The 454,428-nt window shown below is 70.6% G+C and carries 421 protein-coding genes, 3 tRNA genes, 20 pseudogenes and 2 riboswitches (2 of these 446 running past the window's edge); of the genes and pseudogenes, 271 read left to right on the forward strand and 173 right to left on the reverse strand.

The window, feature by feature from the left end; genetic code table 11:
- Positions 1-1,389 carry the 5' portion of an HsdM family class I SAM-dependent methyltransferase gene (locus ACVDFE_RS11640; RefSeq protein ID WP_360395360.1) on the reverse strand. The gene continues 24 nt to the left of window position 1, outside the view, so only the first 1,389 of its 1,413 coding nucleotides appear in the window; it begins with the start codon at positions 1,387-1,389; the stop codon falls past the left edge of the window.
- A 52-nt stretch (positions 1,390-1,441) separates the two neighbouring features.
- Between ACVDFE_RS11640 and ACVDFE_RS11645 the strand changes: the two genes are divergently transcribed.
- A complete protein-coding gene (locus ACVDFE_RS11645) occupies positions 1,442-2,137 on the forward strand; it encodes a PP2C family protein-serine/threonine phosphatase (protein ID WP_360395362.1) in 696 nt (231 codons plus the stop codon).
- Between the two features lie 85 nt (positions 2,138-2,222).
- On the opposite strand, the gene ACVDFE_RS11650 is transcribed toward ACVDFE_RS11645, so the two are convergent.
- From ACVDFE_RS11650 to ACVDFE_RS11660, 3 genes are all read right to left on the reverse strand, one after another.
- On the reverse strand, positions 2,223-3,983 hold the full coding sequence (locus ACVDFE_RS11650; RefSeq protein ID WP_458430433.1) for an alpha/beta hydrolase: 1,761 nt from the start codon (positions 3,981-3,983) through the stop codon (positions 2,223-2,225).
- A gap of 176 nt (positions 3,984-4,159) precedes the next feature.
- Positions 4,160-5,050 (reverse strand): helix-turn-helix transcriptional regulator, encoded by an 891-nt coding sequence (locus ACVDFE_RS11655; protein ID WP_458430434.1) that lies wholly within the window; start codon positions 5,048-5,050, stop codon positions 4,160-4,162.
- Between the two features lie 39 nt (positions 5,051-5,089).
- Positions 5,090-5,908 (reverse strand): oxidoreductase, encoded by an 819-nt coding sequence (locus tag ACVDFE_RS11660; protein WP_458430435.1) that lies wholly within the window; start codon positions 5,906-5,908, stop codon positions 5,090-5,092.
- 91 nt (positions 5,909-5,999) lie between these two features.
- Between ACVDFE_RS11660 and ACVDFE_RS11665 the strand changes: the two genes are divergently transcribed.
- Positions 6,000-6,527 carry a TetR family transcriptional regulator gene (locus tag ACVDFE_RS11665; RefSeq protein ID WP_360395370.1) on the forward strand — a complete coding sequence of 176 codons (528 nt, stop codon included), beginning with the start codon at positions 6,000-6,002 and terminating at the stop codon, positions 6,525-6,527.
- Here ACVDFE_RS11665 and cobF read toward each other — a convergent pair.
- Together cobF and ACVDFE_RS11675 are read right to left on the reverse strand one after the other, a co-directional pair.
- Positions 6,524-7,267 carry a precorrin-6A synthase (deacetylating) gene (gene cobF / locus ACVDFE_RS11670; RefSeq protein ID WP_458430436.1) on the reverse strand — a complete coding sequence of 248 codons (744 nt, stop codon included), beginning with the start codon at positions 7,265-7,267 and terminating at the stop codon, positions 6,524-6,526. The genes ACVDFE_RS11665 and cobF overlap by 4 nt on opposite strands.
- A 532-nt stretch (positions 7,268-7,799) precedes the next feature.
- Entirely contained in the window at positions 7,800-8,432 is a 633-nt protein-coding gene (locus tag ACVDFE_RS11675; protein WP_360395376.1) for a peptidylprolyl isomerase, read from the reverse strand.
- Positions 8,433-9,127: 695 nt separating this feature from the next.
- Here ACVDFE_RS11675 and ACVDFE_RS11680 point away from each other — a divergent pair.
- Both ACVDFE_RS11680 and ACVDFE_RS11685 read left to right on the forward strand, forming a co-directional pair.
- Positions 9,128-11,257 carry a diguanylate cyclase gene (locus tag ACVDFE_RS11680; protein WP_360395378.1) on the forward strand — a complete coding sequence of 710 codons (2,130 nt, stop codon included), beginning with the start codon at positions 9,128-9,130 and terminating at the stop codon, positions 11,255-11,257.
- Between the two features lie 119 nt (positions 11,258-11,376).
- Complete coding sequence (locus ACVDFE_RS11685) at positions 11,377-12,927, forward strand: tannase/feruloyl esterase family alpha/beta hydrolase (protein ID WP_458430437.1); 1,551 nt, start codon at positions 11,377-11,379, stop codon at positions 12,925-12,927.
- Here the strand turns inward: ACVDFE_RS11685 and pip (ACVDFE_RS11690) are convergent.
- The 4 genes from pip (ACVDFE_RS11690) to ACVDFE_RS11705 form a co-directional block, all read right to left on the reverse strand.
- A complete protein-coding gene (gene pip / locus ACVDFE_RS11690; RefSeq protein ID WP_458430438.1) occupies positions 12,900-13,910 on the reverse strand; it encodes a prolyl aminopeptidase in 1,011 nt (336 codons plus the stop codon). The two genes, ACVDFE_RS11685 and pip (ACVDFE_RS11690), sit on opposite strands and share 28 nt — an antisense overlap.
- Entirely contained in the window at positions 13,907-14,857 is a 951-nt protein-coding gene (gene pip / locus ACVDFE_RS11695) for a prolyl aminopeptidase (protein ID WP_458430439.1), read from the reverse strand. The genes pip (ACVDFE_RS11690) and pip (ACVDFE_RS11695) overlap by 4 nt, the downstream gene beginning before the upstream one ends.
- A 116-nt stretch (positions 14,858-14,973) precedes the next feature.
- A complete protein-coding gene (locus ACVDFE_RS11700; protein ID WP_458430440.1) occupies positions 14,974-15,516 on the reverse strand; it encodes a DUF305 domain-containing protein in 543 nt (180 codons plus the stop codon).
- Positions 15,517-15,572: 56 nt separating this feature from the next.
- Complete coding sequence (locus ACVDFE_RS11705; RefSeq protein WP_360395387.1) at positions 15,573-15,980, reverse strand: hypothetical protein; 408 nt, start codon at positions 15,978-15,980, stop codon at positions 15,573-15,575.
- A 324-nt stretch (positions 15,981-16,304) separates the two neighbouring features.
- Between ACVDFE_RS11705 and ACVDFE_RS11710 the strand changes: the two genes are divergently transcribed.
- Genes ACVDFE_RS11710 through ACVDFE_RS11720 form a run of 3 tightly spaced genes read left to right on the forward strand, consistent with a single transcriptional unit; the run spans position 16,305 to position 18,739 of the window.
- A complete protein-coding gene (locus tag ACVDFE_RS11710) occupies positions 16,305-17,054 on the forward strand; it encodes a lytic polysaccharide monooxygenase (RefSeq protein ID WP_360395389.1) in 750 nt (249 codons plus the stop codon).
- A 4-nt stretch (positions 17,055-17,058) separates the two neighbouring features.
- Positions 17,059-17,673 (forward strand): DUF305 domain-containing protein, encoded by a 615-nt coding sequence (locus ACVDFE_RS11715; protein WP_360395391.1) that lies wholly within the window; start codon positions 17,059-17,061, stop codon positions 17,671-17,673.
- A 43-nt stretch (positions 17,674-17,716) separates the two neighbouring features.
- Complete coding sequence (locus tag ACVDFE_RS11720) at positions 17,717-18,739, forward strand: FAD-dependent monooxygenase (RefSeq protein ID WP_458430441.1); 1,023 nt, start codon at positions 17,717-17,719, stop codon at positions 18,737-18,739.
- Here the strand turns inward: ACVDFE_RS11720 and ACVDFE_RS11725 are convergent.
- Both ACVDFE_RS11725 and ACVDFE_RS11730 read right to left on the reverse strand, forming a co-directional pair.
- The gene (locus ACVDFE_RS11725) at positions 18,708-21,308 is read right to left on the reverse strand and encodes a BTAD domain-containing putative transcriptional regulator (protein ID WP_458430442.1); all 2,601 of its coding nucleotides are present in this window, start codon (positions 21,306-21,308) and stop codon (positions 18,708-18,710) included. The genes ACVDFE_RS11720 and ACVDFE_RS11725 overlap by 32 nt on opposite strands.
- Before the next feature lie 12 nt (positions 21,309-21,320).
- Positions 21,321-22,082, reverse strand: a complete 762-nt coding sequence (locus ACVDFE_RS11730) for an AraC family transcriptional regulator (RefSeq protein WP_458430443.1) — start codon at positions 22,080-22,082, stop codon at positions 21,321-21,323.
- Positions 22,083-22,132: 50 nt separating this feature from the next.
- Between ACVDFE_RS11730 and ACVDFE_RS11735 the strand changes: the two genes are divergently transcribed.
- Together ACVDFE_RS11735 and ACVDFE_RS11740 are read left to right on the forward strand one after the other, a co-directional pair.
- Entirely contained in the window at positions 22,133-22,531 is a 399-nt protein-coding gene (locus tag ACVDFE_RS11735) for a DUF2000 family protein (protein WP_458430444.1), read from the forward strand.
- 76 nt (positions 22,532-22,607) lie between these two features.
- Positions 22,608-23,813, forward strand: a complete 1,206-nt coding sequence (locus ACVDFE_RS11740) for an MFS transporter (protein ID WP_458430445.1) — start codon at positions 22,608-22,610, stop codon at positions 23,811-23,813.
- On the opposite strand, the gene ACVDFE_RS11745 is transcribed toward ACVDFE_RS11740, so the two are convergent.
- Together ACVDFE_RS11745 and ACVDFE_RS11750 are read right to left on the reverse strand one after the other, a co-directional pair.
- Positions 23,723-24,547: an alpha/beta fold hydrolase gene (locus tag ACVDFE_RS11745; RefSeq protein ID WP_458430446.1), complete on the reverse strand. Its 825-nt coding sequence runs from the start codon at positions 24,545-24,547 to the stop codon at positions 23,723-23,725. The two genes, ACVDFE_RS11740 and ACVDFE_RS11745, sit on opposite strands and share 91 nt — an antisense overlap.
- A complete protein-coding gene (locus ACVDFE_RS11750; RefSeq protein WP_458430447.1) occupies positions 24,544-25,227 on the reverse strand; it encodes an SRPBCC family protein in 684 nt (227 codons plus the stop codon). Before ACVDFE_RS11750 ends, ACVDFE_RS11745 begins: the two co-directional genes overlap by 4 nt.
- A gap of 109 nt (positions 25,228-25,336) precedes the next feature.
- Between ACVDFE_RS11750 and ACVDFE_RS11755 the strand changes: the two genes are divergently transcribed.
- Positions 25,337-25,516: a hypothetical protein gene (locus ACVDFE_RS11755; protein WP_360395404.1), complete on the forward strand. Its 180-nt coding sequence runs from the start codon at positions 25,337-25,339 to the stop codon at positions 25,514-25,516.
- On the opposite strand, the gene ACVDFE_RS11760 is transcribed toward ACVDFE_RS11755, so the two are convergent.
- Entirely contained in the window at positions 25,495-25,728 is a 234-nt protein-coding gene (locus tag ACVDFE_RS11760; protein WP_360395406.1) for a zinc-ribbon domain-containing protein, read from the reverse strand. The genes ACVDFE_RS11755 and ACVDFE_RS11760 overlap by 22 nt on opposite strands.
- Positions 25,729-25,819: 91 nt before the next feature.
- Here ACVDFE_RS11760 and ACVDFE_RS11765 point away from each other — a divergent pair, with 91 nt between their 5' ends.
- The 8 genes and pseudogenes from ACVDFE_RS11765 (at position 25,820) to ACVDFE_RS11800 (ending at position 31,358) form a co-directional block, all read left to right on the forward strand.
- Positions 25,820-26,326, forward strand: a complete 507-nt coding sequence (locus ACVDFE_RS11765; protein ID WP_458430448.1) for a GNAT family N-acetyltransferase — start codon at positions 25,820-25,822, stop codon at positions 26,324-26,326.
- A gap of 35 nt (positions 26,327-26,361) precedes the next feature.
- The gene (locus ACVDFE_RS11770) at positions 26,362-26,952 is read left to right on the forward strand and encodes a nucleotidyltransferase family protein (protein ID WP_458430449.1); all 591 of its coding nucleotides are present in this window, start codon (positions 26,362-26,364) and stop codon (positions 26,950-26,952) included.
- Complete coding sequence (locus ACVDFE_RS11775) at positions 26,915-27,163, forward strand: BON domain-containing protein (RefSeq protein ID WP_360395410.1); 249 nt, start codon at positions 26,915-26,917, stop codon at positions 27,161-27,163. Before ACVDFE_RS11770 ends, ACVDFE_RS11775 begins: the two co-directional genes overlap by 38 nt.
- Entirely contained in the window at positions 27,160-27,882 is a 723-nt protein-coding gene (locus tag ACVDFE_RS11780) for a metallophosphoesterase family protein (protein ID WP_360395412.1), read from the forward strand. Before ACVDFE_RS11775 ends, ACVDFE_RS11780 begins: the two co-directional genes overlap by 4 nt.
- Positions 27,879-29,636, forward strand: coding sequence for a thiamine pyrophosphate-requiring protein (locus ACVDFE_RS11785; protein ID WP_458430450.1), 1,758 nt, complete (start codon positions 27,879-27,881; stop codon positions 29,634-29,636). Before ACVDFE_RS11780 ends, ACVDFE_RS11785 begins: the two co-directional genes overlap by 4 nt.
- Positions 29,633-30,316: pseudogene (locus ACVDFE_RS11790) on the forward strand (TIGR03557 family F420-dependent LLM class oxidoreductase); the annotation flags it as partial. The gene ACVDFE_RS11785 and the pseudogene ACVDFE_RS11790, both read left to right, overlap by 4 nt.
- Before the next feature lie 28 nt (positions 30,317-30,344).
- Complete coding sequence (locus ACVDFE_RS11795) at positions 30,345-30,584, forward strand: hypothetical protein (RefSeq protein ID WP_458434479.1); 240 nt, start codon at positions 30,345-30,347, stop codon at positions 30,582-30,584.
- A 108-nt stretch (positions 30,585-30,692) separates the two neighbouring features.
- Positions 30,693-31,358: a DUF6766 family protein gene (locus ACVDFE_RS11800; protein ID WP_458430451.1), complete on the forward strand. Its 666-nt coding sequence runs from the start codon at positions 30,693-30,695 to the stop codon at positions 31,356-31,358.
- Between the two features lie 139 nt (positions 31,359-31,497).
- On the opposite strand, the gene tuf is transcribed toward ACVDFE_RS11800, so the two are convergent.
- Both tuf and ACVDFE_RS11810 read right to left on the reverse strand, forming a co-directional pair.
- A complete protein-coding gene (gene tuf / locus ACVDFE_RS11805) occupies positions 31,498-32,679 on the reverse strand; it encodes an elongation factor Tu (protein WP_458430452.1) in 1,182 nt (393 codons plus the stop codon).
- 200 nt (positions 32,680-32,879) lie between these two features.
- Entirely contained in the window at positions 32,880-33,752 is an 873-nt protein-coding gene (locus tag ACVDFE_RS11810; protein ID WP_360395421.1) for a LysR family transcriptional regulator, read from the reverse strand.
- Positions 33,753-33,822: 70 nt separating this feature from the next.
- On the opposite strand from ACVDFE_RS11810, the gene ACVDFE_RS11815 reads away from it, so the two are divergent.
- The 4 genes and pseudogenes from ACVDFE_RS11815 (at position 33,823) to ACVDFE_RS11830 (ending at position 35,962) form a co-directional block, all read left to right on the forward strand.
- Positions 33,823-34,860: an FAD-binding oxidoreductase gene (locus tag ACVDFE_RS11815; protein ID WP_458430453.1), complete on the forward strand. Its 1,038-nt coding sequence runs from the start codon at positions 33,823-33,825 to the stop codon at positions 34,858-34,860.
- A gap of 102 nt (positions 34,861-34,962) precedes the next feature.
- Positions 34,963-35,058, forward strand: a pseudogene (locus tag ACVDFE_RS11820) (hypothetical protein); the annotation flags it as partial.
- Between the two features lie 76 nt (positions 35,059-35,134).
- A complete protein-coding gene (locus ACVDFE_RS11825; protein WP_458434480.1) occupies positions 35,135-35,413 on the forward strand; it encodes a sensor histidine kinase in 279 nt (92 codons plus the stop codon).
- Between the two features lie 165 nt (positions 35,414-35,578).
- Positions 35,579-35,962 (forward strand): STAS domain-containing protein, encoded by a 384-nt coding sequence (locus ACVDFE_RS11830; protein ID WP_360395424.1) that lies wholly within the window; start codon positions 35,579-35,581, stop codon positions 35,960-35,962.
- 22 nt (positions 35,963-35,984) lie between these two features.
- Here the strand turns inward: ACVDFE_RS11830 and ACVDFE_RS11835 are convergent, their stop codons facing one another.
- From ACVDFE_RS11835 to ACVDFE_RS11870, 8 genes are all read right to left on the reverse strand, one after another.
- Positions 35,985-37,130 carry a glycosyltransferase gene (locus ACVDFE_RS11835; protein ID WP_360395426.1) on the reverse strand — a complete coding sequence of 382 codons (1,146 nt, stop codon included), beginning with the start codon at positions 37,128-37,130 and terminating at the stop codon, positions 35,985-35,987.
- A 54-nt stretch (positions 37,131-37,184) separates the two neighbouring features.
- Positions 37,185-38,258: a nucleotide disphospho-sugar-binding domain-containing protein gene (locus tag ACVDFE_RS11840; RefSeq protein ID WP_458430454.1), complete on the reverse strand. Its 1,074-nt coding sequence runs from the start codon at positions 38,256-38,258 to the stop codon at positions 37,185-37,187.
- Between the two features lie 91 nt (positions 38,259-38,349).
- The gene (locus tag ACVDFE_RS11845; RefSeq protein ID WP_458430455.1) at positions 38,350-39,273 is read right to left on the reverse strand and encodes a hypothetical protein; all 924 of its coding nucleotides are present in this window, start codon (positions 39,271-39,273) and stop codon (positions 38,350-38,352) included.
- A gap of 143 nt (positions 39,274-39,416) precedes the next feature.
- Positions 39,417-42,176: a helix-turn-helix transcriptional regulator gene (locus ACVDFE_RS11850; protein WP_458430456.1), complete on the reverse strand. Its 2,760-nt coding sequence runs from the start codon at positions 42,174-42,176 to the stop codon at positions 39,417-39,419.
- 253 nt (positions 42,177-42,429) lie between these two features.
- A complete protein-coding gene (locus ACVDFE_RS11855) occupies positions 42,430-42,858 on the reverse strand; it encodes a very short patch repair endonuclease (protein ID WP_360395434.1) in 429 nt (142 codons plus the stop codon).
- Between the two features lie 16 nt (positions 42,859-42,874).
- Entirely contained in the window at positions 42,875-43,678 is an 804-nt protein-coding gene (locus tag ACVDFE_RS11860; RefSeq protein WP_458430457.1) for an SAM-dependent methyltransferase, read from the reverse strand.
- 57 nt (positions 43,679-43,735) lie between these two features.
- Complete coding sequence (locus ACVDFE_RS11865) at positions 43,736-44,491, reverse strand: toll/interleukin-1 receptor domain-containing protein (RefSeq protein ID WP_360395437.1); 756 nt, start codon at positions 44,489-44,491, stop codon at positions 43,736-43,738.
- Between the two features lie 92 nt (positions 44,492-44,583).
- A complete protein-coding gene (locus ACVDFE_RS11870) occupies positions 44,584-45,558 on the reverse strand; it encodes a helix-turn-helix transcriptional regulator (RefSeq protein ID WP_458430458.1) in 975 nt (324 codons plus the stop codon).
- A gap of 61 nt (positions 45,559-45,619) precedes the next feature.
- Here ACVDFE_RS11870 and ACVDFE_RS11875 point away from each other — a divergent pair, with 61 nt between their 5' ends.
- A complete protein-coding gene (locus tag ACVDFE_RS11875; RefSeq protein ID WP_458430459.1) occupies positions 45,620-46,093 on the forward strand; it encodes a VOC family protein in 474 nt (157 codons plus the stop codon).
- Here the strand turns inward: ACVDFE_RS11875 and ACVDFE_RS11880 are convergent.
- The 4 genes from ACVDFE_RS11880 to ACVDFE_RS11895 are packed head-to-tail and all read right to left on the reverse strand — an operon-like array spanning position 46,077 to position 49,967.
- Positions 46,077-47,450, reverse strand: coding sequence for an NAD(P)/FAD-dependent oxidoreductase (locus ACVDFE_RS11880; protein WP_458430460.1), 1,374 nt, complete (start codon positions 47,448-47,450; stop codon positions 46,077-46,079). The genes ACVDFE_RS11875 and ACVDFE_RS11880 overlap by 17 nt on opposite strands.
- Complete coding sequence (locus ACVDFE_RS11885; RefSeq protein WP_458430461.1) at positions 47,451-48,668, reverse strand: MAB_1171c family putative transporter; 1,218 nt, start codon at positions 48,666-48,668, stop codon at positions 47,451-47,453. It lies immediately after the preceding gene.
- The gene (locus ACVDFE_RS11890; protein ID WP_360395444.1) at positions 48,655-49,212 is read right to left on the reverse strand and encodes a hypothetical protein; all 558 of its coding nucleotides are present in this window, start codon (positions 49,210-49,212) and stop codon (positions 48,655-48,657) included. Before ACVDFE_RS11890 ends, ACVDFE_RS11885 begins: the two co-directional genes overlap by 14 nt.
- Positions 49,213-49,259: 47 nt before the next feature.
- The gene (locus ACVDFE_RS11895; RefSeq protein WP_458430462.1) at positions 49,260-49,967 is read right to left on the reverse strand and encodes a hypothetical protein; all 708 of its coding nucleotides are present in this window, start codon (positions 49,965-49,967) and stop codon (positions 49,260-49,262) included.
- A 230-nt stretch (positions 49,968-50,197) separates the two neighbouring features.
- Here ACVDFE_RS11895 and ACVDFE_RS11900 point away from each other — a divergent pair, with 230 nt between their 5' ends.
- Entirely contained in the window at positions 50,198-51,118 is a 921-nt protein-coding gene (locus ACVDFE_RS11900; protein WP_360395447.1) for a GGDEF domain-containing protein, read from the forward strand.
- Positions 51,119-51,168: 50 nt separating this feature from the next.
- Here the strand turns inward: ACVDFE_RS11900 and ACVDFE_RS11905 are convergent, their stop codons facing one another.
- Complete coding sequence (locus tag ACVDFE_RS11905) at positions 51,169-51,801, reverse strand: DsbA family protein (RefSeq protein ID WP_458430463.1); 633 nt, start codon at positions 51,799-51,801, stop codon at positions 51,169-51,171.
- Positions 51,802-51,835: 34 nt separating this feature from the next.
- Positions 51,836-53,090: pseudogene (locus ACVDFE_RS11910) on the reverse strand (DUF2252 domain-containing protein).
- Between the two features lie 250 nt (positions 53,091-53,340).
- On the opposite strand from ACVDFE_RS11910, the gene ACVDFE_RS11915 reads away from it, so the two are divergent.
- On the forward strand, positions 53,341-53,493 hold the full coding sequence (locus ACVDFE_RS11915; RefSeq protein WP_458430464.1) for a hypothetical protein: 153 nt from the start codon (positions 53,341-53,343) through the stop codon (positions 53,491-53,493).
- On the opposite strand, the gene ACVDFE_RS11920 is transcribed toward ACVDFE_RS11915, so the two are convergent.
- Positions 53,448-55,469, reverse strand: coding sequence for an ArnT family glycosyltransferase (locus tag ACVDFE_RS11920; protein WP_458430465.1), 2,022 nt, complete (start codon positions 55,467-55,469; stop codon positions 53,448-53,450). The two genes, ACVDFE_RS11915 and ACVDFE_RS11920, sit on opposite strands and share 46 nt — an antisense overlap.
- A complete protein-coding gene (locus ACVDFE_RS11925; protein ID WP_360395459.1) occupies positions 55,466-56,710 on the reverse strand; it encodes a glycosyltransferase in 1,245 nt (414 codons plus the stop codon). Before ACVDFE_RS11925 ends, ACVDFE_RS11920 begins: the two co-directional genes overlap by 4 nt.
- A 152-nt stretch (positions 56,711-56,862) precedes the next feature.
- Between ACVDFE_RS11925 and ACVDFE_RS11930 the strand changes: the two genes are divergently transcribed.
- A complete protein-coding gene (locus ACVDFE_RS11930) occupies positions 56,863-57,528 on the forward strand; it encodes a response regulator transcription factor (RefSeq protein ID WP_360395461.1) in 666 nt (221 codons plus the stop codon).
- A gap of 135 nt (positions 57,529-57,663) precedes the next feature.
- A complete protein-coding gene (locus tag ACVDFE_RS11935) occupies positions 57,664-58,941 on the forward strand; it encodes a sensor histidine kinase (RefSeq protein WP_458430466.1) in 1,278 nt (425 codons plus the stop codon).
- Here ACVDFE_RS11935 and ACVDFE_RS11940 read toward each other — a convergent pair.
- Positions 58,887-60,242, reverse strand: coding sequence for an LLM class flavin-dependent oxidoreductase (locus ACVDFE_RS11940; RefSeq protein WP_458430467.1), 1,356 nt, complete (start codon positions 60,240-60,242; stop codon positions 58,887-58,889). The genes ACVDFE_RS11935 and ACVDFE_RS11940 overlap by 55 nt on opposite strands.
- 64 nt (positions 60,243-60,306) lie before the next feature.
- On the opposite strand from ACVDFE_RS11940, the gene ACVDFE_RS11945 reads away from it, so the two are divergent.
- The 4 genes from ACVDFE_RS11945 to ACVDFE_RS11960 all read left to right on the forward strand — a co-directional run bounded on the left by ACVDFE_RS11945 (position 60,307) and on the right by ACVDFE_RS11960 (position 65,741).
- The gene (locus ACVDFE_RS11945) at positions 60,307-60,789 is read left to right on the forward strand and encodes a MarR family winged helix-turn-helix transcriptional regulator (protein WP_458430468.1); all 483 of its coding nucleotides are present in this window, start codon (positions 60,307-60,309) and stop codon (positions 60,787-60,789) included.
- Positions 60,786-60,980 (forward strand): hypothetical protein, encoded by a 195-nt coding sequence (locus tag ACVDFE_RS11950; RefSeq protein WP_458430469.1) that lies wholly within the window; start codon positions 60,786-60,788, stop codon positions 60,978-60,980. Before ACVDFE_RS11945 ends, ACVDFE_RS11950 begins: the two co-directional genes overlap by 4 nt.
- Before the next feature lie 95 nt (positions 60,981-61,075).
- Positions 61,076-62,740, forward strand: a complete 1,665-nt coding sequence (locus ACVDFE_RS11955) for an SWIM zinc finger family protein (RefSeq protein WP_458430470.1) — start codon at positions 61,076-61,078, stop codon at positions 62,738-62,740.
- A 109-nt stretch (positions 62,741-62,849) separates the two neighbouring features.
- Positions 62,850-65,741, forward strand: coding sequence for an NACHT domain-containing protein (locus ACVDFE_RS11960; protein ID WP_458430471.1), 2,892 nt, complete (start codon positions 62,850-62,852; stop codon positions 65,739-65,741).
- A 98-nt stretch (positions 65,742-65,839) separates the two neighbouring features.
- Here the strand turns inward: ACVDFE_RS11960 and ACVDFE_RS11965 are convergent, their stop codons facing one another.
- Positions 65,840-66,631: a hypothetical protein gene (locus ACVDFE_RS11965; protein WP_458430472.1), complete on the reverse strand. Its 792-nt coding sequence runs from the start codon at positions 66,629-66,631 to the stop codon at positions 65,840-65,842.
- 328 nt (positions 66,632-66,959) lie between these two features.
- On the opposite strand from ACVDFE_RS11965, the gene ACVDFE_RS11970 reads away from it, so the two are divergent.
- Positions 66,960-67,373 (forward strand): DUF6292 family protein, encoded by a 414-nt coding sequence (locus ACVDFE_RS11970; RefSeq protein ID WP_360395483.1) that lies wholly within the window; start codon positions 66,960-66,962, stop codon positions 67,371-67,373.
- Between the two features lie 277 nt (positions 67,374-67,650).
- Here the strand turns inward: ACVDFE_RS11970 and ACVDFE_RS11975 are convergent, their stop codons facing one another.
- Both ACVDFE_RS11975 and ACVDFE_RS11980 read right to left on the reverse strand, forming a co-directional pair.
- Positions 67,651-67,881 (reverse strand): hypothetical protein, encoded by a 231-nt coding sequence (locus ACVDFE_RS11975; protein WP_360395485.1) that lies wholly within the window; start codon positions 67,879-67,881, stop codon positions 67,651-67,653.
- 160 nt (positions 67,882-68,041) lie between these two features.
- Positions 68,042-68,116 (reverse strand) — tRNA-Arg (locus ACVDFE_RS11980).
- A 149-nt stretch (positions 68,117-68,265) separates the two neighbouring features.
- On the opposite strand from ACVDFE_RS11980, the gene ACVDFE_RS11985 reads away from it, so the two are divergent.
- On the forward strand, positions 68,266-69,174 hold the full coding sequence (locus ACVDFE_RS11985; RefSeq protein ID WP_360395487.1) for a cation diffusion facilitator family transporter: 909 nt from the start codon (positions 68,266-68,268) through the stop codon (positions 69,172-69,174).
- Between the two features lie 251 nt (positions 69,175-69,425).
- Here the strand turns inward: ACVDFE_RS11985 and ACVDFE_RS11990 are convergent, their stop codons facing one another.
- The 4 genes from ACVDFE_RS11990 to ACVDFE_RS12005 all read right to left on the reverse strand — a co-directional run bounded on the left by ACVDFE_RS11990 (position 69,426) and on the right by ACVDFE_RS12005 (position 77,708).
- The gene (locus ACVDFE_RS11990) at positions 69,426-73,658 is read right to left on the reverse strand and encodes a GH92 family glycosyl hydrolase (RefSeq protein WP_458430473.1); all 4,233 of its coding nucleotides are present in this window, start codon (positions 73,656-73,658) and stop codon (positions 69,426-69,428) included.
- Between the two features lie 497 nt (positions 73,659-74,155).
- The gene (locus tag ACVDFE_RS11995) at positions 74,156-76,030 is read right to left on the reverse strand and encodes an acyl-CoA dehydrogenase family protein (protein WP_458430474.1); all 1,875 of its coding nucleotides are present in this window, start codon (positions 76,028-76,030) and stop codon (positions 74,156-74,158) included.
- Between the two features lie 155 nt (positions 76,031-76,185).
- Complete coding sequence (locus ACVDFE_RS12000) at positions 76,186-76,887, reverse strand: DUF305 domain-containing protein (protein WP_360395493.1); 702 nt, start codon at positions 76,885-76,887, stop codon at positions 76,186-76,188.
- Entirely contained in the window at positions 76,887-77,708 is an 822-nt protein-coding gene (locus ACVDFE_RS12005) for a DUF3105 domain-containing protein (protein ID WP_360395673.1), read from the reverse strand. Before ACVDFE_RS12005 ends, ACVDFE_RS12000 begins: the two co-directional genes overlap by 1 nt.
- Positions 77,709-77,877: 169 nt before the next feature.
- Between ACVDFE_RS12005 and argS the strand changes: the two genes are divergently transcribed.
- The 6 genes from argS to rho all read left to right on the forward strand — a co-directional run bounded on the left by argS (position 77,878) and on the right by rho (position 86,469).
- Positions 77,878-79,506, forward strand: a complete 1,629-nt coding sequence (gene argS / locus ACVDFE_RS12010; protein ID WP_458430475.1) for an arginine--tRNA ligase — start codon at positions 77,878-77,880, stop codon at positions 79,504-79,506.
- Positions 79,506-80,924 (forward strand): diaminopimelate decarboxylase, encoded by a 1,419-nt coding sequence (lysA, locus tag ACVDFE_RS12015; protein WP_458430476.1) that lies wholly within the window; start codon positions 79,506-79,508, stop codon positions 80,922-80,924. The genes argS and lysA overlap by 1 nt, the downstream gene beginning before the upstream one ends.
- Before the next feature lie 3 nt (positions 80,925-80,927).
- A complete protein-coding gene (locus tag ACVDFE_RS12020) occupies positions 80,928-82,229 on the forward strand; it encodes a homoserine dehydrogenase (protein WP_360395498.1) in 1,302 nt (433 codons plus the stop codon).
- Positions 82,226-83,275 (forward strand): threonine synthase, encoded by a 1,050-nt coding sequence (gene thrC, locus ACVDFE_RS12025; RefSeq protein ID WP_360395500.1) that lies wholly within the window; start codon positions 82,226-82,228, stop codon positions 83,273-83,275. The genes ACVDFE_RS12020 and thrC overlap by 4 nt, the downstream gene beginning before the upstream one ends.
- Positions 83,272-84,117 (forward strand): homoserine kinase, encoded by an 846-nt coding sequence (thrB, locus tag ACVDFE_RS12030; protein ID WP_360395502.1) that lies wholly within the window; start codon positions 83,272-83,274, stop codon positions 84,115-84,117. Before thrC ends, thrB begins: the two co-directional genes overlap by 4 nt.
- A gap of 321 nt (positions 84,118-84,438) precedes the next feature.
- A complete protein-coding gene (gene rho / locus ACVDFE_RS12035) occupies positions 84,439-86,469 on the forward strand; it encodes a transcription termination factor Rho (protein WP_458430477.1) in 2,031 nt (676 codons plus the stop codon).
- A 98-nt stretch (positions 86,470-86,567) separates the two neighbouring features.
- Here the strand turns inward: rho and ACVDFE_RS12040 are convergent, their stop codons facing one another.
- Positions 86,568-86,954: a hypothetical protein gene (locus ACVDFE_RS12040; protein WP_458430478.1), complete on the reverse strand. Its 387-nt coding sequence runs from the start codon at positions 86,952-86,954 to the stop codon at positions 86,568-86,570.
- A gap of 255 nt (positions 86,955-87,209) precedes the next feature.
- On the opposite strand from ACVDFE_RS12040, the gene rpmE reads away from it, so the two are divergent.
- From rpmE to prmC, 5 genes are all read left to right on the forward strand, one after another.
- Complete coding sequence (gene rpmE / locus ACVDFE_RS12045; RefSeq protein WP_065916458.1) at positions 87,210-87,422, forward strand: 50S ribosomal protein L31; 213 nt, start codon at positions 87,210-87,212, stop codon at positions 87,420-87,422.
- 87 nt (positions 87,423-87,509) lie between these two features.
- Positions 87,510-88,574 carry a peptide chain release factor 1 gene (gene prfA / locus ACVDFE_RS12050; RefSeq protein WP_360395506.1) on the forward strand — a complete coding sequence of 355 codons (1,065 nt, stop codon included), beginning with the start codon at positions 87,510-87,512 and terminating at the stop codon, positions 88,572-88,574.
- A gap of 22 nt (positions 88,575-88,596) precedes the next feature.
- Complete coding sequence (locus ACVDFE_RS12055; RefSeq protein WP_458430479.1) at positions 88,597-89,805, forward strand: acyl-CoA thioesterase/bile acid-CoA:amino acid N-acyltransferase family protein; 1,209 nt, start codon at positions 88,597-88,599, stop codon at positions 89,803-89,805.
- Positions 89,806-89,814: 9 nt separating this feature from the next.
- Positions 89,815-91,200 (forward strand): dihydrolipoyl dehydrogenase, encoded by a 1,386-nt coding sequence (lpdA, locus tag ACVDFE_RS12060; RefSeq protein ID WP_236216559.1) that lies wholly within the window; start codon positions 89,815-89,817, stop codon positions 91,198-91,200.
- A gap of 27 nt (positions 91,201-91,227) precedes the next feature.
- A complete protein-coding gene (gene prmC / locus ACVDFE_RS12065; protein WP_458434319.1) occupies positions 91,228-92,094 on the forward strand; it encodes a peptide chain release factor N(5)-glutamine methyltransferase in 867 nt (288 codons plus the stop codon).
- Positions 92,095-92,251: 157 nt separating this feature from the next.
- Here the strand turns inward: prmC and ACVDFE_RS12070 are convergent, their stop codons facing one another.
- From ACVDFE_RS12070 to ACVDFE_RS12110, 9 genes are all read right to left on the reverse strand, one after another.
- Positions 92,252-92,752 (reverse strand): hypothetical protein, encoded by a 501-nt coding sequence (locus tag ACVDFE_RS12070; protein WP_458430480.1) that lies wholly within the window; start codon positions 92,750-92,752, stop codon positions 92,252-92,254.
- Positions 92,749-93,258, reverse strand: a complete 510-nt coding sequence (locus tag ACVDFE_RS12075; RefSeq protein ID WP_360395514.1) for a hypothetical protein — start codon at positions 93,256-93,258, stop codon at positions 92,749-92,751. The genes ACVDFE_RS12070 and ACVDFE_RS12075 overlap by 4 nt, the downstream gene beginning before the upstream one ends.
- A 65-nt stretch (positions 93,259-93,323) precedes the next feature.
- Positions 93,324-94,556, reverse strand: a complete 1,233-nt coding sequence (locus ACVDFE_RS12080) for a hypothetical protein (protein WP_458430481.1) — start codon at positions 94,554-94,556, stop codon at positions 93,324-93,326.
- Positions 94,553-94,855 carry a type VII secretion target gene (locus ACVDFE_RS12085; protein ID WP_458430482.1) on the reverse strand — a complete coding sequence of 101 codons (303 nt, stop codon included), beginning with the start codon at positions 94,853-94,855 and terminating at the stop codon, positions 94,553-94,555. Before ACVDFE_RS12085 ends, ACVDFE_RS12080 begins: the two co-directional genes overlap by 4 nt.
- Positions 94,852-95,328, reverse strand: coding sequence for a YbaB/EbfC family nucleoid-associated protein (locus ACVDFE_RS12090; RefSeq protein ID WP_458430483.1), 477 nt, complete (start codon positions 95,326-95,328; stop codon positions 94,852-94,854). Before ACVDFE_RS12090 ends, ACVDFE_RS12085 begins: the two co-directional genes overlap by 4 nt.
- On the reverse strand, positions 95,325-96,080 hold the full coding sequence (locus tag ACVDFE_RS12095; RefSeq protein ID WP_458430484.1) for an ESX secretion-associated protein EspG: 756 nt from the start codon (positions 96,078-96,080) through the stop codon (positions 95,325-95,327). The genes ACVDFE_RS12090 and ACVDFE_RS12095 overlap by 4 nt, the downstream gene beginning before the upstream one ends.
- Positions 96,077-97,303 carry a hypothetical protein gene (locus tag ACVDFE_RS12100; RefSeq protein WP_458430485.1) on the reverse strand — a complete coding sequence of 409 codons (1,227 nt, stop codon included), beginning with the start codon at positions 97,301-97,303 and terminating at the stop codon, positions 96,077-96,079. Before ACVDFE_RS12100 ends, ACVDFE_RS12095 begins: the two co-directional genes overlap by 4 nt.
- An 87-nt stretch (positions 97,304-97,390) precedes the next feature.
- The gene (locus tag ACVDFE_RS12105) at positions 97,391-97,888 is read right to left on the reverse strand and encodes a DUF3558 domain-containing protein (RefSeq protein ID WP_458430486.1); all 498 of its coding nucleotides are present in this window, start codon (positions 97,886-97,888) and stop codon (positions 97,391-97,393) included.
- Positions 97,889-97,923: 35 nt separating this feature from the next.
- Positions 97,924-98,370 (reverse strand): hypothetical protein, encoded by a 447-nt coding sequence (locus tag ACVDFE_RS12110; protein WP_458430487.1) that lies wholly within the window; start codon positions 98,368-98,370, stop codon positions 97,924-97,926.
- A 254-nt stretch (positions 98,371-98,624) separates the two neighbouring features.
- Here ACVDFE_RS12110 and ACVDFE_RS12115 point away from each other — a divergent pair, with 254 nt between their 5' ends.
- The 3 genes from ACVDFE_RS12115 to ACVDFE_RS12125 all read left to right on the forward strand — a co-directional run bounded on the left by ACVDFE_RS12115 (position 98,625) and on the right by ACVDFE_RS12125 (position 101,013).
- A complete protein-coding gene (locus tag ACVDFE_RS12115) occupies positions 98,625-99,275 on the forward strand; it encodes an L-threonylcarbamoyladenylate synthase (protein WP_360395529.1) in 651 nt (216 codons plus the stop codon).
- 96 nt (positions 99,276-99,371) lie between these two features.
- Positions 99,372-100,508: a glycosyltransferase family 4 protein gene (locus ACVDFE_RS12120; protein ID WP_360395531.1), complete on the forward strand. Its 1,137-nt coding sequence runs from the start codon at positions 99,372-99,374 to the stop codon at positions 100,506-100,508.
- Between the two features lie 58 nt (positions 100,509-100,566).
- Positions 100,567-101,013, forward strand: coding sequence for a hypothetical protein (locus ACVDFE_RS12125; RefSeq protein ID WP_458430488.1), 447 nt, complete (start codon positions 100,567-100,569; stop codon positions 101,011-101,013).
- Between the two features lie 82 nt (positions 101,014-101,095).
- Here the strand turns inward: ACVDFE_RS12125 and ACVDFE_RS12130 are convergent, their stop codons facing one another.
- A complete protein-coding gene (locus ACVDFE_RS12130; protein ID WP_237048290.1) occupies positions 101,096-101,287 on the reverse strand; it encodes a hypothetical protein in 192 nt (63 codons plus the stop codon).
- On the opposite strand from ACVDFE_RS12130, the gene atpB reads away from it, so the two are divergent.
- The 10 genes from atpB to ACVDFE_RS12180 all read left to right on the forward strand — a co-directional run bounded on the left by atpB (position 101,280) and on the right by ACVDFE_RS12180 (position 110,069).
- Positions 101,280-101,939, forward strand: coding sequence for a F0F1 ATP synthase subunit A (gene atpB, locus ACVDFE_RS12135; RefSeq protein WP_458430489.1), 660 nt, complete (start codon positions 101,280-101,282; stop codon positions 101,937-101,939). The two genes, ACVDFE_RS12130 and atpB, sit on opposite strands and share 8 nt — an antisense overlap.
- Before the next feature lie 64 nt (positions 101,940-102,003).
- A complete protein-coding gene (locus ACVDFE_RS12140; protein ID WP_360395537.1) occupies positions 102,004-102,255 on the forward strand; it encodes an ATP synthase subunit c family protein in 252 nt (83 codons plus the stop codon).
- Between the two features lie 41 nt (positions 102,256-102,296).
- Entirely contained in the window at positions 102,297-102,839 is a 543-nt protein-coding gene (locus ACVDFE_RS12145; protein WP_360395675.1) for a F0F1 ATP synthase subunit B, read from the forward strand.
- A 9-nt stretch (positions 102,840-102,848) separates the two neighbouring features.
- Complete coding sequence (locus tag ACVDFE_RS12150) at positions 102,849-103,673, forward strand: F0F1 ATP synthase subunit delta (RefSeq protein WP_360395539.1); 825 nt, start codon at positions 102,849-102,851, stop codon at positions 103,671-103,673.
- Positions 103,674-103,719: 46 nt separating this feature from the next.
- The gene (gene atpA, locus ACVDFE_RS12155; RefSeq protein WP_360395541.1) at positions 103,720-105,366 is read left to right on the forward strand and encodes a F0F1 ATP synthase subunit alpha; all 1,647 of its coding nucleotides are present in this window, start codon (positions 103,720-103,722) and stop codon (positions 105,364-105,366) included.
- Between the two features lie 8 nt (positions 105,367-105,374).
- Positions 105,375-106,289 (forward strand): F0F1 ATP synthase subunit gamma, encoded by a 915-nt coding sequence (locus ACVDFE_RS12160; RefSeq protein WP_360395542.1) that lies wholly within the window; start codon positions 105,375-105,377, stop codon positions 106,287-106,289.
- Complete coding sequence (gene atpD, locus ACVDFE_RS12165; RefSeq protein WP_090095970.1) at positions 106,282-107,718, forward strand: F0F1 ATP synthase subunit beta; 1,437 nt, start codon at positions 106,282-106,284, stop codon at positions 107,716-107,718. Before ACVDFE_RS12160 ends, atpD begins: the two co-directional genes overlap by 8 nt.
- A gap of 165 nt (positions 107,719-107,883) precedes the next feature.
- Complete coding sequence (locus tag ACVDFE_RS12170; protein ID WP_458430490.1) at positions 107,884-109,050, forward strand: MFS transporter; 1,167 nt, start codon at positions 107,884-107,886, stop codon at positions 109,048-109,050.
- Between the two features lie 199 nt (positions 109,051-109,249).
- Positions 109,250-109,615 carry a F0F1 ATP synthase subunit epsilon gene (locus ACVDFE_RS12175; RefSeq protein WP_360395547.1) on the forward strand — a complete coding sequence of 122 codons (366 nt, stop codon included), beginning with the start codon at positions 109,250-109,252 and terminating at the stop codon, positions 109,613-109,615.
- A gap of 61 nt (positions 109,616-109,676) precedes the next feature.
- The gene (locus tag ACVDFE_RS12180) at positions 109,677-110,069 is read left to right on the forward strand and encodes a DUF2550 domain-containing protein (protein ID WP_458430491.1); all 393 of its coding nucleotides are present in this window, start codon (positions 109,677-109,679) and stop codon (positions 110,067-110,069) included.
- 55 nt (positions 110,070-110,124) lie between these two features.
- Here ACVDFE_RS12180 and ACVDFE_RS12185 read toward each other — a convergent pair whose 3' ends face one another.
- Positions 110,125-110,697: a cob(I)yrinic acid a,c-diamide adenosyltransferase gene (locus ACVDFE_RS12185; RefSeq protein WP_458430492.1), complete on the reverse strand. Its 573-nt coding sequence runs from the start codon at positions 110,695-110,697 to the stop codon at positions 110,125-110,127.
- 35 nt (positions 110,698-110,732) lie between these two features.
- Here ACVDFE_RS12185 and murA point away from each other — a divergent pair, with 35 nt between their 5' ends.
- Entirely contained in the window at positions 110,733-111,998 is a 1,266-nt protein-coding gene (gene murA / locus ACVDFE_RS12190) for a UDP-N-acetylglucosamine 1-carboxyvinyltransferase (protein WP_360395552.1), read from the forward strand.
- A 7-nt stretch (positions 111,999-112,005) separates the two neighbouring features.
- Here the strand turns inward: murA and ACVDFE_RS12195 are convergent, their stop codons facing one another.
- Complete coding sequence (locus tag ACVDFE_RS12195) at positions 112,006-112,293, reverse strand: hypothetical protein (protein WP_360395553.1); 288 nt, start codon at positions 112,291-112,293, stop codon at positions 112,006-112,008.
- Between the two features lie 102 nt (positions 112,294-112,395).
- On the opposite strand from ACVDFE_RS12195, the gene ACVDFE_RS12200 reads away from it, so the two are divergent.
- Positions 112,396-114,390, forward strand: a complete 1,995-nt coding sequence (locus ACVDFE_RS12200; RefSeq protein WP_360395555.1) for a protein meaA — start codon at positions 112,396-112,398, stop codon at positions 114,388-114,390.
- 17 nt (positions 114,391-114,407) lie between these two features.
- Entirely contained in the window at positions 114,408-115,166 is a 759-nt protein-coding gene (locus tag ACVDFE_RS12205; protein WP_360395557.1) for an enoyl-CoA hydratase-related protein, read from the forward strand.
- Between the two features lie 18 nt (positions 115,167-115,184).
- Here ACVDFE_RS12205 and ACVDFE_RS12210 read toward each other — a convergent pair.
- The 3 genes and pseudogenes from ACVDFE_RS12210 to ACVDFE_RS12220 all read right to left on the reverse strand — a co-directional run.
- Positions 115,185-116,062 (reverse strand): IS5 family transposase gene (locus ACVDFE_RS12210; RefSeq protein WP_458430493.1). Its coding sequence is split into 2 segments (ribosomal slippage): positions 115,185-115,673 and positions 115,676-116,062, totalling 876 coding nucleotides; the frame shifts between segments, so codons are not numbered across the junction.
- Entirely contained in the window at positions 116,046-116,519 is a 474-nt protein-coding gene (locus ACVDFE_RS12215) for an MmyB family transcriptional regulator (protein WP_458434320.1), read from the reverse strand. Before ACVDFE_RS12215 ends, ACVDFE_RS12210 begins: the two co-directional genes overlap by 17 nt.
- Before the next feature lie 182 nt (positions 116,520-116,701).
- A pseudogene (locus ACVDFE_RS12220) lies at positions 116,702-117,064 on the reverse strand (helix-turn-helix domain-containing protein); the annotation flags it as partial.
- Between ACVDFE_RS12220 and ACVDFE_RS12225 the strand changes: the two are divergent.
- The gene (locus ACVDFE_RS12225) at positions 116,984-117,682 is read left to right on the forward strand and encodes an SDR family oxidoreductase (RefSeq protein ID WP_458430494.1); all 699 of its coding nucleotides are present in this window, start codon (positions 116,984-116,986) and stop codon (positions 117,680-117,682) included. The pseudogene ACVDFE_RS12220 and the gene ACVDFE_RS12225 sit on opposite strands and share 81 nt — an antisense overlap.
- Here ACVDFE_RS12225 and ACVDFE_RS12230 read toward each other — a convergent pair.
- Positions 117,679-118,086 (reverse strand): hypothetical protein, encoded by a 408-nt coding sequence (locus tag ACVDFE_RS12230; RefSeq protein ID WP_360395563.1) that lies wholly within the window; start codon positions 118,084-118,086, stop codon positions 117,679-117,681. The genes ACVDFE_RS12225 and ACVDFE_RS12230 overlap by 4 nt on opposite strands.
- Positions 118,083-118,673 carry a DJ-1/PfpI family protein gene (locus tag ACVDFE_RS12235; protein WP_458430495.1) on the reverse strand — a complete coding sequence of 197 codons (591 nt, stop codon included), beginning with the start codon at positions 118,671-118,673 and terminating at the stop codon, positions 118,083-118,085. The genes ACVDFE_RS12230 and ACVDFE_RS12235 overlap by 4 nt, the downstream gene beginning before the upstream one ends.
- Before the next feature lie 110 nt (positions 118,674-118,783).
- Between ACVDFE_RS12235 and ACVDFE_RS12240 the strand changes: the two genes are divergently transcribed.
- Complete coding sequence (locus ACVDFE_RS12240; protein ID WP_458430496.1) at positions 118,784-119,701, forward strand: GlxA family transcriptional regulator; 918 nt, start codon at positions 118,784-118,786, stop codon at positions 119,699-119,701.
- On the opposite strand, the gene ACVDFE_RS12245 is transcribed toward ACVDFE_RS12240, so the two are convergent.
- Positions 119,692-120,186, reverse strand: a complete 495-nt coding sequence (locus ACVDFE_RS12245; RefSeq protein ID WP_360395569.1) for an NUDIX hydrolase — start codon at positions 120,184-120,186, stop codon at positions 119,692-119,694. The genes ACVDFE_RS12240 and ACVDFE_RS12245 overlap by 10 nt on opposite strands.
- A 277-nt stretch (positions 120,187-120,463) precedes the next feature.
- Between ACVDFE_RS12245 and ACVDFE_RS12250 the strand changes: the two genes are divergently transcribed.
- From ACVDFE_RS12250 to ACVDFE_RS12280, 7 genes are all read left to right on the forward strand, one after another.
- On the forward strand, positions 120,464-122,221 hold the full coding sequence (locus ACVDFE_RS12250) for a DUF262 domain-containing protein (protein ID WP_458430497.1): 1,758 nt from the start codon (positions 120,464-120,466) through the stop codon (positions 122,219-122,221).
- A complete protein-coding gene (locus ACVDFE_RS12255) occupies positions 122,208-123,467 on the forward strand; it encodes a type II toxin-antitoxin system HipA family toxin (RefSeq protein WP_458430498.1) in 1,260 nt (419 codons plus the stop codon). Before ACVDFE_RS12250 ends, ACVDFE_RS12255 begins: the two co-directional genes overlap by 14 nt.
- A 101-nt stretch (positions 123,468-123,568) precedes the next feature.
- A complete protein-coding gene (gene nucS / locus ACVDFE_RS12260) occupies positions 123,569-124,228 on the forward strand; it encodes an endonuclease NucS (RefSeq protein ID WP_458430499.1) in 660 nt (219 codons plus the stop codon).
- 205 nt (positions 124,229-124,433) lie between these two features.
- Positions 124,434-126,125, forward strand: coding sequence for a sodium:solute symporter family protein (locus ACVDFE_RS12265; protein WP_360395573.1), 1,692 nt, complete (start codon positions 124,434-124,436; stop codon positions 126,123-126,125).
- An 11-nt stretch (positions 126,126-126,136) separates the two neighbouring features.
- Positions 126,137-126,373, forward strand: a complete 237-nt coding sequence (locus tag ACVDFE_RS12270; RefSeq protein WP_360395575.1) for a hypothetical protein — start codon at positions 126,137-126,139, stop codon at positions 126,371-126,373.
- 240 nt (positions 126,374-126,613) lie between these two features.
- Positions 126,614-127,624 (forward strand): DUF3558 family protein, encoded by a 1,011-nt coding sequence (locus tag ACVDFE_RS12275; protein ID WP_458430500.1) that lies wholly within the window; start codon positions 126,614-126,616, stop codon positions 127,622-127,624.
- 102 nt (positions 127,625-127,726) lie between these two features.
- Positions 127,727-129,232: an aldehyde dehydrogenase family protein gene (locus ACVDFE_RS12280; protein ID WP_458430501.1), complete on the forward strand. Its 1,506-nt coding sequence runs from the start codon at positions 127,727-127,729 to the stop codon at positions 129,230-129,232.
- 23 nt (positions 129,233-129,255) lie between these two features.
- On the opposite strand, the gene ACVDFE_RS12285 is transcribed toward ACVDFE_RS12280, so the two are convergent.
- Positions 129,256-130,251 (reverse strand): ABC transporter substrate-binding protein, encoded by a 996-nt coding sequence (locus tag ACVDFE_RS12285; RefSeq protein WP_458430502.1) that lies wholly within the window; start codon positions 130,249-130,251, stop codon positions 129,256-129,258.
- A gap of 143 nt (positions 130,252-130,394) precedes the next feature.
- On the opposite strand from ACVDFE_RS12285, the gene dhaK reads away from it, so the two are divergent.
- From dhaK to ACVDFE_RS12310, 5 genes are all read left to right on the forward strand, one after another.
- Positions 130,395-131,387: a dihydroxyacetone kinase subunit DhaK gene (gene dhaK / locus ACVDFE_RS12290; protein ID WP_458430503.1), complete on the forward strand. Its 993-nt coding sequence runs from the start codon at positions 130,395-130,397 to the stop codon at positions 131,385-131,387.
- A 1-nt stretch (position 131,388) separates the two neighbouring features.
- Positions 131,389-132,018 carry a dihydroxyacetone kinase subunit DhaL gene (gene dhaL / locus ACVDFE_RS12295; protein ID WP_458430504.1) on the forward strand — a complete coding sequence of 210 codons (630 nt, stop codon included), beginning with the start codon at positions 131,389-131,391 and terminating at the stop codon, positions 132,016-132,018.
- Positions 132,019-132,068: 50 nt separating this feature from the next.
- Entirely contained in the window at positions 132,069-132,719 is a 651-nt protein-coding gene (dhaM, locus tag ACVDFE_RS12300) for a dihydroxyacetone kinase phosphoryl donor subunit DhaM (protein WP_458434321.1), read from the forward strand.
- A gap of 682 nt (positions 132,720-133,401) precedes the next feature.
- Positions 133,402-133,950, forward strand: coding sequence for a GNAT family N-acetyltransferase (locus ACVDFE_RS12305; protein ID WP_458430505.1), 549 nt, complete (start codon positions 133,402-133,404; stop codon positions 133,948-133,950).
- On the forward strand, positions 133,943-134,629 hold the full coding sequence (locus ACVDFE_RS12310; RefSeq protein WP_360395591.1) for an alpha/beta fold hydrolase: 687 nt from the start codon (positions 133,943-133,945) through the stop codon (positions 134,627-134,629). Before ACVDFE_RS12305 ends, ACVDFE_RS12310 begins: the two co-directional genes overlap by 8 nt.
- Here ACVDFE_RS12310 and ACVDFE_RS12315 read toward each other — a convergent pair.
- On the reverse strand, positions 134,626-134,922 hold the full coding sequence (locus ACVDFE_RS12315; RefSeq protein WP_360395593.1) for a hypothetical protein: 297 nt from the start codon (positions 134,920-134,922) through the stop codon (positions 134,626-134,628). The genes ACVDFE_RS12310 and ACVDFE_RS12315 overlap by 4 nt on opposite strands.
- A 32-nt stretch (positions 134,923-134,954) precedes the next feature.
- On the opposite strand from ACVDFE_RS12315, the gene ACVDFE_RS12320 reads away from it, so the two are divergent.
- Positions 134,955-135,158, forward strand: a complete 204-nt coding sequence (locus tag ACVDFE_RS12320) for an FmdB family zinc ribbon protein (RefSeq protein WP_458430506.1) — start codon at positions 134,955-134,957, stop codon at positions 135,156-135,158.
- Here ACVDFE_RS12320 and ACVDFE_RS12325 read toward each other — a convergent pair.
- The 6 genes and pseudogenes from ACVDFE_RS12325 to mce all read right to left on the reverse strand — a co-directional run bounded on the left by ACVDFE_RS12325 (position 135,155) and on the right by mce (position 141,191).
- On the reverse strand, positions 135,155-135,757 hold the full coding sequence (locus ACVDFE_RS12325) for a DUF3558 family protein (protein WP_458430507.1): 603 nt from the start codon (positions 135,755-135,757) through the stop codon (positions 135,155-135,157). The two genes, ACVDFE_RS12320 and ACVDFE_RS12325, sit on opposite strands and share 4 nt — an antisense overlap.
- A 50-nt stretch (positions 135,758-135,807) precedes the next feature.
- A complete protein-coding gene (locus tag ACVDFE_RS12330; protein ID WP_458430508.1) occupies positions 135,808-137,583 on the reverse strand; it encodes a 3-hydroxyacyl-CoA dehydrogenase family protein in 1,776 nt (591 codons plus the stop codon).
- Between the two features lie 232 nt (positions 137,584-137,815).
- On the reverse strand, positions 137,816-139,279 hold the full coding sequence (locus tag ACVDFE_RS12335; RefSeq protein WP_458430509.1) for a chromosome segregation protein: 1,464 nt from the start codon (positions 139,277-139,279) through the stop codon (positions 137,816-137,818).
- Between the two features lie 36 nt (positions 139,280-139,315).
- Positions 139,316-140,455: pseudogene (ccrA, locus tag ACVDFE_RS12340) on the reverse strand (crotonyl-CoA carboxylase/reductase); the annotation flags it as partial.
- Positions 140,433-140,630, reverse strand: a complete 198-nt coding sequence (locus ACVDFE_RS12345) for a hypothetical protein (RefSeq protein WP_458430510.1) — start codon at positions 140,628-140,630, stop codon at positions 140,433-140,435. The gene ACVDFE_RS12345 and the pseudogene ccrA, both read right to left, overlap by 23 nt.
- A gap of 120 nt (positions 140,631-140,750) precedes the next feature.
- Positions 140,751-141,191: a methylmalonyl-CoA epimerase gene (gene mce, locus ACVDFE_RS12350; protein WP_458430511.1), complete on the reverse strand. Its 441-nt coding sequence runs from the start codon at positions 141,189-141,191 to the stop codon at positions 140,751-140,753.
- Between the two features lie 124 nt (positions 141,192-141,315).
- Between mce and ACVDFE_RS12355 the strand changes: the two genes are divergently transcribed.
- The 5 genes from ACVDFE_RS12355 to ACVDFE_RS12375 all read left to right on the forward strand — a co-directional run bounded on the left by ACVDFE_RS12355 (position 141,316) and on the right by ACVDFE_RS12375 (position 146,374).
- Positions 141,316-142,506, forward strand: coding sequence for an acetyl-CoA C-acetyltransferase (locus ACVDFE_RS12355; protein ID WP_458430512.1), 1,191 nt, complete (start codon positions 141,316-141,318; stop codon positions 142,504-142,506).
- Between the two features lie 11 nt (positions 142,507-142,517).
- Positions 142,518-143,468 (forward strand): methylmalonyl Co-A mutase-associated GTPase MeaB, encoded by a 951-nt coding sequence (meaB, locus tag ACVDFE_RS12360; protein ID WP_360395606.1) that lies wholly within the window; start codon positions 142,518-142,520, stop codon positions 143,466-143,468.
- Entirely contained in the window at positions 143,465-144,073 is a 609-nt protein-coding gene (locus ACVDFE_RS12365) for a hypothetical protein (protein ID WP_458430513.1), read from the forward strand. The genes meaB and ACVDFE_RS12365 overlap by 4 nt, the downstream gene beginning before the upstream one ends.
- A gap of 148 nt (positions 144,074-144,221) precedes the next feature.
- The gene (locus ACVDFE_RS12370) at positions 144,222-145,730 is read left to right on the forward strand and encodes a GAF domain-containing sensor histidine kinase (RefSeq protein ID WP_458430514.1); all 1,509 of its coding nucleotides are present in this window, start codon (positions 144,222-144,224) and stop codon (positions 145,728-145,730) included.
- A complete protein-coding gene (locus ACVDFE_RS12375) occupies positions 145,721-146,374 on the forward strand; it encodes a response regulator transcription factor (RefSeq protein WP_360395612.1) in 654 nt (217 codons plus the stop codon). The genes ACVDFE_RS12370 and ACVDFE_RS12375 overlap by 10 nt, the downstream gene beginning before the upstream one ends.
- Before the next feature lie 119 nt (positions 146,375-146,493).
- Here ACVDFE_RS12375 and ACVDFE_RS12380 read toward each other — a convergent pair whose 3' ends face one another.
- The 6 genes from ACVDFE_RS12380 to ACVDFE_RS12405 form a co-directional block, all read right to left on the reverse strand.
- On the reverse strand, positions 146,494-148,020 hold the full coding sequence (locus tag ACVDFE_RS12380) for an alpha/beta hydrolase (protein WP_458430515.1): 1,527 nt from the start codon (positions 148,018-148,020) through the stop codon (positions 146,494-146,496).
- Between the two features lie 217 nt (positions 148,021-148,237).
- Positions 148,238-149,212 carry an ABC transporter substrate-binding protein gene (locus tag ACVDFE_RS12385; RefSeq protein WP_458430516.1) on the reverse strand — a complete coding sequence of 325 codons (975 nt, stop codon included), beginning with the start codon at positions 149,210-149,212 and terminating at the stop codon, positions 148,238-148,240.
- Between the two features lie 17 nt (positions 149,213-149,229).
- Entirely contained in the window at positions 149,230-150,264 is a 1,035-nt protein-coding gene (locus ACVDFE_RS12390; RefSeq protein WP_360395617.1) for an ABC transporter permease, read from the reverse strand.
- A complete protein-coding gene (locus ACVDFE_RS12395) occupies positions 150,264-151,028 on the reverse strand; it encodes an ATP-binding cassette domain-containing protein (RefSeq protein ID WP_458430517.1) in 765 nt (254 codons plus the stop codon). Before ACVDFE_RS12395 ends, ACVDFE_RS12390 begins: the two co-directional genes overlap by 1 nt.
- A complete protein-coding gene (locus ACVDFE_RS12400) occupies positions 151,025-152,056 on the reverse strand; it encodes a class I mannose-6-phosphate isomerase (protein ID WP_458430518.1) in 1,032 nt (343 codons plus the stop codon). Before ACVDFE_RS12400 ends, ACVDFE_RS12395 begins: the two co-directional genes overlap by 4 nt.
- Positions 152,053-153,036 carry a LacI family DNA-binding transcriptional regulator gene (locus tag ACVDFE_RS12405; protein ID WP_360395677.1) on the reverse strand — a complete coding sequence of 328 codons (984 nt, stop codon included), beginning with the start codon at positions 153,034-153,036 and terminating at the stop codon, positions 152,053-152,055. Before ACVDFE_RS12405 ends, ACVDFE_RS12400 begins: the two co-directional genes overlap by 4 nt.
- A 208-nt stretch (positions 153,037-153,244) precedes the next feature.
- On the opposite strand from ACVDFE_RS12405, the pseudogene ACVDFE_RS12410 reads away from it, so the two are divergent.
- From ACVDFE_RS12410 to ACVDFE_RS12430, 5 genes and pseudogenes are all read left to right on the forward strand, one after another.
- Positions 153,245-155,489: pseudogene (locus ACVDFE_RS12410) on the forward strand (GH92 family glycosyl hydrolase).
- Positions 155,490-155,517: 28 nt separating this feature from the next.
- Positions 155,518-157,773, forward strand: a complete 2,256-nt coding sequence (locus ACVDFE_RS12415; RefSeq protein ID WP_360395624.1) for a helix-turn-helix transcriptional regulator — start codon at positions 155,518-155,520, stop codon at positions 157,771-157,773.
- 54 nt (positions 157,774-157,827) lie between these two features.
- Positions 157,828-158,646: a hypothetical protein gene (locus tag ACVDFE_RS12420; protein WP_360395625.1), complete on the forward strand. Its 819-nt coding sequence runs from the start codon at positions 157,828-157,830 to the stop codon at positions 158,644-158,646.
- Positions 158,647-158,723: 77 nt separating this feature from the next.
- Positions 158,724-159,635: an ABC transporter ATP-binding protein gene (locus ACVDFE_RS12425; RefSeq protein ID WP_458430519.1), complete on the forward strand. Its 912-nt coding sequence runs from the start codon at positions 158,724-158,726 to the stop codon at positions 159,633-159,635.
- Positions 159,632-160,675, forward strand: a complete 1,044-nt coding sequence (locus ACVDFE_RS12430; RefSeq protein ID WP_360395629.1) for an ABC transporter permease — start codon at positions 159,632-159,634, stop codon at positions 160,673-160,675. Before ACVDFE_RS12425 ends, ACVDFE_RS12430 begins: the two co-directional genes overlap by 4 nt.
- Positions 160,676-160,713: 38 nt before the next feature.
- Here ACVDFE_RS12430 and ACVDFE_RS12435 read toward each other — a convergent pair whose 3' ends face one another.
- Positions 160,714-162,087 (reverse strand): phosphotransferase family protein, encoded by a 1,374-nt coding sequence (locus ACVDFE_RS12435; RefSeq protein WP_458430520.1) that lies wholly within the window; start codon positions 162,085-162,087, stop codon positions 160,714-160,716.
- Between the two features lie 40 nt (positions 162,088-162,127).
- Positions 162,128-162,625 carry a MarR family winged helix-turn-helix transcriptional regulator gene (locus ACVDFE_RS12440; protein WP_360395634.1) on the reverse strand — a complete coding sequence of 166 codons (498 nt, stop codon included), beginning with the start codon at positions 162,623-162,625 and terminating at the stop codon, positions 162,128-162,130.
- Positions 162,626-162,676: 51 nt separating this feature from the next.
- Between ACVDFE_RS12440 and ACVDFE_RS12445 the strand changes: the two genes are divergently transcribed.
- From ACVDFE_RS12445 to ACVDFE_RS12455, 3 genes and pseudogenes are all read left to right on the forward strand, one after another.
- Complete coding sequence (locus ACVDFE_RS12445) at positions 162,677-162,982, forward strand: thiamine-binding protein (protein WP_360395636.1); 306 nt, start codon at positions 162,677-162,679, stop codon at positions 162,980-162,982.
- A gap of 98 nt (positions 162,983-163,080) precedes the next feature.
- The gene (locus ACVDFE_RS12450) at positions 163,081-163,902 is read left to right on the forward strand and encodes an SCO6745 family protein (protein ID WP_458430521.1); all 822 of its coding nucleotides are present in this window, start codon (positions 163,081-163,083) and stop codon (positions 163,900-163,902) included.
- Positions 163,899-164,871, forward strand: a pseudogene (locus ACVDFE_RS12455) (tetratricopeptide repeat protein). The gene ACVDFE_RS12450 and the pseudogene ACVDFE_RS12455 overlap by 4 nt, the downstream one beginning before the upstream one ends.
- A 153-nt stretch (positions 164,872-165,024) precedes the next feature.
- Here the strand turns inward: ACVDFE_RS12455 and ACVDFE_RS12460 are convergent.
- Both ACVDFE_RS12460 and ACVDFE_RS12465 read right to left on the reverse strand, forming a co-directional pair.
- A complete protein-coding gene (locus ACVDFE_RS12460) occupies positions 165,025-165,819 on the reverse strand; it encodes a helix-turn-helix domain-containing GNAT family N-acetyltransferase (RefSeq protein ID WP_458430522.1) in 795 nt (264 codons plus the stop codon).
- Positions 165,820-165,851: 32 nt separating this feature from the next.
- Complete coding sequence (locus ACVDFE_RS12465) at positions 165,852-167,294, reverse strand: neutral zinc metallopeptidase (RefSeq protein WP_360395643.1); 1,443 nt, start codon at positions 167,292-167,294, stop codon at positions 165,852-165,854.
- A 180-nt stretch (positions 167,295-167,474) separates the two neighbouring features.
- On the opposite strand from ACVDFE_RS12465, the gene ACVDFE_RS12470 reads away from it, so the two are divergent.
- Together ACVDFE_RS12470 and ACVDFE_RS12475 are read left to right on the forward strand one after the other, a co-directional pair.
- A complete protein-coding gene (locus ACVDFE_RS12470) occupies positions 167,475-168,065 on the forward strand; it encodes a DUF6230 family protein (RefSeq protein ID WP_458430523.1) in 591 nt (196 codons plus the stop codon).
- On the forward strand, positions 168,056-169,198 hold the full coding sequence (locus ACVDFE_RS12475) for a DUF6114 domain-containing protein (RefSeq protein ID WP_458430524.1): 1,143 nt from the start codon (positions 168,056-168,058) through the stop codon (positions 169,196-169,198). The genes ACVDFE_RS12470 and ACVDFE_RS12475 overlap by 10 nt, the downstream gene beginning before the upstream one ends.
- A 69-nt stretch (positions 169,199-169,267) precedes the next feature.
- Here ACVDFE_RS12475 and ACVDFE_RS12480 read toward each other — a convergent pair whose 3' ends face one another.
- The 5 genes from ACVDFE_RS12480 to ACVDFE_RS12500 form a co-directional block, all read right to left on the reverse strand.
- Positions 169,268-170,641, reverse strand: coding sequence for a neutral zinc metallopeptidase (locus ACVDFE_RS12480; protein ID WP_458430525.1), 1,374 nt, complete (start codon positions 170,639-170,641; stop codon positions 169,268-169,270).
- 156 nt (positions 170,642-170,797) lie between these two features.
- A complete protein-coding gene (gene glgB / locus ACVDFE_RS12485) occupies positions 170,798-172,960 on the reverse strand; it encodes a 1,4-alpha-glucan branching protein GlgB (protein ID WP_458430526.1) in 2,163 nt (720 codons plus the stop codon).
- Positions 172,961-172,963: 3 nt separating this feature from the next.
- The gene (locus ACVDFE_RS12490; protein ID WP_360395653.1) at positions 172,964-174,274 is read right to left on the reverse strand and encodes a maltokinase N-terminal cap-like domain-containing protein; all 1,311 of its coding nucleotides are present in this window, start codon (positions 174,272-174,274) and stop codon (positions 172,964-172,966) included.
- 7 nt (positions 174,275-174,281) lie between these two features.
- Positions 174,282-176,090, reverse strand: a complete 1,809-nt coding sequence (treS, locus tag ACVDFE_RS12495; protein WP_458430527.1) for a maltose alpha-D-glucosyltransferase — start codon at positions 176,088-176,090, stop codon at positions 174,282-174,284.
- 48 nt (positions 176,091-176,138) lie between these two features.
- Positions 176,139-178,115 (reverse strand): alpha-1,4-glucan--maltose-1-phosphate maltosyltransferase, encoded by a 1,977-nt coding sequence (locus tag ACVDFE_RS12500; protein WP_360391435.1) that lies wholly within the window; start codon positions 178,113-178,115, stop codon positions 176,139-176,141.
- A gap of 239 nt (positions 178,116-178,354) precedes the next feature.
- Between ACVDFE_RS12500 and ACVDFE_RS12505 the strand changes: the two genes are divergently transcribed.
- The 3 genes from ACVDFE_RS12505 (at position 178,355) to ACVDFE_RS12515 (ending at position 183,501) form a co-directional block, all read left to right on the forward strand.
- Positions 178,355-179,995, forward strand: coding sequence for a serine/threonine-protein kinase (locus ACVDFE_RS12505; RefSeq protein WP_458430528.1), 1,641 nt, complete (start codon positions 178,355-178,357; stop codon positions 179,993-179,995).
- Positions 179,996-180,059: 64 nt separating this feature from the next.
- Positions 180,060-182,657, forward strand: coding sequence for an alpha-glucan family phosphorylase (gene glgP, locus ACVDFE_RS12510; RefSeq protein WP_458430529.1), 2,598 nt, complete (start codon positions 180,060-180,062; stop codon positions 182,655-182,657).
- A 298-nt stretch (positions 182,658-182,955) separates the two neighbouring features.
- Positions 182,956-183,501 (forward strand): hypothetical protein, encoded by a 546-nt coding sequence (locus ACVDFE_RS12515; RefSeq protein ID WP_458430530.1) that lies wholly within the window; start codon positions 182,956-182,958, stop codon positions 183,499-183,501.
- Positions 183,502-183,562: 61 nt separating this feature from the next.
- Here ACVDFE_RS12515 and ACVDFE_RS12520 read toward each other — a convergent pair whose 3' ends face one another.
- From ACVDFE_RS12520 to glgX, 4 genes are all read right to left on the reverse strand, one after another.
- Entirely contained in the window at positions 183,563-184,684 is a 1,122-nt protein-coding gene (locus ACVDFE_RS12520; protein ID WP_360391425.1) for a hypothetical protein, read from the reverse strand.
- Positions 184,685-184,818: 134 nt separating this feature from the next.
- On the reverse strand, positions 184,819-185,208 hold the full coding sequence (locus ACVDFE_RS12525; protein ID WP_458430531.1) for a rhodanese-like domain-containing protein: 390 nt from the start codon (positions 185,206-185,208) through the stop codon (positions 184,819-184,821).
- Positions 185,205-185,783, reverse strand: coding sequence for a cysteine dioxygenase (locus ACVDFE_RS12530; protein WP_360391420.1), 579 nt, complete (start codon positions 185,781-185,783; stop codon positions 185,205-185,207). Before ACVDFE_RS12530 ends, ACVDFE_RS12525 begins: the two co-directional genes overlap by 4 nt.
- A 231-nt stretch (positions 185,784-186,014) precedes the next feature.
- Positions 186,015-188,129, reverse strand: a complete 2,115-nt coding sequence (gene glgX / locus ACVDFE_RS12535; protein ID WP_458430532.1) for a glycogen debranching protein GlgX — start codon at positions 188,127-188,129, stop codon at positions 186,015-186,017.
- Positions 188,130-188,218: 89 nt separating this feature from the next.
- Here glgX and ACVDFE_RS12540 point away from each other — a divergent pair, with 89 nt between their 5' ends.
- The 4 genes from ACVDFE_RS12540 to ACVDFE_RS12555 all read left to right on the forward strand — a co-directional run bounded on the left by ACVDFE_RS12540 (position 188,219) and on the right by ACVDFE_RS12555 (position 192,149).
- On the forward strand, positions 188,219-189,061 hold the full coding sequence (locus ACVDFE_RS12540; RefSeq protein ID WP_458430533.1) for an ABC transporter ATP-binding protein: 843 nt from the start codon (positions 188,219-188,221) through the stop codon (positions 189,059-189,061).
- A gap of 197 nt (positions 189,062-189,258) precedes the next feature.
- Positions 189,259-190,038, forward strand: coding sequence for an enoyl-CoA hydratase/isomerase family protein (locus tag ACVDFE_RS12545; protein ID WP_360391414.1), 780 nt, complete (start codon positions 189,259-189,261; stop codon positions 190,036-190,038).
- A complete protein-coding gene (locus ACVDFE_RS12550; protein ID WP_458430534.1) occupies positions 190,028-190,984 on the forward strand; it encodes a methyltransferase domain-containing protein in 957 nt (318 codons plus the stop codon). Before ACVDFE_RS12545 ends, ACVDFE_RS12550 begins: the two co-directional genes overlap by 11 nt.
- Positions 190,985-190,988: 4 nt before the next feature.
- On the forward strand, positions 190,989-192,149 hold the full coding sequence (locus ACVDFE_RS12555) for a THUMP-like domain-containing protein (RefSeq protein WP_458430535.1): 1,161 nt from the start codon (positions 190,989-190,991) through the stop codon (positions 192,147-192,149).
- 7 nt (positions 192,150-192,156) lie between these two features.
- Here the strand turns inward: ACVDFE_RS12555 and ACVDFE_RS12560 are convergent, their stop codons facing one another.
- The gene (locus ACVDFE_RS12560) at positions 192,157-192,735 is read right to left on the reverse strand and encodes a TetR/AcrR family transcriptional regulator (RefSeq protein WP_458430536.1); all 579 of its coding nucleotides are present in this window, start codon (positions 192,733-192,735) and stop codon (positions 192,157-192,159) included.
- A gap of 88 nt (positions 192,736-192,823) precedes the next feature.
- On the opposite strand from ACVDFE_RS12560, the gene ACVDFE_RS12565 reads away from it, so the two are divergent.
- A complete protein-coding gene (locus ACVDFE_RS12565; protein ID WP_458430537.1) occupies positions 192,824-193,237 on the forward strand; it encodes a DUF4267 domain-containing protein in 414 nt (137 codons plus the stop codon).
- Here the strand turns inward: ACVDFE_RS12565 and ACVDFE_RS12570 are convergent.
- From ACVDFE_RS12570 to ACVDFE_RS12590, 5 genes are read right to left on the reverse strand one after another with little or no spacing between them, the layout of a single operon-like run.
- Positions 193,149-193,874 (reverse strand): nucleotidyltransferase domain-containing protein, encoded by a 726-nt coding sequence (locus tag ACVDFE_RS12570; protein WP_360391399.1) that lies wholly within the window; start codon positions 193,872-193,874, stop codon positions 193,149-193,151. The two genes, ACVDFE_RS12565 and ACVDFE_RS12570, sit on opposite strands and share 89 nt — an antisense overlap.
- 40 nt (positions 193,875-193,914) lie before the next feature.
- Entirely contained in the window at positions 193,915-197,172 is a 3,258-nt protein-coding gene (locus ACVDFE_RS12575; RefSeq protein ID WP_458430538.1) for a GH92 family glycosyl hydrolase, read from the reverse strand.
- A gap of 58 nt (positions 197,173-197,230) precedes the next feature.
- A complete protein-coding gene (locus ACVDFE_RS12580; protein ID WP_458430539.1) occupies positions 197,231-198,067 on the reverse strand; it encodes a nucleoside hydrolase in 837 nt (278 codons plus the stop codon).
- 46 nt (positions 198,068-198,113) lie between these two features.
- Entirely contained in the window at positions 198,114-198,956 is an 843-nt protein-coding gene (locus ACVDFE_RS12585) for a hypothetical protein (protein ID WP_458430540.1), read from the reverse strand.
- A 53-nt stretch (positions 198,957-199,009) separates the two neighbouring features.
- Positions 199,010-200,152, reverse strand: coding sequence for a hypothetical protein (locus ACVDFE_RS12590; RefSeq protein WP_458430541.1), 1,143 nt, complete (start codon positions 200,150-200,152; stop codon positions 199,010-199,012).
- 169 nt (positions 200,153-200,321) lie between these two features.
- Here ACVDFE_RS12590 and ACVDFE_RS12595 point away from each other — a divergent pair, with 169 nt between their 5' ends.
- Entirely contained in the window at positions 200,322-201,077 is a 756-nt protein-coding gene (locus tag ACVDFE_RS12595; protein WP_360391385.1) for an acyltransferase, read from the forward strand.
- Here ACVDFE_RS12595 and ACVDFE_RS12600 read toward each other — a convergent pair.
- From ACVDFE_RS12600 to ACVDFE_RS12620, 5 genes and pseudogenes are all read right to left on the reverse strand, one after another.
- A complete protein-coding gene (locus ACVDFE_RS12600; protein WP_360391382.1) occupies positions 201,046-201,801 on the reverse strand; it encodes an SGNH/GDSL hydrolase family protein in 756 nt (251 codons plus the stop codon). The two genes, ACVDFE_RS12595 and ACVDFE_RS12600, sit on opposite strands and share 32 nt — an antisense overlap.
- A gap of 48 nt (positions 201,802-201,849) precedes the next feature.
- Positions 201,850-203,097, reverse strand: coding sequence for a glycosyltransferase family 4 protein (locus ACVDFE_RS12605; RefSeq protein WP_458430542.1), 1,248 nt, complete (start codon positions 203,095-203,097; stop codon positions 201,850-201,852).
- Positions 203,098-203,101: 4 nt separating this feature from the next.
- Positions 203,102-204,563 (reverse strand): annotated as a pseudogene (locus ACVDFE_RS12610) (1,4-alpha-glucan branching protein domain-containing protein).
- Positions 204,560-205,288 (reverse strand): class I SAM-dependent methyltransferase, encoded by a 729-nt coding sequence (locus tag ACVDFE_RS12615; protein ID WP_360391375.1) that lies wholly within the window; start codon positions 205,286-205,288, stop codon positions 204,560-204,562. Before ACVDFE_RS12615 ends, ACVDFE_RS12610 begins: the two are co-directional and overlap by 4 nt.
- Positions 205,289-205,393: 105 nt before the next feature.
- Positions 205,394-206,236 (reverse strand): DegV family protein, encoded by an 843-nt coding sequence (locus ACVDFE_RS12620; protein WP_360391372.1) that lies wholly within the window; start codon positions 206,234-206,236, stop codon positions 205,394-205,396.
- A gap of 314 nt (positions 206,237-206,550) precedes the next feature.
- Between ACVDFE_RS12620 and ACVDFE_RS12625 the strand changes: the two genes are divergently transcribed.
- The 4 genes from ACVDFE_RS12625 to ACVDFE_RS12640 all read left to right on the forward strand — a co-directional run bounded on the left by ACVDFE_RS12625 (position 206,551) and on the right by ACVDFE_RS12640 (position 209,121).
- The gene (locus ACVDFE_RS12625) at positions 206,551-207,501 is read left to right on the forward strand and encodes a coiled-coil domain-containing protein (RefSeq protein WP_360391370.1); all 951 of its coding nucleotides are present in this window, start codon (positions 206,551-206,553) and stop codon (positions 207,499-207,501) included.
- The gene (locus tag ACVDFE_RS12630) at positions 207,498-207,803 is read left to right on the forward strand and encodes a hypothetical protein (protein WP_458430543.1); all 306 of its coding nucleotides are present in this window, start codon (positions 207,498-207,500) and stop codon (positions 207,801-207,803) included. Before ACVDFE_RS12625 ends, ACVDFE_RS12630 begins: the two co-directional genes overlap by 4 nt.
- A 1-nt stretch (position 207,804) precedes the next feature.
- Positions 207,805-208,224, forward strand: coding sequence for a hypothetical protein (locus ACVDFE_RS12635; protein WP_458430544.1), 420 nt, complete (start codon positions 207,805-207,807; stop codon positions 208,222-208,224).
- Between the two features lie 96 nt (positions 208,225-208,320).
- Positions 208,321-209,121: an isocitrate lyase/PEP mutase family protein gene (locus tag ACVDFE_RS12640; protein ID WP_458430545.1), complete on the forward strand. Its 801-nt coding sequence runs from the start codon at positions 208,321-208,323 to the stop codon at positions 209,119-209,121.
- 237 nt (positions 209,122-209,358) lie between these two features.
- Here the strand turns inward: ACVDFE_RS12640 and ACVDFE_RS12645 are convergent, their stop codons facing one another.
- The gene (locus ACVDFE_RS12645) at positions 209,359-210,201 is read right to left on the reverse strand and encodes a DegV family protein (protein ID WP_360391356.1); all 843 of its coding nucleotides are present in this window, start codon (positions 210,199-210,201) and stop codon (positions 209,359-209,361) included.
- A gap of 211 nt (positions 210,202-210,412) precedes the next feature.
- Here ACVDFE_RS12645 and ACVDFE_RS12650 point away from each other — a divergent pair, with 211 nt between their 5' ends.
- The 7 genes from ACVDFE_RS12650 (at position 210,413) to mnmA (ending at position 217,503) form a co-directional block, all read left to right on the forward strand.
- Positions 210,413-211,195, forward strand: a complete 783-nt coding sequence (locus ACVDFE_RS12650; RefSeq protein WP_360391353.1) for an electron transfer flavoprotein subunit beta/FixA family protein — start codon at positions 210,413-210,415, stop codon at positions 211,193-211,195.
- Positions 211,196-211,208: 13 nt separating this feature from the next.
- On the forward strand, positions 211,209-212,162 hold the full coding sequence (locus ACVDFE_RS12655; RefSeq protein ID WP_458430546.1) for an electron transfer flavoprotein subunit alpha/FixB family protein: 954 nt from the start codon (positions 211,209-211,211) through the stop codon (positions 212,160-212,162).
- A 147-nt stretch (positions 212,163-212,309) separates the two neighbouring features.
- A complete protein-coding gene (locus tag ACVDFE_RS12660; protein WP_360391346.1) occupies positions 212,310-213,083 on the forward strand; it encodes a GNAT family N-acetyltransferase in 774 nt (257 codons plus the stop codon).
- Positions 213,080-213,952, forward strand: a complete 873-nt coding sequence (locus ACVDFE_RS12665; RefSeq protein ID WP_458430547.1) for a lysophospholipid acyltransferase family protein — start codon at positions 213,080-213,082, stop codon at positions 213,950-213,952. The genes ACVDFE_RS12660 and ACVDFE_RS12665 overlap by 4 nt, the downstream gene beginning before the upstream one ends.
- Positions 213,909-215,252 (forward strand): MFS transporter, encoded by a 1,344-nt coding sequence (locus ACVDFE_RS12670; protein ID WP_458430548.1) that lies wholly within the window; start codon positions 213,909-213,911, stop codon positions 215,250-215,252. The genes ACVDFE_RS12665 and ACVDFE_RS12670 overlap by 44 nt, the downstream gene beginning before the upstream one ends.
- Positions 215,252-216,424 (forward strand): cysteine desulfurase family protein, encoded by a 1,173-nt coding sequence (locus ACVDFE_RS12675; protein WP_360391339.1) that lies wholly within the window; start codon positions 215,252-215,254, stop codon positions 216,422-216,424. Before ACVDFE_RS12670 ends, ACVDFE_RS12675 begins: the two co-directional genes overlap by 1 nt.
- Positions 216,421-217,503, forward strand: coding sequence for a tRNA 2-thiouridine(34) synthase MnmA (gene mnmA / locus ACVDFE_RS12680; RefSeq protein WP_458430549.1), 1,083 nt, complete (start codon positions 216,421-216,423; stop codon positions 217,501-217,503). Before ACVDFE_RS12675 ends, mnmA begins: the two co-directional genes overlap by 4 nt.
- Before the next feature lie 352 nt (positions 217,504-217,855).
- Here the strand turns inward: mnmA and ACVDFE_RS12685 are convergent, their stop codons facing one another.
- From ACVDFE_RS12685 to ACVDFE_RS12695, 3 genes are all read right to left on the reverse strand, one after another.
- The gene (locus tag ACVDFE_RS12685; RefSeq protein WP_458430550.1) at positions 217,856-218,710 is read right to left on the reverse strand and encodes a serine/threonine dehydratase; all 855 of its coding nucleotides are present in this window, start codon (positions 218,708-218,710) and stop codon (positions 217,856-217,858) included.
- Positions 218,707-219,210, reverse strand: a complete 504-nt coding sequence (locus ACVDFE_RS12690; protein ID WP_360391330.1) for a DUF6584 family protein — start codon at positions 219,208-219,210, stop codon at positions 218,707-218,709. Before ACVDFE_RS12690 ends, ACVDFE_RS12685 begins: the two co-directional genes overlap by 4 nt.
- 359 nt (positions 219,211-219,569) lie before the next feature.
- Positions 219,570-219,848 (reverse strand): hypothetical protein, encoded by a 279-nt coding sequence (locus ACVDFE_RS12695; RefSeq protein WP_458430551.1) that lies wholly within the window; start codon positions 219,846-219,848, stop codon positions 219,570-219,572.
- 125 nt (positions 219,849-219,973) lie between these two features.
- Between ACVDFE_RS12695 and ACVDFE_RS12700 the strand changes: the two genes are divergently transcribed.
- Both ACVDFE_RS12700 and ACVDFE_RS12705 read left to right on the forward strand, forming a co-directional pair.
- Positions 219,974-220,390: a hypothetical protein gene (locus tag ACVDFE_RS12700; protein ID WP_458430552.1), complete on the forward strand. Its 417-nt coding sequence runs from the start codon at positions 219,974-219,976 to the stop codon at positions 220,388-220,390.
- Between the two features lie 38 nt (positions 220,391-220,428).
- Positions 220,429-220,827: a hypothetical protein gene (locus ACVDFE_RS12705; protein WP_458430553.1), complete on the forward strand. Its 399-nt coding sequence runs from the start codon at positions 220,429-220,431 to the stop codon at positions 220,825-220,827.
- Here the strand turns inward: ACVDFE_RS12705 and paaI are convergent.
- Positions 220,757-221,152, reverse strand: coding sequence for a hydroxyphenylacetyl-CoA thioesterase PaaI (paaI, locus tag ACVDFE_RS12710; protein WP_360391321.1), 396 nt, complete (start codon positions 221,150-221,152; stop codon positions 220,757-220,759). The genes ACVDFE_RS12705 and paaI overlap by 71 nt on opposite strands.
- 381 nt (positions 221,153-221,533) lie before the next feature.
- On the opposite strand from paaI, the gene ACVDFE_RS12715 reads away from it, so the two are divergent.
- From ACVDFE_RS12715 to ACVDFE_RS12725, 3 genes are all read left to right on the forward strand, one after another.
- Entirely contained in the window at positions 221,534-222,541 is a 1,008-nt protein-coding gene (locus ACVDFE_RS12715; RefSeq protein WP_458434322.1) for a methionine synthase, read from the forward strand.
- Positions 222,542-222,631: 90 nt separating this feature from the next.
- Complete coding sequence (locus tag ACVDFE_RS12720; RefSeq protein ID WP_458430554.1) at positions 222,632-224,485, forward strand: glycoside hydrolase family 9 protein; 1,854 nt, start codon at positions 222,632-222,634, stop codon at positions 224,483-224,485.
- A 51-nt stretch (positions 224,486-224,536) separates the two neighbouring features.
- Complete coding sequence (locus ACVDFE_RS12725; RefSeq protein ID WP_458430555.1) at positions 224,537-225,670, forward strand: hypothetical protein; 1,134 nt, start codon at positions 224,537-224,539, stop codon at positions 225,668-225,670.
- Here ACVDFE_RS12725 and ACVDFE_RS12730 read toward each other — a convergent pair.
- Positions 225,657-226,136: a GNAT family N-acetyltransferase gene (locus tag ACVDFE_RS12730; protein WP_360391309.1), complete on the reverse strand. Its 480-nt coding sequence runs from the start codon at positions 226,134-226,136 to the stop codon at positions 225,657-225,659. The two genes, ACVDFE_RS12725 and ACVDFE_RS12730, sit on opposite strands and share 14 nt — an antisense overlap.
- A 78-nt stretch (positions 226,137-226,214) precedes the next feature.
- Here ACVDFE_RS12730 and ACVDFE_RS12735 point away from each other — a divergent pair, with 78 nt between their 5' ends.
- The 5 genes from ACVDFE_RS12735 to ACVDFE_RS12755 all read left to right on the forward strand — a co-directional run bounded on the left by ACVDFE_RS12735 (position 226,215) and on the right by ACVDFE_RS12755 (position 230,663).
- Entirely contained in the window at positions 226,215-226,772 is a 558-nt protein-coding gene (locus ACVDFE_RS12735) for a YdeI/OmpD-associated family protein (RefSeq protein WP_458430556.1), read from the forward strand.
- A gap of 5 nt (positions 226,773-226,777) precedes the next feature.
- Positions 226,778-227,431, forward strand: a complete 654-nt coding sequence (locus ACVDFE_RS12740) for a hypothetical protein (RefSeq protein WP_360391303.1) — start codon at positions 226,778-226,780, stop codon at positions 227,429-227,431.
- A 41-nt stretch (positions 227,432-227,472) separates the two neighbouring features.
- Positions 227,473-229,575, forward strand: a complete 2,103-nt coding sequence (gene ligA, locus ACVDFE_RS12745; protein WP_458430557.1) for an NAD-dependent DNA ligase LigA — start codon at positions 227,473-227,475, stop codon at positions 229,573-229,575.
- The gene (locus tag ACVDFE_RS12750; RefSeq protein ID WP_360391300.1) at positions 229,575-230,072 is read left to right on the forward strand and encodes a GNAT family N-acetyltransferase; all 498 of its coding nucleotides are present in this window, start codon (positions 229,575-229,577) and stop codon (positions 230,070-230,072) included. Before ligA ends, ACVDFE_RS12750 begins: the two co-directional genes overlap by 1 nt.
- Positions 230,073-230,135: 63 nt before the next feature.
- On the forward strand, positions 230,136-230,663 hold the full coding sequence (locus ACVDFE_RS12755; RefSeq protein ID WP_458430558.1) for a hypothetical protein: 528 nt from the start codon (positions 230,136-230,138) through the stop codon (positions 230,661-230,663).
- Between the two features lie 16 nt (positions 230,664-230,679).
- Here ACVDFE_RS12755 and ACVDFE_RS12760 read toward each other — a convergent pair whose 3' ends face one another.
- The gene (locus ACVDFE_RS12760) at positions 230,680-231,132 is read right to left on the reverse strand and encodes an SWIM zinc finger family protein (RefSeq protein WP_360391294.1); all 453 of its coding nucleotides are present in this window, start codon (positions 231,130-231,132) and stop codon (positions 230,680-230,682) included.
- A gap of 155 nt (positions 231,133-231,287) precedes the next feature.
- Positions 231,288-231,512 (reverse strand): hypothetical protein, encoded by a 225-nt coding sequence (locus tag ACVDFE_RS12765; RefSeq protein WP_360391291.1) that lies wholly within the window; start codon positions 231,510-231,512, stop codon positions 231,288-231,290.
- Positions 231,513-231,654: 142 nt separating this feature from the next.
- Here ACVDFE_RS12765 and ACVDFE_RS12770 point away from each other — a divergent pair, with 142 nt between their 5' ends.
- A complete protein-coding gene (locus ACVDFE_RS12770) occupies positions 231,655-232,344 on the forward strand; it encodes a 3-keto-5-aminohexanoate cleavage protein (protein ID WP_458430559.1) in 690 nt (229 codons plus the stop codon).
- Positions 232,345-232,348: 4 nt separating this feature from the next.
- Here the strand turns inward: ACVDFE_RS12770 and ACVDFE_RS12775 are convergent, their stop codons facing one another.
- The gene (locus ACVDFE_RS12775; protein WP_360391517.1) at positions 232,349-233,002 is read right to left on the reverse strand and encodes an ACT domain-containing protein; all 654 of its coding nucleotides are present in this window, start codon (positions 233,000-233,002) and stop codon (positions 232,349-232,351) included.
- A gap of 218 nt (positions 233,003-233,220) precedes the next feature.
- Here ACVDFE_RS12775 and gatC point away from each other — a divergent pair, with 218 nt between their 5' ends.
- From gatC to ACVDFE_RS12805, 6 genes are all read left to right on the forward strand, one after another.
- Positions 233,221-233,520, forward strand: coding sequence for an Asp-tRNA(Asn)/Glu-tRNA(Gln) amidotransferase subunit GatC (gene gatC / locus ACVDFE_RS12780; protein ID WP_360391282.1), 300 nt, complete (start codon positions 233,221-233,223; stop codon positions 233,518-233,520).
- Positions 233,517-235,001, forward strand: coding sequence for an Asp-tRNA(Asn)/Glu-tRNA(Gln) amidotransferase subunit GatA (gatA, locus tag ACVDFE_RS12785; RefSeq protein ID WP_360391279.1), 1,485 nt, complete (start codon positions 233,517-233,519; stop codon positions 234,999-235,001). The genes gatC and gatA overlap by 4 nt, the downstream gene beginning before the upstream one ends.
- A complete protein-coding gene (locus ACVDFE_RS12790; RefSeq protein WP_245733102.1) occupies positions 234,998-235,195 on the forward strand; it encodes a hypothetical protein in 198 nt (65 codons plus the stop codon). Before gatA ends, ACVDFE_RS12790 begins: the two co-directional genes overlap by 4 nt.
- Entirely contained in the window at positions 235,192-236,694 is a 1,503-nt protein-coding gene (gene gatB, locus ACVDFE_RS12795; RefSeq protein WP_360391276.1) for an Asp-tRNA(Asn)/Glu-tRNA(Gln) amidotransferase subunit GatB, read from the forward strand. Before ACVDFE_RS12790 ends, gatB begins: the two co-directional genes overlap by 4 nt.
- Before the next feature lie 232 nt (positions 236,695-236,926).
- Positions 236,927-237,178: a hypothetical protein gene (locus ACVDFE_RS12800; RefSeq protein WP_458430560.1), complete on the forward strand. Its 252-nt coding sequence runs from the start codon at positions 236,927-236,929 to the stop codon at positions 237,176-237,178.
- Between the two features lie 122 nt (positions 237,179-237,300).
- Entirely contained in the window at positions 237,301-239,835 is a 2,535-nt protein-coding gene (locus ACVDFE_RS12805) for a CHAT domain-containing protein (RefSeq protein ID WP_458430561.1), read from the forward strand.
- 323 nt (positions 239,836-240,158) lie between these two features.
- Here the strand turns inward: ACVDFE_RS12805 and ACVDFE_RS12810 are convergent, their stop codons facing one another.
- Positions 240,159-241,322 carry a PQQ-dependent sugar dehydrogenase gene (locus tag ACVDFE_RS12810; RefSeq protein ID WP_360391268.1) on the reverse strand — a complete coding sequence of 388 codons (1,164 nt, stop codon included), beginning with the start codon at positions 241,320-241,322 and terminating at the stop codon, positions 240,159-240,161.
- A 9-nt stretch (positions 241,323-241,331) separates the two neighbouring features.
- Positions 241,332-242,234, reverse strand: a complete 903-nt coding sequence (locus ACVDFE_RS12815) for an alpha/beta fold hydrolase (protein WP_360391265.1) — start codon at positions 242,232-242,234, stop codon at positions 241,332-241,334.
- Positions 242,235-242,262: 28 nt separating this feature from the next.
- Between ACVDFE_RS12815 and ACVDFE_RS12820 the strand changes: the two genes are divergently transcribed.
- From ACVDFE_RS12820 to ACVDFE_RS12830, 3 genes are all read left to right on the forward strand, one after another.
- Positions 242,263-243,177: a 2-hydroxyacid dehydrogenase gene (locus tag ACVDFE_RS12820; RefSeq protein ID WP_458430562.1), complete on the forward strand. Its 915-nt coding sequence runs from the start codon at positions 242,263-242,265 to the stop codon at positions 243,175-243,177.
- An 81-nt stretch (positions 243,178-243,258) separates the two neighbouring features.
- Entirely contained in the window at positions 243,259-243,990 is a 732-nt protein-coding gene (locus ACVDFE_RS12825) for a DoxX family protein (protein ID WP_458430563.1), read from the forward strand.
- A 9-nt stretch (positions 243,991-243,999) separates the two neighbouring features.
- The gene (locus ACVDFE_RS12830; RefSeq protein ID WP_360391256.1) at positions 244,000-244,242 is read left to right on the forward strand and encodes a hypothetical protein; all 243 of its coding nucleotides are present in this window, start codon (positions 244,000-244,002) and stop codon (positions 244,240-244,242) included.
- Here ACVDFE_RS12830 and ilvD read toward each other — a convergent pair.
- The 3 genes from ilvD to ACVDFE_RS12845 all read right to left on the reverse strand — a co-directional run bounded on the left by ilvD (position 244,239) and on the right by ACVDFE_RS12845 (position 247,099).
- Positions 244,239-246,083, reverse strand: coding sequence for a dihydroxy-acid dehydratase (gene ilvD, locus ACVDFE_RS12835; RefSeq protein ID WP_458430564.1), 1,845 nt, complete (start codon positions 246,081-246,083; stop codon positions 244,239-244,241). The genes ACVDFE_RS12830 and ilvD overlap by 4 nt on opposite strands.
- An 84-nt stretch (positions 246,084-246,167) precedes the next feature.
- The gene (locus tag ACVDFE_RS12840) at positions 246,168-246,605 is read right to left on the reverse strand and encodes a vitamin K epoxide reductase family protein (protein WP_458430565.1); all 438 of its coding nucleotides are present in this window, start codon (positions 246,603-246,605) and stop codon (positions 246,168-246,170) included.
- Entirely contained in the window at positions 246,602-247,099 is a 498-nt protein-coding gene (locus ACVDFE_RS12845; RefSeq protein WP_458430566.1) for a PH domain-containing protein, read from the reverse strand. The genes ACVDFE_RS12840 and ACVDFE_RS12845 overlap by 4 nt, the downstream gene beginning before the upstream one ends.
- A gap of 232 nt (positions 247,100-247,331) precedes the next feature.
- Between ACVDFE_RS12845 and ACVDFE_RS12850 the strand changes: the two genes are divergently transcribed.
- From ACVDFE_RS12850 to ACVDFE_RS12880, 7 genes and pseudogenes are all read left to right on the forward strand, one after another.
- The gene (locus ACVDFE_RS12850) at positions 247,332-249,164 is read left to right on the forward strand and encodes an acetolactate synthase large subunit (RefSeq protein ID WP_458430567.1); all 1,833 of its coding nucleotides are present in this window, start codon (positions 247,332-247,334) and stop codon (positions 249,162-249,164) included.
- Positions 249,164-249,670, forward strand: coding sequence for an acetolactate synthase small subunit (gene ilvN / locus ACVDFE_RS12855; RefSeq protein WP_360391242.1), 507 nt, complete (start codon positions 249,164-249,166; stop codon positions 249,668-249,670). The genes ACVDFE_RS12850 and ilvN overlap by 1 nt, the downstream gene beginning before the upstream one ends.
- A gap of 22 nt (positions 249,671-249,692) precedes the next feature.
- Complete coding sequence (ilvC, locus tag ACVDFE_RS12860) at positions 249,693-250,706, forward strand: ketol-acid reductoisomerase (protein ID WP_360391239.1); 1,014 nt, start codon at positions 249,693-249,695, stop codon at positions 250,704-250,706.
- Between the two features lie 82 nt (positions 250,707-250,788).
- Positions 250,789-251,052 carry a DUF397 domain-containing protein gene (locus ACVDFE_RS12865; RefSeq protein ID WP_360391236.1) on the forward strand — a complete coding sequence of 88 codons (264 nt, stop codon included), beginning with the start codon at positions 250,789-250,791 and terminating at the stop codon, positions 251,050-251,052.
- 195 nt (positions 251,053-251,247) lie between these two features.
- Positions 251,248-252,844 (forward strand): annotated as a pseudogene (gene serA, locus ACVDFE_RS12870) (phosphoglycerate dehydrogenase).
- 243 nt (positions 252,845-253,087) lie between these two features.
- Positions 253,088-256,357, forward strand: a complete 3,270-nt coding sequence (locus ACVDFE_RS12875; RefSeq protein WP_458430568.1) for a S8 family serine peptidase — start codon at positions 253,088-253,090, stop codon at positions 256,355-256,357.
- A gap of 317 nt (positions 256,358-256,674) precedes the next feature.
- Positions 256,675-257,712: a 3-isopropylmalate dehydrogenase gene (locus ACVDFE_RS12880; protein WP_360391230.1), complete on the forward strand. Its 1,038-nt coding sequence runs from the start codon at positions 256,675-256,677 to the stop codon at positions 257,710-257,712.
- Positions 257,713-257,776: 64 nt separating this feature from the next.
- On the opposite strand, the gene ACVDFE_RS12885 is transcribed toward ACVDFE_RS12880, so the two are convergent.
- Complete coding sequence (locus ACVDFE_RS12885) at positions 257,777-258,196, reverse strand: YciI family protein (protein WP_360391227.1); 420 nt, start codon at positions 258,194-258,196, stop codon at positions 257,777-257,779.
- An 83-nt stretch (positions 258,197-258,279) separates the two neighbouring features.
- Positions 258,280-258,422: riboswitch (cobalamin riboswitch) on the forward strand.
- Positions 258,423-258,457: 35 nt separating this feature from the next.
- On the opposite strand from ACVDFE_RS12885, the gene ACVDFE_RS12890 reads away from it, so the two are divergent.
- The 6 genes from ACVDFE_RS12890 to ACVDFE_RS12915 all read left to right on the forward strand — a co-directional run bounded on the left by ACVDFE_RS12890 (position 258,458) and on the right by ACVDFE_RS12915 (position 264,560).
- Positions 258,458-259,480 (forward strand): FecCD family ABC transporter permease, encoded by a 1,023-nt coding sequence (locus tag ACVDFE_RS12890; protein WP_458430569.1) that lies wholly within the window; start codon positions 258,458-258,460, stop codon positions 259,478-259,480.
- Positions 259,480-260,220, forward strand: coding sequence for an ABC transporter ATP-binding protein (locus ACVDFE_RS12895; RefSeq protein WP_458430570.1), 741 nt, complete (start codon positions 259,480-259,482; stop codon positions 260,218-260,220). Before ACVDFE_RS12890 ends, ACVDFE_RS12895 begins: the two co-directional genes overlap by 1 nt.
- On the forward strand, positions 260,217-261,197 hold the full coding sequence (locus ACVDFE_RS12900) for an ABC transporter substrate-binding protein (RefSeq protein WP_458430571.1): 981 nt from the start codon (positions 260,217-260,219) through the stop codon (positions 261,195-261,197). The genes ACVDFE_RS12895 and ACVDFE_RS12900 overlap by 4 nt, the downstream gene beginning before the upstream one ends.
- A 202-nt stretch (positions 261,198-261,399) precedes the next feature.
- Positions 261,400-262,992, forward strand: coding sequence for a citramalate synthase (gene cimA / locus ACVDFE_RS12905; protein WP_458430572.1), 1,593 nt, complete (start codon positions 261,400-261,402; stop codon positions 262,990-262,992).
- Positions 262,993-263,002: 10 nt separating this feature from the next.
- The gene (locus ACVDFE_RS12910) at positions 263,003-263,761 is read left to right on the forward strand and encodes a fumarylacetoacetate hydrolase family protein (RefSeq protein WP_360391212.1); all 759 of its coding nucleotides are present in this window, start codon (positions 263,003-263,005) and stop codon (positions 263,759-263,761) included.
- A 67-nt stretch (positions 263,762-263,828) separates the two neighbouring features.
- Positions 263,829-264,560: a LuxR C-terminal-related transcriptional regulator gene (locus ACVDFE_RS12915; protein WP_458430573.1), complete on the forward strand. Its 732-nt coding sequence runs from the start codon at positions 263,829-263,831 to the stop codon at positions 264,558-264,560.
- On the opposite strand, the gene ACVDFE_RS12920 is transcribed toward ACVDFE_RS12915, so the two are convergent.
- A complete protein-coding gene (locus ACVDFE_RS12920) occupies positions 264,479-265,735 on the reverse strand; it encodes an FAD-dependent oxidoreductase (RefSeq protein WP_458430574.1) in 1,257 nt (418 codons plus the stop codon). The two genes, ACVDFE_RS12915 and ACVDFE_RS12920, sit on opposite strands and share 82 nt — an antisense overlap.
- Before the next feature lie 391 nt (positions 265,736-266,126).
- On the opposite strand from ACVDFE_RS12920, the gene ACVDFE_RS12925 reads away from it, so the two are divergent.
- From ACVDFE_RS12925 to ACVDFE_RS12935, 3 genes are all read left to right on the forward strand, one after another.
- Positions 266,127-266,864 carry an HAD family hydrolase gene (locus ACVDFE_RS12925; protein WP_360391203.1) on the forward strand — a complete coding sequence of 246 codons (738 nt, stop codon included), beginning with the start codon at positions 266,127-266,129 and terminating at the stop codon, positions 266,862-266,864.
- Between the two features lie 148 nt (positions 266,865-267,012).
- Positions 267,013-267,084 (forward strand) — tRNA-Gln (locus ACVDFE_RS12930).
- 132 nt (positions 267,085-267,216) lie between these two features.
- Positions 267,217-267,289, forward strand: a tRNA-Glu gene (locus tag ACVDFE_RS12935).
- A gap of 295 nt (positions 267,290-267,584) precedes the next feature.
- Here the strand turns inward: ACVDFE_RS12935 and ACVDFE_RS12940 are convergent.
- A complete protein-coding gene (locus tag ACVDFE_RS12940; RefSeq protein ID WP_053736944.1) occupies positions 267,585-268,286 on the reverse strand; it encodes an IclR family transcriptional regulator in 702 nt (233 codons plus the stop codon).
- Between the two features lie 73 nt (positions 268,287-268,359).
- On the opposite strand from ACVDFE_RS12940, the gene leuC reads away from it, so the two are divergent.
- The 3 genes from leuC to ACVDFE_RS12955 all read left to right on the forward strand — a co-directional run bounded on the left by leuC (position 268,360) and on the right by ACVDFE_RS12955 (position 271,236).
- Positions 268,360-269,766, forward strand: coding sequence for a 3-isopropylmalate dehydratase large subunit (leuC, locus tag ACVDFE_RS12945; RefSeq protein WP_360391200.1), 1,407 nt, complete (start codon positions 268,360-268,362; stop codon positions 269,764-269,766).
- A gap of 2 nt (positions 269,767-269,768) precedes the next feature.
- Positions 269,769-270,371, forward strand: a complete 603-nt coding sequence (leuD, locus tag ACVDFE_RS12950) for a 3-isopropylmalate dehydratase small subunit (protein ID WP_360391197.1) — start codon at positions 269,769-269,771, stop codon at positions 270,369-270,371.
- Between the two features lie 184 nt (positions 270,372-270,555).
- Positions 270,556-271,236 (forward strand): HU family DNA-binding protein, encoded by a 681-nt coding sequence (locus tag ACVDFE_RS12955; protein ID WP_360391194.1) that lies wholly within the window; start codon positions 270,556-270,558, stop codon positions 271,234-271,236.
- 232 nt (positions 271,237-271,468) lie between these two features.
- Here the strand turns inward: ACVDFE_RS12955 and ACVDFE_RS12960 are convergent, their stop codons facing one another.
- The 6 genes from ACVDFE_RS12960 to cofC all read right to left on the reverse strand — a co-directional run bounded on the left by ACVDFE_RS12960 (position 271,469) and on the right by cofC (position 278,378).
- Complete coding sequence (locus ACVDFE_RS12960; protein ID WP_458430575.1) at positions 271,469-272,458, reverse strand: NUDIX hydrolase; 990 nt, start codon at positions 272,456-272,458, stop codon at positions 271,469-271,471.
- Positions 272,455-274,749 carry an RNA degradosome polyphosphate kinase gene (locus ACVDFE_RS12965; protein ID WP_360391191.1) on the reverse strand — a complete coding sequence of 765 codons (2,295 nt, stop codon included), beginning with the start codon at positions 274,747-274,749 and terminating at the stop codon, positions 272,455-272,457. The genes ACVDFE_RS12960 and ACVDFE_RS12965 overlap by 4 nt, the downstream gene beginning before the upstream one ends.
- A gap of 59 nt (positions 274,750-274,808) precedes the next feature.
- A complete protein-coding gene (locus tag ACVDFE_RS12970; RefSeq protein ID WP_360391188.1) occupies positions 274,809-274,988 on the reverse strand; it encodes a hypothetical protein in 180 nt (59 codons plus the stop codon).
- Between the two features lie 417 nt (positions 274,989-275,405).
- The gene (locus ACVDFE_RS12975) at positions 275,406-276,566 is read right to left on the reverse strand and encodes an acyltransferase family protein (RefSeq protein ID WP_458430576.1); all 1,161 of its coding nucleotides are present in this window, start codon (positions 276,564-276,566) and stop codon (positions 275,406-275,408) included.
- A gap of 145 nt (positions 276,567-276,711) precedes the next feature.
- On the reverse strand, positions 276,712-277,449 hold the full coding sequence (locus ACVDFE_RS12980; RefSeq protein WP_458430577.1) for a hypothetical protein: 738 nt from the start codon (positions 277,447-277,449) through the stop codon (positions 276,712-276,714).
- Between the two features lie 305 nt (positions 277,450-277,754).
- On the reverse strand, positions 277,755-278,378 hold the full coding sequence (gene cofC, locus ACVDFE_RS12985; RefSeq protein ID WP_458430578.1) for a 2-phospho-L-lactate guanylyltransferase: 624 nt from the start codon (positions 278,376-278,378) through the stop codon (positions 277,755-277,757).
- 71 nt (positions 278,379-278,449) lie between these two features.
- On the opposite strand from cofC, the gene ACVDFE_RS12990 reads away from it, so the two are divergent.
- From ACVDFE_RS12990 to ACVDFE_RS13005, 4 genes and pseudogenes are all read left to right on the forward strand, one after another.
- Positions 278,450-279,157 (forward strand): lysophospholipid acyltransferase family protein, encoded by a 708-nt coding sequence (locus ACVDFE_RS12990; RefSeq protein ID WP_360391176.1) that lies wholly within the window; start codon positions 278,450-278,452, stop codon positions 279,155-279,157.
- Between the two features lies 1 nt (position 279,158).
- Entirely contained in the window at positions 279,159-280,169 is a 1,011-nt protein-coding gene (locus ACVDFE_RS12995; protein WP_458430579.1) for an NAD(P)H-dependent glycerol-3-phosphate dehydrogenase, read from the forward strand.
- Entirely contained in the window at positions 280,166-281,233 is a 1,068-nt protein-coding gene (locus ACVDFE_RS13000; RefSeq protein ID WP_360391170.1) for a cystathionine gamma-lyase, read from the forward strand. Before ACVDFE_RS12995 ends, ACVDFE_RS13000 begins: the two co-directional genes overlap by 4 nt.
- A 117-nt stretch (positions 281,234-281,350) precedes the next feature.
- Positions 281,351-281,810 (forward strand): annotated as a pseudogene (locus tag ACVDFE_RS13005) (cysteine dioxygenase).
- Here ACVDFE_RS13005 and ACVDFE_RS13010 read toward each other — a convergent pair.
- Positions 281,791-282,435: a pyridoxamine 5'-phosphate oxidase family protein gene (locus tag ACVDFE_RS13010; protein ID WP_458430580.1), complete on the reverse strand. Its 645-nt coding sequence runs from the start codon at positions 282,433-282,435 to the stop codon at positions 281,791-281,793. The pseudogene ACVDFE_RS13005 and the gene ACVDFE_RS13010 sit on opposite strands and share 20 nt — an antisense overlap.
- A 71-nt stretch (positions 282,436-282,506) precedes the next feature.
- Here ACVDFE_RS13010 and pdxR point away from each other — a divergent pair, with 71 nt between their 5' ends.
- Positions 282,507-283,874 (forward strand): MocR-like pyridoxine biosynthesis transcription factor PdxR, encoded by a 1,368-nt coding sequence (gene pdxR, locus ACVDFE_RS13015; RefSeq protein WP_458430581.1) that lies wholly within the window; start codon positions 282,507-282,509, stop codon positions 283,872-283,874.
- Here the strand turns inward: pdxR and ACVDFE_RS13020 are convergent.
- Positions 283,858-284,820, reverse strand: a complete 963-nt coding sequence (locus tag ACVDFE_RS13020; RefSeq protein WP_458430582.1) for a GNAT family N-acetyltransferase — start codon at positions 284,818-284,820, stop codon at positions 283,858-283,860. The genes pdxR and ACVDFE_RS13020 overlap by 17 nt on opposite strands.
- A 67-nt stretch (positions 284,821-284,887) precedes the next feature.
- Between ACVDFE_RS13020 and ACVDFE_RS13025 the strand changes: the two genes are divergently transcribed.
- Complete coding sequence (locus ACVDFE_RS13025; protein WP_458430583.1) at positions 284,888-285,937, forward strand: D-alanine--D-alanine ligase family protein; 1,050 nt, start codon at positions 284,888-284,890, stop codon at positions 285,935-285,937.
- Here the strand turns inward: ACVDFE_RS13025 and ACVDFE_RS13030 are convergent.
- Complete coding sequence (locus ACVDFE_RS13030; RefSeq protein WP_360391155.1) at positions 285,934-286,497, reverse strand: DUF3515 domain-containing protein; 564 nt, start codon at positions 286,495-286,497, stop codon at positions 285,934-285,936. The genes ACVDFE_RS13025 and ACVDFE_RS13030 overlap by 4 nt on opposite strands.
- A 23-nt stretch (positions 286,498-286,520) precedes the next feature.
- Entirely contained in the window at positions 286,521-286,754 is a 234-nt protein-coding gene (locus ACVDFE_RS13035) for an Lrp/AsnC ligand binding domain-containing protein (RefSeq protein WP_053736927.1), read from the reverse strand.
- A gap of 97 nt (positions 286,755-286,851) precedes the next feature.
- On the opposite strand from ACVDFE_RS13035, the gene ACVDFE_RS13040 reads away from it, so the two are divergent.
- Genes ACVDFE_RS13040 through ACVDFE_RS13055 form a run of 4 tightly spaced genes read left to right on the forward strand, consistent with a single transcriptional unit; the run spans position 286,852 to position 289,513 of the window.
- Positions 286,852-287,820, forward strand: coding sequence for a thiamine-phosphate kinase (locus tag ACVDFE_RS13040; RefSeq protein ID WP_360391152.1), 969 nt, complete (start codon positions 286,852-286,854; stop codon positions 287,818-287,820).
- Between the two features lie 10 nt (positions 287,821-287,830).
- Positions 287,831-288,286 (forward strand): GNAT family N-acetyltransferase, encoded by a 456-nt coding sequence (locus ACVDFE_RS13045; protein WP_360391149.1) that lies wholly within the window; start codon positions 287,831-287,833, stop codon positions 288,284-288,286.
- A gap of 10 nt (positions 288,287-288,296) precedes the next feature.
- Positions 288,297-288,818 carry a gamma carbonic anhydrase family protein gene (locus ACVDFE_RS13050; protein WP_360391146.1) on the forward strand — a complete coding sequence of 174 codons (522 nt, stop codon included), beginning with the start codon at positions 288,297-288,299 and terminating at the stop codon, positions 288,816-288,818.
- 5 nt (positions 288,819-288,823) lie between these two features.
- Positions 288,824-289,513, forward strand: coding sequence for a uracil-DNA glycosylase (locus ACVDFE_RS13055; protein ID WP_360391509.1), 690 nt, complete (start codon positions 288,824-288,826; stop codon positions 289,511-289,513).
- A gap of 146 nt (positions 289,514-289,659) precedes the next feature.
- On the opposite strand, the gene rpmB is transcribed toward ACVDFE_RS13055, so the two are convergent.
- Positions 289,660-289,851: a 50S ribosomal protein L28 gene (gene rpmB / locus ACVDFE_RS13060; RefSeq protein ID WP_030467945.1), complete on the reverse strand. Its 192-nt coding sequence runs from the start codon at positions 289,849-289,851 to the stop codon at positions 289,660-289,662.
- A gap of 148 nt (positions 289,852-289,999) precedes the next feature.
- Between rpmB and ACVDFE_RS13065 the strand changes: the two genes are divergently transcribed.
- Together ACVDFE_RS13065 and recG are read left to right on the forward strand one after the other, a co-directional pair.
- The gene (locus ACVDFE_RS13065) at positions 290,000-291,610 is read left to right on the forward strand and encodes a DAK2 domain-containing protein (protein WP_458430584.1); all 1,611 of its coding nucleotides are present in this window, start codon (positions 290,000-290,002) and stop codon (positions 291,608-291,610) included.
- A 14-nt stretch (positions 291,611-291,624) separates the two neighbouring features.
- A complete protein-coding gene (gene recG, locus ACVDFE_RS13070) occupies positions 291,625-293,787 on the forward strand; it encodes an ATP-dependent DNA helicase RecG (RefSeq protein ID WP_360391140.1) in 2,163 nt (720 codons plus the stop codon).
- A gap of 223 nt (positions 293,788-294,010) precedes the next feature.
- Here the strand turns inward: recG and ACVDFE_RS13075 are convergent, their stop codons facing one another.
- Positions 294,011-295,357 (reverse strand): hypothetical protein, encoded by a 1,347-nt coding sequence (locus ACVDFE_RS13075; RefSeq protein ID WP_458430585.1) that lies wholly within the window; start codon positions 295,355-295,357, stop codon positions 294,011-294,013.
- A gap of 318 nt (positions 295,358-295,675) precedes the next feature.
- On the opposite strand from ACVDFE_RS13075, the gene ACVDFE_RS13080 reads away from it, so the two are divergent.
- From ACVDFE_RS13080 to coaD, 4 genes are all read left to right on the forward strand, one after another.
- Positions 295,676-299,053, forward strand: coding sequence for a pyruvate carboxylase (locus tag ACVDFE_RS13080; protein ID WP_458430586.1), 3,378 nt, complete (start codon positions 295,676-295,678; stop codon positions 299,051-299,053).
- Positions 299,054-299,171: 118 nt separating this feature from the next.
- Positions 299,172-300,245, forward strand: coding sequence for an MBL fold metallo-hydrolase (locus tag ACVDFE_RS13085; RefSeq protein ID WP_360391131.1), 1,074 nt, complete (start codon positions 299,172-299,174; stop codon positions 300,243-300,245).
- A 224-nt stretch (positions 300,246-300,469) separates the two neighbouring features.
- The gene (gene rsmD, locus ACVDFE_RS13090) at positions 300,470-301,024 is read left to right on the forward strand and encodes a 16S rRNA (guanine(966)-N(2))-methyltransferase RsmD (protein ID WP_458430587.1); all 555 of its coding nucleotides are present in this window, start codon (positions 300,470-300,472) and stop codon (positions 301,022-301,024) included.
- A 53-nt stretch (positions 301,025-301,077) separates the two neighbouring features.
- Complete coding sequence (coaD, locus tag ACVDFE_RS13095) at positions 301,078-301,560, forward strand: pantetheine-phosphate adenylyltransferase (RefSeq protein WP_360391126.1); 483 nt, start codon at positions 301,078-301,080, stop codon at positions 301,558-301,560.
- Here coaD and ACVDFE_RS13100 read toward each other — a convergent pair.
- Entirely contained in the window at positions 301,557-301,997 is a 441-nt protein-coding gene (locus tag ACVDFE_RS13100; protein WP_360391506.1) for a GNAT family N-acetyltransferase, read from the reverse strand. The two genes, coaD and ACVDFE_RS13100, sit on opposite strands and share 4 nt — an antisense overlap.
- A 117-nt stretch (positions 301,998-302,114) precedes the next feature.
- On the opposite strand from ACVDFE_RS13100, the gene ACVDFE_RS13105 reads away from it, so the two are divergent.
- From ACVDFE_RS13105 to mutM, 6 genes are all read left to right on the forward strand, one after another.
- The gene (locus ACVDFE_RS13105; RefSeq protein WP_458430588.1) at positions 302,115-302,831 is read left to right on the forward strand and encodes a DivIVA domain-containing protein; all 717 of its coding nucleotides are present in this window, start codon (positions 302,115-302,117) and stop codon (positions 302,829-302,831) included.
- Between the two features lie 228 nt (positions 302,832-303,059).
- Positions 303,060-303,641, forward strand: coding sequence for a YceD family protein (locus ACVDFE_RS13110; protein ID WP_360391120.1), 582 nt, complete (start codon positions 303,060-303,062; stop codon positions 303,639-303,641).
- A gap of 2 nt (positions 303,642-303,643) precedes the next feature.
- The gene (gene rpmF / locus ACVDFE_RS13115) at positions 303,644-303,826 is read left to right on the forward strand and encodes a 50S ribosomal protein L32 (RefSeq protein WP_030467958.1); all 183 of its coding nucleotides are present in this window, start codon (positions 303,644-303,646) and stop codon (positions 303,824-303,826) included.
- A 16-nt stretch (positions 303,827-303,842) separates the two neighbouring features.
- Positions 303,843-304,646: a ribonuclease III gene (gene rnc / locus ACVDFE_RS13120; RefSeq protein ID WP_360391117.1), complete on the forward strand. Its 804-nt coding sequence runs from the start codon at positions 303,843-303,845 to the stop codon at positions 304,644-304,646.
- A gap of 7 nt (positions 304,647-304,653) precedes the next feature.
- Entirely contained in the window at positions 304,654-304,854 is a 201-nt protein-coding gene (locus ACVDFE_RS13125) for a hypothetical protein (RefSeq protein WP_030467960.1), read from the forward strand.
- A 1-nt stretch (position 304,855) separates the two neighbouring features.
- A complete protein-coding gene (gene mutM, locus ACVDFE_RS13130; protein ID WP_458430589.1) occupies positions 304,856-305,713 on the forward strand; it encodes a bifunctional DNA-formamidopyrimidine glycosylase/DNA-(apurinic or apyrimidinic site) lyase in 858 nt (285 codons plus the stop codon).
- On the opposite strand, the gene ACVDFE_RS13135 is transcribed toward mutM, so the two are convergent.
- Positions 305,692-307,002 carry a TIR domain-containing protein gene (locus ACVDFE_RS13135; RefSeq protein ID WP_458430590.1) on the reverse strand — a complete coding sequence of 437 codons (1,311 nt, stop codon included), beginning with the start codon at positions 307,000-307,002 and terminating at the stop codon, positions 305,692-305,694. The genes mutM and ACVDFE_RS13135 overlap by 22 nt on opposite strands.
- 91 nt (positions 307,003-307,093) lie before the next feature.
- Here ACVDFE_RS13135 and ACVDFE_RS13140 point away from each other — a divergent pair, with 91 nt between their 5' ends.
- The 4 genes from ACVDFE_RS13140 (at position 307,094) to ACVDFE_RS13155 (ending at position 310,640) form a co-directional block, all read left to right on the forward strand.
- The gene (locus ACVDFE_RS13140) at positions 307,094-308,488 is read left to right on the forward strand and encodes a toll/interleukin-1 receptor domain-containing protein (protein WP_458430591.1); all 1,395 of its coding nucleotides are present in this window, start codon (positions 307,094-307,096) and stop codon (positions 308,486-308,488) included.
- Positions 308,485-309,072: a PASTA domain-containing protein gene (locus ACVDFE_RS13145; protein ID WP_458430592.1), complete on the forward strand. Its 588-nt coding sequence runs from the start codon at positions 308,485-308,487 to the stop codon at positions 309,070-309,072. The genes ACVDFE_RS13140 and ACVDFE_RS13145 overlap by 4 nt, the downstream gene beginning before the upstream one ends.
- A 135-nt stretch (positions 309,073-309,207) precedes the next feature.
- Entirely contained in the window at positions 309,208-309,531 is a 324-nt protein-coding gene (locus ACVDFE_RS13150) for a PadR family transcriptional regulator (protein ID WP_360391102.1), read from the forward strand.
- Positions 309,528-310,640, forward strand: coding sequence for a DUF1700 domain-containing protein (locus ACVDFE_RS13155; RefSeq protein WP_458430593.1), 1,113 nt, complete (start codon positions 309,528-309,530; stop codon positions 310,638-310,640). Before ACVDFE_RS13150 ends, ACVDFE_RS13155 begins: the two co-directional genes overlap by 4 nt.
- Positions 310,641-310,675: 35 nt before the next feature.
- Here the strand turns inward: ACVDFE_RS13155 and ACVDFE_RS13160 are convergent, their stop codons facing one another.
- On the reverse strand, positions 310,676-311,116 hold the full coding sequence (locus tag ACVDFE_RS13160; protein ID WP_090095422.1) for a MarR family winged helix-turn-helix transcriptional regulator: 441 nt from the start codon (positions 311,114-311,116) through the stop codon (positions 310,676-310,678).
- A gap of 309 nt (positions 311,117-311,425) precedes the next feature.
- On the opposite strand from ACVDFE_RS13160, the gene ACVDFE_RS13165 reads away from it, so the two are divergent.
- Both ACVDFE_RS13165 and ACVDFE_RS13170 read left to right on the forward strand, forming a co-directional pair.
- Positions 311,426-313,936 carry a DUF4118 domain-containing protein gene (locus tag ACVDFE_RS13165; protein WP_458430594.1) on the forward strand — a complete coding sequence of 837 codons (2,511 nt, stop codon included), beginning with the start codon at positions 311,426-311,428 and terminating at the stop codon, positions 313,934-313,936.
- Positions 313,933-314,613, forward strand: a complete 681-nt coding sequence (locus ACVDFE_RS13170) for a response regulator (protein ID WP_360391093.1) — start codon at positions 313,933-313,935, stop codon at positions 314,611-314,613. Before ACVDFE_RS13165 ends, ACVDFE_RS13170 begins: the two co-directional genes overlap by 4 nt.
- 6 nt (positions 314,614-314,619) lie before the next feature.
- On the opposite strand, the gene ACVDFE_RS13175 is transcribed toward ACVDFE_RS13170, so the two are convergent.
- From ACVDFE_RS13175 to ACVDFE_RS13185, 3 genes are all read right to left on the reverse strand, one after another.
- On the reverse strand, positions 314,620-315,129 hold the full coding sequence (locus ACVDFE_RS13175; RefSeq protein ID WP_360391091.1) for a hypothetical protein: 510 nt from the start codon (positions 315,127-315,129) through the stop codon (positions 314,620-314,622).
- Between the two features lie 128 nt (positions 315,130-315,257).
- Positions 315,258-315,725, reverse strand: coding sequence for a hypothetical protein (locus ACVDFE_RS13180; RefSeq protein ID WP_360391088.1), 468 nt, complete (start codon positions 315,723-315,725; stop codon positions 315,258-315,260).
- A gap of 44 nt (positions 315,726-315,769) precedes the next feature.
- On the reverse strand, positions 315,770-316,495 hold the full coding sequence (locus ACVDFE_RS13185; RefSeq protein WP_360391085.1) for a CAP domain-containing protein: 726 nt from the start codon (positions 316,493-316,495) through the stop codon (positions 315,770-315,772).
- Between the two features lie 63 nt (positions 316,496-316,558).
- Here ACVDFE_RS13185 and ACVDFE_RS13190 point away from each other — a divergent pair, with 63 nt between their 5' ends.
- The 4 genes and pseudogenes from ACVDFE_RS13190 to smc all read left to right on the forward strand — a co-directional run bounded on the left by ACVDFE_RS13190 (position 316,559) and on the right by smc (position 321,642).
- Positions 316,559-316,849: an acylphosphatase gene (locus tag ACVDFE_RS13190; protein WP_458434323.1), complete on the forward strand. Its 291-nt coding sequence runs from the start codon at positions 316,559-316,561 to the stop codon at positions 316,847-316,849.
- A 32-nt stretch (positions 316,850-316,881) separates the two neighbouring features.
- Positions 316,882-317,388 carry a sigma-70 family RNA polymerase sigma factor gene (locus ACVDFE_RS13195; protein ID WP_360391082.1) on the forward strand — a complete coding sequence of 169 codons (507 nt, stop codon included), beginning with the start codon at positions 316,882-316,884 and terminating at the stop codon, positions 317,386-317,388.
- The gene (locus ACVDFE_RS13200) at positions 317,385-317,987 is read left to right on the forward strand and encodes an anti-sigma factor family protein (RefSeq protein WP_458430595.1); all 603 of its coding nucleotides are present in this window, start codon (positions 317,385-317,387) and stop codon (positions 317,985-317,987) included. The genes ACVDFE_RS13195 and ACVDFE_RS13200 overlap by 4 nt, the downstream gene beginning before the upstream one ends.
- A 60-nt stretch (positions 317,988-318,047) precedes the next feature.
- Positions 318,048-321,642 (forward strand): annotated as a pseudogene (smc, locus tag ACVDFE_RS13205) (chromosome segregation protein SMC).
- Between the two features lie 246 nt (positions 321,643-321,888).
- Here smc and ACVDFE_RS13210 read toward each other — a convergent pair.
- The 3 genes from ACVDFE_RS13210 to ACVDFE_RS13220 all read right to left on the reverse strand — a co-directional run bounded on the left by ACVDFE_RS13210 (position 321,889) and on the right by ACVDFE_RS13220 (position 324,996).
- The gene (locus ACVDFE_RS13210) at positions 321,889-322,605 is read right to left on the reverse strand and encodes a lysophospholipid acyltransferase family protein (protein WP_458430596.1); all 717 of its coding nucleotides are present in this window, start codon (positions 322,603-322,605) and stop codon (positions 321,889-321,891) included.
- Between the two features lie 23 nt (positions 322,606-322,628).
- A complete protein-coding gene (locus ACVDFE_RS13215) occupies positions 322,629-322,967 on the reverse strand; it encodes a hypothetical protein (protein WP_360391070.1) in 339 nt (112 codons plus the stop codon).
- Between the two features lie 97 nt (positions 322,968-323,064).
- Positions 323,065-324,996 carry a DUF7779 domain-containing protein gene (locus ACVDFE_RS13220; protein ID WP_458430597.1) on the reverse strand — a complete coding sequence of 644 codons (1,932 nt, stop codon included), beginning with the start codon at positions 324,994-324,996 and terminating at the stop codon, positions 323,065-323,067.
- A 129-nt stretch (positions 324,997-325,125) separates the two neighbouring features.
- Here ACVDFE_RS13220 and ACVDFE_RS13225 point away from each other — a divergent pair, with 129 nt between their 5' ends.
- The gene (locus tag ACVDFE_RS13225) at positions 325,126-326,049 is read left to right on the forward strand and encodes a GNAT family N-acetyltransferase (protein WP_360391065.1); all 924 of its coding nucleotides are present in this window, start codon (positions 325,126-325,128) and stop codon (positions 326,047-326,049) included.
- Here the strand turns inward: ACVDFE_RS13225 and ACVDFE_RS13230 are convergent.
- Both ACVDFE_RS13230 and ACVDFE_RS13235 read right to left on the reverse strand, forming a co-directional pair.
- Complete coding sequence (locus ACVDFE_RS13230) at positions 325,999-327,567, reverse strand: sodium:solute symporter (protein ID WP_458430598.1); 1,569 nt, start codon at positions 327,565-327,567, stop codon at positions 325,999-326,001. The two genes, ACVDFE_RS13225 and ACVDFE_RS13230, sit on opposite strands and share 51 nt — an antisense overlap.
- The gene (locus ACVDFE_RS13235) at positions 327,555-328,688 is read right to left on the reverse strand and encodes an anhydro-N-acetylmuramic acid kinase (RefSeq protein ID WP_360391059.1); all 1,134 of its coding nucleotides are present in this window, start codon (positions 328,686-328,688) and stop codon (positions 327,555-327,557) included. Before ACVDFE_RS13235 ends, ACVDFE_RS13230 begins: the two co-directional genes overlap by 13 nt.
- A gap of 114 nt (positions 328,689-328,802) precedes the next feature.
- Between ACVDFE_RS13235 and ftsY the strand changes: the two genes are divergently transcribed.
- The gene (ftsY, locus tag ACVDFE_RS13240; protein WP_458430599.1) at positions 328,803-330,191 is read left to right on the forward strand and encodes a signal recognition particle-docking protein FtsY; all 1,389 of its coding nucleotides are present in this window, start codon (positions 328,803-328,805) and stop codon (positions 330,189-330,191) included.
- A 345-nt stretch (positions 330,192-330,536) separates the two neighbouring features.
- On the opposite strand, the gene ACVDFE_RS13245 is transcribed toward ftsY, so the two are convergent.
- Entirely contained in the window at positions 330,537-331,283 is a 747-nt protein-coding gene (locus ACVDFE_RS13245) for an IclR family transcriptional regulator (RefSeq protein ID WP_360391053.1), read from the reverse strand.
- Positions 331,284-331,359: 76 nt separating this feature from the next.
- On the opposite strand from ACVDFE_RS13245, the gene aceB reads away from it, so the two are divergent.
- The 4 genes from aceB to ACVDFE_RS13265 all read left to right on the forward strand — a co-directional run bounded on the left by aceB (position 331,360) and on the right by ACVDFE_RS13265 (position 335,869).
- Positions 331,360-332,844, forward strand: coding sequence for a malate synthase A (gene aceB / locus ACVDFE_RS13250; RefSeq protein ID WP_360391050.1), 1,485 nt, complete (start codon positions 331,360-331,362; stop codon positions 332,842-332,844).
- Positions 332,844-334,013, forward strand: a complete 1,170-nt coding sequence (locus tag ACVDFE_RS13255) for a DUF6986 family protein (protein WP_458430600.1) — start codon at positions 332,844-332,846, stop codon at positions 334,011-334,013. Before aceB ends, ACVDFE_RS13255 begins: the two co-directional genes overlap by 1 nt.
- Before the next feature lie 74 nt (positions 334,014-334,087).
- Positions 334,088-334,555, forward strand: coding sequence for an Imm1 family immunity protein (locus ACVDFE_RS13260; RefSeq protein ID WP_458430601.1), 468 nt, complete (start codon positions 334,088-334,090; stop codon positions 334,553-334,555).
- Between the two features lie 30 nt (positions 334,556-334,585).
- Positions 334,586-335,869: an FAD-dependent oxidoreductase gene (locus ACVDFE_RS13265; protein WP_458430602.1), complete on the forward strand. Its 1,284-nt coding sequence runs from the start codon at positions 334,586-334,588 to the stop codon at positions 335,867-335,869.
- Here the strand turns inward: ACVDFE_RS13265 and pucL are convergent.
- Complete coding sequence (gene pucL / locus ACVDFE_RS13270; RefSeq protein ID WP_360391040.1) at positions 335,796-336,674, reverse strand: factor-independent urate hydroxylase; 879 nt, start codon at positions 336,672-336,674, stop codon at positions 335,796-335,798. The genes ACVDFE_RS13265 and pucL overlap by 74 nt on opposite strands.
- Before the next feature lie 15 nt (positions 336,675-336,689).
- Positions 336,690-337,163: pseudogene (uraD, locus tag ACVDFE_RS13275) on the reverse strand (2-oxo-4-hydroxy-4-carboxy-5-ureidoimidazoline decarboxylase); the annotation flags it as partial.
- 101 nt (positions 337,164-337,264) lie between these two features.
- Between uraD and ACVDFE_RS13280 the strand changes: the two are divergent.
- The 11 genes and pseudogenes from ACVDFE_RS13280 to ACVDFE_RS13330 all read left to right on the forward strand — a co-directional run bounded on the left by ACVDFE_RS13280 (position 337,265) and on the right by ACVDFE_RS13330 (position 350,751).
- A pseudogene (locus ACVDFE_RS13280) lies at positions 337,265-338,033 on the forward strand (hydroxypyruvate isomerase family protein).
- Positions 338,030-338,887, forward strand: a complete 858-nt coding sequence (locus tag ACVDFE_RS13285; protein ID WP_458430603.1) for an NAD(P)-dependent oxidoreductase — start codon at positions 338,030-338,032, stop codon at positions 338,885-338,887. The pseudogene ACVDFE_RS13280 and the gene ACVDFE_RS13285 overlap by 4 nt, the downstream one beginning before the upstream one ends.
- Before the next feature lie 3 nt (positions 338,888-338,890).
- Positions 338,891-340,591 (forward strand): glyoxylate carboligase, encoded by a 1,701-nt coding sequence (gene gcl / locus ACVDFE_RS13290; protein ID WP_458430604.1) that lies wholly within the window; start codon positions 338,891-338,893, stop codon positions 340,589-340,591.
- Between the two features lie 95 nt (positions 340,592-340,686).
- The gene (locus ACVDFE_RS13295; RefSeq protein WP_458434324.1) at positions 340,687-341,673 is read left to right on the forward strand and encodes a glycerate kinase family protein; all 987 of its coding nucleotides are present in this window, start codon (positions 340,687-340,689) and stop codon (positions 341,671-341,673) included.
- A gap of 5 nt (positions 341,674-341,678) precedes the next feature.
- The gene (gene allB / locus ACVDFE_RS13300) at positions 341,679-342,968 is read left to right on the forward strand and encodes an allantoinase AllB (protein ID WP_458430605.1); all 1,290 of its coding nucleotides are present in this window, start codon (positions 341,679-341,681) and stop codon (positions 342,966-342,968) included.
- The gene (alc, locus tag ACVDFE_RS13305; protein WP_458430606.1) at positions 342,965-343,957 is read left to right on the forward strand and encodes an allantoicase; all 993 of its coding nucleotides are present in this window, start codon (positions 342,965-342,967) and stop codon (positions 343,955-343,957) included. Before allB ends, alc begins: the two co-directional genes overlap by 4 nt.
- A gap of 114 nt (positions 343,958-344,071) precedes the next feature.
- A complete protein-coding gene (locus tag ACVDFE_RS13310) occupies positions 344,072-345,589 on the forward strand; it encodes an alpha/beta fold hydrolase (RefSeq protein ID WP_458430607.1) in 1,518 nt (505 codons plus the stop codon).
- Positions 345,590-345,844: 255 nt separating this feature from the next.
- Entirely contained in the window at positions 345,845-347,188 is a 1,344-nt protein-coding gene (locus ACVDFE_RS13315) for an ammonium transporter (protein WP_360391018.1), read from the forward strand.
- Entirely contained in the window at positions 347,185-347,523 is a 339-nt protein-coding gene (locus tag ACVDFE_RS13320) for a P-II family nitrogen regulator (protein ID WP_360391016.1), read from the forward strand. The genes ACVDFE_RS13315 and ACVDFE_RS13320 overlap by 4 nt, the downstream gene beginning before the upstream one ends.
- Before the next feature lie 19 nt (positions 347,524-347,542).
- Positions 347,543-349,868 (forward strand): annotated as a pseudogene (locus tag ACVDFE_RS13325) ([protein-PII] uridylyltransferase).
- 322 nt (positions 349,869-350,190) lie between these two features.
- Entirely contained in the window at positions 350,191-350,751 is a 561-nt protein-coding gene (locus tag ACVDFE_RS13330; protein ID WP_458430608.1) for an AAA family ATPase, read from the forward strand.
- Here ACVDFE_RS13330 and ACVDFE_RS13335 read toward each other — a convergent pair.
- Positions 350,738-354,505, reverse strand: coding sequence for an nSTAND1 domain-containing NTPase (locus ACVDFE_RS13335; protein WP_458430609.1), 3,768 nt, complete (start codon positions 354,503-354,505; stop codon positions 350,738-350,740). The two genes, ACVDFE_RS13330 and ACVDFE_RS13335, sit on opposite strands and share 14 nt — an antisense overlap.
- A 77-nt stretch (positions 354,506-354,582) precedes the next feature.
- Here ACVDFE_RS13335 and ffh point away from each other — a divergent pair, with 77 nt between their 5' ends.
- Both ffh and ACVDFE_RS13345 read left to right on the forward strand, forming a co-directional pair.
- Positions 354,583-356,142, forward strand: a complete 1,560-nt coding sequence (gene ffh, locus ACVDFE_RS13340) for a signal recognition particle protein (protein WP_360391006.1) — start codon at positions 354,583-354,585, stop codon at positions 356,140-356,142.
- A 2-nt stretch (positions 356,143-356,144) separates the two neighbouring features.
- A complete protein-coding gene (locus tag ACVDFE_RS13345) occupies positions 356,145-357,200 on the forward strand; it encodes an amidohydrolase family protein (protein ID WP_360391003.1) in 1,056 nt (351 codons plus the stop codon).
- Here ACVDFE_RS13345 and ACVDFE_RS13350 read toward each other — a convergent pair.
- Positions 357,194-357,670 carry a carboxymuconolactone decarboxylase family protein gene (locus ACVDFE_RS13350; protein WP_360391000.1) on the reverse strand — a complete coding sequence of 159 codons (477 nt, stop codon included), beginning with the start codon at positions 357,668-357,670 and terminating at the stop codon, positions 357,194-357,196. The genes ACVDFE_RS13345 and ACVDFE_RS13350 overlap by 7 nt on opposite strands.
- 148 nt (positions 357,671-357,818) lie before the next feature.
- On the opposite strand from ACVDFE_RS13350, the gene ACVDFE_RS13355 reads away from it, so the two are divergent.
- From ACVDFE_RS13355 to ACVDFE_RS13440, 18 genes and pseudogenes are all read left to right on the forward strand, one after another.
- The gene (locus ACVDFE_RS13355) at positions 357,819-358,697 is read left to right on the forward strand and encodes an RNA polymerase sigma-70 factor (RefSeq protein ID WP_458430610.1); all 879 of its coding nucleotides are present in this window, start codon (positions 357,819-357,821) and stop codon (positions 358,695-358,697) included.
- Between the two features lie 316 nt (positions 358,698-359,013).
- The gene (locus ACVDFE_RS13360) at positions 359,014-359,784 is read left to right on the forward strand and encodes a type II CAAX endopeptidase family protein (protein WP_360390996.1); all 771 of its coding nucleotides are present in this window, start codon (positions 359,014-359,016) and stop codon (positions 359,782-359,784) included.
- Positions 359,784-360,515 carry a LamB/YcsF family protein gene (locus ACVDFE_RS13365; protein ID WP_360390993.1) on the forward strand — a complete coding sequence of 244 codons (732 nt, stop codon included), beginning with the start codon at positions 359,784-359,786 and terminating at the stop codon, positions 360,513-360,515. Before ACVDFE_RS13360 ends, ACVDFE_RS13365 begins: the two co-directional genes overlap by 1 nt.
- A 126-nt stretch (positions 360,516-360,641) precedes the next feature.
- The gene (gene rpsP / locus ACVDFE_RS13370) at positions 360,642-361,085 is read left to right on the forward strand and encodes a 30S ribosomal protein S16 (RefSeq protein WP_360390990.1); all 444 of its coding nucleotides are present in this window, start codon (positions 360,642-360,644) and stop codon (positions 361,083-361,085) included.
- The gene (locus ACVDFE_RS13375) at positions 361,082-361,321 is read left to right on the forward strand and encodes an RNA-binding protein (RefSeq protein WP_030468017.1); all 240 of its coding nucleotides are present in this window, start codon (positions 361,082-361,084) and stop codon (positions 361,319-361,321) included. Before rpsP ends, ACVDFE_RS13375 begins: the two co-directional genes overlap by 4 nt.
- A 17-nt stretch (positions 361,322-361,338) precedes the next feature.
- Complete coding sequence (rimM, locus tag ACVDFE_RS13380; RefSeq protein ID WP_360390988.1) at positions 361,339-361,854, forward strand: ribosome maturation factor RimM; 516 nt, start codon at positions 361,339-361,341, stop codon at positions 361,852-361,854.
- Positions 361,844-362,590 carry a tRNA (guanosine(37)-N1)-methyltransferase TrmD gene (gene trmD / locus ACVDFE_RS13385; RefSeq protein ID WP_458430611.1) on the forward strand — a complete coding sequence of 249 codons (747 nt, stop codon included), beginning with the start codon at positions 361,844-361,846 and terminating at the stop codon, positions 362,588-362,590. The genes rimM and trmD overlap by 11 nt, the downstream gene beginning before the upstream one ends.
- 153 nt (positions 362,591-362,743) lie before the next feature.
- Positions 362,744-363,103, forward strand: a complete 360-nt coding sequence (gene rplS / locus ACVDFE_RS13390; RefSeq protein WP_360390982.1) for a 50S ribosomal protein L19 — start codon at positions 362,744-362,746, stop codon at positions 363,101-363,103.
- A gap of 3 nt (positions 363,104-363,106) precedes the next feature.
- A pseudogene (lepB, locus tag ACVDFE_RS13395) lies at positions 363,107-363,838 on the forward strand (signal peptidase I); the annotation flags it as partial.
- Positions 363,839-363,854: 16 nt separating this feature from the next.
- Positions 363,855-364,718 carry a signal peptidase I gene (gene lepB, locus ACVDFE_RS13400; RefSeq protein ID WP_458430612.1) on the forward strand — a complete coding sequence of 288 codons (864 nt, stop codon included), beginning with the start codon at positions 363,855-363,857 and terminating at the stop codon, positions 364,716-364,718.
- Positions 364,715-365,506, forward strand: coding sequence for a ribonuclease HII (locus ACVDFE_RS13405; RefSeq protein WP_458430613.1), 792 nt, complete (start codon positions 364,715-364,717; stop codon positions 365,504-365,506). Before lepB (ACVDFE_RS13400) ends, ACVDFE_RS13405 begins: the two co-directional genes overlap by 4 nt.
- Positions 365,506-365,829 (forward strand): DUF2469 domain-containing protein, encoded by a 324-nt coding sequence (locus ACVDFE_RS13410; protein WP_030468024.1) that lies wholly within the window; start codon positions 365,506-365,508, stop codon positions 365,827-365,829. Before ACVDFE_RS13405 ends, ACVDFE_RS13410 begins: the two co-directional genes overlap by 1 nt.
- Positions 365,830-365,980: 151 nt before the next feature.
- Positions 365,981-366,073, forward strand: a pseudogene (locus tag ACVDFE_RS13415) (hypothetical protein); the annotation flags it as partial.
- Between the two features lie 76 nt (positions 366,074-366,149).
- Positions 366,150-366,359 carry a YraN family protein gene (locus tag ACVDFE_RS13420; RefSeq protein ID WP_458434325.1) on the forward strand — a complete coding sequence of 70 codons (210 nt, stop codon included), beginning with the start codon at positions 366,150-366,152 and terminating at the stop codon, positions 366,357-366,359.
- Between the two features lies 1 nt (position 366,360).
- On the forward strand, positions 366,361-367,875 hold the full coding sequence (locus ACVDFE_RS13425) for a YifB family Mg chelatase-like AAA ATPase (protein WP_360390972.1): 1,515 nt from the start codon (positions 366,361-366,363) through the stop codon (positions 367,873-367,875).
- Between the two features lie 1,037 nt (positions 367,876-368,912).
- Positions 368,913-370,061: a DNA-processing protein DprA gene (gene dprA / locus ACVDFE_RS13430; protein ID WP_458430614.1), complete on the forward strand. Its 1,149-nt coding sequence runs from the start codon at positions 368,913-368,915 to the stop codon at positions 370,059-370,061.
- 304 nt (positions 370,062-370,365) lie between these two features.
- Positions 370,366-371,343 (forward strand): tyrosine recombinase XerC, encoded by a 978-nt coding sequence (locus ACVDFE_RS13435; protein WP_458430615.1) that lies wholly within the window; start codon positions 370,366-370,368, stop codon positions 371,341-371,343.
- Complete coding sequence (locus ACVDFE_RS13440; protein ID WP_458430616.1) at positions 371,318-372,325, forward strand: FliA/WhiG family RNA polymerase sigma factor; 1,008 nt, start codon at positions 371,318-371,320, stop codon at positions 372,323-372,325. Before ACVDFE_RS13435 ends, ACVDFE_RS13440 begins: the two co-directional genes overlap by 26 nt.
- 593 nt (positions 372,326-372,918) lie before the next feature.
- Here the strand turns inward: ACVDFE_RS13440 and ACVDFE_RS13445 are convergent.
- Positions 372,919-373,395, reverse strand: coding sequence for a M23 family metallopeptidase (locus ACVDFE_RS13445; RefSeq protein ID WP_458430617.1), 477 nt, complete (start codon positions 373,393-373,395; stop codon positions 372,919-372,921).
- 368 nt (positions 373,396-373,763) lie between these two features.
- On the opposite strand from ACVDFE_RS13445, the gene rpsB reads away from it, so the two are divergent.
- The 5 genes from rpsB (at position 373,764) to ACVDFE_RS13470 (ending at position 377,883) form a co-directional block, all read left to right on the forward strand.
- Complete coding sequence (gene rpsB, locus ACVDFE_RS13450) at positions 373,764-374,627, forward strand: 30S ribosomal protein S2 (RefSeq protein ID WP_360390957.1); 864 nt, start codon at positions 373,764-373,766, stop codon at positions 374,625-374,627.
- Between the two features lie 70 nt (positions 374,628-374,697).
- Entirely contained in the window at positions 374,698-375,513 is an 816-nt protein-coding gene (gene tsf, locus ACVDFE_RS13455) for a translation elongation factor Ts (RefSeq protein ID WP_360390954.1), read from the forward strand.
- A gap of 118 nt (positions 375,514-375,631) precedes the next feature.
- The gene (gene pyrH, locus ACVDFE_RS13460) at positions 375,632-376,342 is read left to right on the forward strand and encodes a UMP kinase (RefSeq protein WP_458434326.1); all 711 of its coding nucleotides are present in this window, start codon (positions 375,632-375,634) and stop codon (positions 376,340-376,342) included.
- 61 nt (positions 376,343-376,403) lie between these two features.
- On the forward strand, positions 376,404-376,961 hold the full coding sequence (frr, locus tag ACVDFE_RS13465) for a ribosome recycling factor (RefSeq protein ID WP_360390948.1): 558 nt from the start codon (positions 376,404-376,406) through the stop codon (positions 376,959-376,961).
- A 67-nt stretch (positions 376,962-377,028) separates the two neighbouring features.
- Positions 377,029-377,883: a phosphatidate cytidylyltransferase gene (locus tag ACVDFE_RS13470; protein WP_458430618.1), complete on the forward strand. Its 855-nt coding sequence runs from the start codon at positions 377,029-377,031 to the stop codon at positions 377,881-377,883.
- Between the two features lie 7 nt (positions 377,884-377,890).
- On the opposite strand, the gene ACVDFE_RS13475 is transcribed toward ACVDFE_RS13470, so the two are convergent.
- On the reverse strand, positions 377,891-378,709 hold the full coding sequence (locus ACVDFE_RS13475) for a VOC family protein (RefSeq protein WP_360390943.1): 819 nt from the start codon (positions 378,707-378,709) through the stop codon (positions 377,891-377,893).
- 94 nt (positions 378,710-378,803) lie between these two features.
- Between ACVDFE_RS13475 and ACVDFE_RS13480 the strand changes: the two genes are divergently transcribed.
- The 3 genes from ACVDFE_RS13480 to ACVDFE_RS13490 are packed head-to-tail and all read left to right on the forward strand — an operon-like array spanning position 378,804 to position 380,809.
- Positions 378,804-379,547: a class I SAM-dependent methyltransferase gene (locus ACVDFE_RS13480; RefSeq protein WP_458430619.1), complete on the forward strand. Its 744-nt coding sequence runs from the start codon at positions 378,804-378,806 to the stop codon at positions 379,545-379,547.
- Between the two features lie 34 nt (positions 379,548-379,581).
- Entirely contained in the window at positions 379,582-379,821 is a 240-nt protein-coding gene (locus ACVDFE_RS13485; RefSeq protein ID WP_458430620.1) for a hypothetical protein, read from the forward strand.
- Between the two features lie 10 nt (positions 379,822-379,831).
- Entirely contained in the window at positions 379,832-380,809 is a 978-nt protein-coding gene (locus ACVDFE_RS13490; protein WP_458430621.1) for an aldo/keto reductase, read from the forward strand.
- A 1-nt stretch (position 380,810) separates the two neighbouring features.
- On the opposite strand, the gene ACVDFE_RS13495 is transcribed toward ACVDFE_RS13490, so the two are convergent.
- Positions 380,811-381,206, reverse strand: coding sequence for a PadR family transcriptional regulator (locus tag ACVDFE_RS13495; RefSeq protein ID WP_360390932.1), 396 nt, complete (start codon positions 381,204-381,206; stop codon positions 380,811-380,813).
- 185 nt (positions 381,207-381,391) lie between these two features.
- Between ACVDFE_RS13495 and rlmN the strand changes: the two genes are divergently transcribed.
- Positions 381,392-382,498: a 23S rRNA (adenine(2503)-C(2))-methyltransferase RlmN gene (gene rlmN / locus ACVDFE_RS13500; protein WP_360390929.1), complete on the forward strand. Its 1,107-nt coding sequence runs from the start codon at positions 381,392-381,394 to the stop codon at positions 382,496-382,498.
- 51 nt (positions 382,499-382,549) lie between these two features.
- On the opposite strand, the gene ACVDFE_RS13505 is transcribed toward rlmN, so the two are convergent.
- On the reverse strand, positions 382,550-383,041 hold the full coding sequence (locus ACVDFE_RS13505) for a beta-class carbonic anhydrase (RefSeq protein WP_458430622.1): 492 nt from the start codon (positions 383,039-383,041) through the stop codon (positions 382,550-382,552).
- Positions 383,042-383,200: 159 nt separating this feature from the next.
- A complete protein-coding gene (locus ACVDFE_RS13510; RefSeq protein ID WP_458434327.1) occupies positions 383,201-383,563 on the reverse strand; it encodes a winged helix-turn-helix transcriptional regulator in 363 nt (120 codons plus the stop codon).
- 103 nt (positions 383,564-383,666) lie between these two features.
- On the opposite strand from ACVDFE_RS13510, the gene ACVDFE_RS13515 reads away from it, so the two are divergent.
- Entirely contained in the window at positions 383,667-384,569 is a 903-nt protein-coding gene (locus tag ACVDFE_RS13515) for an NADP-dependent oxidoreductase (protein WP_458430623.1), read from the forward strand.
- A 7-nt stretch (positions 384,570-384,576) separates the two neighbouring features.
- On the opposite strand, the gene ACVDFE_RS13520 is transcribed toward ACVDFE_RS13515, so the two are convergent.
- Entirely contained in the window at positions 384,577-384,834 is a 258-nt protein-coding gene (locus ACVDFE_RS13520; RefSeq protein WP_360390916.1) for a DUF2631 domain-containing protein, read from the reverse strand.
- Positions 384,835-384,989: 155 nt separating this feature from the next.
- Between ACVDFE_RS13520 and ACVDFE_RS13525 the strand changes: the two genes are divergently transcribed.
- Together ACVDFE_RS13525 and ACVDFE_RS13530 are read left to right on the forward strand one after the other, a co-directional pair.
- A complete protein-coding gene (locus ACVDFE_RS13525; protein ID WP_458430625.1) occupies positions 384,990-386,129 on the forward strand; it encodes an ABC transporter ATP-binding protein in 1,140 nt (379 codons plus the stop codon).
- Positions 386,122-387,261 (forward strand): ABC transporter substrate-binding protein, encoded by a 1,140-nt coding sequence (locus ACVDFE_RS13530; RefSeq protein ID WP_360390911.1) that lies wholly within the window; start codon positions 386,122-386,124, stop codon positions 387,259-387,261. The genes ACVDFE_RS13525 and ACVDFE_RS13530 overlap by 8 nt, the downstream gene beginning before the upstream one ends.
- Here ACVDFE_RS13530 and ACVDFE_RS13535 read toward each other — a convergent pair.
- Positions 387,248-388,264: a cytochrome P450 gene (locus tag ACVDFE_RS13535; RefSeq protein WP_458430627.1), complete on the reverse strand. Its 1,017-nt coding sequence runs from the start codon at positions 388,262-388,264 to the stop codon at positions 387,248-387,250. The two genes, ACVDFE_RS13530 and ACVDFE_RS13535, sit on opposite strands and share 14 nt — an antisense overlap.
- A gap of 212 nt (positions 388,265-388,476) precedes the next feature.
- On the opposite strand from ACVDFE_RS13535, the gene ACVDFE_RS13540 reads away from it, so the two are divergent.
- From ACVDFE_RS13540 to ACVDFE_RS13555, 4 genes are all read left to right on the forward strand, one after another.
- On the forward strand, positions 388,477-389,316 hold the full coding sequence (locus ACVDFE_RS13540) for an ABC transporter permease (RefSeq protein ID WP_458430628.1): 840 nt from the start codon (positions 388,477-388,479) through the stop codon (positions 389,314-389,316).
- Positions 389,313-390,119: an ABC transporter permease gene (locus ACVDFE_RS13545; RefSeq protein ID WP_360390903.1), complete on the forward strand. Its 807-nt coding sequence runs from the start codon at positions 389,313-389,315 to the stop codon at positions 390,117-390,119. The genes ACVDFE_RS13540 and ACVDFE_RS13545 overlap by 4 nt, the downstream gene beginning before the upstream one ends.
- Before the next feature lie 75 nt (positions 390,120-390,194).
- The gene (locus ACVDFE_RS13550; protein ID WP_458430629.1) at positions 390,195-391,799 is read left to right on the forward strand and encodes a sensor histidine kinase; all 1,605 of its coding nucleotides are present in this window, start codon (positions 390,195-390,197) and stop codon (positions 391,797-391,799) included.
- Entirely contained in the window at positions 391,796-392,446 is a 651-nt protein-coding gene (locus ACVDFE_RS13555) for a response regulator (protein WP_458430630.1), read from the forward strand. The genes ACVDFE_RS13550 and ACVDFE_RS13555 overlap by 4 nt, the downstream gene beginning before the upstream one ends.
- A gap of 172 nt (positions 392,447-392,618) precedes the next feature.
- Here the strand turns inward: ACVDFE_RS13555 and ACVDFE_RS13560 are convergent, their stop codons facing one another.
- Positions 392,619-392,885: a GlsB/YeaQ/YmgE family stress response membrane protein gene (locus ACVDFE_RS13560; protein WP_360390895.1), complete on the reverse strand. Its 267-nt coding sequence runs from the start codon at positions 392,883-392,885 to the stop codon at positions 392,619-392,621.
- A 135-nt stretch (positions 392,886-393,020) separates the two neighbouring features.
- On the opposite strand from ACVDFE_RS13560, the pseudogene dxr reads away from it, so the two are divergent.
- The 6 genes and pseudogenes from dxr (at position 393,021) to map (ending at position 400,375) form a co-directional block, all read left to right on the forward strand.
- Positions 393,021-394,152, forward strand: a pseudogene (gene dxr, locus ACVDFE_RS13565) (1-deoxy-D-xylulose-5-phosphate reductoisomerase).
- 8 nt (positions 394,153-394,160) lie between these two features.
- Positions 394,161-395,369, forward strand: coding sequence for a M50 family metallopeptidase (locus tag ACVDFE_RS13570; RefSeq protein ID WP_360390891.1), 1,209 nt, complete (start codon positions 394,161-394,163; stop codon positions 395,367-395,369).
- A gap of 46 nt (positions 395,370-395,415) precedes the next feature.
- A complete protein-coding gene (gene ispG, locus ACVDFE_RS13575) occupies positions 395,416-396,546 on the forward strand; it encodes a flavodoxin-dependent (E)-4-hydroxy-3-methylbut-2-enyl-diphosphate synthase (RefSeq protein WP_360391496.1) in 1,131 nt (376 codons plus the stop codon).
- A 198-nt stretch (positions 396,547-396,744) separates the two neighbouring features.
- Positions 396,745-397,596: a GNAT family N-acetyltransferase gene (locus ACVDFE_RS13580; RefSeq protein ID WP_360390888.1), complete on the forward strand. Its 852-nt coding sequence runs from the start codon at positions 396,745-396,747 to the stop codon at positions 397,594-397,596.
- A 19-nt stretch (positions 397,597-397,615) separates the two neighbouring features.
- Positions 397,616-399,400 carry a penicillin-binding transpeptidase domain-containing protein gene (locus tag ACVDFE_RS13585; protein WP_458430631.1) on the forward strand — a complete coding sequence of 595 codons (1,785 nt, stop codon included), beginning with the start codon at positions 397,616-397,618 and terminating at the stop codon, positions 399,398-399,400.
- Between the two features lie 117 nt (positions 399,401-399,517).
- Positions 399,518-400,375, forward strand: a complete 858-nt coding sequence (map, locus tag ACVDFE_RS13590) for a type I methionyl aminopeptidase (RefSeq protein WP_360390883.1) — start codon at positions 399,518-399,520, stop codon at positions 400,373-400,375.
- Here map and ACVDFE_RS13595 read toward each other — a convergent pair.
- On the reverse strand, positions 400,362-401,072 hold the full coding sequence (locus ACVDFE_RS13595) for a hypothetical protein (protein ID WP_458430632.1): 711 nt from the start codon (positions 401,070-401,072) through the stop codon (positions 400,362-400,364). The two genes, map and ACVDFE_RS13595, sit on opposite strands and share 14 nt — an antisense overlap.
- Between ACVDFE_RS13595 and ACVDFE_RS13600 the strand changes: the two genes are divergently transcribed.
- On the forward strand, positions 401,071-402,570 hold the full coding sequence (locus ACVDFE_RS13600) for a cobyric acid synthase (RefSeq protein WP_458434328.1): 1,500 nt from the start codon (positions 401,071-401,073) through the stop codon (positions 402,568-402,570). The genes ACVDFE_RS13595 and ACVDFE_RS13600 overlap by 2 nt on opposite strands.
- Here the strand turns inward: ACVDFE_RS13600 and ACVDFE_RS13605 are convergent.
- Complete coding sequence (locus tag ACVDFE_RS13605; protein ID WP_360390878.1) at positions 402,494-403,387, reverse strand: EamA family transporter; 894 nt, start codon at positions 403,385-403,387, stop codon at positions 402,494-402,496. The two genes, ACVDFE_RS13600 and ACVDFE_RS13605, sit on opposite strands and share 77 nt — an antisense overlap.
- Positions 403,388-403,460: 73 nt before the next feature.
- Between ACVDFE_RS13605 and ACVDFE_RS13610 the strand changes: the two are divergent.
- Positions 403,461-403,586 (forward strand): annotated as a pseudogene (locus ACVDFE_RS13610) (LysR family transcriptional regulator); the annotation flags it as partial.
- On the opposite strand, the gene ACVDFE_RS13615 reads toward ACVDFE_RS13610, so the two are convergent.
- The gene (locus ACVDFE_RS13615) at positions 403,541-403,762 is read right to left on the reverse strand and encodes a hypothetical protein (protein WP_458430633.1); all 222 of its coding nucleotides are present in this window, start codon (positions 403,760-403,762) and stop codon (positions 403,541-403,543) included. The pseudogene ACVDFE_RS13610 and the gene ACVDFE_RS13615 overlap by 46 nt on opposite strands.
- Positions 403,763-403,899: 137 nt before the next feature.
- On the opposite strand from ACVDFE_RS13615, the gene ACVDFE_RS13620 reads away from it, so the two are divergent.
- Positions 403,900-404,361: a LysR substrate-binding domain-containing protein gene (locus ACVDFE_RS13620; RefSeq protein WP_458430634.1), complete on the forward strand. Its 462-nt coding sequence runs from the start codon at positions 403,900-403,902 to the stop codon at positions 404,359-404,361.
- Here ACVDFE_RS13620 and ACVDFE_RS13625 read toward each other — a convergent pair.
- The 3 genes and pseudogenes from ACVDFE_RS13625 to ACVDFE_RS13635 all read right to left on the reverse strand — a co-directional run bounded on the left by ACVDFE_RS13625 (position 404,336) and on the right by ACVDFE_RS13635 (position 407,250).
- Positions 404,336-405,433 carry a winged helix DNA-binding domain-containing protein gene (locus ACVDFE_RS13625; protein WP_458430635.1) on the reverse strand — a complete coding sequence of 366 codons (1,098 nt, stop codon included), beginning with the start codon at positions 405,431-405,433 and terminating at the stop codon, positions 404,336-404,338. The genes ACVDFE_RS13620 and ACVDFE_RS13625 overlap by 26 nt on opposite strands.
- Positions 405,430-406,534 (reverse strand): annotated as a pseudogene (locus tag ACVDFE_RS13630) (epoxide hydrolase family protein). Before ACVDFE_RS13630 ends, ACVDFE_RS13625 begins: the two are co-directional and overlap by 4 nt.
- Before the next feature lie 44 nt (positions 406,535-406,578).
- Positions 406,579-407,250, reverse strand: coding sequence for a FadR/GntR family transcriptional regulator (locus tag ACVDFE_RS13635; protein WP_458430636.1), 672 nt, complete (start codon positions 407,248-407,250; stop codon positions 406,579-406,581).
- A 105-nt stretch (positions 407,251-407,355) separates the two neighbouring features.
- Here ACVDFE_RS13635 and ACVDFE_RS13640 point away from each other — a divergent pair, with 105 nt between their 5' ends.
- Both ACVDFE_RS13640 and ACVDFE_RS13645 read left to right on the forward strand, forming a co-directional pair.
- Entirely contained in the window at positions 407,356-408,543 is a 1,188-nt protein-coding gene (locus ACVDFE_RS13640; protein WP_360390865.1) for an MFS transporter, read from the forward strand.
- Positions 408,544-408,597: 54 nt separating this feature from the next.
- On the forward strand, positions 408,598-409,002 hold the full coding sequence (locus ACVDFE_RS13645; RefSeq protein ID WP_360390862.1) for a VOC family protein: 405 nt from the start codon (positions 408,598-408,600) through the stop codon (positions 409,000-409,002).
- A 96-nt stretch (positions 409,003-409,098) separates the two neighbouring features.
- On the opposite strand, the gene ACVDFE_RS13650 is transcribed toward ACVDFE_RS13645, so the two are convergent.
- The gene (locus ACVDFE_RS13650; RefSeq protein ID WP_458430637.1) at positions 409,099-410,469 is read right to left on the reverse strand and encodes a mycothione reductase; all 1,371 of its coding nucleotides are present in this window, start codon (positions 410,467-410,469) and stop codon (positions 409,099-409,101) included.
- 104 nt (positions 410,470-410,573) lie between these two features.
- Positions 410,574-411,101 (reverse strand): YbhB/YbcL family Raf kinase inhibitor-like protein, encoded by a 528-nt coding sequence (locus ACVDFE_RS13655; protein ID WP_360390856.1) that lies wholly within the window; start codon positions 411,099-411,101, stop codon positions 410,574-410,576.
- A gap of 86 nt (positions 411,102-411,187) precedes the next feature.
- On the opposite strand from ACVDFE_RS13655, the gene ACVDFE_RS13660 reads away from it, so the two are divergent.
- Entirely contained in the window at positions 411,188-411,958 is a 771-nt protein-coding gene (locus ACVDFE_RS13660; RefSeq protein ID WP_458430638.1) for a polysaccharide deacetylase family protein, read from the forward strand.
- A 106-nt stretch (positions 411,959-412,064) separates the two neighbouring features.
- Entirely contained in the window at positions 412,065-412,532 is a 468-nt protein-coding gene (locus tag ACVDFE_RS13665; protein ID WP_360390854.1) for an AMIN-like domain-containing (lipo)protein, read from the forward strand.
- 60 nt (positions 412,533-412,592) lie between these two features.
- On the opposite strand, the gene lon is transcribed toward ACVDFE_RS13665, so the two are convergent.
- Positions 412,593-414,944: an endopeptidase La gene (gene lon / locus ACVDFE_RS13670; RefSeq protein WP_458430639.1), complete on the reverse strand. Its 2,352-nt coding sequence runs from the start codon at positions 414,942-414,944 to the stop codon at positions 412,593-412,595.
- Positions 414,945-415,106: 162 nt separating this feature from the next.
- Between lon and ACVDFE_RS13675 the strand changes: the two genes are divergently transcribed.
- On the forward strand, positions 415,107-415,904 hold the full coding sequence (locus ACVDFE_RS13675) for an SAM-dependent methyltransferase (protein WP_458430640.1): 798 nt from the start codon (positions 415,107-415,109) through the stop codon (positions 415,902-415,904).
- On the opposite strand, the gene srmL is transcribed toward ACVDFE_RS13675, so the two are convergent.
- The 5 genes from srmL to ACVDFE_RS13700 all read right to left on the reverse strand — a co-directional run bounded on the left by srmL (position 415,877) and on the right by ACVDFE_RS13700 (position 422,455).
- Entirely contained in the window at positions 415,877-416,905 is a 1,029-nt protein-coding gene (gene srmL, locus ACVDFE_RS13680; RefSeq protein ID WP_458430641.1) for a PheS-related mystery ligase SrmL, read from the reverse strand. The two genes, ACVDFE_RS13675 and srmL, sit on opposite strands and share 28 nt — an antisense overlap.
- 133 nt (positions 416,906-417,038) lie before the next feature.
- Positions 417,039-418,919 (reverse strand): patatin, encoded by a 1,881-nt coding sequence (locus ACVDFE_RS13685; protein ID WP_458430642.1) that lies wholly within the window; start codon positions 418,917-418,919, stop codon positions 417,039-417,041.
- A gap of 41 nt (positions 418,920-418,960) precedes the next feature.
- The gene (locus ACVDFE_RS13690) at positions 418,961-419,614 is read right to left on the reverse strand and encodes a CatB-related O-acetyltransferase (protein ID WP_458434329.1); all 654 of its coding nucleotides are present in this window, start codon (positions 419,612-419,614) and stop codon (positions 418,961-418,963) included.
- A gap of 38 nt (positions 419,615-419,652) precedes the next feature.
- Entirely contained in the window at positions 419,653-421,485 is a 1,833-nt protein-coding gene (locus ACVDFE_RS13695) for an ABC transporter ATP-binding protein (protein WP_458434330.1), read from the reverse strand.
- A gap of 76 nt (positions 421,486-421,561) precedes the next feature.
- Positions 421,562-422,455, reverse strand: a complete 894-nt coding sequence (locus tag ACVDFE_RS13700) for an alpha/beta hydrolase (RefSeq protein WP_360390839.1) — start codon at positions 422,453-422,455, stop codon at positions 421,562-421,564.
- Positions 422,456-422,524: 69 nt separating this feature from the next.
- On the opposite strand from ACVDFE_RS13700, the gene ACVDFE_RS13705 reads away from it, so the two are divergent.
- The 4 genes and pseudogenes from ACVDFE_RS13705 (at position 422,525) to ACVDFE_RS13720 (ending at position 424,867) form a co-directional block, all read left to right on the forward strand.
- The gene (locus ACVDFE_RS13705) at positions 422,525-423,544 is read left to right on the forward strand and encodes a M48 family metallopeptidase (protein WP_458430643.1); all 1,020 of its coding nucleotides are present in this window, start codon (positions 422,525-422,527) and stop codon (positions 423,542-423,544) included.
- 15 nt (positions 423,545-423,559) lie between these two features.
- Positions 423,560-423,748: pseudogene (locus ACVDFE_RS13710) on the forward strand (trypsin-like serine protease); the annotation flags it as partial.
- 79 nt (positions 423,749-423,827) lie between these two features.
- The gene (locus ACVDFE_RS13715; protein ID WP_458430644.1) at positions 423,828-424,352 is read left to right on the forward strand and encodes a S1 family peptidase; all 525 of its coding nucleotides are present in this window, start codon (positions 423,828-423,830) and stop codon (positions 424,350-424,352) included.
- Between the two features lie 65 nt (positions 424,353-424,417).
- Positions 424,418-424,867 (forward strand): GNAT family N-acetyltransferase, encoded by a 450-nt coding sequence (locus tag ACVDFE_RS13720; RefSeq protein WP_458430645.1) that lies wholly within the window; start codon positions 424,418-424,420, stop codon positions 424,865-424,867.
- Positions 424,868-424,903: 36 nt separating this feature from the next.
- Here the strand turns inward: ACVDFE_RS13720 and ACVDFE_RS13725 are convergent, their stop codons facing one another.
- A complete protein-coding gene (locus ACVDFE_RS13725) occupies positions 424,904-425,512 on the reverse strand; it encodes a LysE family translocator (protein ID WP_458430646.1) in 609 nt (202 codons plus the stop codon).
- 148 nt (positions 425,513-425,660) lie between these two features.
- Here ACVDFE_RS13725 and ACVDFE_RS13730 point away from each other — a divergent pair, with 148 nt between their 5' ends.
- Both ACVDFE_RS13730 and ACVDFE_RS13735 read left to right on the forward strand, forming a co-directional pair.
- Positions 425,661-426,392, forward strand: a complete 732-nt coding sequence (locus tag ACVDFE_RS13730; RefSeq protein WP_458430647.1) for a S1 family peptidase — start codon at positions 425,661-425,663, stop codon at positions 426,390-426,392.
- A gap of 13 nt (positions 426,393-426,405) precedes the next feature.
- Positions 426,406-426,864 (forward strand): GNAT family N-acetyltransferase, encoded by a 459-nt coding sequence (locus ACVDFE_RS13735; RefSeq protein ID WP_360390821.1) that lies wholly within the window; start codon positions 426,406-426,408, stop codon positions 426,862-426,864.
- On the opposite strand, the gene ACVDFE_RS13740 is transcribed toward ACVDFE_RS13735, so the two are convergent.
- Positions 426,818-428,011, reverse strand: coding sequence for an 8-amino-7-oxononanoate synthase (locus ACVDFE_RS13740; protein ID WP_458430648.1), 1,194 nt, complete (start codon positions 428,009-428,011; stop codon positions 426,818-426,820). The two genes, ACVDFE_RS13735 and ACVDFE_RS13740, sit on opposite strands and share 47 nt — an antisense overlap.
- A 43-nt stretch (positions 428,012-428,054) precedes the next feature.
- On the opposite strand from ACVDFE_RS13740, the gene ACVDFE_RS13745 reads away from it, so the two are divergent.
- From ACVDFE_RS13745 to cobA, 13 genes are all read left to right on the forward strand, one after another.
- The gene (locus ACVDFE_RS13745) at positions 428,055-429,116 is read left to right on the forward strand and encodes a hypothetical protein (RefSeq protein ID WP_458430649.1); all 1,062 of its coding nucleotides are present in this window, start codon (positions 428,055-428,057) and stop codon (positions 429,114-429,116) included.
- A gap of 96 nt (positions 429,117-429,212) precedes the next feature.
- Positions 429,213-430,172, forward strand: coding sequence for a threonine aldolase family protein (locus ACVDFE_RS13750; RefSeq protein ID WP_360390812.1), 960 nt, complete (start codon positions 429,213-429,215; stop codon positions 430,170-430,172).
- On the forward strand, positions 430,169-431,284 hold the full coding sequence (locus ACVDFE_RS13755) for a hypothetical protein (protein WP_458430651.1): 1,116 nt from the start codon (positions 430,169-430,171) through the stop codon (positions 431,282-431,284). The genes ACVDFE_RS13750 and ACVDFE_RS13755 overlap by 4 nt, the downstream gene beginning before the upstream one ends.
- A gap of 59 nt (positions 431,285-431,343) precedes the next feature.
- Positions 431,344-431,411: riboswitch (cobalamin riboswitch) on the forward strand.
- 59 nt (positions 431,412-431,470) lie between these two features.
- A complete protein-coding gene (locus ACVDFE_RS13760; protein ID WP_360390806.1) occupies positions 431,471-433,396 on the forward strand; it encodes a putative cobaltochelatase in 1,926 nt (641 codons plus the stop codon).
- A 13-nt stretch (positions 433,397-433,409) separates the two neighbouring features.
- Entirely contained in the window at positions 433,410-434,024 is a 615-nt protein-coding gene (gene cobO / locus ACVDFE_RS13765; protein WP_458430652.1) for a cob(I)yrinic acid a,c-diamide adenosyltransferase, read from the forward strand.
- Positions 434,021-435,397 carry a cobyrinate a,c-diamide synthase gene (locus ACVDFE_RS13770; RefSeq protein ID WP_458430654.1) on the forward strand — a complete coding sequence of 459 codons (1,377 nt, stop codon included), beginning with the start codon at positions 434,021-434,023 and terminating at the stop codon, positions 435,395-435,397. The genes cobO and ACVDFE_RS13770 overlap by 4 nt, the downstream gene beginning before the upstream one ends.
- 29 nt (positions 435,398-435,426) lie before the next feature.
- Entirely contained in the window at positions 435,427-436,473 is a 1,047-nt protein-coding gene (locus tag ACVDFE_RS13775; RefSeq protein ID WP_458430656.1) for a cobalt-precorrin-4/precorrin-4 C(11)-methyltransferase, read from the forward strand.
- The gene (locus ACVDFE_RS13780; protein WP_360390795.1) at positions 436,473-437,300 is read left to right on the forward strand and encodes a hypothetical protein; all 828 of its coding nucleotides are present in this window, start codon (positions 436,473-436,475) and stop codon (positions 437,298-437,300) included. Before ACVDFE_RS13775 ends, ACVDFE_RS13780 begins: the two co-directional genes overlap by 1 nt.
- Before the next feature lie 43 nt (positions 437,301-437,343).
- A complete protein-coding gene (locus tag ACVDFE_RS13785; protein ID WP_458430657.1) occupies positions 437,344-438,600 on the forward strand; it encodes a cobalamin biosynthesis protein in 1,257 nt (418 codons plus the stop codon).
- 100 nt (positions 438,601-438,700) lie between these two features.
- Positions 438,701-440,071, forward strand: a complete 1,371-nt coding sequence (locus tag ACVDFE_RS13790; protein ID WP_458430659.1) for a M36 family metallopeptidase — start codon at positions 438,701-438,703, stop codon at positions 440,069-440,071.
- Between the two features lie 124 nt (positions 440,072-440,195).
- On the forward strand, positions 440,196-440,972 hold the full coding sequence (locus ACVDFE_RS13795) for a S1 family peptidase (protein WP_360390788.1): 777 nt from the start codon (positions 440,196-440,198) through the stop codon (positions 440,970-440,972).
- Positions 440,973-441,037: 65 nt separating this feature from the next.
- Positions 441,038-441,751 carry a PIG-L deacetylase family protein gene (locus ACVDFE_RS13800; RefSeq protein WP_458430661.1) on the forward strand — a complete coding sequence of 238 codons (714 nt, stop codon included), beginning with the start codon at positions 441,038-441,040 and terminating at the stop codon, positions 441,749-441,751.
- Positions 441,752-441,802: 51 nt separating this feature from the next.
- Positions 441,803-443,005, forward strand: coding sequence for a uroporphyrinogen-III C-methyltransferase (gene cobA / locus ACVDFE_RS13805; protein WP_458430663.1), 1,203 nt, complete (start codon positions 441,803-441,805; stop codon positions 443,003-443,005).
- Positions 443,006-443,903: 898 nt separating this feature from the next.
- On the opposite strand, the gene ACVDFE_RS13810 is transcribed toward cobA, so the two are convergent.
- The 4 genes from ACVDFE_RS13810 to ACVDFE_RS13825 all read right to left on the reverse strand — a co-directional run bounded on the left by ACVDFE_RS13810 (position 443,904) and on the right by ACVDFE_RS13825 (position 448,529).
- Positions 443,904-445,445, reverse strand: coding sequence for a DEAD/DEAH box helicase (locus ACVDFE_RS13810; RefSeq protein ID WP_458430664.1), 1,542 nt, complete (start codon positions 445,443-445,445; stop codon positions 443,904-443,906).
- Between the two features lie 223 nt (positions 445,446-445,668).
- Positions 445,669-446,637 (reverse strand): serine protein kinase RIO, encoded by a 969-nt coding sequence (locus tag ACVDFE_RS13815; RefSeq protein ID WP_458430666.1) that lies wholly within the window; start codon positions 446,635-446,637, stop codon positions 445,669-445,671.
- 208 nt (positions 446,638-446,845) lie between these two features.
- On the reverse strand, positions 446,846-447,574 hold the full coding sequence (yaaA, locus tag ACVDFE_RS13820; RefSeq protein ID WP_458430668.1) for a peroxide stress protein YaaA: 729 nt from the start codon (positions 447,572-447,574) through the stop codon (positions 446,846-446,848).
- Positions 447,575-447,773: 199 nt separating this feature from the next.
- The gene (locus ACVDFE_RS13825) at positions 447,774-448,529 is read right to left on the reverse strand and encodes an SAM-dependent methyltransferase (protein ID WP_360390778.1); all 756 of its coding nucleotides are present in this window, start codon (positions 448,527-448,529) and stop codon (positions 447,774-447,776) included.
- Between the two features lie 86 nt (positions 448,530-448,615).
- Here ACVDFE_RS13825 and ACVDFE_RS13830 point away from each other — a divergent pair, with 86 nt between their 5' ends.
- Positions 448,616-449,581, forward strand: a complete 966-nt coding sequence (locus ACVDFE_RS13830; RefSeq protein ID WP_458430669.1) for a GNAT family N-acetyltransferase — start codon at positions 448,616-448,618, stop codon at positions 449,579-449,581.
- Between the two features lie 521 nt (positions 449,582-450,102).
- Here ACVDFE_RS13830 and ACVDFE_RS13835 read toward each other — a convergent pair.
- Positions 450,103-450,462, reverse strand: a complete 360-nt coding sequence (locus ACVDFE_RS13835) for a VOC family protein (protein WP_360390774.1) — start codon at positions 450,460-450,462, stop codon at positions 450,103-450,105.
- Between the two features lie 136 nt (positions 450,463-450,598).
- On the opposite strand from ACVDFE_RS13835, the gene ACVDFE_RS13840 reads away from it, so the two are divergent.
- The 3 genes from ACVDFE_RS13840 (at position 450,599) to ACVDFE_RS13850 (ending at position 453,754) form a co-directional block, all read left to right on the forward strand.
- Positions 450,599-452,344 (forward strand): proline--tRNA ligase, encoded by a 1,746-nt coding sequence (locus ACVDFE_RS13840; protein WP_360390772.1) that lies wholly within the window; start codon positions 450,599-450,601, stop codon positions 452,342-452,344.
- 47 nt (positions 452,345-452,391) lie between these two features.
- Positions 452,392-453,269, forward strand: a protein-coding gene (locus tag ACVDFE_RS13845) for an IS5 family transposase (protein ID WP_458430493.1) whose coding sequence is annotated in 2 segments (ribosomal slippage) — positions 452,392-452,778 and positions 452,781-453,269 — 876 coding nt in all. Because the reading frame shifts where the segments join, the coding sequence is not laid out codon by codon here.
- 137 nt (positions 453,270-453,406) lie between these two features.
- Positions 453,407-453,754 carry an antibiotic biosynthesis monooxygenase family protein gene (locus tag ACVDFE_RS13850; RefSeq protein ID WP_360390769.1) on the forward strand — a complete coding sequence of 116 codons (348 nt, stop codon included), beginning with the start codon at positions 453,407-453,409 and terminating at the stop codon, positions 453,752-453,754.
- A 3-nt stretch (positions 453,755-453,757) separates the two neighbouring features.
- On the opposite strand, the gene ACVDFE_RS13855 is transcribed toward ACVDFE_RS13850, so the two are convergent.
- A protein-coding gene (locus ACVDFE_RS13855) for a hypothetical protein (protein WP_458430670.1) crosses the window boundary here: on the reverse strand, positions 453,758-454,428 show its 3' portion. The gene runs 328 nt beyond the window's last position; the window shows 671 of its 999 coding nt (coding positions 329-999); its start codon lies off the right edge, out of view; the stop codon is at positions 453,758-453,760.

The raw sequence follows: 454,428 nt of genomic DNA on the forward strand, positions 1-454,428 counted from the left end.
GAGCAACCCGTTGTATCCCAAACGGACCAGCTCCGCAGCGCCCTCCAGGCTGTCCTCCAGGTCCCTGAGCTGCACGAACGCGCGGCCATAGCGTCGTTGTTCGTCCAGCGGCAGCGACGGGACCTGGGTGCGGCGGACGTCCAAGCGCGTCGAGCCGGTGGGGGTGCGGGCGAGCGCGGCGCGGAGCAGGCCGGTCAGGTAGTCCGGGTCGAGGCGGGCCGGGTCGATCTCGTAGGTCGCGCCGGTCGGGGACGTGACGACGTGCGGGCCGGGGGCCGCCCGGAGCAGGTCGCCGATGGTCGTCATCGGCGGCAGGACGCGGTCGTGCAGTTCCGGCGGCTCGGGCATCGAGTACTTCGCGCGGGTCTCCACGTAGGCGCGGCCGTGCTGGCCCCGCAGGCGGCCGGGGCTCAGGTCGACGTCGTCGTCGAGGAGGTCGAGCACGCGCGTGTTCGGATCGAGCGACTCCGGGCGGTCGACCGAGTCGGGGGAGTCGAGCAGCGTCACGTGCTCGGGTGCGCGGTCGCTCGGGTGCGGGTGGCGCAGCAGCCACAGGTCGCGGCCCGGCTGGACGGTGATCACCGCGGTCACGGCGCCGGCGCGCAGGAGGTTGCCGCGCACGCGTTTGCCGGCCCGGCGGGAAGCCGCGGCGGACGGCATCAGGATCGCGACGGGCGCGCCCGGCCTGGCCAGCGACAGGCAGTGCTGCGCCCAGGCCAGCTCGGGTTCACCGCGCGGCGGCTGGCCGTGCGTCCAGCGCGGGTCGCCGATCAGCTCCTCGTGACCCCACGCGCGGTCGTGCCACGGCGGGTCGCACAGCACGGCATCCGCCTTCTCGACGATCCCGTTGTGGCGCAACGAGTCGCCGTCCACGACGTAGGCGTCCGGCAGGCGGCGGCGCGCGATCGCGGCCAGCACCGGGTCGAGCTCCTGGCCCACCTTGCGGCGCGCACCGGCCAGCTTCAGCAACGAACCGGTGCCGCACGCCGGGTCGGTCACCGTGCCGTCGTGGGCCTCGGTCAGCGAGACCATCAGCCGCGCGATCTCCGGCGGCGTCGGGTTCAGCAGGCGGGAGTGGGCGGCCGCGTACCGCTCGTGCAGGTACTCGAACGTCACCGCGTCCGCCTCCACGGCCAGCAGCGCCGAACCGAGCTTCAGGTCGTCGACGGTGCGCAGCTGGGTCCAGAGGCGCTCGGCAGGGGAGACGCGGAACGGCTTGCCGTTGCGCCGCAACCATGCCTCCACGTCGCGCAGCAGGTACAACGGACTGGAGGCCGTACCACCGACCGGCACCGGGAAGTCGTCGAACCGGCGCCGCCAGTTCGACACGGCCGCGCGGCCCACGTCTGCCAGACGCGCGATGTCACCGGCGTTGACCGTCTCATCCATGTTCACAACCGTATTGCTTGTGAAGTGACTTCACAAGTGATCTACTGGTGGCATGACACACGAGCTGCGCATCGCCGTGGCCACCGATCCGGGGCTGGTCCGTGAGCAGAACGAGGACTCGGTGTACGTCCGCGCGGACCTGCAGGCGGTGGCCGACGGGATGGGCGGCCACGAGCACGGCGAGCTCGCCAGTGCAATCGCGGTGGACGTTCTGGCGCACTGGCAGGGCGACCTCGGCCCGGCCGTCAGCGAGATCGCGCGCCGGCTCGACGAGGAGGCCCCGCAGGGCACCGGCACCACGCTGACGGCGATCCGCTGGGAGGGCTTGGCGTTCCAGCTGGCCCACATCGGCGACTCCCGCGCGTACGTGCTGAGGGAGGGCGAGCTGCGCCAGCTCTCCCACGACCACACCATGGTGCAGGCCCTCGTCGATGCCGGCCGGCTGACGCCGGAGGAGGCCGCCGGGCACCCGCGCCGCGCGTTCGTGCTGCGGGCCCTGCAGTCCGGCAACTCGCACGACCCGGACCTGTCCTGGCACCAGGCGCACCTCGACGACCGCTACCTGCTGTGCAGCGACGGTCTCACCGACTACACCGACCTGGGCGACGTGCACGAGATCCTGCAGTCCACAGAGGACGGCACGGAGGCCGCCTGGCAGCTCGTCGCACTGGCCAACGGCAACGGCGGCCCGGACAACATCTCGTGCGTCATCGTCGACGTCGTCCGCAAGAAGTGGTGGCAGCGCTAGGAAGCAAGCGCCGAGGACCAAGCGCCGCAAAGCAGAAGTGGCCCCCGGGAAGCTTTCCCGGGGGCCACGACCGCAGCTCAGACCGTCAGAGGTTCGACGGCATGCCCGACTCGTCCGCCTGCGCGGTGGACGACGAGCTCAGCAGGTCCTTCACGATCTTGTTGGCCTTCTTCACGGCCGGCGTGATCATCTTGATCTTCACCTTGCCGTTGGAGAGCGTGCCGCCCACCTGGAACGTCTCGGTCTCCCCCGGCAGCGGCAGTGCCTGGCAGCCCGTGAACTGCTTGCGCGGCGTGGCACCGGTCTGGAAGTAGAACGTGATCGGGTCGTCGACGCAGTCCGTGTTGTACGGGAACAGGCCGTGCGAGCCCTCGTTGTCGACGCTGATCAGCTTCGCGCCCGGCAGCGCCTTCGTGGTGGACACGCCACCCTCGTACGGCGTCGCCGCGTCCAGCTCGCTCTGCGCCAGCAGCACGCGCGGGAAGGTCTTCTTGTCCGGCGCGGGCTTCGAGTTCTTGGTCTGCCAGTACGCGCACAGCGGCGTGCTCATGAACGGCGCGATGAACGGCGCGTTCACGGTCAGGTCGGCCTTCCAGTAGTTCCAGTACTGCAGGTTCTGGTTCCACTGGCCGTCCTGGCAGCGGATCGCCTCGAACGTCGCGTCCCAGGTCTCGACCTCGGCGGCGGCCGTCGTGGACTTGACCGCGATGCGCTCCTTCTTCTCGATGGCCGCGAGCGCGTTCGCCTTGGCCTTCGCGATGAACTCGGCGTTCTCCGACGACAGACCCGGACGCGCCAGCATCTTCGCGACGAGCGCCTCGACGCGCTGGGCGGTGGTGCCCTCGGTCACCGTGCCGGCGACGGTCGCCACCGCGGAGGCCGCGACCTCGTACTGGCTGGTGTCGTACATCGCCGGGATGATGAACCAGGCGGTGAACAGCTGGCCGAGGAAGTCGCGCGTGCCGCCCGCCTTCTCCCAGTTCTTGCGGATCTCGAACGGGTCGGTGCCCGCCTCGTAGATCGCGTTGTTGCGCGCCACGTACGGCAGCAGCGCCTCCTGGAACTGCCGGTCACGGCTGCGCGGCTGCAGGTCCCACGTCTTCTCGAGCGTGGTCTGCGAGGCGTCGACGGCCGAGTCGAGCAGGAAGCGGTGCACCTTGCCCGGGAACACCGTGGCGTACCAGGTGCCCAGCCACGTGCCGTAGGAGTAGCCGATGTACGAGGTCTTCTTCTCCCCGAGCAGCACCCGGATGAAGTCCATGTCGTACGCGGTCTGCTCGGTGGTGATGAACTGCGTGAGCGGGTTCTCCAGGCAGCCGGCGACCTTCGCGCGGTTCAGCACGTCCTCGTCGGTCGAGCTCGGGACCGTGTAGGAGCACTTGAGCGGCGTGGACAGGCCGACGCCGCGCGGGTCGAACCCGATGAAGTCGTACTGGCTCGCCAGAACCGGTGCGCGCAGGGCCATCGCCGCACCCCACGGCAGGCCGGAGCCGCCGGGGCCACCGGGGTTGACCAGCGCGATGCCCTGGCGGGCGGTGCCCTTGTAGGCGGTCTCGGTCTTCGAGACCCTCAGGTCGATCGTGTTGCCGTCCTGCGGGTTGTGCCAGTCGCGCGGCACCTTGACCGTGGCGCACGCGAGCCCCTTGACGGTCTTGAACCGCGCGACCGTCTCCTCCGCGACGCCGGGGAAGGTGCACTCCTCCCACTTGATCGTCTGGGTGGTCAGCGCGCCCGCGAGCGCCGCCGTGTCCGGGTCCGCCTTCGGTGCGGCCTGCGCCCCCGGTGAGAGCGCGAGGCTCGAGACGGCGAGCGCCCCGGCCAACGCGACTCTGAGAGTCTTCGTCACTGTCGATCCCTTCCTGCCCCCGCACGGCCTGATGAGCCCGTGCCTTCAGAGGAGGAGAAAGGTTTTCAACGCCGTTTAACACGTCTGGGTGATGGCAGAAAGTCGCCATGTCTGGAATCTGTCACCAAAGAGTGCCACAGAGTGATGAACGACTGCCGCACGCTAACCCGTTGTGATCAAAGCCAGCCGCGCCGTGACGCCTGCACCCCGAGCTGGAACCGCGTCTGCGCCCCCAGCAACTGCTGCAGCCGGCTCACGCGCCGGTGCACCGTCCGGTCGCTGACGCCGAGCTCCCGCGCGATCGACTCGTCCGTCAGGCCCGCGCTGAGCAGTGACAACAACCGGTGCGTCGCCAGCGTCGGCTCGCCACCGACGCTGTCCTGCCCGCCGGCCGTGATCGGCACGCCCATCCGCCAAAACGCCTCGAACAGCTCGATCAGCGCGCTCAGCAGCACGGACGGGTGAATGAGCAGGGCGACGACGTTCGTGCCCGTCACCGTCGGCACGGCGATCAACGCCCGGTCCGAGTCCGCCACGACGAGCTTCAACGGCACGCCGGGGAACGCCCGCGCCTGCTCGCCGACCGCGATGCTCTCCTGCACCGACGCGAACCCCTGCGGGTCCTGCAAGAGCGACGAGTCGTAGACCACCCGGTAGGAGACCCCGCGGGCCAGCGCCGGCGGCTGCGCGGGACTCGCCTCCGGCTGCGGGCTCAGGTACGAACCGGGGTCGAGCGCCCGCACCTCGGTCTTGGCCTGGCTCTGCATCTCCTCGAACGCGGTGATCACCTCGTCCGCGTCCCTGAGCACCTCGACGAAGTCCGCGTCCAGCCCGCCCCGCCCGGCGTAGGCCCGCGCCAGCACCTCCGCGGTCTCCCTGGCCCGCTGGGCGGCGACCTCGTGCTCGGAGGCGATCGCCGTCAACGCCGACCGCGGCGGCCGCACGTGCCCACCGCGGGTGAGCCCGAGCCGTTCGAGCTCCTCCAGCGCCGCACCGGGATCCGCCCTGCCGCCGCGCAACAACGCCAGGTACAGCCGTTCGGCCTCCGCCGACAAACCCCCGCGCACACCGCTCCCTCCGGTCTGAACCGAAGGTACCTGCTGCGATCAGGCGGCGGCCCGGTTGAGCGCACCGAGGAAGAGCGCGTCGAACGCCCGGTCGGGCAACACCCTGCGGGCGAACAGGATCGGCCGCGCACCGAACCCCGCCGCGTACCGGGTCCTGGGCCTGCGCGCCCGGGAGGCCCTGACGATGACGTCCGCGATCACCTCAGGTTCCGACCCGCGTTCGACCTGTGAGAAGAACGCCGCGAGCGCCTCGGCCTGCTTGCGGTAGGCCCCCTGCCCGGACGTCCTGCGGAGGTTGTCCACCGCGATGCCGCCCCACTCGGTCTTGATCGCACCCGGCTGGATCACCACGACGTCGATCCCGAACGGCTTGAGCTCCAGCCGCAGCGAGTCGCTCAACCCCTCCACCGCGAACTTCGTCGAGTGGTACCACCCGCCCAGTGGCTCGTAGATCCGCCCGCCGATCGACGACACGTTCACGATCCGCCCGCTGCCCGCCGCCCGCATGTGCGGCACGACCAGCTGCACCAACCGCGCCAGCCCGAACACGTTGACCTCGAACTGGTACCGCCCCTCGGCGAGCGGCACGTCCTCGAACGCCCCGTACGACCCGTAGCCGGCGTTGTTGACGAGCAGGTCGATCCGCCCGGTCTCCGCGACCACCCGCTCGACCCCGGCGACCATCGACGCGTCCTCGGTGACGTCCATCCGCACCACCTCGATGCCGCGCTCGGCAAGCCCGTCCATCCGCTCGACCCGTCGTGCCGCGGCGTAAACCGCGTAGCCCGCCTCGTGCAATGCCAGCGCCGTCGCCTCGCCGATGCCCGACGACGCGCCCGTGACCAGTGCGACCTTCATGCCCGCGCTCCTAACTAACCGGTTGGTTGCTAACTCCAGGCAACCACGGTCGCGGTCGACTGTCAACCAACTGGTTGGTTAGAATCGGTCCGTGGTGAGGGACAGGGAAGCAACCAAGGCGAAGCTGCTGGCGGCGGCGCTGACCGAGTTCGCGGCGCACGGCATCGCCGGCGCGCGCGTCGACCGCATCGCCGCCGGTGCCGGGTGCAACAAGGCGATGATCTACGCCTACTTCGGCAGCAAGGAGGACCTGTTCGAGGAGGTCCTGAAGATCCAGATCGCGGCCGTGGTCGAGGCCGTCCCCATCACGCCGGACGACCTGCCGGGGTACGCGGGGCGGTTGTTCGAGACGTACGCGCGTCAGCCCGAGCTGCTCAGCCTCGCCGGGTACCACCGGCTGGAGAACGGGTTCGAGGCGATCTCCCGGGCGGAGGGGGAGGCGCACGTGGCCAAGGTGGCGGCGATCGCCGAGGCGCAGGAGCGCGGGGTGCTGCCGGGGGAGTTCGGGGCCGAGGAGCTGCTCGCGCTGACCGTGCACATGTCGATCCTGGCGTTCTCGACGCCGGTGGCGAGCAGGGAGCTGGTCGAGCGGGCGGTCGCGAAGCTGATCGCCGGCTAGCCCCTGCGCAGCAGGTAGGTGTCCATGATCCACCCCTTGCGCGCACGGGCTTCCTCCCGCACCGCGCGGATCTCGGCGGCCACGTCCCCGACCCGCCCGGACACCAGGACCTCGTCGGGCATCCCCAGGTACGCCCCCCAGTAGATCCACGTGTCGGGGTCGACGCCCTCGAAGGAGTACTTCGCGTCCAGCATCACGGCCACGTCGTCGACGTCGGCGGGCCAGCCCTCGGACAGGCGGCGGCCGGTGGTGATCTGCACGGGGCGGCCGACCTGGTTCAGCGCCACGCGGTGGCCGGCGGTCAGCGCGGCCACGGAGGTGACGCCGGGGACGACCTCGACGGTGAACTCCAGGCCGCGGGTCAGGAGGTCGTCGAGGATCGCCAGGGTCGAGTCGTAGAGGGAGGGGTCGCCCCACACCAGGAACGCGCCGACCTCGTCGTCGCCGAGCTGGTCGAGGAGGGCTGCGCAGACGTCGGCGCGGTCGCGGCGCCAGGCCTCGATCGTCTGCACGTAGTTGTCGGGGGTGCGGTCGCGGTCGGGGTCGCGGCCTTCGAGGACGCGGTAGGGGCCCGTCGCGTGTTCGGCCACAATGGACTGGCGGAGGTCGACCAGCTCCTGTTTGACGGCGCCCTTGTCGAGCACGAAGAACACGTCGACCGTCCGCAGGGCCTTCACGGCCTGCAGGGTGAGGTGGTCGGGGTTGCCCGCGCCGATGCCGATGACCAGGATCTTTCGCACCACGACACCCTAGACCAGAGGTGGGATCATCCGCGCCGGTCGACGACCGCGACGAGTTTGCCGCGGGTGCGGGTGAAGTCGGCCAGGCCGACGTTCTCCACGCGCACGGTGAGCGGGCGGTCCTGTTCCACGGCGGCCGCCACCTCTGCGTAGCGGGCGAGCAGGGTGCGCCGGGTCGGGTGCGCGGCCCTCTTCCAGGCGCACCACCAGTTTCTCGCCTGACGCGGACTCGTCGAGCACGAGCTGCAGTGCGCCGGAGTAGCCGAGCTCGTCCTCGACGATCATCAGGAAACGGCGGTAGTCCAACGTCTGCGCGGCGGTGCGGAACGCGTCACCGGTGCGGTCGAACTCGGTGAGCACTCCGCGGCTCCTCCGTTGCTGGGCGAATGGTTGTACCAATCGGACGTTACTGATCGGTACAACCGCCGTTCAGTCGAGCGAACGGGCCCAGCAGGGATTTTCGGTCCGCGGGGCGACCGGGATCACAGGCAGGGGAACGAGGTTGACCGTTGACCTCGATCGCGAAACGCGGTCAGGCGGCCACGTGGATGATCCGCACCGGCTTCTTCGGTGCGCCGTCGAGCGTTCCGTCCGGCTGCGGCACGATCCCGGCCGCCACGATCCGGTCCAGGGTGTCCATGCCGGACACGACGTGGCCCAGCACCGTGTAGACCGGCTTGATGTTCGCGAAAGAGTGCACGATGAAGAACTCGCTGCCGTTGGTGCCCGGCCCCTGGTTGCCGTACGCGATGGTGCCGCGCGGGTAGGTCTCCGCACCGCTGACCTCGTCGGCGAACCGGTAGCCGGGACCGCCCTCCTCCGCCCGGTGGATGTCACCGCACTGCAGCACGCCCAGCCGCGCGGTGTCCGTCAGCCGCCAGCACTGCGTCATCGTGTAGAACCAGCTCCGCGCCAGGTGCGCGAAGTTCGCCACCCCGCACGGTGCGGTGGCGCGGTCCAGCTTCGCGACCACGACGCCGTAGTTCGTCACGATGGTGACCTTCACGGTGCCGCGGGCCGGGACCGTCGACGGCGGTGGCTGCACCGGGCGGGCGGCCGGGTTCTCCGGCGTGGGGATGAACTCGCAGCGCGCGGTCGGCGGTGCCGCGTGTGCGGTGGCGGGGGCGAGGACGACCATCATCAGGACGGCGAGCAGTAGCCTCATGGCCGCCGACCGTAGTCCCGGCTCCACGCCTTGTCAGCACCTCGACGGCGCCTCGGGCAGCTCCCGCGGCACCGCTGCCCGGTGCGTCCATAGCACTGTTGCGAGCCGCTCCCCGCACGCACCGGCCGAAGAGGCAGAAACCCGGAGCCGTGCAGGTGAAGGGCTGCCCCGATAACGATATCGCGCTACTGCCGCGGTAACCGGATTTCAAAACCCAGCAACGGTCAACGACGAAGGTTCCGGAACTCGCGCGAAACGCCGTGCGTCAAGTCAGGTGGAAAGTCGTGACGGCACCGGGCACGGGAGACCCCCGTTGCGCCCCTCGGGTGTCCACCAACAGGTGGAGGGCACGGGCACAGCGCGTGGTCGAACGGGGAAAGGTGCCCGAATCCCCGCCGAGCAGCCAAAAGTCGTGCGAAAATCGGCGCGGTCCACCCGTGGGCGGGAACCGGCGACGGACCGGAACCGCCGTCGTCACGCTGTCGGACGAACTCGTGGGGCGGATTGGGTGAGCCGGCTCGCCGGCTGCCGCGACGGTGCTGGGATTTCATTCGCGCGGAAAACAGAACAGTGATTTGCGGTAACGTCGGACTCGTATTGGTTGGTCACCTCATCGGAGTAACGGCGGTGCCGCGGTCATGAGGAGTCGGGCATCATCACCTGGCCCGACCAAGTCGCAGAACGAGGGGTCTCGTGTGACCATCTTCCGTGCCGGCCGGACCGGAGCGTGGTGGATGTACCTGGTGGCAGGTCACCTGCTGCTGGGGGTCTACTACCTCATCCCGGTGAGCCCGGCTGGCACAACGGGGCAGACGGTGCGCGTGGTGCTGTACTGCACGATCTCCGCCTCGGCCGCGATCGCCATGTTCGCCGGCGTCCGCCGCAACCGGCCGCAGTGGCGGCGCCCGTGGGTGCTCCTCGCACTGAGCCAGGTCGTCTACGCGCTGGCCGACCTCACGTTCTACGCCTCGCACTACATCTTCCGGTACACGCTCTACCCGTCGTACGCGGACGTCCTCTACCTGGGCCACTACCCGCTGATGGTGGCCGGCGTGATCATGCTGATCCGCCGCCGCACACCGGGGCTGGACCTGCCGAGCCTGCTCGACGCCGCCGTGCTCGCCGTGGTGGCCGGCATGGCGTCCTGGCTCTACGTCATCGGCCCGCAGGCCCGGCTCACCTCGCCGGCGCTGGTCAAGCTCGCCTCGCTCGGCTACCCGATGATGGACCTCGCGCTGTTCGTCGTGGCCCTGCGGCTGATCTTCGGTGCCGGACCGCGGCCGCGCGCGTTCGTGCTGCTGACGGCGAACCTGCTGGGCATCCTCACCGCGGACACGATCTACGTGCTGCAACGCCTCGACGGCAGCTACCACGCGGGCAACTTCCTCGACGCCATCTGGCTCTCGGCGAACCTGTGCATCGGTGCCGCCGCTCTGCACCCGACGATGGCGCGGCTCGTGGACCGCGCGCACATGAAGGACGTCGGCCTGAGCCGCGGCCGGATCATCGCGCTGTCGTCGGCCGCGCTGGCCGCGCCGGTGCTGATGCTGGTGCACGACGTCGGCGAGTCGTCGCAGGACGTGGTGGTGATCGCGGCGGGCAGCGCGCTGCTGTCGCTGCTGATCATCGCGCGGCTCGCGGGCCTGGTCGCCGACCAGCGCAAGCTCGCGATCACCGACAGCCTCACCGGCCTGCACACCCGCCGGTTCTTCGAGGCGCAGCTGCCGCTGGAGATCTCGCGGGCACGTCGCAACGACGGGTCGGTCGCGGTGTTCATCATCGACGTCGACCGGTTCAAGTCGATCAACGACAACTACGGCCACCCGGCCGGTGACGACGTGCTGATGGAGGTCGCCGCCCGGTTGCGCGCGGCGTCGAGGTCGGGGGAGGTGCTCGCGCGCTACGGCGGTGAGGAGTTCGCCCTGCTCGTCCCGGACGCGGGCCCCAACCGGCTCTCGGTGATCGCGAACCGGCTGCGCGAACGCGTTGCGGAGAAACCCATCCCGGTCAACGCGGGCAACGACGACATCCCGCTGTCGGTCACGGTGTCGGTGGGCTCGGCGAGCTTCCCGACGCACGGCGACGGCCCCGACGACATCGTGGTGATCGCCGACCGCGCGCTGTACGCGGCGAAGGCCGCAGGCCGCAACCGGATCGCGGTCGGCCCCGAGCCGCTGCCCGCCGTCGACCCGGACACCGACGGCGCGATGGCGGAGTTCCTCTGCCAGGTCGCCGACCGCGTGGACGGCTGGCTGCACCGCTACGACCACAGCCGGTCCGTGTCGCGCTGGGCCGGGGTGGCCGCCGGGGAGTTCGGCCTCGACGCACCCACGACCAGGGTCGCCCAGCTGGCCGGCCGGCTGCACGACATCGGCAAGATCATCATCCCGGAGGTCGTGCTGACCAAGCCGGGCGCGTTGTCTGAGGAGGAGTGGCGGCTGCTGCGCCAGCACCCGGACTTCGGCTACCGGCTCGCGCGGATGGTGCCGGGGTTCGCGGGCGTCGCGCACGTGATCCGCCAGCAGCACGAGCGCTACGACGGCACCGGCTACCCCGACGGCCTGAAGGGCGCGGACATCCGGGCCGAGGCGCGCATCCTCTCGGTGTGCGTCGCCTGGGCGGCGATGCGGTCGAACCGTCCACACCAGACCGCGCTGGACGAGAACCGTGCGCGGCGGGAACTCTGGGCAGGGCGCGGCGAACAGTTCGACCCGGACGTCGTGGACATGTTCCTCGACCTGCACACGCAGGGCAGCATCGGAACGCTGCGCCCCTCCGGTCTGTCCGTGCAGGAGGCCGGCTTCCCCGCCGACTTCCGGCCCTGACCCGCGGCGGTTCGTGCGCGAGATCATCCGTTCGGCCGAGCCGGATCCTGCCCAACACCTCCGGAACCACACCGGACAGGTGCGAGACTTCACCTGGTTCGAATCAGGGGGAAGATCGCATGGTCCGCAAGTCGCTGGCGGCACTCGTCGCCGTGCTCACGGTCGTGGCGGGAACGGTGCCCGCCGCCTCGTCGTCGGGCGGACCGACCCGGCCGGTGCGGTCGTGCGCGGCGCTGGTGCGCTCGTACCCGGTGCCGGACGCGCGGACGCGGGTCGAGTCGGCCGTGGTCGTCCCGGCCGCGGGCAGGGTGCCGGAGTTCTGCGACGTGCGGGGCACGATCGAGCCGGACGTCCGGTTCCAGCTGAAGCTGCCCACCCGGACCTACCGCGGCCGGTACGTCCAGTACGGGTGCGGCGGGTTCTGCGGGTTCCTGGAGCCGGCGAAGTTCCCCCAGTGCGGTCCGGCGTTCGGCGACGCGGCGGTCGCGACCACCGACGCGGGCCACCGGACGCCGCCGGAGGACCCCACGGACACGACGTGGGCGCGGTCGGACCAGCAGGCGCGCGACGACTTCTTCTTCCGCGCACCGCACGTGCTGGCACGGGTGTCGAAGGTGCTCGTGCGGAGCTTCTACGGCGTCGCACCGGCGAAGTCGTACTTCACCGGCTGCTCGAACGGCGGCCGCCAGGCGTTGCAGCTCGCCCAGCGCTACCCGCACGACTTCGACGGCATCGTGGCCGGCGCGCCGGCCGGTTACTTCGGGGCGCTCGTGGGCTACCAGGCGTGGATCACCCGCAACGCCATCCCGAACGACAAGATCGACCTGCTGCACGCCGCCGTGCTGCGCGCGTGCGACGGTCTCGACGGGCTGGTGGACGGCCAGCTCGACGAGCCGCGGCTGTGCCGCTTCGACCCGGCCGTGCTCGCCGGTCAGCTGACCGAAGACGAGATCGCCCGCGCCCGCCGACTCTACGCGGGCCCGTCCGACGGCGGTGTCCGGCTCTACCCCGGTGGTCAGTCCTACGGCTCGGAGCTGGGCTGGAAGTACTGGACCAACCCGGTCGACGGCCACTCGATCTCCGGTCAGCTCGCCGACGACGCGCTGAAGAACCTCGTCTACCCCATCGGACAGCCACACTCCTCTGTGGACTCGTTCGAGTTCACCGTGCGCGAGCTGCACCGCGTGGCACGGGAGGCGGTGAAGGCGAACGCGATGTCGCTGGACCTGCGGGAGTTCCGGCGTGCGGGCGGCAAGCTGGTCGTCTGGCACGGTGCCGCAGACCCCGGCATTCCGGTGCAGGGCACGCTGGACTACTGGCAGCGGCTGACCGGCGGCCGGACGCAGGACTGGGCCCGCCTGTTCGTCGTGCCCTCGCTGCACCACTGCGCGCGCGGTGACGAGCTGACCGACTTCGACCCGTTCCCCGCGCTGGTGCGGTGGGTGGAGGGCGGTGCGGCACCGGCGAAGGTGGTCGCGGAGGGACGGGACGGCTCCGGTGCCGTGACCCGCACCCGTCCCGTGTTCCCCTATCCGGCCCGCGCCGTGTACGACGGCACCGGCAGCACCGACGACGCCGCGAACTTCGTGCCGGCGCCGGGCCCCGTGCTGCGCGACCGCATCCTGTGGGCCGGCGAGGGCCTCTACCGCTCCGGCCCCGTCGCCCCCTGACCCCCGCTGTTGGCAAGGCATCTGCAAGTACCACCAACTTGCAGATGTCGGCGGAAGCAGGGTTGGAGGAACTTTGCGATGGCGGCCGTCAACGCGGCGTCCGTGCTGCGCGTGGACTGGTGGCCCGCGTCGCCGACGAACACGAGCTCGGCGTCGGGCCACCGCTGGGCGACCTCCCAGGCGTTCTCCGGCGGGCCGCCGAAGTCGTACCGGCCGTGGATGAGCACGCCCGGGATGCCGTGCAGGCGATGGAGGTTGTCCAGGACGTGGTCCGGTTCGAGGAACGCCTCGTTGCCCCAGTAGTGCGTGATGATCCGGGCGAGCGTGTACGACGTCAGCGGGTCCTCGTACCGCGTGCCGGCGAAGTCCGTCGCACCACCGGCCATGAGCGCGAGGTCCCACCTGTTCCAGTCGTGGGCGGCTTTCGCGCGGGTATCGGGATCGTCGGAGTTGAGGAGCCTGTTGTAGGCGACGGCCAGGTTGCCGTCCCGTTCCTCCTCCGGCACCCCGCGCTGGAACTCCGCGAACAGGTCGGGGAAGAACAACCGGGCCCCGCGGGTGAGCCACGCGTGCTCCTGCGGCCGGGACGTGGTGACCGCGCTGATGATGAGCTCGCTGACCCGGTGCGGGTGCTGGATCGCGTACGCCAGCGCGAGCGTCGACCCCCAGGAGGCCCCGGCGATCAGCCACTTGTCGATGCCGAGGTGTTCGCGGAGCTTCTCGGCGTCGTCGATGAGGTGCTGGGTGGTGTTGTGCTCCATGCTCGTGGCGGGGTCACCGGCGTGCGGGGTGCTCTTGCCGCAGCCCCGCTGGTCCCACAGCACCAGCAGCCAGTGCTCGGGGTCGAAGTCCTCGCGCCACCGCCGGTTCAGCCCGCTGCCGGGACCGCCGTGGAACACGACCGCGGGCTTGCCCGCCGGGTTTCCGCTGACCTCGTAGTGGATCCGCTGCCCGTCACCGACGTCCAGCCAGTCCCCGGTCACCGGAACTTCTCGACGGCCGCGGCGATCGCCTCGCTCATGCTGCCGCCCTCCTTCGCCTGGTGCCCGGCGTCACCGAGGACCACCAGCTCGGCGTCCGGCCACCTCTTCGCCACCTCCCACGCGGTCCACAGCGGCCCGCCGAGGTCGTTGCGGCCGTGGATGAGCACGCCGGGGATGCCGTGCAGGCGGTGGAGGTTGTCCAGGACGTGGTCCGGTTCGAGGAACGCCTCGTTGCCCCAGTAGTGCGTGACCACCCGTGCCGTCGTGTAGCGGAAGAGCGGGTCCTCGTAGGGCGTGCCGGTGAAGTCGTTGTCGCCGCCGGTGACCGTGGCGAGGTCCCACTTGCTCCAGTCGTGGGCGGCTTTCGCGCGGGTATCGGGGTCGTCGGAGTTGAGCAGCCTGTTGTAGGCGAGGGCGAGGTTGCCGTCGCGGTCCTCCTCGGGGACGCCGTCGAGGAACCGCTCGAAGTGGTCGGGGAAGAACAGGCTGAGGCCACGGGTGATCCACGCGTGCTCCTGCGGCCGGGACGTGGTGACCGCGGCGATGACCAGCTCGCTGACCCGCTCGGGGTGCTGCTCGGCGTAGGCGAGTGCCAGCGTGGAACCCCAGGAACCGCCGATGATCAGCCACCTGTCGATGCCGAGGTGGTCGCGGAGCTTCTCGGCGTCGTCGATGAGGTGCTGGGTGGTGTTGTGCTCCATGCTCGTGGCGGGGTCGCCGGCGTGCAGGGTGCTGTTGCCGCAGCCGCGCTGGTGCCAGATGACGAGCTTCCAGTGCTCCGGGTCGAAGTCGCGGCGCCAGCGGGCGCTGTTCCCGGGGGCACCGGGGCCGCCGTGGAAGACCACGGCGGGTTTGCCGTCCGGGTTTCCGCTGATCTCCCAGTGGACGCGGTTGCCGTCGCCCACGTCGAGGAGGCCCTGGTCGTAGGGCTCTGGATGGGGGTGCATGCGGTCAGGCTATTGCCGGGAACGGGGGAGGGCCCGTGGTTTTCCGCCGCCCCGCGCACGACGCGGTGGCGGGTCCGCCGCCCTTCGAGAGGGGACCCGCCACCGGTGCGGCCACGTCAGGACTTCTGCCGGGCGCCGATCTGGTCCAGCACCTCGGTCTGCGACACGATGATCTTGCCGGCCAACGCCTTCGAGCCCACGTGCACGCCCTTCGCCTGGGCGTCCTTCGCCATGTCCACGCCGCTGCGCAGGTGGCGGGACAACGTGGCCAGGTAGAGCGTGTCGAACTGGGTGCCCTGCGCGGCCTTGAGCGCCTCGACGTCCTTGGCGGTCATCATGCCCGCCATCTTGTGCGTCTCGTGGGGGTCGTCGCCGGGGACCTGGATGTTCCAGGTGCGCAGGTAGGTCGACATCTGCTCGATCTCACCCGCTTCCGCGGCGGCGATCCTGTCGGCCACGTCGACGACGAAGGAGTCCTTGGAACGTTCGACGGCGAGCTTCGAGATCTCGATCGTCTGCCGGTGGTGGGGGATCATGCGCAACGAGAACGTCGCATCCGCCTCGTTGGCCGCCGGTTCGCCGGAGCCGCCCCCGCCGAACGTCGAACAGCCCGTCAGTGCCAGCAGCCCCAGCACCACGATGAGCAGACGCGCACGCATGAAGCCTCCCGTCCTCGGTTCCCTGCCGAGGCATACGGAGGGGCGTTCTGTCCGGTTCAGAAGTTCCGCTGGCCGAGCTGCTCGGTCACCGCGGACACCACGTCGGGGTGGCCGAGGGGCAGCGGTGCGGGGATGCGGTCGTCGGCGCTGTCGTCGCTGCGCGCGATGACACGGGCGAACGGCGCGGTGACCTCGGTCTCCGGGTCCACCAGCAGGACCGAGTTCACGAGGTGCTCGTGCCGGCCCACCAGGTCGACGACGTCGGCGGCGAGGGGTCCGCTGCACACCACGTCGAGGCGCACCGGCGCGTCGTCGTCGTGGTGGGCGGCGAGCACCTTGTCCACTGTGGACTTCCACTCGGGTGCGGCGGGGACGCGCAGCCACACCACGCGCAGGGTGTCGGTGAACGGGCGCCAGGTGGCGGGGATGCCCTCGTGCGGGGCCTCGCCTGCTGGATCGATCACGAGGACCGTTGGGGCACCTGCGGGTCCGTCGACGACGACGCCGGGGCCACTGGCTCGGGAGGGCTGGTCGAAATCACGCATGACGCGGGGATTCCCCGTCCGGAGGCGACTTACTCGGCTGACAGGACCAGTTGTCCCGGTGGACCGGCTGGTGCGGAACTCGTCGAACTTCGCTCCGGGTGACTCCTTGACCACTTTCGAAACGTCGGTTTATGGTCTAGACCACACCGATACTTGATCGGCGAGCGATCAGAAACGCCGTCGGTTCCCGCCCCTGCAACGGGGGTCCACCCCGCCTGGGAACGATCCAAGGAGTTCGGAAGAATGAAACTCACCAGGAAAGCGGCGCTCGTCATGGCCGCGGTCCCCGCAATCGTGCTCGTCACGCCCGTCGGTTCGGCCAGTGCGCACGGGTACGTGTCGTCACCGCCGAGCCGGTCGGCGCAGTGTGCGCAGAAGACCGTTCCCTGCGGTGCGCCCACGTACGAGCCGCAGAGCGCAGAAGGCCCCAAGGGCCTGATGAACTGCAACGGAGCGCGCGGCGACTTCGACGAGCTCAACGACGACAGCAAGGGCTGGCGGGCCACCAGCACCGGCACCAGCCTGACGGTGAGCTGGACGTTCACCGCCCGCCACCGCACGCGCGACTACGAGTACTACATCAACGGCTCGCGCGTCGGGTACGTCAACGGCAACAACGCGGCTCCGGCCGACCCGGTGCGGCACACGATCAACCTGAGCGGCTTCTCCGGCCGCCAGAAGATCTTCGCCATCTGGAACATCGCCGACACCGGCGCCGCGTTCTACTCCTGCATCGACGTCAACGTGAACGGTGGCGGCACCCCGCCGCCCACCACCACGCCGCCGACGACGCAGCCGCCGACGACCACCCCGCCCACCACGACCCCGCCGACCACGCAGCCGCCCGCGGGTGGCACGTGGGCCGCGAACACGTCCTACGCCGCGGGTGCCCAGGTCACCTACGGCGGCTCGACGTACCGCTGCCGGCAGGCGCACACCGCGCTGACCGGCTGGGAGCCGCCGAACGCGGTCGCGTTGTGGGAGAAGATCTGATCCGATGAGGCGCCTGGTGATCGCGGTCGCGGTCCTGGCGCTGGCGGGGTGCGGTGGAGGTGCCGCCGTGCCGGAGGCCCAGCAGCAACACCAGCAGGGCCACGGACACGGTGCGGCGACCTCCACCGCACCACCTCCCGCTGCCACCGCGAGGTTCAACGACGCGGACGTCATGTTCGCGCAGATGATGGTCGCCCACCTGCAACAGGGCATCGACCTCGCGGTGGTGGCGAAGGCCATGGCCACCGCGCCGAAGGTCAAGGAGCTCGCCGGCGCGGTCGACGTGACCCAGCGCGAGGAGCTGGAGATGCTCAAGGGCTGGCTGAAGCTCTGGGGCAAGCCGGAGCAGCCGTCGAGCGACCCGAACGTGCACGCCGCCCACGGCGGCATGCCGCTGCTCGACGCCAAGGTCATCGCCGAGGTCAAGGACAGGAGCAAGGAGGAGTTCGACCTCGCCTACCTCAACCTGATGACCGGCCACCAGGGCGGCGCCGTCGAGATGGCGCAGACGGAGCTGAAGGACGGCTCCAACCCGGAGACCACCGCCTATGCCCAGCGCGTGCGGGACTCGCGGTCCGGTCAGATCCAGCAGATGCTGACGTTGATCAACGGGCAGTAGCCGGTCAGCGTCCGGTCAGCGGCCCGGTGTTGCCTGCCGGGCCATGGACGTGTTGATCTCGGGGGCCGGCGTGGCCGGCCCCGCACTGGCCTTCTGGTTGTCCCGCTTCGGGATCTCGGCCACGGTCGTCGAACGCGCGCCCTCGCTGCGGACCGGCGGCCAGGCCGTCGACTTCCGCGGCGAGGCGCACCTGTCCGTGCTGCGGCGGATGGGTCTGCTCGACGCCGTCCGCGCCGCCGCGACGACCCCGCGCGACATGGTGTTCCGCGGTGTCGACGGACGGGAACGCGCCCGGCTGCCCGCGTCGTTCACAGCGGGTGAGGTCGAGGTCCTCCGAGGGGACCTGTCCCGCCTGCTGCACGACGCGAGCGCCGCGGACGCGGAGTACGTGTTCGGTGACTGGGTCACGGCGCTGCACGACGACGGCGCCGGCGTGGACGTGGAGTTCGCCCGCGGCCGGCCGCGGCGGTTCGACTTCGTCGTCGGCGCGGACGGGATGCGCTCCGGCGTGCGGCGGCTCACCTTCCCGGACTACCGGCCGCGGTTCCAGGGCTACTACTTCGCCCTCTGGCCCGCCGACGGCGACGACCGGGACCTGACCTGCGCGCCGGGGGTGCTCAGCGCACCGGGCTGGGTGCTGTTCAAGTCGCCGGTGCCGCCGGAGCTGCTGCCCGACGAGCTGATCGCGCCCGACGTCTACTTCGACTCGATCAGCCAGGTGCGGATGCCGGCCGTCAGCTCGGGGCGGGTCACCCTGCTCGGTGACGCCGGGTACGGCTCGACGCTGGGCGGCATGGGCACCGGGCTCGCGGTCGTGAGCGCGTACGTGCTGGCCGGGGAGCTGGCCGCGGGCGGTGACGCGTTCGCCCGCTACGAGGCCCTGGTCGGCCCGTACGCCCGTGGCTGCCAGGGCAACCCAGGACCGTTCCTCGCGCCGGGCACGCGGCTCGGCATGTGGGTGCGCGACCGGGTGTTCGGGTTCCTGGGCAAGGCGCCGGTGTTCGCGCGCATGGACCTCAGGGCCGCCACCGCGATCAAGCTCCCCGAGTACGCGCGAGTGCGCTGAGCGCCGCCTCCACCTGCTGCTTGGCGTTCGCGTGCATCCACCCGAACCCGAGCTCCCGGTCGGCGGCCAGCAGCAACCGCTCCGCCTCCGCCGGGTCGTCCCGGCGGCGGGCGATCTCCGCGAGGCCCACGTGGGCCAGTGCCCTGGTCGCGGCGAGACCCGCGCGGGTCGCCAGGTCCAGCGCCTCGCGGTAGTCGCGTTCGGCGGCGTCCTGGTCAAGGTCGAGCAACCGGTCGGCGCGGCGGCCGCGCAGCTCGGCCAGCTCCTCGGTGGCACCCAGCTCACCGACGGCGCGCAGGGCCTCGTCGGTGAGGGCCAGCGCCTCGTGCGGGTCGTCGGTCAGGGTGGCGAGCACGTCGAGGACCTGGGCCGCGCCCCAGCGCTCACCGAGGTCCTGGAACCGGCGCAGGGCCTCCCGGGACCGTTCGACGGCCAGGGCGCGGTCGCCGTTCACCGCCCACTCGGTGTAGGCGGTGCTGAACGCGATCAGGCCCCGCACCCACGGGTCGGTGCTGTTCTCGACCGCCTCCTGCAACGGGGTGCGCGGGCGGTCGCGGTCGGGCGGCCCGGCCAGCATGGCCCACGCGATCAGCACGAACGGCTGGCGCACCGGGCCGCGCAGCTGCTCCAGGACACCGCGGACGCGTTCGGGTGCGGCCAGTGCCAGCAGGATCGCGTACTCCTCGCTCACCTGCTCGGGCACCACGCCGAGCAGGGTGCGCGCGATCGGCTCGACCTCGGTGCGGCTGCCCTTCACGTACAGGTACCAGGACAGGTCCGCGAGCAGGCGCAGAGCGGCCGCCGGTTCGTGGGCGGTGGTCCAGGTCAGCGCCTGCAGGAGGTTGGCGTGCTCCGCGCTCATCGCGGCGAGCCAGCGCAGCTGGCCGGGGCCGCGCAGCTCGGGGTCGGCGCGGCGGGCCAGTGCGCTGTAGAACGCGGCGTGCCCGGCGTCGGCGCGACCGTGCCGCGCGCAGAACTCGCGGATCGTCTCCAGCATGCGGTAACGGCCGTCGGCGGCTTCGACCAGCGACTTGTCCACCAGCGCTGCCAGCACCTCCAGGTCGTGCCCGCCCACCTGTTCCACGGCGTCGAGGGTGGCGCCACCGCTGAACGTCGCGACCGCGGTGGCGAGGTCGCGTTCGTCGGGCGTGAGCAGGTCCCAGCTCCACCCCACGACCGCGCTCAACGTCTGGTGGCGGGGTGCCGCGGCGCGGTTCCCCTTGGACAGCAGGCGGAACCGGTCGCCCAGCCGCCGCGCGATGTCCTCGGTGGTGAGGGTGCGGACGCGGGCGGCGGCCAGCTCGATGGCGAGGGGGAGGCCGTCGAGCTCGCGGCAGATGCGGTCGGTGTGCTCGTCGCGGGTGAACGACGGCCGCACGGCCCTGGCGCGCTGGACGAACAGCGCCACGCTCTGCTCGGGGTCGAGCGGCGGCACCGGGCACAGCGTCTCGCCGGTGATGCCCAGCGCCTCCCGGCTGGTCGCGAGGACCCGCAGCCGCGGGCACGTGCTGAGCAGGTGCTGGACCAGCCGCGCCGCCTGCTCGACGACGTGCTCGCAGTTGTCGAGGACCAGCTGGACCGCGCGGTCCTTCAGCGCGAGCGTCAGCCGTTCCTCCGGTGGCAGCACGGTTTCCTTGAGCCCCAACGCCTGCAGCGTCGCCGCGGCCACGTCGTGCACCGGTGCTAGGTCCACGAACACGGCGTCGTCGGCCGCCGCCCGCAGCGCGAGCCGGGTCTTGCCCGCCCCGCCCGGACCGGTGAGCGTGACCAGCCGGGCCTCGGTCAGTCCCGCGAGCCGCTCCAGCTCCGCCTGCCTGCCCACGAAACCGGTGAGCTGGGCGGGCAGCTCCCGCGGTGCCTGACCGCGCAGCAGCTGCACGTGGATCGCGCGCAGCTCGGCGGACGGGTCGGTGCCGAGCTCCTCGGCCAGCACGGCGCGGGCGTCCTCGAAGGCCTGCAACGCCTCGGCCGACCGGCCCTGCTGGTGCAGCGCCTGCATCAGGAAACCGCGCAGCCGTTCGTCCAGCGGGTGCTGCCGCACGAGGTCCTGGATCTCCTGCACGTCCGCCCTGTGCAACCGGACTCGCGCGGCGATCAACCCGTGCGCGGCGCTCCGGCGTTGCCGTTCAAGGCGGTCGGCGTGCCCGGTCGCGGTCGTGCCGCCCAGTGCGGGCCCGCGCCACAACGCCAGCGCGTCGGCCAGCAGTGCCTCCGCCGCCTGCGGGTCACCCCGGTCGAGCGCCTGCTGCCCGGCCGCCGCCAGCGCCGCGAACCGGTGCGCGTCAACGGTGTCCGGGTCGAGCGCGAGGCGGTACCCGGCCGGGTGCAGCTCGACCAGCTCGGCCGCCCCGAGCGCCCGGCGCAGCCGCGACACCTGGCCCTGCAACGCGTTCGCCGCGTCGGACGGCGGTGCCTCGCCGTACAGCTCGTCGATCAGCCGGTCGACGGGCACGACCTCACCGGCCCGCAGCGCCAGCAACGCGAGCAGGGTGCGCGGCCGCGGACCGCCCACCGCGACCTTGCCCGCCGCGGTGCGGGCCTCCACCGGACCGAGGACGTCGACGTGCACCGGCTGATTCTGTCAGCGCGCGAACCGTCCCGGGCTGGTACCGAGCACGCGCCGGAAGTGCCGGGTCAGGTGCGACTGGTCGTGGAACCCGGCCAGCACCGCCGCCTCGGCCGCGGGCCGCCCCTCCAGCAGGTGCCGGCGGGCCAGGTCGACCCGCCGCCCGGTCAGGTAGCGGTGCGGCGGCAACCCGAACCGCCGGCTGAACGCGCGCACCAGGTGCGTGGAGCTGCTCTGCAGCTCGGCCGCCGCCTCCGCCAGCGTGAGACCCGCGGGCAGCGACGCGTCGAGCAGCTCCCGCAGCCGGTCGGCCAGCGTCGGGTCGGCGAACACCTGCGGTGCGGTCCCGGCGAAGTGGTGCGTGATCCGCTCGGTGATCAGCGCCAGCCGGCTCTGCGCCTCCAGCGGCTCGTCCAGCACCAGGTGCAGCTGGTCCACCCGCCTGCGCAACAGGGGGTCGACGAGCATGGGGGTGTCGACGGACTTGCCGACGAGCCCGGCGGGCAGCACGTCGCCGTCGAGGTACAGCACCCGTTTGCGGAAGCCCGACTCGTGCGCGGACCGGCCGTCGTGCGGCACGTGCGGCGGCAGCAGCGTCACCCCGTCGACCAGCGCGCCGTGTTCGTGCCGGTCCAGCTCGTAGCGCACCGCACCCGTGTCTATCAGCAACAACGTCCACGCGTCGTGCGTGTGCGCCGGGTAGACGTGGGTGGTGAACTCGGCGTGGAAGACCTCCCGGATGCCGTCCACCGCCGGGCGCCAGGCGGTGCTGCTCATGTCAGGAACGTACAAGACCGGCGGCGGCCCCACCCGCGATGGTGGACGCCATGTTCGACACCAAGATCGCTGTGCTGCTGCGGGACGACCTGGCCTCCTGGCAGGCGCTGAACGTCACCGCCTTCCTCGTCAGCGGCCTCCCGCAGGAGCTGCGCGGTGAGCCGTACACCGACGCCGACGACGTCACCTACCTGCCGATGTTCGGCCAGCCCGTCGTGGTCCTGCAGGGTGACCGGGACGTGCTCACGAAGGCCCACCAGCGCGCGCTGACCCGCGACCAGGCCATGTCGATCTTCACGGCCGACCTGTTCTCGACCGGCAACGACGCCGACAACCGCGCCGCCGTGCGCAAGGTGCACACCCGGGACCTCGACCTGGTCGGCCTCGCGGTGCACGGTCAGAAGAACGCGATCGACAAGATCCTCAAGGGCGCGCGGATGCACCCCTGACCGATCCGAATTGGCCCAGAGAAGCAGTGTGTTCTTGTCCCAAGGTCAGGGCCAATCGGCGTCCTACGGTCGTTCCATGACCCGGCGACTCGCGTACGCGCAGCTGACCAACTCGATCGGTGACGGCGGCTTCCTCGTCTGCTCGGCCCTCTACTTCACGCTCGTGGCCGGCCTGAGCCCGGCGCAGGTCGGCCTCGGCCTCACCGTCGCGTGGGGCGTCGGCGCGGCGGCCGGTGTCGCACTCGGCTCGCTCGCCGACCGGTGGGGGCCGCGCACCACCGCGGTCGTGCTGGCGGCGCTGACCGCGGCGAGCATCGGCGTTCTGCTCGTCGCACGGGGCCACCTGGCGTTCGTGCTGGTCATGTGCCTGTACGCGAGCTTCCAGAGCGGGTTGCAGGCGGCCAGGCAGGCGTTGCTCGCGGGACTGACGACGCCCGAGGAGCGCACGCGGGTGCGGGCGCGGATCCAGTCGACGGCCAACGCGGGCATCGCGATCGGCGCGGCGGCGGGCGGGTTCGCGCTGCACCTCGGCACGGAGCTCGCCTACACGGCGGTGTTCGCGCTGGACGCCCTGAGCTTCCTCGCCGCCGCGGCGATCCTCGCGACATCGCCGGAGACCGCGACGACCCGTGCACCCGGCCGGTTCGAGGTGCTCAGGGACCGGCCATACGCGCTGGTCACGCTGGTCAATGCGGTGATGCTGCTGTACATGCCGCTGCTCAGCCTGGTCATCCCGCTGTGGATCGTGCAGCGCACCGAGGCGCCGACGTGGCTCGCGGCCGCGCTGCTGGTGCTCAACACCGCGGCCGTCGTCCTGTTCCAGGTCCGCATCGCCCGCCGGGCCACCGGGCTCACGCGGGCCGCGGGGCTGGTGCGGCACGCCGGGCTGGTGCTGGGCGCGTCCTGCGTGGTCTTCGCGGCCACGGCGTTCGGCATCGGGGCGTGGCCCGCGGCGGCGCTGCTGGTCGCGGCCGCCGCGCTGCAGGTGCTCGGCGAGATGATGCTCGCCTCCGGGGCCTGGGAGATCGGCTTCTCCCTCGCGCCCGCCGACCGCCAGGGCCAGTACCAGGGCTTCTTCGGCACCGGCACGGCGGTCGCGCGCATGGTCGGTCCGGCCCTGCTCACGACCGTCGTGCTCGGGTGGGGGAGCCTCGGCTGGCTGCTGGTCGGCGGGCTGTTCGTGCTGGCCGGCTACGCGATGGGACCGGCGGTGCGCTGGGCCCGCGAGAAGAACTCCACCAGCTCCGGCGCCATCACCGAGGACTTGTACATGTGCGTCTGACCGGCCAGGGTGCGGTGCTCGGCGCCCTTGACGACCTCCGCGACGTTCTTCATCGCGTTGCGGAGGTACACGGGCGACTTGCCGCCGTCCAGGGCGAGCGTCGGCACCTCGACGTGCCAGCGGTCAGCCGGCAGCGGCTCGCCACGGCCGTCGTCGCCGAGGATGCGCAGGTCCCACGGCAGCGTGTGCGCCACGGCCTTGAGCTTCTTCCACACCGGCGTCAGCTTCATGACCGCGACGGCGAAACCGGGCGTGCCGACGAGCTTCATGAACGACGACAGCGCGCCGGACCGGTCGCCGCGCGCGATGAGGTCGTCCACCGTCCGCACGTAGTCGGCGGGACGGGCCGGGTGGGTGTCGTCCACGACGAACGGCGCCTCGTAGACCGCGAGCCGGGTGATCGACGGCAGCCTCGACGCGGCTTCGAGCGCCAGCACCGCGCCGGAGGAGACGCCGAAGACGAACGCGGACCCGCCGGCCTCCCCGATGACGGCCTCGATGTCCTCCACCTCGCGCTCCAGCGACCACGGCGTGGCGCCGTCCCCGGTCTCGCCCCGGCCGCGGCGGTCGTAGGTGTGGACGGTGAAGTCCTTGTCCAGCACGGACGCGAGCTCCGTGCTGGGCCCGAACCTCCGATGGCACAGTGCGCCGTCGACGAGCAGCAGCGCGGGACCGGAGCCGGTGGTCGAGCAGGCGACCTGCGTGCCGTCGGCCGAGGTGGTGAAGCGGGTCATTTCTGCTCTCCCAGGGTGTTCTCGAACCAGAGCTGCCAGTCCTGTTCGGACTCGTCGCCCGTGAAGACGTGGTGCGCGGCGATCATCGGGCCGTGGAAGCCGCGCAGGAAGCGGTACATGCCGTTCTCGGTGCGCAGCCCGAGGGTGTGCGAGTTGCGGTGGTACTCCACGGCACCGGGGAGCTTCGCCTCGATCGCGTCGTCGAGCCTGCGCCACGCCTCGTCCCAGTCGGTGACCGCGGGCCCGAAGACGGTCAACGGCTGCGCGGTGCGGCCGGCGAAGTGGCCCAGGTACTCGACCAGCGTGCGCCAGAACAGCGCGCCGCCCAGCCGCATCGCCTCGAACTCGTCGGCCCAGTCGTCGCCGGGCAGGAAACCGCTCGTGACCATCCGCAGCACCGTGCTGCCGTGGTCACGGCCCTCGACCAGGAACTCGTAGGCGATGAACCGGCCGTCCCCGGCCTTGCCGCTGTCGTGCGCGAAGTGCTTCGGCGGGTCCCACGCGGTGATCTCCGAAGTCGGCCGGTAGGCGCCGAAGGCCATCGTGACCTGGCCGTTCCGCACCTCGTTGCGGCCCATGTACCACGAGTCGATGCCCGGCCCGGTGGCGATCGCCTCCCAGACCTCGTCGACCGAGGCCGGTACCTCGGCGCTGTCGGTCGCTTCGAACGCGTGGCCCATCAGCTGCTCTCCCTCTCCTGCGGCATGGTGTCATCCTGCCGCCGAAGAAACTTATCGTCAAGAAGAAAATATTTGTCGGTTGAGGAGAGCGCGGGCGTAGGCTCGGAGGATGGCTGACGGTGATGACCGTCCCGGTCCGCTCGGTCGCGACGAGCGGCTGGCCGTGGACCTCGGCGACGCCGGTTCGAGTGCGTGCTTCCTCGACCTGGTCTGCCCCGAGTGCGGGCGCGTCACCACCGACGCGGACGCGCCCGGCTGCGCCGCCTGTCAGACGCCCGCGCCCAGCTGATGCGCGTGGGTGGAGCTGATGTCGTAGGCGACACCGCAGAACGTGCACTGCATCCCGTACCTGCGGCTGATCGTGAACAGCGGGATGAAGAAGACCGTGGGCTTCGTGACCCGGCGCGTGAGGCTGTGCGCCGCCTGGTGACCGCAGTGGCCGCACACCAGCGTCAGCATGACGAGCTGCTGGACCGTCGTTCGCCAGCCGAAGATGACCATCCGCGTGCTCCCTGGGGGTTGGGGTTGTCCCTATGACGTCCCGCGGGCCCGCTGAGTTGCAGCCGGTCCGCCATCTTCAGAAGGTGGACAGGTGGACGACCTGTTGCGACCCTGGCGGCCCGACGACGCCCCCGTGCTCCTCGCCGCCGCCCGCGAACCCCTGATGGACCGCCAGTTCACCACCGAGATCACCTCCCTGGAGGACGCCGTCTCGTGGATCGACCTGCTCGCCGTGCGGCGCGTGGACGACGTGGCCTACACCTTCGCCGTGCTCCTGGACGGCGAACCGGCCGGGAACATCGCCGTGTCGAGTGTGGAACGACGCCACCAGACCGGCTGGGTGTCGTACTGGGTGCGCGAGCACGCACGCGGCAGAGGACTCGCGACCCGCGCCTGCCGCGCGATCAGCGACTGGGCGTTCACGGAGCTCGGGCTGTTCCGCCTGGAGCTCGCCCACCGGGTGGACAACCCCGCCTCCTGTCGCGTGGCCACCCGCGCCGGCTACGCGGTGGAAGGCGTCGAACGGGGCCGGCTCCTGCACGACGGGCAGCGGTTCGACGCGGAACGGCACGCCCGGCTCGCCACTGATCGGGTGTGAGGTTCACCGCGCGGGCAACGCGGGTAACCGCTGACATGAGCGACGTGCAGGACGAGTTGCTGCGGACGCTGACCAAAGTCGCGAACGCGTTACGCAGCGAAGGGATTCCATTCGCCCTGACCGGAGGGTGCGCCGGCTACGCGTGCGGCGGCCCGACGAGCGAGCACGACGTCGACCTGCTCGTGCGCGAGCAGGACGCGACGGAAGCCGTGCGGGTGCTGGTCGCGCGCGGGCTGAGGGCCGCGGAACCGCCGGAGGACTGGCTGCTGAAGGTCTACGACGGCGACTCGCTGGTGGACCTGCTGTTCCGGCCCAACGAGCGGCCCGTGACCGACGACCTCCTCGCGATGGCGGAGGAGATGCCGGTCGGTTCGGTGATGCTGCCGGTGATGCCGGCGACGTACGTGCTGATCAGCAAGCTGCTGGTGCTCGACGGGCACCGCTGCGACTTCAGCGAGCTGCTGCCGTTCGCCCGCGCGCTCAGGGAGCAGATCGACTGGCAGCAGGTGCGCGACGAGACCAAGAACTCGCCGTACGCGGAGGCGTTCCTGGTGCTCATCGAACGCCTGGACATCATCGGGAGGGACCATGGGCTCCGAGCAGTACCTCGCGGCGAATCTGCGTAGGGCGGTCGCGGAGGACCCGAGAACGGCCGAGCTCGGCGTGCGCGTCACCGTGCGCGGCGACAACGTGATGCTCTCCGGCGACGTCGCGTGCGCGGACCGCAAGGCCGCGTTGGAGGAGGTGCTGCACGAGGCAGCGCCCGAGCTGACGATCCTCAACGACGTGCGCGTGACACCGGCCGGTGAACCGGAGGGTGAGGAGGACCTGCGATGATCCGGATCGCCGCCGTCGGCGACGTCCACCTGGGCGAGGACATGCGCGGCCACCTGCGGCCCGCGCTGGAGAAGGTCGGCGAGCACGCCGACGTGCTGCTGCTGGCCGGTGACCTGACCCGGCACGGCACGGTCGCCGAGGCCGAGGTCGTCGCCGACGAGTTCGCGGACCTCCCGGTGCCCGTCATCGCCGTGCTCGGCAACCACGACCACCAGGACGACAAACCGCTCGAAGTCACCAAGACGTTGCAGGACAAGGGCATCCACGTCCTGGAGGGCACGACCTTCGAAACGCGCATCAACGGCTGCACGCTCGGCGTCGCCGGGGTGAAGGGCTTCGGCGGCGGGTTCGCCGGCAAGTGCGGCAGCGCGTTCGGTGAACGCGAGATGAAGGCGTTCATCCAGCACACCTGCGACATCGCCGGGACGCTGGAAAGCGCACTGTCCGAACTGGAAACCGACATCAAGGTGGCGCTCACGCACTACGCGCCGGTGCCCGACACGTTGCGCGGCGAGCCACCGGAGATCTACCCGTTCCTCGGCTCGTACCTGCTCGGCGAGGCGATCGACAAGACCGGCACGCACCTCGCGATCCACGGGCACGCGCACTTCGGCACCGAACAGGGCATGACCCCCGGCGGCGTGCGGGTCCGCAACGTCGCCCAGCCGATCATCCGCTCCGCCTACGCGGTGTACGTGCTCGAAGGGGCGTCGGCATGACCGTCGGAGACTTCATCGTGCAACGCCTGCGCGACTGGAAGGTCGCGCAGGTGTTCGCCTACCCCGGTGACGGCATCAACGGCATCGTGGCCGCGTTCGGCAAAGCGGACAACGACCCGAAGTTCATCCAGACCCGGCACGAGGAGATGGCCGCGTTCGCCGCCGTCGGCTACGCCAAGTTCAGCGGCGACGTCGGCGTGTGCCTCGCGACCTCGGGACCGGGCGCGATCCACCTGCTCAACGGCCTGTACGACGCGAAGCTCGACCACGTGCCGGTCGTCGCGATCGTCGGCCAGACCGCGCGCACCGCGCAGGGCGGCAGCTTCCAGCAGGAGGTCGACCTGCACGCGCTGTTCCGCGACGTCGCCTCGTTCCTGATCGACGTCACGGTGCCCGAGCAGCTGCCGAACGCCCTCGACCGGGCGTTCCGCACCGCCGCCACCGAACGCGCGCCGGCCGTGGTGATCATCCCGAACGACGTGCAGGAACAGGAGTACGAACCTCCCAAGCACGAGTTCAAGCACATCCCGTCCAGCCCGCCGTCCCGGCCGTCGTCCGTCGTCGTGCCGGCCGACGACGAGGTGCGCCGCGCCGCCGAGGTCCTGAACAGCGGCTCGAAGGTCGCCATCCTGATCGGCCAGGGCGCGCGCGGTGCCGCCGCCGAGGTCGGCGAGGTCGCGGAACTGCTCGGCGCCGGTGTCGCGAAGGCGTTGCTGGGCAAGGACGTCCTGTCCGACGACCTGCCGTACGTGACCGGGTCCATCGGCCTGCTCGGAACACGACCGAGCTACGAGCTGATGCGCGACTGCGACCGGCTGCTGATCGTCGGGTCGAACTTCCCCTACTCGCAGTTCCTGCCGAAGCCCGGTGCCGCGCGGGGGGTGCAGGTCGACGCCGACGGCAGCACCATCGGCATGCGCTACCCGACCGAGGTCAACCTCGTCGGTGACGCCCGCGCGACGCTGCGCGCTCTTATCCCGTTGCTCGAACGGAAGACCGACCGCTCGTGGCGGAAGACGATCGAGAAGAACGTCGAACGCTGGTGGGAGGTCCTGGAACGGCAGGCGCTCGTCCCGGCCGACCCGGTCAACCCCATGCGGATCGTGCACGAGCTGTCCCAGCGCCTGCCGCACAACGCGATCGTCACCGCCGACTCCGGTTCCGCGACCAACTGGTACGCGCGCCTGCTGAAGATCCGCGGCGACGTGCGGTCCTCGCTGTCCGGCACGCTGGCCACCATGGGCTGCGCCGTGCCGTACGCCCTTGGCGCCGCGTTCGCCCAGCCGAACCGGCCGCTCATCGCACTCGTCGGCGACGGCGCGATGCAGATGAACGGCATGGCCGAACTCCTCACGCTGCGGCACCACAACATCCGCTGCGTCGTGTGCGTGTTCCACAACAACGACCTCAACCAGGTCACCTGGGAACTGCGCGCCATGGGCGGCGCCCCGAAGTTCGAGCCGTCCCAGGACCTCCCGGACCTCTCGTACGCGCAGTTCGCCCGGTCCATCGGCCTGCAGGGCATCGAGGTCGACGACCCCGACCAGCTCGGCCCCGCCTGGGACACCGCACTCGCCTACGAGGGCACCACCGTCCTCGACGTGCGCTGCGACCCGGACGTGCCACCGATCCCGCCACACGCCACGTTCGAGCAGATCAAGGACATGACCGAAGCAGTGCTGCGCGGCGACCCCGACGCCTGGGGCCTCATCACGCGCGGCCTGCGCACCAAGATCCAGGAGTTGCTGCCGTGAAGCTCGGTTACTTCCTCTCCTCAGAAGAACACGGCCCGCGCGAGCTGGTCCGCAACGCCCGCCTGGCCGACCAGCACGGCTTCGAGGCCCTGTGGATCTCCGACCACTACCACCCGTGGAACGACGAACAGGGCCAGTCCCCGTTCGTCTGGGGCACCATCGGCGCCCTCTCCGAAGCCGTGTCCATCCCGATCACCACCGCGGTGACCTGCCCGACCGTCCGCATCCACCCGGCCGTCATCGCCCAGGCCGCCGCCACCGCCGCGGTCCAGTGCGAAGGCCGCTTCGTGCTCGGCGTCGGCAGCGGCGAGGCCCTGAACGAACACGTCCTCGGCGACCACTGGCCGTCCGCCGACGTGCGCCTGGAGATGCTGGAGGAGGCCATCGGCATCATCCGCACCCTCCACCAGGGCGAGGAGCTCACCCACCACGGCAAGCACTACACCGTCGAGAACGCCCGCATCTACACCCTCCCCGACCGCCCGGTCCCGATCTACGTCTCCGCCTTCGGCCCGAAAGCCGTCCGCCTCGCCGCCCGCGCCGGCGACGGCTACATGTGCGTCGGCCCCTCCGGCGACCTCCTGGAGAAGTACCGCGCCGAAGGTGGCCGCGGCCCCTCCCAGAGTGCCCTCAAGGTCTGCTACGCACCGTCCGAAGAGGACGCCGTCACCACCGCGCACCGCCTGTGGCCCAACGACGGCCTGCCCGGTGAGCTTCGCCCAGGTCCTCCCGACCCCGCGCCACTTCGAACAGGCCTCCCAGCTCGTGACCCCCGACATGATCCGCGAGTCGATCCCGTGCGGCCCCGACCCCGAGCGCTACGCCGAGAAGGTCAAGGAGTTCGTCGACGCCGGGTTCGACGAGCTGTACGTCCAGCAGATCGGGCCCGACCAGGAGGCGTTCTTCGAGTTCTGGGCCAAGGAGGTCGTGCCGCTCCTCGAGGTGTGAGCGGGCTGCTTTCGCGGTCGGTGCCGCCCTTCGAAGTCGGAGCCGGTCCACGAAGTGTGGGCCGGCTCCTCGAAGTTTGAACGGTCCACCGCCGGGAACACGGGTCCCATGAGGAGGTTCTGGCGTGAGAACAGCCTGACGCTCGTCTTCGGCGGGCTCTTCCTCGCCGCACTGGTCGGTCAGCTCCTCGCGGGCCACGCCGACCACAACGACCGCCAGGCCGCGCTCGGCCAGCCCCTCCTGACCCTCGGCTCCTACCTGGTCTCCGCGGACTTCCTCGTCGACGTCGTCGAGAACTGGCAGTCCGAGTACCTCCAGTTCTTCCTCTACGTGTGGGCCACCGTCTGGCTCGTGCAACGCGGCTCCCCGGAGTCCAAACCCGCCGACAAGACGGGTCCGGGCTCCGACGAGGACCAGCAACTCGGCGCCCACACCACCGAGTCGTCCCCGCCCTGGGCCCGTGCCGGCGGCTGGCGCACCTCCCTCTACTCGAAGTCGCTCGGTCTCGCGATGCTGACGCTGTTCCTCTTCTCGTGGACCATGCAGTGGGTCGCCGGGTGGTTCGCCAACAACTCCGACCCGCTGGCCACCCGGATGGGACTGTTCGAGTACTTCCTCAGCTCGGACTTCTGGAGCCGGTCGTTGCAGAACTGGCAGTCGGAGTTCCTGGCGATCGCCTCCATGGCGTTCTTGAGCGTCTACCTGCGGCAGCGCGGATCACCGGAGTCGAAGCCCGTCGGGGCGCCGCACTCGGTGAGCGACCGGTCGGGGTGACGGCTCGGTGGGTCGAGTCCGCCGGGCGCAAGAACCCCCAGCCACCTGCCAAAACAGGCGGGCGTGACGAGAGCCGGAAGCCCTCATCACGCCCTCCTGCCAGGCAGCGCGACCACCTTCTCGGGCCGTCGCCGCCGCCTTAGGCGAGGATCTCGCCGACCGTGCCCGCGCCCACGGTCTTGCCGCCCTCGCGGATCGCGAACCCGAGACCGGTGTCCATCGCCACCGCCTTGCCGAGCTCCACGGTGACCTCGACGGTGTCACCGGGCAGGGCCGGCGCGTCGAGGTGCACCACGCCCACCACGTCGCCGGTGCGGAAGTGGAACTGCGGGCGGTAGTTCGTGGCGATGCCGGTGTGCCGGCCGCCCTCCTCGTGCGACAGCAGGTACACCGACGCGCGGAAGCGGGTGTGCGGGGCGACGGTGCCGGGCCGGGCCAGGACCTGGCCGCGGCGGACGTCGCCGCGGCGGACGCCGCGCAGCAGGACCGCCGCGTTGTCGCCCGCCTGGGCCTGGTGCATCGGCTTGCCGAAGGTCTCGATGCCGGTGGCGACGGACGTCACCGCGGCGCCGAGGCCGATCACCTCCACCTGGTCGCCCAGGCCGAGCACGCCGCGTTCCACCGCGCCGGTCACGACGGTGCCGCGGCCGCTGATGGTCAGGACGTTCTCGACCGGCATCAGGAACGGGCTCGTCACGTCCCGCTCCGGCACGGGGACGTGGGTGTCCACGGCCTCCAGCAGCGCCAGCACCGACCGCGTCCACACCGGGTCGCCCTGCAGCGCCCGCAGGCCCGAGACGCGCACCACCGGGGTGGCGTCGCCGTCGAAACCGTAGCGGGACAACAGGTCGCGGATCTCCAGCTCCACCAGGTCGAGCAGCTCGGGGTCGGTGACCGCGTCGGCCTTGTTCAGCGCCACCACCACGTGCGGCACGCCCACGCGCCGCGCCAGCACCACGTGCTCGCGGGTTTGCGGCATGGAGCCGTCCTCGGCGGAGACCACCAGGATCGCGCCGTCGAGCTGCGCCGCACCCGTGATCATGTTCTTCACGTAGTCGGCGTGGCCGGGCATGTCGACGTGGGCGTAGTGCCGCGTCGGCGTCTCGTACTCGACGTGCGCGATGTTGATGGTGATGCCGCGGGCCAGCTCCTCCGGGGCGCGGTCGATGCGGTCGAACGCGGTGAAGGACGTGGCCGACGGGTCCACTTCGGACAGGACCTTGGTGATGGCGGCGGTCAGGGTGGTCTTGCCGTGGTCGACGTGACCCATCGTGCCGATGTTGAGGTGCGGCTTGGCGCGCACGAACTCCTGCTTCATCATTCCCTCGAGAACACAGCCGGGTTGCCCAGAACCGATCGACCACCACGACCCTCCCCCAGCGTTCCTGGAGGAACGGACTGGAGAAGGGTCAGAGTCGGGCGCCGGCCGGCTGTGCCGAGGCGACGGCGAGCGCGCCCGCAGGAACACCTGCGTGCATCGCGTTCTCAGCCGTCACGAACATGCCGCAGATCGTGGCAGACTCACAGATCCGCTGTCACCCGGTTTTCCGCGAGCCTGATCAACGCCCGCGCGGCCGGGCTGTGCGGGCCGCCGGTCCGCCACGCCAGCGCCAACCTGCTGTGCGGCACGGGGTCCGTGATCCGCACCGGGTGCAGACCGGACACCATCGACCCCGCCAGGATCGCCGGCCCGAGACCGCGCTGCGCCAGCGTGATCACCATCGGCGGCGCCGAGGCCTCGAACGCGATCCGCGGCCGCCGCGCGCCGCAGGCCGCGTCCAACGCCCCGCGCAGGCCCGTCCCGACCGGCAGGCTGATCAACCCGCGTTCCAGCAGCTCGTCCAGCGGCACGGATTCCCTGCCGTACCACGGATCTGACTCCGACACCGCCGCCACGAGCGGCTCGTCGGCCAGCACCCGCACCGACAACCCGGCCGGCGTCCCTCCCGCGTACCCGACGAGCGCGAGGTCGAGCCGTCCCTCCACAAGAGACTCGACCAGCTCGTCGGAGTTGGCCTCCGCCAACGTGATCTCCACGCCCGGATGCGCCGAGTGGAACGCCGACAGCAGCTCCGGCAGGTCCTCGATCCCGCACGACACCACCATCCCCACCCGCACGGTCCCGCGCACCAGCCCGGCCAGCTCCTCCACGGTCCGCCGCGCCGACTCCACCGACCGCAACGCCGCCCGCGCCAGCGGCAGCACCGCCGCGCCCACGTCGGTCACCGTCACCGACCGCCCCGACCGGTCCAGCAGGTCGTGCCCGAGCTCCCGCTCCAGCCGCCGGATCTGCGCGCTCACCCCGGGCTGCGCGACGTGCACCCGTTCCGCGGCCCGCGTGAACGACCCCTCCTCGACGACCGCGACGAAGTACTCAAGCTGCCGAAGCTCCATAACGAACGATTCTAGCCGCGAGCACAACCAGCTCTTGGACATATAACCGCAGCTCAACAACGATGAGATCATGCACATCCTGCACCCAGGAGACCCCGGCTACGACGACGAGCGCAGCGGCTTCCAGACCGGCCTGCGCCACGAACCACAGGTCGTCTTCGTCGTGGAGACCGCCCACGACGTCGAGAAGGCGGTCGAGTACACCGAGACCAACGGCCTGCCGTACGCGGTGCAGGCCACCGGCCACGGCCTCACGACCCCCACCACCGGCGTCCTCATCTCCACCAGGCGGATGAACGCCGTCCACGTCGACCCGGACCGCCGCACCGCCACCGTCGAGGCCGGCGCGGTCTGGCAGCAGGTGCTCGACGCCGCCGCCCCGCACGGCCTCGCCCCGCTCAGCGGTGACGCGGCCGGCGTCGGCGTCGTCGGCTACACCCTCGGCGGCGGGTACGGGCTGCTCGCCCGCGAGTTCGGCCTGGCAGCGGACCGTGTCCTGGGCACGACCGAGGTCGGCGACGTCGTGACGACGATGGAGTTCGGGCTTCTGCCTGTGAACCGGGTTCACAGCGGTGAGATGTACTTCGACGCGACACACGCGGAAGCGGTGTTCGACGCGTTCCACGGCTGGGACCTGCCCGACCACGTCACACCGCAGCTCGCCACCATCGCGTTCCCCGACCTGCCGATGCTCCCGCCACCGCTCCGGGGCAGGAACACCGTGCGCATCACCTTCGCGAGCACGCGGCCGTTCGACGTCGAGGGCCTGAAGGTCGCGCCACGCCTCACCAAGGACTTCGGTGTGAAGCCGTTTCACAAGGCGCTCGGCGCACAACTGCCGCCACACACCTACCAGGGCGACAACGTGCTGCTCGGCGAACTGCCCGCGGAGACGTTGCACAGCGTCCGCGTGAAAGCCGCCACCGCCGACGTCCCGATCTTCCTCGGCCTCCTCCCGCTCGGCGCCGGCATCGGCGGGCCCGCCTCTCACCTGCTCAAGCTGATCTCACCGCGGCTGGGCGCCGAACGGGCGCACGCCGAGGTGTTCGACCTGGTCCGGCCCTTCGTCGTCGGCCGGTCGCGCAACTTCCGCTTCGCCGTGCGCTGACGACCATGACGCCCTCACCGACGTCCGGCGCACGGCACCCGACCGCAGGAGCAGGAACGCAGGCGGATCGCCTGGGACGTCCACGACGACCCCCTCCAGGTCGTGATCGCCGTCGGCCTGCGGCTCCAGCTGCTCGCCCGCACGCTCCCCGACAAGCACCGCCACACCGCCGAACAGCTCGACGACGACGTGCGCGAGGCCGTCGTGCGCGAGGCCGTCGACCGGCTGCGCACCCTGGTCTTCCAGGTCCGCCTGCCCGGCATCGAACGCGGCCATGACCGCCTTCCGCATCTGCCAGGAGGCGCTCACCGACGTCCGCAAGCACGCGCGGGCCGCGGCGGTGCTCGTGGACATGTCCACTGTGGACCTGGGCTTCCTCGTGCGGGTGACCGGCGACGGCGTCGGACTGCCCGCCGGCGCCCAGGTAGCCGGGCACTTCGGGCTGGTCGAGACGCGCGAACACGCCGAGGCGGCCGGTGGCCGGTGCACCGTCGTGCGACCGCCCGACGGAGGGACCCTCGTGGAGTTCTGGCTGCCGGATGTGCGACCGTGATCTCCGAGCGCCGACCGGGGAGGCAGGGCGGTCGCCGCCGTTCGACGGAGGGGTTTGCAATAGGTTGTGGTCCGAAAGCAACAGCCGTAACGTCGATGACGCAGCCGGGTTCAGCAGCGTGCTCGGAGTCAGGGTCATACGCGCTTCGGCCACCGGGGAGTGCTGGTGAACGAAGATCAGTTCAATGAGTCGCCGCTGCTGACCGTGCGAGCGGACGAGGTCGCCGGGGTGGTGGTCGTCGCGGTGGAGGGTGAGATCGACGTCGACACCGCGGACGTCGTGCTGGACGCGCTGCGCCTGGGCTTCGAGACGAGCGGGTCGGCCCTGGTCGCCGACCTGACCGAGGTCAGCTTCTTCGGGTCGACCGGCATCTCGACCCTGATCACCGCCCACGAGCTCGCCGACGAGCACGGCAAGGACCTCCGCGTCGTGGCACCGCACCGGGCTGTGCGCAGGCCGTTGCAGGTCACCGGGGTCGCGGACGTCCTCCTGCTGCACGACTCGGTGCCGGAGGCCCTCACCGCGCTGAAGCCGGTGCCCAGCGAGTGACCCCCGCCGGGCACCCGCGCGCCTAACCGGCCAGGTCGACCAGCCTGGGCACCACGTCCGCGGGCGACGGCATCGCCGCGATCTCCAGCCGGATGCGCTCCACGGCGTCGTGCACGGTCGCGTCGTTCAGCAGCTTCGCCGCCGTCTCGTGCACGGCGTCGGCGGTGAACTGGTCGTCGACCAGGTGGGAACCGAGGTTCTCCGCCGCCACCAGCTCGCCGTTGCGGAACTGGTCGGCGCCCTGCGGCAGCACGAGCTGCGGCACCCCGGCCGTCATGGCGCTCACCGTGGTGCCGCTGCCGCCGTGGTGCACGACGAGATCCGCGTGCGCGAGCAGATCCGCCTGGGGCACCCACGACAGGACGTGCACGTTGTCCGGCACGCCGTCGACCAGCGACGCCTCCACCAGCGGTCCGGTGGCGACGAGGACCTCGGCGTCCAACCGGGACAGCCCGGCGATCGCGCGCTGGATCAGCTCAAGACCCGCGAACGCCGTGCCGAACGTCAGGTACACCAGCGGCCTGCGGTGTTCGAGCACCCAGTCCGGCAGCGGCTGCGGCTCGGCGAACGGCACCGGCCGCACCGGGATGCGCTCGACGCCCCTCAGGTGGTCGAGGTCCTGCAACGACGGCGGGAAGATGTCGAGATAAGGCGATCCGAGACCGAAGTTCTGCCCATTCGGCAGCGTTATGCCGAGTTCCGCGAGGTACGCCAGCAACGGGTCCACCATGGTCGCCGGGATCATCTGGTCGTCGACCTTGCCGAATCCGTGGCACACGGTCGGAATTCCCGCCTGCATGGCCGCGATGCCCGCACCGGGGTTGATGATCTCGAAGACGACGAGGTCCGGCTTGTCCCTTTCCATGACCGGCGCCAGGTCCTGGGCGTAGGCGCGGGGGAGCACCGAACCGAAGGCGTCCGAGGCGGTCTGCCGCAGCATGTCGCGGGTGAACCGGTCGGTGCCGTGCAGGCTGTTGGCCTGGTGGAACGCGTCGAAGATGCTCAGGCCCGCATCGACGACCGTGAACCCCAGCGGCGCCAGCGGGGCGTGGAAACCGGAGTCCACGGCGTAGAGGACGTCATGTCCCTGCTCGCGGGCGGCGACCGCGAGCGGGAGCAACGGATAGGTGTGTCCGTGCGAGCCCAGGCTCGAGAAGAGAATGCGCACGCGATCACAGTAGGTGCTGCCCCGTGGAATCGGGTGCGGTTCAGCTTGCTCGATCTAGGTGATGATGTTTTCCCATTCGGCGGCAATATCAGCGGGTGAAGGCATCTTCGCGAGTTCGGTGCTCACCTCCAGCGCGGCCGCCTGCAGAGCCGGGGCGGTGATCAGCGCGGTCAGCAGTTCCGGGGTGACGTCACCGGCCGCCGCCTTCAGCCCGGCGCCGCGCTCGGCGACCGCGGTGGCGTGCACCGTCCGGTCGCCGGGGCCGGGCTCGACCAGCTGCGGGACGCCCGCGGCCAGCGCCGCCAGCAGCGTGCCCGCGCCGCCGTGGTGGACGATGCCGTCGCAGAACGGCAGCACCGCCGGGACGGGCACCCAGCCGGTGGTGCGCACGTTGTCCGGCAGCCCGCCGGTGCGGTCCGGGCGGACCAGCACGAACTCGGCGTCGACGTGGGCGGCGGCCCGCACCACCGCGGCCATCATCGCGCCGGCACCGGGACCCGGCGCGGTGCTGCGGCTGACGAGGATGCGCGGCGTGCCGGACGGTTCGGCGAGCCAGCCCGGCACGTCCCCAGCGCCGCTGTGCGGCACGAACCGCATCGGCCGGCCACCGGGGAACTCCGCGAGACTCGCGGGAGCGGTGCGCAGAACCGTTGCGGGAGAACGGGTCTCGGCGTCCATGCGAGCGCTGACGGCGGCGGTGAGCCGCAGCCCGTCGAACAGCGAGACGTCCTGCACGACCGACGGCACGCCCAGCGCCGAACCCGCGGCGGCCAGCGGTTCGTGCAGCACCACGTCCGGGCGCCAGCGTGCGGCGAGCTCCCGCAACGGCGCCGTCATCGCGTTGCCGACGGCGCCGAAGAGGCGGGAGACGAACCCCAGCTCACCGCTGCCCCGCAGCTCCCTGCGCGCCACCAGCGGGTGCGTGACCACGATCCGGGCCGCGATCCGGCCGAAGTGGACCCCGGCCGGGACGACGTCCTCGACCGGCAGGCCCGACTCCGCGGCCTTCAGCGCCTCACCACCGGTGGCGACGACCACCTCGTGACCGGCCTCGCGCAGCGCCAGCGCCAGCGGCACCAGCGGGAAGACGTGCCCGAGCAGAGGGGCCGACACCACGAGAACACGCATATGGCCAGGTTAGACGCGTTGGGTGAGAGCAGTCTGAGAACAACGCCGCGAGGGCCGCGCCCCTGGGGAGCACGGCCCTCGCGGTCCGGTGTCACTTGGCCATGTCGAACCAGTTGAAGGCCTCGACCATCGGACGGGTGGTGCCGACGTAGCGCGGACCGGTCAGCTCCCAGCGGGTCACCGTGCGGTACGTGCCGGGCTGCAGCGACTCGTCCACCTCGGTGTTCTCGTCGTCCGCGACCGCGACGTACTGCTTGATCGACTTCTTGGTCAGCGTCACGTCGAGCGCCTCGTAGGCGGACTGGGTCTTCAGGTAGTCGCCCTCGCCGTGGTCCCCCGCACGGCCCGGGTCGGCCAGCTTCAGCTGGACCGTGTTGCCGCCGAAGGAACCCGTGGCGGACACGACGGTCACGATGTGACCACCGCTGCGCTGCAGGGACCCGGTCGTCGGGCCCTCCTTGTAGCGGCCGTAGACGAGCTGCAGCGGGCCCTCGTTGAGCTTCTTGGCGAGCTCACCGGCGAAGTCGGGGGAGTTCTTGGTGTCGACCGCGCCCGTCGTGGTGGTCCAGCCGGCGTCACGGGCCGGCTTGGTGGCGATGGTCCACGCCGTGCGCAGGTTCGTGAGGTTGGTGCTGCCGTTGTACTTCGCGTCGACGCCGATCCGGCCGATCGAGTTGGTGATCACGCCGTAGTCGGCCTGGTCCTTCGGGTTCAGGTTGGCGACCTTGGTGGTGATCCAGCCGACCGGGGCGTCCTTCTCGTGAGCCCAGTAGTGCAGGACGTTGTAGAGCGAGGTGGGGCCGCAGTAGGCGCCGCCGTTGTTCTCCAGCCCGGCGCGGAACTGGTCCACGTCGCTCACACCGCACTTGCGGATGGTGAAGTCCGGTCCGGCCAGGTCGGAGGCGCTCACACACGGCGGCGGCGTGCCGATGACCGGGTCGGCCGACGCCATCGGGGCGAAGACGGAGGCGATGGTGGCGGTCGCGGCAGTGACGATCAGAGCGTTGCGGATCATGTCGGTGTCCCCTTCGAGTTCCTGTGTTCCCCTGCGGTGGCACAAGATTCGCCGAGGCGGACCCCCAAGGGCATGAGGGGAGAACCCTCAACCCTCCAGCGCGGAAGTTGGGTGTATCAGGGACACCCCCACGCGCATCTGCTTCAGGCGAGAACGCGGGAGAGGTCCCTGCGACCCGCGATCCCGAGCTTCGTGTAGATGCGGCCGAGGTGGTTCTCCACCGTCTTCGGCGTCACGAACAGCTCCTGCGCGATCTCCCGGTTCGCCCGCCCCGCCGCGGCCAGGTCGGCCACCCGGCGTTCCGAGGCGGTCAACGCCTCCGCACCCACCACGACCTGCCGGCGCGGCCGGTCGCCGAGCGCCTCCAAGGCCTCGGTGGCGCGCGTCCGGAGCACCGCGGAGCCGCACTCACCGGCCAGCTCGATCGCCTTGTGCAGCGGTTCGCGCCCGTCGGAGCGCTTGCGGGCCACCCGCAGCGCCTCGCCGAGGTCGACCAGCGACCGGGCCAGCTCCAGACGGGCGGGGGAGCCCTCCAGGACCTCGACGGACTCCGTCAGCAGGTCCAGGCGCGCGGTGGCGTCGGCGTGGGCGAGCAGCCGCAACGCGGCCCCCACCTCGGTGGCGGCCCCCCACGCGCGGGCGACCTCCAGCTGTTCGGTGGCGAGCTCCACCGCCAGCTCGTGCTCACCCAGCAGCAGCGCGGCCCTCGTCGCCGGTGCGCGCCACGGGATCGTGGGCGGGTCGACGTGCACCTCGTGCATCGCGTCGCGTTGGCGGTAGGCCTCGAACATCGCCTTGCGCGGGTCGTTCTCCGCCAACGCGATGAGCGCGCGCACCTCGTGCAACCAGATCGTCGGCATGGTCGGGCGTGCGTGGGCGTGTGCCCGGTCGAAGGCGTCGATGAGCGACGCTGCTGCTGTCGTGTCGCCACGTTCCAGTGCGGCGTACACGGCGAAGTGGGTGGAGGTCGCGCGCAGGCTGATCACCGTGGACGTGGGGTCCTCCTGGGCGACGGCGGCCAGCGCGGCCTCGGCCTCCGCCTCGACCGCACGCATTTTGCCCTTGCGCCAGCTCAGGAACGAGGTCGCGTTCGCCACCATCGCGAACTCGATCGGTGAACCGTGGGTGCGCACCTTGAGCCGTGCGCGTTCGATCTCCCGTTGCGCCGTGTCGACCCCGTCCGCGGCCATCAGCGCGAGGAGCGCCACGAGCCACGCGACCATCTCGTCGGTGCTTCCGGTCGCGTCGTCCAGATACGCGCCGTTGGCCAACGCACGCGTCGCGGTCGCGGCCACCTCGTCGTGCGGCCACACCTCGTAGCGGCCCATCTGCGCGAGAAGACCCAGCAGCGTGCGTTCGTCGGGGGTGCCTCCGGCGAGGTGCTGGTAGCTGCTCAGGTGCGCGGACGCGGTCTGGCGCTGGTCCGGCAGGAACGAGCGGAACACCGCGAGCCGTGCCTCCAGGTGCAGCCGCGACTCGCCGACCGGCCGCTGGGCGATGGCCTCGGTGAGCTCCGCTATCGCCGCCGCAGGCCCCTCGACCACCGCCGTCGCGGAAGCAGCGGCGGCCACCAGCTCGGCGTCCGGGAGCCCCGCCGCGGCGGCCTTCAGGTGGCGGTGGGCGTTGACCGCGTCACCGGTGCGCAGCAACGCCCGGCCGAGCTCCGCGCGCAACGCGGCGTCGTCGGGCCGTTCGTCCACGGCCCGTGCGAGGTGTGCGGCGGCCGTACGTGCGTCACCGGCGGCCATCAGCGCCGACGCAGCCTTCCTGAGCACGTCGGCGGCGTCCGGCAGCGTGCCCTTCGGAGCGTGGACGAGGTGCGCGGCGATCCGGTCTGCCGGTGCGTGGGCTTCGGCCAACGCCGTCGCAGCGCGCGCGTGCAACGACCCGCGCGCAATCGGGCCGAGACTGCTCAACACCGCCTCACGCACCACGGGGTGCACGAACTCCAGGTGGTCGCCGGGGACGATCACGTTTGCCGCCACCAACGCCTCGACCGCGGCCGTCAGGTCCTCGGTCCGCGCGAGTGCCGCGGCCTGCCACGGATCTGCGTGCGTGCCGAGAACCGCGACCGCACCCGCGAGAGAGACGGCGTCCGCCGGCAGACGACCGAGCGTGGCGCGGAAGACCGTGCTGGGCCCCAGCCCACCGACCTCTGCCGCCGTGTCCGGGTCGTCGATCGGCAACCCGAGCGCCGCCAGCTCGTCGACCAGCACCCCGGCCAGGAACGGGTTGCCGCCGCTGGCCGCGTGCACGGCCTTCACCACCTCGGCGTGCCCACCGACCAGCCTGCCGATCGCGTCCGGGGTGAGCGGCCGCGGCAGCAACCGGTCGGCCGACATGCTGAGCTGCGCGAGCGGGCCCGCGTTGTCCGCGGGCGGCCGGGTGGCCACGACCAGCGCGATCGGCAGGTCGGAGATCCGGCGCGCCAGGTAGCCGAGGAACCGCAGCGACGACAGGTCGGCCCAGTGCGCGTCGTCCACGGTGATCAGCAGCGGCCGGGTGGAGGAGAGGTCCACCGCCACCCACCACAGCGAGTGCAACGTGCGCGCGAGCTCGGCCTCGCTCGGGTCGAGCGCCGCGTCGTCGAGTGCCCTGAGCGCGGCCCCCGACGGCCCGGCGAGGATCTTCTCCCTCACCTCACCCGAGTAGCGCGAGATCGACCGCTCGACCAGTTGCCGCACGACCCCCCACGCCATGGCGCTCTCCAGGGCGTCGCCGACCGCCTGCAACCGCCCGAACCCGCGCTCCTTGGCCAGCTCACGGCACTCGTGCACGAGCCGCGTCTTGCCGATGCCCGCACGCCCCTCGATGACGACGACACGACCCTCACCACGGGTGGCTGCGTCCAGGGCTTCGCGGATGTGCGCGATCTCGTCATCTCGTTCAAGCGGTTCGCGCACACAGTGATCGTAGCGGCCCTCCGGCGGGCTACATGCTGGTCATCGGCGTCGCGGACGGGCGACTTGATGCTCCATCGGGGTGAACGCACATCAGTACACGCAGTCGTCCGCCGAGGGCCGCCGCGGGACCGGCCAACAGCATGATCATCTGATTCGGTCTGCCCGCCGCACGACCCGCCCGCCCCCCCCATACCGCTTCGGCAGATCACGCCACGACACCCCGGTCTTGGAGGAGGAAAAGCGCCCGGCTCGATCAGCGCGGTCGCCTGCTCAGCACCACCTCGTGCACGCGGGCGGCCGCGGCTGCGGCGTCCTCGTGTTCCCACACGCGCACCGCCAGCCAGCCGGCATCGGTGAGCTTCGCGTCCGTGTCGAGGTCACGGCGGCGGTTGGTCTCGATCTTCGTCCGCCAGAACTCGGCGTTGTTCCTGGGCCACGTGGCGTGCTCGGGGCAGCCGTGCCAGAAGCACCCGTCGACGAAGACCGCGACCTTCGCGCCGGTGAAGACGATGTCGGCCTCCCTGCGCACGCTCTTCAGGGGCCGGCGGTGCACGCGGTAGCGCAGGCCCGCGGCGAACAGCGCCCTGCGCAGCTCGATCTCGATCTGCGTGTCGCGGGACTTCTGCTTGCTCATCCGTGCCCGCACACCCGGCGCGGTCTCGAGCGGCTCCACGGAGGCCATTCTCCCGTGGTGGTGCTCAGCGCTTGCGGGCGAGTCCCACGTAGACGTCCTCGGGGCCGCCCTCTCCGGCGGGGCCGAGTTCGGGGTGCCAGTGCGGTGCCGCGACGACGCCCGGTTCCAGGACCTCCATGCCCTCGAACATGGGGAGGAACTCGTCGCGCGAGCGGAAGTACATGGGGTCGCGGCTGTGCTGCATGGCCTCGACGACGGTCCCCATCTCCTGCGGCTTGAAGTCGGCCGTGAGGTGCGATAACGCGATGAGGCTGCCCTGCGGCATGGCGTCGCGATAACGTGCGACGACGTCGGCGGGACCCTTCTCGTCGGGTACGAAGTGCAGCACGGCCACCATCAGCAGGCCGACGGGCCGGGACAGGTCGATGAGGTCCTCCACGACCGGGTCGGACAGCACGTCCCGCGGGGAGCACATGTCGGCCTGCACGACGCCGGCGTTCGGGTTGCCCTCCAGGATCAGCTGGCTGTGCGAGACGGCGACCTCGTCGTGGTCGACGTAGACGACGCGCGCGTCCGGGTTCTCCTGCTGCACGATCTCGTGCACGTTGCCGACCGTCGGGATGCCCGAGCCCAGGTCCAGGAATTGCGTGATGCCCTGCTGCATCATCATCAGCACGGCCCGGCGCATGAACGACCGGTTCGACGCGGCGATGGCCCGGCCGTCGCGCAGCACGCCGAGGACCTTCTCGCCGACCACGCGGTCGGAGGCGAAGTTGTGGCCACCTCCCAGCAGGAAGTCGTAGACGCGCGCCGCGCTGGGCACGTCGGTGTTGATTCCTGCGGGCACCCACGAGAACGGCTCGGACATGACGGTCAACCTACCGGGTTGCATGCACGCGTGTGTGACCCCGGAACGGGTGAACCGCTACGGGAGCAAATGGCGGAACGCGGCGATGAGCAGCAGCCGTTGCTGGTCGACGTCGAGCGCGTCCTCGGGGCCCAGCCACTCGACCCTGATGCCGAGGTCGACCGCTGTCAGGTCCACAGTGGACTCATCCCGCGCGATCGGGCTGTCCTGGTGCAACAGCTGGTAGGAGAACCGGATCGCGACCGTGCCGTCGAAGCTGACCTGCTCCTCCGGCAACCGCAAGGCGGTGTGCACGGCCCCGTGCAGGGCCTCGCCGGTCAGGTGCAGCGGCGCCATCACCACGTGCGTGATGCCGAGGTCGTGGCTGCGCACCGACACCGCGACCGTGGGCCCGTCCGCGACCGGTGGCCGCGGCTGCGGGAACACCGGCAACGCCGACTTGCGGTCCGACCGCCACGCCGTGACCAGCCGCTCGACCGCGTCCACCAGGTCCACGTGCTTGCGCGGCGTCAGCAACGGCAGCGGCTCCTCGTCCACGCGCACGATGAACAGGAACGCGCGGCGGCGGGTCAGCTCCGCGGCGAAGTCGGCGATCCAGGTGTCCGTGGCCCACTCGCGCGACGGTGTGTGGGACGACCACAGCAGGACGTAGTAGTCCGACGACGCGATCGCGTCGGGCACCGGTGCGTCGGTCAGCTCGGTGAGGGAGGTGGTGACGTTGCGGGCTTCCAGGCCGGCTTGCAGGGCGTCGGCGTGCTGGCGGTCCTTGTGGGCGTACGCCAGGAACACCTTCGGGTGGATGTCTAAGGGCACGGGAGTCACCGTTCTTCCGCTGTGCCTTGGGGGTCTGCGGACAGTTGCCGTGGGTCGCAGGTTAACGATCCAGGTGCGGTTCAGATCGTTTGTCATGTTTCTGTCCTTGAACCGGCGCCTATCGAGTGGGTGATGCGGGCCGCCACCCTGCGCAGGTGGTCGACCAGCGGCCCCGGTCCGTGCACCGTGAAGTCGCAGTCCAGCAACGTCAACCGGAACGCCAGGTACTCGACGGTGTCCTCCCCGCTCTCCCACCGGCACGACGCCGCGTCGAGTGCCCGCAGCTCCCCGGCGGCGTCACCGAGGCGGGCCCGCGCCACCTCCACCGGCAACCGCAGCGTCGCGGAAGCCCGGTGCACCGGCACCGAGTCGTACATCCGCTGTGCCACGTACTCCACGGCGTCGCCGCCGGGTGCGGTGCGCGGGGTGGAACGGGCGCCGGTCGCGAGGGCCGACGTGATCCGGTCCAGGCGGAAGATGCGCCAGTCGGCGCGGTCGAGGTCGTGGGCGAGCAGGTACCAGCGGCGGCCGAGTGCGACGAGGCGGGTGGGTTCCACGTGGCGTTTCGAAGTCACGCCCTCGGCGGAGACGTAGGAGAAGCGCAGGCGTTCGCAGGCGTGTGCGGCGGCGGCGACCACGGTCAGCTGGGCGGGGTCGACCAGTGCGGCCGCGGGGACCGGCGAGGACGAGGTCGTGGCGGTCAGGGTCGCCACGCGGCGGGCCAGGCGCGGGGGCAGGACCTGGCGCAGTTTCGCGAGGGCGCGCAGGGAGGCGTCGGCGATGCCGGACACGGGCTGGCGGGCCGCGGTGTGCAGGCCCAGGGTGATGGCGACGGCCTCCTCGTCGTCGAGGAGCAGCGGGGGCATGGCCTGGCCGGCGACCAGGCGGTAGCCGCCGAGGGTGCCGAGGGTCGCCTCCACCGGGTAGCCGAGGTCGCGCAGGCGGTCGACGTCGCGGCGGATCGTGCGGCCGGTGACGCCGAGGCGGGTGGCGAGCTCGCTGCCCGGCCACTCGCGCGGGGTTTGCAGCAGGGACAACAGGCGCAGGAGCCGGGCGGCGTCGCTCATGCCGGAAACCTAGGCCAGAAGTAGGACCGATGTCGTCCTACATCGGCCATACGGTCGGGCCATGAACGTTGTGCCGGAGGGCTACCACACCGTCACGCCGTGGCTGATCACGCGCGGCCGCACGGTGGAGCTGATCGAGTTCGTCGTCGAGGTGTTCGGGGCGGTGGAGCTGGGGCGCGTCGGGCAGACCGGGGCGATCGGCCACGCCGAGGTGCGGATCGGGGACTCGGTGGTGATGATGTTCGACCATCCGGACTGGCCGGCCACACCGGGGTTCCTGCGGTTGTACGTCGCCGACGACGCGGCCGTTCTCCTGCGGGCGGTGGAGAACGGCGCGCGGGTGCTCACCGAGCCGACCGAGCTGTTCTGGGGTGACCGGGTGAGCAGGTTCGCCGACCCGTTCGGCAACCTGTGGTGGGTGCACCAGCGGGTCGCCGAACCGGCCCCGGACGAGCTGGACGCCAGGATGCGCGACCCGGAGTTCAGCAGGGCGATGGAGTACGTGCAGAGCCTGGACTTCACGCCGGGCCGGTGACGCGGGCGCGTTCCTCCGCGGTCAGCGTCGGGGCGGGGGCAGCGGTGCGCGGGCCGCGGAGGGTCGCCAGGAACACCCTGGGGCTCATCAGGTTCGTCATCGGGCCGGAGAGGGTGAACGCGTCGATGAACGCGCGGGTCACCGCCGGTTCGGAGGTCGCGGTGCGGACCAGGCGGTCGACGTAGCGCTGCAGGACGCGGCCCGCCAGCGGCAGCGGCTTGCCGATCGCGTCGGGGTAGAGGATGTCCTGGTTGGTGGCCATGGCCCAGGCGCCGTCGACGACCTTCGCGATGGCGCGCTGCACCTGCTGCGCGGTGGCACCGGAGCGCAGGCCCGCGTCGAGGGCCAGCGCGCTCTGCGCGGCGATCGACATGCCGTGGCCGTACACCGGGTTGTAGGTGGCGACCGAGTCGCCGAGCGCGAGCACACCCGTGGGCCAGGACTTCAGGCGTTCGAAGAACAGGCGGCGGTTCGCGGTGCCGTGGGCGCCGTAGACCGGGGTCAGCGGCTCGGCGTCGGCGATGAGGTCGCCGACGACCGGGTTGCGGACCGAGCGGGCGAAGTCGACGAACCGCGACTCGTCGGTGGTGGGCTCGCCGCCGCGGGTGCCGGAGAGCGTCACGAGCCAGCGCCCGCCCTCGATCGGCAGCAGCGTCGCCGTGCAACCGGGGTGCGGGTCGCGCGGGTTGGCCTGCACGTTGACGATCGGGAAGTCCGTCGCCGCCGAGGCGGGGGCGCGGAACACGCGCGTGGCGTAGGCGAGACCGGAGTCGACCGTCTCCTGCGGCACCTCGGGCAGCCCGAAGTCCGCGAGCCACCGCGCGAGCTTCGAGGCGCGGCCGGTGGCGTCGAGGACGAGGTTCGCCTCCAGCGAGACGCGCTCGCGGGAGACGCGGTCCTCCACCAGCACCCCGGTCACGGCGTCGCCGTCACCCAGCAACGACACCGGTTCCGTGCCGGTCAGCACCGAGATCTTGTTGTCCCGCAACGCCTGGCTGCGCACGACCCAGTCGAGCAGGCTGCGGCTGCACGAGACGATGTACTGCATCTCCGGGAACCGCGGCACCCAGCCCTGCGCGCTCAGCGACACCAGCGCGTTGGGCACGCCGATGCGGTGCGCGCCGGCGGCGAGGAGCTCGTCCAGCGTGCCGGGCAGCAGCTCCTCGATCGCGCGGGCACCACCGGACATCAGCAGGTGCGCGTGCCGGGCCTGCGGCACGCCGGTGCGCGGCTCGGGGCCGTCCGGCAGCTGGTCCCGCTCGACCACGGTGACCTCGTCGTAGTGCTTGACGAGGACGGTCGCGGCGAGCATCCCGGCGAGTCCTCCGCCGAGGACCACGGCGTGTGTCGGTGCCATCTAGTCGTTTCCCCCTGCTGCGTGCACGCGGGCGGCGTCGGCCACCGCGGCGTCGACGATGGGCGAGTGCTGGAACGCGCGCGAGATGCGCACCCACCGGTCGTGTTCGGTCGAGAGGTCCGTCCCGTCGACGATCTCGGCGACGGGACGGCGCTGAGGTGGCCTGCGACGGGCCTCGGTGGTGCCGGCGGCGCGCAGCTGGGCGGCCTCGACCACGGCGGCCAGCTCGTCGGCGGGCAGCTCGGCCGCGCGGGCCAGGGTGGTGGCCGACTCGCCCACGGACAGGTCGTAGTACGGCGTCAGCGCCCAGCGCCAGTCGTTCAGCTCGATGATCTGCCTGCGCACCCGGTGGTGCGGGTTCAGGAACTTGCCCGGCGCGACCAGCACGATGTGCGGGTTCACGTGCGCCAGCGACCGGTGCAGCGGCCGCAGCAGGAAGTACGTCCGCCACCGGCGCAGCCACAGCCGCGGCGACGGGCGGCGCGGCCCGAACACCGGCAACGCCATCGCGATCACCAGCGGGACGATGCTGAGCGCCGCCACCAGCGGTGCGGCCGTGCTCAGCACGTCGAAGCTGCGCTCACCGGCCCAGTTCATCAGCAGCACGAACAGCTTGACCACCGCGAACGCCACCGGGCCCAGACCGGTGAGCGCGTACCAGCGCAGCCCCCGCGCGAGCCACGGCCGCGCCGAGATCGCCTCGTCACGCGCACCCTGCCAGCAGTGGTAGGCCTGCCCGCCGCAGCCGACCGCCGTGGCCACGAAGTAGATGAACAGGAACACCGCCACCGTCGGCTGCGTGGCGTAGAACGTGTCGAAGTCGACCTGGCGCTCGTCGCCGACCTCGGACTTGAAGAACAGCACCACCATCGCCGCGATGATCGTGCCGTAGCCGATGAGGATCAGCCGGACCCGTTGCCACGCCTGGACCGGTGGGCAACGCCAGTACAGCACCAACGCGAACGACGAGCCGGAGAACCCGACCACGAGCGAGTACACCAGCAGCGCCGCGAAGTTCGGCACGCCCGACACCCAGTTGATCCAGGTGATGTTCGCGGGCGCGGCGAAGAACACGGCGAACGCGGAGAACGACACCGTCGAGATCAGCGCGACGACCCTGGGGCTGCCCCAGTTCGAGCGCAGCGCCCGGATCTTGTAGGCGAGCAGGAGCAGACCGGTCAGACCGCTGGAGAGGTAGGCCAGGTCAAAGATCGCCACGACGCACCCAGCGGGATCGCCCCTCGAGCGACTCGGCGATCCGCCGCACGTGCGGAGCGGTGTCGGTGCCCGCCGTGTCCGCCCACACGTGGTGCTCGGTCAGGCGCTCCAGCAGGTGGTCGGCGAGGTTCTCGGCCTGGCGCTCCTCGTCCTCGGTGAGCGTGGTGCGCCCGGCGATGATCTGCGCCATCCGCGGCAGCAGGTTCGGGGCGAGCTTGCGCATGCCCTCGGCCTTGGTCAGCGCCACCGGCTCGTGCCGCAGCAACGCGTGCGCGAACTCGTGCAGCAGCACGTGCAGGCGGTGGTACCACGACGGCGAGTCGGCGCAGAGCACGAGGTACGTGCCGTTCTCCAGCAACGCCGTCGCGCCGCTCAGGCACGTCGTCCCGGTGATCTGCGCGAAGCGCACCTCGACTGGGCTCCCGAGCCGCTCGCCCATGAGCTCGCAGACCCGGCGGCTCGCGTCCCGGTGCGTCGCGTCAGGCGGCAGGTCGAGGTCGCGGGTGACCTCGTCGACGAGCTCGCGCAGCTTCCTGCGGTTCACCCGGCGCCTCCTCTCGTCCTCGGCAGCAGCGGTCCAGATCGCGATCTTCACGCGTTCTCGGGCGGGGTGCGGCGGCCCTTCATCGGGAACGTCCAGCCCTCGCCGACCTCCAGCGCCTGCCGGAACCCTTCTACCGCAGCGGCTCTGGCCTGCGGGGAGAGTTCACCCGTCCGCTCGGCCAGGCGGGTGACGAACTCGACCACGCCGAGCTCGCGCAACGCCAGGAAGTCGGTCAGCTCCGAGTCGACCTTCGCCGCGACGTCGTCGTCGAAGAAGTACGCGGGATCGGCGCCGAAGTGGTCGGCGAGCCCGAGGATGTGCTTGAGCCGCGGGTTCGCGCTGGCCTGGCTGAGCAGCTCGCGGATGTAGCTCGCGGAGATGCTGCCGTAGTGGCCGGCGCTGCTGATCGACGCCGCGACCTCCTCCGGCGACCACGGGCCGCGGTCGGGCGGGTGCACCGCCTCGAACAGCGTGCTCAGCGCGGTGGCGCGCCAGCCGGGGCGTTCACCGCGGTAGAGCTCGCGCCGTCCGCCCAGGAACACGGCGGGGTGCACGCCGAGCGCGCCGGCGAGGTCGACGACGGCCTGGCAGGTCGGGTTGTCCTTGACGCCGAGCCGCAGCTGCGAGATGTAGCCGTGCCCGATGTCCCCGCCGCGTTCCCTGACCGCCGCCGCGAGCGCCACGTTGGTCATCTTGCCGGGGTGGTTGGGCGGGTTGTTGCACAGCTCGTTGAGGACCTCGGCGAACGGCCTCACGCCACACCTCCGCTGGAGCGACCCTACGGCCGGCAATCATTCCACTGCTGTGGAACCTCGCGAGCATATGGCATCACAAGGGTTGAATCCACCAGTGCGTAGCCCTATGCTCACAGTCCGCCGCTTCCACTGCTGTGTCGCGTTTGATCCGAACGACGTCACTTCAGTTGAACGTGGCAGCTGAGGCCAGTCAGGGCTGACGTCTGGGGGGACTGATGACGACGGCGCGGATGGGGCTGACTGTGAACGACGGTGCTGCTCGTTCCCTTGTCCTGCACGACGAGAGCGCTCCCTCGCGGTGCGGTTCCTGCGCTCAGCCGCTCGGTGCCTGGGCCACGGACCGCCTCACCGGCCTGCTCGGCCGCTGGGGCTGGGACGACCAGGCGCCCGCGCTGTACCGCAGGGCGCAGCGCCGCTGGGAGCAGGTCGCGCTGCTCATGATCGACCTCGACCGGTTCAAGAAGATCAACGACGACTACGGCCACCCGGCCGGAGACGTGGTGCTGACCGACGTGGCGGGCGTGCTGACGACGCACACCCGCTCCGCGGACCTGGTCTGCCGGTACGGCGGCGACGAGTTCCTGGTCCTGCTGCCGCGCACCACACCGGGCGAGGCCGCCGTGGTCGCCGAGCGGATTCTGCGCGGCATCAGGGCGTTGCGGACCGACATCACCACGAACGACGGCTACGGCCTCACGCTGACCGGCCAGACCGCCTCGATCGGCGTCGGCGCGCACGTCCCCGACCCCGGTGCCACGGTGGTCGACCTGGTCCGCGAGGCCGACGCCGCACTGCAGCTCGCCAAGCGCGGCGGCCGGGCGCGCGTCCAGGTGCACGACCCCGGCTCGTTCGCGGAACGCCGCACGGACACCGCGGCGCTGCACCACCTGCTCGTGTTGCAGGAGCTGATGGGCAGCGACCTGCTGCCGCACGTGCTGGTGGAGCTGTCAGAGGGTCCGAAGGCGTTCGAGGAGCTCGTCGCCACGGCGGGCCCGACCGTGCACCGGACGTTGGAACGCCTGCAGGACAACGGTTTCGTGATCCGCCGGGCGGCGAGGTACGAGTTGACGGCCGCGGCACGCGAGTGGATGACCGACGTGCTGCCGGTCGTGGGGGCCTGGGCCGGGCGCCACCACGTGCACGTGAGCTGAACCGCCGCGCGAACCTCGGGGCGTCGAAGGCACAACATCTGGCACCCTGCTCAGCGGATGGCCGCGAGCCGTTCCTCGACCTCCTCGGCCGTCGCGTGCCCGCGGGCGAGCGCGTACCCGTTCGTCCCGTCGAGCGCGATCAGCGTCGGGTAGCCGCTGACGCCGAACCGCGCCGCGCGCACGAAGTCCGCCTCCGGCTGCGCGCTGTGGAACGCCGCGACCACCGCGTCGCCGTCGAGCCCGAAGTCGGTGGCGATCCCGCGGAACGTCTCCGGGTCGGACAGGCTCCTGCCGTCGTGGAAGAACGCCTGCTGCACCGCGATGGCCAGCTCAGCGGCCCGCTCCGGCGCGGCTTCGCGCACCGCGGCCACCCCGCGGGCGGCACCCTCGGAGTCCATCACGAACTCGCCCTCGTCGAGCAGCCGGTTGAACGCGTCGCCGAACCGCGCGCCCGTACGTGCGGTCACCTCCACGTTCGCGTCCTTGATGAACCCGAACTCGCGGATCGGCACGCGCCGCGACCCGGTGAACAGCCCACCGGAGACGACCTCCACCGGCAGGTCGGGGTGGCGTTCGGTGAGGGCGCGCAGCGTGCCGGAGAAGGCGTGCGACCAGCCGCAGTAGGCGTCGAAGACGTAGACGAGCTTCACGACCGGGTACAAGCGCCGGTCCGGCCAGGACATTCCCGCCGGACCTGTCGGCTCCGCACGGGACGGGTCAGGCGGTCGAGCCGACTCCCTTGATCCGGCCGTCCCGGAACGCGTCCACGAACAGCCGGTGGTCCTCCCGGGTCTGCTGCGCGTAGTCCAGCGCGAACGTCACGATCGACTCGGTGAACTCGCGCTCGCGCGACCCGATGACCTCGGCGATGGCCTCCTCGCACTGGAAGTCCACCAGGGTCTGCTCGGAGTCCTCGTCGGCGACGCAGTGCATCTTGGCGGTGGCGCGGCCGAGGTAGTCGAGCACGGGCAGCATGTCGGCGGGCTCGGTGAGGTCGGACCAGTCGAGGTCGGCCTCGTACGGGGAGAAGCTCGGCGACGACGTAGCCGACGCCGTCGATCTCGGTGTGGCCGAGCCACGGGTCGGCGTGGGCCTGCAGTGCGCGTTGGGAGACGGCGGTGCGGTGGCCGTGGTCGGTGAAGTACGCGCGGATGCGGTCGTCGGGGACGATGCGGCTCGGGGCGGCGACGTTGGCCTGCTTCATCGACAGCACCACGTCGTTCTCCAGCGCCTGGGTGCGGCCCTCGACGAGGATGTTGTAGGCGTGCAGGCCGGCGGAGCCGATGCCGAAACCGCTGCGGCCCACCACGTCCTTCACGGTGTAGGTGCGGCTGCTGGCGCGTTTGCCCTGCGGGATCGTGTCGAGGTAGGCGGCGTAGGCCTGTTCGACGGCGGCGCGGACCTCGTCGGACAGTTCGTGGGTGCCTTCGCGGTCACGGCGGAACGTCCGCTCGTAGTCGCGGATCGTGGTCTTCTCGCGCAGCAGGTCGATGCGGGTGGCGAGGCGGGCGCGCTGCAGGACGCGGTGCAGGGCGCCCTCCGTGCTGTCGAGGCCGAGGCTGAACAGCTCGTCGCCGGGTTTCTCGGCGAACGTGCGGACCTGCGTCACGTAGGCGGCCACGTAGGTGCCGATCAGCTCGGTGATCGCGCTGTCGGGCAACGCCTTGCGCCAGCCGAGCAACGCCATGGAGGCGGCGAAGCGGCGCAGGTCCCACGTGAACGAGCCGAGGTAGGCCTCGTCGAAGTCGTTGACGTCGAAGACGAGCGTGCCCTCGGAGTCCATGTAGGTGCCGAAGTTCTGCGCGTGCAGGTCGCCCTGGATCCAGATGCGGCCGGTGCGGTCGTCGGCCCACTCGTCCGGCAGCTCCGCCATGTCCGCGTAGAACAGGCAGGCGCTGCCGCGGTAGAACGCGAACGGTTCCGCCGCCATCTTGCGGAACTTGTGCCGGAACGCGGCCGGGTCGGCCGTCATCAGGTCGGTGAACGCCTCTTCGAGCACGCTCACGATGCGGTCGCCACGATCGGTCACGGCGGCACCCCCTTGTCTCCCGGCCGGCCGTGTCTCCCGTCCGGCAGGACGCACAGCCCACCACGCCGGTGCCCTCCGCGCACGGTGCGCGTGCAAATTTCGCCGGCCGTTCCACCGGAGTTGCCCCGAGCCGGGACGAACCGGGCAGGAATCGAGAAGCCGACGGCCCGCGCCGCCCCCTAGCGTCGCGGGCATGTGCTTCATGTTCGGTGCCAGCCAGGAGCAGATCCGGCACGCGCTCGGCCTCGCGGAGGCGGGCCCCGGCGAGGCCGAGCGGGACGAACCGGACGAAGGGACGGGCTACGCCTTGCACTCCAGCAACGTCTGCGCGGAGCTGCCGCCGTAGAGCGACGGATCGACGGCGGAGCAGTGCTGCGTGATCCACTCCTGGCGGCCGTTGTCCGTGCCGCCGGGACCGCGCATGCCCATGCCGCCCCCGTTGCCGAGCACGAACTTCAGCCTGCCCCCGCTCACCCAGGCCTGGAGCTGGTCGACCGACGGCGCGTCGTCCGAACCGGAGAACCCGCCCATGCCGATCACCACCTCGTCGGAGCCCATGATGAACGGCGCCGCCGCCTGCGCCGAGCCCGCGACGGCCAGGGTGATCGCGGCGCCACTGCTGTTCTCCTTGGCATAGGCCAGGATCTTGCGCTGTTCCTGGGTGAGCTCACGACTGCCGGGGCCGGGGCCGCGCATCTGCTGGCCGCGGTCAGCACGACCGTCAGGCGCCTGCCGGGTCCCGTTCGGCGGCATCTGGCCGGGAGCCTGCCCACCTGGCACCGGCCCGTCGCGGAAGAACTGCCCACCACCGTCAGCCGGTCCGGCCGCGGGCATCACCCCGTTGTCCGTCGCGGTCGCCGCCGTCGCGGTGGACCACACGGCCGGCACCAGCAGCACCGCCACCACCGCCGCGACCAGCCCGGTCCGGCGCAGCCCTGCCAGCAGCACGACGACCGCCACCGCGGCCACCCCGACGACCGCCCAACGCGCCCACCCGTGCCACGACGTGTCCCGCGAGACCACCACGAACGCCCAGGCCGCCGTGAGCACGACCGAGACCGGCAGCAGGAACCGCACGACGCTCCTGGCCCGCCAGAACATCACCAGCCCCGCGGCGCTGATCGCGGCGACGGCCGGTGCCAGCATCGTCGTGTAGTACGGGTGGAAGATGCCCTGCGCGAAGCTGAACACCGCCATCGTCACGAGCAGCCAGCTGCCCCACAGGAACCAGCCCGCGCGCTCGGCCGCGTCACCCGGCACCTCGCGCCGCCGCCGCAGCAGCACCCCGCCGACGGCGACCGCGACCAGCACGAGCAGGCTCAACGGCAGCAGCCACGAGATCTGCCCGCCGACCGCGTTGTCGAACATGCGGGTGACGCCCGCCTGACCGCCGAACATCGCGCCGCCACCGGGACCGGCGACCTCCATCCCCGCCGGCGGCGTCCCGATCATCCGCTCGCCGCCGCCACCGCGGTTGCCGGAGCCGCCGAACACCCGGCCCAGGCCGTTGTAGCCGATGATCAGGTCCCACGCGCCACCGTCGGTGGACCCGCCGATGTACGGCTTGGACCCCGGCCAGAACGCGTGCAGCGCCACCCACCAGAACGACGACACGACCAGCACCACCCCGGCGCCCAGGAGGTCGGCGACCCGCCGCTTCAGCGGTGAGCCCGTCGCCACCAGGTACGCCAGCGCGAAGCCCGGCACCACGATCCACGCCTGCAGCATCTTCGTGAGGAACCCGCAGCCGATGAAGAAAGCGCACCACAGCAACCACGTCGTCCGCACCCGGCTCTCGGGGGCCTGCACCGACCGCGTGAGCGCGTAGGCCGCCGCGACGAGCGTCAGCACCAGCAGCGTGTCCGGGTTGTTGTCGCGGTTGATCGCCACGGTGACCGGCGTCAGCGCGAAGATCAACGCCGCGAGCAGCGCCACGTGCTCGCCCGCCCACCGCCGGACCGTCCGGTGCAGCAGGAACACCGCCGCGACGCCCTCGACGACCTGCGGCAGCAGCACCGCCCAGCCGTGGAACCCGAAGAGCCACACGGAGACCGCCTGCGGCCACAGCGCCATCGGCGGTTTGTCGACGGTCACCACGCCGGCCGGGTCGAACGAGCCGAACAGGAAGTTCGTGAACGACGTCGACATCGACTTGGCTGCGGCCGCGTAGTAGGAGTTGCCCACCTGGCCCGCGCCGATCCGCCACGCGTACAGCGCACCGGCGGTCGCGCAGATCGCCGCGAGCGCCCAGGCAGGCCAGCGCGCCGGACGGGTGTCCGCGGGCGTGGCGGCGGGTGCGGCCACCTCGGCAGTGGCGGTCATGCTGGTTCCTTTCGGTCGTCCCGGCGGAACACCCAGCTCCGCAGCAGGAAGAAGCGTCCCGCCGTGCCGAGCGCCGACGAGCCGAGCAGCACCGCCAGCTCCAGCAGCCGGGACGGGTCGGGGGTGGCCGCGTGCAGCACGAGCAGCGCGGCCGACGTGAACGCGTAGTACAGGCCGAACACCACGAGGCCCTGCAGGTGCGTCCGGCCGCGGGCGGTGTTGCGGGCGGTGAACGTGAAGCGCCGGTTGGCCTCCGTGTTGACCAGGGTGGTGATCACGAGCGCCAGCAGGTTCGCCGTCAGCACCGGCCACCACGTGCGGAAGACGCCGTACAGCGCCAGGTTCGCGAGCGTGGAGACCACGCCGATCACCGCGAACGACAGCACCTGCCAGGACAGCCCGCCCTCGCTGCGGCTGAGCACCGCGTCGGGGTGGATCGCCCGCGGCTCCGGGCGCCGCGGCAGGTCCGGCACGCGCGCGGTGCCGTTGGCCTTGGCCCTCGCCACCCGGATGAGCCCCTTCACGTCGTCGAGCGCGGTGCCGAGCACGTCGACCCGGCTGTCCACGTCCTCGACCCAGTCCACCGGCACCTCGTGCACCCGCAAACCGTTGTGCTCGGCCAGGAGCAGCAGCTCGGTGTCGAAGAACCACGCGTCGTCGCCGGCCCGTTCGAGCAACGGCCGGACCACCTCCAGCCGTGCCGCCTTGAACCCGCACTGGGCGTCGCTGAACCGGGCGCCGTGCGTGAGCCGCACCAACGCGTTGTAGCCGCGCGACACGATCTCGCGCCGCGGCCCGCGCACGGTGCGCGAACCCGGTGCCAGCCGTGAGCCGATCGCGAGGTCGGAGTGGCCGTTGACCAGCGGCGCGACCAGCGGCAGCAGCCCGTCGAGACCGGTGGACAGGTCGACGTCCATGTAGACGACGACGGCCGCCTCACTCGCTCCCCACGCCTCCTTCAGCGCGCGTCCCCGGCCCTTGCGGTCGAGGTGGTGCACGCGCACCCGGTCGAACCGCGCGGCCAGGTCGTGCGCCGTGGCCAGGGTCGCGTCGGTGCTCGCGTTGTCGACGACCACGATCGACCAGTCGAACGGGAACTGCTCGCGCAGGAACCCGTGCAGCACCTCGACGCACCCCGGTAGCGCGCGTTCCTCGTTGTGGACGGGGATCATGATGTCCACGGTCGTCGTGGTCCTGTCGTCACGGCGCCGCACCGCGGCTGGCGCCCCGCTGACCGCCATCTGCTCTCCGTTCCACTGTGGACACGTTGCGTCGTTCCCGCTCCAGGGTTCTGGTGCGGTCGTGAGAACGTCCTTGGCTTCTGCTGAGAGGTTCGTGAGAGCCCGCGTGCTCACACAGCGGGCTCACAGGTCGCGGCCCTACCGTCACCGCCATGCGACTGCTGGTGGTGGACGACGACCCGGACGTGCGGGACAGCCTGCGGCGCAGCCTGGAGTTCGAGGGCTACGACGTCACCACGGCCGCGGACGGGGCGGAGGCGCTGCGCCGGCTGAGCGGGATCGACCTGGCGATCCTCGACCTGATGATGCCGAACGTCGACGGCTCGGAGGCGTGCCGCCGGTTGCGCGCGGCCGGCGAGCGGCTGCCGGTGCTGATGCTGACCGCACGTGACGCGTTGGGGGACAAGGTGACCGGGTTGGACGCCGGTGCCGACGACTACCTCGTCAAGCCGTTCGCGCTGGAGGAGCTGCTGGCCCGCGTGCGCGCGTTGCTCAAGCAGAACCGCCACCGCGCGGAGCCGTCGCTGCTGCAGTTCGCCGACCTGCGGATGGACCCGGTCGAACGCGCGGTCTGCCGCGGCGGCACCCGGCTCGACCTGACGCCGACCGAGTTCGACCTGCTCGCGGTGTTCCTCGCCGATCCGGGGCGGCTGCTCACCAAGCAGCACCTCAAGCACGCGGTGTGGGGCCACGACCAGGGCACCAACAACCTCGACGTGTACATCGGCTACCTGCGCCGCAAGACGGAGGCCGGTGGCCGGTCGCGGCTGCTGCACACCGTGCGCGGCCTGGGTTTCATCCTGCGTGAGTCGCTGTGAGGGGCCCGGTGCTGCTGCGGAGCAAGCTCGCGGTCATCACCGCGTGCGTGGTCGCGGTCGCGATAGCGGGCATCAGCGTCGTCACGTGGGTGGTCACCGAGCACAACCTGCGCTCCGAGCTTCGACAAGTCGCTGGTGGCGAGCCTGCCGCCACCGGTGCGGCTCCCGCAGCGGCCGGGCGAGGTCCGGTTCTTCAAGCTGCGCTGCGACGAGGGCGTACCGGGCGAGGGGTTGCAGCAGGTGCTCCAGGGCATCCAGGAAGCCCGCCCGGACGGCACGAGCTGCGCACCGCCCGGCGTCGACCCGGTCGTCACGACCGCCGCCGACCTCCAGGCGCTGTCCACGACGTTCCGCGACGGCGTGACCCGGTCCGGCACGGCGGCGCGGGTGCTGCTGCAACCGCTGGACAACGGCACCGTCCTGGTGCTCAGCCGGAGCCTCGCCGAGATCGACAGCACCCTCACCACGCTGGCCGGTGTGCTCGCGAGCGTCGCCGTGCTCGGCGCGTTGCTGGTCGCCGCCGGCGGTTTGTGGCTCACGAGGCGCGCGCTCGCACCGATGGAACGCCTCACGGAAACGGCCGAGCACATAGCCCGCACCGAGGACCTGACCACGCCGGTCACCGTCTCCGGCCAGGACGAGGTGGGCCGCCTGGGCCGGGCGTTCACCGCGATGACCACGGCGCTCGCCGAGTCCCGCCGCCGCCAGCGCGACCTGGTCAACGACGCCGCGCACGAGCTGCGCACGCCGTTGACGAGCCTGCGCACCAACATCGACCTGCTGGTCCGCGCCGAGCGCACCGGCCGCGAGCTGCCCGGCCGCGCTGAGGTGCTGGACCGGGTGCAGGCGCAGAGCCGCGAGTTCGGCGACCTGGTCAACGAGCTGGTGGTGCTCGCCCGCGACGAACGCGAGCTGGCGCGCGAACCGGTCGAGGTCTCCGGCGTCGTCGACCGGGCGGTCCGGCGCGCCCGCAGCCGGGCCCACGAGCACGTCTTCGACGTCGAACGCGCGGAGTGGTCGGTGCTCGGTGACGCGGCCGCGTTGGAGCGCAGCGTGCTGAACCTGCTGGACAACGCGGTGAAGTTCGCACCGGCCGGGTCCATGATCACCGTGCGGTCGCGGCCGGGCTGGCTCACGGTCACCGACGAGGGCCCCGGCCTGCCCGTGGAGCACCGGTCCGCCGCGTTCGAACGGTTCTGGCGCGCGCCCGACGCCCGGCGCCTGCCCGGTTCCGGCCTGGGACTCGCGATCGTGGCGGACATCGTCGCCGTGCACGGCGGATCGGTCCGGTTCGTGCCCAACGGCCGTGGCGCCTCGGTCCGCGTCGAGCTGCCGCCACAGCGGCACCAGGTTCGCCGTCAGTGGCGCAACGGTATGCGCGCCATGGGTTCGACGAGCTCGCGTTCCTCGTAGGACAGGTGGGACAGCAGCGTGTCCGTCAGCACGTCGACCGCTGCTTGCAGCTCCACGATCTTGTGCGGATCGGCGACCGTCGCGACCAATGCGGCGTCCACGCGTTCAAGCACGTCGTGGATGACACGGTGTTCTTCGCTCAGGCGGTCGAGCACGGGCCCAAGACGTTCATCGCCTCTGCGCAGCTGCGGGTAGAGCGCCCGGCCGACGTCGAGCGTGCCGCTCGCGACCTGCTGCACCAGTGAGCGGACCTTCGCCAGCTCCTCGCGCAGGTGGTCGTGCACGTCGATCAACTGCCGGCCCATGGCCTTGCCGGCCGCGGTGTAGACGGAGTCGTCCTGCGGCGCGGGGCTGGTCGGACGTGCGCCCTCGTCCCACAGCCGCTCCCGCGAGAGCCGCGTGCCGTCGTCCGGCGTCGGGGTGACGCCGAGGCTGTCGGCCACCTGCGGGGCCGGCCTGCGTTCGCCCGCGACCAGCTCCCGCACCGCGGGCGCGACCTCCTCGGCGAACCGGCGCAGCTCCTCGTCGCCGTCGGCCTCGACCATGAGGACGAAGCCGCTGATGCCGTGCTCCAGCGCCAGGCCGGCGAGCTGCTCGGCGGTGAGGTCGCCCGTGATGTTGTAGAGCCGGCGGATCGCGGCGGGGGAGCGGCCGGCGGCGACGGCGGCGTCGTCGATGACCCGGTTCATCGCGCCGAGCCGCTCGGGCGGTGCGTACGGGCTCGACGGCAGCCACCCGTCGGCCAGGCGCCCGGTCAGCTGCAGCATCCGCTTCTTGTAGGCGCCCACCCAGATGCCGATGTCGTGCGCGGGGAACGGACCCGGCCGCGCACCGTTCAGCGAGTAGTGCTTGCCGTGCAGGTGAACCCCGCGTCCCGGCGTCCACAGCGCCCTGATCACCCCGATGGCCTCTTCGAGCGCCTCGACCGACTGCGGCGGCGTGCGGTGCGGCCCGTCCATGGCGGCGATGGCGTCCCAGAACGCCCCCGCGCCAAGCCCGAGCTCCACGCGCCCACCGGTGATGAGGTCGAGACTCGCGGCCGCACGCGCAAGGACGGCCGGTGGCCTGAGCGGGAGATTCGCGACGTTGGGGAACACGCGCACGTTGCTGGTCGCCGCGGCGATGACCGACAACGACGTCCACGTGTCGAGGTGCGTCGCGTTGTACGGGTGGTCCTGAAGGCTGACCAGGTCGAGTCCGAGCACGTCAGCGGCCTGGGCGAGGCGCAGCGTGTCCGAGAACCGCTCGGCGGTGGGCGGCAGGAAGACACCGAACTCAAGCGGGTGGCCATACTCTGTCATGCCGAAAGTATGCCATACAGATGTTCTGCTGAGCAGACGTTCTGTTCGGGCTAGCATTGGTCGGGTGACCGCTCTCGACGAAGACTTCGGCTGGACCCTCGGCGTGGTCTTCCGCGCCTACGTCAAGGCCACCGGCGCCGCGGTCGGCGACCTGCCCGGCGGCCACCGCGGCTACCAGGTCCTCACCGCCGCGACCCGCGACCGGCCGGAGAGCCAGTCCGCGCTGTGCCAGCAGCTGGGCATCGACCGCACGGTCATGACGTACCTCCTCGACGACCTCGAACGCGCCGCGCTGGTCACCCGCAAACCGGCTCCGACCGATCGCCGCACGCGCCTGGTGGTGGCGACGGACGCCGGCCGCGCACGCCTGGAGGACCTCGACCGGCGGCTGCGGCACGCCGAGGCACACGTGCTGTCGGCGTTGCCGGAAGAGGAGAGGGAGACGTTCAAGCGGCTGCTGTGCCGGTTGGCCGGGCACGTGAACTCGCTCGACCCCGTGCCGAGCGCGTGCCAGGTCGTGCAGGACATCGCGGCGAGCACGCCGTGAGCCCCGACCTCGCGAAGGTGGTGTACGTCGGCATCGCACTGCTGGTGGCGGTGGCCGGCGGGCTGGCCGCGGTGGCGGTGCGGAGGCGGGACGGGCACAGCGGGTTCTGGCTGTGGACGACCGGCGCGTGGGTGTTCGTGATCGTCGGGTTCATCGGTGTGCTGGCCTTCATGAGCGCGGGTCTGCTCTGATCCGTCGACGACGAGGACCGCACCTGTCAGCGAGGGCACTGCGGCTGTGGCGGGAGGTCCGCTGCTCGCGAGGCTTGGCACCATGATCGGCCGTGATGGTGAGTCAGAGCACGGTGCGGGAGCTGGCCGGCGCGAAGTCGTTCGAGCGAGGTCAGCGGTACTTCGCGGCGGGTCAGGTCCGGCGGGTCGCGGTGAGCGGCTCGACCGTGAACGCCACGGTGGACGGCACTCGCTCCTACCGCGTGCGGCTGGACCTGACGCGCACGGGCCTGCGCGGAAGCTGCTCGTGCCCGTACGGAGCTGACGGGATGTTCTGCAAGCACTGCGTCGCCGCCTCGCTGGCCTGGCTGGAACAAGGCGGCGAAGTGGGGGAGCCGCGCTCGGCACCGTTGACCGAGAAGCGCCTGCGGGCGTTCCTGCGCGGTTGTGACCAGGAGTGGCTGGTCGAGCAGCTGATGACGGCCGCGAAGTCGGACCGGCTGCTGCGTGCCCGGCTCGCCGCCGCGGCCGGGCACGCGGACGCGTTCGACGACCAGGACATCAGAAATCGCCTGGAACGTGCCATCGACATCCCGGACTACGTCGAGTACGCCGAGGCGTACGGCTACTTCCTGCACGTCGGTGAGGCCCTGGACGAGGTCGAGCGCTTGATCGGCGCCGGTTTCGCCGATGCCGCGATCACCCTCGCCGAGTACGCGCTGGAGCTGCTGGAGTCCTCGGGAGAGCACGTGGACGACTCCGACGGCGGGTTGTCGGAGGCGATCGCCCGCGCGGAGGAGATCCACCTGGCGGCGTGCGAGGCGGGTTCACCGGACCCGGTGGAGCTGGCCGAGCGGCTGTTCACGCGTGCGGTCGACAGCGAGTACGAGGTGTTCTTCGGCGCGCTCCCCGAGTACGAGGAGGTGCTGGGCGCAGCGGGGACGGCCCGGTACCGGGAACTGGTCGAGAAGGCGTGGCAGGAGCTGCCGCCGAAGAGACCGGGCGACCACAACGCCCGCCGCTTCGTCATCACCCACCTCATGGAGGACCTGGCGGAGTCGTCAGGAGGCGCGGACCGGCTGGTCGAGGTGCTGGCGAGGGACGTGACCAGCGCCTACGACGTGCTCCGCGTCGCAGAGCGGCTGTGCGCGGACGGCCGCGACGACGAAGCGCTGACCTGGCTGGAACGCGGCCTGGCCGACTTCGAGCCCGATCGTCGCCTGCGCGCCCTGGCCGCCGAGATCCACGTGCGCGCGGGCAGGCGCGACCAGGCGGGCGAGGTGCTGTGGGCCGAGTTCACCGAGCGCCCGGCCCAGGAGTCCTACCTCGCACTCCGGCACGCCACCGCCGAGGGCTTCGCACCCTGGCGGGGACGCGCACTCGCCTTCCTCGCCGAGACACCGCCCGCCACCACCCCCTGGTCGCCGGGCCGTTCGACGCTGGTGGAGATCCTGCTGGCGGACGGCGAGATCGACGCCGCCTGGCAGGCCGCCGTCGACGGCGGCTGCTCGGACGGCCTGTGGCTCCGCCTCGCGCGGGCCCGTGCCGCCGACCACCCGGCCGACGCGGCCCCCGTCCTGCTGCGGGCCGCAGACCAGGCGATCGAGCTCCGCAACCGCGACTCCTACCGTGCAGCGGCTCGCCTGTTGGCCGAGGCTCAGGCCCTGTTCGACCGTTGCGACCGCGACGGTGACTTCCGCGACCACATGGCCGCGCTGCGGCACGCACACCGCACGAAGTGGGCCCTGCGCCAGGAACTCGACTGGGCGCGCCTGCCCTGATCCGACGAGATCGAGGTGGTCACCCGCCGCGAGGGGCAGCAGGAGTTGATCGACACCGGTCTGGTCGTTCGCCAGCCGACCGGCGGCCATCGCGCACTAGAGTTGTTGCATGGCGCGGGATGCGGTGTCGTACAGGGGTGCGCTGAAGATCCTCGGCAAGGACGATCCACCGTGGCTGAAGGTGCTCGACATCGTGACCGGCGGCGTCGTGCTCGGGTCCGGGGTCCTGTCGCTGGACGGGCTGTTCGCGATGGTCGACCAGAAGAACGAGACCGTGCGGATCGTGCGGGAGGGCATCGGGCGGCTGACCAACCGGATCTCCGAGGCGTCCGGTTACCGGCGGCACGAGCTGGTGATCGCCGCGCACACCACGATCGTCCTCACCGCCTTCTTCGACGCGGCCCGTTCCACCTACGGGACCTTCTTCGCCCGAGCCCGTGTGACCGAGGAGGAGAAGCTCGCCGTCGCCGACTCCTCGAACAACCGGGGGCTCCTCGCCACCCTGTTCACGGCCCCCCTCCCCACCCCGTCGTCGTCGGTGACGGCGGGACAGGTCGAGGAGGAGGTCGAGCGGTGGGCACAGACCGTGAGTGACCAGCTGTACGAGTTCCTGGCCGGTCTCTCGCACACGGCCGGGATCCGGCGTGCGGATCTGAGCACCGCCACGGTCGGCAACTACCGGTCGTACTACCTCCAGCTGCAGACCGACGTCCCGGAGTTCGCCGTCTGGGCGGGTCAAATCGCCCACGCGGCCACGCACACCTCGCTGAGCAGGCTGGAACGCCTGCTCAAGGTCGGGCCGGGTGCTGTGGGACGGCCCAGCACCGAGATGATCGCCGAGCTGAACCGGGCCGAGCTCGGCCGCCCCGTCCTGGACACCAGCACCGACTACGGCTTCCCGCTCACCATGCCGACGGTCGACCAGATCTTCGTGAGCCCCCACTACGTCCCCCGCGGTGCCGCGGACGAACCGCCCTCGCGTGACCTCGAGTTCATGCTGGCCCGCCACTTCACCACGGCCGACGCCACCACCCGTCCGCTGGTCGTCCTCGGACAGCCGGGCGCCGGCAAGTCGTTGCTGTCGCGGGTGCTCGCCGCTCGCCTGTCCGGCTCCGGCTACACCGTCGTCCTGGTGCGGCTGCGGGACGTGCGCGCGAACGCGGCCATCGCCGACCAGATCGACCAGTCGCTGCGGGCCGCCACCCACCGCCGGGTCGGCTGGCCCACCCTGACCGAGGATGCCGCGGACACCATCCGCGTCGTCATCCTCGACGGTCTCGACGAGTTGCTCAGGGCCAGCCCCACCGATCGGCTCGACTACCTGCACCAGGTCGCCGAGTTCCAGCGCGTCGAGGCCGTCCTGGGGCGTCCGGTGGCGGTGGTGGTCACCTCGCGCACGGTCGTCGCCGATCGGGTGGAGATCCCGGAGGGCTCCCCCGTGGTCACCATCGCCGACTTCACCGATGCCCAGGTCCGGGTGTGGCTGAGCAGGTGGAACAGGGTCAACGCCGGAGGCCGGCCGTTGCCCTTCGAGGTCGTGACCGCGCAGCCGGAGATCTCCCGGCAGCCCCTGCTGCTGTTGCTGCTCGCGCTGTACTACGCCAACCCCAGCGTCGACCACGACGCCGAGCTGTCCACAACGGAGCTGTACGAGCGCCTGCTCACGATCTACGCGGATCGCGAGGTCGGCAAGCACGGCCCGCCGCCCACCGCCGCTGCCAGGGCCGACGACGTCGAGGCGGTGCTGCGCCGGCTGTCCATCGCGGCGCTCGGCATGGTCAACCGGGGCCGCCAGAGCCTCAGCGAGGCCGAGCTGACCGCGGACCTGGCCGCGCTGGACGAGCAGACCGGCACCGGCAGGCACGTCTTCGGCGAGTTCTTCTTCATCCACACCAGCACAGCGCGCGAGGCGACGACCGTCCACGCCTACGAGTTCCTGCACCTCACCTTCGCCGAGCACCTGGCAGCCCGGCACATCCACGCCACCCTCCTCGACCTGGCCACCGCCACCTTCGCGGTCCGCAACCACGTGCCCGACGACGACCTCCTGCACGCCCTCCTCTCGCACCAGCCGCTGTCCTCCCAGGCACCGATCCTGTTCTTCCTCGACGACATGCTCAAGGAGTGCCCCGAGTCCGTCCGGGACACCCTGCGCCTGCTGATCCGCGACCACGCGTACCGCCCGCCCTCGCGCCGCTACACCACCTATGTGACCGAGCGGCGCAACATGGTGCGCACCGCCGCCATCTACTCGGCCAACCTCCTGGCGATCTACGTCAGGACGTTCGGCCCGTTCTCGGTGGCGGACATCTGGCCGGAGCAGGAGCACGGCTGGAACGACACGGTCGCGTTGTGGCGAGCGGGGCTGACCTTCGACGAACTCCCCGACCTCCTCGTCGAGTTCGCCCGAGCCCACTCCACGATCAGCACGTCGGGCTCCGGTGTCTTCGACTCCGAGTTCGTGCTGAGCTCCTACGTCCACCTCCTCATGGGGGACAGGAACACGGCGGTCGAGGCCGTGCTCGGCCGCGCCATCCTGCGGGGTCAGGGGGTGGAGTGGTGGATCGGCTTCGGGAAGAACGACTTCTTCGAGTTCATCCCACCCCTGCTCGCCGCGACCCCGGTCACCACCTGGGACGACGTGAGGCGGCTGCTCTCCCCGGAACTCATCGGTGACCCGTCGTTCCGAGACACCGCGTGGATATGGGACCTCTTGTGCACGAAGAGCGGACAGTGGCCGGCCAAGACCACGGCAGCGCTGGCCGCCATCGCGTTCCGCAACAAGGCGGAACCGCAGCCGGCTCGGATCGCCGCAGCCGCCTTCCGGCACAGGGAGGTCTACGACAGGGTGCGGGACACCAGGAACTGGCCGGACACCGCGCTTCGGGTGCTCCAGCTCGCCAAGGCCCGCCACGAGGGCGCCGAGGAGGTGCAGCCCACGATCGAGCTGGTCCACGCCCTGCTGGACGACCACCCGCGGCATCCTGGCCAGAGGCTGTGAACGAGCGGTTCCGCCCCCTGCTCTTCCCGCGCGCTGCGAGGTGCCCGGCAGGGATGCGCGACCGGCTCCGCACCCGGGCCCGTCCCGGTCGTGCGGCGCTACGCCGGGTTCTCCGCGACGGCGAGGTAGTCCGTGTAGATCTGCGGCGAGCCCGAGAACGAGGCCAGCTGCTTCCACTCCTCGTACATCTGCTTGGTGTCGCGGTGGGCGGCCGCGAACTCCGCGGCCTCACCGGTGGCGATGTCGGGCTCGGGGTAGAAGACGTCCAGCGCGTCCAGGCTCGCGATCTCCATCATCATCACGTACTGGTCGAGGCGGTTGCCCCGCTCGCCCTTGAGCACGTGGAACCGCCAGTCCGGGTAGTCGTCGATCCGGTGGTGGTTCTCGGCGATGAAGCGGTCGAACACCTCCTCGGTCACGCCGGCGCGCAAGGCCAGGTTGTGAATCCCGATGACCCTGGCGACGGGCTCCTCGCCGGGGCGGTCGCGGTAGCGGGGGCCGGGCGTGACGGTGCTCCGCGGGTTGTCGGCCAGCAGCCGGTAGTCGGTGAACAACGTCGGCAGCTCGCCGTACGTGCCCAGCCGCCGCCACCGCGCCAGCACGGCCTCCGCCTCGGGGTGCCGCGCCCAGAACTGCCGCGCCTGCTCGGTCTGCTCACCCCTGGCCGTGACGTAGCGGTCGCGCTGCTCGGCGCTCTCGATCTCGTACAACATCAGGTACTGCCCGGTCCGCTCCCCGCGCAACCCGCGCAGCAGCGTCCACCGCCACCCCGGGTACAGGGGCAGGTGAACGCCCTCAGCACGCACGAAGGCCTCGAACTCCTCCGGCGTGACACCGGCCTCCGTGTCGATGGCGATGTACTGGAACGTGAACACCGACGAGCGTGTCATTGCGTCCAATCCTCGGGCCGGCAAGGGGAACGCGCGTCCGACGAGCACGACTCCCCGCACCACATCCTGCCAGTTCCCAGGCGACGGGAGGCGGTGCTGAGCCGCGGAGATGTGCTTGAGGCCAGCATCATCACGGCGGCAGCCACTGCCGTCCACGGTTCGGGCGTCAGCATGGTGCACCGGTCCGGGCAGCGCCTGCTCGGTTTTGCCTCGGCTACAGTGTGGGTGCAGGGTCGTTGATCGGCCTGTCCACTCGCTTCGTCACCTCCGCGGTCTGCATGCGCTCGGTCGCGGCTCCGCAGCGATCTGAGGAAGAAGACGGGTCAGCATGGTGGTCACCACGTCAGAGGGTACGCATTTGCTGTCCGGAGCCCTTGAGCGTTACGTGTTCAAGGTCGCCGAGGTGCTCTCCGTGCCGCGCGACGGTGTCAGCTTCGAGGTCACCGACACCGCCACGGCCTACATCGCGCTGGGCTGCCGTGCGGTGGCACATCCGAACCGCGATGTCATGCTCGTCTGGAGTGCGACGCAGGGATGGGCGGTGTCGATCGAGACCGGTCCCACGGAGCCGTTGATCGTGCTCGCCCGGCTTGCCGGCGACGTCGTGCAGGCTCCCGAGGCGGTGGCCGGGCTGGTGGCCGAGTCCATGACGCGGCCCGGTGGCGGTCGGTTGCCGGTGCCGGCAGCCCGGCCGCTGGGCTGGTCGGACCTCGCCGAGTGCATGGCGCGCTACGCGCCCTGACGCTGCACGACTGCGATCCGGAGTTCGCGCCGAATGGTGGGTCACGGTTTTGGGAACAAACCACTGTTTTCAGTCGATCACACCGGATCGCCGTCGCCGATCCGCTTCACGACGACGTGGTGGGTGAATCCACTGTGGACTTCGTGGAGGCCGGTGCGCTGAACCCGCGCCATCGCCACACCCGCGTCGTGCCGCCCGCCGATCTGTCCGCACTGCACTGGAGCGTGCTGGGCGACGATCGCGGTGACACTCCACCAGGACGACGTCGTCGGTGTGCTCAGCGGTTCGAGGACGGGAAGCGGCCGTCCGGGCTGCCGAGCCCGACCAGGTCCGTGTACTGGTCCTGCCACGACCGTTCGGTCGCCAGCAAATCGGCGAGCCGCTGCACCCAGTTGTCGTCCACGGTCCGAGGGGCACCCGTCGCCAGGTGGCCGGCCGTCTCCTTGCGTGCCTTGAGCCATTCGGACAACGTGGGTTCCAGCGCGGGGCCGCCTTGTTCTTCCGGCATGGCTCACGACACTGCGCGTGATGCGTGCCCGTGTCCGGGTTCGTTCGGCCGGTCCTCGCTCGCTGCGCCATCGCTCGACGATGCTCAGCAGGGCCGTGACCAGCGCGAACAAAAATGGGAACAAGATCGCCAGCTATGGCTGACCTTGTTCCCGTCTTCGTGGTGCCCCCGGCAGGATTCGAACCTGCGCACCCGCCTCCGGAGGGCGGTGCTCTATCCCCTGAGCTACGGGGGCGCTACCAACACGGAAGATCCTAGCGCACGCCCGCACCACCCCCGCACACCCACCCCCATGAACTCCCGTCGGGTGGTGTCCGTCACGTCCGTCCCAGGTCAGGAATACGCCGGATTGCACTCATGCGCATGTCGCTATATGTTCCGAACATGGGTCACGGGCATGGGCACGGATCGGCGTCCGCGAGTGGGCGGCACGCCGGCAGGCTGTGGGTCGCGTTCGGGATCGGCGCGGTCTTCATGGTGGTGGAGTTCGTCGTGGGGTTCGCGACGTCCTCGCTGGCGCTCATCTCCGATGCCGCCCACATGCTCACCGACGTGCTCGGGGTCGGGATGGCGCTCGCGGCGATCATGGTGGCGCGCAGGGCCAAGGCGGGGAAGAACCGCACGTTCGGGTTCTACCGGGCCGAGGTGCTCGCGGCGCTGGCCAACGCGGTGCTGCTGTTCGGCGTGGCCGGGTACGTGATCTACGAGGCCGTGGGGCGGTTCCAGGACCCGCCGGCGGTGGCGGGGTGGCCGGTGCTCATCGCGGCGAGCCTCGGTCTTGCGGCCAACCTCGTGTCCTTCAGCGTGCTCAGGGAGGGCGCGAAGGAGAGCATCAACGTCCGGGGCGCCTACCTGGAGGTGCTGGCGGACCTCATCGGGTCGGTCGGTGTGCTGGTCAGCGCGCTGGTCACCATCACGACCGGGTGGAGGTACGCCGACCCGATCATGGGTGTGCTGATCGGCGTGTGGGTGCTGCCGCGGACGTACTCGCTGGCCAAGAACGCGCTGCACATCCTGTTCCAGCACGCGCCGGAGCGGTTGGACGTCACCGAGGTGCAGGCGGCGCTGGCCCAGTTGCCCGGGGTGGTCGAGGCGCACGACCTGCACGTGTGGACGCTCACCAGCGGCATGGAGGTGGCCTCGGCGCACCTCACGACGGCCGAGGACGCGGATCACGAGGACGTCCTCAAGGCCGCGCAGGTGCTCCTCAAGACCGAGTACCACATCGAGCACGCCACGCTGCAGGTCGAGGGCGGCTCGTCAGCGCAGCGGTGCCGCGAGCTTTCCTGGTGAGCTGACCGGCAGGGAGCGCACGAAGTCCTTCGTCGATGCGATGCCGGTTCGTGACGGAACGGGCCTGCGCTGTTCGGGTACCGAAACCCACGTCCTGCCTTGGGCGAACGGCACCACAGCGACCTCCCCAGTAACACCAACGGTTTGCCAAGATCCCACCGGACAACCTACCGCACCGGAAAGATCCGTTCAGGTGAACGGGAAAGGCCGCGCTCCGTGACAGAACGCGGCCTTTCCCGATCAGTTGGGCGTTACAGCCCAGCGCACTGTCCTGCCTTCGGCCCCTTGACGTCGTTCGGGAAGCCGTTGTTGACCGGCGCCGGGGTGTTGCCCGTGCAGGACAACGGTCCGCCGACGGTCGAGAACGCCACCACGGAGCCCGCCCTGTTGCCCGTCAGCGACACCGGGCCGCCGACCGCCGTGTTCTCGACGGCCACCTCGGCCGAGGAGCCGTTCACCGAGACCGGGCCGCTGACCCTGGTGCCCACCAAGACCACGGACGCGGCGTCCGCGGCCGACAGCGGGCCCTTGATCTCGCCGCCGAACACGTACAGCGTGGCGCCGCGGGCGACGGTCACCGGGCCGCTGATCGTCGCTCCGTCCACCTGGGTCACGCCGCTGACCTGCAGCGGGCCGCTGACCGCACCGGTCACCGTGGTGGTGGCGGCCCGCAGCGGCTTCGACAGCAGCTCGAACTCCGCCAGCGCCACGTCGCCGCTGAACTCCAGGCGGTAGAACGCGTACCGGCCCGGTGAGGCGATCTTGAACGACCGGGTGTACTGCTGCCACTGGAAGTTCTCACCGCTGCGCTTGTCGACGGTTGCCCAGGTCTTGCCGTCGTAGGAGGCCTTCAGCTCCCACGACGAGGGCGAGGCGCCGGTCTTCGCGTTGGTCAGCGTGTAGAACTCCGCCTTCTCCTTGGCGTCGGCGGGCTTGAGGTCGACCGTGCGGACCGTCGCGGAGGTCGCGGAGTTGTTGTCCGACAACGCGGCCACCGACAGGCCGGTGGAGACGTCGCGCAGCGGCGTGGCGACCTCGGTGCCCTTGGTGATCGACTCGGGTGCGTCGTCGGCGCCCGTGCCCCACTTCGACGGGGCGGGGCCCATGTCGAAGTCGATCGTCGCGCCGGCCGCGAGGACGTCGTGCGGCAGGGAGGTCTTGTTCCACGGCTTGCCGTTGACCTTGACGCCCTGCACGTAGATGTTCTTCGCGCTGTTCTTGGGCGCGTTGACCACCAGCTTCTTGCCGTTCTCCAGGTTCACCGTCGCCTTGGTGAACTGCGGCGAGCCGATCGCGTAGGCCGGCTTGCCCATCTGCAGCGGGTAGAAGCCCAGCGCCGAGAACAGGTACCACGCGGACATCTCGCCGTTGTCCTCGTCGCCGGCGTAGCCCTGGCCCTCCTGGCTGCCGACGTACAGGCGCGCCATGATCTCGCGCACCTTCTCCGCCGTCCGCGCGGGCTGACCGGCGTAGTCGTACATGTAGGCGATGTGGTGCGAGGGCTGGTTGGAGTGGCCGTACTGGCCCATCCGCACGTCCCGCGCCTCGATCATCTCGTGGATGACGCCGCCGTAGCCGCCGGGGAACTTCGCGGTCTCCGGCAGGGTGAAGAACTGGTCGAGCTTCTTCGCCAGCGCGTCCCGCCCGCCGTACAGGTTCGCGAGACCCTGCCCGTCGTGCGGCACCGTGAACGCCATGTTCCAGCCGTTCGTCTCGGTGTAGTCGTAGCGCCAGTCCTGCGGGTTGTACTTCGCCGGGTCCTCGACGCGCCACGACCCGTCGACGTTGCGGCCCTGGAAGAAGTCGATCCTCTTGTCGAACGTCAGCACGTAGTTGAGGGAGCGGTTGAGGAAGTACTCGTGCTCCTCCAGGTACCGCTTCTCACCGGTCTTCTCGTGCAGCGCCTTCGCCATCTGCGCGATGCCGTAGTCGTTGAGGTAACCCTCGATCGCCCACGACCACGCCTCGTGCAGCTGGTCGTTGCCGGTCCAGCCGAGGAAGATCGACCGGTCCATGCCCTTGCGGCCGACGCCGCTGCTCGGCGGCACCACCGACGCGTTCTTCACCGCGGCCTCGTAGGCGGCCTTGGCGTCGAAGTTGCCCACGCCCTTGAGGTAGGCGTCCGCGAACGCCACGTCGGAGCTCGTGCCGGTCATCAGGTCGGCGTAGCCGGGGGAGGACCAGCGCGAGATCCAGCCGCCGTCCTTGTACTGCTGGACGAAGCCCTCGGCCATCTCACCCGCCTTGGACGGCGTGAAGAGGCTGTAGGCGGGCCAGGTCGTGCGGTAGGTGTCCCAGAAGCCGTTGTTGACGTAGATCTTGCCGTCCACGACCTTCGCGCCGGTCCGCGTCGGCGTCGAGGGACCGGTCGCGGGCGCCACCGGGGACGCGTACTGGACCTTGTCGCCGACCTTCTCGAAGCCCGAGTTCGGGTAGAGGTAGAGCCGGTACATGTTGGAGTACGTGGTGATCAGCTGGTCCTCGGACGCGCCCTCGACGCTGAGGATGCCGAGCACCTCGTTCCACGCGTTCTGCGCGCGGTCCCGGACCGACTCGAACGTGTCGGAGCCGCCGACCTCCTGCCGCAGGTTCGACTTCGCCTGGTCGACGGAGATCAGCGACGTGGCGATGCGCAGCTGCACGGTCTTGTCGGCGAACGAGAAGTAGCCGCCGACCGCGTCCCTGCCGGAGCCGGTGAGCTTCCCGCTCGCCGTCACGGCCTTGTCGACCTCGCCGTAGACGAACAGGCGCGAGGCGCCCGTGGAGAGGCCGCTCTTGACGTCCGAGAAGCCCGTGACGACACCGGCGGCGGCGTCGAGGGTCAGCCCGCCGAGGTTGTTCACGTTGTCGAACACGAGGTTCTTCTCGCCCTGGTCCGGGAACGTGAACCGGAAGACCGCCGCGTGGTCGGTCGGCGCGATCTCGGCCTTCAGGCCGTTCTCGAAGGTCACGCCGTAGTAGTGCGCCTTCGCGACCTCGTTGTCGTGCTTGAACGGCAGCGCCCGCAGCGCGCGGTCCTGCGTCGGCGCCTTGTCCGACGGCATGACCTGGAACGTCTGCCGGTCACCCATCCACGGGCTCGGCTCGTGCGAGGCCGTGAACGCCTGCAGCGTCGGCAGGTTCTGCGCGTTGTTGCGCTGCTGGTACTCGTACAGCCACGACGTGGAGCCCGCGTTGGTCATCGGGGTCCAGAAGTTGAAGCCGTGCGGCACCGCGGTGGCCGGGAAGTTGTTGCCGCGCGAGAACGAGCCGTTGGAGTTCGTGCCGCGCGTGGTCAGCACGTAGTCCGACGGCTTCGCGTACTGCTTCTCGACCACGTCGCCGATGCGGATGTCGTCGACCCAGGCGCCGAACTCCGTCGGGCCCTTGGGACCGTCGTAGGCGACCAGCACCCGCTTGATCGTCTTACCGGCCGCGACCGCGCCGATCGTCGAGGCGACCTTGTTCCACTGGTTGGTGTAGAGGAACTTGCCCGCGCCCTGGCCCTGCGGCGACAGCACCGCGCCGTGCCGGTCCACCGCCCCCAGGTCGCTCAGGTAGGTGCCGTCGGAGAACGCCAGGTCCACCGACGAGTACGTGCTCGGGTAGCTCAGGTTGTCCGTCACGAAGTCCGGGAAGATCATGTACGACAGCTCGGTCCGCGGCTCGACCTTCACGTCGACGTCGAAGACCTTGTTGTAGCTGTACGCCCGGCCCTCGGCGGTGTGACGACCCTGGAAGCGGAACGACTTCACGCCCGTCCAGCCGACCCGCGCCTTGGCCGCGTAGCCGCCCGTGGGGCCGTTGCCGACCACGCTGCGCATGTTCGGCGGCGGCGGGGTGGTGGAACCGTCGGAGAGCTGCACCTCGGCGAGCTGCACGATGTTCGTGGAGCCGTTGTTCAGCTTGATGTCGAGCTTGTAGTGCGTGAACGCCTTGGGTGCCGCGATGTCGTAGGTCTTGGTCTGGAAGCGCTCGGCGAACGCCTCACCGGTGCGGGTGTCGACAACGGTCCAGTCGGTGCCGTTGTCCGACCCCTGCAGGGTCCAGTTCCTGGGGTCGCGCTCGGGGGAGTCGTTGGCCGACGAGAGCGCGTACCTGCGGATCGTCTGCGCCTCGGCGAAGCGAAACGACGCCCACCCGGTGGTGGCGAAGACCAGCCACTTGGTGTTGACGCTGCCGTCGACGAGGTTCTCCTTCACCTCGCCCGAGTCCGCGTTCTCACCGTTGGCCTTGACCTCCAGCACCTCGTCGGAGACGTTGCCGGGGATGCCCGAGCCGTCGGAACCGATCACGCCGGACGCCTTGGGATTGCCCGCCGCGTCGGTCTCGACCGCGTTCGCCCACGCTGGTTGCGGTTGACCGTCCTCAAAGGACGACGAAAAGCCCACTCCCGACTCCTCTGGTGCGGCGGCCGCGTAGCCGTTGGTGACGCCGCACACCAGTGTCGCAGTGATCGCGACGCTCAACAGAGTGGTTGTCCGTCTCTTCCCCAGTTGCCTCATTGCAACCCTTCCCGCCGCCGCCTTGCCTGCCCCGTTCGCGAGGCAGCGTTTCTGCACCTGACATCGTTGTCAAGGCACGGGGCGGAACTTGTCCTCGAACCTGTCCTCTCCCGCGCGACACGGTGACCGAACCGGCGGCCCACGCAGCGACCGGTGCTGGGATCGCTCTCACGGTGTGCGGGGCGGACGGTTCGAACGGGCCGCGGTGGCGTCCGTGGTCGCGACGGGACCGAGGACCGCTCGTGAATTGGTCTTCGAAGTTACTCTCTGAGAGTAGTTGAGAGTGCCTCACCTGGTAATTCACTCATTTGCCGTATCCGTGAACTGCCGTTTGTGGCTTAGCGTTACCAGAACCTCCTCCTGGAGGGTGTTGTGTCCTTCCGTTGCAAGGGGAGCCGGTAGGGGGATGCGGGGGACGTAGCCCCCTACCGGCCGTGCACGGGGCAGGTGCCGCGCCCGCACCACCAACCTGCCCCGTGCAGCAACGGACGGACGGCTCAGCGCGGAGTCGGGCGGTGGACGTTCTCCGCCGTCGACTCCCGGTGCGCCGAGTCCGCGATCCAGCTGCCGGGGGTGGACGGGTCGACGACGCCATCCTCCAGCCAGGTGAACCGGCCGTTCATGACCTGGGTGGCCAGCGCCACGTCGGTGTCGTCGGTGTTCTTCCACAGCCGCTCGAACAGCTCGTCCACGCGCACCCGCGCCTGCTTGCAGAACGCGTCGGCCAGCAGCTGGGCGTCCGGGTTCTGGTCCCGCACCGCCCGCACGCACGTCGCGCTGATCGCGAACAGCTCGGCCCCGATGTCCACGACCCGGCTGAGGAACCGCTGCTTGCGCTCCATCTTCCCCTGCCACCGCGACATCGCGTAGAACGTCTGCCGCGCCAGCTTGCGCGCCGCCCGCTCCACGAACCGCAGGTGCCTGGCCAGCGGCCCGAACTCCGCGTAGCCCGCCGGGCTCTGCCCCTTGCCGACGACCAGCGTCGGGAACCACTTCGCGTAGAACCCGCCGGCCTTGGCCGCGGCCTTCACCTTGGCCTGCCGGTCGGCGTCGGGGTCGATGATGTCGCCGGCCACGCTGAGGTGCGCGTCCACGGCCTCACGCGCGATCAGCAGGTGCATGATCTCGGTGGAGCCCTCGAAGATCCGGTTGATCCGCAGGTCTCGCAGCACCTGCTCGGCCGCGACACCCCGTTCCCCGCGCGCCGCCTGGCTCTCCGCCGTCTCGTACCCGCGCCCGCCCCGCACCTGCACCAGCTCGTCCGCCACCAGCCACGCCTTCTCCGACGCGTAGAGCTTCGCCAGCGCGGCCTCGATGCGGATGTCGTGGCTGCCCGCGTCCGCGAGCTCGGAACTGAGGTCCAGCACCGCTTCCAGCGCGTAGGCCGTGGCCGCGATGTAGGCGATCTTGCCCGCGATGGCCTCGTGCCTGCCGACCGGCAACCCCCACTGCACCCGCTCGGTGCTCCACTCGCGCGCGATCTTGAGGCACCACTTGGCGCTGCCCGCGCAGAGGGCGGGCAGGCTGAGCCGGCCGGTGTTGAGGGTGGCGAGCGCGATCTTGAGCCCCGCGCCCTCCTTGCCGATGACGTTCTTCTTGGGCACCTTCACGTCGTGGAACCGCGTGACGCCGTTCTCCAGCCCCCGCAACCCCATGAACGCGTTGCGGTTCTCCACGGTGATGCCCTCCGCGTCCGCCTCGACGACGAACGCGGTGATGCCCTTGCCGGGCACCTGCGCCATGACGACCAGGAGGTCGGCGACGACACCGTTGGTGGTCCACAGCTTCACGCCGTTGAGCACGTAGTCGTCGCCCTCGGGCACAGCGGTGGTGCCGAGCCGGGCGGGGTCGGAGCCGACGTCCGGTTCGGTGAGCAGGAACGCGGTGATCTCACCCTTGGCGCACCGCGGCAGGAACTCCCGCTTCTGCTCCTCGTTGCCGAACATGGCCACCGGCTGCGGCACGCCGATGGACTGGTGCGCGCTCAGCATGGCGCCGATCGCCGGGTTGGCGCTGCCGACGAGCATCAGCGCCTTGTTGTAGTAGACCTGCGTGAGGCCGACGCCGCCGTACTCCGGCTTGATCTTCATGCCGAACGCGCCGAGGTCCTTCAACCCCTTGAGCACGTCGTCGGGAATCCGCGCGTCCCGCTCGATGACGGCGTTGTCGACGTGCGCCTCGGTGAACTCCCGGAGCTTCGCGAGGAACGCCTCGCCGCGCTCCCGGTCCTCCCGGCTGCCTTGCGGGTGGGGGTGGATGAGGTCGACGCGGAAGTGGCCGAGGAAGAGCTCTTTGCCGAAGCTCGGTCGCTGCCAGCGGGTTTCTCGGGCTTGCTCGGCGACCTGTCTGGCCGCGCGCTCGTCGACGGTCATGGTTACCTCCGAGTAAGGGTGTGACCCACGTTACTCAGGGGTAGGCGGATGTCCACCGGTCCGGAGGGTGAAAGCCGGGCCTCAACGGCCCGACGGCCAACGCGAAAGGCCGCCCCCTCCGCGAAGGAGGGGACGGCCTGGAGGGACGACCAGGGCTACGGCAGCGGTGCGGCTCCGCGCTTCGCCAGGTAGTCCTTCATCAGCTCGGTCTCCGAGGACTGCGACTTCAGCATGTTCTCCGCGAGCGTGCGCACCGCCGGCTGGCCCGCGCGGGTCGAGGCGTACTCGGCCATCGGGGCGCCGCCGACGTGGTGGCGGAGCATCAGCTGCAGGAAGTACACGTCGAGGTCGCGGCCGGTCAGGGAGCGGAGCTTGGCGAGCTCCTCGGTGGTGGCCATGCCCGGCATGGCGGGCTTGCCCGGCTCGGCGGTGGTGGCGCCGTGGCCGTGGATGCCGGCGTCGTTCATCCAGGTCATGTAGACGCCCGAGATGTTCTGCTCGTGTTCGTTCCACATCATCAGCCAGCCCTTCATGCGGCCCACCTGTTCGAGCTGGGTGGAGGCGATGTCGAAGGCGAGCTGGCGGACGTCGGGGTCCGTGGAGCGGTCGCGGGCGATGTTGGCCATCTGAATGCCCTGCAGGTGGTGCATGGCCATGTCCTGGCAGAAGCCGACGTCGACCGAGCCCGAGGCAGGGGCGCTGCCGGTGGACGAGGAGCCGGGGAGCTTCACCAGCAGGCCGACGGCCGCGCCGAGCAGGAGCACGGCGAGGACGGCTGCGGTGATGACGAGGGTCCGGGCGACGCCTGAGGGACGCCCGGAGCCCACGACCACGACCTCGTCGGAGGTGTCCGGCATCAGCTGGACGGCGGCGTCGAGACCGAGCCCGACGGCGGCGTGCTGGCGTTCGGCTGGCCCTCGGTGGCGGAGTCGTCCTTGCCGCCGTCCATCGGGACGGCGTCGGCGCCCGGCTTCTCGGCCACGAACGGGGCCGGGTTCGACAGGAACGCCGTGTTCTCGCAGGACGCGCCGACCTCGGGGTAGGTGTTGGCGTTGCGCAGCAGCGAGGAGATGAACTGGTCGATGCGCTCGTCGTCGGCGGTGTCGACCTTCAGCTGGTGGCCCCAGGCCTGCAGCGAGATCGGCTTGTCGAGACCGGGGTACGGCGACATCATCATGTACGGGATGCCCTCGACCTTGGGCTTGAGCTTGCCCAGTGCGTCGTCCTTGACCTGGTCCGGGTTGTACGCGATCCACACGGCGCCGTGTTCGAGGCCGTGGACCATGTTCTCGGTGCGGACGGCCTTGTCGTAGACGACACCGGTGCAGTCGGCCCACTGGCCGTCGTGCGGGCCGCCGAACGCGGGGGTCTGGTCGTAGGCGACGCGCTGGGTCGCCTCGACGTGGCGGGAGCCCTTGTACTCCTTCACGACGATGCCCGCGAGCTGCGTCGACGGGTCCTTGTTCGTGTCGGAGGGCTTCCACTTGGCCAGGGCGGCCTCTTTGACGTTCTGCTCGTGGATCTGCGAGTACGCGTAGCCGAAGACGCCGCCGGCGAGGCCCAGCACGGCGACTACCGCGATGATCGTGCCCCACGGCTTGGGCTTCTTCCCCACCACCGAGGAACGGGCTGCGGCCACGCTGTTGCGTGTGGCCTTCGTCTTCTTGCCGCTGGTCATGTCCGCCTCAGATGTCGTCCTGGTCAACCGGCGCCAGTGTAGGGACAACGTGTCTGGTCACTGTCAGGGCAGTGCGATACCACGTGCGCGTTAACACTTGCCGTCTCACCCTCCGAGACCCGGTAACCCGGTCGAGACCTGCGACAACGCTTCTCTAGACTCATCGTCCGTGACCCCTGACGCGCTCGCCGATCTGGTTCGGACCACGGTTGCCCGGCTGCTCTCCGAACGAGGCCTGGACACCGCCGCCGCACCCGCACAGGTCACGGTCGAGCGACCCCGCAACCCCGAGCACGGCGACTACGCCACGAACGTGGCGCTGCAACTGGCCAAGAAGGTCGGCGTGAACCCGCGCGACCTCGCCACGTGGCTCGCCGAGGCCCTGCGCACCCAGTCCGCCATCGCGCGGGCCGACGTCGCCGGACCGGGTTTCCTGAACCTCACCATCGCCACCGAGGCCCAGGGCGCGATCGTCGAGGACGCGCTGCGCGACGGCTACGGCACCGGCGACGAGCTCAAGGGCAAGCGGATCAACCTGGAGTTCGTCTCCGCGAACCCGACCGGCCCCATCCACCTCGGTGGCGCGCGCTGGGCGGCCGTGGGCGACGCGCTCGGCCGGATCCTGCGGGCCCGCGGCGGCGAGGTCACCCGCGAGTACTACTTCAACGACGCCGGCGCGCAGATCGACCGGTTCGTCCGGTCGCTGATCGCCGCCGCGAAGGGCGAGCCCGCGCCCGAGGACGGCTACGCGGGCACGTACGTGAGCGACATCGCCGCCGAGGTGCTGCGCCGCGAGCCGGGTGCGCTCACCGACCCCGAGACGGTCCGCGAGGTCGGCGTCGGGCTCATGTTCGACGAGATCAAGCGCAGCCTGCACGAGTTCGGCACCGACTTCGACGTCTACTTCCACGAGGACTCGCTGCACCGGAGCGGTCGCGTGGACGAGGCGGTCGCGAAGCTCAAGGCCACCGGCTCGCTGTACGAGGAGGACGGTGCCTGGTGGCTGCGCTCCACCGACTTCGGCGACGACAAGGACCGCGTCGTCATCAAGAGCGACGGCAACCCGGCCTACATCGCCGGTGACATCGCCTACCTCGTCGACAAGCGCGGCCGGGGCTTCGACCTGTGCATCTACATGCTTGGCGCCGACCACCACGGCTACGTCGCGCGCCTCAAGGCCGCGGCGGCCGCCCTGGGTGACGACCCGGACAGCGTCGAGGTGCTGATCGGCCAGCTCGTGAACCTCGTCAGCGAGGGCCAGCCGGTGCGCATGAGCAAGCGCGCGGGCACCGTCATCACGATGGAGGACCTGGTCGACGCGGTCGGCGTGGACGCCGCGCGCTACGCCATGGTCCGCTCGTCGGTCGACTCCGGCCTCGACATCGACCTCGACCTGCTGCGCAAGCACAGCAACGAGAACCCGGTCTACTACGTGCAGTACGCCCACGCGCGCACGTCGTCGATCCTGCGCAACGCCGGCGACCTCGGCATCACCCCCGGTGGGGACTTCGCGCTGCTCACCCACGAGCGCGAGGGTGACCTCATCCGCACCATCGGCGAGTTCCCGCGAGTGGTGGCCACCGCCGCCGAGCTGCGCGAACCGCACCGCGTCGCCCGCTACCTCGAAGAGCTCGCGGGCACGTACCACCGCTTCCAGCAGGACTGCCGCGTGCTCCCGCGCGGCGATGAGGAGACGACTCCGTTGCACCAGGTCAGGCTTCAGCTCGTCAACGCGACCAGGCGCGTGTTCGCCGCGGGCCTCGGCCTGCTCGGCGTGACCGCCCCGGAGCGCATGTGATGCGCGCGCACCCGGCCGGTCCCCGGCACGCCGACGTCCTCGTCCCCGGCAGCACCGCCGGCGACCGCCCCTCCACCGCCGACCAGCTCGACCACCTTCACCCGAACGTGTGGCCGCGCAACGCCGCCCGCAACGCCGACGGCGTCGTGGAGCTGGCGGGCGTGGACGTGCGCGGGCTCGCCGAGCAGTACGGCACCCCGCTGTTCGTCATGGACGAGCAGGACTTCCGCGCGCGCTGCCGCGAGCACGCGGAGGCGTTCGGCGACCCGACGCTCGTGCACTACGCCTCCAAGGCGTTCCTGAGCGTGCAGATCGCGAAGTGGGTGGCCGAGGAAGGCCTCTCCATCGACGTCTGCAGCGGCGGCGAGCTCGCCATCGCGCTGCGGGCGGAGTTCCCGGCCGAGCGCATCGCGTTGCACGGCAACAACAAGAGCGTCGCCGAGCTGGTCGCCGCGGTCGAGGCGGGCGTCGGCGGGATCGTCGTCGACTCCTACCACGAGATCGCGCGACTCGACCAGATCGCACGCGACCGCGGTGTGGTGCAGCCGGTGCTGATCCGCATCACGGTCGGCGTCGAGGCGCACACCCACGAGTTCATCGCGACCGCCCACGAGGACCAGAAGTTCGGCTTCTCGCTGTCCTCCGGCGACGCAGCCGAGGCCGTGCGCCGGGTGCTGAAGGCGAGCGGGCTCACGCTCGTCGGCCTGCACAGCCACATCGGCTCGCAGATCTTCGACGCCTCCGGCTTCGAGGTCGCCGCCCGCCGCGTCATCGGCCTGCTCGCGGAGATCCGCTCCGAGCACGGCGAGATCGGCTCGCTGACCACCGTCGACCTCGGTGGTGGCCTCGGCATCGCCTACACCCCGGACGACGACCCGCCCCCGCCGGCGGAGCTCGCGCGGCAGCTGCACAACATCGTGCAGAAGGAGTGCGAGCACAGCGGCCTGGAGATGCCCCGCATCGCGGTCGAGCCCGGCCGCGCGATCGTCGGCCCCGGCACGGTCACCGTGTACGAGGTCGGCACGATCAAGGACGTCGAGCTCGACGGTGGCGCGCGCCGCCGGTACGTGAGCGTCGACGGCGGCATGAGCGACAACATCCGCACCGCCCTGTACGACGCGGTCTACGACTGCAGGCTCGTGTCCAGGACCGCAGAGCCCGATGCGCGCGCCGTGCTCTGCCGCGTCGTGGGCAAGCACTGCGAGGCCGGCGACATCGTCGTGCGCGACTGCTGGCTGCCCGAGGACCTCGCGCCGGGCGACCTGGTGGCCGTCGCTGCGACGGGGGCCTACTGCTACTCGATGGCGAGCGGGTACAACCGACTCCCGAGGCCCGCGCTCGCCGCGGTGACCGACGGGGAGGCGCGGCTGCTGCTGCGCCGCGAGACCGAGGACGACCTGTTCCGTCTGGAGGTATGAACGGTGCCGGAAGCGAAACCCATCCGGGTCGCCTTGCTGGGATGTGGCACGGTGGGCACGGAGGTGGTCCGGCTGCTGACGGACCAGGCCGGCGACCTCGCCGCCCGCATCGGCGCGCCGATCGAGCTCGCCGGGATCGCGGTGCGCAGGCCGAACAAGCACCGCGAGGTGCCGGAGCACCTGCTCACGACGGACGCGTCCGCGCTGGTGAAGTCGGACGACGTGGACGTGGTCGTCGAGGTCATCGGCGGCATCGACCCCACCCGCGGGCTGCTGCTGGAGGCGCTGCACAACGGCAAGTCCGTCGTGACGGCGAACAAGGCGCTGCTGGCCGAGCACGGCTCCGACCTGTTCGAGGCCGCCGACGGCTCGGGCGCCGACCTGTACTTCGAGGCGGCCGTCGCGGGCGCGATCCCGTTGCTGCGCCCGTTGCGGGAGTCCCTGGCGGGTGACCGGATCACGCGCGTGATGGGCATCGTCAACGGCACGACGAACTTCATCCTGTCCGCGATGGACGCCACGGGCGCCGGCTACGCCGAGACGCTCGAGGAGGCCTCGCGGCTGGGCTACGCCGAGGCCGACCCGACCGCCGACGTCGACGGGTTCGACGCCGCGTCCAAGGCCGCGATCCTCGCGTCGCTGGCGTTCCACACGCGCGTGACGGCCGCGGACGTGTACCGGGAGGGCATCCGCCAGGTCAGCGCCGCCGACATCGCGGCGGCCAAGGGCCTGGGCCGCACGGTGAAGCTGCTCGCGATCTGCGAGCGCGTCGTCTCGCCGTCCGGTCAGGAGTCAGTCGCGGTTCGAGTGCACCCGGCCATGATCCCCAGGACGCACCCGCTGGCCTCGGTCAACGGCGCGTTCAACGCGGTGTTCGTCGAGGCCGACGCGGCGGGGGAGATGATGTTCTACGGGCAGGGCGCCGGTGGCGCCCCGACGGCGAGCGCGGTGCTCGGCGACCTGGTCGCCGTGGCGCGCAACAAGGTCGCGAGCGGACGCGGTCCGCGCGAGTCGGCCTACGCGGCGCTGCCGGCGCAGCCCATGGGCAACACGCCCACCCGCTACCACATCAGCCTCGACGTGGCGGACAAGGCGGGTGTCCTCTCGCAGGTCGCCGCCGTGTTCGCCGAGCACGACGTGAGCATCGCCGCGGTGCGCCAGGAGGGCCGGACAGAGGACGCCAGCCTGGTGATCGTCACGCACGCGGCGACCGACGCCGCGCTGCGGTCCACTGTGGACAAAGTCGGTGGCCTCCCCGTGGTGCGGGACGTCGTCAGCGTCATGAGGGTGGAGGGCGAAGAGTGAGCGCTAGAGCTGGCTGGCCCGGTCTCATCAACGCCTACCGGGACCGCATCGAGATCCCGGAGGGCGCGGAGGTCGTCACGCTGCACGAGGGCGGCACGCCGCTGGTGCACGCGCAGCGGCTGTCCGCGGCCACGGGCTGCGACGTGTGGGTGAAGGTCGAGGGCGCGAACCCGACCGGCTCGTTCAAGGACCGCGGCATGACCGTGGCCATGACGTACGCGCTGGCGTCCGGCCTGAAGGCCGTGATCTGCGCCTCCACCGGCAACACCTCGGCGTCCGCCGCGGCCTACGCGGCCAAGGCTGGCCTGACGGCGGCCGTGCTGGTGCCCAGCGGCAAGATCGCGATGGGCAAGCTCGCCCAAGCCGTGATGCACGGCGCGCGGATCCTGCAGATCGACGGCAACTTCGACGACTGCCTGGAGCTCGCCTCCAAGACCGCGGCCGAGTACCCGGTCACGCTGGTGAACTCGGTCAACCCGGTGCGCCTCGTCGGGCAGCAGACCGCCGCGTGGGAGGTCTGCGACGTGCTCGGCCAGGCCCCGGACGTGCACTGCCTGCCGGTCGGCAACGCGGGCAACATCACTGCGTACTGGAAGGGCTACACGTCCTACGACCGGGGCCTGCCGAAGATGTTCGGCTTCCAGGCCGCCGGTGCCGCACCGCTCGTGAGCGGTGCGCCGGTGCCGAACCCGGAGACCATCGCGACCGCCATCCGGATCGGGTCGCCGGCGTCGTGGACCGGTGCGGTCAACGCCCGTGACGAGTCGGGCGGCCTCATCGACGCGGTCACCGACGAGCAGATCCTCTCCGCCTACCGGCTGCTGGCCTCGTCCGAGGGCATCTTCGTGGAGCCCGCGTCGGCGGCGTCCATCGCCGGTCTGCTGAAGACCGCCGAGGACGGCCGGCTGCCGAAGGGCTCGACGGTTGTGTGCACCGTCACGGGACACGGCCTGAAGGACCCCGACACCGCGTTGCTCGGCACCACCGAGGTCGAGCCGGTCCCGGTCGACCCCGGTGCCGTGGCGCACGCGTTGGAGCTGGCGTGAGGTTCGTCGTCACCGTCCCCGCGTCGACCGCGAACCTCGGTTCGGGGTTCGACGCGCTGGGCATGGCCCTCGGCCTGTACGACGAGGTCGAGGTCACGGTCGCCGAGGGCCTCTCGGTGGTCGTGGAGGGCGCTGGATCGGGTGACGTCCCGCTCGACGAGTCGCACCTCGTCGTGCGGGCCGTCCGCGCCGCCGGCTACTCCGGTGGCCTTGCCCTGAAGTGCCACAACGTGATTCCGCACGCACGCGGGCTGGGCTCTTCGGCTGCCGCGATCGTGGCGGGTGTCGCAGCCGGCTTCACCCTGACGGGTCGCGAGCTGGACGCGGACGCGTTGCAGATCGCCGCCGAGTTCGAGGGCCACGCGGACAACGTCGCCGCCTCGCTCTACGGCGGAGTCGTCATCGCGTGGTCGGAGGGCGAGCGCTACCGTGCGGTCCGGGCGGACGCCGACGCACGGGTGCGGCCGGTCGTGCTGGTCCCGTCGCAGGAGTCGTCCACCAAGACCACCCGCGGCCTGCTTCCGGCCGAGGTGCCGCACGCTGACGCCGCGCACGCAGCGGGGCGGGCCGCCCTGGCGGTGCACGCGCTGACCTCGGACCCCTCGGTTCTCCTTGCCGCTACTGAGGATCGCCTCCACCAGAACTACCGCGAGCCCGCGTGGCCCGACACCGTTCGAGTGATCAACGATCTCCGCAAGCTCGGGGTTCCCGCCTGCGTGTCCGGTGCGGGACCCACCGTGATCGCGTTCGGGGACGTTCCGGACGAGGTCGACGTGCACGGCTTCGACGTGCGCAGACTCGACGTCGACGCCTCTGGCGTGCGCGTTCGTCCATTGGACTGACACGCCCGACCCCGGTTGTTGCACAGCGGAGGACCGGCGTCTACCCTCGGGGGCGATCAGTCACCGCGCGCACGGGCGCCGGTGTCGCGCCCGGACACTCGTTCCGGGTCGCAATCCTTTTGTGTTCTGGCTCTGTGCCGTGCGGGCGGGGCGGACGCAAAAGAGGCACCCGATCGCCGTGTGACCTGACAAAAGTCCCGTGCTTGCCGGAAGCGGTGTGTGCTTCCGTCTGCATCGGACTGACCGCCGTTCCCCAGTTGAAGCGGGAGGGCGGGTCCGCTGGGCCGCGTAGGAGGCGGGGCCTGGTCAGGAAGGACATGTGTGAGCAACACCGATTTGCTGAGCAGCGATGTCGCAGCTGCTTCTGGTTCTGGAGCCGAGGAGACCGCTCTGTCCACCCCTTCGAACGGCACGACGCCGCGCCGCCGCGCGGGTCTGTCCGGCATGGTGCTCGCCGAGCTGCGTGAGCTCGCCGGCCAGCTGGGCATCACCGGAACCGCTGGTCTGCGCAAGGGCGACCTGATCGCGGCCATCAAGGAGAAGCAGGGCTCCGGTGCCCCGGCCGCGAAAGCCGAGAAGCCGGCGCGGGCCCCCAAGCAGGCCGCTGAGAAGCCGGCTCCCGTCGCGGAGCAGCCGGTGGCCGAGAAGCCTGCCGAAAAGCCTGTTCAGCAGCAGCTCGAGGTAGCCGCGGAGAAGCCTGCCGCCGCTGCCGTCGACGCCGGAGCCGAGGACGGGGGTCGTTCCTCCGAGGAGGGCGGTCGCCGTGGCAACCGCCGCCGCCGTTCCGGCCGCGGTGGGGGCGGCGAGGTGGCCGAGGGCCAGCAGCAGCCGCAGGAGCAGCGCCAGGAGCGCGCTGAGCGCCCTGACCGGGGCGAACGCGCCGAGCGTTCCGACCGCGCTGAGCGTTCCGAGCGTTCTGACCGCGGCGAGCGTTCTGAGCGTTCCGACCGCGGTGAGCGTTCCGAGCGCCAGGACCGTGGCGACCGCGGTGAGCGCGGCGACCGGGGCGAGCGGGGCGGCCGTGACCGCAACCGCGACCGCGGTGAGCGCGGCGACCGCGGTGACCGGGGCGACCGCAACGACCGCCAGGGCGGTGGCCAGCAGGACGACGACGGCGACGGCCGTCGTGGCCGCTTCCGCGACCGCCGCCGCCGCGGTGGCCGTGGCGAGGGCGTCGAGCGTCCTGACCGCGAGACCGAGGTGCGCGACGACGACGTCCTGCTGCCGGTCGCGGGCATCCTGGACGTGCTGGAGAACTACGCGTTCGTCCGCACGTCGGGCTACCTGGCCGGCTCGAACGACGTCTACGTCTCGCTGTCGCTGGTCCGCAAGTACGGCCTGCGCCGCGGTGACGCCATCACCGGCGCCGTCCGCCAGCCGCGCGACGGCGAGCAGCAGCGCCAGAAGTTCAACCCGCTGGTCCGCGTCGACAAGATCAACGGCCTGGACCCGGACGAGGCGCGCAACCGCCCGGACTTCACCAAGCTGACGCCGCTCTACCCGAACGAGCGCCTGCGCCTGGAGACCGAGCCGCACATCCTCACCACCCGCGTCATCGACCTGGTGATGCCGATCGGCAAGGGCCAGCGCGCCCTGATCGTGTCGCCGCCGAAGGCGGGCAAGACCTCGGTGCTCCAGTCGATCGCGAACGCGATCACGAAGAACAACCCCGAGTGCCACCTGATGGTCGTCCTCGTCGACGAGCGTCCGGAAGAGGTCACCGACATGCAGCGCTCGGTGAAGGGCGAGGTCATCGCCTCGACCTTCGACCGCCCGCCGTCGGACCACACCACCATCTCCGAGCTCGCCATCGAGCGTGCGAAGCGACTGGTGGAGATGGGCCACGACGTGGTCGTGCTGCTCGACTCGATCACCCGCCTGGGCCGCGCCTACAACCTGGCTGCCCCGGCCTCCGGCCGCATCCTGTCCGGTGGTGTCGACTCGACGGCGCTGTACCCGCCGAAGCGGTTCCTCGGCGCTGCCCGCAACATCGAGGGCGGCGGCTCGCTGACCGTCATCGCGACGGCGCTGGTCGAGACCGGCTCCGCCGGTGACTCGGTCATCTTCGAGGAGTTCAAGGGCACCGGCAACGCCGAGCTCAAGCTCGACCGCAAGATCGCCGACAAGCGCACCTTCCCGGCCGTCGACGTCGACAGCTCGGGCACGCGCAAGGAAGAGCTGCTGCTCTCCCCGGACGAGATGGCGGTCACGCACAAGCTCCGCCGCGTGCTGCACGCCCTGGACGGCCAGCAGGCCATCGACCTGCTGCTCGACCGGCTCCGCAAGTCCCGCACCAACATCGAGTTCCTGATGCAGGTGGCGAAGACGACGCCGGGCGCCGAGCAGGACTGATCCCGCGCGAGTTTCACGTGAAAAGGCCCCCGGCGCTGGTCACCGGGGGCCTTTCCGCGTCTGTTCACTCGAATGCCGAACCACGTGCCCGTCCGTGCTCAACGGCAGTTGGACGCGGCCGTTCCCTCGTCCTGCCGCAGCAGGCACTGCACGACCAGCCCCAGCAGCACCGGCACGCCGACGACCGCGGCACCCAGGGCCGAGACCTCGACGCCGCCCACGCCCACACCACCGGCGAGCACCGCGGCGAGCCAGGGCCACCGCACCCAGGTCCGCTGCCACCGGGACGCCCAACGCACCCCGCGGGACACGGCAGCCGCGACCGCCACGCCGGCACCCCACACCACGGAGGACAGCGGCACGGTCCCGAAGGACGCGGTGACCAGCCCTGCCGACCCCATCAGGCCGAACACGGCTGCGGCGAACAGGAACGGCACGGCCAGCCACAGGCGCCAGCTCAGCTGCCGATCGACGGTGCAGAACACGGCACACAGTCTGATGGAATACGTCCAACAACGTGGAGCCGTATCCAGCCCAACGGCCACACCTTGCGCCGAACGGCGTACCAGTGAGGTTGAGCGGTTGTGACCTCAGGCACCCCGGGCCTGTCGTGGCCGTCGCGGGAACAACCGCGTTTTTGCACGTGTTGAACGGTCTGGCAAACTAAACGGTCGAGTCCGGCTCCGGTTCACCCGTTCACAAACTGGGACCCGGCGGCCATCCTTGAAAGGGACAAGATCTTGAAGACTGGCATCCACCCCGAGTACACGGTCACCGAGGTGACCTGCAGCTGCGGTAACAGCTTCACCACGCGCAGCACCACCGCGGCGTCCGAGGTTCGCGTCGAGATGTGCTCGAACTGCCACCCGTTCTACACGGGCAAGCAGCGCATCCTGGACACCGGCGGTCGCGTCGCGCGCTTCGAGGCGCGTTACGGCAAGCGCAACAAGTAGCTGCTTTCACGGCGCCTGACCTCGGCCACCCGGCCGGGGCGGGCGCCGTCGCCGTTTCCAGGCCACCCTGAACCGAAAGCAGGAGACGTGTCGCAGTCGCTGGACAGCTTGCTCGCCGAGTACGACGAGCTGGAGAAGAAGCTCGCCGATCCCTCCGTGCACGCTGACCAGGCGGGGGCGCGCAAGCTCGGCAAGCGCTACGCCGCGCTCGGGCCGATCGTGAAGGCGGCCAGGGAGATCGACCAGGCGAAGAGCGACCTGGAGGCGGCCAAGGAGCTCGCGAGCGAGGACCAGGCGTTCGCCGACGAGGCCAAGCAGATCGAGGAGCAGCTCCCCAAGATGGAGGAGAAGCTCACCGAGCTGCTGCTGCCGCGCGACCCGCACGACGCCGACGACGTGCTGCTGGAGATCAAGTCCGGTGAGGGCGGCGAGGAGAGCGCGCTGTTCGCGGGCGACCTGCTGCGCATGTACACGCGGTACGCCGAGCGCCAGGGCTGGAAGGTCGAGATGCTCGACGGCACCGACTCCGACCTGGGCGGGTTCAAGGACGTCACGGTGGCCATCAAGGCGAAGGCCACGACCCCCGACGGCGTCTGGAGCCGGCTCAAGTGGGAGGGCGGCGTGCACCGGGTGCAGCGCGTGCCCGTCACCGAGTCGCAGGGCCGCATCCACACCTCTGCGGCCGGCGTCCTGGTCTTCCCGGAGACCGAGGAGACCGCCGAGGTCGAGATCGACGAGAAGGACCTGCGCATCGACGTCTACCGGTCGAGCGGCAAGGGCGGCCAGTCGGTCAACACCACCGACTCCGCGGTGCGCATCACGCACCTGCCGAGCGGCATCGTCGTCTCCTGCCAGAACGAGCGCAGCCAGCTGCAGAACAAGGCGCGCGCCATGCAGGTCCTGCAGTCGCGCCTCGCCGCGCTCGCCGAGGAGCAGAAGGCGCAGGAGCAGAGCGACGCCCGCCGCACCCAGATCAGGACCGTCGACCGCAGCGAGCGGGTCCGGACCTACAACTTCCCCGAATCGCGCATCTCCGATCACCGGGTTGGGTACAAAGCGCATAACCTGGACCAGGTGCTCGACGGAGACCTGGACGCGGTGGTGGACGCACTCGCCGCCGCTGACCGGGCAGAACGGCTCGCAGGCGGGTAATCCGACGTGAGAGGGGCGCGGTGTGGCCGAGATCCTGGTGGACCCCGAGGCGGCGCCCCTCGACCAGCCGGTCGGCATCGTCGTCACGGGACTGCCGCCCGACGCCGAGGTCACCGTGCAGCTGTCCACGGGTGACCGCGCGTCCCACGGCGTCTTCCGCGCCGACGAACGCGGTGTCGTGGACCTGGCCCGGCACGCCCCGGTCGAGGGCACCTACACCGGTGTCGACGCGATGGGCCTGTTCTGGTCCCTCGAACGCACCGGCGGCAAGCCCGGTCCCACGTGCCTGTCCGTGGACGGCGCCGGCGAGGTCGAGCTGCGGCGGCTGGAGGTGCCCGAGGGCGTCGAACGCGTCGAGGTCCGCGAGAACGGTCTCGTGGGCACGCTGTTCGCCCCTGAGGCCGACGGTGGCGAGTTCCCCGGCGTGCTCGTGCTGGGCGGCTCCGAGGGCGGCCTGCACGAGACCGACGCGGCTCTCCTGGCCGCACACGGGTTCGTGACGTTCGCCCTCGGCTACTTCGGCGTGAAGGGCCTGCCGGACCACCTCGTCGACATCCCGCTGGAGTACTTCGGCAAGGCGATCGAGCACTTGGGCGAGCGCGCCGGTGCGGTCGGCGTCGTCGGCGGTTCCCGCGGCGGCGAGCTCGCGTTGCTGCTCGGCGCGACGTTCCCGCAGGTCAAGGCGGTCGTGAGCGTGGTGGGCAGCGGTGTGGTGACCCAGGGCATCGGTCCGGGCGCGAACCTGCTGCAGAAGCTGTCGCACGAGGCGGCGTCGTGGACGCACAGGGGTGAGCCGCTGCCGTACCTGCCCTACGACATCGGCGAGGAGCTGCGCGCCAGGATCGTCAACGACGAACCGGTGCCGCTCAGGCTCGCCTTCGACACCACCGACGGCGTGCCGGAGGACGCGGAGATCCGCGTCGAGGACATCGCCGGGGGTGTGTTGCTCATCTCGTCCGGCCACGACGACTCGTGGCCGTCGGCCGAGCTGAGCGAGGTCGCGCTGCGGCGGCTGAAGGACCACGACCACCCGTTCCCGTACGAGCACGTCGTGTATCCCGAGGCAGGACACCTGATCGCGGGCCCGCCGCACCGTCCCGCCACCGACGTGACCTATCCGGGACCCGGCGTCACCTTCTCGGGTGGTGGTGTTCCGCAGGCCACCGCGCACGCGCGGCGGGACGCGTGGAAACGGACCGTCGAGTTCTTGCAGGAGCAGCTCGGGACCTAGGGTGTGCTCATGAGCGCACACTTTGATGTCGTCGTCGTGGGTGCGGGTCCCGGCGGGTACGTCGCCGCGATCCGTGCGGCTCAGCTCGGGCTGAAGACCGCCATCGTCGAGGAGAAGTACTGGGGCGGCGTCTGCCTGAACGTCGGCTGCATCCCGTCGAAGGCGCTGCTGCGCAACGCCGAGCTGGCGCACCTCTTCACGCACGAGCAGAAGACGTTCGGCATCAAGGTCGACGGCACCGTCAGCTTCGACTACAGCGCGGCGTGGCAGCGCAGCCGCAAGGTCGCGGACGGGCGCGTCAAGGGCGTGCACTTCCTCATGAAGAAGAACGGCATCACCGAGTACAACGGGTGGGCCGACTTCACCGACGACCACACCCTGACCGTCGGGGACGAGACGATCACCTTCGGCCACGCGATCATCGCCGTGGGCGCCACGACCCGGATGCTGCCGAACACGCAGAAGTCCGACCGCGTCGTGACCTACGAAGAGCAGATCATGACCGAGGACCTGCCCGAGTCGATCATCATCGCCGGCGCGGGCGCCATCGGCGTCGAGTTCGCGTACGTCATGCACAACTACGGCGTGAAGGTCACCATCGTCGAGTTCCTCGACCGGATGGTGCCGCTCGAGGACGAAGAGGTGTCCGCCGAGCTGCTCAAGCGCTACAAGAAGCTGGGCGTCGACGTGCGCGTCGGCACGCGGGTCGAGTCGATCGACGAGTCGGGCGAGAAGGTCCGCGTCACCGTGTCGAAGAACGGTGCCGAGGAGGTCCTGGAAGCCGACAAGGTCATGCAGGCCATCGGGTTCGTGCCGCGTGTCGAGGGCTACGGCCTCGAGAAGACCGGTGTGAAGCTGACCGAGCGCGGCGCGATCGACATCGACGGCCGCGGCCGCACCAACGTGCCGCACATCTTCGCCATCGGCGACGTGACCGCGAAGCTGATGCTCGCGCACACCGCCGAGTCGATGGGCATCATCGCCGCCGAGACCATCGCGGGTGCCGAGACGATGGAGCTCGACTACGTGATGATCCCGCGGGCGACGTTCTGCCAGCCGCAGATCGCCTCCTTCGGCTACACCGAGAAGCAGGCCCGCGAGAAGGGCTTCGACGTCCAGGTCGCGAAGTTCCCGTTCACCGCGAACGGCAAGGCGCACGGCCTCGCCGAGCCCGGTGGCTTCGTGAAGCTGATCAGCGACGGCAAGCACGGCGAGCTGCTCGGCGGCCACATCATCGGCCCCGAGGCCACCGAGCTGCTGCCCGAGCTCACGCTGGCCCAGCAGTGGGACCTCACCGTCCACGAGGTCGCGCGCAACGTCCACGCGCACCCGACCCTCTCGGAAGCCGTCAAGGAAGCGGTGCACGGCCTGGCCGGGCACATGATCAACTTCTGAGGTAGCTTCTCCTCGATGTCCTCGACGATGAACCGGCAGCCGCTCCGCCTCGCGATCTCCGAGGCGGCCGAGGTCCTGGCCGAGGCGGGGGTGGACAGCCCCCGCGTCGACGCGGAGCACCTGGCCGCGCACGTGCTCGGGGTGGAGCGCGGGCGGCTGCCGCTCATCCCGCTGGTCGACCCGTCGGTGGTCGACCAGCTGCACAAGCTCGTCCTGACCCGCGCCGAGCGCATCCCGTTGCAGCACATCCTCGGCTGGGCGCCGATGGGCGCCATCTCCGTCGAGGTCGGGCCCGGGGTGTTCGTGCCGCGGCCGGAGACCGAGCTGCTGATGGAGTGGGCCCTGAAGACCGTGGCGGGAGTGCCCACCCCGGTGGTCATGGACCTCTGCACGGGCACGGGCGCCCTGGCGCTGTCGATCGCCGCAGCCCGCCCGGACGCCGTGGTGCACGCGGTGGAACTGGACCCGCAAGCGCTTGCGTGGACCCGCCGCAACGCCGACGCGCGAACGGCAGCAGGCGACACCCCGATCCGGCTGCACCACGGCGACGCGACCGACCCGTCGCTGCTGCCCGACCTGGACGGCACGGTCGACCTGGTGGTGTGCAACCCGCCCTACGTCCCCGAGGGAACGCCGGTGCAGCCCGAGGTGGGCGTGCACGACCCGCACCACGCGGTGTTCTCCGGCGCGGACGGCCTGGACGTGATCCGCCACGTCGTCTCGGCGGCCGCGCGGTGGCTGCGCCCCGGCGGTTCCGTCGGCATCGAGCACGACGACACGCAGGGCGAGTCGGTGCCGGCACTGCTGTCGGCACGCCGGGTGCTGACCGACGTCGCCGACCACACCGACCTGGCGGGCCGGCCTCGCTTCGCGACCGCTCGCAGGGTTTCCTAGAGCCTGCCCGCTTCCGGCACGGGGTCTTCTCCGAGTTGCCAAATGCTGGCCAATAAGTAGCCGTTCGCTCTTGCCGGGGTTGAACGGTCGTATGTTTTCCCGTGGGGAGGGCACACGGTCACGCGCTGGAGCGATCTCGCGCGTGACCGTGTCTTGGCTACAGGAAGTCGTTGCGGATCTCTTGCTTGTTGGGTGCTCGCGGTTCTCTTCGGGGCCAGCGCAGCACCATCAGGACGAACGCGACCGCGGTCGTTGCGGCGGTCGGCACACCTGGCTGGTTGACCTTGCCGCTCGACGGTGTGTGCACCTCGACCCGGTGAGCGCCGCACGCGAGGCTGTTGCTGTAGCTGGTCGGCGAGCGGCGCCCCACGTGCGTGTTGACGGCGGTGACCGCACAGCTCGCTTTCTCGCCGAAGACCGTGAGCCACGGGGAATGCCCGCCGGTGCCGCTGAGCGCGGCGACGACGAGAACCGCGATCGGCGCCGCCAGCACGGCCGTGGTGCCCGGCCTGACCTTCGCCATCAGGTAGCCGGACAGCGGCAGGCTCAGGACCACGATGAGCACCGCGAACAGCGCTTCGGGGACCGGGAGGGCGATCACGAAACCCGCGATGACGACGCCGAGCAGGACGGCGCACAACGCGACGACGGGTTTCACGGTTCGCGGACGGGGCGCCGGGCCACGAAGGCGATGAACGCGGCGTTGACGAGCAGCCCCAGCGGGAACAGCAGGGAGTGGCCCAGGTTCACCTTGGCCGCTTCGAGGTTGCTGACGAACCCGGTCCTGTCCACCACGACGCTGAGCCGCGCGCCCACGTCCGCTACCTCGTGGCCCGTGGTGGGCCGGTAGGACAGCTGCCGGCCGCCGCAGTCGAGCGTGTTGCTGTAGGTGGTGGGGCTTCGGGTGTGCTTGTGGCTCTGCACCTCGACGACGTTGCACCGCACCGTTTCGCCGAACGCGCTGAGCCACAGCGAGTGGCCGCCGATGTTGCCGAGTACGAGGCTGGCGAAGAAGAGCGCCATCGCGGGGACGACCACCCACCGCCCGCCGTTCGGCCGGTAGCTCGCCAGGGACCAGACGTAGCCGAAGAAGGCCGCGATGCCGAGGACCACCAGCGGGATCGCCCAGAGACCGCCCGCGTTGGCGGTGAAGCTCAGAACCATGAGCGCCGTGATGCTGAGTGCTGCGAGAAGGACCTTCTTCGGCTGGGCCGGCGGTCGCACCGTCGTCACTCGCTCAGTGATCCGTGCTGCCGTGGGAACGGTTTCCTGCCCTCGTTCTCCAGCTCGTCGTACTTCGCCCACTCCCGGAGGTGGTCCGCCGTCGCCTTGGTGACCCACCCTCCGTCGGTGACACTTGGCACCGAGTGGGGCGTCACGGTTCCGTCAGCGCGAGTGTGCGGCTTGTAGGGCGTGTACGCGCCGACCGCGTCCTGGAGCGGCTGCGGGAGCGGTTTGACCTTGTCGGCGTACGGTTCCTCGTACTTGGTCTTCCAGGTGTTGCCCGCGTTGGCGTACCCGTCGCTGAACTCCCGGCCAGCCTGGTTGAGCTTGTCCCCGGCCTCCGAGAGCGGGGGACGGCTGTTTCCCCAGTCCTGCAACCGCTTGCCGGAGTCCGCGAGTCCGTCACCCCTGCCTGGGCCGGTTCTCGGCGCATCAGGAGTCCTGGGGCCACCACCTCTGCCGAACCGGCCAAGCCTCTTCAGGACGTCTCCGAGCTGGCCGAACAGGCCCTTCACGCGGCCCAGGACGCGGGTGACGAGCTTGACCAGCTTCGCGAGCTGCTGCGTGATCTTGCCGAGGACCACCGCGCCTCGTCCGACGGCCCACGCGGAGAACGCCGCGACGGAGCTGCCGAGTGACACGAACGAGGACGCGAGTGCGATGGCCGCGTTGCGGATGACCTCCCAGATGAACAGGGCGACGAGGTCCCTGATCATGCCGCGGATCGCTGCGGTGAGCGTGCCGGCCTTGGCGATCTCGGATGCCACGAAGGTGCACGTCTTCGCGACCGCTGCGATCTCACCGGACAGTTCACCCTGGCTCTGGCGGAACTTCTCGGCGGCGGTGCCCTGCTCCCAGCAGAGGAACTCGCTCTTCACCGCCGTGCCCTGCTGCTCACCGATGTTGTGGAGATCGGTCGCGACCTCGTTCCACGTCGTCACGGCGGATTTGATCTTGTCGCCGTTGCCCGCCAGCCAGTCCAAGGGCTCACGGAGGAAGCTGAGGTGCTCGATCAACCAGCCGATGCCGGCGGTGGCCAGGGCGCCCACGGGGTCCATGTACGCACCGAGGGCGTCGAGTGCCAGAGCGCCCGCGTTCATGCCGAACTCGGCGAGATCGCCATCACCGAGCCGTTTCGCCGAGTCGATCGTCTGGGCCAGCGACTCGACCGGACCCGCACCTGCGTAGTTGTCAGGTGTTGCCCAGTCGTCGCCACCCTTCAACCCGGTCCAGGTCATCGTGGACCTCCGAACCGGTCGCGGTTGACGTCCTCGTGCGACTCGTAGGTCTGGGCGGTGGCCGTGGTATCTGAGGAGGCGTCGCCGACAGCGGTGGCGAGCTCGCGGATCGCGGCGGTGGCGTCCTGAGCGAACTGCTGGGCGCCGGCGGCGAAGAACGAGAGCAGCTGGCCGAAGGTGTCCCCGCCGAGGTCGACCTGCGCCGACCTGGTGGCGGCGGCGTCCAGCGCGGCCTGGCGCTCGCGTTGGCCCTTGGCGAACTTGTGCAGCTCCGTGGGATCGACGCCGAAACCTGTCATCGGAGCACGCTTCCGAAGCCGTCCTCGTCGTCCTCCACAGGTCGCTGCAGCGGTGCGGGTTTCTGGGCCGGGGCGTTCCAGGAGACCTCGCGCATGACCTGACCCTCCTCCTGTGCCGGCGGCGGGTCCTCGTCCTCCTGCTGCGGGATGAAGCTGCGCAGGAAGTCCATGGCCTCCGTGCCGCCGAACTCCGGTTCCACGATGGACGCGACCTGCTCGGCGGCCTGGACCTGGGCCTTCTGCACGGTCTGCATGACGAGCTGGCCCAGCTGGACGTGGGTCAGCCGGGTGGCCGCCGGCGAGAACTCGATGTGCTGCAGGGCGCCGTTGGGCGCCACGCGGACGGTCACCGCCTCGTTGGGGGAGGTGACCGTGCTGCTGGCCTGCTGGATCTGCTCCTGCATCTGCTGGGAGCGGTGCTGGAGCTGCTGGGCCCGGGACTCCAGGTCCGCGATCATCCGCTCGGGGTTCACCGGTCGCTCGTCATCGCCAGGACCTGACCCAGGTGACGGGCGAGGCCCATGTTGTCCGCGGGCGAGATCGTGAACCACCCGGTGCGCAGCTGCACGTTGGCGTAGCGGCCGTTCTGGGTGTCGATCCAGGTGACCGGCGGGAAGTCGCGCTTGGTGCGGCCCTGGTCCAGCTGGACGAGGAAGTGGCCGTTGCCGAGTGCCGGACCGGCCAGCATCTGCTTGGCGAGGCGGACGTCCTCGTTCTCGGTCGCGCGGACGGCCTGGCGGAAGCCCTCCCGGTGCTGCTGCGGCTGGTTTTCGAAGGCCTGTGCCGGGACGGTGACCAGCTTGCCCTGGCCGGGGCGGCCCTGCGGCACAACGCCCGCGAGGCTCGTCGCGATCTCGTTGGGCTGCACCTGGTTCAGCGTCATCGTGGTGTCCTCTTGGGACACCAGCACGGCATATCCGCCACGCGCGACCACGCACGCCCGCACGAGCTTCTCCCGGCTCATGTCCGGCATGCACAGGGCGATGACGCGGAGCTCGGGACGCGCCAGCAGCCGCAGCGCGTCGTCGAGGTCCGGCTCCGGGCGGCCGCGGCGGGCGAGGCCGCGGCGTTCGAGGTCCTGGTGCACGGCCTTCTTGATGCGCTCGCGTTCGTCGAGCGTGTCGCCGTGCGACGGGATGTCGAAGGGGTAGGGCAGGCTCCCCGCCCGCAGGTCCTCCCAGAGGACCTCGAACGCGGGCAGGGAGAGCTGCGCGATCTGCCTCATCCGCCGATCACCGGCGGCGCGACCATGCGGTCGTCGTCGAAGAACTCGTCGGTCGGGACGAGGTAGTTCGACTTGTGCTCCTTGTCCTCCGCACCCTGGCCACCGCCGGCACCTGCGCCACCGCCGGCACCCATGCCCGCAGCGCCGGCCGCGCCACCACGTCCCGCGGCACCCGCGCCCGCGGCACCGGTACCCGCACCGCCGCCCATGACCCCTGCGCCACCGCCGGGGTTGGCCGGGCCGAAGCTGCCCATGCCGCGACCCGCACCGGCACCCACGCCGCTGCCGGGCCCACCGATGCCGCCGGGACCCGTGCCGCGGCCACCACCGGCGCCGCCACCGGGGCCACCGAGGCCGCCGGGACCGCCTGGGCGCATGCCGGGACCGCCGCGCAGGGGCGGGCGGCCGGTCTGGTTGCCGCCGGGAGGCCGCATGCCGGGCGGGAGGATGCCGGGCGGGGTGCCGATCGGCGGGCGGTTCTGGTTGTTGCCGCCGTTCTGGTTCTGGTTGTTGTTGTTGTTGTTGTTGTTCGGCAGGTTCGGGTCGTTGACCTGCGGGGCCACCCACGACGCGTTGGTCGTGCCGTTGCCCGTGGAGGAGGACGACGACGGCATGCCGGGCATGCCCGTGGTGGCGGGCGGGCGGTAGACGTTGTTGCCCAGAGTGTTCTGGTTGTTGTTATTGGTGCCCGGTGGCGTGATGCCCTGATCGTGGGTCACGACCGGGGTCGACTCCATTGTGGGCATCGACATGGCAGCAGCCATCATCGTGTTGTCGCGTTGCTGCATGACGCGCACAGCTTCTTCTTTGGCGTCCTGCTGTTTGTTGTGCGTCATGATCATGTCGATCGGCGCGCCCGCCATCATGATCGGGCTGATGAAGCCGCCCTTGTTCGTGAACCAGTCGCCCGCGATCTTCAACGGGTTGAACTCAACTGGCTCCGGCATGTTCGTGTTCGCCTGGACCGCGGCTTCGCGCTGCTGTCCGATGGCTTCCGAGGTGCGGGTGAAGCCCGCTCCGGTCGTGTCCGCGAACTTCCCGACCTTGCCGAGGGCACCTCGGACCGCATCCGCGGCCTGGCCGGTCCACCCCGCCTGCGAGCCGTTGACCAGAATGCTGAAGTCGGTCGCCAGGTTCTTGAACTGACTGCCCAGCTTCGCCCAGGCGTCGATCACCTGGTCCGCCGCTGTCGGGTGGTACTTGTCGTTGACCAGCCTCTTCATCTCTTCGTGCGGCTGGCCCGGGTAGTTGGTGTTCGGATGTGGAACCGTGGGCGTGACGGGCGCCATTCGAATCCCCCTCGGGCGTCTTCAGGGCAGTTTCGGTGCGATCAGCTCGGCGGCTTTGGAGGACCGTTCACAAGCTGCTGCGGTGTCTTCCGAGCTGAGGCTCAACGTCCCGATCACGAGGACGGACGACGACTCGCTGACGGCGATCGCGATGGTGCAGGCGTTCTTCGCGCCGTCCTGCGCTTCGACCTTGGTCGCGTCGTACTTGCCCACCTTGGTCTGGGAGACCTTGTCCCCCTGGAGGTTGAGTTCCTTGACGCCCGACTCGGTGCGGATGCCGGCTCGGACGCCACCGTTGCCGCTGGCGTTCCAGGCACACCCGTCCGAGGTGCCGACCTGCGAGGCCTTGCCGGGGAAGGGCAGACCCAGGCTCGTGGCATCGGATTGGGTGAGCAGGTCGCACGGCTTGAGCGCTTCCAGACCCGATGCCGAGGCGGACTCGCTCGTCGGCGTCGAACTGCCGCTGGTCGGCGTCGGGTTGGCGTTGCCGGAAGTGCCGGTGCAACCGGCAGCGAGCACGGCGAGGCCGACCGTGGTCGCGATGAGAATGCGCTTCATGACTTCCCGTCGAGTTTCTTGAGTGCGTCCGCGTGTGCCTGGTCGACGCCTTGGTAGGACGCGCGGCTCTTGTCGATCTGCGTCTTCAGGTCGTCGATCGCCTTGTAGACGTCTTTGAGCGTCTTCTGGGCCTCGGTGCCGAAGGTCCTGTTCCCCTGGCTGATCGCTTCGGCGTAGCCGCCGCCGAGCTTGGTGTCCGCACTGAGGTCCAGGGCGCTCTGCTGCAGTTCGCCGAGCGTGTCCTGCATGGCCGTCAACTTCTTGATCATGCTGTCGACCAGGTCCGGGTCGACGGAGAGCTGTTGGGTCTCCACCGCGATCGCGACAGCCCGGCCTGCGTCGACGATCGCGCTGAGGCCGCCCCCCAGGATGGCGTTCCACGAGCCGCTCGCGGCGTGGTCCGTGATGCTGGTGCCTCGTGTGAATGTTGCTTCTTCGGACACAGAAGCCGACCCTCCCCGATTGCGCTCTGTGGTCGGTCAATGACCATACAGCGGTGCCACCATTCGGTGGATGAGTTGAACTACTTACACCCGTTTGGGGCAAAACCGTGCCTGGTCAAAGCCGGTATGAGTGCTTCAAGTGAGAACAGCAGCGCAGCTTCGGTGGCATAAAGCGAGAAATGCGCGGTGCCACGGTCAGTGGTCGGTGGAGGGGGTCCGGCGGCGGGGTGGCTCACCTGGCTAGGCTCAGCCGGGTGAGCACGGTCTACGACTGCAGCGAACCTGACAACCGCGCGGCGGGGCTTGCCGCTGCCGCCGGCGCGGTGCGGAGTGGGCGGCTGGTCGTCATGCCGACCGACACCGTCTACGGGATCGGGTGTGACGCCTTCGACGCGGAGGCGGTCCGGGGGCTCTTGCAGGCCAAGGGGCGGGGGCCGGACATGCCGGTGCCGGTGCTGGTCGGGTCGTGGACGACGATCGACGGGCTGGTGCTGAGCGTGCCGCGGCAGGCGCGGGCGCTCATCGAGGCGTTCTGGCCGGGTGGGCTGAGCATCGTGTTGCCGCACGCGCCGAGCTTGGCGTGGGACCTGGGGCAGGCGCGGGGGACGGTCATGTTGCGGATGCCGTTGCACCCGGTGGCGCTGGAGCTGTTGCGGGACGTCGGGCCGATGGCGGTGTCCAGTGCCAACAAGTCCGGGTACGCGCCGGCGTCCAGTGCGCAGGAGGCGCGGGACCAGTTCGGGGACTCGGTGCCGGTCTTCCTCGACGGCGGGTTGAGCGGGGAGAACATCGCCTCCACCATCATCGACCTCACGGGGCCCGACGCGGTGATCCTGCGCGAGGGCGCGGTCTCGAAGGCCGACGTCGACGAGGTGCTCGGCGTCGAGGTCGAAGTCGCGCGCTGAGCGGCGGCTGACAGAATTGATCATGGCGCCGCGGGTACCGTGGCGGCCACCCCGAAGAAGACCCCCGAAGAAGACCCCGACCTGATTGGTAGGCCCGTGGGGCCCGCATCCTCGTTCGTATTGCCGGTGCGCGAGTACCTGCTCGTTGCGTTGACGGCTGCCATCGTGACGTTCTTGCTCGTCGGCCTGGTGCGCGCGCTTGCGTTCCGGGTTGGTGCGGTGGCGTATCCGCGTAAGCGCGATGTGCACGTGCAGCCGATGCCGCGCATGGGTGGCGTCGCCATCTACGGCGGTGTGCTCGGTGGCATGTTCCTTGCGCACCAGCTGCCGGTGCTGCGGGCGGCGTTCGACTTCTCCAACGACCCGTGGGGTGTCATCGTCGCGGGTGGTGTCATCGTGCTCGTGGGTGCGATCGACGACCGGTTCGAGCTCGACTCGCTGACCAAGCTCGCCGGTCAGGTCACGGCCGCGGGCATCCTCGTGCTCTTCGGCCTGCAGTGGATGCTCGCGTGGGTGCCGGGGCTCGGGGCCACGGTGTCGCTGGACCAGAACCAGGGCGCGCTGCTCACCGTGCTGCTCACCGTCACGATGATCAACGCGATGAACTTCGTCGACGGCCTGGACGGGCTCGCCGCCGGCATCGGGCTCATCGCGGCCGCCGCCACGTGCGTGTTCTCGGTCGGCATCCTCGTCGAGCGCGAAGGGGCCGTGGAGGCCTACCCGCCGGCGCTGATCGCCGCCGTGCTGGCAGGGGCGTGCCTGGGATTCCTGCCGCACAACTTCAACCCCGCGCGCATCTTCATGGGCGACTCCGGCTCGATGCTCATCGGCCTCATGCTCGCCGCCGCGACCACCAGCGCCTCCGGCAAGATCAACCCGTCCACCCGCAGCGCCGCCGACCTGCTCGGTCTGCTGTCGCCGCTGATCGTCGTCGCGGCCGTGCTGTTCGTGCCGGTGCTCGACCTGCTGATGGCCATCATCCGGCGCACGCGACGGGGCGAGAGCCCGTTCTCCCCGGACAAGATGCACCTGCACCACCGGTTGCTGGAGATCGGCCACTCACAACGGCGCGCGGTGCTGCTCATCTATTTGTGGGCGGGCGTGCTCGCGTTTGGGGCCGTAGCTTTGACGCTCTTCGACCCGGTCATCGTGGCGACCTGCTTCGTCATCGGGCTGGTCGTGACGTTCGTGGTCTCCGTCATTCCCCGGCTGCGCGAGGCCCGCAAGTCCTGAGGGATTGTCGAGGGGGCTGCCTGCACGTGCTGAAAAGCGGGTTCCTACACTTCGGGACATGAGCGACGCGGACAAGGCCGTCACGCACGAGCTGGTCGTCCAGCGGCTCGCCGGGGAAATGTTCCGCGCGGCCGCCTGGGCCGCGCTCGGCACCTTTCTCCTCGGCGTCGTCGTGTCAACTGTGATCTGGGGGACCGCGGGTCTCCACGGGTCGTTGATCGGCGGCGCGATCGCCATCCTCTCGAGCCTCGCGACGTTGTTGTTGATGCGCAAGACCGCCGCGCTCGATCCGATGTTCGTGATGGTCGCCGCACTCGGCGGATTCACGGGCAAGCTGATGGTGCTGCTGCTCGCGGTCATCCTGCTGCGCAACCAGGACTGGCTCGAACCCAAGGCACTCGGAATCACCCTGGTGGCGACGGTCCTGGTGACGTCGTACCTGGAGGCCAGGGCGTCCAAGCGCAGCCGCAGCCAGATGGTGGTCCCCGCCTCCGAAGGCGCCTAGACCTGCTGATATGGTCCGCGCAGGCCAGGGACACCCGATCGCAGGGGTGCCTCTGGTAGTCGCTTGCGAACCGTAAGGTACGTTAAGTCCAGATCGTGACGATTCCCCCGGCGGAGTGAACGCCGGCCGGGAGAACCGGAAGGAACACAGTGACCAAGTTGCTGGCTTCGGGGGGCGAGTTCGTCGCTCCCGGTGTGAAGGACTTCTTCCTCCCGCCGATCTTCGGCTCGGTCACGAAGCCGATGGTCCTGCTGGTGCTGTCGATCGTGATCATCGGCGTGTTCTTCGTCGCCGCGACGCGCAACATGAAGCTCGTTCCCGGCAAGTTCCAGTTCGCCGCCGAGTCGGTTTACGACTTCGGGCGCAACAACATCGCCAGGGAGCAGATCGGCGCGAAGGACTTCAAGCCCTTCATCCCGCTGATCCTCACGATCTTCACCTTCGTCCTGGTGAACAACCTGTTCGGGCTCATCCCGATCATCCAGTTCCCGACGATGTCGCACATCGGTTTCCCGCTCGCCGTTTCGTTGCTCGTCGTTTACCCGGTGTACCACTTCGTCGGGTTCAAGCGGCACGGCTTCGTGGGTTACTTGAAGCACCAGACGATTCCGCCGGGCGCGCCGTGGTTCGTGCTGCCGCTGCTGATCCCGATCGAGTTCTTCCAGAAGTTCATCCTGAACCCGCTCACGCTGGCGATCCGAGTTTTCGCGGCCATGTTCGCGGGTCACCTCCTGCTGCTGGTGTTCACCCTGGCCGGTGAGTTCCTGCTGCTCAATGGCGGGCTGACCGTCATCGTGGCGCCGGTGTCCTTCGCCTTCGCCATCGCGCTGACCTTCCTGGAGGCACTGATCATGTGCCTGCAGGCCTACATCTTCGCGCTGCTGTCTGCCAGCTACATCGGCATGGCGCTGGCAGAAGAGCACTGAGAAACAGCACAAAGCCTCCGATCCGCGAACACTCGCGGACCGAGTTGGAAAGGGAACAGCAACAGTGAGCGCTCTCCAGATCGCCCAGGACGCCGTCAACATCAACCCGGGTCTTGCGGCCATCGGTTACGGCCTCGCCGCCATCGGCCCCGGCATCGGCGTCGGTCTGATCTTCTCCTCGGTCATCAGCGGCACCGCCCGCCAGCCCGAGGCCCGCGGCGTGCTGCTCAGCCTCGCGTGGACCACCTTCGCCATCGTCGAGGTCCTCGCGCTGATCGGCTTCGTCGTGTACTTCATCGCGACCGCCGGCGCCTGACCTAACCCTTCGACGCGTTAGGAGACGCCGTGTTCCACGCTTTGATCTTGGCCGCGGAGGACCCTGCGAAGGTCAACCCGGTCCTTCCGCACACCGCGGAGATCATCCTCGGGCTCGTCGCCTTCCTGCTCCTCCTCTTCGTCATCAAGAAGTTCGTGTCGCCGCGCTTCGAGGCGCTGTACGCGGAGCGGACGGCCAAGATCGAGGGTGGCATCGAGAAGGCGGAGCAGGCGCAGGCCAAGGCTCAGCAGATGCTCGAGCAGTACAAGGAGCAGCTGGCCGAGGCTCGCGCCGAGGCCGCTCGCATCCGCGACGACGCCAGGGCCGAGGGCCTGCAGATCGTCGAGGAGCTGCGTGAGCAGGCGCAGGCCGAGTCCGCCCGCATCGTGGCGCAGGGCCAGCACCAGCTGGACGCGCAGCGCGCCCAGATCGTCGCCGAGCTGCGCGCCGACCTCGGCCGCACCGCCGTCGAGCTGGCGAGCAAGGTCGTGGGCGAGTCCCTCGAGGACGAGACCCGCCGCCGCGGCACCGTCGACCGCTTCCTCAACGAGCTGGACGCCGTCGCGGCGCCCGCGGGCAAGTAGAGGCAGCCGATGACGTTGCATGCCGCAAGTCGTGAAGCTCTGGCAGCCGCGGAACTGCGGCTGCTGGAGCTCGCCGACGCTGCGTCCTCCCAGGAGCAGGCCAAGCTGGGCGAGGAGCTCTTCGCCGTGCTCGGCCTGCTGGTCGAGCAGCCGGCGTTGCGCCGCGCGCTCGCCGACGCCTCGTCCGAGCCCGGTGGCCGTGAGCAGTTCGTCCGCGGCCTGTTCGCGGGCAAGGTGGGCGACGGGACGCTGCAGGTGCTCGCCGCCGTCGTGACCGCGCGCTGGTCCAGCCCGCGCGAGCTCGTCGAGGGCGTCGAGTCGCTCGCCCGCACCGCACTGCTCGTGCGTGCGGAGGGTGACGGCCAGCTCGACTCGGTGGAGGACGAGCTGTTCCGGCTCGGCCGCATCGTGGCGGGTTCGCACGAGCTCGAGCTCCTGCTGGCGGACCCCGCGGGTACCGCCGACACCAAGGTCGCACTGGTCGGCTCCCTGATCGAGGGCAAGGTCGGCTCCGTCACCAAGACGCTGGTGGACCAGCTGGTCCGCAACCCGCGCGGGGTGCGCGTGGCGGACGGGCTCGCCGAGCTCGCCGACCTGGCGGCCAAGCGCCGTCAGCGTTCCGTGGCCCACGTGCGGTCCGCCGTGGAGCTGACCGCGGCACAGGTCGACCGCTTGACCGCGACGCTGACCACGATCTACTCGCGCCCGATCGCGCTGCACGTGGAGGTCGACCCCTCGCTGGGCGGCGGTCTCCAGATCAAGATCGGCGACGAGGTCATCGACGGAAGCGTCGCCGGCCGGTTGGCGGCACTGCGCCGCAATCTCGCCAGCTAGCCCCTGAGCCCTTTCCCAAGAACGAAGAAGTGAGAGCAGGAACGACATGGCGGAGCTGACGATCTCGTCGGACGAGATCCGCAGTGCGATCGAGAAGTACGTCTCGAGCTACTCCCCGGAGGTCAGCCGGGAAGAGGTTGGTGTCGTCTCCGAGACCTACGACGGCATCGCCATCGTCGAGGGCCTTCCGGGCACGATGACCAACGAGCTGCTCGAGTTCCCCGGCGGCGTCCTCGGCGTCGCACTGAACCTCGAGGTCCGCAACATCGGTGCGGTCATCCTCGGTGACTTCGACAAGATCGAAGAGGGCCAGGAGGTCCGCCGGACGGGCAAGGTCCTGTCCGTGCCGGTCGGCGACGGCTTCCTCGGTCGCGTCGTCAACCCGCTGGGCCAGCCGATCGACGGCCTCGGTGACATCGTCGCCGACGACACCCGCGCCCTGGAGCTGCAGGCGGCCTCCGTGCTGGAGCGCCAGCCGGTGTCCGAGCCGATGCAGACCGGCATCAAGGCCATCGACGCGATGACCCCGATCGGCCGCGGCCAGCGCCAGCTGATCATCGGTGACCGCAAGACCGGCAAGACCGCGGTCTGCATCGACACGATCATCAACCAGAAGAAGGCCTGGGAGTCGGGCGACCCCAAGCAGCAGGTCCGCTGCGTGTACGTCGCCATCGGCCAGAAGGGCTCCACCATCGCGGGCGTCAAGACCGCGCTGGAGGAGGCGGGCGCACTCGAGTACACGACGATCGTCGCCGCCCCCGCTTCTGACTCGGCCGGCTTCAAGTGGCTGGCGCCGTACACCGGTTCCTCCATCGGCCAGCACTGGATGTACCAGGGCAAGCACGTCCTGATCATCTTCGACGACCTGACCAAGCAGGCCGAGGCGTACCGCGCCATCTCGCTGCTGCTGCGCCGCCCGCCGGGCCGCGAGGCCTACCCCGGCGACGTCTTCTACTTGCACTCGCGCCTCCTCGAGCGTTGCGCGAAGCTCTCGGACGAGCTCGGTGGCGGCTCGATGACGGGTCTCCCGATCATCGAGACCAAGGCGAACGACGTGTCGGCGTACATCCCGACCAACGTCATCTCGATCACCGACGGTCAGTGCTTCCTCGAGTCCGACCTGTTCAACGCCGGTGTCCGCCCGGCCGTCAACGTGGGTATCTCCGTCTCCCGCGTCGGTGGTGCCGCGCAGATCAAGGCGATGAAGGACGTCGCGGGCTCGCTGCGCCTCGACCTGTCGCAGTTCCGCGAGCTGGAGGCCTTCTCCGCGTTCGCGTCCGACCTCGACGCCGCGTCGCGCGCCCAGCTGGACCGCGGTGCCCGTCTGGTCGAGCTGCTCAAGCAGGGCCAGTACTCCCCGGTCCCCGTCGAGGAGCAGGTCGTCGAGATCTTCGCCGCGACCAAGGGCCACCTGGACGACGTGCCCGTCGCCGACATCCGCCGCTTCGTCGCGGACTTCAAGGACTCGCTGCGCCGCAACCACGCGGACCTGCTCAGCAGCATCATCGAGACCAAGAAGTTCCCCGAGGACTCGCAGAAGCGCGTTGCCGACGCCGTGGCGGAGTTCAAGAAGCAGTTCACCGCTTCCGACGGCACGACCATCGTCAACGAGGCGCCCGAGAAGGCCATGGACGCCGACAAGGTCGCGCAGGAGTCGGTGAAGGTCAACAAGCCCGAGCCGACCAAGAAGTGATCTGAGCCATGGGCGCACAGATTCGGGAGCTCCGCCAGCGGATCCGAACGGTCAACTCGACCAAGAAGATCACGAAGGCCTACGAGCTGATCGCCACGTCTCGCCTCGCCAAGGCGCAGACCAGGGTCGCGGCCTCGCGCCCCTACGCGGACGAGATCACGAACGTGCTCTCCGCGTTGGCCGAGGCCTCGGCGAACCTCGACCACCCGCTGCTGACGGAACGCAAGAACCCGAAGCGCGCTGCCGTCCTCGTCGTCACCAGCGACAAGGGCATGTGCGGTGGCTACAACGCCAACGTGCTGAAGGCCGCTGAGCAGCTGATCGAGCTGCTCAAGTCCGAGGGCAAGGAGCCGGTGCTGTACGCGACCGGCCGCAAGGCGATCGGGTACTACAACTTCCGCCGCCGCGAGGTCACCGCCTCGTGGAGCGGGTTCTCCCAGACTCCGCACTACGTCAACGCCGTCGAGGCGGGCAACGCGCTGGTGGAGGCGTTCCTGGAGGGCACGGAGAACGGTGCGCAGGGCGTGGACGAGATTCACGTCGTGTACACCGAGTTCAAGTCCATGCTGAGCCAGACGCCCACCGCCAGGCGGATCGCGCCGATGGACGTCGAGTACACCGGCGAGACCCCCAAGGGGCCGCGTGCGGTGTACGACTTCGAGCCCAGTGCGGAAGCGCTGCTCGGTGCGATGCTGCCCAAGTACGTGAAGACCCGGCTGTTCTCCGCCTTGCTGGAAGCGGCGGCATCGGAGTCTGCGGCACGCCGCACGGCCATGAAGGCCGCGACGGACAACGCGACGGAGCTCGTCCGGAACCTCAGCCGGGCGGCGAACTCGGCCCGTCAGGCCCAGATCACCCAGGAGATCAGCGAGATCGTCGGTGGCGCCTCCGCGCTTACCGGTGGCGCAGGAAGTGATGACTGACATGAGTGTTACTGCCACCACCACCCGCACCGGCCGTGTGGTCCGGGTGATCGGTGCGGTCGTCGACGTGGAGTTCCCGCGCGACGCCGTGCCCGAGCTGTTCAACGCCTGCCACGCCGAGATCACCTTCGAGGCGGTCGCCAAGACGCTGACCCTCGAGGTTGCGCAGCACCTCGGCGACAACCTGGTCCGCTGCATCTCGATGCAGCCGACCGACGGTCTCGTCCGCGGTACGACCGTGACCGACACCGGTGCCGCGATCTCGGTGCCCGTCGGCGACGTCGTCAAGGGCCACGTCTTCAACGCCCTCGGTGACTGCCTCGACCAGCCCGGCCTCGGCCGCGACGGCGAGCAGTGGGGCATCCACCGCAAGGCGCCCGCCTTCGACCAGCTCGAGGGCAAGACCGAGATCCTCGAGACCGGCATCAAGGTCATCGACCTGCTCACCCCGTACGTCAAGGGTGGCAAGATCGGCCTGTTCGGCGGCGCGGGTGTCGGCAAGACCGTGCTCATCCAGGAGATGATCACGCGTATCGCGCGTGAGTTCTCCGGCACGTCGGTGTTCGCCGGCGTCGGTGAGCGCACCCGTGAGGGCACCGACCTCCTCCTCGAGATGGAGGAGATGGGCGTTCTCGGCGACACCGCCCTGGTGTTCGGTCAGATGGACGAGCCGCCCGGCACGCGCATGCGCGTCGCGCTGTCCGCTCTCACGATGGCGGAGTACTTCCGCGACGTGCAGAACCAGGACGTGCTGCTCTTCATCGACAACATCTTCCGCTTCACCCAGGCCGGTTCCGAGGTGTCGACCCTGCTGGGCCGCATGCCTTCCGCCGTGGGTTACCAGCCGACGCTGGCCGACGAGATGGGTGAGCTCCAGGAGCGCATCACCTCGACGCGCGGTAAGTCGATCACCTCGCTGCAGGCCATCTACGTGCCCGCGGACGACTACACCGACCCCGCCCCGGCGACCACCTTCGCCCACCTGGACGCGACGACGGAGCTTTCCCGTCCGATCTCCCAGAAGGGCATCTACCCGGCCGTCGACCCGCTGTCGTCGTCGTCTCGAATCCTCGAGCCGTCGATCGTCGGCGAGGAGCACTACCGGGTCGCCCAGGAGGTGAAGCGAATCCTGCAGAAGTACAAGGAGCTGCAGGACATCATCGCCATCCTCGGCATGGACGAGCTCTCCGAGGAGGACAAGGTCCTCGTCGGTCGCGCGCGTCGTCTCGAGCGCTTCCTCGGCCAGAACTTCATCGTGGCCGAGAAGTTCACCGGTCAGCCCGGCTCCTTCGTGCCGATCAAGGACACGATCGAGGCGTTCGACCGCGTGTGCAAGGGCGAGTTCGACCACTACCCGGAGCAGGCGTTCTTCTCCTGTGGCGGGTTGGACGACGTTGAGGCCAACGCGAAGAAGCTCGCCGGCAACTGAGGCAGGCTGACGTGACGAAGGGCCGTTCCTCCTTTGTGGAGGGACGGCCCTTCGCCTTTTCGGACGACATGACATTTCCGTTCACCGGAAACAGCTCTCCCGCCTGCGGGTCCCGGGCCGCACGATGCTCGGCATCACCAGGGCCCCTCAGCGAGGAGAGAGCGCGTGAACAAATGGGTGTTGCCGTTGTGCTGGACGGCGGTCCTGCTCGACGGCTTTGACCTCGTCGTGCTCGGCACGGTGATCCCGACCCTGTTGCAGGAGCAGGTGCTCACGACGGCGTCGGCCAGTGCGGTGTCCACGGCCGGTCTCGTCGGGATGATGTTCGGCGCGCTCGTCATCGGGACCGTCACCGACGTCATCGGGCGGCGGAAGGTGATGATCTACGCCGTCGCCGGGTTCTCCGTGTTCACCCTGGCCTGCGCGCTGGCGCAGGACGCCACCACGTTCGGCGTCTTCCGCTTCCTCGCCGGGCTGGGGCTCGGCGGGTGTCTGCCCACGGCCATCGCGCTGGTGAACGAGGCACGGCCGCAGCAGGGCGGACGGGCCACCACGCTCATCATGACCGGGTACCACGTGGGTGCGGTCATCACGGCGTTGCTGGGCATCCTGCTCATCCCGCGGCTCGGGTGGCAGGCGCTGTTCGTCGCCGGTGCGGTGCCGGCGCTGGTGCTGATCCCGCTGATGCTCCGGTACCTGCCGGAGACGGTGGTGCGGAAGGCTCCGGCCGGTGAGGCGGTCGGGTCGTTGTTCAAGCCGGGGTTGCGCAAGGCGACCGTGGCGTTCTGGGTGGCGTCGTTCATGGGGCTGCTGCTGGTCTACGGGCTGAACACGTGGCTGCCGCAGATCATGCGCAGTGCGGGCTACGAGCTGGGGACCGCGCTCGCGTTGCTGCTGACGCTCAACATCGGTGCGGTGGTGGGACTTCTGATCGCGGGCGCGGTCGCGGACAGGGTCGGTGTCCGGCCGGCGGCGATCGGCTGGTTCGCCGGGGCCGTGGTGTTCCTGGCGTTGCTGAGCATCAGGTTGCCGGGGATCGGCGTGTACGTGGCCGTGTTGCTGGCCGGGTGCTTCGTGTTCAGCGCGCAGGTGCTCGTGTACGCCTACGCGGGGCGGGTCTACGAGGAGAACCGGGCCACCGGCATCGGGTGGGCCGCGGGCATCGGGCGGCTCGGGGCGATCAGCGGGCCGCTGCTCGGTGGGGCGCTGCTGACGGCCGGTCTGGCGCACCCGTGGGGGTTCTACGTGTTCGCCGTGGTCGCGGCGCTGGGGGCGGCCGGGGTGGCCGCCGTCGGGGTGCGGGCGGAAGCGGTCGTGCCCGGCGTGCGGTGATGCCGGCGCGGATCTCGCCGCCGGTGCCGCGGTGGTGCGGGTGCTGGATTCCGTGCAGGCACAACAACTCGCGCTCGCACCGGGTGGCACCTGTGCGGCTCTGCGGCGGTCCTCGGACCCCGCTACACCGGGCGGCCCGGCGAGGCTGTCAGGCGACCGTTTAGACTCAGTTCGACTCCAGACGACGAGGGAGATGCGCGTGGCCGAGATGACCGTTGAACTGGTCGCCGTTGAACGCCGCCTGTGGTCCGGTACGGCCACTTCCGTTTCGGCGCAGACGACCGAGGGCGAGATCGGCATCCTGCCCGGTCACGAGCCCGTTCTCGGTCAGCTGGTCGAGGGTGGTGTGGTGCGGATCCGCACGACGGACGGTGCACTGGTCACCGCCGCCGTGCACGGGGGCTTCCTGTCCGTGACCGGCACCGGCGTGTCGATCCTCGCCGAGGACGCCGAGCTCGCGGGCGAGATCGACGTGAACGCGGCGCGGTCGGCGCTGCAGGACGCGGACGATGCCGAGCGCGCACGTGCGGCAGCGCGCGTGCGGGCCGTGGAACAGTCGGCCTGAGACCGGGCGCGAGGGCTCAGTCGTGGGGATCACCGAGATTGCCGGGTTGATCCTTCTCGGGGTGGCCGTCGTCATCGTGTGCCTCGCGTGGCGCCGGGTCCGGCTGCTGCGCGAGGGCGGTGTGCACGTCGCCCTGCGCAGCCGGTTCGACGACCGTGGCCGGGGCTGGCACCTGGGAGTGGGGCACTACCGGGGCGACAAGTTCGCCTGGTTCCGGGTGCTCTCGCTCGGGTCAGGCCCCGACCAGATGATCTCCAGAGACGGCCTCGAGATCGAGGCGCGGCGGGAGCCCACGGGCCCCGAGGCGTACGCGATGCCGGTGGGGGCGACGGTGCTGCGGTGCCGGTCCGCCGCCGGTGAGGTCGAGATCGCGATGGGCCCGGACGCGCTGACAGGATTCCTGTCCTGGTTGGAGTCAGCGCCTCCGGGCCGGTCCATTCCCTGGGCCAGTTGACGAACGTGAGAAGGGCGCCTCCCGCAACGGGAGGCGCCCTTCTCGTGTTTCTCGATCAGGCGTTGCCGCCGGGCTGCCAGAGCACGTCACCGTCCGGGTTCGCCACCCGCGCCAGGATGAACAGCAGGTCCGACAGCCGGTTCAGGTACTTCGCCGTCAGCACGTTGGTCTGCTCCCGCTCGGCCTCGACCAGCGCCCACGCCCGGCGTTCCGCGCGACGGGCGATGGTGCGCGCCTGGTGCAGCAGGGCCGCGCCGGGGGTGCCGCCGTTGAGGATGAACGAGTCGAGCTTGCCCAGGTTCTCGTTGAACGTGTCGCAGTAGCCCTCCAGGCGGTCCACGTACGCCTGGGTGACCCGCAGCGGCGGGTACTGCGGGTCAGGCACGATCGGCGTGCACAGGTCCGCTCCGACGTCGAAGAGGTCGTTCTGCACCTTGCGCACGACCTCGTGCACGTCGGGGGCCAGCTGACCCAGCGCCAGGGCCACGCCGAGGGCCGCGTTCGTCTCGTCCACGTCGGCGTAGGCCTCGATGCGGGGGGAGGTCTTGGGAACGCGCGAGAAGTCGCCGAGACCGGTCGTGCCGTCGTCGCCCACGCGCGTGTAGATCTTGGTGAGATGCACCGCCATAACGGGCACTGTAAGGCCGTACGTAGGATTGCCGCGTGAGCGAGCATTTCCGGGTACACGGCGGCGCGCGTCTGGTCGGCGAGGTCGAGGTCGTCGGCGCCAAGAACAGCGTCCTGAAGCTGATGGCGGCTGCCCTGCTGGCCGAGGGGACCACAACCCTCACCAACTGCCCGGACATCCTGGACGTACCGCTGATGGCGGACGCGCTGCGCAGCCTCGGGTGCGAGGTCGAGCTCGAAGGTGACGTGGCGAGGATCACCACGCCGTCCGAGCTCAGCTACCACGCCGACTCCGAGGCGATGGGAAAGCTGCGCGCCAGCATCTGCGTGCTCGGGCCGCTCGTCGGCCGGTGCAAGCGCGCCGTCGTGGCGCTGCCGGGCGGGGACGCGATCGGGTCGCGGCCGCTCGACATGCACCAGAGCGGGCTGGAGAAGCTCGGCGCCACGACGTGGATCGAGCACGGCTGCATCGTCGCCGAGGCCGAGGGGCTGCACGGCGCGCAGATCTGGCTCGACTTCCCCAGCATGGGGGCCACCGAGAACATCCTGATGGCGGCGGTGCTCGCGAACGGCACCACGGTCATCGACAACGCCGCGCGCGAGCCGGAGATCGTCGACCTCTGCCTGATGCTCACGCAGATGGGCGCGAAGATCGAGGGCGCCGGCACGTCCACGCTGACCGTGCACGGGGTGTCCGAGCTCAAGCCGACCGAGCACCGCGTCATCGGCGACCGGATCGTCGGTGCCACGTGGGGGTTCGCCGCCGCCATGACGCGCGGTGACGTGCGGGTGCGCGGCGTGAACCCGCACCACCTGGACCTGGTGCTGGAGAAGCTGCGGATGGCGGGCGCCGAGGTGACCGTCTACGAGGGCGAGGACGAGGGCTTCCGGGTGGTCATGGAGGGGCGGCCGAAGGCGGTCGACTTCGTGACGCTGCCCTACCCCGGCTTCGCCACGGACAACCAGCCGTTCGCCATCGCGTTGTCGGCGGTGTCCGAGGGCACGTCGATGATCACGGAGAACCTGTTCGAGGCGCGGTTCCGGTTCATCGACGAGATGATCCGGCTCGGCGCCGACGCGCGCACCGACGGGCACCACGCGGTCATCCGCGGGGTCGAGAAGCTGTCCAGCGCGCCGGTGTGGGCCTCCGACATCCGGGCCGGTGCGGGGCTGGTGCTGGCCGGTCTGTGCGCGGACGGCGCCACCGAGGTCTACGAGATCTTCCACATCGAGCGCGGCTACCCCGGGTTCGTGGAGAACCTGCGCAAGCTCGGCGCCGACGTGGAGCGGGTCAGCGGCTGACCGCCGGTCACGACTTCAGGACGAGCCGCGCGTTCGCGACGTCCGCGGGCCACACCATGACCCGGTAGGGCGCGTTCCGCGAGCGCGTGGCCTTCACGCCGTTGCGCCGGAGCTTCTGCACGAGCACCTTCGCGGCCTCCTCGGTGGGCACGACGGCGACCTCGCTGAGCAACCCGAAGTCGGTGCCGTCCAGGTCCGGCACCGGCCGCCTGTCGTTGCCCACGAAGTAGCGCAGCAGCACCGCGAGCAGGCCGAGCGCCGCGAAGACGACCACGGTCTGGTAGATCCCCGTCACCCCTCCATCATGCTCTTTTTGGTCACGATTCAGTGAGCAAGCGCACGCGCAGCTCTGGTTACCGGCCAGTACGCTCCGGACAACGACGTTGTGGGAGGTGCTGTGCCGTACCCAGCTGACCGTGAACGCGACCGCCCCTGGGTGATGCGCACGTACGCGGGTCACTCCTCGGCCGCGGCGTCCAACGCCCTCTACCGGCGGAACCTCGCGAAGGGGCAGACCGGCCTGTCGGTCGCGTTCGACCTGCCCACGCAGACCGGCTACGACCCCGACGACGAGCTCGCGAAGGGCGAGGTCGGCAAGGTCGGCGTGCCCGTCAGCCACATCGGCGACATGCGGCAGCTCTTCGACCAGATCCCGCTCGGCGGCGCCAACACGTCGATGACGATCAACGCGACGGCCATGTGGCTGCTCGCGCTCTACGTCACCGTGGCCGAGGAGCAGGGCGCGGACCCGGCCGCGCTGGCCGGCACGACGCAGAACGACATCATCAAGGAGTACCTGTCCCGCGGCACGTACGTGTTCCCGCCGGGACCGTCGCTGCGGCTGATCACCGACATGGTCGCGTGGACCGTCTCCAACGTGCCCAGGTGGAACCCGATCAACATCTGCAGCTACCACCTCCAGGAGGTCGGCGCGACGCCGGCGCAGGAGGTCGCGTACGCGATGTGCACGGCGATCGCGGTCCTCGACTCCGTGCGCGACTCCGGTCAGGTGCCGCAGGAGAAGTTCGGTGACGTCGTCGCCCGCATCTCCTTCTTCGTGAACGCCGGTGTGCGGTTCATCGAGGAGATGTGCAAGATGCGCGCGTTCGCCCAGCTCTGGGACGAGATCACGCTGGAGCGCTACGGCGTGCAGAACCCCAAGCACCGCCGGTTCCGCTACGGCGTGCAGGTCAACTCGCTCGGGCTCACCGAGGCGCAGCCGGAGAACAACGTCCAGCGCATCGTGCTGGAGATGCTCGCGGTGTCGTTGTCCCGCAACGCCCGCGCCCGCGCGATCCAGCTGCCGGCGTGGAACGAGGCCTTGGGCCTGCCGCGGCCGTGGGACCAGCAGTGGGCGTTGCGCATGCAGCAGGTCCTCGCCTACGAGACGGACCTGCTGGAGTACGAGGACATCTTCGACGGCTCGCCCGTCATCGAGGCGAAGGTGGACGAGATCCTCGCCGGTGCGCGCGAGGAGATCGACCGCGTGCAGGCGATGGGCGGTGCCGTCGCGGCCGTCGAGTCCGGCTACATGAAGTCGCAGCTCGTGTCGTCGCTCGCCGACCGGCGCCGGCGCGTCGAGTCCGGCGAGGAGGTCGTCGTCGGCGTCAACAGGTTCGACACGACCGAGCCGTCGCCGCTTCAGGCCGAGGGCGCGAACGCCATCGAGACCATCGACCCGGTCGTCGAGATGCACGCCGTCGAGGCGGTCCGGCAGTGGCGTGCTTCCCGTGACAACACCGCGGTCGAGGCGGCGCTGGACGCGTTGCGCGAAGCGGCGAAGACCGACCGGAACCTCGTCGAGGTGACGCTGGCCTGTGCGCGCGCCGGGGTGACGACCGGAGAGTGGTCGCAGGCGCTGCGCGAGACGTTCGGCGAGTACCGGGCGCCCACGGGTGTCTCCGCCGCCTCCGCCTCCGGTGAGGCGGGCTCGGAGATCGCACGGGTGCGCGACCGGGTGCGGTCGACCGGCGAGGAGGTCGGCGAACGGCTGCGCATGCTGGTCGGCAAGCCGGGTCTCGACGGGCACTCCAACGGTGCCGAGCAGGTCGCCGTGCGCGCCCGCGACGTCGGCTTCGAGGTCGTCTACCAGGGCATCCGCCTGACGCCTGCGCAGATCGTGGCGGCCGCGGTGCAGGAGGACGTGCACGTCGTGGGCCTGTCGATCCTGTCCGGGTCGCACCTGGAGGTCGTGCCCGCGGTGGTCGACGGGCTGCGCGCGGCCGGTGCCGGGGACATCCCGGTGATCGTCGGCGGCATCATCCCGCCCGACGACGCGGCCAAGCTGCACGAGCGCGGCGTGGCACGGGTGTTCACGCCGAAGGACTACGAGCTGACCGAGATCATGGACGAGATCGTCACCGTGATCCGCGAGGTGCACTCGCTGGCCTAGGGCCTTAGATTCGCTGGATGGTCGACGTTGCGCGCGATGGGTCGGTAGTCCGGATCACGATGAACCGCGCGGCCAAGCGCAACGCGCTGTCCGCCGAGCACCTGACCGAGCTGCTGGAGGCGTTCCGCGAGGCCGGTGCGTCCGACGCGGCCGGGATCGTGCTGGCGGCCGAGGGGCCGGTGTTCTCGGCGGGTCACGACTTCGCGGACGTGCACGCGCGTGACGAAGAGGGCGTGCGGCTGCTGCTGGAGCTGTGCACGGTGCTGATGAAGACCATCCAGGCCGTGCCGCAGGTGGTGATCGCACGCGTGCAGGGACTGGCGACCGCGGCCGGGTGCCAGCTGGTGGCGTCGTGCGACCTCGCGGTCGCGGCGGACACGGCCGGGTTCTCGCTGCCCGGCGGCAAGGCCGGCTGGTTCTGCCACACGCCCGCGGTGCCGGTGGCGCGGTCGATCGGGCGCAAGCGGTTGATGGAGCTGGTGCTCACCGGCGACGTGGTGGACGCGGCCACCGCCGCGGAGTGGGGCCTGGTCAACCGCGCGGTGCCGGCCGACGCGCTGGACGCCGAGGTCGACGACCTGCTGGCGCGCGCGACGCGGGGCAGCCGCGCGTCGAAGGCCGTGGGCAAGCGGACCGTCTACGCGCAGCTGGACCGGCCGGAGGCCGACGCCTACGAGATCGCGCTGGCGGTCATGGCCGAGACGTCGCAGTCCCCGTCGGCCACGGAGGGGCGGGCGTCGTTCCTGGAGAAGCGGCAGCCCGTGTGGCCCGACTAGGGCCTGTCCTGCGGATCTTCACCTGAGGTGAAGGACAATGCAGGCGAGGACGATCTCGGCGCGGTGGTAGGCGGCTCGTTTCGCGAACCTGGTGGCCAAGCCGCGGAACTGCTTGAGGCGGTTGAAGCAGCGCTCGACCACGTTGCGCAGCTTGTAGATGTCGGCGTCGAAGGCCGGTGGCCTGCCACCGGCCGAGCCCTTCGCTTTGCGGCGAGCGATCTGGTCTGTGCGCTCGGGAATCGTGGCCTTGATTCGTCGTTGTCGTAACGCGGTGCGGGTGCTCGGGTGGGTGTAGGCCTTGTCGGCGATCACGCGCCCGACCCGCACCCGCTGGCCGTCGACGTCGATATCGCAGATGTCGTCGAGTAGTGGCAGCAGTTGCGGGTTGTCGCCGGCCTGACCGGGGGTGAGGATCACCGCCAAAGGCAGGCCGGTCGCGTCGACGGCCAGGTGGAGCTTGGTCGTCAGCCCTCCGCGGGAGCGTCCGAGGCATTCGCCGTCGATGGCGAGGGCCTCGATCCAGTCCGCGCAGCCCCCTTTTTCCGGGCACCCGCGGCGTGCTGGTGGGCCCGGATACTCGTGGAGTCGACGCTGACCACGAACGCGACGTTGTCCTCGAGTGTCCCGAGTGAGTCGTCTTTGACGATCACGTGCTCGAGGATCCGGTCCCATGTGCCGTCCGCGGTCCACTTGCGCAGCCGCTCATGCGCTGTCTTCCAGGGCCCGTAGCGTTCGGGCAGGTCACGCCAGGGCGCGCCGGTGCGTTCCTTCCACAGGATCGCGTTGATCACCTGCCGGTGGCTGCGCCACCGGCCACCGCGCTGCCCGCTCTGCGCGGGCAGCAACGGCGCGGTCTCCGCCCAGGCCTTGTCCGTCAGCTCACCACGTCCGACCACACACCATCATCTGCACACGATCATGAGAAAGATCCGCAGGACACGCCCTAGTCGCGAGCAGCCTCAGCGCGTCCGCGTTCGGGCCCGGTTCCGCCTGGTAGATCACGAGGAACTGGCCGGGGGCCTCGCGGACGTCGAACGAGTGGTAGGTCAGCCGGAGCGGACCGACCGCCGGGTGCACGAAGTCCTTGGCGTCCTGGGTCTTCCCGCGCACCTCGTGGTGCTCCCAGAGCTCCTCGAACACCGGGTTGCGGCGCAGCGCCGCGACCATCCGCGCCAGCCGCGCGGACTTCGGGTCCGCCGTCAGCCGCAGGTTGCCGACCGTGCTCTGCGCGACCCAGTTCCAGCGCGGGTAGAAGCTCGGGGCGGCCGGGTCGAGGAACGCCATCCTGGCCAGGTTGTCGGCGGGCGTGAACGGCTCGTACAGGGCGTCGGCCAGGGCGTTCGTCGCGAGGATGTCGAGGTAGAGCTCATCACGAACGCCGGCATGTCGTGCATGCCGCTGATGAGCTGCCGCAGCTCGGGGCTGACCTTGTCGGTCGAGTGCCCCTCGTCCGCGACGACACCGGCCAGGCGGTGCAGGTGGGAACGGGCGTCCGGGTCGAGCCGCAGCGCACGGCTCAGGGCGTCGAGGACCTGCGCCGAGGGGTTGGTCTCACGGCCCTGTTCGAGCCGGGCGTAGTAGTCGGCGCTCACCCCGGCGAGCACCGCGACCTCCTCGCGGCGCAGGCCCTTGACCTTGCGCTGGGTGTGCGAGGGCAGGCCCGCGTCCTCCGGGTTGACGCGGGCGCGATGGGCTTTCAGGAACTCACCGAGCACGTCTGCGAGGTTAGTGCGGGCCTGGAGCTGTTGCCTGGGTGTGGCACTCCTGGGGAGACGGTGTCCTGGCCGGCTCGGCTCCTCCAGCCGATCGTGGTGGCCATGAGCAAAGTTGTGGTGATCAGTGGAGCGTCCAGCGGCATCGGCGAGGCGACGGCCCGCGTCCTGGCCAAGGCCGGGCACCGGGTGTTCCTCGGTGCCCGGCGGGTCGACCGGCTGGCCGCGCTGGCCGAGGAGACCGGTGGCGGCTACCGGGAGCTGGACGTGACCTCGCGGGAGTCGTTCCAGTCCTTCGTGGACGCGGCGGTCGAGCGGTACGGGCGGGTCGACGTCCTCGTGAACAACGCGGGCGTGATGCCGTTGTCGCTCATGGACTCCCTGAAGGTCGACGAGTGGGACCGCATGGTCGACGTGAACGTCAAGGGTGTGCTGAACGGCATCGCGGCCGTGCTGCCCCGGTTCGCCGGCGGCGGTCACGTCGTGAACGTGGCCTCGATCGGCGCGCACATGGTCATGCCGACCGCCGCCGTGTACTGCGCGACGAAGCACGCGGTGTGGGCGTTGTCCGAGGGGCTGCGGCAGGAGCGCGACGACCTGCGGGTCACCGTGATCTCGCCCGGTGTCACCGAGTCCGAGCTCGCGGACACCATCACCGAGCAGTACGCGGCGGACCTGATGCAGGACTACCGGGCGGGCGCGCTGCCCCCGTCGGCGATCGGTGAGGCCATCGCCTACGCCGTCGCGCAGCCCGACTCCGTCGACGTCAACGAGATCGTGGTGCGGCCGGTGGCGTCGCGCTAGGCGCCGGTGGTGGAACCGGGGCGCAGGACCATGAGCACGGTGACGGTCGCCCACAGCAGGTTGAAGATCCCGGTGTACATGGCCAGGTGCTCGGCGTCCCCGGTCCGGAGCGCCTGTTCCTGACCGGGGATCACCTTCAGCGCCAGCACGAACGCGGCGGCGGTGGTGAGCGCGATCGACACGACCACCCAGGGGTGGCCGGTCACGCCCATCACGCCCGCCGTCGCGAACCCGAGGGCCGGCACCGAGATGCCGACCAGCGCGTAGACGCGGCAGATCCGGTGCAGCAGCGCGGCGTTGCCACTCGTGGTGACGGCCCTGGGGAACATGCTGGCGGCCACGGTGACCGGGCCGATCGCGACGATGGCCGCGAGGACGTGCAGCGAGAGGAAGAGCTTGCTCATGCCGCGCTCCACACCGTGCCGCGGCGCTCGTGGGCGAAGAGGGTCTCCAGCTCGACGGCCTTGCGCGCGCCGATCTCGCGTTCGACCAGGTAGAGGCCGAGGTCGACGCCCGAGGTGACGCCGGCGGCGGTGACCAGGTCGCCGTCGTCGACGAGGCGGGTGCGGACCGCGTGCACGCCCATCGACTCCAGCGCGTGCAGGCCGAGGTGGTTGGTCGTGGCGGTGCGGCCGGTGATCAGACCGGCCATCGCGAGCACCAGCGAACCGCCGCACACGGTGGCCACCGTCAGGCCCTCGCGGTCGAGGGCCCGCTGGAGCGGTGCTCTCAACGTCGCGGCGGCCTTGCCCAGCAACGCGAGGATCTCGTCCTCGGTGCCGGCCGCTGCACCGGGGACGACGACGAGATCGGTGTCCTCCGGGTCCAGCCGGGCGGTCGCCGCGAGGGACGGGCGCAGGCCGCTCGGCACCTCGCGCGGACCTTCCGCGGACACCAGCTCGACGTCCACCCCGCCGGCGTTCAGCGTCTCGTACGGGCCGATCGCGTCCAACGGGTCGAAACCGTCGAACAACACCACTTGCGCTTTCACTCCACCGCTCCTCACTGGTCCGTTGATCGAAACCGTAGGAGCGGGACGAGTGGCGGGGGAGTGGCTGGAATGCCATGTTCCAACGGATTCTCGCCAGCTACGGTGGGGGCATGCACGAGGTGGCCGTACTGGTGATGGACAGCGTCATCCCGTTCGACTTCGCGGTGCCGGTCGAGGCGTTCAGCCGAACCGGGCACTACCGGGTGCGGCTCTGCGGTCCGAAGAGGACGGTTCGCTCCGAGCTGTTCGAGCTGAAGGTGCCGCACGGCCTGGAGCTGCTGTCCGAAGTGGACACGATCATCCTCCCAGGGCACGCGGCGGACCTGGTGGTGCCGCACGGGGTGGTGCGGGCGGTGCGAGCGGCGGCCGCTCGCGGCACCCGGATCGCGTCGATCTGCTCCGGTGCGTTCGTGTTCGCGGCGACCGGCCTGCTGGACGGGTTGCGCGCCACCACGCACTGGCTGGCCGCCGACGAGCTGGCGGCGCGGTTCCCCGCCGTGGACGTCGACCCGGACGTGCTCTACGTCGACAACGGGCAGTTCCTGACCTCCGCGGGCGCCGCGGCCGGGCTCGACCTGTGCCTGCACCTGATCCGGCGCGACCACGGGTCCGCGGCGGCGGCCGACGCGGCACGGCTGTCCGTGATGCCGCTGGAACGCGAGGGCGGGCAGGCGCAGTTCATCGTGACGCCACCGGCGGCGCCGCGGGGTGCCGAGCTCGAACCGCTGCTGCGGTGGCTGGAGACCAACGCCGAGCCCGACCTGACCCTGGCCGGCATCGCGGACCACGCCGGGATGAGCACGCGCACGTTGAACCGGCGGTTCCGCGAGCAGACCGGCACGACACCGCTGCAGTGGCTGCACCGGGCCCGGATCCGCCGGGCGCAGCACCTGCTGGAGACGACGAGGCACCCGGTGGAGCTGATCGCGAGCCGGGTGGGCTTCGGGTCGGCCACGGCGTTCCGCGACCGCTTCAAACGGGTCGCCGGCACCTCACCGAACGCCTACCGCGCGGCCTTTCAGGGCTGAGCGTGCTCGTGCAGCAGCAGGAGCGTGTAGGCGGCGATCGACTGCGCGTCGGTGATCTCGCCCCTGGTGATCATCTTCTCGAAGTCCGCGCGGGCGAACCACGCCGAGCGCATGTCCTGCTCCTCGGGCTCGCGCTCGTGGAACCCCTCGACCAGGTCCGTTGCCAGGAACACCCGGCCGCGTTGCGACGACATGCCCGGCGCCACGTCCAGCAGCCCGAGCGCGACGAGCTTCCCGGCCCGCAGCCCGGTCTCCTCCCGCAGCTCCCGCGCGGCGAGCGCGAGCGGGTCGGTGTCGGCCCGGTCGGGGGCGGTGCCCTGCGGGAACTCCCACCGCCGCAGCCCGATCGGGTAGCGGTACTGCTCGACGAGCCGCACGCGTTCCCCGTCGAGGGGGATGACCAGCGCGAAGTCCGGCTTGTCGACCACGCCGTAGATGCCCTGCGTGCCGTCCGCACGCCGGATCGCGTCCTCGCGAACGGTCATCCACGGGTTTGCGTACACCTGACGGGTGCCGAGGCTTTCCACGGCACGGACCGTATCAACGAGCGGCTTGGTGCACCTAGAGGGCTCATCACCTGCAGTGATGTCTCGGTGGTGTCCATAGTGAGCGTTGGCGGTGCTGTGAGGTCTCGCGATCCAAGCTAAGCGAGGCTGCAAGGTATCCAGTCGCTTGACCGGCAGGTTGGGTATAGTTTGACACCTAATTCGGCGCTGGTACGGCTGCGCTTGAAGTGCTCGATTTGATGGTAGGGAGCCGGGTATGAGCGCTGGGCTTGACACTCGTCCTAAGGCGACAACCCTCGACTTGGAGGAGCTCACACAGCTGGCTTGGGCAGGTCGGATCAGGGTTCCGCATTTTCAGCGCTCGCTTCGCTGGCAACGCGGTGATGTTATCCGCCTGTTCGATAGCATCGTGCGCGGCTACCCTGTTGGCTCTTTGTTGTTGTGGCGAAGGTCGGCAAACGCGGAGAACATACAGCTTGGCGCATTGCGAATATCAGCCCCCGAGGCTCGAGAGGCGTTGTGGGTTGTCGATGGGCAGCAACGCATCATCAGTCTAGCTAATGCTCTTCATCCAGACGGTCTTGAAGATTCGCGGTTTGCTCTGGCGTATGATTTGAAGAGTCGACAATTCCTTCCTTTGCCTCAGGTGGAGGAGTCGACTGTAATACCACTTCCGGTCATCTTTGATCTAACCCGAGTCTTGCGCTGGTTTACCAAGCATCCGGAAGCTGCAGACTTCGTTGATCATGCCAATGAGATCACGCGAACGCTGAGGCAGTTCAAAATTCCAGCCTACGAGGTCGTTCAAGAGGATCCACGCGTCCTCCAGGACATCTTTGACCGCATGAACAACTACGGTAAAAGGCTTAGCCGCGCTGAGATATTTTCCGGCCTCTTCCCAGGGGATGAAGCGGCCAAAGATACCACATCTACGCTCGATCGTATTGCCCAGAACATCGATGATAACCTTGGTTTTGGGCTTATCGATAACGACACAGTGCTGCAATGCGTACTGGCAAGACGCGGGCCAGATGTGAAGCGCGAGATCCGTAATGAGTTCGGTGATGAGGAGAAAGTCGGCCTATCGCGTAGAGGGCATCAGCCAGGACGAGCTATTATCGAGTTTCCCGATGAAGATCGTGATACTGCCTATGCTCAGGGCGAGGAAGCCATGCGTCGCGCGGTACTGTTCTTGCAAAATCATGCAGGAGTTCCGCATATAAGCGTCCTACCTTACCGACATCTGCTCATTACGCTCACCAGACTATTTGCTCATTATCCCGACCCTGACTTGCGTAGTTATCAACTTCTTAATCGCTGGTTCTGGCGCGCTGCGCTGGTTGGGCCAGAGATTTTCCGTGGCAGCACCACTGGCGCCATTCGGGCGCTAAATTTCGCGGTCCGCCCAAGTGACCTAGTTGGATCGATTCAAGAACTTTTGAATCTAGTTGATCGCCCTGGCGCTCCGCTGCCAGACCTTCGGCGCTTCCGCAGTAATGAGGCAGCCACCAAAATAATCTTGTGTTCCTGGTGGAGCATGGGGCCGCGTTCCGTTATGACAGGCGAACTAGTCGAGCGTGAAGAATTGTCTCAATGTCTGCTTGACCGGCCCACCGCGCTCGATGCGGTTCACTATGTCGTCTCGCGATATTCTGTCCCGAGAGAGTATCGGCTTTGGGCTTCTGATCGTGTTTTGCTTCCGTCGTCGGAAAATGAGATTGGAACAGTTGACGCGTGGCTTACGCGTCGGCGTAGGGAAATGTCACCCGAGCTGTGGCGGCAGACGATTTCCTCGCATTGTATCGATGAATCTATGATTCGTCACCTGGCAAATGGCCAAGTCGTCAAGTTCCTTCAATCCCGGCAAGAGGCACTTCAAGATCAACTTTCTCATTTTCTTCAGCGTCAATGTGAATGGAATTTTGAAAATACACCCTCTCTTTCAGAGCTTGTGCTCGACGGTGACGACGAAGACGACTCTGATGAAGACGAGGAACTCGATGTCCTCTTCTGAAAAAAGATTCGGCGTTTGGCTGGACGACCGGCGTGTGGGCACCATTCGGCAGCAAGGGGATCGCACTCAATTTACATTGGACGAAGAATATAGAGGTGATCCAGAACGTCCTGTACTCGGTCTCGTCTTCGAGGACCGCCCAACCGCTTCGCATGCTGCTGCGGTCCGACTTGCACCATGGTTTTCAAACTTGCTTCCGGAAGGTCAATTGCGAGCATGGATTGCTCGTGAGCGAAATGTCAACCGTAAACGAGAAATGGAACTTCTGTCTCAAGTTGGTCATGATCTTCCCGGCGCAGTTCGAGTACTGGCGGAAGATGAGGTTCCCATAGTGGCATCTTTGAGAGATGAAGAGTCCTACCCGTGCGGCCCGTTCAACGGACGAAAAGGTGATCGGCTGCAATTCTCTCTTGCTGGTGTGGCAATGAAGTTCTCGATGCTCAAAAGGCAAGGCCAGCTGGTGCTTCCTGCGCATGGCAAGGGTGGGGACTGGATAGTCAAGCTTCCCGATCGAGTCTTTCGAGATGTCCCTCGAAATGAATTCGTGATGATGTCGTTGGCCAGCTCCGCTGGAATTGACGTGCCGGAAATAGAGCTAGTTCATCGCGATTCGGTGGATAAACGGGTTCCGGGTGACCTCTGGCCTGAGAGTGAAAGTTATGCTTATGCTATACGTAGATTCGATCGAGAAGAAGGCGGACATCGTCGAATTCATATTGAGGATCTTGCTCAGGTAAGGAATTTCTACCCTGAACGGAAGTACTTCGGATCCTTTGAAACTGTCGCGAACCTGATTTATCGACGCCATGACGTCAAGTCGCTGATCCAATTTGTTCGACGCTTGACTTTTTCGATCTTGATCTCTAATGGTGATGCCCATCTAAAGAACTGGTCACTCATTTATCGAAATCCTCAAGTTCCGGAGCTTGCGCCAGCCTATGACCTGGTGGCTACTGGATTTTATCCCGTCAGTGACATGCCTGAACGTCTCGCTTTGAAGTTCGGTGACACGCGCAATTTTCATCGAATTAGTTTGGGTACCTTCTCCAGGCTTCAGGAGAAGCTGGCGGTTGGCGGTGGGGTCGACCTGGCGGAACATGTAGTTGACGCGATTTCTTCAGTCCTGTCCGCTTGGCCGAAATACTCTGCTTTTTTGGATGGAAACGAGCCTCTCCAGGAGTTTATTGACCGCAGCACGCGTGCTCGTGCCAGTACGCTGATGAAAACGAAGCTATCCTCTCGATAAGTGGAATTTACCTTGTCCGGTTGTATGAGGTTTTGACGTGTAGCTTGGTCTATAGCTACCTCGCCGTGGTTGTGTCCAGCCGCACCCCGTAGCCTGTCGCGGTGCGTCTCGTCATCGCTCGCTGCAAGGCCGACTACGTCGGACGACTCACCGCTCATCTGCCGATGGCCCAGCGACTGCTGCTCATCAAGGCCGACGGCTCGGTGTCGATCCACTCCGACGACCGCGCCTACAAGCCGTTGAACTGGATGAGCCCGCCGTGCTGGCTCATCGAGGACCCGGACATCTGGACCGTGCAGAACAAGGCGGGGGAGAAGCTGATCATCACCCTCGAAGAGGTGCTGCACGACTCCAAGCACGAGCTCGGCCCGGAGCCCGGCCTGCAGAAGGACGGCGTCGAGGCCGACCTGCAGAAGCTGCTCGCCGAGCACGTCACCACCCTCGGCGAGGGCTACTCGCTGGTGCGCCGCGAGTTCCCGACCGCCATCGGCCCGGTGGACCTGATGTGCCGCGACGGCGCCGGCGCGTCCGTGGCCGTGGAGATCAAGCGCCGCGGTGACATCGACGGCGTCGAGCAGCTGACCCGGTACCTGGAGCTGCTCAACCGCGACCCGCTGCTCGCGCCCGTGCGGGGCGTGTTCGCCGCGCAGCAGATCAAGCCGCAGGCGCGGGTGCTGGCCGAGGACCGCGGCATCCGGTGCGTGGTGCTGGACTACGACGCGCTGCGCGGGATCGAACCGGACGAGTTCCGCCTGTTCTGACCGGCCCCGGACGGCGCGAACCCCGCCTCGTCAGGGTGCGGGGTTCGTTTTTGTCCGGTTCCTCCGGTCCGATCGGCTTCGGCGAGCGTTGTGGATCACCACGTGGTTTGGTGTCCACGTACGCGGGGTAAGACGTCGCGCACCTGGAGTGCTGTCCTCTCCTGGTCGTTGATGTTCGACTTTGTCGAAGTTTGGGAGGTGGACGGTGTCGGTGATGGCCGAGGCGGACCTGCGGCTCGACGCGGGACCGATCGACTACGCGTTGCTCGTCATCTACTTCGTCGTCGTGCTCGGCATCGGCCTGATGGCCCGCCGGTCCGTCTCCTCCAGCCTCGACTTCCTGCTGTCCGGGCGGTCGCTGCCGGCGTGGGTCACCGGGCTCGCGTTCATCAGCGCGAACCTCGGTGCCCTTGAGCTGATGGGCATGACCGCCAACGGTGCGCAGTACGGCATGGCGACCGTGCACTACTACTGGATCGGCGCCATCCCCGCGATGGTGTTCCTCGGTCTGGTGATGATGCCGTTCTACTACGGCTCGAAGGTGCGCAGCGTTCCCGAGTTCATGCGCCGCCGGTTCGGCAAGCCCGCGCACCTCGTCAACGCCATCAGCTTCGCCGTCGCGCAGGTCCTGATCGCGGGCATCAACCTGTTCGCCCTCGCGGTGATCGTCGAGGCGCTGCTCGGGTGGCCGTTGCCGGTCTCGATCTGCGTCGCGGCGCTCGTGGTGCTGGCGTACACGACGCTGGGCGGGCTCAGCGCCGCCATCTACAACGAGGTGCTGCAGTTCTTCGTGATCGTGGCCGCGCTCGCGCCGATCACGATCCTCGGCCTCATCAAGGTCGGCGGCTGGCAGGGGCTGGTCGACAAGGTGACCGACCAGGAGCAGCTGTCCGCGTGGCCCGCCACGGAGCTGACCGGCATCAACAGTCCCGTGTGGAGTGTCATCGGGCTCGTGTTCGGTCTTGGGTTCGTGTTGTCGTTCGGCTACTGGACGACGAACTTCGCCGAGGTGCAGCGCGCGATGAGCGCGAAGTCGATGTCGGCGGCCAAGCGCACGCCGATCATCGGTGCGTACCCGAAGGCGCTCATCCCCGCGATCATCATCATCCCCGGCATCATCGCCGCGGTGGTCGTGCCGGAGATGGCGCAGCTCAAGGCCGGCGACACGAGCAGTGGCGTGGTCTACAACAACGTGCTGCCGCTGCTGATGCGCGACCTGCTGCCCAACGGCATCCTCGGTGTCGCGATCACGGGTCTGCTGGCCAGCTTCATGGCCGGTGTCGCGGCGAACGTCAGCTCGTTCAACACGGTCTTCACCTACGACCTGTGGCAGGACTACGTCAAGAAGGACCGGCCGGACGAGTACTACCTGCGGATCGGGCGGCTCGCCACGGTCGGGGCGTGCGTGCTCGCGATCGGCACGGCGTTCATCGCGGCCGCGCTCGGCGGGTCCAACATCATGGACTACATCCAGGCGCTGTTCTCGTTCTTCAACGCGCCGCTGTTCGCGACGTTCATCCTCGGCATGTTCTGGAAGCGGATGACGCCGACCGCCGGCTGGGTCGGTCTGCTCGCCGGCACGTTCACGGCGATCTTCATCTACGTGGTCTCGGAGCCGTCGTTCGGCATCGAGCTGCTGGAGCTGCCGGGCCAAGGCTCGAGCTTCCTCGGTGCGGGTCTCGCGTTCGTCGTCGACATCGTCGTGAGCGTCGCGGTCACGACGGTCACGCGACCGAAGCCGGACAGCGAGCTGGTCGGGCTGGTCTACAGCCTCACGCCCAAGGAGGACCGCGCGCACGCCACCACCGGCGAGGACGCGGGCTGGTACCGCTCGCCCGCCCTGCTCGGCGGTGGGGTGCTGGCGCTGACGGCCGTTCTCTACATCGTCTTCGGCTGAGGGAGGCCGTCATGAGGTTGTTCGACCTGCGACTCATCATCGCGTTCCTCTTCGGCCTGTACGGCGTCGTACTGGTCGTCATGGGCCTCGCGTTCACCACGGACGCGGACCTGCAGAAGGCCGAAGGGGTCAACATCAACCTGTGGGCCGGCATCGCCATGGTGGTGATCTCGGCGTTGTTCGCCGTGTGGGCGATGCTGCGGCCTCAGTTCGCGGACACGGACAAGCAGCCGCTCAAGGAGCTATGAGCGGGGACGACCGGGGTACACGGGGTTGAAGGCCTCGATCGTCCACGCGTCGATCCAGGTGACTGCGCGGCGAATTCGGTTGAGCACGTCTCTCCTCTTGGTCGGGGTCTTCACCAAGTACATCGCACAGAGCTTCTGAATCGTTCCCGAAGCGGACGGTGACCTCGGCCACGGTCTCGGCCGGGCGGCAACGCGGGGTACTCGCCACGAACCCGGGGAAAGGTCGCTAACGTGCACGTCGTGCTTCGTTCTCGTGCCACGGCGCTGCTCGCCGCCACCGCGCTGCTGCTGGCCGGGTGCGCCACCGGTCCCGGGCTCGCGAAGTCCCAGTCGCCGCGCCGCACCGTCCAGGCCGCGGCGGAGACGAACGCGCCCGACCCGTCGACCCGGTCGTCGGTCCCGCCGGACAAGCCGGCCGATCCGGCGTTCGCGGCCGAGCGGCTGCGGCTGGTCGACCCGTGCGCGGTGATCGGCAAGGACGTCCTGGAGACGGTCGGCACGCCGTCGCGCTACTCCAGCAGCTCGTACACCCGCTGCTCGAACTACATGAAGGACAAGTCGGGCAAGACGCTCAACGTCACCCTCGACATCGGCTACACCCTGCTCTCCACCGAGGTGAAGAAGGCGACCAAGCAGGTCGCGGGCCTGAAGAGCGTGGAGCAGAAGCTGAACAGCTCGGCGTGCTTCATCTCCGTCATCACGCAGGAGAACCCGCCGCAGGCCGTGCGCGTGCAGATCGGCACGGGCAACGACGGCGCGGAGCCGTGCGAGCCCGGCCGCAAGATCGCCGAGGGCGCGATCCGCAAGCTCAAGGGCAACCCGCAGCGCTACACCCCGCCGAAGGGCTCGCCGGTCGAGGTCGACGCCTGCTCGGTCGTGGAGAAGGCCGACCTGGCGACCCCGCTGGGCGCCTCGCCGCGGTCGCAGCCGTTCGGGCTGCATTCGTGCACGTGGAGCGGTCAGAGCGCGCAGGTGCAGCTGGAGTTCAAGACGACGCGCGTGCCCGCGGACTTCAAGTTCAACGACAAGCAGACCGAGGTCGACCTCGGTGGCGTGAAGGGCTACGCGGTCTTCAAGGACGGCCCGTTCCCGACCTGCGACCTGACCGTCGTGCGCACCAGGGACTCCGGCAGCGGCAACGGCGAGATCGCGCTGTTCAGCGCGGCGGGGGTCAAGGACAAGGAGTTCGACCGCTGCCAGGTCGCCGCCGCCATCGCCAAGGCGGTGCTCCCCAAGCTGCCCAGGGCGTGACGCGCACCACTACCGTTGCGGGACCTGACACCGCCCGGCGGGGGCTGAAAGTTCTCCTGGATCGCGTTAGGGTCAGGTTACTGGCGAGTATCGGAGGGCCCCATGACGCAGACCGCTTCGGACAGCGCACTGTCGGCCGATGGTGAGCAGCGGCGGTTCGCCTCACTGGACCCGCGCACCGGCGAGGTCGTGGCGCACCACCCGATCCACACCGCGGCCGAGGTCGAGGACGCCGTGTCCTCCGCCCGCGAGGCTGCCGCGTGGTGGGCCGGTCTGGGCTTCGAGGGCCGCAAGACCAAGCTCGATGCCTGGCGCAAGATCCTCTCGCAGCGCTCGGACGAGTTCATCTCGCTGATCAGCGCGGAGACCGGCAAGCCCGCCGACGACTCGCGCCTGGAGATCACGCTGGTCATGGACCACCTGCACTGGGCGGCCCGGCACGCGGGCCGGGTGCTGGGCAGGCGCAGGGTCTCGTCGGGCCTGCTGATGTTCAACCACACCGCGTCGCTGGAGTACCGGCCGCTGGGCGTGATCGGCGTGATCGGGCCGTGGAACTACCCGGCGCACACGCCGATGGGCTCCATCTCGTACGCGCTCGCCGCGGGCAACGCCGTGGTGTTCAAGCCGTCGGAGTTCACGCCGGGCGTGGGCACGTTCCTCGCCTCGACGTTCACCGAGGCGGTACCGGAGTTCCCGGTGTTCCAGGTGGTCACGGGCTTCGGTGAGACCGGTGCGGCGCTGTGCGCCGCCGGGGTCGACAAGATCGCCTTCACCGGGTCCACGCGCACGGGCAAGAAGGTCATGGCCGCGTGCGCCACGACGCTGACGCCGGTGCTGGTCGAGTGCGGCGGCAAGGACGCGCTGATCGTCGACGTCGACGCCGACCTGCACGCGGCGGCCGAGGCGGCGATCTGGGGCGCGGTGTCCAACGCCGGCCAGACCTGCGCGGGCGTCGAGCGGGTCTACGTGGCCGAGGAGGTCGCCGACGAGTTCGTCGAGATCGCCGTGAAGCGGGCGCGCAAGCTCAAGCCCGGCGGCGAGCCGAACGCGAACCTCGGCCCGATCACGATGCCGTCGCAGGTGGAGATCATCCGCGAGCACGTGCGGGACGCGCTCGACCGCGGTGGCAAAGCCCTGGTGGGCGGGCCGGAGTCGATCCGGCCGCCGTACGTCGAGCCGGTGGTGCTCGCCGACGTGCCGGAGGACTCGCTGGCGGTCACCGAGGAGACGTTCGGGCCGACGGTCGTGATCAACCGGGTGCCGAACGCGCTGGAGGGCGTGCGGCTCGCGAACCAGTCGCGGTACGGGCTGGGCGCGGCGGTGTTCTCCAAGGCGCGCGGCGAGGAGCTGGCGCGGGAGCTGCGGGTCGGCATGGTGTCGGTCAACGCGGTGCTGACCTACGCGGCGGTGCCGGGGCTGCCGTTCGGCGGTGTCGGCGACTCCGGGTTCGGGCGCATCCACGGCGAGGACGGGCTGCGCGAGTTCACCTACGCCAAGGCCGTGACGAAGCAGCGGTTCAAGGCCGTGCTCACCATGACGACGTTCGACCGATCCTCGCTGGCGGGCAAGCAGATGCTGCGCCTCGCGCGGATGCTCTTCGGCCGGTAGAGCACCCGCGCGAGGGGAAGCTCTTAGGCGCCGGCCTGCTTCTTGAGGTCGTCGAGGACCACGTTCGCGGCCAGCACGCCGAGGCCGAGGAAGTAGGTCTCGTCGGCGACCGGCTTGGCCTTGCCGCCCTTGACCGCGTTCAGGCCGCTCCACAGCGGGCCGCCGAGCACGTCGCCCTGCGCGGTCTTGGCCGCGTCGCCGTAGGTGGAGTAGAGGAGCAGGTCCGCGTCGGCCTTGCTGATCTGCTCCGCGCTCACCTCGGCGGCGAGGTCGTCCACCTGCGACGGCGACGGCTGCGGGAGCTTGGCGTCGATCAGGATCGTGCCGATGAACGACTTCTTGGCGTACAGGCGGATCTTGCCCGGCATGAAGCGCAGCGCCGTCACCGTCGGGCGCACGCCCAGCTTCTGCTCGATCGCGGTGCCGGTCTCGGTGGCCTTGTTCGTGTAGTCCTCCAGCATCTTCGCGGCGTCCGCCTGGCGGTCGAGCGCGGCCGCGTTGAGGAGGAAGTTCTCCTTCCACACGTAGCCGGGGCGCACCGCGAAGACGGTGGGGGCGATGGCGGAGAGCTTCGGGTACAGCGCCTCCGCGCGCAGCTTCGAGCCCAGGATCAGGTCCGGGTTCAGCTTCGTGATCGCTTCGAGGTTGAGGTTGTTGATCGTGCCGACGTTCTCCGGCGTGCCGCCCTTCTCACCGATGTAGGACGGCATGGTGGGCGAACCGTCGGTGTAGGCGATGCCGACCGGCTTGATGCCGAGCGCGGCGACGTTGTCGAGCTCGCCGGTGTCGAGGACGACGACCCGCTCCGGCTTCTTCTCGATCTTCGTCTCGCCCATGGCGTGCTTGACCGTCCTGGGGAACTCGCCGGGCTTCGCCGTGGTGCCGAAGCCGTCGCTCAGCTGGGTCGCCTTGCCGAAGTCGGTGCCCCCCTGGGCCACGGACGGCTGGTCGGGCGTGCTGGAGCTGCAGCCGGTGACCGCGAGGGCCACTGCGACGAGCAGCGCTGCTCTCTTCGACACGACGTTGTTCCTCCACTACGAGCAGTGACGCTGACCTGCGGGAATTAGGGCAACCTAACGTACATCGGGACGATATCCCGTTCCGAGTGTCAGACCCTCGGAGTAAGAAGGAACACGGTCACCGCCGATCGGGAGGGTGTGGGATGAAGAAGATCATCGATGATCCGGAGACCGTGGTGCGGGACGCACTGCGGGGGATGCGGGCCGCCCATCCCGGGCTGCTGTCGGTCCAGTACGACCCGGCCGTCATCACGCGGGCGGACGCGCCCGTGCGGGGCAAGGTCGCGATCATCTCCGGTGGCGGGTCGGGCCACGAGCCGCTGCACGGCGGGTTCGTCGGGCGCGGGATGCTCGACGCGGCCTGTCCGGGTGCCGTCTTCACGTCCCCGACGCCCGACCAGGTCGCCGCGGCGGTCGCGGCGACCGACGGCGGTGCCGGGGCGTTGCTGCTGGTGAAGAACTACACCGGCGACGTCATGAACTTCGAGATGGCCGCCGAGCTGGCCGAGTCCGAGGTGCGGTCGGTGGTGGTCGACGACGACGTGGCGGTGCAGGACTCGCTCTACACGGCGGGACGGCGCGGTGTCGGCGGGACCGTGCTGCTGGAGAAGATCGTCGGGGCGGCGGCCGAGCGCGGCGACGACCTGGCCGCGTGCGAGGCGCTGGCGCGGCGGGTGATCGGGTCGGTGCGGTCGATGGGGCTCGCGCTGACCTCGTGCACGGTGCCGCACGTCGGCACGCCGAGCTTCGAGCTGGCCGACGACGAGATGGAGATCGGCATCGGCATCCACGGCGAGCCAGGCCGCCGGCGGGTGCCGGTCGGCTCGGCCACCGAGATGGTGGCCGCGCTGCTCGACCCGATCGTGGCCGACCTGCCGTTCGGCTCCGGCGACCGGGTCCTGCTGTTCACGAACGGCATGGGCGGCACGCCGTTGATCGAGCTGTACCTGGCGCACGGCATCGCGGAGCAGTCGTTGGCAGACAGGGGGATCACGGTGGAACGCAGCCTCGTCGGCCCGTACATCACCAGTCTGGAGATGCAGGGCATGAGCCTCACGCTGCTCAAGCTCGACGACGAGCTGGTGGAGCTGTGGGACGCGCCCGTGCACACCGCTGCGCTGCGGTGGGGGGTCTGACATGGGGTGCACGGCCTCGGACGTGGTGGCGGCGCTGCGCCTGGCCGCCGCCGTCGTGCAGGAGCACCGCGACGAGCTGGTGCGGCTGGACCAGGCGATCGGCGACGCCGACCACGGCGAGAACATGCGCCGCGGGTTCACCGCGCTGGTGTCCAAGCTGGAGGCCGACCCGCCCGCGACACCGGGCAAGGTCCTGAAGCTGGCCGCCACCACGCTGATCTCGACGGTGGGCGGCGCGGCCGGCCCCCTGTACGGCACGGCGTTCCTGCGCGCCTCCACCGCGGTGGGGGAGGCCGAGGAGCTGGACGGCGAGCTGCTGGCGCGGGCGTTGCAGGGTGCGCTGGACGGCGTGCTCGCCCGCGGCAAGGCGGCGGTGGGCGACAAGACGATGGTCGACGCGCTGACCCCCGCTGTCACCGCGGCGGCCACGGCCGGCAGCGGGTCGGTCGCGGCGGTGCTGAGCGCGGCCGCCGACGCCGCCGAGGCGGGCGCCGAGTCGACGGTGCCGATGGTGGCGCGCAAGGGCCGCGCGTCCTACCTGGGCGAGCGCAGCGCCGGGCACCTCGACCCCGGTGCCCGTTCGACGGCGCTGCTGCTGCGCGCCTTCGCGGACGCGGCGGCCAAGTCGTGACGGCGGCCTCGGTGGCGCGGGTCGGACTCGTGGTCGTCTCGCACAGCGACATGCTGGCGAACGGCGTGGCGGAGCTGGCCGCGCAGATGGCGCCGGACGTGGCGGTGGTGCCCGTGGGCGGCACGGAGGAGGGCGGCCTGGGCACCGACTACGGCGCGGTGGTCGAGGCACTGTCCGACGCGGACTCCGGCTCGGGCGTGGTGGTGCTGTACGACCTGGGCAGCGCCAAGATGACCGCCGAGATGGCCGTGGAGTCCGCCGACGACCCGAGCCGCTACGCGGTGGTGGACGCACCCCTGGTGGAGGGAGCGGTCGCGGCGGCGGTCACGGCCCAGGGCGGCGCCTCCCTGGCGGACGTCGCCGCCTCGGCCGAGGGCGCCTCCGGCGACACCCCCGCCGCAACCCCGTCCCGCCCGGCACTGCACCTGGTGTCCGACGAGGTGTCGGCCGACGTGCTGCTGACGAACGAGGTCGGCCTGCACGCCCGCCCGGCCGCCCTGCTGTCGCGCACGGTCGCCGAGCTCGACGCCGACGTGGTCGTGCGCCACGGCGGCGAGGAGGCGAACGCGGCCAGCGTGCTGGGGCTGATGGGCCTGAGCGCGCCGGGCGGCTCGTCGATCACGGTGGTGGCGACGGGAAAGGACGCGCGGGAGGCGGTGCGGCGGATCGAGGAGCTGGCGGAGAGGGGCTTCGACGACTGAGGGACGAGGGACGGCGGGGGACGACTCGGGACGGCTGTGGGCGGCTTGGGACGGTTGCGGGCGGGCTCGGGACGGCTGTGGGCGGCTCGGGCCAGGTGAGGCTGGCTCGGGCGGCGCGGGGTGGGGTGGGGCTGGCGGGACGGCAACGCTGCGGTCGGCTGCGGTCGGCTGCGGTCGGCTGCGGTCGGCTCGGGCCGGGTAGGGCTGGCGGGGGCAGGAGGGCTGCGGTCGGCTGAGGCGAGCAAGGGCGGTCGGAGGTGAGCGAGGCCGGCTGGCGACGGTCGGCGTCGCCGCGTTCGATCCGGGGACGGTTGGCGGCTGCGGTTTGCTGCGCAGGCCGAGCCCGCCGCGCTCGGCCCAACGCACCGTGCCGCGCTGACGTGCCGCCGTGCCCTGACGTGCCGCCGCGCCGTGCCGCTGTGCCGCGCCGTGCCGCCCCGCGCCGCCGTGCCCTGCCGTGCCGCCGTGCCCTGCCGTGCCGCCGTGCCGCGCGCCGCCGTGCCGCCGTGCCGCCGTGCCGTCGAGCCGTGCCGTCGCGCTGGAGGCGCCGCACCCGGCGCGTCCAGACCAACCGTGCCGCTCCTGCCACCCCGCCGCACAGCTCGCCGCCGAACTGCCCTGCCGCCACCCACCCGCGAGGTACCGTCCCCCGCAGACTGATCTTGACACTGGGGAGACGGGGATGTTCAGCAGGTCACTGGGCGACGACGGCGCCGCGCTGCGGCCGTTGGAGCCGTGGCACGCGCCGGAGTTCTTCGCGAACATCGAGCGCGGGCGCGAGTTCATCGGGCGGTACATCGCGCTGCCCGACGCCGTTCCGGACGTGGAGGCGGCGCGGGGTTACCTGACCGGGTACGCGGAGAAGGCGAAGACCGACTCCGGCCGCATCTACGGCATCTGGCTCGACGGGCAGCTGGTCGGCGGGGTGTTGTTCCGGGTCATGGACCTGCGGCAGGGCACCGCGGAGGCCGGGTGCTGGCTGGAGCCGTCGGCCGCGGGCAGGGGGCTGGTCACGCGGGCCGCGCGGCTGGTGGTCGACTGGGCGATTCGCGAGCGGGGTGTGCATCGGGTTGAGTGGTTGGTGTCGTCGGCCAACGCGCCGAGCATCGCGGTGGCGCGGCGGCTGGGCATGAGGAAGGACGGCGTGCTGCGGGAGCACTACCTCTACCGCGGTGTGCGTCACGACATGGAGGTGTGGTCGGTGCTGGCTCCGGAGTGGATCGATGGATGACCTCGTGCTGTTGCACGCCTTTCCGCTCGACGCGCGCATGTGGGACGTGCCGGGGGCGCGGACGCCGTCGTTGCGCGGGGCCGGTGAGCCGGACCTGACGACGCTCGCCGAGGGAGTGCTCGCCGGGCTCGACGACCTCGACCGGTTCCTGCTCGGCGGGTGCTCGATGGGCGGGTACGTGGCGATGGCGTTGCTGCGGATCGCGCCGGAACGGGTCAAGGGCCTGGTCTTCGTCGACACCAAGCACACCGCGGACACCGAGGAGGCGGCCGCGAACCGGTACGCGATGGCCGAGCGGGTCGAACGGGAGGGCGTCGGCGACTGGCTCGCCGACGCGATGCTGCCGAACCTGCTCGGACCGGGCGCGTCGGCCGAGGCGAAGGCGCTGACCAGGGCCATGGTCCTCGACCAGAGCGCGGAGGACGTGGCCTGGTGGCAGCGCGCGATGGCGCAGCGGCCGGACTCGACCGAGGTGCTGGAGTCGCTGGACGTGCCGTCGCTGGTGCTGGTCGGTGAGCACGACCGGCTCACGCCGCCGGACGTCGCCGCGAAGCTCGCGGTCACGTTGAAGCGCAGCACCAGCGAACGGATCGAGGACGCGGGGCACCTGCCGCCGGTCGAGCAGCCGGACGAGTTCCGCGCGCGGCTGGAGCGGTGGCGGGTCCAGGTCGGGCTCTAGAAGCGGCGCGTGGTCGGTCCGCGCCGGCCGCGCGAGTCCCAGCAGCCCTGGTGCCAGTGGCGGCGTTCCTCCGCGGAGCCCGCCTCGTGCGCGGGCCACGCCACCACGTGCGGGGTGCCGGGGCGGATCTCGTGGTCGCAGCCGGGGCAGCGGTAGGTCTTCTGGGCCTGCGTGCCGGAGATGGCGCGCACCAGGTAGTCCTCGCCGTCGGGACCCCGTTCGGAGCGCGCCCAGCCGACACCGCCGCCCAGCGGACGGTGCTCTTCTGGCTTGGGGCTGTTGCGACGCGGCACGGCCACACGGTAACCGCTCGTAGAATCGGGTCGTGCCGACCTACGAGTTCCGCTGCCGAACGTGCGACGACACCTTCGAGCTGAAGCGCCCCATGAGCGAGTCGTCAGCGCCCGCGAGCTGTCCCGGTGGTCACGCGGACACGGTGAAGCTGCTGTCCATGGCCGGGATCGGCGGCACCGCCCGGCAACCGGGCGGCGGTGGCGGCGGGTGCTGCGGCGGAGGCTGCTGCGGCTAGGACGGCGACCGGGACAGCATGATCTCGGCGATCTTGCGGCCCTGGTCGCAGACACCGCCGAACTTGCCGGTCGAGTCGATCACGATGATCCCGAGCCCGCCGCCGTCGTACGGGGCGACCAGCACGCACGTCGGCTGCACCTCGGGGTCGTCGGACCGGTCGAGGTAGGGCACCTTCGTGCCGCCGACCTCGTACTCGCCGGTGGTGCGCTCGATCGTGATCTGCTTGCCCTCGCGGAACCGCAGCGAGACGCCCACCTCGGCGTTGTCGACCTTCGTGGTCCAGCGGCACGACTGGTCGAACGTCGAGTCGTAGTTCATCTGCGTCGGCGGGGTCTCCGCCTTGGCGCCGGGGTAGGGCAGGTCCGTCCACTTCAGCACGGCGCACACGCCCTGCACCTCGCCGTCGATCGGCGTGGTGTCCGGCTCCTCGGAGGGGTCGCCGGACGGGTCCGGGTCTTCGGAGGGCGGTGCCTCCTGGTCGAACGGCGAGGCCGCGTCGATCGCGTCCTGCGCCTTCGGACTGCCCTCGACCGTCGTCTTCCCGGCACAGCCGGCGACGAGCACGAGGACAGCCAACAGGAGCACCAGTCGACGCATGGCACCACCATGCCACGTCCGGCGTGGTGCCCCTGTCAGCGGTACAGCGCTCACGTGTAGTCGCGGAAGCCCTTGCCCGTCTTGCGGCCCAGGCGACCCGCTGTGACCAGGTGTTCCAGCAGCGGCGCCGGAGCGAAACCGGGCTCGCGGAACTCCAGGTACAGGGTGCGCTCGATGGCCAGCGACACGTCCAGGCCCACGACGTCCAGCAGCGCGAACGGGCCCATCGGCAGGCCGCAGCCGACCTTCATCGCGTTGTCGATGTCGTCGGCCTCCGCGTAGTGCGCCTCCAGCATCTTCACCGCGTCGTTCAGGTACGGGAAGAGCAGCGCGTTCACGATGAAGCCCGCGACGTCACCGCAGTGCACCGGGTGCTTGCCGAGGTCCAGGCAGACCTTGCGGGCCGTCGCCACGACGTCCGCGCTCGTGGAGATCGTCTCGACGACCTCCACCAGCTTCATGACCTGCGCCGGGTTGAAGAAGTGCAGGCCCACGACGTCGGCGGGGCGGGACGTGGCCGCGGCGACCTCGATGACCGGCAGGGAGGACGTGGTCGTCGCGAGCACGGCGCCGGGCTTGCACACCTCGTCGAGCGCCGCGAAGACCTCCTTCTTGACGCCGATCTCCTCGGCGACCGCCTCGACCACCAGGTCGCAGTCGGCGAGGTCCACGAACTCCACGGCCGGCGTGACGCGGGCCAGCGCCGCGTCCCGGTCAGCTTCGCTGAGCTTGCCCTTCGACACGGCGCGCTCCAGCGACCTGCCCACCGTCCCGATCGCCTTCTCGGCCTTGTCGAGGCTGCGCGCCCGCAGGACCACGTCGTAGCCGCGCTTGGCGAACACCTCGGCGATGCCGGTCGCCATCGTGCCGGTGCCGATGACACCGACCCGCTGCACCTCGCGCACCGGCACCGAGCTGTCCACAGTGGACGGCGTCAGCGCGTCGGCCACCACGGTCGGCGAGTCGGGGCCGTCGTAGGTGTAGAAGCCGCGCCCCGACTTGCGGCCCAGCAGCCCCGCCGTGATCATCTGCTTGAGCAGCGGCGCCGGCGCGTGCAGGCGGTTGCGCGACTGGTGGTACATCGTGTCGAGGATCTCGTAGGCGGTGTCCAGGCCGATGAGGTCCAGCAACGCCAGCGGGCCCATCGGGTAGCCGCAGCCGTAGCGCATCGCGGCGTCGAGGTCCTCGCGCGTCGCGTACTTCGACTCCAGCATCTTCACCGCGTGGTTGAGGTACGGGAAGAGCAGCGCGTTCGCGATGAACCCTGCGCGGTCGCCGATCACGACCGGCGACTTGCCCAGCCGTTCCACGAACGCCACGACGTCGGCGACCACGTCCGCCTCGGTGACGACCGTGCGCACGACCTCGACGAGCTTCAGCACCTGCGTGGGGTTGAAGAAGTGCAGGCCGACGACCTTGCCCGGCCGGCCGGTGTGCACGCCGATCTCGGTGATCGACAGCGACGAGGTGTTCGAGGCGATCACGGCCTCGGGCTTCAGGATCTGGTCGAGCTCGCGGAAGATGCCCGCCTTGAGCTCGATGCTCTCCGGCACCGCCTCGACGACCAGGTCGCAGTCGGCGAGGTCCGCGAGCCGCAGCGAGGTCGTGATCCGGCCGTGCAGCGCCGTCTTCTCGTCCTCGGTCAGCTTGCCGCCCTGCACCGCCCGCGCGGTCGAGTGCTCCAGGTGCCCGAGGCCGCGTTCGAGACCGGCCGCGTCGACGTCCACCGCCCGCACCGCGACCCCGGTGCGTGCGAGCACCTCCGCGATGCCCGCGCCCATGGTTCCGAAACCGACGACTCCGACGGTGTTGATCTCGCGCGCCACTGCAGACCTCCCTGCGGGACAAAGCGTGGGCTACCAAGGAGTAACTTGCGGGCGACTATGCCACTCCCCGGTGGGACGAGCGCCGTGAGCTTCGCCATCGGGATCGAAACAGTGAACGGTCCAGCGGCACGTCACGAACGGGAAAACCCCAGATGGCGCAACGGTTGCGTGCCGCTGAACGAGCAACGGCCGCGACTCCGGTGGAGTCGCGGCCGCTGTGACTGCGGTGCTGTCAGGACTTCTTGGCCGGCTGCGGGCGCGTGAGCTTCTTCGTCGGACCGTCCACCGCGGCGGGTGCCTGCTGCGCGGGCTTGGCGGGAGCCGCCGGGGCCTGCTGCGGGGCCGGTGCGGGCGTGGCGGGCGGCTGCGGAACGGCGTGCGGAGCCGCGGCCCTGGTCGGTGCCGCCGGTGCCTTGGCCGGTGCTGACTGGGTCTGCGCTGCCTTGGTCGGCGCGGCGGGAACCGGAGCAGCGGCCTGCGGGGCCTGGGCCTGCGGGTTCTGCGCCTGCGGGACCTGCTGCGGAGCGGGCGCGGCCTTCTGCGCCTCGGCGGCGGGCTGGGCAGGCGGCTGCTGAGTGGGCTGCTGCTGAGTGGGCTGCTGCTGGGCGGGCGCCTGCTGAACCGGCTGCTGAACCGGCTGGACGGCCTGCTGGGCTGCCTTCGGCTCGGCCGGTTCCGGCGCGGTCGCTTCCGGCTGCTCCTCGATCGGGTCGAGCAGCGGCACGACGTCCTGCAGCGCCGCACGCACGCCGTGCAGCTGGTGCGACAGCCGGTTGCGCAGGGTGCGGAGCTGGTCGACGCGCTGCGTGGCGGCGGTGGTGCGGCGGTTGGCCTCCTCGGTGGCCTCGCGGACCCGGCGGTTCGCCTCGTCCGTGGCCTCCTGGATGCGCGCGGTCGCCTCGGTCACCGAGTCGTGGCGGCGGCGGTTGGCCTCCTCCGTCGCCTCGCGGACGCGGCGTTCGGCCTCGGTCTTCGAGGTGGCCTGCTCCTGCGCCACGGCGGCGCGGATGCGCGCGGCCTCCTCGGAGGCCTCCCGCAGCCGGCGGTCGGCCTCGGCCTTGGAGTTGGCCTCCTGCGTGGCCAGCGTCGCCATCGCCTCCGACCGGCGGGCCGCCATCGCGATCTCGAAGTCCTCCTCGACGGTCACCCGGCGCTGCTCGGAGTCGTCGGCGATCTTGCGGGCCGCGGCCTCCGCCTCGGAGACGATCTTCTCGGCCTCGCCGCGCGCCGTCTCCAGCACGCCCCTGTGCTCGGTCTCCATGGCCGCGCGGCGCTCGTCGAGCTCCTGGATCAGCTTCTCGTAGCGCTGGCGGAGCACCCCCGCGTCGGCTTCCGCCTTGGCGCGGATGTGCCCGCTCTCCGCCTCGGCACGGGCCTTGATCTCGTTGGCCTCGTCCTGCGCCAGCCGCAGCATGCGCTGGAGGCGCTCGGAGAGCCCCTCCAGCGTCGTCGGCGGCAGCGACAGGCGCTCCACCTGGTTGCGCAGCTCGGTGATCTCCGAGCGTGCGGCTTCCAGCTGGCGCGCCAGGTCGGACGTCTGGGACACGGCGGCGTCGCGGTCCGCGGCCAGCAGCCGCAGGTCCGAGTCGAGGCGTTCGAGGTGGTCCTCGACCTGGGCGCGGTCGTAACCGCGCTTGACGATGTCGAATCCGGATCCCAGAGGGACGAGGTCACGGTCGTCGGCGAGGGGGCCCATGCCCCTCACGCTACCCGTTCGAGTGTCTTCAGAAGGTCACACACCCCGGAATCGGTTGATGGCCGTGAGGTGCTTCGCACGCAGTTCGTGGTCAAGCACACCCAGACCCTCTTCCGGTGCAAGGCACAGCACGCCGACCTTGCCCTGGTGCGCGTTGCGGTGGACGTCGTGCGCGGCCTGGCCCGTTTCGTCCATTGAGTACACCTTGGACACCGTTGGGTGGATCTTTCCCTTGGCGATCAACCGGTTCGCCTCCCACGCCTCGCGGTAGTTCGCGAAGTGGGACGAGAGGATGTGCTTGAGGTTCATCCAGAGGTAGCGGTTGTCGTACTGGTGCATGTACCCGGAGGTCGACGCGCACGTGACGATCTTGCCGCCCTTGCGCGCGACGAACACCGACGCGCCGAACGTCTCACGGCCGGGGTGCTCGAACACGATGTCCGGGTCCTCGCCGCCGGTCAGCTCGCGGATCTTCGCGCCGAACCGCTTCCACTCCCGCGGGTCCTGCTCGTGCTCGTTCTTCCAGAACTTGTAGCCCTCCGCCGAACGGTCGATGATCAGTTCGGCGCCCATCGAACGGACGATCTCCGCCTTCTCCGGCGAGGAGACGACGCACACGGGCGTCGCGCCGCCGTTCAACGCGAACTGCGTGGCGTAGGAACCCAGGCCGCCGGACGCGCCCCAGATCAGGACCGTGTCGCCCTGCTTCATGTTCGCGCCGTTGGTCGACACCAGCTGCCGGTAGGCGGTGGAGTTCACCAGGCCCGGCGACGCCGCCTCCTCCCACGTGAGGTGCCTGGGCATCGGCATCAGCTGGTTCGACTTCACCAGCGCGAGGTCCGCGAGACCGCCGAAGTTCGTCTCGAAGCCCCAGATCCGCTGCTGGGGGTCGAGCATCGTGTCGTTGTGCCCGTCCGGCGCCTCCAGCGGCACGTCCAGGCAGTGCGCGACCACCCGGTCACCCGGCTTCCACGCGGTGACGCCGGGGCCGACCCGCACGACGACGCCGGCCAGGTCCGATCCCACGACGTGGTACGGCAGGTCGTGGCGGCCGCCCAGCTTCCGGAGGAACCCGAACGTGGACACCGGCTCGAAGATCGAGGTCCAGACGGTGTTGTAGTTGATCGCGGAGGCCATGACGGCCACCAGCGCCTCACCCGGCCCGAGCTTCCGGCGTGGCGACCTCGTCGACGTGCAGCGACTTGCGCGGGTCCTTGTCCCGCGTCTCGAGGCCCGCGAACATGTCGGCCTCGTCCGCGTGCACGGTCACGCCCCGATAGCTCTCCGGAACGTCCAGCGAACCGATCGCGTCCAGCTCGTCGGCCAGGATCGCGTCAAGGATCTTCTGCACGGCGGCATTCCTTCCCGGTTGAGGGATAGTCGCAGGTTGCCGGAGGTTACTCAGCAGTAACCGATTCAGAGTCACACCTGTGAGGGATGCCACGCGCATTCACCGGACCGGGTCCTCCGGTCAGTGCTCCGCGGGTTCGACCAGCTCGATGAGCACGCCGCCGGCGTCCTTCGGGTGCACGAAGTTGACCCGGCTGTTCGCCGTGCCGCGCTTGGCGGCGGCGTAGAGCAGCCGCAGGCCCTTCGCCCGCAGCGCGTCCGCCGCAACGTCCACATCGGACACCCGGTAGGCGAGCTGCTGCAGGCCGGGGCCGCTGCGGCCGATGAACTTGGCGATCGTCGAGTCCTCGTTCAGCGGCGCGAGCAGCTGGATCGCGGTGCCGTCGTGGTCGCCGGGCGCGTGCAGCATCGCCTCGCGCACGCCCTGCTCCTCGTTGACCTCCTCGTGGGCGACCTCGAGGCCGAAGTTGTCGCGGTAGAACGCGATCGCGACGTCGAGATCGGGCACCGCGATGCCCACGTGGTCGATCGCGGTCACGAATCGAGTGAGTTCTGCGTTCATGAGAGCGAAGGGTATCGACTCGATCGGTGCAGGCGCCCCTGTGCGAGGTCTCACAGCGTTACCGCCGAGTAGCCGCGGGTATGGTGCTCAGTTAACGACCGTTCGCTCTTCCATGGAGGCAGCTGTGTCCGGTTCCGTCATCGTCGCCGGGGCGCGCACCCCGATGGGTCGACTGCTCGGATCGCTCAAGGACTTCTCGGGTGCCCAACTGGGCGGCGTCGCGATCAAGGCGGCACTGGAGCGCGCGGGCGTCGCCCCCGAGCAGGTCCAGTACGTGATCATGGGTCAGGTGCTGACCGCGGGTGCCGGCCAGATCCCCGCCCGCCAGGCCGCCGCCGCCGCGGGCATCCCGATGAGCGTGCCCGCGCTGACCATCAACAAGGTGTGCCTGTCCGGCATCGACGCGATCGCGCTGGCCGACCAGCTGATCCGCGCCGGCGAGTTCGACGTGGTCGTGGCCGGTGGCCAGGAGTCGATGACGCAGGCGCCGCACCTGCTGCCGAAGTCGCGCGGCGGGTTCAAGTACGGCGACGTGCAGATGCAGGACCACATGGCCCACGACGGTCTGTTCTGCGCGTTCGACCAGGTCGCGATGGGCTCGTCGACCGAGAAGTACAACGGCCGCTACGGCGTCACGCGCGAGGAGCAGGACGCGTTCTCCGCGCGCTCGCACCAGCTCGCCGCCAAGGCCGCCGGGAACGGCGTGTTCGAGGCCGAGATCGCCCCGGTGTCGATCCCGCAGCGCAAGGGCGACCCGGTCCTGTTCAGCACGGACGAGGGCGTGCGCGCCGACACGACCGCCGAGTCGCTCGGCAAGCTGCGTCCCGCGTTCGCCGCGGACGGCACGATCACCGCGGGCTCGGCGTCGCAGATCTCCGACGGCGCGGCCGCCGTCGTGGTGATGAGCAAGGCCAAGGCCGAGGAGCTGGGCCTGGAGTGGATCGCGGAGATCGGTGCGCACGGCGTCGTCGCCGGCCCCGACGCCTCGCTGCACGAGCAGCCCTCCAACGCCATCAAGGCCGCGTGCGCCAAGGAGGGCATCTCGCCCGCCGACCTCGACCTGGTCGAGATCAACGAGGCGTTCGCGGCGGTCGGCATCGTGTCGACCCGTCAGCTCGGGATCTCCGAGGACAAGGTCAACGTCAACGGCGGGGCCATCGCACTGGGCCACCCGATCGGCATGTCCGGCGCGCGCATCGCCCTGCACCTCGCTCTCGAGCTGCAGCGGCGCGGCGGCGGCGTGGGTGCCGCGGCGCTGTGCGGTGGCGGCGGGCAGGGCGACGCCCTGATCCTCCGCGTGCCGGCGAAGGCCTAGGGACCGCGTTTGTGGCCAAGGCCGTTGACGTAGCAGAACTGGTCGGCCGCGCGCGTGACGGCGAGCCGCGCGCGGTCGCCAGGCTGATCTCCCTGGTGGAACAGGGCAGCGACGAGCTGCCCCTGGTGGCCGCGGCGCTCACCCCGTTCACCGGGCACGCCCAGGTCGTCGGCATCACCGGCGCCCCCGGCGTCGGCAAGTCGACCTCCACCAACGCCCTCGTGCGCGCCTTCCGCGCCGCGGGCAAGCGGGTGGCCGTGATCGCGGTCGACCCGTCCAGCCCGTTCTCCGGCGGCGCCCTCCTGGGTGACCGGGTCCGGATGGGCGACCACGCGACCGACTCGGGCGTTTTCATCCGTTCGATGGCCACGCGCGGCCACCTCGGCGGACTGTCCTGGGCCACCCCGCAGGCGCTGCGCGTGCTCGACGCGGCCGGGTTCGACGTCGTGCTCGTGGAGACCGTGGGCGTCGGCCAGTCCGAGATCGAGGTCGTGGCCCTCGCCGACACCACCCTCGTGCTCCTCGCGCCGGGCATGGGCGACGGCATCCAGGCCGCCAAGGCGGGCATCCTGGAGATCGCCGACGTGTTCGTCGTGAACAAGGCCGACCGCGACGGCGCCGACCAGACCGCCCGCGACCTCAAGCACATGATCTCCCTGGGCCGCCGCGACCGCACCGGCCCGGTGTGGCGCCCGCCCGTGGTGAAGACGGTGGCCGCCCGCTCGGAGGGCCTCGACTCCGTCGTGGCGGCCATCGACGCCCACCAGCGGTGGATGGCCGAGCACGGCGAGCTCGCCGAACGCCGCCTGCGCCGCGCGGCCGCCGAGGTCGAGGCCATCGCCGTCGACCGCGTCCGCACCCGCCTCGGCCCCGCCGACGGGCTCGCGCGGCGCGTGGTGGCGGGCGAGCTGGACCCGTTCACGGCCGCGGAGCAGTTGATCAGCGGTAACCTGCGGGCATGACCGCTTGGGGAGCGCCCGCACCTGTCGTCCTCGACCTGGGCAAGAGCGACACCCGCAAGGTCCTGCTCGGCGGCTCGCTGGCCGGTGGTCTCGGCATCCTCGCGCTGATCGGCGCCGTGACCGCGTTCCTCGACGGCGAACCGGTCGGCGGCTCCACCGCCGGTGTCATCGGCCTCGCGTTCACCTTCATCGGCGTGATGGCCCTGGTGAAGTTCAAGACCATCTCCCGGCCCCGCAAGCTGGTCATCGAGCAGCAGGGCATCCGCCTCGACGACCCGCAGGGCGCACCGTGGGCCGTCGCCTGGCAGGACCTCGGCGCCGTCTCGATCTCCCGCACCCGTGAACGGGCCGTCGAGCTCGCCGACGCCCTGGTCCGCCGCACGCTGGTCCGCGTCGACCTCCACCCCCTCGACCCGCCGCGCTTCCGCGCCGCCCACCCGACCATGGAGCCCCTGTGGGAGTTCCACCGCGTGCAGAACGGGTACCGGCTGGCCCTCGGCGACTCGGCGTCGATGATCGCGCCGATCGACGCCGGGCTGCGGACGTTCGCCCCGCAGATCTACCGCGGCGTGATCGACGAGGGGTTCACCGTCGGGCTGCACTGACCCCGCCGGGCAACTCGACCGACCCTCTACTCTGAGTAACCTCAGTTTTCACCATTTCCGGTGATGGTCTCCCCTCTGACTACGCAGGGGAGTTACCCTCAGTCGTTCGTGCGGTGTCACTTCTCTCCCTGGCAAAGAGGTGAAGCCCGTGGGCGGCGGCAACTTGAGCACCGATCAGCGCCTTCTCGACGTGGTGTTGTCGCTCGCTGACAGCCGCTCGTTGCCCGACCTCCTTCACCTGGTCGTGGAGTCCGCCTGCGACCTGGTCGACGCCCCTTACGGCGCACTGGCGGTCGTGAACGGCCACCGGGAGCTCGTCGAGTGGTCAGGGCAGCACCCCGGCCACATCACCGCGGGGGACCCGCGCTCGATCGACGACACGCACTTCATCGGGGCGGCGATCCAGGTCGGCGGGGAGGACTTCGGCAACCTCCACCTCGCGGGCAAACCGGTGTTCGGCGACGACGACCGGGAGCGGGTGGCCACTTTGGCGGCAGCCGCCGGGGTGGCGATCGAGAAGCAGCGCGACCACGACCGGCTGCGCAAGCGGGAGACGTGGCTGACGGCGGCGGCCGAGGTCACCACCGCCCTGCTCACCGGCACGACCGGGCGCGACGCGCTCTACCTCGTCGCGCAACGGGCGCGGGTCGCGGCGAACGCGAACTTCAGCGCGCTGGTGCTGCCGGACCACGCCGGTGAGCTGGTCATCGAGGTCACCGACGGCGGGACCTACGACGCGGAGGGCATGCGGGTGCCGCGCGACGGCACGGTCAGCTACCGGGTCTACGAGACCGGGCGGGCGGAGTGCCACGAGGCCGGGCAGGTCGACCTGGTGCCGGGGCCGCTGGTGGTCGTGCCGATGTCGGCGGGGGAGCGGACGCTCGGCGTGCTCATCGTGGCGCGCACCCGCAGCCAGCCGCCGTTCGAGGACCTGGAGCTGGTGCAGGCGTTCGCCGCGCAGGCGGCGCTGGTGCTGGAGTTCACCGAGGCGCAGGGGGACACCGAGCGGATCGCGGTGCTGGAGGACCGCGACCGGATCGCCAGGGACCTGCACGACCTGGTCATCCAGCGGCTGTTCGGGCTGGGGCTCGGGTTGCAGGGGCTGACCGGGATGGCCGCGAAGCCGCAGCTCACCGAGCGGATCACCGGCTTGGTGGAGGAGGTCGACCACACGATCCGCGAGATCCGCAGGACCATCTTCTCGTTGCAGGAGCCGCTGACCAGCTCCACGAGCCTGCGCGGGCAGCTGCTGCGGGCGGTGCACGACTCGGTGCAGCTGCTGGGGTTCGAGCCGGACGTGTCGCTGGAGGGGCCCCTCGACTCGGTGGTGCCCGACGAGCTGCGACCGGACCTCGTGGCCACGTTGAGGGAAGCGCTCACCAACGTCGCACGGCACGCACGGGCGACCCGCGTGAAGGTCGCGATCGGCGTCGACCGGGAGCTGACCGGACTGGAGCTGACCGTCCAGGACGACGGTCGCGGCTTGCCGTCGGCTGACGATCCGGGCGGGGAGGCCCAGCACGCCGGAGGACTGGCGAACATGGCGGCACGGGCGCGGCGGCACCACGGGAACTGCGCGGTGGACTCCGTTCCCGGTGCCGGTGTGCGGATCACCTGGTCCGTCCCGTTGGTGCTGCAGGAGGCGAGATGGCGATAGCGGTGCTGCTGGTGGACGACCACGAGATCGTGCGGCGGGGGCTCGTGCAGCTCCTGGCGCAGGCCGACGACATAGCCGTGGTCGGCCAGGCCGACAGCGCCACCTCCGCGATCACGCAGGCGCCGCGGTTGCGCCCCGACGTCGCCATCATCGACGTGCGGCTGCCCGACGGTGACGGCGTGACGGTGTGCCGGGAGATCAGGAGCCTGGTGCAGCCACCGCCGGCCTGTCTGATGCTCACGTCCTACTCGGACGACGAGGCGCTGTTCGGCGCGATCATGGCCGGTGCGTCCGGGTACATGCTGAAGGAGGTGTCCGGGAACGACCTCGTGGCCGCGGTGCGCACCCTCGCCTCCGGTGGCAGCCTGCTGCACGCCGGCGTCACGGCCACTGTGCTGCAACGGCTGCGCGGCGGCCCGGAGGAGGACCCGCGCTACGCCGCGCTGAGCCCGCAGGAGAAGCGGATCCTCGACCTGATCGCCGAGGGCATGACGAACCGGCAGATCGCGAACCGCCTGTTCCTGGCCGAGAAGACCGTGAAGAACTACGTGTCGAGCCTGCTGCACAAGCTCGGCTTCGACCGCAGGACCGAGGCGGGCGTCTACGCGGCGCGGCGCAGACGCCTCCACCCCGGCACGTTCTGACCGGGTTACCAGGGTCGCCGCCCGCGACTGGTTCGACGGGCGGCGAACAGGTTGGTCGTAATTAGCGGTGGTTTGATCAAGGGTTGGTGGTACTTGCAGATGCCGTCAGGAAATGCGGGTCACCAGCCGAGAGCGGTGGCCAGCTGACGTGCCTTCGTGAGCGGGTTCTGCACGGTCTCGCCGGGAGCGGGCAGCGGAACGCCGGGGCACGTCAGGTCCTTCGCGGGCGTGACACCGTCGACGAGGTAGCGCTCGACGACGTCGTTGACGCACGCGTTGCCGAAGCCGTAGATGCCGTGGTCACCCTCGTCCTGCACGGTGAGCATCACCGAGTTCCGGAAACCCCGGTGCGCGCGCTGGGCGCCTTCGAGCGGCGTCGCGGGGTCGCGGACCGACTGCACCATCAACGTCGGCACGACGCCCTTGCCCGTGGGCTGCTTCAGGGTGACGTTCGGGCGGTCCCAGAACGCGCACGGCCCGGCGAGCTGGTAGTAGCCGAAGAACGGCCACCGGGCGCCGTCGCGCACGGCGTCGCGCTCCAGGTGCGCGCGCCCGCCGCGGAACGGCGTGTCGTTGCACAGGACCGAGAACAGCGTGCCGATCGAGGCGTCCGGGTAGGTGGCCTGCGCGCTCATCCGCCGCGGTGCCGCACCGGCCAGCTCGGCGATCTTGGTCGCGGTGCCGTCGAACGCGCCCTTCTGGTAGAGCCCGGCGCGCGTCACGAAGTCGAGCAGCACACCGTTGTAGACGCCCTCCGGCAACGTCACCGGCTGCTCGTTGAGCTTCCTGCGGGTGCGTTCGTAGGTCTGCCACACCTCGTCGGCGGTCTTCCCGAGGTGGTAGACGCTGTCGTACTTCGCCACCCACGGCAGGAAGTCGACGCGCAGCCGCCGTTCGAAGCCCATGCCCCAGTCGCCGAACACCGCCTGCCACGGCGCGGTGAACTCGGCGTTGGAGTCGAGCACGACCTTGTCGAGCGTCTTCGGGAAGTACGTGGCGTAGTAGGCGCCCAGCCAGCTGCCGCCGGAGTAGCCGAGCCAGCTGACCTTCTTCCTGCCCAGGAGCTGGCGCAGGAGGTCGAGGTCCTTCACGGTCTGGTCGGTGGTGATGTAGCGCCCCAGCTCACCGGACTTGGTCTGGCAGAACTTCGCCTGCAGCGCCATGCCGTCGTAGAGCAGGTCGAGGTTCGCCCTGCTGCGGTCGCGCGGGTCGGTCGAGGGGAGCGTGAAGTAGTCGCCGCACGTGACGTTGCTGCTCGCCCCCGTGCCGCGCACGTCGATGCCGATGATCTCGGCGTTGTCCGCCAGCTTCTGCCGTTCGGCGAACAGCAGCGGCATCGTGCGCCCCTCGCCGCCCGGCCCGCCGGGGTTGGTGAAGACGGTCGACTTCGCCTTGCCGTCCTTCGGCGTGAGCCGGCTGACGGCGATCGTGACGGTCTTGCCGTTGTTCGGGTGGTTCCAGTCCATCGGCGCGGTGAACGTGCCGCATTCCAGCCGTTCGGCACCGGGCGGCGCTCCCGGCGGGACCTCGCTGAAGCAGGCGCGCCAGGCGATGGTCTGCGCGGGCGCGGCCGAAGCCTGTGGTGCGACGAGAAGTGATGTTGCCGTGGCGACGGCCAGTGCGGCCGCTAACTGCTTTCGGCGCATCGGTGGTTCCCCCTTCGGTTGTGCCCCAAGCCCACCGCCTTCCGGCGCGCGGGACAACGGCTGAAGGGTGATCCCCCGGTACACCTCTGGTCTTAGCCCAACCCGGCCATGCGGCCATGACGGTTGTCATTTTTCCCTGGCAGGTCTCGGGGTCGTGACATGGCGCAGGGCCGCTCCCACCGCGGTGGAACGGCCCTGCGCCAGGCTTGCGGGAAGCTCAGCACTTCTCCCTGTAGAAGTACTTCGAGTTCGCCGAGGCGTCGTCCTTCGTGATCGCCACCAGGTCGGTCTCGATGTCGCGCTCGTTCTGCTTGCCCTCGATCGCCGCCAGCGCCTGCTCGACGCCCTGCTTGCCGATCGTGGCCGGGTCCTGTGCGATCAGCGCCTGCACGGTGCCCGCTTGGAGGTCCTGCACCTGCTTCGGTGAGGCGTCGAACCCGACCAGGTTGACCGCGCCCGTCTTGCCCGCGTTGCGCAGGCCCGTCGCCGCGCCCTCGCCGGTGTTGAGGTTCGTGGCGAACACGCCGATCAGGTCCGGGTTCGCGGCCAGGGTCGCGGTGACCTTCGAGGCGGCGGTGGCCGGCTCGTTGTCGGTGTACTGCTGGCCGATGTAGCGGAGGTTCGGGTAGGCCTTGACCGCCTCCTCGAAGCCCTTGGCGCGGGCGTCGGTGGTGGAGGTGCCGGCCTTGGTGTTGAGCACCAGGACTGAGCCGGACTTCCCGGCGGCCAGCTTGTTCAGGGTCTCCGCGGCGAGCTTGCCGCCCTGCTCGTTGTTCGAGGAGATGGAGGACGCGGCGATCGAGGTGTCCTGGAGCTTGGTGTCGACCTCGACGACCTTGATGCCCGCGTCCTTGAGCTGCTTCATCGGGCCCGCCATGGCCCTGTCGTCGGTCGGCGCGATCAGGACGGCGGCGGGCTTGGAGGCGAGGACGCCGGTGACGATCGGGGTCTGCTGGGCCGCGTCGAACTTGGCGGGCGCCTGCGTGTCGAACTCGTAGCCCGCGGCCTTGGCGGCCTCCTCGAACCCGCACTGCATCGAGATGTAGAACGGCTCTGCGGTGATGCCGGGGATCAGCACGAGCTTCTTGTTCGCGGCGGTGCCGCCCGTGTTCGAGTCGCCGATCTGGCCACCTCCACCGCACGCGGCGAGCAGGAACGCGGCCGAGACGGCCACTGCGGAGCGGATCTTCATTGGTCCAGCACCCTTTCTCAACGTTGGTTGCGCGCCCGCCGCCGCGTCTGGTCCAGCCACACGGCGGCCACCAGCACGACCGCGACCGCGATCGGCTGCCAGAACTCCCTGACCCCGATGATCACGAGGCCCTTCTCCAGCACCGCCGGGATGAACACGCCGAAGACCGTGCCCACCACCGAACCCGTCCCGCCGAAGATGCTCGTGCCGCCCAGCACGACGGCGGCGATCGCGTTGAGGTTGTCCGTCTCGTGGCCGGTGACGACCGCGACGCGGAAGAACGCGTTGCCCAGGAACCCCGCGAGGCCCGCGAGCGTGCCGGCCAGCAGGTAGACCTTCGTCAGGTGGCCGCGCACCGAGATGCCGACGCGCCGCGCCGCCTCCTCGTTCGACCCGACGGCGTAGGTGTAGCGGCCGAACCGGGTGGTGGACAACAGGAGCGCGCCCAGCGCGGTGACGACGGCGGCCACGATCACGATGTTCGGGATGCCCAGGTACGTGCCGGAACCGAACGTGCGGCTCAGCCTGTCCGGGACACCGGCGACGTTGGAACCGTTGTTCAGCAACAGGGCCGCGCCCTGCGCCGCGCCGAACGAGCCCAGGGTGACGATCAGCGGCGGGATCTTCGCCCGCGAGATCAGCAGGCCGTTCAGCAGGCCCCAGACCGCGCCGCTGACGAGTGCGACCAGCAACCCGAGCCCGATCACGCCCCAGCCCGCGTTCGTCGCGTCACCGCCGGACAGGGCGTTCATCGCCAGCGCGGACGTGACCGAGGCGAACACCAGCACCGACCCCACGGACAGGTCGATGCCGGAGGTGATGATCACGAACGTCATGCCGACCGACAGCACCAGCAGCACGGCGGTCTCCGCGAGCAGGAACTGCAGCGTGGTCACCTGGAACACCGCGTCCGGCCGGATCGCGCCGAACACCGCGACCAGCACCAGCAGCACCAGGCCGATCCACAGCGTGTTCGCGCCGGCGAGCCGCTTCAGCAACGGCGTGCGCCGGTCGTCCGATGAGGCTGACAACGTTGTCTTCTCCTCGGTCATCAGGCCGCGTCCTCCTGGGTCAGCGCACCCGTCATCGCGCCGACGAGCTCCTCGACACTGGTCTCGGACGCCGTGAAGCGCGCCACCCGGCGACCGAGGCGCAGCACCTCGACCCGGTCGGACACCGACAGCACCTCGGGCATGTTGTGGCTGATCAGCACCACCGCGACGCCCTCGTCGCGGACCCGCTTGATCACGTCGAGCACGCGTTCGCGCTGCACCACGCCGAGTGCCGCGGTCGGCTCGTCCATGAACACGAGCTTCGACGCCCACGCCACCGAGCGCGCGACCGCCACGGACTGCCGCTGACCACCGGACAGCGCCGCGATCGGCACGTCGACGCTCTGCAGCGCCGCGCCGAAGCGGGTGAAGTGCTCGGTGGCCTGCCTGCGCATCGCCTTCTTGTCGAGCACGCCGAGGAACCCGAGCAGACCCGGCTTGAGGATCTCCCTGCCCAGGAACATGTTCGCGGCCGGGTCGAGGTCCGGCGCGACCGCGAGGTCCTGGAACACCGTCTCGATGCCGCGGTCGCGGGCGTCGTTGGGGGAGCCCAGCACGAGCGGCTCCCCCTCGAACAGCAGCGTCCCGCCGGTTGGCTGCTCCACCCCGGACAGGCACTTCACCAGGGTGGACTTGCCGGCGCCGTTGTCGCCGATCAGCGACACGACCTCGCCCGCGCAGGCGGTGAACGACGCACCGCGGAGTGCTTCCACGGTGCCGTAGCTCTTCGTGAGATCACGCGCCTCCAGCAGCGGCCGGCTCATCGCGATGCGCCCTCCAAGGTGGACAGAACGGGTGGACGGCAGCGGACCGCCACCAGGTCACCGGTCAGCCCCAGCTCACCGGCCGCGTGCGGCACGACGACGGTGCTGCCCTTGTGCACGTCCAGCGCGCCGAGCCGGCCGGAGCCCTCCAGCACGACGAGCACGGCGAACGACGGCTCCAGGGTGGAGGAGCCCTCCACGTGCAGGCGGTCGGCCTGGAAGAACGGGTCGGCGGCGCGGCCCAGCAGGTCCACCGACGGCGCCCACTTCTCCGACGTCTGGTGCACGAGCTCCGCCAGCGAGGAGCCCCAGCTCTGCCGGTCGACGCAGTCCAGCGCCAGGTCGTAGCCGAGCCCGAGGTGGCCGGCGTCGGCGTCGGCGAGGAACCCCTGCCACTCCAGCGTCACCGAGAAGTCGGTCGGCTGCTGCAGCTCGACGATGAACACGCCCTCGCCGATCGCGTGCGGCACACCGGCGGGCACGAACACCGTGTCACCGGGCCGCACGCACACCGGGTTGAGCGCGTCGAGCATCGCCGTCGTGTTCTGCGTGGCGACCCAGCCGGCGACGACGTCGGCGGGCACCTCGTCCTTGAATCCGATGTAGACGGTCGGGTTCGCGCCGGTCGTGCCGATCACGATCCACGCCTCCGTCTTGCCGTGCCGGCAGTTCAGGTGCGTGGCGGCGAAGGCGTTGGAGGGGTGGCAGTGCACCGGCAACCGCTGCCCGGCGTCGAGCAGCTTCACGAGCAGCGCCGTGTCCGCGCCGAACTCGGCCACGTGGTCGGCGCCGAGCCACCCCGTCGGGTCCGCGGCGACGGCGTCCCGCAGCAGGACGCCGTCCGGCAACGTCGTCAGCCCCGCGTCGCTGCGGCCGAAGAGCGTCGTCGTCGACGCCACCCAGTCCTCCGGCCCGAAGTCGGCGGCGGCGCCACCCCGCAACGCGGCGATCGCCTCACCGCCGCGGTAGAACTGCTTCGGCTGGTTCGCCGGCAGGTTGACCGGCTGGTGGAGCAAGCCAGAACTCACGCGTGGACCTCCCCGGATCCTCGTGGCACCAAGCGCACCGGCAGCACGACGCGGCGCGGTGGTGAGTTGTCGCCGTCCAGTCGGGCGAACAACAAATCGGTGGCCGCCTTGCCGAGCGCGCTCGCGTCGTGCGCGATCACGGTCACCGGCGGCGACAGCAGGTCGGCGAGCTCGAAGTCGTCGAAGCCCACCAGGGCGGGCTTGTCCGCGACCCCGGCGAGCGCGCGCAGGACGGAGACGGTGATGCGGTTGTTGCCCGCCACGACCGCCGTCGCCGGCTCCCGCATGGTCCGCAACCGCTGCAACGCCGTCACGACGCTGGCCTCGTCGTGCGGTCCCATCGCCACGAGCTCCTCGTGGTACCCGATCCCGGCCCGCACGCAGCCCTCGCGGTACCCGCGCAGCCGCTCGTTGGCGGTGAAGATGTCCGGCGCGTCCCCGAGGAACGCGATCCGCCGGTGCCCGTGCGAGGCCAGGTGCATCACCGCCTCGACGGTCCCGCCGATGTTGTCGACCAGCACGGTGTCCGCCACGACGTCCCCGGCCGGCCGGTCCAGGAACACCACCGGCGTCCCCGCGCGCATCTCCGGCACCAGGTAGCTGTGCTGCAGGCCCGCGGGCACGATGAGCAGCCCGTCGACCCTGCGGCTGCAGAACTCCAGCGCGAGCTCGCGCTCCCGGCCGGGGTCCTCGTCGGACGATCCGGAGATCACCTGTCTGCCCCGCAGCCGCGCGATCTCCTCGACAGCGCGGGTCACCCCGGAGTAGAACGGGTTGCCGACGTCCTCCAGCACCAGCCCGATCGTGCCGGTGGACGACCCCCTGCGCAGGTTGCGCGCGCTGAGGTTCCGCCGGAACCCGAGCTGGTCGATGGCCGCCAGCACGCGCTCCGCGGTGGACGGGTGCACACCCGGCTCGTCGTTGACCACGCGCGAGACGGTCTTGATGCTCACGCCCGCCAGCCGTGCGACGTCGTTCATCGTCGCGCGGCGGACCTTGCGCTGGCCGGCAGCCTGGCCGCTGGGGGACAACGTTGTCATAGTGGCCGTATCTCACCCCGGCTCCACGCCCTTGTCAACCGTTCGGCACCGGTCAAGCGGGGCCGGGTGGCGGGCGGTCGCCAGCGATGTCCACTGTGGAGGATCAACCGCGTTCCGCCGGTGCTCGCGGAACCACTCCTCCGCACCACTGCCCGCGCCCGGAATCCCGTCTAGGGTGAGGCTCGTGGACGCACTGGACCCCATCGAGTCGGTCAACACCTTCATCGGCACGAAGGACGAGGGCAACACCTTCCCGGGCGCCTCCATGCCGTTCGGCAAGGCCCACTCCAGCCCGATCGGCTCGCACTACGCCGGCTACCGCTACGACGACCAGGTCATCCGCGGCTTCGGCCACTTCTTCCTCTCCGGCGCCGGCTGCTGGGAGCAGGGCGGGCTGGTCTCGATCCTGCCGATCTCGGGCCCGTTGCCGGCGAGCTTCGACCACCGGCGCTACGGCGCGAAGTACACCCACGACGGCGAGATCGGGAAGCCCGGCTACTACAAGGTCAGGCTGGACCGGGACATCACCGTCGAGTGCACCGCCACCACGCGCGTCGGCGTCGAGCGGTTCACGTGGCCGGGTGGCGTGGGCGGCACGGTGCTCGTCAACGTCGGCCAGGCCAACGACAAGGAACCCGTCTCGGCCAGCAGCGTGGTGGTCCTGGACGACCGCACCATCGCCGGAACCGTGGAGACGCAGGCGTTCTGCGGCGGCCGGCCGTACGTCTCCCACTTCACCACCCGGTTCGACCGGCCGTTCCGGGAGTTCGGCACCTGGGGCCCGAACGGGGCGAAGCCGGGGCAGCGCGAGTCGCGGGGCGGTGCCGGGCTGCGGGGCGCGTGGGTCACCTTCGAGCCCGGGCCGGTCACGGCGAAGACCGCACTGTCGCAAGTGGACGCCGACGGGGCGACCGGGAACCTCGGCGAGGCCGGGGAGAAGAGCTTCGACGAGCTTCGCAACGAGGCGCAGCAGGCGTGGCGCGACGAATTGGCGTGCATCGAGGTCGAGACGGACGACTGGGACGAGCGCGCGGTCTTCTACACCGCGCTGTACCACGTGTTGTTGCAGCCGCTGACCGGCAGCGACCTCGACGGCCGGTACCGCGGGTTCGACGGGCAGGTCCACCGCGCCGACGGCTGGACCTACTACGAGTACTTCAGCCTGTGGGACACCTATCGCGCGCACAACCAGCTGCTGGCGCTGCTGAGGACCAAGCGCAGCAAGGACATCGCCCGCAGCGTGCTCGCCGTCCACGAGCAGGGCGGGTGGCTGCCGCGGTGGGCGTTCGCCAACCAGGAGACCAACTGCATGACCGGCGACCCGGTCACGCCGTTCCTGGTCGACCTGTGGCGGTTCGGGCACCTGGAGGGCTTCGAGGAGCAGGCGTACCGGGCACTGCTGCAGAACGCCGACGGCGTGCCGCCGGAGAAGCTCCCGGTTCCAGGGACGGTCGGGCAACCCGAGCTACCTCGCGAACGGGTTCGTCCAGTACGACAAGCACTTCCCGAAGAAGGGGCAGGACACCGACCCGCACCACGGCGCGTCCGCCACGCTGGAGTACGCGCTCGCCGACGCCACGCTCGCGGTCATGGCCGAGGCGCTGGGGCACCGGGAGGACGCGGAACGGCTGCGGCAGCGAGGCCTCAACCACCGCGCCCTGTGGGACCGGGGCGTGAGCGACCGCGGCTTCACCGGGTTCCCGCGCCCGAAGCTGCGGGACGGCTCCTGGCTCGACCCGTACACGCCGCAGGGCTCGGAGGGGTTCCACGAGGGCACGGCCTGGCAGTACCAGTGGTTGTGCCGGCACGACATCCCCGGCCTGCTCACCGCGGTCGGCGGCGCGGCGGCGGCCGAGGCGCGGCTCGACGACTTCTTCGCCTACCCGGACCTGCTGACCGACCCGAGGCGCACGGTGCGGGAGAAGTGGGTCGTCGGGCCCTACGACTACTACAACCAGTTCCGGTACAACCCGAACAACGAACCCGACCTGCACGCGCCGTGGATGTACGCGCTGATCGGCAAGCCGGAGAAGACCTCGGTCGTCGTCAGAGCCGCGCAGACGCTGTTCGTCAACGGCCCGGCCGGGGTCACCGGCAACGACGACCTCGGCACGATGTCGGCCTGGTACGTGTTCAGCGCGCTCGGCATGTACCCGGCGGTGCCCGGCACCGGCGAGTTCGTGCCGCACGCCCCGAAGTTCACCAGGGCGGTGGTGCACCTGGAGAACGGCAGGGACGTCGTGATCAGGGCCGAGGGCGCCGACCTCGCGAAGACGCAGGTGGTGCGGCGGGTCCGGGGCGGGTGGCTCGCCAGGACCAGGGACCGGATCGAGGTCGCCGAGCTGCGGTCCGGCGCCGTGCTGGACGTCGAACTGGGCACACTTCCCAATTGAGACACCGAATCGGCCGTAAACTCACGCGATGGGCACCTGTGCGACGTGCGGCACGCACTTCGCGCCCCGGCCGTCGAGGGCGCGGTACTGCTCGAACGCGTGCCGTCAGCGGGCCTACCGGCGGCGCACCGCGGGTACGTCCACTGTGGTCACCGAGGTGCCCGCCCACGCCGACGCGTTCGTCGGACGCGCCACCGAGCTCGCCGAGCTGCAGGTGTTGCTGCGCAAGCACAGGATGCTCACGCTCGTCGGCGCGGCCGGTGTCGGCAAGACGCGGCTCGCGGCGGAGCTCGCCGGCCGGCTGAAGCGGGTGGAGGTGCGCACGGTCGAGCTGAGCCGGGTCGGCGCGGCCGACCAGGTGGTGCCCGCGTTCGCCCACGCCGTCGGGGTCCACCGGCACGCGGGGGCCGGGTTGCACGGCACCCTGCTCGCGGAGCTGGCCGGACGCAGGGTGGTGCTGCTGGTCGACAACTGCGAGCACCTCGTCGAGGAGTGCTGTGCCGTCGTGGACGCGCTGCTGGCGCGCTGTCCCGGGGTGCAGGTGCTGGCCACGAGCCGGGAGGCGTTGCGCGCCTTCGGGGAGGCGGTCTACCCGGTGCGGGGCATGGCGGCCGACGCCGTCCGGTTGTTCACCGACCGGGCCGGGATCAGCGCCACGCCGGAGCACGAGGCCGAGATCGCCGCCGTGTGCGCGCGGCTGGACGGCGTCCCGCTCGCGGTGGAGCTGGCAGCGAAGCTCATCCGGTCGGTGCCGCTGTGCGAGCTGGCCGACCGGCTCGACGAACGGCTCGACCTGCTCGCCGACGCGGACGGGCAGAGCAGGCACCGCAGCCTGCGCGCCGCCATCGCGTGGAGCCACGACCTGCTGACCGGGCAGGAGGAGGCGCTGTTCCGCAGGCTCGCGCTGCTGCCAGGCGGGTTCGGGCTGGGCATCGCCGAGGTCGTGCACGGCGGGCCGGTGGTCGAGCCGCTCGCCGCGTTGCAGGCGAAGTCGTTGGTGGTGCGGGAGAACGACGGCCGCTTCCGGATGCTGGAGTCGGTGCGCCTCTACGCGGAGGAACAGCTGCGCAGCCGCGACGAGTACGCCGAGACCGCGCGCCGGATCGTCGACTGGTTGTGCGGGATGGGCGAACCCGGTGTCACGTCGTCGGTCCTCACGCCCGAGCAGGTCGAGGTGCAGCACCAGGAGTACGACAACGTGGCGTACGCGTTCGCCCGTCTGGTGCAGCCGTGGGACGAACGCCGGCTGATGCTCGCCACGATCCTGCTGCGGGTCTGCTCGGACCGCGGTTGCTTCGCCGAAGCGGGCACCGTGCTGATGCAGGTGCTGGACCGAACGGCGGCCGATGCGCGCTACCGCGTCCTCGCGCTGGAGTACGCGTCACTGCTGGCGAGCCACGAGGGACGGCACGACGACGCGGTGCGGTACGCGCTGGAGGCGGTCGAGACCGCAGAGGCGGGTGGCCAGCAGCTCGTCGTGTGCCGCCTCTACCGCACGGTCGCGGGCGCTTACGACGGCATGGCCGACCTGCCGAACACGGCGCGGGCCCTGCGCCGGTCGATCGAGTGGGGTGTGCGCAACGGCGACGACGTGAGCGTCGCCGTGTCGAGCCGGAACCTCGGCCGGGTGCGGCTGGAGCTGGGCGACGTCGACGGCGCCGACGAGCTGGTGTCCGCGGCCCTGCCCGTGCTGGCGGACCTGGGTCGCCCCGACATCGCGGCCACCGCCCTGCACACCTCCGGCTGCGTCGCGCTGGAACGCGGCGACCTGGGCAGGGCGGGCGCGCGGTTCGCCGAGAGCACGCGGATGTCGGCGGCGGCGCCGCGGGCGGTGCTGGAGGCGGTCGAGGGCTGCGCCCTGGTCGCCGTGCTGTCCGGGCGGCACGAGCTCGGGGTGCGGTTGCTGGCCGCCTGCCGGCAGATGCGCGCGGTGTGGGACGTCCCGCCGGGACCGTGGTGGCGGCGGAAGATCGCCGCCGTTCGCGACGTCGCACGGGAAGCCTTGCCCCGCGCGGCTTTCAGCCGGGCCGAGCGGGCCGGTCGCGCGATGGACCTCCGCTACGCCGTGGAGACCGCGCTGGACGAGGCGGCCGCGCGCGACGCGGTGCTGAGCGACCGGCAGCGGATGGTCGCCGACCTGGTGGCGCAGGGCCTCACGAACGCGCAGATCGCGGCCAGCCTGGGGATCTCGCACCGCACCGTCGAGTCGCACGTGCACAACGTGAAGACCGTGCTCGACCTGTCGACCCGCGCGCAGCTCGCGGCCTGGGTGCAGTCCAACTGAGACGTAACGCAGCGGCCCATCCGGATGACTTCCCGCCGCCCGCAGGTCATTGTGATGACAACCAACGGAGGGGACGACGTGGAACCGTTCCGCCTGCTGCACCCCGACCTCGTGCCGCGGCACCGCGAGTCGGTGCGGCACGCGGCGTCCGTGCTCGCCCGGATGGGGCTGGACGACACGGTGCTCTCCGCCTCGCCCGTGCACCAGCGGCTGGCCCGCGTGGTGCTGGCGAGCAGCGACGTCATCGGGTGGGAGCCCGGCCCGTGCGACGGCCACCTCGCCGACGACCGGCGGCTGGGCATCACCAGGGCCGGCGGCGACAGCGGCGCCGTGTTCCTGTCCGGCGTCCTCACCGCCTACCTCGACGTCCTCGGCAACGCCACCCGCATGGGCACCTCGCTGGGCGGGGACGCCTGGCGCACCCTGGTGTGGGCGCCCACCGCCCTCTTCGACCACGTCCTGCGCCGGCCCCAGGTCGGCATGACCGTCGTGATGCCCGGCACCGGTTCCGAGGACCTGTCGCACCAGCGCGTCCTGGCCGGCCAGCGCCTGCACCTCGCGCTGATGCAGGTCGTCCGGTTCGCCGTCGGCGGGGTCGTGCGCCCCGGTGGTGACGGCCCGCTCGTCGAGGACTGCGTGACCCTCGCGACCGCGTGCCTGCGGGCGGCGACCGTCGCGCTCGCGTTCGCCGGGGACGTCATGGGCGGTCCGGTGCCGCGGCTCGCCGAGACCGCGGAGCACCGCCTCGCGTGGCAGGCGCTGGGCGAGGTCCGCACGGCCGTGCCGCGGGCGCGGTTCGAGCAGTTCGCCGCCGCGCTGCGCAGGTCGGCCGACGTCCACACCGAACGCCCGTTGCTGGTCGCGGGCGGCTGACGGCTTTCGTCTCGACTTCGCGACGACTTTGGTCGATCCGCGGCGTGCTGGACCTGCCGCTGACCTACCGTCGCGCCATGACGCAGGAACGGTCGGCGGTCGTGGTGCGGGACGTCCGCAAGAGCTACGGCGAGCTGAAAGCGGTGGACGGGGTCTCGTTCACCGTGGCCGAGGGCGAGTTCTTCGGCATTCTGGGGCCCAACGGCGCCGGCAAGACGACGACGCTCGAGATCGTCGAAGGCCTGCGCGAGCCCGACAGCGGTGAGGTGTCGCTGCTCGGCGAGAGCCCGTGGCCGCGCAACACGAAGTTGTTGCCGTGCATCGGTGTGCAGCTGCAGGCGTCGTCGTTCTTCGAGAAGCTGACGGCGAAGGAGCAGCTGCAGACGTTCGGCTCGCTCTACGGCGTGAGCCCCGGCACCGCCGCGGACATGCTGGAGCTCGTCGGCCTCGCGGACAAGGCGAACGAGCAGGAGAACAAGCTCTCCGGCGGGCAGCGGCAACGGCTCTCCATCGCGTGCGCGCTCGTGCACGACCCGGACATCGTGTTCCTGGACGAGCCCACGGCCGCGCTCGACCCGCAGGCCCGGCGCAACCTCTGGGACGTGCTGCGGGCCATCCGGGAGCGCGGCAAGACCATCGTCTACACCACGCACTACCTCGACGAGGCCGAGATCCTCTGCGACCGCGTCGCCATCATGGACAGGGGCAGGGTGCTCGCTCTCGACCCGCCGGCGGTGCTCGTGCGCGGCCTGGACGCACCGACTCACGTGACGCTGCAGAAGGGCCTGCTGTCCGTCGTGGACGCCACCGCGCTCGACGGCGTCGAGGAGGCGCACGAGGACGAGGTCTCGCTGACGATCTCCACCCGCCGCCCCGCGCCGGTGCTGTCCGCGCTCGCCGACCGCGGTGCGCTCGACGGCCTCCAGGTCCGCACGGCCACCCTCGAAGACGTCTTCCTCGACCTGACCGGGCGGGAGTACCGCGCATGACCGCGTTCAGAACGCTTTCGCTCGCGATGTTCAAGGGGTTCGTCCGGGACAGGGTGACGCTGTTCTTCACCTTCCTGTTCCCGCTGATGTTCCTGGTGATCTTCGGTCTGCTCCTGCGGGACGTGGGCACGGACAAGACGAAGATCGCGGTGGTCGGCGACGGCCCGGTGGTCAGCTCGCTCAGGGACAGCGGTGTGCTGGAGCTGGAGGCGTTCGACGACGAGAACGCCGCCTTGCAGAAGGTGAAGGACGGCGACCTGCCGGCCGCGCTGATCGTGCGCGGCCAGACGCTCGACGTCCGCTACGCGCAGAGCGACCAGGTCCAGTCGGCGACCGTCCTCGGGATCGTGAACGGGTTCGTGGACAAGACCAACCTCGCCGCCACGGGCCAGCCGCCGCGGTTCACCTTCGCCGCCGAGAAGGTCGAGGACGCCTCGCTCAAGCCGATCCAGTACCTGACGCCGGGCATCCTGTCGTGGGGTGTGGCGGTGTCGGCGGTGTTCGGCTCCGCGCTGACGCTGGTGTCGTGGCGGCGCAAGCAGGTGCTGCGGCGGATCAGGCTCGCGCCGGTGTCCACGACCGCGGTGCTGTCGTCGCGGGTGCTCGTCAGCGCGGGCGTCGCGCTGGTGCAGGGCGCGATCTTCGTCGGCATCGCGATGCTGCCGGTGTTCGGGCTGCGGCTCTCGGGGCACTGGTGGCTGGCGATCCCGTTGCTGCTGCTGGGGACGGTCGCGTTCTTCGCGCTCGGCATGCTCGTCGGCGCGTTCGCGAAGACCGAGGAGTCCGCGTCGGCCGCGGCGAACATCGTGGTGTTGCCGATGGCGTTCCTGTCCGGCACGTTCTTCCCGGTCGACCAGGCGCCGGGGTGGCTGCAGGCGGTGTCGAAGGTGTTCCCGTTGCGGCACATGAACGACGGCATGCTCGACGTGCTGGTGCGCGGCAAGGGGGTCGAGGCGCTGGTGGTGCCGGCCGCTGTCCTCACCGGGTTCGCGCTCGTGGTCGGGTTCCTCGCCTCCCGCGTCTTCAAATGGGAGGAATAGGACATAAATAGACAACCCCGGTGGCGTTGTGCTCTCCATCACGGTTCATGATGGGGAGCCATGACGTTCTCCAGCGCGGCCGGACGGTTCCGCATCCTCGCCCTCGCCGAGGCGATCTCCTGGGCGGGGCTGCTGCTCGGGATGTTCTTCAAGTACGTCGTGGTGCAGAACGAGATCGGCGTCAAGGTCTTCGGCCCGATCCACGGCTTCGTCTTCGTCGCCTTCATCCTCGTCACGCTCATGGCGAAGGAGCCGCTGCGGTGGGACGCCCGCACGCTGCTGCTGGGCCTGCTCTCCAGCATCCCGCCGTTCGGCACGGTGATCTTCGAGCGCTGGGCCGCGAAGACCGGCCGCCTCACCGAACGGGCAGCTCCCGAACAGCTCTGCAGCTCGGCCTCCTGGTCGCCCTCGTGGTAGATCCGCTCGGACGCCTCGATGTTGTCCAGGAACTCCTGGTACTTCACCGCGTTGTGCAGCCGTGAGGCACGACGGGCGACGGCGAGCGCCTTCAGCGGCTCGCTGTCCGGGCGGTGCCGCAGCCAGGCCTCGCTCCACACCCGGCTGATCACGTCGCTCAGGTGCGGGGTGAACTCCGCAAGCCGGCACGCGTCGAGCGCCGGGTGGCCCCAGCACGCGTCGGACCAGTCGATCACGACGCCGCTGTCGCGCCAGTTGCCGGGGTGGAAGTCGCCGTGCACGAGGGTGTCCGGCAGCCCGAACGACGGCATCGGCACGACCGACGGCGGCAGCTGCGGCTCGCCGGCCAGCGCGTGCTGCACGGCGACCCAGCGCGGCACGACCCGCTCGACCAGCTCCGGCGTCAGGTCCCAGCAGTTGCCGCCCTCCGCCTGGCTCAGCAGCACCCGGCCCGGCGCGGACGCGAGCACCGCCGGCACGAGCGTCGGGTCGTGCGCCGCGACCGTCTTGAGCACGGCGCCCTCGTCGCAGAAGAACGGCGGCACGGCCTTGAGCCACACCGGGCCGCCCGCGGTGGGCAGCCGGTGCACGCTCGACAGGTTCCACGTCCTGACCTGCACGGCCGGACCGGTGCGGGTGACCGCGGTGTCGGCCCACGCCACCAGCTCCGCGGGACCGCCGAGCCGCGCCCACGGCAACCGGTTCTCGGCGTCGGGCTCCGGTTCCTCCGCGGGCCGCAGCTCCGTGCGGTCCGGCTCGCCGTGCGCCTCCACGTGGTAGGTGACCGTGCCGCCCCACGGCACCTGGCCGCCCTCGACCGACACCAGCCGCAGCACGCTCGTCTCGACGCCCAGCAGCTCCCGCAGCACGGCGTTGACCGGCTCGACGTGGTTCCACTCCGGGGTCGGCACCGGCAGGACACCGGTGCGCCCGGCGAACCCGCTCGGGGTGCTGACGAGGGCGACGATCGAGCGGTCAGGGCGGTTTCGGATCACCCGCCCATGACGCCACAGCTCCGGTCGCGTGCCAACCGAATTAGTCCTCGAAGTCGCCGCTGGCCCTGCGCACCTTGGCGAGCAGGTCGGTGAGCTGCTCGGTCTGCCGGTCGGTGAGTCCCTTGAGCCCGAGGTTGACCCGCACGACCGCCTCGGTCGCCGCCTCCCGGCGCTGCAGACCGGCCTCGGTGATCTCCACCAGCGTCGTGCGGCGGTCGGTCGGGTGCGGCGTGCGGCGGACCAGGCCGTCGCTCTCCAGCCGGTCGACGATGTTCGTGACCGACGTCGGGTGCAGCTGCAGGCGCTCGCCCATGACCCGCATCGGCAGCGCGCCCTTGCGGGAGAAGAACAGCAGCACCAGCGCCTCGTAGCGGGCGAACGTGAGCCCGTGCGGCTTGAGGGCTGCGTCCACCGCGGACTGGATGATTTGCTGGACACGCATGACGCTCGTGACGGCGGCCATCGACGTGGCCGAACCGACGCGCTCGTCCCACAGTTCGGCCGCGCGGGCGATCGGATCGAACGGCAGCGGTGTCATGTGCACGGAAGCTACCAGTCAGTACACGCAGAGATCACCAGGGAGGCACGTGTGCTTGTCGCGTTCAGCGTTGCTCCGTCCGCATCGGACTCGTCGGGAAGTGTGGCCGCGGCCGTCGCCGAGGCCGTGCGGATCGTGCGGGAGTCGGGACTGCCCAACGAGACGAACTCGATGTTCACCTTGGTCGAGGGGGAGTGGGACGAGGTGATGGACGTCGTGAAGCGCGCGACGGAGGCGGTGCAGGCCGCGGCACCGCGGGTCTCGCTCGTGCTCAAGGCCGACATCCGGCCGGGCCACACCGGGCAGCTGAAGGCCAAGGTGCAGCGGATCGAGGACCACCTCGCCGACACCCCGTGACCCGTGTGGAGCAACAGTCCGCACGAACGGCCGAGGGCTCTACGCCGCACCGGTGAGCGGGTCCGTGCGGCGGCGTCCGCTGGGTTAGCGTGTCGGGCGTGGATGTGAGGCAGCTGTGGCTGCGGTTCGAGCCGTACCACGACGTCACCTACTTCACGCCCGAGTCCCGCGCTGCGACCGACGCGCTGGGCTGCAAGGGCGGCTGGATGGGCTACTTCGGCCTGCGCGCCGCACCGCTGGGCGCCGCCTCCCGCGAGCTGGTGACGGCCGTCTTCTACAACTTCGCCCCGCGCAAGGTCGCACGGGCGCTGCCCGACGCGTGGGAGGTCGCCTCGCCGGCGGAGTTCCTGCGGGCCCGGCTGGAGGGCGTCGACGGCGCCCTGCGGCGGTTGCTCGGCGCGGTGGACACCCCCGAGATCACCGAGCTGGCCGTGCTCGCGCGGGACGCCGCCGAGGCCGCTCCGATCGCGGGCCGCCCGCTGGCCGCGGCGAACCGCGCGCTGCCGTGGCCCGACGAGCCGCACCTGGCGCTGTGGCACGCGTGCACGATCTTGCGCGAGTCGCGTGGAGATGGGCATGTGGCTGCGCTCGTGGCCCACGGTGTGGGACCGTGCCAAGCGCTTGCGCTCTACGCGCGTGAGCATTCCCTCGATCCGGCGTACATGCGGACGGCGAGGGGGTGGACGGAGGAAGAATGGGAAGCCGCCGACCTGCCCGGTGACCTCGCCGCGGTGGAACGGGCGACCGACGAGGCCGCCCGCGCGCCGTGGGAAGCGCTGGGAGGACAGCGAACCGAGCGGTTCGTCGACCTGATGACACCGCTTGCACTACGCATCGCTTCGGGCAACGAGGCGATGCGCGTCAACCCGATGGCCCTGGACCCGGTCCGGGAACTAGCCGTGCCAGGATGGAACACGTGACAAGGCCTGATCCTCGCAAGACCGCCGCACTGTCCGCCGCGCTCTCGGGCGCCGTCGACCTGGGTGCCCTGAAGGCGCGCGCCGACGCCGCCCGCCAGGCGGCCGCGTCGCCCGCTCCCGCCGCCGGTCCCGCCGGAGCCTCCGAACGGGTCCGCGCCGTGGATCGTGGACGTCACAGAGGCGTCGTTCCAGGCGGTGGTCGAGCAGTCCCTGCAGGTGCCCGTCGTGGTGCTGCTGGGTGCCTCCTACAGCCCGGAGTCGCAGCAGCTGGCCGCGTCGCTCACGCGACTCGCCCAGCCGTCGGGCGGCTCGTGGATCCTCGCGCGGGTCGACCTGGAGCAGGCCCCGCGCATCGGCCAGGCGTTCGGCGTGCAGTCCGTGCCGACGACCGTGGCCGTCGCCGGCGGGCAGCCGATCGACGCGTTCGCCGGCCCGCTCGCTGACGCCGAGCTGCAGCAGTGGATCGCGCGGCTGCTGGACGCGCTGCGCGACCGGCTGCCGGGCATCCGCGCCGGCGAGGCCAACGCCACCGCGCCGGCCGAGCCGGAAGAGCTTCCAGAGGACCCGCGGTTCGTCGCCGCCGAGGAGGCCTTCGAGCGGGGCGACTACGCCGCCGCGCAGGCCGCCTACCAGCACATCCTCGACGCCGAACCGTCCAACGAGCTTGCGAAGGAAGGTCTCGCGCAGGCGCGGTTCGCCGAGCGGGCCGAAGCCGTCGACCCGGCGGTGATCGCGAAGGCGGACGGCGCACCGGACGACGTCGACGCGCAGCTCGCCGCCGCCGACGCGCAGGTGGCGTCGCAGCAGGTGGAGGAGGCGTTCAAGCGCCTCGTCGACACCGTGCGGCGGGTGTACGGGGACGACCGCGACCGCGTGCGCCAGCACCTGGTCGGCCTGTTCGAGCTGTTCCCCGCGGACGACCCGCGCGTGGCCGCAGCCCGCCGCAACCTCGCTTCCGCCCTCTACTGACCGGCACGCGGGCCCCCCACGTCCCCCTCTGAGGCACGCGGGGCCCCCACGTTCCCTTTGGGGGCACGCGGGGACCCCACGTTCCCTTTTGTGGGCACGCGGGGTCCCCGCGTTCCCTTCTGGGGTACGCGGGGACCCCGCGTACCCTCTGAATTAGGGGCGGCGGCGTTCGAGGAGTACGGTGTCGCGCCATTTGCCGTGGTGCTGGGCGATCCGTTCGCGGAGTCCGACCGTGCGGAACCCCGCCCGGTGGTGCAGTGCGATGCTGGCGCGGTTCTCCGGGAAGATCACGGCCTGCAACGTCCACAGGCCGTCGGCATCGGCGGCCGAGACCTGGTGGTGCAGCAGGGTTTTGCCCACGCCGCGGCCCTGGAACGCGTCGCTCACGTAGATCGAGGTCTCGGCCACGCCCGCGTAGCACTCGCGCGGTGAGACCGGGGCGGCCGAGGCCCAGCCCGCCACGGAACCGTCCACCACCGCGATCCAGCGGTGGTCCGGGAGCCACTTCGGCTCCAGCGTGCGGCGGGACGGGACCTCGGTTTCGAACGTCGCGTTGCCCGAGGCGATGCCCTCGCCGTAGATGCGGCGGACATCGGGCCAGTCGGCCGCGGTCATCGCGCGCACGGCGACACCGGCGACCGGCCGGACCGAACCGGTGGTCAGCGCGCCCATCACGGCGTCGGCGGCGTGCGGCAGACCGGTGCAGCACGACGGGTTCACCGACACCATCGTCGCCGTGCCCTCGCGCCGCACGCGCAGGAAGCCGACCTCGGCGAGCTTGCGGACGTGGTGCGAGCAGGTGGACTGGCTGATGCCGAGCGACGTCGTCAGCTCGCCCACCGTGACCTCGCCGGGCGCGGACGCGACCTGGTGGAGCAGGCGCACGCGCGTGGGGTCGGACAGGCTCGCGAACCACGAGGCGTACGTGGTGGCTTCATCGGTCAGCACCGGAAAAGTATCGACCGGCGTCGATCAAAGGGTCAAACCGAGTACTTCTTCACGCACAGCGCGGAACCGCGGAAGAACCCGTCGGCGAAGGCCTCCACCCGCGCGAACCCGGAGGGCACCGCCTTGCCGTTCACGTCGGCCGCGATGAGGCTGTCGTCGGCGAGCAGCTCGGCCACGGCCTCGTCGAGGTCGCCGGGGGACAGCCGCAGACCCGCGGCGGGGTCGGGGCGGTTGGTGAGCCCCGCCCACGCCCCGGTGAGGCACGCCGTGCGCTGGCCCGCCGCGTCGTCGTCGAGCCTGAAGCCCGTGGCGCTCTGGATGGACAGCGAGAAGCGGGACGCCACGACGGCGAACGCGGCGAAGTCGCCGATGCCGCCCTTCTGCCCGCGCTTGGGCGGGGTGCCGATCTTGACCAGCGACGGCAGGTCGAGCTGGACCTGGTTCGTGGCGGGGCAGTAGGACGCGGGCGAGGTCGTCTGGGCGTCGGCGCAGGACCTGATGCCGCCCTTGTCGAGGGCGGGGAAGGCCGCGCCGCTGGACCTGTAGGCGTCGCGCAGCGACTCCTCCAGCGCCTTGAGGTACTTGTCCTGGTCGATGCGGGCGTTGCCGCGGCCCTGGCCCTGGTCGGTGTCCTGCAACGAGAACGGGCGTTCGGTGATGCGCTTGTCGATCTCGGCCTCGTTGATCTCGGCGCAGCGGGCGGCACCGCGCACGAACCCGAACTGGAAGGCGGAGACGCGGTCGAACGCGCTGCCGTGGGCGCCCTGCTTCTCGAACGAGGTGCCGGCGGAGTCGCGGATGAAGAACATGGTCTGCAGCACCTGGTTGAGGCCCTCGCCGGTGGACAGCTCGAAGTGCTTGGACCTGTTCTCGGCGATCCAGCGCATGAACACGCCGGTGTAGCAGTCGGCCTGCTGCTCCTTGACGATCGACTGGGTGTTCGGCCCGATGCCGGACGCGGCACCGAGCTTGTACTGCACGGCGTGGCCCATCTCGTGCGCGAGAACGGTGACGACGGCCATCGGGCCGAACGCGTCCTTGAGCATCGGCAGCAGCTCGCCGCGGTCCCAGGTGATGCTGTCGTCGACCGCGCAGTAGAACGCGTTGGCGATGCCGGTGGTGTTGAGGCGGCAGACCTCGACGCCCTTGCCGTTGGAGTCGTAGGAGATGAACCGCTTCACCGGCTCGAACGCCTTGCCGCCGAACGCCTTCGGCATCTCGTCCTTCCAGAACTCCTGGACGTCGGCGAGCGTGTTGATCGCGAGCTGGTCCATCTCGCCGCCGTCGCCGTTCTCGACGGACAGGTCGGCGTTCGGCACGCCGGGCTTGGCGCCGGACGGGCCGTTGGTGATCGCGAGGCCCGCGACCTTCGTGGGGTCGGGCCGCTCGCCCTTCGGTGCTCCCTCGACCACGGAGGAGCATCCCGCCAGCGCGACGACGGTGGTGAGCGCTGCGGCCAGGCGTCCGATCCCCATGGTCAGAGGCTACTCAGTGCCCTCTGGGCCTGGTGAGGGAACCACCAGCGGCCAAACGTGAAACTCCCTCACCCCCTGGGGTGATTTCAAGACTGCACGGACTCGTTTCCTTGTCCCGCCGATGTTCCGGAGCGCACAGTCCCCCCACGCAAGCCTTCGGCGTGGAAGGAGTTTGGCGGTATGGGAAGAACGCGCTGGGCACGGTTCGTCGGGGTGCTCGGCATCGGTGCCGTGGGCGCCGGTGTGCTCCTCTTCGGCATGTCCCAAGGAGCGCTGGCCGCCTCGTTCTCGGTGTCCGGCAGCAGTTTCAAGGTGTCCGCTGACGGCTTGACGGGCCAGGGGTACGTCCAGTTCGGCGGGGTGGACGCCGGGTCCGGTCAGGTGCACCCGGTCGCGGTGAACGGCTTCAAGTCGGCATCGCTCGACAAGTTCTGCCAGTCGGTCTTCGTCCCCGACATGCCGGTCGTCGGCGACCTCACGATGCGCATCGAGGCCGGCGGCAAGGGCGGCATGGAGGCGACCAACCTGGTCGTCGGGCTCACCGACATCAGCGGTGACCTGACGCTGGGCAACCCGCAGATCGGCATCGACGCCGGCACGCTGTCCAAGGGCCCGGAGGGCCTGAAGGGCCTGCCGGGGTCGTTCGGCATGCAGGCCGACACCGTCAACATCGCGGCGCTGCGGCAGGTCGCGTGGAGCACGACGGCCCAGTCCATCAAGTTCAAGGGGATGAGCCTGAGCTTGAAGCAGGGGCAGAACGAGTGCTTCTGAGGCTCTGGCGCAGCTTCACCGCGTGGCGGCGTGGCCGGCCCTTCTGGGCCGGCCTGTTCGTCATCGCCGGTGCGATGGTCATCCTGTTCCCGCCGTTCGTCGGCGTGAAGCTCGGCGACATGATCATCTCGATCAAGACGATCGGCGGCGTCTCCGCGCTGCTGATCGGCACGTTGCTGATCATCTGCGGTCTGTCGCTGTGGATCGCGCCGGGGTTCCGGCTCGCCTCCGGCATCGTCACCGTGCTGCTGTCGCTGGTGGCGCTGGTGACGACGAACCTCGGCGGCTTCCTGCTCGGCACCGTCCTCAGCCTGCTCGGCGGCGCGCTCGCCGTGGCGTGGACCGACGTGCCGAAGGAACCGAAGGCACCGGGGGAGAAGCGCAGGAGGAAGGGCCGGTCGGAGCTCTCCCTGGAGAACCCGGCACCGCCGATGGCCGCCGTGGCCCTGATCGCGCTGCTCGCCGTCCAGCAACCGTCCGCCGACCCCGCCGACCCGTCGGTACCGCCGCCCGTGAGCACCACCCAGGCCCCCACGAGCAGCTCCGTCGCACCGCCGTCGAGCAGCACGCCACCGGGCACCCCGCCGGGCAGCTCCACCCCGCCGCCGGCGTCGTCGTCCGTGCCGGCCCCACCGCCGAGCACGGTGCCGCCGTCGACGCCGGCCACCCCGCCACCGGCCCCTGCCCCGGTGGCGGGCGGCAGGGAGTGGACCCTCACCGCCTCCCGGCTCGACCTGGTCGGCCTGAACTTCGCGGGCGTCGTCGACTCGGTGCTGAACGGCCAGGTCGTGAAGGTCCTCAAGTTCACGGCCACCGACATGAAGATCCGCGACCTGGTGCAGACCGGCGAGGTCTCACCCGGCGTGCAGCTCGTGACGAGGGCCGCGCCTGGCAGCACGTCCACGGTCTCGGTCCCGTTCGGCTCACCGGCCAGGATCGAGCTGTTCACCGTGCAGCTCAAGGGGAACCTGGACATCCTCGGCATCAAGATCCCGGTTGACTACACCGCGGCCCACCCGCCGCCGCTGAACGTGCCGATCGCGTCGTTCACCGAGGTCACGGTGCGCAACGCGGACCTGGCCGGCGGCACCCTGAAGATCCCCGGCGCGAAGATCTCGCTCCAGTCGAGCTGACCGCCCCCCGGCACAGTGAAGCCCGCAGCGGAACGGTCCGCTGCGGGCTTTCGGCTGCCGGGCGCGAGATCAGTTCAGCCCGCACTTCTTCGGGCCCTCGAACACCCCTTCGCGGAACCGGGCCACCCGCTCGAAGCCGGGGTCCACCGCGTCACCGCCGGTCGCGTCGCGGGCCGCGTAGTCGAACCGCAGCAGCACCGTCACCGCCTCGTCGAAGTCGCCCGGCGACAGCCCGAACCCGTCCTGCCGCTGGAACACCGCGCCGGTGTACGCGCCGGCCAGGCACAGCGCGGCCTTCGAGGCCTCCTCGCCCTCGGTCGGCTTGCCGAGGACGGCCAGCTCGGCCAGTGCGTACCGGGTGGCGATCAGCGTGCCGGTGGCGTAGTCGCCGAGCTCCTTGTGCAGCGCGGGCAGCTCGTCCTTGGTGTCGATCTTGATGGTCTTGTCCGACGGGCAGTAGGCGACCGGGCCCTGGTCACCGGAGCAGTCCGGCTCGCTGGACGCGGCCTCGGCGCGCACAGTCGGCCAGGTCTTGCTCTGGGTCGTGGCCAGCGTCTTGAAGTACGTGTCGAGGTCGGGGGTGACCGACTCCAGCATCTCGTCGAACGGCAGGTTGCCGCCGTTCGCGCGGTCGCGGGTGCTCGTGAAGGCGCGCTGGGTGAACGTGCGGTTCTGCACGGACATGGCGGCGCAGAACTTGGGGCCCTGCTCGAAGCCGTCCTGGAAGGCGGCCACGCGGTCGAACGCGCTGCCGTGCGCCTGCTCGTCCTCCGGTGAGGTGCCGACCGGGTCGCGGAACGTGATCAGCGCGCCCAGCGCCTTGTCCAGCGCGTCGGTGCCGATGTCGAGGTACTCGGAGTCGCCGTCGGTGACGTGCCGGACGAACGAGCCCGCGAAGCAGTCGGCCTGCGCCTCGGTGAGGATCGTCGGGTACTTGTCCGGCTCACGGCGCTCCGCCTCCGGCGTGATGCCCATGCGGTTCTGCACGGCGTGGCCGACCTCGTGGGCCAGCACGACGACCACGGCGGCCTCGCCGAAGCGGTCCTCCAGCACGGGCAGCAGCGACGAGCGGTCCCAGGCGATGGCGTCGGCCGAGGGGCAGTAGAACGCGTTGCCCTCCACGTCGGCGGCCTTCTGCGTGCACGGCGGCGGCTTGGCGGCCGAGTCCGCGGTGTCGACGGAGTAGTAGCCGCCGCTCAGCTTCTTCCACGGCTTGCCGAACGTCTTCTGGAACGAGTCGGTCCAGAAGACCTCGATGTCCGTGAGCGCCGTCGCCGCGAGCTGGTCGATGCGGCCGTTGTCGCTGCCGCGGACCTGGATCGTCGGGTTGGCGGGTTGTTGCTTGACCACCTTGGCGGCACGGGGACGGCCGGGTATCCCGGCGGTGCACCCCGTGGCGAGCAGGGCGGTGACGACCATCAGCGCGATGCTCCAGTGCCGCATCACACCATTGTGCCTGCCGCCCGGCTCGACGGAGGCCCTACTCGGCGAACTCAGGCGCATGTGAGGGTCAACGTGTGCCGGGCCGATCGGGTTCACCCGGCGAGATCACCGCCGGTGACCGGGGCGCGACCGGCTGCGGCCGCACCCCGGCCGGCGTCACAGCTCGTCGGCGGGGTCCGGCACGAGCCACAGCACGCCCGAGGGCGGCAGCTGCAGGACCGCCGACGCGGGTCGCCCGTGCCACGGCTTGGCCTCGGCGACGACACCGCCCATGTTGCCCACGCCCGACCCGCCGTAGTGCGCCGCGTCGGTGTTCATCAGCTCCTTCCACCGCCCGGTCGACGGCAGGCCGACCCGGTAGTCGTGGTGCGGCGATCCGGAGAAGTTCGCGACGCAGGCGAGCGTCGAGCCGTCCTCACCGACCCGCAGGAACGACAGGACGTTGCCGCCCGAGTCGTTCGCGTCGATCCACTGGAAGCCCTCCGGCGTCACGTCGTGCGAGAACAGCGCCGCGGCGGTCTTGTAGACCGAGTTCAGGTCGCGCAGCAACGACTGGATGCCCTGGTGCAGCGGCTCCTGCTCGACCAGGTGCCAGTCGAGCGACCGCGACTCCGACCACTCCTGCCGCTGCCCGAACTCGCCGCCCATGAACAGCAGCTGCTTGCCGGGGTGCGCCCACATGAACGCGAGCAGCGACCGCACGCCCGCCGCCTTGTTCCAGTCGTCGCCGGGCATCCGGGTCCACAGCGAGCCCTTGCCGTGCACCACCTCGTCGTGCGAGAGCGGCAGCACGAAGTTCTCGCTCCACGCGTAGACCAGCGAGAACGTCATCTCGTTGTGGTGGAACGAGCGGTGGACCGGCTCACGCGACAGGTAGTGCAGCGTGTCGTGCATCCAGCCCATGTTCCACTTGAAGCCGAACCCGAGACCGCCCAGGTGCGTCGGCCGCGTCACGCCCGGCCACGCCGTCGACTCCTCGGCGATCATCACGATGCCGGGGTGCCGCTTGTAGACCGTCGCGTTCAGCTCCTGCAGGAACCGGACCGCCTCCAGGTTCTCCCGGCCGCCGTGCTCGTTGGGCAGCCACTGGCCCTCCGGCCGCGAGTAGTCGAGGTAGAGCATCGACGCCACGGCGTCCACGCGCAGCCCGTCGAGGTGGAACTCCTCGATCCAGAACAGCGCGTTCGCCACGAGGAAGTTGCGCACCTCGTTGCGGCCGAAGTCGAAGACGTACGTGCCCCAGTCGAGCTGCTCACCGCGGCGCGGGTCGGCGTGCTCGTAGAGCGGGGTGCCGTCGAACTTCGCGAGCGCCCAGCTGTCCTTGGGGAAGTGCGCGGGCACCCAGTCGACCAGCACGCCGATGCCGCGCTGGTGCAGGGCGTCGACGAAGAACCGGAAGTCGTCCGGGGTGCCGAACCGCGAGGTCGGCGCGTAGTAGGAGGTGACCTGGTAGCCCCACGAACCGCCGAACGGGTGCTCGGCCACGGGCAGCAGCTCGACGTGCGTGAAGCCCATGTCCTCGCAGTAGTCGGCGAGCTCGGTCGCGAGCTGCCGGTAGCTCAGGCCGGGCTTCCACGACCCGAGGTGCACCTCGTAGATCGACATCGGCGCGTTCGCCCACTGCGTCGCCGCACGCCGGGCCGTCCACTCGGCGTCCTGCCACTCGTGCTCGGACCGCGTGACCACCGACGCCGTCTGCGGCGGCACCTCCGTGGCGAACGCCATCGGGTCGGCCTTCTCGTGCCACACGCCGTCGGCGCCGAGGATGCGGAACTTGTACCGCGAGCCCACCGGCACGTTCGGGAGGAACACCTCCCACACGCCGGAGGACCCCATGGACCGCAACGGGTTCGCGCGCCCGTCCCAGCCGTCGAAGTCACCCGTCACGCGCACACCGCGCGCGTTCGGCGCCCAGACGGCGAACGACACACCGGTGACGTCACCGGTGACCGTCTCGTAGCACCGCACGTGCGCGCCGAGCACGTCCCACAGCCGTTCGTGGCGGCCCTCGCCGATCAGGTGCAGGTCCAGCTCGCCGACGGTGGGCAGCCACCGGTACGGGTCGTCGACCTCGATCGTGCGGTCGCCGTAGGACACGAGCAGCCGGTAGTCGCCGGGCGCCTCCGGCAGCTCGCCCTCGAAGAGGCCGTCGGCGATGCGCGGCAGCTCGACCTGCTTGTCACCCCACGCCACGGCGACCGAGGTCGCGCCGGGCCGCAGGGCCCGCGCGACCACCTGGTCGCCGACGGTGTGCACACCCAGCACCGAGTGCGGGTCGTGGTGCGCACCGGACAGGAGTCGGTCCAGGTCGGCCTTCACGGCTTACTCTCCTCCAGAAGTCATCCGGGCGATCGACGACAGCGGCACCGTCAACCACTCCGGCCTGTTGGCGTGCTCGTAAGCGACCTCGTAGACCGCCTTGTCCAGCTCGAACGCGCGCAGCAGGTGCGCGTTGTCCCGCGGGTCGGCCGCCACCTCGGCGTAGCCGTCGCAGAACGCGGCCCGGTTGCGCTTCGTCCACTCCATCGCGCGGTAGGCGAGCTGGTCGTCGTCGGGCTGGCCGACGAGCAGCTGCCTGGCCGCGTAGTCGAACGACCTCAGCATCCCCGCCACGTCGCGCAACGGCGACCGCAGCGCGTTGCGCTCCTCGACACCGGCGGCCGGCTCGCCCTCGAAGTCGATCAGCAGCCAGCCGTGCACGGTCCGCAGCACCTGGCCCAGGTGCAGGTCGCCGTGGACGTGCTGGATCGGGATCGCCCCGACGTGCCTGCGGGCCTCGTCGAACGACGCGCGCAGCGCGCTCTCGTAGCGGCCCAGCTCCGGCACCGCCTCCAGGACGGTGTCCAGGCGCCGCTGCATGCCCGCGATGGCGCGGGTGACCGCGTCGTCGTCGGCCATGCGGGTGCCCAGCGCCTCCGCGAGGTCGGCGTGCACCTTGGCCACCGCGTGCCCGAGCCGCTGCGCCTCGCCGGCGAAGTCGCCGCCCACCTCGAACGCGTGCAGGTCGGCCTCGGCCATCAGGTCGCGCACCGAGGTCTTGGCCATGTCCCAGCCCTCGACCGCGTCCGGCAGGAACTCCTGCAGCATCGCGAGCGTGACCGGCTCACCGTCGAGCGTCGTCGAGATCGAGCCGAGCGGGCGGGCGATGTGCTCGCAGCCCACCGACTGCAGCGCCCGGTGCATGACCAGGTCGCGGTTCTCGCCGCGGGCGAGCTTGCGGAAGATCTTCAGGATGTACTGCTGGCCGTAGATCAGCGACGTGTTCGACTGCTCGACGCCGATCGGGCGGCCGCGCAGCGCCGTGCGCAGCTCGACGCCCGGCTCGTGCGCGAACTCGATGCCGTTGACCCGATCGCCGGCGGCGATCTTCTCCAGCAGCAGGCCGTTGCGCTCCGGGTCGGCCGTCGCGTCGAAGCCGTCCGAGTGCTCGCTGATCACGAGCTGGTAGGCCTCGGTGCGGCCGGGTTGCTCCACCTCGACGACGCAGTGCACCAGGTCGTCGGTGAGCGGGGTCGTCCGCAGTGGACGGACGGCGGTGATCGCGCGGTCCTTGCCGCCGAACCACCGCAGCGTCGGCAGGACGTCGGGCAGGGTGCCGACCAGCTTGTCGGCGAGCTCGTCCGGGTCGATCATGCGCGCCTCACCTCATCTCGCTGTCGTCGCCCGCCTCTACCAGCTGGAACCAGTAGAAACCGTGACCGGGAAGGGTCAACAGGTAGGGGAGTTCCCCGATCGAGGGGAATTTGACACCTCCGGTCAGTTCCACCGGCGTGTAGTCGCGGTGCTCGGAGAGGTCCAGCTCGACCGGTTGCGGGAAGCGGGAGAGGTTGTTCACGCACAGGACGATGTCCTCGCGCCCATCGGGGCGCTTCCACATCCGCTTGTAGGCCAGGACGCTCGGGTTCGAGCCGCCCAGCTCGGTGAAGTCGCCCTCGGCGAACGCGTGGTGCTGCTTGCGCACCTCGATCATGTGCCGCGTCCAGTTGAGCAGCGACGAGGAGTTGTTGAGCTGCGCCTCGACGTTGAGGCCCTGGTAGCCGTAGACCGGGTCCATGATCACCGGCAGGTAGATCCGGCCCGGGTCGCAGGAGGAGAACCCCGCGTTGCGGTCCGGGGTCCACTGCATCGGCGTGCGCACCGCGTCGCGGTCGGCCAGCCAGATGTTGTCGCCCATGCCGATCTCGTCGCCGTAGTACAGCACCGGCGAGCCCGGCAGCGACAGCAGCATCGCGGTGAACAGCTCGTGCTGGTTGCGGTCGTTCTCCAGCAGCGGGGCCAGGCGCCGGCGGATGCCGATGTTGGCCTTCATCCGCGGGTCCTTGGCGTACTCGGAGTACATGTAGTCGCGCTCTTCGTCGGTGACCATCTCGAGCGTCAGCTCGTCGTGGTTGCGCAGGAAGATGCCCCACTGCGAGTTCTCCGGGATCGCCGGCGTCTGCGCCAGGATCTCCGAGATCGGGAACCGCGACTCCCGCCGCACCGCCATGAAGATCCGCGGCATCAACGGGAAGTGGAACGCCATGTGGCACTCGTCCCCGCCCACCGCCGGGTCACCGAAGTACTCCACCACGTCCGACGGCCACTGGTTCGCCTCCGCCAGCAGCACCCGGCCGGGGAACTCGTCGTCGACGACCTTGCGGCACTTCTTCAGGAACTCGTGCGTGCGCGGCAGGTTCTCGCAGATCGTGCCCTCCTCCTCGAAGAGGTAGGGCACGGCGTCGAGGCGGAACCCGTCGATGCCGAGGTCGAGCCAGAACCGCAGGATGTCGAGCATCGCCTCCTGCACTTCCGGGTTCTCGTAGTTGAGGTCCGGCTGGTGGCTGAAGAAGCGGTGCCAGAAGAACTGCCCGCGCACCGGGTCGTACGTCCAGTTGGACGACTCCGTGTCGACGAAGATGATCCGCGCGTCGGAGTAGCGCGAGTCGTCGTCGCTCCACACGTAGTAGTCGCCGTACGGGCCGTCCGGGTTCTGCCGCGACTCCTGGAACCACGGGTGCGCGTCACTGGTGTGGTTGAGCACCAGGTCCGTGATCACCCGGATGCCCCGCCGGTGCGCCTCCTCCAGCAGGTAGACGAAGTCCTCCACCGTGCCGAACTCCGGCAGCACCGCACGGAAGTCGCTGATGTCGTACCCGCCGTCACGCAACGGCGAAGCGTAGAACGGCGGCAACCACAGGCAGTCGACGCCCAGCCACTCCAGGTAGTCGAGCCGCGACGCGAGCCCGCGGAGGTCACCGGTCCCGTCGCCGTTGGAGTCGCTGAACGCCCGGACCAGGACCTCGTAGAAGACGGCGCCCTTGTACCAGTCCGGGTTCGGCTTCGCCTGCCGCGCGGACTTGAAGTCCTCGGCCTGCGGCTCGACCAGGAAACCGGCGTCGTCGATGGCTTCTCCGGTGTGCGGTGTTCCTTCCAGCCCGAGTGCAGCGTCGGGACGCGGGTCGTCGACCATGATGCCCACCTCGTCGGGGGTTGTGCGGTGGAGCGGCTTGCGCGCGCTCTAGGAAAAACGTCGTTGGAGGCTCACGACGTGCGCGGTCGCACGCCACGGCTCGAGGCGGACGTAGTTCGCCTGTCCCCAGTCCCAGGTCTCGCCCGTGACCTCGTCGTGCGCAATCACCCGCTCGTGCCAGTCGAACCCGAGGTCGGGCAGGTCGAGGTACAGCGTCCCCTCCTGCGCGTTGTTCGGGTCGAGGCTCACGACCACCACGACGGTGTCACCGGTCCCGGGGTCGCGCTTGCTGAACGCGACCAGGGCGTCGTTGTCCAGCTCTTGGAACTTCAACGTGCGCATCTGCTGCAGCGCGGGGTGCGCCTTGCGGATGTGGTTCAGCTTGCGCAACCACGGTTCGAGAGAACGCCCGTCCGCCAGTGCACGGGCGTAGTCGCGTGGCCGCAGCTGGTACTTCTCGGAGTTGAGGTACTCCTCGCTGCCGGGCTTGACCGCCTCGTGCTCGAACAGCTCGTAGCCGCTGTACACGCCCCACGTGGGGGAGAGTGTCGCCGCCAGTGCCGCACGCAGGCCGAACATGCCGGGGCCGCCGTGCTGCAGCGACTCGTGCAGGATGTCCGGCGTGTTGACGAAGAGGTTCGGCCGCGCCTCGTCCCAGTGGTCGCGGAGGTCCTCGCCGAACTCGATCAGCTCCTGCTTGCTCGTCCGCCACGTGAAGTAGGTGTAGGACTGCGTGAAGCCGAGCTTGGCCAGCCCGTAGAGGCGGGCGGGCCGGGTGAAGGCCTCGGACAGGAACAGCGTGTCCGGGTAGACCTCCTTGACCTTCCAGATCAGCCACTGCCAGAAGTCCGGCGGCTTGGTGTGCGGGTTGTCGACCCGGAAGATCCGCACCCCGTGCTCGGCCCAGTACAGGACCACGCGCAGCACCTCGTGGTAGAGGCCCTGCGGGTCGAGGTCGAAGTTGATCGGGTAGATGTCCTGGTACTTCTTCGGCGGGTTCTCCGCGTACGCGATCGTGCCGTCGGGCCTGGTCGTGAACCACTCCGGGTGCTTGAGCACCCACGGGTGGTCCGGCGCGCACTGCAGTGCGAAGTCCAGCGCCACCTCGAGGCCGAGCTCGTGCGCGCGTGCGACCAGCGCGTCGAAGTCCTCGATCGTGCCCAGCTGCGGGTGGATCGCGTCGTGACCGCCCTCGTCGGCACCGATCGCCCAGGGCGAGCCGGTGTCCTCGGGACCCGCGACGAGCGTGTTGTTGGGGCCCTTCCGGTTCACCCGGCCGATCGGGTGGATCGGCGGGAAGTAGACGACGTCGAAGCCCATGGCCGCGACCCGGTCGAGCTCCTTGGTCGCCGTGGCGAACGTGCCGTGCACCGCCTGGCCGGTCTCGTCGATCCCGCCGGTGCTGCGCGGGAAGAACTCGTACCAGGAGCCGTACGCGGCCTTCTTCCGGTCGCACCAGACCTTGTGCGGCTTGCCCTTGGTGATCAGCTCGCGCACCGGGTGCTCGAACATCACCTTCTGCACGTCACCGGCCAGCGCCGGGGCCACCCGTTCGGCCAGCGGCCGTTCGTCGTCGCGCAGCGCCGCGGCCGCGTTCATGAGGAGTGCTCGGTCCTGCCTCCGATCGGGGCGCCTTGCCACCCGATCGAGCAGGAGAGCGCCGATTTCGAGGTCGTTCGCGAGTTCGCCGGCCCCCTGGCCGGCGGCGATCTTCACCTCGACGGTGTGGTTCCAGGTGCCCCAGGGATCACTCCACGCATCGACCCGGAAGGTCCACGCGCCCTCGGCGTCGGGAACGATGGTCGCTCCCCACCGGTCGAGCCCGGTTCCCACCTCGTGCATGCGGGTCTGACGAGCGACTCGGTCGTTCGGTCCCCTCCACGTCACTGTGGCCGCGAGCTTGTCGTGCCCCTCGCGCCAGACTGTCGCCTGGACCGGAATGTGTTCTCCCACAACGGCTTTGGCTGGATACCTACCAGCCGACACCACCGGGGATACGTCGTCGATACCGAGCCGTCCACTCATCGGCAGCGCCCTTCCGCCGTGGATCTCCGCGATGCCTGCGAATCTTGCCTTGTTCGGTCAAACGCCCTGTCAGCGGGTTACCCCAAGTAGATCCGTACCCCGCTGCCGCCGATCGCACACCTCGAACACGGACCGTGTCCGAGGTCTCCCGGCCGGGCCTCCGGCGCCTCGAACCTCTCCAGTGGACCGTTCTCGTGATACCCACCGGGTCACCGGGGTGTTACGGGTACCGTGCCCGCGTGAACAAGGTTGGCGACCGGTACGTCCTGCTCGACCAGCTCGGTGCGGGTGCGATGGGCGTCGTGTGGCGTGCCCGCGACGAGCTGCTGCACCGCGACGTGGCCGTCAAGCAGCTGCTCCTCACCGAGGTGCAGCCGGACGAGTTCCACGAGGCCGTCCAGCGGGCCATGCGCGAGGGCCGCATCGCCGCCCGCCTGCAGCACCCGAACGCGATCGCCGTGTACGACGTCGTGGTCGAGGACGGCAAGCCCTGCCTGGTCATGGAGTACCTGCCGTCGCGCAACCTGTCGGCGCTGCTGAGCGAGCGCGGCACCATGCCCGTGCAGGAGGCGGCCAGGATCGGCTCGCTGGCCGCCGGGGCGCTGGCCGCCGCGCACGAGGCCGGCATCGTGCACCGCGACATCAAGCCCGGCAACGTCCTCATTGGACGCGACGGCGCCGTCAAGATCACCGACTTCGGCATCTCCCGCGCCCTGGGCGACGTGGCCGTGACGAAGACCGGGATGCTCGCGGGCACGCCCGCCTACCTCGCGCCGGAGCTCGCCCGCGGCTCCGAGCCCGCGCCGCCGTCGGACGTGTTCTCGCTCGGCGCGACGATCTACGCGATGACCGAGGGCGAACCGCCGTTCGGCAAGAGCACGAACGACCTCGGCCTGCTCTACAAGGTCGCCCGCGGCGAGACCCGGCCGCCGATGCGCTCCGGCCCGCTCACGCCGCTGCTCACCCGCCTGCTCGCCAACGAGCCGCACCAGCGCCCGACCGCCGCGCAGGCCGCCGAGGCGCTCAGGGCCGTCGCCGCGGGCCAGCAGGTGCCGGCCACGACGTTCATCCCGCCCGGTGCGGGCACGCCGCCCGGTGGCACCGCCGTCCTGCCGCCCGGCACGCCTCCCGGCGGCACGCTGCGCCAGTCCGGCCCGCCGTCGCTGCCGCCGCGCCAGGGACCGGGCACCGGCACGTACGGGGCCGCGTCCCGGCCCCCCACGGCCCGCCAGGCCGTGCCCGCGGGCCCGCCCGGCCCGCCCACCCGGCCGCCCCGCGAGCCCGACCAGGAACCGGAGCCGAAGCGCAACCGCGGCCTCGCGGTGGCCGCCTCGGTGCTCGCCGTCCTGCTGGTCGCGGGCGTCGCCTACGCGATCATCCAGGGCACGGGCGACGACCAGCGGACAGCCGACCCCGGTCCCTCGACGTCGCAGGAGGTCGAGCCGACCAGGCCGACCGCCGGTGACGAGCCGACCACCACCCAGCCGCAGCCGACCCAGAAGCCGCCGGCGCCGACCTACACCACCGCGCCGACCACCACCGCGTCCAAACCGAGCGGCCCGAAGTTCAGCAAGGCGCAGGTCACGCAGTTCGTGCAGCAGCACTACGGCAAGCTGCCCGGCAACACCGACGCCGCGATCAAGGACTTCACGAAGGAGAGCGCGCCGAGGGCAGCGGACTACCAGGACTACTGGAAGGCGTTCAGCAAGGTCGCGCTGCAGGGCACGCCGCTGGTCGAGGCGAACGACGACGGCTTCTCGGTGACGGTGGCGCTCAAGCTCACCGAGGCCGAGGGGGACAAGACCAAGACCGAGGAGCACACCCTGAACGTCGCCGGTGACGGGGACAGGCCGCTGATCGCGAGCCGCGACCACCCGTAGTCCGCCGGGCGTGTGACCGGGAACGTTGTCAGTGCCGCGGGGGTGCCGGGTAAGTTGCCTCGTCATGCGAGCACTTCGCCGGTTCACCGTCCGCGCCAGTCTGCCGGAGCCCCTGTCCGCGCTGAGCACGCTCGCCACCAACCTGCGCTGGACGTGGCACCCGCCGACGCAGGAACTCTTCTCCTCGATCGACTCCCGGGTCTGGTCCGAGGTCGGTGGCGACCCGTTGCGCCTGCTGTCCGCTGTCGGCGCCGCCGACGCGGGACGGCTGGAGACACTTGCGAGAGATGAGCAGTTCCTCCTGAAGGTGCACGCGCTGGCGTCCGACCTCGACCGCTACGTCAACGGTCCGCGCTGGTACCAGCGCCGCCAGGACGAGATCGCCGGGCGCAGGGAGCACGGCGGCGGCACCGACACCCCGTTGCCCACCTCGGTCGCGTACTTCTCGATGGAGTTCGGCGTGCACGAGGCGCTGCCGAACTACTCGGGCGGTCTCGGCATCCTCGCCGGCGACCACCTGAAGGCGGCCTCCGACCTGGGCGTCCCGCTGATCGCGGTCGGCCTGCTGTACCGCTCCGGCTACTTCCGCCAGTCGCTGTCGCTCGACGGCTGGCAGCAGGAGCACTACCCGTCGCTCGACCCGCGCGGCCTGCCGCTGGAGCTGCTCACCGAGCCGTCCGGCCTGCCGCTGCTCGTGCACGTCGCCATGCCCGGTGACCGGGTGCTGCGCGCGAAGATCTGGAAGGCCCAGGTCGGCCGGGTGCCGCTGCTGCTGCTCGACTCCGACGTGGAGCAGAACGACGAGGACCTGCGCGGCGTCACCGACCGGCTCTACGGCGGCGACCAGAACCACCGCATCCGCCAGGAGATCCTGGCCGGCATCGGCGGGGTCCGCGCGGTCCGCACGTTCTGCGAGCTCACCGGGCACGCGCAGCCCGAGGTGTTCCACACGAACGAGGGCCACGCGGGCTTCCTCGGCCTGGAGCGGATCCGCGAGTACATCACCAACGACGGCCTCGACTTCGACCAGGCGCTGACCGCGGCGCGCGCCGGTGCCGTGTTCACCACGCACACCCCCGTGCCCGCGGGCATCGACCGCTTCCCGGTCGACCTGGTCCAGCACTACTTCGGGTCCGAGCAGCTCGTGCCCGGCGTGAACACCCAGCGCATCCTCGCGCTCGGCGCCGAGGACAACCCCGGCATGTTCAACATGGCGCACATGGGCCTGCGCCTGGCCCAGCGCGCCAACGGCGTGTCGAAACTGCACGGCGAGGTCAGCCGGGACATGTTCCGCGGCCTCTGGCCGAGCTTCGACGCCACCGAGGTGCCGATCGGTTCGGTCACGAACGGCGTGCACGGCCCGACCTGGGCGGCGGCGGAGATGAGTCGCCTGCTCGGCGCCTCCGAGGCGGACACGCAGACCAGCGGCATCGGTCTCGGCGCGTTCGAGCCGGTCACCGACGCGGGCCTGTGGGAGCTGCGCTCGACGCTGCGCGGCCGGCTCGTCGACGAGGTGCGCAGGCGGCTGCGCGAGTCGTGGCTGCAGCGCGGCGCCTCCGCCCTGGAGCTGGGCTGGACCGACGGCGTGTTCGACCCCGGTGTGCTCACCGTCGGGTTCGCCCGCCGCGTGCCGACCTACAAGCGCCTCACGCTGATGCTGCGCGACCCGGAGCGGCTGCGGTCGCTGCTGCTGCACCCCGAACGGCCCGTGCAGCTCGTGGTGGCGGGCAAGTCGCACCCGGCCGACGACGGCGGCAAGGCCCTGATCCAGCAGATCGTGCGCTACGCCGACGACGCGGGCGTGCGCCACCGGATCGTGTTCCTGCCCGACTACGACATGTCGATGGCCCGCTACCTGTACTGGGGCTGCGACGTGTGGCTGAACAACCCGATGCGCCCGCTGGAGGCGTGCGGCACGTCCGGCATGAAGGCCGCGCTGAACGGCGGGCTCAACCTGTCCATCCGCGACGGCTGGTGGGACGAGCTCTACGACGGCTCCAACGGCTGGGCCATCCCGACCGCGGACGGCGTCAACGACCCGATCCGGCGCGACGACCTGGAGGCCAACGCGCTCTACGAGCTGCTCGGCTCGCAGGTCGCTCCGCTGTTCTACGACCGCAACGAGGAGGGCGTCCCGCTGCGGTGGATGTCCATGGTCCGGCACACGCTGGCCTCGCTCGGCCCGGTCGTGCAGGCCTCGCGCATGGTCCGCGAGTACGTGGAGACGTACTACGCGCCGGCCGCCGCGTCCGCCCAGAACGTCGTCGGTGAGGGCTTCCGCGGCGCGAAGGAGCTGTCGGCGTACCGGCACCGGCTGCGCGCCTCGTGGACGCGGGTGCGGGTGCTCGACAGCGACCTGGTGATCGCCGGGTCGTCGGTGCCGGTGCTCGGGTCGCCGGTCGTGGTGCGGGCCCGCGTCGAGCTGGCCGGCCTGGAACCGTCCGAAGTGGACGTCCAGGTGGTGCTCGGCAAGCTCACCCACGACTCGGACGAGCTGAAGGACGTCGTCACCGCGCCGATGAACTACGCGGGCAACGGCAACTACGAGGCCGAGGTGCCGCTGCCGCACGCCGGTGCGCTGGGCTACACCGTCCGCGTGCTGCCCCGGCACGGCCTGCTGGCCTCGCCCGCGGAGCTGGGACGCGTGGTCCTGGCCGGCTGATCGCTCAGCCCGATCGACGCAGGGCATCCAGCTCGCCTTCTTCCGGCGGGCTGGATGCCCTGATTTGTTCATTTTCACCGTGCCCGGTCACTGCTCGTGACCTGGTTCAGGCGCATCTCGCCCAGGCACGTCTCCTCATCCGGATGACGCCCTTTTCCGGCGGGTGATTTCACGATCCCCGCTGGTAGGGGTCGGTGGACCGACTTACGCTCGATCGCATCGGACGAACCGCAGCCGAATTCCGACGGAACTTTCCGGCGCGGCCCCACCTGATTGCGCATTGAGGAAGAAGGTAGCCGTGAAGAAGACGATTACCGCGCTCTCGCTCGCCGCAGCTCTGTTCGCCGCCTCCACGGTTCCGGCTGCCTCCGTCACGACCGCCGCGCCGGAACCGCCCGCCGCCTGCGCCGACCTCGTCTCCGACCTGGCGGCGAAGCTCAAGAAGGCCGTCGCCAGCCTCGTCCCGACCCCCGACGTGGCCGCGCTGACACCGCTGGTCGGTGACGTGCTCGCCATCCTGACGGCGATGCAGAACGCGGGATGTCTGCCGGCACCACCGGTCAGCGCGCCGAGCGTGCCCGCGCCGGTCACCGCGAAGACCTACGAGGGACCCGCCGACCAGTGCGTGGCGGCCGTGCTGAACCTGATCTCGTCCGTCGCCGGTCTCGGCGGCACGGTGCTGGGTGCGGCCGCCGGAGCCCAGCCCGACGCCGCCCAGCTGACCGAGCTGCTGAAGGGCGTGCTGAAGGACGCCGAGGACCTGCTCGCGAAGTGCGGCCTGCCGAAGCCGTCCGGTGGCATGCCCGCGATGTCGGGCGCGCCGCTGCCGGTCGGGCAGGGCTGATCCGGCGCGGGGTGGGAAGGGCCCGTCACGGTGTCGGTGGCGGGCCCTTCCCACCGGTGGGTCAGCTGATCTCCAGCCGGGCGCGGGTCGCCGCGACCCGCGGGTACCAGCCGGCGAGCTCGTGCGCCTCGGCCACGAACGCACGCGCCTTCGCGTTGTCGCCGTCCGCCATCCACGCCCGCGCGACCGTGACCAGGTCGTCCGCCCGCCCCAGCGCCTGCTCGCTGTTCTCCGCGGCCCACGTCGCGAGCTTGCGCGCCTCCGCGTTCTGCCCCTCGATCAACGCGATCAGCGCCAGCGTCCCGTGCGCCCGGTGCTTCGGGTACCCCGCCTCGTAGGCGTTGACCAGCATGTTCTTCGCCGTCTCCAGCCCAATCTCGCGCGGGAACTGCCCGGACTCCACGGCCTGCGCCGCCACCCCCGCGGCCGTGGCCATGACGAACGCGAGCTCCCGCTGGGAGAGGTCCGAGCGCGAGCTCAACCCGACCACCGTCTGCAACGCGTCGAGGTACTTCTCCCGCGCGCACGCCGTGACGACCTTGAGCCCGACCACGGTCAGCAGGTGCGGGTACCGCGCGACCGCCTCCTCGTAGATCCGCTCCGCCGCCTCGACGTCACCGCGGTGGTAGGCGTCCATCCCCGCCCCCACCAGTGGGCGCGCCTCCATCTCGTCGAGCGGCCGCCCGCTGACCTTCGGCAACCGGAACACGAACCACCCCAGGCTCGTGTGCCCCGGCTTCTCGAGCGGCCACAGCTGCACCGCGAGCAGCGCCGTCGAGGCGAGCGCCATGCCCTTGCCGAACGCCCAGCCGGTGAGCAGCCACGTCACCGCCACGAACAGCGCGGTCACCACGATCGCGGTGACCCCTGCCAGCACGGTCCGGCGCCGCACCCCCGGCTTCACCCCGGTGAAGCTCAACGACGCGAGCAGCGGCACCGACCGCAGCACGACCCGGCGGTCGTTGCTCGTCCACGACCTCACCTCGCTGCCCACGCCGATCGTCACGTGGGTGAGCCGCAGTCCGAAGAGGACGGCGCCGAGCGCCAGCCCCGCCTGCACCACGCTCAGCTCCAGCAGCAACCCGGTCACCGCCCCCGCGAGCCCCAGGTACCAGGCCGACGGGTCCCACGCGATCGTGCCCGCCACGACCAGGGCCGCGAGGGCCCAGCGCACAACTGTCACGGTTCGCAGACGCTACTCGGCGGGCTCGCGGTTCCCGGCTCGGGCCGATGTGGGGGACCGGCCGGCCGTCGGCGCGTCTCGGAGTGCCGTTCCCGGACCACCGGCTTCGGCGCACCAGCCCCGGTTCCCCGGCCTCACGCCACCGCCTGCGTGCCGCCCTCCCGCACCGGCAGTCCCGCGGCCCGCCACGCCCGGTACCCGCCCACGAGGTCCGTCGCGTTCGGCAGCCCGATCCGTTGCAGGTCCCGCGCCGCCAGCGACGACGAGTAGCCCTCGTTGCAGACCACGACGACCGTGGTGTCGGCGGTGAACCCGGGCAGCCGCCAGTCGCCGGTCGGGTCGAGCCGCCACTCCAGCACGATCCGCTCGACCACCACGGAGTTCTCGATCTCGCCCTCGGCGAGCCGGTTGGGCAGCGGCCGGATGTCGACGACCAGCGCGTCCGGCAGGGCGTGCACCTCCTGCGGGGTGAGGCGGGTGAGGTGGGCGCGGGCGGCTTCGAGGTAGGCGTCGACGTTGCTCACGGGCCCTCCAGGTCGGCCAGCCGGCGCAGCTCGGACAGCGGCAGCCGTTGTGCGGGCAGGGGTGGGATCTGGTCGGGGATGTCGAGCAGCGACGCGTACTCGCGCGTGGGCACGAGGGGCGGTGAGTAGGCGTGCACGGTGGCCGCGGGGGTGTCGAAGGGGTTCGTCACCTGGTGGGCGCGGCCGGAGCCGAAGCCCAGCGCGTCGCCGGTCGTGCGGACGGCGGAGCGGACCGGGCCGGCCGGGTAGCGGTAGTCCTCGTGCAGCCGGCCGGTCAGCACGGTGAACGAGCCCGCGGACCCGCCGTGGTCGTGCGGTTCGGTGCCCTGGCCGGGCAGCCACGACAGCAGCCACAGCTCGACGCCCTCGGTCAGGCCCAGACGCGCCCACCAGCGGCGTTCGGCCGAGTACTCCAGGACCTGGAGCAGGCCCGTGGTCAGCTCGCTCGCCACGAACGAGGTCAGGTCGCGCAGCTCGCGCGGGGTCCACAGCGACCGCGACGGGTGGATCACGTCACGCAGCAGCTGGGTGTCCAGGACGGGGTGCAGGTCGTACTCGGAAAGGGTGGAAGTCACCGGCTCGCTCCTGAAGGCCACGTCGGTACGGGGTAGCGATCAAGACGCGACGGCGGCCGTCGTTCAGCGCGCGCGTCGCGTCGAGCTACACCCGCACGACGCCACCAGGACGAGGTCGATCGTGCGGTCGGACCAGTAGTGGACCAGCACGACCGTGATGTTGCCACGATTGCCTCGAAGGCCGCCACAGCGTCCACGGGCTGGTCACCGGAACTGCCTCCGAGCTGCCGGTCAGCGCGGCAGCCGCAGCAACAGCAGCGACCGCGCCTCCATCGTCAGCTTCGTGCGCGGCAGCAGCGCCGAGGTGTCCGCCGGCGAGCCGTCCGGGGTCGTCGTGTCCAGGAACGGCTCGTACGACGGCCCGTACCGCTCGTGCGGCAGCCTCACCGTGATCGCCTCCGCGCCCGAGTGCATCAGCAGCAGCCACGAGTCGTCCGACACCAGCTCGCCGTCGCGGGTGCGGGACAGGCAGTTCGAGCCGTCGACGAACATGCCGAGGGTGCGGCGGCCCTCGTCGAACCAGTCGGTCTCGGCCATCTCCTGGCCGTCCGGCCGGAACCACACCAGGTCCGGGTTGCCGCTCGGGGTCGTGCGGCCCTCGAAGAACTCCGGCTGCCGCAGCGCGGGCGAGGACGAGCGCAGGTCGATCAGCCGCTGCGTGAACCCCAGCAGCGCCTCACCCGCGTCCGTCCTGGTCCAGTCGACCCACGAGACGCGGTTGTCCAGGCAGTACGCGTTGTTGTTGCCGCCCTGAGTGCGCCACATCTCGTCGCCCGCCACCATCATCGGCGTGCCGGTGGACAGCAGCAGCGTGGCGAGCAGGTTGCGGGCCTGCTTCGCCCGCAGCGCGAGGACGTCCCGGTCGGTCGTCCCGCCCTCGGCGCCGCAGTTCCACGACCGGTTGTCGTTCGTGCCGTCCCGGTTCTCCTCGCCGTTCTCCTCGTTGTGCTTGTCGTTGTAGGACACCAGGTCCCGCAGCGTGAAACCGTCGTGGGCGGTGATGAAGTTGATCGACTGCCACGGGCGGCGCAGGTCGTCGGCGTAGAGGTCGGACGAGCCGGACAGGCGGTAGGCGAGGTCGCGCACCGACGTGTGCCCGCGCCAGAAGTCGCGCACGGTGTCGCGGTAGCGGCCGTTCCACTCCGCCCACTGCATGCCGAAGTCGCCCACCCGGTAGCCGTCGCCGGTCGCGTCCCACGGCTCGGCGATCAGCTTCGCGCGGCACAGCACCGGGTCCGTGGTGATCGCGGTCAGCAGGGCCGAGTCGCGGTCGAAGAACCCGCCGCCGGGACGGCCCATCGTCGAGGCGAGGTCGAACCGGAACCCGTCCACGCCCATCTCCTCCGCCCAGTACCGCAGCGAGTCGGTGACGAGGCGGACGACCTGCGGGGAACCGGCGTCGAGCGTGTTGCCGCAGCCGGTGATGTCGACCGTGCTGCCGCCACCGGCGTGCAGGTAGTAGCCGGGCGCGTCGAACCCGCGGAACGACAGCGTCGGGCCGTCCGGGCCGCCCTCGCAGGTGTGGTTGTAGACGACGTCGATCAGCACCTCGATGTTCGCCGCGTGCAGCGCCGCGACCATCGTGCGGAACTCCTGCACCTCGTTGCCCGGCTCGCTCGCGTACGCCGGGTGCGGCGCGCAGTACGCCAGCGGCGAGTAGCCCCAGTAGTTGCGGGCCCCGCGGCTGATCAGCGAGGGCTCGTCCTGGAACGCCTGGACCGGCAGCAGTTCGACGGTCGTGACGCCCAGCCTGGTCAGGTGCTCGACCGCGGCCGGGTGCGCGAGGCCGAGGTAGGTGCCGCGCAGCCGCTCCGGGATGTCCGGGTGGCTCTTCGTGAAGCCCTTGACGTGCAGCTCGTAGATCACCGCCTCCTCGAACGGCACCTCGGGCTTGGTCCCGGTGTTCGCGCCGCCCGGCGAGCTGACGACGCTCAGCGGGACGCTGCCCAGCGAGTCCTCCGCCGACGGCGGGCCGTGCATGGGGTCGCCGACGTAGCCCAGCGCCCTGCCCAGGTCGGTGACCGCGCCGGTGATCTGCCGGGCGTACGGGTCGACCAGCAGCTTCGCCGGGTTGCAGCGCAGCCCCCTGCCGGTGTCGTAGGGGCCGTGCACCCGGTAGCCGTAGCGCTGGCCGGGTGTGACGCCGGGCACCAGGCCGTGCCAGACGCCGAACGTCCGCTCGGTCAGCTCGACCCGTTTCTCCGCGCCGTCCTCACCGACCAGGCAGACCTCCACCGCGTCGGCGACGTGCGAGGTCACCGCGAACCGGACACCGCCCGCCTCGGCGTGTGCCCCCAGCGGGAACGGTCGGCCTGCCAGCACCTCGGACTCCGGTCGCGTAGCCATGCCTCCGATCTTGGCATCCGCCACCGACAAAAAACTTGAGACTTCACACAGGCGGCGCAGCGGTCGTGCCCGGTGTGAGGTGCACCCCGATGAGTGGTCGGTCGGAGGCCGTTCGGAACAATGGGGGCGTGGCGGACGTCGACGTGACAGATCTGGTCGTGCACATGGCGGGCGTGTCGGTCCGCCGAGGCAAGAACACGCTGGTCGGCAACATCGACTGGAACGTGGAGCTGGACGAGCGCTGGGTGGTGCTGGGCCCGAACGGCGCCGGCAAGACCACCCTGCTGAGGCTCTCCAGCGCCGACCTGCACCCGACCAAGGGCAAGGTCCACCTCCTGGGTGAACGCCTCGGCAAGACCGACGTGCAGGAGCTCAAGCCCAGGATCGGGCTGTGCTCGGCGGCGCTCGGCGGCCGCATCCCGCCCGACGAGTCGGTCGTCGACCTCGTCGTCTCCGCCGGCTACGCGGTCCTCGGCCGCTGGCGCGAGGAGTACGGCAAGCAGGACACCGACCGCGCCCGCGAGCTGCTCGGCACGCTCGGCATGGCACACCTCGCCGACCGCCTCTACGGCACGCTGAGCGAGGGCGAGCGCAAGCGCACGCTGATCGCCCGCGCGTTGATGACCGACCCCGAGATGCTGCTGCTCGACGAGCCCGCCGCGGGCCTCGACCTGGGCGGCCGCGAGGACCTCGTGGCGAAGCTCTCCGAGCTCGCGCTCGACCCGGACGCGCCCGCGATGGTGCTGGTCACGCACCACGTCGAGGAGATCCCGCCGGGCTTCACCCACGCCCTGCTGCTGCGCGAGGGCTCGATCGTGGCGCAGGGGCTGCTGGAGGACACCCTCACCGAGGAGAACCTCTCGAAGACGTTCGGCCAGGACCTGGAGCTGCAGAAGTCCGGGGACCGCTTCTTCGCCCGCAGGAAGAGCTGACGGCTACTGTGCTTGTCGGCCGCTGCTCCGCAGACGGCGGCGAGTTCGCCGGGAAGCCGGTCATCCGGCCGATCACCGGCACCGAATTGGGCTCCGCCGAATCCGGCACCGGCGGTCAGCCGGACGACCGGCGCGAACTCGCGACTACTGCCGGGTAACGTGACACCGCTGTCGCGACAACTGATGGAGGCGCCGTAGTGGCTGAGTTCGTGAGGCTCGAGGTCGAGGACGGGATCGGCACGATCCGCCTGGAGCGGCCGCCGATGAACGCCCTGAACCGGCAGGTGCAGACCGAGCTCCAGGCCGCCGCGAAGGAGGCCTCCGAGCGGTCAGACGTCTACGCGGTGATCGTCTACGGCGGCGAGAAGGTCTTCGCCGCCGGCGCGGACGTCAAGGAGTTCGCGAAGATCTCCCACGCCGAGATGACGCTGCGGGCCAAGGGCCTGTCCGACGCACTCGGCGCGCTGGCCACGGTGCCCAAGCCGACGGTCGCGGCCATCACCGGCTACGCGCTCGGCGGCGGGTTCGAGGTCGCGCTCGGCTGCGACCGGCGCATCGCGGGTGACAACGCCAAGCTCGGCCAGCCCGAGATCCTGCTCGGCCTGATCCCCGGCGGTGGCGGCACGCAGCGCCTCGCCCGGCTGATCGGCCCCGCGAAGACCAAGGACCTGCTCTACACCGGCCGGTTCGTCGGCGCCCAGGAGGCGCTGGAGATCGGCATGGTCGACGAGGTCGTCGCGCCCGACGACGTGTACGCGGCCGCCGTGCGGTGGGCCAAGCAGTTCGTCGGTGGCCCGGTGCTCGCGCTGGCCGCCACCAAGGCCGCCGTCGACGGCGGCCTCGACACGGACCTCGAGTCCGGTCTCAAGCTGGAGAGCCACCTCTTCGCGGCGCTGTTCGCGACCGAGGACAAGAAGGCCGGTGTGGAGTCGTTCATCGAGAACGGCCCCGGGAAGGCGAAGTTCAGTGGCAACTGACCCGGCACCCAACCCGCACGCGACCGAGGAACAGGTCGAGGCGGCCTACCAGGACACCAAGCTCGCCCAGGTGCTCTACCACGACTGGGAGGCGGGCACGTACGACGAGAAGTGGTCGATCTCCTACGACGAGCGCTGCATCACCTACGCGACCGAGCGCTTCCGCGCCGCCGCCGGTGACGCCGGACCGTACGGGCACGCGCTGGAGCTGGGCTGCGGCACCGGCTTCTTCCTGCTGAACCTCATGCAGGGCGGGGTGGTCGAGAAGGGTTCGGTCACCGACCTGTCGCCCGGCATGGTCGAGGTCGCGCTGCGCAACGCCGAGCACCTGGGCCTCGACGTCGACGGCCGGGTCGCCGACGCCGAGCGCATCCCGTACGACGACGACACGTTCGACCTCGTCGTCGGCCACGCGGTGCTGCACCACATCCCCGATGTGGAGGCGGCCATGCGCGAGGTGCTGCGGGTGCTCAAGCCCGGCGGCAAGTTCGTGTTCGCGGGCGACCCGACGAACATCGGCAACTTCTACGCCCGCAGGCTCGGCCAGGCGACGTGGTGGCTCACCACCACCATCACCAAGGCCGTGCCGGTGCTGAACGACTGGCGCCGCCCGCAGGAGGAGCTCGACGAGTCCTCCCGCGCCGCCGCGCTGGAAGCGGTCGTCGACCTGCACACGTTCGACCCCGACCAGCTGGAGGCCACGGCCCGGCGTGCCGGTGCCGTGGGTGTCCGCGCCGTCACCGACGAGCTGTCGGCGGCGTTGTTCGGCTGGCCGGTGCGCACGTTCGAGGCCGCGGTGCCGCGCGAGAAGCTCGGGTTCGGCTGGGCGATGTTCGCCTACCGCACCTGGCAGAACCTCTCCTGGCTCGACCAGAACGTGCTCTCGAAGGTGCTGCCGCGCGAGGTGTTCTACAACGTGTCGATCACCGGCAGGAAGTCGCAGTAGGGCGTTGGGGTACGCGTTCACCTCGGCCGACGTGGCGTTCCTGCGCTCTGCCGCCGGAACCGCCGCTCTCGCCGAGGTGGACGCGCTGCCGTTCACCGACGCCACCCGGCTGCACGACGTCGGTGCCGCCCGCAGGCTGCTCGGCGACGGCTTCGCCCCCGTGGTCGAGACGGTGCTGCTGCGCCGCCGCGCCCGGTCCAAACTGGACGGTGCGCGCGACTGGCTGTTCACCGACGACGCGCTCCAGCAGGCGACCGCCTCCCCGGTCGCGCGGCACCGGGCGGAACGCTTCCGCGGCCGGGACGTCCACGACGTGACGTGCTCGGTCGGCGCTGACCTGGGGGCGTTGCACGAGGTCGCCGCCCGCTGCCTCGGCTCCGACCTCGACCCGGTCCGGCTCGCCATGGCCCGTCACAACGTCCCCGGTGCGCTCGTGGTCCGGGCCGACGCGCTGCGGCCGGTCTCCAGGGCCACCGCGGTCACCGCCGACCCGGCCCGCCGCGACTCCGCCGGCCGCCGCCGCTGGCACCCGCAGGACTTCCTGCCGCCGCTGGACGAGCTGGCCGAGGTGTACGCGCACGCCGACCTGGCGGTGAAGTGCGCGCCCGGCATCGACTTCGCGGTCGCGCCGTGGGCCGACGAGGTCGAGCTGGTGTCGCTGGACGGGTCCGTCCGCGAGGCCTGCCTGTGGACCAGGGGCCTGGCCACACCGGGGGTGTCCCGCCGCGCCACGGTCCTGCACGGCACGGAGGTGTGGACGCTCACCGACGCCGAACCCGACGACTGCCCGGTCGCCCCGCCCGGCGAGTGGCTCGTCGACCCGGACGGCGCCGTCGTGCGCGCGGGCCTGGTGCGGCACTACGCGGCCCGGCACGGCCTGCACCAGCTCGACGAGCGCATCGCCTACCTCAGCGGGCCGGAACCGCCGCCGGGCATCAGGGCGTTCCGCGTGCTCGACCACGCGCACTACACCGAGAAGGCGCTGAAGACGCTGCTGAAGGCGCGCGGGATCGGCCGGGTGGAGATCCTGGTGCGCGGCCTCGACGTCGACCCGAACACGCTGCGCAAGCGCCTCAAGCCCAGCGGTCCCGACGAGGCGTCGGTCGTGCTGACCAGGATCGGGTCCAGGCCGGTCATGCTGCTGTGCCGGGCAGAGCGGACCTGAGCCGGGGTCAGGCCGGGGCGAACGCGGCGAGCACGAGGTCCAGCCGGTCCCCGTCGAGCTCCGGGAGCAACCGCTGCCCGTGGCGCAGCGTGGCGATGCCGTGCAGGGCGCTCCAGAACGCCTCGGCGAGCACGTCGAGGTCGCGGTCGCCTGCGACGGGTTCGAGTGCGGCGACGATCTCGCCGAACGACGTGCGCAGCTCGGCCGGCGTCTCCTCGCTGCCGAACGCGATGTCGATCCGCTGCACGAACATGGCGTCGTAGAGCGCGGGCCGTTCCCCGGCGAACCGCAGGTAGGCCTCGGCGAGCGCGCGCAGCGGGGCGGTGCTGGTGGCAGCGGCGGTGGTGCGCGCGGCGCGCATCCGGCGGCCGAGCTCGGCGAAGCCCTCGACCGCGACCGCGCGCACGATCGCGTCCTTGCCCTTGAAGTGGCTGTAGAGCACCGGCTGGCTGTACTCGACCTTCTCGGCGAGCCGGCGCGTCGTCACCGCGTCCCAGCCGTCCGACTCGGCCAGCTCGCGGGCCGCGTCGATGATCAGCTGGTGCCGCTCTGCTCGTTCGCGCTCCCGGCGCTGCTGGACGGACACGACCCAGAATCTAGCACTGCTAGACAACCGAGCGGCGTTCATTTAGCGTTGCTCGTGTCGCTAGCAGTGCTAGATACTGGAGGGTGTCATGCGGTTGACCACGACCATGGCGTGGCTCGTCGTCGCGGCGGGTTTCGTGTTCGGGCTGAACTTCCTGTTCAACGGGCACGGCGCCGCCGCGGGGTTCGGCATCGCCGACCCGAGCGGCTACTACGTCGTGAAGGGCGTGCGCGACCTGGCGTACGCGTTGACGGCGCTGATCCTGCTGGTGCTGCGGCAGCGGCGGGCGCTCGGCTGGGTGGTGCTCGCGGACGCGGTCATCCCGATCGGCGACTTCTTCTCGGTGGTCACGTCGGGAGGCAGTGCCGCCTACGCGGCCGCGGTGCACGGCTCGGCGGCCGTGCTCGTGCTGATCACGGCCGCACTGCTGCTGCGCGAGTCAGCTCACGCACCGTCCGCACCAGCTGCGGGTCCTCGATCTCCAGCATCAGCAGCCCGCTGAGCACGCGGAACGCCCGCAGCAGCTCCTCCGGCTCGGTGGATCGCGCGAGGGTGGCGCCGAACTCGCCGGCGTCGGACAGGTCGTCGAGGCCGCGGCCCTGCACGGCGGGAAGGCCCCGGCGCAGGCACCGCAACGACATCACGTTGTCGCGCATGGTGTTGACGAGGTGCAGCGCCTGCCACACCCGGCCCCGCGCGAGGCTCGCGCGAACGTGCAGCGCGTGCAGCCACGCCAGGCCGATGAGCTGGCCGCGGTCGGGTGGCCGCACCTTCGGGATGTCGTTGACCTCGCCGAACAGCAACCGGAAGGCGGGCCCGGACGCACCGAACTCCGCCGAGGGCCAGAACGCGAGGTCCACCTGCAGGGTCGTGGCCATCAGGAAGACCCGGAAGAGGGTGGCGCCGTGCTGCACGTCGAGGTGGCTGACCGCGCCGCACGCGTAGAGCAGGTCGGTCCAGTCCTCCACCACGGCGTCCATGTCGCGGTCGACGGACACGGCGAAGTCGAGGTCGGACCAGCGGTCTTCCCGTCCCAGCGCGGACGACCCCGTCAGCGCCGCCCCGACCACCCGCGGGTCGGAGTCGGCGGCGCTGACGAGGTCGTCGCGCAACCGGTCACGTTCGGAAACTGTGAACACGGACCAACACTATTGGTGGTGACTTGAGCCCCGGCTCAGATCACCCCGTGGCCACGGCGAAGACGTGCAGGTCCCCGTCCTCGGGCAGCACGATGCCCTGCAGCACCTTGCCTTCCGGGGCCGTGTACGTCTTCGTCGCGAAGATGTGCGTGGCGACCTTCTCGTTGCCGCCGCCGAGCTGGTTGCGGTACGGGGTGGCGGCGACGACCACGTTGCCGTAGCTCGGGGTGGCCCCGCCGCCGCCCAGCGTCCAGTCGCTGAACCCGATCTCGACCGGTGCCGTGGTGCCGTCGGTGAACGTCACCGTTGCGGTGCGGGTGCGGGCGCCGTTGGCGGCCGAGCCGAGGAACGCGAGCCTCGTGCCGGACAGCGTGAGCTTCTGCTCGTTCGCGGTCACGTTGTCCGGGCGGCCGGCGGGGGAGCCGGGCCAGGTGAACGTGAGCCCGTCGACCGTGCCGGTCTGGCCGGGCACGAGCCCCGCCGTGGCCAGCGCCTGCCGCGAGTAGCTGTAGCCGCCGCCGTCGAAGTCGCCGTCGCCGGTGGCGTCGTCGGAGGCACCGACGTTGTTCACCGCGGCGAGCATGCTGCCCTCCTGCGCGACCTTCGCCGTCATCGGCAGCACGACCGGCTTGGCGGCGCCCTCCACGGTCACCGTGACGGTGAAGTCGTAGAAGCCCTCCGCCGTACCGGCCGCGGCGCTCACCTGGAACGACGACGGCACCGCGCCGGTGGCCGGGGTGAACGTCAGCGACTCGGGGCCGGTGATCGCGTAGGTCGCCTTCGGGTCGCCGTCGTAGAGCTTGACCGCGTTGACCTTCGCCGTGACGGTTCCGCCCGGCGTGACGACGACCTGCTGCGGTTCGACGCTCAGGTAGTAGGGCTGGTCGTGCTTGATCGGCTCTTCGCCGTCGCGGAACGACGGCGGCGCGTCGGCCGCGCCGGTGCCCCAGGACGACGGCTTGGCGCCGAGCACGAAGTCGAGCTTGCCGCCGCGTTCGACGAACGACTCCGGCAGCCAGGTCTTGGTCGCCGTGCGGCCGTTGACCTTCACCGACTGCACGTACTTGTTCGCGGTGCTCGCGCCGGGTGCGGTGATGGTGATGTCCCTGCCGCCACCGCGGTTGATCTTCACCGACGTGAACAGCGGGCTGCTCAGCACCAGCTCGGCGCGCGAGGGCACCTGCGGGTACACGCCCATGGCGGTGAACACGAACCACGACGACATGGCGCCGAGGTCGTCGTTGCCGGGAATGCCGCCGGGGGTGTTCTTCCACAGCGTGTTCACGGTCTCCCGCAACGTCTCCTGCGTCTTCGCGGGCTGACCGGTGTAGTTGTAGAGCCACGGCACGTTCACCGACGGCTCGTTGTCCAGCTCGGACTTCGCGCCGCCCTTGCCGGTGAGCGCCCAGCTGCCGTCGGCGTTGTGGAAGAAGTCGTCGAGCCGCTTGTTCGCGCGGTCCTTGCCGCCCAGCGACTCCACGAGCCCGGCCACGTTGTGCGTGACCATCCAGGTGTACTGGGCGCTGCTGCCCTCGACGAACCCGTTGCCGGTGTCGGGCGTGAAGTCCTTGACCCACGTGCCGTCGGCGTTGCGGTTGCGGACGTAGCCGCCGGTGCTGTGCGCGACCGGGTCGAAGTTGTGCTGCCACCACTGGGACCGCTCGGCGAACGTCTTCGCGGTCCTGCGGTCACCCGTGCGCTCGGCGAGCTGGCTGATCGCGAAGTCGGCCGCGGAGATCTCCAGGGTCTCCGCCGCACCGCCCCAGGCGTTCGACACCGACGGCATGTACCCGTGCTCCAGGTACTTGTCGAGCGACGGCCGCTGACCGACCGACATCACGGCCCAGCCGTCCTTGCTCAGGTCGAGCGGCGTCGGCACGGTGGCCGCCTTGACCAGCGACTTGAGCGAGGCCCGCAGGTCGTAGCCCCGGCCGCCGAACGCGGAGATCGCGGCGAGCGCGATCGGCGCGGGGTCGCCGTTCATCACGTGCGTCCCACCGCTGGCGTGCGTCCAGCGGTCCCAGACGCCACCGTTCTGCTCGGCCTGGTTCAGCAGCGACTGCGCGATGTCCGAGCCGATCTGCGGTTCCAGCAGGGTCAGCAGCTGCAGCTGCGAGCGGTAGACGTCCCAGCCGGAGAACGTGCCGTACTGGGCCTTCTGCCGCTGCCGGTTGACCTTGTGCACCTTGTCGTCGAAGCCGGCGTACTCGCCGTTGACGTCGCTGAAGAGGTTGGGGTGCAACAACGAGTGGTAGAGCGCGGTGTAGAACTTCGTGCGGTCGTCATCGGAGCCGCCGCCGACCTCGATGCGCTTGAGCTGCTGCTGCCACGCGATGTAGGCGTTGTCCCGCATGTCCTCGATGGACTGGCCCTTGTTCTCGGCCCGCAGGTTCGCCCTGGCGTTGTCGAGGCTGACGTAGGAGATGCCGACCTTGACGTTCACCTGCGCGCCCGGCTCGAAGCCGAGGTACGCGCCGGACCCCTTGCCCAGCACCGGCCAGCCGTTCGTGCCGTACGTCGTGCCGCCCTTCGAGGTGGTGCTCCCGGGCGTGACAACGTTGTCCTGGTACGTGCCGACCTCCTTGAACGGCTGGTCGAACTCCGCCACGAAGTGCAGCGTGTAGTAGCTGCGGCGGCCGGCCTGGTTGATGTAGCCGCAGAAGTTGCCGGACGTGACGCTGCCGGTGATCGTGCGCTTCTCTTGGTCCACCGCGGTCTGCGCGTCGGAGGAGCCGACCTGCGACTTGGAGGTGTTGACCAGCACCGTGGCCGGCTTGCCGGCGGGGAAGGTGAACCGCGCGGCACCGGTGCGTTCGGTGGCGGACAGCTCGGCCTTCGCGCCGGACTTGAGCGTCACGTCGTAGCGGCCGGGCTTGGCCACCTCGTCGGCGTGCGCGAACTCGCTGGCGTAGACCGCGTCCGTGGCGTCGGTCGTCGGCGATGTCGTGACGGTGCCGACGTGCGGGAAGATCGGGACGTCCCCGCTGCCGCCCGCGCAGCCCGTGCCGGACATGTGGGTGAGGCTGAACCCGCGGATCTTCGTGGCGTCGTACCGGTACCCGCCGGGGGCCGCGGCGCGCAGGGTGTTGCCGCGGGAGGCCTCCGGGCTGAACGAGAACATGCCGAACGGCACGACCGCGCCGGGGAAGGTGTTCCCGAGGTTGGTCGTGCCGATGAACGGGTTGACGTGTGCTGCCGGGTCCGGCACCACCTGAACCTGGGGCTGAGCGGAGGCAGGGACCACTCCGAACGTCATGGCCACCGCCACCGCAGCTGCCGTGAGGACTCTTCGCTGCATGGTCGCGGACCCTACTTTCCGTGCCCGCTCAACCCCAGAGAGCGACACGAACCTGTCGTCAAACGGACAACCGCTGCTCCATGAACGTCCTCAGCGCGGGCCAGTCGGTGTCCTCCGCGACCGCCACCTGGTGCTTTCCGCCGATCAGCGCGCCTTCGTCGTCGACGTCGAGCAGGTGCGTCTTGAGGGTGAGCGTGCCGGGGATGATCGCCTCGGCGACCGCGACGGCGTCGTGCACGAGGATGCCCTCGTAGTCCGACCGCCCGGCGAGGTAGGCGCGGTAGGTCTCGGTCAGCCCGCTGAGCACCGGGTCGACCGCGTCGAGGAACGCCGGGTCCGCGATGCACCGCTGGGTGAGGTTGAGCGGCACCACGACCGGGTTGCCCCTGCGGACCACCGTGCGCGCCGCCGCCGGGTCGGCCCAGAAGTTGAACTCGGCCCGTTCCGTGGTGTTGCCCAGCCCCAGCCCGCCACCCATGACGACCAGCCGCGGGAACTCCACCCCGGCCTCAACAGCCCTGGCGATGTTGGTCTGCGGCCCGATCGCCGCCACCACGGTCTCGGCCGTGACGTGCTCGCGGAAGAACTCGACGACGTCACCCTCGTGCAGCGCCCTGTCGTTCTCCGGCAAGGTGTGCGCCCGCCCGCCGAGCCCGTCCGCGCCGTGCACGTCCGCGGCCCCGCCCGGCCCCTCCGCACCCCTGACCACGGGCACGTCCGTCCGCCCCAGGTGCGCCAGCAACCGCTGGGCGTTGCGCGTGGTGTGCTCCAGCGGCACGTTGCCGAACACGGTGGTGAGGGCGACCAGCTCGACCTCGGGACTGCGAGCGGCGAGCGCGATCGCGAACGCGTCGTCCACGCCGGGGTCGGTGTCGATGATGAGAGGAATCGCCATGCCCCCAGCCTGCCTCAGACCCGGACTCACCGCGGCCACGTCCGGCTCAGCCCAGATCCTCCAGCGCGGCGACGTATGCGGGAGCAACGAGCCGGATTCGCTCGGCAGGAATGTCACCGGCCAGCGCATCGACCGCGAGCAGCACCCCTGGAGCGGCAGGTCCGCCGAACTGCTCGCGGAGGTACTTGAGTCCGCTCATCGTCACGTCGTCGACCAATGGGCTGTTCACCAGGGTTCGGAACGACGAGATGACCTCTCGTTGAGGTGCTCCCACCATCAGGCGGTACACGTCACCGGCATCCTTGTTGGTCAGCCTGTCCGGGCATCCCAACCGGTCGTGGATCTTGTGCGCCTTGGCGACGAGCAGCGCTGCTGGACCCGCGACGTTCACCTCCGCCGAGCGTCCGCTGCCGTCGAGCGCAGTGATCGTCATCGGCGAGCGGTCGACGCTCGCAGCCTCAAGCCCCGGAACTCTGCGTGCTGTCATTTTGTCGTGCGGCCGGATGTTCGCACTGCGAGTTCCGGACCCAGCCAGCTTCTCGCCGACGAGCAGATCCAGCTCCACGGGAACGACAACACCCCCAACAGATTCTCGGCGCCCCCACAAGCCGGGCTGGTTGGGGACCAGCAGTTCGAAACCCGCCGCCCTCAACCGCTCCTGGATGAGCGGTTCGTCGTCGAGGGTTCGCGGATCGAGTCCCAGATCTCCGTCCGAGGTGAACGCCGGCGTGGAGAGCTGGGCGTGCTGAGTGCGGAGGTACACCGCTTGAGCACCGACAACGGTGATCGAGGCGCGGTGATCCTCCAGCGCTTCCAAGCCGTCGAGAAGAACGTTGCGAGCGACGACGTTCAGGTCAGATCGGTGAACGCCCTCGGGCACCTTGGACACGTGGTTCGGACTTTCTGCTGCACTTGTGGTCAGGTCATCTCGGCGGTGCGTGATCAACCATGACCGGGTGGCAGCCGCCACTCCTGCTCGTGTTCGATCATGTGTTCCAGCACCTTCTCCCCCTCGGCGGGCATCCGGCCTGGACCGGCCAAGCTGTCGAGGGCGAGCTGGCTCAGTGCCACGTAAGGGACTCCCTGGACGTTCCTGGTGCCTTCGAAGACCACCCGGTCGTGGGCGCGAAGAAGCAGGACGTCACCGCCGTCCGCCCGCAGCAGGCCGAGTCTGTCCGCCCAGTGATCCGGGGTGTGCGGCCCAGCCTCGACGTGAAGCATCAACTGCCCGCCCACGGTGTACGGCGCGATCTTGTGCGCAGCGAAGGAGCCGGTGACCGCAATGTCGCCCACATCGGTGTCGGACTGCAGCGCTTCTGCCAGCTGGGCGAGAACAGCGCTTTGGCCGTTGATCGCGACGGTGCTCACGTACGAGTTGTGTCGGAGCAAGTCGTAGGTCTCTGCTCGTGCACGCAGGAGTTCGGGCCATCTGACCTCCGTGATCATCCGCCCGCTTCTGCGGATGAGCAGCTGGTCCTCCAACTGGCCGAGCAGTCGCGACACCCACGGCAGGCTCACCTCTGTGGCATCGGCGATCTGACCTGCCCGGTACGGGGGACACCGATCGACGAGGAACCGAACGACGCGCCCGGCTCGGGCGCCGGCGAGCGTGACGGTCCTCGAGTGCGGAGGCTCTTCGGCGGTCAACGACCTGGGAGCCCTTTGTGCGCCGTGAGTCTCGATGCGAACCGACGGATTGCTGATCGCCATGGACGCGTTGCCCGTCAGGTCCAGGTACGAGATCCCCTGCTCACGCAATGCTTGCTGGGTGCGAGCACTGATCCACGGTGATGTGACCAGCAGTGTCTGATGGCCTCCCGTGTGGTGCAGGACGTCGTTGATCTGCCTGAGCTGTGTCTCGACGTGACGGGGGGTGAGAGCCGTCCGTGCGATCACCAGCAGCTCGGCGAACCGCTGTTGGTCGGGCGGAGTTATCTGAACCCGGCTGTTGATCACCGCGCCGTCCGTCCAGGAGCTGTCGGGCTCCGGAAGCGCGGTCACCTCCCATCCGGTCCCCAGGAGTTCCCGCAGGGCACGGAGTGCCTGCTCAAGCACAGTGTCAGGTGTGGCGTCCGGCTCATCCACCCGTTCTCCTCTCCGAGGGTGCCTGACTCTAGTAAAACTTGCCTTGAATCGTAACTTGTCTCTGCGGCAAAAGTATGGTTTTTGGGCAAGCTTGCGGCAGTCGGATGGTTGTCTCACCCGCGAAACACTGCTGATCAGGCAATTGCCGGCTGAAGTTACAGTGCCGTGCATGACTTCGATGTGGGGCGCACCCGTGTGGACCAGGTGGGCCAGGTCGCGCCGGGATCCGCAGCAGGCGCGCTTCCTCACGATGGCGTCGTTGCGCTGGGTCCTGCGCCACCGCGCCTACACGCCCTGGTACCTGGTGCGGTACTGGCGGCTGCTCAGGTTCCGGCTGCTCAACCCGCACGTGGTGCTGCGGGGCATGGTGTTCTTCGGCAAGCGCGTCGACGTGATGGCGCGGCCGGGGTACGGGCGGCTGGAGATCGGGCGGTGGGTGCACATCGGGGACGGCAACGCCATCCGGTGCCACGAGGGGTCGTTGCGGATCGGCGACAAGGTCGTGTTCGGCAAGGACAACACGGTCAACTGCTACCTCGACGTCGAGATCGGGGCGTCCAGCCTGGTCGCGGACTGGGTGTACATCTGCGACTTCGACCACAAGACCGAGGACATCACCTTGCCGATCAAGGACCAGGGCATCGTGAAGTCGCCGGTGCGGATCGGGCCGGACTGCTGGCTCGGCGCCAAGGTCACGGTGCTGCGCGGCACGCGGGTCGGGCGTGGGTGCGTGCTCGGTGCGCACGCGGTGGTGCGCGGGGACGTGCCGGACTTCAAGATCGCGGTCGGCGCGCCCGCCCGCGTGGTGCGGGACCGGCGCGCCGACTACGAGGCGGACGCGCAGCGCCGGGCGGACGTCGCCGACATGGCGCGCAAGGCCCAGGAGGCGCTGGCTAGGCGAGCGGAAGAAGCTGCGGACGCTTAGGCGTGAAGCCGTCGCCGGGCTGGCGGCCGATCAGCCTGTTGCGCGAGCGCGAGTAGGCGACCGGGAGGACCTGGTCGCGCAGCCACCGCCAGTGGTCCCACAGCGACGCGCCGGCCGCGGCGCCGGGCAGCGGTGCCGTCCAGGCCGGGTCGAACGGCACGTCCAGCGCGGACAGCAGGTGCCCGGCCAGCCGCCGGTGGCCCAGCGACGACAGGTGCAGGCGGTCGGGGCCGAAGTAGCGCGAGTCGTTGACGCACTCGTCGGCCCACACGTCCACCAGCAGCACGCCGTACCGGGCCGCCGCCGCGCGCACCGCGGCGTTCAGGGCCTCGATGCGCGGGCGCATGCGCCGGCCGAACGGCATCCGGTGCGAGATGTCGCTCAACGTGAACACGGCGACGGTCGGCGCCAGCGACGACACGGCGGACACCACCGCGTCGACCCGGTCGGCGATCTGGGCGCAGGTCGCGCCGGACATCACGTCGTTGCCGCCGCCGAAGAGCACGAGCAGGTCCGGTGACAGCTCGGCGGCGAGCGGCACCTGTTCGGCGAGCATCTGGTCGAGCCGGCGTCCGCGCACGCCGAGGTTGGCGTAGCGGAAACCGGGCGCGTCCAGCACGGACGCCACCCGGTCAGCCCAGCCGCGGTACGCGCCGTCGGGCAGCAGGTCGTCCAGGCCCTCGGTGCAGCTGTCCCCGAGTGCCACGAAGCGTTGGTATCTCATTCAGTCCCCGGTCACCTCTCGTTCACGTGGCCGCGGACTGTACTGGAGCTAGGTGAACAGATTTCCCGTCGCGATCTTGGGACGGCCCAGCACCCGCGGCTCGCGCACGACGGCCGACGCGTAGACCTCCGCCGTGCCCGCCGCGATCGTGGCCCAGTTGAAGTCCGTTGCGAGCCGTGCCTTGGCGGCGCGCGCACGGGTGGCAGCGGCCGCTGGGTCCGACAGCACGGCGCGCACCGCACGGGCCAGCCCGTCCACGTCACCGGGCGCGAACGACAGCCCGGTCACCCCGTCCAGCACGACCTCGCCCAGGCCGCCCGCCGTCGAGGCCACCAGCGGTGTCCCGGCGGCGGCCGCCTCCAGGGCCACGATGCCGAACGGCTCGTACCGCGACGGCAGCACGACCGCGTTCGCGGCGGTGAGCAGCGCGGCGAGCGACCGGTCGGACAGGTGCCCCACGAACTCCACCGCCCGCAGCACCCGGTGCTTGCGCGCCTGCTCCCGCAGCCACTCCGTCTGCGAACCACCACCGGCCACCACGACCCGCGTGCCCCGGAACGCCCTGCGGATCCGCGGCAGCGCGGCGATCAGGTCCTGGACGCCCTTCTCCCACTCGATCCGGCCGAAGAACAGCAGCAGCGGGTCGCCGTGCGGGGCGTGCCGCCGCCGGGCCGCACCGACGTCCGCCGGGCGCACCCGCCAGCCGCCGGGCTCGATGCCGTTGTGCAGCACGGAGACGTCCGCGGTGTCCACTTCGAACAGGTGCGCCACCTCCCGGCGCATCGCCGACGAGCACGTGATCAGCGCGTCGGCCCGGTTCGCGAGCCACCACTCCACCGAGTGCACCTGCTGGTTCAGCGGGTGCGAGAGCCAGCCGGAGTGCCGGCCCGCCTCGGTCGCGTGCACCGTGGCCACCAGCGGTACGCCGTGGGCCTCCGCGAGCGCGATGGCCGGGTGCGAGACCAGCCAGTCGTGCGCGTGCACCACGTCCGGTCGCCACGGTGCCAGCGCCAGCCCGGCGCGGACCATCGCGTGGCCCATCGCGAGCGTCCACGCCACGAGGTCCTTCTCGAACACCAGGTGCGCGGGGTCCTCGGCGACCCGGACGAGCCGCACGCCCTCGCTCTCCACGTCCGCGGTGGGGTGCGTGACCGCGTCGGTGCCGGACGGTTGCCGGCACAGCACGACGACCTCGTGCCCCTGCGCGGCCAGCTGTGTCGCGAGCGCGTGGACGTGCCTGCCCAGCCCGCCGACGACCACCGGCGGGTACTCCCACGACAACATCAGCACGCGCATGCCGTTACCTCATTCCTCGCGCGTCCAGCTGCCCGAACGGGCCGTCCGCCGCGCGGAAGCTCCGCCGCCCTCGCCCGGCCCCGGCCACTTCTGGCCAGCGCGGCGAGCTCGCTGAACCGGTCGCTGTGAATCTTCGCGCGGTACCGCGCGTAGTCGGCGGCCGAGTCCTTCGTGACCATGAACGCCCAGTCGCTCGACAACGCCAGCAACGCCTCGCGCACCGCCTGGTCCAGCACCGGGTCCCTGGTGGTGCCGGAGAGGTCGAGCTCCAGCAGCTCCCGCTGCACCGCCGCGTTCAGCGACACGACGTCGGCGACCTGCGCGCCGTCCCAGACCCGCCAGTCCTTGCCGCTGCCCCACGAGGAGGCGGGCAGCTCGACCGGCGCGCCCACGTGGCCGGCCTCGACGGCGCCGCGCAGCGTCGTCACGCGCACACCGGCCTCCGGCAACGCGCGCAGCACGCCCTCCAGCCACATCGGACCCTCGTGCCACCAGTGCCCGTACAGCTCGGTGTCGTAGGCCGCCACGACCAGTCCGCCGTCGATCGCGCGCAACCGCCGCACGACCGTGCCGACGAAGTCCTCGACGTGCCGTTCGATCGCCTCGCGGGCGAGCAGCGGGTCGTAGGGCCGCTTGTCCTGCGGCGCCACGTTCTTGCCGGTCACCCGCGCCGGCTTCAGGCCGGTGGGGTGGTCGAAGGTGTGGAAGTCCCGGTAGGCCGCGTCACCCGGATAGCCGACCTTGGGCGACCAGACGCGGTAGGACACCTCCAGGTCGCGGCCGAACGCGAGCACGTCGGACGAGCCGACCGGGTGCGCGGTGGACGTGTCGCCGTGCAACGCGGGCCCGTCGACCAGGAACCGCCGCACGCCCGCCGCCGCGTACCCGGTCTCCATGCCCGGCGAGTAGCCGCACTCGGGCGCCCAGATGCCCTCCGGCGCGCGGCCGACCCGCAGTGCCGTGTCGTCCAGGCCGGTCCGCAGCGCGAACGCCCGCACCCGCGGGTCCAGCAGCGGCTGGAACGGGTGCGTGGCGGGTCCGCCGAGCAGCTCGACGGTCTGGGAGTCCACAAGGGACCGCAGGATCGGCGAGAACCCGTGCCGCCACCGGGTCTCGAACTGCTCCAGCGCCCAGGCCGAGGCGCGGTGCTCGTAGGCCGACAGCTCCGGCAGCCGCCGTCCGGCGTACTGGGAGCGCAGGTGCCAGTTGCCGAGCCAGTCGTGCGCGCCGCGCAGGCAGTACGGGTCGTCCAGCTGTGCGGCCAGCACCGGCGTGACGCCCAGGGTCAGCACGTCGTGGCGGCCCTCGTCGGCGAAGCGCCGCAGCATGTCCACGACGGGCAGGTACGAGTGCGCCCAGGCCTGGTAGAGCCACTCCTCGCCGACCGGCCACGCGCCGTGGTGGGCGAGCCAGGGCAGGTGGCTGTGCAGCACCAGGCAGAAGGTGCCCTCGTGCCCGCCCGTCACGCGCGCACCGCCACGGCCACCAGGTCGAGGCTGGTGTCCAGGTCCGCGGAGGTGATGTCGAAGTCGTCCACCGTCACCGACTCGACGGCCTCCTTGAGCTCAGCCGGCCAGGGCGCGCCGGACAGGGCGACCTCGACCTGTGCGTCGATGATCCGTCCACCGAGGAGCGAGTCGAGCCTCGGTCCGTGACGCAGCCCGCTCAGTTCGTCAACGGCGAAACCGGCCGCCCGCAACATGTCGTCCAGTTCGGACGGAGCCAGCTCCCTGGTGTGGAACGGGTTCAGCGGCGTGTCCTGGCCGGGGGAGAACGTGAGCCGGTTCGGCGTGGTCACGATCAGCGTGCCGCCGGGCCGCAGCACGCGCCGGCACTCCGCGAGGAACTGCTCCTGGTCCCACAGGTGCTCGATCACCTGCAGGTTCGCCACCACGTCCACGGAGCCGGTGCGCAGCGGCAGCGTCGCCAGGTTGCCGCGCAGCACGTCGAGCCGCGGGTACGTGCGGGCGACGTGCCGCGAGGTCAGCTCGTCGTAGTCGAGCGCGACGACCCGCCGCGCGACCGTGCGGATCAGCTGGGCGCCGTAGCCCTCGCCGCAGCCGGCCTCCAGCACCACGGCGTCCGCGCAGTGGCCGATGAGGTGTAGGTATGCGGCCTCGTGCCTGCGGAACCAGTAATTCTCTTCCGCGATGCCGGGTACCGTGCGTTCGCCGGTCAGGGGGAGGGTCACGCCCGCCAGGTTACTTGCCAGTAGTGACAGTCGGTACCGCGGAGCACCCGGTCACCTCCCCGCTGCACGGGCCTCCGCGGTGCCTGGACGAGCATCCCGGCGCGGTCAGAAGGGCGAGACCGTGACCGCCAGCGCGCCGGGACCCACATTCGCGCCGATCGCCGCGCTCACCTGGGTCAGCACGATGTCGCGGGCGTGCGGGATCCGCCTCTGCAGCATCTGCAGCAGCTCCTGACCCTCCTGCTCGGCGGCGAAGTGCTCCACCGCGAGGTCCACGTCACGGCCGTGGGCCAGTGCCACGGCCTTGTCGGCGAGCTTGGACAGCGCCCGGTCGCGGCCGACGACCTTGCCGAACGGCTCCACCTCGCCGTTGACGACCGTCAGCAGCGGCTTGACCGAGAGCGCGTCGCCGAAGAGCTTCGCCGTCGCGCTCACCCGGCCGGCCTTGCGCAGGTAGTGCAGCGTGTCGACGTAGATCAGCACGTGCGCGTCGCGGCCGCGCTGCTCGGCGACGCTGCGGGCGTGCTGCACGTTGCCGCCGGTCTGAGCGATCCGCGCCGCGGCGAGCGCCGCGAAACCGAGGGTCATGCCCGACGAGTGCGAGTCCACGATGAACACCGGCACGCGCGACTTGGCCGCTGCCGCCTTCGCCGCGTCCGTCGCGGGGGAGAGCTTCGGGCTCACGTGGACCGACACGATCGTCTCCGCGCCCTTGGCCCACGCGTCCTGGTAGGCCCAGAAGAACGCGTCCGGCGCCGGCGGCTGGGTCGTGATCGGGATCTCCGCCTGCAACGCCTGCAGCAGGCGCTCGGTCGGCACGTACGCCTCGTCGATCAACTCCGATCCGATCTTCAGCTGCATCGGCACGGTGATGATGTTGAACCGGTCGGCCAGCCGGGCCGGGAGTGACGCGGTCGAGTCGGTGACGACGGCTACACGTGAGGACACGGGAAGGAAGGTTAACGAAGCGTGATCGCTTGAACCACTGGCGAAGGATGGCAATTCGTGTGACGTATGCCTGCATCGTCGCTTTCCGTACACGACGAACGCACGGAGTGAACACCACAGAAAGGGCGACCCGCTTACACAATCGGGTGACTGACGGCCTGGTGGAGTTGATCTAGGATCTCCGTGTTTGCCCTGCAAGGAACCGTGTTCCCGACCGCCGCCGGAGACCCTACGGTCCTTTGTCGACACTGGTTGGAGCGTGGTCAACTCGGTACGCTCGCACAATCTTCCGCGGTGTGAGTGAGCAGGTGACCATGGGTGCAAAAGGGCACGAGATAGTTCCGCTGCACGCCGGTTTCGACGTTGTCCACCGAGGTTTTCACCGACGTCAGGTCATCGACCACATCGAGAATCTCGAGGAGCAGCTCCGCTTCACGAGCCTCGACCGGGCCGAAGCGCTCGCGCAGGCCGCCGATCTGCGCCGGCTCCTGGAGACGACGCGCCAGGACCTCGCCGAGGCGCGCGCCAGGATCGAGCGGCTGGAGTCCACCCCCGGGTCGCACGCGAGCGCCACCGAACGGATGCACCGCATGCTCCGCCTCGCCGAGGACGAGGCGGCGGAGATGCACCTGCGGGCCGGCCGCGAGTGCGCCGACCTCCGCCTGCGCACCGAGGCCGAGTGCGCCGCGCTGGTCGCCGAGGCCGAGCGCGAGTCCGCCGCCCTGCGGGCCGAGGCCGAGTCCGAGCTGCGCGAGACCCGCCGCCAGTGCTCCTCCCGTGCCGCCGCCATGGACGAGCGCGAGGTCGAGCTGGAGCGCCGCTGCGCCGACCTGGAGGCCCAGCACCGGCAGCGCGCCGACCAGGTCGAGCGCGAGTGCGCCGAAGCGGTGGAGCAGGCCCAGTCCGACGCCGACCGGCTGCTGCGCGAGACCGCGCTGGCGTGCAGCTCGCTGGAGGCCGACGCCGAGCGCAAGCGCGAGAAGGCCCAGCGGTTCTTCGAGCTGACCACGACCCGGCGCCGCACCGAGGCCGCGCAGCACCTGGAGCAGCAGGAGGCGCTGGCCCGCGCCCGCGCCGGGTTCGTGGTGACGATGGCCTGCCGCGAGTCGAACCGCCGCCTCGCCGAGGTGGCGCGGGAGGTGGACGAGCTGCGCGAGCTGCGCCGAGTCGTGCACTCGCAGCTGTCGGCCGCCCGTGCCGCCCTGACCGCCGCCGCCGACCAGGTCGCGCCCGCGCTGATACCGGAGCAGGTGGCCGCCTCGTGAGGCAGTGGGTGCCGCTCGTGCTGGGGGCGGTGCTGGTGCCCGCCGCGGTCACGGCCGCCGGCTTCTCGGTCGCGGGCGAGGAGCTGACGACCGCGCTGTCGCCGTCCCCCGCCACACCGCCGCCGCCACCCGCGGGGCCGGTGCCGCTCCCGGCCTTCCTGCCACCGCTGCGGATGGAGCGGCCCGCCCCGCTGCTCGTCCCGGCGGCCGTCGCGCAGCAGAACGTGCGGTGGGCGTCGCCCGCGGTGCCGCGCACCGTCTCCGGTGGCGCCGTCACCCTCGTCGGACAGGCAGGAGCCTGAGGTGGCCGGTGCCGTCGAGATCGTGTTCGGGTTGTGCTTGCTGTCCTTCACCCTGGGGGCGGCGCTGATGTACGTCGTGACGCGCCGCCGCGAGGACGCCGAGGAGACGCGGCCGGGTCCGGCGGTCGACGCGTGGGTGCCGCAGCCGATGCCGGACGCCGACTACGACACCCGGCCGATCCACCGCAACGCCGTGGTGGGCCTGCGGCGGGCGGAGCCGGAACCCGAGCCGGAGCCGGTGGTGGAAGCGGTGCCCGAACCCGGACCGGAACCCGTTGACGAGGAACCGGCCGAGGCCGTGTTGCCGCCCCCGCCAGGACCCCAGTCCGCCGAGCACACCACGTGGGCCGAGCGGGACGAGTTCCGGGAGCGCTACCTGCGGACGTTCGACGAGGTGCGGCGCAAGGCCGGCAGCAACTGAGCGGACGGCCCGCGACCTCGTGGCAGATGTTGGAAACCCGCGGTAGATGTCGGAAAACTGCCGGACTCGCGCGGTCCCGGCTGCTATCACTTGATCATGACTTCCAGCTCCGACCGCACGCAGCTCTTCCACGCCCTGCACCGGCAGCCGCCCCTGGTGCTCCCCAACGCCTGGGACGTGGCCTCGGCGCTGATCGTCGAGGCCGCCGGCGCGCAGGCCGTCGCCACCACGAGCGCCGGTGTCGCGTGGAGCCTCGGCGCCCCCGACGGCGACCGGCTCGACCGCGACCTGGCGGTGGACCTCGTCGCGAGGATCGCGAAGGCCGTGTCCGTGCCGGTGACCGCGGACATCGAGGCCGGGTTCGGCGAGACCGCCGACGAGGTGCGCGCGACCCTCGCGGCGGTCGCCGCCGCCGGTGCGTCCGGTGTGAACGTCGAGGACGGGTACGGCAGCGCGCTCCGGTCCGTCGAGGAGCAGTCCGAACGACTGCGCGCGGCACGGGAGGGCGCACCGGAGCTCTACCTCAACGCCCGCGTCGACGTCTTCCTGCGCGGTGTCGGCGACCCGGCTGACCGGCTCGGCGAGACCCTGCGGCGGGCGGAGGCGTACCTGGCGGCGGGCGCGAGCGGCATCTTCGTGCCGGGGGTGACCGACCTCGCCGACGTGGCGGAGCTGGCGAAGAACATCGCGGCACCGCTCAACGTCCTCGCGGGTCCCGGCGCGCCCGCCACGGCGGAGCTGGCACAGGCGGGCGCGGCCAGGATCAGCGTCGGCACCGCGCTCGCCTCCGCCGCTTACGCCGTGGCGAAGAAGGCGGCGGAGGAGCTGCTGAGCGCCGGCACGTACGACAGCACGAGGGACGGCTTGGGGTACGGGGAGCTGAACGAGCTGTTCTAGTACCTGTCAGCCGGTCTAGTACTTCTTCTTGCCGCCACTGCGGAACTTGCGCAGCAGCTGCTCCGCCTGCGCGCGGCGGCGGGGGTCGCGGGAGAAGCTCACGTGCCTTGTCCTGCAGTCGGCGCCCCGAAGGGCTGTGCAGGAACTTGGTGATCTTGTCCATGAACGCCATCGGGTCCTCCAGGTGTCCGTTACGTCCATTTCAACGCAACACGGGGTACCTGGAGTTCCCGGACGTCACACCGGCGAAACGGTGATGCCCAGCGCACCGGGGCCCACGTGGGCGCCGATGGCCGAGCTGACCTGCGTCAGCATGAACTGGCGGACGTTGGGCACACCGCGCCGCAGCTTGCCCAGCAGCCGCTGCGCCCTCTCCAGCGCGTCGAAGTGCTCGACCGCGATGTCGACCTGGTCGGTGCCCGCGCGCTTGATCGCGATGTCCAGCATCCGGTTCAGCGCGCGGTCGGCGCCGATCACCCGGTCCAGCGGGGTGATCTGGGCGTCGGACATGGTCAGCAGCGGCTTGAGCGACAGCGCGGAGCCCACGAGCGCCGCCGCGGCACCGATCTTGCCGCCGCGCCGCAGGTATTCGAGCGTGTCGACGTAGATCAGCTCGGTGGACCGGTCGTAGCGGCGCTGGGCCGTCTCGATCACGCGCTCGACGGTCCCGCCGGCCTCGGCCACCTTGGCGGCGGCCTGGACCGCGTAGCCGATGCTCATCCCGCAGGTGTGGGTGTCGACGACGTGCACGGGGACGCGCGACTGCGCGGCGGCGGTGCGGGCGGCGTCCACGGTGGCGGAGAGCCGGCCGGAGACGTGCACCGACACGATGGCCTGGACGCCCTGGGCGGCGAGGTCTCCGTAGGTCCAGAAGAAGGCGCCCGGATCCGGCGGGATCGTCTCGACGGGCACGTTCGCGCGCATGGCCGACACGAGGTCGGGAACCGGGACGCGGGCCTCGTCGTCGGTGTGGTCGCCGATCCTGACCTGGATCTGCACGACCTCGATGCCGAGCTGGTCGGTCAGGTGAGCCGGGAGGCAGGCCGTGGAGTCGGTCACTACTACTACTCGCCGGTACATGTCCGCGCAGGTTACTCGCCCGAATGGGGTACGTCTCAATCGGTGGTGCGACCGGGTGAGAACCGTCACGCTAGCGGAGTGCTTGCTCCCGTTTGCACCGCTGCTACTGGCGGGTAACATCCGGGTGATGGCAGGGTCGTGAACACCCGGCGGCGCAGTTCTGAAGTCCTCTGCGCGTCGCCGCCCGTCCGCAGGAGGTCGAAGAGGACCTATGAACATTGTTGTCCTGGTCAAGCAGGTGCCTGACACCTGGTCCGAGCGCAAGCTCACCGACGCCGACCACACCCTTGACCGCGAGTCCGCGGATGCAGTGCTCGACGAGATCAACGAGCGCGCCGTCGAAGAGGCCCTGCAGCTGCAGGAGGCCCACGGCGGTGAGGTGACCGTGATCGCGATGGGTCCCGACCGCGCCACCGACGCCATCCGCAAGGCCCTCTCGATGGGTGCCGACAAGGCCATCCACGTGAACGACGAGGCGCTGCACGGCTCCGACTCGCTGGCCACCGCGAAGGTCCTCGCCAAGGCCATCGGCACCGTCGAGGGCGTGGACCTCGTCATCGCCGGCAACGAGGCGACCGACGGCCGCGCGGGCGCCGTCCCGGCCATCATCGCCGAGCTGCTGGGCCTGCCGCAGGTCACCCAGCTGCGCAAGGTCACCGTCGAGGGCACCACGATCAAGGGCGAGCGCGAGACCGACGAGGGCGTCGCGTTCCTCGAGGCGTCGCTGCCCGCCGTGATCTCGGTGACCGAGAAGATCAACGAGCCGCGCTACCCCTCCTTCAAGGGCATCATGGCCGCGAAGAAGAAGCCCGTCTCCACGGTCTCGATCGCGGACCTGGGCGTCGACGCGGCCGAGGTCGGCCTGTCCGGTGCGTGGACCCAGGTGCTCGAAGCGGCCCCGAAGCCGCCGCGCACCGCCGGTCAGCGCGTCGAGGACGGCGGCGACGGCGGCGCGAAGATCGCCGAGTACCTCGTCGGCCAGAAGCTCATCTGAGGGAGTGGAAACCATGTCTGAAGTACTGGTCCTGGTCGACCACGTCGACGGCGAGGTCAAGAAGGTCAGCTACGAGCTGCTCACGGCCGCCCGTCGCCTCGGCACCCCGTCCGCGGTCGTCGTCGGTGCCCCCGGCACCGCCGCCAAGGTCCGCGAGTCGCTCGGCAGGTACGGCGCGGCCAAGGTCTACGCCGTCGAGTCCGACGACGCCGTCAACTACCTGGTGACGCCGAAGGTCGACGCGCTCGCCGCCCTCGCCCCGAACGCCGCCGCGGTGCTCGTCTCCGCGACCGCAGAGGGCAAGGAGGTCGCGGGCCGCCTGGCCGTGCGCATCGGCTCCGGCTGGCTCGTCGACGTCGTGGACGTCGAGGCCGACGGCACCGGCGTGCAGTCCATCTTCGGTGGCGCGTTCGTCGTCAAGGCGAAGGTCAGCCAGGGCACCCCGGTCATCACGGTCCGCCCCGGCGGCGTCGACGCCGAGGAGTCCGCCGCGGACGCCGCGCTCGACGAGTCGGTCTCCGTGTCCGTGGACACCGCCAAGGCCGCCCGCGTCACCTCCCGCGAGGCCGTGGTCGGCGGCGACCGCCCCGAGCTCACCGAGGCCTCCGTGGTCGTCTCCGGTGGCCGCGGCGTCGGCTCCGCCGAGAAGTTCTCCGTCGTCGAGGAGCTCGCCGACTCGCTCGGTGCCGCCGTCGGTGCCTCGCGCGCCGCGGTCGACTCGGGCTACTACCCGCACCAGTTCCAGGTGGGCCAGACCGGCAAGACGGTCTCGCCGCAGCTGTACGTGGCGCTGGGCATCTCCGGTGCCATCCAGCACCGCGCGGGCATGCAGACCTCGAAGACGATCGTCGCGGTCAACAAGGACCCCGAGGCCCCGATCTTCGAGATCGCCGACTTCGGCGTGGTGGGCGACCTGTTCGCCGTCGCACCGCAGCTGACCGGCGAGGTCCAGAAGCGCAAGGGCTGAGCACGACCAGCTCACCGGAAGGGCCGTCCCGTGCGCGGGGCGGCCCTTCCGCGTGCGCGGGCACCACCGGCTCTTCACCCGACTGCCACTGACCGGTCATCGTTGTGCCCTGCTGTCATTCGCCAACGCGGGATCACCCTGGTGCGCATGACGCAGCCGGAACTGCTTGTCAGCACCCCCGCCCGGCAGGGTGAGGACGTTCCCCGCTACTCCCTCCTCGTCGCCAGGGACGGCGCCGAGGTCGTCGCCGCGCAGAAACTGCGCCACGAGGTGTTCGCCGGTGAGATGGGCGCGACGCTGACCACGAGCGTGCCCGGCCACGACGTCGACGAGTTCGACCGGCACTGCGACCACCTGGTGGTGCGCGACGACCGCACCGGCCAGATCGTCGGCGGCTACCGGATGCTGCCGCCGGAGCGCGCCAGGGAGGCCGGGCGGCTCTACGCCGACACCGAGTTCGACCTCGCCAACCTCGACCACATCCGGCACACCACGGTCGAGACCGGCCGGTCGTGCGTGCACCCCGACCACCGCAACGGCGCCGTCGTGAGCCTCGTGTGGGCCGGCATCGCGCGCTACATGCTGCTGAGCGGCCACAAGTGGCTCGTCGGCTGCGCCAGCATCCCGTTGCAGGACGGCGGTGCTCTCGCGGCCGGGGTGTGGGACACCGTGCACGCCAAGCACTACGCGCCCGAGCAGTACCGCGTGACGCCGCACCGGCCGTGGGACGTCGACGCGGTCGAGCGGCCCGCCAGGACCGTGCTGCCGCCGCTGCTCAAGGGGTACCTGCGGCTCGGCGCCCGGATCTGCGGGCGGCCCGCGCTCGACGCCGACTTCGGGGTGGCCGACCTGTTCATCCTGCTCGGCATGGACCACGTGGACCAGCGGTACCTGAGGTTCTTCCTGGGGGAGACGTCGTGAGCCACGCCTGGATGCCCGCCTCGCCGTGCGGCGACGGGTGCGTCGGGTCGGCGCCGCGGACCGCGGGCGGGGTCAGGCAGCTCTGGCGTGCCGTCACGGCCCTGACGGCACTGCTGTGCGGCGTGGGGATCGTCCTCGCGTTGCTGCTGCCGCGCGCACAACGGGAAACCGTGGTGCGGCTGTGGTTCCACGCCATTCTGCGCGCGTTCGGCGTGCGCCTGGAGGTCCACGGCGCCCGCAGGTTCCAGGAGGTGCCGCAACGCGGTGTGCTCGTCGCCAGCAACCACGTGTCGTGGCTGGACGAGCTCGCGATCGACGCGGTGCAGCCCATCCGGATCGTCGCCAAGAAGGACATCAAGGGCTGGCCGGTGCTCGGCCGGATCATCACCGCGGCCGGCACCGTCTACCTCGACCGCGAACGGCTGCGCGAGCTGCCGCGGACCGTCGCCGAGCTGGCGGCGACCCTGCGCGCCGGGTCCGCCGTCGGCATCCACGCCGAGGGCACCACGTGGTGCGGGCTCGCCTCCGGGCGCTACCGGCCGGCGTTGTTCCAGGCCGCCCTGGACGCCGGTGTGCCGGTGCGGCCGATCGTGCTGCGCTACCGGGTCGACGGCCACGTGAGCACGCAGCCCGCGTTCATCGGCAGCGACACCCTGGTCGACTCGATCCGCCGGGTGCTGCGGGTGAGGGGCCTCACCGTCGAGGTGCACGTGCTCGACGAGATCGCCCCCGGCCGCGCGGAGAACCGCAGGCAGCTCGCAAAACTTGCACAAGAGCAATCAAATCGCTTGACCTCGACCGAACTGGAAGTTGCACGATCTACCGGTGACACTCACCGCGCCCCGGCCGTCTCGCCTCTGGTCGCCTGACCGCCGCTGGCCCACGACGGGCATCGTCCTGCTGGTCACGCTCCTCGCCTTCGAGGCGATGGGCGTCGGCACGGCGATGCCCACCATGGTCCGCGAGCTGCACGGCGAGGCGCTGTACGCGTGGCCGTTCCTCGCGAACCTCGCGGCGAGCGTCATGGCCACCGTCTTCTCCGGCCGCCTGTCGGACCGGCGCGGCCCCAAGCCCGCCGTGCTGATCGGCGTGAGCCTGTTCCTCGCCGGCCTGGTCGTCGCGGGCGTCGCGGAGAACATGACCGTGCTGCTGGCGGGCAGGGCCCTGCAGGGCCTCGGCGCCGGCTTCCTGATCGTCGCGATCTACGTCGTCATCGCCTTGGCCTACCCGGAGAGCGACCGGCCCGCGGTGTTCGGCGCGTTGTCGGCGGCCTGGGTGGTGCCGTCGCTCGTCGGACCCGCCGTCGCCGGGTGGGCCACCGAGCACCTGACCTGGCGGCTCGTGTTCCTCGCGATCGTCCCGCTCGTGCTCGTCGGCAGCGTGCTGCTGGTCCCGGTGCTCAGGAAGCTGCCACCGCACACCGCGACCCCGCCGGTGCGCCGGTTCCTGCCCGCCGCCGCGCTGGCCGCCGGTGCCGGGGTGGCGAGCCTGAGCTGGGCGTTGCAGCACCGCACGTGGTGGCTGCTCGCCGTCGCGCTGCTGCTCCTCACACCCGCGGTGCGCATCCTGCTGCCCAAGGGCACGCTGATCGCCCGCCGAGGCCTCCCCGTCACGATCCTCGCCCGCGGCCTGCTCGCCGGCACGTTCTTCGCGGTCGAGAGCTTCATCCCGCTCACGCTGACCGTCGTGCACGGCTACTCGCCGCTGGAGGCCGGCATCCCGCTCACGGTGAGCGCCCTCGGCTGGGCCGGAGCGTCGATGTGGGCGTCGCGGCACCCCGAGATCGAGCGCTACACCCTCGTGCGGACCGGGTTCCTGTTCACCGCGGCCGGCATGGCGGCCGTGACGCTCGTCGCACCCTCGTGGGGCCCTGCCTGGCTGACGTTCCTGCTGTGGGCCGTCGCGGGCGCCGGCATGGGCATGGCGACCTCCAGCGTCGGCGTGCTGATGATGGCCGCCTCGCCCGAGCAGGACCGGGGCTTCAACTCGGCTGCCCTGCAGATCTCCGACATGCTGGGCTCCGCGACCATGATCGGACTCGGCGGTGTGCTGGTGCTGGCGACCGCCCCCACGGCGGGCGTGGTGGTGCTGAACCTGTCGATGGCGGCGTTGGCCGTGGTGGGAGCGGTTCTGACCGGGCCCCGCATGCGGGCTACGCTGGAGCCCTGATGGCTTATCTCGACCACGCTGCCACGACCCCGATGCACCCCGAGGCGGTCGCGGCCATGACCGAGGCGTTGTCCACCACGGGCAACGCCTCGTCGCTGCACACCTCCGGCCGGCGGGCGCGGCGTGCGGTCGAGGAGGCGCGGGAGAACATCGCCGACGCCCTCGGCGCCCGGCCGTCCGAGGTGCTGTTCACCGGCGGCGGCACCGAAAGCGACAACCTCGCGGTCAAGGGCGTCTACTGGGCCCGCGAGGGCAAGCGCCGCGTGCTTGCCTCGGCCGTGGAGCACCACGCGGTCCTCGACGCCGTCGAGTGGCTGGAGCAGCAGGGCGCCGAGGTCACCTGGCTGCCGGCCGACCGGTTAGGGCGGGTGTCCGCCGAGTCGGTGCGCGAGGCGCTGGACGACGACGTGGCGCTCGTCACGACCATGTGGGCGAACAACGAGGTCGGCACCATCAACCCGGTGCACGACATCGCGGCGTTGTGCGCCGAGCGCGGTGTGCCGTTCCACACGGACGCCGTGCAGGCGGTGGGCGCGGTGCCGGTGCACTTCGCCGCGTCCGGCGCGTCCGCGCTGACCATGACCGGCCACAAGGTCGGCGGCCCCTACGGCGTCGGCGTGCTGCTGCTCGCGCGTGACGTGAAGTGCACGCCCCTGCTGCACGGCGGCGGCCAGGAACGCGACGTCCGCTCCGGCACCCTGGACGTGCCGTCGATCGTCGGCCTCGCCCGCGCCGTCCGCATCGCCGTGGAGGAGCAGGAACAGCGCGCCGCCGAACTGGTCGCGTTGCGCGAGGAGCTGATCGCCTCGGTGCGCGCGGTGGTGCCGGACGTGGTCGTCAACGGCGACCCGGTCGACCGGCTGCCCGGCAACGCACACCTGACGTTCCCCGGCTGCGAGGGCGACAGCCTGCTGATGCTGCTCGACGCACGCGGCGTCGAGTGCTCCACCGGCTCCGCCTGCACCGCGGGCGTGGCGCAACCGTCGCACGTGCTGCTGGCGATGGGCGTCGAACCCGCGCCGGCACGCGGATCTTTGAGGTTCTCCCTCGGGCACACCTCGACGCGTGCCGACGTCGAGGAGTTGGCGGGCGTGATCGGTCCCGTGGTCGAGCGCGCGCGCACGGCAGGGCTGGCAGGCATGAGGCGTTCCCGGAAGGTGGTCAAGCAGTGAAGGTCCTCGCGGCGATGAGCGGCGGTGTCGACTCCGCGGTGGCGGCGGCCCGCGCCGTTGAAGCGGGACACGACGTGACGGGCGTGCACCTGGCCCTGTCCGCCAAGCCCGGCACCCTCCGCACCGGCGCCCGCGGCTGCTGCACCGTCGAGGACGCCCACGACGCCCGCCGCGCCGCCGACCTGATGGGCATCCCGTTCTACGTCTGGGACTTCGCCGAGCGCTTCACCGAGGACGTCGTCGAGGACTTCGTCGCCGAGTACGCCGCCGGCCGCACCCCGAACCCGTGCCTGCGCTGCAACGAGCGCATCAAGTTCGAGGCGTTGCTGGACAAGGCCATCGCCCTCGGCTTCGACGCGGTCTGCACCGGCCACTACGCCCGCCTGCAGGTGGTCGGCGGCCGCCCCGAGCTCCGCCGCGCAGCCGACCTCGGCAAGGACCAGTCGTACGTGCTGGCCTCCCTGACCGCCGACCAGCTCGCCCACGCCATGTTCCCCCTGGGCGACACGACGAAGGACGACGTGCGCACCGAAGCCGCAGCGCGCGGCCTGTCGGTCGCGAAGAAGCCCGACTCGCACGACATCTGCTTCATCCCGGACGGCGACACCCAGAAGTTCCTCGCCTCCCGCATGGAGACCAAGCCCGGCCTGCTGATCGACGACGCGACCGGCGCCGTGCTCGGCCGGCACGCGGGCGTGCACGAGTTCACCATCGGCCAGCGCAAGGGCCTGGGCATCGACGGCCCCGCCCCCGACGGCCGGCCCCGCTACGTGCTGGCCCTGGAGCCCGTCTCCGGCAACGTCCGGGTCGGCTCGGTGGAGAAGCTGGCGGTCACGGGCATCTCGGCTTCCTCGCCGATCACGCACGTCGACCTGGACGGTCCCGTGGAGTGCGTCGCCCAGGTGCGCGCGCACGGCGGTACCTCGTCCGCCGTGGCCGAGGTGGTCGGCGGTGTGTTGCGGGTGCAGCTGCGGGAGCCGTTGAAGGGTGTGGCGCCCGGGCAGGCGGTGGCGATCTACCGGCCCGATGCCGGCGGTGACGTGGTGCTGGCCAGTGCGACGATCGACGCGACCAGCTGATTCGCTGGGGCTGTCGGTGTTGGGGTGTCGCCCGGTCGGGTGATGTGTGTCCGGAAACGCTCGCTCGCTCGCCCCGTGGGGGAAGAGGAACGCGGGGTGGCACGGCGGTCGCGGTGGTTCCGGGGTGTGCGGGCTCGTGGGGTCAGGACTGGCGGTGGGCCGCGTCAGTCCCTGGCGCTCAGCCCGTCCGCGCTCAGCCAGCCGCGACCAGCTCACCTGCGCTCGCCTAGTTGCGTTCGCCCGCCCGCGCTCAGCCACCCGCATTCAGCCCAGCCGCACTCAGCCCAGCCGCGCGCTCGGCCAACCCACGCCCAGCCCACCTGCGCTCAGCCCGCCCGCGACCAGGCCGCCCTCACCCCGGCAGCCACTCCGAGTTCGCTCCACACAGGAGCACACAGGGAAGCTCCCCGGGAACCTCCCCCTTGAGGAACCCCGCGAACGCCACCGCCCCAGCCGGCTCCACCGCCAACCGGAACTCCTCCCACAGCCGATCCCGCGCAGCCAGCAGCTCCGCGTCGGACACGAGCACCGACGTGACGTTGTGGCGCTGCAACACCTCCAGCGGCACCGTGCCCACCTGCGTCGCCCCGAGTGCCGACGCCGCAACGGAGTCCACCGGACCGTCCACGGGCTCACCGGCTTCGAGGCCGCGGTGCACGGCGCAGCAGCCGGACGGCTCGACGTTCACGATCAAGCGACCGCCAGAGGCCAGTGCGGCGCCGGCGATCAGGCCGCCGCCGCCCGAGGCGATCGCGATCGTGTCCACCTCGGGCACGTCCTCGACGATCTCGCGGGTCACCGTGGACTGTCCCTCGATGACGACCGGGTCGTTGTAGGCCTCGACGTAGAGCGGGCCGAGGTCGCGGGCTGCGGTTGCGGCCTCGGCGTAGGTGGTGCCGTGGCGGATCAGCTTGGCGCCCAACGCCTCGATGCGGCGGGTCTTCGCCTCGGGGGCGGTCATCGGCACGAAGACGGTGGCGTGCATGCCGAGCAGGTGCGCGGCCTGGGCGACGGCGATGCCGTGGTTGCCGCCGGAGGCGGTGACGACCTCGTCCACGCCGGACAGGGTGAGGAGCTTGTTGACCGCGCCGCGGACCTTGAACGAACCGGTGAGCTGGAGGTGCTCCAGCTTGAACACCACCGGGCGACCGTCCACAGCGGTGCGCAGGACCGGGGTGCGGCGCACGTGGTCAGAAAGCGTTCTCATGTGACCAGCTTCCACAAGAACTGCGCCAGAGTCACGATTCCCAGCAGGAAACACACGATGACGAACGTCCCACCGGCCATCACGAGCAGGCAGGCGCCCCAGGACGTCTCCTCCCGCGGGGTTGCGTCGAGCTCGTGCTGCAGCTCGACGCGCGCCTCCAGGTACAGCGACGCGAGGCGGGTGCGAGCGGCCTCGGTCGGGGCCTCTTCCACACGGCCGGCCCAGTTCAGCGCGACGAGGCGGACCTGCGCGCGGCGGTAGGCGCGTTCGAACGCCAGGGTTTCCTCGGGGTCGCGGTCGTCGGAGAGGTACGTCCAGCGACCGGCCTGCGCGGGCTGGCCGAGCACGCGGTACGCCTCGGCGAGGCGGTCGCGCAGGTCGAGCCGGTGGGGGTAGGTGCCGACGAGTCCCGCGAGGCGTTGACGTGCGCGGAGCACGTTCGCGAGGTCGCCGCGCCGCAGCTCCTCGGCCGCTTTGTTGAGCGTCAGCTCTACCGGCATGCCGAGTAGTTTCGCAGGCGCGGCTAGCTTTGACCCGTGTTCGTCCTGTCGCTTGTGGTGTCCGGCCTCGCGTGGTGGCTCGGCCTCTACCTGCTCGCCCGCGATCCCGCCAAGCCCGTGCTGTGGTGGTCCGGCGCCGGCCTCGTCGGATGTGCAGCACTCGTCGTCATGCCTCATCCTGTGCTGTTGGGCGTGCCCGCACTCGCGTGGACTGGGGCGATCCTGGTGCTGGCACGGCCGGAGCTCGTCCGCTGGTGGATCTTCGCGGTGGTGCCGGTCTTCGCCGCGGCGCTGTGGCTGCCGTGGGTCGTGCTGCTCCCGCTGGCCGCGGCGACTGCGCTGGCGGCGGGGAAGCGTGCCTATTTTTCACTCGTTGGGGTGATGTTCGCGCTCTCAGCGGCGGCGTTCCTGCTCGACTGGGTACCCACCGCGGTCGCGTTGCCGGCGATCGGACTCGACGTGCTGCTGTTCGGCGTGCTCGTCGCCGTCACGGACGCGGTCGAGGAAGGGCAGGCGATCCGCGCCGACATGCTGCGCTCGCTGATGATCTCCGGTTTCACCGCCGTCCTGTTCGGTTCGCAGGTGCTGCTCTTCGACGGCCCGCAGCTCCTCGCCTGCACGACGGTCGCCGCCGCCATCGCGGTCCAGGTGCTGGCGAACCCGCTCGCCGCCGCCGTCGACCGCCTCGCCGTGCCCGCCGTCGCCGCCGAACGCGCCGAGCTTCCGCGACGCGGCCGAGGCGCTGCCCAGGCAACGCCCGCTGGTGACCGAGGACGAGGCCGAGTTCGCGCGGCTGACCCGCAGGGCGCTCAGCCATTACGGCGACCTCGGAAAGCTCGTCGCGAGCCCGTTGATCGCGCTGACCGGGGAAGCACCACCGCTCGACCGCGCGGCACAGCTGAAATCCATGTTGCTGACGAGCATCCAACGGCTCAAGCCCGCGGACGGCGATTTCGGCACGAGCGACGAATGGCGTTATTACAACGCCCTGTACTTCTACTACGTCAAGGGAATCCGGCCGTACTCGGTCCGCACCAAGCGCGAGGACCTCGACGCCGAGGACCGCCGCGCGCTGCAGTGGTTCGTGACACAGGTGCCCGAGCGCACCCTCCACAACTGGCAGAACGCGGCCGCCCGGCTGGTCGCGGCGGACCTGGTGGCAGGAGTCGGCAGCGCTTGACGTGGTCCTGGCAGTGATCACCGGGCCACGGTCGGGCCATGTTGAAATTCGCCTTGAAACTCGACGGTGTCGCTTCGTGCGGCCTGGGCCTGCTGACCCTCCTGATCCGCCCGGAGGTGGGAATGCCGGTGGGCTGGCAGATCGGGCTCGGTGCTTTCTGCGTCGTTTACGGCGCGGGCGTGTTCTTCCTCGGAACGCGCGCCGTCCCGGACCGCCGGATCGTGCTGCTGGTCATCATCGGAAACGCGGTGTGGGCGCTCGACAGCATTCTCACCGCGGAGCTGGAGTGGTTCCCGCTGACCGGTCTCGGCGTCGCGCTGGTGCTCGCCCAGGGCCTCGCGGTGCTCGGGTTCGCGGTGCTGCAGCTCATCGGTCTGCGGCGCGCAACGTCCGGGACCGGCCCCGGAACTCAGCCACGACCTCGGACCCTCGCCTGACCGTGATGTCGTAGATCCCGCTGCGGCCGAACCGGGTCCGTTCCACCGCCTCCGCCACGAGCTCGTCGCCCGCGTGCACCGGCCGGATGAAGTCGATCTCGGCCGTGGCGGCGACGGTGACGGACCCGGCCCTGTTGCAGGCGCACGCGAACGCCGAGTCGGCCAGCAGGAAGACGTAACCGCCGTGCGCGATGCCGTGCCCGTTCAGCATCAGCTCGGTCACCGTCATCCGCAGCACCGCGTACCCGTCGCGCAGCTCGACCGGCGTGATGCCCAGGGCGGTGGAGGCCTTGTCCGCGGCCAGCATCTCAGCAGGACCATTCATTCGTGGCAGCGTAATCACCCTGGCGGTGGTGTCACCCCGCGTCGACCCGGCCTTACTGTCCGAATGCTTGATCGCTCAAAACGGAGGTGGTCATCATGGGTGGATGCTCTTGCTGCGGCGGGTGCACGGGTCCGGGCTGCGGGTGCTGCAGCAGCTGTTAGGAGGCTCGGACAGGACGAACGAGGGCCGGCGCGGTGAACTCCGCGCCGGCCCTCGCCGTCGCCGGGTGGGGAGTGGTGCGGGAACGCGGGGCGCGTCGCGCTCCCACACCACGTGCGGGGAGGTGCTCGCACGCTCGGCACCTGCTCAATCACGGTAAGTGGCCTAGACCATGGCGTCAATGGGTCTAGACCTCTTCTGTCCGCAGGACAGTGGAACAATCTGCCGGTGCGCGGAGCAACTGGAATCGGATCGCTGCCCGGAACCGACATCGACGAGGCGGCGCGGGTGGTCGTCGGCGAGCTGCCGGAACTGCCGCACGTGCCGGAGCTGCCTGCGCGGGGAGTGGGCGCGGACATGATCGGCCGCACCGCCGGCCTGCTCGTCGACCTCGCGATCGAGGTGATCACGTCCGGCTACCGGGTGACGCCGCGGCCCGGCCGTGACCACCGCCGTGCCGTCGACCTGCTGCGCGGTGACCTGGACGCGTTCGACGAGGCGCTGGAACGCGCTGGTGCGAGCCCGGACACGGTCAAGGTGCAGGCGGCGGGGCCGTGGACGCTGATGTCGAACATCGAGCTGATGCGCGGGCATCGGGTGCTCACGGACCGCGGCGCCGTGAAGGAGTTCGCCGAGTCGCTAGCGGAAGGCCTGCGCCGGCACGCGGCCGAGGTCGCCAGGCGCACCGGTGCGAAGGTCGTGGTGCAGCTCGACGAACCCGGCCTGCCCGCCGTGCTGGAGGGGCTGCTGCCGACCCCGTCGAAGCTCGGGACGGTGCCCGCGGTGCCCGGACCGGACGCGCGCGCGGTGCTCGCCACCGTCATCGAGGCGCTCGACGGCCACGAGGTGCTCGTCCACTGCTGTGCGCCGCAGCCGCCGCTGACGCTGCTGCGGGAGGCGGGCGCGGCGGCCATCGCGTTCGACCTGACCCTGGTCAAGGGTGCCGCGGCGCTCGACGAGATCGGCGAGACCTGGGAGGCGGGCACGACGCTCGCGCTCGGGCTGGTGCCGAGCACCGACCCCGGCACGCCGGTGACGTTGAAGGACGTCGGGCAGCGGGCGTTCACGCTGGCCGACCGGCTGGGCTTCCCGCGGTCGGTCCTCGCGGAGAAGGCGCTGCCGACGCCGACGTGCGGCCTGGCCGGTGCCACGTCCGGGTGGGTCAAGCGCTCGCTCGCCCTGACGCGGGACCTCTCCTCGGCGTTCGTGGAGCCACCTGAGGGCTGGTGATGTCCGGTTTGTGGAGCTAGTCTGCTGCGAACTATTAGGAAACTTTCTTAACCGTAGGCCACCGCCGGGCCTGGATCGGGAGTTCCGAACATGCGCATCAGACGTGCGGCGCTCGTCGCCGCAGTGCTCACCGGTGTGGTCGTGGCACCTGCCGAGGCGGCCCCCGCCTCCCACATCAGGCTCGACCAGGTCGGGTTCGGCACCGCCGAGGCGAAACACGCCTACGTGCTCGGTGGTGCCGCGAACGCGCGGTTCTCCGTGGTCGACAGCCGCGGCCGGACCGTGCTGACCGGGCGGACGGGTGCCTCGACCGGGGCGTGGAGCGCGAAGTTCCCGGCCGTGCACCCGATCGACCTCTCCGGCGTGCGAAAAGCGGGGACGTACCGGGTCAAGATCGGCTCGGCGACCTCCGCGGCGTTCCGGGTCGACTCGCTGAACCGGCTGTTCGCGCCGGTCGCCCGCAACACCGTCGAGTTCTTCCAGGCCCAGCGCGACGGTGCCGACGTCGTCCCCGGCCGGCTGAACCGCAAGCCCGCGCACCTCACCGACCGCGAGGCGCTCGTCTACGAGGAGCCGGTGTTCGCGGGCGAGGGCGGTGACCAGATCGCGGCGCCGTTGCAGCCCACCGGTACCAAGGTCGACCTCGAAGGCGGCTGGTTCGACGCGGGCGACTTCGTGAAGTTCACCCACGCCTCGTCGTACTCCACGGCGTCGATGCTGCTCGCGTTGCGCAACAAGCACGACGACGCGCTGTACGAAGAGGCCGAGTTCGGGCTCAGGTGGCTCGACAAGGCCTGGGACGAGCAGACCGGCACCCTCTACGCCCAGGTGGGCATCGGGACCGGCTCCGCGGAGTTCGGCTTCGTCGGCGACCACGACGTGTGGCGGCTCCCCGAGGCCGACGACAGGCTCGACGTGAAGCCCGGCGACAGCGAGTACTTCATCAAGTACCGCCCCGTCTTCCGCGCGAACGCCGCCGGCGAGAAGATCAGCCCCAACCTGGTCGGCCGGGTGGCCGGCTCGTTCGCGCTGGCCGCACAGGTCGAGGCCCGCAAGAACCCGCGCCTGGCCCGCGCGCACCTGGACAAGGCCGCGCGGCTGTTCTCGCTCGCCAAGACCGAGGACGTCGGGCAGCTCGTCACGGCGTTCCCGCACGCCTACTACCCGGAACCGTCGTGGACCGACGACCTGGAGTTCGGCGCCACCCAGCTCGCGCTGGCCGCGAAGGCGTTGAACGACAAGCGGTACCAGCAGTTCGCGAAGGCCGCCACGCACTGGGCCAAGGAGTTCCTCGCGACGAACGACCCGGACACGTTGAACGTCTACAACATCTCCGCGCTCGCCCACGCCGACCTCGCGAAGCTGCTGAAGGCGGGCGTCCACGGTGCCGAGGTGACCGAGGCCCAGGTCGTGGGGGACCTGCGGCGCCAGCTGCAGCAGGGCGCCGACGCGGCCAAGAACTCACCGTTCCGCACCGCCGCGAACGTCGAGACCTGGGACGTCGGCTCGCGCACGTTCGGCTTCATCACCACGGCCGCGCTCTACCGGAAGCTGACCGGTGACACGAGGTACCAGACGTTCGGCACGCAGCAGCGCGGGTTCGCGCTCGGCACCAACGCCTGGGGCACCTCGCTGATCGTCGGTGTCGGCGCGAAGTTCCCCGAGTGCCCGCACCACCAGGCGGCCAACCTCTCCGGCTCACCGAACGGCGGCGCGAAGGTGCTGGTCGGCGCCGTGATCAACGGACCGAACGACGCCTCCCTGTTCGGCGACCTCGGCGAGATGCCGCCGGGCTCCGTGGACTGCACCAAGCCGTACACCCGGGAGTTCGACTCCGCGAAGTCCGTGTTCGCCGATGACCTGCGGTCGTGGCCGAGCTCCGAGCCGGCCATCGACTTCACGGCGACGGGCGTGCTGGGCTTCTCGCTGATCGCGCACGGGTGATCGGGCACGGCTGAGTGGCGGCGGCGCGGGCCTGGGTGTCCAATTCGGACTGTGCTCAGGCTCGCGCTGGTCGTCGTGCTGCTCCTCGTGGGCGTTCCCGCTCACGCACTGCCGTTGAACACCGAGTGCAGGGTGCCCGCGGTGCACGACCCGGAGGTCGTCCGCGAGGTGCACGCGGCCGGTCTCGCGCTGCGGGTCAGCGACAAGGTGATGCTCGCGGGCTTCGAGGCCGGCTGGGTCGAGTCGCACATGCACAACCTCGACTGCGGTGACGCCGACTCACTGGGCGTGTTCCAGCAGCGCCCCTCGATGGGCTGGGGCACGCCCGAGCAGATCATGGACGTCACCTACGCGGCGACGCGGTTCTTCGAGGCCGCCGTGCGGCTGGACCGGCCGGACCTCACGCCGGGGTTGCTGGCCGACGCGGTGCAGCGGTCGTGCTGCCCGGAGCGCTACGACCTGGCGGTGGACCGGGCCACCTCGATGCTGCGGCAGGCGTGGCAGGGCGGGCCCGAGGTGACCGACGTCGTGTACGTGGTCGACGACGGCGACGTCTGGGCGGGGCCGCAGCAGCTGAGCACGACCGCGGACTTCGTCGGGCGCCCTTCGGTGGCCGGGAAGCTGGTCTACGCGCGCACGGTCCGCGGCGAGGTCATGGTGCTGAACGGCACCTGGCGCCCGCTCGCGTCCGGCGTGGCGGGCGACCCCGAAGCCGTGCTGCTCCCCGACGGTTCGGTGGCGGTGTTCGCGGTCCTGGCCGACGGCAGCGTCGCGAAACTGTCAGACCTCCCTGCGACGATGGGAGTGGGGGCTTCGGGCCCCCCGGAGGGGGGCCAGGCGGGATCGATTCCGTTGAGCGCGGCCGGGTTCGCGGCGGGCAAGCCGTCGGCGGTCGTGCACCCGGACGGGTCCGTCACGGTGTACGTGCGGTCCGGCAGCGCGTTGATGGCGCACACGGCCGGCGTGTGGCGGGAGATCGCCGGCGGGCTCACCGGCAGCCCCGAGGTCGTGCTCCGTCCGGACGGGACGATCGCCGCCCACACGCTGCTCGACGGCCGCGTGCACCGCCTCGGACCCACGTGGGAACCGTTGGGCGACGGCCGTTTCATCGACACCGTGGCCGCGCTGCCCGACGGTGCGGTCTACGCGCGCAAGGCCGACGGGACCGTGCTCAAAGTCGGTTGAACGGCTCCGCGTACCGGAACGGACCCGGCTCCACCGGCGCGAACAACCGGGCCTGGAAGTGCGGCGCCCACTCGGCGACCGGCGGCGTGATGCCGAACTCCGCGGCCGGCCGGAAGCCGAACCGCGAGTAGTAGCGCGGATCGCCGAGCAAGATCACGGCCTTCTCACCGCGGGCCTCCGCAGCCCCGAGCACCGCGTGCACCAACGCCTTCCCGATGCCGGAACGCTGGTGGTCCGGGTGCACCGCGATCGGCCCCAGCCCGAGCGCGGGCGTGTCGCCGACGTACCCGCGGGTGCACACGACGTGACCGAGCACGCCGTCCGCGACCAGCGACAGCTCCGGTATCCAGCCGGGGTCGGCGCGCAACCAGTCGATCAGCGGTGCCTCGGGGCCGTTCTTGAACGCGAGGTTCGTGACGTCGCGGATGGCGTCGATGTCTGCGGGCGTTTCCCGGCGGATCAGCATGACGCGCACTTTGTCCGGACAACGCGCGCGACGCCACTCATAATTCGGGGACGCGGGGAGTGCTGAGGGGAGGGTGCGTTGATCATCTTCGAAGGTCCGGACGAGTTCGACCGGTGGCTGCACGACAACGGCGCCACCGAGACCGAGCTGTGGATCAAGTACGCCAAGAAGGGGTCCAGGCTGCGGACGATCACCTACGACGAGGCGCTGGACGTCGCGCTGTGCCACGGGTGGATCGACGGGCTGGTGCGGTCGGTCGACGACACGTACTACTCGCAGCGCTGGACACCGCGCAAGCCGCGCAGCAAGTGGTCCAAGCGCAACTGCGGCAAGGTCGAGGAGCTCGTCGCAGCAGGGCGGATGCTGCCGGCCGGGCTGGCCGAGGTCGAGAAGGCCAAGGCGGACGGCCGCTGGGAGGCCGCCTACGCGGGACCCGCGACGATCGAGGTGCCGGCCGACCTCAGGGCGGCGCTCGACGCCAACCCGGAGGCCGCCGCGTTCTTCGAGACCCTCAACAGCCAGAACCGGTACGCGATCCTGCTGCGCGTGCACGACGCCAAGCGGCAGGAGACCCGGCAGCGCCGCATCGCGCAGTTCGTCGGCATGCTGGCCGAGGGGCGCAAGCTCTACGCTTGAGAATCATGAAGTGGTTCCGCCGTCGCAAGGCCGAAGAGGTCGCGCCAGCCCACCTGCCGAACGCCGGGGAGGCCGCCCAGCGGTTCTGGGAGCAGTGGTTCGAGCTGGTGCCGGTGGTGAGCGCGGCGCTGGGCGACGGCGAACCGCACCGCGTCGAGGACGACCTGCGCGCGCTGGTCGAGGGACTGCACCCGGACCTCGTGTTCAGCCTCGAACAGGGCCACCTGGCGATGTACGCGCTGGTGGTCACCGGCCAGGAGGACCCGCGGCTGCGCCCGTACACCGACGCGTGGATCGCCGCCGCGCCGCCCTCGGACATGGTGTGGGAGTTCCACGACTCGGTGCCGCCGGTGCCCGACCCGACCGAGGTCGTGGTCAACCTCGGTGAGGTGCGGATGCGGCTCGGCGACTTCCGGATCGTGGCGCAGGTCGACGGCGAGGTCGTCGACGTCGCCGTGTACCACCCGGCGCTGAAGGACCTCTCCGACCACCAGCGGCAGACGATGACGTTCCTGCCGCTGGACGTCACTCTCGGCGAGCGGCTGGCGGGGGAGCGGCTGCGCCGCGTCGAGACGGCCCAGCTGGAACCGGAGGGCACGATCAGCCTGCTGGAGCTGCGTTCACTCGTCCGGACACTCGCCGGTGCGTCCGGCGGCTGAGCCCTCCGGAATTGTCGGACCTGGTCACTAAGCTTGCGGACGTGACCAGCGAGAGCCTTGAAGACGTTCCGGCCGAGATCCGCGAACGGCACGCCGTGCTCGCGGAAGAGGTGCGCTCGCACCAGTTCCGCTACTACGTGCTGGACGACCCGATCGTCACCGACGGTGAGTTCGACGCGCTGCTGAAGGAGCTGGAGGCGCTCGAAGCCGAGCACCCCGGTCTGGCCACTCCTGACTCGCCCACGCAGCGGGTCGGCGGCACGTTCTCCACGGAGTTCCGCGCGGTCGACCACCTGGAGCGGATGCTCAGCCTGGACAACGTGTTCGCGCAGGACGAGCTGGCCGAGTGGTTCAAGCGCGTCGAGCGGGAGACGGGCGCGGGCACGCACTTCCTGTGCGAGCTGAAGATCGACGGCCTCGCGATCAACCTGCTCTACGAGAAGGGCAAGCTCACCCGCGCGCTGACGAGGGGCGACGGCCGCACCGGTGAGGACGTCACGCTGAACGTCCGCACCATCGCGGACGTGCCGCAGACCCTGCGGGGCACGGGCGAGTACCCGGTGCCGGACCTGGTGGAGGTCCGCGGCGAGGTGTTCTTCGCGGTCGAGGACTTCCTGGCGCTCAACGCCGCGCTGGTCGAGCAGGGCAAGCCGCCGTTCGCGAACCCGCGCAACACCGCGGCGGGGTCGTTGCGGCAGAAGGACCCCAAGGTCACCGCGTCGCGCCGGCTGCGGATGATCTGCCACGGCATCGGCAAGACCGAGGGCTTCTCGGCCGACCGGCAGTCGCTCGCCTACGAGGCGCTGGGGGCGTGGGGCCTGCCGGTCTCCCCGCACACCAGGGTCCTGACCGACCCGGCGCAGGTGGCCGAGCACGTCGAGCACTGGGGCGAGCACCGGCACGACGCGGTCCACGAGATCGACGGCGTGGTGGTGAAGGTCGACGAGGTCGCGCTGCAACGCCGCCTGGGCACCACGTCACGGGCCCCGCGGTGGGCGATCGCGTACAAGTACCCGCCGGAGGAGGCCACGACGACGCTGCTGGACATCCAGGTCCAGGTCGGGCGCACCGGCCGCGTCACGCCGTTCGCGGTGATGGAACCGGTGAAGGTGGCCGGCTCGACGGTCGCGCGCGCCACGCTGCACAACGCGTCGGAGGTCAAGCGCAAGGGCGTGCTGATCGGCGACCGGATCGTCATCCGCAAGGCCGGCGACGTGATCCCGGAGGTGCTTGGCCCGGTGCTGGCCGCGCGCCCCGCCGACGCGCGCGAGTTCGTGATGCCGGCCCGCTGCCCCGAGTGCAACGCCGAGCTGCGCCCGATGAAGGAGGGCGACGTCGACATCCGCTGTCCCAACGCCCGGACGTGCCCCGGCCAGCTGCGCGAACGGCTCGCCCACCTCGCCTCCCGCGCGGCGCTCGACGTCGAGGTGCTCGGGTACGAGGCCGCCGCGGCGATCACCGAGTCGACCGCCTACACCAACGAGGCCGACCTGTTCGACCTCGACGCCGAGTCGCTGCGGCAGGTCGAGCGGTTCGTCACGGTCAAGGGCGAGCTGTCCGCGAACGCGGTGAAGCTGCTCGACAACCTGGAGGCGGCGAAGTCGCGTCCGCTGTGGAGGGTGCTGGTCGCGCTGTCGATCCGCCACGTCGGCCCGACCGCGGCCCGCGCGCTGGCACAGGAGTTCGGGTCGATGGCCGCGATCGTCGCCGCGGACGAGGAGGTGCTGGCCGGCGCCGAGGGCGTGGGCCCGACCATCGCCGCCGCCGTCGTGGAGTGGCGGGAGACCGGGTGGCGCCAGGAGGTCGTGCGCCGCTGGGCGGCCGCGGGCGTGCGGATGGAGGACGAGCGCGACGAGTCCATCGCCCGCAACCTGGAGGGGCTGTCCATCGTGGTCACCGGGTCGCTGGCGGAGTTCTCCCGCGACTCGGCGAAGGAGGCGATCCTCGCCCGCGGCGGCAAGGCGGCCGGGTCGGTGTCGAAGAAGACCTCTTTCGTCGTGGTCGGCGACTCGCCAGGATCCAAGTACGACAAGGCCGTCTCCCTGAAGGTGCCGGTGCTCGACGAGTCCGGTTTCCGGGTGCTGCTCGACTCCGGACCCGACGCCGCGCGGGAGGTCGCCGTCAACCCCGAAGAGGAGGCTTGATGACCCAGCTGCTCATCCGCCCGGCCACCGCGGCCGACCTGCCCGTCGTGGGCGCGCTCACCGTCGAGGCCTACCAGGCCGACGGCTTCGTCGACGAGGGCGACGACTACGTCGCGCACCTCGCCGACGCGGCGGCCCGGTCCCGCGACGCCGAGCTGCTGGTCGCGGTGGACCCCTCCGGCGGCGAGGTGCTGGGCTCGGTCACCGTGGTGCTGCCCGGCAGCCCGTTCGCGGAGATCTCCGAACCGGGCGAGACCGAGTTCCGCATGCTGTCCGTGGCCGCCGCGGCGCGCGGCCGCGGTGTGGGCGAGGCCCTGGTGCGGGCGGTGCTGGACCGCGCCCGCACCCTGGGCGCCGAGCGGGTGGTGCTGTCGTCGTCGGAGAAGATGCGGGCGGCGCACCGCCTGTACGAGCGGCTCGGGTTCACCCGGCTGCCGGACCGCGACTGGTCCCCGTTGCCGGGCCTGAAGCTCCTCGCCTACGTCCTGCCGTTGTGAGCGCAACCCGGTGCCCCGGGCACGCGTCCACCGGTGCCGACCGCGAATGGGGGTTCGCGAACGATGAGAGCCGCACCGCTGCTCGCACTGGCCGCGCTGACGGCCCTGGCCACCGCCGCCTCGGCCACCCCGCTGGAGCTGCCCGGCCACGACCGGGACGGGATCGCCGCGCTGGCCCAGCGCTACCTGGAGAACCGCGCCCGGAAGGTGACGACCGGCCCGCAGACACCCGGCTTCGGCGTCCCGCTCACCCCGGCGCTGGCCGCCGAGCTGCGCACGCACGAGGAGGAACTGGCGGCCGCGCGCACCTCGTGGTCGCACCGGCGCACCCGCTACCGGTCCGCGGTGGTGCGGACCGAGGTGACCCGCTTCGACGTGCAGCACCGCGACCTGGTGGTGGCGCACGTGCGGGAGGCCGGCGAGCTGCACTTCGACCGCCCTGGCACCGTGCCGGCCACCGGCTACGGCCTGCTCCACCACCTGACCGTGCGGCGCGAGAACGGCGACTGGGTGCTCGCCGGCGTGGCGGTCGAGCACTCCGAGGCCTGCGGCCTGCTGCCCGAACCCCAGGCGGTGACCTGCACGGGGTAGACGTGCCCGGCAAGCGCTACGCCACCGGCTGACCCGGCGCCCGCTCCACGTCCTTCTTCGCCTTCATGATCCGCGACCGCAACGCCAGGTCCGCGGCCGCCTGCTCGTACAACAGCTCCCGCAACGCGTCCGGCGACAGCGATCTCAGCCGGTCGCGCAGCTCCACGTCCTCCGCGTCCGGCGGCGGCACGGTCTCCCCGCGCTCCAGCAACACCAGCCCCACGGCCACGCAGTGCTTGCAGAAGAACCCCTCGGACCCGTGCGGGCAGGTGCACGTGCCCGCCAGGTGCGTCTGCGCCCACGACAGCTCCACCGAGTACAGCGCGTCCTCGCTGCCCCGCACGAGCGCCGTCACGTGCCTGCTGTGCACCCGCAACGCGCGCACGGCATCGCGGTAGGTCAGACCACGCCAGTACGACTTGGTGCCCGCGCGGTGCAACAGCAGCTCGGTGGTGAGGGTCGTCGACACGGGGGTCATCCAACCGGGTGACCGCAGCGAGGATCAACATGATCGCGATCAGTCCACCCCACCCCGCCGAGAGCGGCCGGTGAGCGAGCGCACGGCCGCCGAGGCGACCGCCCGCACGCTCGCCGAGGCGGCCAGGACGCCCACCACCCGCAGCCCTACCGGGCCGTCGTCTCCAGGTCGAGCAACGTGACGGCGGCGCGGAAGTACTTGTTCGTGCCCAGGTCTCGCACGGTCTTGATGTTGAAGGCGGCCTTCAGCTTCTCCGCGTCCCCCGCGCTCACGCCCTGCAACGCGTCGACGGGCGCGTCGAGGATCTCGGACAGCGGCAGGTTCTCGCAGGCCTTGTCGAGGAGCATGTCGAGGTTGACCGTGATTGCCATGATCCGTCACCTCCGTCTGCGGAAAGGGTTCGACCACGGCAGATTCTGGGGCGCCTCCGGCGTTTCCGCCGGGCGAGCACCACCCCGGGACGGCACCCATCGGCGCAACGCGGTGACCGGCGTTGTGTGGGACCGTTGACCTGTGCTGCAAGCCTGTCTGAACGGCTCCCGCACCGCGCAGGAGCACCCGGCCCTGCCGTTGACCCCCGAGCGCCTGGCCGAGGACGCCGCCGACGTCGCCGCGCTCGGTGTCACGTCCGTGCACATCCACCCGAGGGACGTCATCGGCGCGCTCACGCTCGTCGGGCCCGAGGTGGCCACCACCATCGCCACGGTCAGGGCGGCGGTGCCCGGCATCGAGATCGGGGTGTCGACCGACGTGGACGGGCCGCGGGCCGCGGTGATCGGCAGCTGGGCGCCGCTCGCGACCGGGCGGCCGGACATCGCCTCGGTGCGGGTCGGCCGGCCGGGCTGGCAGGAGGTCGTGGAGGCGTTGCACAACGTCAACGTCGCCGTCGAGCTGGTCGTCGACGGCGTGGGCGCCGCGCGGCTGCTCACGACCGTCGACCGGGTCGCCCGGCTGCGCGTCACCGCGACCCGTGCGAACGCGGGGGAGCTGCTGGCCCTGCTCGAACCGCTCCAGCGGCCGATCCTGCTGCACGGCGTGGACGACGAGGCGTGGCCGGTGCTCGACCGCGCGGGCAGGCTGGAGCACAGCACCCGCATGGGTCTCGCGGACACGCTCGCGCTGCCCGACGGGCGCCCGGCCAGGAACAACGTCGAGCTGGTCGCCCTGGCCAGGAGGACGCTGCGGACCAAGGCGCCGCAGTAGCGGCTCAGTCCGGCAGCACGACCGCGACGATGCCGGCCAGGTGCGCGAGGCGCGCCACCTCGGCCGCGCGGAACATGGGACCACCGGGACGGCCGACGACCAGCACCCGGTCCGGCTTGCCCAGCGGCGTGGCGGCCAGCTCCGTGCCCAGCTCGCGCCAGGTCTCCGGCACCCACTCCTCCTCGCCGTCGAGCACGGTCGCGCGCTCCAGCGGGAACCACGGCACGTTCGCCATCCGGGTCTCCGGCGCCGCCGACGACGACGTCAGCCGGTTGATGCCGGTGCCCTCCGGGCCGACCACGACGGCCCAGCCGGCGCGGATGATCTTCGGGACGCCCTCGGTGAAGACCTCGAGGCCCTTGTGCGGCTCCTCGGCGATCTCTTCCACGAGCTCCAGCTCGCGGTGGGTGTCGAGGATGCCCGCGTACGGCCGCACGGCGTCGACCTCGACGCCCTCGACGGACTCGGCCGCGGTGATCAGCGTGTCCGGCAGGCGCCCCGACGGCAGCTCCACCACGAGGTCGTCGATCGCGAGACCGGAGCCGCGCTCCACGACGTCCACGCTGAGTATGTCCGCCCCGATCTCCCCCAGTGCCGTTGCGACCGCGCCGAGGGTGCCGGGACGGTCCGGGAGCTGGACCCGGATCAGGAACGACAAGGTGAACGCCTCCATAGCTCGTGCGCGGGACCCCGCGTCCCGCGCCGTTGCCGGTCGGTGATTCTCGCAGACGCATCCTCAACGCATGACCTGCTGTCCGCGTTGCGGAACGGTTAAGTTGAGCGGTCGCTCGGCAACCCGTTCGAAGACGCTGCTGACCAGCCCATAGACTCACGGGGTTCCCGATTCGAATCCCGACCCTACGGGGGTTGACAGGAGTGCCCAGCATCTCCCGCGACGAGGTCGCGCACCTGGCGAAGCTCGCCAGGCTGGCCGTCACCGACGAAGAGCTCGACCTCTTCGCAGGCCAGCTCGACGTGATCCTCCAGTCGGTGGCCACGGTGGGCGACATCGCCACGGCCGACATCCCGCCGACGTCGCACGCCGTTCCGCTGACCAACGTCTTCCGCGAGGACGTGGTCCGTCCGAGCCTCGGTCAGCAGCAGGCGCTTTCTGGCGCTCCTGACGCCGAGGACGGCCGGTTCCGCGTGCCCCGCATCCTGGGTGAGGAAGCATGACCAACGACCTGATCCACGCCACCGCGGCCGAGCTCGCCGCGAAGATCCACAGCGGCGAGGTCTCCTCGGTCGAGGTCACGCAGGCCCACCTGGACCGCATCGCCGAGACCGACGGGAAGGTCAACGCCTTCCTGCACGTCGACACCGAGGGCGCGCTCGCGCAGGCCCGCAAGGTCGACGAGGACGTCAAGGCGGGCAAGACCGTCTCGCCGCTCGCCGGTGTGCCGCTCGCGCTCAAGGACGTCATGACCACCGAGGGGATTCCGACCACGGTCGGCTCGAAGATCCTCGAAGGCTGGCTGCCGCCGTACGACGCGACGGTGACGCGCAAGCTCAAGGAAGCTGGCGTCGTCATCCTCGGCAAGACGAACATGGACGAGTTCGCCATGGGTTCGTCGACCGAGAACTCGGCGTACGGCCCCACGCACAACCCGTGGGACCTCGACCGCATCCCCGGTGGTTCCGGCGGTGGCTCCTCGGCGTCGCTCGCCGCGTTCCAGGCGCCGCTCGCGATCGGCACCGACACCGGTGGCTCGATCCGCCAGCCCGGCGCGGTCACCGGCACCGTGGGCGTGAAGCCGACCTACGGCGGCGTGTCCCGCTACGGCCTCGTCGCGTTCTCGTCGTCGCTGGACCAGGCCGGTCCGTGTGCGCGCACGGTGCTCGACGCCGCGCTGCTGCACGAGGTCATCGCCGGCTACGACCACATGGACTCCACGTCCATCAACGCGCCGGTGCCGCCGGTGGTCGCCGCGGCCCGCGAGGGCCTGTCCGGTGACCTGTCGGGCCTGCGCATCGGCGTCGTCACGCAGTTCAGCGGCGAGGGCTACCAGCAGGGCGTGCTGCGCAGCTTCGAGGCCGCCGTGTCGCAGCTCAAGGAGCTCGGCGCGGAGGTCTCGGACGTGTCGTGCCCGAGCTTCGACTACGCGCTGCCCGCCTACTACCTCATCGCGCCGAGCGAGTGCTCGTCGAACCTCGCCCGGTTCGACGCCATGCGCTACGGCCTGCGCGTCGGCGACGACGGCACGCGCAGCACCGAGGAGGTCATGTCGCTGACCCGCGAGGCCGGCTTCGGCCCCGAGGTCAAGCGCCGCATCATGATCGGCACCTACGCGCTGTCGTCGGGCTACTACGACGCCTACTACGGCTCGGCGCAGAAGGTCCGCACGCTGATCACGCAGGACTTCGCGAAGGCGTTCGAGAACTTCGACGTCCTGATCTCCCCGACCACGCCGACCACGGCGTTCAAGATCGGTGAGCGCGCGGACGACCCGATGGCCATGTACAAGGCCGACCTCTGCACCATCCCCGCGAACCTCGCGGGCACGCCGGCGATGAGCGTGCCGAGCGGTCTGTCCGATGAGGACGGTCTGCCGGTCGGTCTGCAGCTCATGGCGCCGGCGTTGCAGGACCACCGCATGTACCGCGTGGCCGCCGCGTACGAGCTGGCGCGCGGCGCGTTTGGAGGGCCGTCGCTGTGAACATCAAGAAGGCAAGGGGCCTGCTGGGTCTCGCCGGTGCCGTCGCGGGTGCGGTGGGAGCGTTCTCCGGCTTCCGCAACGCCCGCGCGAAGAACGACAAGCTGATGCTGGCCAACGCGGTCGCCAGCATCGTCGTGGCGGTCACCGGTGCGGCGCTCGCGGCACGCGCTCTGCGGAAGGACGAGCTGGCATGACCTCTCTCGTTGAGCTGATGGACTACGACGAGGTCGTCGAGAAGTACGACCCCGTCCTGGGCCTGGAAGTGCACGTCGAGCTGCACACCAACACGAAGATGTTCTGCGGCTGCGCCAACGTCTTCGGCGGCGAGCCGAACACCAACACCTGCCCGACGTGCCTCGGTCTGCCGGGCGCGCTGCCGGTGGTGAACGCCAAGGCGATCGAGTCGGCGATGCGCATCGGCCTCGCGCTGAACTGCGAGATCGCCGAGTGGTGCCGGTTCGCCCGGAAGAACTACTTCTACCCGGACATGCCGAAGAACTTCCAGACGTCGCAGTACGACGAGCCGATCGCCTTCAACGGCTGGCTCGACGTGACGCTCGACGACGGCGAGGTCATCCGCGTCGAGATCGAGCGCGCGCACATGGAGGAGGACACCGGCAAGTCGCTGCACGTCGGCGGCGCCACCGGTCGCATCCACGGCGCCGAGCACTCGCTGCTCGACTACAACCGCGCCGGCGTGCCGCTGATCGAGATCGTCACGAAGATGATCCCGGGCACCGGCCGCCGCGCCCCCGAGGTGGCCCGCGCGTACGTCACCGCGCTGCGCGACCTGCTCAAGGCGCTCGACGTGTCCGACGTCCGCATGGACCAGGGCTCGCTGCGCTGCGACGCGAACGTGTCCCTGTCGCCGAAGACCACCGGCGCGCTGGGCACCCGCACCGAGACCAAGAACGTCAACTCGCTGCGCAGCGTCGAGCGCGCCGTCCGCTTCGAGATGACGCGCCAGGCCGCGGTGCTCGCGTCCGGCGGTGAGGTGACCCAGGAGACCCGTCACTTCGACGAGTCCTCCGGCAGCACCTCGCCGGGCCGCAAGAAGGAGACGGCGGAGGACTACCGCTACTTCCCGGAGCCCGACCTGGTCCCGATCGCGCCGTCGCGCGAGTGGGTCGAGGAGCTCCGCGGCACCCTGCCGGAGCTGCCCTGGGAGCGCCGCGCGCGCATCCAGAAGGACTGGAACCTCACTGACGAGGTCCTCCGCGACCTGGTCAACGCCGGTGCGCTGGACCTCATCGAGGCCACCGTCGTCGCCGGCGCCAAGCCGGACGAGGCCCGCTCCTGGTGGGTGTCCTACCTCGCGCAGCAGGCCAACACCCGCGGCGTCGAGCTGTCCGGCCTGCCCATCACGCCCGCCGACGTGGCGCGCGTGATCGAGCTGGTCAACACGGGCGCGCTGACCAACAAGCTCGCCCGCGAGGCCGTCAACGGCGTGCTGGAGGGCGAAGGCTCCCCGGACGAGGTCGTCGAGAAGCGCGGCCTCAAGGTCGTCTCGGACGACTCGGCGCTGGAGAAGGCCGTCGACGAGGCCCTCGCGGCTCAGCCGGACGTGGCGCAGAAGATCCGCGACGGCAAGGTCCAGGCCGCCGGTGCGATCGTCGGCGCGGTCATGAAGGCCACCAAGGGCCAGGCCGACGCGGCACGCGTGCGCGAGATCATCATCGCCCGGTGCAGCTGAGGTTGTGACGCTGCGTTCAGCACGGCACGAGGGCGGCAGCGCTCGGTAGATACGCAATAGATGGACAGATCACAAAGGGTCACCTGTTCGTGCAGGTGACCCTTTGTGATCTTAGGCCGTCCGAGTGGCTGTTAGCTAAATGAGACGTATACCCGTAGCCGTGTGTGCCACTCTCTCCGTGCATCCATCTGGGGGGATGGAGCGTAATAGTCCAAACGAGGGGGGAAACCTCATGACGACGCAGCGTGAAGGGTTCTTGGGCGACATCGTCGACAAGGTCAAGGACTTGCTCGACGGTTCGGACGAGCACAAGAACCCCACGAAGGTGGAAGACCCGCCGATGGTGCCGCAGTGCTGCGGCCCGCCGCCTCCGGGATGGCCCATCATGGGTGGCCACAAGCTGGTGACCGAGGGTCCGGTGGAGCACGAGGCGAACTGCCCGAACCACCCGGACAACGCTCCGAAGGAAGAAGTGGCGAGCTAGTCACGCTCCGCGCTGTCCTTCAACCGGGCTCTGCGCCTGGTTGGAGGACAGCGCCATTCGGGCGAATGTGGTGTGATGATCACATGCCCGCTCGTGCCTTGGACACAGCGCGCGAGTTGTACATGCGGGGATGGGCGGAGCAGGCGAAGTTCCGGTTCCTGCCCGCCAGCCGACACCTCAAGCGTGCACTCGCGCACGCCGATCGCGCCCAGGACAGTCCGGAGCGGACGGACCTGCGCGCCCGCATCCTCTACAACCTCGGCCGGTGCCTCGGCGAGACGAGCGGCCTCGACACCGCCGTCGAGCTGTTCGACCAGGCCCGCCGCGAGATCGAACTGGTGGCCGACCCGTGGCTGCGCACCCTCCTCAAGGGGAACGCGGACTACAACCAGGGCATCCTGATCATGCGCCTGGGACAGCCGGAGCAGGCGGTCCAGTGGTACGAGCCGTTCATCGGCTTCGCCGAGAACGCCCTGCGGACCTCACCCGAGCGGATGACCGCGGAGTGGATGCACTGGCTCGCGACCAGTCTGACCAGCCGGGCGCTGGCGAACGCCGCCATCCGCCGGCGTGAACTCGCCGTCGCTGACCTCGAACGGGTCGCCGTCCTCAGCCGTGAGCACAACCTGGACACGATCTACCCCTACACGGTGGTGGCATTGGCCAACACCTACAAGCAGAGCGGCGACCTGATCGAGGCGCTGCGGCGCTACGAGGAAGCCGAACGGATCTTCCGCGCGGCCGAACAGCCCTCGGTGCTCGCCGCTGTCCAGCTCCTGCACGCGGAAGCGATGCTGATGGTCGGGATGTCCGACGACGTCGGCCGGATGCTCGACGAGGCGTTGCCGGTGCTGCGCCAGGGAAAGGTCAGCCAGGACATCGCCGAGGTCGAGATGTACCGGGCGTCGGCCGCGTTGCTGGACGACCAGTTCGACCTCGCCCGCCGGATGGCCAAGGCGTCCATGCGCAAGCTGGAGAAGCGCGGCAGCACCTGGTCGATGATGGCCGCGCTGATCGAGCTGTGGGCACACGCCATGCAGGTCAAGCGCGTGACGAACGCGTTGGTGCAGAAGGCGTTGTCGCTGTCGTCGCAGCTGGAGGCCAACCACCTGCTCGACGAGGCGTGGCTCGCGAAGGTGCTCGCCGTGCGGCTGGAGGTCCGCAGGGGAAGGCTCGCCGAGGGCGAGGTGCTGCTGCGGCAACTGCCCAGGCCGAGGGCCGTCACACCGATCGACCACCGGATGCAGCGCCGGCTCGTGCTCGCCGAACTGGCGCTGGCCAAGGGCGACCGCCGGACCGCGTTGCTGCACGCGCGCAAGGGGCTCGACGAGCTCGGCCTGGTCCGTGACCAGCTGGGCGGGCTGGAGCTGGTGTCCGCCACCGCGGTCCACGGCCGTGAGCTGCGGGAGCTGGCGATCCGGCTCGCCCTGGAGAGCAACAACGCCCGCCAGGTGTTCCTGTGGATCGAACGCACCCGTGCGCAGACTTACCGCTACGAACCGCTGGAGCTCGTCGAGAACCCCGAGCTGGCCGACCGCATCGCCGAGGTGCGGGGGCTGGGCCGGGAGCTGATGCGCGCCGGTCTCGACGGGCGGCCGACCACCAGGCTGCGGGCGGAGATCGCGAAGGCGCAGCGGGAGGCGAACCGGCTCGGGTGGCACGCGCAGCGCTGGGGGCGCACGCGTCCGATGGCGACGGTCGGCGAGGTGTTCGCCGAGCTGGGTGAGCGGGCGATGGTCAGCTTCGTGGTGTCCAACGGTGAGATGGTCGCCGTTGTGCTCGTGGGCGGCCGGGTGCGGATGGTGCGCCTGGGGGTCGCCGAACCCGCCCTGGAAGGGGCGCAGAAGCTGCACTTCGACCTCAACGCGCTGGCGCCTGACCACCTGCCGCCACCGTTGGTGCAGGTCATCGGGGCGTCGGCGCGCAAGCAGGCGGATGCGCTGGACACGTTGCTGATCAAGCCGCTGGCCCACCTCATCGGTGAGCGCGAGCTGGTCATGGTGCCGACCGGGTCGCTCTACGCGGTGCCGTGGGGTGTGCTGCCGAGCCTGCACGGCAGACCGGTCACCACGGCACCGTCGGCCACGGCCTGGCTCGCCGCCACGCAGGCCGTCGAGCCGAGGTCCGACCGGGTGCTGCTGGTGCGGGGTCCGGGGTTGCAGTTCGCGGACGGTGAGCTGGACCGGCTGGGGGCACAGCACGAGAAGGCGACCGTGCTCGCGGGGGACCGGGCGACCGCGGGGGAGGTGCTCGCGCACCTCGACGGCGCGGACCTGGTGCACGTCGCGGCGCACGGGGAGCACGAGAACGAGAACGCGTTGTTCTCCCGGCTGGAGCTGTTCGACGGGCCGTTGTTCGCGCACGAGCTGGGGCGGCTGCGCAGGCCGCCGACGCAGGTGGTGCTGTCGGCGTGCTCGCTCGCGTTGAACCGGATCAGGCCCGGTGACGAGGCACTCGGGTTCGCCGGGGCGATGCTCGCGGGCGGCACCCGGACCGTGGTCGCGGCGGCCAGCAAGGTCGGGGACGAGGCGAGCGCGGCGGCGATGGCGGACTACCACCGGGCGCTGCTCGCCGGGGCGGCACCGGCCGTGGCGCTGGCGGAGGCGATGGCGAAGGACCCGTTCCGCCGGCCGTTCCTCTGCCTGGGGTCCGGCTAGGCCGATCGGGTGGTTGTCCCGGTCACGTGCTGTCGAACGCGCTGGTCAGCTGTGACTTGTACCCGGTTGGCGGCTGTGGTTGGTGAACTTTTCTCGCAGCTCCGGCGGGTTCTGTGCCACCCTTACCCCCTCGACCGAGGGGAACGGACCCGGTCGTCGCAGCCCCCCAGGGGGTGAGGCTGGGAGCCGGGGTCCGTGCCAACGGCCCGCCTGTCGGCTCTCGCCGATGCGCGGGCCGTTGTGTCACGACGGGCACATGCGCCGGGACGCGGGAGAACGGCTTCCACCTCAACCGCGTGACCTGGAAAACCAGGGGGCGGCGCTCAGTCCTTCGTGCCGCCGGGTGGGCCCTGGCGCGTGATCAACGCAACCCGGTCGTCGGACGACACCGGCTGGCCACCGGCCTTGTTGACCGTGCCGACCAGTGCCGCGGAGTCGTTCAGCAGCTCCATCGGGCCGAGCAGGCCGTAGCCGTTCTCCTGCATGGCCGGCTCCGGCTTCCCGGTGATGGCGCCGGCGGCGTTCATCGGCAGGTTCTGGAAGCCCGCCACCTTCGACGTCGACACCCACAGCACGTCCGACAGCGACGCGCAGCCCAGGACGCCGGGCCGGTCGGTCCACCGCCACGCCGGGTCGCCCAGCGGCTTGCCCGCCGTGACGCGGTAGACCACGTCGCCGGTCGCGGCCCAGTCGGTCACCCAGATCTTCGAGGTGTCACCGGAGACGCACAGGCCGCCGGGCAGCCGCAGACCGGACGCGATCACCGCGGAGCCCGCCGCCGGGTTGCCCTGGGCGGCCTTGCCGGAACCGTCGATGCGCAGGACCTTGCCGGCCAGCGAGTTCGGGTCGGCGGCCAGTGCCGGGTTGCCCGCGTCGCCGGTCGCGACCAGCAGCGAGCCGGTGCGGTCGCTCGCGATGGCACCGCGGTTGCCGGTCGGGCCCTTCGGGATGCCGGTCAGGATCGGTTTGGGCGCGTCGCCCGGTGCGATCCGCAGCACCCGGTTGTCCGTGGCGGTCGTCACGTACACGTAGGCGAGCTGGTCCTCGGCGAACGTCGCCGAGATCGCGAGCCCGGACAGGCCGCCGTCGGAGGAGGCGTCCACGTCGACCTGTGCGACGAGGACGGGGTCGGCGTCCTTCGTGACCTTCAGCAGCCGGCCGCCGCGTTCGGTCGCGTAGGCCGCCACGCCACCGTTGGAGTCGCCGCCGATCGGCGCCACGCCGGTGACCGTGTTCAGGCAGGTGGCGATCACGCCGGGGTTGAAGTCCTTGCAGCCCTGCGGCGGCGGCACGCTCTGCGGCGTCGGGTTCTGGCCGTTCTGACCGGGTGCGGGCCGGAACTCGCCCGGCAGCTCCGGTCGCGGGCCCGCCTGCGGCGTCAGCTGCGGTTGCGCGCTCCAGCTCGTGGGCGGCGGCTCGTCGGGAAAGCTCGCACAGCCCCCTGCCAGCAGGCAGGCGGCGGCCAACAACGCAACGGAACGAACCACGGGACCAGGCTAGGTGCGCGACCGTGAGCCTGGGGTGAACACCTCGGAAGTGGCGAAGTCGACCGCCTCGACCCGTTCCAGCAGCAGGTCCAGCTCCTCGCTCACGACCTCGGGCGCCTCCAGCGGCAGGTAGTGGCTGCACGGCAGCACCCTCAGCCGCGCCTGCGGCAGCGCACCGGCCGGTGCCGCCATGCTCTCCGTGGTCGCCAGCACGTCGTCCCTGCCCGCCAGCAGTGTGACCGGGCACACGATCGAGCCGAGGTCCTGCCGCGGTGCCGCGCCCAGCGCGAGCGCCAGCGTGAAGTACCAGCGCCAGTCGTGCTGCAGGAACCGGCCGACGGCGTGCGTCACGGCCTTCGGGTCGCTGCTCGGCTTGACCACGCCGGTGTACCGCAGCAGGGACGTCGTCAGGTCCGTCACCGGCACCCGGTGCAGCACCTCGTCCAGCACCGGTCCCGCCTGCCGCAGCAGCCGCGTGCCGGTGAGACCGACCAGCCTGCGCACGGACTTCGGCACCATCGGCAGCATCGCGTCGAACGAGTCACCCGGCGCACCCGCCACGAGCAGCAGGCCCGCGACCCGCTCGGGGTGGCGCAGCGCGAGCTCGGCGGCGATCGTCACGCCCATCGACCAGCCCATGACCACGCACCGCTCGACACCCGCGTCGTCCAGCACCGCGAGCGCGTCCGACACGTGGTCGTCCAGCCCGATGTTGCGCTCGTCGACCGGGCGGTCAGAGCCCATCGTGCCGCGCATGTACCAGCTGGTGAGACCACCGCGACCGGCCAGCGACGGCCACGACTCCGGCCCCGAGCCGACGCCGGGGCACAGCAGCACCGGCGGTCCGTCGCCGCCCGGTCGCCAGGCCCGGATCTTCGTGCCGTCCCAGGAGAGGACGTCGTGCTCCCGCATGACCGACATTCTGACGTACTTTGCAGGGGTGACGCTCACTGTGCTGGTGCCAGATGACTTCGGAGTCCAGGCGCTGTCCCGGGTGGACGGTGTCCGGCCGGTCCGCTACACGCCGGGCGAGCCGTTGCCCGCCGAGGCCGCGACCGCCAGGGTCCTGGTGCCGAAGTTCCTCGCCGGCACCGACCCGCGCGAGGTGTTCGAGCAGCTGCCGGCCCTGGAGCTGGTGCAGCTGCTGAGCGCGGGAGCGGAGAACTTCGTCGGACGGATTCCGGACGGGGTGCTGCTCTCCACCTGCCGCGGCGCCCACGGCGGCAGCACGGCCGAGTGGGCGATCGGCGCGCTGCTCGCGATCTACCGGGACCTCCTCGTCTTCGACCGGGCCAGGGCCGAGGGCCGCTGGGACTTCCACCCCACGGACACGTTGCAGGACAAGAAGGTCCTGATCGTCGGCGCCGGGGACCTGGGCGAGCAGCTGCGCCGCAGGCTGGAACCGTTCGACGCGACCGCCACGATGGTCGGCCGCACGGCCCGCGAGGGCGTGCACGGCATCGACGAGCTGCCGGGGCTGCTGCCCGAGTTCGACGCCGTCGTGATCTTCACGCCGATGACCGAGGAGACCAGGCACCTGGTCGACGCGAAGTTCCTGGCCGCGATGAAGGACCACGCGATCCTGGTCAACGGCGCCCGCGGCCCGGTCGTGGACACCGGCGCGCTGCTCGCCGAGCTGAGCTCCGGGCGGCTGCGCGCGGCCCTGGACGTGACCGATCCCGAACCGCTGCCCGCCGATCATCCACTGTGGACCGCACCCGGCCTGCTGCTGACCCCGCACGTGGCCGGGAGCTGCACCGGGAGCATGCAGCGCGCCTACGCCGTGGTCGCCGCCGAACTCTCCCGGTTCGCCGCGGGGGAGCAACCGCGCAACCTCGTCCAGGGCAGCTACTAGCCCTTCCGCTACTCCATCGGGGTGAAGTTCGGCTGCCGTTCGGCTCTCGCGCGGGCTTGCCCGGTCTCCTAGCGTGCGGGCGTGGCTACTCACGACAAAGGCTCGGGCAGTCCGAGCGCTTTCTCCGACGACTCGTTCTACTCGGGCAGCGGAGGGGGAGTGCACCACTTCGACGACGGCACCACCGGGGTCGGCGAGGGCACTTCGCCGTACGACTCCACGACGAAGGCGTTCGACACCACGGCCTACACCCCGCTGGAAAGGTCCACTGTGGACAACGGCGGTGCCGGCGACGACCCGTTCGACGACCGGCGCAAGAAGTTCGGCTGGACCGCCGGTCCCGACCTCGGCCTGCTGGGCCTGCGCGCCGTGCTCGGCGGCATCTTCGTGCTGCACGGCCTGCAGAAGGTCTTCGGCCTCTTCGGCGGCCCCGGCATCACCGGCTTCGCGCAGTCGCTGGAGAAGATGGGCTACCGCGAGCCGGTCGTCCTCGCCTGGGTCACCGGCGTCACGGAACTGGCCGGCGGCGGCCTGCTGGTCCTCGGCCTCTTCACCCCGCTCGCGGCGGCGGGCCTGCTCGCGGTGATGGCCAACGTCATCGCGCTGAAGTACAAGGGCGGCTTCTTCGGCCCCAACGGCGTGGAGCTGGAGCTGGCGCTCGCGGGCATGGCGTTCGCGGCCCTGTTCGCCGGCCCCGGCCGCGCCGCGCTGGACTACAACCGCAGCTGGTTCCGCCACCCGCTGGTGGCCGGTTTCCTCGCACTCCTGCTCGCGGCGGGCGGTGCGGCGCTGACGTTCTTCGTGTTCCGGTAGAAACGCGGCATGCGGAAGAACCTGACGGGAGCACTGCTCCAACTCGCCCTGCTGGTGGCCGGCATCCCGGTCGTCTACCTGGTGGCGTTCCCGTTCGGGCTCAGCGCGCGTTCCCTGCTGCCACCGCTCGGCCTGCTCGCGGGCCTGGTCGTGGCCGGTCTCATGGTCAAGAAGACGAACCAGCCCGTCAGCGGTCCGCTGACGGGCTGGCTCGTGTTCGGCGTCAGTCTGGCGCTCGCTCTCGCTCTTTAGCGGCTGGGGTCCCGGACGGCGCCCGTGGACGCGTCAGTTGCCATGCGTGCGTACGCGCGCAGCGCAGCGGTCACCGGGCGGATTCGGTCGACCGGCTGCCACGGGCGCTCCGACGCCTCCATCTTCGCGCGGCGCTCGGACAGCACCTCGTCGTCGACCAGCAGCTCCAGCCGCCGCTCGTGCACGTCGATGAGGATGCGGTCGCCGTTCTCGACCAGGCCGATCGTGCCGCCGCCCGCCGCCTCCGGCGAGATGTGGCCGATCGACAGGCCCGACGAACCACCGGAGAACCGGCCGTCCGTGATCAGCGCGCACTTCTTGCCCAGGCCGGAACCCTTGAGGAACGCCGTGGGGTGCAGCATCTCCTGCATGCCGGGGCCACCGGAGGGGCCCTCGTAGCGCACGACCAGGACCTCGCCCGCCTGGATCTCCTTGTTCAGGATCGCCGAGACGGCCTGCTCCTGGGACTCGACGACCCGCGCGGGGCCCTCGAAGTGCCACAGCTCCTCGTCGATGCCCGCGGACTTGATGATCGCGCCGCGTTCGGCCAGGTTGCCGCGCAGCACGGCGAGGCCACCGTCCCTGGTGTAGGCGTGCTCGACGTCGCGGATGCAGCCGCCGGTCGCGTCGGTGTCCAGGGAGGACCAGCGGTTCGACGTGGAGAACGCCTGCGTGGTCCGGACACCGCCGGGCGCCGCGTGGAACAGCTCCAACGCTTCCGGTGACGGGTCCGAGGCGCGGATGTCCCACTTGCCGAGCCACTCCGCGAGCGTGGGCGTGTGCACCGACGTGACGTCGTCGTTCAGCAGACCACCGCGGTACAGCTCGCCCAGCAACGCCGGGATGCCACCGGCCCGGTGCACGTCCTCCATGTGGTAATCGGAGTTCGGCGACACCTTCGACAGACACGGCACGCGGCGGGACAGGTCGTCGATGTCCTGCAGCGTGAAGTCGATCTCGCCCTCCTGCGCGGCGGCGAGGATGTGCAGCACGGTGTTCGTCGAACCGCCCATGGCCATGTCGAGCGCCATCGCGTTCTCGAACGCCTTGCGGTTCGCGATCGACCGCGGCAGCGCCGACTCGTCGTCCTCGCCGTACCAGCGCCTGCACAGCTCCACGACGACCCGGCCGGCCTCGGAGAACAGCTCGCGGCGCGCGGCGTGCGTGGCCAGCGTCGAGCCGTTGCCCGGCAGCGAGAGGCCCAGCGCCTCGGTGAGGCAGTTCATGGAGTTCGCGGTGAACATGCCGGAGCAGGAACCGCACGTCGGGCACGCGGAGCGCTCGACCTCGGAGAGCCCGTCCTCGCTCACCGCGGGGGACGCCGACGCGGAGATCGCGGTGATCAGGTCGGTCGGTGCGACGGCGACGCCCTCGACGACCACGGCCTTGCCGGCCTCCATCGGACCACCGGACACGAACACGACGGGGATGTTGAGCCGCATGGCCGCGTTCAGCATGCCGGGCGTGATCTTGTCGCAGTTCGAGATGCAGACGATCGCGTCGGCCTGGTGCGCGTTGACCATGTACTCGACCGAGTCGGCGATGATCTCGCGGCTGGGCAACGAGTACAGCATTCCGCTGTGGCCCATGGCGATGCCGTCGTCGACCGCGATGGTGTGGAACTCGCGCGGCACGCCACCCGCCTCGCGCACCGCCTCGGCCACGATGTCGCCGAGGTCACGCAGGTGCACGTGGCCCGGCACGAACTGCGTGTAGGAGTTGGCGATCGCGATGATCGGCTTGCCGAAGTCGCTGTCCGTCATGCCGGTCGCGCGCCAGAGGGCACGGGCTCCGGCGGCGTTGCGGCCGTGGGTGGTGGTGCGAGAGCGGAGCTGAGGCACTGCTCCTCCAGATTCAGTTCAAGAAGACATGCGCGCGGGACGGCCGGGTCAGGCGTCACCAGTCTGGGGGCGGTGCCTCAAAGGTTACTCGTGCCCGTGGGCTGCACCGCCACGCAGATCGGCCGCGACCAGCAGGTAGGCCAGCGCCAGCGTGATGACGTGCACAGCCGTGCACCACAGGCAGATCTTGCCGATGATCAGGAACTCGGCCGCCACCAGGTACACCACCATCAGCACGCCGATGCCCGCCGCGCCCAGCCGCACCCACCTGAGCGGCTCGACCCGCCACGCGAACGGGAGGCAGATCACGGTGAGGAACGCGAAGAAGGCCAGCCCGAGGATCGCGACGGGGATGCCGAACAGCTCCGACTGGTCGCTGGAGGTCACCGTCTCGCAGTCCACGACCGCGTCGGCCGAGCAGACCAGCGCGTCCCGGTCGAAGTGCGCGTACGTCAGGTAAGCCGAGACCAGCAGGCCCGCGACGGACAGCAGCAGGCTCAGCAGCGGAACTCGTTTGATCACTTCTCCGACTGTACGGAGTCCGGCGTTCCGGCTTCGTCAGACGCGACGGCCGGCTCGCCGGGTTCAGCCTTTCCGGCTTCCTCCTCGGCCTCGGCCGCCTGCCGCGCGGCCTTCGCCTCCTCCAGCGAGGCGCTCGGGTCCGGCACCAGGCCACCGCTGATCAACGACAGCGCCGGCAGGTGCACCATCCGCACCGCGGGCAGCGTCACCTCGGTGTCGTCGGCCCGCACCGCCTTCAGCCAGCCCTTGTCGGCGAGCCGGATGGACTTCAGCTCCGACCACTCGACCGTCGTCGAGCCGAACAGGCCGCGGGCGACGAGGCGCTCCTCGGTGGCGGTCGTGCGGTTGCGGAGCACCCAGTAGGCGTACCCGGCGGGGAACAGGTAGAGCGCTTGCAGTCCGGGAACGGTCCACGCGACGGGAGTCACGCAGATCGCGATCAAACACGCCGCGAGCAGCGCCGTTGACTGGATGCGAAAGACGAGCTTCTTCACCCGGAGGATTGTTCCACGTCCACCATCCGGGAAATGCGTCCCGCAGAGTTGACGCACTCTTGCGGGAGGGGATAACGTCCGCTTCATGCAGCGCACGCTCGTTCTCGTACTTCTCAGGCGCGTCGACGCCTGAGCCGAACAGCCTGCGTCGACGCGCGACCCTCGCACGACCCTTCTCCGGGTTGTCGAGGGTTTTTTCGTGTCCGGACCCCGATACCCACGAGGCAATGAGATGACCAGCGCACCATCGCGACAGGCTTCCGAGCCGACGTCGCCACGTCCAGGTCCGCGGCCCAAACCGGCTCCGCCCACCGGCGCGCCGATCCGGGTAACCGGTGCCCAGTCGCTCGTCCGCTCGCTTGAAGCGGTCGGCTGCGAGGTCGTCTTCGGCATCCCCGGCGGGACGATCCTGCCCGCCTACGACCCGCTGCTCGACTCCACGAAGGTCCGGCACATCCTGGTCCGCCACGAGCAGGGTGCCGGCCACGCCGCCACCGGGTACGCCCAGGCCACCGGCAAGGTCGGCGTCTGCATGGCGACCTCGGGACCGGGTGCCACGAACCTCGTCACGCCGCTCGCCGACGCGAACATGGACTCCGTGCCCGTCGTCGCGATCACCGGCCAGCAGTCGCGGCCGCTGATCGGCACGGACGCCTTCCAGGAGGCGGACATCTGCGGCATCACGATGCCGATCACCAAGCACAACGTCCTCGTGACCGACGCCGCGGAGATCCCGCGGGCGATCGCGGAGGCGTTCCACATCGCGGCGACCGGCCGACCCGGCCCGGTCCTCGTCGACATCCCCAAGGACGTGCTGCAGGAGACCACGAGCTTCTCCTGGCCGCCCGACCTGCGCCTGCCCGGTTACCGGCCGACGACCCGGCCGCACGGCAAGCAGGTGCGCGAAGCCGCCAAGCTGATCGTCAGCGCCCGCAAGCCGGTCCTGTACGTGGGCGGCGGCGTGATCAAGGCGGACGCCCACGCCGAGCTGCTGCGCCTGGCCGAGGACACCGGCATCCCGGTCGTCACGACGCTGATGGCGCGGGGCGCGTTCCCCGACTCGCACCACCAGCACCTGGGCATGCCCGGCATGCACGGCACCGTCGCGGCCGTCGCGGCGATGCAGAAGTCGGACCTGCTGGTCGCGCTGGGCGCCCGGTTCGACGACCGGGTCACCGGCCAGCTGGGCTCGTTCGCGCCGGACGCGCAGGTCGTGCACGCCGACATCGACCCGGCCGAGATCTCCAAGAACCGCCGCGCGGACGTTCCGATCGTGGGCGACTGCAAGGAGATCATCGCCGAGCTGATCGACGCGGTCCGCGCCGAGCGCGAGAACGCCAAGGCCGTCGACCTCACGCCGTGGTGGGACACGCTGAACGCGCTGCGCGAGACGTTCCCGCTCGGCTACGACTGGCCCGACGACGGCACGCTGTCGCCGCAGTACGTCATCGAGCGCATCGGCCAGCTGTCCCCGGCGGACACGATCTACACCGCGGGCGTCGGCCAGCACCAGATGTGGGCCGCGCAGTTCGTGAAGTACGAGCACCCGCGCACGTGGATCAACTCCGGCGGCCTGGGCACGATGGGCTTCGCGGTTCCCGCGGCCATGGGCATCAAGGCCGGTGAGCCGGGCCGCACGGTGTGGGCCATCGACGGCGACGGCTGCTTCCAGATGACCAACCAGGAGCTCGCCACCTGCGCCATCGAGGGCCTGCCCGTCAAGATCGCCGTCATCAACAACGGCAACCTGGGCATGGTCCGCCAGTGGCAGACGCTGTTCTACGGCGAGCGGTACTCCAACACGGATCTGGGCACGCACAAGCACCGCATCCCAGACTTCAAGCTCCTGGCGGAGGCCCTCGGGTGCGCGGGCCTGCGGGCCGAGTCGCGCGAGGAGGTGGACGACGTGATCGCGAAGGCGCTGGAGATCAACGACCGCCCGGTCGTCATCGACTTCGTCGTCGGCAAGGACGCGCAGGTGTGGCCGATGGTCGCGGCCGGCACCGGCAACTCCGAGATCATGGCCGCCCGCGGCATCCGCCCCCTGTTCGACGAGGATCTGTGATGACCAGGCACACGCTGAGCGTTTTGGTCGAGGACAAGCCCGGTGTGCTCGCGCGCGTCGCCGGCCTGTTCTCCCGCCGCGGCTTCAACATCGAGTCGCTCGCGGTCGGCCGCACCGAGTACCCCGAGATCTCCCGCATGACCATCGTCGTGTCGGTCGACGAGCTGCCGCTGGAGCAGGTCACCAAGCAGCTCAACAAGCTCATCAACGTCATCAAGATCGTGGAGCTGGAGCCGACCGCCTCCGTCCAGCGGCAGCTGGTGCTCATCAAGGTCCGCGCGGACGCGACGGTGCGGTCGCAGGTCCTCGAGACCGTGCAGCTCTTCCGCGCGAAGGTCGTCGACGTGTCGCCGGAGGCGGTCACGATCGAGGCCACCGGCACGTCTGAGAAGCTCGACGCGTTGTTGCGCATGCTGGAGCCCTACGGGCTTCGCGAGATCGTCCAGTCCGGCATGGTCGCCATCGGCCGTGGCGCTCGTTCCATCACCGCCACCGCGGTTCGTTAAATCCAGAAGGTAGGAAAATACTGTGAGCGTCGAGATCTTCTACGACGACGATGCCGACCTGAGCATCATCCAGGGCCGCAAGGTGGCCGTGATCGGCTACGGCAGCCAGGGCCACGCCCACGCGCTGTCCCTGCGCGACTCGGGCGTCGAGGTCCGCATCGGCCTGCAGGAGGGCTCCAAGTCCCGCGCCAAGGCCGAGGAGGAGGGCCTGGAGGTCGGTACCCCGGCCGAGGTCTCCGCGTGGGCCGACGTGATCATGATCCTGGCGCCGGACACCGCGCAGCGCCACATCTACGCCAACGAGATCGCCGCGAACCTCAACGAGGGTGACGCGATCTTCTTCGGCCACGGCTTCAACATCCGCTACGGCCTCATCACGGCACCGTCCGGTGTGGACGTCGCCATGGTCGCCCCCAAGGGCCCCGGCCACCTCGTGCGCCGCCAGTTCGTCGACGGCAAGGGCGTCCCGGCGCTCATCGCGGTCGAGCAGGACGCCTCGGGCACCGCGCAGGCGCTCGCCCTGTCCTACGCCAAGGGCATCGGCGGCACCCGTGCCGGCGTCATCAAGACGACGTTCAAGGAAGAGACCGAGACGGACCTCTTCGGCGAGCAGGCCGTCCTCTGCGGTGGCGCGTCCGCGCTGGTCCAGGCGGGCTTCGAGGTGCTGACCGAGGCGGGCTACGCCCCCGAGGTCGCCTACTTCGAGTGCCTGCACGAGCTGAAGCTGATCGTCGACCTCATGTACGAGGGCGGCATCGCCCGCATGCGCTACTCGATCTCCGACACCGCCGAGTTCGGTGACCTGACCCGCGGCCCGCGCGTCATCACCCCCGCGGTGAAGGAGGAGATGAAGAAGATCCTGGGCGAGATCCAGGACGGCACCTTCGCGAACGAGTGGGTGGCCGAGGACGACAACGGCCGCGCCAACTACAAGAAGCTCCAGCAGGAGGGTGAGAACCACCCGATCGAGGCGACCGGCAAGAAGCTGCGCGACATGATGTCGTGGGTCGACCGCCCGATCACCGAGACCGCCTGATTGGTCTATTGGACTGATTTTCCGGACGGCCCGCGGCCCAGAGCCGCGGGCCGTTCGTCCGCATCCGCTAGCTTCTGGGGCCATGACCGACAGCGCGCCGATCTACGACAACAAAGCGCACGTGCGCGGCAACCTGGACCTGCGCAACGCCGTCTGGCAGCGCCCGCCCGGCCCGCCGTCCGAGGGCGGTGACGCCGAGATCGCCCAGGTGGAGCACACCGACGGCGCCACGTACGTGGCCATGCGCAACTCGCTGCACCCCGAGTCGGTCCTGGTGTTCACCATGTCCGAGTGGGACGCGTTCGTGGCCGGCGCGCGCGACGGGGAGTTCGACGAGCCCTGGTGACCCGTGCGGTAACCAGCGCAAACCCCGTCCCATCCCACAGGACGCCCGCAGTGACCTGAGCCACCCGCCAGAAGCCCGCGGCAGGCCCGGTGTCTATGCTCGTTAACAGTCCGGACACATTGCGGTGCCCGGTCGGCGCGGGCCTGCCGCCCCCGACCACGCCCGCGCCCCACGATCCGACCCTTCCTGGGAGCGATGTCCGTGACCAACACCAGCCGACCTGTTGTCCTCATCGCCGAGAAGCTCGCACCGTCCGTTCTGGACGCGCTCGGTGACGGCGTGGAAGTGCGCCACGTCGACGGCACCGACCGCGCGGCCCTCCTCGAGGCCGTCCAGGACGCGGACGCCCTCCTCGTCAGGTCCGCCACCCAGGTCAACGCCGAGGTGTTCGCCGCTACCCGCAAGCTGAAGGTCGTGGCCCGCGCGGGCGTCGGCCTGGACAACGTCGAGGTGCCCGCCGCCACGCAGAACGGCGTGATGGTGGTCAACGCGCCGACGTCCAACATCGTGTCGGCGGCCGAGCACGCCGTCGCGCTGCTGCTGTCGGTCGCGCGCCAGATCCCGGCCGCGCACGAGACGCTGCAGAACCACGAGTGGAAGCGCTCCAAGTTCAACGGCGTCGAGATCAACGGCAAGACCGTCGGCGTGGTGGGCCTGGGCAAGATCGGCCAGCTGTTCGCGCAGCGCATCGCCGCGTTCGGCGTCGAGCTGATCGCCTACGACCCGTACGTCTCGGCCGCGCGGGCCGCGCAGCTCGGCATCGAGCTGGTGAGCCTCGAAGAGCTGCTGGAGCGCGCCGACGCGATCTCCATCCACCTGCCGAAGACGCCGGAGACCAAGGGCCTCATCGGCGCCGAGCAGCTGGCGAAGGCCAAGCGCGGCGTCATCATCGTCAACGCCGCCCGCGGTGGCCTCGTCGACGAGGAAGCCCTCGCGGAGGCCGTGAAGGAGGGCCAGGTCGGCGGCGCCGGCATCGACGTGTTCTCCACCGAGCCCACGACCGAGAGCCCGCTGTTCAACGTGCCGGGCATCGTCGTCACCCCGCACCTCGGCGCGTCCACGGCCGAGGCGCAGGACCGCGCGGGCACCGACGTCGCGAAGAGCGTGATCCTCGCGCTCGCCGGCGAGTTCGTGCCGGACGCCGTCAACGTCCAGGGCGGCGCGGTCGGCGAGGAGGTCCGCCCGTACCTGCCGCTGGTGCAGAAGCTCGGCACCGTCCTCAGCGCGCTCTCGCCCAAGGCGCCGACCAGCGTCACCGTCGAGGTGCGCGGCGAACTGTCCAATGAGGACGTCGAGATCCTGCCGCTGGCCGCGCTGCGCGGTGTCTTCTCGAAGGTCGTCGAGTCGCAGGTGACGTTCGTGAACGCGCCGAGCCTCGCCGCGGACCTGGGTGTGAGCGTCGAGCTGCACCAAGGAGACGGAGAGCCCGAACCACCGCAGCCTCGTCACGGTCAGGGCCGTGCAGGCCGACGGCACGACGAACAGCGTCTCCGGCACCGTCAGCGGCATCGCCCAGGTCGAGAAGCTGGTCAACATCAACGGCCGCAACTTCGACCTGCGCGCCGAGGGCACCGTGCTCCTGCTGGAGTACCCGGACCGCCCCGGTGTCATGGGCACGGTCGGCACGCTGCTCGGCGAGGCCGGCGTGAACATCGAGGCCGCGCAGATCAGCCAGACCGGCAGCGACGCGGTGATGGTGCTGCGGGTGGACCGCCCGGTCGACACCGCCGTGCTCGACCCGATCGGTGCCGCCGTGGGTGCGCGCACGGTCCGCTCGGTCGACTTCGGATAGTCACGACAAACCGGGAGGGGACCGCAAAGTCCCCTTCCCGGTTCTGTCGTCCTTCACAACGAAGTCGTAACAGGCAACTACCCGTAGACAACATTCATACTTTCGGGGCAATCGCAGACACACGATCAGCGATTAGCGTCCCAGCGAGGTTGACCCGGTGCCGTCGAGGGCGCGGCACTGCGTGTTCGGGTCGAAGGCACACACCTCGGTTGGGGCAACGTTGTGAAAAGACGATCAAGCCTGGTGGTGTTCTCCGCCATCACCACACTGCTGATCGCACCCGCCACCGCACCGGCGCAGGCGCAGGGCGAACCGCTCGCGCAGCCGGTCAAGGGTGCTCAGGGGCTCGACGCGAAGGCGTTGCAGCTCAAGGTTTCTCCCAGGCTGAACCAGGCCGGCCAGGTCACCGCGTTCGTCGCGCTGGACCGCAAGCCCGCCGTCGACGCGTTCGCGGAGAAGCAGGGCCAGGGCAAAGAGGCGCAGAAGCAGGCCGCCAAGCAGGCGAAGAACGACACGTCGGCCGCTGTCGACGGGGTCGTCCGCGAGCTCACGGCCAAGGACGGCGCCACCAGGGAGGTGTTCCGCACCTCCAACGGCGTTCCCGGTGTCGTCGTGACGGCGGACGCGGCGAAGGTGCGCGAGCTGGCCCAGCGCTCCGACGTCGTCGCGGTCTACCCGGTCGTGCCGAAGAAGCGCGACAACTCGAACGCGGTGCAGCTCACCAGGGTCGTCAACACCTGGCAGCAGTACGGCAAGCTCGGCGACGACGTCCGGGTCGGCATCATCGACACCGGCGTCGACTACACGCACGCCAACTTCGGCGGCCCCGGCACGGTCGAGGCGTTCAAGGCCGTCGACCCGCGCAAGGCCGACCCGAACTTCCCGACCGCGAAGGTCGTCGGCGGCTACGACTTCGTCGGCGAGGACTACGACGGGGAGAGCAAGGACCCGGCGATCAACACGCCGAAGCCCGACCCCAACCCGATCGACTGCAACGGCCACGGCTCGCACGTCGCGGGCACCACGGCCGGCTTCGGTGAGAACGCCGACGGCAGCACGTTCAAGGGCGACTACACCAAGCTGACCGCCGACAGCCTGAACGCGATGAGGATCGGCCCCGGCACCGCGCCGAAGGCCCTGGTCTACGCGCTCAAGGTCTTCGGCTGCGACGGCTCGACCAACGTCACCTCGCAGGCGCTCGACTGGTCGCTCGACCCCGACGGCGACGGCGACTTCTCCGACCACCTCGACGTGGTCAACCTGTCGCTCGGCTCCGACTACGGCGCCCCGGACGACCCCGACAGCCTCTTCGTGAAGAAGCTGTTCAAGGTCGGCGTCATGCCGGTCTTCTCCGCGGGCAACGGCGGTGACCTCTACGACATCGGCGGCTCGCCGGGCAACACGCCCGAGGCGCTGACGGTGGCGTCGGTGCGCGACTCCTACGTGCTGCGCGACGGCGCCGAGGTGCCCGGTCAGGGCCTCAAGGCCGGTCAGTACAGCCAGAACTTCACCGGCTACCCCGGCTACGACAAGACGCTGCCCGCGGTGAAGCTCACGCAGGCGGGCAACCTAGACGGCTGCCAGCCGATCACCGACGCGGTCGCGGGCAAGTTCGTGTGGCTGGAGTGGGACGACAACGACGCGACGCGCCGCTGCGGTTCCGCCGCCCGCGCGAACAACGTGCAGGCCGCCGGTGGTGCCGGTGTGCTGCTGTCGTCCACGCTCAACAACTTCGCGGCCGGCATCGCGGGCAACACCGCCATCCCGATGTTCCAGTTCACCGGTGACGCCACCGCCCAGGTGCGCCCGGCGCTGAACGCGGGCACGCTGACCGTCCGCCTCGCGGGCGAGCTGCGCACCTCGACGCCGACCTACGACCAGTCCATCTCGGACACCCCGAGCTCGTTCACCAGCCGCGGCACCCGCGGTCAGTCGATCAAGCCGGACGTCGCGGCGCCCGGTGACACGATCTCCTCGACCGCCGTGGGCTCCGGCAACGACCGCTCGGTCATCTCCGGCACCTCGATGGCGTCCCCGCACGTCGCGGGCATCGCGGCCCTGGTGCGCCAGACGCACCCGGACTGGACGCTGGAGGAGGTCAAGGCCTCGATCATGAACACCGCCGGTGCGGATGTGAAGGAGAACGGCAAGACCTTCGCGCCCAACCGGGTCGGCACCGGCCGCGTGGACGCCAAGTCCGCGCTGGACAACCAGGTGCTGGCGTTCGTCGAGGACGACCACGGCTACGTGAGCGCCAACTTCGGCACCGTCGAGGTCTCGAAGCCGGTCTCCAGGAGCAAGACCATCAAGATCGTCAACAAGTCCACGAAGCCGGTGGAGTACAGGGTCGGCTACACCGCGGCCACGACGATCCCCGGCGTGAGCTACGTGCTCTCGCAGGACGAGGTCAAGCTGAGCCCGCGCGGCGTCGCCCGCGTCAAGGTGACGCTGAAGATCGACGACCCGAAGGCGCTGCGCAAGACGATCGACCCGACCGTCGCGACGACGCAGCTCGACACGCCGCGCCAGTTCCTCGCGGACGCCTCCGGTCGCGTGACCCTCACGCCGACCGCCGGTGCCGTGGTGCCGCTGCGCGTGTCCGTCTACGCCGCGCCCAAGCCGGTGGCCGACATCAGCACCTTCCCGTCGCTGCGGTTCCGCGGCGGCGACAAGCAGGCCGTGCTCAACCTGAACGGCCGCGGCGTCGACCAGGGCACCGGCTCGCAGGCGTACCGCTCGCTGGTCAGCGTCCTGGAGCTGCAGGCGTCCTCGCCGAAGCTGCGCGACTGCCGCCGCAACGTCACCGAGAACTGCGCGCTCAACGAGACCGCCAAGGGCGGCGACCTGCGCTACGTCGGCGCGGCCTCCACGGCCCCGCTCGCCAAGGCCCAGGGCAGGCCGGAGGAGGCGCTGCTCGCGTTCGGTGTCGCGACGTGGGGCAACTGGTACAACCTCGGCGTCAACACCGTCCCGTTCATCGACATCGACACCACCGGTGACGGGGTCGCGGACTTCGAGACGTTCGCGACGCGCCTGACCGACACCGACCTGCTGGTCGCGACCACCGTCGACCTCAAGACGGGCCTGGAGGTCGACATCCAGGCGGTCAACAACCAGTGGGGCGACGTCGACACGAACACCGCCGACACCAACGTCGCGGTCCTGCCGGTGCTGCTCACCGCACTCGGCATCGACCCGGCGAAGGACACCTCGCGGATCTCGTACACCGCCGGCACCACGGGCTACTACGTGGCGCCGGGCAACGCGAACGGCCTGATCGACGTCATCGACCGCCCGCTGTCCTTCGACCCGCTCAAGCCGGGTCTGTGGGTGCAGGGCGGCGGTGACGCGGCGCTGTCGTACCTCGCGAAGCCGGGCACCGCGCTCGTGGTGAACCGGGACGCGAAGGCCCTGGAGCTCGACAAGTCCGAGGGCCTGCTGGTGCTCAACCACCACAACGCCACCGGCGACCGCGCCTCTGTCGTCACCGTCCGAGGCGCCGTCCGCTCCTAGCCCCTTCTCCTCCGACCTTTTCTGAAGTCCACGCGGGGACCTTTCGTGCTCTCAGAGAGTACGAAAGGTCCCCGCGTGCGTTCCGGGGGAAGCGGGGTTACTGCGTGGAACTGCCGGGCGTCACCCCTTGACGCGACCCCGTTCCTGCGATCGAGTGACACTCGAAAGTGCGGAATGGGCCGTGTGGGTGTCCCGCAGTACGGGAGATAACACCCCGATGGGGTGTCCGGCATGCGGCGAGCGGCCGTGGTGCCGGTAACCTTTCGCGGAGGAAAGTAGTCCCACCAATTGGGGACTGACACCTGGGAGGTGTGTGGATGCGGCTCGCAGTGATCCCAGGAGACGGGATCGGGCCCGAGGTCATCGCTGAGGCCCTGAAGGTCCTCAACGAGGTCGTTCCGGCGGCCGAGATCACTCGCTACGACCTCGGCGCGGCGCGCTGGCACGCCACGGGAGAGTTGTTGCCCGAGTCGGTGCTCGGTGAGCTCCGCCAGCACGACGCGATCCTGCTCGGAGCGGTAGGCGATCCGTCGGTGCCGAGCGGAATCCTGGAGCGCGGCCTGCTGCTGCGCCTCAGGTTCGAGCTCGACCACCACGTGAACCTCCGCCCCGCCCGTCTCTACCCCGGCGTCCGCAGCCCGCTCGCGGACCCGCCGGAGATCGACATGGTGGTGGTCCGCGAGGGCACCGAGGGCCCGTACGCGGGCAACGGTGGCCTGCTGCGCAAGGACACCCCGCACGAGATCGCCACGGAGGTGTCGCTCAACACGTCGTTCGGCGTGGAGCGCGTGGTCAGGGACGCCTTCGCGCGCGCCTCGGCCCGTCCGCGGCGGCACCTGACGCTGGTGCACAAGACGAACGTCCTCACGCACGCCGGCTCGCTGTGGTCGCGCGTGGTCGAGGAGGTCTCGCTGCAGCACCCGGACGTGACGGTGGCATACCAGCACGTGGACGCGGCCACGATCCACCTGGTCACCGACCCCGCCCGGTACGACGTGATCGTGACGGACAACCTGTTCGGCGACATCCTGACCGACCTCGCCGCCGCCGTTACGGGCGGCATCGGCCTGGCCGCGTCGGGCAACATGGACGTGACGCGGCGCAACCCGTCGATGTTCGAGCCGGTCCACGGTTCGGCACCGGACATCGCGGGCCAGGGCATCGCCGACCCGACGGCCGCCGTGCTGTCGGTCGCGCTGCTGCTCGACCACCTCGGCGAGCACGAGGCGTCGCGCCGGATCGAGGCGTCCGTGGCGTTCGACCTGGCGACCCGCGACCACCAGTCGCCGGGCGCGACGTACGCGATCGGCGACCGCCTGGCCGCCCTCGTGTCCTCGAACGTCCGCACGGGCTGACCGTTGTAGTGCACGCGGGGAGCTTTCGTACTCTTGTAGAGCACGAAAGGTCCCCGCGTGACTTTCACAGCTGGGCGGTGGACTCGCGCCAGGCGCGCTCCTTCTGGATCCACTCGTTGTCCTGCGGGAACTCGTCGATCGTCGGCACGCGGCGGATCTCGGTCTTGAACCCGGGCCCGGCCATCGGCATCCGCTTCGCCCACTCGACCGCCTCCTGCAGCGAGGACACGTTGAGCAGGTAGAAGCCGCCGAACAGCTCCTTGGTCTCGCCGTACGGGCCGTCCGTCACGATCGCCGGTTCGGCGGAGAAGTCGACGACGACGCCCTCGGACGGGTCGGCGAGGCCCTCGGCGGCGAGCAGCACCCCGGCCCGGATCAGCTCGTCGTTGAACGCGCCCACGACCTCCAGCATCTTGTCGAAGTCGAGCTCGCCCATGTTCGCGTAGGCCTCGTCGGTGGCGCGCATGATCAGCATGTACTTCACGGTGGTCTCCCTGCGTTGTGCCCTGCTCGCTGACGTCCACAGGTCGAACGGGCACCCCGCCGGATCGACATCACAGCGGAGAAATTTTCGAACTTCCTGTTTGCGCAGGTAGGGTCACCCGAAGTCGTGCGTGGGGGAAGACCGGTCGAAGTCCGGCGCTGACCCGCAACGGTAGGTCCCCGGCCAGGGGACGAGCCCGAATGCCCGCACACGGCAGACATAGGACTCCAACTCCTGCCGTGGACTGCGGGAAGGGCACATGTGATCGGGAAGATCAGCGCGCTCGTCGGCGTGCTCGTCGTCAGCATCGTGGCGGGCGTCGCGCTCGGCCCCGTCTCCGTCCCCTTCGGCGTCACCGCCGACCTGCTGTGGCAGGCGGTCACCGGCGGCACCGTGCCCGCCCACCTCGCCGGGCAGTACCACATCGTCTGGAACATCCGGCTGCCGCGCGTGCTGCTCGCCGCCGTCGTGGGCGCGGGGCTGAGCGCGGTCGGCGTCGCGATCCAGGCGATGGTCCGCAACGCGCTGGCCGACCCGTACGTGCTCGGCATCTCCTCGGGGGCGAGCGTGGGCGCCACGGCCGTCGCGACGATGGGGGTGCTGTCCGGGCTCGGCGTGTACGCGCTGTCGACGGGGGCGTTCCTCACCGGACTCGGTGCCACCGCGCTCGTCTACCTCACCGCGCGGTCGAGCGGGGCGCTCACGCCGTTGCGGCTCGTGCTGACCGGCACCGCGCTCGCCTACGGGTTCTCGGCCGTGGCGATGCTGCTGGTGTTCCAGGCACCGCACGGGGAGGCGGCGCGGGCGGCGATGTTCTGGCTGCTCGGCAGCCTCGGCGGGGCGGACTGGAGGTCGTTGCCGGTCGCCACGGTCGTGACCGCGCTGGGCATCGCCTACCTGATGACCAAGGCGCGGCCGTTGAACGCGCTGGCGATGGGCGACGAGACCGCGACCACGCTCGGGGTGAGGGTCAACCGGTTCCGCACGCACCTCTTCGTCGTCACCGCGGCCATGACCGGGGTGCTGGTGGCGGTCAGCGGGGCCGTCGGGTTCGTCGGGCTGATGCTGCCGCACCTCACCCGCATGGTCGTGGGCGCCGACCACCGCAAGGTGCTGGCCCTCGCACCGCTGGCCGGTGCGAGCTTCCTGGTGTGGGTGGACGTCGCCGCGCGGATGCTCGCCGCACCCGAGGAGCTGCCGCTCGGCGTCATCACGGCAGCGCTGGGCGTGCCGTGCTTCATCTTCCTGATGCGCCGCAGGGCGTACGTCTTCGGAGGCCGCTGATGCGCGTCGAGGTGCACGACGTCACCGTGCGGAACATCATCTCCGGCATCACGCTGCACGCCTGCGACGAGGTGGTCGGCATCGTCGGGCCGAACGGCAGCGGCAAGTCGACGACGTTGCGCTGCGTCTACCGGGCGCTGCGACCGGACGCCGGCGCGGTCCTGCTCGACGGCGAGAACGTCCACAGGCGACAGGGCCTCGCCCGCGACCTCTCCGCGCTGACCCAGGAGTCGCAGGTCGAGTTCGACTTCACCGTCACCGAGGTCGTGGAGATGGGCCGGCTGCCGCACGACCGCGACCCCGTGCGCGACGCCGCTGTCGTCGCAGAGGCTCTGGCCACAGTGGACGTCGGGCACCTCGCCGCCCGCAGCTTCCTCAGCCTTTCCGGCGGTGAGCGCCAGCGGGTGCTGATCGCCCGCGCCATCGCCCAGCAACCCCGCGTGCTCGTGCTCGACGAGCCGACCAACCACCTCGACATCCGCCACCAGCTCGACGTCCTCGCGCTCGCGCGGGGACTCGGCGTCACCGTCCTGACCGTGCTGCACGACCTCAACCTCGCCGCGTCGTACTGCGACCGCCTCTACGTCCTCGACGAGGGCCGGGTGGTCGCCTCCGGCACCCCGGCGGAGGTCCTCGTGCCCGAGCTCGTCGCCAAGGTCTTCCACGTCACCGCACACGTGGTCGCCCACCCCACGACAGGAGTCCCCCAGCTCCTGTTCGACCAGGAGGTCACCCCGTGAGAACCGCACTCGTCACCGCCGCCCTGCTGCTCGTCTCCGGGTGCGGCGCCACGGTCGCGCAGGACACCTCCGCGACCGAACCCGTCACCGTCACCAACTGCGGGCAGCAGGTGACCTACGACAAGATTCCGTCCAAAGTGGTCACCAACGACACCGGCATCACCGAGCTGATGTTCGCGCTGGGCCTCAGGGACCGCATGGCCGGCTACGTCGTCAACGGCATCGACACCGTCGACGTGCGGACCTCGCCGTGGAAGGCCGACTTCGACAGCGCGAAGCACCTGTCCGACAAGATCTCCAAGGAGGTCGTGCAGGGCGCCAACGCCGACCTCGTGTTCGCCGGCTGGAACTACGGCTTCAGCGAGAGCACCGGCTTCACCCCGGACGCGTTGCGGCAGCTCGGGATCGCCACCTACCAGCTCACCGAGGCGTGCCGCAACGGCGTGGGCAAGCAGCGCGGCATCATGCCCGCCCTCGACGCGCTCTACACGGACCTGCGCAACCTCGGGAAGATCTTCCGGGTCGAGGCCAGGGCCGAGGAGCTGGTCAAGGGCTACCAGCAGCAGATCGAGAACGCCGGCAGGCTGATGGCCGGCAAGCCGCGGCCCAAGGTGTTCCTCTACGACAGCGGCCAGGACCAGCCGTTCACCTCCGGCAGGAACGCGGCCCCGCAGGACGTCATCTCCAAGGCCGGCGGCGACAACGTCTTCGGCGACCTCAACGACAGCTGGACCACGGTCAACTGGGAGGCCGTCGTGCAGCGCGACCCCGACGTCGTGCTCATCGTGGACTACGCCGACGGCGAGGCGAACACCCCGCAGGAGAAGCAGCGGTTCCTGGAGGGCTACGCACCGCTGCAGAACTCGCCGGCTGTGCGGAACAAGCGGTTCTACGCGCTGCCGTACGCCGCACTGGTCGAGTCGCCGCGCAACCCGGCCTCCATCGAGGCCTTCGCGCGGTACCTGTCCCAGGCGTGAACCCGTGACCAGATAGTGGGAGATTTCCTCCCGTCACTTGGTACGTCGTGCTGAGCTGTGGCAGCATCCCGGTCATGGCTCAGCACACCGCCATCATTATCGACGAGCGCGTCGGGTAGTCGCCGCCCCTGGCACCCGACGCGCAGACCTCTCGCATCCGCGGGGGGTCTTTTTGTTTGTCCTGGACAGGAGATGACCCGCGATGGCCGGCCCCGCCGACGAGTTCCACGTCTACGACACGACGTTGCGCGACGGCGCACAACGCGAGGGAATTTCGTACTCCGTCACGGACAAGCTCGCGGTCGCGCGGCTGCTGGACGGGCTCGGCGTCGGGTTCATCGAGGGCGGCTGGCCCGGCGCTCTGCCCAAGGACACGGAGTTCTTCGCCCGCGCGGCGGCGGGGGACCTGGAGCTCAAGCACGCCGAGCTGGTCGCGTTCGGCGCCACCCGCAAGGCCGGTGTGCGTGTGGAGGAAGACCCGCAGGTCAAGGCGTTGCTCGACTCCCAGGCACCGGTCGTCACGCTCGTGGCGAAGTCGGACCTGCGGCACATCGAGCGCGCGCTGCGCACCGACGCCGAGGAGAACCTGCGGATGGTGCGCGACACCGTCCGGTTCCTCAAGGACAACGGCCGGCGCGTCTTCCTCGACGCCGAGCACTTCTTCGACGGCTACGCCTTCTCCCCGGACACCGCGCTGCGCGTGCTGGAGTCCGCTGTGGAGGGTGGCGCCGACGTCGTCGTGCTGTGCGACACGAACGGCGGCCAGCTGCCGCTCGGCCTCGCCGAGACGGTCGCCGACGTCATCGCGAAGACCGGCTTCCGGGTGGGGATCCACTGCCAGGACGACACGTCCTGCGCCGTGGCGAACACCCTCGCCGCCGTCCAGGCAGGCGCGACGCACGTCCAGTGCACCGCCAACGGTTATGGCGAGCGAGCAGGCAACGCGGACCTGTTCGCCGTCGTGGGAAACCTCGTGACCAAGCTCGGCCTGGAGGTGCTCCCGACCGGGGCGCTGGCCGAGCTCACCCGTGTCTCCCATGCGTTGGCCGAGATCGCGAACATCGCACCCGACACCCACCAGGCCTACGTCGGGTCGTCAGCATTCGCCCACAAGGCGGGTCTGCACGCGAGCGCGATCAAGGTGGACCCGGAGCTGTACAACCACATCGATCCGGACACCGTCGGCAACGACATGCGGGTGCTGGTCACCGAGATGGCCGGTCGGGCGAGCCTCGAACTCAAGGGACGTGAGTTCGGGCTCGACCTGGCCGGCCGGGGGACCGAGGTCGGGACCGCGCTGAAGCGCGTGAAGGACCTGGAGGCGAAGGGCTGGTCGTTCGAGGCCGCCGACGCCTCCCTGGAGCTGCTGCTGCGCGGCGAGCTGTCCGAACTGGACACCCCGCCGTTCACCCTGGAGTCCTACCGGGTCGTGCTCGACCACCGCTCGGACGGCGAGATCGTGTCCGAGGCCACGGTCAAGGTGCACGTGGCGGGGGAGCGGGTCATCGCGACCGCCGAGGGCAACGGACCCGTGCACGCACTGGACGCGGCCCTGCGCAAGGCGTTGCTGCCGCACCTGTCCTGGTTGGACGCCGTCGAGCTGGCCGACTACAAGGTGCGCATCCTCACCGAACACCCCGGCACGGACGCGGTGACGCGCGTGCTGGTGGAGTCGACGGACGGCGAGCGCGAGTGGACGACCGTGGGGGTGCACGGGAACATCGTCGAGGCCTCCTGGCTTGCACTGTGCGACGCGTTGGTGCACAAGTCGATGCGTTCCGGCTCACACATCTAAGGTGTAGTACGTGCGTATTGCCAGGATCGCTCACCCGCAAGGCGTAGCTTTCGTCGCCGTTCACGGCGAGGAAGCCGCAGAGATCGCCGAACACCCCTTCGGCGAACCGACTTTCACCGGACGCAAGTGGCCCTTGGCCGACGTCAGGCTGCTCGCGCCCATCCTGCCCACCAAGATCATCGGGGTCGGCCGGAACTACGCGGACCACGCGGCGGAGCTCGGCAACGAGGTCCCCGCGGAGCCGTTGATCTTCTTCAAGCCCAACACCTCGGTGGTCGGGCCGAACGTGGAGATCAAGCTTCCGGCCGCGTCCGAACGAGTGGACTTCGAAGGCGAGCTGGCCGTCATCATCGGCCAGCCGTGCCGGGACGTGTCCAGGGCCAAGGCCATGGGCGTGGTGATGGGCTACACCATCGCCAACGACGTCACGGCGCGCGACCTGCAGAAGAAGGACGTGCAGTTCACCCGTGCCAAGGGCTTTGACACCTTTTGCCCGATGGGTCCGTTCATCGAGACCGAGTTCGACCCGTCGGACGTCCGCGTCGTCACCGAGGTCGACGGAGAGGTCAAGCAAGACGGACGTACTTCCTCGATGGTGCACGACATCCCGTCGCTCATCGAGTACGTCTCTGCGGTCATGACGCTGCTGCCCGGCGACGTGATCCTCACCGGCACGCCCGCCGGCGTGGGACCGCTGAGGGCCGGACAGACGGTCTCCGTGACTGTGGACGGCCTTGGCACGCTCACCAATCCGGTGGCAAATAGGTAGCCGTACGGAGCAATCCGGCGTTCGGCAGGTTACGCACCGGGGTACCCGCTAGTAACTTCCCGGTGTCATGACGGACCCCGCGTCCACCCGCGTGCTGCTCGTCGACGGTTCACAGCTCCTCACCGAGGGGCTGCGGATCTCGCTGCACCGCACGCACTCCTTCCGCGTTGTGGGCATCGCCCACACCGTGGCCGATGCCGCGCGCTGCCTGCGCGGCGTGCCGGTGGACCTGGTAGTCACGGACTTCGACGTGCCGGGCGCCGGACCGCTGCGCACCGTGCGGGACACGGCGCAGTACCGGCCGGACGCCCGCGTCGTCGTGCTGTCCAATGCGGACAGTCCGAGCTGGGCCCGCGCCGCGCTGGACGCCGGCGCGGTCGCCTACCTGCTGAAGACCTCACCCGTGGCCGAGCTGCTGCCGCTGATCGCGGCCGCGGTGCGGGGTGCGCCCGCCACGATCGACGCACGGGTGGGGTCCTTCGCCCGGTTGCCCGCGCGGATGCCGCCGCCCGCCTCGCTCGGCCGGCTGTCGGCGCGGGAGTTCGACGTGCTGGCCGAGATGGCGAAGGGCATGGACAACGCCCGCATCGCCCAGCGGCTCTTCATCAGCAACGACACCGTGAAGACGCACGTGAAGGCGATCCTGCGCAAGCTCGGCGCCCGCGACCGGGCCCACGCCGTGGCGATGGTGCTCGGGGAGAAGCTCCGAGGCGTTCGTCACGACCTGACGATGGTCTGCGGTGCCCTGCGCGCGAAGTCCGGCGCGTGCTCCGGACGTGGGCCGATGGCCACCAGGTAGGCCGGCACGGCCTGCAGGAACGGGAACCGCCGCGCCACCCGGAGCATGAACGGCGTGCCGGTGCTCGACACCGTCTCGGTGCTGTTGAGCTTGCGCCCGAGGAACAGCCGGTGGACGGCCCGCTGCATCGTCTGGACGACCACGGTGGGGAAGAGCCTGCGGCTCCGCACCTTCGCGAGCACGGCACCCGTGACCCCGCCCTGCCGCAACGGCTTCGCGAGCAGCGCGGCCGCCGCGACCGCGTCCTGGACGGCGAGGTTGATGCCGACGCCACCGACCGGCGACATCGCGTGCGCGGCGTCACCGATGCACAGCAGACCGTCGACGTGCCAGCGCCGCAACCGGTCCAGCTTCACGTCCAGCAGCTTGACGTCGTCGAGGGTGGTCAGGTGCCCCACCCGGTCGGAGAGCCACGGCACGAGCGTGACGAGGCGGTCGCGGAACTTCTCCACGCCCTCCGCGCGCACCTGCTCGTCGGTGCCCTTGCGGATCAGGAACGCGCACTGGAAGTACTCACCGCGCGGGATCAGCACCAGGCCGCTGCCCGCGCTGAACCGGCCGGCACCGCCGCGGACCGGGTCGTCCTCGGTGCGCGGCAGCCGGAACCACCACACGTCCATCGGCGCGCCGAAGCGGTACACCGGCAGCTCCACGGCGTCGCGCAGGATCGAGCCGCGCCCGTCTGCCGCGACGACCAGGTCCGCGGCGATCTCGCCCTCGTGCCCGCCGGCCCGGTCCCGGTAGGTGACGCCGGTGACCCGGCCGCCGCTCCTGGTGATCCCGGTGACCTCGGTGCTCATCCGCAGGTGGAACCGCGGCTCCAGCCGGCCCGCGTCCGCGAGCAGGTCGAGGAAGTCCCACTGCGGCACCATCGCGATGTGCCGGTGGGCACCGGGAAGCCGGTTCAAGTCGGCGATCGTGGCCTTGCGGCCGCCGTCCAGCAGCACCTCGACCTCGTCGACCAGCTGGTGCGGCACCTGCTCGAAGGCAGGCCCCAGGCCCAGCTCGTCGAGCAGCGTCAGCGTCGACGCGTGCACGGTGTCACCGCGGAAGTCCCGCAGGAAGTCGGCGTGCTTCTCCAGCACCGTCACCTCGACGCCCCCGCGCGCCAGCAGCAACCCCAGCACCATTCCCGCGGGTCCGCCTCCGACGACGAGGCAGGTGGTCCTCTCCATGTCGATCCCCTCTTTTCAACCCTCGTTGAATAAATTCAGCATGCTCCTGATCGCCATGGCCGTCAAGCCGGTCGTGCTGTGGCGGGTGTCGCGCGGTCGCACCGCAGCTCGACAGTCCTCTGTGGACTGTCTGGTACCCCAGGCCCCGAAACCGTTGCGGCTGGTGCGATCCAGTGCGACTGGAGCTAAGGTGTCGCGCCGCTGGAACAACCGCCTTCCGAGTGGTGCCAGGGGTAGTCGAACAACACTCGTCCGGGCGATTGCATTCGGCGGCCGGACGAGTCTCACTGGTTCGTTCGGGGCCTCAAGGTCGGCTGGATCGAGCAAGGACCCACGGGAATCACCTCGTTAGCCGAATCGGACGAGGGGCCCACGCACCTAACCTTCCTGGGTGACAACTGCGTCCCCGACTTTCACGCGTAAGAGAACCGGCGAGATCCGCGCTGTGTGCCTGGACGTCGACGACACACTTGTCGACTACAGCACCTCTTCGCGCGCCGCGTTGGCCTCGATGGTCGGTAACGCCGACGCTTGGTCGTTGTGGCAGCGGATCACCGACGACCACGTCTCCCGCCAGCTCGCCGGCGAGCTCCAGTACGAGCAGATGCGCAACATCCGCACCCAGGCCTTCTTCTCCGCCCTCGGCGAGGAGCTGTCGATCGAGGAGGCCACCCGCCGCGAGCTCGGCCGCCAGGCGGTCCTCTCGGCGGGCTGGTGCCTGTTCCCGGACGTCATCCCCATGCTCGACTGGCTGCGGGCCACCGGCCTGCCGATCGCCGCGATCAGCAACGCCTCCGGACGCCACCAGCGCGTGAAGATCGCCCAGCTCGGCCTTTCGCCGTACTTCGACGCCGTGCTCATCGCCGGCGAGGTCGGCTGCGCCAAACCCGACCGCGTGATCTTCCACACCGCGTGCCTCGCACTGGGCGTCCCGCCCGGCGACACCGTGCACGTCGGCGACCGGCTGCACGCCGACGCCATTGGCGCCAGGGACGCCGGGATGCACGGCGTCTGGATCAACCGCACCGGCCCCACCGGCGGCACCCTGCCCACGGGCCTGTCGTCCATCACGACGCTGGCGGAACTGCCGGAGCTGCTCGTCTGCGAGCTCTCCGCCGCCACCGCCTGAGCGCTCCCCGAGACCGGCTCCCACCTGGGCTTTTGCCGTTGGGTGGGGGCCGATTTCACTTCTGGCGGGGACGTGGTCTAGTATTTCTCCCGGCAGCAACGAGGGCCTTCGGAACTCAGCGAGAACCGAAGACGATCGTGAGAGCCAATGGGGTATGGTGTAATTGGCAGCACGACTGATTCTGGTTCAGTTAGTCTAGGTTCGAGTCCTGGTACCCCAGCTGCTGAGAAGAAAATCGAGAGTGGTAAGCTCCCGATCGAGAATCTCGGCAAAGCAAGAAAACGAACTGAATAGCCCGGATTTGGAACCGGCAGAGCGATCTGATAAGGTTCCTCCAGGCAAGAAGTTCTAGGGCCCCGTCGTCTAGCGGCCTAGGACGCCGCCCTCTCAAGGCGGTAGCGAGGGTTCGAATCCCTTCGGGGCTACAGAGGTGGGAGAGGCCTGTCAGCGGAAAGCGCTGACAGGCCTCTTTCGCTTTGTCCTCTGGGGGCCGAGCCCCCAGACCCCCAGCCGGCGGGCTTCGCCCCCGGACCCCCCGTTGGGGTTCCCGTCGAGGAATGTGCGGGCTTCGCTTCGCTCGCCCCTTGGGTGACAAACAACGAAGGCAGACTGGGCGTCGCTTCGCTCGCCCCCGATTAATGGGAGCGGTGGCGGGGGCTTATTAGTTTGGTGCGACAAAGCCCCCGGCGCTGGAGCGACGGGGGCTTTGTGTGTGGAGGGTTACAGGCGGCTTTGGAGAGCTTCTGCGGCGGCCAGGAGGTCTGCTGCCCAGCGGGCGCCGGGGCGGCGGCCCATGCGGTCGATGGGGCCTGAGACGGAGACTGCGGCCACTACGGCGCCGGAGGAGTCTCTGACTGGAGCGGAGACTGAGGCGACGCCTGGTTCGCGTTCTGCGACGCTTTGCGCCCAGCCGCGGCGGCGGACCTCCAGGAGCGTGCGTTCGCCGTAGACGGCGTCCGCGAGGACCGCGCGCTGGGTACCGGGATCCGACCAGGCCGCCAGGACCTTCGCGCCCGAACCCGCAGTCATCGGCAGGCGGGCACCGATCGGCACGGTGTCGCGGAGACCCGATGGGGGCTCCGCCGACGAGACGCAGACGCGCTGCATGCCGTCACGGCGGTACAGCTGCACGCTCTCACCGGTGATGTCGCGCAGCCGCGGCAACACCGAAGACGCCGCGTCCAGGAGCGGGTCCGTCGCACCACCCGCCAACTCCGCCAGCGCCGCACCCGGACGCCAACGGCCGTCAGAGCCCCGGCGCAGCAGGCGGTGCACCTCCAGGCCCACGGCCAAGCGGTGCGCTGTTGCTCGCGGAAGGCCGGTGCGATTGCACAACTCAGCCAGGCCGCACGGATCTTTTGCCACGGCGTTCAACACGGCCACTGCCTTGTCCAGCACGCCGATCCCGCTATGCTGTCCCACAAGCCGATACTAACTTCCCAGACAGTGAGAAGTCCAGATCTGTCGGCACGTCCAGACTGTGGGAGATGTCGCGATGAGCCGCACGCTCGCGGAGAAGGTGTGGGAGGCACACGTTGTGCGCCACGGCAGTGGCGCGGAGCCGGACCTGCTCTACATCGACCTCCACCTGCTGCACGAAGTAACCAGCCCCCAGGCGTTCGACGGGCTGCGCCTCGCCGACAGGAAGCTGCGCAGGCCCGACCTCACGATCGCCACCGAGGACCACAACGTCCCGACCGTCGACATCGACAAGCCGATCGCGGACCCCGTGTCGCGCCTGCAGGTCGAGACGCTTCGCCGCAACTGCGCGGAGTTCGGCGTGCGGCTGCACCCGATGGGCGACCTGGAGCAGGGCATCGTGCACGTGGTCGGCCCGCAGCTCGGCCTCACGCAGCCCGGCATGACGGTCGTGTGCGGTGACAGCCACACGTCCACGCACGGCGCGTTCGGCGCGCTGGCGTTCGGCATCGGCACGTCCGAGGTCGAGCACGTGATGGCGACGCAGACGTTGCCCCTTCGTCCGTTCAAGACGATGGCGATCAACGTCGAGGGAGCGCTCAAGCCGGGCGTCACGGCGAAGGACGTCATCCTCGCCGTCATCGCGAAGATCGGTACCGGCGGCGGGCAGGGCTACGTCCTGGAGTACCGCGGCGCCGCCATCGAGGACCTGTCGATGGAAGCGCGCATGACGGTCTGCAACATGTCGATCGAGGCGGGCGCCCGCGCCGGCATGATCGCGCCGGACGACACGACCTTCGACTACCTGGAGGGCCGCCCGCACGCACCGTCCGGCGCGGACTGGGACAAGGCCGTCGAGTACTGGCGGACGCTGCGCACCGACGACGACGCCACCTTCGACGCCGAGGTGACGATCGACGCCGACGAGCTCACGCCGTTCGTGACGTGGGGGACCAACCCCGGTCAGGGCCTGCCGCTCGGCGCGAGCGTTCCCGACCCGGAGGCCATCGCCGACGAGAACGAGCGCGTGGCCGCCGAGAAGGCGCTGTCGTACATGGGCCTGGAGCCCGGCATGCCGCTGCGCGACATCCGGGTGGACACCGTCTTCCTCGGCTCGTGCACGAACGGGCGCATCGAGGACCTGCGGGCCGCCGCGGACGTCATCAAGGGCAAGCGCGTCGCCTCCGGGGTGCGGATGCTCGTCGTGCCCGGTTCGATGCGGGTGCGCAGGCAGGCCGAGGACGAGGGCTTGGACAAGGTGTTCCTGGACGCGGGCGCCGAGTGGCGGCAGGCCGGCTGCTCGATGTGCCTTGGCATGAACCCGGATCAGCTCGCCCCCGGCGAGCGCAGCGCCTCGACCTCCAACCGCAACTTCGAGGGCAGGCAGGGCAAGGGCGGCCGCACGCACCTCGTGTCCCCGCTCGTGGCGGCCGCGACGGCCGTGCGCGGCACCCTGTCGGCCCCCGCAGACCTGGAGAACTGACCATGGACGCCTTCACCACCCACACCGGCGTCGGTGTGCCGCTGCGCAGGTCCAACGTGGACACCGACCAGATCATCCCGGCCGTCTACCTCAAGCGCGTGACCCGCAGCGGGTTCGAGGACGGCCTCTTCGCCGCCTGGCGCGGTGACGAGCACTTCATCCTCAACCAGGAGCCGTTCCGGGCCGGCAGCGTGCTCGTGGCCGGTCCCGACTTCGGCACCGGCTCCTCCCGCGAGCACGCCGTCTGGGCGTTGATGGACTACGGCTTCCGGGTGGTCGTCTCGTCCCGGTTCGCCGACATCTTCCGGGGCAACGCGGGCAAGCAGGGCCTCGTCGCCGCCCAGTGCTCCCAGTCCGATGTCGAGCTGCTGTGGAAGCTGCTCGAGTCGGAACCCGGCACCCCGGTCACCGTCGACCTCACCGACAAGACCGTCCGCGCCAAGGACTTGGTGGCGCCCTTCGAGATCGACGACTACACCCGCTGGCGGCTTCTGGAAGGCCTCGACGACATCGCTTTGACACTGCGCCACGAGGCCGAGATCAGCGATTTCGAGGGCAATCGCCAGACTTGGTTGCCCACAACGGATCCGCTTCCGGCGGTCTGAGAGGGGGCCGGATTCTCCCCTTGAGAGGGGCGAATCCGGCGCCCGGAGTCCCTCGAAGGGGCGCAATTAGCCACGCCACAACGAAAATTTTGGCGTGGCGATTGGTATTTCCCGCGATTTGGGCCTACCGTTGCGTTCTAGTCGGCCCGAGCTAGGGCCGTGAGCGTCCTGGGAGGGACTGAAGGTGAACAAGGCCCAGCTCATCGAGGCGCTCGCCGAGCGCCTCGGAGACAAGAAGACTGCCGGTGCTGCTGTTGACGGTCTCGTCGATGTGATCGTGCGAAGCGTCAACAAGGGCGAGAAGGTCAACATCACGGGCTTCGGCGTCTTCGAGAAGCGTGCCCGCGCGGCTCGCACTGCGCGCAACCCGCGCACCGGCGAGACCGTGAAGGTCAAGAAGACCAACGTGCCCGCGTTCCGGCCCGGCTCGACGTTCAAGGACGTCATCAGCGGTGCGAAGAAGCTGCCGAAGGCCGTTGCGGCCAAGGCCGCCGCGAAGCCCGCCGCCGCCGCTGCGACCGCGAAGCCCGCGGCCACCAAGGCTCCGGCGACCAAGGCCGCGACGACCCGCGCGACCACGACGCGCACGCGCACGGCCGCGGCCGCCACCAAGGCGCCCGCGACCCGTCGCACCACCACCACGGCCGCCGCGGCGAAGACCACGGCTGCCAAGGCGCCCGCGAAGGCGCCCGCCACCAAGGCCGCCGCCGCCACGAAGACGACGGCTGCGAAGACGACGGCTGCCAAGGCCACCCCGGCCAAGAAGGCCCCCGCCGCCAAGACGACGGCCGCGGCGAAGCCCGCTGCCAAGACGACGGCCGCGGCCAAGCCGGCTGCTCGCAAGACGGCTGCCAAGAAGAAGTGAGACGGGCCTCCCGGAGAGGAGGCTGCGTCACTTCAGCATCATGCGAAAGGCCCCGGTGTGCGCACACCGGGGCCTTCGTGTTCCCCGGTGCGGGCCGGAACCGGCGCTGAGTTCGCAGGCGTGAGCTCGCGGCGCGGATGGCGCCGCCAATCTCCATTCCGCCAATACAAATAACGCTCGGCCCTTCCGAACGCACCCCCGCACAAGCGAAACCGCCGCCTTCCCGGCCCACTCAGTTGCCGGAGGCGAACTTTCGTCGGGCGAGAAGGCGGCGGCGGTGCGAGCGCGGCCGGAACGGTCTCAGGGACGGGGCAGCGGCGAGGCCAGGTAATGCGCCGACACCAGCGTTGGCCAGCGCGAAGGCGCGTCCGAAGTGGACCAGGAGCCGAACGGGCGGGTGAAGGCGAGCACCCAGGTGCTGCCCTTCTTGCACGGGACCTCCGGCAGCCGCAGACCCCCGAGGCTCGGCCAGCGTCTGCACCAGGGACGGGATCACCCCGCCCTGCGACGACACCACGGCCCTGCCTTCGTCAGCCGCGACCTCCAGCAGCCGCACCAGCCCCGCCTCCGGGTCGGGCCAGTAGCCCTCCTCGGACAGCCGCGGCTCCTCGACCACCTCCACGTCCAGGTCCGCGGCCACACCCCGCACGGTGTCCGCACAGCGCACCCGAGGGGCCGTGTGCACGCGCGTGGGCGCCCACAGGGGCAACAGCGCCCGCAACGCCTTGGCCTGCCGCCACCCGGCGTCGGAGAGCGGCCTGAGGTCGTCGTCGCCCTCCCACTCGGACCGCTTGCCGGCCTTCGCGTGCCGCACCAGCAGCACCAGCAGCAGGTCCGCGGGCAGCCGCGCGAACTCGGCCAGCACCAGCCGGTCCGGTTCGTAGGTCAGCAGCGCGGGGGCCTCGGCGATCGGCAGCCAGCGCAGCTCGTCGACCTCGTCGTTGACCGCGAAGGACCCCGACACGGCCTCGGCCGCGTAGTAGTCGACCGTCTTCGGCACGCCCTTGACGTCGTAGGAGACCTGCTTCAGGTGCCGGCCGAGCACGCACGCGTACCCGGTCTCCTCGGCGATCTCCCGCACGGCGCACTGCGGGATGGTCTCCCCGTCGTCGAGCTTCCCCTTGGGCAACGACCAGTCGTCATAACGCGTGCGGTGGACCAGCGCGACCTCGACGTCCCCGTCGGCGTCGCGCCAGAGCACCGCACCGGCAGCTCTGATCACCCAAGGGCTCCGTGCTCGTGCAGCAGTTCCATTTGGTGGTCGCGCACGGACGTGCCGTCCGAGGGCGATGGTTCCCATTCTCCGTCGGCGCGCAGCACCCAGCAGCGGGTGTGCGGGTCCAATGCCGAGACGAAGATGTTCGAAAGCTGGTTCGTGAGCCGCGGATCGGTCACGCGAACGGCGACCTCGACGCGCCGGTCGAGATTCCGGTGCATCATGTCCGCGCTGCCGATCCAGAACTCGTCGCAGCCGACGAACTGGAAGATGCGCGAGTGCTCCAGGAACCGGCCGAGGATCGACCGCACGTTGATGTTCTCGGACAACCCCTTGATGCCGGGTTTGAGGCCGCAGATCCCGCGCACCACCACGTCGACCGGCACACCGGCCTGCGACGCGCGGTACAGGGCGTCGATGACCTGCTCGTCCACGAGCGAGTTCACCTTGATGCGCACACCGGACGGACGGCCCGCCTGCGCGTGCTCGATCTCCAGGTTGATGCGCTCCACGATGCCCTTGCGCACGCCGTAGGGCGCGACCAGCAGCGAGCGGTACTCGTCCTGGCGCGCGTACCCGGTCAGCACGTTGAACAGGTCCGTGAGGTCCGCGCCGATCGTCGGCTCCGCGGTGAGGATGCCGACGTCCTCGTACAGCCGCGCCGTCTTCGGGTTGTAGTTGCCGGTGCCGATGTGGCAGTAGCGGCGGATCGTCGAGCCCTCCTGGCGCACCACCAGCGAGGTCTTGCAGTGCGTCTTCAGGCCCACCAGGCCGTACACCACGTGCACGCCCGCCTTCTCCAGCGTGCGGGCCCACTTGATGTTCGCCTGCTCGTCGAAGCGCGCCTTGATCTCCACCAGCGCCACGACCTGCTTGCCCGCCTCGGCCGCGTCGATCAGCGCGTCCACGATGGGCGAGTCGCCGGAGGTGCGGTACAGCGTCTGCTTGATGGCGAGCACGTACGGGTCGGCCGCCGCCTGCTCGATGAAGCGCTGCACGGACGTGGAGAACGAGTCGTACGGGTGGTGCACGAGGACGTCGCCCTCGCGCAGCGTCGCGAACACGCTCTTCGGCGTCTCCCGCTCACCGAACGCCGGGTGCGTCGCCGGCACGAACGCCGGGTCCTTCAACGTCTTGCGGTCGATGCCGTAGAGCTGCCACAGGCACGACAGGTCGAGCAGCCCTGGCACGGTCACGACGTCGTGCGGGTCGACCTCCATCTCCCGCAGCAGCAGTTCGAGCATGTGCTCGGTCATGTCGTCGGCCACCTCGAGGCGCACCGGCGGGCCGAAGCGGCGCCGCGCGAGCTCGCGTTCCAGCGCCTGCAACAGGTCCTCGTCGCGGTCCTCCTCGACCTCCAGGTCCGCGTTGCGGGTCACCCGGAAGGCGTGGCACTCGATGACCTGCATGCCGGCGAACAGCTCGCCCAGGTGCGCGGCGATCAGCTCCTCCAGCGGCAGGAACGTCGCCGACGACGAGGACCGGTCCGACTCGACCCGCACCAGGCGCGGCACGTTGTCCGGCACCTTCACGCGGGCAAAGCGCTCGCCGCCGCCCTGCGGGTCGCGCACGGTCACGGCGAGGTTCAGCGACAGCCCCGAGATGTACGGGAACGGGTGAGCGGGGTCGACGGCCAGCGGCGTGAGCACCGGGAAGACCTGTTCGCTGAAGTAGTTCGAGAGCCGCAGCCGGTCGTAGTCCGTGAGGTCGCCCCACGTCACGATGCTGATCCGGTGCTCCTCCAGACCGGGCCTGATGTGGTCGAGGAACGCGCGGGCGTGCTGCTCCACCAGTTCCTGCGAGCGCTTGGAGATGGCCACCAGCTGCTCGAGCGGCGTGAGCCCGTCCGCGCTGCGCACCGTGAGACCGGTCTCCGCCCGCCGCTTCAGCCCGGCGACCCTGACCATGTAGAACTCGTCGAGGTTCGAGGCGAAGATGGCGAGGAACTTCGCCCGCTCCAGCAGCGGCTGCGAGGAGTCCTCCGCCAGCGCGAGCACCCGCGAGTTGAAGTCCAACCAGGACAGTTCCCGGTTGAGGTAGCGGTCGTCGGGCAGGTCGGTCGGCAGCGCGCTCGACGTCACGGCGGGCGGTGCGGAGGGAACACCCCGCACCGGCGTCGCCACCGGCTGCGCGGGCTGGGTCTTGCGCCGCGGTGGGTTGGACGCCCGCCTCGTGGCCGCGCGCGGCTGCTTGCGCGTGGTCGCCTCGGGCGGGGTCTCCGCCGCCTTGCTCCGCGTGGCTCGACGCCGGGGAGGTGTCGGCTTGCCGTCAGTGTTCTCCGTGCTCACGCCCCGCATTGTTCCGCACTATCGGCGTGAGCGCCCCCGCCGAGAACGTCCGACCGGTGAACTCCTCGTCACAGAACAGGCGGCCGGACGGCCGTCACGACGCCGCCGGCATCGCGTTCGAGGGTCACCCGCTGACCAGGGCGCAGCATCCGCCAGCCACCCGCCGCGACCGCTTCCGCGCTCACGTCGAGCAGAACGCCGTCGTCCCGCAGCACCACCGCGGAACCATCACCGTCAAACGTGGACACCGTCGCCTGCACGGAGCAGAACGATAGACGTCCGGACCCGACCGGCCGAACCGGTGCGCCGCCGGGGCCGGCGTGGAGACCGGCCTCACGACGTCCGACGTCACCGAACCGGACCAGCCGGAACGCCTGTTGATGTTGAGTTGGTGGTACTTGCAGATGCCGGCAGAGCCAGGGGGGAACTTGGGGCGTCGAAGGCACAACATCGTGTCTGCTGTGGACCCGGCCGGACTCGGGGTGCTGCCCACCGGCACGTCCGCGTGCATCAACGGGTGCTCGTTCCTGTGGACGGCGGGGTTGGGCAGGTCGGACGCCAAGACCGGCCCGCGAGCACCCGCCGGGTTCGCCGCCCTGCGGGGCACGAGCCGGATCGGCCGGGGAGAGCGACCGGGAACCCGTGCCGCTCGCCCCGAACCCGTTCTACGGCTGAGCCTGCCCGATGGTCGCCAACCGCGCCGACTCCGGCGACTGCGGAGCGGGGGCCTGCGGAGCGCCCTGCTGAGGCACCTCCGCCTCCTGGACGCGCCGGCGGGCGATCACCCGGCGGCCGAGGTTGATCATCGGGATCTCGACCGCGCGGTACAGGACGCTCGCCAGCGCCAGCCCCAGCGCGGTGACCGCCACGGCCTGCCCGGTGCCGGACAGCTCGGGCCAGAAGAACCAGATGACCGTCGCCGCGACCGTCTGCACGAGGTAGAGCGAGTACGACCGCTCACCCACGAACTGCATGGGCCGGGTGGACAGCAGGGTCGTGACCGGTCCCGGCGAGACCAGCGCGGCGAGCAGGACCGCGGTCGCCACCGCGTAGACGGGGATGACCAGGACGTGACCGGGGATGCCCGCCAGCCCGTCGAGGAACGCGGCCATCGGCTTCACGGCCAGGTGCACGCCGGCGAATCCGATCGGGACGACGAGCTGCGCCGCGCGGTTCGTCAGCGGCCGCAGCACCGCGAAGCCGAGCGGGCTGTGCAGCGCGACGGCCAGCAGCACGCCGGTGAGGATCGAGAAGTAGTGCAGCGGCCAGCCGGGGTTGCCGTGGCCCACCGTGAAGTTGACCGCGACGAGCGCGAGCAGCATGCCCAGCAGCGCGGCACCGGCGCGGCGGCGCAGCACGACGGTGCCCAGCGCGATCGCCACCAACGGCCAGACCAGGTAGAACTTCTGCTCGATGCCCAGAGACCACGACTGGCCGTACGGGCTGTTGTCGGCGAACTCGTTGGTGAACGTGAGGAAGTACTTGAGCGACGGGCCGATCCCGTTGCTCGTGAACGTGCCGTAGAGCGCCGAGCTGACCGCGGCGACCGCCAGCACCACCAGGTACACCGGCATGATCCGGAACGCCCGGCGCAGGTAGAACTCCTTGAGCGAGATCCGGCCGGTCCTGCGTTCCTCGCGCAGCATCAGCGTGGTGATGAGGAAACCGCTGAGGACGAAGAACATCTGGACACCGGCCCAGCCCTGCAACCAGTCGGGGCCGCCGTAGTGGAAGAACACGACGAGCACGGCGGCGATGGCGCGCAGGCCGTCGAGCGCGGGAAAGCGGCGCAACGCCAGGTAGTCGGCGTGCGTCAACGAAGACAACTCAGAACACCTCGGGAACGCGTCGGGGAACACGACGTCGGGGGCACGTCGCCAGGGGGGTTACTTCGGGGGATACGGATGTAAAGGTGCTGAGGGTTCCCGTTGCGTTGCTCGGAGTAACTGATTCGTGGCGTTCGTCACGGTGTCAGCAGGCGGGCAGTGCGGACAGCGCCGACAGGGGAGCGGCGGCCGCCACGTCGCGGCCGCGCCGGGTGAGCGCGCCGCCGTGGACCTCCAGCCAGTAGTCGTCCTCGGTCGTGTGCACGGTGGTGCCGCTGCGGACGTCCGTGACGTACGAGGACTCCGAGCGCCACGACACGAAGTCGCCGCTGACGCGCGGGAGCACGATGCCCTCCGTCTTCGGCACCGCCTCGATCTCGGCGATCCTGCGCGGCCGCGACCAGTCCGCCCGCCAGGCGAACAGCTCGTCCTCCTGCGCCCACGCGAGGGTCCGGCCGTCCGAGGCCACGTCACCGCGGGGTGCCGCCGTCGCCAGCGGCTCCGGGACCACCGCCTCGCCGCGGTCGGTCCGCACCGCGCGGAACCTCCCGTCCTGCGTCCAGACGAGCATGTCGCCGAAGAACGCCGGCGACGTGCCCTTGCCGACGACGGTGTCCTTCTTCTTCGCGAGGTCGTGCAGGTGGACCTCGCCGGCGTCCGACCACGCGGCCTTGCCGTTGTGCAGCACGGGAGCGCTGCGGCCCGCGAGCTCGACGGGTGCGCCGTCCCTCTGGGAGTCCCAGGCGTAGATCGTGAGGTCGCGGCTCTCCTGGCCGGGCGCGGTCGCGAACGTGACCCAGCGGCCGTCGAACTCGACGTCCGAGATCTGCGCGTCGTCCTGCGCCGCCATGACCTGCTGGCGCTTGCTCCGGTCGCGCAGCACGAAGCTCGGTGGTGCGGTTGCGCTTGGTCTTCACCAGCGTCGTGCCCGCGGTGCCGTCGGCGGCGACGACGCTCACGTGTTCGTGCGAACCCACCTCGGTCCCGTTGCGGGACAGCTGGTCCTTCCAGTCCGCGGGCAGCTCCGCGCGGCACGACAGCAGCTTGCTCGGTGCGGTGTACCCGTCCGGCCGGTCCAGGTGCAGTGCCGTGGCGCAGCCGGCGACGGCGGTGAGCACCGCCAGTCCGATCAGAGTTCGCATTGGTCCCCAAGGTCGTGGATCACCTCCGAGGACGCGTGTGAGCCGCTCAGGTTGTCCAGGCGGGCAAGGCGTTCGCGGTGTGCCGGCCCAGCCCGAGGGTCCGCGCCAGCCGCAGGTCCTCCTCCGTGTCCACGTCGCAGCGCAGCGACGGCCACAGTCCGGCCAGCGCGACCGCGCCGGACCGCTCGTGCAGCCCGGCGGAGCCGGCGCCGAAGCGCGGGTCGAGCTCACCACCGGGTGCGGCGAGCAGCAGCGTCGTGCCGGTGCCCTGGCGGTCGGGGACGAACGCGCGCCTGCCGTCGGCGGCGACCAGCGCCGCCTGCAGCTCGCCGGACCGCAACGCGGGCAGGTCGGCCTGCAGCGCCCCGATCCGGTGCGACCGCAGCGACCGGGCGCCGTGCAGCAGCGCCTCGTTGAGACCGGGCTCGGGCGGCTCCGGCAGCGCCGCGACGCCGAGCGCGGCCATCTCCGCGGCCACCGCCGGGTCGGATGTGACGGTGACCACGCGTCGGACACCGGGGGTGGCCAGAGCGGCGCTCACGGTGTCGAGGGCGAGCGCCAGCGCCAGCGCCGCGTGCGACACCGGATCGCCGCCGGTGGCGCTGCTCAGCCTGGTCTTGGCCCTGTCCAGCGTCTTGACCGGAACCACGAGGTCGACTTCATCCCGCACCTCGTCATAGTCCACGATCTGGCGACTAATGTGCGCATGGGCGCAGATCTACGCAGGTGAGGAGAGGCCACGTGGCCAAACGGGAGAAGGGCGGCTTCTGGGTCGGTGTCGCCGCGGCGATCGTCTACCCGATGTCGTTCGTGCTGGGCAGGCACCGGATCCTGCACAAGGACCGCATCCCGCGCCAAGGTGCGGCCCTGCTCGTGATGAACCACATCTCGCACCTCGACCCGTGCTACGACGCCGTGTTCGTGCACCGCAGCTACCGGGTGCCGCACTTCCTCGCCAAGCACAGCCTGTGGAACGTGCCGGTCATGGGCTCGATCCTCAAGGGCGCGAAGCAGATCCCGGTCTACCGCGGCACCTCCGACGCCCAGCAGAGCCTGCGGGCGGCGCACGAGGCGCTGGAGAACGGCCAGGTGGTGGTGATCTACCCGGAGGGCACGATCACCAGGGACCCCGACGGTTGGCCCGCGAACTCCCGCACCGGCGTGGCGCGGCTGGCGCTGCAGCACGACGGCCCGGTCATCCCGGTCGCCCGCTGGGGCACCCTCGACCTCTACAACCACTACCAGCGCAAGTTCCGGCCGTTCCCGCGCAAGACGATCACCCACCTCGTCGGCGAGCCGGTCGACCTGTCCGCCTACCGCGGCAAGGAGGAGACGCTGCCGTTGCTGCGGGAGGTCACCGACCTGCTGATGGGCAGCGTCAAGGACCGCCTCGCCGAGATCCGCCAGGAGCAGGCGCCGGCGGGCTTCTACGGACCGAGGAAGGCCTGACATGGCAATCGAACGTGTCGCGGTGCTCGGCGCCGGTTCGTGGGGCACGACCTTCGCGAAGGTCGTCGCCGACTCCGGTCCCGAGGTCGTGCTGTGGGCGCGCCGGCAGCAGGTGGCCGACGAGATCACCGAGACCCGCGTGAACTCCGGTTACCTGCCGGGCATCTCGCTGCCCGCGAACCTGGCGGCGACCGCGGACCCGGCCAAGGCGCTCGACGGTGCCGACGCGGTGGTGCTGGCCACGCCGTCGCAGACGCTGCGGGTGAACCTGTCGGCGTGGAAGGAGCTGCTGCCGCCGGACGCGACGCTCGTGTCGCTGTCCAAGGGCGTGGAGCTGGGCACGCTCAAGCGGATGAGCGAGGTGATCAGCGAGGTCGCCGGTGCCGACCCCGCGCAGGTCGCCGTCGTGTCCGGACCGAACCTGGCCAAGGAGATCGCCGTCGGGCAGCCGACCGCGACCGTCATCGCGTGCACCGACCACGACCGCGCGATCGACCTGCAGCACGCGTGCTCGAACTCGTACTTCCGCCCGTACACCAACACCGACGTGATCGGCTGCGAGCTCGGCGGGGCGTGCAAGAACGTCATCGCGCTGGCGTGCGGCATGGCGGCGGGCCTGGGCTACGGCGACAACACGATGGCGTCGATCATCACCCGCGGGCTCGCCGAGACCGCGCGGCTCGGTGCGGCGCTGGGCGCGGACCCGCTGACCTTCGCCGGGCTGGCCGGGCTGGGCGACCTGGTGGCGACCTGCGCGTCGCCGTTGTCGCGCAACCGGACCTTCGGCGAGCGGCTGGGCAAGGGCGAGACGCTGGAGCAGGCCCAGGAGGCCGCGCACGGCCAGGTCGCCGAGGGCGTGAAGTCGTGCTCGTCGATCCGCGAGCTGGCCCGCGCCAACGGCGTCGACATGCCGATCACCGAAGGCGTGCACATGGTGTGCCACGACGGGCTGAGCGCGCGTGACCTCGGTGCCGCACTGCTGGGACGAGACAGGAAGCACGAGCGCCAGTGAACGAGACCTTCGGTGACGGCACGCGCGTCGTGCACGCGGTGCAGGGTTCCCCCGGCGAACCGTTCGGCGCGCAGCCGGTGTTCGCGTCGGCGTACCACCTCGGTGGCGACGACTTCTACGGTCGCGTCAGCAACCCGACCTGGCGGGCGCTGGAGAACGCGCTCGGGTCGCTGGAGGGCGGGGAGTGCGTCATCTTCCCGTCCGGCATGGCCGCGATCATGACGTTGCTGCGCACCGTGCTGTCCGCGGGGGACACGCTGGCGGTGCCGTCGGACGGCTACTTCCTCACCAGGCGCGTGGTGTCCGAAATGGACGTCAACGTCGTCGAGGTGCCCACGGCCGGGCCGTACCCGTCGTTCGAGGGCGTCACGCTCGTGCTGCTGGAGACGCCGTCGAACCCCGGTCTCGACGTGTGCGACATCGCGGAGCTGGCCGCCGCGGCGCACGCGGCGGGCGCGCTGCTGGCCGTGGACAACACGACGGCGACCCCGCTGGGGCAGCGGCCGCTGGAGCTGGGCGCGGACGTCGTGGTGGCGTCGGACTCCAAGGCGGTGTCCGGGCACAGCGACGTCCTCTTCGGACACGTGACGCTCGCCTCCGCCGAGCTGGCCGAGAGGGTGCGGACCGCGCGGACGTCGAACGGTGCCATCCCCGGACCGTTCGAGACGTGGCTCGCGCTGCGCGGCCTGGCGACGCTCGACCTGCGGCTCGCGCGGCAGGCGGAGAACGCGGCGGCGCTCCACGAACTGCTGAAGGGCCGTGTGAGGGGACTGCGGTGGCCGGGTGCGCCGGAGGACCCCGCGCACCCGGTGGCGGCGCGGCAGATGCGGCGGTTCAACGGCGTGCTCACGTTCGAGCTGGAGTCGGCGGAGGCGGTGGACGAGTTCCTGTCACGCCTTCGGGTGGTGTCGGCGGCGACGTCGTTCGGCGGCCTGCACTCCACGGCCGACCGGCGCGCCCAGTTCGGCGACCCCGTTTCCCCAGGTCTCGTGCGTTTCTCGGCCGGCTGTGAGGACACGCGGGACCTGGTCGCGGACGTGTCCCACGCGCTGGGACTGGATTGACGGGGGGTCCCGGCTCCGGGACCCTCTCCCACATGTCCTCCCGCGTTCTGTGTTGTACCTGGCGATAGTCCCGCGTCCTCTTTTCGCGCATTCGCCATGGTTAGGACAGTTCTTCCCATGTTCGCCGTTCCCGAGAACACCGTCGTGCTCCCCGAGAAGCTCCGCGCTGCTGCACCCCGTCCGGGTGGCGCTGGCGGTCGCCGCCGACCGCTCCCGGTGGGCCCACCTGCTGCGCTACGACCCGGAGGAGCGCTTCTCGACGCTGGTGGAGAAGACCGCCGACCAGGAGATCTGGCTCATGAGCTGGCTCCCCGGTCAGACGGCCTCCCTGCACGACCACGCCGTGACCACCGGTGCGTTCACCGTGGTCAGCGGCGTGCTCACCGAGGTCGTGACGACGAAGATCCAGGTCGTGCACACGCTGCACACCGGTCAGTCGCGCGTGTGGGGCCCCGGCTACGTGCACCACGTGCGCAACGACGGCGTCGACCCGGCCGTGTCGGTCCACGTGTACCGGCACGGTTCGCGCGCCATGACCCCGTACCGCTACGACCCGGTCAACGGCCCCGTGCGCTGACGTGCGGCGGGACGGGCTTGTCCGTCTCGTGCGGCACGGGCGCGCCCCACGTCGTGACGAGCGGCATGTGCCCGCCCCACACCAGGTTCGCCGCCAGGTCCTCCGGGTCCTCGCCGGGTCCGCCGTCGCGCACCTTCACGCTGGCCTCGGTCAGGTCGAGCTCCAGCGCGACCGTCGCGGCCAGCTCCTTCCCGGTGGGCCGGCGCGCGTAGTCCCAGCTGCCAGGGGTGACGTGCTCGACGATGACCTTGAGCGCGTGCTCGGGGTCCTCGGCGACCCGCGCGGTGCCGTGGATGATCGCCGACCGGTAGTTCATCGAGTGGTGGAACACCGAGCGCGAGTAGACGACGCCGTCGACGAGCGTGACCGACACGCACACCGGCTTGCCCTCCAGCATGCTCCTGATGGACCGTGAGCCCGTCGAGCCGTGCAGGAAGATCCGGTTGCCGTCCCGCCCGTACGCGGTGGGGATGAGGAACGGGGCGCCGTCGACCTCCACGGCGAGGTGGCACACCAGTCCGGCGTCGAGGATGTCGTAGAGCACCCGGCGGTCTTCGACCGCTCTCTTCTTGCCGCGGACGACGGTGCTGCGCGGGGTGGGGGAGAGCTGCACGTCAGTGGTCATGCGCACCACTCTGACGGTCTAAGTGGCATCATTGAAGCGCCATTTTCGATCGATCTGAGAAGGCCACTTTGGTGGAGACCGCACTGCCCGTCGCCCTTGACCGCGAGTCGCCGGAGCCGCTCGCCGTGCAGCTGGCCGACGCCCTGCGCGCCGCGGCGTCCGAAGGCCGGTTGCGCGCGGGCGACCGCTTGCCGTCCACACGCGCGCTCGCCGAACGCCTCGGAGTGTCCCGCACGGTGACCGCCGCCGCCTACGACCAGCTGCACGCCGAGGGCTGGATCGCCGGCCGACACGGTTCCGGCACCTACGTGACGACGACGCCGCCCGGCCCCATGCGCAAACGTTCGCGCAAGGCCGTCGTGCCCGCCATCACCGACTTCGTCGACCTCGGCACCGGTGCCCCCTGGGCCGGTGGTCTCGACCGCGCGGCCTGGCGCCGCGCCTGGCGGGCCGCCGCGGACGCACCCCCGCTGTCCCGCCCGGAACGCGCGGGCCTGCCCGAGTACCGCGAGGCCATCGCCGAGCACCTGCTGCGCCACCGCGGCCTGGCCGTGAACGCCGAACCCGTGCTCGCCACCGGCGGCACCACGGCCGTGCTCACCGAGATCGCGGTGGCGGTGCTGCACCGGGGCGACGCCGTGGCCGTGGAGGAACCCGGCTACCAGCGCGCGGTCGGCGTGTTCCGCGCGGCGGGCCTGAAGGTCGTCCCGGCCGCGGTCGACGCCGAGGGCCTGCTGCCCGGCGCCGTGCCCGCGGGCGTCCGCGCCGTCTACTGCTCGCCCGCCCACCAGTACCCGCTCGGCGGCCGCATGTCCGCCGGCCGCCGCGTGGCACTGGTCGAGCGCGCGCGCCGGGACGGATGGCTGGTCATCGAAGACGACTACGACGGCGAGCTCCGCTACGACGTGGCGCCGCTCCCGTCACTCGCGGCGCTGGCCCCGGACGTCGTCGTCCACCTCGGCACCACCAGCAAGATCCTCACCCCGACCCTGGGCGCCGGCTGGATGGTCGCCCCCGAGCACATCGCCACCGCGGTCCTCGAACACCGCGACCTCACCGGCACCAGCCCCGCCGCCGCGGGCCAGCGCGTGGTGGTCGAGCTCGCCCGCACCGGCGACCTCGGCCGCCACCTCCGCAAGCTCCGCCGCGAGCTCGCCGAACGCCGCGCCCTGATCGTCGACACCTTCGCCGGCGCGGGGATCGCGGTCCTCGGCGACGACGCGGGCGCGCACGTCGTGGTCCTGCTGCCGAACGCGGACTCGGAGCGCGAGGTGATGAAGCGGGCACTGGAACGCGGCCTGCGCGTGGACGGCCTGGCCCGCCACTTCGTGAACCGCGCCCGGTGGCACGGGCTGGCCATCGGGTACAGCGCCTGCTCGCGGGAACAGCTGATCAGCGCCCTGCCGGTGCTCACCGAACTGCTCAGCAGGGCCGGCTGACCGTCACGAACTCCCGGGCGTCGACGAACCCGAGCCGGTGGTTCACCCTGATCATGTGGACGTTGTCCGCGTTGGTCTGCGTCTCGACGAGCTCCAGTCCCGGCCGGTCGGCGAGCAGCCACCGCAGCATGTGCGCCTTGACCACCCGGCCGAGCCCGCGGCCGCGGTGCGCGGGCACCACCACCGTGTCCTCCTGGTACACCGAGGTCAGGTTCGACGGGTAGAGCGACATCTCGGTCAGCGCGACGACCTCGTCACCGTGCACGGCGACGACGATGCGCCGCTCGACACCCGCCGCCCTCGACAGCGCCTCCTTGGCGCGCACCTGCTCGGGCGTCCAGGCGGGAGCGACGAGCACGATGCCCTCCGCCGGGGCGTCCGCGATCGACTGCCTGGTCGTGGCGACCGACGCCAGCAGGTGCTCCGGCGTCGCGTTGATCCACTGCTGCACGCGGTACCCGTCCGGCACCGGCACGTCCCACAGCGCGGGGTCGACGTCCGCGATCCTCAGCTCCTGCCACAGCCGGTGCGCACCCACCGTGAACCCGCGTGCGACCGCCCACTTCTCGCCCGCGCTGCCCCTGGGCACCCACAGGTTCTCGAACGTCTCCCTGTCCCTGGCGCACAGCTCGGCCAGCAACGCCTCCAGCACCTCGGTGCCGACGCCCTGCCCGCGGTGACGGGGGTGCACCTCGATCCCACCGGCGGCGATCTTGGCGTTCTCGTCCGGCGGCAACGCCACCGACGCCGCGGCCACCACCACCCCGTCCCGGACGGCGATGCGGTGGACGACCTCGCCGTGCTCCACGCGCGGGTTCCGCAGCCCGCGCGCGATCCGCTCCCCGTCCGGCACCGGCCCAGCGGGGTCGTCCACGGTCTGGGCCGCGATCCGCAGTGCGACGCAACCGTCCAGATCGTCGAGGTCGAGCGGTCTGATCTCCAGCACGGACGCCACGCTGACGGCCACCAACGTGTCATCAGGGGCAATCGCCCAAACGGGTAGGGTCGCCCGCATGACGCAGCGCAAGACGAGGGTGGCCGTGGTGTTCGGCGGCCGCAGCTCCGAGCACGAGGTCTCCTGCCAGTCCGCCAAGAGCGTGCTGCCGCACCTGGACCCCGACCGCTTCGAGGTGGTGCCGATCGGCATCACGCCGCAGGGGCAGTGGGCGCTCGGCACGGACCCGAGCGCGCTGGAGGCGGGCGCCGGCAACCTCCCGACGCTGCGCAACCGGACCGTCGTCGCGGTCGAGCCGGGGCAGGCGCTCGAAGGCGTCGACGTCGTGTTCCCGCTGCTGCACGGCGCGTGGGGCGAGGACGGCACGATCCAGGGCCTGCTGGAGCTGGGCGGCCTGCCGTACGTGGGGCCGGGCGTGTTCGCCAGCGCCGCCGCCATGGACAAGGTCTTCGCGAAGAAGCTGCTGCAGGCCGAGGGGCTGCCGGTCGGCACGTTCGTCGCGCTCGACCGCGCCGCCACCACGCTCACCCTCGACGAGCGCGAGCTGCTGGGACTGCCGGTGTTCGTGAAGCCGTCGCGCGCCGGCTCGTCGGTGGGCATCACGAAGATCAGCGACTGGGCCGACCTCGACGCCGCCGTCTTCGAGGCCCGTCAGCACGACCCGAAGGTCATCGTCGAGTCGGCCGTGCCGAACGCGCGGGAGATCGAGTGCGCGGTGCTCGAGTTCCCCGACGGCCGGGTCGAGGCGTCGCTGCCCGCCGAGCTGCGGCCGGTGGGCGAGGGCGTCGAGTGGTACGACTTCAACGCCAAGTACGTCGACGACTCCTACGAGTCCGACATCCCGGCGAAGCTCGACGACGACATCACCGCGCGGCTGCGCGAGATGGCCGTCACCGCGTTCAAGGCGCTCGACTGCCAGGGCCTGTCCAGGGTGGACTTCTTCCTCACCGAGGACGACCAGCTGATCATCAACGAGCTGAACACCATGCCCGGCTTCACGCCGATCTCCATGTACCCCAAGGCGTGGGCGGCGACCGGTGTGGACTTCGCCACGCTGTTGACCACGCTCGTGGAGACGGCGGTCGCGCGCGGGTCCGGCCTGCGCTAGGGCGAGGTCCTGACCGGCTGCTTCGGCAGCAGGTCGCGCACCGTCGTGGAGATGTCCTGCAACGGTCCGGTGCCCGCGTCGTCGGGCACCGTCAGCGCCACGTGCACGCCGCGGTCGACGACCACCCACGTCGAGGTGCCCGAGCCGGGCAGTTGCAGCCACTGCACGTCGGAGATCACCCGCAGCTGGGCCGACGGGGTCAGCTCGGCCGGCCGCGGCAGGCCGCAGCGCAGCACCACCGGGTCGTGCCGGGCGTCACCCCACGCGACGGCGCCGGCGGGTGCGGGCGTGGCGATCTCCCGGCGCGGCAGCATGTCCTTGCCGGACGGCAGGCCCACCGGCAGCTTCTCGACCAGCGAGGTGCACTGCGGTGAACCGGCGTCCGGCGCGTCGATCGAGACCAGCGCGAGCGGGCCCGACCGGCCGGGGACGTCCTCGACCTGGTTCCCCGTGCCCAGCACGAGGCCGAGCCCGGCGACACCGATGGCGAGGAGCACGGCGAGCCCGACCGCCAGGACGAGCGGCCGGGACAGCGCCGACGTGGATTCCTGCTGAGTCACCCGGCTATGACAACACGGGCTGGCTAGAGGTGGACCACCGGGCAGGTGAGCGTCCTGGTGATCCCCTCGACGTTCTGGATGCGCGCCACCACGAGCTGGCCGAGCTGGTCGACGGTGTCGGCCTCGGCGCGGACGATGACGTCGTACGGACCGGTGACGTCCTCGGCGGTGGCGACGCCGGTGATGCCGGAGATCTCGGAGGCGACTGCAGCGGCCTTGCCGACCTCGGTCTGGATGAGGATGTATGCATGCACCACGGCGTGCCCCTTCGTCGCGACAGGTTGGGTCGAGGTAGGAACGTGTCACGCAACGTACCCCAGTTGGGGTTCCGAATGCTCAGATTGGGAGGCAACTTTGCGTCCGGAGCCGCCGCACGACGCGGAGACGGTCGCCGACGTGGGTGAGTTCGATCTCATCCACCGGGTGACGACCGGTCGGGCGCAGCCTGAGACGACCGTCCTCGGTCCCGGTGACGACGCGGCCGTGGTGGCCGTGCCGGACGGGCGTGTCGTCGCGTCGATGGACGTGCTGGTCGAGGGTGTCCACTTCAGACTCGACTGGTCCAGTCCTGAGCAGGTGGGCCGAAAAGCAGCCGCGGTGAACCTCGCGGACGTCGTCGCGATGGGGGCGTTGCCGTCCGGTCTGCTCGTCGGCGTGGCGTGCCCGCCGGACACCCCCGCGGCGACGATCACCGGGATCATGGCGGGCCTGTGGGAGGAGGCGGCCAAGGCCGGCGCGGGCGTCGTCGGCGGCGACATGGTCAGCTCCGCCACGCTGGTGATCTCCATCACGGCCATGGGCGACATGAACGGGCTCGAGCCGGTCACGAGGTCGGGAGCGCTCGTCGGCGACGTCGTGGCGGTCACCGGACGGCTCGGCTGGGCGGCAGCGGGACTGGCCGTGCTGGGCCGCGGTTTCCGCTCCCCGGTCGGCATCGTCAACGCCCAGCGCACCCCGGAACCGCCCTACGAGGAGGGTCCCAGGGCCGCGGAGGCGGGCGCGACGGCGATGATCGACGTCTCCGACGGCCTGCTGCAGGACCTCGGCCACATCGCCGACTCGTCGGGCGTGGCGATCGACATCCGCACCGAGCTGCTGCCGCTGCACCCGCGCCTGCTGGACGTGGCGTCCGCGCTCGGCGGCGACGCGCGGCACTGGGCGCTGACCGGCGGGGAGGACCACGCGCTGGCCGCGACCTTCCCCGGTCCCAAGTCCGTGCCGGAGGGCTGGACCACGATCGGCACGGTCCGCGCGGGCAGCGGTGTCACGGTCGACGGCAGGGCGTACGAGAAACCCCCTGGCTGGGAGCACTGGCGCGCGTAGACTGCAGGTCGTGGAACTATGCACGCGCACGTATGACCATCCAGACTCGGTCAAGCTGATCGAGGACCTCCAGCAGGTCTTCGTCGAGCGCTACGGCGAGGAGGACGTGACGCCGGTCGACCCGGCCCAGTTCGCCGCTCCGCTCGGCTACTTCGTGGTCGGCTACCTCGACGGCACGCCCGTGGCGTGCGGCGGCTGGCGCGTGCACCAGGAGCTCGACGGCGCCGCCGAGATCAAGCGCATGTACGTCGCCGAGGCGCTGCGCGGCCGTGGCCTCTCCCGCCTCGTCCTCACGAACCTGGAGGACACCGCGCGCAAGGCCGGCCACAAGCAGATGGTGCTGGAAACCGGTACCCGCCAGCCCGAGGCCATCGGCCTGTACCTGGCCACCGGCTACGAGCGCATCGCGAACTTCGGCGTCTACCGCGACCACCCGGACAGCCGCTGCTACGGCAAGCCGTTGTAGGTTCGCCTCCATGGCCATCTACGCGCTCGGGGACTACACGCCGCAAATCCACCCGGACGCGTACGTGCACCCCGATGCCACGGTGATCGGTGACGTCCGCATCGGCGCGCATTCGTCGGTGTGGCCCCAGGCCGTTCTTCGCGGCGATTACGGCCGAATCGTGATCGACGAACGCACTTCGGTCCAGGACGGCACGGTGATCCATTGCACCGAGGTGCACCCCGTGCACATCGGCTCGGGGTGCGTCATCGGGCACAACGTCCACATCGAGGGCGCGACCGTCGCCGACGACTGCCTGATCGCGTCGGGATCGGTGGTGCTCAACGGTTCCATCGTGGAAAAGGGCGCGATCGTCGGCGCCGGTGCCGTGGTCTCGTTCGACGGCCACGTCCGCGAACGCACGATGGTGCTCGGAGTTCCCGCACGAGAACGGGCCGGTTATGTGGTGCCCGAACAGGCGTGGGCATTCATCGTCGACAAATACGTGCAGAACATCGCGGTGTACCGGGAGAACCTCCGGCGCCTGGATTGAGTGGGATAGGGTTCACAGTCGTGGCTCGTCCCCTCAACGAAGTTGTCGAAGCCGGTTGGGCTGAAGCTCTCGCCCCCGTCGCTGACCAGATCGCCGCCATGGGTGAGTTCCTGCGCGCGGAGGTCGCCGCCGGCCGCACCTACCTGCCAGCGGGCGAGAACGTGCTGCGCGCGTTCCAGCAGCCGTTCCACCAGGTGAAGGTGCTCATCGTCGGCCAAGACCCGTACCCGACACCCGGCCACGCGGTCGGCCTGTCGTTCTCCGTGGCACCCGACGTGCGGCCGATCCCCAAGTCGCTCATCAACATCTACAAGGAGTACGCGGAGGACCTGGGACACCCGATCCCGTCCAACGGCGACCTCACCCCGTGGGCGGAGCGGGGTGTGCTGCTGCTCAACAGGGCCCTCACCGTCCAGCCCGGCAAGGCGAACTCCCACCAGGGCAAGGGCTGGGAGGCCGTCACCGAGCAGGCGATCAAGGCGCTCGCCGCCCGTGAGGCGCCGCTGGTCTCGATCCTGTGGGGCCGCAACGCGCGCAACCTGCGCCCGCTGCTCGAACCGCTGCCCGCCATCGAGTCCGCGCACCCGTCACCGCTGTCCGCGCACTCCGGGTTCTTCGGCTCGAAGCCGTTCAGCCGCGCCAACGAGCTGCTGGAGAAGCAGGGCGCAGAGCCGATCGACTGGAAGCTGCCGTAATCCGTCGTCCCCCGCACGCTTCGCGCCGGTGGCGGCGCGCGGTGTGCGGGGGAATCGCGATCTGCGCGTTGCACAGGACCCCGGAACGCGAGAAGAGCCCGGCCGGAGCCGGGCTCTTCTCGTAGATCACGAACTGTGGCGGGGTATCAGCCGCGCACGACCTTGCCCGCCTTCAGGCAGGAGGTGCACACGTTGATGCGCTGGCGCTGCGAGGCCGAAACCTTCGCGCGCACGGACTGGATGTTCGGGTTCCAGCGGCGGTTCGTCTTCCGCTGGGAGTGCGAAACCGAATGGCCGAAGCCCGGCCCCTTGCCACAGACGTCGCACACGGCAGCCACGTCAGCCACTCCTTCAGGTTCCTCAAGCGGTAAGTCTCGCGTCCCGGTGGGCGCGCAAGCGTGCACAAGCCTCAACCGGGCACGGCAACCCAGTCAGGGTAGCCGGTGGCCGCACCGGTGACCAAACCGGGTGGATACCCTCCCCGCCATGCAGGTCATGGATGCGGTCGCGGTGCGCAGGTGGGCGGACGCGTGCGTGCGGTCGCTGGACGCCAACCGGGCGTCGATCGACCAGATCAACGTCTTCCCAGTGCCCGACGGCGACACGGGCACGAACCTGCTGCACACGATGCAGTCGGCGCTCGACGCGTTGCTGCGCTCGCCCATGACGACCGTGGGGGACGCGCTGTCGGCACTGGCCCGCGGCGCGCTCGCCGGGGCCCGCGGCAACTCGGGCGTGATCCTGTCGCAGGTGCTCAGGGGCCTGGCGGAGACCGCGCAGGGCATCTCGGAGGTGTCCGGGGCCGCGCTGCGCAGGGCCCTGCAGCGGTCCGACGAGCTGGCCACCGCGGCGGTGTCCAAGCCCGTTCCCGGCACGGTCCTGTCGGTGCTGCACGCGGCCGCGGAAGCCGCCCGCGACTGCCCGTCCGACGAGCTCGACGAGGTGGTCGTGGCGGCCTCCCGCGCGAGTGCCGCCGCGCTGGCCGACACCCCCCGCCAGCTCGCCGTCCTGGCCAAGGCCGGGGTGGTCGACGCCGGTGGCCGAGGGCTGGTTGTGTTGTTGGACACACTGGCCGCGGTGATCACCGGTCAGGCCGTCGAGACGCCCGTGGACGCGCCGCTGCTGCCGCGCACGCCCGAGTCGCTCACCACCGAGCGGGAGAGCGGCTCGTCGGAGTTCGAGTACGAGGTCATGTACCTGCTCGACGACACCTCCGAGAAGGCCGTGGACGAGCTGCGGGCCACGTTGACCGGGCTCGGCGACTGCGTGTCCGTCGTCGGCGACGGCGCTTCGCTGTGGACCGTGCACGTGCACTGCAACGACATCGGCGCGGCCATCGAGTCCGGTGTGCGCGCTGGGCGTCCACACCGCATCACGGTGGCGCGCTTCGCCGACCAGATCGCGGCGCAGGCCTCCCGGTTCGTGCGCGACCGGGCGATCGTGGTGGTGGTCAGCGGAGCCGTGGACCTGTTCCGCGCCGAGGGCGCCACCGTGTTCGACCTCGCATCTTCTTCGGCGACGCCCACGGACCTGTTGTCCGCCATCGTGTCGACGCGGGCACGTCACGTCGCCGTGCTGCCGGGGGACCCGGACATCCGCGAGGCGCTGGAAGAGGCCGTGGCGTACGCACAGGCCGCAGGACAGGACGTGGTGGTGGTGCCCACCCTGTCGCCGGTGCAGGCCCTCGCCGCGTTGGCCGTGCACGACGTCTCACGCCGGGCCGGTGACGACGTTGTCGCGATGGCCGAGGCCGCCGCCGCGACCCGCCGCGGCGAGCTCGCCATCGCCGCCGACGAGGCCATCACGTGGGTGGGCCGCTGCCAGCCCGGTGACCTGCTGGGCATGCTGGACGGCGAGGTCGTGCTGATCGAGCCCGGCCCGGCGGTTCCCGAGTCGTTGCTGGACCTGTCCTGCCGGCTGGTCGACCGCATGCTGTCCGGCGGCGGCGAGCTGGTGACCGTGCTGCTGGGAGCGGACGCCCCCGGCGGCCTGGTCGACGTGCTGGAGGACCACCTCCGCGTCACCCATCCGGAGGTCGAGGTGACCGCCTACCCCGGCGGCCAGCCGGACGCGGTGATTTTTGTCGGTGTCGAGTAGTTCAATGGGACGCGATGATCTCCTTCGACGACAAGCTGCAGCCGCTGCTCGGCAAGAAGTCCGCCGACGCGCTGGAGACCGGCCTCGGCCTCACGACGGTCGGTGACCTGCTGCGCCACTACCCGCGCCGCTACGACGAGCGCGGGCAGCTGACCGACATCAAATCGCTGGAAATCGACGAGCACGTCACCGTGCAGGCCGAGGTCCGCAAGTGCCAGAAGCGGCAGATGAAGGCGCGCCGCGGCCAGATGACCGAGGCCGTCATCACCGACGGCACCTCCGAGCTGCACCTGGTGTTCTTCGGCAAGCCGGCGTTCGTCGCGGAGAAGGAGCTGCTGCCGGGCACGAAGGCGTTGTTCGCGGGCAAGGTCGGCCGCTACCGGCAGAACCTCCAGCTGGTGCACCCGGCGTTCGAGGTCCTCACCCCGGAGTCGGACAGCTCCGCGTTCCTCCAGGCGTTCCTGCCGGTCTACCCGGCCTCGCAGCACATCAACACGTGGAACATCGCCAACTGCGTGAAGCAGCTGCTGGAGGTCTGGGACGGCGTGCCGGAGGACCCGCTGCCCGCCGACTTCCGCGCCGAGCACGGCCTGATCGGCCTGGAGGAGGCGCTCCGCGCGATCCACCGCCCGGAGAGCTGGGCGCAGATCTCCGTGGCGCAGCAGCGGTTGAAGTGGGACGAGGCCCTGGCCGTGCAGCTCGCACTGGCCCAGCGCCGCAAGTCCGCCACGGCCCGCCCGGCCCCCTCGTGCGCCCGCCGCTCCGGCGGCATTCTGGACGCGTTCGACGCGCGCCTGCCGTTCACGCTGACGGCGGGCCAGGTGGAGGTGGGCGAGCAGATCTCGTCCGACCTCGCCTCGGTCGTGCCGATGAACCGCCTGCTGCAGGGCGAGGTCGGGTCAGGGAAGACCATGGTCGCGCTGCGGGCGATGCTCCAGGCCGTCGACGCGGGCCGGCAGGCCGCCATGCTCGCCCCGACCGAGGTCCTCGCCGCCCAGCACGCCCGGTCGCTCGCGGAGATGCTCGGCGACCTCGCCCAGGCGGGCCAGCTCGGCGCCGCCGAGACCGCGACCCGCGTGACGCTGCTGACCGGCTCGATGAACACCGCCCAGCGCCGCCAGGCGTTGCTGGACATCGTGACCGGCGAGGCGGGCATCGTCGTGGGAACGCACGCGATCATCCAGGACAAGGTCGAGTTCCACTCGCTGGGCCTGGTCGTCGTCGACGAGCAGCACCGCTTCGGCGTGGAGCAGCGCGCGGCGCTGAGCGCCCGCGGCGAACGCGAGAACCCGCACGTCCTCGTCATGACCGCCACCCCGATCCCGCGCACCGTCGCCATGACCGTCTACGGCGACCTGGAGGTCTCGGCGCTGCGCGAGCTGCCCGGCGGCCGTTCGCCGATCAAGACGTCCGTGGTCCCCGTCCGCGAGAAGCCGGCGTGGCTCGACCGCGCCTTCGCCCGCGTCCGCGAGGAGGTGGCGGCGGGCCACCAGGCCTACTTCGTCTGCCCGCGCATCGGTGACGGCGACGACGAGCCCAAGGGCCCCGACGACGAGGGCAAGCGCCCCGCACTGTCCGTTGTGGACGTGGCGAACACCCTGGTCGCCGGCCCGTTGAAGGGCCTGCGCGTCGAGATCCTGCACGGCCGCATGCCCCCGGACGAGAAGGACGCCGTGATGCGCGCCTTCTCCGCGAACGAGGTCCACGTCCTCGTCGCCACCACGGTCATCGAGGTCGGCGTGAACGTGCCGAACGCGACCGTCATGGCGATCATGGACGCGGACCGGTTCGGCGTCTCCCAGCTGCACCAGCTGCGGGGTCGCGTGGGCCGTGGTTCCGCGCCGGGCCTGTGCCTGCTGGTGACCGAGATGCCGGAGATGACGGCCACCATGGAACGCCTGCGGGCGGTCGAGTCCACGCTGGACGGCTTCGAGCTGGCCCAGCTCGACCTGGAGCTGCGGCGGGAGGGCGACATCCTCGGCGCGGCGCAGTCCGGCAAGCGGTCCGGGCTGAAGATGCTGTCGCTGCTGCGGGACGAGGACGTCATCGCCGACGCCCGTGCCGCGGCCCAGGTGGTGGTCGACGCCGATCCGGACCTGGCCGCGCATCCGGGGCTGGCGGGGATGGTGACGACGCTGCTGACGGACGAACGGGCGGAGTTCCTGGAGAAGGCCTGACGGGCGGCGGACCGCTGACGCCTTCTGCTCGCCTCGCGTGGGTCGTCGTGGACCGGCAGCGGACCGCTGACGCCTTTTGCTCGCCTCGCGCGGCCTCACGCGGGTCGTCGTGGACGGGCGCCGACGCCTTCTACTCGCCCCGACACCCTGATCGACGCACACGGCAACGAGCGCACGTAAGTCAGCCGGGGAACGGGTCCGTTGCCCCCGTTCCCCGGCTGACTCAGCTCTGCGGGCGCTGCTGCTTGGGGAACTGCTCGGTCTTCGGCTCGGAGTCCGGCGAGCCACCGGCCTTCGGAGCGGCGGCCTTCGGACCGCCAGCCTTCGGAGCGGTGGCCTTCGGGGCAGTGGCCTCCGCGGCAGCGTCGGAGTCGACCTCGGAGGACGGCAGGGGCTTCAGCGCCGTCATCGCCGCCTCGACCGCGGCCTGGGCCGCGTTGAACTGGGTGGTCAGGTTGTCGTGGGCGGCACGCAGGGCGGCCTCGCGCTCGGCGGCGTGGGCGGCGCGCTGGTCGGCGTCGGCCTTCAGGCGCGTCACCGTCTCCTCCGCCTCGCGGACCAGGCCGGTGGCCTTCTCCTGCGCGACGCTCACCAGGCCCACGGCCTTCTCGTCGGCCTCGCGCACGGTCGTCGCGGCGCGAGATTCTGCTTCGGAGACCAGGGCCGCCGCCTTGGTCTCGGCGTCGCCCACGAGGGTCGTCGCCTTCGACTCGGCGTCGTCTACCAGCGCGGTGGCCGCCGCCGTGGCCTCGGACGTGGTCTTCTCGACCCGCGCGAGGGCGTCGGCCTCCAGGTCGGCGATGGCCTTCTCGGTCTCGGTCCGCTTGCTCTTGAGCTCCTCGTCGAGCTTCCGCAGCGCCTCGACGCGGGCGGTCTCGGCCTCGGTGGCGATGCGGTCGGCCTCGGCGCGGGCGTTGGCGAGGACCTTCTGGTGCTCGGCGGTCAGCTTCGCCTTGAGGCCGTCGTACTCCTTGTCGAGCTCGTCGTGGTAGGCCTTGTACTTCTGGTCCAGCTCGACGCGGCGGGCGTCCAGGTCGGCGGACTTGCGGTCGAAGTCGGCCGTCACGCGCTCGCCGGCGGCGCGGACCTCGGCGACCAGCGCCTCGTGCTCGGCGGTGAGCTTCGTGCGCAGCGCCTCGAACTCGGCCTCCAGCTCGGAGCGGCGTTCGGCGAACTGCTTCTCCAGCTCCGTCGTGCGCTGCTGGTGGGCGACCTCGAGCTGCTTGCGGCGGGCCTCGGTCTCGGCGAGCAGGCGCTGGTGGTGCTCGCGCTGCTCGGCGGCGTGCTTGTCGGCCTCGGCGCGGGTCGCGTTCGCCGCGTCCAGCGCGCCCTTGCGGATGTCCGCGATCTCTTCCTCGGCCAGCGTCATCATCACGCGCACGCGCTCGGTGACGTTGGAGGCGTCCACCGGCCGGTTGGCGAGGTTGTGCAGCTGCATCTTGGTCTTGTCGAGGTCGGCGCGCAGCGTGTTCAGCAGCTTCGTCAGCTCCGCCACCTGCGCCGCCGCCGCGTCGCGCGACCTGTTCGAGTTCTTGAGGTCGAACTCCAAGCGGGTGACCCGCTCGTTCACCTGTCGCTGGTTGTAACCACGGAGGACAACGTCGAAATGCGGTGTGCGGGCAGTAGGCTGCCCGGCTCCATCAGCCCCGGCCATATGGCTCACCCTACCGAGATTGTGACCATGATCGTCACTCGATCCGGTCAAACCCACTACCGGCAGGAGTCCGACCGGGTGGCGGGTGTCCGCGCCACGCTCAAACCGCGAGAATCCTCACGGGGCAAGACCGATCAGGATGACACCCATCACGTGAGACAGTCCTCCCAACAGGCAAGAGTCGCACGGTAACGTGCCTGAACTGACCGTCGAGCAACTCCGGGAGGGCAACGGATGTTCCGCAAGGTTCTTGTCGCCAACCGCGGCGAGATCGCGATTCGCGCGTTCCGAGCCGCCTACGAACTGGGCGCGGGAACGGTCGCCGTTTTCCCTCACGAGGACCGCAACTCGCTGCACCGCCTGAAGGCGGACGAGTCGTACGAGATCGGTGAACCCGGTCACCCGGTGCGCGCCTACCTCTCGGTCGAGGAGGTCATCAAGGCCGCGCGCAAGGCGGGTGCCGACGCGATCTACCCCGGCTACGGCTTCCTGTCGGAGAACCCCGAGCTCGCGATGGCCTGCCGCGAGGCGGGTCTCACGTTCATCGGCCCGGTCGCCGAGGTCCTGGAGCTGACCGGCAACAAGGCGCGCGCCATCGCGGCCGCCCGCGAGGCCGGTCTGCCGGTGCTGGAGTCGAGCGCGCCGTCCTCCGACGTCGACGAGCTGCTCGAAGCGTCGAAGACGATGCGCTTCCCGGTCTTCGTGAAGGCCGTCGCCGGTGGCGGTGGCCGCGGCATGCGCAAAGTTGACGACCCGGCGGCGCTGCGCGAGGCACTGGAGGCCGCCTCCCGCGAGGCCGAGTCGGCGTTCGGCGACCCGACGGTGTTCCTGGAGCAGGCCGTCGTCGAGCCGCGCCACATCGAGGTGCAGATCCTCGCCGACGGCCAGGGCAACGTGATCCACCTCTTCGAGCGCGACTGCTCGGTGCAGCGGCGCCACCAGAAGGTCATCGAGATCGCGCCCGCGCCGAACCTGGCGCCCGAGCTGCGCGACCGCATCTGCAACGACGCCGTGAAGTTCGCGCGGCACATCGGCTACCGCAACGCGGGCACCGTGGAGTTCCTGCTCGACCCCCAGGGCAACTACGTCTTCATCGAGATGAACCCGCGCATCCAGGTCGAGCACACGGTCACCGAGGAGGTGACCGACGTCGACCTCGTGCAGTCGCAGATGCGCATCGCCTCCGGTGAGACGCTGGAGGACCTGGGCCTGTCCCAGGACACCGTCCAGCTGCGCGGCGCCGCGCTGCAGTGCCGCATCACCACCGAGGACCCCGCCAACGGGTTCCGCCCGGACACCGGCACGATCAGCGCCTACCGCTCGCCGGGTGGTTCCGGCATCCGCCTCGACGGCGGCACGGCGGGCGCGGGCATGGCGATCAGCCCGCACTTCGACTCGATGCTCGTGAAGCTCACCTGCCGCGGTCGCACCTTCTCGCTCGCCGTCGCCCGCGCGCGCCGCGCGATCGCGGAGTTCCGCATCCGCGGCGTGTCCACGAACATCCCGTTCATCCAGGCCGTGCTGGACGAGCCGGACTTCTTCGAGGGCCGCGTCACCACGTCGTTCATCGAGAAGCGCCCGCACCTGCTGACGGCGCGCCACTCGGCCGACCGCGGCACGCGCCTGCTCACCTACCTCGCCGACGTCACGGTCAACCACCCCAACGGCACCCGCCCCACGGCGGTCGACCCGCGGGAGAAGCTGCCGGCCGTCGACCTCGGCGCCGAGCCGCCCGCCGGGTCCAAGCAGAAGCTCACCGAGCTCGGCCCCGAGGGCTTCGCGCGGTGGCTGCGGGAGAGCAGGGCCGTCGGCGTCACCGACACGACGTTCCGCGACGCCCACCAGTCGCTGCTCGCGACCCGCGTGCGCACCAAGGACCTGCTCGCCGTCGCGCCGCACGTGGCGCGCATGACGCCGGAGCTGCTGTCGCTGGAGTGCTGGGGCGGCGCGACCTACGACGTGGCGCTGCGGTTCCTCGCGGAGGACCCGTGGGAGCGGCTCGCTGCGCTGCGCGAGGCGGTGCCGAACATCAACCTGCAGATGCTGTTGCGCGGCCGCAACACGGTCGGCTACACGCCGTACCCGGAGGCCGTGACCAAGGCGTTCGTGCAGGAGGCCACGAACACCGGCATCGACATCTTCCGGATCTTCGACGCCCTCAACGACGTCGAGCAGATGCGCCCGGCGATCGAGGCCGTGCGCGAGACCGGGACGGCCGTGGCCGAGGTCGCGCTCTGCTACACGAGCGACCTGTCCAACCCGGACGAGCGGCTGTACACGCTGGACTACTACCTCAAGCTGGCCGAGCAGATCGTCGGCGCGGGCGCGCACGTGCTGTGCGTCAAGGACATGGCGGGCCTGCTGCGGGCACCGGCCGCGTCCCGGCTGATCACCGCGCTGCGCAAGGAGTTCGACCTTCCGGTCCACCTCCACACGCACGACACGGCGGGCGGCCAGCTCGCGACGTACCTCGCGGCGGTCCAGGCCGGTGTGGACGCGATCGACGGCGCCACCGCGTCGATGGCGGGCACGACCTCGCAGCCGCCGCTGTCGTCGATCGTGGCGCTGACCGACCACACCGAGCACTCCACCGGCCTCGACCTGCAGAACGTCTGCGACCTGGAGCCGTACTGGGAGTCGGTGCGCAAGATCTACGCGCCGTTCGAGTCCGGCATCCCCGGCCCGACCGGTCGCGTCTACCACCACGAGATCCCCGGTGGTCAGCTCTCGAACCTCCGCACCCAGGCCGTCGCGCTGGGCCTCGGGGAGAAGTTCGAGGAGATCGAGTCGATGTACGCCGCGGCCGACCGGATGCTCGGGCACCTGGTGAAGGTGACGCCGTCGTCGAAGGTCGTCGGCGACCTCGCGCTGCACCTCGTGGGCGCCGGTGTCGAGCCGGAGGAGTTCGAGGAGAACCCCGGCAAGTTCGACATCCCCGCCTCGGTGATCGGCTTCCTGCACGGCGAGCTGGGCGACCCGCCCGGCGGCTGGCCGGAGCCGTTCCGCACGAAGGCGCTGGAGGGCCGGTCAGCCCCGAAGCCGGTCGAGGAGCTCTCACCGGAGGACGAGGCGGGTCTCGCGGACGACCGCCGCGCCACGCTGAACCGGCTGCTGTTCCCCGCGCCCACGCGGGAGTTCCTGACCCACCGCGAGGCTTACGGCGACACGTCGGTGCTGCGCTCCAAGGACTTCTTCTACGGCCTGCGCCCCGGCGAGGAGTACTCCGTCGACCTGGAGCCGGGCGTCCGCCTGCTCATCGGCCTGGAGGCGATCTCCGAGGCCGACGCGCGCGGCATCCGCACGGTCATGGCGACCCTGAACGGCCAGCTCCGCCCGATCCAGGTGCGCGACCGCTCGGTGGCCGCCGACGTCCCGGCGGCGGAGAAGGCCGACCGCGGCAACCCCAACCACGTGGCGGCCCCGTTCGCCGGCGTGGTGACGGCCGCCGTGGAGGAGGGCGACTCGGTCGAGGCCGGGCAGACCGTCGCGACGATCGAGGCCATGAAGATGGAGGCCGCGATCACCGCACCGAAGGCGGGTGTGGTGCAGCGCCTGGCGGTGCGCGGCGCCCAGCAGGTGGAGGGCGGCGACCTCCTGATCGTCCTGGAGTGATCTTCGCGTGAGAAGGCCCGGCCGGTGCTCCGGCCGGGCCTTCGTGCTGCGCGGACCGTGGAACTCCACGACGATTCCCTGCGTTGCACCGGTCACCGGGTCAGGAAGAGGGATGGACATGAAGAAGGCGTTGGCCGGGCTGCTCGGGCTCGCGGGCGTGGCGTGGGCGTTGCGGGACGTGCCGAAGCAGCTGGGGGGCAAGCCGGACCCGTTCGAGATGGCGCGCTCACCGCGCTACCGCAACGGCAGGTTCCACAACGACAGGGAGGTCAGCTCGGTCCCCGACCGCGACTCCTTCTCGATGCGCGACTTCCTCTTCGGCGGCGACGACCGCACGCCGTCCGCGCCGGTCCCCCTGGTGGCCCCCTCCGCGCCGGTCGCCTCCGGCCTGCACGTCACCTGGTACGGCCACGCCTCCGCGCTGATCGAGGTCGACGGCGCCGCGGTCCTCGTGGACCCGGTGTGGAGCGACCGCGTCTCGCCGTCCGCGCACCTCGGCCCCAAGCGCCTGCACCCGGTTCCGCACCGGCTGTCCGACCTGCCCGCGGTGAGCGCGGTCGTGATCTCGCACGACCACTACGACCACCTCGACATGGCGACCGTGCGGGAGCTGACCACGACCACGACCGCGGTCTTCGTCGTGCCGCTGGGCCTCGGCGCCCACCTCGCGGCCTGGGACGTGCCCGCCGACCGCGTCGTCGAGCTCGACTGGGACGAGTCGTTCTCCGTGGACGGCTTCACCCTCACCTGCACCGCGGCCCAGCACTTCTCCGGCCGCTCGGTGCAGCGCAACAACACCCTGTGGGCCTCCTGGGTCATCGCCCGCGGCGACCGCTCGGTGTTCTACAGCGGCGACACCGGCTACTTCGCCGGCTACAAGGCGATCGGCGAGGCCCACGGCCCGTTCGACGCGGTGCTCATGCAGGTCGGCGCGTACAACGACGCGTGGCCCGACATCCACATGACGCCCGAGGACGGCGTCCGCGCGTTCGACGACCTCGGCGGCGGGCTGCTCATCCCGGTGCACTGGGCCACGTTCAACCTGGCGCTGCACCCGTGGGGCGAGCCGATCGACCGGGTGTGGCGGGAGGTCAAGGCCCGCGGGATGCGGCTGGCCGTGCCGCGGCCGGGGGAGCGGGTGGACGTGGACGCACCGGGCGAGGTCGACGGGTGGTGGCAGGGGCTGGCCTGAGGCCGGCTCGGCTGTTCCCGGGACCTCGCCCCGGACCCCGGTACTCCCGAAGAAGCCGGGAAGCCACCACCGCCGAAGCCCGCGTGCAGAGCGCTGAACGCCTCGCCTCCGGCTTCGGCCCGAGCGGCGTCGGCCCCGCCCGCTTCGGGCCGACCAGCCCCACGCCGGTCGGGGCCCGCTGCCCGGCCAGGCCCCGCGCTCGCGGCGCCTGGGACGATGAGCCGGTGACACGAATCGTTGCCGGCACCGCGGGCGGCCGCAGGCTCAAGGTGCCGCCCAAGGGCACGCGGCCCACCTCCGAGCGGGTGCGGGAGGCGCTCTTCAGCTCGCTGGAGGCGATGATGGACCTCGACGGCGCCCAGGTACTGGACCTCTACGCCGGGTCGGGCGCGCTGGGGTTCGAGGCGCTCAGCCGGGGTGCGGGGCACGCCACGTTCGTGGAGTCGGACAAGCGGGCGGCCGAGGTGCTCAAGGGCAACGCCAGGGAGCTCGGGTTCGCGAACACGACCGTCGCCAACCGCACGGCCGAGGCGTACGTCACCGCCGAGGGCGGGGCGTTCGACGTGGTGTTCGCCGACCCGCCGTACGCGGTGGGGGACGACGAGCTCGCCAAGGTGCTCCGCGGGATCGCGCCGAGGCTCACCGGGGACGCCGTCCTGATCGTCGAACGTGCTTCGCGAAGTGTCGAACCAGCGTGGCCTGACGGGGTGGAACCCTTGCGTGCCAAGCGATACGGGGACACGGCGGTGTACTGGGCGCAAGTGCGTGCCGATGGGTGACGAGAACCACGGACCCGCCTGGCGGCATCCGATCGGGTGCTAACGTCCGGCTCATGACGCGTGCCGTGTACCCCGGCTCCTACGACCCGGTGACCAACGGCCACCTGGACATCATCGGGAGAGCCGCGCACCTGTTCGACGAGGTCGTCGTCGCCGTGCTCATCAACAAGAACAAGCGCACCCTGTTCAACGTCGAGGAGCGGCAGGACATGCTCCGCGACGTCACGTCGCAGTGGGACAACGTGCGGGTGGACTCCTGGCACGGGCTGCTGGTCGACTACTGCCGCGAGAACCACATCAAGGCCATCGTCAAGGGCCTGCGCGCGGTCAGCGACTACGACTACGAGCTGCAGATGGCGCAGATGAACCACCAGCTCACCGGCGTCGACACGCTGTTCATGCAGGCCAGCCCGCAGTACTCGTTCCTGGCGTCGTCGCTGGTCAAGGAAGTGGCGACCTACGGCGGCGACGTGTCGACGCTGCTGCCGGCCAGTGTCGAGCAGCGGCTGCAGCAGCGCCTCGCCGAGACCCGTTAGAGGGCCAGCTTCATCCCCACGTGCGACGCGGTGAAGCCGAGCCGCTCGTAGAACCGGTGCGCGTCCGCCCGTGACGCGTCCGTCGTCAGCTGGAGCATGCCGCAGCCGCGTGCGCGCGCCTCGTCGGCGGCCCACCGCAGCAGGCGCTCGCCCAGGCCGTTGCCGCGCTGGTCGGAGCGCACCCGGACGGCCTCCACCGTCGCGCGGGTCATGCCCAGGCGGGACAGGCCGGAGGTGAACGTGAGCTGCAGCGTGCCCACCACCTCCCCGCCGGCCTCGGCGACCGCCAGGAGCTGGTGCGGGTCGGCGTCGATGACCGCGAACGCCGCCAGGTACGCCGGGTCGCCCGGCCGCTCCCTGGTCGCGCCCAGCGGGTCGTCGGCGAGCATCGCCACGATCGGGTCCACATCGGCAGCGGTCGCACGCCTGATGATGATCTCCACGGTCCCCCCAAGGTGTCACCGAATCTTGACACGCCCTGCCGATCTCCCTCTTTCGGGGAGACCGGCAGGGCACACTTGTGGGTGGGAGCCACAGGGGTTAGGGAGTGAGACGTGTACCGGGTGTTCGAGGCACTCGACGAGCTGGTGACGATCGTCGAGGAAGCGCGCGGAGTTCCGATGACCTCCGGCTGCGTCGTGCCGCGTGGTGACGTGCTCGAACTGCTCGACGACGTGCGCGACGCCATCCCGGCCGAGCTGGACGACGCGCAGGACGTGCTCGACCACAAGGAAGAGCTCGTCGGCAAGGCCAAGCACGAGGCAGAGACCGGCGTGTCCAAGGCCCGTTCGGACGCCGACCGCATCCTCGCCGAGGCCCAGGCGGAGGCCGAGGCGATGCTGTCCGACGCCCGCGCCCGCGCCGAGCGGATGGTCGCGGAGGCGGAGGACCAGGCGGAGCGCACGGTCGCCGCCGGCCGGCAGGAGTACGACGACCTGGTGGGCCGTTCGCACGCCGAGGCGGAGCGGATGATCCAGGCCGGCCGGGCCAACTACGAGCGCGCCACCGAGGAGGGCCGCGCCGAGCAGGCCCGGCTCGTCAACGAGCAGGAGGTCGTCCGCGCGGCCCACGCCGAGGCCGCCCGGCTGCTCGACGCCGCCCAGAACGAGTCGATCCGGCTGCGGTCGGAGTGCGACGCCTACGTGGACGGCAAGCTCGCGGACTTCGAGGACCTCCTCGCGCACACCCTGCGGTCGGTCGGCAAGGGCCGTTCGCACCTGCGCGGCTCGGCCGTGGCGGGCGCCGCGGCACCGTTCGACTACGGCTCCTGACTTTCACCCCTTCGCGTTTCCCGAGGGCACGCGGGGAACTTGCGTACCCCAGAAGGGCACGCGGGGTCCCCGCGTGCCGTCCGGGGACAGGGGAGAGGGCACCTGAACGTGTGATTCGTGTTACGTCGGGCAGGTGCGATCACCTGGCGATTTCACTCGCGGAGGCGTCGTCCCGTACCCTGGACCGGCTGGACGTGGTAGGTCCCCGTTCCAGCACCCAACCCGATCATGACTGAGCATCGCCACGCGTCCACGCGTCCCACAGCATCAGGACCCTGGGTCATCGACACCAGGGACCTCGGCCGTCGCGCCGGTTCCAGCCGACCCTTCATCCGGTCGGTACCCGCCGCAGGAGTGGGTCTGCTGGGGGTGATCGCGGTGCCGGAAGGCGGGGAGGTCGAGCTCGACCTCCTCACCGAGTCGGTCGTGGAGGGCGTGCTCGTGTCGGGGACGGCGTTCGCCAAGGTCGAAGGTGAGTGCGCGCGGTGTCTCGACCCCATCTCCGATGAGGTCGAGGTCCGGATCACGGAGCTCTACGCGTGGCCGGACAGCACCACGGACGAGACCACCGACGAAGACGAGATCAGTCGGATCGAGAACGATCTGATCGACCTCGAGCCTGTGGTGCGGGACGCCATCGTCCTCGCGCTGCCGCAGGCGCCGCTCTGCGAGCCGGACTGCAAGGGGCTGTGCCCCGAGTGTGGTGGCAGGTGGGCGGAGCTCGGGCCCGACCACGGGCATGAGACGATCGACCCTCGTTGGGCCGCGTTGCAAGAGCGGTTCAGCGATGACAACAACGAGGAGAAGTAGTCGTGGCCGTCCCGAAGCGGAAGATGTCGCGCTCGAACACCCGTGCGCGCCGTTCCCAGTGGAAGACGTCTGCCGTGCACCTGGTGGCGTGCTCCAACAAGGCTTGCCGCCAGCCGAAGCCGCAGCACGTCGCCTGCCCGGCCTGTGGTCAGTACGCTGGCCGCCAGGTCGCTCAGCCGGCCTGATCTCCTCGGCCACGTAGTGGGGGGAAAGCCGCCGCGCGCTCCGCAAGCCGACCGCGCGACCTTGCTCGAAGCGCTCGGCGTCCACCTGGACGCCGAGCTGCTCGTGCTCGCGCTCACCCACCGGTCGTACGCGTACGAGAACGGCGGGTTGCCGCCGAACGAGCGTCTCGAGTTCCTGGGGGACGCCGTGCTGGGGCTGGTCGTCACCGACCACCTCTACCGCACCCACCCCGACCTCCCGGAGGGTCAGCTCGCGAAGCTCCGCGCCAGCGTGGTCAACATGCACGCGCTCGCGGGGGTCGCACGCAACCTGGGTGAGGGCGGACTCGGTGCGCACCTGCTGCTCGGCCGCGGCGAAGAGCTGACCGGCGGCAGGGACAAGGCGAGCATCCTCGCCGACGGCCTGGAAGCCGTCATCGGTGCGGTGTACCTGCAGTTCGGTATCGATACCGCACGAACGTTCGTTCACCGGCTGTTCGATCCACTCTTGGCCAAAGCTCCGCTTCTGGGTGCTGGACTGGACTGGAAGACAAGCCTGCAGGAGCTCACCGCTCAAGCCAGTCTCGGCGTCCCGGAGTACCGCGTGGACGACCAAGGGCCGGACCACCGCAAGGAGTTCACCGCCACGGTGCTCGTCGGTGGTCAGCCCTACGGCAAGGGTGATGGGCGCACCAAGAAGGAAGCCGAGCAGAAGGCCGCGGAAGCGGCCTATCATGTTCTGTCGGAACGCGTGCAGGCCGAGCAGGAGCCGGCCTCGTCCGCGAACGGACAGAATGGCGCCTCGGTGACGCCAGGGACCGCCCCAACCGAGGAAGACTGAGACCGCAATGTATGCGACCAGGAACCGCACGAACCGCCGCACCCGCACCGTCCGCGGGCCGGTGAACACCTCCCGCAGCGGAGGAATCCAGGGCCTTGTGCTGGTCAGGGACACGAGCCGGGCCGGTGTGTGGGTGCTCAAGCCCACCAAGCCGCAGGCCGCCGTGATCGAGGCGCAGCCCGTCGACGAGGGCAAGTCCGAAGCCTGACGTGCCCGAACTCCCAGAGGTCGAGGTAGTCCGCCTCGGCCTCGAAGCCCACGTCGCCGGCCGGGTGATCTCCTCGGTCGAGGTGCTGCACCCGCGTGCGATCCGCCGGCACGACCTGGGCTCCGCGGACTTCTGCGCGCGCCTGGCCGGTCAGCCGATGACCGCAGCCAGGCGCCGCGGCAAGTACCTCTGGGTGGAACTGGCCGACAAAGCCGCCATGCTCGCCCACCTGGGCATGAGCGGCCAAATGCTCGTCCAGCCGTCCACGGCACCGGACGAGAAACACCTCCGCGTCCGGTTCCGGTTCGCCGACGGCGGCCCGGAGCTGCGCTTCGTCGACCAGAGAACCTTCGGCGGCCTCGCCTTGGCTGAGCTGGTCGAGGTCGACGGCACCCTCGTCCCGGACACGGTCGCGCACATCGCCCGCGACCCGATGGACCCGCTCTTCTCCCGTGATGCCGCCGTGCGCGCGTTGCGCCTGCGTCACACGGAGGTCAAACGAGCCCTGCTCGACCAGACCCTCGTCTCCGGCATCGGCAACATCTACGCCGACGAGGCCCTCTGGCGTGCCAAGCTGCACGGCACCCGCATGACGGACAAGCTCACCAAGGTCAAGGCCGCCGAGCTGCTCGACCACGCCACCGACGTGATGCGCGAGGCCCTCGGCCAGGGCGGCACGTCGTTCGACGCGCTCTACGTCAACATCAACGGCCAGTCCGGCTACTTCGACCGCTCGCTCAACGCGTACGGCCAGGAGAACCGGCCCTGCAAGCGGTGCGGCGCGATGATGGTCCGAGAGCCGTTCATGAACCGGTCGTCGTTCTCCTGCCCGCGCTGTCAGCCGCGCCCCAGGTCCTGACCCCGGGCCGACCGGTCCTGGATTTGCTGCACCCGGACGTGCACCTCGTCGGCCACCTCGCGCCGCGCCCAGCGCTGCCGGCGGAACGCCGTCTCGGCGGTGGTCCCGGCGATGACCACGACGACGGCGAGGGCGATCGCTGACACCCAGAACCGCAGCGCGGGCTGTGCTGCCGATGTCAGCAACCCCACGGCCGCCGACGCCCACACCGTGTACACGCACAGCCGCCCGGGCTGGTCGGAGGTGAGCCACCGCCACCGGCCGCGGCTCGCGTCCCGTGCGAGCACGTCGGCGGCGTTCTCCAGGTGCAGGAGGTGCCAGCGGACCCGCTGCGGGTCGGCGGTGGTGTGCTTGCGCAGCAGGCGTTCGAGCTCGCGGCGCACCGGGGCCGGTTTCACCGGGGGTTTCAGCGCCACCGGCCAGTGGTCCTCGCGGAACTTCTCTGTCTTGTAGGCCTTGAGGACCAGGAACACCAGCTGGAAGCCCGCGACAGCGGCGAGGAAGACCAGCAACGGCCGCGCCAGCGGCGGGATCGGTGTGCCGACGGCCAGCGCTGCCGGCGAACCGATGAGGACGATGAGCAAGGGCAACCCCACCAACAGGAAGTACCTGGTGGGGTCGAGGTCCTGCGCGACCTGTTCGGCCGTGTTGATCGGCTTTCGGACGAGCGAGACGCACACGACCGCGATCATCACCGCGATCAGGACCACGATCCCGAACACCGCGAGGTAGACGGTCACCTCCCACCACTCGCGCGGGATCAGCAGCACCGGCACGGTGAACGCGACGGCGCCGAGCACCCCCGCGACCGGCCCGGCCCACGGTCGTGGCGGCGTCTCGGCGACGGCGGCGCGCCGCCGCGGTTCGGCGTCGATCTTCTCGACCAGACCGTCGTGGCCGGGGTCATCGGCCGCGCGGTGGGCCTGGAAGTGGGCGAGTTCCCTGATCGTGCGCGGCAGCTCGTGCGCCCTGGGCATCGCCGTGCCCTCCAGCAGCAACGGGATGATCGTCTTCCCGGCGGCGAGTGCCCACCGGATCTCGTTGTGCACCCAGTCCGTGCCGTCGGTCCGCAGCTCCCGCGCCCAGCCGTCGTGCACGACGACGACCACCACGTCGGACCGGTCGAGGTGGCGGCGCAGCTGGTTCGGGTAGCGCCGGCCGTGACCGATCGAGGCGGAGTCGAGGAAGACGGTGCCGGCGCCGAACCGTTCGGCGAGCCGCTCGTACAGCCCGCGGACGAACGCGAGGCGCTCGTCGTGGCGCCGGTAGTTCAGGAAGATGCCTCCCATGGCGTGCGACCGTAGCGGTACGGACACCGTGCGCGACAAGAGTTCGAGCGGATTGGACCGACGGGCCCCGGGAAGCAGGTGAGTCGGCGCGATGAGCGGCGGCATCTTCGTCAGCTACCGCAAGATGCACGACGGCGAACGGCGTGTGCACGCCCAGACCATCGAGGCGATCGTCGAACGCCTCCAGCACCACTTCGGTGAGGAGAAGGTGCTCGTCGACGTGGAGCTGGAGCCGGGCGTCCACTACCCGTCCCGGCTCCGCGACTGGCTGCGGGGCTGCGAGGTCGTGCTGGTGGTGATCCACCGCGAGTGGCTGGACGACCTCCGTGCGCGTCGCGGTGAGAAGTGGGACTGGGCGCGCTGGGAGGTCGAGACCGCGCTCGCCATGGGCCTGCACCTCGTCCCGGTGCTGCTCGACAACGCCCGGCTGCCCGGCAAGGAGCAGCTGCTCGCCGAGGACTTCCCCGGTCTGGCCGAGCTCGGCACCCGGCAGTACTGGCGGATCGGCTTCGGCAGCTGGAAGAAGGAGCTGGCGGAGCTGCTGCGAGCGCTGGAGGTGCGGGTCGCCACCGAGCCCCTGCCGGCGGCGGAACGACCGGAGCCTGTGCGCCGCAAGCACTTCCGGGCGGAGATGGGCGCGGCGGTGGTCACCGGCCTGACGGCGCCGTGGGTGCTGGCGCACTCGCCGGCGGGGCAGGGGCAGCCGGAGGAGTTCCTGGTGGCGCTGTCGATCGCGATGACCGTGGTGCTGGTCGTGTGGCTGGTGGTGGTCGCGGCCTGCTACGCGCTCCGGCACCTGTACGACCGGTACGACGTGCTGTTCGCCGAGGCCGGGCCGAACTCGAAGATCACCAACGGCCTGCTCGTCGCGGGCATCGGTCTCCTCCTGCTCCTCCTCGGCGCGGTGCTGTCGTACCGGGCGGTCGTGGCGGTGATGCTGGTGGTCGCCGCGTACGCCTTCGCGAGAGGCCACCGGTGGGTGGAGGAACGCCGCCGTGAGCGGTGGCCGTACCCGCACCTCGAACCGAGGTCCGAGCCCGTCCGCGGTGTGCTCGCGCACGCCAGCCGGTTCGTGGCCGAACGCGACCTGCTCACCAGGGCCGAGCGGGACCAGGTCGAGTTCGTGCTCGGGCAGGTCGAGTGGGCGCGGCGGCGGATGGACGACTTCGCCCGGCTGGGCAGGTGGGCGTGGTTGCGGCAGACGGGGAGCCTGCTGCCGGCGGCGTACGTGCTCGTCCTCGCCGCGGTGGCCGGCTCCGCGGTGCTCGCGATCGCCGAGGGCGCCGTTCCGTCCTACGGGGCGTTCCTCGCCGGCTCCGTCGTCGTGGCGCTGCTGTGCTGTCCCGTCACCTTCGAGCTCGCGTTCCGCTTGCAGCGGTGGCAGCGCCGGACCGTCGTGGCGGACCTGCCCGCTCACGTCGAACGGGTGCGCGCGCGGCTTGCCGAGATCAGCGTTCCGCCCACCCGACAGGAGCACGCCGGATGAAGATCGTCATTGCCCTGCTCGTCCTCGTGCTCGCCGGGTGCGGGAACACGCCACCGCCGGGCCCGACCGCGCAGAGCACGCCCACCGTTGCCGAGGAGAAGGTGCCGAAGGTCGTGGAGCTGCGGCTCGCCGAGGCGCGCGAGGTGCTGAAGGCACGGGGATACCGGGTGGTCGAGGAGGACGCGACCGGGCAGCGGCGGCCGGTCCTCGAACCGCGGAACTGGGTTGTCACCTCCCAGCTGCCGGAGGCCGGCGCCGACGCACCGGGCGGGACGGAGGTGGTGCTGGAGGTCCGCAAGCCCACGGACGCGTCGACGAGCCTGCCGCCGCCCGCGAAGGGGACCGTGCCGAACGTCGTGTGCCTCGACCTGCAGAAGGCGCAGGACACGTTGCAGGCGGCCGGGTTCTTCGTGTTGTCGTCGGAGGACGCGACCGGGCAGGGGCGGCGGCAGGTGGCCGACCGGAACTGGGTGGTGGTCAGCCAGTCCGCGGCCGCGGGCAGCACGCCCGAGGCCACCGTGAAGATCACGCTCGGGGCGGTGAAGCTCGGCGAGCCGACCGGGGCGTCCGGCTGTCCGAGCTGACGACGCCAACCGGCACCGGCCTCCCGCGTCCTACGACGGGGGAGGCCGTTCTCGTCGCGCCGGAGCACCAACGGGTTCGACAGTACTGTGCGATGCGTAGTACTGTTCACCACGCAACAGTGCGTCGGAGGGGCCATGGACACCAGTCAGCTGCTCAAGGGGGTGCTGGACCTGGCCGTGCTTGCGGTTCTGCGCAAGGACGACGGGTACGGCTACGACGTGGTGCGCAGACTGCGCGCCGGGGGGTTGAACGACGTGGGGGACGCGTCGGTGTACGGGACGCTGCGGCGGCTCTACAACGCCGGGATGCTGACGTCGTACGTGGTGCCCAGCGAAGAGGGCCCGCACCGCAAGTACTACAGCATCAACGAGCCCGGCCGGGTGCGCCTGGCCGAGTCGAGGGACACGTGGCGGTCGTTCGCCAGCACGCTGGACGGCCTGCTCGGGGAGGTCGCATGAACACGCAGGCACTGGGTGTCGAGCACTACGTGGCCGGGATGCGGGCCGCGCTCGACGACCTGCCGCCGCACGAGGTCGCCGAGATCATGGAGGACGTCGAGGCGCACCTCGCGGAGCTGTCGACCGAGCTGGGCGAGGACGAGACGATCGAGCGGCGGCTCGGGCCGCCCGAGCAGTACGCGCGGGAGCTGCGGCAGGCCGCCGGGTACCCGCCGCGGACCGAGCGGGTGCCGGTCACGGTCAAGCAGGCGCTGCTGACGCGGCCGCGTGCGGCGGCGTGGGGGTTGGCGGCGGCCACCGGGATCACGCTGCTCGCGGGGGCCGCGGCGTTGCGGGAGCCGGCGATCCTGCTGCTGCCGGCGGTGATCCTGGTGCTCAGCCTCGCGCTGGTGCAGGACCGCGGTCCGCAGCAGGCCGAGGTGATGAACCTGCGCGAGACGGTCAAGCTCAAGGAGTGGCTGACGCCGCAGGAGGGCACGCCGGCCGAACGCGCGCTGACCTACCTGCGGTCGTTGCAGCCCGCGTGGTGGCTGGTGCGGGCCGGGCTGCTCGGGCTCGGTGCCGTGCTGCTCGCCGGTCGTGACCTGCTCGGGTTCCTCGCTCTGGCCGCGATCGCCGTCGTGTCGGTGTTCGCGGCGCCGCGGGCCAAGACCGACCGCCGGTGGCTGTGGTTCACCCTGCCGGTCAGCGCGCTGGCGGTGGGCGTGCTGTTCTCGGTGATCGACGTGGCGGCCGACCAGCTGCGGTTCGGCGGCCCGGCGCGGCAGTCGTACTCGGCCCCGGTCGTGCGCGAGTACGAGAACATCTACGTCCGCGACGAGAACGGCAAGCTGCTCACCAACGTGCTGCTGTACGACCAGGACGGGCAGCCGATCAACGCGTCCGACCGGTACTACGGCTGCCAGAACCGCGGTGAGGAACCGATGATTCCGGCGAACCAGTACCCGCGGCCGAAGATCGACTACGAAAACGGTGTCTGTTACACCGTGACACCGAGTGCGGACACTCCGTCATCGGCGCCGAGTTCGGTGAGTTCGAGTGCGCCACCGCCTTCCAGTGGCGCACCGTCGAGCTCGGTGACACCCACTTCTGTGCCACCTAGCAAGTAATGCCGGGAGCGGGACCCGTCGGGGGGGTCCCGCTCCTACTTGTTTTCCTGCGGGTCGGCCAGGTGGCGCAATACGGGCATGGCGGACCGCAGGTGTTCGCGGTCTTCCGGCGAAAGTTCCGACATTCTTTCACTCAATAGTTCTGCTTCGCCGTGAGCGAGCGACAGGATCGTCTCGCGGCCGACTTCGGTGAGCACCACAATCGTGGCCCTTCCGTCGGCCGCGTCGGGCTCCCTGCGGACCAGTCCGGTGGACTCCAGGCTGGTCACGACCGTTGTCGCGGTCGGCTGCGAACACAGCGCGCGCACCGCGATCTCGCCGATCCGCATCGGGCCGTGGGCGCTCAGTTCTGACAGCACCAACAACTGGGTGGGTTGCAGACGACGGGCCGGAGCGGCCTGTCGAAGACTTCGCACCAGCCGGTGCACGGCCACCACGAGTTGAAGTGCCTCGTGGTTGGTGACGGTGGTGGGCATCGTTTCTCCGCGCGCATGTGATTGTCCGAATTCGGACACGAACCCTGGCACTTTCCCTCATTCACGCTCCGCGCGCTATCCGCCAATTGCCGATAACCCATTCGGCCGTTGTGGTGACCGGAGGTGTCACAGCGCGCGTCCAGCACGCTTGAATGCGCTGGTAAACGGCGTAAAAAGCGCACTGCGGTTCCCGCGAACGGGTGGCGTGCGGCACCGTGGTTCCGATCGGTCAGAACGTGTGACAAAGATCCGCGAAGGAGCGCCGGTGTGCCCGGGTGGCGTAGCGCGTGCCTCCGAACGGCCGTGGGGGTGCGGGGGCAGACTGACGAGGTGAGTGCGAAACCCAGGCGTGGCGAGCTCCGCATCTACCTCGGTGCCGCTCCGGGCGTCGGCAAGACGTTCGCGGTGCTCGGCGAGGCGCACCGCCGCCGGGAACGCGGCACGGACGTGGTCGTCGGCCTCGTCGAGACGCACGGCCGCGCGAAGACCGCGGACCTTCTCAGCGGACTGGAAATCGTGCCGCGGCGGCGGAGCACGCACCGCGGTGTCGAACTCACCGAGATGGACGTGGACGCGGTGCTCGCCCGCGCGCCCGAGGTCGCCGTCGTCGACGAGCTCGCGCACACCAACGCACCCGGCTCGCGTAATGCAAAAAGGTGGCAAGACGTCGAAGAACTGCTGGACGCCGGCATTGACGTCCTCTCGACCGTCAACGTGCAGCACCTGGAATCGCTGAACGACGTCGTCCAGCGCATAACCGGCGTGCCGCAACAGGAAACCGTCCCGGACGAGGTCGTGCGCAAAGCCGAGCAGACCCAGCTGGTCGACCTCACACCGGAAGCCTTGCGGCGCCGGCTCGCCCACGGCGACGTGTACGCGGCCACGAAGATCGACGCCGCGCTCGGCAACTACTTCCGCGTCGGCAACCTCACGGCGTTGCGGGAGCTCGCACTGCTGTGGGTCGCGGACCAGGTCGATGTCGCGTTGCTGCGTTATCGCACCGAACAGCAGATAACGGACACATGGGAAACGCGCGAACGAGTCGTCGTCGCCATCACCGGCGGCACGGAGAGCGAAACGCTCATCCGTCGCGCGCGCCGCATCGCAGCGCGCGCGGGAGCGGACCTTCTCGTCGTGCACGTCCTGCGCGGTGACGGTCTCGCGGGTGCCGATCCGCACTCGTTGCAGAGGTACCGCACGCTCACGGAGGACGTCGGGGCCACGTTCCACACCGTCGTGGGCGATGACGTGCCCACGGCGCTGCTGGAGTTCTCGCGCGGGGTGAACGCCACTCAGCTGGTAATCGGCACCTCGCGCCGGTCGCGGCTCGCACGTGTGTTCTCCGCGGGCATCGGTTCGACGGTCGTGCAGGAGTCCGGTGCGATCGACGTCCACATGGTCACGCACGCGGCGACCGGCTCCGGCTGGCGGGCCCGGTTCGCCGCCAGTCCGCTGCGGCCGGGACGGCTCGCGCTGGGCTGGGTCCTGGCCGTCGCCGGACCCGCTGCGGTCACGGCGGCGGGCGCGACCCTGCGCGAGGGCCTGAACTTCTCCACGACCGTCATCGGCTACCTGCTGGTGACGATGGTGGTCGCGACCGCAGGCGGCCTCGGACCGGCGCTCGCGACGGCCCTGCTGAGCGCGCTGCTGCTGAACTTCTTCTTCACCGAGCCGCTCTACACGTTCACCATCGACGCGCAGCAGAACGTGCTCACGTTCGTCGCGATGATCATCGTGGGCGTGTCGACCGCGCTGGTGGTGGACTACGCCGCCCGACGCGCCACCCAGGCCGCACGCGCTCGCACCGAAGCCACGCTCCTCGCCTCGTACGCGCGCACCGTGCTGACGAACCCCCATCCACTCGCACGACTGCTGGAGAAGGTGCGGGAGAACTTCGGCCTGACGTCGGTCGCGCTGCTGGAACGGGCCGACGGCGAGTGGCGGCGCGTGGCGGCCGTGGGCGCGCATTCGCCGGACGAGCCGGACGACGCCGAGATCGACATCGCGGTGACCGCGGACGTGCACCTGGCGGCCCGCGGCCGGTCGCTGCCCGCCTCCGACCGGCGGGTGCTGGAGGCGGCGGCCGGTCAGGCCCTGCTCGCGCTGCGCCAGCAGCGGATGGCCGAGCAGGCGCTGGAGGCTCAGCAGCAGGCGTCGCGGACCGAGCTGCGCACCGCGTTGCTCTCCGCCGTCGGCCACGACCTGCGCACGCCGCTGACGTCCATCAAGGCCTCCGTCTCGGCGCTGCGCGACCCGGACCTGACGCTGTCGGACCAGGACACGGCCGAGCTGCTGGAGACCGTCGAGGAGTCGGCCGACCGGCTCACCGGCCTCGTCGACAACCTGCTCGACTCCTCCCGCCTCGCGACCGGCGCGGTCGAGCCGCAGCTGCGCGCGGTCGGCTGCGACGAGGCGGTGGCGCTGGCGCTGCGCGGCCTGAACGGCGACGTCGAGGTCGACGTCCCCGAGACGCTGCCGCTCGTGCGCGCCGACATCGGGCTGCTCGAACGGGTGATCGCGAACGTGGTCGGCAACGCGCTGCGTTACGCCGGTGCCGTGGCGGTGCGGGCCAGCGCCCACGGCGACCACGTCGAGCTGCGGGTCGTCGACCACGGCCGCGGCCTGCCCAGCGGGACGGCGGAGGCGGTTTTCGCCCCGTTCCAGCGCCTCGGCGACCGCACGCCGGGTGGCGTTGGTCTCGGTCTGAGCGTGGCGAAGGGCTTCACCGAGGCCATGGCGGGCACGATCACGGTGGAGGACACGCCCGGCGGCGGCCTCACCGTGGTGATCGCGCTGCCGGCCGAGGAGGGGACCCCGTGACGAAGGTGCTGGTCGTCGACGACGAGCCGCAGATCGTGCGCGCGTTGCGGATCAACCTGTCCGCCCGCGGCTACGAGGTGCTCACCGCACCCGACGGCGCGACGGCGCTGCGGCTCGCCGCCGACGGCCGGCCCGACGTCGTCGTCCTGGACCTGGGCCTGCCGGACATGGACGGCACCGACGTCATCGCCGGTCTGCGCGGCTGGACGACGTTGCCGATCATCGTGCTGTCCGCGCGCACGGACTCGCACGACAAGGTTGACGCGCTGGACGCCGGCGCCGACGACTACGTGACGAAACCGTTCGGCATGGACGAGCTGCTCGCCCGGTTGCGCGCCGCCGTCCGCCGCTCCGCCGTGACCGGCCCTGAGGACGAGCCGGTCGTGCACACGGCCTCGTTCACCGTCGACCTCGCGGCCAAACGGGTGCTGAGGGACGGCGCGGAGGTGCACCTCACGCCTACCGAGTGGGGACTGCTGGAGGTGCTGGCGCGCAACGCGGGCAAGCTGGTCGCCCAGAAGCAGCTGCTGCGGGACGTCTGGGGCCCCGCGTACGAGAAGGAGACGCACTACCTGCGGGTGTACCTGGCGCAGCTGCGGCGGAAGCTGGAGCCCGAACCGGCCCGGCCGCGGCACCTGCTGACCGAACCGGGCATGGGCTACCGGTTCGAGCCCTGAGGGCGCCTACGGCTGGGGCGGGACCGGCGAGGTGCCGACGGTCGACGACGGCGTGGTCGGCGCCGTGCTCGACGTGGACGACCCGGTGGACGGGGTGGACGTGGCCGGCTCGGTCCACGACGTCGGCGGGTTGCTGTGCGTCTCGGTCGGCACCGCGGGGTTCGTCGTCACCTGCGGCTGCGCGGCCGGCTCCTGCGGCCGGGGCTGCTCGTCGGGACGCGCGGCCTGCCTGCGGTCCGAGCCGGCCTTGCCCGCCCCCTTGACCGACGACGACACGGTGACGACGACGGTGCTGGTGCTGCCGTCCGGGGCCACCGAGGTGAGCGTCTGCACGACGTCCGCGGTCGCGCGTTCCGGGGCGGCCTCCTGGCCGGAGCCGGCGAGCATGGCCGCGACGGTGGCGAACAGCGTGGCCACGACGACGCCACCGGCGGCCAGCACGACGGCCGTGCCGACGCGCTTCTTCTGCGGTGCGGCCGGCGAGCCGGGTGACTGCGGATGATCTACCTCGAACACACCCATCTCCTCGTGGGAAACCCGGTTGGATGGCTTTGCGTTCGAGTTATCGGCGGAAACGCACCAAGACCTCAGCAGGGCCACACCTTCGTGTAACCCTGTGTCACGTCGTGGGGACGGGCGTAACCCTACGGCGCCGTGGTCGTTGTGGCCGGCGCCGTCGTGGTGGTGGTCGTCGTGATCGCGGTGGTCGTCGTCACGACAGTCGTGGTGGTCGTCGGGTTCGTCGTCACCGGCGGCGGTTCCTCGGTCGTCACCGTCGTCGTGGTGCCGTCCGGGCGGGTGATCGTGGTGACCCGCGTGGGCCGCTTCGTCGTGGTCGTGGTGGCCGACGTGGTCGTCTCCGCCGTCGTCGAGGTCACCTCCGCGACCGACGAGGTGGTGGGCACCGTGGTGGAGGTGGTGCTCAGCGCGTCGCGCACGGCCTCCTTGCGCGGCGGCTGCTGGACGGGCGCCTCCGCGGCCGAGTCCGAGCCCGCGGCCAGCGAGGCGACCGCGGCGAAGACGGTGGCCAGCACCACGCCGGAGGCGGCGAGGATGATCTGGGGCGCACCGCGAAAGCGTGAACGCGCGTCGGGTTCCGGGCTCTCGTACACGAAGTTTCCCCTGCTCGAACCGTCAGTAGCCGTCTGTGGAGCCGTCAGAAGCCGAAGTTCTGCGTCCAGTAGAAACCGCGGGTGTCCAGGCCGACGCCCATGGTCGTGAACTTGCAGTTCTCGATGTTCGCCTTGTGGCCGGAGGAGTTCATCCAGCCCTGCATGACCTGCTCGGCGGTGCGGTAGCCCTGCGCGATGTTCTCGCCGCCGGGCTTCGGGTACCCGGCCGCCTTCATGCGCTCGGCGAAGTCCACGCCCTCGGGGGTGTCGTGGCTGAAGTACTTGCGGCTCGCCATGTCGGTGCTGTGCGCCTGGGCCGCGGTGGTGACGCGGTCGTCGATCACGAGCGCCTTGCAGCCCTTCGCGGCGCGGGCGTCGTTCACGAGGGCGAGCACGGCCTGCTCCGGCGTCTTGTCACCGGTGGGCGGCTTCGGCGGGTCCGGCGGCTTGGGCGCCTCGGACTGGGTCGTCGTCGTGGTGGTGGGAGCCGCCGACGAGGAGGTCGAGGAGGGCGTCGCCGTCGTCGTGGACGTGGTGGGAGCGGAGGAGGACGACGACGGGGTGGCGGTGCCCTGGACGGGGGTGCCGCCCGCGGTCTGCCTGCCGGGTGCGGCGGCGCTGCCCGATCCGAACTGGTTCGCCGCGTCGGTGCTCTCCTGCCGCGCGGCGGAGGTGACACCGATGCCGAGGGGAGAGGTGCCGCTGACGGCGAGGCCGCCGACGCCGGTCGCACCGATCAGCAGGCCGAGTAAGAGGCTGCGGGCACTCACGGCTGGGGACCGTACCACTAATGGGTGATAAGCCCAGGGTGCGTCTTCGGTCACCTCGGGTCACTGCGCGACCATTCGGAGGTGGACGTACGACTGAACGCGTGGGTGCGCGGACGAGTGCAAGGCGTGGGTTTCCGCTGGTGGACGCGGGCCCGAGCACTGGAGCTCGGCCTGGTGGGGAGTGCTTCGAACCGGGAGGACGGCCGGGTCGAGGTGGTCGCGGAGGGACCACGGGACAAGTGTGAACAACTCCTGAAGGCTCTCCGTTCGGGTGAAACTCCCGGACAGGTCGAATCGGTGGGTGAGCAGTGGTCCGGCGCCCGCGGCGGCCTGAACGGCTTCGTCGAACGCTGAACCTTCCGGCGACCGGTGGCGTAGAGGAGACCGTGGACTCCGGCGAAGACGTCCTCAACCAGCTGTACGAACGCTGGCGAGGCCCGTTGCTGCACTACGTGCTGCGACTGGTCGACGGCGACTACCAACAGGCAGAGGACGTGGTGCAGGAGACGTTGCTCAGGGCGTGGCGCCACCACGACGAGCTGGAACCCGACGACGCGGCACCGTGGCTCTACACGGTCGCGAAGAACCTGGTCATCTCCGGCTACCGGCGCCGCGGCGCACGCGCGACCGAGGTGCCGCTCGAACCCGTGGACCTGCCACCGGTCAGCGACCAGGTCGAGCACGTGCTGCAGGCGTGGCAGATCGCCTCGGCGCTGCGGGCCCTCACACCGGAGCACCGCGCCGTCGTCATCGAGCTGTACTACCGGCGCCGCACGGTCGCGGAGGCCGCCAAGACGCTCGGCGTCCCGCCGGGCACGGTCAAGTCGCGCTGCTTCTACGCGTTGCGGGCGCTGCGCGACGCCCTGGAGGAGAGAGGGGTGACCGAGGCATGAGCTGCGCGCACACCGTCGACGTCGGCGCCTACCTCTTCGGATCGCTCGACCTGAGGGAGCGCTCCGCGTTCGAACGCCACCTGCCCGGCTGCGCGGCGTGCCGGGCCGAGGTGCTGCGGTTCGCCCCGCTGCCGGGCCTGCTCGGCCGGCTGAGCCTGCGGGAGGTCGAGCACCTCGACGAGCTGCCCGCCGAGCCGCCGAAACCGGTCCGCGACCACCGTCGCCGCCGCCGTGTGCTGCTGGTGTGCGCGGCCGTGCTCGTCGCACTCGCGCTCGCCGGCGGCATCCTGTTCCTGCGGCCACCGCCCGCACCGACGTGGGCGGCGATGGACGCCGGCACCGGCGTGAACGCCGAGGTCGCGATGATCCAGAAGACCTGGGGCACCGAGCTGCGGTTCAAGCTCGGCAACGTCAAACCGGGCGCGCGGTGCAAGGTCATCGTGTTCGACCGGCGCGGGCAGCGGGAGATCGGCGGCTGGTGGGGGTCCGACCACACCGCTGACGAGCGGATTCCCGGCTCGACGTCGTTCCGGGTGGACCAGATCGACCGGCTGGAGGTGTCGGACGAGAGCGGCCTGCTGGTCACCCTCCGCCCTTAGGGGCACAGGTCGGCCCCCGCCTCCCGCAACCGGCGCAAGCGCTTGGGTACTCTGCGCGGCGTGCACCTCAAGAGCCTGACGCTGAAGGGCTTCAAGTCCTTCGCCTCGGCTACCACGCTGCGCTTCGAGCCCGGCATCACCTGTGTGGTCGGCCCCAACGGGTCCGGCAAGTCCAACGTGCTCGACGCGCTGCGCTGGGTGATGGGCACGCAGGGTGCCAAGGACCTGCGCGGCGGCAAGATGGAGGACGTCATCTTCGCGGGCACCTCCGGCCGCGCGCCGCTGGGCCGCGCCGAGGTGACGCTGACGATCGACAACTCCGACGGCGTGCTGCCGATCGAGTACACCGAGGTGTCGATCACCCGCCGGATGTTCCGCGAGGGCGCCACCGAGTACGAGATCAACGGCAGCTCCTGCCGCCTCATGGACATCCAGGAGCTGCTGTCGGACTCCGGCATCGGCCGCGAGATGCACGTGATCGTCGGTCAGGGCCAGCTCGCCGCGATCCTGGAGTCCAAGCCGGAGGAGCGGCGCGCGTTCGTCGAGGAGGCGGCCGGCGTCCTCAAGCACCGCAAGCGCAAGGAGAAGGCGCTGCGGAAGCTGGAGGCGATGCAGGCCAACCTGACCCGCCTCACCGACCTCACCGCCGAGCTGCGCCGCCAGCTCAAGCCGCTGGGCAAGCAGGCCGAGATCGCCCGCCGCGCCCAGGTCGTGCAGTCCGAGCTGCGGGACTCGAAGCTCCGCCTGCTCGCCGACGACCTCGTGACGCAGCGCGCGGCCATCGCCCAGGAGGAGCACGACGAGGCGAGGGCCCGCGAACGCCGCGCCGAGGTCGAGAAGTCGTTGCAGGCCGCCCAGTACCAGCAGAACGAGCTGGAGGAGCGGGTCGCCGCCGACACCCCGAAGCTGCAGGCCGCCCAGGACACCTGGTACCGGCTGTCCGCCCTGGAGGAACGCCTGCGCGGCACCGTCCGCCTGGCCGCCGAACGCGCCCGGCACCTGTCCGCGGACGTGGACGCGCCGTCGCGCGGTCGTGACCCGGACGACCTCGACCGCGAGGCCGAGGAGACCGCCGAGATGGAGCTGGAGCTTCCAGGAGGGCGTGACCGAGGCCAGGATCGCGCTGGCGGAGGCCGTGGAGACGCGCGCCGAGCTGGAGCGCATGGTCTCCCAGGCCGAGAAGGCGCACATCGCCGCCGTGCGGGCGATCGCCGACCGCCGGGAGGGCCTCGCGCGCCTGTCCGGTCAGGTGGAGGCGTTGCGCAGCAAGACGAACGCGACCGCCGAGGAGATCGAACGCCTCTCCGGCACGCTCTCCGAGGCCGCGGAACGCGTCGAGCTCGCGTCCGTCGAGCTGGCCGAGGCGCAGGCCGTCACCGGCTTCGAGGACGAGGGCGACAACGACCTCGACGAACGGCTCCGCCAGGCCGTGCAGGCCAACGACGCGGGCCGTCAGCGCGTCGAGGAGCTGGTCAAGGCCGAGCGCACCGCCGAACGCGACATCGCGTCGTGGCGGGCCCGCGTCGACGCCCTGTCGCTCGGTCTGACGCGCAAGGACGGCGCCGGCGCGCTGCTCGCGTCGGACGTGCCGGGCCTGCTGGGGTCCGTGGCCGCGCTGCTGACCGTCGACCCCGGCTACGAGGTGGCGCTGGCCGCCGCGCTCGGCCCGATCGCCGACGCCGTGGCGGTGTCCTCCGGTGACGGCGCGCTCGCGGCGCTGAAGCTGTTGAAGGAGAAGGACGCCGGCCGCGCGGGGGTGCTGATCGGCGGTCATGGGTCCACTGTGGACACCGCTCGGTGGGGACCGCTGCCGCACGGTGCGCGGTGGGCGGTCGACGTCGTGCACGCGCCCGAGGCGTTGCGTCCCGCACTGGCCCGCGCGCTCGACCGCCTCGCCGTGGTGGACGACCTGGACACCGCGGCCGGCTTGAACGTGCGCGCGGTGACCCGTGACGGTGACCTCTTCGGCACGGACTGGGCCGTCGGCGGCTCCGGCGGCCAGGGCCAGAGCGTGATCGAGGTGCAGGCCGCGGTCGACGAGGCCCAGGAGCAGCTGGCCACCGCGGAACGCGCGCTGCAGCACGCCTCCGCGGCGCTGGAGGGCGCCCGTGCCGAGCAGCAGGCCCGCCGCAAGGTGCTCGACGCGGTCAAGGAGGCCGTGCAGGAGGCCAAGGTCCGCCAGGCCCGCTCCGGCGAGCGGCTGAACCGGATGGCCGCCGCGGTGCGCTCGGCGCAGGCCGAGGTCGGCCGCATCACCGAGCAGCGCGCAAAGGTCGAGCGGTCGCGCGAGGAGGCCCTGCTGAAGCTGGGCGAGCTCGAAGAGCGGCTGCTGATGGCCGAAGAAGAGCAGACCATGGACGACGAGCCGGACACCGACCAGCGCGACGAGCTGGCCGCCGAGCTCGCCTCCGCGCGCCAGGCCGAGATGGACGCCCGGCTCGTGCAGCGCACCGCCGAGGAACGCGCGCGTGCGTTGCAGGGCAAGGCCGACAGCCTGCGCCGCGCCGCCCGTGCCGAACGCGAGGCCCGTGAACGCCACGCCCGCGCCACCGCCCACCGCGCCCGTGGCGCCGTGGTCGCGAAGGCCGTGGTGCGCGGCGGTGAGCAGGCGCTGGAGCGCATCGAGGTCTCCCTCGCCCGCGCCGCCCGTGAACGCGACCAGGCCCAGGAACGCCGCGCCCAGCACGAGCTGCTGCTGACCCAGGTGCGCAACCTCGTGCGCGAGATGTCCGGCGAGCTGGAGAAGCTCGTCGACGCCGTGCACCGCGACGAGGTGCTGCGCGCCGAGCAGCGCATGCGCATCGAGCAGCTGGAGACGAAGATCGCCGAGGACTTCGGCATCGGCCTCGACGACCTCGTGAACGAGTACGGCCCGGACGTGGTGGTGCCCGCCACCGCCGCCGAGCTCGCCGAGTACCAGGCGGCGAAGGAACGCGGCGAGCAGGTCTCCGAGCCGCAGCCCTCGCCCTACGACCGCGACACCCAGGCCCGCCGCGCCAAGCGCGCCGAACGCGACCTGTCGTTGCTGGGCAAGGTCAACCCGCTGGCGCTGGAGGAGTTCGCGGCGCTGGAGGAGCGCTACAAGTTCCTCTCCACGCAGCTGGAGGACATCAAGGACACCCGCCGCGACCTGCTCACCGTCGTGAAGGAGGTCGACGACAAGATCCTGGAGGTCTTCACGCTGGCCTACGAGGACGTGGCGCGCGAGTTCGAGGTCGTGTTCAAGGTGCTGTTCCCCGGCGGTGAGGGCCGGCTGGTGCTCACCGAGCCCGGCGACATGCTGACCACCGGCATCGAGCTGGAGGCCCGCCCGCCCGGCAAGAAGGTCAAGCGCCTGTCGCTGCTCTCCGGCGGCGAGAAGTCGCTGGCCGCCGTGGCGATGCTGGTGGCGATCTTCCGCGCCCGCCCCTCACCGTTCTACGTGATGGACGAGGTCGAGGCGGCGCTGGACGACACGAACCTGCACCGCCTGATCAGCCTGTTCGAGCAGCTGCGGGAACACTCGCAGCTGCTGATCATCACCCACCAGAAGCCGACCATGGAGATCGCGGACGCCCTGTACGGCGTCTCGATGCGCGGTGACGGCATCTCGCAGGTGATCTCGCAGCGGCTGCGGACGAAGGGCGAGGAACCCGAGCCCGCGAACGAGGCCTAGGACGAGGGCGACCGGAGCGGGCGCCTGGGGGGCGTGAACCGGCTCCGGTCGCGGCCTTCCGGCTGCGTCAGCGCGGTGGCCTCCCCCTCCGGGAGCCCCCTCGCCACCGCTCTGACGCAGCTCGCGCTCCGGGCGGGGTGTGATCCCCCAGTTCCACCGCACCACGTCCCGGCTCGCAGGACGAACTGTGCACGGCCGAGCTTGTGGAAACCTTGCATCCGCAGGTCAGAGGCGGTTCGATGGGGTCTACTCAGGCCTGCGCGAGTCGAGCCGCGCGGCTTCCTCCGGTGTCGGCGCGGTGCCACCGAGGTGCCGCGGCACCCACCACGCACCCGGCTCGTTGGGGTAGTCGGCCTGGGCGGTGTCGAGCAGGTCCTGCATCCGCTCGCGCAGCAACTCGTCGCCGGAGTCGCCGGGGGAGGCCTCGAACGGCTCGCCGATCAGGATGGTGACGGGCACGTGCCGCTGCGTGAGGTCCTTCTTGCGCCCCTTGGTCCACAACCGCTGCGTGCCCCACAGGGCGACGGGCACGAGCGGCACACCCGCCTCGTGCGCGAGCCGGTTCGCCCCGGACTTGATGTCCTTGACGGTGAACGACTGGCTGATGGTCGCCTCGGGGAAGATCCCGACGACCTCGCCGCCGCGGAGCGCGGACAGTGCCTGCTGGTAGGAGGCCTGACCCGCGCTCCGGTCGACGGGGATGTGGTGCATGCCGCGCATGAGCGGGCCTGCGATCTTGTTGGCGAAGATCTCGTGCTTCGCCATGAACCGCGTGAGCCGCCCCGACTGGAGCGCCCCGTAACCGCCGAAGATGAAGTCGAGGTAGCTGACGTGGTTCGACGCCAGCACCGCCCCGCCCTCACGCGGCACGTGATGCGCCCCTTTGACGGTGATCCGCAGGTCGAGCACGCGGAACATGAGCTTGGCCGCGGCGATCACCGGGGGGTACACGAGATCCGACATGCCTCAGAAAGTAGCCGGAACGGCTACTCGCCGGTAGCGGTACCTTCCTTGTCCCGGATGACCCTGGGCACACCCGCGAGGTCCTCGTCGTTGCAGAGCAACTTGAGGTCGTAGTACGGGTTCCCCTTGGTGTCGTCGTAGTCCAGGTGGACCGCGATGACGTCCACGGGTTCGCCCAGCCACTCCTGCGTCTGCCGCAGCCACGCGGCGGCACGTTCGAGGGCGGTGGGCAGATCATCGTCACGGAATTCGACCGGCCGGTACGGAACACCCTGGACCTGGTCCCGGTTGTTCGTCGGCAGCGGCAGGTCGACGGCCACCCCGGATTCGTTGAGATCGAGTTGGATCGTTTCCTCACTCACCGTAGAAGAGTCCCCCACCCTCACCTGGGCTGCAAGCCCGAATCTGGTGGTTGCCGCTCGAATCACCCGTCGACTCACCGCGACGGTGAGCCCCGTCTCAGGTCAGTTCCGTCCGGCACCTGGCGAGAACCTCGTTCGCCAGCAGCGTCCGGGAATGGTCGGTGCCGAGCGCGTTCGCGCACTGCTCGGCGAGTTCTTCGAGCTCGGCGATCGCACGCGGACCGTCGCCGGTGAGAGCGCGGCAGCGGGCCAGGCTGATGCGGCTCAGGAGCGTGTCGCGGTCGTCGGCACCCAGCACCCGGTGCTGATCGGCCGCCAGCGACTCCAGCTCCGCGATCGCGGCGGCCGGGTCGCCCGCTGCCGCACGGCTCGCCGCGAGACCGTGCCTCGACCTCATCGTGCCCCGGTGGGACTCGCCGAGCGTCCGCCGGGAGTCGGCCACCAGCTCCTCCAGCTCCGAGATGCTCGCACCGACCTCACCCGAGCTCGCGCGGGCTCTCGCGAGGTTGTTCCGCACGGAGAGGGTCAGCTCGTCGTTCTGACCGACCAGGCGGAGGCAGTCCTGGAGCAACCGGGTCAGGTCCGCCACCGCGTTCTCGCCGCCGGCGTTGTTGTTGCGGATCATGAGGACCTGCCTGTGGCCGGCACCCAGGCGCCGGCTGGCGAGTTCCAGCAGCAGTCCGTAGTACTCGTGCATGTCGTCCACGAGCCCGGCTGCCCTCAGGGCTTCCCCTTGGTCGAACAGCAGGGGATGGCATCCGGACGACGTCACCAGAGCCGGAAGTGCGACCAGGATCACCGCGGAGGCGTTGGCGTGCAACGGAGACGCCAGGGAGAGGTCGTTCCCTTGTTGCTGGAGTGCCTGGTGCACCGCGTAGGCGGCCATCCACGCAAGCGTCGACCGGGTCCGCAGCGGCACGTCGTCGCGGGCGACCCGCTGCACGAGCGGGTGCAGGGTCACCACCCGGTCAGCCGCGTTCAGGTCCACCAGGCTGAGCCGGTGCAGGCAGTGCAGTGCGTCGGCGGCGTCGTCGGGGCCGACCGGCCGGCCGGTCGCCTCCTCCAGCCAGAACACCGCCGCCTCACCCGTGAGGACGGTCGTCGGGATGCCGTGCGGGTCGAGCAGCGACGCCAGCTGCAGCAGCGGTTCGGCCAAGCCCTGCGGCGTGAGGGAGTTCGCCAGCTCGACCGCCAGCGACCACGTGACGGCGACGGTCGCCCGGTGGTCGTCCGGCAGCGCGGACGGTTCCGGGGCGAGCGCGTCGAGCCGCCTGCTCCGGAACCTGGAGAGGTACTCGGCACAGGTGAGGCCGCGGTCGACGAGGTAGGCCACCGCCTGCGCCAGCGCCAGCGGCAGGTGGCCGAGCGCGTCGGCCAGGTCCTCGGCGCCCGTGCGGAGGTCCGGGTGCGCGGCGAGCTTGGCCGCCAGGTACGACGAGGAGTCCGCCGCGCTGAAGGTGTGGACGTCGACGACGCGGGAGTCGGCGCGCCGCACCGCGGAGTCGCGGCGCTGGGTGGTCACCAGGGTCTGGCCGGAGCCGGGTGGCCACAGGCCCCGCACGGCCGCCGGGTCGACGACGTCGTCGAGCACGACCAGCCAGGTCCGGTTCGCGGTCTGGAGCCAGGACAGGAACTCCTCGGCGGCCGGAACGACGTCCGTGCCGGACGTCACGAGCCGGAGGCACGCGGCGGCCGCGGCGTACGTGTTCAGGATCGCTTCTCGCGTCGTGGCGGAGACCCAGACGACCACGTCGGCGTCGCTGGCACGGGCGTGGTGGGCGGCCGTCTGCGTCTTGCCCACCCCGCTCGTGCCGGTCAGCGTCGTCAGACCGGTGGTGAGCGGCGCGTCGATGAGGCGGTCCTGGTAACAGTCGGCCTGCCGCGGGATCACGCCCACGCGGATCGGGAAGGCCACCTCCGCGGTTGGTGGGTGGAGGTGCACGCCGCCGTTCACGTCGCCGGAGACCTGGACCACAGGCCCGTGGACCACGCCCGTCACCGAGTTGGCGGGGCGGTCCTCCTCGGGCACGGCGCGATTGTACCGTCAGGCTGCTGTGAAGGAGAGTATGCGCAGGTCAGAGCCGGTATAACCGCGTCAGTTGAGACACCCGCGAAAACTCCCTCGCTTCGAACGGCCGTGCGAGCAACCATTCCCTGCATGTACGACATCCGTTTCGCCGAACCTGGCGACCTGAGCGCCACGATGGCGCTGCTCGTCCGGCTCCAGGCCGACAACGCGCACCACATCGGCTACCTCGGTGAGACAGTCGACGAGCTCCGCGCCGAGCTCGGCGAGTTCGAGCCGAGCTGGGCCGACTGCACCGTGGTCGCCACCGACGCCGATGACAACATCACCGGCATGTTCAGCGTCGAGGTCGACAGCGAGCTGGGCCGTGCCTGGTTGCACGGGCCGTTCGTCGACGTGCCGGTCAACCACCCGGCGGGCAGCCGGATCTGGGACCAGACCGCCGACGCGATGTTCCGGAGGGCCGCCGAGATGCTCACCGGCATCACCGACCTCGAGCTGTACGGGCACACCGCCCACCGGCGGCTCGCGGCGTTCGCCGAGCGGCACGGGTTCAGCGCCGGCAAGGCGAGTGCCATCCACGTGCTCGACAACGGGGATCTGCGCACGTTGCTGCTGCGGGACGCGAAGTGCCCCAGCGAGCGTGAGATGCGCGTCCTGCCCACCGATCCGCACGTGCACGAGGCCGTTGCCGTGCTGCACGAGCGATGTTTTCCGCGCACGTACCTGTCCGGCAAGCAGCTCGTCGAGTCCAAACCGGAGAACCGCACCGTCGTCGTCGCCATGGACGGCCGGCGCGTGCTCGGCTACGCCGCGGGCAAGGCGCAGCCCGAGGAGTACTACGTCGACTTCGTGGCCGTGGAACCGGACGTCCGCGGTCAGGGCGTGGGCGCTGCCCTCGTCACCGAACTGCTGTGGAAGCTCGCGGCGGACCACGGTGCACGACCGCAGGCCGCCGCGTCGATCCACGCGGGCAACGAGAGCTCGCAGCGGATGTTCGACCGCCTAGGCTTTCGGCTGCACGTCGAGCTCGTCGCCTACCGGCACACCGCCTGAACGCCCAGCCGGGTGCCGCAGTGACAGCAACCCGCCGACCAGCAACGTGACCGCCACCCCCAGGGGCGTGTTCCACCAGCCGGTCAACGACTTGCGCGTCGCGTCCGCCTTCGCGAAGTCGATCGTCGGGGTGTTCCCGACGAACTTGACGCCCAGGATCACGAACCCGACGACGAGGACCGTCGCCACGAACGCGATGATCGCGTCCGCCTGCGTGACGCGCTTGAAGACCAGGCCGAGGAGGAAGGCCCCGAGCAGCGCGCCGTAGGTGTAGCCGGCGATGCCGAGCGCCTGCACCACGATCGGGTCCGCCGTGGTCTTGTTCGAGGAGGCGAACAGGCCCGCGCAGACGATCAGCAGCCCCGCCCACACCAGGGTCCAGATCCGGCCGTGGCGCAGGCGTTCCTCGTCGGTCATCGGGGTCTTGCGGACGCGTTCGTAGACGTCGGTGACCGTGCTCGACGCCAGCGCGCCCAGCGACGACGACAGCGCCGCGGCCAGGATGCCCGCGATCACGAAGCCGGACAGGCCGCTCGGCATGCTGACGATGAAATGGGCGAACAGCTCGTCCTTGTTGTTCAGCCCCAGGTCCTTCACCGGGTCCACGCCGTTGTAGAACGCCCACATCATCACGCCGATGAACAGGAAGAACGCGAACTGCAGGAACACCACGAACCCGGACGCGATCAGCGCCTTCTGCGCGGCCTTGACGTCCCTGGTCGCCATGAGCCGCTGCACGATCAGCTGGTCGGCGCCGTGCGAGGCCATCGACAGCAGGGCACCGCCGAAGAACGCCGCGATGAACGGGTAGGCGCCCGTCAGCGGTGACGAGGTGAAGTCGAAGAGCTGGAACTTGCCCGCGTCGGCGGCTTTCCCGAACCAGCCGTCGGGCAGCTTGCCGGCCAGCACCCAGATCACGACGAGACCGCCCAGGACGTACCAGAGCATCTGGATCGCGTCGACCCACACGACCGCGCGCACGCCGCCGAAGAAGCTGTAGAACACCATCGCGATGCCCAGCGCCAGCACGATCACCCAGTACGACGCGGTGATGCCGTACTGCGCCAGCACGACCTTGATCGGGATGGCCGTGGCGAAGAGCCGGATGCCGTCCGCGAGCAGGCGCGTGAACAGGAACGTGACGGACGCCGTGGCGCGCATGCCGTTGCCGTAGCGCTGGCCCAGGTACGCGTACGCGGTGACGAGGTCGCCCTTCACGTACCGCGGCAGCAGCACGAACGACACGACGATCCGCCCGACGATGTACCCGAGCGCGAGCGTCAGGTACGTCATGCCGCCCTGCGCGGGCGTCGCCATGTAGGCGATCACGGGCACGCTGAGCACCGTGAGGGTCGACGTCTCCGCCGACACCACCGACAGGCACACCACCCACCACGAGATGCGCTTCTCGCTCACGAAGTAGTCGGTGGCCGACTTCTGCCTGCCGCCGATCCACGTGCCGAGCAACGGCATGCCGACGAGGAACAGGGCGATGATCGCGAGGTCTAGTCCGCGCACTTCGGGTCCCCCATCTTGAGCTTGGTCACGACGGTGCCGTGCGGCTGCGGCATGCGCAACGGCCCGTTGCCGGGAGTGATGCTGCCGAGCAGGCGCGGCCCGGACGCCCCGGTCGCGGACGGCGTGTTGCCCGCGACGCCGTGCCAGGTCAGGAAACCGAGCAGCGCGGCCAGGTAGGCCTCCTTGCCGTCGCGCGGCAGGCCGAGCGCGTCGCTGATCCGCAGCGGGATCGGGTGCAGCGCACGGGTGAGCGCTTCCACGAGCACCGGGTTGCGCATCCCGCCACCGGAGGCGACGACCACGCCGGCGTCGTGCGCGCGGCAGGCGTCCGCGATGGTGCGCGCGGTGAGCTCCACCAGGGTGCGCAGCATGTCCTCGGCCGGGACCGTCGGGAACCCGTGCAGGTACTCGGCGTTGAACAGCTCCTTGCCGGTCGACTTCGGCCACGGCGTGGCGTAGTACGGGTCGGCGAGCAGCTTGCCGAGGATGTCCTCGCGAACGGTGCCGCGGCGGGCGAACTCCCCGTTGGTGTCCTGGCGGCGCCGGCCGTCCGACAGGACCTCGACCACGGCGTCGAGCAGCGCGTTGCCCGGCCCGGTGTCGTAGGCGATGGGCGCGGAGCCCGGCCGCACGACGGTGATGTTCGCGATGCCGCCGATGTTGAGTGCGACGGCGGGCGTGTCGACCATCCCGGCGAGCCACAGCGCGTCGAGCGTGCTCGCCAGCGGCGCCCCGTGCCCACCGGCGGCCACGTCGCGCACCCGCAGGTCGGCGACGACCGGCAGGCCGGTCCGCTCCGCGATCCAGGCCGGCTGCCCGAGCTGCAACGTGCCCAGGCAGTCGCCGTCCTGCACCTCGTGGTGCACGGTCTGGCCGAGCGAGCAGATCAGGTCCGCCGGGAGGTAGCCGGCGGCGACTTCGCCGAAAGCCTGCCCCAGCGACGTGTCGAAGGCGCACACTTCAGCTGCGTCCCGCGGTATCTCCAGCAGGTCCTTCGGGAACGGGTGCTCGGCGTGCTGCACCGGCACGAGCTCGACGACGTCACCGCTGATCGCCAGGTCGGCGACGGCCACGTCGATGCCGTCCATCGACGTGCCGGATATCAGTCCGATCACCCTCACGACGTGTGGTCTATTCCACACCGTGTTCAGGCGCAAGAGCTGCGGTGAAATCTTCGCCTAATTGAGCACTATCTCGTTGACAGGTCACATGCACCGCTGTGAAACGATGCTCCCGTGACGTCTTCCCTGATCCTGATCCTCATCGTCGTCGCGGTCATGCTGATCGCCGCGCTGGTGACCGGCGTGGTGCTGACGCGTCGCCGTCGCATCAGCCTGACCCAGAAGGAGGAGACGCCGCGCCCGGCCGGCTACCAGGCCTCGTCCGGCTTCTCGCTCGCACCGGCCGCGCCGGACGCGTCCGAGGCGGAGGCCGTCGCCCACGCCGAGGCGGAGGTGGTCGCCGAGCCCGTCGCGCCCGTCAAGCCCGTCTCACCCGTCAAGCCCGTCCCACCCGTCGCGCCCAAGCCCGTCGAGCCCGTCGCGCCTGAGCCCGTCGCACCGGTCGACCACCCGGTCGCCGACCGCACCGAGGTCGACGGCCAGCCCGGTGTGGGTGACGACGCCTCCGTGCCGCGCGACTCGGTCAAGCGCGGTTTCGTCGAGGTCGACCTCCCCGAGGAGGCCTCCGAGATCGAGGAGATCGAGCCGACCGCCGGGCGCCTGGAGCGCCTGCGCGGCAAGCTCGCGAAGTCCCGCAGCGGCTTCGGCTCGTCCCTGCTGGGCCTGCTCGGCGCCGGCGACCTGGACGAGGACTCGTGGCAGGACGTCGAGGACACGCTGCTGATCGCGGACCTGGGCGCCGCCACCACGACCGAGATCGTCGACACGCTGCGCACGAAGATCGCCTCCACCGGCGTGCGCACCGAGGCCGAGGCACGTGCGCTGCTGCACTCCGTGCTGGTCGCGGCGCTGGACCCGTCGATGGACCGCTCCCTGAAGGCGCTGCCGCACGCGGGCAAGCCGGCCGTGCTGCTCGTCGTGGGCGTCAACGGCGTGGGCAAGACCACCACCACGGGCAAGCTCGCGCGTGTGCTGGTCGCCGACGGCCGCACGGTGCTGCTGGGTGCCGCGGACACGTTCCGCGCCGCTGCCGCGGACCAGCTGGAGACGTGGGGCAAGCGCGTCGGCGCGGAGACCGTGCGCGGCCCCGAGGGCGGCGACCCGGCCTCGGTGGCGTTCGAGGCGGTCAAGCGCGGCGTGGACACCGGCGTGTCCACCGTGCTGATCGACACCGCGGGCCGCCTGCACACCAAGAAGGGCCTGATGGACGAGCTCGGCAAGGTCAAGCGCGTCGTCGAGAAGCAGGCCGTGGTCGACGAGGTCCTGCTCGTGCTCGACGCGACCACCGGGCAGAACGGCCTGACGCAGGCACGCGTGTTCGCCGAGCAGGTCGCCATCACCGGGATCGTGCTGACGAAGCTGGACGGGACCGCCAAGGGCGGCATCGTGTTCCAGGTGCAGCGGGAGCTGGGCGTGCCGGTGAAGCTCGTCGGGCTCGGGGAAGGCGCGGACCACCTGGCCCCGTTCGAGCCGGGCGCGTTCGTGGACGCGCTGCTGGGCTGAGGTCGTACCTGGCGATTCGGGTGGTTCCTGGGGCTCCGCCCCAGACCCCGACACTCCCAAAGAAGCCCCCGGCGCGATGAGTGGGTTGATGGCACGCCTGTTGCTTTGTGCGGCTGCCGGTTGCGTTGGTGGTTGCGTTGCGGTGGGCGTCTGCCCCGTCTAGCGCACCAGAGCGCGCCAGACCCGAGGAGGGATGTCAAGCAGGCGAAAAGCGTGCCTGCTTGACATCCCTCCTCGGGCCCGGCAGGACGATCGGAGCGCTAGACGGGGAAGCCACCCACCGCGGAACCGCCCGAGAAAAGGCCTTCACGCCTCGCCTTCGGCGTCGGCGTGGCCAAATGCACGTCAGGCGGTGGCGGTCTGGTCCGCCAGCTTCTTCGCCACCGCCAGCACCTCCGGCAGGATGCGGTTCACCGCGTCCTTCGTCAGCCGCCCCTCCGGCCCCGACACCGACACGGCGGCCAGCGTCGGCCCGCCGATCACCGGCACCGCGATGCAGCGCACCCCCAGCTCCTGCTCCGACTCGTCCAGCGCGTACCCCCGCGCGGAGATCTCGTCGAGCGAGTCCAGCAGCTCCGCGGCGTCCGTGATCGTGTTCGGGGTGTAGGCCGGGAGGCCGGTGCGTTCCAGCAGCGCGCGCACGTCGTCGCGGGGGAGCTGCGACAGCATCGCCTTGCCCACGCCCGTTCCGTGCGGCAGCAGCCTCCTGCCGACCTCCGTGAACATGCGCATCGAGTGCTTCGACGGCACCTGCGCCACGTAGACGACCTCGTCGCCGTCCAGCACGGCGAGGTTCGCCGTCTCCTCCACCGAGTCGACCAGGGCCGAGAGGAACGGGCGGGCCCAGGTGCCGTACTGGCGGGAGGCGGTCTCGCCGAGGCGGATCAGGCGCGAGCCGAGGGTGTAGCGGCGGTTGCTGTTCTGGCGCACGTAGCCGAGCGTGACGAGGGTGCGGATGAGACGGTGGATCGTCGGCAGCGGCAGGCCGGAGGACACGGCCAGCTCGGACAGCGACGCCTCACCGCCGGCGTCGGCGAGGTGTTCGAGCAGGTCGAAGGCACGCTGCAGGGACTGCACGCCACCTGTGGACACGTGCGGCTCCTTCCGTTGCCGTTCCGCAATGCAGAAACTATAGTCCACACAGCAAAACCGAGAGAGGTGGCTCCAGGTGCAGGTCCTCACCGCAGAGGCTCTTGAGTTCGTCGCGAAGCTGCACGAGGCGCACGCCGCGCGCCGCGACGAGTTGCTCGCCCGCCGCAAGGACCGCCGGCCGCTCGGCTTCCTGGAGGAGACCAGGGACGTCCGTGAGGGCGAGTGGCAGGTCGCGCCGGCGCCGGAGCCGTTGCGGGATCGCCGGGTCGAGATCACCGGGCCCACCGAGCGCAAGATGACGATCAACGCGCTCAACTCCGGGGCCAAGGTGTGGCTCGCGGACCTGGAGGACGCGAACACCCCGCACTGGGACAACGTGGTGCAGGGGCAGGTGAACCTGTACGAGGCGGCGCGCGAGACGATCGAGTTCACCTCGCAGGAGGGCAAGGAGTACCGGCTCAAGGGCGGGCCGTACCCCACGATCGTCGTGCGGCCGCGCGGGTGGCACCTCGACGAGCGGAACCTGCAGTTCGGCGGGAAGAACGCCGTCGGCGCGCTCGTGGACTTCGGGCTGCACTTCTTCCACAACGCGGAGCTGGGCAAGCCCTACTACTACCTGCCGAAGATGGAGTCGCACCTCGAAGCGCGGCTGTGGAACGACGTCTTCACCACGGCGCAGCAGCTGCTGGGCGTCCCGCACGGCACGATCCGCGCCACGGTGCTCATCGAGACGATCCCCGCCGCGTTCGAGATGGAGGAGATCCTCTACGAGCTGCGCGACCACGCGTCGGGGCTCAACGCCGGACGGTGGGACTACCTGTTCAGCGTCATCAAGTACTTCCGGGACGCGGGCGCGGACTACGTGCTGCCGGACCGCAACAGCGTCACGATGACGGCGCCGTTCATGCGCGCGTACACCGAGCTCCTGGTGAAGACCTGCCACAAGCGCGGTGCGTTCGCCATGGGTGGCATGGCGGCGTTCATCCCCAACCGGCGCGACCCGGAGGTCACGGAGAACGCGCTGCGCAAGGTGCGCGAGGACAAGACGCGCGAGGCGAACGATGGTTTCGACGGGTCGTGGGTGGCGCATCCTGACCTCGTGCCGATTTGCCGTGAGATCTTCGACGGGGTGCTGGGCGACCGGCCCAACCAGGTCGACAAGCAGCGCCCGGAGGTCAGCGTCACCGCGGAGCAGCTGCTGGACTTCACGTCGGCGGGCGGCGCGGCGACGCGGGCCGGGCTGGAGAGCGCCGTGGACGTCGGCGTGCGGTACATCGCGTCGTGGCTGGGCGGCAACGGCGCGGCGGCGATCCACAACCTGATGGAGGACGCGGCCACCGCGGAGATCAGCCGGTCGCAGCTCTGGCAGTGGGTCCACAACTCCGTCGTGCTCGACGACGGCACCCCGGTGACCGCCGACGTGGTCCGCGAGGTGCTGGACCGGGTCAAGGGCGGGGTCGAGGGCGAGCACGTCGCCGCGGCGGCCGAGCTGTTCGAGCAGGTCGCGCTGTCCGACGACTTCGTCGACTTCCTGACACTGCCCGCCTACGAGCGCATCTGATGTACGAGACATCCCTGTCGCCCGACGACGTCGCACGGGTCACGGCGCGGTTGTCCACTGTGGAGCGCAAGGTGCCGGTGGGCCGCCAGCCCGTGCACACGTGCTACGTGCCCGCCGGCCGCCTCATCGGGTCCACGGTCGACGACTGGGGCCGCGAGGCACTGGAGTCCATCGACGAGGACCTGTTGCCGGACCTGCCCGACGGCGTGCTCGACCGGGTCCGCGCGAAGCTGCGCCGGGAACCGGTCGAGGACCTCAGGATCGACTTCGAGGACGGCTACGGTGCGCCCGAGGACGACGTCGAGGACATGGACGCCGAGAGCACGGCGCACATCGTGTCCCGCTGGCTGGAGAACGGGACCGCACCGCCGTCGTTCGGCGTGCGGATCAAGTCCTTCGACACCAGGGCGTCGCGCGAACGCGGGCTGCGCACGCTCGACATCTTCCTGACCGCGCTGGAAGAGGTCCCGCCGGGTTTCGTGATCACGTTCCCGAAGGTCACCTCCGCCGAGCAGGTCGAGGTGTTCGCGGACGTGCTCGACCTCTTCGGCGGCGACCTGCGGTTCGAGATCCAGGTCGAGACCGCCCGGTCCGTCGTGGACGACCAGGGCCGGCTCGCGATCCCGGGGTTCATCGCCGCGGGACGGGGCCGGGTGAGCGGCCTGCACTTCGGGACCTACGACTACACCGCGGACTGCGGGTTGCCTGCGGCGCAACAACACCTGGCGCACGGTGCGTGCGACTTCGCACGGCACGTCATGCAGGTCTCCACGGCGGGCACCGGCGTCCGGCTGTCCGACGGGTCGACCAACGTGCTGCCGGTCGGCAAGCAGAAGCAGCACGGCTGGCTGACCCACTACGAGCTGACCAGGCGGTCACTGGAGCACGGCTTCTACCAGGGCTGGGACCTGCACCCGGCGCAGCTGGTCACGCGCTACGCGGCCGTGTACGCCTTCTACCGGGAGGGGCTGTCCGCGGACGCCCGGCGGCTGGAGGACTACACGCGGCGCGTCGCCGGCGGTGTGCTGGACGAACCCGCGACCGCTCAGGCGTTGTCGGCGTTCTTCCTCCGCGCGGTGGACTGCGGGGCGCTCGACCCGGCCGAGGTGCACGCGGCGACGGGGCTCGACGAAACAGCGCTGCGGGGGCTCGCCGCCCGGTCGGACTGACCGGTGCTCGCCCGTTCAGGTGGTTCTGGCAGCGGGTGTCGACGGGTGTGGGCAATGAGTGCAGGGTGGCTCCCATGAGCATGCGAGCCGGCCTGTGGACCGGGCTGCCGGACCTCGACGCGGCGGAGCACAGGTACCAGGTCGTCGCGTGCGCAGCGGACGTGGACACCCTGATCGGGCTGCTGGGGCGGCCGGAGTGCAACGACGGGTCGCTCGACCACTTCGGCCGGCCGCTCACCCCCGAGGGGGACCCCGACCACAACGTCGTGCTCGCCGTCCGCGGCGGGTGGGGCTACCTGTACTACGTCGACAACGAGTTCATGGGCTGGCCGAAGGGCTCAGCAGAGGCGCCGTACGTGAACGAGAAGTACACGGACTTCCCGCCCGGCGTGGGGGTTCCGCTCGGCCTGTACCGGCAGCTGCTGGTGGAGTTCATGACCACGGGGAAGCGGCCGACCGGGGTGGACTGGTACAGCGAGGCCGACCTGTTCCACTCCTGGCGCGACCAGCAGATGTCGCTGCGCTCGTCCGAGAACCGGTGACGCCCGGCTGAACGCTGGTTCAATGGCTCCATGAAGGCCGTGGTGATCGGTGGGGGAATCGCCGGCTTGCTCGCCGCCAGGGTGCTGACCGAGACGTGCGACGACGTGGTGGTCCTGGAACGCGACGAGCTGTCCGGCGAACCGGAGTACCGGGCCGGGGTGCCGCAGGGCAGGCACGTGCACGGGTTGCTGGTGCGCGGCGGTGAGCTGCTGGAGGAGCTGTTCCCCGGTCTGCGCGAGGAGCTGGTGCTGGCCGGTGCGGAGCTCGCCGACGCGGGGGACATGCGAATCCTCAACCCGCTCGGCTGGCTGGCCGCCGCACCCACGGGCATGCCGCTGCTCTCGCTCAGCCGCCCGCTGCTGGAGACCCGCATCCGCCGCCGGGTCACGGCGCAGTTCATGACCGGTGTGCACGTCACCGGGCTGTCGATGCGCGACGGCGTCGTGGACGGCGTGCTCACCCGCGCCGGCCGGGTGGACGCCGATCTGGTGGTCGACGCGTCCGGCCGGTCGTCGAAGCTGCGGGACTGGCTCGCCGCCGCGGGGATCACCACGCCGGAACCCGAGGTGGTCGACTCCCGCACCGGGTACGCGACCCGGACCTACACCGCACCGGCGGACTTCCCGGTGGTGTACGCGGAAAGCCTGTCCGCACCCGACCTGCGGCGCGGGGTCGCGGCGATGCGCGTCGAGGGCGGCCGGGTCATGGTGACCGCGCAGGGCGCCGCCGGTGACCACCCGCCGCGCGACCCCGAGAGCTACCGGGAGTTCCTGGCCTCGTTGCGGGTGCCCATCACGGAGCTGCTCGCCGGCGCGGAACCGCTCACGCCCGTCTACCTGTTCGCCCGCACGGCCAGCCGCCGCAACGCCTTCGAGGACACCGCGCGGTGGCCGGGCGGGCTGGTGGCGGTGGGCGACGCGGTGTGCGCGTTCAACCCCGTGTACGGCCAGGGGATCACCGTCGCGGCGATGGAGGCGCTGTTGTTCCGCAGCCACGGGGACTTCAGCGCCAAGGGCTGCCGGGACTTCCAGCGGCAGGTCGCGCGGACCACGCGGGGGACGTGGGCGATGTCGAGCAACGCCGACCGCGGCTGGGTGGGGACCAAGCGCGGTGGCCTGCTCGGCTGGTACCTGAAGAAGTGGCAGGCCGGGATCGTGCACGACCCCGACCTGTTCCGCCGCTTCCTCCGGGTCGTGCACATGGTCGCGCCGCCCGCGAGCCTGTTCACCCCGGTGGTGTTCAGAAGGCTGGCAAAGTACTCCAGGCTCGACCGGCGCCGGGGGCGTCGTCCCGCAGCACCGACCCCTCGATGAGGCCGTACGGGCGGTCGGCGGCGTAGAAGACCTCGTTGTCGTTCTCCAGGCCGAACGGGCTGAGGTCCACCGGGAAGTGGTGCTTGTTCGGCATGGAGAGCCGCACCTCCGCGACCTCGGGCCGGGTGTTCAGCACCGCCTCGCCCATCGCGTAGAGGGTCTGCTGCAACGACAGCGAGTGCTTGTCCGCGAACGTCCTCAGCATCGTCGAGCGGATCTCGGTGAACGACGTCGCCCAGTCCACGTCCGTGCCGGTGTACCGCCAGCGCGCGGTCACCGACGTCGCGAGGATGCGGTCGTCGGTCTCCTTCAACGTGGTGTACGGGTCCTTCGGGTAGCCGTGGAACTCCGACCCGGTCGACTTCAGCACCACCAGGTCCCGCAGGCCGGAGACGACCCACGCCTGCGCGCCCTCGATCGTCACGGCCGTGGTGCGCTTCTCGTTCGAGCCCTGCACGAACGCGTGGTCGTGCCCGTCGATGCGGTTCCACGAGTGCTCGTCGACGAGGATCCGCGCACCGGTGATCGGTTCCTGCGAGCCGACGAAGTGCCGGCCGAGCCGCAGCGCGAAGTCCTCGACCTCCCCGACCGGCGCCTCCTTCGCGAAGGCGTAGACGGTGTTCTTCTGCGTGTCGGTGGCGAGCACCTTGGCGTTGTCGCCGGTGAGGTGCGTGTCGGCGAGGTCGCCGCGCAGCGAGGTGCTGACGGTCAGATCCCTGATGGTGTGCACCGAACCGTTGCGCGACACCGTGACGAGGCGGTTCTCCGCCTTGCCGTACTGGTTGGGGCCCAGGACGATGGCCATGTCGATCAGCTCCCCGATCAGCTTCTGCAGCCGCAGCGCGGCGATCTTCGCGAGTTCGTCGTTGACGACGCGGAGTTCGACGTCCGGCGGGTTGTCCATCCGGGAGGACAGGTCGTCGAGCACCTCCGCACCGCTCAGGCCGGTCGCGCACACCAGGTAGATGTGCCCGAACCGATCTTCGTACGCGGCGTTCGCAGCCGCCAGGCGATCAGCCTCACCGCTGTCCACACCGGACTGTTCCGACCGCGACCACCTCGCCGACACCCCGCCACCGCGCTGTCGTTCGCCGATGCGCGGGTGCCCGGCGATGGCACCGAGCACCTCCTCGTCGGAAAGCCCTTGTGCGGCAACCGAAGAAGCCGCGAGGAGCGCATCGACCGACGCGTACGGCCGGCCGTCCAGGATCGCGTCGACCCAGCGGGGTACCGCGAGGCACTCGGTGAGCAGGGGGCGGAGTTCCGACTCCGGGGCGCTGTTGAAGCTCTCCACGGCTCTCCAAGTTTCTACATCGCGGAATTGAACTTCCACATTCTTGACCTGAGGCTCGCGGAATGTCTAGTGTCTCCGGTGTACGGAATCTAACTTCCGCTATGTGGAAGGAATCGCCGAAGATGTTCGACGCAAACCTGTCCATGCTCTTCACGGAGCTGCCGTTGCTGGAACGCCCGGCAGCCGCGCGAGCCGCCGGGTTCGACGCGGTCGAGATCTGGTGGCCGTTCGCGGACGCCGTACCGGAGACGCGCGAGGTCGAGGCGTTCGAGAACGCGATCGTGGACGCGCGGGTGCGCCTGGTCGGCCTGAACCTCTACGCGGGCGACATGGCCGCAGGGGACAGGGGACTGGCGAGCTGGCCGGGCCGCGAGACGGAGTTCCGCGCGAACGTCGAGATCACCGCGGCCATCGCGGGCCGGCTGGGCTGCCGCACGCTCAACGCGCTGCACGGCAACTTCGAGACCACCGCGCAGACGATCTCCCACTACCGCTTCGCCGCCGACGTCGCGGCGGAGATCGGCGCGCAGGTCGTGGTCGAACCGCTGAGCGGCGCGCCGCGGTACCCGATCAAGACCGCCCGGCAGGCGTTCGACCTGATCGACGAGGTCGACCGCGGCAACGTGAAGCTGCTCGCGGACCTCTACCACCTCGCCACGAACGGCGACGACCTCGACGCGCTCGCCGGCCACGTGGACCGCATCGGTCACGTGCAGATCGCCGACGCTCCCGGACGCGGTGAACCCGGCACCGGTGCAGCTCGACCTCTTCGGGCACCTGCGGAAGCTCCGCGCCAACGGCTACACCGGCTTCGTCGGCGCCGAGTACAAGCCCGTCACCCACTCCTTCGCGTGGAGGGACCAAGCATGACGAAGATCGGTTTCATCGGCCTCGGCATCATGGGCAGCCCGATGGCGGCCCACCTGGTGGCCGCGGGGCACGACGTGACGGGCTTCGACCTCAGCCCGGCCTCGCTCGACAAGCTGGTCGCGGACGGCGGCAAGGACGCGTCGTCCGCACAGGAGGCCGTGAGCGGCGCCGAGGTCGTCATCACGATGCTGCCGAACCACCCGCAGGTCGAGGCCGTCGTCGACGAGGTGACGTTCGACGACGGCGCGTTGCTGGTCGACATGAGCACGATCCGCCCGTCCACCTCGATCGACATCGCGCGGAGGCTGACGCACGTGCGGGTGCTCGACGCGCCCGTGTCCGGTGGTCAGACCGGCGCGGTGCAGGCGTCGCTCAGCATCATGGTCGGCGGTGAGGAGCGGGACTTCGCGGCCGCGCGGCCGTTCCTGGAGGTCGTCGGCAAGACGGTCGTCCACGTCGGGCCGCACGGCGCCGGACAGGTCGTGAAGGCAGCCAACCAGCTGATGGTGGGCGGCATCTACGCCCTGGTCGCCGAGTCGATCGTGCTGCTGGAGGCGAGCGGTGTCGACCCGAAGGCGGGCCTCGACGTGCTCGCGGGCGGTCTCGCCGCGAACCGGATCCTCGACCTCAAGCGCGAGTCGATGATCGCCCGCGAGTTCCAGCCCGGGTTCCGGATCGACCTGCACCACAAGGACATGGGCATCGCACTGGACGCGGCACGGGCCGCCGACGTCGCGCTGCCGGTCACCAACCAGATCGCCGCACTGGTCGCGGCGGCCCGCGCGCAGGGGTACGGCTCACTCGACCACTCCGCGCTGCTCAAGGTCATCGAGAACTTCGCGGGAAGGGCCTGACAGATGCCGAAGATCCCCGTCATGCAAGCGGTCGTCGAGGTCCTCAGGTCCGAGGGCGTCGACGTCGTGTTCGGCTGCCCCGGCGCCGCGATCCTCCCGCTGTACAAGGCGATGGAGGAAGACGGCGGCATCGAGCACCTCATCGTGCGGCACGAGGAGGGCGCCACGCACATGGCCGACGGCTGGTCGCGCACGACCGGCAACGTCGGCGTCGCGATCGGCACCTCGGGCCCGGCCGGCACAAACATGATCACCGGGCTCTACACCGCGCAGGCCGACTCCGTGCCGATCCTGTGCATCACCGGCCAGGCCGCGGTCTCCAAGCTGCACCAGGAGGCCTTCCAGGCCGTCGACATCGTCTCGATCGCCGCGCCCGTCACGAAGTGGGCGGTGCAGGTCAAGGAAGCCGCGCAGATGCCGTGGATCTTCCGCGAGGCGTTCCGGATCGCCCGCTCAGGCCGTCCGGGTCCGGTGCTGATCGACCTGCCGATCGACGTGCAGAAGCAGGAGATCGAGTGGGACTCGACGATCGACGAACCGTTGCCGGTGCAGCGGAGCGCTCCGAGTGCCGCACGGGTCGAGCGCGCGCTGGAGATGCTGCTGGCCGCCGAACGCCCGCTGCTGCTCGCCGGTGGCGGTGTCGTCCTGGGCGAGGCGTCCGCCGAGTTGCTGGAACTGGCCGAATTCCTGCAGGTCCCCGTCCAGGCCACGTTGATGGGCAAGGGCGCGCTCGACGAGGACCACCCGCTCTACGCGGGCATGACCGGCATCCAGACCTCGCAGCGCTACGGCAACGCGTCGTTCCTGGAGTCGGACCTGGTGCTGGCGCTGGGCGCGCGGTTCGGCGACCGGCACACCGGCGACCTCGCGACCTACCGCGGTGACCGCAGGTTCATCCACGTGGACGTCGAGCCGACCCAGATCGGCAAGGTGTTCGGGCCGGACCTCGGGATCGTCGCGGACACCAAGCTGTTCCTGCGGGCCCTGCTGGACGAGGCGAAGCAGCACGGTCCCCGGGAGAAGGGCGCCTGGGTCGAACGCTGCCAGGAGCTCAAGCGGACGCTGCTGCGGCGCGAGGACTTCGACACCGTGCCGGTCAAGGCGCCGCGGGTGTTCAAGGAGATCAACGAGTTCTACGGCCCGGACACCTATTTCGTCACCGCGATCGGGCTCTACCAGATCTGGTCCGGCCAGCACCAGAAGGCGCACAAGCCGCGGCACTACCAGGTCTGCGGCCAGGCCGGCCCGCTCGGCTGGGAGATCCCGGCGGCCATCGGAGTGAAGAAGGCGAGGCCGGACGCCGAGGTCGTCGGCATCGTGGGCGACTACTCGTTCCAGTTCCTCGTGGAGGAGCTCGCGGTCGGCGCGCAGTACGACGTGCCGTTCGTGCTGATCATGCTGAACAACGAGTACCTGGGCCTGATCCGGATGGCCGAGGACCACGGCGGCTACGACATGAGGTACGAGGTCGACATCCACTACGACACCACGGGCTCGGACAACGTCAAGATCATGGAGGCCTACGGCTGCTCCGGCGTCCGGGTCGCCGACCCCGGCGAGATCCGCTCCTCGCTGGAGTGGGCCCGCAAGGAGGCCGACCGCACGTCACGGCCGGTGCTCGTGGAGATCATGATCGAACGCGAGGGCAACACCGCCAACGGCACGTCCATCGCCGCGATGCACGAGTACGAGCCCCTCCCGTGACCGGTTTCGAGGTCACGCGGGAGTCCCGCGTTCCCCTCAGGGACACGCGGGGCCCTTTCGCACCCCAGGAGAGTACGAAAGCTCCCCGCGTACTCATCGCGCCGGACAAGTTCAAGGGATCCCTCACCGCTCCGCGGGTCGCCGCTGCCGTCGCGCGCGGCCTGCGGGAGGCGGCGCCTGGTGTGGACGTGCGTTGTCTGCCGGTGGCCGACGGCGGTGACGGCACGGTCGACGCGGCCGTCGCCGCCGGGTTCGTCCGGGTCGGGCGCTGGGTCACCGGACCGGTCGGCGAGCCGGTGCCCGCGTCGTTCGCGGTGCGGGACCGGACCGCCGTGGTGGAGGTGGCCTCGGCGGCGGGGCTGACGTTGCTCGCCGAACCCGCGCCGCTCGACGCCACCAGCCACGGCGTCGGTGAGCTGCTGAGAGCCGCGCTGGACGTCGGCTGCACGACGGTCGTGCTCGGGCTGGGCGGCAGCGCCTGCACCGACGGGGGTGCGGGCATGCTCGAAGCGCTCGGGGACACCTCGTTCGACGGCGTCGACCTGGTGCTCGCTTCGGACGTGGACAACCCGCTGCTCGGACCGTCCGGTGCGGCCGCCGTCTACGGCCCGCAGAAGGGGGCGTCACCCGAGCAGGTGGAGCTCCTCGAAGAACGGCTGGCGGCGTTCGCGCAGCGGACCGGACCCGAGCTCGCGGACCGGCCGGGAGCCGGTGCGGCCGGCGGGATCGGGTTCGCGGCGCTCTGCCTGGGCGGCCGGTTCCGGCCGGGCATCGAGGTGGTGCTGGAGCTGGCCGGGTTCGCCCGAGCGGTCGCGGACGCGTCGCTGGTGATCACCGGCGAGGGCTCGCTGGACGCCCAGACCAGGCACGGGAAGGCGCCGTACGGGGTCGTGCGGGCCTCCGGTGACGTGCCGGTGGTCGCGGTGGCAGGGCAGTGCTCGGTCGAGCCCGGTGACCTGGGGTTGAAGGCCGCCTACGCGCTGCTGGACGTCGAACCGGACCTCACCCGGTGCCTGGCGCGGGCGGAGGAGCTGCTGGTGGGTCTCGGTGGTCGCATCGCGCGCGACTGGGTGTCAGAGTGAGGGACATGGACCTGGTGTTCCGCGCCCGCAGGGTGGTCACCCCGCAGGGTGAGATCGCGTGCGACGTCGGTGTCGCCGACGGCCGGATCGTCGCCGTCGAACCGTTCATCGAGTCGCCGAACGTCGTGCGCCTCGCGGACGACGAGGTGCTGCTGCCCGGTCTCGTCGACACCCACGTGCACGTCAACGACCCCGGCCGCACCGAGTGGGAGGGCTTCGAGACCGCCACCCGCGCGGCGGCCGCCGGTGGCGTCACCACGATCATCGACATGCCGCTCAACAGCATCCCGCCGACCGTCGACGTCGCGGCGCTGGAGACCAAGCGCAAGGCCGCGGCCAACGTCTCGGTGGACGTCGGCTTCTGGGGCGGGATCGTCCCCGGCAACCTCGACGACCTGAAGCCGTTGCACGAGGCGGGCGTCTTCGGCTTCAAGTGCTTCCTGCTGCACTCGGGCGTCGACGAGTTCCCCGCGGTGACCGTGCCGGAGCTCGACGTGGCGTTGCGGCGGTTGGCGACGCTCGACGCGTTGACCATCGTGCACGCCGAGGACGCGCACACGGTCCGCGACTCCGAGCCGGACTACGCGGGGTTCCTCGCGTCCCGGCCGCGCGAGGCCGAGAACAAGGCGATCAGCGACGTCGTCGAGCTGACCCGCAAGACCGGCGCTCGCACGCACATCCTGCACCTGTCGTCGTCGGACGCGTTGGCGATCCTCGGGGCCGCGAAGCGGGAGAGCCTGCCGATCACCGCGGAGACCTGCCCGCACTACCTCACGTTCACCGCCGAGGAGATCCGCGACGGGCAGACGGAGTTCAAGTGCTGCCCGCCGATCCGCGAGGAGGTCAACCGCGAGGCGTTGTGGCAGGGCCTGCGCGACGGCGTGGTCGACCTCGTCGTGAGCGACCACTCGCCGAGCACCGCCGAGCTGAAGGCCGGCGACTTCGCCACGGCGTGGGGCGGCATCGCGTCGCTGCAGCTCGGCCTGCCGGCGGTGTGGACGGGCGCCCGCGACCGCGGTTTCCGGCTCACCGACGTCGTGCGCTGGATGGCGGCGCACCCGGCGCGGCAGGCCGGGCTCACGACCAAGGGCGCCGTCGAGGTCGGCAAGGACGCGGACCTCGTGGTGTTCGCACCGGACCAGACGTTCGTGGTGGACCGGAACGCGCTGCACCACCGCAACCCCGTCACGCCCTACCACGGGCGCGAGCTGCACGGCGTGGTGCGGCAGACGTGGTTGCGCGGCAAGGAGACCGGCACGACCCCCGGCAAGCTGCTACGCAGAGGAGAAGCATGACGGAGTGGACCCGGCTGCCCGACCTCGCCTCGCGCGTGGTCGGCGGCGGTGTGGTGTGGGCGAACGACGAGCTGTTCGCAGAGCGGGAGAACCTGGTCAAGCCCGCCGAGCCGGTCTACCAGGTCTACACCTTCGGCCACAAAGGCCAGATCTACGACGGCTGGGAGACCCGGCGCCGCCGGGAGCCCGGTGTCGACCAGGCCGTGGTCCGGCTCGGCATGCCCGGCGTGGTGCGCGGGATCGTCGTCGACACGGCGTTCTTCAAGGGCAACTACCCGCCGTTCTGCTGGGTCGAGGGCGCCCAGGTCGACGGCTACCCGGCGGCCGACGAGATCACCGGGTGGTTCCCGCTGGTCGGACGCTCGCCGCTCCAGGGCGACGAGAAGCACTTCTTCGACGTCACCGAGCACCGCCGCGTCACGCACGTCCGCCTCACCATCGACCCGGACGGCGGAGTCGCCCGGTTGCGCGTGCACGGTCAGCCGGTCGCCGACCCGCGCCTGCTCGTCGGCGGCGTCGACCTGGCGGCACTGGAGAACGGCGCGGTCGTCGTGGGGTGCAGCAACATGTTCTACAGCTCGCCCAACAACCTCATCGCCCCCGGTCAGGCGACGGTGATGGGTGAGGGCTGGGAGACCGCGCGCCGCCGCGACGACGGCAACGACTGGGTGTCCGTGCAGCTCGCGGCGGCCGGCGTGGTGCGGCTGGTCGAGCTCGACACCAGCCACTTCAAGGGCAACGCGCCGGGCTGGGCATCGGTCAGCGGCTGCGACGCGCGCCGGGACCCGGACGCGTGGTTCGACGTGCTGCCGCTGACCCGGCTGCAACCCGACACGCGGCACCGGTTCCTCGTGGACGCCCCGGAGGTGACCCACGCGCGGCTCGACATCCACCCCGACGGCGGGATGGCAAGGCTCCGTCTGCTCGGTACCCCTACGAGTGACGGCCTAGCTCACCTGCGGACGGTGTGGTCTGAAACGACCAACTGAGGGTGGTTGTCCGACTACGGTCTGATTCGCCCCCATACTTCGGTCGGTTGTACGGATCACACGAACGGTGGAAGCGTTTCCTCTCGCCAGATCGGGGATCTAGGGAGGAAATCCATGCAACCGATGATGCGCGTCTTCGGGGCCGCGCTCGCGAGTTCTGCATTGGTTCTGGGCATGGCTCCGCTCGCCACCGCGGCGGAGCAGGGGCAGGCACAGCCGGAGTTCAAGGTCGGCGCGATCGACTGGAAGCCCTGCGAGGAGGTGCCGACGGTCGACTGCGGGTTCCTGACGCTGCCGATCGACTACGCGAAGCCGAACGGCGAGAAGTTCCAGCTCGCCGTGTCGCGGCGCAAGGCGAACGACCCGGCGCAGCGCATCGGCGCCATGGTCATCAACCCCGGTGGGCCGGGCGGTTCCGGCGTCGACTTCTCCTTCGGCGCCGACCGGTACTTCAGCAAGGAGATCGTCGACAGGTTCGACGTCATCGGGTTCGACCCGCGCGGTGTCGCACGCAGCCAGCCGATCAAGTGCTCGCTCGACCTGCTGCAGAAGTCGCCGTCGGAGTACCCGAAGTCGAAGGCCGAGTTCGACCGGCTGGTCGCGTTCAACAAGGAGCTGCGCGCGGACTGCCGCAAGCAGTCCGGTGCGATCTTCGACCACGCCTCCACCAGGGACGTGGCGCACGACATCGACTCGATCCGGCGCGCGCTGGGCGAGCAGAAGATCAACTACTACGGCGTCTCGTACGGCACGATCATGGGCCAGCACTACGCGGAGCAGTACGGCCGCAACATCCGCGCCATGATCATCGACTCGAACATGGACCACAGCCTCGGCACGTGGAAGTTCCTCGAGACCGAGGCGCGTGGCGCGGACGACATGTTCAACGAGTGGGTCAAGTGGAGCGACCGCACGCCGGCCTCGCCGTTCTACGGCAAGGACCTCCGCAAGATCTGGAAGGACCTGCTCGCCAGGGCCGACCGCGGTGAGCTCGTCGACGAGAGCGGCCGCAAGATCACCGCGGAGAACCTCGGCGCCAACGTCGTCGGCATGGGCTACGGCCCGTCGTTCAAGCCGTTCGCCGACTGGATCGCGACGCTCGTGGCCGGTGCGCCGGCGCCCGCCAAGGCCTTCGCCGCGGGGGAGACCGCGGAGAACCCGTTCGCGGGCATCTTCTGCAACGACTACAACCTGCGCGTCGGCTCGTGGGGCGAGTACCAGGCCCTCAACGCCCTGGAGAACCGCGTCGCGCCGAACACCCGTGGTTCGTCGATCGGCCACGGCGCCATGATGGGCTGCGTCGGTTTCCCGAAGGCCACCAACGCCCAGCGCCCGCTGAAGATCAAGAACGCGCCGAAGATCCTGCTCACCAACTCGCGCTACGACACGGCGACGGTGTACGAGTGGGCCGTCAACGCGCACCGGCAGTCCCGTGACACCACCGTCTTCGTCACCTACGAGGGCTGGGGCCACGGCGTCTACGACCGCAGCGAGTGCACGCTGAAGATCAACAACGAGTACCTGCTGTCGCTGAAGCTGCCGCGCAACGGCACCACCTGCGCCGCCGTCGAGCCGCCGCTCGAGCCGGCCGTGCTGTCGGCGAAGCCGAAGGTCACGGTGGGCCCGTTCTAGTCCGTCACCCGTCGTGAACCGCGCCCCCGGTGTGTACGCCGGGGGCGCGGTTCGCGTCACGGGCGGGTGAGCGGGGCGGGACACGCCTCGTGACCGGACCGGCGCCGTGAGGTGACCGAACCGAAGCCGTGAACGCGGCGAAACGCGGTCGTAACACCCCCGCCCCGACAGTTCACCTCGGCGAAACGTTCTGCGCGGGCGCGTGAAACAGGCCATGCCGATGCTCCCTGCAACCGACGTGCAGTGGAGGTCGAAGTGGATACAGGGGACACCGCCTGGGTGCTCACCAGTGCCGCCCTGGTGCTGTTGATGACGCCGGGCCTCGCCTTCTTCTACGGAGGCATGGTCCGTTCGAAGAGCGTGCTCAACATGATCATGATGAGCCTCGGCGCGATGGCCGTGGTCGGTGTCCTGTGGGTGCTCTTCGGGTACTCGACGGCGTTCGGCGCGGACGTCGGCGCCGGCCTGCTGGGCAAGCCGTTCGAGTTCTTCGGCCTCGACGGGCTGCTGGGTGCGGACTCGCTCGCCGGCAAGATCCCGAGCACCGCGTTCGTGGCGTTCCAGGCCATGTTCGCGATCATCACGGTCGCCCTCATCTCCGGTGCGATCGCCGACCGCGCCCGCTTCGGCCCGTGGCTGCTGTTCGCGGGCCTGTGGGCCACCGTCGTCTACTTCCCGGTCGCGCACTGGGTCTTCGACTTCGACGGCAAGGACGCCGACGGCAACGTCATCGACCCCGGTGGCTGGATCGCCAACAAGCTGCTCGCGATCGACTTCGCCGGTGGCACCGCTGTCCACATCAACGCCGGTGCGGCGGGTCTCGCGCTCGCGATCGTGCTCGGCAAGCGCGTCGGCTGGCCGAAGGAGCCGATGAAGCCGCACAGCCTGCCGCTGGTCGTGCTCGGCGCCGGTCTGCTGTGGTTCGGCTGGTTCGGGTTCAACGCCGGTTCCGCGCTGGGCGCCAACGGCCTCGCCGGTGTCACGTTCGTCAACACGCTCGTCGCGACCTGCGCCGCCATGCTGGGCTGGCTGCTCACCGAGCGCATCCGCGACGGCAAGGCCACCACGCTCGGTGCCGCGTCGGGCATCATCGCCGGCCTGGTCGCCATCACGCCCGCCTGCTCGTCGGTCACGCCGATCGGTGCCATCGCGGTCGGTGCGATCACCGGTGTCCTGTGCGCACTGGCCGTGTCCCTGAAGTACCGCCTGGGCTTCGACGACTCGCTCGACGTCGTCGGCGTGCACCTCGTCGGTGGCCTGTCCGGCACGATCCTGATCGGCCTCTTCGCCAGCGAGGCGGCCCCGGCCAAGATCAACGGCCTCTTCTACGGCGGCGGCTTCGACCAGCTGTGGCGCCAGGCCGTCGGCGCGGTCGCGGTGCTGGGCTACTCGTTCGTGATCAGCCTGCTCCTCGGCTACCTGGTGAAGTTCACCGTCGGGTTCCGCGCCACCGAGGAGGCCGAGGTGGCGAGCATCGACGAGTCCGAGCACGCTGAGCGCGCCTACGAGTACGGCAGCCTCACCAGTGCGCGGGGAACCGGCAAGCCGAGCGTGGCCGCGGGTGCGACCGCGGTCCTCGAGGGGAGCAACAAGTCATGAAGCTGGTCACCGCGATCATCAAGCCGTTCACGCTCGACGACGTGAAGGGCGCCCTCGAACAGCTCGGGGTGCTCGGCATGACCGTCAGCGAGGTGCAGGGCTACGGCCGCCAGAAGGGCCACACCGAGGTCTACCGCGGCGCCGAGTACTCGGTGGACTTCGTGCCCAAGATCAAGATCGAGGTCGTCGTGGACGACACCGCCGTCGACAAGGTGCTGGAAGCGGTGGTCGAGGCCGCCCGCACCGGCAAGATCGGCGACGGCAAGGTCTGGGTCACCCCGGTCGACGCCGTGGTGCGGGTGCGCACCGGCGAACGCGGATCGGACGCGCTCTAAGGACTGAGGGAGACGGCCCGTGGAGAACAACGAAACGGCCGTCGTCACGGCTGACGACCTGGTGCGAGCCCGCGAGAGGCTGCTCGTGCCAGGTCGTCGTCGCTTGGCCGCCGAACCGCTGCGCGAGGCACTCGTGGACCTGCACGAGTTCTGGTTGACCAAACACGCGGGCGCAGCAGGGACATCCGGACCGGGTGTCGCGCTGGTGGCGGTCGGCGGGCTGGGGCGGCGCGAGCTCGTGCCCTACTCCGACCTGGACCTCGTGCTCGTGCACGGCGGTCTCAAGAACATCGACGAGATCGCCGAGAAGCTCTGGTACCCCCTGTGGAACTCCGGCATCGGCCTCGACCACTCCGTCCGCACGGTCGGCGAGGCCCTGCGCGTGGCCGCCGGAGACCTGCGGACCGCGTTGGGGCTGCTGGACATCCGGCACGTCGCGGGCGACCAGGAGATCACCCGCAAGCTCGCCGACGGCGCGCGGCAGGCGTGGCGCGGCAACGTGCGCAACCGGCTCGACGAGATCGCCGAGTCCTCGACCAAGCGGTGGGCGCGCAGCGGCGAGATCGCGCACCGCGTGGAACCCGACCTGAAGCACGGCCGCGGCGGGCTGCGGGACATCACGATCCTCGACGCCCTGTCGGTGGCCCAGCTGGTCGACCGGCCGTCGGCCGACGTGGACGAGGCCCGCAAGCTGCTGCTGGACGTGCGCACCGAGCTTCCGCAGGGTGGCGCGCAAACCCCGTGACGTGCTGCGCGCGCAGGACGGTGACGAGGTGGCCTCCGCGCTGGGGCTGGCCGACCGGTTCGCGCTGGCCCGGTCGCTCTCCTCCGCCGCACGAACGGTCGTCTACGCGTTCGACGTGGCCACGCGGACCGCCCGTGCCGCGGTTCCGAAACGGGGGCTCGGCGCGTTCCTGCGGGGCCAGCCGCCGCGCCGGCCGCTCGACGAAGGCGTTGTGCTGCACGGGTCCGAGGTGTCCCTGGCCCGTGACGCGATCCCGAGCCGTGATCCCGCGCTGTTGTTGCGCGTCGCGACGGCGGCGGCGCGCTCGAAGCACCCGATCGCGGCCGGAACGCTGACCCGGCTCGCCGACTCGGCGCCGGAGCTGCGCCAGCCGTGGCCGCGCGAGGCCCGCGAGGAGCTGCTGGCGTTGCTGGGCAGCGGCAGCGGGCTCGTGGACGTGGTGGAGGCACTGGACCGCACCGGGCTGTGGGGCCGGCTGTTCCCCGAGTGGGGCGCCGTGCGGGACCTCCCGCCGCGCGACGCCGCGCACATGTGGACCGTCGACCGGCACCTCGTGCAGACCGTCGCGCACGCCGCCCGGCTGGCGACAACGGTGTCACGCCCCGACCTGCTGCTGCTGGGCGCGTTGATCCACGACATCGGCAAGGGCCGGCAGCAGGACCACTCCGAGGTCGGCGCCGCGCTGGCCACGGCGATCGGCGAGCGGATCGGGTTGTGGCCGCAGGACGTCGCGACGCTGTCCGCCCTGGTCCGCCACCACCTGCTGCTGCCGCACACAGCGACCCGCCGCGACGTCGAGGACCCGGCGACCGTGCACCGCGTGGTCGAGACCCTCGGCGGCGACGCGGTGCTGCTGGAGCTGCTGCACGCGTTGGCGGAGGCGGACTCCCTGGCCACCGGTCCCGGCGTGTGGACGGACTGGAAGGCGTTGCTGCTGGCCGACCTGGTCGCCCGCTGCCGCACGGCCATGGCGGGAGAGGCGCTGCCCAAGCCGGAACCCCTCGACCCGGCCCACGTGGCGATGGCCGAACGCGTCGCGGCGACCGGAAAACCCGACGTGCTGCTGGAGAAGCAGGACCACGCGGCCGTCGTGACGGTGCTCGCCCCCGACCGCCCCGGCATGCTGTCGAAGGCGGCGGGCGTGCTCGCGCTGAACTCGCTGGAGGTCCACGCGGCGACCCTGCGCTCCCACGGCGGCGCGACGGTCGACGCGTTCACGGTCTCCCCGCGGTTCGGCTCACTCCCCGACGCCGCCCTGCTGCGCGAACAGCTCGCCAGGGCCATCGAGGGCTCCCTGCCGCTGGCCGACAAGCTCGCCGCCAAGGAACGCGACTACGGCGGCCCGCCCCTCGACCCGCCCCCCGCGCGCGTGCTGTGGTTCGACGACGAGGCCACCGGCGCGGTCGTGCTGGAGCTGCGCGCGGCCGACCGCATCGGCCTGCTGCACCGGATCGCGGGCGCCCTGGAGCAGTGCGGCGTGGACGTGCGGTGGGCGCGCGTCTCGACGCTGGGCGCCACGGTCGTCGACTCGTTCAGCATCGCCGGCTCCGACCTGGACCGGCGGCGCGTCGAACGCGCCGTGCTCGACGCGGCCAGGTAGCGGATGAGTATTCCTACGCACAACCACTCGGGGTGCTCACGCTCCTGCGGCGTCGCGGAACAGGGCAGTCTTCGTCGTGTCCGGAAAGCGTCCTTCGAGGGGTGGACCGCTTCCCGGACGAGGTGGCCCGGCCGGGGCAGACCGGCGGTGGGCGTTGGCGGGGCTGGGGGAGGCCACCGCACGACCGACACCGCCGGTGGCTCCGGCCGCGGTTGCCGTTCTCCTCTCAGACGGTGCGCTTGATCACCCGGATTTTTCCGTGCATTCGGTGATGAATCGGACCAAACTGAACGAGAGGGCCGGCCCAGACGTCTTCTAGGACATGACCGCCGTGTTGAACACGCAGACCACCGCCGTCCGAGTGCAGCGCCGCTCACTCGTCGTCCTCGCCGGAATCCCCGGCGCGGGCAAGACGACGCTGCTCACCCGCCTGAAAGCGGACGAGCCGGTCACGGTGCTCGACTCGGACCAGGTCCGCACGTTCCTCGAACCCCGCATCCCGCTGCCGTACCGGTACTGGCGCGTCGTCGTCCACCTCACCCACCGCCTGCGCGTGTTCCGGGCGGCCCTCTTCAGCCCGGGCCTGCTGGTCGTCCACGAGCCGTCCACCCGCCCCGGCACCCGTTCCATGCTGGTGCTGGCCGGCCTGCTCTCCGGCCGCGCCCGCCACTTCCTGTGGCTCGACGCCACCGCCGCCCAGGCCCTGGACGGCCAGATCGCGCGCCGCCGCATCGTGCGCACCCACGCGTTCGAACGGCACGTGCGCCGCGGCGTGGAGATGCGCGAGCGCTTCGAGTCGGGCTGGGTGCCGTTCGGGTTCCGGTCGGTGACGCTGCTGACCCGCGCGGGCACGTCCGGCGGCCTGCGCATCACCATGGGCTGATCCTGCGTCTGGCCTCCGCGATGAGGTCATCGGGGTCTCCGGTGACGGCCGAACCCGTCATCGGGTGGGTGCGGCCGTCGGCGATGTCCCAGAACCTGACCGTGCGGTCGGACGAGCCGGTGACGATCACGTCATCGGGCAGCCACAACGCTGCTGTCACCGCGGAGCTGTGCCCGATCAACGCCGTCCGCTGACCGCCCGTGGTGGTGTCCCACAGGCGAGCGGTGTGGTCGTCGGACGCAGTGAGAAGAGAACCGCCGTCCGGAGACCATGCCACGACGTTGATCTGATCGCGGTGTCCACGCAGCTCGGACTCCTCGCCCAGCTCATCTGTGAGACGCAGGACGAGGACGGTTGCGTCCGCGCATCCGACCGACAGGAGCTCTCCACCCGGATGCCAGTCGAGGCAGGTGAACCGTTTGTTGGTCCTGAAACTGCACAGTGTGCGGTCCAGGGTGTTGATGGTGATCAGGTTCTCCGAGTCCGCGACTGCGAGAACGTTCCGGGATGGATGCCAGCGGACTGCTCTGAGCGATCCCGCGTGGTCCCTCCAGTTCGTCGGCACGATCAGTTCTCCGGTGCGACCGTAGATCCTGGGCACACCCGTGTAGCTGAGCGATGCCACCGCCAGCAGCGAGCCGTCTGCCGACCAGTGGACGTCGAGTGCGGGGTCGGCTTGTCCGGTGAGCTGCGCCACCATGCGGAAGTTCTTGTCGTAGACGAGCACATCGCCGCGGGAGGCTCCGACCGCGAGCTGCTCACCGTCCGGTGTCCAGGCCAACGCCTCCGGTGCCGGGTACTGGATGAACCTGATGTCGCGCCGGCTCACCTCCGACGTCCAGCGTGACGGAGCCCGGTCGTCGTGGAGGTTCGCGGACATACCGACCGACAGTTCGAGGCCGAGAGGATTCCAAGCCAGCGCGCGAACCGGTTCGCGCGCGCTGAACCACCGGTAGTCCGGTTCCGAACCGATCTTCCAGGTTCGTTCGACGCCGTCGGCTGACACCGTCGCCAGACGATCTCCCCGGTGCGACCACGCGATGGCTCGCACGGCGTGCTGGTGGACGTGCAGCCGCAACACCTCCTCCCCGGTCACCGCGTCCCAGACCCGCAGCACGCCGTCGACGGCCCCGGTGGCCAGTCGCGTCCCATCCGGCGACCACGCCACCGCCTCGACTGCCCCGGTGTGCCCGAGCAGGTGGCGTTCTGCGTCCATGCGGTGCAGCCCGGCGCTGCCGTTTTCACTCCCGCTCGCGAGCACCTCGTTGTCCGACGGGTGGAACCGCACCGAGTGGACAACCGAACCCGTCGCGATGTGTCTGTGCTCTGAGGAAACCGGGCCGTTCGCCGTGCTCGCGACAACGATGCCGCCATCACCCCGTGCGACCGCGACCCATCTGCCGTCGCTTGAGATGTCGGCGTCCCACAACGCCGGTGGTTGCACGGCGGTGTTCGGCGTCCGGAACTGCCACATCGCGTCGGGGAGTTCCTCGAAGAGATCCCAGACCCGGACCACTCCGTTCGCACAAGCGACCAGGAGAAACCTGCCTTCGGCGTTGAAGCGCACGGAAACCGGCCTGCCCTGCAACGGCAGTTCCCGGAGTTCCCGCTTCTCGCTCACCGACCACAGACGGAGAACCTCATCGGTCCCGGCCGACGCGATGATGTCGCCGGTGACCGACCATGCGATCGACCGGACGTCCGTTGTGCCGATTCCGTGGGAGAGGGTCCACCGAGGTTCATCTCGGTCCGCGTTGCGGATGTTGATCTTTCCGTCGGAGGAGCCGGTCGCCACCATGGTGTCGTCGGGTGACCAAGCCACGTTCGCAATGCCCCCACCGGGGCTGGGCGTCGACCGCAGTAGCGGTGTGGATGACAACGCTTCCAGAAGCGCCTGTTTCCACTTGGCCACATCAGGCGCGAGCCACAGAATTCGGGCTGAGGTGTCGTCACCGGCGAGTGACCGCAACACCTCCTCGGGATCCAGCAGACGTTTGCGCTTCACGACCTCATCGAGCCGTTGCTGCAGTGACAGCTCGACCAACTGCCGGGCGTCCTCCGACAGACCGGACGCAGCCACTGCTTCAGCGAACTGCCTGCGAGACTCGCGGAACGATCTGTTCTCGGCGACGGGCCACAGCGCCGCAAGCAGGGAAGTGAGCCGAGAGGGCGCGATGAGCTGGTCGGGGTGTCGTGTCCAGTCTGCGGCAATGCCCTCCAGTTCTCGGCGGGCGAGCAGCGCTGCTTGGTCGCGTTGCAAACTCTCCCGCAACCGCGGCCAATGCTCGAACAGGCTTTCGTGTGCAACCTCAACGGCGTCCTGACCGCAGTGTGCCCAGCCGTCTTCGCCCACCGCGCTCAGCCGGACGGTGGTGAGGACGCGGTTCGCGATGAACGAGTCGAGCAGCTGTCGTTCCGACGGGCTCAGTCCGCGCAGCGCGACCGGGCGTCTCGTGAACCTGCCGGATGCGTCGACGGTGGCCAGCCGGTGGAGTGTCCGCAGCACCTCGAGCTCGGCCTCTCGGGGATCAGGCCATGACCCGTCGCCGTCGCGAACGAGGTCACGAGCCATCGCGAACGCTTCTTCGGCTTGCCGCCGGAGGATGTCCATGACTCGGCCCGACGCCAGGTACTCGGCGCGGGTGATCGCTCGCGGCGGCTGGGTGCCATCCGGGTTGACGTGCCACCACAAGTTCTCCAACGCAAACGCAAGGAGTGGTAGCGAGCCGCGGCTGGTGTCCGCCAAGATCGAGCCGAGTGCCTCCTCGTCGACGTGCCAGCCGCGTGAGCGCAGAGGCCCGTTCACGACGAGCGGCAGGTCGGCGCTGGTGAGTTGGTTGACCAAGAAGTTGTCGCGCAGCAGAGGTGTGAACTCCTCGTGCTGCATCAGCGCGTCGAGGAAGTCCGCCCGCACGGTGTACACGACCCACGCTGTGGTGCGACTTGCCTCAATCAAGGCCTTGACCAGCGCGGACGGCTCAGGAGCCAGATGTCCGTCCTCGGCTCCGAGCAACAGTTCCTCGGCCTGGTCGAGCACTACGACGTGGTGTTCGGCATGGCTGCCGGCAGTGATGATGTCGATTGCGTCCCGAGCAGGTGTGAGGGGGCCCGTGATCGTTCGCCCGTGCTTCCTCAGCAGCGGAATCAAACCCGCACGGACCAGCGAGGACTTTCCGGCGCCTGACGGTCCGATGACCGCTATCGCGCCAGACGTACGCCGTCCGAGTAGAGGCTCGGCAAGCCGCCGTACATCGTCATCACGGCCGAAGAACAGCGACGCCTGGTGTTCGTCGAACGCCTTCAAACCAGGAAACGGTGATGAAGGGCCCGCCGCCGTGCTCACACCCGCCCGCGAGAGAGTGCCGAGCAGTATGTCCGCAGCCGCCGCCAACGAAGCCGGATCAGACGCGTCCACGCTTTGCGCTTGCAGGTCGTTGAGGAGCACGCGGCCTTGAGTGCGTGCGCTGAAGAACTCGATGCACGGCGACTCGGGCTTGCGTTCGCGGAAGACCGACACCTCCCAGATGCACCATTCGGAGGCGGAGCCGGGCGACGTGACCACGATCAACGCCTCCGCGCCGAGCAGCTCACGGCGCAGGCTGTCCTTCCACGGCAACGACACCGTCGGGCCTGATCCGGGTGCCGTGTAGGCGTGCACGTCCTCGTAGCCGGCGGCCAGGAGCGCTTCACGCAGGTAGAGCGCGATGGTGTCGCCCTCGTCGTGGCCGTGGTAGCTGACGAAGATGCGCCCCATGCGCTGAATCCTGCAGCAATCGACGCAGATGGGGAGCCTGCCCTCGGGTGACGGGACGGCCAGCTAGTCTGGGAGGCGTGTTCTCGACGCTTTCCGACCGGCTGACCACGGTCCTCCAGGGCCTTCGCGGCAAGGGCAAGCTCAGCGACGCCGACATCGACGCCACCGCGCGTGAGATCCGGGTCGCGCTGCTCGAGGCCGACGTCGCGCTGCCCGTGGTGCGCGGCTTCATCGCCAAGGTGAAGGAACGCGCCAAGGGCGCGGAGGTGCACCAGGCGCTCAACCCGGCGCAGCAGGTCGTGAAGATCGTCAACGAGGAGCTCGTCAACGTCCTCGGTGGTGAGACGCGCCGGCTCAACCTCGCGAAGAACCCGCCGTCGGTGATCATGCTGGCGGGTCTGCAGGGTGCCGGCAAGACGACGCTCGCGGGCAAGCTCGCCAAGTGGCTGAAGGGGCAGGGGCACACGCCGCTGCTCGTCGCGGCCGACCTGCAGCGCCCGAACGCGGTCACGCAGCTGCAGGTCGTCGGTGAGCGCGCGGGCGTGCCCGTGTTCGCACCCGAGCCCGGCAACGGCGTGGGCGACCCGGTCTCGGTGTCGCGCCGCGGCATCGAGGAAGCGAAGGCGAAGCAGCACGACATCGTGCTCGTCGACACGGCCGGCCGGCTCGGTGTCGACGAGGAGATGATGAAGCAGGCCGTCGACATCCGGGCGGCCGTCAACCCGGACGAGGTCCTGTTCGTCGTCGACGCGATGGTCGGCCAGGACGCGATCAACACGGCCACGGCGTTCCGCGACGGCGTCGGCTTCACCGGTGTCGTGCTCACCAAGCTCGACGGTGACGCCCGCGGTGGTGCCGCGCTCTCGGTCCGCGAGGTGACCGGCCAGCCGATCCTCTTCGCGTCCAACGGTGAGAAGCTCGAGGACTTCGACGTCTTCCACCCGGACCGGATGGCGTCGCGCATCCTCGGCATGGGTGACGTGCTCACCCTCATCGAGCAGGCCGAGCAGCACTTCGACCAGGAGCAGGCCGAGAAGGCCGCGCAGAAGCTGCACTCCGGCCAGTTGACGCTGGAGGACTTCCTGGAGCAGATGCTCGCGATCCGCAAGATGGGCCCGATCGCGAACCTGCTCGGCATGCTCCCCGGCGCCGGTCAGATGAAGGACCAGCTGGGGATGCTGGACGAGAAGCACCTCGACCGCATCCAGGCGATCATCCGCGGCATGACCCCGGCGGAGCGGGACGACCCGAAGATCATCAACGGCTCCCGCCGGCTGCGCATCGCGAACGGCTCCGGCGTCAAGGTCAGCGACGTCAACGACCTGGTCAACCGCTTCTTCGAGGCCCGCAAGATGATGGCCTCCATGGCCGGCCGGATGGGCTTCGGCGGCGGTGGCGGCAAGAAGGGCAAGGGCAAGAAGGGGAAGAAGGGCAAGGGCCGCGGCCCGACGCCCCCCAAGATCAAGGGCGGCTTCCCCGGGATGATGCCCGGCATGGGCGGCCTCCCCGGCATGGGCCAGCTCCCCGGCATGCCTCCCGGCGGCCTCCCCGACCTCGGCGGCAGCCTGAACGAGCTCCCGCCCGGCTTCGACCCGTCGAAGTTCAAGTTCGACGGCGACGACAAAAAGAAGAAGTGACCATGCACCTGCGCGGCGTCGTCCTGCCGGACGGCGAGCCGCGAGACCTGTGGGTGGTCAACGGCCGCGTGCGCACCCGGCCCGTTCCGGGTGCGCAGACCGTGGTCGACGGCGGTTTCCTGGTACCGGGCCTGGTCGACGCGCACTGCCACGTGGGCCTCGGCCCGCAGGGTGGCGTCGAGCTGCCCGAGGCCGTCGACCAGGCGCTGACCGACCGCGCCGCGGGCACGTTGCTGATCCGCGACTGCGGGTCGCCGGTCGACACGACGCCGTTGCAGGAGCGCCTCGACCTGCCCCGGATCATCCGCGCGGGCCGGCACATCGCCAAGCCGAAGCGGTACCTGCCGCACATCGGCGTGGAGATCGAGACCGACCTCGCCTCCGCCGTGGCCGAGCAGGCCGCGCAGGGCGACGGCTGGGTGAAGCTCGTCGGCGACTGGATCGACCGCGGCGTCGGCGACCTGGCCCCGCTGTGGACGGACGACGAGCTGGCGCAGGCGATCAAGGTCGCTCACGACGCCGGCGCCAAGGTCACCGCGCACGTGTTCGGCGAGGACGCGCTGCCCGGCCTGATCGGCGCCGGGATCGACTGCATCGAGCACGGCACCGGCCTCACCGACGACACCATCGCGATGATGGCCGAACGGGGCACCGCGCTGGTGCCCACGTTGATCAACATCGAGACCTTCCCCGGCATCGCGGACAAGGCGGGCAAGTACCCGGCCTACGCCAGCCACATGCGCGACCTGCACGCCCGCGTCGCCACCACGGTGGCGAAGGCGGTCGAGGCGGGCGTCCCCGTCTACGCGGGAACCGACGCCGGCGGTGGCATCCAGCACGGCCGCATCGTCGACGAGATCGCCGCGCTGCACCGCGTGGGCATGAGCGCCGCCGACGCCATCGGTGCCGCGTCGTGGAACGCCCGCGAGTGGCTGGGCTTCCCGTCGCTGACCGAGGGCGCGGCCGCGGACATCGTGGTGTACGACGAGGACCCGCGCACGAACCTCGACGTCCTGCGGTCACCGCGCCTGGTCATGCTGCGGGGCCGGGTCTACTGAGCCCGGGCGAGCGCACCGACCTGGTACGAGCCGCCCTTCCGCTGCGTGATGACGGCCATCCGGTTGGCCGCGTTGATGAGCCCCACCAGGCACACCAGCGCGGCCACCTGCTCGTCGTCGTAGTGCTTGCGCACGTTCTCCCAGGTCTCGTCGCTGACACCGTCCCTGGTGAGCAGCGTGCCCTCCTCCGCGAACGCCAGCGCGGCCTGCTCGGCCTCGGTGAACACGGTGGTCTCGCGCCACCCGGCCACCAGGTGCAACCGCAGCGGGTCCTCACCGGCGGCGACGGCTTCCTTGACGTGCATGTCGAGGCAGAAGCCGCAGCCGTTGAGCTGGCTCGCCCGCAGGCTGACCAGCTCGGCCGTGAGCGTCGGCAGCGACGTGCCGTGCACCGCCTGGCCGAGGCCCGCGAACCGCTTGGCGATCTTGGCGCCGGTCTCGGTGGCGAAGAGGTCGAAGCGGGGTTCCATGGTGTTCCTCCCTCGTGGGTCTTGCTCGGTGCCCACAGGACGCCGCCGCTCCAGACCGTGTGACAGGCCGCCGTTGTGACCCGTGCCACTGTCACAGGACCCGATCGGGTGGCGTCTGGTGGGGAGGCCACGTTCAAGGGGGACACCGATGCCGGACACCGCGACGGACACCTTCGTCAGCCACCGCAACCTGCTCTTCACGATCGCCTACGAGATGCTCGGCTCCGCCGCCGACGCCGAGGACGTGCTGCAGGAGACGTGGCTGAAGTGGTCCGGCGTCGACCACGGCACCGTCGAGAACCACCGCGCCTACCTGGTCCGCATCGTGACCCGCCACTCCCTCGACCGCCTGCGCACCCTCGGCCGCCGCAAGGAGACCTACGTCGGCTCGTGGCTGCCGGAACCCCTGCTCACCGCCCCGGACGTCGCCGAGGACGTCGAGCTCGCCGACAGCGTCTCGATGGCCGTGTTGCTCGTCCTGGAGACCCTGACCCCGACCGAACGCGCCGTCTTCGTCCTGCGCGAGGTCTTCGACCTGGACCACGACGAGATCGCCGCCGCCGTCGACAAGACCCCGGCCGCGGTCCGCCAGATCGCCCACCGCGCCCGCTCCCACGTCGCCGCCCGCCGCCCGCGCGAGGTCGTCACCCAGGCGGCCACCCGTGCCGCGCTGGCCGCGTTCCGGCGCGCCACCGAGACCGGCGACCTGCAGGGACTCCTCGACCTGCTCGCGCCGGACGTCGTGTTCCTCGGCGACGGCGGCGGCGTCAAGCAGGCCGTCCCCCGCCCGGTCGTCGGCGCCGCGAAGGTCGCCCGCATGCTGCTCGGCGGCCTCACCAGGGTGACCGGCTGGTCCATGGAACCCGCGCAGGTCAACGGCTACCCGGCGCTCGTGCTCAAGTTCGCCGGCGAGCTCGACACGGTCATCGCGCTGCGCATCGACGACGGGCGGATCAGCGGGCTCTACGCGGTGCGCAACCCGGCGAAGCTCTCGCACATGGAACGGGAGAACCCGCTGGCCCGCTGACCGCGGCGCGGAGGTTTGGACCCCTCTCCGCCCGCCGATTCGACTACGAGGAGAAGGACACCCGCCAAGGCCCCGATCTGACCATCTTTTGGCCAGGCGCTTGGCCGGGTTCCACCGGTGCAGCACGCTAACCTCGGATTCGGGGCCGCTGATCGCTGTCCCCACTCCACTCGTATCGCGAGGCACCGGTCCCGCACCGGTGTCTCAGCAGCCGTCGATCGCGAGGTGAGCCGATGAGTGCGCCACACACCACGCCACACACCACGCCGCACGCAGTACAGCCGCTGGCAGCCGCGGCGTGACTAAATTGCAGAGCGTGAACGAGCAGGAGTCCCCCAAGCGCACCTTCCTCCAGAGCGTGCGCGACGTCAGCCGCAACCCGGAGCCGGAGCGGGTCGGCCAGCGCTGGGGTTTCGGTGCGTTCCTCCTGGTGGAGGCCGTCTTCATCCTGTCGGCCGTGTTCATCACCGCGGTCGGCAGCAGCGTCGGCGCGACCCTGGAGAACTCGACGTCGCTGGTGCTGATCGGGTCGCTGGTGCCGATCCTGCTCGCCGCCACCCTGGCCGTGGTGATCACCTACGTGCGCGGCAACGGGCCCGTGGTCGACCTCAGGCTGAGCATGACGAAAGAGGACGTGGCGATCGGCCTGAAGATCGGTGTCGCCGGTTTCGTCCTCACCTACGTCGCCGCCACCGCGTGGGCCAAGATCGTCGGCGAGGGCAACGCGACCAGCGCCATCGCCGAGCTCTTCAGCCAGGCGAACCTGCCGCTCGCGGCCGCGATCACGATGTTCCTCTACATGAGCTTCATCGGGCCGATCTGCGAGGAGATCATCTTCCGCGGGCTGCTGTGGGGTGCCGTCGAGCGCCAGGGGTGGAGCCGGTGGGCCGCGTTCGTGCTGACCACCGTGATCTTCGCGGTCAGCCACCTGGAGCCGCAACGGACGTGGCTGCTGCTGGTGATCGCCATCCCGATCGGGGTGGCCCGGTTGATCACCCGCAGGCTCGGGGCGAGCATCGTTGCGCACGTGATGAACAACTTCCTCCCCGGTCTGTCCCTCCTGCTGCTCTCGGTCGGTGTCATCTGATGGACCTCAACAGCGACCTCGGCGAGGGCTTCGGCATCTGGCAGCTGGGCGACGACACGGCGCTGCTGGGCGTCATCACCAGCGCGAACGTCGCCTGCGGCTTCCACGCGGGCGACCCGTCGACCATGCGCCGGGTGTGCGAGCAGGCCGCGCGCAACGGCGTCCGGGTCGGCGCCCAGGTGTCCTACCGCGACCTCGCGGGCTTCGGCCGCAGGTTCATCGACGCCGACCCGGCCGAGCTGGCCGACGAGGTGCTCTACCAGATCGGCGCGCTCGACGCGTGCGCGCGAGCGGCGGGCACCGAGGTCGTCTACGTGAAGCCGCACGGCGCGCTCTACAACGCGACGGTGCACCACGAGAGGCAGGCGCAAGCCGTGGTCGACGGCATCAAGGCGTTCAAGGACCTGCCCGTCCTCGGCCTCCCGGGCTCGCAGCTGCTCACGAAGGCCGAGGCCGCCGGCCTGCGCGCGGTGCAGGAAGCCTTCGCCGACCGCGGCTACACCCCGCAGGGCACGCTGGTGCCGCGCTCGGAGCCGAACGCCCTGCTCACGGACACCGAACAGGTCGTGGAACGGGCCAAGCGCCTGCTCGACGGCGAGATCGTCGCCGTCGACGGCACGGTGCTCAAGACGCGGGCCGAGTCGTTGTGCGTGCACGGCGACACGCCGGGTGCCGTGCACCACGCGCAGGCGGTGCGAGAGGCGCTGGGAACGGTCGCCGCGTTCGCCTAGACCGCCCCGATTCGGGTTCGGCGGCTCCCCTCTGGCACAATTGACCGCTGTCCGCCGCGGTCGGCCCCTCTGCCCGGGCCGCGGCTGTGCGAACCACCAACACAGAGTTCGAGGAGTACCAGGCCCGTGGCCGTCAAGATCAAGCTTCAGCGTCTCGGCAAGATCCGCCAGCCGTACTACCGCATCGTGGTCGCCGACGCGCGCACCCGCCGCGACGGCAAGGCGATCGAGACGATCGGCAAGTACCACCCGAAGGAAGAGCCGTCGTTCATCGCGGTCGACTCCGAGCGTGCGCAGTACTGGCTGGGTGTCGGCGCGCAGCCGACCGAGTCGGTCCAGCGCCTGCTGGAGATCACCGGTGACTGGCAGAAGTTCAAGGGCCTGCCGGGCACCGAGGGCACCCTGAAGGTCAAGGAGCCGAAGCCGTCGAAGGCCGACCTGTTCGCCGCCGCGCTCGCCGCCGCGAACGAGGAGCCGATGACCGAGGCCACCACGCCGAAGGCGAAGAAGGCCAAGAAGGCCGACGAGGCCCCCAAGGCTGACGCCGAGGCCACCAAGGACGAGGCGTGAGTTTGTTGGCTGACGCCCTCGAACACCTCGTTCGCGGCATCGTCGACCACCCGGACGACGTCCGGGTGAACCTCGTCACGACCCGCCGCGGCCGCACCCTCGAGGTCCACGTCCACCCGGACGACCTCGGCAAGGTGATCGGTCGCGGCGGTCGCACCGCGACGGCTCTGCGCACCGTGATGGCCGGCATCGGCGGTCGTGGTGTGCGGGTCGACGTCGTCGACACCGACCGCTGAACGAACTTCAAGGGCAAATGGACGTCGTTGTCGGCCGTGTGGCCAAGGCGCACGGGATCACCGGCGAGCTCGCCGTTGACGTGCGCACTGATTCACCCGAACTGCGGTTCGCGCTCGGAGCCACGCTCCAGGCCAAGCTGCGTGACGGCACGTCCCGAAGCCTCACCGTGTCAGCCGCCCGGCCTCATGCCGGGCGGCTGCTCGTGCGTTTCGCCGAGGTCGTCACGCGCGACGTCGCCGAGGCGTTGCGCGGCACGTTGCTGCTGGGCAGCACCGACGACCTGCCGCCGAACGACGACCCCGACGAGTTCTACGACCACGAGCTCGAAGGGCTCGCGGCGGAGCTCGTCGACGGCACGAAGCTCGGCACGGTCAAGGAGGTCCTGCACGGACCCGGCGGTGAGCTGCTCGTCGTGCTCCGCGACAGCGGTGAGGCGCTGATCCCGTTCGTGCGCGAGATCGTGCCGACCGTGGACGTGCGCGGTGGCCGTGTCGTGATCGACCCGCCAGAGGGCCTGCTCGATGCAGATTGACGTCGTCACGATCTTCCCGGAGTACCTGGCGCCGCTGCGTGCCGCGTTGCTCGGGAAGGCGATCGACAAGGGCCTGATCAGCGTCGGCGTGCACGACCTGCGCGACTGGACCCAGGACGTGCACAAGGCTGTCGACGACAGCCCGTACGGCGGTGGGCCCGGCATGGTCATGAAGCCGGACATCTGGGGCCACGCGCTCGATGACGTGTGCACGGACTCCACGCGCCTCATCGTCCCGACGCCGGCCGGACGCCCGTTCACGCAGGCGCTCGCCCACGAGTACGCGGGCGAATCGCACCTCGTGTTCGCGTGCGGCCGTTACGAAGGCATCGACCAGCGTGTCGTCGATGACGCCGCACGGCGCGTGCGCGTCGATGAGGTGTCCATCGGGGACTACGTGCTGGTGGGCGGTGAGGTGGCGGTGCTCGCGATCGTGGAAGCGGTCGCACGGCTGCTGCCCGGCGTGCTCGGCAACCCGAAGTCGCACGCCGAGGACTCGTTCCAGGACGGCCTGCTGGAGGGCCCGAGCTACACGCGGCCCGAGGTGTGGCGCGAGCTGGCGGTACCGGACGTGCTGCGCTCCGGCAACCACCGGCTGATCCACCGCTGGCGGCGTGACCAATCGCTCGCCAGGACCCTCGAAAGGCGTCCTGACCTGCTGGAGGCGTTGCCGGCGGACGCGTTCGACAAGCACGACCGGGCCCTGCTCGCACGCCTGCGCGAGGGCGGGGAGTAGCCCGATTTCGTCCCGGAGTGCCTGGTCTGGCACACTGGACCAGTTGCCGCAGCCGGTGTCACATCGGCGTGCGCACCAAGCCGACCCCCATCATGTCGTGCACAGCCATGGAACATGCTCTGGGGAGTTCACAGACACACGTGAGGACCACCGATGAACATCCTGGACGCACTTGACGCCCAGTCGCTGCGCTCCGACGTCCCGGCCTTCCGCGCCGGCGACACGCTGAAGGTCCACGTCCGCGTCATCGAAGGCCAGCGCGAGCGCGTCCAGGTCTTCCAGGGCGTCGTGATCCGTCGCCAGGGCGGCGGCATCCGCGAGACCTTCACCGTCCGCAAGGTCTCCTTCGGCGTCGGTGTCGAGCGCACCTTCCCGGTGCACTCCCCGAACATCTCGGAGATCGAGGTCGTCACCCGCGGTGACGTGCGGCGCGCCAAGCTGTACTACCTGCGCGAGCTGCGCGGCAAGGCCGCCAAGATCAAGGAGAAGCGCGAGGCCCGTCCGGTCTCCTGATCGGTGGCTTCAGGCCCAGAGGACTTCGAGGACGCCTCCGCACCGGATGAACCGGGGCGGGGGCGTGCTCTTGTCTGGAGGGATGTTCTCCACGTCGTCGTGACGGCGGTCGTGCTGACAGTGCTGATCCAGGCGTTCGTGGCGCGGGTCTACGTGATCCCCTCGGCGTCGATGGAACGCACGCTGCACGGCTGCTCCGGGTGCGAGAACGACCGCGTGCTGGTCGACAAGCTCACCTACCGGTTCAGCGACATCGAGCCGGGCGAGGTGATCGTGTTCCGCGGCCCCGAGGCGTGGGGGACGAACGACTTCCGCGGCGCCCCGCCGTCGACGAACCCGATCGCGCGCGCTGTGCGCAACGTCGGTTCGCTGGTGGGCATCGCGCCCGCGAACGAACGCGACTTCGTCAAGCGCGTCATCGCGTTGCCTGGTCAGACCGTGGAGTGCTGCGACGCGCAGCACCGCGTGGTGGTCGACGGCAAACCGCTCGATGAGCCCTATGTGCATTGGCAGGCGGGCACGTCGCCGGCCGACCACGAACCGTTCGCGCCGATACGAGTTCCGGATGGGCGCCTGTTCGTAATGGGCGACAACCGCATGAACTCCACCGATTCGCGCAAACAGGGCGGCGGGGGCGTAGCGGGCACAGTGCCCGTCGAGAACGTCATCGGCAAGGCGCGGTACGTCGTTTTCCCGAAAGAACGGTGGCGTGCGGTGTCCGACCACAACCCTCAGCCCCTAGGCTGATCTCGTGGTTGACGTCGATCCAGAGCACACGCCGTCCAGTGACGAGCCGACTTCGGACGCTTCGGGCGAAACCTCGAAGAAGAAGAAAAAGGGCAACTTCTGGAAGGAACTGCCGGTTCTCATCCTGGTCGCGTTCGGTCTCGCGATCGGCATCCAGGTCTTCCTCGGCCGCGTCTACATGATCCCGTCGGAGTCGATGGAGACGACGCTGCACGGGTGCACCGACTGCTACGGCGACCGGGTGCTCGTCGACAAGGTCACCTACCGCTTCAGTGAGCCCGCGCCCGGCGACGTGATCGTGTTCCGCGGGCCGCCTGCCTGGCAGAACGACTTCCTCGTCGACGAGCCGGGCAACCCGGTCTCGGAGGGCCTGTCGTGGCTCGGGTCGCTGGTCGGCCTGCCGTCGGCCAACGAGGAGGACTTCGTCAAGCGCGTGATCGCCGTGGGCGGGCAGACGGTGAAGTGCTGCGACGAGCAGAACCGGGTGCTCGTGGACGGCAAACCGCTCGACGAGCCGTACAAGCACTTCGACGAGGGCACCGAGGCGGTGCAGGAGTCGTTCGAGGAGCTGAAGATCCCCGAGGGCAAGCTGTTCGTGCTCGGCGACAACCGCAACCACTCGTGCGACTCGCGCTGCCAGGGGCAGGGTGGCCTGAACGGCCTGGTCCCGGTGGATGACGTGATCGGCAAGGCGCGCGTGATCGTGCTGCCCCCGTCGCGGTGGCAGGGCGTGTCGGACCACAACCCGCAGGTCGTGTCGATGGGTGCGCCGGGATGGCAGGAAACCGTCCCGATGGGCCTGGGTATCGTCGCCGCGTGGCCGCTTCTGTTGCTCGGACGCCGACTGCGGGACCGATTCCGCCGATGACGATGCTGATGCCGCCCCGTGCGGTCGTACGCGGCTCGTCGGGGAACTGGGCGCTGCAGAGCACGCTGGAACGCCGTGGCCTCGGTCCGGTCGCCGGTGTTGACGAGGCGGGGCGCGGGTCGTGCGCGGGGCCGCTGGTGATCGCGGCGTGCGTGCTGCGGCCGGGTGACGCGGCGCGGTTCGAGGGCCTGAACGACTCGAAGCTCATGACCGCGGCGGCGCGCGACCGGATGTACGACCTGGTGCGCAAGCGTGCTTTGGATCACTCCGTCGTCGTGGTGTCGCCGGCCGAGATCGACGCGTTCGGCATCCACGTCATGAACATCGAGGGCATGCGCCGGGCCGTGGCGCAGCTGTCGACGCAACCCGGGTACGTGCTCACCGACGGTTTCAAGGTGCCGGGGATGCCCGCGCCGAGCGTCGCGGTGATCAAGGGCGACCAGGCGGCAGCGTGCGTGGCGGCGGCATCGGTGCTGGCCAAGGTCACGCGGGACCGCATCATGGCCGAGCTGCACGAGCGGTGTCCGGAGTACGCGTTCAACGTGCACAAGGGCTACTGCACGGCCGAGCACACGGCTGCGTTGATGGAGCACGGGCCGTGCGCGGAGCACCGCTGGTCATGGGTGAACGTGGCCGCCGCGGCACAGAAGCACGGTCTCGCCGCGCCGCACAGGGTGGCGCGCAGCATGGCCGCGACGGCCGTGGTCCAGAATGGGGCTTCCCCGGAGAACATCCGGGAGCTCGCGACGAGGGAGGGCGCGGAGCAGATGAACCGCGCGGAGGCGTAATGAGTGCAGAGGATCTCGAGAAGTACGAGACCGAGATGGAGTTGTCGCTGTACAAGGAGTACCGCGACATCGTCAGCCAGTTCTCGTTCGTCGTGGAGACCGAACGGCGGTTCTACCTGGCCAACTCGGTGGACGTGCAGGTGCGCAACGCCGACGGCGAGGTGTACTTCGAGGTGCGCATGTCGGACGCGTGGGTGTGGGACATGTACCGGCCCGCGAGGTTCGTCAAGAACGTTCGTGTCATCACTTTCAAGGACGTGAACGTGGAGGAGCTGGACAAGCCGGACCTGCGCCTGCCGGAGAGCGGGCCGTTCCCCACGTAGCACACCCCACCGACAACTCCGCCGTTTCAAGATCCACAACGGCCGACTTGTCCACAGCCACCGAGTTGTCCACAGATTCCCCTCGGCCCCACCACCCGCCCCGCCCCACCCTGCAAGGTCGTACCCAACGACCCGCAGGGAGGCGAAGGCGATGGAAGCACCGGTACTGGTCCGCAGGCGGCCGCAGCAGGACCTGGCCCGCAGGGGTGAGGACCTGGCGTGCAGGTACCTGGAGCAGCAGGGCCTGGTGGTCCTGTCGAGGAACTGGACGTGCCGCGACGGAGAAGCTCGACGTCGTCGCGGTCGACAGCGGCCAGCTGGTGGTCGTCGAGGTCAAGACGCGCACGGCGCCGGCCTGGGGGCGTCCGGACGAGGCGGTCGACGAGCGCAAGCTGAGCCGCTTGCGGCGCACGGCGCTGCGCTGGCTCGGCGCGCACCAGGTCGGGTGGTGCCCCGTGCGGGTGGACCTGATCTCGGTGCTCTGGCCACCGGGCGGCGAACCGCAGGTGCAGCACCTGCGAGGGGCCTGACGTGGGCCTCGCGCAGGCGTGGTCGGTGTCGCTGTACGGCGTCGACGGCCTCGTGGTCGAGATCGAGGCGGACGTGGGGGTCGGCCAGCCGCGCACCCACCTGCTCGGGCTGCCCGACGCCGCGTTGCACGAGTCCAAGGAGCGGGTGAAGGCCGCCGTCCGCAACACGCGGGAGGAGTGGCCCAAGCAGCGCATCGTGCTGGGCCTGTCCCCGGCGGCGCTGCCGAAGGGCGGCAGCAGCTACGACCTCGCGATCGCCTGCGCCACCCTGTCGGCCGCCGGCTCGGTCCCGCCCGACCGCCTCGGCAGCACCGTGCTGCTGGGCGAGCTGGCGCTCGACGGCCGGGTCCGCGCGGTCCGCGGCGTCCTGCCCGCCCTGCTGGCCGCCCGCCGCGCCGGCCTGCGCACCGCCGTGGTGCCGGTGGACGCGCTGCCGGAGGCCGCCCTGGTCGACGGCGTGGAGGTGCACGGCGCGCAGACGCTGGGCGAGGTGCTCACGTGGCTGCGCGGCGACGTCCCGGCGCTGGCACCCGTCCCCGAGCTGGCCGACCCGCCACCGCCGCAGGTCCCCGACCTGACCGACGTCGTGGGCCAGCCCGAGGCGCGCTGGGCCCTGGAGGTCGCCGCCGCGGGCGCCCACCACCTGCTGCTGACCGGCCCGCCGGGCACCGGCAAGACGATGCTCGCCGAACGCCTCGCCGGCCTGCTGCCACCCCTGAGCCGCCAGGACGCGCTGGCCGTCACCGCCGTCCACTCGGTGGCGGGCGTGCTGTCGAGCAACGCGCCGCTGGTGTCCAGCCCGCCGTTCGTGACGCTGCACCACACGACCTCCATCGCCGCCCTGGTCGGCGGCGGCAGCGGCCTGGCGAAACCCGGCGCCGCCTCCCGCGCGCACCGCGGCGTCCTGTTCCTCGACGAGGCCTGCGAATGGGGCCAGAAGGCCATCGAGTCCCTGCGCACCGCCCTGGAGGACGGCGAGATCCGCATCGCCCGCCGCGACGGCACCGCCCGCTACCCGGCCCGCTTCCAGCTGGTGCTCGCCACGAACCCCTGCCCCTGCGCCCCGCCGAAGGAGATCGACTGCTGCTGCACCCCGGCCGTGCGCCGCCGCTACCGGTCGCGCCTCTCCGGCCCCCTGCTCGACCGCGTCGACCTGCGCGTCCGCATGCGCCCGATGACCGCGATGTCGAACGCCGACGCCACCCCACCCGAACCCACCGCCACAGTGCGAGCCCGCGTCCTCGCCGCCCGCACCCGAGCCGCCGCCCGCTGGTCCGCCCACGGCCACCCCTGGCAGACCAACGCCGACGTCCCCGGCCCCTCCCTCCGCCGCGAGTTCGCCCTCCCACGCCCCGTGACCGCCCTCCTGGACCGCGCCCTGGCCACCGGCGCCCTGACCGGCCGCGGCGCCGACCGCTGCCTCCGCGTCGCCTGGACCCTCGCCGACCTCTCCGAGTCCGCCCGCCCGACCTCCGACCACGTGGCCGCAGCCCTCTCCTTCCGCGACCGCTCCTAACCCACCCCCAACTCCGCCCGCCCACCACGACCCACCCGCCCACGACCCACCCGCCCACAACCCACCTCGCCCGCGCGGGCAACCAGCCCCAGCAACGCCATCGCCCGCCCCACTGCGGCGACCGCCGCCCCACCTCCCACCCCACGGCCACCGCTGCCACACCGCTGCTGCCACACCGCTGCCCCACCACACGACCACCGCCGCCCCACGGCCACCGCCCCACGGCCACCGCCCCACCGCCACCGCTCCAGCACGGTTATCACCGCACATCGAGGGCGGCGCCTGCCGAAGCCAAAGCAGCGTCCGCCAGGCCCAAGGCGGCGTCCGGCAAGCCCAAGCCCTCTGTCCTGATCCGCCCAGCTCAATTAGCTCAGTCCCGTCCGACCCCGTCCGGCCGAATCCCGCCCGGCCGAGTCCCTCCCCGACCCAGCCCGACCGGGCTCGCCCGCCGCCCAGGACCGACACATCCCCGGCCCGAACTACGCCGTTCGACCCGCCCCGTTCGACCCGCCCCGTTCGGCCCGACCCGTTCAACCCGCCCCGACCCGCCCCAACCCGACCCGGCGCTGGCCGCCGCCCACTTCCCGCCGCATTCCGCCACCACCAGACCGCCGGGCGCGGAGCCCACTCCCACTCCGCGCCCGGCCCCACCCCCCGCCCTTCCGGAACCGCATGACCCCCAGACAGCCGGACACAGAGCGTTCGATCCCCGGCTCTGCGTCCGGCCCCACAGGCGGGACGCCCGCCCCTCCCCGGCGGGCGTCCCGCTCTCCTCCCCACAACGCCGCCCACGCGCCTCCAGCTCTCCTCAGCCCGTCCCCTCCCGAACCGATCAACCCACCCACCTCAGACACCTCAGACAGGAGTCCGACCGTGAACCTGTTCTCCGCCTCGCCCGCCCTGGCCATCGCCGCCTCGCCGACCGCAGGCCTGCCATCCCTCCGGCTGCCCTCGGTGGTCCGCGTATGGACTCCTGCCACCAGTCCGCCGTGGTGGCCACGTCCATGGCAGCGGTGGCTTCCCTGGTGGTGGTTCCAGTGAGCGGCACCGCGCCCGACGACGTGCGTCTTGCCAGGGCATACCTCTCGCGTGTTGCTGAACCGCATGCCGGGGCGCTGGCCGGGCTGGTGTCGGAGGTGGGGCCGGTGGAGGCGGCGCGGTTGGTGCGAAGCGGCGAAGTTTCGCCGTCGGTGGTCAGCCAGACGTCCGCGCGCAGGGCCGAGGAGCGGGCGCATGAAGACCTTGAGCGCATCGCTGGGCGGGGTGGGCGGTTGGTGGTGCCCGAGGACGCGGAGTGGCCGGGGTGGCCGTTCATCGCGTTGACGTTGGGGCACGCGCGGCGGTTGCGGTGTGGTGGTGAGCCGTTGGCGTTGTGGGTTCGGGGGCCGTACGACCTGGGGGAGGTCACCGAGAAAGCGGTGGCCGTCGTCGGGTCGCGGGCTGCCAGCGGGTACGGCGAGCACGTTGCCGCCGAGTTCGGGTACGGGCTGGCGCAGGCCGGGGTGACCGTTGTTTCCGGTGCGGCGTACGGGATCGACGGTGCGGCTCACCGGGGTGCGCTCGGCGGTGGCGGGGTGACGGTCGCGGTGCTGGCCTGCGGGGTGGACATCGCCTACCCGGCCGGGCACCAGGGGTTGCTCGGGAAGATCGCGAAGGAAGGACTGGTGATCAGCGAGTACCCGCCGGGGGTGACGCCGGCGCGGCACCGGTTCCTGACGCGCAACCGGCTCATCGCGGCCTTGGGGGTCGGGACCGTCGTGGTCGAGGCGGGGCGGCGCAGCGGGGCGAAGAACACGGCGGCGATCACGGTGGCGTTGGGGCGGGTGCTCATGGCCGTGCCGGGACCGGTGACGTCCGCGAGCTCTGCCGGGTGCCACGAGCTGCTCAGGGACCGGCAGGCGGAACCGGTCAGTTCCGTTGCGGAGGTCGTGGAGTCGGTGGGGCGGTTCGGGGACGACCTCGCCACCCAGCCCGCGCAGAAGCAGAGCGAGATCGGCGCACCGCAGGGCGAGGCGATGCGCGTGTACGAGGCGCTCGGGAAGCGCAGCGCGGTCAGTGCCGAGGTCGCGTCGGTCGAGTCCGGGGTGGCGTTGGAACGGGTGCGGGCGTTGTTGCCCGAGCTGGAGCTGGCCGGGTTGGCGCTGCAGGCCGACGGCGGCTGGCAGCGGGTGGAGGTGCCGCGGTGATCAGGTGACCGCATGACCTGCGCTTCTCATCTGTCCATTGTGGAGTCAAAATGAATCTGTCAGCGGTTCTGGTGTTAGGGCTTCATTCCACGTTGAGAGGGAAGAAGGTGGGCCTTCGGCCGATTGGGCGGTCGTGGTGGCCGTGAACGCTACTCCGAAAGGTGATCCGTGGCCGTTGTTGTGCCGATTGTCGTCACGGGGAGTGGGAACGTTACCGGCTGAACGATCATGAGAGCGCTCCCAGACGGCGTGGGGGTGTGGCGAGACTTGACCAAACGCCCCGACTGGCGCAGCGTCTTGGCCTATGTCCCCGCCGCCGCATGGTCGGACACGCCGTGTCGATCTCGTTCGCCTGCGCGAAAAACTGCCGACCAACGTCGCGGAGGCGTTGCGGCAGTACGAACGGCACCTCACGTTGGAGCGTGATCTCTCGCCGCACACGGTGCGCGCGTACATGGGAGATGTCGTCGCGCTGCTCGGACACGTCGCGGGGGACACGCCGGAGAACGCCGACGTGGGCCGGATCGACCTGACCGGGCTGCGGTCGTGGCTGGCTGCTCAACGCGCGGAAGGGTCGAGTCGCACGACCCTCGCGCGGCGTGCGGCGGCGGCACGGACGTTCACGGCCTGGGCGCACCGGGCCGGGCACCTCGCCGCGGATCCCGGTCCGCGGCTCGCCGCGCCGCGGCCGCACCGCACGTTGCCGGCGGTGTTGCGGGCGGATCAGGCGAAGGACGCGATGGAGGCCGTATCCTCTGGCGCTTCCGAGGGCGATCCGGTTGCGCTGCGTGATCAGGCCGTGGTGGAGTTGCTGTACGCCACAGGTGTCCGCGTGGCTGAGCTCTGCGGGCTTGACCTCGACGACGTCGACTACTCCCTAAGGGTGATTCGAGTTCTTGGCAAAGGTGGACGCGAGCGCACCGCACCGTTCGGCGTTCCGGCCGAGCGAGCATTGCGGCGTTGGCTCGACCAAGGCCGGAATGCCCTGGTAGCAGCCGATTCACCGCCGGCGCTGTTCCTCGGCGCCCGCGGCGGCAGGCTCAACCAGCGGGCCGTTCGCCAGCTGGTGCACGAGGTCGTCGCCGTGGTGCCGGACGCACCGGACATCGGGCCGCACGGGTTGCGCCACTCCGCTGCGACCCATTTGCTGGAAGGAGGAGCGGACCTGCGCACCGTCCAAGAACTGCTCGGTCACGCTACGCTCGCAACGACTCAGCTTTACACACACGTCACTGTCGAACGGCTGAAGGCGATCCATGACCGAACCCACCCCCGTTCCTGACGCCGCAGGGGGAGGATCGCGTACGGCGACCGTGCCCCCTGAACCCATCGTGCCCGCAACCGCCACCAAGCAGGCGAGCAACGGTCACCGTCAGAACGGCGCGCCGCGCACTGAGGTGAGCACCGGGTCGGCCCCAGAACCCGGTGCGGACACGCACGTCAACGGCACGCCTGTGGCCGCTCCGACCGCGGTGACGCGCGCGGACGTGCGGTCCGGTGACGACGTCGAGGCCGGCATCGTCGCGCTGTGGCGCAGCTATGGCGGGTCGCGCGACCAGAACGAGCGCGACCGCCTCGTCCTGCACTACGCGCCGCTGGTCAAGTACGTCGCCGGCCGCGTCGGAACCGGCCTGCCCGCGCACGTGGACGTGGCCGACCTGATCCAGTCCGGCATCTTCGGCCTCGTCGACGCCATCGAGAAGTTCGAGCCGGAACGCGGCCTCAAGTTCGAGACCTACGCCATGCAGCGCATCCGCGGTGCGATCCTCGACGACCTGCGCTCGCAGGACTGGGTGCCGCGCTCGGTCCGCAGCCGCGCCCGCGACGTCGAACGCGCCCTCGAACGCCTCGGCGCCAAGCTCCAGCGCACGCCCACCGACCGCGAGCTCGCCGCAGAGCTGAAGATCGGGCTGGCCGAACTGCGCGAGCTCTACGGCCAGCTGCAGCTCACCAGCGTCGTCGCCCTCGACGAGCTGATCGCGCCGAACAAGGGCGGCTCCTCGCTCGCCGAGTCGCTGCCCGACGACGCCGCGGAGGACCCGGTCGCGAGCCTCGTCGACCAGGACAGCCGCCGGCAGCTCGCCGACGCCATCGCCCAGCTCGCCGAACGCGACCGCGTGGTCGTCACCCTGTACTACTTCGAGAACCTGACGCTCGCCGAGATCGGCAAGGTCCTCGGCGTGACCGAGTCCCGCGTCTGCCAGCTGCACACCCGCGCCGTCCTGCGCCTGCGCACGAAGCTCAACGAGCAGTCCGAGGCCTAGACCGCCTCCTTTCCGTCGCAACCTGGTCCGTACCGGGCTGCCGTTGACACGCGCCTGTGGTCTCGCCGCCGGAACATGACCGCTGAGCCACGGTTGATCGACTGGGGTGGGTGGTGGCCTGAGGCCGCCTGACCGGGCTGGTGGACTGAGCCTGGTGGGCCTCAGGCTCGTAGACCCGAAGCCGCTGGACCGGGCTGGAGGAGCTGGGGTTGCGGACAGGGTGGGTCGGGGCTGGTGGACAGGGTGGTTCACCAGGGACCGCCGGACCGAGCTGCGGTTCGCGCTGTGGCTCGCGCTGTGCACCCGCCGCCCGAACGGGGCATCTCGCCGCTGCCCGATCGGGGCCATGGCTCACCACCTCGCGCCCTGGGGTCCCCTGTCGTGTCGGAGGGCGCCACGAAAGGGCGGCTTGAGGTCTCAAAGAGGTGAGTGGGGCTCGGAAACGAGGGTGAATCGGGCCTCCCGGAGGGGTGTCTGGGGCAATTCACTCGATCGAGTGGCGATCGGTTGCGCAGTGGAACCGGGGTGCGCGAGCGGCCCGTGCGGGCGGTGAGCGGAGGGCGGGTCACGGGCTGTGGATCACGGGCTGTGGATCACGGGCTGCGGGCCGTGGACGGCGGGGGTGTGGGGAGCAGGCGGACGCGGCCGGAGGAGAGCAGGCGGAGCGGGTCGACGTAGTCGTGGCCGCGGCGGGCGCCCCAGTGCAGACACGGGGTCGGGCAGTGGCCGGGCTGGAGGTGGCCGATCACCTCGCCGCGGCGAACGGTGCTCCCGGCGGTGACCGCGGGCGTGATCGGTTCGTAGGTCGTGCGCAGGGGGCCGCGGTGCTGGAGCGAGACCAGGGTTCTGGCGGCGACCGCGCCCGCGTAGGCGACGGTGCCGTCGGCGGCTGCCAGCACCGGTGTGCCGGCGGGGGCGGCCAGGTCGACGCCGCGGTGGCCGGGGCCGAACGGTGTGGCGGGGGCGGTGAACGCGCGCACCACGGGGTGCGGCGGGGGCAGGGGCCACGAGCAGCGCGTGGTGGCCGGGGTCAGGAGGGTCGCCAGGAGCAGGGTGGTGGGGAGGAGCATGGGGACAGCTTCGGGTAGGGGATGTCCCGGGGACCACCGGCGAGCTGGGAACTGTGGACAACTCGGGGGTTGTGGACAAGTGCTCCCTCCGGCTACCTGCCGATTGGAGGTTTGTCGGGGGTGGGGCGTAGACTGTCGGGCGCGTCCCGTCTGTGCGGGACGACTTCGCGTGCCAACGCAGATCCGACCTGCTGTCGCTAGCTGGGTCGAGTCACGACGTCCGACGGTCCTGGCGGTGCAGAGATGCTCCGCGGGTGCGGGCGGCGGCTACGGCACCAGGGCCGACGGCCGCCCCGGCCGGAGGCGTCAACCGAACCGACGCGCAAGGTGAGACCTGGCGCGTCCGACAGATGAGGTGCGAACCGGCCATGGCCGTCGTAACCATGAAGCAGCTGCTCGACAGCGGCGTGCACTTCGGGCACCAGACCCGCCGCTGGAACCCGAAGATGAAGCGCTACATCTTCACCGAGCGCAACGGCATCTACATCATCGACCTGCAGCAGACGCTGACCTACATCGACCGGGCTTTCGAGTTCGTCAAGGAGACGGTCGCGCACGGCGGGTCGATCCTGTTCATCGGCACCAAGAAGCAGGCGCAGGAGGCCATCGCCAACGAGGCGCTCCGCGTCGGCATGCCCTACGTGAACCAGCGCTGGCTGGGCGGCATGCTCACCAACTTCTCGACGGTCCACAAGAGGCTCCAGCGCCTCAAGGAGCTCGAGTCGATGGAGCAGACCGGCGGTTTCCAGGGTTTCACCAAGAAGGAAATCCTGATGATGAACCGCGAGAAGGACAAGCTGGAGCGCACGCTCGGCGGTATCCGCGACATGTCCAAGGTGCCCAGCGCCGTGTGGATCGTGGACACCAAGAAGGAGCACATCGCGGTCGGTGAGGCTCGCAAGCTGAACATCCCGATCGTGGCGATCCTCGACACGAACTGCGACCCGGACGAGGTCGACTACCCGATCCCGGGCAACGACGACGCGATCCGTTCCGCCGCCCTGCTGACCAAGGTCGTGGCCGAGGCCGCCGCCGCCGGTCTCATGCAGCGCTCCGGTGCCCGTCGCGACGCCGCCGAGGGCCAGGACAAGCCCGAGGTCGCCGTCGACGAGCCGCTGGCGGAGTGGGAGCAGGAGCTCCTCACCAACACCTCCGCCGAGGCCAGCACTTCTGCCGAGGCCAGCACCTCCGCCGAGGCCCCGGCCGCGGCAGAGCAGCCCGTCCAGTCCTGATCTCCCACGCGGCGCCCGCACACCAGCGGGCGCCGCGTGACTCAAGCGCGTACATCGCAGAAGGAAAACGATGGCGAACTACACCACCGCGGACGTCAAGAAGCTCCGCGAGCTCACCGCCGCCGGCATGATGGACTGCAAGAAGGCCCTGGACGAGGCTGACGGCGACTTCGAGAAGGCCGTCGAGATCCTGCGCATCAAGGGCGCCAAGGACGTCGGCAAGCGCGCCGAGCGCACCACGTCCAACGGCCTCGTCGCCGTCAAGGACGGTGCCATGGTCGAGCTGCGCTGCGAGACGGACTTCGTCGCCAAGAACGCCGACTTCATCGCGCTGGCGGACGAGATCGTCGCGATCGCCAAGGCCAACAAGGTCGCGGACGTCGAGGCCCTCAAGGCCGTCGAGGTCGACGGCAAGACCGTGGACGCGCTGGTCCAGGAGTTCTCCGCCAAGATCGGCGAGAAGCTCGAGCTGGCCAAGGCCGTCGACTTCGACGGTGCCGTCTCGACCTACCTGCACAAGCGCGCCGCCGACCTGCCGCCCGCCGTGGGCGTCCTGGTCGAGTACACCGGCGACAACGCCGAGGCCGCCAAGGGTGCCGCGATGCAGATCGCCGCGATGCGCCCGAAGTTCGTCACCCGTGACGAGGTCCCCGAGGACCTGGTCGCCAACGAGCGCCGCATCGCCGAGGAGACCGCTCGCGAGGAGGGCAAGCCCGAGGGCGCGCTCCCCAAGATCGTCGAGGGTCGCGTCAACGGCTTCTTCAAGGACGTCGTGCTCCTGGAGCAGGCTTCCGTGACGGACAGCAAGAAGACGGTCAAGGCCCTGCTGGACGAGGCCGGCGTGACGGTCACCCGTTTCGCTCGGTTCGAGGTCGGCCAGAGCTGATCACGGTGAGGGCGGGGTTGCGAGAAGACGGCGACCCCGCCCTTGCTATGTCCTGACCAATGGCGCTGAGGAGGACTGACCTGTGAGCGAAGAAGGTAGCCACGGCTACAACCGGGTGATGCTCAAGCTCGGTGGCGAGATGTTCGGCGGTGGTGGCGTCGGGGTCGATCCCGATGTCGTCCAGACAGTCGCCCGGCAGATCGCTGCGGTCGTCCGGTCCGGCGTGCAGGTGGCCGTCGTCATCGGTGGTGGCAACTTCTTCCGCGGCGCGGAGCTGCAGCAGCGCGGCATGGACCGCTCGCGCGCCGACTACATGGGCATGCTTGGCACGGTCATGAACTGCCTGGCGCTGCAGGACTTCCTCGAGCGCGAGCACGGCATCGACACCCGCGTGCAGACCTCCATCCAGATGACGCAGGTCGCCGAGTCCTACATCCCCCGCCGCGCGATGCGTCACCTGGACAAGGGCCGCGTCGTGATCTTCGGTGGCGGCGCGGGTCTGCCGTACTTCTCCACCGACACCACCGCCGCCCAGCGCGCGCTGGAGATCGGCTGCGAGATCGTGCTGATGGCCAAGGCCGTCGACGGCGTCTACACGGCCGACCCCAAGATCGACCCGGACGCGCTGATGTTCGACAACATCACCCACCGCGAGGTGCTGGAGCGCGGCCTCAACGTCGCCGACGCCACGGCGTTCAGCCTCTGCATGGACAACAACATGCCGATCCTCGTCTTCAACCTCCTCACCGAGGGGAACATCGCGCGCGCGGTCCGTGGTGAGAAGATCGGCACCCTGGTCAACACCCCCGGTGGCCGGCCCGCCTTCTAGACCTGGTGGGATCAGACCTGGACCGGGACAAGGGCACGAACACGCAGAGCAAGGAGCAGTCGTGATCGACGAGACCCTCCTCGATGCCGAGGAGAAGATGGAAAAGGCGGTTTCGGTGGCGAAGGAGAACCTCGCCTCCGTGCGGACCGGTCGAGCGACTCCCTCGATGTTCAACCGCATCAACATCGACTACTACGGCTCGATGACGCCGCTGAACCAGATGGCCAGCATCTCGGTCCCCGAGGCGCGCATGGCGGTCGTCAAGCCGTACGACGCGAGCCAGCTGAACGCGATCGAGAAGGCGATCCGGGACTCCGACCTGGGCGTCAACCCGAGCAACGACGGCACCGTCATCCGCATCGTCATCCCGCAGCTCTCCGAGGAGCGCCGCCGGGACATGGTGAAGGTCGCCAAGCAGAAGGGCGAGGACGCGCGCGTCTCCGTCCGCGGTGTCCGCCGCAAGGCGAAGGAAGAGATCGACAAGCTCGTCAAGGACGGCGAGGTCGGCGAGGACGACGGCGCACGTGGTGAGAAGGAGCTCGACGCTCTGACCCACAAGTACACCGCGCAGGTCGACGAGCTCGTGAAGCACAAGGAAGCCGAGCTCCTCGAAGTCTGATTCCCCCTGATGGTTCGCCCGGCCGAGTCGCGGCAGGCGTGATTGCCCTGGCCGGGCGGAGGTCGTGATGGGAGCACAGGTGGCAGGCGGTCCCGCGGACGTGCCCGCGTCGAAGCCGTCGCGGGCGGGACGTGACCTGAGGTCGGCGGTCCTGGTCGGCGTCGGCCTCGGCGCGGTGATCATCGCGTCGCTGCTGACCGTCAAGGAGACCTTCATCGGCATCGTCGCGGCCGCCGCGGCGGTGTCGACGTGGGAGCTCGCGAACGCCTTCAAGAAGGGCGGCATCAACGTCGCCCTGTGGCCCGCTCTCATCGGCGGCCAGGCGATCATCTGGCTGTCCTGGCCGCTGGGCCGCGACGGCATGATGACCACGCTCGTGGCCACCGTGCTGGTCTGCATGTTCTGGCGGTTCCGCGGCGGTTCCGACGGTTACCTGCGCGACCTGAGCGCGTCGGTGTTCACCGTCGTCTACGTGCCGCTGTTCGCGGCGTTCGCGGCCATGCTCGTCGTCCCCGACGACGGTGCAGGCCGCGCGTTCGCGTTCATCATCGGCGTGGTGCTGTCCGACGTGGGCGGGTACGCGGCCGGTGTGTTCCTCGGCAAGCACCCGATGGCGCCGACGATCAGCCCGAAGAAGTCCTGGGAGGGCTTCGCCGGTTCACTGGTCGCCGGCGTGGCCGGTGGCGCGATCACCGTCACCACGCTGCTGGACGGCCAGTGGTGGCACGGCGCGCTGTTCGGTGCCGCGATCGTCGTCACGTCCACCGCGGGCGACCTGGTCGAGTCGCTGATCAAGCGCGACCTCGGCATCAAGGACATGGGCACGCTGCTGCCCGGCCACGGCGGCATCATGGACCGGATGGACTCGCTGCTGCCGTCCGCCGTCGCCTCCTGGCTGCTGCTGCACCTGTTCGTGCAGTGACGCCCCACTAGTCGTCGAACGGGTCGTCCACCGCGGTGCGCGGCTCGGCCTCGACGACGCGGGACGGGTCGATCACGGAGAACGCCATTCCCGCGTGGTCCTCGACCACGGTGATGCGCCCGAACGGCGTGTCGTAGGGCTCCACGGTGACCCGTCCGCCGAGCTCCAGCACGCGGTAGGCCACGGAGTCCGTGCCGATCTCCGGCGCGGCGTTGAAGTACACCATCCAGTGCGAACGCTCGCCGTAGGGGAACTCGCGGCCCATCTTCTGCCGGCCGAAGACCTCGACGCCCTCGATGGACCACGACGCGTAGTCCAGCCGTTGCCCGTCGCCGATCTGCGTGATGTCGAAGCCGCACAGCTCGCCGAAGAACTCGTCGGCCGCCGCGCCGTCGCGGGTGTTGAGCTCGGCCCACGCGTAGGCGCCGTGCCCGTTCATGCCGAACCGCCAGTCCTCCGGTACGTGCCGGAACCCGACGACGGCGCCGGTCGGGTCGCTGATCACGGCGCTCTGGGTGTGGTCCGCCCCGTCCTCGGGGTCGCGCAGCACCGAGCCGCCGAGCAGGAGGGCCTTCTCCGCTGTGGCCCGCGCGTGCGGCGTGACCAGGTACAACCGCCACGGCTCCGGTTCACCCTGCGGTAAGCCGGCGACGGGGACGCCGTCGACCATCGCCACCGTGCAGCCGTTGTCGTCGGCGTAGTGCCAGCCGAACAGTCCGGTGTAGAACTCGATCGTCGCCCGGAGGTCGTCGACGGAGCGTTCGACCCAGCACGGGCTGCCTCCGAGTAAGGGCGCGAGCTGGGGTGTGTTGGGCGCGATCGACACTGCCGCCTCCTGCAGGGAAGGAATGCGGTCACGCTACGCCGTAAGTGGACGAATTCGTACGGTCACCGGCAAATAGAGGTCTTACAGTGGCTGCGTGAGGGGATTCGTGCGGGCGGCGCTGGCGGCGGTGCGCCCGGTGGACGTGGTGCCGAGCCCGAACATCTGGCATTGGCCTGAGGTCTACGAGGTGGAGAACCGCGCGCAGGACGTGCATGGCGCGATCTGGGCGGCGTTGCGCGAGGAGTGCCCGTTCGACTCGGCCGACGTGGTCGACGTCGGCTGCGGTGACGGTTTCCACCTGCCGATCTTCGCCGCGTCCGCGCGTTCGGTCGTCGGCGTGGAACCCCACCCGCCGCTCGTCGCGCGGGCTGGCCGACGGGTGGCCGGGCTGCCGAACACCCGCGTCGTGTCCGGGCCCGCCCAGCGGTTGCCGCTCGACGACGCCTCGGCCGACCTGGTGCACGCGCGGACGGCGTACTTCTTCGGTCCCGGATGCGAACCGGGGCTGCGGGAGGCGGACCGCGTGCTGCGGCCGGGTGGCGCAATCGCGATCGTCGACCTCGACGGGTCGGCTGAGCCGTACGGGCCGTGGTTGTGCGCGGACGAGCCGCGGTACGACCCGGCCGCCGTGGAGAAATTCTTCACGGACAACGCGTTCTCGTTGCGCCGGGTCGTCGCCGAGTGGCGGTTCGAGTCGCGCGAGGCCCTAGAGTCGGTGTTGCGCATCGAGTTCTCCGCCGGGGTGGCTGAGCGGGCGATCGCGTCCGTTGAGGGGTTGAGCTTTCCGGTCGGGTATCGGCTGCACGTGCGGCGCAAGCCGACCGGGCTGATCGTGTGAGCTGGGGAGCGTGGCTCCCCTGGGACAGGTGATCATGGCCAAGTTCAAGTGCAAGTGCGGCACCGTCACTCGGGATGACGACCCCGACCACGGCTTGCTGATGTTCCGGTCGCGTGACTACGAGGACGACTCGGTTGCCGAGCTGGGTGACATGCTGGGGAGGTGCATGCAGGTCATCGATTGTCCGACATGCGGCCGGCTCTGGGTTTGGCGGGAGCGCCGGGGAGACGCTCCGCCGACGGAGTACACGAGGCAGCCGCCGGATCCGGACTAGGCTTCGGTTCGTGGAGAAGCGAAACGCAGGCAGGTTGAACCGCCAGGTCGGCGTCGTCGGGCTGGGGTGCTGGCAGCTCGGCGCCGACTGGGGCGAGGTGGACGAGAGCGAGGCGCTCGCGCTGCTGCACGCCGCCGCCGACACGGGGGTCGACTTCTTCGACACCGCGGACGTGTACGGCGACGGGCGCAGCGAGACGCTCGTCGGGCGGTTCCTCAAGGAGCGCAAGGACGACGGCGTCTTCGTGGCCACCAAGATGGGGCGGCGGCTGCCGGCGCAGACCACGGAGGGGTACAACCGCGAGAACTTCCTCGCGTGGAACGACCGGAGCCGCCGCAACCTCGGGGTGGACACGCTCGACCTGGTGCAGCTGCACTGCCCGCCGACGCCGGTGTACAGCCGGGACGAGGTGTACGACACGCTCGACGAGATGGTGGAGCAGCAGCGGATCGCTGCTTACGGCGTGTCGGTGGAGAAGGTCGAGGAAGCGCTCGAGGCGATCAAGCGGCCGAACGTGGCCAGCGTGCAGATCATCCTGAACGCGTTCCGGCTCAAGCCGCTCGAAGAGGTGCTGCCCAGGGCGGCCGAGGCGGGGGTCGCGATCATCGCGCGGGTGCCGCTGGCCTCCGGGTTGTTGTCCGGCAAGTACAGCAAGGACACGCAGTTCGGCGCGGACGACCACCGCAACTACAACCGCAACGGTGAGGCGTTCGACGTCGGCGAGACCTTCTCCGGGGTGCCGTTCGAGGTGGGGCTGGAGGCTGTGGAACGGCTCCGGCCGCTGGTGCCCGAGGGCGCGTCCATGGCGCAGTTCGCGCTGCGGTGGATCGTGGACCAGGCCGGTGTCACCGTGGTGATCCCCGGTGCTCGCAACGTGGAGCAGGCGCGGTCCAACGCGGCGGCGGCTGAGTTGACCGGAGTGGACCAGAAGGCGGTCGAAGCGGTGTACGACGAGCTGATCAGGCCGCACGTGCACGACCGGTGGTAGGTCACTCCTCGGCGAGGATGGCGTAGAGCTTGCGCCGCAGCTCGTTGTAGAGCTCGACGGCACGGGCCTTCTGCTCGGGCGTGCCCGCGTGGGAGATCTGCTCCATCGCGCTGCCGAGCAGCCGGATCGCGGTGCGCAGCTCGCCGTCGACCGGGTCGAGCTGGAAGTTGATGTCGCGCCAGGGCGGGGCCGTGTGCTCCGTCCTGCCGTGCTCGGTGAGGGTGAACAGCTTCTTGCCTCCTTCTTCTGCGGAGGAGATCAGGCCCTCGTCGGCCAGCATCTGCAGCGTCGGGTAGACCGAGCCGGGGCTCGGGCTCCAGCCGCCGCCGGTGCGCCGGGCGATCTCCTGGATGATCTCGTAGCCGTGCATCGGGCGTTCTGCCAGCAAGGACAGCACAGCCGCACGGACGTTGCCGCGCCGTTGGCGGCCGCCCCTGCCACCGCCCCCGAACGGGCCGTGGCGGTGCCTGTGAACGTGGTTCCTGTGGTGTGGTCTCATCATCATGCCGTTAACGATATATCGGAAGCTATCGCGATGCAACGGTCTTGTGTTGGCGAAGTTCGTGGGACACTGGATGTGCTATGACCTCGCTTCCCCTCGTCTTCGACGCGCCCAAGCGCGGCCTGCCGCCGCGCCACCTGGTCGACCTCACGCCCGCGCAACGCGCCGAGGCGGTGTCCGCCCTCGGTGAGAAGCCGTTCCGCGCCAAGCAGCTGTCGAACCACTACTTCAGCCGCCTGACCGTGGACCCGGCCGAGATGACCGACATCCCGGCCGCCACGCGCGACAAGCTCGTCGCCGACCTGATGCCGCCGCTGTTCACGGTCGTCCGCAAGGTCACCACCGACGAAGGCACGACCGCGAAGACGCTCCTGCGCGCGCACGACGGCACGCTCATCGAGAGCGTCCTCATGCGTTACCCGGACCGCGCGACGCTGTGCATCTCCTCCCAGGCCGGCTGCGGCATGGCCTGCCCGTTCTGCGCGACCGGTCAGGGCGGTCTGCAGCGCAACCTGTCGACCGCGGAGATCGTGGACCAGGTGCGCCTGGGTGCCGCGGCGATGCGCGACGGCGAGCTGCCCGGTGGGCCCGGCCGGCTGTCGAACATCGTGTTCATGGGCATGGGTGAGCCGCTGGCGAACTACAAGCGCGTGATCGAGGCCGTGCACCGCATCACCGCGCCGGCGCCGGACGGGCTGGGCATCTCCCAGCGCACCGTCACCGTGTCGACGGTCGGACTGGTGCCCGCGATCAAGAAGCTGACCGAGGAGAAGCTGCAGGTCAGGCTCGCGGTGTCGCTGCACACGCCGGACGACGAGCTGCGCAACACGCTGGTGCCGGTCAACACCCGCTGGGACGTGGCCGAGGTCCTGGAGGCGGCCCGCGGGTACGCCGACCAGACCGGGCGCCGGGTCAGCATCGAGTACGCGCTGATCCGCGACATCAACGACCAGGGCTGGCGGGCCGACCTGCTCGGCAAGAAGCTGCGCAAGCACCTCGGGCAGCTCGTGCACGTGAACCTGATTCCGCTGAACCCGACGCCGGGCTCGAAGTGGGACGCGTCGCCGAAGCCGGTTGAACGGGAGTTCGTGCGGCGGGTGCGGGAGCAGGGTGTCGAGTGCACCGTGCGGGACACGCGCGGGCAGGAGATCGCGGCGGCCTGCGGTCAGCTCGCCGCTGAAGGCTGACCGGCCCCGGACCGAGGTCTCGGCCAGGGCCTGGCCGGCAGCGTCGGAGGTCTACGGTTCCACCTCGGTCAAGGCCCCGGTGGCCACGTCGAACACGAAGCCTCGTACGGAGTCCTTGACCGGCACGAACGGATTGCCGGTGATGCGCGCGATCGACTGGCGGACGTCCTCCTCCAGGTCGGCGAACGCCTCGGCGGCCCAGGGCGGCTTCACGCCGACGTCCTGCTGGATCGAGCGCTTGAAGTCGTCGTCGGTGAACGTCAGCATGCCGCAGTCGGTGTGGTGGATGAGGATGATCTCCCTCGTCCCGAGCAGCCGCTGGCTGATCGCGAGCGAGCGGATCTCGTCCTCGGTCACGACGCCGCCGGCGTTGCGGATCACGTGCGCCTCGCCCTCGTTCAGCCCGAGCACGCGGTAGATGTCGAGGCGCGCGTCCATGCACGCCACCACGGCGACCTGCTTCGAGGGCGGTAGGGGCAGTGGTCCGGAGAACTGGGCGGCGTAGGTGGCGTTGTGGGCGAGCAACTCGTCGGTCACCGACATGATCTGGTCCTTTCACCTGGACGTATGTCGATGAGCCAACTGCCGCATGCGCATACCTGCAACAGTGCCCATGGGCTGGGAATGGCTCCGCAGCAGAAAGAGCGGAGACCGATCAGGTCGGGGACAGACCACCTCGCGGACGCGACGGCTGCTGACCCCTCAACGGGTGGTGGCGGGCTCCAGGCCGACGGGCGCGGTGTTGTCGAACGTCTCGCGCGCCTCGGCGACCGAGTCGTAGTTCTGCTGCGCCCACACCCGCAGCGCCGCTAGCGGTTCGATCACGCTGCGGCCCAGTTCGGTGAGCTCGTACTCCACGCGCAACGGCACCGTGGGGTACACCGTGCGCGTGACGAGCCCGTCGCGTTCGAGCGCGCGCAACGTCTGCGTGAGCATCTTCTGGCTGATGCCCTCCAGTTCGCGCTTCATCTCGCCGAAGCGCACCGGCCCGTTCTCCATCGCGCCGATCGCCAGAGCCGTCCACTTCGACGCGACCATGTCCAGCAGGTCGCGGCACGGGCACATCTTCGAGTAAACGTTCCTGATCACGCCTAGTTTCTATCAGGTACCCAGTGCACAAACTAGTGCCTGATTGCGAACGGTGACCAGGTCACGCAAGCTTGTGCACATGCGAGCGATCAGCCAGACCGAGTTCGGCGGACCAGAGGTCCTGACCCTCATCGACCTGCCCAAGCCCACGCCCGTTCCGACGGAGGTGCTGGTCAGGGTGCACGCGGCCGGCATCAACCCGGTCGACTGGAAGACCCGCGCCGGCGGTGGCATGGCCGGGTTGCAGGCGTTCCCGCTCGTGCTGGGCTGGGACGTGTCCGGCGTGGTCGAGGAGGTCGGCTTCGGCGTCACGACCCTCAAGCCCGGTGACGAGGTCTACGGCATGCCGCGCTTCCCGCACGCCGCGAGCGCCTACGCCGAGTACGTCACCGCCCCGTCGCGCCACTTCGCGCGCAAGCCGCAGGGCCTCACCCACGTCGAGGCGGCCGCGCTGCCGCTCGCCGCGCTCACCGCGTGGCAGGTCCTGGCCGACACCGCCGACGTCCAGCCGGGGCAGAAGGTGCTGGTCACCGCGGCGGCCGGGGGAGTGGGGCACCTCGCGGTGCAGATCGCGAAGGCCCGCGGCGCGCACGTGATCGGGACGGCACGGGCGCAGAAGCACGCGTTCCTGAAGGACCTCGGCGTGGACGAGGTGGTCGACTACACGGTCGCCGAGTACGGGGGCCGCGACGTCGACGTGCTCGTCGACCTGGTCGGCGGCAGCTCGTCGGCACCGGTCAAGCCCGGTGGGCTCTTCGTCGGCGTGCCGTCGGGGGTCGCCGTCGGCCACCGCGACGACATCAGGACCAGCCCGATCCTCGTCGAGCCGGACCGCGCGGGCCTGGAGGCGATCACCGCGCTGGTCGAGTCCGGTGCGCTGCGCGTGCACGTGGACGCGACGTTCCCGCTGGAGGAGGCCGGACAAGCGCATGCCCTGGGCGAGAAGGGTCGCACCCGGGGCAAGCTCGTGCTGGAGGTCTGACGGGGGACTAGCGCCGCCAGGACGTCTTGCGGCGCGCCATGTCCCACACCAGCAGGGCGATGATCACCACGCCGGTGGCGACGAGGTAGATGTTCTCGATGCGACCGTGGTGGTTGCCGATCAGCATCAGGAAGCAGAAGATCGCGGAGAGCCAGCCGGCGATCCGGGTGCCCTTGGGCAGCGTGCCGTGCCAGCCCCACTCGTGCGACGGCTCCTCGTGAGGGTCGACGGCAGGACGCTTGTCCAGTTCCGAGGACGAAGCCACGGTTTCCTCCACTGCTCATCCGGTTACCTGGTCATCGTCGCACACGGGGACGCGCGCGGATGTGTGAGGTCGCGCGCGCACGCCTTATCAGCGGGGTCGTGCACCGTTACCGTTAGCGCGGCCCACCCGTCCCACCCTGCGAAGGCGCCACCGACTTGACCGGCTTCTCCCCCGCCGAGGGCTCCACCCCGGACACGTCCGCCCCCGTCGAGATCGGCCTGCACGGGGTGCGCAAGCGCTTCTCCGACCAGGTGGCGGTCGACGGGATCTCGCTCGACGTCCACGAGGGCGAGTTCTTCTCCGTGCTCGGCCCGTCCGGCTGCGGCAAGACCACGGTGCTGCGCATGATCGCCGGGTTCGTCGACCCGGACGAGGGCCGCATCGAGCTCGACGGCGACGACATGGTGGGCGTCCCCCCGTACCGGCGGGACGTCAACACCGTCTTCCAGTCGTACGCGCTGTTCCCGCACATGTCCGTGTGGGACAACGTCGCCTACGGCCTCAAGCGCAAGAAGCTGCGCGGCGAGGAGCTGCGCAAGCGCGTCGGCGAGCACCTGGAGCTCGTGCGGCTGTCGCAGTTCGCGCAGCGCAGGCCCGCCCAGCTCTCCGGCGGCCAGCAGCAGCGCGTCGCCATCGCGCGGGCGCTGGCGGCCGGTCCGCAGCTGCTCCTGCTCGACGAACCGCTCGGCGCGCTCGACGCGAAGCTGCGCAAGGAGCTGCAGATCGAGCTGATGCGCATCCAGCGCGAGGTCGGCACGACGTTCCTCTACGTCACGCACGACCAGGAGGAGGCGCTGGTCCTCTCGCACCGCATCGCCGTGATGAACGCCGGCAAGATCGAGCAGGTCGGCTACCCCGAGGACGTCTACGAACGCCCCGCCACCCGGTTCGTCGCCGGGTTCATCGGCACGTCCAACATCCTGGACGCCGAGGTGTCCGGAGTGGACGGCGGCTTCGCCGAGCTGACCGCCCCCGGCGCTACCCGGTTGCGCGCGCGGCTGACCGGCAGCGCCGCGCACGGGCAGAAGGTCGCCGCGACCGTGCGCCCGGAGAAGGTGCACCTGTTCAACGAGACCGCGGAACCGCCCACGGGCTGGTGCGTGCTCCAGGGCGTGGTGCACGACGTCGTCTACACGGGCGTGTCGACCCAGTTCGTCGTGGACACCCCGGTGGGAGAGCTGGTGGCGTTCGTGCAGAACGCCCAGCGCATCGACGACGCGGGCGCGCCGGGACAACCGGTGCGGATGGCGTGGGACCCCGAGTTCACCGTGCTGCTGGAGAAGGCTGATGACTGACAAGAACGTCCGGATCGCCCGTCTGTGGGACAACGACTCAGCGCGGGTGACCCGGCGCACGATGCTGGGCTCGATGACGTTCTTCGCGCTGGCCGCCTGCGGTGTCGGTGAGGCGCCGACGACCGGCGGTGCCACCTCGGCCGCGGCGAAGGCCAAGAACCTGAAGGACGAGCTCAAGCTCAACTTCTACAACTGGACCGACTACATCGCGAAGGACACCCTGCCGGGCTTCCAGACCGCGACCGGCATCCAGGTCACCTACGACAACTTCTCCACCAACGACGAGATGGAAGCCAAGATCGCTTCCGGCTCCGCAGGCTACGACCTGGTGGTGCCGTCGGACAACTTCCTGCGCCGGTTCCTGCGCTCGGGCCTGCTGCAGCCGCTGGACCACTCGTCGCTGCCGAACCTGAAGAACCTGGAGAAGCGGTTCGTCGAGGCCGACTACGACGCCGGCAACAGGTACTCGGTGCCGTGGGCGTGGGGCACGACCGGTCTCGCGTACTCGAAGTCGCAGATCGGCGGCGACGTCACCGGGTTCTCCGCCTACGACCTGCCGAACGCGCAGGGCCGCAGCACGATCCTCGACGAGGCGCGCGACGGCATGGCGCTGGGCCTGCTGGGGCTCGGTCACGACCCGAACACCACCGACGCGAAGCAGATCGACGACGCGGCGAACTTCTTGCTGTCGTTGAAGAAGAAGCTCGGTCAGATCACCTCCGACGTGATCGAGCCGCTCACCTCCGGCCAGGTGCGGCTGGCGCAGGCCTACTCCGGTGACGCGTTCCAGGCGCGTGAGACCAGCGAGGACGTGGCGTACGCCATCCCGTCCGAGGGCGGACTGTCCTACGTGGACCTGCTGGTCATCCCGAAGGACGCGCCGCACGCCGAGAACGCGCACCGGTTCATCGACTACATCCTCGGTGCCGAGACCGGCGCCGCGCTGTCCAACGCCGTGCGCTACGGCAGCCCGAACGCGGCCGCCAAGCCGTTGATCGACAAGGAGCTGCTGGACGACCCGCTGGTCTACCCGTCGGAGGAGCAGCTGAAGAAGCTGCCGTTCACCAAGGACCTCGGCGGTGACGTGGAGGCGCGGTACGCCGACGCCTGGACGAAGGTCAAGACCGGCTGACCGGCTGGCTCAGCATCCCCCTGATCAGCACCGACTCGCGGAACGTCGCCGGACCCGCCAGCCGCAGGTCCGGCGCCACGCGTGCGATCGCGCGGAACGCGACCTCGCCCTCCAGCCGCGCGAGCGCCGCGCCCAGGCAGTAGTGGAGGCCGCTGGAGAACGCCAGGTGCTCCGGCTGCTGCACCCGCATCACGTCGAAGCGGTGCGGCTCCGGGTAGACCCGCGGGTCCCGGTTCGCGGCGGCGAGGAGCAGGTGGACGCCCTCGTCCACGCCGATCTCCTCACCCAGCAACGTGACCGGCTCGTGCGCGAGCCGGGTGGTGAACTGCACGGGCGGCGCCCAGCGCAGCGTCTCCTCGACCACGTCGGGCGCAATGCCGGGGTGCGCTGTGAAGAACGCCCACTGCGCCGGGTGGTCGAGCAACGCGCGCACGCCGTTGCCGATCAGGTTGACCGTCGTCTCGAAGCCCGCGATGAGCAACAGCGCCAGCGTGCTCAGCAACTCCGGCACGGTGAGCTCCTGCTCCGCTTCCGCGGCCACGAGCGCGCTGATCACGTCGTCGCCGGGCCGCGTCCTGCGTTCGGCGATGAGCCGCTCGAACAACGCGAAGACCCGGTCGTCGGCCTTGTCCTTCTCGGGGGAGACCCTGCCGTCGAACGACTCCGCGACGAGGCGGCCGTAGCGCGCGAAATCGCCGGTGTCGGCGTCCGGGATGCCGAGCAGCTCGCTGATCACCGCGATCGGCAGCGGTTGCGCGAAGTCGCTCATCAGGTCGAACTCGGTATCGGCCCGGTCGAGCAGCGCGCCGGCGACCTCCTCGACCCGCGGCCGGTACCCGTCGATCTTCTTCGGGCTGAACGCGGGCGCGGCCAGCCTGCGCAACCGGGTGTGGTCGGGCGGGTCCAGCTCCAGGAACGACCCGGACAGCACGTTCGGCGTGCCCGGATAGGTGCCGTTGGCGTATCGCACGCCGAAGCGGCGGTCGCGCAGGATCTTGTTCACCAGCGAGTGGCTGGTCGTGGTCCACAGGCCGCCGTCGCGCGTCAGCGGTCCCCGTGCGCGGATCCGTTCGTAGATCGGATGTGGGTCTTCATGGCCGTTCAGCTACTCCAGCACCGCTTACCCCCTTGCCGGGAAGCGACTGCGGCATGTGGTCCTGCCGACAACCTTGACCACCACGGTACGGGAGCGGGCACGTGGCAGGATGTGCGCTCGTGCTCCGACGCTGGCTGAAGGCCAACGCCCTGCTCACGCCCACCGGGCTGTGGCTGGGAATTTTCCTGATCGCACCGCTCGCGCTCGTCGTCCAGTTCAGCTTCGCGACGCGGGACACCGGCGTGGCCCGCGCGGTGCTGCCGTGGACGACGCAGGCCTACCTGACGGCGCTGGACCCGGCGTTCCTGCCGATCTTCGGACGGACGCTGGTCTACGCGGTGGCGACGACGGTCACGTGCCTGCTGCTCGGCTTCCCGCTGGCGTGGTTCATCGCGCGGCACGGCGGCCGGTACCGGACGGCGTTGCTGGCGGCGGTGCTGATCCCGTTCTGGTCGAGCTACCTCGCGCGGATCTACGCGTGGAAGGCGCTGCTCGACGGGGAGGGCCTGGTCAACACCGTGCTCGGCTGGGTGGGGCTCGACCGCGACGGCGGCTTCCTGCTCACGCACGGCGCGGTGGTCCTCGGGCTCACCTACGGGTTCCTGCCGTTCATGGTGCTGCCGCTCTACGTGGCGTGCGAGCGGTTCGACTTCCGGCTGGTGGAGGCGTCGTACGACCTCGGGCACGGGCGGGTGTCGACGTTCTTCCGGATCGTGCTGCCGGGCGTGCTCACCGGCGTGCTGGCCGGGTCGTTGCTGGTCCTGGTGCCCTCGGCGGGCGACTTCGTCACGCCGAAGCTGCTCGGCGGGGTCGACCAGTCGACGTTCGGGTCGGTGATCGACGACCAGTTCCGCGGCGGCAACAACTGGCCGCTGGGGTCGGCGATGGCGGTGCTGCTGCTCGTGCTGGTGGTGCTCGTGCTCGTGTTGCGCGGGCGGCGTGGGGAGGACGTGCTGTGAACCGTCGGCCGTGGGCGCTCGGTGCGGTCGCTCTGCTCGTGTTCGTGTTCCTGTACGCGCCGATCGTGTGGCTCGCCATCGCGTCGTTCAACTCCTCGCGGTCGTTGTCGCGCATCAGCGGCGTGTCGACGCGGTGGTACGAGGAGCTGTTCCGCGACACCCGCGTGTTGGAGTCGTTGCAGCTGACGCTCCAGCTGGCGTTGGCGTCCGCGGTGATCTCGACGGTCATCGGCACGTTGGCGGCCTTCGGGTTGCGGCGCGCGTTCCCCGGTCGTGGGCTGTGGACGGTCTTGCTGTCGTTGCCGCTCGTGGTGCCCGAGGTCGTCATGGGTGTGGCGATGCTGGGGTTCTTCGTGAAGCTTGCCGGAATCCCGCTCGGATTCGGGGCGTTGCTGCTCGCGCACGTGGCGTTCTCGCTCAGCTTCGTCGTCGTAGTGGTGCGGTCGCGGGTGTCCGGGATGGACGTCCGGCTGGAGGAGGCCGCGGCCGACCTCGGGGCGTCGCCGTTCGTGGCGTTCCGGACCGTGACGCTGCCGCTGGTCGCGCCCGCGGTGGTGGCGGGTGCGGCGTTCGCGTTCCTGCTGTCGTTCGACGACGTGGTGATCTCGTCGTACCTGACCGGTGTCGGGTCGACGACGCTGCCGGTGTTCGTCTACGCGCAGGCCTCGAAGCGGGGCATCTCGCCGGAGGTCGTGGCGCTGTCGACGTTGATGGTGGCGGCCACGGCCCTGCTGCTGATCATCGGTGTGGTGCTCGCGTCGTGGCGGGCGCGGAGGGCCGGGTCCACCGCGCAGCTGGTCTGAGGGTCAACTTTCGTCGCGGGAAACCGATACTCCAGCGTGCCGCGCGGTGGTGGGACGTCTCGTAGCTTGGACCGCGTGACTACTGCTGTGCGGGCCAGGGCCGAGGCGTTCGTCGCCGACAACCTGGCGCGGTTCAGGGCGCTGACGCCCGTGCGGGTCGCCGGGGACGTGCTCGTCGCGGTCGCCGTCGTCCTGCTGGACCTCTGGCCCGGCCCGTGGGCCGAGCAGCGGGTGACGGGCTGGCTGCTCGCCGCCTACTTCGCCGTCTACCTGGTGCTCCTGCCGCTGCGGCACGCGCTGCCCGCGACGGTGATGATCGCGGCCGCGGCGATCCCGTTCATCGGGGCGGCGCTGATGGTGGTGCTGAGCTACACGGCCGGCCGCCGGATCGAGTCGTGGGTCAAGGCGGTGGTGTCGACGGCGATCACGTTCGTCGTCGTGGTGCTGCTGTGGGACTGGGACGCACGGCCGCTGGAGATCGAACCCGTCTACGGCATGCTCATCCTGATCACGATCTTCGGCGTGGCCGTGGCGCTGCCGTTCCTCGTCGGCCGCTACCTCGCCCAGCGCGAGGCGCTCGTGCAGGCCATGCAGGACCGCGAGGCGCGGATGCGCGGCGAACACCGGTTGCTGTCGCGGCAGGTGCGCCTGCGCGAACGCAGCCGCATCGCCCAGGACATGCACGACAGCCTCGGCCACCGCCTGTCGCTGATCTCCGTGCACGCCGGCGCGCTGGCGCTGGACCCGTCGCTGGGGGAGAAGCAGCGCGAGGCGATCGGCGTGCTGCGCTCGGCGGCGTTGACCGGAATGGGCGAGCTGCGGTCGATCATCGGGGTGCTGCGCGCGGAAGACGGCCCCGACGACGACCCCGCGACACGCACAGCGGAGTCCATCGACTCGTTGGTGGCCGACGCGCGCAAGGCAGGCGTGCTCGTCAGCCTGGTCCGTGGCGGGCAAGCGCACCCGTTGCCGTCCCGTGTCTCTCACGCCGCCTATCGCGTCGCACAGGAAGGCCTCACGAACGCGGCCAAGCACGCGCCTGGAGCGGCCGTGCAGGTGACGGTGAAGTACGAGCCGGACGCACTCGTCGTGGAGGTGCGCAACAACCCGTCCCGCAACGGTTCACCGACCGGTGAGCCGGGTGTTGGCCTGATCGGTCTCAGCGAACGCGTGCGCGTTGCCGGCGGCGTCCTGCACGTGGGCGCGCTACCGTCCGGTGGCTTCCGCATCGCCGCCGTGCTGCCGTACGAGGAAGCCCCGCTCCCCGACGACCCCGAGGACGAGCAGGAGGAGACCCAGTCACCCGGCCGCCTGCGCAAGTGGGCCGGCGTCGGCTCCATCGCGGGCGCGTCCCTGGTGCTGTCCGTCATCATCGGCGGCTTCACCTACCTCGGCGCGCAGCCGGTCACCGAGGTCGTGTCGGGGCAGACCCTCGACAGCATCTCGGTGGGCCAGCCGGAGCCCGAGGTGATGGCCCTGCTGCCTGCGGGTGACGAACCCCTGGTCGGCGACGGTGAACGCCGTTCCCAGGCCACCCCCGAGCCACCCGGCTCCCGGTGCGTCTACCACATCACCGACGAGCAGTCATACCTCGCGAAGGGCACCCGGGTGGTGCGTTTCTGCTTCAAGGACGGCAAGCTGGTCGAGAAGAAGATCCACGTCCAGAGGAACGAGCCATGATCCGGGTGCTCATCGCCGACGACGAGCCGTTGATGCGCGCGGGCATCAAGGCCATCCTCGGCACCGCCGACGACATCGAGCTGGTGGCGGAGGCCGGCGACGGCCGCGAGGCCGTGCAGATCGTGCGCGAACGCCGCGTCGACGTGGCCGTGCTCGACATCCGCATGCCCCGCATGGACGGCCTTGCCTGCGCGCGCGAACTGCGCGTCGTGGCACCGTCCGTGCGCGTCGTCATGCTCACGACCTTCGGCGAGGACGAGAACATCGTGCGCGCGCTGTCCGACGGCGCGGCTGGGTTCCTCTTGAAGGACTCGGCGCCCGAGGAGCTGTTGCGCGCCGTGCGCGCGGTGCACAGCGGCGAGGCCTATCTGTCACCCATGGTCACGTCACGGGTCGTCGGCATGGTCGCGACCTCCGGGCAGCCGAAGCGGCAGGAGGCGCAGAAGGCCGTCGCGGGGCTGACCGAGCGCGAGGTCGAGGTGCTGGCGCTGCTGGGGCAGGGGATGTCCAACGCGGACGTCGGGGCCAAGCTGCACATGTCCGAGGCGACGGTGAAGACGTACGTGTCGCGGTTGCTGGCCAAGCTGGGGCTGACGAACCGGGTGCAGGCGGCACTGCTGGCACGCGATGCGGGCCTGGCGGGATAGTCCGCTCCCGGCACGCCGCGCGAGCGGGCGCAAGCGATTGCGGCTGAGTCCGGCCTGGTTGCGGGTTCGCGACCAGCTTCCCGGCGAACCCGCCGCGCGAGCGAAGCGAGCGCCAAACAACACGAAGGGGCCGTTCGGGTGTCACCCGAACGGCCCCAAACGTCATGTGCGCCTACACGCGGCTTCGTCGCCCCGTCACGAGGCGGTAGATGCCGAGCAGGATCAACGATCCGACGATGGCGAGCAGCCACGTGCGCAGATCGAAGAACGTACCGAGGTCGGTCCCGAAGAGCGCCGATCCGATGAATCCACCGAGGATCGCGCCCACGATGCCGAGCAGCATCGTGATGATGATTCCGCCGGGGTCCTTCCCCGGCATGACGGCCTTCGCGATGGCTCCGGCCAACAGGCCGAGCACGATCCATCCAAGGATGCCCACGGAAAGTCTCCTTCCATCTGCCTGACGCGGACGGAATGCCCCCGAACTGGCGACTTCACACCTCCAAAACCACTCCGTTATCAAAGTAGCGGGCTGTGCCGGGCTCTCAGGCACTCTCCGGAACAATGAGGGGCGATGAGTACTCCACGCACTGTCCTGATCCTGGGCTCGACCGGCTCCGTCGGCACCCAGGCGCTCGACGTCATCCGCCGCAACCGCGACCAGTTCAGGGTGGTCGGGCTCGGTGCGGGTGGACGTCAGCTTGACCTGCTCGCGGAGCAGGCAGCCGAGTTCGGCGTGCCCGTCGTGGCGGTGGCCAGCGGTGCCCAGGTGCCCGGTGTCAAGACGTTGACCAGCATGGTCGACCTGATCGAGGCGTGCCCCGCGGACGTCGTCCTCAACGGGATGGACGGGTCGCGCGGGCTCGAGCCGTCGCTGAAGGCGCTGGAGTCCGGCGCGACGCTGGCGCTCGCGAACAAGGAGTCGCTCATCGCGGGCGGGCCCCTCGTGCTGAAGGCGGCCAAGCCGGACCAGATCGTCCCCGTCGACTCCGAGCACTCGGCCCTGGCCCAGTGCCTGCGCGGTGGCGCGGCGCACGAGGTGCACAAGCTGGTGCTGACGGCGTCCGGCGGGCCGTTCCGCGGGAAGACCCGCGCCGAGCTTCGCGGACGTCAGCGTCGGGCAGGCGATGGCGCACCCGACGTGGTCGATGGGCCAGGTCGTCACGATCAACTCGGCGAACCTCGTCAACAAGGGGCTGGAGCTGATCGAGGCGCACCTGCTGTTCAAGGTGCCCTACGACCGCATCGACGTGGTGGTGCACCCGCAGTCGGTGATTCACTCGATGGTGACGTTCACAGACGGCTCTACACTCGCGCAGGCCTCGCCGCCTGACATGCGGCTTCCCATCTCGCTCGGTCTCAGTTGGCCCGACCGCGTGGCCGGTGCCGCACCCGCCTGTACCTTTGACAACGCCACCTCGTGGACGTTCGAGCCGCTGGACGACGTCACGTTCCCGGCGGTCGAGCTCGCGCGGCAGGCGGGCGGTGCGGGCGGGTGTCTGCCCGCGATCTACAACGCAGCGAACGAGGAGGCCCTCGCAGCTTTCGTCGCGGGTGCGACGTCGTTCCTGTCCATCGTCGACACCATCGGCCAAGTCGTCGGCGAGGCGGGCGACTGGCAGAGTGACCCCGCCGATGTGGCGGAGGTCCTCGCCGCCGAGGACTGGGCACGCGCACGCGCCCGCGAGCTGGTCGGAAGGAACTGAACGTCACCGTGAACACATTCATCAACATCCTCGGGGTGCTGTTGTTCGCGTTCGGCATCGCGGTCTCGATCGCGCTGCACGAGTTCGGGCACCTGCTGACCGCCAAGGCCTTCGGCATGAAGGTCACGCGCTACTTCATCGGGTTCGGCCCGAAGCTCTTCTCGTTCCGCAAGGGCGAGACCGAGTACGGCCTGAAGGCGATCCCGGCCGGTGGCTTCTGCGAGATCACCGGCATGACGGCGCTGGAGGAGGTGCACCCGGACGACCGCAAGCGCGCGTTCTACAACCAGAAGGTGTGGAAGCGCGTCGTCGTGCTGTCGGCGGGCTCCATCACGCACTTCATCCTCGGCTTCATCATCCTGCTGGTCCTCGCGATGTCGCTGGGCCTGCCGAACAACAAGGGCCTGCCGGTGCTGCAGGAGGTCACGCCGTGCGTGCCGGTCGCGAACGTCACCGACGGCTCGTGCCCGTCCGGCTCGCCCGCGCCCGCCAGGAACGCCGGCCTGCAGCCCGGTGACGAGATCGTCGCGATCGCCGGCCAGCAGACGCCGACGTGGCCGGACATGCAGCGGGTCACCCGCGAGCGCACCGGCCCGACCGAGTTCAAGATCCTGCGCGACGGCAAGGAGATGACGGTCACCGTCGACGTGGCCAAGGTCACCCGCACCCTCACCGACGGCAAGGGCGGCAAGGAGACCAAGGAGATCGGCGCGATCGGCGTGCTGCCGAAGGAGTCGTTCACCTACGGGCCGGTCGAGGCCGTCCCGGCGGCCGTGGCGTTCACCGGCGACATGTTCGTGAACACCTGGAAGGGCCTCATGCGCTTCCCCGAGCGCATCCCGGCCGTGGTCAAGGCCATCGGCGGCGGCGAACGCGACCTGGACACCCCCATCTCCGTCGTCGGTGCCTCCCGCCTGGGCGGTGACGCGGCCGAGCGCGGGCTGTGGGCGTTCTTCGTGCTCATGCTCGCGGGTCTGAACTTCTTCGTGGGTGTGTTCAACCTCCTGCCGCTGCTGCCGCTTGACGGTGGTCACATCGCCGTCAACCTCTACGAACGGGTGCGAGACTGGGTGAGGAAGCTGCGCGGGAAACCCGCCGGCGCCCCGGTCAACTACATGCGCCTGCTGCCGCTCACCTACGTGGTCATCTTCCTCGGCGGCGCCATCACGCTGCTGACCGTGACCGCCGACATCGTCAACCCGATCAGGTTGCAGTGACTTACGGAAAGGTGCACAACCCATGAGTGACGGCGTGATGCTCGGAATGCCGGCACTGCCGCCGCCGGTGCTGTCGGAACGTCGCAAGACCAGGCAGCTGATGGTGGGCAACGTCGGTGTCGGCAGCGAGTTCCCCGTCTCCGTCCAGTCGATGACGACGACGCTCACGTCGGACGTGAACGCGACGCTCCAGCAGATCGCTGAGCTCACCGCGGCCGGCTGTGACATCGTGCGCGTCGCCTGCCCGTCTCAGGACGACGCGGACGCGCTGCCCGCCATCGCCAGGAAGTCGCAGATCCCGGTGATCGCGGACATCCACTTCCAGCCGAAGTACGTGTTCGCCGCCATCGAGGCCGGGTGCGCCGCCGTGCGCGTCAACCCCGGCAACATCCGCAAGTTCGACGACCAGGTGAAGGAGATCGCGGCCGCCGCCAAGGACCACGGCACCCCGATCCGCATCGGCGTCAACGCGGGTTCGCTCGACCCGCGGCTGCTGCAGAAGTACGGCAAGGCGACCCCGGAGGCGCTGGCCGAGTCGGCGATGTGGGAGGCCTCGCTCTTCGCGGAGCACGACTTCCACGACATCAAGATCTCGGTCAAGCACAACGACCCGGTCGTCATGATCCGCGCCTACGAGCTGCTGGCCGAGCAGTGCGACTACCCCCTGCACCTCGGCGTGACGGAGGCCGGTCCCGCGTTCCAGGGCACCATCAAGTCGGCCGTGGCCTTCGGCGCGCTGCTGCGGCAGGGCATCGGCGACACGATCCGGGTGTCGCTGAGCGCACCGCCGGTCGAGGAGATCAAGGTCGGCCACCAGATCCTCCAGTCGCTCAACCTGCGCCCGCGCAAGCTGGAGATCGTGTCCTGCCCGTCCTGCGGCCGCGCCCAGGTCGACGTCTACACCCTCGCCGAGCAGGTCACGGCCGGTCTGGAGGGCATGGAGGTCCCCCTGCGCGTCGCCGTCATGGGCTGTGTCGTGAACGGCCCCGGTGAGGCCCGCGAGGCCGACCTGGGCGTCGCGTCGGGCAACGGCAAGGGCCAGATCTTCGTCAAGGGCAAGGTCATCAAGACCGTGCCCGAGCACGCGATCGTGGAGACGCTGATCGAGGAGGCGATGCGCCTCGCCGAGGAGATGGAGCCCGTCGAGGGCGGCACTCCGGCGGTCACGGTCGGCTGACGGCGTCTGCGAGCACCCCCAACTCAACATCAACAGGCTCGTAACCGCACCCAACCAGTTCGGCGATCGTCGAACTAGTTGGGTGTGGTCATGAGCGGAACGATCATGAGTTGGGGGTACTCGCAGTGCGGTCAGTCACGATCAGGCCGCACTGTTGGCTGATCCCACACGCGCGGCAAATCTGGCACGCTGGATGACGTGCTGAGGCTGGCCGGAGCGCGCGTGCTCGACGAGCGCGACCTGATCGACGTGCGCGGGGTGCTCGACAGCGACCCCGTGGCCGCGTGCATGGTCGCGGCAAGGGTGGAGACCGCCGGTCTCGACCCGTGGCGCCTCGGGGGCGAGATGTGGGGGTCGGACGCCCGGCCGATGCGCGGCAAGGTCGACGGCCTGTGCTTCTCCGGGCCGAACCTCATCCCGCTGCGGGGCAGCCCCAGCGCCATCCGCATGTTCGCGGACCGGGCGCGCAGGAGGGGCCGCATGTGCTCCAGCCTGGTCGGACCGGCCGAGCAGGTGCTGACGCTGTGGGACGAGCTGCAGGGCGACTGGGGACCGGCCCGCGAGGTGCGCGGTGACCAGCCGCTGATGGCGCTCAGCCGGACCCCCGACGTCGCGCCGGACCCGATGGTGCGGCAGGTCAGGCCCAGCGAGCTCAACCGGTACCTGCCGGCCGCGATCGCCATGTTCATCGAAGAGGTCGGCATCGACCCGTGCGCGGAGGACGGCGGCGCGGGCTACCGGGCCCGCGTGAGCGAGCTGATCGCGGCGGGGAGGGCGTTCGCCCGGTTCGAGGGCGGCGAGGTCGTCTTCAAGGCCGAGATCGGGGCCATGTCGAAGCGGGTCGGGCAGATCCAGGGGGTCTGGGTGCGACCGGAACGGCGGGGTGAGGGGCTCGGCACCGCGGGGACGGCGGCGGTGGCCAGCCGGCTCGTGCACCACCTGGACCGCACGGCGAGCCTCTACGTCAACGGCTACAACCACGTGGCGCAGGCCGCCTACCGGCGGATCGGGTTCGAACAGGTCGGGCAGTACGCCACGGTCCTCTTCTGAAACGGGCATACTCGCGGCCGTGCGACTTCTGGCGATGACCACGGCGGTCCTGGTGGCGGTGAGCGGCTGCGGGCTGTTCGAGGACGAACCCGGCGCTCCGGAGATCACCGGCGACTTCCTGGGCAAGCTCGCCTCCGGTGACGTGCAGGGCGCGGCGAACCTGACCGACAACCCCGCCGACGCCAAGGAGACCCTGGAGAAGTTCCGCGGAGCGCTCAAGCCGGAGAAGCTGACCAGCAAGGTCGACCAGATCCGCAACAACGGCGACACGGCGGCCGAGGCGTCGGTCTCGCTCGACTGGGACCTCGGCAAGGGGCGGCACTGGTCGTACCCGACGAAGTTCGAGGTCCGGCGGGAGGGCGACGCCTGGAAGGTGCGCTGGGCCACGTCGGTGCCGCATCCCAAGCTCGCTCCACAGCAGACCGTCAAGCTCACCGAGCTCAGGCCCGACCCCGCGCCGGTGCTCGACCGCGACGGGACGCCGCTGCTCTCGCCGGAACGGGTCGTGTCGGTGCTGCTGGTGCCCAAGGAGGCCGGTGACGTCGCCGCCGTCGCGAGGGCGCTGGGGGAGGCGCTGAACCCGCTCGACAAGGCGATCACCCAGCAGTCCATCACCGACGGCGCGGCCAAGACGCCGGAGGGGCAGGCCTACCAGGTCGCGGCGCTGCGGGACCCGGACTACCAGTCGGTGAAGCCGAAGATCTACGAGCTGCCCGGCGTGCGGTTCAGCTCGCAGACCTCACTGCTCGCACCCAGCCGCACGTTCGGTTCGCAGGTGCTGCCCGCGATCCGCAAGGCCGTCGAGGACGAGATCGCGGGCCACACCGGCTTCCGCGTCGCCACGGTCAACGCGCAGGGCGCCGAGGTCGACGAGCTGCACCAGCAGGCACCCGAGCCGGCGAAGGCGATCGGCACCGCGCTGTCGCGGATCGTGCAGACCGCCGCGGAGGACGCCGTCGAGCCGCTGCAGCAGCCCACGATGCTCGTCGCGCTCCAGCCGTCCACCGGTGACGTCCTGGCCGTCGCGCAGAACGAGGCCGCCGACGCGCAGGGGGCGCTGGCGCTGACCGGCCGCTTCCCGCCGGGGTCGACGTTCAAGGCCGTGACGGCGCTCGCCGCTGTCCAGTCCGGTCAGGCCACCGCCGACACCCCGCTGCCGTGTCCCGGCAAGACCACCATCGCGGGCCGCCGGGTCGTGCCGAACTCGAACGAGTTCGAGAAGGGCACCATCCCGCTGCGCTCGGCGTTCGCGTTCTCCTGCAACACCACGTTCGCGCAGCTCGCCGTCGACATGCCGGCCGACCTGCTCACGAACACCGCGCTGTCGCTCGGCCTGGGCGTCGACTTCGACATCCAGGGCCTCACCACGATCACCGGCTCGCTGCCGCCGGCGCAGGACGTCGTGGAACGCGCGGAGGACGCGTTCGGCCAGGGCAAGGTGCTGGCCTCGCCGTTCGGCATGGCGCTGGTGTCCGCGTCCATCGTGAAGGGGTCCATGCCGACGCCGCAGCTGGTGCGCGGCAAGGAGACGAAGGCCGACAAGCAGCCCGCCCCGCCCACGGCGCTCGACCCGGTGCGGCAGATGATGCGCGAGGTCGTCGACTACGGCACCGCACCACAGCTCAAGCCGTACGGGGACGTGCGGGGCAAGACCGGTACCGCCCAGTTCGGCGACGGCGTGCACTCACACGGGTGGTTCATGGGGTACCGGGGTGATCTCGCGTTCGCGACCCTGGTGCTCAGCGGGGAGACCTCCACCCCGGCGGTGGACGTCGCTGCGCGGTTCCTCCAGGCGGTGCCGTGATGAGCCCTGACGACCTCTCCGCGCTGCGGGAACGCCTGCTCCACGCGGAACGGCTGTGGCCGCACGCGCAGGACCAGGTCCGAGGCGGTTCCGTCGTCGCCCAGTAGGGTGGAGACCATGGCTGTTCGTGCTCCGCTGCAACCCGGTGTGCAATCTCCACGTCGTCCGGTGCCGTCACGCATCGTTCGCCCCGAGTACGTCGACAAGCCCGCGCCGACGCGCGGCAACGACCCGTGGGTGCAGACGCCGGAGATCATCGAGGCCATGCGGGTCGCGGGCCGTCTCGCCGCCCAGGCGCTGCAGGAGGCCGGCAAGGTCGTCGTCCCCGGCGTCACGACGGACGAGATCGACGCGGTGGCGCACGAGTTCCTGTGCGACAACGGCGCGTACCCCTCGACGCTGGGCTACCGGGGCTTCCCGAAGTCGTGCTGCACCTCGCTGAACGAGGTCATCTGCCACGGCATCCCGGACTCGACAGTGGTCGAGGACGGCGACATCGTGAACATCGACGTGACGGCGTTCATCGGCGGCGTGCACGGCGACACGAACGCGACCTTCCTCGCGGGCGACGTCTCCGAGGAGGCCAAGCTGCTCGTCGAGCGCACGCACGAGGCGACCATGCGCGCGATCAAGGCCGTGAAGCCGGGCCGGGAGATCAACGTCATCGGCCGCGTCATCGAGGCGTACGCGAACCGCTTCGGCTACGGCGTGGTCCGCGACTTCACCGGCCACGGCATCGGCCGCGACTTCCACAGCGGCCTCGTGGTGCTGCACTACGACGAGCCGTCGATGAAGACCGTGCTCGAACCGGGCATGACGTTCACGATCGAGCCGATGATCACGCTCGGCGGCTTCGAGCACGACATGTGGGACGACGGCTGGACCGTCACCACCCAGGACAAGAGCTGGACCGCCCAGTTCGAGCACACCATCGTCGTCACCGAGACCGGCTCGGAAATCCTCACAGTCTGCTGAGGACGGCCTTGAGCGCGGCCGCGACCGCCGAGGGCGACGTCGCGGCCGCCAGGTGGTGCGACTCGACGCGCTCGACCGGCCAGCCGAGCTTCTCGGCCGCGTCCGCCGCGTCCTCGTAGACCGCCGACAGCAGCACGTACCCGCACGGTCCGTCCCACTCCACGACCGGCCGCTGCTCCTTCAGGAACTCCCACGCCACCTCGGGCGCCTCGTCACGCATCTCCCCGCGCAGCTCAGCGGGCACCAGCGTCAGCGGGTCGGTGTCGAACCAGCGGTCCCAACGGGGCAGCTTGCCGTCGCGCACCGACGCCTTGACCTGGCTGACCAGCGCCGGGTCGACGGTGTCGCGCCACGCCCTGCCCGGCGTCGGCAGGTCGGAGTCGAGGAACACCAGCCCCGCCACCTCGGTCTCCAGCGCGTCGGCGAACCCCGGCAGCAACGGACCTGCGCCGCTGTGCCCGACCAGCACCAGCGGTCCGGCGACACCCGAGTCCTCCAGCGCGTCCGCGAACGCGCCGATCAGCCGCTGGTGCACCGGGGCCTCGTTCACCGTCATCTGCAGGTCCACCAGGAGCACCGCCACCCCGTCTGAGGCCAGTTCGTCGGCGAGCGGACGCATGCTCGACGGGCCTAGGAAAGGGCTGTGCATGAGCACGACGGTGACCATGCCCGTGATGATGGCAGCATTGGCGTCCATGCGGGGTGCGATGTTGATCTGTGGGACGACCTCGGACGCGGGCAAGAGCGTCCTGGTCGCCGGACTGTGCCGGTTCCTGGCGCGGCAGGGGGTCGACGTCGTGCCGTTCAAGGCGCAGAACATGTCCAACAACTCGTTCGTCACGCTCGACGGCGGCGAGATCGGCCGTGCGCAGGCGGTGCAGGCGCGGGCGGCGTTCAAGGAGCCGAGCGTGCGCTTCAACCCCGTGCTGCTGAAGCCGGGCAGCGACCGCACGTCCCAGGTGGTGGTGCTCGGCGAGGCGCGGGGCGAGGTCTCGGCGCTGAGCTACCGCGAGCGCAAGCAGGAGCTGCTCGGCACCGTGCTGTCCACTTTGGACGGACTGCGGCGCGACCACGAGGTCGTGGTCTGCGAGGGCGCCGGTTCACCGGCCGAGATCAACCTGCGCCGCAACGACATCGCGAACATGGGCCTGGCCACCCGCGCCGGACTGCCCGTGCTCGTCGTCGGTGACATCGACCGCGGTGGTGTCCTCGCTCACCTCTTCGGCACGGTGGCGGTGCTGGACGCGGCGGACCAGGCGCTGGTCGCGGGGTTCGTGGTGAACAAGTTCCGCGGCGACCCGCGCCTGCTCGAACCCGGGCTGCACCAGCTCCGCCACCTCACCGGGCGGCCGGTGCTGGGCGTGCTGCCGTGGCGGGAGGAGCTGTGGCTCGACGCGGAGGACTCGCTGTCCTACACCGCGGACGGCGTGATCGGCCGGCCGCTGCCACCGGTGCGCGACTGGCTGCGGGTCGCGGTGGTCAGGCTGCCGCGCATCTCGAACGCCACCGACGTCGAGGCGCTGGCCTGCGAACCCGGTGTGTCCGTGCGGTTCGTCACCGAGCCGTCCCGGCTGGCGGACGCGGACCTGGTGGTGCTGCCCGGTTCCAAGGCGACCGTGTCGGACCTGCGCTGGTTGCGGGAAACGGGCCTGGCCGAGGCGGTCTCGCGGTTCGACGGCCCGGTCCTCGGCATCTGCGGCGGGTTCCAGATGCTGTCCCGGCGCATCGAGGACGACGTCGAGTCCGGTGACGGTGCGGTCGACGGGCTCGGCCTGCTCGACGTCGACGTCCGCTTCGCCGCGCGCAAGACCCTGGCCAGGCCGTCGGACGTGGCGTGGGGCGAGCCGGTCACGGGCTACGAGATCCACCACGGCCAGGTCGTGCGCAGCGGGGAACGCCCGCTCGTCGGTGACGAGGGCGCCGAGACCGACCGCGTCCTGGGCACGCACTGGCACGGCCTGCTGGAGAACGACGGGTTCCGCCGCCGGTTCCTGCGGTGGGCGGCGGACCGGTCGGGGCGCGACTTCGTGCCGGGCGAGGTGAGCTTCCAGGCCGCCCGCGAGGCCCAGCTCGACCTGCTGGGCGACCTGGTCGCCGACCACCTCGACACGAAGGCCGTCACCGACCTGCTGGAACGAGGGGTTCCGGCGGGACTGCCGTTCGTGCCGCCCGGCGCCCCACCAGCTGCGGGATAGCGAGCCCCGCCAGCACCAGCCCACCGGCCGCCGCGCGGACGGCCGTCAGGTCCTCGCCCAGGAACGCCCACGCCGAGAACATCCCGAACACCGGCACCAGCAACGAGAACGGCGCGACGACGGACGACTCGTAGCGGCGCAGCAGGAACCCCCAGATCCCGAACCCGAGCAGCGTCGAGACCCACGCGACGTACCCGATCGCGCCCACGCCCGCCCAGTCCATGCGGCCCAGCGCGCTCATGTCCTCGGTGAGCGCCGACAGCGCGAACAGCGGCAGCACCGCCACCGCGCTCACCCACACCATGAACCGCAACGTGTCCGCGGGCCGCGCGTAGCGCATCAGCACGTTGGACACGCCCCAGCACGCCGCGGCCGCGATCACCAGCACGAACCCGAGCAGCGGTGACGACAGCCCGTAGTCCCACGCGATGATCCCCATGCCCGCCACCGCGAGCGCGATGCCGGTGACCTGCACGGGTCTGGGCCGCTCGCGCAGCACGACCGCCGCGAACACCGCCGTGAAGATCACCTGGCTCTGCAGCACCAGGCTCGACAACCCGCCGGGCATGCCCGCGTGCAGGCCGATGAACAGGAAGCTGAACTTCGCGACGCCGAGCACAAGCCCGACCGCCACCACCCACTTCCACGCGACGCTCGGCCGGCCCACGAAGAAGATCGCCGGCACCGCCGCGGCGAGGAAGCGCAGCGCGGAGAACAGGATCGGCGGGAACTCGTCGAGACCCACCTTGAGCACGACGAAGTTGAAGCCCCAGATGGCGGCGACCAGCACGGCGAGCAGGACGTGGCGTGGGTTCACGCTGCCCAGCGTGCGCCGCACGACTGTTTAGCACCAGTTCCAAGTCGTGGGGTATTGGGTTTAGCATCGCTACATGCTCGATCTCGGACGCCTGCGGGCCCTGCACGCCGTCGCGACCTACGGGACCGTCGGCGAGGCCGCCGACGTGCTCGGCTACACGCCGTCCGCGGTCTCCCAGCAGATCGCGAAGCTCGAACGCGAGACGCGCACGACGTTGCTCGAACGGCGTGGCCGCGGGGTGGCGCTGACGGACGCCGCGCTGCTGCTGGCCGACACGGCCGGGCAGGTGCTGAAGCTCGTCGAAGAGGCCGAGGTGGCGCTGGAGGAGCACCGCGGTGCCGCGGTCGGCCGGCTGTGCATCGGCGCGTTCGCCACGGCGGCGCGCGGGGTGCTGCCGGACGTCCTGGTCGGTCTCGCCGAGCAGCACCCCGCGCTGGACGTGCGGATGAAGGAGATCGACCCGCCGCTCGCGACCGAGGCCGTGGCACGCGGAGAAGCTCGACCTGGCGGTCGTGCACGACTGGGAGAACACGCCGCTGCCGGTGCCGGACTCGTTGTCGCGGGTGGCGCTGTGCGAAGACCTCGCCGAGGTGCTGGTGCCGACGTCGAACCCGTTGGCGGACAAGGAGTTCCTGGTGCCCGCCGACCTGGCGGGCGAGCGGTGGATGTGCCAGCCGGAGGGTGCGATCTGCTTCGACTGGCTGGTGCGGACGTTCCACGGCGCGGGCATCGAACCGGAGCTGGCCTACCGGGTCAGCGAGTACCAGACGCAGTTCGCGTTGCTGAGCAAGGGGATCGGGGTCGCGCTGATCCCGCGGCTGGGCAGGGGGGTCGTGCCGGAGAACGTGCGGGCGGTCCCGATGCGGCCCGCCCCCACCCGCACGCTCTACGCGATCTGGCGCACGCAGGCCTCGCGCCGCCCGGCGATCACCGCGGCGCTCGACGTGCTCAGGCAGGTTGCCGCTGCTCGATGACGTGCTCCTTCCCTGGCGCCATCACCTTCAGCACCGCCTTCGCCTCCCGCTCCACGCCGGCCAGGTCCTTCTTGGTGGTCCTGAAGTACGGCTCGATCGTCAGCGTCGCGGCGTCCCTGGTCTCCACCACGTTCCACGTGCCGCGCAGGAACCCGTCGACCAGGAACGTCGGCGGGAACACCCCGTTGCGCACCGCGCCCCAGCGGGAGCGGGCCTCCTCGCTCATGATCCGGGTGCGGTCGGCGTGGCCCAGCAGGACGTTGTCGAACGCGGGCAGCAGCCGGGCGGGCGCGGGGGTGTCGGCGGGGACGATCACGCCGTCCGGCACGTCGTAGAGGACCTTGCCGTCCTCGTTCTCGTACTCCACGAGGTCGAGGCCGGCGGCGTGCGCCTTGAGCCCGATCAGCCGCGACCACGCCTGCATGTCCGCGAGCGTCGCCGGGCCGAACGCGCGCAGGTAGCGCTTGATCAGCTCGGGCACGTCGGCCGACGAGGGCAGCTCCCGGCCGAGCCAGGTGGCCATCGCGACGTTCTGCGGCACCCCGCCGACGCCCCAGATGCCGCGCGGGGGCACCTGGACCATCGGCACCAGCATCTGCGCCTGGGTGGACAGCTCGCGCGCCCTGGCCTCGGGGAAGTGCTCCTCCAGGTGGGCACCGATCTCCGCGACCGTGCGCGGTTCGGTGTCGATGTACTCGCGGGTGATGCGGGCCAGCTTGTCCAGGTCGATCTCGACGCGGGTGGCGGGCGGCATCACGATCTTCGCCCACTTGTTCAGCTCCGGCTGCAACGCCGTGCGCATGAGGTGGACGTCATCCGCCGAGATCAGGTGCAGCGTGCCGCGCCACAACGTCATCCGCACCAGTGAGCGGTCGATGATGAGCTTGCTCAGCGCGTCGACCCTGTACGGCTTGAGCCGGGTCCACAGGGCGAGGTAGGGCGGGATCGGGGCCTGGGCCTGCAGTCCGCCGAGGTGCTCGACGGCGGCCACGATCGGCATGTCGGTGCGTTCCAGCAGCAGCTGCCGCTGGAGCAGCGTCCGGTTGAGCGTGCGGTTCGAAAGAGTGGTCACAGTGAGCCGAAGAACTTCCTGATGTCTTGGACCAGCAGGTCCGGTTCCTCCATCGCGGCGAAGTGCCCGCCGCGGTCGAACTCGGTCCAGTGCACGATCGTCGGGATCATCTTCTCCGCGAGCGACCGCACCGGCCGGCTGATGTCGTGCGGGAAGACGGCCACGCCGGTCGGCACCGTGGTGGGTTGCTGGTTGCCCCAGGACGCGGCCTGCTCCTTGTAGAGGGCGGCGGAGCTGCCGGCCGTGCGGGAGAACCAGTAGAGCGAGACGTTCGTGAGGACGTGGTCGCGCGCGACGGCGCTCTCGGGCGTGCCGTCGTTGTCGGTCCAGTCGTGGAACTTCTCGGCGATCCACGCCAGCTGGCCGACGGGGGAGTCGGTCAGGCCGTAGGCCAGCGTCCGCGGGCGGGTGCGCTGCTGGTGCATGTAGCCGGAGAAGCTCCTTCTGGTAGTGGTCGAGCGACTCCAGCGCCCCGAGCTCCTCCGGTGAGAGGTCGTTGACGCCCTGCGGCCGGAAGGTCTGCAGCATGTTCACGTGCACGCCGACGACCTGCTCGGGGAAGACGCGGCCGATCTCCTGCGCGATGCCGGAGCCCCAGTCGCCGCCCTGGGTGCCGTAGCGGTCGTAGCCGAGGCCCTCCATGAGCTTCGCGAACGCCCACGAGATGCGCAGCACGTTCCAGCCCGGCTTCTTCACCGGCCCGGAGCAGCCGAAGCCGGGGATGGAGGGGATGACCAGGTGGAAGTCCCGCGAGAGCGGCTCGATGACGTCCAGGAACTCGACGAACGAGCCGGGCCAGCCGTGCACCAGCAGCAGCGGCAGCGCGTCCGGGTTCTGCGAGCGGACGTGCAGGAAGTGGATGCGCTGCCCGCTGATCTCCGTCGTGAACTGCGGGTGGGCGTTGATCCGCGCCTCCTGCGCACGCCAGTCGAACCCGTCGGCCCAGTAGTCGGCGAGCGGTCGCAGGTAGCTCAGCGGGATGCCGTAGGACCAGCCGACGCCCGGCAGGTCGTCCTCCGGCCAGCGGGTGTTCGCCAGCCGGGAGCGGAGGTCGTCGACCTCGGCCTGCGGGATCTCGAGTCGGAACGGCACGATCTCCATGGCCCCCACGCTATGCAGCTCGTGCGGACAGGTGCTGTCCGCGTTCAGCAGAACTTCTCGATCAGCTCCTCGAAGAACCCGCCCGCCTCGATCGCCGCCCTCTCCTGGTCGCCGTCGCGGACCGCGTGCAGCAGCCCGGTGTGCGACACCTGGTCACGACCGGGCTGGCTGGTGTCCACAGAGGCCGCCACCGAAGCTTTGACCGCCTCGGTCAAGCCCTGGTAGAGCTCGGCTAGAAGCGTGTTGTGCGAGCACCGCACGAGCAGCACGTGGAACGCGGTGTCGTGCTCGACGACCTCCGCCCACTCCTGGGCCTCCATCGCCGCGTCGCGCCGGCGCAGCAGCTCGGTGAGCTGTGCCAGCTCGGCGTCGGTGCGGTGCTTGGCGGCCAGTCGTGCGCCCTCGACCTCCAGCGTCCTGCGGACCTGGAGGACCTCCTTCAGCTCCGTTCCGCACATCCGGCGCACGGCGCCGGAGATCTCGCTGGTGGCGCGGACGAACGTGCCGTCGCCCTGCCGCACCTCCAGCAGGCCTGCGTGCGACAGCGCCCGCACGGCCTCGCGAACCGTGTTCCGACCCACCCCGAGCGCCGTGACCAGCTCGGGCTCGGGCGGGATGCGCTGCCCGACGGGCCATTCGCCGCTGGTGATCGCACCTCTCATCTGCTCGATCACCTGGTCGACGAGGCCCGTCCGTCGGGTAGTGGCCAACGGCACAGCGTCATCCTTTCATCCGAACATCCCATGTCTGCGATAGTGGTGCGCGTGACGATCCAGCAGACGACTAGTGCCGCACAGACTGCCACCGATCGGGGTCGCAGGGTGACGGTCGTCAAGAATCGTCACGTTCCGCTGGTCGGGTCCACGCTCCTCGCGGTCGGGGTCGCCCTCGCGGCGGCGAATCTCCGCCCAGCGGTCACCAGTCTGGCCTCGGTCCTCGGCGACGTCCGCGCCGCCCTCGGCGTTTCCGCCGCGTGGACCAGCGCGCTGACGGCCGTTCCGGCGCTGTGCTTCGGCTTCGCGGCGTTCGCGGCGCCGTGGCTCAGCCGCCGCCTCGGCATGGCCCGCGCGATCGGGCTGTCACTGGGGGTGCTCACGCTCGGCCTGGTGCTGCGCGTGGTCGACGGCCCGTGGGTCGTGCTGGGTGGCACCTTCATCGCGTGCGCGGGCATCGCGGTCTCCAACGTGCTGATCCCCGTGGTGGTGAAGGCGTCGTTCCCGGACCGCGTCGGCCTGCTCACCGGCGTGTACACCGGAACGCTCGCCGCGGGTGCCGCACTCGCCGCGGCGCTCACGCCCCGGCTGGAGGACCTCCTCGGCTCGTGGCGCCTCGCGGTCGGCTCGTGGGCGCTGCTGTCGCTGGGCGCGGTGCTCGTCTGGTCCGCCGCGGCCCGGCACGGTTCCTCCGCCACGGTCGTGAAGCCGGCGACCCCGGCGGAGAAGCGCTCGTTGCTGCGCAGCCCGCTCGCGTGGGTCATCACCGTGTTCTTCGGCCTGCAGTCGCTGTTCGCCTACACCGTCATGGGCTGGCTGCCCGCGATGCTCGTCGACGCCGGCGTGGACCGGAACACCGCCGGCCTGCTGCTCGCGGTCTCGATGCTGCTGAGCGTGCCGGTGAGCCTGTTCGTGCCACCGATCGCCGCCCGGTTCTCCAGCCAGGGCCCGATGGTGCTGGTGCTGGGCGTGCTGTCGTTCGCGGGAATCCTCGGGATGCTCGTGGCACCGGCCGCCGCCCCCGGCCTGTGGATGGTGCTGATCGGGTTCGGCATGGGCATGTTCCCGTTGGCGCTGCTGATGATGTCGCTGCGCACGAAGTCCACGACGGACACCGCGCGGCTGTCGGCGATGGCCCAGAGCCTCGGCTACCTCATCGCGGCCTCCGGGCCGTTCGCGTTCGGCCTGCTGCGCGACGCCACGGGGTCGTGGACGGTGTCGCTGGTGCTGCAGCTCGTCCTGCTCGCCGCGCTGACGGCGCTCGGCTGGGTCGCCGGCCGTCCCCGTTACGTCTAGCTTCGGTCAGGAATCGAGAAGCACGGCGTTCGCGCTGCTCATAGCGTTGCCGGCATGGACATCACCATTCACGCCACGTTCCTGCCGCACACCGACCCGGACGCCTCGCTCGCGTTCTACCGCGACCTGCTCGGCTGGGAGGTCCGCCTGGACGTCGGTCAGGGCGCGCACCGCTGGATCACCGTCGCACCCGCCGGTTCCGCGTCGTCGGTCGTGCTCGAACCGCCCGCCATGGCCGACGGCCTCACCGACGCCCACCGCACCGCGATCGCGGAGATGATGGCGGCGGGGAGCTACGCGTACATCACGCTCGCGACCCCGGACCTGGACGGCGTGTTCGACAAGCTCCAGGCGGGCGGCGCGGACGTGGTGCAGGAACCGACCTCGCAGCCCTGGGGCGCCCGTGACTGCGTGTTCCGCGACCCGGCCGGCAACACCGTGCGCGTCCAACAGTCCTAACCCCTTGCTCCGCTGGCATCTGCAAGTACTGGTACTTGCAGATGCCGTTAGCAGCAGGGGAGTCGGCGTGGCGCGGCGCCGTTGGAAGGGCCTGCCTCAGTCCAGAGGCAGGTTGAGGAGTGCGTTTTCCACGAGCTCCGGCATCGCCGGGTGGATCCAGTACTGCCCGCGCGCCATGGTCTTCGCGTCCAGGCCGAAGCTCATCGCCTGGATGAGCGGCTGGATCACCGTCGAGGCCTGCGGCCCGATGATGTGCGCGCCGAGCAGCTGGCCGGTGGCCGGGTCGGCGAGCAGCTTCGCGAAGCCCGTCCGGTCCTCCATCGCCCACCCGTACGCGATGCTCGCGTAGGCCTGGCTCGCGGTGACGTACCGGATGCCCCGGGCCTTGGCCTGTTCCTCGGTGAGCCCGACGCTCGCGATCTGCGGGCTGGAGAACACCGCGGCCGGCACGAACCGGTGGTCGCTCGCGATCGGCTCGTCCGGGTGCAGCAGGTTGTGCTGCACGACCTTCGCCTCGTGGTTGGCGACGTGCTTGAGCTGGTAGTCCGAGCTGATGTCGCCCAGCGCCAAGATGTGCGGCTGGCTGGTGCGCTGGAACTCGTCGACCTTGACCCGGCCGTCCTCGTGCAGCTCGACCGCCTTGCCCGCGTCGAGCAGGTCGGTGTTGGGCTGCCGGCCGACCGCGACGAGGAGCTGCTGCGCCTCCACGGTCTCCTCGCCGTCGGGTCCTTCGAGGTGCAGCCGCACCCCGGTGACGGTCTTCTCGGCGCGCGTGGTCTTGCGCTGCAACCGCACGTCCCACTTGGTCTTCGCGACCTCGGTGAACCGCTCGGCGACCTCCAGGTCCTCGTGCCGCAGCAGCAGGTTGCTCCGCGCGATCACCGTGACCCGCACGCCGAAGCTGCTGAAGACGTGCGCGAACTCGGAGGCGATGAACCCGCTGCCCACGATGATGAGGCTCTCGGGCAGCTCGTCCAGCCGCATGACGGTGTCGCTGGTGTGGAACCCGGTCGTGTCGAGGTCCGCGATGTCGGGGGTGGTGGGCCGCGACCCCGCCGCGATGACGATCCGGTCGGCGGTGATGGTCTCGCCGGTGCCGGTGTCGATCGTGTGCGCGTCGATGAACCGCGCCGTGCCCTCGTAGACGGTGACGTTGGCGTTCTCGTTGGCCCGCCAGTTCCGGCCGCCCTGCGAGATCGGGTCGATCCGGCCGAAGATCCGGTCGCGGACCTCCGGCCAGTGCACGGCGTCCAGGTGCGCGTCCACGCCGAGCTTCTTCGCGTTGGCAGGCGCCGCGGCCTGGTCGGCGGTGTGGACGAACATCTTCGTCGGGATGCAGCCGACGTTCAGGCAGGTGCCGCCGAACGTGCCCTTTTCGAGGATGGCGATCTGCCAGTCCGCCATGGCGTCGTTCGGGATCGAGTTGCCGGAGCCGGTGCCGATGATGACCAGGTCGAAGTGCCTCACGTGACGATCCAACCATTGTTCGGGGACCGGTGTTCCCGAGACGGGGCCCGCCGCACGACGGTGCCCGGCCCGCCCGCGGGCGCACCGGGCACGGCCGGACCAGGTCAGTGCTGGTAGGTGGGCGTGATGATCGCGCGCGCCAGCGTGTGGAACGCGAGGTTGAAGCTCACCACCGCGGGGGAGGCGTCGGAGTCCACGTCGAGGGCGTCGACGTCGACCGCGTGCACCACGAAGAAGTAGCGGTGCGGGTGGTCGCCCTTGGGCGGGGCGGCACCGCCGAACGCGCGGGTGCCGTAGTCGGAGCGGACGTGGAACGCGTCACCGGGCAGCGTGGCGTCGGACTCGCCGGCGCCGGTGTCCAGCGAGGTGGTCGAGGCAGGGAGGTTGACGGCCACCCAGTGCCAGAAACCCGACGGGGTCGGGGCGTCCGGGTCGAAGCAGGTGACGACGAAGCTGCGGGTCTCGGCCGGGAAACCGGACCAGGAGAGCTGCGGCGAGGTGTTGCCGCCCTCGAACACCTGGGCGTCGGGGAGCTGTTCGCCGTCGCGGACGTCCGCGGACGTGACGGAGAACGTGCCGACCGCGGGGAGCAGGGCGTAGGGGTCGGGAGCGACTGGACGCTCAAGGCTCATCGGAACTCCTCCTCTTTGTGATCATTTCGACCTTATCCCCGTGCAACCATGGGTGCCTGCGCGGAGTCTTCCGCGTGGAGGGGGAAATGATGTCCAAGTTGCGGCTTTGTGCTGCCTTTGTGCTGGTCGTGGTGTTGGTCGCATGTGCGCGGCAACCCGACGCGCAGCCGGGTGGGCTGGTGCTCACGACGGCGCCGCAGACGACCACCGCCACGACCGAGCAGCCGAAGCGGATGTTCGAGCCGCCGTACACGTACGGCACGGTGCAGGCGCACGCGCCGGCGGTCCACGACGGCATGGTGCCCGTCGTCACGCGCATCGAAACCGCCAAGCCGTACGTGTTCATCACGATCGACGACGGCGCGGTGCAGCACCCGAAGGCGCGCGAGCTGATGGAGAACGCGGGCGTGTGGCCGTCGCTGTTCCTCAACACCAAGTACGCCGAGGGGCACAAGGACTACTTCAAGCACATGCCCGTCACGGTCCACAGCCACACCACGAACCACCCGAACCTGCAGGGCAAGGGCTACGAGTTCCAGCGGCAGGAGATCTGCGGCAACGCCGACTTCCTCGCGGCCGAGTACGGCAAGCGGCCCACGTTGTTCCGCCCGCCGTTCGGCAACTACGACGCGAACACCCGCAGGGCGGCTGCCGGCTGCGGGTTCAAGGCGCTGGTCAACTGGACCGCCGCGGTCAACGACGGCCGGGTGCAGTTCCAGGTGGGCGACCGGCTGCGGCCGGGGGACATCGTGCTCATGCACTTCCGCACCACGTTCGTGGAGGACTTCACCGCGTTCCTGGAGCGGGCGAAGCACGACGGGCTGACGCCGGTGCCGCTGGAGGACTTCCTCGCCTGACCGCGCACCCGCGGTCGTCATCGACATCCACCCGCGGCGGCGACGCAACTGTGGCCCGGCTCACACGTCTTCAGGTCATCGAACGAGCCTTGAGAGGGGGCCGAAGATGAACACACGTCTCACCGCGGTGCTGGTGGCGGTGCTCGCGGTCGGCACAGTCGTCCCGACGGCGTCGGCGCAGAGCACACCGACGCTGTCCGACATCAGGACCGGCCGCAACACCGGGTTCGACCGGGTGGTGCTGGACCTGTCCGGCCTGCCGGCCGAGCACCGGGTCCGCGAGGTCACCGCTGTTTCGAACTGCGGGTCGGGGCTGCCGGTCGCCGTTCCCGGGAACGAGGTCCTGGAGGTCACGCTGATCGGTGCGGCCGCGCACGACGACGCCGGGAACCCGACCTACACCGGGTCGCGCAACTTCCCGACGCCCGGTCTGGAGAACGTCCGCGGGGTCGCGCTCACCTGTGACTTCGAGGCCACGCTGGGCATCGCCGTCGGGTACGGCGACGCCGCGTCGTGGCACCGGGTGTTCACGCTGACGGGTCCGAACCGGCTCGTCATCGACATCGGTCACTGAAAAGCCCCGCGGGGGCAGCAGTCGCCGCTGCTGCCCCCGCGGGGGGTCTACCGGAGACCGTTACGCCGCAACGGTCTCCTGGGCCGTCTCCGCCGACAGCGCGTGCCGCAGCACCTCGGACACGTCCGAGACGAAGTGCACGGTCAGCTGCTCGCGCACCGACTCCGGCACGTCGTCCAGGTCCGGCTCGTTGCGCTGGGGCAGCAGCACGGTCGTGATGCCGGCGCGGTGGGCGGCGAGCAGCTTCTGCTTCACGCCGCCGATCGGCAGCACCCGGCCGGTCAGCGAGATCTCACCGGTCATCGCCACGTCCGAGCGCACCGGGCGGCCGGACAGCAGCGAGGCCAGCGCCGTCGTCATCGTCACGCCCGCGGACGGCCCGTCCTTCGGCACCGCACCCGCCGGGACGTGGATGTGCACACCCCGGTCGGCCAGCGCCGCGGCCTTGTCGTCGTGCGAACGCAGGTAGGACAACGCGATCTGCGCCGACTCCTTCATCACGTCGCCGAGCTGGCCGGTGAGCGTGACGCCGGTCGACCCGGTGTCCTTCGGGGCCAGCGAGGCCTCGATGAACAGCACGTCACCGCCGACGCCCGTGACGGCCAGACCCGTTGCCACACCGGGCACCGAGGTCCGCTCCGCCGACTCGGGCGTGTTCTTCGGGCTGCCCAGGTACGACTTGAGCGACGGCCGGTCGACCTCGATCGGCAGCTCCCGCTCGCCCAGCGCGACCTTCGCGGTCACCTTGCGCAGAATCCGCGCGAGGGACCGTTCCAGCTGCCGCACACCGGCTTCCCGCGTGTACTCGCTCGCGAGCTGGTGCAGGGCGGCCTCGTCGATCGCGACGTCCTGCGCCGTGAGACCGGCCCGGTCGAGCTGGCGCGGCAGCAGGTGGTCGCGGGCGATCGTGACCTTCTCGTCCTCGGTGTAGCCGTCGAGCTGCACGAGCTCCATGCGGTCGAGCAGCGGCGCCGGGATCGACTCCAGCACGTTCGCGGTCGCGAGGAACACCACGTCCGAGAGGTCGAGCTCGACCTCCAGGTAGTGGTCGCGGAACGTGTGGTTCTGCGCCGGGTCCAGCACCTCCAGCAACGCCGCCGTCGGGTCGCCGCGGTAGTCGGAGCCGACCTTGTCGATCTCGTCGAGGAGCACGACCGGGTTCATCGAACCGGCCTCGCTGATCGCGCGGACGATCCGGCCCGGCAACGCGCCGACGTACGTGCGGCGGTGACCGCGGATCTCGGCCTCGTCGCGCACGCCGCCCAGAGCGACCCGCACGAACTTCCGCCCCATGGCGCGCGCCACGGACTCGCCCAGCGACGTCTTGCCGACACCGGGGGGACCGACGAGCGCGAGCACCGCACCGGAACGACGACCGCCCACGACACCAAGACCGCGATCGGCCCGGCGCTTGCGCACGGCCAGGTACTCGGTGATGCGCTGCTTCACGTCGTCCAGACCCGCGTGGTCGGCGTCGAGCACCTCACGCGCGGCCTTGATGTCGTACGAGTCCTCGGTCCGCTCGTTCCACGGCAGTTCGAGGACGGTGTCGAGCCACGTCCGGATCCAGCCCACCTCCGGCGACTGCTCCGAGGTGCGCTCCATCTTCTCGACCTCGGCGAGCGCCGCCTTCTCGACCTTCTCCGGCAGGCTCGCGGCCTCGACGCGGGCCCGGTAGTCGGCCTCCTCGGACGCCGGCTTGCCGTCGAGCTCGGCCAGCTCCTTGCGGATCGCGGCCATCTGCTGGCGCAGCAAGAACTCCCGCTGCTGCTTCTCGACGCCTTCCTTGACGTCCTTCGCGATCGTCTCGTTGACGTCGAGCTCGGTCAGGTGCGCCTGTCCCCACTCGACCAGCTTCTCCAGCCGCGCGGTGACGTCGCTCGTCTCCAGCAGCCAGATCTTCTGCTTCTCGTCGAGGTAGGGCGCGTAGCCGGCGAGGTCGGCGAGCGCGGACGGGTCGGTGATCTGCTGCACCGAGTCGACCATCTGCCACGCACCCCGCGTCTGCAGGACGTTCGTGACGATGGCCCGGTACTCGCGGGCCAGCTCCCGCGTCCGGTCGGTGACCGGCGACTCGTCGGTGACGGTCGCGTTCACCCACAGCGCCGCACCCGGCCCCGTGGTCCCCGTCCCGATCCGCACGCGCTTGGTACCGCGCACGACCGCCGCGCGCTCACCGCCCGGCAGGCGTCCCACCTGCTCGATCTCGGCCAGTGTGCCGACCGCCGCGTACTTCCCGTCCAGCCGTGGTACCAGCAGAACCTGGTGGTTCGCCGCCGTCGTGGCGGCGTCCACGGCGGCACGGGCCTCCGCGCTGGCCTCCGCACCGGAGATGCGGATCGGCACCACCATGCCGGGCAGCACCACAACGTCGTCCAGCGGCAGCACCGGCAGGGCCAACGTCTCGCCCATCTCCATCACCCTCCAAAGTTGAGTCTGTACCGCTCAACCAACTTCAGCGGGGTGGTGTTCCCCCGGTCCGTTCGCTGTGAGCGAGCGGGGAAGCGGGTGACACGGCGGGCGACCGGGCGTGTGGCGGTGGACACCCGTGCGGCGATTAGCGAGGATCTTCGCGTGAAGGAAGAGCTGAAGTGGGTCCCGTCCACGGTCGACGTCACGCGTCCGAGCGTCGCGCGGATGTACGACTACTACCTGGGCGGCTCGCACAACTTCGAAGCCGACCGCGCCGCCGCCAAGCAGGTGGAGAAGATCTTCCCCGGCATCGCCCACAGCGCGGGGGCCAACCGCTCGTTCCTGCGCAGGGCCGTGCGCCACCTGGTCGCGGAGGGCGTCGACCAGTTCCTCGACCTGGGCTCCGGCATCCCGACCGTGGGCAACGTCCACGAGATCGCCCAGCAGGACAACCCGTCGGCACGCGTGGTCTACGTGGACTTCGAGCCCGTCGCCGTGGCCCACAGCACCGCGCTGCTCGCCGACAACCCGCACGCCACGGCGTTGCAGGCCGACCTGCGCGCGCCCGCGAAGGTGCTGCACGCCGCCCGCGACGTCCTCGACTTCGACCGGCCGGTCGCGGTGCTGATCATCGCGGCCCTGCACTTCGTGCCCGACTCCGACGACCCGTACGGCGCCGCCGCCGAGTACATGGCCGCGTTCCCCTCCGGCTCGTACCTGGCGATCACGCACGCCACCCACGACGGCCTCTCGCCGCAGGAACAGGAGGAGGCCGCGCAGGTCATGGCGGTGTACCGCAGCACCGACAACGCGATCAGCGTCCGCTCGCACGCCGAGGTCGTCCGCTTCTTCGACGGCATGGACGTGCTGGAGCCGGGCGTCGTCCCGGTGAACGAGTGGCGCCCGGACTCCTACGAGGACCGCATCAGCATCTACGGCGCGGTCGCCCGCAAGCGCTGAAGCAGCCGGTCCCTCAGCTCGTTCGTCTCGCGGTCGGTGAGGGTGCGCTCCGGCGCCCTCATCGTCACGCGGATGAGCACGTTCTTCTGCCCCGGCCGGGCACCGAGGCGCTCCCGGACGTGCGCGGGCAGCTCCTCGGCCGGTGTCTCGCTGAGAACCGCGATCTCCTCGACCAGGTCCTGCGGGTCCAGCGCGCGAATCCGGTCACCGAGCGTCTCGGCGTCCTCGTGCCCGTCGGCCACGATCGAGATGTCCCTGGTCGCGGCCGGGTGCCGGGAGATCGGGCGGTACTCGGCCAGGTCCCGCATCTGCTCCGCGATGCGCGCGTCCCCGTTGCGCAGCAGGCGGATGTCGGGAACGCCCTTGCGCAGCATCACCAACCGGTCGAGGCCCAGCCCCATCGCGAGCCCGTGCGGGTGGTCCTTGAGGACGTGCCGCGCCGCGTACCCGCACTCGCCGATCTCCACCCACTGGCCGTCGTGCCACACGTCGATCTGCTTGCCGTGCGTGGTGTACGGGTGTTCGGCGTCGATCGTGCGGTAGCGCTTGCCGGGGAGAACCGTGCTCACGACCACGTGGATCAGGTCTTCGAGCGGTTCGGCTCCGTGCGTTATGCGCCAGAGGTCGAGCTGGTGCGGTGTGCCCGTGTGCAGCCTGTCGACCGTGTCACGGCGGTAGACCAGACCGGGGCACAGGAGCGTGACGTCGGGCCGCGCGTCCTTGAGCGCGGGCGGGATCATCGCCGTCGTGTGGCTGCGCAACATGCACGTCTCGCTGACGTACCTCGTGTAGCGGGCATCGCGCGTGATGGCGTCGGCGGGATAGCCGAGGTGCTCGTAGTTGTGCTCCACCGGTACGAGCGGATGGTGGCGCACTTCTCTCGTGTCCGGCAACGCTGCCTTGAGGTCGGCGATCAGCAGTTGCATCGCGTGCGGGCCCTGGGCGGGATCGGTGAGGTCGCGGACGTTCAGGGCGCGCACGAGTTCATCGGTGCGGTACATGGGTTCTTCCCGTTCTCGGCGTGGGGTGCTGGTGCGAGGTCCCCCGACCGACGGGAAGGTGGTTCAGGCGCGCGCCACCGCCGCGGGTCGGGGGTGGCTGAATCGGCGCGTCATGTCCACGAGGGTAGCGCGCTCACTCGGGCGGTGTCAGCCGCAGATCCGGGTCCACCGGCGGTACCCCGTCGAACGGACCGCCCTCCGCGAGCCGGCCCACGTCGTCCAGCGCGACCTCGATCGCGTCGCGGTACGGGTCGCCGTCCGCCGGTGGGGTGCGGAACCACTCGTGCAGCGCCTCGGGGATCTCGAACCGGGCGAGCACGGCGTCGTAGAGCGCCTCACGGTCCTCGGCCTGCACGCCGAGCTCCTGGTACTCGCGCAACGCCATGCGCAGCCGGATCCAGCGGTAGCGGTCGGTGTTCTGCTGCTGCGTGAACCGCTCGCGCAGCAGATCGCCGGCCTTCTGCCCGCGCAACGCCAGCGTGCGGATGGTCTCGGGCGTCATGAACAGGTTCGTGCCGCCCTCGTCCTCCGCCTGGCGCACGTGCGCGATGCGGCCGCGGTAGCCGGGCAGCGCCGACTGCATCGTGTCCCGCCAGTCGAGGAACGTGTCCAGGATGGACATCAGGAACCCCGGCATCGACGTGAGCTGCCGGTAGGGCGTCCCGCTGTCCGACGCGTCCTGCTCGGGCAGCCACACCTCAGCCGTGTCGCCGTCGGGGTAGGACTGCAGGCTCAGCCCGAACGTGGGCCACCGCGGCAGCAGCGCGTCGAAGAAGTGGATCGGGAAGTTGCTGGTGATCCCGCCGTCGGAGAACCAGTGCACCTTCCCGCCGCGGCACAGCGGCACCGCCGCGATCAGGCCGGGGAACGACAGGCTCATCCGCACCGCCACCACCACCGGCAACCGCTCCCGGCCCGGCAGCTGCCGCAACGGCATGTGCTCGTGCAGCGGGCACCGGCCGTCCGCCGGTACGCCGTCCAGCTGCTCCACGACCCGTCGCGGCAGCACGTACCCCAGGCACTCCTCGCAGTACTGCCACTCCTCGCTGAGCGGCAACCGGTACGGCCGCCCCTCGGACAGGTCGGTGGTCATCAGTACGAGGTTGACCTCGCCCAGATCCCCGAACGTCAACGCGCGTTCGGTGCCCGCGAGCTCGTCGAGCCGGTCCGCCAGCCAGTCCGCGAGCGGCGGCACCCCGGTCGACTTCGGCACCCCCGCCAACCGGTCGAGCCACGACGGCCGGAAGTCACCCGTGCCCGGCACGAGTCCGAAGTGGACGGCGCGCGCGTTGTTCTTCATGTACCGCTGCATCGCATACGCGTACGTGGTGATCAACGCGCTGACCATCGCCAGCGTCAACACCAGCCACACCAGCAACACGACCGCCGCCGTGCCGCAGTGCCGGGCGAACACCATGCCGAGCACCAGCGGCACCGCCATGAACACCCATGCCTGCCAAGGCAAGCTGTTCCGCAACGGCCACAACACCAACGGCACACATGCCACCGCCACGACCGTGAGCGCTATCGCGAGCCACGGCAGGTACTCCCGCGGCGCCAGCCACGCCGACCACAGCACCGGCCCGGTCAGCCACAGCAGCGCCATCAGCCCGAGCACGGCCTTCGCCCGCAACCCGACCGCGCCGAGCAACGCGAAGAACAGGCACGACACCGCACTGCGCCCGGTCGTCGCCCGCTGCTGCATGGTGGCGACGACGATCCGGTACAGCGCGCGCGTCTTGGCGTTCGGCTGGAACAGCTGCGCCAGCCGCCACCGGTCCGCCCCGGTGCCGCCGGCGAACCAGTCGACCAGCCCCGCGAGCTTCTCGAACCCGCCGCTGCCGCGCCCCTTCTCGGCGGCGGCGGCGAACGCCGCGGCGATCGCCCCCGCCGACGCGCCGCCGATCTGCCGGAACTCGTAGTGGCGTGCCAGCGACGCGACAGCCAGCGGGTACACGACTCCGCTGGTCGTGCCGCCGCGCATCGTCAGGTCGCAGTAGCGGTCGTACTCCATGTGCCCATGGTCGCGCGATCACCACGGTCCGTCAGCGATGTTCACTCAGACGCCACCGAACCGGTCCCGTCCCGTGCTGCCGGCGGGTCCTGCAAGCCTTCCGCCGCCGCGACCGCGGCCAGCTCGGCCGGTGTCCCCACCATGATCACCCGCACGTGCTCCGTCACCTTCTCCACGGGCCACTCCCACCACGCGACCCGTTGCAGCACGGCGACCTCCTCGTCGCTGTACCGCGTCCGCAGCAGCCGGGCCGGGTTGCCGCCGACGATCCCGTACGCGGGCACGTCCCCGACCACCACCGACCCGGCGGCCACGATCGCCCCGTCACCGATCCGCACGCCGGGCATGACCACCGACCGGTACCCGAGCCACACGTCGTTGCCCACCACCGTGTCCCCGCGCGACGGCGCCCCCAGCGCGATGTCCAGCGTCTTCTCCGCCCAGGCCCCGCCGAAGATCGTGAACGGGAACGCCGACACGCCGGACATGCCGTGGTTGGCGCCGGACATGATGAACCGCACCCCTTCTGCCAGTGCGCAGTAGCGGCCGATGACCAGCTTCTCGGGGCCGAAGTTGTAGAGCACGTTGCGGTGCTCGAACTCCATGGCGTGGTGCGGGTCGTCGTAGTAGGTGTACTCGCCGATCTCGATCTGCGGGTTCTTGACCAACGGCTTGAGGAGCACGGTGCGGGGCATGTCCGGCAACGGGTAGAGGTTGTCGGGCGAGGGGATGGTCACGGCGCTCCGATCGGCTCTTCGCTGAACTGGGTGCGGTACAGCTTGGCGTAGTGGCCGCCGAGGGCCAGCAGGGACTCGTGGGTGCCGCGTTCGACGACCTGGCCGGCGTCGACGACGAGGATCTGGTCGGCGGCGCGGACGGTGGACAGGCGGTGGGCGATCACCAGCGAGGTGCGGCCGGCGAGGGCTTCCACCAGTGCCTCCTGCACGGCCGCCTCGGAGCGGGAGTCCAGGTGCGCGGTGGCCTCGTCCAGGATCACGACGCGGGGCTTGGCGAGCAGCAGGCGGGCGATGGTGAGGCGCTGGCGCTCGCCGCCGGACAGGCGGTAGCCGCGTTCGCCGACGACCGTGTCGAGCTGGTCGGGCAACGACGACACCAGGTCGGCGAGGCGGGCGCGGCGCAGGGCGTCCCACAGCTCCTCGTCGGTGGCGGCCGGTGCGGCGAGGCGCAGGTTGGCGCCGATCGACTCGTGGAACAGGTGGCCGTCCTGCGTCACCATGCCGACGGTCTCGCGCAACGAGTCGAACGACAGCGTGCGGACGTCCACACCGGACAGCCGGACGGCGCCGGAGTCGGCGTCGTACAGGCGGGGGAGCAGGGATGCGATCGTCGACTTGCCCGCACCCGAGGCGCCGACCAGTGCGATCAGCGAGCCCGGCGCGGCCGTGAAGGAGATGCCGCGCAGGACCGCGTCACCGCCGCGGGTGTCGAGGGTGGCGACCTCCTCCAGCGAGGCCAGGGAGACCTTGTCCGCGGCCGGGTAGGCGAAGTGGACGTCGTCGAACTCCACCGAGACCGGGCCGTCGGGCACGGAGACCGCGTCGGGCTCCTCCTTGATCAGCGGCGGCAGGTCGAGCACCTCGAAGACGCGCTCGAACGACACCAGCGCCGTCATCACGTCCACACGTGCACCGGCCAAGGCGGTCAACGGGGCGTAGAGGCGCGTCAGCAGCAGCGCCAGCGTCACGATCGTGCCGGGTGCCATCTGACCCATGAACGCGAAGTAGCCGCCGAGGCCGTAGACCAACGCAAGGGCCAGCGACGACACCAACGTCAACGCCACCAGGAACAGCCACTGCGCAACGGCCGTGCGCACACCGATGTCACGCACACGACGAGCGCGCGCACCGAACTCCGCGCTTTCCAGGGCGGGACGGCCGAAGAGCTTGATCAGGGTCGCGCCGGGAGCGGAGAACCGCTCGGTCATCTGGGTCGTCATGGCCGAGTCGAGGTTCGCGGCCTCGCGGTGCATGGACGCCAGGCGCCTGCCCATGCGCCGCGCCGGGATCAGGAACACCGGCAGCAGCGCCATCGCGAGAACGGTGACCTGCCACGACAGCGTCAGCATCACGACCAGCGTGAGCACCAGCGCGATCAGGTTCATGACGACACCGGAGATCGTCTCGGAGAACGCCCGCTGCGCGGCGATCACGTCGTTGTTGAGCCGGGAGACCAGGGCGCCGGTGCGGGTGCGGGTGAAGAACGCGATCGGCATGCGCTGCACGTGGTCGAAGACGGACTGCCGCAGCCGCAGGATCAGGTCCTCGCCGACGCGGGCGGACTGCCAGCGCTCGGCCAGCGAGAAACCGGCCTCCAGCACGGCGACGCCGGCGATCGCGAGTGCCAGCCACACCACCAGGTCCAGGTCGCGGCCGCCGATGATCGTGTCGACCACGCGGCCGGCCAGGACCGGGCTCGCCACCGCCAGCACCGCGGCCACCGCGCTGGTGGCGAGCAGGGCCAGCACCGCACGCCGCTGCGGACGGGCGAACCGGGCGACGCGCTTCAACGTCGCCCGGCTGACGCGGCGGTTCTCCTTGTCCTGCATCGCGCTTTCGAGCGCGTACCAGGCGTTGAAGTCGATGTTCACGACGCCCAGTCTGCGACCTCCAGCTGAGTCGAGGTCAAGCCGTTTTCAAGAACGCGTCGACCTCCGCCAGCGCCGCCGCGCGCACCGGTTCCGGCGACAGGAACAGGTCGTGCAGGCCGGCCTTGATCTCCACGACCTTCACGGACGTGCCGAGCTTCGGTCCCCACCTGCGCATGCCCTCGACGTCGAGCACCGCGTCGGCCTTCGCCACGTCCTCGTTCCACTCGCGGGCGCCGAGCGTGCTGCGGTCGGAGTGCAGCACCAGCACGGGCACGCGCACGTCGAGCCCGGCGTGCACCTTCTCCTGCGCCACGAGCACCGCGCGGATCCACCCGGCCAGCACCGGGAACCCGTCGAGCGGCTTCCACCTCAGGTCGAAGTCCCACTCGCCGTTGCGCGAGGAGTGGATCGAGGCGCCGTACGCGTCGCCCAGCCCGCCGCGGACCTTCACCGAGGGCGCGACCTTCCCGAGCAGCTTCACCACCCGCCGCAGGAGCGGCGGTTCGACGACGTCCAGCCACGGGCTGTTGAGCACGAGGGCGTCGATCAGGTCCTCCGAGCGCCGTTCGTGCGCCCACAGCGACGTCGTGAGCCCACCGGTCGAGTGACCCATCAGCACGACCCGCGAGTGCTCGGCGCGGACGACGGCGACGGCCGCGTCGATCTCCTCGAAGTACACGGCCATGTCGGTCGTGTAGTTCGGCACCTCGCCGTCGCGCAACGACCGCCCGTAGCCGCGCAGGTCCACGGCGTAGAAGTCGTAGCCCTGAGCGTTGTAGTGCTCGGCGACGTGCTCCTGGAAGAAGTAGTCGGCGAACCCGTGCACGTAGAGGATCGCGCCGCGGTCGGCCTGCGCGGCCCGCCTGCGGACCAGGGTCGCGGTGGCCCCGCCGCGCAACGGCAGGACCGTGGTGTCTTCGTCGCTCACGGCGCCAGTCTGCTCCCGAAAACCGGCGATTCCGCGCACCCTTGTCCGGATCGTGTCTAACCTGGACCGATGACGGGGGACATCGAACAGTCGTCGAGGGTGCGCTTCCCGGGGATCAGCTCGCGCGCCTACGAACACCCAGCCGACCGGGGCGCGCTCGCCGTGCTCCGCGCCGTGCCGGCCGTGGCACCGATCGTCAAGGCGGTCGCGGCGGCGTTCTCCGAACGCGGGGAACGCCTGGTCCAGGTCGCCTCCTCGGTGCGGGTGGGCCCGAAGCAGTACCCGGACCTGCACCGCATCCAGAACGAGGTCGCCGCCGCGTTCGACCTGGAGGAGGCGCCGGAGGTCTTCGTCCGGCACTCTCCGGAGGTCAACGCGTTCACGCGGGGCATCGACAAGCCGTTCATCGTGCTGAACTCCGCGCTGGTCGAGCGGTTCGACCGCGAGGAGCTGCGGTTCGTCCTCGGGCACGAGACCGGCCACGCGATGTCCGGCCACGGGCTCTACAACACCATCCTGGAACGCCTGCTCAACCTGCAGTACGCGTTCGGCTGGATGCCGGCGGGCGCGTTCGCCCTGCGCGCGGTCATCGCCGCCCTCTACGAGTGGCAGCGCAAGACCGAGCTGTCCTGCGACCGGGCCGGGCTGCTCGCCTGCCAGGACCCGCAGGCCGCGCTGCGCGTGCACCTCGCGTTCGCGGGCGACATCGGCGGCCAGGTCGACATCGCGGCGTTCCTCGAACAGGCGAAGGAGTACGAGGGCGAGGACATCCGCGACAGCATCCTGAAGCTGATGGACAACGAGCGCCGCTCGCACCCGCTGGCCGTGGTCAGGGCCGCGCAGCTGCAGCGCTGGGCCGCGGGCGAGGAGTACCGGGAGATCCTCACCGGCGTCTACCCGCGCCGCGAGGACGACCACCCGACGAGCAACCTCACCGACGACGTCAAGAGCGCGGCGCGGTCCTACCGGGAGTCGGCGAGCAGCTCAGCGGACCCGCTGATCAAGACGATCAACGACATCGGCGAGACCGTGATGGGTGCCGCGGGAAAGATGTGGAGCAAAGTTGCTCCAAATGGACCAGCGGAGTAGCTACCATCTGGAGTCATGAGACGACTCGCTGTTGTGGTCCTGGCTCTGCTCCTGACGGCGGGCACCGCTGCCGCCGACGAACAGGTCGTCGGCGGTGAACGGGTCCCCATCGCCACGACCCCGTGGGTCGTCTACCTGACCGACCCGAACGGCTACCAGTTCTGCGGCGGCACGATCGTCGCCCCGACGAAGGTCCTGACGGCGGCGCACTGCGCGGTCGGCCGGCCCGCCTCCCAGTTCCGCGTCGTCGCGGGCCGCGAGGACAAGAAGAAGCTCGGAGGGCGTGGTAGCCACGCCGGTCGAGGTCTGGGTCCACCGGCAGTACGTGGCCGCCGACCGGGGCGAGGACCTCGCCGTGCTGACCATGGCCACGCCGCTGCCGTTCACCCCGCTGCCGATCGCCGGGCAGGCCGACACCGACCTCTACCGGCCGGGCACCCCGCTGCGGGCGCTCGGCTGGGGCCGCACCAGCGAGAACGGCAGGACCTCCCGCTACCTGATGGGGGCGACGGTGCCGGTGCTGCCCGACGCCGACTGCGCGGGCTCCTACCCGCAGTTCGTGCGGGCGGACATGTTCTGCGCCGGCTACCCCGAGGGCAAGGTCGACACCTGCCAGGGCGACTCCGGCGGCCCGGTCGTGGCGGCGGGCAGGCTCGTCGGCGTCACGTCGTGGGGCGAGGGCTGCGCGCGCAGGGGCAAGCCCGGCGTGTACGTCCGGGTCGCCCGGTACGCGAAGGACCTCCAGCCGGTCGTGGGCGTCGTGGAACCCCCGGCGGAGGAGCCTCCCGCGGAGGAGCCCCCGGCGTGAGGACCCGCCCGGTCCGGCCGTGAAACCCGGTCGCCGCGGGCCCGGCGCTGTGCCAGCCTGGGCCCGTGGTGGTGCTGCGACGGGCCCGGCCGGACGAGGCGGGCGTGCTGACCGAGCTGGCGCTGGCGGCCAAGGCGCACTGGCCCTACGACGCGGCGTTCCTGGAGGCCGTGCGCGCCGAGCTCACCGTCCGGCCGGAGGACGTGGAGCGGCGGCTGCACGTGGTCGCCGAACGGGACGGCGTCGTGCTGGGCTGGTACGGCATCGGCGGGACGCCGCCCGCGGGTGAGCTCACCGACCTGTGGGTGGAGCCGGCCGCGATCGGCACCGGGCTCGGTCGTGCGCTGTGGGACCACGCCGTGGCGTCCGCCGCCGGCTACGACCACCTCGACATCGACGCCGACCCGTACGCCGAGGGGTTCTACCTGCGGATGGGCGCCGAACGCATCGGTGAGTCGCCGTCGGGCTCCATCCCCGGCCGGGTGCTGCCCCGGCTGCGCGTGCGGACGTCCTGACGGCCGTCCCCGGACCGGCCGCCGCGGTGAGCCGTCTCAGACCACGAGGCCGACGGACATCGTGAAGAACACGGTCGCGCACACCACGTCCAGCGCCTTCGTGACCCCGGGCCGGCGCAGCCGTCCTGCGACGCTGCTCGCCGCCAGCACGATCATCAGCTCCCACACCGCGGCCAGGCCGAGGAACACCGCCGCGAGCATCGTGAGCTGCGCTGCCGGTTCACCCGATCCGATGAACTGCGGCAGGAACGCCAGCGCGAACAGGATCATCTTCGGGTTCGTGATGTTGGTCAGGAAGCCCTGCCGGAACGGCCGGTCGCCGACGACCTCCTCCGGCTCCTGCACACCGCGCTTCAGCAGCCCGCGCGCGATGGAAACCGCGAGGTAGAGCAGGTACCCGGCACCGATCCAGCGCAACGCGACGAGCACCGCCGGGTACCGGGCGAGCACCACTCCCAGGCCCGAGATCACCAGCGCCACCTGGACCGCGGCGGCCGTGTGGATGCCGGCCAGCGCGAGCAGCCCCGACCGCACTCCCGACCGCAGCGACGTGCGCAGCAGCAGGAACGCGTCGACACCGGGGGTCACGATGACGACCGCGCACGCGATGAGGAAGGCCGGAACCTGGCCGAAGTCGAACAACACCGCACATACCCCCGTGATCTACGACACTGGCCGTAAAATCTCCGGCCAGATGGAACACTAACACCAAATTCTCCGGTTTTGACGCCGTCCTAACGTGCTCGCTACCGTTGGTGACCAATCGTCCACCTGGCGCAACGAGGAGTGACCCGTGAGGGGTAAGCGGTTTGCCGTGCTCGCCGCCGTTGTCCCGCTGGTCAGCGGGGCAGCGACGGCGAACGCGATCGTCGGGGGGACACCCGCGCGGGCGGCCGACACGCCCTGGGTTGTGGCGATCACCACCCCGGACGGGCAGCTGATCTGCGGTGGCGCGCTCGTCGCCCCGGACAAGGTCGTGACGGCGGCCCACTGCGCCACGGTGAAGGGCCTCGCGGGCCGCACCCAGCGCCCGGTCGAGCACATGCGGGTGATCGCGGGCCGCACGGACCTGCGCACGACCGAGGGTGCCGAGGCGGCGGTGACGAACGTGTGGCGCCACCCCGACTTCAAGGACGTCACGCAGGGCGACGACGTGGCGGTGCTGACGCTGGACCGGGAGCTGCCGTACCGGACGATCGCGCTGGGCGACGCGGGTGAGAGCGGTGTCGTGCTCGGCTGGGGCCGCACCGCGGAGCTCGACAAGCCCGCGATGTCGCTGCGCAAGGTGACGGTGCCGATCCTGCCGGACGGCGAGTGCGCGGCGAAGGAGCCGGACTACCGGCCGGGGGCGATGCTGTGCGCCGGGCGCGGTGGCAAGGACGCGTGCACCGGCGACTCGGGCGGGCCGCTGGTCGTCAAGGGCAGGCTCGCCGGTGTCGTGTCGTACGGGCGCGGGTGTGCGCGGCCGGACGAGCCGGGCGTCTACACGCGGCTGGCTCACTACCGGTCCACGGTCGGCTTCTGATATCCAAGGTCAGGTGCGAACCACACCGTTCCCGGCCACCCTGCGCCGGCAGTGGGGGCTCGACCTGAGCCCCGCCCAGCTCTACGCGATCCTGCGGCTGCGCCAGGACGTGTTCGTCGTCGAGCAGAACTGCGTCTACGCCGACGTGGACGGCCGCGACCTGGAGCAGGGCACCCGGCACTTCTGGCTGGAGGCGGACGCGACGCACGAGCCGCTGGCGTACCTGCGGCTCACCGAGGAACCCGGCGGCACGTTCCGCATCGGCCGCGTCGTGACCGGCCGGATGGCCCGCGGCCGCGGGTTCAGCCGCCGGCTCGTGCAGGCGGCGCTGGTCGACGTCGGTACCGCGCCGTGCGTGCTGGACGCGCAGACCTATGTCACCGACTTCTACGCCTCGTTCGGCTTCGTGCCCGAGGGCGCCGAGTTCATCGAGGACGGGATTCCACACCTGCGGATGCGGCGCACTCCGTGATCACGCGCACCGCGCGCTCGATGTCGGCCTCGGTCAGGTCGGCGCGCGCGGTGAGCCGCAGGCGCGAGATCTGGTCCGGCACCGACGGCGGGCGGAAGCAGCCGACGACCACGCCGTTGGTGCGGCACGCCTCGGCCCACCGGAACGCCTGATCCGGCGAAGGGGCCCGCACGCTCACCACGGCCGCGGTCGGCGTGCTGACCTGGAACCCGGCCTCCTTCAGGCGGAAGCTCAGGTCGTGCGCCACGGTCAGCGCGCGCTCGGGGCGGTCCGGCTCCTCGCGCAGGATCTTGATGGCGGCCAGTGCGGCGGCGGCGCTGGCCGGGGCGAGACCGGTGTCGAAGATGAACGTGCGCGCGGTGTCGACGAGGTGCTTGATCACCCGGCTCGGTCCGAGCACCGCACCGCCCTGGGCGCCCAGCGACTTGCTGAGCGTCAGCGTCGTGACCACGTCCGGTGCCCGCACGAGCCCGGCCTCCGCGACCGCGCCGCGCCCGCCGGGGCCCACGACGCCGAGGCCGTGCGCGTCGTCGACCACGAGCCCGGCACCGTTCGCGCGGCAGGCCTCGTGCAGCTCGGCGAGCGGGGCGATGTCGCCGTCCACGGAGAACACCGAGTCGGTCACCACGATCGCGCGCCGCTTGCCGCGGGTCTCCAGCGCGTGCCGGACCTTGCCCACGTTGCAGTGCTCCGCGACCACGACGTCGGCCTTGGACAGCCGCGTGCCGTCGATCAGCGAGGCGTGGATGTGCTGGTCGGCGACGATCGCCGTGCCGGGGCCGGTGAGCGCGGTGACCGCGCCGAGGTTCGCCGCGTAGCCGGAGGAGAACACCAGCGCCGACTGGCTGCCGCAGAAGTTCGCGAGCTCGTACTCCAGCTCGGCGTGCAGCTCCGTCGACCCCGAGACCAGGCGCGATCCCGTCGACCCCGCACCCCACTTGAGCGTCGCCGCGGCGGCCGCCCCTGCGACCCGCTTGTCCCGCGCGAGCCCCAGGTAGTCGTTGCTCGCGAGGTCGAGGTCCACCGAGTCGGCCTGGCGCGGCCGCAGGCGCCGGGACAGACCCGCCTTGGCGCGCGCCTGGGCCCTGACGTCGATCCAGTCGAACGTCGCCTCACCACCGCTGGACGACGCCTCAGTTGTGCTCACGCTCACCGACTGAGTCTCCCATCCGCCGACTAGCGTGCCGCTCGTGGACCTGTTCACCTTCACGCGCGCCGAGCTGACCTCGCCGGTCCAGTTCTGCGACGGCCGCTGGGTGGTGTCGTCCTGCGCCGACGTGCGCGCGGTGCTCGCCGACCCGGTGACCTACCTGCCGGACAACGCGCTGACCGCGGTCACGCCGGTGGCGCCGGCAGCGCTCCGGTCCCTGGTCAGGGCCCGGTTCTCGTTGCCGCCGACGCTCGCGAACAACGGGTCTGACTCGCACGCCGGGTTGCGGCGGCTGGTCGCGTCGTTCTTCACCCCGGCACGGGTCGCCGCCGTGGAGCCCCGCATCCGCGCACTCGCCGTGGAACGGCTTGGTGGCTCAGATCTCGTGCGGTCGCTGGCGTGGGACCTGCCGGCGATCGTGCTGATGGACCTCCTCGGGCTCGACGACGTGGACATCCCGACGCTCAAGCGGTGGAGCACGGCGTCGCTGGAGTTCTTCTGGGGCGACATCACGCGTGACCGGCAGCTGGAGCTGGTCGACGACGTCGGCGCGTTCCACCAGTGGCTGGTCAAGCGGTACGAGGCCCGTGACGGGGCGTTGTTCTGCGCGCTGGCCGACGCCGGTGTGTCCGCGGAGGACTCCGCCGGGCTCTGCTACTTCCTGCTGATCGCCGGTCAGGAGACGACGACGCAGCTGCTGTCCACGGCGCTGCGGCGGGCGTTGCGGGACCGCTCGGTGTGGGAACGGCTGCCGCTGCCCGGTGTCGCGGAGGCGTTCGTGGAGGACGTGCTGCGCACCGAGACGCCCGTGGTGACGTGGCGGCGGCTCACCGCGCGGGAGGTCGTGCTGTCCGGTGTGCGCGTCCCGGCCGGTGCGGAGCTCGTGCTGGTGCTGAGCGGTGAGGAGGACGACCCCAGGCACCTGGCGTTCGGGTACGGGCGGCACTTCTGCCTGGGCGCGGGGCTGGCCCGGCTGGAGGCCGCGGTGGTGCTGCGGACCGTGGCCGAGCACGAGCCCTCGCTCCGGCTCGCCGGTGACGAGCCGGAGTGGCTGAACCTCCTGTCGTTCCGCGCGCCCAGGTCCGTCACGGTCGCGCGATGAGCCCGGCGATCTCGCCGCTGGTGCTCGGTGAACAGCTGCGGGACGGGGACATCCCGCTCGCGGAGTCGCTCGCGGCCGGTGTTTGATGCCGGGGTGATGAACCGCCAGCTCTCGGGAGTCCGCAAGAAGACGCTGCTGGAGTCGCTCGGCCCGGTGCCGGACGCCGCCCCGGACCGCTACGGCGACGGCGGCCCGGTCGAGGAGCTGGAGACGCGGGTCGCCCGGCTGCTGGGCACCGAGGCGGCGCTGTTCGTGCCGACCGGGACGATGGCGCAGCAGATCGCGTTGCGCTGCTGGGCCGACCGCACGCACAACCCGATCGTCGCGATGCACCCGCAGGCCCACCCGCTGCACCACGAGGACGACGCGCTGACCGCGCTGTCCGGCCTGCGCCCGGTCCGCGTGGCGAACGACGAGGTGGCGGCGTGCCCGGAACCGTTCGGCACGCTGCTGGTCGAGGTGCCCGACCGCGAAGCCGGGTTCGTGCTGCCCACCTGGGACGAGCTCGTGGCGACCGTGGACGCCGCCCGCGAACGGGACGCGGTCGTGCACCTCGACGGCGCGCGGCTGTGGGAGGCCGTGCACGGGCTGGGCAAGCCGCTGGACGAGGTCGCCGGCCTCTTCGACTCGGTCTACGTGTCGTTCTACAAGTCGCTGGAGGGCATCTCCGGCGCGGCGCTCGCCGGGTCCGCCGACTTCGTGGAGCAGGCGCGGGTGTGGCGGCACCGGTACGGCGGGATGCTGTTCCAGCAGTGGCCGGCGGCGCTGTCGGCGTTGCACGGCCTCGACACCGTGCTGCCGCGGCTGGGCCGCTACGTCGAGCACGCCAAGGTCGTGGCGGCGGCGATGGACCTGCCGGAACCGGACACGCACCAGTTCGCGCTGCACCTGCCGGGTGATCCGGCGCGGCTGACCGAGCTGAGCGGGAAGTTCCTCGGCCGGTTCTGGCGGTCGGGGCAGCTGGCGAAGACCGAGGTCACCGTCGCCGAGCCGGCGCTGGAGTGGACGGCGGACGAGGTCAGGGAGGCGTGGCGGCAGTTCCGCGAGTCGCTGTGAGCCGTCCGCTCCTGCTGTGGGGGCTCGTCGCGGCCGGCAGCCGGTTGCCGGTGGCGATGGCGCCGCTCGCGCTGGTGTTCCTGGGGCGGTCGACCTCCGGCGGTTACGCGCTCGGCGCAGGGGCGGCGGCGCTGTACGTGGTCGGCGAGATCGCCGGGTCGGCGGTGCTCGGCGCGCGGCTCGGCCGGTCGCGCGGGCAGCTGCCGGCGGGGATGGTCGTCGGTGCGCTGGCGTTCGCGGTGCTGCCGTTCGTCGACGGGCCGGTGCTGCTCGCGGTCGTGTTCGTGGCAGGCGCGGCACCCGCCGCGGCTCCGGGTGGCACCCGCGCGATCCTCACCTCGCTGGTGCCCGAGTCGCGGGCGGCGCGGGCGCTGAGCGGCGAGGCCGTGTTGTCGCAGGTCGTCTGGGCGGCGGCACCCGCGCTGGTGGTGTTCCTCGCGCTGCAGGTCCACCCCGGTGTGCCGCTGGTGCTCGCGGCGGCGTTCTTCCTGGTCGGCGCGCTGGGGCTGCGCTGGCTGCCCGCCCCGGAACCGGTCACCGCGCCGATCAGCCGGTCGCTGTGGCGGGCCTGGCCGATCTACCTCACCGGCACCGCCTCGAACGCGGTGTTCGCGGCCACCGAGCTGATGCTGCCGGCGTTGCTGGAGCAGCGCGGGATCGCGGTGGGCTGGGCCGGGCCGTTGCTCGCCTGGTTCGCGCTGGCCTGCGCCGGGGGCGCGGTGCTGTACGGGCTGCGCACGTGGCCGGGCTCGCTGCGGGTGCAGTGCCTGGTGCTGCTGGTGGCCATGTCCGGGTCGATCGCGCTGGTGGCCGTGTTGCCGGGGGTGGCAGGCATCGCCGCCGGGTTGCTGGTGGCCGGCCTGTTCCAGTCCGGTGCGATGGTGTCGCGCAGCCTGGCCCTGCGCGAACGCCTGCCGTCCTACGCGCACGCACCCGCCTACTCGGTGATGTACGCCGCGGCCGGGGTGGGGTACAGCGCGTCGGCGGGCATCTCGGCGGTGGCGATGGAGGCGTTCAGCGCTTCCGCGGCGGTCCTCGTCGGCGTCGGTATCACGCTGGTGGTCGTCGTGGTGAGCGCGGCAGGGGAGCGCCCTGTCGTGAAGGCCACCTGACCGCGGGGTTGGTCCTGCCGGTGCGAGGTGCGACGATCTCGGGGCTGTGAGGGGAGCGCGAGGAAGCCGGTGCGAATCCGGCGCCGTCCCGCGACTGTGACCGACGCGCGTCGGGAGTCAGGAACTCGTCCCCCTCTTACCCGACCGGACCCGGGCGTGGACACCCGAGGAAGGACTCGCTGGAGCATGTTCCCGTTTTCGGCCGTCGTCGGACACGACGACCTCCGGCTCGCCCTGTTGCTGAACGCGGTGCACCCCGGCATCGGCGGCGTGCTCGTGCGCGGCGAGAAGGGGACCGCGAAGTCGACCGTCGTGCGGGCCCTCGCCGCCCTGCTGCCCGAGCTCGACGTGTCGCGCGACTGCCGGTTCGGCTGCGTGCCCGGCAGCACGGACTGCCCGGACGCACCGCACGCCGGGAGCGAGCGCAGGCCCGCCCGGCTGGTCGAGCTGCCCGTGGGCGCCACCGAGGACCGCCTGATCGGCTCGCTCGACCTGGAGAAGGCGCTGACCGAGGGCGTGCGGGCGTTCCAGCCCGGCCTGCTCGCGGCAGCGCACCGGGGCGTGCTCTACGTCGACGAGGTCAACCTGCTGCACGACCACCTGGTCGACCTGCTGCTCGACGCGGCGGCGATGGGGCGGGCGCACGTGGAGCGCGAGGGCGTCTCGGTGGCGCACCCGTCGCAGTTCCTGCTGGTGGGCACGATGAACCCGGAGGAGGGCGAGCTGCGTCCGCAGCTGCTCGACCGGTTCGGGCTCACGGTGTCGGTGAAGGCCGCGCGGGACGTGGCCGTGCGCACCGAGGTGATCCGGCGCCGGCTCGCCTACGAGGCCGACCCGGAGACGTTCGCCGGTCGCTGGGCCGACGAGGACGCCCGGCTCAAGCAGCAGATCACCAACGCCCGCGCCGCCCTGAAAACCGTGTCCCTGCCCGACGGCGAGCTGCGCCGGATCGCCGCCGTCTGCGCGGCGTTCGAGGTGGACGGCATGCGCGCGGACCTCGTGGTCGCCCGCACCGCCACCGCCCACGCGGCCTGGCGCGGTGCCGCCGAGGTCGAGGAGACCGACGTCGAGGTCGCCGTGCGGCTCGCGCTGCCGCACCGGCGCCGGCGCGACCCGTTCGACGAGCCGGGCATCGAGGAGCAGCAGCTCGAGGACGCCATGCGGCAGGCGGCCGAGCACGCCCGAGAGCCAGAGGACCAGGAACCCGATCCCACCGACGGCCCCGACGACGACGGCCCCGGCGGCGGCGAGCTGCCCGAACCGCAGGACGGTCCCAAGGGGAACGGGAACGCGCAGGGCGACCGGCCCGCACCCGAGCCGTCGCCCGCGTTCAAGGCCCGGCTGCTGGAGGTGCCCGGCGTCGGCGAAGGCGCTCCTGGCAAGCGGTCGCGGGCACGCGCGCGCACCGGCCGGGTCGTGCGTTCCTCCACAGTGGACGGAAGCGGGCTGCACCTCGTCGACACCCTCGCCACTGCGGCACCGCACCAGCACGACCGCGGGCGCACCGGTGCCGGCCTCAAGCTGGTGCCGGGCGACCTGCGCAAGGCCGTCCGCGAGGGCAAGGAGTCGAACCTCGTCCTGTTCGTCGTGGACGCCTCGGGTTCGATGGCCGCGCAGAAGCGGATGTCGGCGGTCAGCGGCGCGGTGATCTCGTTGCTGCGCGACGCCTACCAGCGCCGCGACAAGGTCGGCGTGGTGACGTTCCGCGGCAACCAGGCCGAGGTGGCGCTGCCGCCGACCACCTCGGTCGACGCCGCCGCGACGCGTCTCAAGAAGATGCGCACCGGCGGCCGCACTCCGCTCGCGGACGGACTGCTGAAGGCGCACAAGCTTCTTGAGATCGAACGGCTGCGCGACCCCCGCAAGCGCCCGCTCGTGGTGCTGCTGACCGACGGCCGCGCCACGTCGTCCGGTCTCGGCGGCGACCCCACGAAGGACGCGCTCAAGGCCGCCGCGCTGCTCGAACAGACCGCTGTCGTCGTCGTGGACTGCGAACAGGGCCACATCAGGCTCGGGCTCGCGGCCAAGGTCGCCGACGCCCTGCGGGGCACCTGCGTCCGCCTCGACCAGCTCAGCGCCGACCACCTCGCCGGCGTCGTCCGCGCCGCCTAGGGAGGAGACCCCAATGCCACAGGGACAACCCACCGCGGTGCCGCAGGACGGCCTCACCACGCGACAGCGGCGCAACCGGCCGTTGCTGATGGTGCACACCGGTGAGATGAAGGGGAAGTCGACGGCGGCGTTCGGCCTGGCGTTGCGCGGCTGGAACCAGGGCTGGGACATCGGCGTGTTCCAGTTCGTGAAGTCCGCCAAGTGGAAGGTCGGCGAGGAGAACGCGTTCAAGGCGCTCGGCCGGCTGCACGACGAGACCGGCGAAGGCGGCGCGGTCGAGTGGCACAAGATGGGCGAGGGCTGGTCGTGGTCCCGCAAGCAGGGCACCGAGGAGGACCACTCCGCCGCCGCGCTGGAGGGCTGGCAGGAGATCCGCCGCCGGCTGGAGACCGAACGCCACGGCCTCTACGTGCTCGACGAGTTCACCTACCCGCTGCACTGGGGCTGGATCGACGTCGACGAGGTGGTGGAGGTGCTGGTCAACCGGCCGGGCCACCAGCACGTCGTGATCACCGGCCGGTACGCGCCGCAGCAGCTGGTGGACGCCGCCGACCTGGTGACCGAGATGACCAAGGTCAAGCACCCGATGGACGCGGGGCAGAAGGGCCAGCGGGGGATCGAGTGGTGAACCGGCTGGTCGTCGCCGCACCCGCGTCGGGCAGTGGCAAGACCACGGTGGCGACGGGCCTGATGGCCGCACTGCGCAGGGCCGGGTCGCGGGTCGCGCCGTTCAAGGTGGGACCCGACTACATCGACCCCGGCTACCACGGGCTCGCGACCGGGCGGCCCGGCCGCAACCTCGACCCCGTGCTGGTCGGCGAGCACCGCATCGCCGGCCTGTTCGCGCACGGGTCGAGGGGCTGCGACCTCGCCGTGGTCGAGGGCGTGATGGGCCTGTTCGACGGCCGCGTCGACACCGCGGGCATCGGCTCGACCGCGCACGTGGCCAAGCTGATCGGCGCGCCCGTGCTGTTCGTGGTCGACGCGCGGGGGCAGAGCCGGTCGCTCGCGGCGCTGCTGCACGGCTTCCGCGGCTACGACCCGACCGTGCGGCTCGGCGGCGTGATCCTCAACCAGGTCGGGTCGGAGCGCCACGAGCAGGTGCTGCGGTCGGCGTGCGACGAGGTCGGCCTGGACGTGCTCGGCGTGCTGCCGCGCGACGCGCAGTTCTCGTTGCCCTCACGGCACCTGGGGCTCGTGACGGCGGCCGAGCACGGCAGCGAGGCGGTGTCCGCGGTCGACGCGATCGCCGCCGCGGTGGCCAAGCACGTCGACCTGGACGCGGTGCGCGCGCTGGCGTCGTCGGTGCCGGCGATGGCCGTGGCACCGTGGGAACCGCAGGTCGAGGCCGTCCGCGGGGAACCGGTGATCGCGGTGGCCGGCGGGGCGGCGTTCACGTTCGGCTACGCGGAGCACGCCGAGGTGCTGGCGGCGGCCGGTGCCGCTGTCGCCGTCGTCGACCCGCTGCGCGACGACCGGTTGCCCGAGGGCACCGCCGGTCTGGTGCTGCCGGGTGGTTTTCCCGAGCAGCACGCGGAGGCGTTGTCGGCCAACGCGCCGCTGCGCGAGGCGGTCGCGCGGTTCGCCCGCTCGGGCGCGCCGGTGCACGCCGAGTGCGGCGGGCTGCTGTACCTCGCGCGCTCGCTCGACGGGCACGAGATGTGCGGCGTGCTCGACGCGGAGGGCTTCATGACGCCGAAGCTGACCCTGGGCTACCGCGACGCCGTCGCGGCCACCGGCTCGTCGCTGCACCCGCCGGGCGGTCGCGTGACCGGCCACGAGTTCCACCGCACCCAGCTGTCCACACCGCACTCGCTGCCGCCCGCGTGGCACTGGCGCGGCGTCGAGAACCGGCCGGTGGCCGAGGGGTTCGTCGTCGGCGGTGTGCACGCCTCGTACCTGCACACGCACCCGGCCGGCGACCCGGAGGCGGTGGCCAGGTTCGTGCGGTCCTGCCACCCGTTCGTGGCGGGTTCGGCAGGCGGTACGGTCTTCGCCTAAGCCTTTCGTCCAACCCCTGTGGAGCTGTCGTGACGACGACCGGTCGGGTTTCCTTCGTCGGCGCCGGTCCGGGTGCCGCCGACCTCATCACCCTCCGCGGCGCGCGCCGCATCGCCGAGGCCGACGTCGTCGTCTGGGCTCCCAGTGCGGTCGAGGCCGAGTGCGTCCGCGAGCACGCGCGCGAGGGTGCCGACCTGGTCGACTTCTCCCGCGTCACCGCGGAGGAGATCACCGACCTGTACCGCCGTGCCGCCGCCGCGCGGCTGAAGGTCGTGCGGCTGCACGCGGGCGACGCCGCGACCGGTGGCGGAGTGCAGGAGCAGCACGACCTGTGCCAGCGCCTCGGCCTGGAGGTCGAGGTCGTGCCGGGCGTGTCGGTCGTCGCCGCCGCTGCCGCGCGGATCGGCCGCGAGATCACGCTGACCGAGGCCTCCTCCGCGGTGTTCCTCGCGCCGGAGGGCAGCGAGGGCGTCCGCGAGTTCGCCGCACTGCAGACCACGATGGCGGCCACGGTCTCCGGTGCGCGCACCGGCCAGTTCGTGGAGCAGCTGCTGGAGGGCGGCTACACCGCCGAGACGCCGGTCGTCGTCGCGTACAAGGTGAGCCAGGCCGACGAGCTGGTCGTGCACACCACGGTCGGCGAGCTGGAGTCCGTGGTGAAGCAGCACAAGCTGTACCGCCCGACGCTCTTCCTGGTCGGCGCCGCGGTGAAGGCCGCACCGGCCCGCCGCCAGTCCGCGACCGCGGCCGCCGCCGACGAACCGGCCCGCACCGCCCGCCCGACCCGCTGGTCGCGCAGGGCCGCCTCGCGCATCGCGACGCGTGCGGACGAGCCGGTGCCCGCTCCCGCTGTCCCGGTCGCCCCCGCGACCTCCGCCGAGCCGAACCCGGCCTGGAACGCGGTGGAGGAGCTCCAGCAGTCCGTGCGCAAGCAGGCTGAGGAGTCCTCGCAGAAGCCCAAGCCGAAGCTGACCGTGGTCGCTGCCGCGACGCCGAAGCCGCCGACGGTGCAGGCCTCGACCTCGAACCCGCCCAAGCGCCGGTCCACCGCCCGCAAGCCCAAGCGCGCCAACTGATGTCAGCCCTCGTCGAGGAGCTGCGGGAAGCGGCGGGCCGGCCCGGCGTCGAGGTCGTGGACGCCGCCGACGGCCTGCGGCCCGCGCTGAACCTGTGCCGCGCCCGGTCCGCCGTCATCGTGAAGGTGGCGGCTGGCGCCGGTCCGGCCGAGATCGGTGCGGGACTGGCCGGCTGGCGGCGCACGCTCGTGGTCGCCGACGTCGGTGAGCTGTCCACAGTGGACCCGAAGGATGCGGTCACCCGGCGCTGGATCGCACCGGAGGCCGTGCTGTGCCTGGCGGACACCGAGTTCCTGCGCGGCACCGGGTGGGCGCTGCCCGAGGACGCGTTCTCCACCAGGACGCAGGTGCTGGGCGCCGAGGTCCGCGCGTTCGTGCTGGCCGTGCTCGCGCCCAGGCCCGGTGTGCTGGTGTGGGACGTGCTCGCGGGCTCCGGCGCGGTCGGCGTGGAGTGCGCACGGCTCGGTGCCGCGGTCGTGGCGGTGGAACCGGACCCGGTGGAGTGCGTGCGGATCATCGCGAACGCCTCCGCGCACGGCGTGGACGTGCGCGTGGAGGAGGCCGGGCTGGACACGACGGCGTTACCGCGCCCGGAGGCGGTGTTCGTCGGCCGCGGGTCGCTGCCCGAGGTGAGGGCGTGCGCGGCGGTGAACGCGCGGCGCGTGGTCGTGGTCGCCGAGCGGGTGGACGAGGTCGTGCCGGCGCGGGACGCGTTGCGGGCGGCCGGGTACGAGGTGGAGGGCGTGCAGCTGACCGCCTCCCGCCTGCTCGACTCCGGCTTCGGCGCCGCGGCGCCGGTGACCGTGGTGTGGGGAACCAAGAAGTGATGTCGTGGGTGGGCGGCGGTGTCGTGGTGCGGGGAGTCCGGCCGTGATCGGTGTGTTCGCGGGGACGGCCCAGCGCGGTGACGCGGCCGACCTCGCCGGGGTGCTGGGCTCGGACGCCGTGGTGCCGGACGGGCCGATCCGGCCCGCTGTGCACCGGCTGTGGGACCGGCTCGACGCGCTCGTGCTGTTCCTCGACGCGGGAACCGCTGTCCGGTTGATCGCGCCCCTGTTGCGGGACAAGCGGACCGACCCCGCGGTGGTGTGCGTGGACGCCGGGTTCGCGGTGGCGCTCGCCGGTGCCGCGGACGACCTGGCGTGGCGCGTCGCGGACGCGTTGAACCGCACCGCCGTCGTCACGACCGGCCCGTCGATCGACTCGGTGCTGGACGAGCTCGTCGAGCAGCTCGACGCCACGGCCGACGGCGACGTCGCCGCGTGCGCGGCAGTCATCGAGTCGGGCGAGAAGGTGGTGCTGCGCAACCCGTTGAGCTTCCCGCTGCCCGCGCTGTCGGCGAACGTGGTGTCGGCCGACGAGGACGCCGCGTGGGTGATCGTCATCGACGACCGCGCCGCCGCGCCGAAGGACAACGTGCTGCGGATCGTGCCGCGCACGCTCGTCGTGGGCGTGGGGTCGACGCGGGGTGCGTCGGCCACGAGCGTGGGTGCCGCGCTGGCCGAGCTGGACGCGCAGGGCGGCCTGGACCTGCGCGCCATCAAGGCGTTCGCGACGGTCGACGTCAAGGCGGACGAGCCCGGCATCGTGGACGCGGTGGAGGACTGGGGTTTCTGGCACGGCGACACGGCCGACCTGATCACGTTCAGCGCCGAGGAGCTCAACGCGGTCGGTGTGCCGAACCCGAGTTCGGTGGTGCGCAACTCGCTGGGCACCGCGAGCGTGGCGGAGGCGGCGGCGCTGTGCGGCGCACGGCAGGTCGCGCACGGCGCACCGGTCGAGCTCGCAGCGGAGAAGTTCAAGCGGGACAACGTGACCGTGGCCGCGGCACGGGTGCTGCCGCGCGGCCGGCTCGCGCTCGTCGGCCTCGGTCCCGGCGGCGCCGAGCAGCGCACGCCGCGTGCGGAGGCCGAGATCCGGCGGGCCGCGGTCGTCGTGGGCACGCCCGAGGCCGTGCACGCGGTGGCCGCTCTGCTGCGGCCGGGCACCCAGACGCGTGCCGATGGTGCGCCGGAGCTCGCGGAGGGTGGCGCGGCGGTCGCGCACGTCGCGTTCGGAACTGGACCAACGCTGGACAATCCGGTCGAAGCCGACGTGGTTGTTGTTCCCGGAGTGTGGGAACGGTAGCGTTTTTCCTTCTTTCGTAGGGTCTGCCCAGAAGATTTGCGGATTAGCGTCGCCATGCACACGGCCCACCCTGCCGGGCCCGGATGCACTGGAGAGCGACATGAGAGCCCGTCGTCTCGTCGCGGTCGCCTGCACAGCAGGTGTCGCCCTGTCCATGCTCACGATCAACGCCGCCGCCGCTGCCCCGAAGGACGGCCTGCGCCTGCTCGCCGTGCGCGACTCGCTGACCGCCACGCACACCTGGTACGAGCAGACCTTCGACGGCAAACCGGTGCTGGGCGCCTACTACGTCGAGCACGTCGACAAGGCGACCGGCGCGAAGACCGTGGACGACGGCCGCATCGCCGTGGGTGCCGTCGACCTCACGCCCGCCGTCACCGCCGAGGACGCGCGGACGAGGTCCGCCGGTGTGCCCGAGACGGCGAAGCTGACCGTCCTGCCGGGGACGGGCCTGGTCTACGAGGTGATCTCGGACAACGGCAAGGGGTCCGAGCGCACGCTGGTGCACGCGGAGACCGGCGCGGTCGTGCGGACCGAGAGCCTGGTCAAGCACGCGGACGGCACCGGCAAGGTGTTCAGCCCGAACCCCGTCTCCGCGCTGCAGAACCAGAACCTGACCGACGCCGACGACGCGGACTCCGCCGTGCCCGCCGCGGCCTACCGGTCGGTGACGCTGTCCCACCTGGACGGTTCCGGCTACCTCAGGGGCAAGTACGCGACGCTGACCGGGCCGAAGAGCAAGCTGGCCTACAGCAAGGCGAACAAGTTCGAGTACACGCGCGCCAACGACCTCTTCGAACAGGTCAACGCGTACTGGGGCGTGACCGAGGCGCAGAAGTACATCCAGGGCCTCGGGTTCACGAACGTCAACAACGAGGCGCAGAAGATCACCACGATCGGCCTCACCGAGGACAACTCGTTCTACGACCCGTCGAAGGACCAGATCACGTTCGGCACCGGCGGTGTGGACGACGCCGAGGACGTCGAGGTGGTGTGGCACGAGCTCGGCCACGCGATCCAGGACGCCCAGGTGCCCGGCTTCGGTTCCACCACGGAGGCGGGCTCGATCGGTGAGGGCTTCGGCGACTGGTGGGCGTTGATCATGTCCTCGCGCGACGCGAAGGACACGGCCACGACGCCGCTCGCGTGCATCATGGACTGGGACGCCACGGCGTACACGACCGAGACGCCGCATTGCCTGCGCCGCACCGACACCGAGCTGAAGTACGCCGACCGCAAGGGCGAGGTCCACTTCGACGGCCAGATCTGGTCGCGGGCGCTGTTCGACGTCTACAAGGCGTTCGGCCGCGACAAGGCGGCGAAGATCGTGCTGGAGGGCCAGTTCTCCTACGCCCCCTCGACGACGTTCGCGGCCGCTGCCAAGGCGACGGTCGCCGCGGCGAAGAAGCTCTACGGCGACAAGGACGCCGCCACCGTCCAGGCCGCGTTCACCGCGCGCGGCATCGCGTGAGTCAACTGTGAAGCCGGACATGTCCGACTAGTGGCGGTTGTGCCACTTCGATCCCGGGCGTGACGCTGTGTGTGCCGCCGCTGGACACCCTGCACACACAGCGTCATCGGGAAGGACTGGCAACATGGCGAAAACCCTGCGTCGCCTGATCTTGTCTGTCGTGGTCTCCGCTCTCGCGAGCATCTTCTTCACGGCTCCCGCAGCCAACGCCGACGACGTCTCGCCGATGATCGTCGGTGGTACGCGCGCCAGCACGGCGACCTACCCGTGGGTCGTCTACCTCGCTTCCACCACCGGTTCGCAGTTCTGCGGCGGAACCCTGGTGAAGGCCAACAAGGTCGTCACCGCCGCCCACTGCGTCGCCGGCCGCTCGGCCTCCAGCACCCGCGTGGTGCACGGCCGTGACGACAAGCAGAGCACCGCGGGCACCGTCGCGAACGTGACCCGCATCTGGTCGCACCCGAGCTACACCACCGCGACCGCCGGCTACGACGTGGCCGTGCTGACGCTGGACCGCAACATCAGCTCGGCGACCCTGCCGCTCGCCACGCCGTCCGACACCGCGCTGTACGCCGCGGGCAACTCCGCGCTGATCCTCGGCTGGGGCACCACGTCCTCCGGTGGCTCGGCGTCGCGCTACCTGCTGCAGGCGAACGTGCCGCTGACGTCCGACTCGACCTGCAAGACCGCCTACTCGCAGTACAGCAACACCTCCATGGTGTGCGCGGGCTTCCCGCAGGGCGGCGTCGACACCTGCCAGGGCGACTCCGGTGGCCCGCTGGTCTACGGCGGCAAGCTCATCGGTGCCACGTCCTGGGGCCGCGGCTGCGCCGGCGCCGGCTACCCCGGCGTGTACGCGCGGATCGCGCCGTACAACTCGGTGATCACCGCTCAGCTCTAAGCATTTCGCCACCGCGCACCCCGCGTCCACAGTGGACCCGGGGTGCGCGGTCGTATGCTGCCCGGATGGCGGATCTGGAAGCAATGCCGGAGGACTGGGCGAGCGCGCTGGTCGTCGTCGCCCACCCCGATGACATGGAGTACGGCGGTGCGGGCGCCATCGCGCGGTGGACCGCCCAGGGCAAGAAGGTCGCGTACCTGCTCGCGTGCCGCGGTGAGGCGGGCATCGACTCGCTCTCACCGCAGGAGTGCGCGCCGTTGCGGGTCGAGGAGCAGATCGCGTCCTGCGCGGCCGTCGGCGTGACCGAGGTCGAGTTCCTCGACCACGCGGACGGCATGATCGAGTACGGGCTGCCGCTGCGGCGCGACATCGCGGCCGCGATCCGCCGGCACCGGCCGGAGTTCGTGATCACCGGTAACTTCCGCGAAACGTGGCCGAGCGGAAACCTCAACATGGCCGACCACATCGCGGTCGGCCGGGCCGCCGTCGACGCCGTGCGCGACGCGGGCAACCGGTGGGTGTTCCGGGATCTGGACATCGAGCCGTGGAACGGCGTCCGGTACGTGGCGGTGGCGTCCTCGCCGATGGCCACGCACGCCGTGGACATCACCGGCTCGTTCGACGCTTCCGTGGAGTCCTTGCGCGCCCACAAGGCGTATCTCGATGCGCTGAGCGGGGACATGGCCGAGCCGGAACCGTTCCTGCGCGGCATGGCGGAGGCCGTCGGCCAGCGGTTCGGCGGCGTCCTGGCGACGTCTTTCGAGCTGTTGCGCCTGTGACCATGTTCCCTTCGGCTGGACACGGCCGGTCTCGTGTGGATGCTTCTACGCATGCCCGTTGAACAGCACTACCTGGTTGGCCTCGATCTCCGGGGCCGGCGCGTCCTCGTGGTCGGCGGAGGCACCGTCGCCCAGCGGCGCCTGCCCCGCCTGATCGCCTCCGGCGCCGTCGTCGAGCTCGTCTCGCCCGTCGTGACCCCCGCCGTGCAGGGCATGGTCGACGCGGGGGAGCTGACGTGGCACGAGCGGCTGTTCGAGCCGGGGGACGTCGAAGGCGCCTGGTACGTGCTGGCGTGCACGTCGGACATCGAGGTGAACGCCCAGATCGGCGAAGAGGCGCTCGCACAGCGCGTGTTCTGCGTGCGCGCGGACATCGCCGTGGAGGGCACGGCGGTCACACCGGCCGTGGGCTCGCACGAAGGCATGGTGCTCGGCGTGCTCGCCGGCGGTGAGCACCGCCGTTCGGCAGCAGTGCGCGACGGCGTCGTGGCGGCGTTGCGCGACGGCCGGATCGCCGACCAGTCCACCCCGCCGGTCGGCGTCGCCCTGGTCGGCGGCGGCCCCGGCGACCCCGAGCTGATCACGGTGCAGGGCAAGCGCTTGCTGGCCCAGGCGGACGTGGTGGTCGCGGACCGCCTCGCCCCCCGCGAACTGCTGGAGGAACTGCCCTCGCACGTCGAGGTCGTGGACGCGGCCAAAATCCCCTACGGTCGCGCGGCGACGCAGGACTTCATCAACCAGACGCTCGTCGACCGCGCCAAGGAGGGCAAGTTCGTCGTCCGCCTGAAGGGCGGCGACCCGTACGTCTTCGGCCGCGGCTTCGAGGAGCTGCTCGCGTGCGCCGAGGCCGGCATCCCGGTGACCGTGGTACCCGGCGTGACGTCGGCGTTCGGTGTGCCCGCGTTGGCCGGTGTACCCGTGACGCACCGAGGGGTGGCACACGAGGTAGTCGTCGTCTCCGGTCACGTGGCACCGGACGACCCGCGCTCCCTCGTCGACTGGCCCGCCATCGCACGGCTGCAGGGCACAGTCGTGCTGATGATGGCCGTCGAACGCGCGGGTGCGTTCGCCACGGCGCTGATGGAAGGCCGCCCCGGCAGCACGCCCGTCGCCGTCGTGCAGGAGGGCAGCACCTCCGCACAGCGCGTGTACCGGTCCACTCTGGAAACCTTGGGCGCGGACGTCGTGGCCTGGGGAGTGCGCCCGCCGGCGATCATCGTGGTCGGCCCGGTGGCCGGCATCGCGCCCGCCTAGCCGGGTTCTCGCTCGACGCCGCTCGACGCCGCTCGACCGGTGGGCCCCGCAGGTCCACCGGTTCCTGCGCCGCCACGGCCCACGGCGCTGGTCACTTTCGAATTCGCTCGCGACCACCTCGTCCGTCAGCGCGCCGACCGGCTGAACACGGCTGGGTGGCCAGCGTCTGCGCACTGCTGACCCGGCGGCGCGACCGCGCAGGTCGGGCCTGCGGCCTGGTGACGGCGTAAGTCGGGCCTGCGGCCTGGTGACGGTGCGAGTTGGCCCGCGGCCCGGTGACGGCACAAGTCGGGCCCGCGGCCCAGCGACCGCGTGAGTCGGATCTGCGGGCCGGTGACAGCGCGAGCCAGGCTCGCAGCCCGGTGACCGCGCGAGTCGGGTCCGCAGCTCAGCGACCGCGCGAGCCAGGCTCGCAATCCAGTGACGGCGTAAGTCGGACCCGCAGCCCAGTGATGGCGCGAGTCGGGCTCGCGGCCCGGTGACCGCGTGAATCGGGCCCGCACCTCAGCGACTGCGCAAGCCAGGCCCGTAGCCCGGTGACCGCGCAAGCCAGGTCCCGCGAGTCAAAATCCGGCGCAGGGCAGGGCCCCGCCCTCCCTGGGGGCAGACCACCCACCTCCACTCAACCTAACCAAGATCCGGCCGTGTCAACCCACCGCTCGGCGATCTGTGGACAACTCGGTACGCGACGAGGGCCGCCTCCCCGACCGGAGAGGCGGCCCTCGTCGAACCAACAGGTCGGCAGGGCGGACACGAACGACTGCCCGTCAACGCCAAGAACAGCCCTCCGACTGGAGCTGCGGTGCCACGTCCGCGGCAGCCAGCCCGGGCGAGCTGACCGCCGACGACGAAGGCCGCCTCCCCAACCCGGGGAAGCGGCCCTCGTCAGATCAGCCGATCAGTGCTGCGGCGCCCGGCGCGGGCGCCCGGTGGTGCTGCCGCCGCGGCGGGGACCGCCGCCTTCGCCGGCTGGGCGGCGCGGGGCGCTGCGGAACTCGCCGCCCTCGGAGCGGCGACCGGAGCCGCCGCGGAACTCGCCGCGGCCACCGGCCGCGGGGGCGCCGAAGCGACGGCCGCTGCCGCCGGAGCGGCGGGCGGGCTTCTCGCGTTCGACGACCGGCTCGCCGCTGGGGAGGCGGGCACCGGTGATGCGGATCAGGTCCTCGTCACCGGGGCGGACCTTCGTGCTCTCCGGGCGGATGCCCGCGCGAGCGGCCATGCCCTGGACGGCGCGGCGCTGGTCGTGGGTGACCAGCGTGACGACCGTGCCGGACTGGCCGGCGCGCGCGGTGCGGCCCGCGCGGTGCAGGTAGTCCTTCGGGTCGGCCGGCGGGTCGACGTGCACGACGAGCGAGACGTCGTCCACGTGGATGCCGCGGGCGGCCACGTCCGTCGCGATCAGGACCGGCGTGGTGCCCTCGCGGAACTCGCCGAGCACGCGGGTGCGGGCGCTCTGGGCCTTGCCGCCGTGCAGCGCGCCGGCGTGGACGCCGACCGAGCGCAGCTTCTTGGCCAGGCGGTCGACGTGGTGCTTGGTGCGCACGAACATGATCGTGCGGCCCTCGCGCGCGGCCACCTCGGTCACCACGTTCTGCTTGTCCTCGGCGGACACGAACAGCAGGTGGTGGTCCATCGTCGTGACGCTCGCGGTGGCCGGGGCCACCGAGTGCGTCACCGGGTTGTGCAGGTACTGGCGGACCAGCTTGTCCACGTCGCCGTCGAGCGTCGCGGAGAACAGCAGGCGCTGGCCGTCCTGCGGGGTCAGGTCCATGATCGCGCGGACCTGGGGCATGAAGCCCATGTCGGCCATCTGGTCGGCCTCGTCCAGCGCGGTGATCTCGACCTGGGACAGGTCGCAGGTCCCCTGGCGGACGTGGTCGGACAGCCGGCCCGGCGTGGCGATCAGCAGGTCGACGCCGCGGCGCAGGTGGTCGATCTGGCGCGGGAACGACGTGCCGCCGACGACCACGCGGCACCACATGTTGAGCGCGCGGGCGTGCGGCATGAGCGCCGTCTCCACCTGCATCGCGAGCTCGCGGGTCGGGACGAGGATCAGCCCACGCGGCTTGTGCGGCGTGGAGCGGCCGCCCGCGAGGCGGGTCAGCATGGCGAGGCCGAACGCCAGCGTCTTGCCGGAGCCCGTCTGGCCACGGCCGAGGATGTCCCGGCCCGACATCGCGTCGGGCAGGGTGGCGGCCTGGATGGGGAACGGTGCGGTGATGTCGTTGGCGACGAGCGACTTGATCAGCGCGTCAGCCAGGCCGAGCTCGGCGAACGAGGGCAGCGGGCCTTCCGGCAGCGTGCTCTCGAAGTGCTCGGCGACGATCGGTTCCTCGACCCGCTGCTGCGGGCGTGAGGAGTTGCCCTGGCGACCCGAGCGGCGCCGCGGTGACCTGCGGCTCTGTGCGCGCTCGGAACGGCCTTCGGACATTGATGGCAAAACAAACCTCCGAGACATGGCACGTCTCAAGGCTGCCCCGCGCTTGTCGCGGTGCCAGTTCACAAGGACGAGCCCGGCGTGGTGTGCACGCCTGAATGAGTAGGTGGACGCACCGGTCAACGGCGGTCAAGCCTGCATCGGTGCTCTTACAGTCTAGCTGATCAGTGCGAGTGACCGGCGCGCCCGGCAGTGTCGTTGGACACGGCCGGGCGCGCAAGGTGAGTCACCCCATACCCGCCACGTCCAGCAGCGTCGCCACCAGCGCGGACGGCTCACCGATCTCCGGTGGCAGGCCGCGCGCGGCGAACCAGCCGCAGATGTTGCGGACGTCGCGGTCGAGGAACTCCACGCCGCGGGGGTTCGCGACCAGGTCCACCACCTGCGGCAGGTCGATCATGATCAACCGGCCGTCGTGGACCATCAGGTTGAACGCGGACAGGTCGCCGTGCGTCAGGCCCGCCTCCGCGAGCGTCATCAGCGTCGCGACCAGCTGCCGCCACAGGTCGAGCAGCTCGTCCTCGTCCGGGCGCGCCTGGGCGAGCCGCGGCGCGGCGTTGCCCTCGGCGTCCCCGATGAACTCCAGCAGCAGCTCGGTACCGCTGCGCTGCACCGGGTACGGCACGGGCGCGCCGATCTGCCACAGCTGGGTGAGCGCGGCGAACTCCGCGACCGCCCACTGCTCCGCGATCAGGTTGCGCCCGAACGCGGTGCGGTTCTGGATCGCCCGCATCTCGCGGGACTTCTTCATCCGGCGACCCTCCAGATATCCCGCGTCGCGGTGGAACATCCGGTGGTCGTTGCTGCGGTAGCGCTTGGCGGCGAGCAGGCTCGACCGCTCGCCGATCGCGCGTTCCAGCAGGAAGACGTCCGCCTCCTTGCCGGTCTTCACGATGCCGAGCTCGCGGTCCACCGCGGCCAGCTCGGTGATGAGCCAGCTCGGGTGCGGCTTCGGGCCCTGCTCGGCGTCGCCCCACGTGGACCAGCGGTCGCCGTCCTCGGGGGTGTCGGCCGTGCTGAGCTGGTCCTCGCGCACTCGCGCGACGCGCACCTTCTCGGCCTCGGTCATGCGGCCGCGACGGGTGGGCTCCGCGTCGTCGCCGCGCTTGGTGGTGCGCTTTCCCTTGCGCCGCATGGTGTCGTCGGCGCCTTCGAAAGCAGACTCGTAACGTTCGTAGAGATCGTGCTCGCGCACGGTGGGGTCTCCCAAGAGCTGAAGGTGACCGCCCCACTGGCGCTCTGCGATCAAACGGTGCTGATCAGGCGCGAAGGGCGGCTGGACGGGTCGCGAGTGCGGTGCCGCGCCCAAAGACAGGCTCTGACATGTCGCACCTCCTCGATCCAGCTCCGTTGTCACGCTTCGGGGAAGAGTCTGCCGTGCGGGCCCGGTGCCCGCAACCGAATTACGCCGTGATCAGGTCGGCCGTCTTCTCGCCCGTCGGCACCATGGTCAACCCGGCCTTCCGCGCGAGCTTGACCAGGCCTTTCAGGTCCGCCGGCTCCGCGCTGGACTTCGCGATGGCGCGCGCGAGCAGCCCCTTGTGCGCCTTGTTGAAGTGGCTGACGACCTTGCCTTCGCTCGTGACCACCCGGACGACGACGGCGTGCGGGATCTTCGCGAGGCTGGAGTACGCGCCGGAACGGAGGTCGACGACGAACTCGTCCGCCTCCCTCAGCACCGGCTCCAGCGAGGGCTTCCACAGCGTGCGCAGGCTGCCGTGGTCGGGCAGGGCGCTGCCGCCGGACAACCGGTACGCGGGCACCGGGTCACCGCCGCGCACCGCCCCGAACAGCGCGGACGCGACCGCGAGCCGCTGGTAGGCGCGTTCCCTCTCGGCCTTGCGGAGCGAGGGGAAGTCGAGGTTGTCGTAGAGCACGCCGGTGTAGCGCAGCAGCGCAGGCGTGGTCTCCGACGTGCGCAGGGACGCGTTGCGGTGCACCTCGTCGACCTGCCGCTCGGAGATGTCGAGCGCCCTGAGACTCGCCGGGACGTCCGCCGCGAGATCGGCCAGCGCGGACACCAGCTTGTCGCGCACCGGGTTGAGCTCGGGGAACGACAGCGCGTCGAGGTCGAGCGGCGCACCGTCGCCGCCGATCGCCTTGGTCTCCGACGGGGGAAGCAGCACCAGCACGGTTCGCAAGCCTAGGCCAACGCCGTGGAACCGCCGGACCTGCGTGTGCCTCCGGACGGCGTGGACGGTCGGCCCGTCGGGACGCAGCCGGCCTGGTCATGGTGCGTGCGGCGCGGCTTCGGCCGGTCCCGGCGTGTGCGGCGCGGCTCCGTCGGCCCGCCGGGCGTGTGCGGCGCGGCTTCGTCGGCCCGCCGGCCGCCTAGGGTGCCTGCAGCGTCAGGTAGGCGAGGCCGAGCACGCCCCGCCAGCCGTGCAGCCGGTAGGTGCGCTGCCGGTCGGCCCTGGCCCTGACCTCCTCGGCGTGCGGGGAGTCCGGGTTGGCGCGCAACCAGCGTTCCCAGGCCAGCCCGTGGCCGTTCTCGAAGACGTCCCACTCGTCGAGGCTCGCCTGCTCCGCCGCGAGCAGCCGGTAGCCGTGGCCGAGCGCGTGGTCGACCAGCCCGGCCAGCGAGCGGTACTGGTCGCGCGGAACCGGCATGGCGGCGAGCTGCGCGCTCGTCGGTTCCCGCTCCCAGAAACCCTCGCCCAGCAACAACCTCCCGCCGGGGCGCAGCAGTCCCTTGGCCGCGACGAGCGCGTTCTCGGTGTGCTGCAACGGGTCTCCGCCCCACACCTGGGTGGCGCCGTTGACGATCACGGCGTCGGCCGGGCGGTCCGGTTGCCACCGGGCCACGTCCGCGACGTGCAGGCTCACCCGCCCGGACAGCCCGCGCCGTTCGGCGTTGGCGCGGCCGTGCGCGATGTCGTCCTCCTTGAGGTCGACACCGGTGCCGGTGGCGGTGGGCGCGGCCTCGAGCGTGCGCAGCAGGAGCTCCGCCCACCCGCACCCGAGGTCGAGCACGTGCCCGCCGTCGAGCGGCAGCAGCGAGTCGACCAGGCGCGCGGCCCTGTCCGCGGACAGCGGTCCGTGGAACGTGACGTCGTCGTACAGCGGCGTGATCTCTGGAGTCGTCATCGTCGGGCAGCATGGCCCCGCAGCGGCTGCCGGGCAACGCGTTATTCAGTTGTTGAGGGCATCACCTCCGCGTAGCTTCGACCGTCGTGGAACTCGTGTGGCGCGCGCTCACCACCGCGGACATCCCCGCGGTCACCGCGCTGTGCACGGCAGCGGAAGCCGCCGACGACACCGGCGAACTGCTGTCCGAAGAGGACTTCGCCCAGTCGTTCGCCAAGGCGGACCTGCCGACGTCCTCGCTCGCCGTGCTGGCCGGCTCCGAGCTCGTCGCCTACGGCCTGCTCGAGCCGCGCGCGAAGCCCGCTGACGTCCACCGCCTGCGGATCGACGGGATGGTCCACCCGTCGTTCCGCCGCCGTGGCATCGGCCGGGAGCTGTTGCCGCGCATGGTGTCCATGGCCCGGACGCTGCACCTGGCCACCCACCCGGCCGTACCGCTGGTGGCGACCACGATGGTTGAGAGCCGCTCGGCCGGCCACGTCGCACTGTGCGCGTCGCTCGGCTTCACCGCGGACCGCCACTTCCACGAGATGGAGGTGGCACTGGGCGAGTCACTCGCCCAGCTCCCGGTCCCGCCGGGCTACTCGGTCGTCCCGTTCACCCCCGACCGCTCCGAAGAGACCCGTCGGGTCGTGAACACGACCTTCGCCGAGCACTGGGGCTCGACCGAGCGCACCCCGCAGGAGTGGGCGGCGTCCTTCACGGACAGCAAGAGGTTCGTGCCGGACACCTCCTTCCTCGCACTGGACAACGGTTCCGGTGCGGTCGTCGGTTTCGTGCTGGCCCGCCACTACCCGGCCGTCGAGGAGCAGACCGGCGTCCGCGAACTCTGGATCGGCGACGTCGGAACCCTCAGCGCCCACCGCGGGCGTGGCCTGGCGTCGGCGTTGCTGAGCTGGACGTTGACTCAGGCGCGGACGCAGGGGTACCAGCGGGCGGGGCTGTCGGTCGACACGGCCAACTCGACCGGGGCGCTCGGCGTGTACGAGCGGGCCGGGTTCCGGGTGGCGCGGACGTGGGTCGACTACGGCGTGCCGGTCGAGCTCGTCTGACGGACGAGGTCGGGTGGGACGGGCTGGGCTGAGCTGGACGGGCTGAGCTGGACGGCCTGGTCGGACGGATCAGGCTCGGCTTGTCGGACCGGGTGAGCAGGGCTGGGCGCGGGTGGGCCAGTCGTCGGCTTGGGCGCGGCAGGGCTGCTGGGCGGGTCCGGATCGGGTGGAGTGCGGGACCGGGCCGGGCAGGGTTGCGCGGGTGGGCCGGGTGTCGGCTTGGGCGCGCAGGGCTGCTGGGCGGGTCCGGATCGGCTGGAACGGGGGACCAGGGCGGGCAGGGCTGCGCGGGTGAGCCGAGTACTGGCTTGGACGCGGCAGGGCTGCCTGGGCGGGACACGACCGGTTCGGGCCTGGGCGTTCGGCGTGTGAACGCACGGGTCCGGGGTGGTGCGCGGCCGGCTCGACCCCGGAGCGCTCGGCGTGCACGAGCGCAGCGGGTTCGAGGTGACGCTGGCCGGGGCGGCCCCAGACCCAGGCCAGCTCCAGGGCCCGGACCGGCGCCGAGACGTCCGTGGCGCCTACAGCTCCTCGCCGGGCTGGCCGACGCAGAACTGGTTGCCGTCCGGATCCGTCAGCACCGACCAGACGAGGCCGGGGACGCTGTGCACCCCGATCTCGGTGGCGCCGAGGGAGACCAGACGCGCGACCTCGGCCAGGCGGTCGGGGACGTGGGAGTCGAGGTGGACGCGGTTCTTGCCCGGCGTGACGTCCGGCACCTGCTGGAGGGCGAGTGCGGGGGCGCCCTCCGCAGTCGGGGCGAGGACGATGAACTCGCCCCAGTCGTTCTGCACCGCGGTGCCCAGGGCGGCGGTCCAGAAGTCGGCGAGCTTGCGCGCGTCGCCGGTGTCGATCGTGATCATGGCGATGGTCAGGGACATGGCAGGGACGCTACTCAGCGGGTCTGACAGTTTCGGGTTCGTGCAGCTCAGGACCCGTGGGAAGCACCGCGTGCACGTTCGTGCGCGCACCAACCAGTAGGCTGCTCCAACAGCCCGTGAACGAGGAGTACCCACCGTGATCACCAGGATGTCGTCGTTGTTCCTGCGCACCCTTCGCGAGGATCCGGCGGACGCCGAAGTGCCCAGCCACAAGCTGCTGGTGCGCGCAGGCTACGTCCGCCGCGTCGCGCCGGGCGGGTACTCCTGGCTGCCGCTGGGGCTCAAGGTCCTGCGCAACATCGAGGCCGTCGTCCGCGAGGAGATGGACGCCTTCGGAGCGCAGGAGATCCAGTTCCCCGCGCTGCTGCCCAAGGAGCCCTACGAGGCGACGAACCGGTGGGAGGAGTACGGCCCCAACCTGTTCCGGCTCAAGGACCGCAAGGGCGCCGACTTCCTGCTCGGCCCCACGCACGAGGAGCTGTTCACGCTCACCGTGAAGGGCGAGTACAGCTCGTACAAGGACTACCCGGTCACGCTGTACCAGATCCAGACGAAGTACCGGGACGAGGCGCGGCCCCGTGCGGGCATCCTGCGCGGGCGCGAGTTCCTGATGAAGGACTCGTACTCGTTCGACCTCACCGACGAGGGCCTCACCCAGTCCTACCGCGACCACCGCGACGCCTACATCCGCATCTTCGACCGGCTGGGCCTGGAGTACGTGATCGTCTCCGCCACGTCCGGTGCGATGGGCGGCTCGGCGTCGGAGGAGTTCCTCGCGGTCGCCGAGACGGGTGAGGACACCTTCGTCAAGTCCACCGAGTCGGGGTACGCGGCCAACGTCGAGGCCGTGCGGACGCCCGTGCCCCCCGCGCAGCCGGTCGAGGACAAGCCCGCCGCGCAGGTGCACCACACGCCGAACACGCCCACCATCGACAGCCTGGTGGACTTCCTCAACGCCAGCACCGACCGCAAGTTCACCGCGGCGGACACGTTGAAGAACGTTCTCATCAAGACCCGCCAGCCGGGCACGAAGGAGTGGGAGCTGCTCGCCGTCGCCGTCCCCGGTGACCGCGAGGTCGACTTCAAGCGCCTCGAGGCCGCGCTGGAGCCCGCCGAGGTCGCGATGCTGGAGGAGGGCGACTTCGCGAAGAACGCCTTCCTGGTCAAGGGGTACATCGGACCGAAGGCGCTGCAGGACAACGGCGTGCGCTACCTCGCCGACCCCCGCGTCGTCACCGGCACCGCCTGGGTGACGGGTGCGGACAAGGCCGACCACCACGTCGTCGACCTGGTCGCGGGCCGCGACTTCACCCCCGACGGCGTCATCGACGTCGCCGAGGTCCGCGAGGGCGACCCGTCGCCCGACGGCAAGGGCGTGCTGGTCGCCGCGCGCGGCATCGAGATCGGCCACATCTTCCAGCTGGGCCGCAAGTACGCCGACGCGTTCTCGCTGGACGCGCTGGGCCCGGACTCGAAGCCCGTCCGCATCACCATGGGTTCGTACGGCGTCGGCGTCTCGCGCCTGGTCGCGGCGATCGCCGAGCAGTCGCACGACGACCGCGGCCTGATCTGGCCCCGCAACGTTGCGCCCGCCGACGTGCACGTCGTCATCGCCGGCAAGGACGAGGCGCTGACCGCGGCCGGCGAGGACTTCGCGCGGCAGCTCGACGCCAAGGGCGTGAAGGTGCTCCTGGACGACCGCAAGGCGAGCCCCGGCGTGAAGTTCGCCGACGCCGAGCTGATCGGCATCCCGACGATCCTCGTGATCGGCCGCGGCCTGCAGAACGGGGTCGTCGAGGTCAAGGACCGCCGCTCCGGCGAGCGCGTCGAGGTGCCGGTGGCCGAGGCCGTCGACCACCTCGTGGCCGTCGTCAGGGGCTAGGGCGTGTCCTGCGGATCTTTCTCATGATCGTGTGCAGATGATGGTGTGTGGTCGGACGTGGTGAGCTGACGGACAAGGCCTGGGCGGAGACCGCGCCGTTGCTGCCCGCGCAGAGCGGGCAGCGCGGTGGCCGGTGGCGCAGCCACCGGCAGGTGATCAACGCGATCCTGTGGAAGGAACGCACCGGCGCGCCCTGGCGTGACCTGCCCGAACGCTACGGGCCCTGGAAGACAGCGCATGAGCGGCTGCGCAAGTGGACCGCGGACGGCACATGGGACCGGATCCTCGAGCACGTGATCGTCAAAGACGACTCACTCGGGACACTCGAGGACAACGTCGCGTTCGTGGTCAGCGTCGACTCCACGAGTATCCGGGCCCACCAGCACGCCGCGGGTGCCCGGAAAAAGGGGGCTGCGCGGACTGGATCGAGGCCCTCGCCATCGACGGCGAATGCCTCGGACGCTCCCGCGGAGGGCTGACGACCAAGCTCCACCTGGCCGTCGACGCGACCGGCCTGCCTTTGGCGGTGATCCTCACCCCCGGTCAGGCCGGCGACAACCCGCAACTGCTGCCACTACTCGACGACATCTGCGATATCGACGTCGACGGCCAGCGGGTGCGGGTCGGGCGCGTGATCGCCGACAAGGCCTACACCCACCCGAGCACCCGCACCGCGTTACGACAACGACGAATCAAGGCCACGATTCCCGAGCGCACAGACCAGATCGCTCGCCGCAAAGCGAAGGGCTCGGCCGGTGGCAGGCCACCGGCCTTCGACGCCGACATCTACAAGCTGCGCAACGTGGTCGAGCGCTGCTTCAACCGCCTCAAGCAGTTCCGCGGCTTGGCCACCAGGTTCGCGAAACGAGCCGCCTACCACCGCGCCGAGATCGTCCTCGCCTGCATTGTCCTTCACCTCAGGTGAAGATCCGCAGGACAGGCCCTAGTCGGACGACCGGACGCCGGGTCTGCGCGGGAACACCGCGCGGCCCGGCGTTCCCGCGTTCTGGACGTCGCGAAAAGTCGGTGGATCGCAGGGTGCCCCCGCCCTACGGTGACGCCATGAGCGATCAGCCGCCGGTCCCGGTGCAGGCCTTCGAACCGCCCTACTACGTGGCGGTCTTCACCACCGTGCGCACGCAGGAGCAGAGCGGCTACCGCGACACGAACGCGCGCATGGAGGAACTGGTCAGGGAGGTTCCCGGGTTCCTCGGCATCGACCACGCGCAGAACCCCGGCGGGCTGGGCATCACCGTCGGCTACTTCCGCGACGCCGAAGCGCTCGCGCAGTGGCGGACCAACGCCGAACACCGCGCGGCACAGCAACGCGGACGGGACGACTGGTACCAGAGCTACACGCTGCACGTCGCGAAGGTGGAGCGCAGCCACGGGTTCACGCGCGAGCAGTAGGGGTCAGGTGTTCGGCTGCAGCGAGTCGATCATCTTCTGCAGGTCGGTCTCCTTGAGCAGCGGTGGCTTGTCGCCGCCACCCCCGCCTTCGAGGTCGCCGTTCACCACCAGCGCGTGCAGCTTGCCGGTGCCGTTGAGCAGCAGGACCTTGACCATGCCCTTGGACGCCAGGCACTTGTTCGCGGTCTGCGTGACCGTGGCGTCGACCTGCACGCCCTCGACGACGATCTTCTTGCCGTCCTTCTGGGTGTGCTGGATCTTCACGGGCTTGGGCTCGGTCAGCGCGACCTGAGGGGCGCCGCCCGACGAGTAGTACTGGGTGGCGACGGCCTTGGTGAAGTTCGTGGCGACCGCGTTGATGTCGCCTTTGTCCAGCAACGCGCCGCCGTTGGTGCCCTTGGTGTAGGAGCGTTCCTCGCACTTGTAGTCGCCGTACGAGGTCACGCTGGACAGCGCAACGCCCTCGAAGCCCTCGACCGGGACCCGGTCGTCGACCTGGGTCCAGTCCTTCGGCACCTGGTAGGTGTAGCCGAGCGTGGTCTGGACGCACTGCCAGCTCTCGTCCTTGCACGTGCCGGCGCCGTTGGGCTGCTGGGACGTGGTCGGCGGGGTCGACGACGCCGAGGCCGACGTCGTCGGCTGCGCGCCGGAGTCGCCGGACTTGTTCATGAGCA

It is taken from the genome of Lentzea chajnantorensis, assembly GCF_054300775.1.

Excerpts from the sequence above, each read along its gene's own strand:
- ACVDFE_RS13795 (WP_360390788.1), top strand. The coding sequence starts at position 440,196 with ATGGCGAAAACCCTGCGTCGCCTGATCTTGTCTGTCGTGGTCTCCGCT.
- ACVDFE_RS13135 (WP_458430590.1), bottom strand. The coding sequence starts at position 307,002 with ATGGGAGGCATCTTCCTGAACTACCGGCGCCACGACGAGCGCCTCGCG.
- ACVDFE_RS12580 (WP_458430539.1), bottom strand. The coding sequence starts at position 198,067 with ATGGCGATTCCTCTCATCATCGACACCGACCCCGGCGTGGACGACGCG.
- recG (WP_360391140.1), top strand. The coding sequence starts at position 291,625 with ATGATCTCCTTCGACGACAAGCTGCAGCCGCTGCTCGGCAAGAAGTCC.
- ACVDFE_RS12920 (WP_458430574.1), bottom strand. The coding sequence starts at position 265,735 with ATGGAGAGGACCACCTGCCTCGTCGTCGGAGGCGGACCCGCGGGAATG.
- ACVDFE_RS13705 (WP_458430643.1), top strand. The coding sequence starts at position 422,525 with ATGACGGGGGACATCGAACAGTCGTCGAGGGTGCGCTTCCCGGGGATC.
- ACVDFE_RS13110 (WP_360391120.1), top strand. The coding sequence starts at position 303,060 with ATGACTGAGCATCGCCACGCGTCCACGCGTCCCACAGCATCAGGACCC.
- ACVDFE_RS12995 (WP_458430579.1), top strand. The coding sequence starts at position 279,159 with ATGGCAATCGAACGTGTCGCGGTGCTCGGCGCCGGTTCGTGGGGCACG.
- ACVDFE_RS11925 (WP_360395459.1), bottom strand. The coding sequence starts at position 56,710 with ATGGCGGTCAGCGGGGCGCCAGCCGCGGTGCGGCGCCGTGACGACAGG.
- ACVDFE_RS13010 (WP_458430580.1), bottom strand. The coding sequence starts at position 282,435 with ATGACCACTGACGTGCAGCTCTCCCCCACCCCGCGCAGCACCGTCGTC.
- atpD (WP_090095970.1), top strand. The coding sequence starts at position 106,282 with ATGACTGACATGAGTGTTACTGCCACCACCACCCGCACCGGCCGTGTG.
- ACVDFE_RS13320 (WP_360391016.1), top strand. The coding sequence starts at position 347,185 with ATGAAGCTGGTCACCGCGATCATCAAGCCGTTCACGCTCGACGACGTG.
- cobO (WP_458430652.1), top strand. The coding sequence starts at position 433,410 with ATGCCACAGGGACAACCCACCGCGGTGCCGCAGGACGGCCTCACCACG.
- ACVDFE_RS13510 (WP_458434327.1), bottom strand. The coding sequence starts at position 383,563 with ATGTGCCCGTGCCGCGACCTGCTGGACATGGTCGCGTCGAAGTGGACG.
- ACVDFE_RS12310 (WP_360395591.1), top strand. The coding sequence starts at position 133,943 with ATGGATGACCTCGTGCTGTTGCACGCCTTTCCGCTCGACGCGCGCATG.
- ACVDFE_RS12880 (WP_360391230.1), top strand. The coding sequence starts at position 256,675 with ATGCGGCTCGCAGTGATCCCAGGAGACGGGATCGGGCCCGAGGTCATC.
- ACVDFE_RS13850 (WP_360390769.1), top strand. The coding sequence starts at position 453,407 with ATGAGCGATCAGCCGCCGGTCCCGGTGCAGGCCTTCGAACCGCCCTAC.
- rimM (WP_360390988.1), top strand. The coding sequence starts at position 361,339 with ATGGACGTCGTTGTCGGCCGTGTGGCCAAGGCGCACGGGATCACCGGC.
- ACVDFE_RS12895 (WP_458430570.1), top strand. The coding sequence starts at position 259,480 with ATGCGCGTCGAGGTGCACGACGTCACCGTGCGGAACATCATCTCCGGC.
- ACVDFE_RS12365 (WP_458430513.1), top strand. The coding sequence starts at position 143,465 with ATGACCGCTTGGGGAGCGCCCGCACCTGTCGTCCTCGACCTGGGCAAG.
- ACVDFE_RS13655 (WP_360390856.1), bottom strand. The coding sequence starts at position 411,101 with ATGAGCCTTGAGCGTCCAGTCGCTCCCGACCCCTACGCCCTGCTCCCC.
- glgP (WP_458430529.1), top strand. The coding sequence starts at position 180,060 with ATGCGAGCACTTCGCCGGTTCACCGTCCGCGCCAGTCTGCCGGAGCCC.
- ACVDFE_RS13025 (WP_458430583.1), top strand. The coding sequence starts at position 284,888 with ATGACGCAGCGCAAGACGAGGGTGGCCGTGGTGTTCGGCGGCCGCAGC.
- ACVDFE_RS12765 (WP_360391291.1), bottom strand. The coding sequence starts at position 231,512 with ATGGCAATCACGGTCAACCTCGACATGCTCCTCGACAAGGCCTGCGAG.
- ACVDFE_RS12800 (WP_458430560.1), top strand. The coding sequence starts at position 236,927 with ATGACGACGCAGCGTGAAGGGTTCTTGGGCGACATCGTCGACAAGGTC.
- ACVDFE_RS11720 (WP_458430441.1), top strand. The coding sequence starts at position 17,717 with ATGGACGTGTTGATCTCGGGGGCCGGCGTGGCCGGCCCCGCACTGGCC.
- ACVDFE_RS12805 (WP_458430561.1), top strand. The coding sequence starts at position 237,301 with ATGCGGGGATGGGCGGAGCAGGCGAAGTTCCGGTTCCTGCCCGCCAGC.
- ACVDFE_RS13160 (WP_090095422.1), bottom strand. The coding sequence starts at position 311,116 with ATGCCCACCACCGTCACCAACCACGAGGCACTTCAACTCGTGGTGGCC.
- ACVDFE_RS11855 (WP_360395434.1), bottom strand. The coding sequence starts at position 42,858 with ATGGCCTCCGTGGAGCCGCTCGAGACCGCGCCGGGTGTGCGGGCACGG.
- ACVDFE_RS13065 (WP_458430584.1), top strand. The coding sequence starts at position 290,000 with ATGCAGGTCATGGATGCGGTCGCGGTGCGCAGGTGGGCGGACGCGTGC.
- pyrH (WP_458434326.1), top strand. The coding sequence starts at position 375,632 with ATGCTCAAGCTCGGTGGCGAGATGTTCGGCGGTGGTGGCGTCGGGGTC.
- ACVDFE_RS12005 (WP_360395673.1), bottom strand. The coding sequence starts at position 77,708 with ATGACCAGCGGCAAGAAGACGAAGGCCACACGCAACAGCGTGGCCGCA.
- ACVDFE_RS12230 (WP_360395563.1), bottom strand. The coding sequence starts at position 118,086 with ATGAGCAAGCTCTTCCTCTCGCTGCACGTCCTCGCGGCCATCGTCGCG.
- ACVDFE_RS11710 (WP_360395389.1), top strand. The coding sequence starts at position 16,305 with ATGAAACTCACCAGGAAAGCGGCGCTCGTCATGGCCGCGGTCCCCGCA.
- ACVDFE_RS11755 (WP_360395404.1), top strand. The coding sequence starts at position 25,337 with ATGGCTGACGGTGATGACCGTCCCGGTCCGCTCGGTCGCGACGAGCGG.
- lon (WP_458430639.1), bottom strand. The coding sequence starts at position 414,944 with ATGGGCGAGACGTTGGCCCTGCCGGTGCTGCCGCTGGACGACGTTGTG.
- ACVDFE_RS12205 (WP_360395557.1), top strand. The coding sequence starts at position 114,408 with ATGGTCGACGTTGCGCGCGATGGGTCGGTAGTCCGGATCACGATGAAC.
- ACVDFE_RS11745 (WP_458430446.1), bottom strand. The coding sequence starts at position 24,547 with ATGACCCGCTTCACCACCTCGGCCGACGGCACGCAGGTCGCCTGCTCG.
- dhaK (WP_458430503.1), top strand. The coding sequence starts at position 130,395 with ATGAAGAAGATCATCGATGATCCGGAGACCGTGGTGCGGGACGCACTG.
- ACVDFE_RS13760 (WP_360390806.1), top strand. The coding sequence starts at position 431,471 with ATGTTCCCGTTTTCGGCCGTCGTCGGACACGACGACCTCCGGCTCGCC.
- ACVDFE_RS12720 (WP_458430554.1), top strand. The coding sequence starts at position 222,632 with ATGCGCATCAGACGTGCGGCGCTCGTCGCCGCAGTGCTCACCGGTGTG.
- ACVDFE_RS11730 (WP_458430443.1), bottom strand. The coding sequence starts at position 22,082 with ATGAGCAGCACCGCCTGGCGCCCGGCGGTGGACGGCATCCGGGAGGTC.
- rlmN (WP_360390929.1), top strand. The coding sequence starts at position 381,392 with ATGACCTCGCTTCCCCTCGTCTTCGACGCGCCCAAGCGCGGCCTGCCG.
- ACVDFE_RS13780 (WP_360390795.1), top strand. The coding sequence starts at position 436,473 with ATGTCAGCCCTCGTCGAGGAGCTGCGGGAAGCGGCGGGCCGGCCCGGC.
- alc (WP_458430606.1), top strand. The coding sequence starts at position 342,965 with ATGACGGAGTGGACCCGGCTGCCCGACCTCGCCTCGCGCGTGGTCGGC.
- ACVDFE_RS11970 (WP_360395483.1), top strand. The coding sequence starts at position 66,960 with ATGGTGGTCACCACGTCAGAGGGTACGCATTTGCTGTCCGGAGCCCTT.
- glgX (WP_458430532.1), bottom strand. The coding sequence starts at position 188,129 with ATGGCTACGCGACCGGAGTCCGAGGTGCTGGCAGGCCGACCGTTCCCG.
- ACVDFE_RS12325 (WP_458430507.1), bottom strand. The coding sequence starts at position 135,757 with ATGCGTCGACTGGTGCTCCTGTTGGCTGTCCTCGTGCTCGTCGCCGGC.
- gatA (WP_360391279.1), top strand. The coding sequence starts at position 233,517 with ATGACCAACGACCTGATCCACGCCACCGCGGCCGAGCTCGCCGCGAAG.
- ACVDFE_RS13445 (WP_458430617.1), bottom strand. The coding sequence starts at position 373,395 with ATGCTCCTCCCCACCACCCTGCTCCTGGCGACCCTCCTGACCCCGGCC.
- dhaM (WP_458434321.1), top strand. The coding sequence starts at position 132,069 with ATGCTGGCGAACGGCGTGGCGGAGCTGGCCGCGCAGATGGCGCCGGAC.
- ACVDFE_RS12650 (WP_360391353.1), top strand. The coding sequence starts at position 210,413 with ATGAACATTGTTGTCCTGGTCAAGCAGGTGCCTGACACCTGGTCCGAG.
- ACVDFE_RS11775 (WP_360395410.1), top strand. The coding sequence starts at position 26,915 with ATGGGCTCCGAGCAGTACCTCGCGGCGAATCTGCGTAGGGCGGTCGCG.
- ACVDFE_RS12850 (WP_458430567.1), top strand. The coding sequence starts at position 247,332 with ATGACCAGCGCACCATCGCGACAGGCTTCCGAGCCGACGTCGCCACGT.
- ACVDFE_RS11810 (WP_360395421.1), bottom strand. The coding sequence starts at position 33,752 with ATGGAGCTTCGGCAGCTTGAGTACTTCGTCGCGGTCGTCGAGGAGGGG.
- ACVDFE_RS12375 (WP_360395612.1), top strand. The coding sequence starts at position 145,721 with ATGGCGATAGCGGTGCTGCTGGTGGACGACCACGAGATCGTGCGGCGG.
- ACVDFE_RS11700 (WP_458430440.1), bottom strand. The coding sequence starts at position 15,516 with ATGCGTGCGCGTCTGCTCATCGTGGTGCTGGGGCTGCTGGCACTGACG.
- ACVDFE_RS12540 (WP_458430533.1), top strand. The coding sequence starts at position 188,219 with ATGAGTGGTCGGTCGGAGGCCGTTCGGAACAATGGGGGCGTGGCGGAC.
- ACVDFE_RS11880 (WP_458430460.1), bottom strand. The coding sequence starts at position 47,450 with ATGGCACCGACACACGCCGTGGTCCTCGGCGGAGGACTCGCCGGGATG.
- gcl (WP_458430604.1), top strand. The coding sequence starts at position 338,891 with ATGCCGAAGATCCCCGTCATGCAAGCGGTCGTCGAGGTCCTCAGGTCC.
- ACVDFE_RS12965 (WP_360391191.1), bottom strand. The coding sequence starts at position 274,749 with ATGCGGGGCGTGAGCACGGAGAACACTGACGGCAAGCCGACACCTCCC.
- ACVDFE_RS12605 (WP_458430542.1), bottom strand. The coding sequence starts at position 203,097 with ATGCGCGTGCTGATGTTGTCGTGGGAGTACCCGCCGGTGGTCGTCGGC.
- pucL (WP_360391040.1), bottom strand. The coding sequence starts at position 336,674 with ATGGCCATCGTCCTGGGCCCCAACCAGTACGGCAAGGCGGAGAACCGC.
- ACVDFE_RS13335 (WP_458430609.1), bottom strand. The coding sequence starts at position 354,505 with ATGGGGCGCATCTTCGTCAGCTACCACGGCCACGACGAGGGCGACACC.
- ACVDFE_RS13050 (WP_360391146.1), top strand. The coding sequence starts at position 288,297 with ATGGCCATCTACGCGCTCGGGGACTACACGCCGCAAATCCACCCGGAC.
- ACVDFE_RS11845 (WP_458430455.1), bottom strand. The coding sequence starts at position 39,273 with ATGATCCGCAACGCTCTGATCGTCACTGCCGCGACCGCCACCATCGCC.
- ACVDFE_RS12225 (WP_458430494.1), top strand. The coding sequence starts at position 116,984 with ATGAGCAAAGTTGTGGTGATCAGTGGAGCGTCCAGCGGCATCGGCGAG.
- ACVDFE_RS13505 (WP_458430622.1), bottom strand. The coding sequence starts at position 383,041 with ATGTCGGTGACCGACGAGTTGCTCGCCCACAACGCCACCTACGCCGCC.
- ACVDFE_RS11940 (WP_458430467.1), bottom strand. The coding sequence starts at position 60,242 with ATGACAGAGTATGGCCACCCGCTTGAGTTCGGTGTCTTCCTGCCGCCC.
- ACVDFE_RS13255 (WP_458430600.1), top strand. The coding sequence starts at position 332,844 with ATGTACGAGACATCCCTGTCGCCCGACGACGTCGCACGGGTCACGGCG.
- rpsB (WP_360390957.1), top strand. The coding sequence starts at position 373,764 with ATGGCCGTCGTAACCATGAAGCAGCTGCTCGACAGCGGCGTGCACTTC.
- ACVDFE_RS11660 (WP_458430435.1), bottom strand. The coding sequence starts at position 5,908 with ATGAAGGTCGCACTGGTCACGGGCGCGTCGTCGGGCATCGGCGAGGCG.
- ACVDFE_RS11645 (WP_360395362.1), top strand. The coding sequence starts at position 1,442 with ATGACACACGAGCTGCGCATCGCCGTGGCCACCGATCCGGGGCTGGTC.
- ACVDFE_RS11915 (WP_458430464.1), top strand. The coding sequence starts at position 53,341 with ATGTGCTTCATGTTCGGTGCCAGCCAGGAGCAGATCCGGCACGCGCTC.
- ACVDFE_RS12270 (WP_360395575.1), top strand. The coding sequence starts at position 126,137 with ATGAGGTTGTTCGACCTGCGACTCATCATCGCGTTCCTCTTCGGCCTG.
- ACVDFE_RS13405 (WP_458430613.1), top strand. The coding sequence starts at position 364,715 with ATGACGATGCTGATGCCGCCCCGTGCGGTCGTACGCGGCTCGTCGGGG.
- leuD (WP_360391197.1), top strand. The coding sequence starts at position 269,769 with ATGGACGCCTTCACCACCCACACCGGCGTCGGTGTGCCGCTGCGCAGG.
- ACVDFE_RS11800 (WP_458430451.1), top strand. The coding sequence starts at position 30,693 with ATGAGGAGGTTCTGGCGTGAGAACAGCCTGACGCTCGTCTTCGGCGGG.
- ACVDFE_RS11900 (WP_360395447.1), top strand. The coding sequence starts at position 50,198 with ATGGGGCTGACTGTGAACGACGGTGCTGCTCGTTCCCTTGTCCTGCAC.
- ACVDFE_RS13365 (WP_360390993.1), top strand. The coding sequence starts at position 359,784 with ATGGACCTCAACAGCGACCTCGGCGAGGGCTTCGGCATCTGGCAGCTG.
- ACVDFE_RS12335 (WP_458430509.1), bottom strand. The coding sequence starts at position 139,279 with ATGGGCCCCCTCGCCGACGACCGTGACCTCGTCCCTCTGGGATCCGGA.
- ACVDFE_RS12380 (WP_458430515.1), bottom strand. The coding sequence starts at position 148,020 with ATGCGCCGAAAGCAGTTAGCGGCCGCACTGGCCGTCGCCACGGCAACA.
- ACVDFE_RS13200 (WP_458430595.1), top strand. The coding sequence starts at position 317,385 with ATGAGCTGCGCGCACACCGTCGACGTCGGCGCCTACCTCTTCGGATCG.
- ACVDFE_RS11930 (WP_360395461.1), top strand. The coding sequence starts at position 56,863 with ATGCGACTGCTGGTGGTGGACGACGACCCGGACGTGCGGGACAGCCTG.
- cimA (WP_458430572.1), top strand. The coding sequence starts at position 261,400 with ATGGCCGGCCCCGCCGACGAGTTCCACGTCTACGACACGACGTTGCGC.
- ACVDFE_RS12500 (WP_360391435.1), bottom strand. The coding sequence starts at position 178,115 with ATGAGTGGACGGCTCGGTATCGACGACGTATCCCCGGTGGTGTCGGCT.
- ACVDFE_RS11735 (WP_458430444.1), top strand. The coding sequence starts at position 22,133 with ATGTTCGACACCAAGATCGCTGTGCTGCTGCGGGACGACCTGGCCTCC.
- ACVDFE_RS13790 (WP_458430659.1), top strand. The coding sequence starts at position 438,701 with ATGAGAGCCCGTCGTCTCGTCGCGGTCGCCTGCACAGCAGGTGTCGCC.
- ACVDFE_RS12000 (WP_360395493.1), bottom strand. The coding sequence starts at position 76,887 with ATGCCGGACACCTCCGACGAGGTCGTGGTCGTGGGCTCCGGGCGTCCC.
- ilvN (WP_360391242.1), top strand. The coding sequence starts at position 249,164 with ATGACCAGGCACACGCTGAGCGTTTTGGTCGAGGACAAGCCCGGTGTG.
- ACVDFE_RS12150 (WP_360395539.1), top strand. The coding sequence starts at position 102,849 with ATGACGTTGCATGCCGCAAGTCGTGAAGCTCTGGCAGCCGCGGAACTG.
- prmC (WP_458434319.1), top strand. The coding sequence starts at position 91,228 with ATGAACCGGCAGCCGCTCCGCCTCGCGATCTCCGAGGCGGCCGAGGTC.
- ACVDFE_RS13085 (WP_360391131.1), top strand. The coding sequence starts at position 299,172 with ATGAAGAAGGCGTTGGCCGGGCTGCTCGGGCTCGCGGGCGTGGCGTGG.
- ACVDFE_RS12465 (WP_360395643.1), bottom strand. The coding sequence starts at position 167,294 with ATGGGGATCGGACGCCTGGCCGCAGCGCTCACCACCGTCGTCGCGCTG.
- ACVDFE_RS12915 (WP_458430573.1), top strand. The coding sequence starts at position 263,829 with ATGACGGACCCCGCGTCCACCCGCGTGCTGCTCGTCGACGGTTCACAG.
- ACVDFE_RS13750 (WP_360390812.1), top strand. The coding sequence starts at position 429,213 with ATGAACCGCCAGCTCTCGGGAGTCCGCAAGAAGACGCTGCTGGAGTCG.
- ACVDFE_RS12390 (WP_360395617.1), bottom strand. The coding sequence starts at position 150,264 with ATGACCGAGGAGAAGACAACGTTGTCAGCCTCATCGGACGACCGGCGC.
- atpA (WP_360395541.1), top strand. The coding sequence starts at position 103,720 with ATGGCGGAGCTGACGATCTCGTCGGACGAGATCCGCAGTGCGATCGAG.
- ACVDFE_RS11870 (WP_458430458.1), bottom strand. The coding sequence starts at position 45,558 with ATGAGCGACGCCGCCCGGCTCCTGCGCCTGTTGTCCCTGCTGCAAACC.
- map (WP_360390883.1), top strand. The coding sequence starts at position 399,518 with ATGGCTGTTCGTGCTCCGCTGCAACCCGGTGTGCAATCTCCACGTCGT.
- tsf (WP_360390954.1), top strand. The coding sequence starts at position 374,698 with ATGGCGAACTACACCACCGCGGACGTCAAGAAGCTCCGCGAGCTCACC.
- ACVDFE_RS13515 (WP_458430623.1), top strand. The coding sequence starts at position 383,667 with ATGCGAGCGATCAGCCAGACCGAGTTCGGCGGACCAGAGGTCCTGACC.
- ACVDFE_RS11750 (WP_458430447.1), bottom strand. The coding sequence starts at position 25,227 with ATGGGCCACGCGTTCGAAGCGACCGACAGCGCCGAGGTACCGGCCTCG.
- allB (WP_458430605.1), top strand. The coding sequence starts at position 341,679 with ATGGACCTGGTGTTCCGCGCCCGCAGGGTGGTCACCCCGCAGGGTGAG.
- ACVDFE_RS13470 (WP_458430618.1), top strand. The coding sequence starts at position 377,029 with ATGGGAGCACAGGTGGCAGGCGGTCCCGCGGACGTGCCCGCGTCGAAG.
- ACVDFE_RS12575 (WP_458430538.1), bottom strand. The coding sequence starts at position 197,172 with ATGCAGCGAAGAGTCCTCACGGCAGCTGCGGTGGCGGTGGCCATGACG.
- ACVDFE_RS11840 (WP_458430454.1), bottom strand. The coding sequence starts at position 38,258 with ATGCGTGTTCTCGTGGTGTCGGCCCCTCTGCTCGGGCACGTCTTCCCG.
- ACVDFE_RS12565 (WP_458430537.1), top strand. The coding sequence starts at position 192,824 with ATGCGGTTGACCACGACCATGGCGTGGCTCGTCGTCGCGGCGGGTTTC.
- ACVDFE_RS12255 (WP_458430498.1), top strand. The coding sequence starts at position 122,208 with ATGTCCTCTTCTGAAAAAAGATTCGGCGTTTGGCTGGACGACCGGCGT.
- ACVDFE_RS11815 (WP_458430453.1), top strand. The coding sequence starts at position 33,823 with ATGCACATCCTGCACCCAGGAGACCCCGGCTACGACGACGAGCGCAGC.
- ACVDFE_RS13825 (WP_360390778.1), bottom strand. The coding sequence starts at position 448,529 with ATGACGACTCCAGAGATCACGCCGCTGTACGACGACGTCACGTTCCAC.
- ACVDFE_RS13665 (WP_360390854.1), top strand. The coding sequence starts at position 412,065 with ATGAACACACGTCTCACCGCGGTGCTGGTGGCGGTGCTCGCGGTCGGC.
- ACVDFE_RS12080 (WP_458430481.1), bottom strand. The coding sequence starts at position 94,556 with ATGACCTGGACCGGGTTGAAGGGTGGCGACGACTGGGCAACACCTGAC.
- tuf (WP_458430452.1), bottom strand. The coding sequence starts at position 32,679 with ATGATGAAGCAGGAGTTCGTGCGCGCCAAGCCGCACCTCAACATCGGC.
- pip (WP_458430439.1), bottom strand. The coding sequence starts at position 14,857 with ATGCACCCCCATCCAGAGCCCTACGACCAGGGCCTCCTCGACGTGGGC.
- ACVDFE_RS12640 (WP_458430545.1), top strand. The coding sequence starts at position 208,321 with ATGACTTCCAGCTCCGACCGCACGCAGCTCTTCCACGCCCTGCACCGG.
- ACVDFE_RS12395 (WP_458430517.1), bottom strand. The coding sequence starts at position 151,028 with ATGAGCCGGCCGCTGCTGGAGGCGCGTGATCTCACGAAGAGCTACGGC.
- ACVDFE_RS13210 (WP_458430596.1), bottom strand. The coding sequence starts at position 322,605 with ATGTCGGATCTCGTGTACCCCCCGGTGATCGCCGCGGCCAAGCTCATG.
- ACVDFE_RS12250 (WP_458430497.1), top strand. The coding sequence starts at position 120,464 with ATGAGCGCTGGGCTTGACACTCGTCCTAAGGCGACAACCCTCGACTTG.
- ACVDFE_RS13595 (WP_458430632.1), bottom strand. The coding sequence starts at position 401,072 with ATGGACGCCAATGCTGCCATCATCACGGGCATGGTCACCGTCGTGCTC.
- ACVDFE_RS11860 (WP_458430457.1), bottom strand. The coding sequence starts at position 43,678 with ATGTCCGAGCCGTTCTCGTGGGTGCCCGCAGGAATCAACACCGACGTG.
- ACVDFE_RS12240 (WP_458430496.1), top strand. The coding sequence starts at position 118,784 with ATGCACGAGGTGGCCGTACTGGTGATGGACAGCGTCATCCCGTTCGAC.
- ACVDFE_RS13350 (WP_360391000.1), bottom strand. The coding sequence starts at position 357,670 with ATGGAACCCCGCTTCGACCTCTTCGCCACCGAGACCGGCGCCAAGATC.
- ACVDFE_RS13125 (WP_030467960.1), top strand. The coding sequence starts at position 304,654 with ATGTATGCGACCAGGAACCGCACGAACCGCCGCACCCGCACCGTCCGC.
- ACVDFE_RS11780 (WP_360395412.1), top strand. The coding sequence starts at position 27,160 with ATGATCCGGATCGCCGCCGTCGGCGACGTCCACCTGGGCGAGGACATG.
- ACVDFE_RS11770 (WP_458430449.1), top strand. The coding sequence starts at position 26,362 with ATGAGCGACGTGCAGGACGAGTTGCTGCGGACGCTGACCAAAGTCGCG.
- ACVDFE_RS11990 (WP_458430473.1), bottom strand. The coding sequence starts at position 73,658 with ATGAGGCAACTGGGGAAGAGACGGACAACCACTCTGTTGAGCGTCGCG.
- ACVDFE_RS11905 (WP_458430463.1), bottom strand. The coding sequence starts at position 51,801 with ATGTCCTGGCCGGACCGGCGCTTGTACCCGGTCGTGAAGCTCGTCTAC.
- ACVDFE_RS12095 (WP_458430484.1), bottom strand. The coding sequence starts at position 96,080 with ATGAGGCAGATCGCGCAGCTCTCCCTGCCCGCGTTCGAGGTCCTCTGG.
- ACVDFE_RS13660 (WP_458430638.1), top strand. The coding sequence starts at position 411,188 with ATGATGTCCAAGTTGCGGCTTTGTGCTGCCTTTGTGCTGGTCGTGGTG.
- ACVDFE_RS12440 (WP_360395634.1), bottom strand. The coding sequence starts at position 162,625 with ATGACACCGCTGCCGTTCGATCCGATCGCCCGCGCGGCCGAACTGTGG.
- dhaL (WP_458430504.1), top strand. The coding sequence starts at position 131,389 with ATGGGGTGCACGGCCTCGGACGTGGTGGCGGCGCTGCGCCTGGCCGCC.
- ACVDFE_RS12685 (WP_458430550.1), bottom strand. The coding sequence starts at position 218,710 with ATGAGAACGCTTTCTGACCACGTGCGCCGCACCCCGGTCCTGCGCACC.
- ACVDFE_RS11965 (WP_458430472.1), bottom strand. The coding sequence starts at position 66,631 with ATGACACGCTCGTCGGTGTTCACGTTCCAGTACATCGCCATCGACACG.
- mce (WP_458430511.1), bottom strand. The coding sequence starts at position 141,191 with ATGAACGCAGAACTCACTCGATTCGTGACCGCGATCGACCACGTGGGC.
- srmL (WP_458430641.1), bottom strand. The coding sequence starts at position 416,905 with ATGTACCGCACCGATGAACTCGTGCGCGCCCTGAACGTCCGCGACCTC.
- ACVDFE_RS11960 (WP_458430471.1), top strand. The coding sequence starts at position 62,850 with ATGGCGCGGGATGCGGTGTCGTACAGGGGTGCGCTGAAGATCCTCGGC.
- ACVDFE_RS12655 (WP_458430546.1), top strand. The coding sequence starts at position 211,209 with ATGTCTGAAGTACTGGTCCTGGTCGACCACGTCGACGGCGAGGTCAAG.
- ACVDFE_RS11685 (WP_458430437.1), top strand. The coding sequence starts at position 11,377 with ATGGTCCGCAAGTCGCTGGCGGCACTCGTCGCCGTGCTCACGGTCGTG.
- treS (WP_458430527.1), bottom strand. The coding sequence starts at position 176,090 with ATGGTCGACGACCCGCGTCCCGACGCTGCACTCGGGCTGGAAGGAACA.
- cobA (WP_458430663.1), top strand. The coding sequence starts at position 441,803 with ATGCCCGTTGAACAGCACTACCTGGTTGGCCTCGATCTCCGGGGCCGG.
- ACVDFE_RS11995 (WP_458430474.1), bottom strand. The coding sequence starts at position 76,030 with ATGACCGTCGACGAGCGCGCGGCCAGACAGGTCGCCGAGCAAGCCCGA.
- ACVDFE_RS12815 (WP_360391265.1), bottom strand. The coding sequence starts at position 242,234 with ATGCGGGAGCACGACGTCCTCTCCTGGGACGGCACGAAGATCCGGGCC.
- ACVDFE_RS11675 (WP_360395376.1), bottom strand. The coding sequence starts at position 8,432 with ATGAGGCTACTGCTCGCCGTCCTGATGATGGTCGTCCTCGCCCCCGCC.
- lpdA (WP_236216559.1), top strand. The coding sequence starts at position 89,815 with ATGAGCGCACACTTTGATGTCGTCGTCGTGGGTGCGGGTCCCGGCGGG.
- ACVDFE_RS12385 (WP_458430516.1), bottom strand. The coding sequence starts at position 149,212 with ATGAAGATCCGCTCCGCAGTGGCCGTCTCGGCCGCGTTCCTGCTCGCC.
- ACVDFE_RS12705 (WP_458430553.1), top strand. The coding sequence starts at position 220,429 with ATGTTGAAATTCGCCTTGAAACTCGACGGTGTCGCTTCGTGCGGCCTG.
- ACVDFE_RS13080 (WP_458430586.1), top strand. The coding sequence starts at position 295,676 with ATGTTCCGCAAGGTTCTTGTCGCCAACCGCGGCGAGATCGCGATTCGC.
- gatB (WP_360391276.1), top strand. The coding sequence starts at position 235,192 with ATGACCTCTCTCGTTGAGCTGATGGACTACGACGAGGTCGTCGAGAAG.
- ACVDFE_RS13155 (WP_458430593.1), top strand. The coding sequence starts at position 309,528 with ATGAACACGCAGGCACTGGGTGTCGAGCACTACGTGGCCGGGATGCGG.
- ACVDFE_RS12420 (WP_360395625.1), top strand. The coding sequence starts at position 157,828 with ATGACAACCAACGGAGGGGACGACGTGGAACCGTTCCGCCTGCTGCAC.
- ACVDFE_RS12645 (WP_360391356.1), bottom strand. The coding sequence starts at position 210,201 with ATGTACCGGCGAGTAGTAGTAGTGACCGACTCCACGGCCTGCCTCCCG.
- trmD (WP_458430611.1), top strand. The coding sequence starts at position 361,844 with ATGCAGATTGACGTCGTCACGATCTTCCCGGAGTACCTGGCGCCGCTG.
- ACVDFE_RS12600 (WP_360391382.1), bottom strand. The coding sequence starts at position 201,801 with ATGAGATACCAACGCTTCGTGGCACTCGGGGACAGCTGCACCGAGGGC.
- ACVDFE_RS13645 (WP_360390862.1), top strand. The coding sequence starts at position 408,598 with ATGGACATCACCATTCACGCCACGTTCCTGCCGCACACCGACCCGGAC.
- ACVDFE_RS12470 (WP_458430523.1), top strand. The coding sequence starts at position 167,475 with ATGGGAAGAACGCGCTGGGCACGGTTCGTCGGGGTGCTCGGCATCGGT.
- ACVDFE_RS13225 (WP_360391065.1), top strand. The coding sequence starts at position 325,126 with ATGTACGACATCCGTTTCGCCGAACCTGGCGACCTGAGCGCCACGATG.
- ACVDFE_RS11715 (WP_360395391.1), top strand. The coding sequence starts at position 17,059 with ATGAGGCGCCTGGTGATCGCGGTCGCGGTCCTGGCGCTGGCGGGGTGC.
- ACVDFE_RS13800 (WP_458430661.1), top strand. The coding sequence starts at position 441,038 with ATGGCGGATCTGGAAGCAATGCCGGAGGACTGGGCGAGCGCGCTGGTC.
- ACVDFE_RS12160 (WP_360395542.1), top strand. The coding sequence starts at position 105,375 with ATGGGCGCACAGATTCGGGAGCTCCGCCAGCGGATCCGAACGGTCAAC.
- ACVDFE_RS11875 (WP_458430459.1), top strand. The coding sequence starts at position 45,620 with ATGAACGTTGTGCCGGAGGGCTACCACACCGTCACGCCGTGGCTGATC.
- ACVDFE_RS12625 (WP_360391370.1), top strand. The coding sequence starts at position 206,551 with ATGGGTGCAAAAGGGCACGAGATAGTTCCGCTGCACGCCGGTTTCGAC.
- lysA (WP_458430476.1), top strand. The coding sequence starts at position 79,506 with ATGCGCGCGCACCCGGCCGGTCCCCGGCACGCCGACGTCCTCGTCCCC.
- ACVDFE_RS13555 (WP_458430630.1), top strand. The coding sequence starts at position 391,796 with ATGATCCGGGTGCTCATCGCCGACGACGAGCCGTTGATGCGCGCGGGC.
- ACVDFE_RS12660 (WP_360391346.1), top strand. The coding sequence starts at position 212,310 with ATGACGCAGCCGGAACTGCTTGTCAGCACCCCCGCCCGGCAGGGTGAG.
- ACVDFE_RS12415 (WP_360395624.1), top strand. The coding sequence starts at position 155,518 with ATGGGCACCTGTGCGACGTGCGGCACGCACTTCGCGCCCCGGCCGTCG.
- ACVDFE_RS13440 (WP_458430616.1), top strand. The coding sequence starts at position 371,318 with ATGACCGAACCCACCCCCGTTCCTGACGCCGCAGGGGGAGGATCGCGT.
- ACVDFE_RS12305 (WP_458430505.1), top strand. The coding sequence starts at position 133,402 with ATGTTCAGCAGGTCACTGGGCGACGACGGCGCCGCGCTGCGGCCGTTG.
- ACVDFE_RS11920 (WP_458430465.1), bottom strand. The coding sequence starts at position 55,469 with ATGACCGCCACTGCCGAGGTGGCCGCACCCGCCGCCACGCCCGCGGAC.
- ACVDFE_RS12185 (WP_458430492.1), bottom strand. The coding sequence starts at position 110,697 with ATGGCGGTGCATCTCACCAAGATCTACACGCGCGTGGGCGACGACGGC.
- ACVDFE_RS12595 (WP_360391385.1), top strand. The coding sequence starts at position 200,322 with ATGACTTCGATGTGGGGCGCACCCGTGTGGACCAGGTGGGCCAGGTCG.
- ACVDFE_RS13345 (WP_360391003.1), top strand. The coding sequence starts at position 356,145 with ATGCACCTGCGCGGCGTCGTCCTGCCGGACGGCGAGCCGCGAGACCTG.
- ACVDFE_RS13835 (WP_360390774.1), bottom strand. The coding sequence starts at position 450,462 with ATGTCCCTGACCATCGCCATGATCACGATCGACACCGGCGACGCGCGC.
- ACVDFE_RS11785 (WP_458430450.1), top strand. The coding sequence starts at position 27,879 with ATGACCGTCGGAGACTTCATCGTGCAACGCCTGCGCGACTGGAAGGTC.
- ACVDFE_RS11975 (WP_360395485.1), bottom strand. The coding sequence starts at position 67,881 with ATGCCGGAAGAACAAGGCGGCCCCGCGCTGGAACCCACGTTGTCCGAA.
- ACVDFE_RS12755 (WP_458430558.1), top strand. The coding sequence starts at position 230,136 with ATGAGAGCCGCACCGCTGCTCGCACTGGCCGCGCTGACGGCCCTGGCC.
- ACVDFE_RS12125 (WP_458430488.1), top strand. The coding sequence starts at position 100,567 with ATGAGCGACGCGGACAAGGCCGTCACGCACGAGCTGGTCGTCCAGCGG.
- ACVDFE_RS12405 (WP_360395677.1), bottom strand. The coding sequence starts at position 153,036 with ATGAACGACGTCGCACGGCTGGCGGGCGTGAGCATCAAGACCGTCTCG.
- ACVDFE_RS13685 (WP_458430642.1), bottom strand. The coding sequence starts at position 418,919 with ATGGAGTACGACCGCTACTGCGACCTGACGATGCGCGGCGGCACGACC.
- ACVDFE_RS12830 (WP_360391256.1), top strand. The coding sequence starts at position 244,000 with ATGCGGAAGAACCTGACGGGAGCACTGCTCCAACTCGCCCTGCTGGTG.
- ACVDFE_RS13355 (WP_458430610.1), top strand. The coding sequence starts at position 357,819 with ATGCCGGACACCGCGACGGACACCTTCGTCAGCCACCGCAACCTGCTC.
- ACVDFE_RS12130 (WP_237048290.1), bottom strand. The coding sequence starts at position 101,287 with ATGATCACGATCGACAGCACCAGCAGGACCATCGGCTTCGTGACCGAG.
- ACVDFE_RS13145 (WP_458430592.1), top strand. The coding sequence starts at position 308,485 with ATGAAGATCGTCATTGCCCTGCTCGTCCTCGTGCTCGCCGGGTGCGGG.
- ACVDFE_RS12100 (WP_458430485.1), bottom strand. The coding sequence starts at position 97,303 with ATGAAGAGGCTGGTCAACGACAAGTACCACCCGACAGCGGCGGACCAG.
- ACVDFE_RS13435 (WP_458430615.1), top strand. The coding sequence starts at position 370,366 with ATGTCCCCGCCGCCGCATGGTCGGACACGCCGTGTCGATCTCGTTCGC.
- leuC (WP_360391200.1), top strand. The coding sequence starts at position 268,360 with ATGAGCCGCACGCTCGCGGAGAAGGTGTGGGAGGCACACGTTGTGCGC.
- ACVDFE_RS12425 (WP_458430519.1), top strand. The coding sequence starts at position 158,724 with ATGACGCAGGAACGGTCGGCGGTCGTGGTGCGGGACGTCCGCAAGAGC.
- ACVDFE_RS13265 (WP_458430602.1), top strand. The coding sequence starts at position 334,586 with ATGAAGGCCGTGGTGATCGGTGGGGGAATCGCCGGCTTGCTCGCCGCC.
- ACVDFE_RS13600 (WP_458434328.1), top strand. The coding sequence starts at position 401,071 with ATGCGGGGTGCGATGTTGATCTGTGGGACGACCTCGGACGCGGGCAAG.
- ACVDFE_RS13330 (WP_458430608.1), top strand. The coding sequence starts at position 350,191 with ATGACCGCCGTGTTGAACACGCAGACCACCGCCGTCCGAGTGCAGCGC.
- ACVDFE_RS13695 (WP_458434330.1), bottom strand. The coding sequence starts at position 421,485 with ATGCAGGACAAGGAGAACCGCCGCGTCAGCCGGGCGACGTTGAAGCGC.
- ACVDFE_RS13485 (WP_458430620.1), top strand. The coding sequence starts at position 379,582 with ATGGCCAAGTTCAAGTGCAAGTGCGGCACCGTCACTCGGGATGACGAC.
- ACVDFE_RS13410 (WP_030468024.1), top strand. The coding sequence starts at position 365,506 with ATGAGTGCAGAGGATCTCGAGAAGTACGAGACCGAGATGGAGTTGTCG.
- ACVDFE_RS12730 (WP_360391309.1), bottom strand. The coding sequence starts at position 226,136 with ATGCTGATCCGCCGGGAAACGCCCGCAGACATCGACGCCATCCGCGAC.
- ACVDFE_RS12675 (WP_360391339.1), top strand. The coding sequence starts at position 215,252 with ATGGCTTATCTCGACCACGCTGCCACGACCCCGATGCACCCCGAGGCG.
- ACVDFE_RS13530 (WP_360390911.1), top strand. The coding sequence starts at position 386,122 with ATGACTGACAAGAACGTCCGGATCGCCCGTCTGTGGGACAACGACTCA.
- ACVDFE_RS12865 (WP_360391236.1), top strand. The coding sequence starts at position 250,789 with ATGACCGACAGCGCGCCGATCTACGACAACAAAGCGCACGTGCGCGGC.
- ACVDFE_RS13285 (WP_458430603.1), top strand. The coding sequence starts at position 338,030 with ATGACGAAGATCGGTTTCATCGGCCTCGGCATCATGGGCAGCCCGATG.
- ACVDFE_RS11955 (WP_458430470.1), top strand. The coding sequence starts at position 61,076 with ATGGTGAGTCAGAGCACGGTGCGGGAGCTGGCCGGCGCGAAGTCGTTC.
- ACVDFE_RS11985 (WP_360395487.1), top strand. The coding sequence starts at position 68,266 with ATGGGTCACGGGCATGGGCACGGATCGGCGTCCGCGAGTGGGCGGCAC.
- coaD (WP_360391126.1), top strand. The coding sequence starts at position 301,078 with ATGACGCGTGCCGTGTACCCCGGCTCCTACGACCCGGTGACCAACGGC.
- rplS (WP_360390982.1), top strand. The coding sequence starts at position 362,744 with ATGAACATCCTGGACGCACTTGACGCCCAGTCGCTGCGCTCCGACGTC.
- ACVDFE_RS11825 (WP_458434480.1), top strand. The coding sequence starts at position 35,135 with ATGACCGCCTTCCGCATCTGCCAGGAGGCGCTCACCGACGTCCGCAAG.
- ACVDFE_RS12480 (WP_458430525.1), bottom strand. The coding sequence starts at position 170,641 with ATGCGGCACTGGAGCATCGCGCTGATGGTCGTCACCGCCCTGCTCGCC.
- ACVDFE_RS11760 (WP_360395406.1), bottom strand. The coding sequence starts at position 25,728 with ATGGTCATCTTCGGCTGGCGAACGACGGTCCAGCAGCTCGTCATGCTG.
- ACVDFE_RS12695 (WP_458430551.1), bottom strand. The coding sequence starts at position 219,848 with ATGGCGGCGGCGACCGTCGTGCAGGCGAGGAGCTGCGGGCCGTCGAAG.
- ACVDFE_RS12075 (WP_360395514.1), bottom strand. The coding sequence starts at position 93,258 with ATGGTTCTGAGCTTCACCGCCAACGCGGGCGGTCTCTGGGCGATCCCG.
- ACVDFE_RS12690 (WP_360391330.1), bottom strand. The coding sequence starts at position 219,210 with ATGCCGGTAGAGCTGACGCTCAACAAAGCGGCCGAGGAGCTGCGGCGC.
- ACVDFE_RS11740 (WP_458430445.1), top strand. The coding sequence starts at position 22,608 with ATGACCCGGCGACTCGCGTACGCGCAGCTGACCAACTCGATCGGTGAC.
- ACVDFE_RS13260 (WP_458430601.1), top strand. The coding sequence starts at position 334,088 with ATGAGCATGCGAGCCGGCCTGTGGACCGGGCTGCCGGACCTCGACGCG.
- ACVDFE_RS12740 (WP_360391303.1), top strand. The coding sequence starts at position 226,778 with ATGAAGTGGTTCCGCCGTCGCAAGGCCGAAGAGGTCGCGCCAGCCCAC.
- ACVDFE_RS12245 (WP_360395569.1), bottom strand. The coding sequence starts at position 120,186 with ATGACCGTTCGCGAGGACGCGATCCGGCGTGCGGACGGCACGCAGGGC.
- ACVDFE_RS12430 (WP_360395629.1), top strand. The coding sequence starts at position 159,632 with ATGACCGCGTTCAGAACGCTTTCGCTCGCGATGTTCAAGGGGTTCGTC.
- ACVDFE_RS12085 (WP_458430482.1), bottom strand. The coding sequence starts at position 94,855 with ATGACAGGTTTCGGCGTCGATCCCACGGAGCTGCACAAGTTCGCCAAG.
- ACVDFE_RS12280 (WP_458430501.1), top strand. The coding sequence starts at position 127,727 with ATGACGCAGACCGCTTCGGACAGCGCACTGTCGGCCGATGGTGAGCAG.
- ACVDFE_RS13690 (WP_458434329.1), bottom strand. The coding sequence starts at position 419,614 with ATGCCCCGCACCGTGCTCCTCAAGCCGTTGGTCAAGAACCCGCAGATC.
- ACVDFE_RS13140 (WP_458430591.1), top strand. The coding sequence starts at position 307,094 with ATGAGCGGCGGCATCTTCGTCAGCTACCGCAAGATGCACGACGGCGAA.
- paaI (WP_360391321.1), bottom strand. The coding sequence starts at position 221,152 with ATGAATGGTCCTGCTGAGATGCTGGCCGCGGACAAGGCCTCCACCGCC.
- ACVDFE_RS12490 (WP_360395653.1), bottom strand. The coding sequence starts at position 174,274 with ATGATCGACCCGGACGAGCTCGCCGACAAGCTGGTCGGCACCCTGCCC.
- ACVDFE_RS12750 (WP_360391300.1), top strand. The coding sequence starts at position 229,575 with ATGACCCAGCTGCTCATCCGCCCGGCCACCGCGGCCGACCTGCCCGTC.
- ACVDFE_RS13150 (WP_360391102.1), top strand. The coding sequence starts at position 309,208 with ATGGACACCAGTCAGCTGCTCAAGGGGGTGCTGGACCTGGCCGTGCTT.
- ACVDFE_RS13310 (WP_458430607.1), top strand. The coding sequence starts at position 344,072 with ATGCAACCGATGATGCGCGTCTTCGGGGCCGCGCTCGCGAGTTCTGCA.
- ispG (WP_360391496.1), top strand. The coding sequence starts at position 395,416 with ATGCCGGCACTGCCGCCGCCGGTGCTGTCGGAACGTCGCAAGACCAGG.